This is a genomic window from Amycolatopsis sp. NPDC051373, from assembly GCF_040689465.1.
Classification (GTDB): domain Bacteria; phylum Actinomycetota; class Actinomycetes; order Mycobacteriales; family Pseudonocardiaceae; genus Amycolatopsis.
The window spans coordinates 337,283-695,421 of the sequence record NZ_JBFBAE010000001.1 but is presented as its reverse complement, the minus strand read 5'-3'; the positions used below and the strand labels follow the sequence as shown (position 1 = coordinate 695,421).

At 69.6% G+C, this 358,139-nt stretch carries 341 protein-coding genes, 1 tRNA gene and 7 pseudogenes (1 of these 349 cut by a window edge); 175 read left to right on the top strand and 174 right to left on the bottom strand.

Annotated elements, in window-relative coordinates:
• Nucleotides 1-269: 269 nt before the first annotated feature.
• The 3 genes from AB0383_RS03445 to AB0383_RS03435 form a co-directional block, all read right to left on the bottom strand.
• Nucleotides 270-1,433, bottom strand: a complete 1,164-nt coding sequence (locus AB0383_RS03445; RefSeq protein WP_364169899.1) for an alpha-hydroxy-acid oxidizing protein — start codon at nt 1,431-1,433, stop codon at nt 270-272.
• A gap of 61 nt (nt 1,434-1,494) precedes the next feature.
• Nucleotides 1,495-2,991, bottom strand: a complete 1,497-nt coding sequence (locus AB0383_RS03440; RefSeq protein WP_364169896.1) for an aldehyde dehydrogenase family protein — start codon at nt 2,989-2,991, stop codon at nt 1,495-1,497.
• The gene (locus tag AB0383_RS03435; protein WP_364169894.1) at nt 2,988-4,187 is read right to left on the bottom strand and encodes an MFS transporter; all 1,200 of its coding nucleotides are present in this window, start codon (nt 4,185-4,187) and stop codon (nt 2,988-2,990) included. Before AB0383_RS03435 ends, AB0383_RS03440 begins: the two co-directional genes overlap by 4 nt.
• Before the next feature lie 263 nt (nt 4,188-4,450).
• Between AB0383_RS03435 and AB0383_RS03430 the strand changes: the two genes are divergently transcribed.
• Complete coding sequence (locus AB0383_RS03430) at nt 4,451-5,377, top strand: DUF5937 family protein (RefSeq protein ID WP_366184853.1); 927 nt, start codon at nt 4,451-4,453, stop codon at nt 5,375-5,377.
• A gap of 28 nt (nt 5,378-5,405) precedes the next feature.
• The gene (locus AB0383_RS03425) at nt 5,406-6,041 is read left to right on the top strand and encodes an MBL fold metallo-hydrolase (RefSeq protein ID WP_364169888.1); all 636 of its coding nucleotides are present in this window, start codon (nt 5,406-5,408) and stop codon (nt 6,039-6,041) included.
• A 43-nt stretch (nt 6,042-6,084) separates the two neighbouring features.
• On the opposite strand, the gene AB0383_RS03420 is transcribed toward AB0383_RS03425, so the two are convergent.
• The 18 genes from AB0383_RS03420 to AB0383_RS03335 all read right to left on the bottom strand — a co-directional run bounded on the left by AB0383_RS03420 (nt 6,085) and on the right by AB0383_RS03335 (nt 22,687).
• A complete protein-coding gene (locus AB0383_RS03420) occupies nt 6,085-6,678 on the bottom strand; it encodes a TetR/AcrR family transcriptional regulator (protein WP_364169885.1) in 594 nt (197 codons plus the stop codon).
• Nucleotides 6,675-7,268 (bottom strand): hypothetical protein, encoded by a 594-nt coding sequence (locus tag AB0383_RS03415; RefSeq protein WP_364169882.1) that lies wholly within the window; start codon nt 7,266-7,268, stop codon nt 6,675-6,677. Before AB0383_RS03415 ends, AB0383_RS03420 begins: the two co-directional genes overlap by 4 nt.
• Nucleotides 7,265-7,735, bottom strand: coding sequence for a (2Fe-2S)-binding protein (locus AB0383_RS03410; protein ID WP_364169880.1), 471 nt, complete (start codon nt 7,733-7,735; stop codon nt 7,265-7,267). Before AB0383_RS03410 ends, AB0383_RS03415 begins: the two co-directional genes overlap by 4 nt.
• Nucleotides 7,732-8,550, bottom strand: a complete 819-nt coding sequence (locus tag AB0383_RS03405; protein ID WP_364169879.1) for an FAD binding domain-containing protein — start codon at nt 8,548-8,550, stop codon at nt 7,732-7,734. Before AB0383_RS03405 ends, AB0383_RS03410 begins: the two co-directional genes overlap by 4 nt.
• Nucleotides 8,547-9,221 (bottom strand): enoyl-CoA hydratase, encoded by a 675-nt coding sequence (locus tag AB0383_RS03400; RefSeq protein ID WP_366184849.1) that lies wholly within the window; start codon nt 9,219-9,221, stop codon nt 8,547-8,549. The genes AB0383_RS03405 and AB0383_RS03400 overlap by 4 nt, the downstream gene beginning before the upstream one ends.
• Nucleotides 9,218-11,554, bottom strand: a complete 2,337-nt coding sequence (locus tag AB0383_RS03395; protein WP_366184847.1) for a xanthine dehydrogenase family protein molybdopterin-binding subunit — start codon at nt 11,552-11,554, stop codon at nt 9,218-9,220. The genes AB0383_RS03400 and AB0383_RS03395 overlap by 4 nt, the downstream gene beginning before the upstream one ends.
• Nucleotides 11,551-12,315: an SDR family oxidoreductase gene (locus AB0383_RS03390; protein WP_366184845.1), complete on the bottom strand. Its 765-nt coding sequence runs from the start codon at nt 12,313-12,315 to the stop codon at nt 11,551-11,553. The genes AB0383_RS03395 and AB0383_RS03390 overlap by 4 nt, the downstream gene beginning before the upstream one ends.
• Before the next feature lie 10 nt (nt 12,316-12,325).
• On the bottom strand, nt 12,326-13,120 hold the full coding sequence (locus tag AB0383_RS03385; RefSeq protein WP_366184843.1) for an MBL fold metallo-hydrolase: 795 nt from the start codon (nt 13,118-13,120) through the stop codon (nt 12,326-12,328).
• Nucleotides 13,117-14,205: a zinc-binding dehydrogenase gene (locus tag AB0383_RS03380; RefSeq protein WP_366184841.1), complete on the bottom strand. Its 1,089-nt coding sequence runs from the start codon at nt 14,203-14,205 to the stop codon at nt 13,117-13,119. Before AB0383_RS03380 ends, AB0383_RS03385 begins: the two co-directional genes overlap by 4 nt.
• Complete coding sequence (locus tag AB0383_RS03375; protein WP_366184839.1) at nt 14,202-15,011, bottom strand: aldehyde dehydrogenase family protein; 810 nt, start codon at nt 15,009-15,011, stop codon at nt 14,202-14,204. The genes AB0383_RS03380 and AB0383_RS03375 overlap by 4 nt, the downstream gene beginning before the upstream one ends.
• Nucleotides 14,971-15,594: an aldehyde dehydrogenase family protein gene (locus AB0383_RS03370; protein ID WP_366184837.1), complete on the bottom strand. Its 624-nt coding sequence runs from the start codon at nt 15,592-15,594 to the stop codon at nt 14,971-14,973. The genes AB0383_RS03375 and AB0383_RS03370 overlap by 41 nt, the downstream gene beginning before the upstream one ends.
• Nucleotides 15,591-16,196 (bottom strand): SRPBCC family protein, encoded by a 606-nt coding sequence (locus tag AB0383_RS03365; RefSeq protein ID WP_364169866.1) that lies wholly within the window; start codon nt 16,194-16,196, stop codon nt 15,591-15,593. Before AB0383_RS03365 ends, AB0383_RS03370 begins: the two co-directional genes overlap by 4 nt.
• A gap of 74 nt (nt 16,197-16,270) precedes the next feature.
• Nucleotides 16,271-17,806 carry a class I adenylate-forming enzyme family protein gene (locus AB0383_RS03360; RefSeq protein WP_366184835.1) on the bottom strand — a complete coding sequence of 512 codons (1,536 nt, stop codon included), beginning with the start codon at nt 17,804-17,806 and terminating at the stop codon, nt 16,271-16,273.
• Nucleotides 17,807-18,410: 604 nt separating this feature from the next.
• Nucleotides 18,411-18,986 (bottom strand): TetR/AcrR family transcriptional regulator, encoded by a 576-nt coding sequence (locus AB0383_RS03355; protein WP_364169860.1) that lies wholly within the window; start codon nt 18,984-18,986, stop codon nt 18,411-18,413.
• A 38-nt stretch (nt 18,987-19,024) separates the two neighbouring features.
• The gene (locus tag AB0383_RS03350) at nt 19,025-19,732 is read right to left on the bottom strand and encodes a DUF2334 domain-containing protein (RefSeq protein WP_366184833.1); all 708 of its coding nucleotides are present in this window, start codon (nt 19,730-19,732) and stop codon (nt 19,025-19,027) included.
• Between the two features lie 75 nt (nt 19,733-19,807).
• Nucleotides 19,808-20,278 (bottom strand): NADPH-dependent FMN reductase, encoded by a 471-nt coding sequence (locus AB0383_RS03345; protein ID WP_366184908.1) that lies wholly within the window; start codon nt 20,276-20,278, stop codon nt 19,808-19,810.
• 658 nt (nt 20,279-20,936) lie between these two features.
• A complete protein-coding gene (locus AB0383_RS03340; RefSeq protein WP_364169854.1) occupies nt 20,937-21,770 on the bottom strand; it encodes a patatin-like phospholipase family protein in 834 nt (277 codons plus the stop codon).
• 32 nt (nt 21,771-21,802) lie between these two features.
• Complete coding sequence (locus AB0383_RS03335; RefSeq protein WP_364169852.1) at nt 21,803-22,687, bottom strand: phosphoribosylaminoimidazolesuccinocarboxamide synthase; 885 nt, start codon at nt 22,685-22,687, stop codon at nt 21,803-21,805.
• Nucleotides 22,688-22,734: 47 nt separating this feature from the next.
• Here AB0383_RS03335 and AB0383_RS03330 point away from each other — a divergent pair, with 47 nt between their 5' ends.
• Together AB0383_RS03330 and AB0383_RS03325 are read left to right on the top strand one after the other, a co-directional pair.
• Nucleotides 22,735-23,526: an SAM-dependent chlorinase/fluorinase gene (locus AB0383_RS03330; protein WP_366184830.1), complete on the top strand. Its 792-nt coding sequence runs from the start codon at nt 22,735-22,737 to the stop codon at nt 23,524-23,526.
• 66 nt (nt 23,527-23,592) lie between these two features.
• Entirely contained in the window at nt 23,593-24,837 is a 1,245-nt protein-coding gene (locus tag AB0383_RS03325) for a hypothetical protein (RefSeq protein ID WP_364169846.1), read from the top strand.
• Here the strand turns inward: AB0383_RS03325 and AB0383_RS03320 are convergent.
• From AB0383_RS03320 to AB0383_RS03285, 8 genes are all read right to left on the bottom strand, one after another.
• The gene (locus AB0383_RS03320; protein ID WP_364169844.1) at nt 24,773-26,131 is read right to left on the bottom strand and encodes an FAD-binding protein; all 1,359 of its coding nucleotides are present in this window, start codon (nt 26,129-26,131) and stop codon (nt 24,773-24,775) included. The two genes, AB0383_RS03325 and AB0383_RS03320, sit on opposite strands and share 65 nt — an antisense overlap.
• Nucleotides 26,132-26,264: 133 nt before the next feature.
• Complete coding sequence (locus AB0383_RS03315) at nt 26,265-27,005, bottom strand: amino acid ABC transporter ATP-binding protein (RefSeq protein ID WP_364169841.1); 741 nt, start codon at nt 27,003-27,005, stop codon at nt 26,265-26,267.
• A complete protein-coding gene (locus AB0383_RS03310) occupies nt 27,002-27,769 on the bottom strand; it encodes an amino acid ABC transporter permease (protein ID WP_364169839.1) in 768 nt (255 codons plus the stop codon). The genes AB0383_RS03315 and AB0383_RS03310 overlap by 4 nt, the downstream gene beginning before the upstream one ends.
• A 6-nt stretch (nt 27,770-27,775) precedes the next feature.
• The gene (locus AB0383_RS03305) at nt 27,776-28,552 is read right to left on the bottom strand and encodes an ABC transporter substrate-binding protein (RefSeq protein ID WP_364169836.1); all 777 of its coding nucleotides are present in this window, start codon (nt 28,550-28,552) and stop codon (nt 27,776-27,778) included.
• Nucleotides 28,553-28,600: 48 nt separating this feature from the next.
• A complete protein-coding gene (locus AB0383_RS03300) occupies nt 28,601-29,404 on the bottom strand; it encodes a transporter substrate-binding domain-containing protein (RefSeq protein WP_364169833.1) in 804 nt (267 codons plus the stop codon).
• A 221-nt stretch (nt 29,405-29,625) separates the two neighbouring features.
• Nucleotides 29,626-30,732 carry an alpha/beta fold hydrolase gene (locus AB0383_RS03295; protein ID WP_366184826.1) on the bottom strand — a complete coding sequence of 369 codons (1,107 nt, stop codon included), beginning with the start codon at nt 30,730-30,732 and terminating at the stop codon, nt 29,626-29,628.
• A gap of 92 nt (nt 30,733-30,824) precedes the next feature.
• Nucleotides 30,825-32,252: an adenylosuccinate lyase gene (gene purB / locus AB0383_RS03290; RefSeq protein WP_364169827.1), complete on the bottom strand. Its 1,428-nt coding sequence runs from the start codon at nt 32,250-32,252 to the stop codon at nt 30,825-30,827.
• A 148-nt stretch (nt 32,253-32,400) separates the two neighbouring features.
• The gene (locus AB0383_RS03285; RefSeq protein ID WP_364169824.1) at nt 32,401-33,021 is read right to left on the bottom strand and encodes a TetR family transcriptional regulator; all 621 of its coding nucleotides are present in this window, start codon (nt 33,019-33,021) and stop codon (nt 32,401-32,403) included.
• An 86-nt stretch (nt 33,022-33,107) separates the two neighbouring features.
• Between AB0383_RS03285 and AB0383_RS03280 the strand changes: the two genes are divergently transcribed.
• A complete protein-coding gene (locus tag AB0383_RS03280; RefSeq protein WP_366184906.1) occupies nt 33,108-33,893 on the top strand; it encodes an SDR family oxidoreductase in 786 nt (261 codons plus the stop codon).
• Between the two features lie 4 nt (nt 33,894-33,897).
• On the opposite strand, the gene AB0383_RS03275 is transcribed toward AB0383_RS03280, so the two are convergent.
• The 4 genes from AB0383_RS03275 to AB0383_RS03260 are packed head-to-tail and all read right to left on the bottom strand — an operon-like array spanning nt 33,898 to nt 38,814.
• Nucleotides 33,898-34,788, bottom strand: a complete 891-nt coding sequence (locus AB0383_RS03275; RefSeq protein WP_366184823.1) for a DUF4380 domain-containing protein — start codon at nt 34,786-34,788, stop codon at nt 33,898-33,900.
• Nucleotides 34,782-35,930 carry a galactonate dehydratase gene (gene dgoD / locus AB0383_RS03270; protein WP_364169816.1) on the bottom strand — a complete coding sequence of 383 codons (1,149 nt, stop codon included), beginning with the start codon at nt 35,928-35,930 and terminating at the stop codon, nt 34,782-34,784. The genes AB0383_RS03275 and dgoD overlap by 7 nt, the downstream gene beginning before the upstream one ends.
• A gap of 28 nt (nt 35,931-35,958) precedes the next feature.
• Nucleotides 35,959-36,672 carry an SDR family oxidoreductase gene (locus AB0383_RS03265; protein WP_364169813.1) on the bottom strand — a complete coding sequence of 238 codons (714 nt, stop codon included), beginning with the start codon at nt 36,670-36,672 and terminating at the stop codon, nt 35,959-35,961.
• A gap of 33 nt (nt 36,673-36,705) precedes the next feature.
• The gene (locus AB0383_RS03260; protein ID WP_366184820.1) at nt 36,706-38,814 is read right to left on the bottom strand and encodes a hypothetical protein; all 2,109 of its coding nucleotides are present in this window, start codon (nt 38,812-38,814) and stop codon (nt 36,706-36,708) included.
• Between the two features lie 137 nt (nt 38,815-38,951).
• Here AB0383_RS03260 and AB0383_RS03255 point away from each other — a divergent pair, with 137 nt between their 5' ends.
• The 3 genes from AB0383_RS03255 to AB0383_RS03245 are packed head-to-tail and all read left to right on the top strand — an operon-like array spanning nt 38,952 to nt 41,508.
• Complete coding sequence (locus tag AB0383_RS03255) at nt 38,952-39,896, top strand: sugar kinase (RefSeq protein ID WP_364169808.1); 945 nt, start codon at nt 38,952-38,954, stop codon at nt 39,894-39,896.
• The gene (locus AB0383_RS03250; RefSeq protein ID WP_364169805.1) at nt 39,893-40,507 is read left to right on the top strand and encodes a bifunctional 4-hydroxy-2-oxoglutarate aldolase/2-dehydro-3-deoxy-phosphogluconate aldolase; all 615 of its coding nucleotides are present in this window, start codon (nt 39,893-39,895) and stop codon (nt 40,505-40,507) included. Before AB0383_RS03255 ends, AB0383_RS03250 begins: the two co-directional genes overlap by 4 nt.
• On the top strand, nt 40,504-41,508 hold the full coding sequence (locus AB0383_RS03245) for a beta-propeller fold lactonase family protein (protein WP_366184817.1): 1,005 nt from the start codon (nt 40,504-40,506) through the stop codon (nt 41,506-41,508). The genes AB0383_RS03250 and AB0383_RS03245 overlap by 4 nt, the downstream gene beginning before the upstream one ends.
• Before the next feature lie 62 nt (nt 41,509-41,570).
• Here the strand turns inward: AB0383_RS03245 and AB0383_RS03240 are convergent, their stop codons facing one another.
• The 4 genes from AB0383_RS03240 to AB0383_RS03225 are packed head-to-tail and all read right to left on the bottom strand — an operon-like array spanning nt 41,571 to nt 46,735.
• Nucleotides 41,571-43,625 (bottom strand): alpha-galactosidase, encoded by a 2,055-nt coding sequence (locus AB0383_RS03240; protein WP_364169801.1) that lies wholly within the window; start codon nt 43,623-43,625, stop codon nt 41,571-41,573.
• Nucleotides 43,622-44,509, bottom strand: a complete 888-nt coding sequence (locus AB0383_RS03235) for a carbohydrate ABC transporter permease (RefSeq protein ID WP_364169798.1) — start codon at nt 44,507-44,509, stop codon at nt 43,622-43,624. Before AB0383_RS03235 ends, AB0383_RS03240 begins: the two co-directional genes overlap by 4 nt.
• Before the next feature lie 2 nt (nt 44,510-44,511).
• Nucleotides 44,512-45,396 carry a sugar ABC transporter permease gene (locus tag AB0383_RS03230; RefSeq protein ID WP_364169795.1) on the bottom strand — a complete coding sequence of 295 codons (885 nt, stop codon included), beginning with the start codon at nt 45,394-45,396 and terminating at the stop codon, nt 44,512-44,514.
• Between the two features lie 31 nt (nt 45,397-45,427).
• Complete coding sequence (locus AB0383_RS03225) at nt 45,428-46,735, bottom strand: ABC transporter substrate-binding protein (RefSeq protein WP_364169792.1); 1,308 nt, start codon at nt 46,733-46,735, stop codon at nt 45,428-45,430.
• 164 nt (nt 46,736-46,899) lie between these two features.
• On the opposite strand from AB0383_RS03225, the gene AB0383_RS03220 reads away from it, so the two are divergent.
• Nucleotides 46,900-47,604, top strand: a complete 705-nt coding sequence (locus tag AB0383_RS03220; protein WP_366184813.1) for a FadR/GntR family transcriptional regulator — start codon at nt 46,900-46,902, stop codon at nt 47,602-47,604.
• Between the two features lie 3 nt (nt 47,605-47,607).
• On the opposite strand, the gene AB0383_RS03215 is transcribed toward AB0383_RS03220, so the two are convergent.
• The 3 genes from AB0383_RS03215 to AB0383_RS03205 are packed head-to-tail and all read right to left on the bottom strand — an operon-like array spanning nt 47,608 to nt 49,448.
• Complete coding sequence (locus tag AB0383_RS03215) at nt 47,608-48,207, bottom strand: TetR family transcriptional regulator (protein ID WP_220245140.1); 600 nt, start codon at nt 48,205-48,207, stop codon at nt 47,608-47,610.
• 37 nt (nt 48,208-48,244) lie between these two features.
• Nucleotides 48,245-48,946 (bottom strand): hypothetical protein, encoded by a 702-nt coding sequence (locus tag AB0383_RS03210; RefSeq protein ID WP_366184810.1) that lies wholly within the window; start codon nt 48,944-48,946, stop codon nt 48,245-48,247.
• Nucleotides 48,939-49,448, bottom strand: coding sequence for a SigE family RNA polymerase sigma factor (locus AB0383_RS03205; RefSeq protein ID WP_366184808.1), 510 nt, complete (start codon nt 49,446-49,448; stop codon nt 48,939-48,941). The genes AB0383_RS03210 and AB0383_RS03205 overlap by 8 nt, the downstream gene beginning before the upstream one ends.
• A gap of 137 nt (nt 49,449-49,585) precedes the next feature.
• Here AB0383_RS03205 and AB0383_RS03200 point away from each other — a divergent pair, with 137 nt between their 5' ends.
• The 3 genes from AB0383_RS03200 (at nt 49,586) to AB0383_RS03190 (ending at nt 52,084) form a co-directional block, all read left to right on the top strand.
• Nucleotides 49,586-50,605 carry a GntG family PLP-dependent aldolase gene (locus tag AB0383_RS03200; RefSeq protein ID WP_366184805.1) on the top strand — a complete coding sequence of 340 codons (1,020 nt, stop codon included), beginning with the start codon at nt 49,586-49,588 and terminating at the stop codon, nt 50,603-50,605.
• On the top strand, nt 50,602-51,180 hold the full coding sequence (locus tag AB0383_RS03195) for an HAD family phosphatase (protein ID WP_366184803.1): 579 nt from the start codon (nt 50,602-50,604) through the stop codon (nt 51,178-51,180). The genes AB0383_RS03200 and AB0383_RS03195 overlap by 4 nt, the downstream gene beginning before the upstream one ends.
• 91 nt (nt 51,181-51,271) lie before the next feature.
• Nucleotides 51,272-52,084 carry an SAM-dependent methyltransferase gene (locus AB0383_RS03190; protein WP_366184801.1) on the top strand — a complete coding sequence of 271 codons (813 nt, stop codon included), beginning with the start codon at nt 51,272-51,274 and terminating at the stop codon, nt 52,082-52,084.
• A gap of 14 nt (nt 52,085-52,098) precedes the next feature.
• Here the strand turns inward: AB0383_RS03190 and AB0383_RS03185 are convergent, their stop codons facing one another.
• The 11 genes and pseudogenes from AB0383_RS03185 to purD all read right to left on the bottom strand — a co-directional run bounded on the left by AB0383_RS03185 (nt 52,099) and on the right by purD (nt 62,109).
• On the bottom strand, nt 52,099-53,016 hold the full coding sequence (locus AB0383_RS03185) for an alpha/beta hydrolase (protein ID WP_366184799.1): 918 nt from the start codon (nt 53,014-53,016) through the stop codon (nt 52,099-52,101).
• 156 nt (nt 53,017-53,172) lie between these two features.
• Complete coding sequence (locus tag AB0383_RS03180; protein WP_360598045.1) at nt 53,173-53,358, bottom strand: hypothetical protein; 186 nt, start codon at nt 53,356-53,358, stop codon at nt 53,173-53,175.
• Nucleotides 53,359-53,480: 122 nt separating this feature from the next.
• Nucleotides 53,481-54,647 (bottom strand): aminotransferase class I/II-fold pyridoxal phosphate-dependent enzyme, encoded by a 1,167-nt coding sequence (locus tag AB0383_RS03175; RefSeq protein ID WP_364169770.1) that lies wholly within the window; start codon nt 54,645-54,647, stop codon nt 53,481-53,483.
• A 44-nt stretch (nt 54,648-54,691) separates the two neighbouring features.
• Nucleotides 54,692-54,907 (bottom strand): annotated as a pseudogene (locus tag AB0383_RS03170) (transglycosylase SLT domain-containing protein); the annotation flags it as partial.
• A 1,704-nt stretch (nt 54,908-56,611) separates the two neighbouring features.
• Nucleotides 56,612-56,836, bottom strand: a pseudogene (locus tag AB0383_RS03165) (WXG100 family type VII secretion target); the annotation flags it as partial.
• Between the two features lie 126 nt (nt 56,837-56,962).
• Nucleotides 56,963-57,274 (bottom strand): hypothetical protein, encoded by a 312-nt coding sequence (locus AB0383_RS03160; RefSeq protein WP_364169767.1) that lies wholly within the window; start codon nt 57,272-57,274, stop codon nt 56,963-56,965.
• Between the two features lie 143 nt (nt 57,275-57,417).
• Nucleotides 57,418-58,176: an ESX secretion-associated protein EspG gene (locus AB0383_RS03155; protein WP_364169765.1), complete on the bottom strand. Its 759-nt coding sequence runs from the start codon at nt 58,174-58,176 to the stop codon at nt 57,418-57,420.
• Nucleotides 58,173-59,765 (bottom strand): hypothetical protein, encoded by a 1,593-nt coding sequence (locus AB0383_RS03150; RefSeq protein WP_364169763.1) that lies wholly within the window; start codon nt 59,763-59,765, stop codon nt 58,173-58,175. The genes AB0383_RS03155 and AB0383_RS03150 overlap by 4 nt, the downstream gene beginning before the upstream one ends.
• 8 nt (nt 59,766-59,773) lie before the next feature.
• A complete protein-coding gene (locus AB0383_RS03145) occupies nt 59,774-60,325 on the bottom strand; it encodes a DUF3558 domain-containing protein (protein ID WP_364170717.1) in 552 nt (183 codons plus the stop codon).
• Between the two features lie 40 nt (nt 60,326-60,365).
• Nucleotides 60,366-60,755: a PE domain-containing protein gene (locus AB0383_RS03140; protein ID WP_366184795.1), complete on the bottom strand. Its 390-nt coding sequence runs from the start codon at nt 60,753-60,755 to the stop codon at nt 60,366-60,368.
• An 88-nt stretch (nt 60,756-60,843) separates the two neighbouring features.
• The gene (purD, locus tag AB0383_RS03135; protein WP_364169759.1) at nt 60,844-62,109 is read right to left on the bottom strand and encodes a phosphoribosylamine--glycine ligase; all 1,266 of its coding nucleotides are present in this window, start codon (nt 62,107-62,109) and stop codon (nt 60,844-60,846) included.
• A 211-nt stretch (nt 62,110-62,320) separates the two neighbouring features.
• Here purD and AB0383_RS03130 point away from each other — a divergent pair, with 211 nt between their 5' ends.
• The 7 genes and pseudogenes from AB0383_RS03130 to AB0383_RS03100 all read left to right on the top strand — a co-directional run bounded on the left by AB0383_RS03130 (nt 62,321) and on the right by AB0383_RS03100 (nt 69,426).
• Nucleotides 62,321-63,451: a glycerophosphodiester phosphodiesterase gene (locus AB0383_RS03130; RefSeq protein WP_364169756.1), complete on the top strand. Its 1,131-nt coding sequence runs from the start codon at nt 62,321-62,323 to the stop codon at nt 63,449-63,451.
• A gap of 95 nt (nt 63,452-63,546) precedes the next feature.
• The gene (locus AB0383_RS03125; RefSeq protein ID WP_364169753.1) at nt 63,547-64,533 is read left to right on the top strand and encodes a serine hydrolase domain-containing protein; all 987 of its coding nucleotides are present in this window, start codon (nt 63,547-63,549) and stop codon (nt 64,531-64,533) included.
• Nucleotides 64,534-64,608: 75 nt separating this feature from the next.
• Nucleotides 64,609-66,153, top strand: coding sequence for an amino acid permease (locus AB0383_RS03120; RefSeq protein ID WP_364169750.1), 1,545 nt, complete (start codon nt 64,609-64,611; stop codon nt 66,151-66,153).
• Nucleotides 66,154-66,523: 370 nt separating this feature from the next.
• Nucleotides 66,524-66,946, top strand: a pseudogene (locus tag AB0383_RS03115) (alpha/beta fold hydrolase); the annotation flags it as partial.
• 52 nt (nt 66,947-66,998) lie between these two features.
• Nucleotides 66,999-67,472, top strand: a complete 474-nt coding sequence (locus AB0383_RS03110; protein WP_364170756.1) for a hypothetical protein — start codon at nt 66,999-67,001, stop codon at nt 67,470-67,472.
• 15 nt (nt 67,473-67,487) lie between these two features.
• Nucleotides 67,488-67,748 (top strand): annotated as a pseudogene (locus AB0383_RS03105) (alpha/beta hydrolase); the annotation flags it as partial.
• 37 nt (nt 67,749-67,785) lie between these two features.
• Nucleotides 67,786-69,426 carry a Na+/H+ antiporter gene (locus tag AB0383_RS03100; protein WP_364169747.1) on the top strand — a complete coding sequence of 547 codons (1,641 nt, stop codon included), beginning with the start codon at nt 67,786-67,788 and terminating at the stop codon, nt 69,424-69,426.
• A 43-nt stretch (nt 69,427-69,469) separates the two neighbouring features.
• Here AB0383_RS03100 and AB0383_RS03095 read toward each other — a convergent pair whose 3' ends face one another.
• Nucleotides 69,470-70,756, bottom strand: coding sequence for an adenylosuccinate synthase (locus tag AB0383_RS03095; RefSeq protein ID WP_364169744.1), 1,287 nt, complete (start codon nt 70,754-70,756; stop codon nt 69,470-69,472).
• Between the two features lie 74 nt (nt 70,757-70,830).
• Here AB0383_RS03095 and AB0383_RS03090 point away from each other — a divergent pair, with 74 nt between their 5' ends.
• The 3 genes from AB0383_RS03090 (at nt 70,831) to AB0383_RS03080 (ending at nt 73,328) form a co-directional block, all read left to right on the top strand.
• Nucleotides 70,831-71,502, top strand: coding sequence for a hypothetical protein (locus AB0383_RS03090; RefSeq protein ID WP_364169741.1), 672 nt, complete (start codon nt 70,831-70,833; stop codon nt 71,500-71,502).
• A gap of 147 nt (nt 71,503-71,649) precedes the next feature.
• Nucleotides 71,650-72,288 carry an HNH endonuclease family protein gene (locus tag AB0383_RS03085; RefSeq protein ID WP_364169738.1) on the top strand — a complete coding sequence of 213 codons (639 nt, stop codon included), beginning with the start codon at nt 71,650-71,652 and terminating at the stop codon, nt 72,286-72,288.
• 140 nt (nt 72,289-72,428) lie between these two features.
• Entirely contained in the window at nt 72,429-73,328 is a 900-nt protein-coding gene (locus tag AB0383_RS03080; protein ID WP_366184790.1) for a glycosyl hydrolase family 18 protein, read from the top strand.
• Nucleotides 73,329-73,939: 611 nt separating this feature from the next.
• Here the strand turns inward: AB0383_RS03080 and AB0383_RS03075 are convergent.
• A complete protein-coding gene (locus AB0383_RS03075) occupies nt 73,940-74,758 on the bottom strand; it encodes a phosphotransferase (RefSeq protein WP_366184788.1) in 819 nt (272 codons plus the stop codon).
• Nucleotides 74,759-75,000: 242 nt separating this feature from the next.
• Between AB0383_RS03075 and AB0383_RS03070 the strand changes: the two genes are divergently transcribed.
• A complete protein-coding gene (locus AB0383_RS03070) occupies nt 75,001-75,405 on the top strand; it encodes a MarR family transcriptional regulator (protein ID WP_366184904.1) in 405 nt (134 codons plus the stop codon).
• Nucleotides 75,402-75,836: an SRPBCC family protein gene (locus AB0383_RS03065; protein WP_366184786.1), complete on the top strand. Its 435-nt coding sequence runs from the start codon at nt 75,402-75,404 to the stop codon at nt 75,834-75,836. Before AB0383_RS03070 ends, AB0383_RS03065 begins: the two co-directional genes overlap by 4 nt.
• Nucleotide 75,837: 1 nt before the next feature.
• Here the strand turns inward: AB0383_RS03065 and AB0383_RS03060 are convergent, their stop codons facing one another.
• From AB0383_RS03060 to AB0383_RS03010, 11 genes are all read right to left on the bottom strand, one after another.
• A complete protein-coding gene (locus AB0383_RS03060; protein WP_366184784.1) occupies nt 75,838-77,664 on the bottom strand; it encodes a GAF domain-containing protein in 1,827 nt (608 codons plus the stop codon).
• Nucleotides 77,665-77,715: 51 nt separating this feature from the next.
• Entirely contained in the window at nt 77,716-78,957 is a 1,242-nt protein-coding gene (locus tag AB0383_RS03055) for a bifunctional 3,4-dihydroxy-2-butanone-4-phosphate synthase/GTP cyclohydrolase II (protein ID WP_366184782.1), read from the bottom strand.
• Nucleotides 78,957-79,442, bottom strand: a complete 486-nt coding sequence (locus tag AB0383_RS03050) for a flavin reductase family protein (RefSeq protein ID WP_364169719.1) — start codon at nt 79,440-79,442, stop codon at nt 78,957-78,959. Before AB0383_RS03050 ends, AB0383_RS03055 begins: the two co-directional genes overlap by 1 nt.
• Nucleotides 79,443-79,529: 87 nt before the next feature.
• The gene (locus tag AB0383_RS03045; protein WP_364169716.1) at nt 79,530-80,618 is read right to left on the bottom strand and encodes an LLM class flavin-dependent oxidoreductase; all 1,089 of its coding nucleotides are present in this window, start codon (nt 80,616-80,618) and stop codon (nt 79,530-79,532) included.
• A 149-nt stretch (nt 80,619-80,767) separates the two neighbouring features.
• Nucleotides 80,768-81,481, bottom strand: a complete 714-nt coding sequence (locus tag AB0383_RS03040) for an SDR family oxidoreductase (protein ID WP_366184779.1) — start codon at nt 81,479-81,481, stop codon at nt 80,768-80,770.
• On the bottom strand, nt 81,478-82,278 hold the full coding sequence (locus tag AB0383_RS03035; protein WP_366184777.1) for an alpha/beta hydrolase: 801 nt from the start codon (nt 82,276-82,278) through the stop codon (nt 81,478-81,480). Before AB0383_RS03035 ends, AB0383_RS03040 begins: the two co-directional genes overlap by 4 nt.
• 28 nt (nt 82,279-82,306) lie before the next feature.
• Nucleotides 82,307-83,425, bottom strand: coding sequence for an LLM class flavin-dependent oxidoreductase (locus tag AB0383_RS03030; protein ID WP_364169710.1), 1,119 nt, complete (start codon nt 83,423-83,425; stop codon nt 82,307-82,309).
• Complete coding sequence (locus AB0383_RS03025; protein ID WP_366184775.1) at nt 83,422-84,993, bottom strand: long-chain fatty acid--CoA ligase; 1,572 nt, start codon at nt 84,991-84,993, stop codon at nt 83,422-83,424. Before AB0383_RS03025 ends, AB0383_RS03030 begins: the two co-directional genes overlap by 4 nt.
• Nucleotides 84,990-86,027 carry an LLM class flavin-dependent oxidoreductase gene (locus AB0383_RS03020; protein ID WP_360585743.1) on the bottom strand — a complete coding sequence of 346 codons (1,038 nt, stop codon included), beginning with the start codon at nt 86,025-86,027 and terminating at the stop codon, nt 84,990-84,992. Before AB0383_RS03020 ends, AB0383_RS03025 begins: the two co-directional genes overlap by 4 nt.
• 106 nt (nt 86,028-86,133) lie before the next feature.
• Nucleotides 86,134-87,138 (bottom strand): phosphotransferase family protein, encoded by a 1,005-nt coding sequence (locus AB0383_RS03015; protein ID WP_364169701.1) that lies wholly within the window; start codon nt 87,136-87,138, stop codon nt 86,134-86,136.
• Entirely contained in the window at nt 87,135-88,415 is a 1,281-nt protein-coding gene (locus tag AB0383_RS03010; RefSeq protein ID WP_366184772.1) for an acyl-CoA dehydrogenase family protein, read from the bottom strand. Before AB0383_RS03010 ends, AB0383_RS03015 begins: the two co-directional genes overlap by 4 nt.
• A 204-nt stretch (nt 88,416-88,619) precedes the next feature.
• Between AB0383_RS03010 and AB0383_RS03005 the strand changes: the two are divergent.
• Nucleotides 88,620-88,966 (top strand): annotated as a pseudogene (locus AB0383_RS03005) (3,4-dihydroxy-2-butanone-4-phosphate synthase); the annotation flags it as partial.
• A gap of 171 nt (nt 88,967-89,137) precedes the next feature.
• Here the strand turns inward: AB0383_RS03005 and AB0383_RS03000 are convergent.
• On the bottom strand, nt 89,138-89,704 hold the full coding sequence (locus AB0383_RS03000; protein WP_364170715.1) for a hypothetical protein: 567 nt from the start codon (nt 89,702-89,704) through the stop codon (nt 89,138-89,140).
• Between the two features lie 243 nt (nt 89,705-89,947).
• Here AB0383_RS03000 and AB0383_RS02995 point away from each other — a divergent pair, with 243 nt between their 5' ends.
• The gene (locus tag AB0383_RS02995; protein WP_364170713.1) at nt 89,948-91,267 is read left to right on the top strand and encodes a PQQ-binding-like beta-propeller repeat protein; all 1,320 of its coding nucleotides are present in this window, start codon (nt 89,948-89,950) and stop codon (nt 91,265-91,267) included.
• A 33-nt stretch (nt 91,268-91,300) separates the two neighbouring features.
• Here AB0383_RS02995 and AB0383_RS02990 read toward each other — a convergent pair whose 3' ends face one another.
• Nucleotides 91,301-93,196: an FAD/NAD(P)-binding protein gene (locus AB0383_RS02990; protein WP_366184770.1), complete on the bottom strand. Its 1,896-nt coding sequence runs from the start codon at nt 93,194-93,196 to the stop codon at nt 91,301-91,303.
• Between the two features lie 342 nt (nt 93,197-93,538).
• Between AB0383_RS02990 and AB0383_RS02985 the strand changes: the two genes are divergently transcribed.
• Both AB0383_RS02985 and AB0383_RS02980 read left to right on the top strand, forming a co-directional pair.
• Entirely contained in the window at nt 93,539-94,798 is a 1,260-nt protein-coding gene (locus tag AB0383_RS02985) for an MFS transporter (RefSeq protein WP_366184768.1), read from the top strand.
• 313 nt (nt 94,799-95,111) lie between these two features.
• A complete protein-coding gene (locus AB0383_RS02980; protein ID WP_364169691.1) occupies nt 95,112-96,299 on the top strand; it encodes a GGDEF domain-containing protein in 1,188 nt (395 codons plus the stop codon).
• 44 nt (nt 96,300-96,343) lie between these two features.
• Here AB0383_RS02980 and AB0383_RS02975 read toward each other — a convergent pair whose 3' ends face one another.
• The 3 genes from AB0383_RS02975 to AB0383_RS02965 all read right to left on the bottom strand — a co-directional run bounded on the left by AB0383_RS02975 (nt 96,344) and on the right by AB0383_RS02965 (nt 99,575).
• Nucleotides 96,344-96,988, bottom strand: coding sequence for a TetR/AcrR family transcriptional regulator (locus AB0383_RS02975; RefSeq protein WP_366184766.1), 645 nt, complete (start codon nt 96,986-96,988; stop codon nt 96,344-96,346).
• A 74-nt stretch (nt 96,989-97,062) separates the two neighbouring features.
• Nucleotides 97,063-98,994 (bottom strand): ABC transporter ATP-binding protein, encoded by a 1,932-nt coding sequence (locus tag AB0383_RS02970; protein WP_366184902.1) that lies wholly within the window; start codon nt 98,992-98,994, stop codon nt 97,063-97,065.
• Nucleotides 98,995-99,008: 14 nt separating this feature from the next.
• A complete protein-coding gene (locus AB0383_RS02965; protein WP_364170710.1) occupies nt 99,009-99,575 on the bottom strand; it encodes a TetR/AcrR family transcriptional regulator in 567 nt (188 codons plus the stop codon).
• Between the two features lie 129 nt (nt 99,576-99,704).
• On the opposite strand from AB0383_RS02965, the gene AB0383_RS02960 reads away from it, so the two are divergent.
• The 5 genes from AB0383_RS02960 to AB0383_RS02940 all read left to right on the top strand — a co-directional run bounded on the left by AB0383_RS02960 (nt 99,705) and on the right by AB0383_RS02940 (nt 102,061).
• The gene (locus AB0383_RS02960; protein ID WP_364169686.1) at nt 99,705-100,694 is read left to right on the top strand and encodes a LuxR C-terminal-related transcriptional regulator; all 990 of its coding nucleotides are present in this window, start codon (nt 99,705-99,707) and stop codon (nt 100,692-100,694) included.
• Nucleotides 100,695-100,763: 69 nt separating this feature from the next.
• Entirely contained in the window at nt 100,764-101,135 is a 372-nt protein-coding gene (locus AB0383_RS02955; RefSeq protein WP_364169683.1) for a hypothetical protein, read from the top strand.
• Between the two features lie 15 nt (nt 101,136-101,150).
• A complete protein-coding gene (locus AB0383_RS02950) occupies nt 101,151-101,537 on the top strand; it encodes a hypothetical protein (RefSeq protein ID WP_366184763.1) in 387 nt (128 codons plus the stop codon).
• Between the two features lie 12 nt (nt 101,538-101,549).
• On the top strand, nt 101,550-101,732 hold the full coding sequence (locus AB0383_RS02945; protein ID WP_366184761.1) for a hypothetical protein: 183 nt from the start codon (nt 101,550-101,552) through the stop codon (nt 101,730-101,732).
• The gene (locus tag AB0383_RS02940) at nt 101,729-102,061 is read left to right on the top strand and encodes a hypothetical protein (protein WP_366184759.1); all 333 of its coding nucleotides are present in this window, start codon (nt 101,729-101,731) and stop codon (nt 102,059-102,061) included. Before AB0383_RS02945 ends, AB0383_RS02940 begins: the two co-directional genes overlap by 4 nt.
• Before the next feature lie 48 nt (nt 102,062-102,109).
• On the opposite strand, the gene AB0383_RS02935 is transcribed toward AB0383_RS02940, so the two are convergent.
• Genes AB0383_RS02935 through pdhA form a run of 3 tightly spaced genes read right to left on the bottom strand, consistent with a single transcriptional unit; the run spans nt 102,110 to nt 105,694 of the window.
• Nucleotides 102,110-103,447 carry a dihydrolipoamide acetyltransferase family protein gene (locus AB0383_RS02935; protein ID WP_366184757.1) on the bottom strand — a complete coding sequence of 446 codons (1,338 nt, stop codon included), beginning with the start codon at nt 103,445-103,447 and terminating at the stop codon, nt 102,110-102,112.
• 16 nt (nt 103,448-103,463) lie between these two features.
• Nucleotides 103,464-104,456, bottom strand: a complete 993-nt coding sequence (locus AB0383_RS02930; RefSeq protein ID WP_366184755.1) for an alpha-ketoacid dehydrogenase subunit beta — start codon at nt 104,454-104,456, stop codon at nt 103,464-103,466.
• Complete coding sequence (gene pdhA, locus AB0383_RS02925) at nt 104,456-105,694, bottom strand: pyruvate dehydrogenase (acetyl-transferring) E1 component subunit alpha (RefSeq protein ID WP_366184753.1); 1,239 nt, start codon at nt 105,692-105,694, stop codon at nt 104,456-104,458. Before pdhA ends, AB0383_RS02930 begins: the two co-directional genes overlap by 1 nt.
• 352 nt (nt 105,695-106,046) lie before the next feature.
• On the opposite strand from pdhA, the gene AB0383_RS02920 reads away from it, so the two are divergent.
• The 4 genes from AB0383_RS02920 to AB0383_RS02905 all read left to right on the top strand — a co-directional run bounded on the left by AB0383_RS02920 (nt 106,047) and on the right by AB0383_RS02905 (nt 110,402).
• Nucleotides 106,047-107,477, top strand: a complete 1,431-nt coding sequence (locus AB0383_RS02920) for a M20/M25/M40 family metallo-hydrolase (protein ID WP_364169663.1) — start codon at nt 106,047-106,049, stop codon at nt 107,475-107,477.
• Nucleotides 107,478-107,730: 253 nt separating this feature from the next.
• A complete protein-coding gene (locus AB0383_RS02915; RefSeq protein WP_364170708.1) occupies nt 107,731-108,654 on the top strand; it encodes an ABC transporter substrate-binding protein in 924 nt (307 codons plus the stop codon).
• Nucleotides 108,655-108,678: 24 nt separating this feature from the next.
• A complete protein-coding gene (locus AB0383_RS02910; RefSeq protein ID WP_366184750.1) occupies nt 108,679-109,632 on the top strand; it encodes an amino acid ABC transporter permease in 954 nt (317 codons plus the stop codon).
• Entirely contained in the window at nt 109,629-110,402 is a 774-nt protein-coding gene (locus AB0383_RS02905) for an amino acid ABC transporter ATP-binding protein (RefSeq protein ID WP_366184748.1), read from the top strand. Before AB0383_RS02910 ends, AB0383_RS02905 begins: the two co-directional genes overlap by 4 nt.
• A 71-nt stretch (nt 110,403-110,473) precedes the next feature.
• Here the strand turns inward: AB0383_RS02905 and AB0383_RS02900 are convergent, their stop codons facing one another.
• From AB0383_RS02900 to AB0383_RS02880, 5 genes are all read right to left on the bottom strand, one after another.
• Entirely contained in the window at nt 110,474-111,220 is a 747-nt protein-coding gene (locus AB0383_RS02900) for an ESX secretion-associated protein EspG (RefSeq protein WP_366184746.1), read from the bottom strand.
• 37 nt (nt 111,221-111,257) lie between these two features.
• The gene (locus AB0383_RS02895) at nt 111,258-111,872 is read right to left on the bottom strand and encodes a DUF3558 domain-containing protein (RefSeq protein WP_364169652.1); all 615 of its coding nucleotides are present in this window, start codon (nt 111,870-111,872) and stop codon (nt 111,258-111,260) included.
• A gap of 141 nt (nt 111,873-112,013) precedes the next feature.
• Nucleotides 112,014-113,240, bottom strand: coding sequence for a hypothetical protein (locus AB0383_RS02890; protein WP_364169649.1), 1,227 nt, complete (start codon nt 113,238-113,240; stop codon nt 112,014-112,016).
• 1 nt (nt 113,241) lies between these two features.
• Nucleotides 113,242-113,844, bottom strand: coding sequence for a DUF3558 domain-containing protein (locus AB0383_RS02885; RefSeq protein ID WP_364169646.1), 603 nt, complete (start codon nt 113,842-113,844; stop codon nt 113,242-113,244).
• Complete coding sequence (locus AB0383_RS02880; protein ID WP_364169643.1) at nt 113,844-114,356, bottom strand: hypothetical protein; 513 nt, start codon at nt 114,354-114,356, stop codon at nt 113,844-113,846. Before AB0383_RS02880 ends, AB0383_RS02885 begins: the two co-directional genes overlap by 1 nt.
• Before the next feature lie 279 nt (nt 114,357-114,635).
• On the opposite strand from AB0383_RS02880, the gene AB0383_RS02875 reads away from it, so the two are divergent.
• Nucleotides 114,636-116,936 carry an oxidoreductase gene (locus tag AB0383_RS02875; RefSeq protein ID WP_366184743.1) on the top strand — a complete coding sequence of 767 codons (2,301 nt, stop codon included), beginning with the start codon at nt 114,636-114,638 and terminating at the stop codon, nt 116,934-116,936.
• A 9-nt stretch (nt 116,937-116,945) separates the two neighbouring features.
• Here AB0383_RS02875 and AB0383_RS02870 read toward each other — a convergent pair whose 3' ends face one another.
• Nucleotides 116,946-117,512 (bottom strand): hypothetical protein, encoded by a 567-nt coding sequence (locus AB0383_RS02870; protein WP_366184741.1) that lies wholly within the window; start codon nt 117,510-117,512, stop codon nt 116,946-116,948.
• Between the two features lie 152 nt (nt 117,513-117,664).
• Between AB0383_RS02870 and AB0383_RS02865 the strand changes: the two genes are divergently transcribed.
• Genes AB0383_RS02865 through AB0383_RS02855 form a run of 3 tightly spaced genes read left to right on the top strand, consistent with a single transcriptional unit; the run spans nt 117,665 to nt 121,699 of the window.
• The gene (locus tag AB0383_RS02865) at nt 117,665-119,509 is read left to right on the top strand and encodes an NHL domain-containing thioredoxin family protein (protein ID WP_366184739.1); all 1,845 of its coding nucleotides are present in this window, start codon (nt 117,665-117,667) and stop codon (nt 119,507-119,509) included.
• 40 nt (nt 119,510-119,549) lie between these two features.
• On the top strand, nt 119,550-119,843 hold the full coding sequence (locus AB0383_RS02860; RefSeq protein ID WP_366184900.1) for a co-chaperone GroES: 294 nt from the start codon (nt 119,550-119,552) through the stop codon (nt 119,841-119,843).
• Between the two features lie 23 nt (nt 119,844-119,866).
• Nucleotides 119,867-121,699, top strand: a complete 1,833-nt coding sequence (locus AB0383_RS02855) for a VanW family protein (RefSeq protein ID WP_366184738.1) — start codon at nt 119,867-119,869, stop codon at nt 121,697-121,699.
• A gap of 56 nt (nt 121,700-121,755) precedes the next feature.
• On the opposite strand, the gene AB0383_RS02850 is transcribed toward AB0383_RS02855, so the two are convergent.
• The 4 genes from AB0383_RS02850 to mug form a co-directional block, all read right to left on the bottom strand.
• Nucleotides 121,756-122,031: a GlsB/YeaQ/YmgE family stress response membrane protein gene (locus AB0383_RS02850; protein ID WP_364169629.1), complete on the bottom strand. Its 276-nt coding sequence runs from the start codon at nt 122,029-122,031 to the stop codon at nt 121,756-121,758.
• Between the two features lie 229 nt (nt 122,032-122,260).
• Nucleotides 122,261-124,105 carry an acyl-CoA dehydrogenase gene (locus AB0383_RS02845; protein WP_366184735.1) on the bottom strand — a complete coding sequence of 615 codons (1,845 nt, stop codon included), beginning with the start codon at nt 124,103-124,105 and terminating at the stop codon, nt 122,261-122,263.
• A gap of 159 nt (nt 124,106-124,264) precedes the next feature.
• Nucleotides 124,265-125,053: a response regulator transcription factor gene (locus tag AB0383_RS02840; protein ID WP_364169623.1), complete on the bottom strand. Its 789-nt coding sequence runs from the start codon at nt 125,051-125,053 to the stop codon at nt 124,265-124,267.
• Nucleotides 125,054-125,347: 294 nt separating this feature from the next.
• Nucleotides 125,348-125,896: a G/U mismatch-specific DNA glycosylase gene (gene mug, locus AB0383_RS02835; RefSeq protein WP_366184733.1), complete on the bottom strand. Its 549-nt coding sequence runs from the start codon at nt 125,894-125,896 to the stop codon at nt 125,348-125,350.
• 253 nt (nt 125,897-126,149) lie between these two features.
• Between mug and AB0383_RS02830 the strand changes: the two genes are divergently transcribed.
• Nucleotides 126,150-126,635, top strand: coding sequence for a hypothetical protein (locus tag AB0383_RS02830; RefSeq protein WP_366184731.1), 486 nt, complete (start codon nt 126,150-126,152; stop codon nt 126,633-126,635).
• A 45-nt stretch (nt 126,636-126,680) separates the two neighbouring features.
• Nucleotides 126,681-126,857, top strand: a complete 177-nt coding sequence (locus AB0383_RS02825) for a hypothetical protein (protein WP_364169615.1) — start codon at nt 126,681-126,683, stop codon at nt 126,855-126,857.
• Here AB0383_RS02825 and AB0383_RS02820 read toward each other — a convergent pair.
• A complete protein-coding gene (locus AB0383_RS02820; RefSeq protein WP_364169612.1) occupies nt 126,798-127,439 on the bottom strand; it encodes a VanZ family protein in 642 nt (213 codons plus the stop codon). The two genes, AB0383_RS02825 and AB0383_RS02820, sit on opposite strands and share 60 nt — an antisense overlap.
• A gap of 91 nt (nt 127,440-127,530) precedes the next feature.
• Nucleotides 127,531-127,662: a hypothetical protein gene (locus AB0383_RS02815; protein ID WP_366184728.1), complete on the bottom strand. Its 132-nt coding sequence runs from the start codon at nt 127,660-127,662 to the stop codon at nt 127,531-127,533.
• Between the two features lie 213 nt (nt 127,663-127,875).
• Here AB0383_RS02815 and AB0383_RS02810 point away from each other — a divergent pair, with 213 nt between their 5' ends.
• Nucleotides 127,876-129,564 carry a bifunctional metallophosphatase/5'-nucleotidase gene (locus AB0383_RS02810; protein WP_366184726.1) on the top strand — a complete coding sequence of 563 codons (1,689 nt, stop codon included), beginning with the start codon at nt 127,876-127,878 and terminating at the stop codon, nt 129,562-129,564.
• Nucleotides 129,565-129,660: 96 nt separating this feature from the next.
• Complete coding sequence (locus tag AB0383_RS02805) at nt 129,661-129,987, top strand: MmcQ/YjbR family DNA-binding protein (RefSeq protein WP_366184724.1); 327 nt, start codon at nt 129,661-129,663, stop codon at nt 129,985-129,987.
• Between the two features lie 136 nt (nt 129,988-130,123).
• On the opposite strand, the gene AB0383_RS02800 is transcribed toward AB0383_RS02805, so the two are convergent.
• Together AB0383_RS02800 and AB0383_RS02795 are read right to left on the bottom strand one after the other, a co-directional pair.
• Entirely contained in the window at nt 130,124-130,654 is a 531-nt protein-coding gene (locus AB0383_RS02800; RefSeq protein WP_364169601.1) for a GNAT family protein, read from the bottom strand.
• Between the two features lie 9 nt (nt 130,655-130,663).
• Nucleotides 130,664-131,041, bottom strand: coding sequence for a nitroreductase family deazaflavin-dependent oxidoreductase (locus AB0383_RS02795; protein ID WP_364169598.1), 378 nt, complete (start codon nt 131,039-131,041; stop codon nt 130,664-130,666).
• Nucleotides 131,042-131,155: 114 nt separating this feature from the next.
• Between AB0383_RS02795 and AB0383_RS02790 the strand changes: the two genes are divergently transcribed.
• From AB0383_RS02790 to AB0383_RS02770, 5 genes are all read left to right on the top strand, one after another.
• Nucleotides 131,156-131,806, top strand: a complete 651-nt coding sequence (locus tag AB0383_RS02790) for a hypothetical protein (RefSeq protein ID WP_220245211.1) — start codon at nt 131,156-131,158, stop codon at nt 131,804-131,806.
• A gap of 99 nt (nt 131,807-131,905) precedes the next feature.
• Complete coding sequence (locus tag AB0383_RS02785; protein WP_354865245.1) at nt 131,906-132,253, top strand: YciI family protein; 348 nt, start codon at nt 131,906-131,908, stop codon at nt 132,251-132,253.
• Nucleotides 132,250-133,443: a sigma-70 family RNA polymerase sigma factor gene (locus tag AB0383_RS02780; protein ID WP_366184720.1), complete on the top strand. Its 1,194-nt coding sequence runs from the start codon at nt 132,250-132,252 to the stop codon at nt 133,441-133,443. The genes AB0383_RS02785 and AB0383_RS02780 overlap by 4 nt, the downstream gene beginning before the upstream one ends.
• Nucleotides 133,444-133,562: 119 nt before the next feature.
• Nucleotides 133,563-133,955 (top strand): nuclear transport factor 2 family protein, encoded by a 393-nt coding sequence (locus AB0383_RS02775; RefSeq protein WP_366184718.1) that lies wholly within the window; start codon nt 133,563-133,565, stop codon nt 133,953-133,955.
• Nucleotides 133,952-134,266 carry a hypothetical protein gene (locus AB0383_RS02770; RefSeq protein WP_364169588.1) on the top strand — a complete coding sequence of 105 codons (315 nt, stop codon included), beginning with the start codon at nt 133,952-133,954 and terminating at the stop codon, nt 134,264-134,266. Before AB0383_RS02775 ends, AB0383_RS02770 begins: the two co-directional genes overlap by 4 nt.
• Before the next feature lie 6 nt (nt 134,267-134,272).
• On the opposite strand, the gene AB0383_RS02765 is transcribed toward AB0383_RS02770, so the two are convergent.
• Both AB0383_RS02765 and AB0383_RS02760 read right to left on the bottom strand, forming a co-directional pair.
• The gene (locus AB0383_RS02765; RefSeq protein ID WP_366184716.1) at nt 134,273-134,548 is read right to left on the bottom strand and encodes a hypothetical protein; all 276 of its coding nucleotides are present in this window, start codon (nt 134,546-134,548) and stop codon (nt 134,273-134,275) included.
• 15 nt (nt 134,549-134,563) lie between these two features.
• Complete coding sequence (locus AB0383_RS02760) at nt 134,564-135,064, bottom strand: hypothetical protein (RefSeq protein ID WP_366184714.1); 501 nt, start codon at nt 135,062-135,064, stop codon at nt 134,564-134,566.
• A 1,477-nt stretch (nt 135,065-136,541) separates the two neighbouring features.
• Between AB0383_RS02760 and AB0383_RS02755 the strand changes: the two genes are divergently transcribed.
• Together AB0383_RS02755 and AB0383_RS02750 are read left to right on the top strand one after the other, a co-directional pair.
• A complete protein-coding gene (locus AB0383_RS02755; protein ID WP_366184712.1) occupies nt 136,542-137,462 on the top strand; it encodes a hypothetical protein in 921 nt (306 codons plus the stop codon).
• A gap of 31 nt (nt 137,463-137,493) precedes the next feature.
• Nucleotides 137,494-138,234: an HIRAN domain-containing protein gene (locus AB0383_RS02750; protein ID WP_366184710.1), complete on the top strand. Its 741-nt coding sequence runs from the start codon at nt 137,494-137,496 to the stop codon at nt 138,232-138,234.
• Nucleotides 138,235-138,240: 6 nt separating this feature from the next.
• Here the strand turns inward: AB0383_RS02750 and AB0383_RS02745 are convergent, their stop codons facing one another.
• On the bottom strand, nt 138,241-138,906 hold the full coding sequence (locus AB0383_RS02745) for a YdcF family protein (protein ID WP_366184708.1): 666 nt from the start codon (nt 138,904-138,906) through the stop codon (nt 138,241-138,243).
• Between the two features lie 16 nt (nt 138,907-138,922).
• Entirely contained in the window at nt 138,923-139,690 is a 768-nt protein-coding gene (locus tag AB0383_RS02740) for a GntR family transcriptional regulator (RefSeq protein WP_366184706.1), read from the bottom strand.
• A gap of 183 nt (nt 139,691-139,873) precedes the next feature.
• On the opposite strand from AB0383_RS02740, the gene AB0383_RS02735 reads away from it, so the two are divergent.
• The 8 genes from AB0383_RS02735 (at nt 139,874) to AB0383_RS02700 (ending at nt 146,348) form a co-directional block, all read left to right on the top strand.
• Nucleotides 139,874-140,326 (top strand): hypothetical protein, encoded by a 453-nt coding sequence (locus AB0383_RS02735; protein WP_366184704.1) that lies wholly within the window; start codon nt 139,874-139,876, stop codon nt 140,324-140,326.
• 276 nt (nt 140,327-140,602) lie between these two features.
• Nucleotides 140,603-140,851, top strand: coding sequence for a hypothetical protein (locus AB0383_RS02730; RefSeq protein WP_366184702.1), 249 nt, complete (start codon nt 140,603-140,605; stop codon nt 140,849-140,851).
• A gap of 4 nt (nt 140,852-140,855) precedes the next feature.
• A complete protein-coding gene (locus AB0383_RS02725) occupies nt 140,856-141,083 on the top strand; it encodes an AMED_5909 family protein (protein WP_364169558.1) in 228 nt (75 codons plus the stop codon).
• A gap of 330 nt (nt 141,084-141,413) precedes the next feature.
• Entirely contained in the window at nt 141,414-142,958 is a 1,545-nt protein-coding gene (locus AB0383_RS02720; RefSeq protein ID WP_366184700.1) for an FtsK/SpoIIIE domain-containing protein, read from the top strand.
• The gene (locus AB0383_RS02715; RefSeq protein WP_366184698.1) at nt 142,955-143,341 is read left to right on the top strand and encodes a hypothetical protein; all 387 of its coding nucleotides are present in this window, start codon (nt 142,955-142,957) and stop codon (nt 143,339-143,341) included. Before AB0383_RS02720 ends, AB0383_RS02715 begins: the two co-directional genes overlap by 4 nt.
• Nucleotides 143,341-144,933, top strand: a complete 1,593-nt coding sequence (locus AB0383_RS02710) for a replication initiator (protein WP_366184696.1) — start codon at nt 143,341-143,343, stop codon at nt 144,931-144,933. The genes AB0383_RS02715 and AB0383_RS02710 overlap by 1 nt, the downstream gene beginning before the upstream one ends.
• 16 nt (nt 144,934-144,949) lie before the next feature.
• On the top strand, nt 144,950-145,168 hold the full coding sequence (locus AB0383_RS02705; protein ID WP_366184694.1) for an excisionase family DNA-binding protein: 219 nt from the start codon (nt 144,950-144,952) through the stop codon (nt 145,166-145,168).
• A gap of 1 nt (nt 145,169) precedes the next feature.
• Entirely contained in the window at nt 145,170-146,348 is a 1,179-nt protein-coding gene (locus AB0383_RS02700; protein ID WP_366184692.1) for a tyrosine-type recombinase/integrase, read from the top strand.
• A gap of 94 nt (nt 146,349-146,442) precedes the next feature.
• Here the strand turns inward: AB0383_RS02700 and AB0383_RS02695 are convergent.
• Nucleotides 146,443-146,513, bottom strand: a tRNA-Gly gene (locus AB0383_RS02695).
• Nucleotides 146,514-146,632: 119 nt separating this feature from the next.
• Between AB0383_RS02695 and AB0383_RS02690 the strand changes: the two genes are divergently transcribed.
• Nucleotides 146,633-147,829 carry an oxygenase MpaB family protein gene (locus tag AB0383_RS02690; protein WP_366184899.1) on the top strand — a complete coding sequence of 399 codons (1,197 nt, stop codon included), beginning with the start codon at nt 146,633-146,635 and terminating at the stop codon, nt 147,827-147,829.
• An 84-nt stretch (nt 147,830-147,913) separates the two neighbouring features.
• Complete coding sequence (gene dcd, locus AB0383_RS02685) at nt 147,914-148,495, top strand: dCTP deaminase (RefSeq protein ID WP_220245217.1); 582 nt, start codon at nt 147,914-147,916, stop codon at nt 148,493-148,495.
• On the opposite strand, the gene AB0383_RS02680 is transcribed toward dcd, so the two are convergent.
• Nucleotides 148,492-149,679 (bottom strand): FAD-dependent monooxygenase, encoded by a 1,188-nt coding sequence (locus AB0383_RS02680; RefSeq protein WP_366184689.1) that lies wholly within the window; start codon nt 149,677-149,679, stop codon nt 148,492-148,494. The genes dcd and AB0383_RS02680 overlap by 4 nt on opposite strands.
• Before the next feature lie 88 nt (nt 149,680-149,767).
• On the opposite strand from AB0383_RS02680, the gene AB0383_RS02675 reads away from it, so the two are divergent.
• The 3 genes from AB0383_RS02675 to AB0383_RS02665 all read left to right on the top strand — a co-directional run bounded on the left by AB0383_RS02675 (nt 149,768) and on the right by AB0383_RS02665 (nt 156,600).
• Complete coding sequence (locus AB0383_RS02675) at nt 149,768-150,238, top strand: MarR family transcriptional regulator (RefSeq protein ID WP_364169537.1); 471 nt, start codon at nt 149,768-149,770, stop codon at nt 150,236-150,238.
• Between the two features lie 63 nt (nt 150,239-150,301).
• Nucleotides 150,302-155,662 carry a hypothetical protein gene (locus tag AB0383_RS02670; RefSeq protein WP_366184687.1) on the top strand — a complete coding sequence of 1,787 codons (5,361 nt, stop codon included), beginning with the start codon at nt 150,302-150,304 and terminating at the stop codon, nt 155,660-155,662.
• Nucleotides 155,663-155,850: 188 nt separating this feature from the next.
• Complete coding sequence (locus AB0383_RS02665) at nt 155,851-156,600, top strand: CAP domain-containing protein (protein WP_364169532.1); 750 nt, start codon at nt 155,851-155,853, stop codon at nt 156,598-156,600.
• A gap of 7 nt (nt 156,601-156,607) precedes the next feature.
• Here AB0383_RS02665 and AB0383_RS02660 read toward each other — a convergent pair whose 3' ends face one another.
• The 4 genes from AB0383_RS02660 to AB0383_RS02645 all read right to left on the bottom strand — a co-directional run bounded on the left by AB0383_RS02660 (nt 156,608) and on the right by AB0383_RS02645 (nt 161,697).
• Nucleotides 156,608-157,612 carry a cation diffusion facilitator family transporter gene (locus AB0383_RS02660; RefSeq protein WP_364169529.1) on the bottom strand — a complete coding sequence of 335 codons (1,005 nt, stop codon included), beginning with the start codon at nt 157,610-157,612 and terminating at the stop codon, nt 156,608-156,610.
• 27 nt (nt 157,613-157,639) lie between these two features.
• Nucleotides 157,640-158,053 (bottom strand): DUF742 domain-containing protein, encoded by a 414-nt coding sequence (locus AB0383_RS02655; protein WP_366184684.1) that lies wholly within the window; start codon nt 158,051-158,053, stop codon nt 157,640-157,642.
• A gap of 300 nt (nt 158,054-158,353) precedes the next feature.
• Nucleotides 158,354-159,298 (bottom strand): hypothetical protein, encoded by a 945-nt coding sequence (locus tag AB0383_RS02650; protein ID WP_364169524.1) that lies wholly within the window; start codon nt 159,296-159,298, stop codon nt 158,354-158,356.
• 137 nt (nt 159,299-159,435) lie between these two features.
• Nucleotides 159,436-161,697 carry a (Fe-S)-binding protein gene (locus tag AB0383_RS02645; RefSeq protein ID WP_364169521.1) on the bottom strand — a complete coding sequence of 754 codons (2,262 nt, stop codon included), beginning with the start codon at nt 161,695-161,697 and terminating at the stop codon, nt 159,436-159,438.
• A gap of 178 nt (nt 161,698-161,875) precedes the next feature.
• Here AB0383_RS02645 and AB0383_RS02640 point away from each other — a divergent pair, with 178 nt between their 5' ends.
• The 3 genes from AB0383_RS02640 to AB0383_RS02630 are packed head-to-tail and all read left to right on the top strand — an operon-like array spanning nt 161,876 to nt 163,243.
• On the top strand, nt 161,876-162,202 hold the full coding sequence (locus tag AB0383_RS02640; RefSeq protein ID WP_364169519.1) for a multidrug efflux SMR transporter: 327 nt from the start codon (nt 161,876-161,878) through the stop codon (nt 162,200-162,202).
• Complete coding sequence (locus tag AB0383_RS02635; protein ID WP_366184681.1) at nt 162,199-162,759, top strand: TetR family transcriptional regulator; 561 nt, start codon at nt 162,199-162,201, stop codon at nt 162,757-162,759. Before AB0383_RS02640 ends, AB0383_RS02635 begins: the two co-directional genes overlap by 4 nt.
• Nucleotides 162,760-162,802: 43 nt before the next feature.
• Complete coding sequence (locus tag AB0383_RS02630; RefSeq protein ID WP_220245228.1) at nt 162,803-163,243, top strand: GNAT family N-acetyltransferase; 441 nt, start codon at nt 162,803-162,805, stop codon at nt 163,241-163,243.
• Between the two features lie 17 nt (nt 163,244-163,260).
• Here the strand turns inward: AB0383_RS02630 and AB0383_RS02625 are convergent, their stop codons facing one another.
• From AB0383_RS02625 to AB0383_RS02615, 3 genes are all read right to left on the bottom strand, one after another.
• On the bottom strand, nt 163,261-164,076 hold the full coding sequence (locus AB0383_RS02625; protein WP_354865302.1) for an IclR family transcriptional regulator: 816 nt from the start codon (nt 164,074-164,076) through the stop codon (nt 163,261-163,263).
• Nucleotides 164,077-164,321: 245 nt separating this feature from the next.
• Entirely contained in the window at nt 164,322-165,221 is a 900-nt protein-coding gene (locus AB0383_RS02620; RefSeq protein WP_366184678.1) for an amidohydrolase family protein, read from the bottom strand.
• A 159-nt stretch (nt 165,222-165,380) separates the two neighbouring features.
• The gene (locus AB0383_RS02615) at nt 165,381-165,920 is read right to left on the bottom strand and encodes a YbhB/YbcL family Raf kinase inhibitor-like protein (RefSeq protein ID WP_364169509.1); all 540 of its coding nucleotides are present in this window, start codon (nt 165,918-165,920) and stop codon (nt 165,381-165,383) included.
• Between the two features lie 171 nt (nt 165,921-166,091).
• On the opposite strand from AB0383_RS02615, the gene AB0383_RS02610 reads away from it, so the two are divergent.
• From AB0383_RS02610 to AB0383_RS02575, 8 genes are all read left to right on the top strand, one after another.
• Entirely contained in the window at nt 166,092-166,865 is a 774-nt protein-coding gene (locus AB0383_RS02610; protein WP_366184676.1) for a DUF4097 family beta strand repeat-containing protein, read from the top strand.
• Between the two features lie 28 nt (nt 166,866-166,893).
• Nucleotides 166,894-167,136 carry a hypothetical protein gene (locus AB0383_RS02605; protein ID WP_366184674.1) on the top strand — a complete coding sequence of 81 codons (243 nt, stop codon included), beginning with the start codon at nt 166,894-166,896 and terminating at the stop codon, nt 167,134-167,136.
• Complete coding sequence (locus AB0383_RS02600) at nt 167,133-167,426, top strand: hypothetical protein (RefSeq protein WP_364169501.1); 294 nt, start codon at nt 167,133-167,135, stop codon at nt 167,424-167,426. The genes AB0383_RS02605 and AB0383_RS02600 overlap by 4 nt, the downstream gene beginning before the upstream one ends.
• 393 nt (nt 167,427-167,819) lie before the next feature.
• Nucleotides 167,820-168,494 carry an alpha/beta hydrolase gene (locus AB0383_RS02595; protein ID WP_364169498.1) on the top strand — a complete coding sequence of 225 codons (675 nt, stop codon included), beginning with the start codon at nt 167,820-167,822 and terminating at the stop codon, nt 168,492-168,494.
• Between the two features lie 185 nt (nt 168,495-168,679).
• Complete coding sequence (dnaK, locus tag AB0383_RS02590; protein WP_364169495.1) at nt 168,680-170,542, top strand: molecular chaperone DnaK; 1,863 nt, start codon at nt 168,680-168,682, stop codon at nt 170,540-170,542.
• Nucleotides 170,539-171,234, top strand: coding sequence for a nucleotide exchange factor GrpE (grpE, locus tag AB0383_RS02585; protein WP_364169492.1), 696 nt, complete (start codon nt 170,539-170,541; stop codon nt 171,232-171,234). Before dnaK ends, grpE (AB0383_RS02585) begins: the two co-directional genes overlap by 4 nt.
• Before the next feature lie 33 nt (nt 171,235-171,267).
• Nucleotides 171,268-172,443, top strand: coding sequence for a molecular chaperone DnaJ (gene dnaJ, locus AB0383_RS02580; RefSeq protein WP_364169490.1), 1,176 nt, complete (start codon nt 171,268-171,270; stop codon nt 172,441-172,443).
• A gap of 5 nt (nt 172,444-172,448) precedes the next feature.
• Nucleotides 172,449-172,883, top strand: coding sequence for a helix-turn-helix transcriptional regulator (locus tag AB0383_RS02575; protein ID WP_220245238.1), 435 nt, complete (start codon nt 172,449-172,451; stop codon nt 172,881-172,883).
• Nucleotides 172,884-173,873: 990 nt separating this feature from the next.
• Here the strand turns inward: AB0383_RS02575 and AB0383_RS02570 are convergent.
• From AB0383_RS02570 to AB0383_RS02560, 3 genes are all read right to left on the bottom strand, one after another.
• Nucleotides 173,874-174,581 carry a dienelactone hydrolase family protein gene (locus tag AB0383_RS02570; RefSeq protein WP_364169487.1) on the bottom strand — a complete coding sequence of 236 codons (708 nt, stop codon included), beginning with the start codon at nt 174,579-174,581 and terminating at the stop codon, nt 173,874-173,876.
• An 11-nt stretch (nt 174,582-174,592) separates the two neighbouring features.
• Nucleotides 174,593-175,765 (bottom strand): globin domain-containing protein, encoded by a 1,173-nt coding sequence (locus AB0383_RS02565; RefSeq protein WP_366184670.1) that lies wholly within the window; start codon nt 175,763-175,765, stop codon nt 174,593-174,595.
• Nucleotides 175,766-176,017: 252 nt separating this feature from the next.
• Entirely contained in the window at nt 176,018-177,193 is a 1,176-nt protein-coding gene (locus AB0383_RS02560; protein WP_220245241.1) for a globin domain-containing protein, read from the bottom strand.
• Between the two features lie 374 nt (nt 177,194-177,567).
• Here AB0383_RS02560 and AB0383_RS02555 point away from each other — a divergent pair, with 374 nt between their 5' ends.
• From AB0383_RS02555 to clpB, 4 genes are all read left to right on the top strand, one after another.
• A complete protein-coding gene (locus AB0383_RS02555) occupies nt 177,568-178,053 on the top strand; it encodes a MarR family winged helix-turn-helix transcriptional regulator (RefSeq protein ID WP_364169481.1) in 486 nt (161 codons plus the stop codon).
• Nucleotides 178,054-178,090: 37 nt separating this feature from the next.
• Nucleotides 178,091-180,181, top strand: a complete 2,091-nt coding sequence (locus tag AB0383_RS02550; protein WP_364170704.1) for an MFS transporter — start codon at nt 178,091-178,093, stop codon at nt 180,179-180,181.
• A 279-nt stretch (nt 180,182-180,460) separates the two neighbouring features.
• Nucleotides 180,461-181,648, top strand: a complete 1,188-nt coding sequence (locus tag AB0383_RS02545) for an MFS transporter (protein WP_364169478.1) — start codon at nt 180,461-180,463, stop codon at nt 181,646-181,648.
• A 94-nt stretch (nt 181,649-181,742) separates the two neighbouring features.
• Nucleotides 181,743-184,337, top strand: a complete 2,595-nt coding sequence (clpB, locus tag AB0383_RS02540) for an ATP-dependent chaperone ClpB (RefSeq protein ID WP_366184667.1) — start codon at nt 181,743-181,745, stop codon at nt 184,335-184,337.
• A gap of 1,078 nt (nt 184,338-185,415) precedes the next feature.
• On the opposite strand, the pseudogene AB0383_RS02535 reads toward clpB, so the two are convergent.
• Nucleotides 185,416-185,646: pseudogene (locus tag AB0383_RS02535) on the bottom strand (SDR family NAD(P)-dependent oxidoreductase); the annotation flags it as partial.
• Complete coding sequence (locus AB0383_RS02530; protein WP_364169469.1) at nt 185,601-185,957, bottom strand: SDR family NAD(P)-dependent oxidoreductase; 357 nt, start codon at nt 185,955-185,957, stop codon at nt 185,601-185,603. The pseudogene AB0383_RS02535 and the gene AB0383_RS02530, both read right to left, overlap by 46 nt.
• A gap of 27 nt (nt 185,958-185,984) precedes the next feature.
• On the opposite strand from AB0383_RS02530, the gene AB0383_RS02525 reads away from it, so the two are divergent.
• Nucleotides 185,985-186,425, top strand: a complete 441-nt coding sequence (locus AB0383_RS02525) for a MarR family transcriptional regulator (RefSeq protein ID WP_364169467.1) — start codon at nt 185,985-185,987, stop codon at nt 186,423-186,425.
• A gap of 100 nt (nt 186,426-186,525) precedes the next feature.
• Nucleotides 186,526-187,170: pseudogene (locus AB0383_RS02520) on the top strand (hypothetical protein); the annotation flags it as partial.
• A 489-nt stretch (nt 187,171-187,659) separates the two neighbouring features.
• Here the strand turns inward: AB0383_RS02520 and AB0383_RS02515 are convergent.
• Nucleotides 187,660-188,556 (bottom strand): hypothetical protein, encoded by an 897-nt coding sequence (locus AB0383_RS02515; protein ID WP_366184664.1) that lies wholly within the window; start codon nt 188,554-188,556, stop codon nt 187,660-187,662.
• A gap of 55 nt (nt 188,557-188,611) precedes the next feature.
• Between AB0383_RS02515 and AB0383_RS02510 the strand changes: the two genes are divergently transcribed.
• From AB0383_RS02510 to AB0383_RS02460, 11 genes are all read left to right on the top strand, one after another.
• Complete coding sequence (locus AB0383_RS02510) at nt 188,612-189,379, top strand: SDR family oxidoreductase (protein WP_364169462.1); 768 nt, start codon at nt 188,612-188,614, stop codon at nt 189,377-189,379.
• A gap of 76 nt (nt 189,380-189,455) precedes the next feature.
• Nucleotides 189,456-190,199, top strand: a complete 744-nt coding sequence (locus AB0383_RS02505; protein WP_366184661.1) for an ABC transporter ATP-binding protein — start codon at nt 189,456-189,458, stop codon at nt 190,197-190,199.
• On the top strand, nt 190,199-192,697 hold the full coding sequence (locus tag AB0383_RS02500; RefSeq protein WP_366184659.1) for an ABC transporter permease: 2,499 nt from the start codon (nt 190,199-190,201) through the stop codon (nt 192,695-192,697). Before AB0383_RS02505 ends, AB0383_RS02500 begins: the two co-directional genes overlap by 1 nt.
• 39 nt (nt 192,698-192,736) lie before the next feature.
• A complete protein-coding gene (gene pyrE / locus AB0383_RS02495) occupies nt 192,737-193,300 on the top strand; it encodes an orotate phosphoribosyltransferase (protein ID WP_364169457.1) in 564 nt (187 codons plus the stop codon).
• Between the two features lie 80 nt (nt 193,301-193,380).
• The gene (locus AB0383_RS02490; RefSeq protein ID WP_366184657.1) at nt 193,381-193,950 is read left to right on the top strand and encodes a sigma-70 family RNA polymerase sigma factor; all 570 of its coding nucleotides are present in this window, start codon (nt 193,381-193,383) and stop codon (nt 193,948-193,950) included.
• The gene (locus AB0383_RS02485; RefSeq protein ID WP_366184897.1) at nt 193,947-194,507 is read left to right on the top strand and encodes an Asp23/Gls24 family envelope stress response protein; all 561 of its coding nucleotides are present in this window, start codon (nt 193,947-193,949) and stop codon (nt 194,505-194,507) included. The genes AB0383_RS02490 and AB0383_RS02485 overlap by 4 nt, the downstream gene beginning before the upstream one ends.
• A complete protein-coding gene (locus tag AB0383_RS02480; RefSeq protein WP_364169449.1) occupies nt 194,504-194,872 on the top strand; it encodes an Asp23/Gls24 family envelope stress response protein in 369 nt (122 codons plus the stop codon). The genes AB0383_RS02485 and AB0383_RS02480 overlap by 4 nt, the downstream gene beginning before the upstream one ends.
• Complete coding sequence (locus tag AB0383_RS02475; protein WP_366184655.1) at nt 194,869-195,126, top strand: hypothetical protein; 258 nt, start codon at nt 194,869-194,871, stop codon at nt 195,124-195,126. Before AB0383_RS02480 ends, AB0383_RS02475 begins: the two co-directional genes overlap by 4 nt.
• 131 nt (nt 195,127-195,257) lie before the next feature.
• The gene (locus tag AB0383_RS02470) at nt 195,258-195,695 is read left to right on the top strand and encodes an Asp23/Gls24 family envelope stress response protein (protein ID WP_366184653.1); all 438 of its coding nucleotides are present in this window, start codon (nt 195,258-195,260) and stop codon (nt 195,693-195,695) included.
• A 169-nt stretch (nt 195,696-195,864) separates the two neighbouring features.
• Nucleotides 195,865-196,263, top strand: coding sequence for a DUF2784 domain-containing protein (locus tag AB0383_RS02465; protein WP_366184651.1), 399 nt, complete (start codon nt 195,865-195,867; stop codon nt 196,261-196,263).
• A gap of 16 nt (nt 196,264-196,279) precedes the next feature.
• The gene (locus AB0383_RS02460; protein WP_366184649.1) at nt 196,280-196,936 is read left to right on the top strand and encodes a TrmH family RNA methyltransferase; all 657 of its coding nucleotides are present in this window, start codon (nt 196,280-196,282) and stop codon (nt 196,934-196,936) included.
• Between the two features lie 163 nt (nt 196,937-197,099).
• Here AB0383_RS02460 and AB0383_RS02455 read toward each other — a convergent pair whose 3' ends face one another.
• A complete protein-coding gene (locus tag AB0383_RS02455) occupies nt 197,100-197,570 on the bottom strand; it encodes a hypothetical protein (protein WP_366184647.1) in 471 nt (156 codons plus the stop codon).
• A gap of 132 nt (nt 197,571-197,702) precedes the next feature.
• Between AB0383_RS02455 and AB0383_RS02450 the strand changes: the two genes are divergently transcribed.
• Complete coding sequence (locus AB0383_RS02450) at nt 197,703-198,725, top strand: glycoside hydrolase family 76 protein (RefSeq protein ID WP_366184645.1); 1,023 nt, start codon at nt 197,703-197,705, stop codon at nt 198,723-198,725.
• Between the two features lie 224 nt (nt 198,726-198,949).
• Here AB0383_RS02450 and AB0383_RS02445 read toward each other — a convergent pair whose 3' ends face one another.
• Together AB0383_RS02445 and AB0383_RS02440 are read right to left on the bottom strand one after the other, a co-directional pair.
• A complete protein-coding gene (locus tag AB0383_RS02445; protein ID WP_366184895.1) occupies nt 198,950-199,816 on the bottom strand; it encodes a substrate-binding domain-containing protein in 867 nt (288 codons plus the stop codon).
• Between the two features lie 106 nt (nt 199,817-199,922).
• Entirely contained in the window at nt 199,923-200,951 is a 1,029-nt protein-coding gene (locus AB0383_RS02440; protein ID WP_366184643.1) for a LacI family DNA-binding transcriptional regulator, read from the bottom strand.
• Between the two features lie 110 nt (nt 200,952-201,061).
• Here AB0383_RS02440 and AB0383_RS02435 point away from each other — a divergent pair, with 110 nt between their 5' ends.
• The 7 genes from AB0383_RS02435 to AB0383_RS02405 all read left to right on the top strand — a co-directional run bounded on the left by AB0383_RS02435 (nt 201,062) and on the right by AB0383_RS02405 (nt 206,853).
• Nucleotides 201,062-202,087: a substrate-binding domain-containing protein gene (locus tag AB0383_RS02435; protein WP_364169426.1), complete on the top strand. Its 1,026-nt coding sequence runs from the start codon at nt 201,062-201,064 to the stop codon at nt 202,085-202,087.
• Nucleotides 202,084-203,079, top strand: a complete 996-nt coding sequence (locus AB0383_RS02430) for an ABC transporter permease (RefSeq protein ID WP_366184641.1) — start codon at nt 202,084-202,086, stop codon at nt 203,077-203,079. Before AB0383_RS02435 ends, AB0383_RS02430 begins: the two co-directional genes overlap by 4 nt.
• Complete coding sequence (locus AB0383_RS02425; RefSeq protein WP_364169420.1) at nt 203,076-203,900, top strand: ATP-binding cassette domain-containing protein; 825 nt, start codon at nt 203,076-203,078, stop codon at nt 203,898-203,900. The genes AB0383_RS02430 and AB0383_RS02425 overlap by 4 nt, the downstream gene beginning before the upstream one ends.
• 7 nt (nt 203,901-203,907) lie before the next feature.
• Nucleotides 203,908-204,771: a PfkB family carbohydrate kinase gene (locus AB0383_RS02420; protein WP_366184893.1), complete on the top strand. Its 864-nt coding sequence runs from the start codon at nt 203,908-203,910 to the stop codon at nt 204,769-204,771.
• On the top strand, nt 204,768-205,403 hold the full coding sequence (locus AB0383_RS02415; RefSeq protein WP_364169417.1) for a nucleoside/nucleotide kinase family protein: 636 nt from the start codon (nt 204,768-204,770) through the stop codon (nt 205,401-205,403). The genes AB0383_RS02420 and AB0383_RS02415 overlap by 4 nt, the downstream gene beginning before the upstream one ends.
• Nucleotides 205,400-206,146, top strand: a complete 747-nt coding sequence (locus AB0383_RS02410; RefSeq protein WP_366184638.1) for an SDR family oxidoreductase — start codon at nt 205,400-205,402, stop codon at nt 206,144-206,146. The genes AB0383_RS02415 and AB0383_RS02410 overlap by 4 nt, the downstream gene beginning before the upstream one ends.
• Before the next feature lie 293 nt (nt 206,147-206,439).
• Nucleotides 206,440-206,853 carry a VOC family protein gene (locus AB0383_RS02405; protein ID WP_364169411.1) on the top strand — a complete coding sequence of 138 codons (414 nt, stop codon included), beginning with the start codon at nt 206,440-206,442 and terminating at the stop codon, nt 206,851-206,853.
• A 121-nt stretch (nt 206,854-206,974) separates the two neighbouring features.
• Here AB0383_RS02405 and AB0383_RS02400 read toward each other — a convergent pair whose 3' ends face one another.
• The 4 genes from AB0383_RS02400 to AB0383_RS02385 form a co-directional block, all read right to left on the bottom strand.
• Complete coding sequence (locus AB0383_RS02400; protein WP_220245270.1) at nt 206,975-207,643, bottom strand: DedA family protein; 669 nt, start codon at nt 207,641-207,643, stop codon at nt 206,975-206,977.
• A 161-nt stretch (nt 207,644-207,804) separates the two neighbouring features.
• Nucleotides 207,805-208,629, bottom strand: a complete 825-nt coding sequence (locus AB0383_RS02395; protein WP_366184635.1) for a YceI family protein — start codon at nt 208,627-208,629, stop codon at nt 207,805-207,807.
• Entirely contained in the window at nt 208,626-211,244 is a 2,619-nt protein-coding gene (locus AB0383_RS02390) for an MFS transporter (protein WP_364169406.1), read from the bottom strand. The genes AB0383_RS02395 and AB0383_RS02390 overlap by 4 nt, the downstream gene beginning before the upstream one ends.
• Nucleotides 211,245-211,251: 7 nt before the next feature.
• Complete coding sequence (locus tag AB0383_RS02385) at nt 211,252-211,776, bottom strand: MarR family transcriptional regulator (RefSeq protein ID WP_364169404.1); 525 nt, start codon at nt 211,774-211,776, stop codon at nt 211,252-211,254.
• A gap of 255 nt (nt 211,777-212,031) precedes the next feature.
• Between AB0383_RS02385 and AB0383_RS02380 the strand changes: the two genes are divergently transcribed.
• Together AB0383_RS02380 and AB0383_RS02375 are read left to right on the top strand one after the other, a co-directional pair.
• Entirely contained in the window at nt 212,032-212,457 is a 426-nt protein-coding gene (locus AB0383_RS02380; protein ID WP_364169401.1) for a PPOX class F420-dependent oxidoreductase, read from the top strand.
• 106 nt (nt 212,458-212,563) lie between these two features.
• Nucleotides 212,564-213,958, top strand: coding sequence for an FAD-linked oxidase C-terminal domain-containing protein (locus tag AB0383_RS02375; protein ID WP_366184632.1), 1,395 nt, complete (start codon nt 212,564-212,566; stop codon nt 213,956-213,958).
• A 60-nt stretch (nt 213,959-214,018) separates the two neighbouring features.
• Here the strand turns inward: AB0383_RS02375 and AB0383_RS02370 are convergent, their stop codons facing one another.
• From AB0383_RS02370 to AB0383_RS02355, 4 genes are all read right to left on the bottom strand, one after another.
• Nucleotides 214,019-214,732 carry a VTT domain-containing protein gene (locus AB0383_RS02370; RefSeq protein WP_354865376.1) on the bottom strand — a complete coding sequence of 238 codons (714 nt, stop codon included), beginning with the start codon at nt 214,730-214,732 and terminating at the stop codon, nt 214,019-214,021.
• 77 nt (nt 214,733-214,809) lie between these two features.
• Nucleotides 214,810-215,235 carry a hypothetical protein gene (locus AB0383_RS02365; RefSeq protein ID WP_366184630.1) on the bottom strand — a complete coding sequence of 142 codons (426 nt, stop codon included), beginning with the start codon at nt 215,233-215,235 and terminating at the stop codon, nt 214,810-214,812.
• Nucleotides 215,236-215,274: 39 nt separating this feature from the next.
• Nucleotides 215,275-216,465: an N-acetylglucosamine-6-phosphate deacetylase gene (gene nagA / locus AB0383_RS02360; protein WP_364170700.1), complete on the bottom strand. Its 1,191-nt coding sequence runs from the start codon at nt 216,463-216,465 to the stop codon at nt 215,275-215,277.
• A gap of 59 nt (nt 216,466-216,524) precedes the next feature.
• Nucleotides 216,525-217,100, bottom strand: a complete 576-nt coding sequence (locus tag AB0383_RS02355) for a SigE family RNA polymerase sigma factor (protein ID WP_285971557.1) — start codon at nt 217,098-217,100, stop codon at nt 216,525-216,527.
• Between the two features lie 170 nt (nt 217,101-217,270).
• Between AB0383_RS02355 and AB0383_RS02350 the strand changes: the two genes are divergently transcribed.
• Complete coding sequence (locus tag AB0383_RS02350) at nt 217,271-217,552, top strand: YciI family protein (protein ID WP_360585867.1); 282 nt, start codon at nt 217,271-217,273, stop codon at nt 217,550-217,552.
• Between the two features lie 3 nt (nt 217,553-217,555).
• Here the strand turns inward: AB0383_RS02350 and AB0383_RS02345 are convergent, their stop codons facing one another.
• The 5 genes from AB0383_RS02345 to AB0383_RS02325 form a co-directional block, all read right to left on the bottom strand.
• On the bottom strand, nt 217,556-218,563 hold the full coding sequence (locus AB0383_RS02345; RefSeq protein ID WP_366184627.1) for a PDR/VanB family oxidoreductase: 1,008 nt from the start codon (nt 218,561-218,563) through the stop codon (nt 217,556-217,558).
• A gap of 10 nt (nt 218,564-218,573) precedes the next feature.
• Nucleotides 218,574-219,410: a metal-dependent hydrolase gene (locus tag AB0383_RS02340; protein WP_366184891.1), complete on the bottom strand. Its 837-nt coding sequence runs from the start codon at nt 219,408-219,410 to the stop codon at nt 218,574-218,576.
• Between the two features lie 32 nt (nt 219,411-219,442).
• Entirely contained in the window at nt 219,443-220,915 is a 1,473-nt protein-coding gene (locus AB0383_RS02335) for an NAD(P)/FAD-dependent oxidoreductase (protein ID WP_366184625.1), read from the bottom strand.
• Nucleotides 220,916-220,996: 81 nt separating this feature from the next.
• Nucleotides 220,997-221,470, bottom strand: coding sequence for a pyridoxamine 5'-phosphate oxidase family protein (locus tag AB0383_RS02330; protein ID WP_366184623.1), 474 nt, complete (start codon nt 221,468-221,470; stop codon nt 220,997-220,999).
• Nucleotides 221,471-221,493: 23 nt separating this feature from the next.
• Entirely contained in the window at nt 221,494-222,381 is an 888-nt protein-coding gene (locus AB0383_RS02325) for an SDR family oxidoreductase (RefSeq protein WP_366184621.1), read from the bottom strand.
• Between the two features lie 90 nt (nt 222,382-222,471).
• Between AB0383_RS02325 and AB0383_RS02320 the strand changes: the two genes are divergently transcribed.
• Nucleotides 222,472-223,131: a maleylpyruvate isomerase N-terminal domain-containing protein gene (locus AB0383_RS02320; protein WP_366184619.1), complete on the top strand. Its 660-nt coding sequence runs from the start codon at nt 222,472-222,474 to the stop codon at nt 223,129-223,131.
• Here AB0383_RS02320 and AB0383_RS02315 read toward each other — a convergent pair.
• A complete protein-coding gene (locus AB0383_RS02315; protein ID WP_366184617.1) occupies nt 223,128-224,042 on the bottom strand; it encodes an aldo/keto reductase in 915 nt (304 codons plus the stop codon). The genes AB0383_RS02320 and AB0383_RS02315 overlap by 4 nt on opposite strands.
• 61 nt (nt 224,043-224,103) lie before the next feature.
• On the opposite strand from AB0383_RS02315, the gene AB0383_RS02310 reads away from it, so the two are divergent.
• Nucleotides 224,104-224,925, top strand: a complete 822-nt coding sequence (locus AB0383_RS02310) for an LLM class F420-dependent oxidoreductase (RefSeq protein ID WP_366184615.1) — start codon at nt 224,104-224,106, stop codon at nt 224,923-224,925.
• Nucleotides 224,926-225,038: 113 nt separating this feature from the next.
• A complete protein-coding gene (gene fbaA, locus AB0383_RS02305) occupies nt 225,039-226,070 on the top strand; it encodes a class II fructose-bisphosphate aldolase (protein WP_364169366.1) in 1,032 nt (343 codons plus the stop codon).
• A gap of 80 nt (nt 226,071-226,150) precedes the next feature.
• Here fbaA and AB0383_RS02300 read toward each other — a convergent pair whose 3' ends face one another.
• Entirely contained in the window at nt 226,151-227,344 is a 1,194-nt protein-coding gene (locus tag AB0383_RS02300; protein WP_364169364.1) for a hypothetical protein, read from the bottom strand.
• Between the two features lie 232 nt (nt 227,345-227,576).
• On the opposite strand from AB0383_RS02300, the gene AB0383_RS02295 reads away from it, so the two are divergent.
• From AB0383_RS02295 to AB0383_RS02285, 3 genes are all read left to right on the top strand, one after another.
• Complete coding sequence (locus AB0383_RS02295) at nt 227,577-227,984, top strand: DUF3151 domain-containing protein (protein ID WP_366184612.1); 408 nt, start codon at nt 227,577-227,579, stop codon at nt 227,982-227,984.
• A 229-nt stretch (nt 227,985-228,213) separates the two neighbouring features.
• The gene (locus tag AB0383_RS02290; protein ID WP_364169361.1) at nt 228,214-228,711 is read left to right on the top strand and encodes a DNA topology modulation protein FlaR; all 498 of its coding nucleotides are present in this window, start codon (nt 228,214-228,216) and stop codon (nt 228,709-228,711) included.
• Between the two features lie 49 nt (nt 228,712-228,760).
• Nucleotides 228,761-229,225, top strand: a complete 465-nt coding sequence (locus AB0383_RS02285; RefSeq protein ID WP_366184610.1) for an FxsA family protein — start codon at nt 228,761-228,763, stop codon at nt 229,223-229,225.
• A gap of 872 nt (nt 229,226-230,097) precedes the next feature.
• On the opposite strand, the gene AB0383_RS02280 is transcribed toward AB0383_RS02285, so the two are convergent.
• On the bottom strand, nt 230,098-231,528 hold the full coding sequence (locus tag AB0383_RS02280; RefSeq protein WP_366184608.1) for a PIN-like domain-containing protein: 1,431 nt from the start codon (nt 231,526-231,528) through the stop codon (nt 230,098-230,100).
• 433 nt (nt 231,529-231,961) lie between these two features.
• Nucleotides 231,962-232,414 carry a very short patch repair endonuclease gene (locus tag AB0383_RS02275; protein ID WP_366184606.1) on the bottom strand — a complete coding sequence of 151 codons (453 nt, stop codon included), beginning with the start codon at nt 232,412-232,414 and terminating at the stop codon, nt 231,962-231,964.
• A gap of 88 nt (nt 232,415-232,502) precedes the next feature.
• Between AB0383_RS02275 and dcm the strand changes: the two genes are divergently transcribed.
• On the top strand, nt 232,503-233,783 hold the full coding sequence (gene dcm, locus AB0383_RS02270; RefSeq protein ID WP_366184604.1) for a DNA (cytosine-5-)-methyltransferase: 1,281 nt from the start codon (nt 232,503-232,505) through the stop codon (nt 233,781-233,783).
• Between the two features lie 41 nt (nt 233,784-233,824).
• On the opposite strand, the gene AB0383_RS02265 is transcribed toward dcm, so the two are convergent.
• From AB0383_RS02265 to AB0383_RS02255, 3 genes are read right to left on the bottom strand one after another with little or no spacing between them, the layout of a single operon-like run.
• Nucleotides 233,825-234,799 (bottom strand): NaeI family type II restriction endonuclease, encoded by a 975-nt coding sequence (locus tag AB0383_RS02265; RefSeq protein WP_366184601.1) that lies wholly within the window; start codon nt 234,797-234,799, stop codon nt 233,825-233,827.
• A gap of 54 nt (nt 234,800-234,853) precedes the next feature.
• Complete coding sequence (locus AB0383_RS02260) at nt 234,854-235,453, bottom strand: SCP2 sterol-binding domain-containing protein (RefSeq protein ID WP_366184599.1); 600 nt, start codon at nt 235,451-235,453, stop codon at nt 234,854-234,856.
• A 19-nt stretch (nt 235,454-235,472) separates the two neighbouring features.
• The gene (locus tag AB0383_RS02255; protein ID WP_366184597.1) at nt 235,473-236,105 is read right to left on the bottom strand and encodes an SCP2 sterol-binding domain-containing protein; all 633 of its coding nucleotides are present in this window, start codon (nt 236,103-236,105) and stop codon (nt 235,473-235,475) included.
• Between the two features lie 116 nt (nt 236,106-236,221).
• On the opposite strand from AB0383_RS02255, the gene AB0383_RS02250 reads away from it, so the two are divergent.
• Nucleotides 236,222-236,896 (top strand): TetR/AcrR family transcriptional regulator, encoded by a 675-nt coding sequence (locus AB0383_RS02250; RefSeq protein ID WP_366184595.1) that lies wholly within the window; start codon nt 236,222-236,224, stop codon nt 236,894-236,896.
• Here the strand turns inward: AB0383_RS02250 and AB0383_RS02245 are convergent.
• Nucleotides 236,885-237,721 carry a MaoC/PaaZ C-terminal domain-containing protein gene (locus AB0383_RS02245; protein ID WP_366184593.1) on the bottom strand — a complete coding sequence of 279 codons (837 nt, stop codon included), beginning with the start codon at nt 237,719-237,721 and terminating at the stop codon, nt 236,885-236,887. The two genes, AB0383_RS02250 and AB0383_RS02245, sit on opposite strands and share 12 nt — an antisense overlap.
• Before the next feature lie 2 nt (nt 237,722-237,723).
• Nucleotides 237,724-239,058, bottom strand: a complete 1,335-nt coding sequence (locus AB0383_RS02240) for a 3-oxoacyl-ACP reductase (RefSeq protein ID WP_366184591.1) — start codon at nt 239,056-239,058, stop codon at nt 237,724-237,726.
• A gap of 94 nt (nt 239,059-239,152) precedes the next feature.
• Between AB0383_RS02240 and AB0383_RS02235 the strand changes: the two genes are divergently transcribed.
• Complete coding sequence (locus AB0383_RS02235; protein ID WP_366184589.1) at nt 239,153-240,442, top strand: acetyl-CoA C-acetyltransferase; 1,290 nt, start codon at nt 239,153-239,155, stop codon at nt 240,440-240,442.
• A 33-nt stretch (nt 240,443-240,475) separates the two neighbouring features.
• Here the strand turns inward: AB0383_RS02235 and AB0383_RS02230 are convergent, their stop codons facing one another.
• Nucleotides 240,476-240,979, bottom strand: coding sequence for a DoxX family protein (locus tag AB0383_RS02230; RefSeq protein WP_364169319.1), 504 nt, complete (start codon nt 240,977-240,979; stop codon nt 240,476-240,478).
• A 178-nt stretch (nt 240,980-241,157) separates the two neighbouring features.
• Between AB0383_RS02230 and AB0383_RS02225 the strand changes: the two genes are divergently transcribed.
• The 5 genes from AB0383_RS02225 (at nt 241,158) to AB0383_RS02205 (ending at nt 246,159) form a co-directional block, all read left to right on the top strand.
• Complete coding sequence (locus AB0383_RS02225) at nt 241,158-241,907, top strand: MerR family transcriptional regulator (RefSeq protein WP_366184586.1); 750 nt, start codon at nt 241,158-241,160, stop codon at nt 241,905-241,907.
• Between the two features lie 1,190 nt (nt 241,908-243,097).
• Nucleotides 243,098-244,288, top strand: coding sequence for an ATP-binding protein (locus AB0383_RS02220; protein ID WP_366184584.1), 1,191 nt, complete (start codon nt 243,098-243,100; stop codon nt 244,286-244,288).
• Nucleotides 244,289-244,545: 257 nt separating this feature from the next.
• Nucleotides 244,546-244,695 (top strand): hypothetical protein, encoded by a 150-nt coding sequence (locus AB0383_RS02215; protein ID WP_162836041.1) that lies wholly within the window; start codon nt 244,546-244,548, stop codon nt 244,693-244,695.
• A gap of 246 nt (nt 244,696-244,941) precedes the next feature.
• Complete coding sequence (locus tag AB0383_RS02210; RefSeq protein ID WP_364169310.1) at nt 244,942-245,871, top strand: bifunctional helix-turn-helix transcriptional regulator/GNAT family N-acetyltransferase; 930 nt, start codon at nt 244,942-244,944, stop codon at nt 245,869-245,871.
• The gene (locus tag AB0383_RS02205; RefSeq protein WP_364169307.1) at nt 245,872-246,159 is read left to right on the top strand and encodes a hypothetical protein; all 288 of its coding nucleotides are present in this window, start codon (nt 245,872-245,874) and stop codon (nt 246,157-246,159) included. It begins immediately after the preceding gene.
• On the opposite strand, the gene AB0383_RS02200 is transcribed toward AB0383_RS02205, so the two are convergent.
• A complete protein-coding gene (locus AB0383_RS02200) occupies nt 246,147-246,716 on the bottom strand; it encodes a peroxidase-related enzyme (RefSeq protein ID WP_366184581.1) in 570 nt (189 codons plus the stop codon). The genes AB0383_RS02205 and AB0383_RS02200 overlap by 13 nt on opposite strands.
• Before the next feature lie 72 nt (nt 246,717-246,788).
• Here AB0383_RS02200 and AB0383_RS02195 point away from each other — a divergent pair, with 72 nt between their 5' ends.
• Entirely contained in the window at nt 246,789-247,418 is a 630-nt protein-coding gene (locus AB0383_RS02195) for a hypothetical protein (RefSeq protein WP_366184579.1), read from the top strand.
• A gap of 38 nt (nt 247,419-247,456) precedes the next feature.
• Here the strand turns inward: AB0383_RS02195 and mctP are convergent, their stop codons facing one another.
• Both mctP and AB0383_RS02185 read right to left on the bottom strand, forming a co-directional pair.
• The gene (mctP, locus tag AB0383_RS02190) at nt 247,457-249,118 is read right to left on the bottom strand and encodes a monocarboxylate uptake permease MctP (protein WP_366184577.1); all 1,662 of its coding nucleotides are present in this window, start codon (nt 249,116-249,118) and stop codon (nt 247,457-247,459) included.
• Nucleotides 249,115-249,393, bottom strand: a complete 279-nt coding sequence (locus AB0383_RS02185; RefSeq protein ID WP_364169295.1) for a DUF3311 domain-containing protein — start codon at nt 249,391-249,393, stop codon at nt 249,115-249,117. Before AB0383_RS02185 ends, mctP begins: the two co-directional genes overlap by 4 nt.
• A gap of 281 nt (nt 249,394-249,674) precedes the next feature.
• On the opposite strand from AB0383_RS02185, the gene AB0383_RS02180 reads away from it, so the two are divergent.
• Entirely contained in the window at nt 249,675-249,962 is a 288-nt protein-coding gene (locus tag AB0383_RS02180) for a helix-turn-helix transcriptional regulator (RefSeq protein WP_354865441.1), read from the top strand.
• Here the strand turns inward: AB0383_RS02180 and AB0383_RS02175 are convergent.
• From AB0383_RS02175 to AB0383_RS02135, 9 genes are all read right to left on the bottom strand, one after another.
• Complete coding sequence (locus AB0383_RS02175; RefSeq protein ID WP_364169292.1) at nt 249,959-250,534, bottom strand: EndoU domain-containing protein; 576 nt, start codon at nt 250,532-250,534, stop codon at nt 249,959-249,961. The genes AB0383_RS02180 and AB0383_RS02175 overlap by 4 nt on opposite strands.
• Before the next feature lie 147 nt (nt 250,535-250,681).
• A complete protein-coding gene (locus tag AB0383_RS02170) occupies nt 250,682-251,959 on the bottom strand; it encodes a DUF6297 family protein (protein ID WP_366184574.1) in 1,278 nt (425 codons plus the stop codon).
• Nucleotides 251,960-252,002: 43 nt separating this feature from the next.
• Nucleotides 252,003-252,608 carry an ABC transporter ATP-binding protein gene (locus AB0383_RS02165; protein ID WP_220247255.1) on the bottom strand — a complete coding sequence of 202 codons (606 nt, stop codon included), beginning with the start codon at nt 252,606-252,608 and terminating at the stop codon, nt 252,003-252,005.
• A 140-nt stretch (nt 252,609-252,748) separates the two neighbouring features.
• Nucleotides 252,749-254,569: a phosphoenolpyruvate carboxykinase (GTP) gene (locus tag AB0383_RS02160; RefSeq protein ID WP_366184572.1), complete on the bottom strand. Its 1,821-nt coding sequence runs from the start codon at nt 254,567-254,569 to the stop codon at nt 252,749-252,751.
• A gap of 347 nt (nt 254,570-254,916) precedes the next feature.
• A complete protein-coding gene (locus AB0383_RS02155) occupies nt 254,917-255,612 on the bottom strand; it encodes a hypothetical protein (RefSeq protein WP_366184570.1) in 696 nt (231 codons plus the stop codon).
• A 99-nt stretch (nt 255,613-255,711) separates the two neighbouring features.
• Entirely contained in the window at nt 255,712-257,538 is a 1,827-nt protein-coding gene (locus AB0383_RS02150) for a dynamin family protein (protein WP_366184568.1), read from the bottom strand.
• Complete coding sequence (gene grpE / locus AB0383_RS02145) at nt 257,535-257,864, bottom strand: nucleotide exchange factor GrpE (protein WP_364170696.1); 330 nt, start codon at nt 257,862-257,864, stop codon at nt 257,535-257,537. The genes AB0383_RS02150 and grpE (AB0383_RS02145) overlap by 4 nt, the downstream gene beginning before the upstream one ends.
• A 204-nt stretch (nt 257,865-258,068) precedes the next feature.
• Nucleotides 258,069-258,695 (bottom strand): hypothetical protein, encoded by a 627-nt coding sequence (locus tag AB0383_RS02140; protein ID WP_364169278.1) that lies wholly within the window; start codon nt 258,693-258,695, stop codon nt 258,069-258,071.
• Nucleotides 258,696-258,727: 32 nt separating this feature from the next.
• Nucleotides 258,728-260,227, bottom strand: a complete 1,500-nt coding sequence (locus AB0383_RS02135) for a dynamin family protein (RefSeq protein ID WP_366184886.1) — start codon at nt 260,225-260,227, stop codon at nt 258,728-258,730.
• A gap of 198 nt (nt 260,228-260,425) precedes the next feature.
• Here AB0383_RS02135 and AB0383_RS02130 point away from each other — a divergent pair, with 198 nt between their 5' ends.
• The 8 genes from AB0383_RS02130 to trmB all read left to right on the top strand — a co-directional run bounded on the left by AB0383_RS02130 (nt 260,426) and on the right by trmB (nt 267,699).
• On the top strand, nt 260,426-261,625 hold the full coding sequence (locus AB0383_RS02130) for a histidine kinase (protein ID WP_366184884.1): 1,200 nt from the start codon (nt 260,426-260,428) through the stop codon (nt 261,623-261,625).
• On the top strand, nt 261,622-262,278 hold the full coding sequence (locus tag AB0383_RS02125) for a response regulator transcription factor (RefSeq protein ID WP_366184566.1): 657 nt from the start codon (nt 261,622-261,624) through the stop codon (nt 262,276-262,278). Before AB0383_RS02130 ends, AB0383_RS02125 begins: the two co-directional genes overlap by 4 nt.
• A gap of 203 nt (nt 262,279-262,481) precedes the next feature.
• On the top strand, nt 262,482-263,423 hold the full coding sequence (locus tag AB0383_RS02120) for an ABC transporter ATP-binding protein (RefSeq protein ID WP_364169273.1): 942 nt from the start codon (nt 262,482-262,484) through the stop codon (nt 263,421-263,423).
• Nucleotides 263,424-263,461: 38 nt separating this feature from the next.
• Complete coding sequence (locus AB0383_RS02115) at nt 263,462-264,211, top strand: ABC transporter permease (protein WP_364169270.1); 750 nt, start codon at nt 263,462-263,464, stop codon at nt 264,209-264,211.
• 160 nt (nt 264,212-264,371) lie between these two features.
• Nucleotides 264,372-265,280, top strand: coding sequence for an ATP-binding cassette domain-containing protein (locus AB0383_RS02110; RefSeq protein ID WP_366184563.1), 909 nt, complete (start codon nt 264,372-264,374; stop codon nt 265,278-265,280).
• On the top strand, nt 265,277-266,020 hold the full coding sequence (locus tag AB0383_RS02105) for a hypothetical protein (RefSeq protein WP_364169264.1): 744 nt from the start codon (nt 265,277-265,279) through the stop codon (nt 266,018-266,020). The genes AB0383_RS02110 and AB0383_RS02105 overlap by 4 nt, the downstream gene beginning before the upstream one ends.
• A 356-nt stretch (nt 266,021-266,376) precedes the next feature.
• Nucleotides 266,377-266,871 (top strand): hypothetical protein, encoded by a 495-nt coding sequence (locus tag AB0383_RS02100; RefSeq protein ID WP_364169261.1) that lies wholly within the window; start codon nt 266,377-266,379, stop codon nt 266,869-266,871.
• 120 nt (nt 266,872-266,991) lie between these two features.
• Entirely contained in the window at nt 266,992-267,699 is a 708-nt protein-coding gene (gene trmB, locus AB0383_RS02095; protein WP_366184560.1) for a tRNA (guanosine(46)-N7)-methyltransferase TrmB, read from the top strand.
• 222 nt (nt 267,700-267,921) lie between these two features.
• Here the strand turns inward: trmB and AB0383_RS02090 are convergent, their stop codons facing one another.
• Together AB0383_RS02090 and AB0383_RS02085 are read right to left on the bottom strand one after the other, a co-directional pair.
• Nucleotides 267,922-270,186: an ABC transporter permease gene (locus AB0383_RS02090; RefSeq protein WP_366184558.1), complete on the bottom strand. Its 2,265-nt coding sequence runs from the start codon at nt 270,184-270,186 to the stop codon at nt 267,922-267,924.
• Nucleotides 270,183-270,878, bottom strand: coding sequence for an ABC transporter ATP-binding protein (locus tag AB0383_RS02085; protein WP_364169255.1), 696 nt, complete (start codon nt 270,876-270,878; stop codon nt 270,183-270,185). Before AB0383_RS02085 ends, AB0383_RS02090 begins: the two co-directional genes overlap by 4 nt.
• A gap of 179 nt (nt 270,879-271,057) precedes the next feature.
• Here AB0383_RS02085 and AB0383_RS02080 point away from each other — a divergent pair, with 179 nt between their 5' ends.
• Entirely contained in the window at nt 271,058-272,845 is a 1,788-nt protein-coding gene (locus tag AB0383_RS02080; protein ID WP_366184555.1) for a histidine kinase, read from the top strand.
• Entirely contained in the window at nt 272,842-273,495 is a 654-nt protein-coding gene (locus AB0383_RS02075; protein ID WP_366184553.1) for a response regulator transcription factor, read from the top strand. The genes AB0383_RS02080 and AB0383_RS02075 overlap by 4 nt, the downstream gene beginning before the upstream one ends.
• 59 nt (nt 273,496-273,554) lie before the next feature.
• Here AB0383_RS02075 and AB0383_RS02070 read toward each other — a convergent pair whose 3' ends face one another.
• Nucleotides 273,555-274,568, bottom strand: a complete 1,014-nt coding sequence (locus AB0383_RS02070; protein WP_364169247.1) for a CHRD domain-containing protein — start codon at nt 274,566-274,568, stop codon at nt 273,555-273,557.
• Nucleotides 274,569-274,709: 141 nt separating this feature from the next.
• On the opposite strand from AB0383_RS02070, the gene AB0383_RS02065 reads away from it, so the two are divergent.
• Together AB0383_RS02065 and AB0383_RS02060 are read left to right on the top strand one after the other, a co-directional pair.
• Nucleotides 274,710-275,189 (top strand): hypothetical protein, encoded by a 480-nt coding sequence (locus AB0383_RS02065; protein ID WP_366184550.1) that lies wholly within the window; start codon nt 274,710-274,712, stop codon nt 275,187-275,189.
• Nucleotides 275,190-275,223: 34 nt separating this feature from the next.
• Nucleotides 275,224-276,531 (top strand): amidohydrolase, encoded by a 1,308-nt coding sequence (locus AB0383_RS02060; protein WP_366184548.1) that lies wholly within the window; start codon nt 275,224-275,226, stop codon nt 276,529-276,531.
• Between the two features lie 13 nt (nt 276,532-276,544).
• Here AB0383_RS02060 and AB0383_RS02055 read toward each other — a convergent pair whose 3' ends face one another.
• The 6 genes from AB0383_RS02055 to AB0383_RS02030 all read right to left on the bottom strand — a co-directional run bounded on the left by AB0383_RS02055 (nt 276,545) and on the right by AB0383_RS02030 (nt 284,388).
• The gene (locus AB0383_RS02055; RefSeq protein ID WP_364169240.1) at nt 276,545-277,222 is read right to left on the bottom strand and encodes an SDR family oxidoreductase; all 678 of its coding nucleotides are present in this window, start codon (nt 277,220-277,222) and stop codon (nt 276,545-276,547) included.
• A gap of 17 nt (nt 277,223-277,239) precedes the next feature.
• The gene (locus tag AB0383_RS02050; RefSeq protein ID WP_366184545.1) at nt 277,240-278,910 is read right to left on the bottom strand and encodes a hypothetical protein; all 1,671 of its coding nucleotides are present in this window, start codon (nt 278,908-278,910) and stop codon (nt 277,240-277,242) included.
• Nucleotides 278,911-278,998: 88 nt separating this feature from the next.
• Nucleotides 278,999-280,450 carry an SdrD B-like domain-containing protein gene (locus tag AB0383_RS02045; protein ID WP_366184543.1) on the bottom strand — a complete coding sequence of 484 codons (1,452 nt, stop codon included), beginning with the start codon at nt 280,448-280,450 and terminating at the stop codon, nt 278,999-279,001.
• A gap of 56 nt (nt 280,451-280,506) precedes the next feature.
• On the bottom strand, nt 280,507-282,579 hold the full coding sequence (locus AB0383_RS02040) for a PhoX family phosphatase (protein ID WP_366184541.1): 2,073 nt from the start codon (nt 282,577-282,579) through the stop codon (nt 280,507-280,509).
• 92 nt (nt 282,580-282,671) lie between these two features.
• A complete protein-coding gene (locus tag AB0383_RS02035; protein WP_364169229.1) occupies nt 282,672-283,892 on the bottom strand; it encodes an MFS transporter in 1,221 nt (406 codons plus the stop codon).
• On the bottom strand, nt 283,882-284,388 hold the full coding sequence (locus AB0383_RS02030) for a MarR family transcriptional regulator (RefSeq protein WP_366184538.1): 507 nt from the start codon (nt 284,386-284,388) through the stop codon (nt 283,882-283,884). Before AB0383_RS02030 ends, AB0383_RS02035 begins: the two co-directional genes overlap by 11 nt.
• Nucleotides 284,389-284,453: 65 nt before the next feature.
• Here AB0383_RS02030 and AB0383_RS02025 point away from each other — a divergent pair, with 65 nt between their 5' ends.
• The gene (locus tag AB0383_RS02025; protein ID WP_366184536.1) at nt 284,454-285,095 is read left to right on the top strand and encodes an HAD family phosphatase; all 642 of its coding nucleotides are present in this window, start codon (nt 284,454-284,456) and stop codon (nt 285,093-285,095) included.
• Nucleotides 285,096-285,151: 56 nt separating this feature from the next.
• Here the strand turns inward: AB0383_RS02025 and AB0383_RS02020 are convergent, their stop codons facing one another.
• Entirely contained in the window at nt 285,152-286,240 is a 1,089-nt protein-coding gene (locus AB0383_RS02020) for an inositol-3-phosphate synthase (RefSeq protein ID WP_285971412.1), read from the bottom strand.
• 72 nt (nt 286,241-286,312) lie between these two features.
• The gene (locus tag AB0383_RS02015; protein WP_360606298.1) at nt 286,313-286,858 is read right to left on the bottom strand and encodes a PadR family transcriptional regulator; all 546 of its coding nucleotides are present in this window, start codon (nt 286,856-286,858) and stop codon (nt 286,313-286,315) included.
• 267 nt (nt 286,859-287,125) lie between these two features.
• On the opposite strand from AB0383_RS02015, the gene AB0383_RS02010 reads away from it, so the two are divergent.
• From AB0383_RS02010 to AB0383_RS02000, 3 genes are all read left to right on the top strand, one after another.
• Nucleotides 287,126-287,527: a DUF5318 domain-containing protein gene (locus AB0383_RS02010; RefSeq protein WP_326567307.1), complete on the top strand. Its 402-nt coding sequence runs from the start codon at nt 287,126-287,128 to the stop codon at nt 287,525-287,527.
• Between the two features lie 91 nt (nt 287,528-287,618).
• Nucleotides 287,619-290,630, top strand: coding sequence for a transglycosylase domain-containing protein (locus tag AB0383_RS02005; protein ID WP_366184532.1), 3,012 nt, complete (start codon nt 287,619-287,621; stop codon nt 290,628-290,630).
• Nucleotides 290,631-290,898: 268 nt separating this feature from the next.
• Entirely contained in the window at nt 290,899-293,514 is a 2,616-nt protein-coding gene (locus AB0383_RS02000) for a transglycosylase domain-containing protein (RefSeq protein ID WP_366184530.1), read from the top strand.
• A 129-nt stretch (nt 293,515-293,643) separates the two neighbouring features.
• Here the strand turns inward: AB0383_RS02000 and AB0383_RS01995 are convergent, their stop codons facing one another.
• Nucleotides 293,644-294,708, bottom strand: coding sequence for a Gfo/Idh/MocA family oxidoreductase (locus AB0383_RS01995; RefSeq protein ID WP_366184528.1), 1,065 nt, complete (start codon nt 294,706-294,708; stop codon nt 293,644-293,646).
• A gap of 57 nt (nt 294,709-294,765) precedes the next feature.
• On the opposite strand from AB0383_RS01995, the gene AB0383_RS01990 reads away from it, so the two are divergent.
• Complete coding sequence (locus AB0383_RS01990) at nt 294,766-295,833, top strand: ROK family transcriptional regulator (RefSeq protein ID WP_364169210.1); 1,068 nt, start codon at nt 294,766-294,768, stop codon at nt 295,831-295,833.
• A 36-nt stretch (nt 295,834-295,869) separates the two neighbouring features.
• A complete protein-coding gene (locus AB0383_RS01985) occupies nt 295,870-297,453 on the top strand; it encodes a glycosyltransferase 87 family protein (RefSeq protein ID WP_366184526.1) in 1,584 nt (527 codons plus the stop codon).
• Here the strand turns inward: AB0383_RS01985 and AB0383_RS01980 are convergent.
• Nucleotides 297,450-298,223 carry a deoxyribonuclease IV gene (locus tag AB0383_RS01980; RefSeq protein WP_364169205.1) on the bottom strand — a complete coding sequence of 258 codons (774 nt, stop codon included), beginning with the start codon at nt 298,221-298,223 and terminating at the stop codon, nt 297,450-297,452. The genes AB0383_RS01985 and AB0383_RS01980 overlap by 4 nt on opposite strands.
• Before the next feature lie 111 nt (nt 298,224-298,334).
• On the opposite strand from AB0383_RS01980, the gene AB0383_RS01975 reads away from it, so the two are divergent.
• The 15 genes from AB0383_RS01975 (at nt 298,335) to AB0383_RS01905 (ending at nt 310,400) form a co-directional block, all read left to right on the top strand.
• Complete coding sequence (locus AB0383_RS01975; protein ID WP_364169203.1) at nt 298,335-299,171, top strand: hypothetical protein; 837 nt, start codon at nt 298,335-298,337, stop codon at nt 299,169-299,171.
• Between the two features lie 138 nt (nt 299,172-299,309).
• Nucleotides 299,310-300,242, top strand: coding sequence for a hypothetical protein (locus AB0383_RS01970; RefSeq protein WP_366184523.1), 933 nt, complete (start codon nt 299,310-299,312; stop codon nt 300,240-300,242).
• A gap of 85 nt (nt 300,243-300,327) precedes the next feature.
• Nucleotides 300,328-301,227 (top strand): hypothetical protein, encoded by a 900-nt coding sequence (locus tag AB0383_RS01965; RefSeq protein WP_366184521.1) that lies wholly within the window; start codon nt 300,328-300,330, stop codon nt 301,225-301,227.
• Between the two features lie 104 nt (nt 301,228-301,331).
• The gene (gene rpsF / locus AB0383_RS01960) at nt 301,332-301,658 is read left to right on the top strand and encodes a 30S ribosomal protein S6 (RefSeq protein WP_220245346.1); all 327 of its coding nucleotides are present in this window, start codon (nt 301,332-301,334) and stop codon (nt 301,656-301,658) included.
• A gap of 17 nt (nt 301,659-301,675) precedes the next feature.
• Nucleotides 301,676-302,194, top strand: a complete 519-nt coding sequence (locus AB0383_RS01955; RefSeq protein ID WP_364169194.1) for a single-stranded DNA-binding protein — start codon at nt 301,676-301,678, stop codon at nt 302,192-302,194.
• A gap of 42 nt (nt 302,195-302,236) precedes the next feature.
• Nucleotides 302,237-302,485 (top strand): 30S ribosomal protein S18, encoded by a 249-nt coding sequence (gene rpsR / locus AB0383_RS01950; RefSeq protein WP_003098744.1) that lies wholly within the window; start codon nt 302,237-302,239, stop codon nt 302,483-302,485.
• A gap of 11 nt (nt 302,486-302,496) precedes the next feature.
• Nucleotides 302,497-302,958: a 50S ribosomal protein L9 gene (gene rplI / locus AB0383_RS01945; protein WP_220245348.1), complete on the top strand. Its 462-nt coding sequence runs from the start codon at nt 302,497-302,499 to the stop codon at nt 302,956-302,958.
• A 153-nt stretch (nt 302,959-303,111) separates the two neighbouring features.
• Nucleotides 303,112-303,708, top strand: coding sequence for a DUF3558 domain-containing protein (locus AB0383_RS01940; protein WP_364169191.1), 597 nt, complete (start codon nt 303,112-303,114; stop codon nt 303,706-303,708).
• A 168-nt stretch (nt 303,709-303,876) separates the two neighbouring features.
• On the top strand, nt 303,877-304,536 hold the full coding sequence (locus AB0383_RS01935; RefSeq protein WP_366184882.1) for a DUF3558 domain-containing protein: 660 nt from the start codon (nt 303,877-303,879) through the stop codon (nt 304,534-304,536).
• A 5-nt stretch (nt 304,537-304,541) separates the two neighbouring features.
• Nucleotides 304,542-304,904, top strand: coding sequence for a hypothetical protein (locus tag AB0383_RS01930; protein WP_364169189.1), 363 nt, complete (start codon nt 304,542-304,544; stop codon nt 304,902-304,904).
• Between the two features lie 7 nt (nt 304,905-304,911).
• Nucleotides 304,912-305,508 (top strand): DUF3558 domain-containing protein, encoded by a 597-nt coding sequence (locus AB0383_RS01925; RefSeq protein ID WP_364169186.1) that lies wholly within the window; start codon nt 304,912-304,914, stop codon nt 305,506-305,508.
• Nucleotides 305,509-305,550: 42 nt separating this feature from the next.
• Complete coding sequence (locus tag AB0383_RS01920) at nt 305,551-306,930, top strand: hypothetical protein (RefSeq protein WP_364169183.1); 1,380 nt, start codon at nt 305,551-305,553, stop codon at nt 306,928-306,930.
• Between the two features lie 11 nt (nt 306,931-306,941).
• On the top strand, nt 306,942-307,739 hold the full coding sequence (locus tag AB0383_RS01915) for an ESX secretion-associated protein EspG (protein ID WP_364169180.1): 798 nt from the start codon (nt 306,942-306,944) through the stop codon (nt 307,737-307,739).
• Nucleotides 307,740-308,440: 701 nt separating this feature from the next.
• Nucleotides 308,441-309,847: a replicative DNA helicase gene (dnaB, locus tag AB0383_RS01910; protein ID WP_360607003.1), complete on the top strand. Its 1,407-nt coding sequence runs from the start codon at nt 308,441-308,443 to the stop codon at nt 309,845-309,847.
• Nucleotides 309,848-309,884: 37 nt separating this feature from the next.
• Nucleotides 309,885-310,400, top strand: coding sequence for a GNAT family protein (locus AB0383_RS01905; protein WP_366184516.1), 516 nt, complete (start codon nt 309,885-309,887; stop codon nt 310,398-310,400).
• Between the two features lie 9 nt (nt 310,401-310,409).
• Here the strand turns inward: AB0383_RS01905 and AB0383_RS01900 are convergent, their stop codons facing one another.
• Both AB0383_RS01900 and AB0383_RS01895 read right to left on the bottom strand, forming a co-directional pair.
• Nucleotides 310,410-310,835 carry a hypothetical protein gene (locus tag AB0383_RS01900; RefSeq protein WP_366184514.1) on the bottom strand — a complete coding sequence of 142 codons (426 nt, stop codon included), beginning with the start codon at nt 310,833-310,835 and terminating at the stop codon, nt 310,410-310,412.
• A gap of 23 nt (nt 310,836-310,858) precedes the next feature.
• Nucleotides 310,859-311,314: a MarR family transcriptional regulator gene (locus AB0383_RS01895; protein ID WP_364169172.1), complete on the bottom strand. Its 456-nt coding sequence runs from the start codon at nt 311,312-311,314 to the stop codon at nt 310,859-310,861.
• A gap of 65 nt (nt 311,315-311,379) precedes the next feature.
• Here AB0383_RS01895 and AB0383_RS01890 point away from each other — a divergent pair, with 65 nt between their 5' ends.
• Nucleotides 311,380-311,643: a hypothetical protein gene (locus AB0383_RS01890; RefSeq protein WP_366184512.1), complete on the top strand. Its 264-nt coding sequence runs from the start codon at nt 311,380-311,382 to the stop codon at nt 311,641-311,643.
• A gap of 176 nt (nt 311,644-311,819) precedes the next feature.
• A complete protein-coding gene (locus tag AB0383_RS01885; protein ID WP_366184510.1) occupies nt 311,820-312,587 on the top strand; it encodes a class III extradiol ring-cleavage dioxygenase in 768 nt (255 codons plus the stop codon).
• 63 nt (nt 312,588-312,650) lie between these two features.
• Here AB0383_RS01885 and AB0383_RS01880 read toward each other — a convergent pair whose 3' ends face one another.
• Nucleotides 312,651-315,797, bottom strand: coding sequence for a PE-PGRS family protein (locus AB0383_RS01880; protein WP_366184508.1), 3,147 nt, complete (start codon nt 315,795-315,797; stop codon nt 312,651-312,653).
• A 221-nt stretch (nt 315,798-316,018) separates the two neighbouring features.
• The gene (locus tag AB0383_RS01875; protein ID WP_364169161.1) at nt 316,019-317,083 is read right to left on the bottom strand and encodes a hypothetical protein; all 1,065 of its coding nucleotides are present in this window, start codon (nt 317,081-317,083) and stop codon (nt 316,019-316,021) included.
• A 333-nt stretch (nt 317,084-317,416) separates the two neighbouring features.
• Here AB0383_RS01875 and AB0383_RS01870 point away from each other — a divergent pair, with 333 nt between their 5' ends.
• From AB0383_RS01870 to AB0383_RS01860, 3 genes are read left to right on the top strand one after another with little or no spacing between them, the layout of a single operon-like run.
• Entirely contained in the window at nt 317,417-318,628 is a 1,212-nt protein-coding gene (locus AB0383_RS01870) for an AI-2E family transporter (protein ID WP_364169159.1), read from the top strand.
• The gene (locus AB0383_RS01865) at nt 318,625-319,812 is read left to right on the top strand and encodes a DUF5931 domain-containing protein (protein ID WP_366184505.1); all 1,188 of its coding nucleotides are present in this window, start codon (nt 318,625-318,627) and stop codon (nt 319,810-319,812) included. The genes AB0383_RS01870 and AB0383_RS01865 overlap by 4 nt, the downstream gene beginning before the upstream one ends.
• The gene (locus AB0383_RS01860; protein ID WP_364169153.1) at nt 319,809-320,459 is read left to right on the top strand and encodes a response regulator transcription factor; all 651 of its coding nucleotides are present in this window, start codon (nt 319,809-319,811) and stop codon (nt 320,457-320,459) included. Before AB0383_RS01865 ends, AB0383_RS01860 begins: the two co-directional genes overlap by 4 nt.
• A gap of 3 nt (nt 320,460-320,462) precedes the next feature.
• Here AB0383_RS01860 and AB0383_RS01855 read toward each other — a convergent pair whose 3' ends face one another.
• On the bottom strand, nt 320,463-321,422 hold the full coding sequence (locus AB0383_RS01855; protein WP_364169150.1) for a hypothetical protein: 960 nt from the start codon (nt 321,420-321,422) through the stop codon (nt 320,463-320,465).
• Between the two features lie 159 nt (nt 321,423-321,581).
• Between AB0383_RS01855 and AB0383_RS01850 the strand changes: the two genes are divergently transcribed.
• Complete coding sequence (locus tag AB0383_RS01850) at nt 321,582-322,235, top strand: DUF1707 domain-containing protein (RefSeq protein WP_366184502.1); 654 nt, start codon at nt 321,582-321,584, stop codon at nt 322,233-322,235.
• A gap of 60 nt (nt 322,236-322,295) precedes the next feature.
• On the opposite strand, the gene ptsP is transcribed toward AB0383_RS01850, so the two are convergent.
• From ptsP to AB0383_RS01835, 3 genes are all read right to left on the bottom strand, one after another.
• Nucleotides 322,296-323,933: a phosphoenolpyruvate--protein phosphotransferase gene (gene ptsP, locus AB0383_RS01845; protein ID WP_366184500.1), complete on the bottom strand. Its 1,638-nt coding sequence runs from the start codon at nt 323,931-323,933 to the stop codon at nt 322,296-322,298.
• Between the two features lie 705 nt (nt 323,934-324,638).
• Nucleotides 324,639-325,511, bottom strand: a complete 873-nt coding sequence (locus AB0383_RS01840) for a ribokinase (protein ID WP_366184498.1) — start codon at nt 325,509-325,511, stop codon at nt 324,639-324,641.
• Between the two features lie 261 nt (nt 325,512-325,772).
• Nucleotides 325,773-326,783 carry a hypothetical protein gene (locus tag AB0383_RS01835; RefSeq protein WP_366184496.1) on the bottom strand — a complete coding sequence of 337 codons (1,011 nt, stop codon included), beginning with the start codon at nt 326,781-326,783 and terminating at the stop codon, nt 325,773-325,775.
• 98 nt (nt 326,784-326,881) lie between these two features.
• On the opposite strand from AB0383_RS01835, the gene AB0383_RS01830 reads away from it, so the two are divergent.
• Together AB0383_RS01830 and AB0383_RS01825 are read left to right on the top strand one after the other, a co-directional pair.
• Nucleotides 326,882-327,292: a hypothetical protein gene (locus AB0383_RS01830; protein ID WP_364169136.1), complete on the top strand. Its 411-nt coding sequence runs from the start codon at nt 326,882-326,884 to the stop codon at nt 327,290-327,292.
• Between the two features lie 9 nt (nt 327,293-327,301).
• Nucleotides 327,302-328,039, top strand: a complete 738-nt coding sequence (locus AB0383_RS01825) for a TetR/AcrR family transcriptional regulator (RefSeq protein WP_364169133.1) — start codon at nt 327,302-327,304, stop codon at nt 328,037-328,039.
• Between the two features lie 10 nt (nt 328,040-328,049).
• Here AB0383_RS01825 and AB0383_RS01820 read toward each other — a convergent pair whose 3' ends face one another.
• On the bottom strand, nt 328,050-328,787 hold the full coding sequence (locus AB0383_RS01820) for an SDR family oxidoreductase (RefSeq protein WP_364170688.1): 738 nt from the start codon (nt 328,785-328,787) through the stop codon (nt 328,050-328,052).
• Nucleotides 328,788-328,956: 169 nt separating this feature from the next.
• Here AB0383_RS01820 and AB0383_RS01815 point away from each other — a divergent pair, with 169 nt between their 5' ends.
• Both AB0383_RS01815 and AB0383_RS01810 read left to right on the top strand, forming a co-directional pair.
• Nucleotides 328,957-329,832, top strand: a complete 876-nt coding sequence (locus tag AB0383_RS01815) for an ATP-binding cassette domain-containing protein (protein WP_364169130.1) — start codon at nt 328,957-328,959, stop codon at nt 329,830-329,832.
• Nucleotides 329,829-330,611, top strand: coding sequence for a hypothetical protein (locus AB0383_RS01810; protein WP_364169128.1), 783 nt, complete (start codon nt 329,829-329,831; stop codon nt 330,609-330,611). Before AB0383_RS01815 ends, AB0383_RS01810 begins: the two co-directional genes overlap by 4 nt.
• On the opposite strand, the gene AB0383_RS01805 is transcribed toward AB0383_RS01810, so the two are convergent.
• The 3 genes from AB0383_RS01805 to AB0383_RS01795 all read right to left on the bottom strand — a co-directional run bounded on the left by AB0383_RS01805 (nt 330,608) and on the right by AB0383_RS01795 (nt 335,556).
• A complete protein-coding gene (locus tag AB0383_RS01805; protein WP_364169126.1) occupies nt 330,608-331,231 on the bottom strand; it encodes a hypothetical protein in 624 nt (207 codons plus the stop codon). The genes AB0383_RS01810 and AB0383_RS01805 overlap by 4 nt on opposite strands.
• Before the next feature lie 86 nt (nt 331,232-331,317).
• Nucleotides 331,318-334,215 (bottom strand): leucine--tRNA ligase, encoded by a 2,898-nt coding sequence (gene leuS, locus AB0383_RS01800; protein ID WP_364169123.1) that lies wholly within the window; start codon nt 334,213-334,215, stop codon nt 331,318-331,320.
• A 162-nt stretch (nt 334,216-334,377) separates the two neighbouring features.
• Nucleotides 334,378-335,556, bottom strand: coding sequence for an esterase-like activity of phytase family protein (locus tag AB0383_RS01795; protein WP_364169120.1), 1,179 nt, complete (start codon nt 335,554-335,556; stop codon nt 334,378-334,380).
• 65 nt (nt 335,557-335,621) lie between these two features.
• Here AB0383_RS01795 and AB0383_RS01790 point away from each other — a divergent pair, with 65 nt between their 5' ends.
• The gene (locus AB0383_RS01790; RefSeq protein ID WP_364169117.1) at nt 335,622-336,041 is read left to right on the top strand and encodes an SdpI family protein; all 420 of its coding nucleotides are present in this window, start codon (nt 335,622-335,624) and stop codon (nt 336,039-336,041) included.
• Here the strand turns inward: AB0383_RS01790 and AB0383_RS01785 are convergent.
• Both AB0383_RS01785 and AB0383_RS01780 read right to left on the bottom strand, forming a co-directional pair.
• Entirely contained in the window at nt 336,038-336,619 is a 582-nt protein-coding gene (locus tag AB0383_RS01785; protein WP_285974395.1) for a YqgE/AlgH family protein, read from the bottom strand. The two genes, AB0383_RS01790 and AB0383_RS01785, sit on opposite strands and share 4 nt — an antisense overlap.
• Before the next feature lie 194 nt (nt 336,620-336,813).
• Nucleotides 336,814-338,106 (bottom strand): class I SAM-dependent methyltransferase, encoded by a 1,293-nt coding sequence (locus AB0383_RS01780; RefSeq protein WP_364169114.1) that lies wholly within the window; start codon nt 338,104-338,106, stop codon nt 336,814-336,816.
• Between the two features lie 178 nt (nt 338,107-338,284).
• On the opposite strand from AB0383_RS01780, the gene AB0383_RS01775 reads away from it, so the two are divergent.
• The 6 genes from AB0383_RS01775 to AB0383_RS01750 all read left to right on the top strand — a co-directional run bounded on the left by AB0383_RS01775 (nt 338,285) and on the right by AB0383_RS01750 (nt 346,760).
• On the top strand, nt 338,285-339,583 hold the full coding sequence (locus AB0383_RS01775; protein ID WP_366184490.1) for an MFS transporter: 1,299 nt from the start codon (nt 338,285-338,287) through the stop codon (nt 339,581-339,583).
• A 116-nt stretch (nt 339,584-339,699) separates the two neighbouring features.
• Nucleotides 339,700-340,065, top strand: a complete 366-nt coding sequence (locus tag AB0383_RS01770) for a hypothetical protein (RefSeq protein ID WP_364169109.1) — start codon at nt 339,700-339,702, stop codon at nt 340,063-340,065.
• Between the two features lie 28 nt (nt 340,066-340,093).
• A complete protein-coding gene (locus AB0383_RS01765; RefSeq protein WP_366184488.1) occupies nt 340,094-341,476 on the top strand; it encodes a TNT domain-containing protein in 1,383 nt (460 codons plus the stop codon).
• Complete coding sequence (locus tag AB0383_RS01760) at nt 341,477-343,723, top strand: ADP-ribosylglycohydrolase family protein (protein WP_364169104.1); 2,247 nt, start codon at nt 341,477-341,479, stop codon at nt 343,721-343,723. It abuts the gene before it with no gap.
• Nucleotides 343,724-343,751: 28 nt separating this feature from the next.
• Entirely contained in the window at nt 343,752-344,825 is a 1,074-nt protein-coding gene (locus AB0383_RS01755) for an ADP-ribosylglycohydrolase family protein (protein WP_364169101.1), read from the top strand.
• A gap of 42 nt (nt 344,826-344,867) precedes the next feature.
• Entirely contained in the window at nt 344,868-346,760 is a 1,893-nt protein-coding gene (locus AB0383_RS01750) for a TNT domain-containing protein (protein WP_366184485.1), read from the top strand.
• 360 nt (nt 346,761-347,120) lie between these two features.
• Here the strand turns inward: AB0383_RS01750 and AB0383_RS01745 are convergent, their stop codons facing one another.
• From AB0383_RS01745 to AB0383_RS01735, 3 genes are all read right to left on the bottom strand, one after another.
• Entirely contained in the window at nt 347,121-347,798 is a 678-nt protein-coding gene (locus AB0383_RS01745) for a class I SAM-dependent methyltransferase (RefSeq protein WP_366184483.1), read from the bottom strand.
• 155 nt (nt 347,799-347,953) lie between these two features.
• Complete coding sequence (locus AB0383_RS01740; protein ID WP_366184481.1) at nt 347,954-349,294, bottom strand: ATP-binding protein; 1,341 nt, start codon at nt 349,292-349,294, stop codon at nt 347,954-347,956.
• Between the two features lie 187 nt (nt 349,295-349,481).
• Nucleotides 349,482-350,927, bottom strand: a complete 1,446-nt coding sequence (locus AB0383_RS01735; protein ID WP_366184479.1) for a CCA tRNA nucleotidyltransferase — start codon at nt 350,925-350,927, stop codon at nt 349,482-349,484.
• 113 nt (nt 350,928-351,040) lie between these two features.
• Here AB0383_RS01735 and AB0383_RS01730 point away from each other — a divergent pair, with 113 nt between their 5' ends.
• Both AB0383_RS01730 and AB0383_RS01725 read left to right on the top strand, forming a co-directional pair.
• Nucleotides 351,041-351,547 (top strand): NUDIX hydrolase, encoded by a 507-nt coding sequence (locus AB0383_RS01730; RefSeq protein ID WP_364169087.1) that lies wholly within the window; start codon nt 351,041-351,043, stop codon nt 351,545-351,547.
• Between the two features lie 14 nt (nt 351,548-351,561).
• Complete coding sequence (locus AB0383_RS01725; protein WP_366184477.1) at nt 351,562-353,727, top strand: DUF6049 family protein; 2,166 nt, start codon at nt 351,562-351,564, stop codon at nt 353,725-353,727.
• Nucleotides 353,728-353,842: 115 nt separating this feature from the next.
• Here the strand turns inward: AB0383_RS01725 and AB0383_RS01720 are convergent, their stop codons facing one another.
• Nucleotides 353,843-354,019, bottom strand: coding sequence for a hypothetical protein (locus AB0383_RS01720; RefSeq protein ID WP_366184475.1), 177 nt, complete (start codon nt 354,017-354,019; stop codon nt 353,843-353,845).
• Nucleotides 354,020-354,490: 471 nt separating this feature from the next.
• Between AB0383_RS01720 and murJ the strand changes: the two genes are divergently transcribed.
• From murJ to sigM, 3 genes are all read left to right on the top strand, one after another.
• Nucleotides 354,491-356,230 carry a murein biosynthesis integral membrane protein MurJ gene (murJ, locus tag AB0383_RS01715; protein WP_366184879.1) on the top strand — a complete coding sequence of 580 codons (1,740 nt, stop codon included), beginning with the start codon at nt 354,491-354,493 and terminating at the stop codon, nt 356,228-356,230.
• Between the two features lie 82 nt (nt 356,231-356,312).
• Nucleotides 356,313-357,911 (top strand): protein kinase family protein, encoded by a 1,599-nt coding sequence (locus tag AB0383_RS01710; protein WP_366184473.1) that lies wholly within the window; start codon nt 356,313-356,315, stop codon nt 357,909-357,911.
• Between the two features lie 31 nt (nt 357,912-357,942).
• Nucleotides 357,943-358,139: the 5' end (the start) of an RNA polymerase sigma factor SigM gene (sigM, locus tag AB0383_RS01705; protein WP_366184471.1), read on the top strand. 466 nt of this gene lie beyond the right edge of the window; only the first 197 of its 663 coding nucleotides appear in the window; it begins with the start codon at nt 357,943-357,945; its stop codon lies off the right edge, out of view.

Genomic DNA, 358,139 nt, shown 5'->3' with positions numbered 1-358,139 from the left:
GCCCGCTCACGCAGCTCGTCGCTGTACTTCTTCGGTGCCGGCATGCTCTGCATCCTCCCTGAGATCAGAGCCTGCACAGAACCCGGGGCGCATCATACCTGCCTTAGGCCTAACCCAAGCAGTTGTCCTCAGCTCGGTCCGACCCAGCCAGTTGTCCTGAGCTGAGTCCGACCTCGCCAGTTATCCCCAGCCGGGTCCGACCTAGTCAGTTGTCCCCAGCTGGGTCCGACCTAGCCAAGCTGTCCACAGCCAGGCCTGTTAGGCCCGACCTAACCAACCTTCCGCAGGCTGTCGCGCGTGAGGTCGGCGAGCGTCGGGTAGCCGTCGACCGCCATGATCAGGTCGGCTTCGGCGAGGAGGCTGCGGAGGACGTGGACGGCGCCGTCGACGCCGCCCAGTGCGAGGCCCCAGACGTAGGGCCGGCCGACCCCCACTGCCCGCGCGCCCAGCGCCAGGGCCTTGATGACGTCCGCGCCCGAGCGGACCCCGGAGTCGAACAGCACCGGCGTGTCACCGGAAGCGTCGACCACGCCGGCGAGGCAGTCGAGCGCCGGGAGCCCACCGTTCGCCTGGCGCCCGCCGTGGTTGGAGCAGTAGATCCCGTCGACGCCGCCGTCGATGGCGCGCAAGGCGTCGTCCGGGTGCTGGATGCCCTTCACGAGCAGCGGCAGCGACGTCAGCGAGCGCAGCCAAGGCAGGTCGTCCCAGGTCAGCGGGTTGCCGAACAGCTGGGCCCACAGCCCGACGGCTGCCATCGGGTCCTCCTCGGGCGCCTTGCCGAGGAGCCGCCGGAACACGGGATCGGTGAAGTAGTTCGCGAGACAATGACCGCGCAACTGCGGGAAGTTCGACGTGCTCAGGTCGCGTGGACGCCACCCCGTGACCCACGTGTCGAGCGTGACCACGATCCCCTTGAACCCCGCCGTCTCGGCGCGCTGCACCAAAGACGCGGCCAGGTCGCGGTCAGTCGGCGTGTAGAGCTGGAAGAACCCGGGCGTCTCCCCGAACTCGCCCGCGACCTCGTCCATCGGGTCGGCCGAGAGCGTCGACGCGACCATCGGCACGCCCGTCCGCGCGGCGGCGCGAGCGGTGGCGAGGTCGCCGTGGCCGTCCTGTGTGCAGATGCCGACAACGCCCACCGGCGCCATGAACAACGGCGACGCCAGCTTCAGCCCGAACAGGTCCACCGACAGGTCGCGGTCCTTGGCCCCGACGAACATTCGCGGCATCAGGCCCCAGCGACCGAACGCTTCGGCGTTGCCTCGCTGAGTCGCCTCGTCGCCGGCACCACCGGCCACATAGGACAAAACCGAAGGCGGAAGTGCCTGCGCAGCACGGGCTTCGAGGTCGGCGTAGACCATCGGCATGGTCGGGACGCGGCCGGTGAGCCCGGCGAAGTAGATCTCGTTCTGGAAATCGCCGTAACGCGTCATTCGGGCTCTTTCTGGGCTCGGGAGGACCGCACCCCGGCGTTCCGGGGTCGCGGTCCAGACCCTAGCGCTTGCCGTGCATGACCGTGATGAGCTTGGCGACCAGCGCGTCGGTCGATTCCTTGCGGCTGAAGGAAGTCAGGGTGATCGGCGCGGTGAAGCGCTGCCGCGCGACGGCCTTGGTCCGGGCGAACTCGCGCAGGCCCTCCGGCCCGTGGATGCGGCCGAAGCCCGAGTCGCCGACGCCGCCGAAGGGCAGCGACGCGATGCCGGCGAACGAGAGCGGCGCGTTGATCGACGTCATGCCGGTGCGCAGCCGCGCAGCGAGCTCGACGCCACGGGACTTCGAGAACACGGTGGAACCGAGGCCGTACGTGGTGGCGTTGGCTTTGTCCACAGCCTCGTCCATGTCGCGGACCTTGGCGATGGTGACTGTCGGGCCGAACGTTTCCTCACGCACGGCTTCGGAGTCTTCCGGCACGTCGACGAGAATGGTGGGTTGGGCATAACGATCGCCGACGCTGTCCACACCCCCGAGCACCGCGCGGCCGCCGCGTTCGAGGGCGTCGGCGATGTGGCGGCGGATCACGGCCAGCTGCGAGGGCATGGTGACGGGACCGTACTGGGCGTCCTCGTCGGAGCCGGCGCGCACGTTCTGCGACTTCTCCACGACCTTGGCGACGAATTCGTCGTGCACGCGCTCGTGGACGTACACCCGCTCGACGCCGATGCAGGTCTGGCCGGAGTTGGAGAAGGCGCCCCAGACGGTGGCGTCGGCGGCTGCGTCGAGGTTGGCGTCGGCGTCCACGAGCACGGGGTCCTTGCCGCCGGCCTCGATCACGACCGGCGTGAGCGTATTGGCCGCCGCGGCCATGATCTTCTTGCCGGTGGCCGTCGAGCCGGTGAACGCGATCTTGTCCACACCCGACGTCACGAGCGCGCCACCGGTCTCGCCGAATCCGGTGATCAGCTGCAGCACCGGCTGCTCCGGCACGACCTCGGCGAACGCGTCGACCAGCCACTTGCCGACGCCTGGGGTGTACTCGCTGGGCTTGAAGACCACGGCGTTGCCGGCGGCGAGCGCGTAGGTGACCGAGCCGAGCGGCGTGTACACGGGGTAGTTCCACGGGCCGATCACGCCGACGACGCCGAGGGGCCGGTACTCCACCGTCGCCGCCTGGTTCGACATGAGCAGCCCCGCCGAGCGGCGATGACGGCCGAGGTACTTGCGCGCGTGCTTCGAGGCCCACGCGATGTGCTCGATGGCGAGCACGGACTCGAGTTGGGCGTCGGCGATGGGCTTGCCCGTCTCATCGCGCACGACCTGGCACAGCTGCGGCAGCCGGCGCGTGATCACGCCCTTCCACTGCCGCAACCGGTCGGCGCGCCCCGCGAAGCCCAGCCCGTCCCACCACTCCGCCGCCACGCGCGCCCGCTCGACCGCCGCGCGCACGTCTTCGGCGGTGTGCACCGGGTACGTGCCCACGACCTCGTCGGTCGCCGGGCTGAGCGAATCGAAGGTCTCACCGACCGAGGTCGGCTTCGGCTGGACGGCGGTCATCGGCGTCTCCCCTGCTCTTCGGCGTTGTGGTTCAGGCTACGAGGTTGCTGACGCAGTGCCAATAGTCGCCCGACGCTCCCGTCAGCATCGCACCGGCGGGCACCGCGGGGAAAGGGTCGTCGAAACCACCCGATCGAGACCGCGGCCGCGACGCCCAGCAGCGGCGCCAGCCACAACGGCAGCACCCCCACGGCCAGCGACCCGAGCCCGAACCCGCACGACTGCACCGTGAACGACACCGAGAACCCTTCCGACCTGCGGTTCTCCGGCAGCAGACGTTGCATGTTGACGGACGCGATCGTCACGAGCGGTCCGGTCGCGCCGCCGATGAGCACGACTCCGGCGATCAAGCCCGCCCAGCCGAGGTTGGCCGCGACGAGCGTCCCGCCGGCCACGAAGCCGGCGAGGAACAGCCCCGGCCCCCGATCACGGCCGCGCCACGCGTAGACCGCGCTGCCGGCGATGCTCGCACCGCACAGCAGGGCGACGACTCCCGGCGCCGCCGCGGGCGGTGCGTTGAGTCGCTCGACCAGGGGCAGCGGCGCGACTTCGATCGTCGACAGCAACAGCCCGACGGTGAACTGACACCCGAGCCAGGGCAGGCAGGCGTTGAGGGGCAGCTTGGTTCCTTTTTTGGTCCCTGGTTTGGCGACCCTCCGGGGCACCAAACACGCTGCGGCGGCTGCCGCACCCGCCATCGTGAACAACGGCACGAACGGACCACTCACACTCGCCACAGCCACCAGCACCGGCCCGGCCACCAACACCCCGTCGAGAATCATCGCGTCGACGGCGACGGCCTCGGTGAGCTGGCGTTCGTCGACGACCGCCGCCAGCAACGCCCTGAACCCACCCGCGACCCCACCTCCTGCCAATCCCGGCAGGACGACGAGCGCGATCAGCGTTGCTTCGTTCACCCTGGCCTCGGCCGCCGTCGCCACTGCGGCCAGCCCTACCGCGACCGCCGCGAGCAGCGTCCTGAGGCCGCGCGCCGTCCCCACCCGATCCAGCAACCTCCCCACCGGCACCGCCCCCGCCATCTCGGCCACGACGAACACCGCCATCAACACACCCCCGAGCCGATACGACCCGGTCACCGCGGCCGCCACCGTCGTGAACGCGAGCGGCGCCATCCCCCCGGGCAACCGCGCCAACTGCACCCCTGCTGACCAGCGCCAATACGTGGTGGTGAACATGCTTCGGAGCCTTGCTGGGGAGCCGCCTTGCCGGAACTGATTCGTTTTTGGCCGAATGTTGTGGCTCGTTTCTCTGGTATCCACAGGGCGTGGCGAGTTGTGGACAACCGGTGGCTCGCGCGGGTCTTTTGTCCGTTTCTGCTGCCGCCGCCCGATAGACGGGGTCTGGGGACGCCCCCATTGGGCTTGCCTGGCGGGGCGGGGGCTTGCCTGGCGTCGGGGTTGGGCGAGTAGCTCGCCGACATTCGGGTATATCCGAATTCATGGTCGAGTTGGTCCTCAGCACCGCCGGAGTCCGGTTTGCGATCTCGCCGCTCGAGGAGGTCATCGGGGTGGTGCGGGGGTGGCTGGGGAGGCGGCGGCTGCCCGGTGGGGTGGTGTGGCTGGGCGAGGAGCGGCTGGACGTGCCGGAGTTGGCGGCGGTGCTCGGGGCGCGGCACTACATCACGGAGTTCCTCTCACCACCACCGGCGACGCCGGAGACCACAGCCGACGAGCAGTTGACCGTGGTCAGAGGGACGCCGCCGGGGCAGGTGCGGGTCGAGCTGGGGATGGTGGACGCGGACCTGACGAAGCTGCCGCGGGATCCGGCCGCGGCGCGGGACCTGCTGGCGGATCAGCTCGAGACCGTGTGGCACCACACCGTCGAGCCGGAGTGGGGGCGGATGCGGGAGGTGCTCGCGGCGGACATCGCGTACCGGACGCGGCGGCTGGGTGAGCACGGCGTGGCGGGGGTGTTCGAGGGGCTGCACCCGAGGGTGCAGCTCACCAAGGACTCCGTGCTGGTCGACATTGCGGCGCGGCAGCGACTCACGCTGGGCGAGCGGGGGCTGCTGCTGGTGCCGAGTGTGTTCGCCTGGCCGTCGGTCGGGGTGGTCACCGTGCCGCCGTGGCAGCCGACGTTGTTGTACCCCGCGAGGGGCGTGGCCGGCCTGTGGACGGAGCCGGCGGCGGCGCCGGGGGCGCTGGCCGGGGTGGTGGGGCGGGCGAAGGCGATGTTGCTCACCACGTTGGACCGGCCGGCCACCACCACGGAGCTCGCCGCGCGGCTCGGGCTGGCGAAGGGGACCGTTTCCGCGCACCTCACGGCGTTGCGGGCCGCAGGCCTGACCGCGACAACGCGCCAGGGCCATCGCGTGCTCTACCGGCGGACCGAGCTTGGCGACGCGCTCTGCGCGGGCATAGGGTGAATGTGACCATGTGTGAAGGAGAATCCTGATGCGGATCGTCCATTTCGGACACGCCTGTGTACTTCTGGAAACCGACGGCGAGCGGATCCTGATCGACCCGGGCGCGTTCTCCACCGACTTCGAGCGCGAGCGCGAGCTGTCGGCCGTCCTCATCACCCACCAGCACTTCGACCACATCGACGGCGAGCGCCTGCCGAAGGTGCTCGCGGCGAACCCGGACGCGAAGCTGATCGTCGACCCGGGCACGGTCGAGACCGTGCAGAAGCTGAACCTGCAGTACGAGGTCGCGAACGTCGGCGACGCCTTCGAGATCGGCGGCACCGCGGTGAACGTGGTGGGCGGTGAGCACGCCGTCATCCACAGCGACATCCCCGTGATCCCGAACATCGGCTACGTGCTGGACCACGGCGCCTTCTACCACCCGGGCGACTCGTTCTTCGTGCCCGAGCAGAAGATCGACGTGCTCGGCCTGCCGACGGGGGCGCCGTGGCTCAAGGCCGGCGAGGCGGTGGACTTCCTGCGGGCGGTCGCGCCGCGCAAGTCCGTGCCGATCCACGAGGCGGTGCTGTCGAGCCCCGCACTGCACTACGGCCTGTTCGAGAACCTCGCGCCCCAGGGCACCGAGGTGAAGGTCGTCGAGCGCGGCGTCGCCACCGACCTCTGAGGACACTCCGGGGTGGTGACCGACGGGTTACCACCCCGGGAGCTCAGGGTCGCGAACCCACGATCTGCAGTGCGAACCGGCTGTATTCGTCGGCGACGGCGTCGGCCGGCATCGGGCCGTCGTCGCGGAACCAGCGGGCGATGCTCACGCACATCTCACGGATCGCGAACGACGCCAGCGCCGGCGAGCCCACGTGGAACACCCCCGCGTCGACACCACGGGCGATGATCCCGCGGAAGGCGTGCTCGTGCCGGCGGCGCCGATCCTGAAACCGTGTGCGATGCGGTTCGCCGAGGCAGTCGGTGTCGCGGTTGACCACAAGCGCCTCGCGCCGGTGGGTGGCGTGGCGGAACGCGTACACGCGGGTGGCGCGCGCGAGCTGGGTCGGCCAATCGCCGTCCTCGCCGGACACGCGCTCGAAGTCGTCGAGCACCGCGGCGGTCGTGCGGTCCACAATGGCGCGCAGCAAGTCCTCCTTGGACCGCATGTGGTTGTAGAGGCTCGGGGTGCGGATCCGCAGCACGTCGGCGATCTGGCTGAGCGCGGTGCCGTGGTAACCGCGTTCGGCGAACAGCGTGAGCGCCGTGTCCAGCACCACTTCTTCGCTGACCGCGGCGCGCGTTTGACCTGCCGTCACCAGTTCCTCCCCCGCACGAGCGCGCCGAAATCGGCACCCGTCAGCGGCCGGTCGACCGGGAACACGACCTCGTCCGCCTCGAACTCCCGCCGCTGAGTCACCACGACGGAGCTGGTCGGCACCGGTCGGCCGAGCGCGGCGCAGCGGGCGGCCAGGTCGTCCGGTTCGCCCGGAACGTCCATGGTCTGCCGGCACGTGGCGAACTCCGCCGCCAATCGCACGGTACCCCGGCCGCCGGCGACCGTGATCGGCACCGGGCCCAGCGCCCTCAGTACTTCCTCGGCCAGGCGGGCGTGCGCGGTGATCGAGCCGAACGGGCCGTCGTCGTCATCGGCCGGACGCAGCCCGAGCACAAACCGGCCGTCGCTGAGGTACTGGACGGTCCGTGCGCCGGGCAGCACCTCCGCGGGCCGGGGCGCCACGAAACAGCAAATCTCGGCCGAAGTGGTCTCCACCGCCAGAGCCGCGCACAACGCGAGATCGCCGTCGACGTAGAACCTCGCGCAGCCGTGGCGCTCGAGCACTCGCCACGTCTCCCGCGCGGCCGAGGCCGGCACGCCGGCCACCCGCAGCCAGGCAGCGGTTCTCATCGCGGGTTCAGCTCCTGCGCCGCGGCCTCCACCGCGTCGACGATCCCGACGTACCCGGTGCACCGGCAGATGTTGCCGGACATCTCCTCCCGGATGCGTTCCCGGCAGGGCGCGGGTTCACGGTCCAGCAGGTCCAGCGCCGTCATCAACATGCCGGGCGTGCAGAATCCACATTGGAGCCCGTGCTTCGCGCAGAACGCTTCCTGCAACGGGTGCAGCGTGCCGTCGTCGGCCGCAAGGCCCTCGACGGTGCTGACGGAACACCCGTCCGCCTGCACGGCGAGCATCAGGCACGCGCGCACGGGCTCGCCGTCCACCAGCACGGTGCACGCGCCGCACACGCCGTGCTCACAGCCCAGGTGTGTGCCGGTCAGGCCGAGGTCCTCGCGCAACGCGTCGGCGAGCGTCCGGCGCGGCTCGACGTCGACGTCGTAACGGGTTCCGTTGACGCTGAACTCGGCTTTCATGCCGCGGCTCGCTTCCCGTGAGGTGCCAGGGCCCGGCGGACGAACTCCGCCGTCATCGCCCGCCGGTAGTCCGCCGACGCGTGGATATCGCTCTGCGGCTGGGTTTCCGCAGCGGCGGCCGCAGCGACTGCGTCGACATCGGCGCCGTCGTTCAGCAGCTGCTCGGCCTCCGCCGGACGCAGCGGCACCCCGCCGACGCCGCCGATCGCCAGCCGCCACCGACCGTCCACTTCGGTCGCGACCACGAGCACGAGCCCGAAATCACCGTGCCGTCGGGAAAACTCGGCGAACCCCCACCGCGACGGCGCAGGCAGGTCCACCGCGGTGATCATCTCGTCCTCGGCCAGCGTGGTTTCCAGTGGCCCCGCGAAAAACGAGGTCGCCGTCTCCACGCGCCCACCACCTGGCCCGGCAATGTGGACGGTCGCTTCCAGCGCGGCGGCGACCACCGGAAGCTCAGCGGACGGGTCGGCGTGCGCGATGCTGCCGCCGCTCGTGCCACGCGAGCGGATCGCCGTGTGCCCGATCCAGCGTGCGGCCTCGGCGAGGAGCGGGTGGTGCGGTTGCTCGATCAGCCGCGCGTGCCGGACCAGCGCGCCGAGCCGAACGCCTTCGCCGGTGGGCGTGATCGTGGCCAACCCGGGGATCCGGTTGACGTCGACCAGGACCTGCGGACGCGCCATGCGCAACGCGAGCACCGGCATCAGGCTCTGGCCGCCGGCGAGGATCTTGCCGTCCCCGTCGGCCTCCGCCAGGGTGCGCACAGCCTCGTCGACGCTGTGCGCCCGGACGTAGTCGAACGGTGCCGGTTTCACTTCGACACCTCCTGGGGCCAGCTCTCCTCGAACGCCGTGTCCAAAGTGGAATCCCACGGCGCGCCTTCGAACAGCGTGTCCAGCGCCTGTTTCGAATACTTCAGGGACGATGGCGCGAACTCGGCGATCTCGGCGGCCCACTCCAACGCGGCATCGAGGTCACCCAGGCGGTCGACGAGTCCACGGTGAAAAGCCAGACCAGCGTCCAGCCGGTCACCACCCAGCAGCATCGCCCGCGCGGCCCCGCCGCCGGCCAGCAACGCCAGGCGGCGGACCGTCCACGGGTCCACGACAAGGCCGTTGCGCGCGGTCGGCACCGCGAACACCGCGGACGGGGCCGCCACCCGCAGGTCACAGGCGATCGCGAGCTGCGTGCCGGCGCCGATCGCCGGCCCGTTGACGGCCGCGAGCACGGGCACGGGCAGCGCCGTGATGCTGCGCAACGCGCCGTACAGCGCCGTGCGGAACCCGTCGCCGTAAACGCCACCGAGGTCGGCCCCCGCGCAGAAGCTCGTGCCCCGGCCGGTGATCACCAGCGCGCGCACCCGAGGGCCCAGATCCAGAACCGCTTTACGCAGGTCGACGCAGTGCTCGACGTCCAGCGCGTTGCGCCGCTCGTGCCGGTCGAGGGCGATGACGCCGACCTCGCCGCGGACTTCGGTGGTGATCATCGCAGTGCCTCCCAGATCGCGCCCGGTGTCAGCGGCAGGTGCGTGACCTGCACGCCGAGTGCGTCGGTGACCGCGCCCGCGAGCACCGCGTTCGGCCCGAGCGTGCCGCCCTCGCCGACGCCGCGGACGCCGAGCGGGTTGTCCGCGGGGTGCGAGAGGTGGCCGATCACGAGCTCGGGCACCTCGGCGCTGGTCGGCATGAGGTAGTCCATCAGCGTGCCCGTGGACAGGTTGCCGCCCTCGTCGTAGATCAGGTGCTCGTACAGCGCGCCGCCGATGCCCTGCGCGATCGAGCCGGCGATCTGCCCCTCGACGACCTGCGGGTTGATGACGGTGCCGGCGTCCTCGACGCACACGTACTTGAGGATCTTGAGCTCCCCAGTCGCCCGGTCCACCTCGACGACCGCGGCCTGCGCGCCGGCCGCAAAGGCCCCGCGGATCGGGTCGTAGAACTGCGTGGCCTCCAGCCCCGGCTCGATGCCCTCCGGCAGCCGGTTGGACTCCAGGTACGCGACACGCGCCAGCTCGGCCAGCGTGCCGACGGGTTTGGCCTCTCCGGCGACGCGCACGTCACCGTTCACGAGGCTGAGATCGTCCACATTGGCCTCGTAGAGCTCGGCCGCGAGCCGGAGTATCTTCTCCCGCACGGTGATCGCCGACCGGTGCGCCGCGCCCCCGCCGATCACGGCCTGCCGTGAGGAGAACGCGCCGAAGCCCCAGAGCGATTCGTTCGTGTCGCCGATCCGGACCTCGACGTCCGCATAGGACACTCCGACCGCGTCCGCGACGATCTGCGCCACGGTCGTCTCGAGTCCCTGGCCCTGCGACGTCACGCCGGACAGCACGGTCACCCGGCCGTCGGGGTTCACGCGCACGGTGCAGGCGTCGTGACCGGTGCGGAAGGGCATCCGCGGGCCGGCCGCGGCCGCGCGGCCCAGGCCGGTGAGCTCGTTGTAACAGGCCAGCCCGAGACCGATCGGGTTCTCATCGGCCGACCGGCGCCGGGCTTGCTCCGCGCGGAAGTCCTCGTACCCGATGGACTCCACGGCCTTCTCCAGGCACTCGCCGTACCACCCGGAGTCGTCGACCAGCCGCGACGGCATCCGGTACGGGATCTCCTCCGGCGTGATCAGGTTCCGCCGACGGATGTCCAAAGCGGACATCCCGAGCTCGGCCGCCGCCGCGTCGAGCACCGACTCCATCGCGAATACGCTCGCCGGCCGCGCGACACCCCGGTACGGCCCGGACGGCGCCGTGTTCGTCGCGACCCCGCGCACAGTGCAGCGGTAGTGCTGCAAACGGTACGGCCCGGACAGCAGGCCGCCCGCCATCAGCGGCTCGATCCCGGCCGTCCACGGGTACACCGAATACGCGCCGACGTTGCAGGTCACGTCGGCGTCAAGCGCCACCAGCTCACCGTCGGACCGGAACCCCGCCTTCACGACGTAGCGGTGATCACGCGCGTGCGTGGCCGCGAGCAGGTGCTCCGCGCGGTCCTCGACCCACTTCACCGGCACCCCGCGCAGCTGCTGCGCGATCAGGCACAACGCGACGTCTTCGGGGTACACCACGGCTTTCACGCCGAAGCCGCCGCCGACGTCGGGCGCGATCACCCGCACGTTGCCCTCGGGGATGCCCAGCAGCTCCGCGATCATGTTGCGCGCGATGTGCGGCACCTGCGTGCCCGACCACAGCGTGAGCCGGTCGTCCGCCGGGTCCCACAGCGCGACGCCCGCGCGGCATTCCATCGGGTTGCCCGCGTGACGGTTGGTGATCAGCTCGCGCTCGACCACGAGGTCGGCGCCCGCGAGCGCGTCCGGCACCTCGCCGGTGTCGAAAGTGCGCTCCAGCAGGACGTTGTCCGGCGCGTCGGCGTGCAGCGGTTCGGTCGGCGGCAGCCACGCGGTGATGTTCACCGGCAGCGGTTCGTAGTCGACGTCGATGAGCTCCAGCGCGTCTTCGGCGCGGTAGCGGTCGTCGGCGACGACGGCGGCCACGGGCTCGCCCGCGAACCGCACCTTCTCCCGCGCCAGCAACGGCTGCTCGGTCTCCACATAGGACGGCAGCGCCGACAACGCCCGCAACGGCACGGCGGCGAACTCCGCCTCGCCGCCGGTGAACACATGCACACGCGGGAGCTCGCGAGCGGCGGACACGTCGACCCGCGTGATCCGCGCGTGGCCGAACGGGCTGCGCAGGAACGCGACGTGGCGCATCCGCGGCAGCTGCAGATCGGAGACGTACCGCCCGCGTCCGGTGATCAGCCGCGCGTCTTCCTTGCGCCGCACGACCTTCCCGACGGCACCGGCTGGGTTCTCCTCCACGGTGGTCACGGCATCGTGTAGCCGCCGTTGACCGACACGATCTGCCCCGTGGTCCAGGACGAGAGCGGGGAGGCCAGCAGCAGCACGGTCGGGGTGACGTCCTCGGCGCGCCCCAGGCGGCGCAACGGGTAGGCCGACAGGATCTTCTTCATCTTGGCGTCGTCGGCGTGTCCGGTGTGGTCGTCCAAACTGGACGTTTGGACAAGCGCGATGGAGACAGCGTTGGCGCGGATGCCGTGTCGGGCCAGTTCCTTGGCGAGCGACTTGGTGAGGCCCACCGTGGTCGAGCGCGTAGTGGCCGTGACCAGCAGCCGTGACTCGCCGACGCGGCCGGAGTCGCCCATGAGGTTCACGATGGCGCCGCCACCGCCGTCGACCATCTGCTTCGCGACGGCCTGGGTGATCCGCAGCGTGCCCTCCACCGTCACGCCGATCTGCGGCGCCCAGTCTTCTTCCGTGGTCTCGAGGAAGGGCTTGCTCTGCGTGGCCGCCGCGTTGTTGACGAGCACGTCGATCGAGCCGAGCTGCGCCACCACGTCGTCGACGGCCATGCGAACCGAGGCGCCGTCACGCAGGTTCGCGCCCACGGCGATGGCCTTCACACCGAGCGCGGCCGCTTCCTTCGCCGCGGCTTCGGCGCCGTCGGAGGACGTGTTGTAGTGGAACGCGACGTTGGCGCCTTCGCCGGCGAACGCCATCCCGATCGCGCGGCCGAGTCCCTGGCCGGCGCCGGTGACCAGCACGTTCTTGCCGCTGAGCTTGAGGTCCATGGGTTCCCTTTCAGATGAGCTCGAACCGGCGCTCGCCGGAGACGGTCACGACGCGGCCGAACCGCAGGCCCGGGAAGTGCGCGCCGGCCACCGCGTCGGAGCTGTCGGTGAGCTCCTCGATCAAGCCGACGCGCACCTTCCGCGCGGCCGTGCGGTCGACGTCGAAGATCGCCTCCCACGTCGGGTCGGTGAGCTCCACTGTGGAGTGTGCGACGTCGCCCAGCAGCAGCGCGCGCTCGCCTTCGCTGGAGACCACGAAGATCGTGGAGCCGGGCGTGTGGCCGGGCACGTGCCGGGTGTCGAGGCCGGGCGCGAGCGTGGTGTCCGCTTCGAACGGTTCCAGCCGCTCGGCCAGCGGCGACAGCTTGCGGACCGCGCCGGGTTCGGAATCCGGGCTGTCGACGAAGTGGGCCCAGTCGGCCGCGTGCACGCGGTAGGTCGCGTTCGGAAACACAACCTGGCCCTTCTTGGTGGCCCAGCCGACGTGGTCGAAGTGGAGGTGCGTGAACACGACGTCGGTCACGTCGCTGGGAGCGACGCCGTGTTCACGCAGGCTTTCGAGGAACTGCCCGCCGTGGTACTTGTCGTTGTCGATCGTGCCGACGCCGGCGTCGATCAGCACCACGCGGTCGCCGGTGCGCAGCAGGAACCCGCCGAGCGTGAGGTCGAGGTCGCCGCGCTCGTCGAGCAGGTGCTCGTGGCAGGCCCACGCGTCGGGCACGTCCGGTCGCACGAGGACTTCCCGGGCGGGCTCGCGGCCGTAGCCGTCGTAGACCGGTTCGATGGTGAGGGCTCCGACCTTCATGCCGGCACCACCAGCGTCCGCACGCCCTGACCGGCAGCCATGTCGGCCAGGGCGTTTTCGATATCGCCGAGTCCGCCGTGGCCGGTCACCATCGCGGCGAGGTCGAGCCGTCCACTGCGGACGTCTTCGAAGTACCTCGGCAGGTCGTGGGCCGCGTCGAGTGAGCCGGCGACGCAGCCGACGAGAGTGCGGGCGAAGTGGAACAGTTCGAGCGCGCTGAACGACACGAGGTCGTCCTTGCCGCCGACACCGACCACGCACGCGGTGCCGCCGCGGCGCGTCATGCCCCACGCGTCGCGGATCGTGCGGGCCGAGCCGACGCAGTCGAACGCGTAGTCCACCCCCTCGCCGCCGGTCAGGGCGCGCACGGCCTTTTTCGTGGTGTCGTCGGCCGGGACGAAGTGGTCGGCGCCGAGTTTTGCGGCGTAGGCCGCCTTGTCGGGGTTGCGGTCGACGGCGATGATCGTGCGGGCGCCCGCCAGCCTCGCGCCCTGGATCGCCGCCAAGCCCACGCCGCCGAGACCCACCACCAGCACCGACGAGTCGGGCTGAACGCGCGCGGTCTTGGTGACGGCCCCGACGCCGGTGGTCACCGCGCAGCCGAGCAACGCGGCGTCGGCGGAGCTGATGTCGTCGGGCACCTTCACCGCTGCAGCCGCCGGGACGACGGTCTGTTCCGCGAAGGAACCGACAGTCAGGCCCGCGTAGACAGGGTTTCCGTCAGCGTCTGAGGCGTACGCTTCGCTGCCACGCGCGGCCCCGTTGACGCACAGGTGCGCCTCACCCCGTCCACAGTGGACGCAGTCGCCGCACGGCGTGATCCACAGCAGGATCACCCGATCGCCTTCGGCCAGATCCGTGACTTCGGCGCCGGTCTCCAGCACCGTTCCGCACGCCTCGTGCCCGAGCACGGCCGGGAGCTGCTGCACGAGCACGCCGCGGGCCAGCGAAAGGTCGGAGTGACAGACGCCGGTGGCGTCGATGCGCACCCGCACGTCACCCGGACCGACATCGCGCAGGCGGATGCGTTCCACGGCCATCGGAGCGCCGGTTTCCCGGAGCACCAACGCGTTCACTTCGGTCACAGCTGCACCGCCTTGATCTCGAGGACGTCGGAAATGCCGTAGTCGCCGATCTCCCGGCCGATGCCCGAAGCCTTGTACCCGCCGAACGGTGCACGCGGGTTGAACGGCGCCGCGTTGACGTCGACCTGACCGGTGCGGATGCGCGCGGCGTACTCCAGCGCGTGGTCCGGGTCACCGGTCCACAGTGCACCCCCGAGGCCGTAGCGCGAGTTGTTGGCGGTGGCGATGGCATGGTCGTCCGACTCCGCGGACAGGATGGCCAACACCGGGCCGAAGACCTCTTCCTGCGCGAGGCGGGAATCCGGATCCACACCACTGTAGACGGTCGGGGTGACGTAGTGGCCGCGCTCGGGCAGCTCGGCAGGCCCGGTGATCACGCGGGCCTCACCTGAACCCAGGAAGCTCTCGACCTCCTTGCGCTGCCCGGCCGAGATCAGCGGTCCGAGCCGCTCACCGGGCACGTACTTCGCCGACGCCGCGGCCGCCAGCTCCTCGACCTGCGGCAAACGATCGGCCGGCACGATCAGCCGCGAGAGCGCGGTGCACGTCTGGCCGCCGTTGAGGTAGCAGTTGGCCACGGTGACCTTCACGGCCTTGGCCAGCAGCGCGTCGTCCACATCGGACAGAACAACGCTCGCGGACTTCCCGCCCAGCTCCAACGTGACACCCTTGATCGTCTCCGCCGCGGCGGAGACGACCTGCGCCCCCACCGGCGTCGAGCCGGTGAAGGACACGTGGTCGACGCTCGCGTTGCGGGTGAGCTGGTCACCGACGTCGCCGCCGCTGCCGGTGACCAGGTTGATCACGCCGGCCGGGAACCCCGCGGCTTCGAAGGCGCATCAGCTCGAACGCGGTGAGCGGCGTCAGGGCGGCGGGTTTGAGCACCACGGTGCAGCCGGCCGCCAGCGCCGGGACGACCTTGACCACGATCTGATGCAGCGGCAGGTTCCACGGCGTGATCGCGGCGACGACACCGACGGGCTCACGCAGGATCACGGAGTTTCCCAGCTGGCTCCGGAAGGGAAACTCCTCCAGCGCGCCGGCCGTCTGAGCCAGCACCGCGAGCGGAGTGTCCACATGCAACTTCCGCGCCACCGGTGGTGGGGAGCCTTGTTCGAGCGTGATGAGCTCGGCGAACCGGTCGGCGCGCTGGGTGATCACGTCGTGCAAGCGGCGCAGCGCGGCGGCCCGCTCGGCGACCGGGGTGGTGGCCCAGCCGTCGAACGCCGCGTTGGCCGAGGCCACGGCCAGGTTGACGACGGCGGGCGAGGCCTGCGCGACGGCACCCGCGAGCTCCTCGGTGGCCGGGTTCTCGACCTCGCAGTCGGTGCCGCCGCCGGCGATCCACTGGCCGCCGACGTAGAGGTGGGGTTCACGAACCACGGTCACTGCGCCGCCTTTCCCTTGCGCGTCAGGAGGATCGCGAGCATGACGAGCACCAGCGCGACGGCCGCGACGGGCACCGCGCGCTTGGCGACCGTGCCGCCGACGCTCGCCATCACGTCGAGCGGTTCGACGTCGTCGAGGTTCACGGGCTTGACCGGCGCGGCGCTCGCGACCTCCGCTTCCAGCCGTTGGACGAACTGGCCGAGCAGCTTGCCGGTGACGTCGGCGATCACGCCGCGGCCGAACTGCGCGACCCGGCCGGACAGCGCCAGGTCCGTCCGCACGTCGACCTTCGTCCCGCTGCCCTGCGCGGTGAGCGTGGCGGTGACGGTCGCGGCCGCGTTGCCCTGACCGCCGGCGTCCTTGCCCTCGGCCCGCAGCACCGCACGGTGGGCGTCGGCGTCCTTCTCGACGAAGCGCGCCGTGCCCTGGTACTTCGCGGAAACGGGGCCCACCTTGATCTTCACCGCGCCGCGGTACACCCCGTCTTCGAAACCGAGCAGAGCCGCACCGGGCAGGCAGGGCGCGACGCGTTCGAGGTCGGTCAGCACGCGCCAGGCGGCGTCGATCGGGAGGTCCACGGTGAAGGTGTTGGAGAGGTCCACGTACACCACCTTACTAATTAACGTTAGTTTGCAGAGTAGGGGGATGGCTTGGTGCGGTCAACCCGCGACCGGAATCAGGCGTCGACCAGGCGTTCCTGCAGGCGGAAGCGCATGACCTTGCCGGAGCCGGTGCGGGGGATGGCGTCGATTTCGAGGATTTGCTCGGGCACCTTGAAGTGCGAGAGCTGCTGCGCGCAGGCGGCGCGCAGCGTGGCCACGTCGAGGTCACCGGGTTGTTCGGGCACGACGAACGCCACTGGCACCTCGCCGAGGTCGGCGTGCTTGCGCGCGACGACGGCGGCGTCGGCCACGCCGGGCACCTTCAACAGCACGGCTTCCACCTCGGCGGGGTAGATGTTCTCGCCGCCGCGGATGATGAGCTCCTTGGTGCGGCCGGAAATCGTGAGGAAGCCGTTGGCGTCGCGGCGGCCGAGGTCGCCGGTGCGGTACCAGCCGAGCCGCAGCACTTCCGCGCTGGCCTCGGCGCGGTTGTGGTAGCCCCGCATGATGTTCGGGCCGCTGACCCACAGCTCGCCCTCTTCGCCGACGCCGACGTCCTCGCCGGTCACGGGGTCCACGAGCCGCACGCCGACGCCGGGCAGCGGCAGCCCGCACGAACCGAGGACCCGTCCGCCGTCCGGGGTGTTCATGGTGACCATTGTGGACGTTTCCGTGATGCCGTAGCCCTCCAGCAGCTGCACGCCGAACGCCTGCTCGAACTCGGCGTTGAGCGCCGCCGGCATGATCGCGCCGGCCGACACGCACATGCGCAGCGTGATGCTGCTCCACGGCGTGCCGCGGACGCCGTGCAGGAGGTACTGGAACATCGTGGGCACGCCCGGCATCAACGTGAACGGCTCTTGTTCGAGCAGCTCGAGCACGCGAGGCGTGGAGAAGCGCGGCAGGATCCGTTCCGTCGCGCCGACGGCGAAAACGCCGAGCACGCACAGGTCCAGGGCGTAGGAGTGGAACAGCGGCAGCGGGCAGAGCACCCGGTCGGCCGACGTGAGGCCCACGATCGGTGCCCAGCACGCGGCGACCACCCACAGACAGCTGCGCTGCGTGAGCAGCACGCCCTTGGGGCGACCGGTGGTGCCGGACGTGTAGAGCATCCACGCGACGTCGTCCAGCCCGAGGTCGTCCCGGGGCGCGGATTTCGGTTCGACGGTGGCGAGGTGTTCGTAGTTCTCTTCGGGTGCGTCGTTTTCCGTGACCAGCACGACCAGCGCTTCCCGTCCGTCGACCATGGCGCGAACGTGGTCGATGTGCGCGTCGTCGGTGATCACGACGCGCGCCTCACTGTCGGCGAGCTGGTACGCGACCTCCGCGGGCGCGGCGTTGGGGTTCGCGCACACGCCGACCGCGCCGAGCCGCGTGGTCGCGAGGTACGACTCGGCCGTCTCGACGCTGTTTTCCAGGTAGATCAGCACCCGCGCACCTCGGTCCACGCCGCGATCCACGAGGTTCCCGGCGAGCCGGCGCGTGCGCTCGGCCAGCTCCCCGTAGGTCACCGCCCGGCGATCGTCGTAGAAGGCGACCTTGCCCCCGAAGCGCGCCGCGTGCCCGACCAGCAGCTGAGGGATGGGACGGATCAACTCGACTCTGAGCATCGACATCTCCACCGCGAGGTTAACTAATGATAGTTAGTTGATGGAGTGTAGGGAGGAGGAGCGGCGGGGGCAAGGTGCGGTCGGGTGGGGATTCGGGTGGTTCGGCCGAGGACAGGTGCGCAGCTGCGGGACGCGTGGTCTTGCACCCAGGCGGGTCTTGGCGGGCGAGATCGGAGTCGCGGTCGCTGTTACCGAGGCGGTGGGCGAAACGGGGTTGCCGCTGTGGAGCGCGTGGCTTTGCGCCGGCACGGCAGGGCTTGGCTGTTGCCCAGTCCCGAAAGTCCACAGCGAACTCGCGTGACGCAGGTGAACCCAGCGCGACCGGCGTCGGGGCGGGTCGGCAGCCGTCTGCGATCGAGATCGGCGCCGGTCGGCGGGAATCGCTATTGCCTGGGCTCGCGGAAACGCCGGCAGTACACCCACCCGACCCGAGCAGTGCCCGGCGGCGTGCTCAGACGAAGGAGGCTGTGCGGGGCCGATCCGCGGGTGGGGGTTCGGGTCGTTGGCCGTCGCTGTTACCGAGCCTTGTGGTCAGGTCGCCGGCACACGCCAACGACGCGGCGAGGTGGTCAGCTGAAGCAGGTGCGCGTCGCCGAAAGAATCCTCAGGCGAGGCCCGCGACGCGCAATGCGTACTCGCTGTACTTGTCCGCCACGGCTTCCGCCGACAGGGGCCCGTCTTCGTGGAACCAGCGGGCGATGCTCACGCACATCTCCAGGATGCCGAACGCCGCGAGCGTCGCGGATTCCTCGTCGGTGGGGCCGGCCTGTTCGATGAGGGTGCGAAAGGCGTGGGCGTGGCGGCGGCGCAACTCGAGGACGGCCGTGCGGGCGGGGTCTTCGAGGCTGGCGATGTCGCGGTTGACGACGAGGGCTTCGCGGCGGTGCGTGGCGTGGCGAAGGGCGTAGACGCGGGTGGCGCGGCGGAGGCGTTCGGCGACGTCGTCGATGCCGGCGACGGCGGACTCGTAATCGGCCCAGACCTGTTCGGTGGTGTCGGCGACGATGTCGCGTAGGAGGTCCTGCTTGGCGCGCATGTGGTTGTAGAGGCTGGGCGTGCGGATGCCGAGCGCCGCGGCGATCTGGCTGAGCGCGGTGCCGTGGTAGCCGCGTTCGGCGAACAGGGTGAGGGCGGCGTCGCGGACTGCCGCCGGGCTCACCGTGGTCTTCGTTTCCGCCATGCGGCCCATGATTCCAGCCGCGGGCTTGGCGGGTGGGGTCAGGCGGCGGCCGCGCGGCGCAGGGAGCCGTAGGTGCTGCCGAAGGCGCGGTTTTCGATGGCGACGTCGACCGCGTCGAGCAGGGCCTGGCGCAGGCCGGGGCGGGTGAGGTCGGCGGCGTCGATGCCGAGGCGCACCAGGCCGCCGCGGCGGGCGGCGCGGGCCGACGCCAGCACGAGGGCGAAGCAGCGGACCGTCTCGGTGCGGTGCGACTGGCTCGTGAACTCCTGCACGCGCGCCCGGAGCACCTCGCCGGTCACGAGGTCACGGACGGAACCCGCGTCGGCGCAGAGCGTGATCCCGTGTTCCCGCAACGCTTGCAGCGTGCCCTGCGAGGCGAGCCAGCGCGGCGGCGCGAAGCCGTCGACGGCGACGCCGGTGGTGTCGAGCGCGGCCTTCGCGGCGATCAGGCGCAGGCGCGCCTCGTGCGCCGGCAGCGCGGCGAACTCCGCGCGACGGCCGAGCTGGACGGTGCGGTGCGTCGGGGTGATGCGGTGGTCGTAGCCGTGCAGCAGCACCGAGTCCCCCGCGGCGGCGCGCGTGCGCACCCAGGCGGTCACGGGGCCGTTCTCGGTCCGCGCGACGTGCAGGATCGACAGCGGCACCCGCCGCCGCTCCAGCTCCGACGCGAGGTCGGCGCAGCGGTGCAGCGTGCGCGGGGTGGCCCCGGACAGCGATACCAGCAGGCGAGCATCCACGTGTCCCATTGCGCCTCAGCCCGGTGGCGCCTGCCTGACAACGCCGTGAACTGCGCAGAAAGGACACATGAGAGTTACGCAGTGTCAGGCTTTCGTGGCCTCCACCAACCTGCTCACGGCCATCGCGATCCGGCCCCGCAGGTCGGGGTCGGTGATGATGCCGTCGGACACGGTGTGGCGCGGGATGGGGATGCGCGCGCAGGCGTCTTCGACGATGCGCGCGCCGGCGTAGGTGAGGACCTTGCGCAGCGACTCGTGGGCGTCCGCGCCGCCGGTGGGGGCCGCGACTGACGACGCGTTGATCCACGACACGGGCTTGCCGTAGATCTCACCGCCGCCGACGGTCCAGTCCAGCACGTTCTTGAACGACCCCGGCAGGCCGCCCGCGTACTCCGGCGTGCAGATCAGCACGCCTTCGGCCGCACCGACCTCCGCGCGCAACGCCACAACGGCCGGGTGCAGGGGGTCTTGGTCGTCGTCGGGGTTGAAGTGGGGGAGGTCGCCGAGGCCCGCGTAGACCTTGGACTCGGTGAACCCCGCGGCGGTCCCGATCACCGCCGCGTTCACCGAACCGCCCCGCAGACTGCCGCAGATGAGCAGGATCACGGACGCCAGTCTGCCAGTGAAAGTCGGGTCGGCTGCCTGTTTTCCGCCTCACTCATGAAGCGATCACACCCCGGACATGGCCCGACCTCCGCGATCCACTGCAAAAACTGACCCGATCGAATGCCGCACACCCGCCGATGCCGCGGGTCCGCCACCATCGCCAGATGTTTACGCAGGTCGCCCGCCCACCCGGAGCAGCGTCCACCGCCGTCAGCGGGACTAGGCGATCAAAAACGGCCGGAAAGGCCCGATGGCACAGCAAGCACGACTCTCCCACACGATCATGGGACCCAGACACTCACATGATCGCCAGAGACCGTGCCCGCCCGACAACCAGGCCACAAGACTTTTCCGGGCCCCCAGCCGGGAGGACACACAACCCCCGCCCCCCTGGGGGGCGTCCCCGTCCCAGTCTATCGGCGCCCGCGGCCGAAAAACGGCATGCGCGGAATCTGTGGACAACTGCGCCTCGAGCGGGTGGGTGTGGACAAGTCGTGGGCGGAATCTGTGGACAAGTGCGGCCCGGGCGAGCAGGTGTGGACAAGTCCCGGGCGAGCGGAGCGACAGCGGCAGTGACCACGGCCAGAACACGACCGTGGCGAAGCGATCACGACCAAACGATCTCCAGGCCCTTTCCCTGCACCCGCCCCGCCTCGGCGGATGGGCGGCGCGTTTCCGGGTCCAGGGGGTTCTGGCCGATCGCCGCCAGGGAGGCCTCGTCGGGTTCCACCACGGCCACCGAGGAGCCGCCGGCGCGCAGAGAGGCCACGACGTCCGCGAAGGGCTTCTCCGTCGGAAAGACATCGGCCGAGCCCAGGGGCATGACCACCAGCACCCGGTCGTACCCCGCGGCGTAGTCGGCGTTGTCCGCGGACCGCACGCCGCCGTCGACGTAGCGGTGGCCCTCGATGGAGACCGGCGGCCAGATGCCCGGGACGGCGCAGCTGGCGGCCACGGCGTCGACCAGCGACACGCCCGAGTCGTTGCGGAAGACGCGGGGCTCGCCGGAGACCGCGTCGACCGCCACGATCGCCAACGCGCGGGTCGGCCACTCGTGCGACGGGAGCCGCGCCTCGATCACCGAGCGGCGGCGCGACTCCGGCACGGTGGAGGCCGACAGCGCGAACTCGCCGACCGCGCGCCGGACCTCGAGAACCGAGCCGGCCGAAACCGCGGCGCCGAACTGCTCGCCGAACTTCTCCAGGTCCACCTCGACCGGGATCTCCGGGGACTGACGCGCCGCGTCCGCCTGCCGGACGTACAGCTCGCCCAGGCTCAACCCGCTGCCGATCTGCGCGGCGACGGCGGAGCCCGCCGACGTGCCGACGATCAGGTCCGCGCCGCTGACGTCATGCCCCGCGTCGGCGAGGCCCGCCAGGAGGCCCGTCATCCACGCGATCCCCGCGACCCCGCCGCCGCCCAGTACCAAAGCCTCGCTCATGTGATCCAGTCTGCCAGCGCCCACCGACAGTTTCAGGCGCCCGGCCAGTCGGCCAGCGAAAGCCCGCTGATGCGCTCGTAGGCCTCGACGTAACGCGCGCGCGTGGCGGCCACGACGTCGTCCGGCAGCGGCGGCGGCTGGGTGTTCGACGCGCGGTCCCAGCCGGACGGGCCGGTGAGCCAGTCGCGCACGTACTGCTTGTCGAACGACGGCTGGGTGTGGCCGGGCTCGTAGCCGTCGGCCGGCCAGTACCGCGACGAGTCGGGCGTGAGGACCTCGTCGGCGAGGACGAGCCGGCCCTCGGCGTCGAGGCCGAACTCGAACTTCGTGTCCGCCAGCAGGATGCCGCGCTCGGCCGCGAACTCGGCGCCGCGGCGGTAGATGGCGAGCGTCGCGTCGCGGACATCGGTCGCGCGCGCCAAGCCGATCTGCGCCGCGACCGTTTCGAACGACACGTTCTCGTCGTGCTCACCCAGCTCGGCCTTCGTCGCCGGCGTGAAAATGGGCGAGGGCAACCGTGCCGACTCCACCAAGCCGCCCGGTAACTCGACGCCGCAGACCGAACCGCTGCGCTGGTAGTCGGCGAAGCCGGACCCCGTGAGGTACCCGCGCGCGACGGCCTCCACCGGCAGCATGTCCAACCGCCGCACGAGCAGCGACCGGCCCAGGACCTCGGCGGGGATGCGCGGGTCGTCCCAGGCCACGAGGTGGTTCGGGATGAGGTCGGCGAGCTGGGTGAACCAGAACACGCTCATCGCCGTGAGGACGCGCCCCTTGTCCGGGATGGGCGTGTCCAGCACGAAGTCGTAGGCCGAGATGCGGTCGGACGTGACCAGCAACAGGTGGTCGTCCCCTACGGCGTAGAGCTCCCGGACCTTGCCGGCGGCGATCTTCGGGTATTCGGCGAGCGTCGTCACGGCTGCACCCTAACCCGAGGCCCCGGGAACCGAGGATGATGCAGGTCATGCGCTACCGCTGGATCTCGTTCACCACCGACTACGGCCTGCGCGACGGCTTCGTCGCGGCCTGCCACGGGGTGATCGCGCGCCTGGCGCCCGACGTGCGGGTGCTCGACGTGACGCACCTCGTGCCGCCGCAGCAGGTGCGCCCGGGCGCGGCGGTGCTGGCGCAGACCGTGCCGTCGCTGCCGGACGCCGTGCACCTGGCCGTGGTGGACCCCGGCGTGGGCACCACAAGACGAAGCATCGTCGTCGTCACCCCCCGAGGCCCGCTGGTCGGGCCCGACAACGGCCTGCTCCTGCCCGCCGCGGCCGCGCTCGGCGGCGTGACCGAGGCTTTTGAGATCGACGTGCCCGACCCGGCGTCGGCGACCTTCCACGGCCGCGACGTGTTCGCCCCCGCCGCCGCCCGCCTCGCGCTCGGGGCCGAACCCGCGAGCTTCGGGCCAGAGGTCGACGACCTGGTCCGGCTGCCTGAGCCGATGATCGCCGCGTTCCCCGGGAAGCTGGTGTCGGACGTGCTGACGGTCGACCACTTCGGCAACGTCCAGCTCGCCGCCACCCCCGCCGACCTCGAGCTGACCGGGCTGACGGGCGGCGTCACGGTCCACAGCGAACGCGTGGCGGTGTCGGCGACGATCGGGCGGACCTTCGGCGACGTGCCCCCGGGCACGAACCTGGTTTTCACCGACTCGGCCGGCCACCTGGCCATCGCCGTGAACGGCGGATCCGCTGCTGCGGTGCTGAATTTGGGTGCCGCCGAGGAATGCACGATCACCGCTTCCCCCGCCGGCTGAGTCAAGCCCCGCCTTGTCAACGCCCGCACCGAGAGACGAGTGTGGACGAAAGATGGGGAGGCACAAATGGTGGCGTTGGTTTCCCACGGCAACAAGGTCATTTCCGCGGGATTCTTCCGCGACGACGAGCTCGATTTCGCCACTCGCGGAGTGCTCGGCCGCGCCGTGCGCGGGGCGAGTGAGGTCGGTGAGGTGCTGGCGACGATCGCCCGCGTCGGCCGGCCGACGGACTGGTCGCGCGAGTGGGAGCGGACGGCGACCCGTGTGCAGGAAGAAGCCGCGAAGGCGCGCGAAGCCGGGCACCTGGTCAGCGCCGGCTCCCACTACCTGCGAGCGGCGACGTACTGGGCCTGCGTCGTCGACGGACTGTCCACAGGGGACGACACGGCCGCGTTGAAGGAAGCGTTCAAGTCCCACCGGGAATGCTGGGAAGCCGTGGTGGACTGCTCCGAAGGCGCCTTCCTCCGCGTCCCCGTTCCCTACGAAGGCACGGAGCTGCCCGGTTACCTCCTGCGCCCCGACGCGTCCGGCACCTCGCGCCCGACGCTCGTCGTCACCAACGGCAGCGACGGCGCCCTCAGCGACCTGTGGACCTCCGCGGCGGCCGGCGCGCTGGCCCGCGGCTGGAATGCGTTCCTCTACGACGGCCCCGGCCAGCAGTCGATGCTGTTCGAGCGCGAAACCTGCTTCCGCCACGACTGGGAAGCCGTGCTCACCCCGGTCGTCGACACGCTCGTCGACCGTCCGGACGTTGCCGAGCTCGCCGGCTACGGAATCAGCCAGGCCGGCTACTGGCTGCCCCGCGCGCTCGCGTTCGAGCACCGCCTGGCCGCCGCGGTGATCGACCCTGGTGTGGTCGACGTGTCGACTTCCTGGATGCGCCCCCTGTCCAAGGGCATGCGGACCGCGCTGGAGCACGGCGAGCGCGACACGTTCAACCGCGACATGGGCATCGCCGTCCGCCTGCCGGGCCTGCGCCGCACCTTGACATTCCGGGCGCGGCCCTACTCGCACGAAGACTGGTACGACCTCTTCAAAGCCGTCGAGAAGTACCAGCTGGACGAGGAAACCGTCGCCGCCATCACCACGCCCTTGCTCATCACCGACCCCGACGACGAGCAGTTCTGGCCCGGCCAGTCCAGCCGGCTCGCCGAGCTCGTGCGCGGACACGGCGGCCGCGCCGACCTGCTGCGGTTCACCGTCGAGGAGGGCGCCAACGAGCACGTGCAGCCGATGGGCCGGCTGCTCACCGAGAACCGGATGTTCGACTGGCTCGAAGAGCTGGTGCCACCACGGCCGGGGCGAAGCTGAACACGTCACCCGGATCCCAGACGTCCTTGAGGCGCGCTAGCTCCGTGGCCGTGGCCGGTTCGTAGCAGGACGACGCGTCGGTGTGGCTCGTGGGCAGGAACGTCCTCAATGGACCGCCGGAGCTCCACCCCGAGACGGCTTCGTACACGTGCGACTGCGACCCGGGTGCGGCGCCGGGGTGCGCCGACGTGAACAGGTTCAGCCGCGCCGCGCGGTGCCCGACGGCGTCCGCGACCTCGGGTTCGTCGGCCAGCGCGCCGCCGAGGTGGCGCAGCTCCAGCATGAACGGCGCGCGCGGATCCACGAGCGACGGCACGACCTCCAGCGCGTCCTCGCTGGTCAGCGCGAGGCTCTCGCTGTCGACCGGCATCGGGCCCACCGGGTCGGCGTGGATCGAGCCGAGGTCGGTCATCGGCATCGTCGTCACCGTGTCCAGGAACGGCCCCGCCGTGACCAGCGGCTCGACGAACCGCCGGCCGACGTCCGCGGCGCCGAGGTAGGCCACGCGCAGGTGGCAGCAGAACCGGCCCCGCAGCGGCTCGGGTACGCCCGGCACGTCCGGGAAGGCGAGGAATGCGAGCGACAGGCTCAGCTCTCGCGGCGCCGTCGCCAGGCTCGACCGGAACCGTTCGATGACCACCGGTGCGCGCTCGGAGGTGAAGAACAGGCTGCCCCCGTAGAGCTCGCGCAGCGGCACCAAGCTGGTTTCCAGCGCCGTGACCGCGGCGAGGTTGCCGCCACCACCGCGCAGGGCCCAGAACAGGTCGGGGTGCTGTTCGGCCGTCACGGTGAGCTCGCGGCCGTCCGCCGTGACGACGTCGAAGCGGCGCACGTGGTCGGCGGCGTAACCGTGGCGGCGGCCGAGCATCCCGAGGCCGCCGCCGAGGCTGTAGGAGACGTAACCGACGCCGGGCACGGACCCGACCGGCGCGGTCAGGCCGTGTGCCGCGGTGGCGACGAGGACGTCACCCGCCGTCGCGCCGGCCGAGACGCGCGCGACCCGCCGCCGCGGGTCGACCTCGACCCGGTTCAGGCTCCGCGTGGTGACGAGCAGACCGCCGCCCATCGAGCGGTGCGCGCCGTGGCCGGTCGACTGCACGTCGACGGCCAGCCCGTGCTCCGCGGCGAAGCGCACACCCGCGCCCACGTCGGATTCGGCCGCGGCCGCCACCACCACCTCGGGCCGGTGGTCGAGCGCGAGGTTGAACCCGCCCCGTTCCCGGTCGTACCCCACGTCGCCTGGAAAATAGACCCTGCCCTTGACCCGCGCGGTGAGCTCCCCGGCTCCACCCATCTCGGCTTCCTCGCTCTCGCCTCGAGCGTGAATGCGATGAAGTGCGGGGCCGAGACTACGCTCACGAATTCTCCGGTCAAGTCACCGAATTTCGTGATACGCGCGAACAATTCGGGGAAATTGCCGAGAGCGCTCAGAGCACCTGCGAAAGGAACTGCTGCAACCGCGGGCTGCGCGGGTTGTCGAAGATCTGATCCGGGCTCCCCTGCTCCACGATCCGGCCGGCGTCCATGAACGCCACTTCATCGGCGACGCTGCGCGCGAAGCCCATTTCGTGCGTCACCACGATCAACGTGAGGCCCCGCGAAGCCAGGCCCGCCATCAGGTTCAGCACGCCCTTGACCAGCTCGGGGTCCAGTGCGGAGGTGGCCTCGTCGAACAGCATCACCTCGGGGTCCATCGCCAGCGCCCGCGCGATGGCCACGCGCTGTTGCTGCCCGCCCGACAGCGCCGACGGCCGGTACGGCGCCTTGTCCTCCAGGCCCACCTCGGCCAGCCGCGCGTGCGCGATCTCCGCTGCCTCCTCTTTGGACAGTCGCTTCACGCTCCGCAGCGGCAGCACGATGTTGTCCAGCACGCTGCGGTGGCCGAAGAGGTTGAAGTGCTGGAACACCATGCCCACGCGCTGGCGCAGCGCGTCCGGGTTCGAGTGGATCACGCTGGTGCCGTCGAGCAGCAGGTCGCCGCTGTCGGGTTCCTGCAGGCGGTTGACGCAGCGCAGCAGCGTGGACTTGCCCGAGCCGGACGGGCCGATGACGCACGTGGTGCGGCCGCTGGCCACCTTCAGGTCCACGCCGCGCAGGACTTCGAGCGTGCCGAAGCTGACGTGGATGTCGCGCAGCTCCACACTGGACGATCGCACGGCGGTGGTCACAGGCTCACCCTCTCGGTGTTCACGAGCGACAGGTTGCTGCCGCCGTCGTCGCCGGGGTCGGCGCGGACCTTGCGGCCGGTCTGCAGTCGCTTGTCGATGTAGTTCACCAGGTGCGTGAGCGGCACGGTGATCACGAGGTACACCACGCCGGCCGCCACCAGCGGCGACAGGTTGCCCGTGTTGGCCGCCAGGTCCTGGCCGATGCGGAACAGCTCGCGCTGCGAGGTGAGGAACCCGAGGAAGTACACCAGCGTCGAGTCCTTCACCAGCGCGATGAACTGGTTCACCAGCGCGGGCAGCACACGGCGCACGCCCTGCGGGATCACCACCAGCAGCATCGCCTTGGTGTAGGTCATGCCCAGCGCGCGGCTGGCCTCCAGCTGTCCTTTTTCGACACTCTGGATGCCCGCGCGGAAGATCTCACCGATGTAGGCCGCGGCGATCAGGCTCAACGCGGTGATGCCCAGCGGGTACGGGTTGTGGCCGACGATCGGCCGCGCGAGCGTGCCCAGGCCTTGGCCGATCACGAGGATCGTCAGGATCGCCGGCAGGCCGCGGAAGATGTCGGTGTACACCCGCGCGGGCCAGCGCAGCCAGACCTTCTTGGACAGTCCCATCACCGCCAGCACCATGCCGAGCACGGTGCCGATGACCGCCGACACCCCGGCGAGGATCAGCGTGTTGACCAGGCCCGTCTTCAGCAGATCGGGGAAGACCTGCCAGATGTAGTCCCAGTTGAGGAACGTGTCGAGAAACTGATCCATCTTGGACTACTGCCCCGCGGCGAAATCGGTGGGCACCGGCTCGTTCGGCTCGAACTGCTGGTGCACGTTCTTCCAGGTGCCGTCGGCGACGATCTTCTTGATGCCGTCGTTGAGCTTGTTCAGCAGGTCGGTGTTGCCCTTCTTCACGGCGTACCCGTGCGGGATCGTCGTGGTGATCGTCTTGGTGACCTTCAGGCCAGGGTTCTTCGCCGAGTAGTCCTCGGCCGAGGCCGCGTCGAACACCGCGCCATCGATGGCCGACGACTTCAGTGCGCTCAGCGCCGCCGCGTCGTTGGGGAAGCGCACGGCCTGGGCCTTGGGCGCGTTCGTCGCGAGCCAGGTGTCGGAGACGGTGCCCTGCACCACGCCCATCCGTTTGCCCGCCAAGGAGTTCTCGTCGGTGATGCCCGCCGTCTCCTTAGCCTCGATGCCCAGCGACTGGTAGTTGTACGGGTCGGAGAACGCCACGGTCTGCTTGCGCGCGTCGGTCTGCGCGATGCCCGCGCTGCCGATGTCGAACGTCCCGTTGGCGACCTGGCCCAGCAGCGCGGAGAAGTCGACCGCGACGAACTCGACCTTCAGGTTCTCCTTGGCCGCGATGTCCTTCAGCAGCTCGTTGTCGAACCCGGTGAACTGGCCGTTCTCCTGGTAGGCGTTGGGTCGCGAGTCGCTCAGCGTGCCGACGCGCAGGGTGTCACCATCGCTGCCGCTGCCACCGCCGCACGCGGTGAGCGTGGCGAGCAGGGCCGCCGCCGTGACGGCTGTGACCAATGTCTTCTTCATGTCACTCCTCAGCTTCCCGGCCGGAACCGTCGATGCAGGATAGGACAGTCACGCGTTCTTCACCGGCAGGCCGGGACCGCCCTTGGCGAGCTCCGGGGCCACGGGTGCCTGCTTGAAGAACTGGGCGTGCAGGCGGGCGACGGTGCCGTCGGCGATGGCCTTCGCGAGGCCGTCGTTGAGCTTGTTCAGCAGGTCCGGATCGGACTTCGCCACGGCGTAGGCCGAGGGCGTGTCCTTGTCCAGCACGGTGTAACCGAACTCGAGCGGCACGGCCGGGTTCTGATCGAGGTACTTCTGGCCGATGTCCCTCGGTACCACCCAGCCGTCGAGGCCGCCGTCGCGCAGCTGCGCGAAACCCGCGTTGTAGTCGGGGAAGCGCACGACCTCGGCGCCCGCGAGCTTGCCCGCGAACTCGTCCTGCACGGAACCCTGCACCACGCCGAGGCGCTTGCCCGAGAAAGCGCTCGCGTCGGCCAGGCTCGCGCCCTTCTTGCTGACAACGGTGGTGTAGCTGGTGTCGTAGCCGTTGGAGAAGGAGACGGTCTTCTTGCGCGCGGTGGTGGCGGAGATGGTGGAGCTGCCGATGTCGAGCTGCCCGCCCGCGACCTTGGCGAGCAGGCCGGAGAACTCGGTGCCGACGAACTCGACCTGGAAGCCTTCGCGCTTGGCGATGTCGCGCAGCAGCTCGTTGTCGTAGCCGGTGAACTGGCCGTTTTCGAGGTAGATGCTGGGCGGCGCGTCCGTGAGGGTGCCGACGCGCAGCGTCTGGCCCGACGCGTCCGACGAGCCGCACGCGGTGAGCGTGACGGCGGAGGCGACTACGACGGCGAGAGTGCTGAGGAGCTTGCGCATGACTTCTTCCTGGCTCACGGACATGAAAACCGCCAGGCCGCGGGGTGCGGCCTGGCGCTTCCGGGTTCAGCGTCCGAGATTAGGGATTTCGCCCGATCGGGTAACTTCGTCTCAGTAGGTGGACTTCGTGCCCGCGGTCACAGGAATTCGCGCCGGCGCCGGTGGAGCCGGAATCGGTTTCCCGTCGAGCGTGGGTTCGCCGCGCTCGCGAATGAGGTGGATCACGGCACCGCGCCGGTCTCCACGCACTGCGCTTTGCCGCCGCCGAAGGTGGTTCGCAGCCACGACAGGTACAACGCGTTCGCAGCCGGCGCGGCGAGCTCCTCCTGGATCGCGTGCCCACTGCCGGCGACCAGGTGCGTGGCGAGGCACGCGTTGGGCAGCAGCTTCTTCTCGTAGCTCTGGAACGCGGGCGCGCCACCGCACTGCGGAGTCGGTGACGGCGGCGCGCCCACGGGATTGCCCTCGCAGTAGTGGCGATCGAACTGGCCGACGGCGACCAGCGCCGGCACCGTGATCCGGGCCGCCTGTGCTGCCGCGGCGGCGCCCTGCGGCCGTGAGGACAGCTCGGTGTCGGAAAGGATCCCCTGGTGGGCCCCGATCACCGGCAGCGCCTTCGGGTCGGTGCCCGGGCCGTGGACGAGGCCGATCTGCTCGACCTTGTCCGGCAGCACCGTCACGTACCCGTCGTCCAGCCCTCGCCACCGGGTCCCGACGGTCCGCGCCGGCACCTGGTAGAGCTTGTCGAGCTGAAGGGTTTCCGGGGTCACGGCAGCGCCGTACCCGGTGAGGATCAGCGCGTCGAGCACTCCGGCGTGCCTCGCCGCGACGCCGGCCAGCGTGCCGGAACCCAGCGAGTGCCCGATGCCCACGACGCTGTGCCAGGTGGTGCCGAATACCTGGATGTCGCTGTGCAACGCCGTCGCCACCTGGTCCGCAGTGGACACTTGGGCGTCGTAGGTCACTGATGTGCTCGAAGCGGGCACGGTCGAGCGGCCGGTGCCGAGCCGGTCGAGCGCGTAGGTGGCGTAGCCCTTGGCCAGGGCCGCGCGGACGAGGCTGCTGGAACGCAGCTCGGGCAGGTCCCAGTAGTCGGCGTTCTCCCCGCCCCCGGCGACGAGCAGCAGCACGGTGCCGTTGCCGCTCGGGGGCGTGCACAGATCACCGGTGAGCTGTCCCGGCGCGGCCACGCCGGGGATCGAGACGGGGGTCTTCACCACGCGGCACGTCGGCACCGGGGCGGCCGGTGCCGACGGCGGGCTGCTCGAACACGCGGCAGCCAGCACGGCGGTGAGTAGGAGAACCAGGGCACGGCGGGTGAGCGGCATCGTCGACTCTCTTCTGTCGCCAGTGCCCAAACGCTAGGAAGCCGACTCGCTCCGCAGTAGCCGGATTTTCCGCCGGGTCCTGTCAGCTCCGCTTACAGGATGGGCCCCGGCGCGTACTGCGCCGCTTCCGGGAAGCGCTCCAGCACGGTCTCCACGCGCTGCGCCACCTCCTCGACCTGCGCCGGCGCCACACCCGTGAACGAAATCCGATCGGCGAGGAGCTTGTCCAGGTCACCGCGGTCCAACGGCAAGCGTGAGTCGGCCGCCAGCCGGTCGAGCAGGTCGTTCTCGGCGCCGCGCTCGCGCATCGCCAGGGCCACGCCGACGGCGTTCTCCTTGATCGCCTCGTGGGCCGTCTCACGTCCGACGCCGCCGCGCACGGCCGCCATCAGCACCTTCGTGGTGGCGAGGAACGGCAGGTAGCGATCAAGCTCACGCTCGACCACGGCCGGGAAGGCGCCGAACTCGGCCAGCACCGTGAGGAAGGTCTCCAGCAGGCCGTCGAGCGCGAAGAACGCGTCGGGCAGCGCGACGCGGCGCACGACCGAGTCCGACACGTCGCCCTCATTCCACTGGTCGCCCGCGAGCTCGCCGATCATCGACAGGTGCCCGCGCAGCACGACGGCCAGACCGTTGACCCGCTCGCACGAGCGTGTGTTCATCTTGTGCGGCATGGCCGACGAGCCGACCTGGCCGGGCTTGAAGCCCTCGGTCACGAGCTCGTGGCCGGCCATCAGGCGGATCGTCTTGGCGAGGCTCGACGGCGCCGCGGCCAGCTGCACCAGCGTGGACAACACGTCGAAGTCGAGCGAACGCGGGTAGACCTGCCCGACGCTCACGAAGTGGTTGCGGAACCCGAGGTGCTCGGCGATCTTGGATTCCAGGAGGTCCAAAGTGGACTCATCGCCGAGCAGGTCGAGCATGTCCTGCGCCGTGCCGACCGGGCCCTTGATGCCCCGCAGCGGGTAGCGCTCGATGAGGTTGTCCAGGCGGGAGAACGCGACCAGCAGCTCGTCGGCGGCGGTCGCGAAGCGCTTGCCCAGCGTGGTGGCCTGCGCGGCGACGTTGTGCGAGCGCCCGGCCATCACCAGGTCGGAGTGCTCCACGGCGAGCGCGGCCAGGCGCGCGAGCACCGCGGCGACACGGCTGCGCATGAGCTCAAGCGACCGCAGCTGCTGCAGCTGCTCGACGTTCTCCGTGAGGTCGCGCGAGGTCATGCCCTTGTGCACGTGCTCGTGGCCGGCGAGGGCGTTGAACTCCTCGATGCGGGCCTTCACGTCGTGGCGCGTCACGCGCTCGCGCTCGGCGATCGACCCGAGGTTCACGTCGTCGATCACGCGCTCGTAATCCGCGAGCACACCTTCGGGCACCTCGACGCCCAGCTCGTTCTGCGCGCGGAGCACGGCGAGCCACAGCTGCCGCTCCAGCACCACCTTCTGCTCGGGCGACCACAGCCGCACCAGCTCGGGCGACGCGTAGCGGGCGGCGAGCACGTTGGGAATACGGGGCTTGTCCGTCACGCGGCCACGATACCCGTGCAGGTCAGAGGTGGGCGGGGCCGGTGGGATCCAGACGGCTCCCACCGGTTCGGCCTCGCGAAGGCCTCGGCACCCCGTGCACCGAGCCGGCGGAGAGCCTGGCACACGCCAGGTAGGGCAGTCGAGGGAATTACAGCGCGAAGAGCCGCTCGAACGCCGCGGCGACCGTCTCCGGAAGCGTTTCGGGCGAGCTGAAGGCCTGCGTGTAGCCGGCGTCGTAACACGCGGTCGCGACGTGGGCGGCCTGCCTCGCCTCGATCGGCGCCGCGCCTTGTTCGACCAGCGCCGCGTCCAACGCGTCGGTGTACCCACGCTCCTTGACCAAACTGCACGCCTGCAGCTGAGGCGTCTCGGCGATCAGCTGTTCGCGCACCGGGTACCGCACCGCCTGGATCGCCTTGGAATCGGCGAGCACGAGGATCGCGGCGCGCGCCACCCGCATCACCGCGCCGAACGAGTCACCGAGTGGTTCTTCCGCCGCTCGCGCCGCGCCCGCCACGGCCTTCGCCAGGAGCAGGTGTGAGGCCGAATCGTCCTCGAACAGGACTTCGGCCTTGTCCGGGAAGTACCGGAAGAACGTGCTCCGGGCGACCCCGGAGGCTCGCGTGATGTCGGTGACGGTGACCTGGTCGAAGCCGTGTTCGGCGAACAACGCCACGGCGGCTTGGCGGATGGCTTCGCGGGTCTCCGTTCGCTTCGCCTCGCGAACCGAGCCGGCGGCCGGGTGGGGCGACGGGTGGGGCGCTGTCACGAGGCCAGCTTAAGCGCGGACCGCCAGAGGACGAACGGGCAGTAAAATGAGACTCAGTCCTGTGAATTTCGGACTGAGTACCGGGTATCGTCCGAGATCATCTAGAACGAACGGGGAGTCGCCATGACAGAGCAGCAACTGCGCGGCAAGGTCGCGCTGGTCACCGGGGCCAGAAGGGGCTGGGCGCCGCGGCGGCCCGGCACCTCGCGGCGGCCGGCGCCGACGTCGCGCTCGCCTACGTGCAGTCGGCCGACAGGGCGAAAGCCGTTGCCGAGGAAGTACGGGCGCTGGGTGTCGCGGCCGAGGTGTTCCAGGCCGACCAAGGCGACGTCGCGCAGGTCAACGCCATGGTCGACGCCGTGGCCGAGCGGTTCGGGCACATCGACGTCCTGGTCAACAGCGCGGGCACGCTCATCGGCGGCACCACGGGCACCATCGCGCAGGCCGACCGCGAGCGGATCTGGGCGGTGAACGTGCTCGGCCTGGTCGCCACCACCGAACGCGTGCTCGCCCACATGCCGGACGGCGGCCGCGTCATCAGCCTCGGCTCCATCGCCGGGGAACGCGCCTACACCGCCGGTCTGGCCGACTACGGCGCGACCAAGGCAGCAGTGAGCGGCTACACGCGCTCGTGGGCGCACGAACTCGCGCCGCGCCGGATCACCGTCAACACCGTCGTGTCGGGCTTCGCCGAGACGGACATGGGCATCCCGAAGGACTCCCCGCTGGGGCAGCGCGTCCTCGCGCAGCTGCCGTTCGGCCGCTACGCCACCGCGGACGAGGTCGCCGCGATGATCGCGTTCCTCGCCGGACCCGCCGCGTCCTACGTCTCAGGCAGCGACCTGCGCGTCGACGGCGGCTGGAACGCCTGAGCCGTCAGCCCGAAACGGTTCCCGTCACGGTCAGCGACGTCGTCTCACCGGGAGCGAGCGTGGTCAGCGGACCGAGGGCTTCCAGCTCCACGATGCGCGCCGGCGGGTCGAGGTCACCCAGGTCGGCGAGGGGTTCCGGCAGCGGGTGCTCCAGCCAGATCTCCAGCGGCGAACCCGCGTCGGGGTACTCGGCGGCCGGGTCGACGTCGAAGGACAGCGTGAGTGTGGTCTCGCCGACGGTGCACGACACCCAGCCCGCGGTGTCCGGCACGCCGAGCTTGCCGACGACGTCCTGCGGCGGCACCACGAGCGTGCCACCGTCCACTGTGTACTCGGGGCTCCCGGTGCCCGCCACGAGCTCCACGACAGCCAGCGCGCGCACGCCCGCGAGCCCGGCCGTGACGGTGCCGCCGCCGGGCAGCTGGGTGACGTTCCACAGGGCCCAGCGCACCGGCGCCGACGACGCGTTCTCAGCCGTGAGCCGCAGCGTGTACGAAGCGCCGGAGCCCAGCGTCAGCTCTCGCGTGAACCGCAGGCCCGTGCGGGGTTCGACGCCGCTGGTCAGGGTGACCGACCGCTCGGTGAGACCCGAGACGGAGTACGGGCCCGAGTCCAGCACGGGGTCCGGCGGCCCCGCCCACTGGCCGGGCCCGTCCCAGCCCTGCGGCGCGGGCCAGGTCTTGTCGCCGCCGTAGTTGACCCAGTCGCCCATCCGGCCGGAGTTCGGGGCCAGGACGTGGCCGCCGAGCGGCTGCAGGTCGGGACCCAGCAACGCCGGGTTGCGCCACAAGAACTCGAGGCCGTCGTGCGTCAGCGACAACAGCCGCCCGCCCAGCGCCGGGACGACGCCGAGGCGCAGCACGCCGTTGTCGAGCCACACGACGTCGGTCACCATTCGGCGAGCCCGCCGTCGTCCAGGCGCCACACGGGCGAACGCCAGTGGTGGCCGACCTCGTCGGCGCGGCGCACGGCTTGCTCGTCGACCTCGATGCCGAGGCCCGGGGCGGTCGGACGGGCCGCATAACCGTCGGTGAAGCGGAACAGCGCGGAGTCCGTCAGGTAGCTCAGCGCCTCGGTGCCCTGGTGGTAGTGCATGCCGAGACTCTGTTCCTGGATCAGGAAGTTCGGCGTCGCGAAGGCCACCTGCATCGACGCCGCCAGCGAGATCGGGCCGAGTGGGCAGTGCGGCGCCATGCTCGCCCCGTAGACCTCGGCGAGCGCGGCGATGCGCCGCAGCTCCGAGATGCCACCGGCGTGCGACGGGTCGGGCTGCACCACCGCGACGCCCGCGTCGAGCACCGGCTTGAACTCCCAGCGCGAGTACAGCCGTTCGCCGACCGCGATCGGCACCGTCGACGCGGAGACGACCGACGCCAACGCGCCACCCTGCGTCTCCGGCAGCACCGGCTCCTCGACGAACATCGGCTGGACCTCTTCGAGCATCTTCACCAGCCGCCGCGCCATCGCGGGCGAGACGCGGCCGTGGAAGTCGATGGCGAGGTCGCGCTCCGGGCCCAGCGCCTCGCGGGCCTCGCGCGCGCGAGCCAGCGCCGCGTTGGCTTCGGCGGGTGACGCGATGGGCGCGAGCGGTCCCGCCACATTCATCTTCACCGCCGTGAACCCGGCCTCCACCTGCGCGGACACGGCGTCGAAGATGCCCGAAGGACGGTCGCCGCCCACCCACGAATACACGCGCACGCGATCGCGCACGGGCCCGCCGAGCAGCTCGTGCACCGGCACCCCGTGCACCTTGCCGGCGATGTCCCACAGCGCGTGGTCGAAGCCCGCGAGCGCGCTGGAGAGCACCGGCCCGCCGCGGTAGAACCCGCCGCGGCGCAACGTCTGCCAATGGTCCTCGATGCGCAGCGGGTCCTGGCCGACGACGAGCTCGGCCATCTCGTGCACCGCCGCGCGCACCGTCTCGGCGCGGCCCTCGACCACGGGCTCGCCCCAGCCGGAGATGCCCTCGTCGGTGTTCACCTTCAGGAACAACCAACGTGGTGCGACGAGGAACGTCTCGATACCGGTGATCTTCACCTGGCCCCCATTTCCTATGAGACGCGGTCTAAGCGGAATCCTTGGCGGCCGACCAGCCGCCGTCGACGGTCAGGTCGGCGCCCGTGACGAACGAGGCCGCCGGCGAGAGCAGGAACGCGATCACCGCGGCGACCTCGCCCGGGTCGCCCAGCCGCCCGACGGGGGTCGCCCGCGCGCTGCGTTCGATGTCCTCTTCGGTGAGCCGGTCCCACGCCTGCGTGCGCACAGGACCTGGCAGCACCGAGTTCACGCGCACGTCCGGCGCGTACTCCACGGCGAGCTGGCGCGCCAGCGAAACCAGCGCGCCCTTGCTCGCCGCGTACGCCGGGTGGCCCGGCAGGCCGAACCGCGCGTGCACCGAAGACACCAGCACGACGGAGCCCCGCCGGGCCCGCAGCGACGGCAGGCACGCCTTCACCGCGAGGTAGGAACCGGTGAGGTTCACGTCGAGCTGGTGCTGCCACTGCTCCCGCGGCATCTCGTGCAGCGGGCCGGTGGTCGGTACGTACGCGTTGCTGACCAGGGCAGTGATGCCCCCGCCCTCGCCGGCCAGCTCGACGACCTGCGCCCAGGTCTCGTCGGCGGTCACGTCGCCGCGCACGCCGGCGAGGTCGTCGGGGAGGGGGGCGAGGTCCACACCCACGACGCGGTAGCCGTCGGCCTGCAGCCGCCGCGCTGTCGCCGCGCCGATACCTGACGCGGCACCGGTCACCACGGCCGTCGGGTTGTCTGGTGTGGACATCGCCAAATCCTCCTCGTGCTCAGAGCCTGGTACTCAGAGCTTGTCTACGCGGACATGGTCGTCCGGACCACGCACCCCGAGCCAGACGCCATTCGCGTCAGCCGCACCGCCGAGGGTGCCCACGACGTTGCCGGACGGGTACTTCGGCTGCTTGAACCAGCCGGCCCACGTGGTGCCGTTGCGGTCGTTCTGCCACAGCGTGTAGTCGCTGGCCAGGGCGAACACGGAGACCTTGTCGCCCTGCGCGACCAGCGTCGGGCTGCTGGAGATGGTGCCGCCGATCGACGTCCAGTCCGACCACGTGCCGTCGGTGCCGCGGGTGCGGGTCCACACGCCGTCGTCCGGGGTGCGGACGGCGACCACGGTGCCCGACGTCGAGGTCGCGGCGCCGGGGCGGCCGTAGATCTGCGCGTCGTTGGGCGAGCCGAGCGAGGACCAGCGGCCGTCGGCGGTGCGGGTCCAGACCTTTCCGTCGGTGCCGCGGGTGTAGAGCGTGCCGTCGGCGGTCACGGACGGCGAGTCGGTGAGGTTACCGCCGAGCCGGTGCCAGGCGCCCCAGCGCTTGCCGTCGTAGGTCAGCTGCCACACGGCGTTGTCCAGACCACGGACGTAGACGTCGATGTTCGATCCGTCCGCGTTGGCGGCCGGCTGGCCGAGGAACGGGCCACCGATGACCGAGGTGCCCTTGCCGAGGCCCTGCGTTTCGAGCACGCCGAGCGGGCCGCGGGTGAACGTGACGGTCTTGTCGCCGGTGCGCACCACGGCCGGGCTGGCCGAAGCGCCGCTCGCGACGCTGGTGCCGGGCACCAGGTCCGTGCCGTGCAGCTTCAGGAACGCCGTGCCGTGCGCGGGAACCGTGACGGTGTACGTGCCGGTCGCGCTGCCGCGGTCGGCGCGGGCGCGCAGGTCGCGGATCGAGACCTTGCCGGTGAGGCCGGCGTCGGCGAAGTTCAGCGTCATCTGCGTGTCGGCGTCACCGCGGTTGAGCAGTACGACCGCGCGGTCGCCGTCCTTCGACAGGCGCTTGCTGTAGGTGTCCGTGGAGCCGTTGCTGGCCACGCGGACGCCCTGGATTCCGAGCTTGTCCTGGTCGACGGCGATGATCTCGGGGTTCTTCAGCGTGTCGATCATCGACTGCGGCAGCGTGCGCGGGTCGGAACCGATGATGAGCGGGGAAGCCATTTCCGCCCACAGCACGAGCTGGGTGGTCGACTCCTCCTCGTTCATCTCGAGGGTGCCCTGCTCCGTCTTGCGCATCGGGATCAGGAAGTCGGGGTCGTTCCAGTGCCCGGGGCCGTTGGCCTCGGGGTGCGCCGCGTTGACGTCGGCGTTGCGCAGCATGTCCTTGTAGATCCCCTCGTACGGGGTTCCGAAGGCCACGTCTGTGTTGGTGCGCCACGAATCGGCCACGAGCGGGCCGAAGGTGTAGGACACGCCGGCGGTCTGGCTCGGCGTGTGCGGCACGCCCCAGTCGTCGGTCACCGGGTTGCAGATGTTCAGGATCATCTTGCGGCCGGCCTTCTGCAGGGCCGCGCTGAACTCGGTGTACGCCTTCGCCGGGTCGAGGTTGTTCGCGATACCGCAGAGGAAGTCGACCTTGATCGCGTCGAACTTCCACGTGGCGAAGCGTTTCGTGTCCTGCTCGTAGTAACCCTGGCTGCCGGCGGCGCAGTTCTTGCCGTCGGACGGGCCCGCGTCGGTGTAGATGCCGGCGAGCAGGCCGCGGTCGTGGATGTACTTGACCAGCGCGTCCATGCCGGACGGGAAGCGCTCGGGGTCGGGCACGAGGTTGCCCTGCGCGTCGCGCGGGACCTTGGCGTTCCAGCCGCCGTCGATCCAGACGTACTTGTAGCCGGCCTTGGCCAGGCCGCTGGAGACGAGGTAGTCGGCGACGCCCTTCACGCCGGCCTCGGTCACGGTCGGCATGCCGAAGTAATTGTTCCAGCCCATGTACGGCGTCTGCGCCAGGCCGGAGTCGTAGTAGTCCGGGGCACCCTGGTCGGCCGCGGTGTTCTGCTGGGGGAAGAGCGAGGCCGGGGCCGCGGAAGCGGGGGTCGCGAGCCCGAGCACGGTGGCGGCGGCCGCGGCGGCCGCCGTGATCGCCAGTGCCCTACGGGATCTGCGTGGAGAGCGCGGGAGCATGTGGGCGACACCTTTCGTCGTCGAAACAGCGCCGAACGGGGCCGTGATCTTCCGGCCCGCGAGCAGCATGCCGGGGTCGCGGAGGTCGCGTCAAGAATAAATCCTAAATTAAGATTTCACGCGGTATGCTTCCCGCGATGAACGACATCGAAGTCCTCACCCTGGGCGAAGCGATGCGACTGCTGCTCGCGGAACCCGGCGTCGCGCTGCGGCGCGCGCACACCTTCACCGCTTCCGTGGCCGGGGCTGAAGCCAACGTGTCGGTCGGCCTCGCGCGCCTCGGCCACCGCGTGCGCTGGCTCAGCCGCGTCGGCGACGACTCGTCCGGCGCGGCCGTGCTGAGCGCGCTGCGGGCCGAGGGCGTGGACGTTTCGGGCGTCGAGGTGGACCCGGCCGGGTTCACGGGACTGCTGCTGCGCGACGACACCCCGGGCCGCGGCATCGACGTGCAGTACCACCGCGCGGGTTCGGCGGCGTGCTCGCTCTCCGCCGACTACGTGCGGGCCGCCGGCCTGGGTGGCGCGCGGCTCGTGCTGGTCTCGGGGATCACGGCGATGCTGTCGCTGTCCGCGCGCGACGCCGTGCTGGCCTTGTTCGAGCTGGCGCGCGCGGAGGGGGCGACGATCGCGTTCGACCCCAACGTGCGGCTCAAGCTCGCGTCGCCGGCGCAGTGGCGCGAGACCGTGGGACCGCTGCTGCACCAGGCGGATCTGGTGTTCGCCGGCGAGGACGAGCTGGAACTGCTCGACGCTTCGGCGCCCGAGCTGATCGTCAAGGGCGTCGGCACGGTCGTGGTGAAGCAGCGCGACAAGGTGGCGCGCGCAGTCACGGCCGAGTACGAGTGGAGCCAGGAAACCCTGGTCACGCACGTCGTCGACCCGGTGGGCGCGGGCGACGCGCTCACGTCCGGCTACCTGTCGTCCTGGCTGCGCGGCGGTTCGCCCGCCGAGGCGCTGCTGGCCGGTGCGGTGTCGGCGGCGTTGGTCGTCGGCACGCGGACGGATCTGGAAGGACTGCCCGACCGGGCCGAACTGGCCCGCACGAGCGCCGCCCTCGGTGGCGGCGAGGAGGTACACCGATGAGCTACCGCTGGGAGATCACGCACGCGGCCCTGCGCCAGGGGGTGGTGGGCATCGTGCGGACCGCAGATGCCGCGTCCGCCGTCGTCGCCGCTCGTGCGGCCTTGGACGCGGGCCTGCGGTCGATCGAGGTCCCGCTCACCAACTCCGGTGCACTGGCGGCGATCGAGGAGCTCACGGCCGCGTACCCCGACGCCACGATCGGCGCCGGCACGGTGCTCGACGAGGCCTCGGCCGTACTCGCGATCCGCGCGGGGGCGCGGTTCCTGGTGTCACCGAACGTCGAGGCCGCCGTGATCCGCACCGCTCACCGGTACGGCGCGGCCGCGTTCCCGGGCGCCGGTTCCGTCACGGAAATCGTGCGGGCGCTCGAAGACGGCGCCGACGCGGTGAAGGTCTTCCCGGCCACGGCGCTGGGCCCGCGGTGGGTCAAGGACGTGCGCGCGGCGCTGCCCCAGGCGCCGCTCGTGCCGACGGGTGGAATCGCCCCCGAGGACGTGCCAGAGTGGCTCGCGGCGGGCGCGGTCGCGGTCGGCATGGGTTCGGCGCTCACGCGCGGGACAGCCGAGGACATCCGGGCCCGGGTGGCCGCGATGGTGAGGGAGGGCTCGTGACGGACGTCGTGCTGGTCGGCTGCTACACCGCCGAGATGGGCGGGAAGGGCGGCGGGATTTCCACGTTCCGCCGCGATTCCACCGGTCTTGTTCTCGACTCCACGCTCGAGCTGCGGTCGCCGTCGTGGCTGGTCAAACACCCGACGTTGCCGGTGCTGTACACGACCGACGAGACCGACTCCGGCGCCGTCTCGTCGGTGTCGCTTGTGGACGGTGCGCTGACCCTGCTGGATTCCGAGGTGCCGAGCGGCGGCGCGCACCCGTGCCACCTCGCGGTGACGCCGGACGGCCGGTTCCTGTTGTGCGCCAACTACACAGGGGGCAGTCTCGCGGTGTTCGGGCTGTCGGCCGAAGGTCGGATCACAGGCCGGACGGATCTGGTGCAGCACAGTGGGACCGGGCCGAACGAGGTGCGCCAGGAAGCCGCGCACGTCCACATGGCGGTGCCGAGCGCCGACGGGTCCGTGGTGAGTGCCGTGGACCTGGGGACGGACGAGATCCGCAGCTACACGCTGTCCGACGCCGGCGAGCTGACGCCGCTCGCCGTGTCGAAGCTGCCGGCGGGCAGCGGTCCGCGGCAGCTCGTGCGGATTCCCGGCTCCGACCTGGCCTACGTGGCCTGTGAGCTGTCCAGTGAGGTCCTGACGGTCCGGGAGACGTCACCGGGCGCGTTCGAGGTCGTCGCTTCGACGCCGGCCACCCACGATGCTTTCGACGGCGAGAACATCGTGGCGCACCTGGAGATCCTGGACTCCGGCGTGTACCTGTCGAACCGCGGCGCGGACTGCGTCACGTCGTTCTCCGGCTCGCCGCTGGCCGCCAGCGCGGACCAGGCTTGTGGTGCGCACCCGCGGCACTTCGCGGTGGTGGACGGGGTTTGTTACGTGGCGGCGCAGTTCGACGACAAGATCACGGCCTTCCCGCTGGATGAGCTGGGCAAGGCCGAGATCGTGGAGTACCCGACCGGATCGCCGAGTTTCGTGCTGCCGCTGACCTTCTGATAAACGACTCATCAAAAAACGCCCTGCCGGCCCAGTGAAGCCGGCAGGGCGTTTCGCTGTGTTCAGACCTGAGTGAGGACGAACACGTCTGCGTCGTGCTGCGCGGTCCACTCGACGGGCAGACCCACGTGCACAAGGTGCGCGCCGGAGTACTCCGCGCCGGCCTCGTCGCGGTAGGTCGCGGCGGCGTCGAGCCCGTGCAGCTTGATGCGCGACGAACGGCCCGGCACGAGCGGCGTCCCCACCAGCTGCCCGGTGCTCCAGGCGAGCACCACGGTCTGATCGCCCAGCGTGTACTGGCTGGCCGCCGTGGGTTCCGCAGGTCCGGAAAGGACGCGGCACCGTCCGGTGTGGAGGATCGGCCGCAACTCCTTGTACCGCGCGATCAGCTCCGTGGCCTCCGCCCGCTGGCCCGCGTTCCAGTGCGACAGATCGGCCCCGATGCCCAGCACGCCCGCCATCGCGAGCACGAACCGGAACCGCAGCGAGCGCGGCCGCGGGTCGAACACGCCGGGTGCGTCGGTGACCCACGAGCTCATCAGGTGCGGCGCGTGCATCAGCAGGAACCCGTCCTGGATCCGCAGCCGGTCCAGCGGCGCGGTGTTGTCGCTGGGCCACACCACGTCGCTGCGCGACACCGTCGCCAGGTCCGTGCGGCCACCGCCGCCGGCGCACGACTCGACGATGAGGTCGGGGTATGTCGTGCGCAGGTGGTCGAGCAGCCGGTGGTAGTTGGCGACGTGCTCGGCGTCGAGGTCCGCCGACGGCGCGCTGGGGCGGCCGCGTTCGGTCGGCGGGCGGTTCATGTCCCACTTGAGGTAGGAGATCGGGTACGCGGTGAGCAGCTCGTCGAGCACTCCGCGCACGTACTCGAACACCTCGGTCTTGCCGAGGTCGAGCAGGAGCTGGTTGCGGATCAGCGTCGCGGGGCGGCCGTCGAGGCGGTAGACCCAGTCGGGGTGTTCCGCGTAGAGTTTCGACTTCGGGCTGATCGCCTCGGGCTCCACCCACAGGCCGAAGTCCAGGCCCAGCGCGCGCACGGAGTCGACGAACACGCCGAAGCCACCCTCGAACGACGTCTGCTCCGGCGTCCAGTCGCCCAGGCCGCCGGTGTCGTCGTCGCGGCCGACGAACCAGCCGTCGTCCACCACGAACAGCTCCACGCCCAGGTCCGCGGCCTGCTTGGCGAGGTCGAGCTGACGCGCGCCGTTGACCTCGAAACCGGTGGCTTCCCAGGAGTTGTAGAGCACCGGGCGGCGCTTTTCGAGCCGCGGCCCGGCGAGCTTGCGCGAGTACGCGTGCCACACGTCGGCCAGCCCGGCGAGTCCGTCCATACTGGATGCCAGCGCCAGCTCCGGAGTGACCAGAGACGCACCGGGTTCGAGCCGGATCGGGCCGGGATTGGCCAGCCGGCCCGCGCGCACGCGCGTGAGCCCACTCGGCTCGATCTCGGCGTCGAGCTCCCACGAACCCGACCAGGCCAGGGAAACTCCGTACGCAGGACCGTCCGGCGAGGCCGCGTCCTGCACCGCCAGCCACGGCACGTACTGGTGGCCCGGCACACCGAAGCGGCTCGCCATACGGAAGCCGCCGGCTTCGAGCACGGTCGAGCGGCGGGTGAACTCCTGCGACCACTGCCCGGTCAGGTAGGTCAGCCGCGCGCCGTCGGGCCCGGTCGGCACACACACGCCCGCCGACCCGAGCCGGTCGATCTCGACGGTCGCGCCGCCGGTGTTCGCGAACTCGACCCAGCGGCACAGCACATCGGTGCCCGGCTCGGCGCGGTAACACTGCACCGCCCGCAGCCCGGTCACCTCGTCGACAAAGGCCAGCCGCAGCACGGTTTCCGTGGACTCGTCGGCGGCGAAGCGCCACCACGAATCCCCCGCGACGACGAAGTCCGCGCCCGAGAACGGCCGCAGGCCGCGCGGCGCGTACTCCACCGGAGCCGCGTCCGCGTCGGTGATGAAGTGCACGTCACCGCGGTTGGCCAGCGGCGACGGACCACGCTCGACGCCGCGCGGACCCCACGCGACGAGCTCCAGCCACCGGTTCCCCGGCTCCAGCGTGACGGTGTACGAAGTGGACTCGAGTTCGATCGTCCACCGTTGGTTCACTTGATCGCCCCGATCGCGAGCCCGGAGATGAAGTGCTTCTGGAACCGCAGGAACACGGCCACGGTCGGCACGGCGGCGATCACCGAACCCGCCGCGATCACATTCCAGTTGGACACGTACTGACCCTGCAGGCCGAGCAACGCCGGCGTCACCGGCATCACGGTTTCGGTGCGCAGCACGGTGATCGACCACAGCAGGTCGTTGAACGTCCAGGTGAACGCCAGCGCGCCGAGCGCCGCCAGCGCCGGGCGCGTCATCGGCAGGATGATGCGCCAGAAGATGGCGATCGGCCCGGCGCCGTCGATCAGCGCCGCCTGCTGGATCTCGTCCGGGATGGACCGCATGAAACCCTGCAGCACGAACGTGTAGAAGCCCAACCCGAAGCCGACCTGCACGATGATCAGCGCGGTGAGCGTGTCGTAGATGCCGAGCAGCTCGGACAGCTTCGACACCGGCACCAGCAGGATCTGCGGCGGCAGCAGGTTGCCCGAAAGCATGACCAGGATGATCGTGCGCCGGAACGGGATCTGGAACCGGCTCAGCGCGAACGCCGCGGCCGACGCGAGCAGCAGCGACAGCAGCACGGTCGGGATCGTGACGATGAAACTGTTGAGCATCGCGTGGCCACCGCCGCCGACACCCCACGCCTCACCGAACGAGCTGAGGTCGAACGAGTGCGGCAGCGCGCCGAGGCCGTTGCTCGCGATGTCCGAAAAGGATCGGACGCTGGTCGTGATGACCAGCACGATCGGCAGCAGCCACAGGACGGACAGGCCGCCGGCCAGCAGGTGGAAGCCGAACGTGCGGCCCTGCTTGCGGTGGCTGCGCTTGGCGGGAACTCGCTCTTCCGGCGCGGCGGCGGGTGCCGGCCGGGTCGTGGTCACGCTCACTGGTCCTCCCGGAACGCTCGCACGAGGTAGGTCACGATCACACCGAACGCGAGGACGAAGATCACCACGGCCAGCGCGGACGCGTAACCGAGCCGCAGCGACTGGAACGCGGTGGAGTACATGTAGGTGCTCAGCAGCTCGGACGAGTGGTACGGCCCGCCCTTCGTCATCGACCACACCACGTCGAACGACCGCAGCGAGTCGATGATGATCACCGACAGGACCACGGAGTTGACGCTGCGCAGCTGCGGCCACGTCACGTGGCGGAACTGCTGCCACGCCGTGGCACCGTCCAATTTGGCCGCCTCGTACAGGGCGGGGTCGATGCCCTTGAGCCCCGCCAGGTACAGCACCATCACGTAGCCGAGCTGGCGCCACAACGCCGGCACGAGCACCGCGTAGAGCGCGGTGTCGGGATCGGCGAGCCACGAGTGTTTCCAGCTGTCCAGGCCGATCGCGCCGAGGACGTTGTTGAACACGCCGTCGGGCTGGTAGATCGCCTGCCAGATCAGCGCCGTGGCGACGAGCGAGAACACCACGGGCGTGAACAGCGCGGCCCGGTAGAACCCGACGCCCTTGCGCTCGCGGTTGAGCAGCATCGCGAGCCCGAGCCCGCCCGCGGCCGACAACCCGCCGAACAGCACGATCCAGATCACCGTGTCGAGCGCGGCCGTGCCGAAAATGTCGTCGGACAACATCTCGGCGTAGTTGTCCAGCCCCACGAACGTCGGCGCAGAGACCCCGTCCCAGTTGGTCAGCGACAGGTAGAACCCCTGCAGCGCGGGCCAGAAGACCCAGAAGCCTTCGACGGCCACGGGCACCAGCACGAACAGGAGCAGCGTCGGGGGCACGCGGCGGACCGCGCGCCTCCGACGCTTCACCGGGGCAGCCGGAGCTGCGAGCACCGCCATGTCAGGACTGCCCCTGGAAGACCTTCGCCGCGGCCGTCTGCCAGTCACTCAGGATCGAGTCGAGCTCGTTCGGCTTCTGGATGAAGCGGATGAGCGCAGCGTCGGCCGTCGGCTGCAGCGCGTCGGAGGAGTCGCGGTTGAAGAACTGCGTGAGCTCCTTGGCCTCGTCGAGCATCTTCTTGCCCTTCAGGACCAGCGGCGTGCCGTTGTTCTTCGCCGACGGGTTCGCGGGCAGCACCGTGCCGGAGGAGTTCTTGATGTAGAGCTCCTGCGCCTCGGCCGTGGCCACGTACTTGAACCACTCCTTGACCTCGGCCACGTGCGGCGAGCGGGCGCTGGCGAAGAAGCCGTCGGTCGGGCCCTCCTCGGCGACGGGCACGCTCGGGTCGAGGATCGGGAACTGGAAGAAGTCGAGGTCGTCCAGCGCGTCCTTCGGAGCGGCGTCGGCGAAGAAGGTGCCGGTGAGCACCATGCCGGTCTTGCCCTGCAGCAGCACGGTGGTGGCGTCCTGGAACGCGAGCGCCGTGCCGTTCGGGTCGGTGTAGGGCAGCGCCTGACGCCACGGTTCGAAGATCTTCTTGACCTTCGGGTCGTCGAAGCGGCCGCGGCCGGCGAGCAGGTCGCGGTGGAACTGCGCGCCGTTGATGCGGATGTTGAGGTAGTCGAACCACGCCGAGGCGGTCCACTGCGTGCCGCCGCCCGCGCCGAGGCCGATGGGCGAGATGCCCTTGCCCTTCAACGTCTCGCACAGCGCGAGGAACTCGCTCCAGTTCGTCGGCGGCTTCACGCCCCACTTGGCGAAGTTGGACTTGCGGTAGAAGAAGCCCCAGAAGTAGTAGCTCGTGGGCACGAACACCTGGTGGCCCGCGCCGTCGCCGGAGAGGCTGCGCATGGCCGGGGTGTAGTTGCCCATCGTCTGCCACACGTCGCCGACGTCGAGCAGCAGGCCCTTCTTGGCGTAGCCCGACAGCAGCGAACCCGGGTACCAGGTGAAGCTGTCGGGCGGGTTCGCCGAGGTCAGGTAGCTCGGCAGCTGCGTGCGGAAGGTTTCCGACGCGACGGTGTTGACCGTCGCCGTCGCGCCGCCCTTGTCGCCGAACGCCTTGGCGAGCGCCTCGATCGCGACCTTCGCCTGCGGTGAGGAGAGGTTCGACTGGACGGTGACCGCACCAGCGGCCTGTTTCACCGGGCCGTTGGAGGCCGAAGTGGCGCACGCGGCGAGAAAGCTGCTCGAACCGAGCGCGCCCAGGCCGACGATGCCGGCGTTGCGCAGGAAATGACGGCGGGACAGGCCTTCTGCAGTCGTCATCGCTGTGACCCCTTTGTCTGAATGGAGCGTCGCTCCCCTGCGGGGGAGTGACTGCTGGCACAGACTTGCAACCGGGCTGGCAGCTGTCAAGATGTATTCATAATTTATGACGTAATCGCGTCCGAGGTAGGATGACTCCGCACTGCCGACTGAGGGGACCTCCATTGTCCGAACACCGGCCCCGCGGTCTGCACGGACAGACCGTGGAGACGCTCGCCGCCCGGATCCTGTCCGACGAGTGGGGCGAGGGCACCGTGCTCGACCTGCCCGCGCTGCGTGAAGAGCTCGACATCAGCCTCACCGCCCTGCGCGAGGCGCTGAAAGTGCTGGCAGCCAAGGGAATGATCGACGCCCGCCAGAAGCGCGGCACCTTCGTCCAGCCGCGCGACCAGTGGAACATGCTCGACACCGACGTCATGCGCTGGCAAACCGCGGCCAGCGACGACCCGGGCCTGCTCGACGAGCTGACCGAGGTCCGCACCGTCGTCGAGCCCGCCGCCGCGCGCATCGCCGCCGAACGCGCGGACGAAGGCGATCTCCTGGCCCTGCGGGCCGCCCTCGACGACATGACCACCGCCGGCGACGACCCCGAAGCCAGCGTCCGCGCCGACTTGACGTTCCACCGCGCCCTGATGACCGCGACGCACAACAACTTCCTCCTTCAGGTGGAACGCGTCATCGCGATCGGCCTGGCGGAGCGGGACAAGCTGGTGCACGGGTCGGGTCCGTCGGACAACCCCGTGCCGTCACACCGGAAGGTCCTGGACGCGATCCTGGCGCGCGATCCGGGGGCGGCGGAGAGCGCGATGTTCGCGTTGGTGACGAAGTCCCGGGACGACTTGGACAAGGCGAAGAAGTCGCGGCGGTAGGCGTCAGCTTTCGGCGAGCGCGGCCTGCAACATCCTCGCCGCCGCAGCACGCGGCGCCGGGTCCACCGCGATCAACGCGTTCACCACCGCGCCGTCGACGAGGGCCACCAGCTTCTCCAGCTCCACGCCGTCCACCGGCGTCCCCGAGCGGGTGAAGATCTCCACCAGCAGCTCGTTCAGCTGATCCGACAACGTCCGCATCAACGGCCTCAAGTACGGCCGCCGCCCGGTGGCGACCAGGCGCTCGTACCGCAGCAGCACCGCCTCCGCGTCGGCCTCCGGGTCGCCGGACGGCGGGCCCAGCAGGAGGTCCAGCACCAGCTCCACGGTCGCCGAAACGCCGCGGTTGCGGGTGGCCAGCTCCTCCAGCTGCTGCCGCCCGTTGGCCAGCTCCACCTGCGAGTGGTGCTCGACCGCCGCGGTCACCAGGTCCTCGAGCGAGTCGAAGTAGTACGTCGTCGACGCGAGCGGCAGGCCGGCCCGCTCGGCGACGGCCCGGTGGCGAACCGCGTCGAACCCGCCTTCGGCCAGCAGCTCCGCCGCGGCTTCGACGAGGGTGGCTCGCCGGCGCTCGCCCTTCGGGGTGGTTGCTGCTGCCGTCATGGCCGGTCATTCTGCCAGCCGCGCCATCAACAGGCCGTCAGAACCGGGGAGCCAGCGATGCGGCGAAGCGCGCCAGGTCACCGGCATACGGCGCGGGGTGCCCGAACGTCCCCGGCACACTCACCAGCACGAGGGTCCCGCCCGTACCGGTGGCGGCACGCTCAGTCACCGCGCCCGCCGACTGCGCCGGGTAGGTCACCGGCGCCCCGCGCGGGAACACGGCCACGGAGATCGAGCCGTCCGGCAGGGGGAACCCGGCTCCGCGGGCGCCCGTCGTACAGATGCTGCCCTGGGAGGCTTCCGTGGCGGTGAAGTGACCTGGGAGCTCGCCAGCGAGGGCGGTGGCGAGCTCCCAGTCCACCTTTTCGCACCCGGAGGCGCCTTCGACCCGAGGGCCGGTCCTCCCGTCTCCACTGCCTCCCTGCTGAGGCGGCAGAGCCGGGAAGTTCCCCTCCCCAGTACCCAAAGGACGCGCAGCCGACGCACCGGGTTGCGCGGGAGCTTCGGCCGAATTCATGACAGCGGCAGAATCGGACTTACCGCCCGTGTCGGCCACGAGCCCGTACGCGCCGAAGCCCAGCAGGGCCAGCACGACAGCGCTTCCACCAGCGGCGATGCGGTTGCGACGGCGCAGCGTCAGCCGGCGCGACTCGCGGACGACGTCGTCCTTCGTGAAAGACGGAGGCGGCACCGCACCGGGCAGGCCGGAGAACAACGACTCCGCGTCACGCTCATCCATTGGCCTCCACCTCCCGTTCCAGCACCTCTCGCAGGTTCGCCAGCCCCCGTGCGGTCTGGCTCTTCACGTTGCCCTCGCTGCAGCCCAGCGCCTTCGCCGCGGCCGTCACGTCCAGGCCCTCGAAGAACCGCAGCACGAGCACCGCGCGTTGCTTCGGTGGCACTTCCTTCAGCGCCGCCAGCAGGTCTTCCCTGGACGCGACGCGCTCGGCCAGGCCAGGCGTGTCCGACATCGGTTCCGGTAGGACGTCGGTCTGCCACTCCCGGCGCCACGGCCGGCGCGACTCGTCGATGACGGCGCGCACGAGCGTTTTGCGCAAATACGCGTCGGTCGCGGCGCGGTCCCTGATCTTCTTCCACCTCCGGTGCAGGGCGACGAACGCCGTCTGGGCGAGGTCGTCGGCCTTGTGCCAATCGCCACAGAGCAAGTACGCGGTCCGGCGCACGGCGTCCCGCTTCGCGGAGAAGTACTCCGCGAACTCGTCTTCGTCGCGCTGGTCCACGCGGTCCGCTGCTCCGCTCTTCTGCTCATCCGTCCTCAAGGACGGAACCGGGGGCGTCCACGGTTGCACGAGACCGCCGATTCCTTCCACCCCCCGCCGCATTGATCGCGCGGGTGGCGGTGTGATGTGATCGCGGCGTGACCTCGACTCCGCTCGATTTCCGCTCCGACACCGTCACCCGCCCGGATCGGCGCATGCGGGCCGCCATGTCCGAGGCCGAGGTCGACGACAACGTGATCGGCACCGACCCGACCATCGCGCAGCTCGAAGAGCGCGCCGCCGCGACGCTCGGCATGCCCGCCGCGCTGTGGACGCCGAGCGGGACCATGGCGAACCTCATCGCGCTGTCCGTGCACCTCAAGCGCGGCGACCGCTTCCTCGCCACGCGCGGCGCCCACGTGCTCACCAACGAGCTCGGCTCCGCCGCGTGGCTCGCCGGCGGCATGCCCGACATCCTGGAGCACGACGCCGGCCCCGGCCGCCCGACGCCCGAGCTACTGCGCGCCTCCATCGGCAACCCCGGCCCGTATTTCACGCTGCGCACCACGCTGCTCTGCCTGGAGAACACGCACAACGCGGCCGGCGGCGCCGTCACCCCGCCCGAGGAGCACGCGCGGCTGGTCACCGTCGCGAAGGAAGCCGGGCTCAACGTCCACCTCGACGGCGCCCGCATCTGGCACGCAGCCGTCGCGCTGGGCGTGCCCCCGGCGGCGCTGACCGTCGGCGTCGACAGCGTGAGCGCGTGCTTCAGCAAGGGCCTCGGCGCGCCGGTCGGCTCGGTCGTCGCGGGCAGCGTCGAGTTCGTGGAGCAGGCGCGCCGGATGCGCCAGATGCTCGGCGGCGGCGTGCGCCAGGGCGGCATCCTCGCCGCGGCCTGCCTGGTCGCGCTGGAGAACGTCGGCGAGCTGGCCGAGACCCACGAGCACGCCCGGCGCCTGGCCGCGGGCCTGGCCGAGCACGGCTGGGGCGTCGCCACGCCGGACACCAACATCGTGCTCGCCGAGGTCCTCGACCTGGGCGTGGCGCTGGAGTGGCTCGGTTCGCTCGGCATCCAGGCGCTGCCGATGGCCGGGAAGGTGCGCTTCGTGCTGCACCGCGACCTCGAACCCACCGCCGTCGAAGACGCGCTGCAGCGCATCAAGGCGGGCGCGCGATGAACTGGATCGTCTTCGACTACGGCGAGGTCCTCTGCACGCGCACCACCGCGCTGCCGAAGCTCGCGGCCACGATGGGCGTGCCGGCCGAGGAGTTCGAGCCCGTCTACTGGGCGGTGCGCGAGCCGTACGACCGCGGGTCGAGTGACCTCGAGTACTGGACGTCGATCGGCGACCGACTGGGTGCGCGCGTGGACGACACGATGTCGGAGGAGCTCACGGCCATCGACGTCGCGGGCTGGTCGAACCTGGCGCCGTCGTCGCTGGAGCTGCTCGCGGCACTGTCGGAGGCCGGGGCCGCGCTGGCGTTGCTGTCGAACGCGCCTTCGTCGTTCGGCAAGTGGGTGCGTGAGCAGGAGTGGGCGAAGCTGTTCCGCGTCACGCTGTTCTCGGGTGACGTGAAACTCGCCAAGCCCGACGCGGAGATCTTCCGGCTGCTGCTGGAAAAGCTCGACGCGAAGCCGGAGGAGTGCCTGTTCTTCGACGACCGCGAGTCCAATGTGGAGGGAGCGCGCGCCGTCGGCATCCGGGCGCAGCTGTGGGACGGCGCCGAGGCCGCCCGAGCCGCGCTCGATTGAGGCCTTACCTCGCGACACGGCCGCCCACCGGGCGCGAACTCGATCACCTAAGCTGTGCGCGTCCTGACTGATCTTCTCCGGTAGGTGCGCTGTGGCCGACCACCTCTCGCCGGTCGACTTCGACCGGCCGGGCAACGCGCGGGTGTACGACGCCCTGATGGGCGGCCGTGACCACTACGCCGCCGACCGCGCCGTGCTGCGCCAGATCCTGGAGCTGGCGCCGGCCGCCCAGACGATGGCGCAGGAAGTGCGGCAGTGGCTGGTGCGCGCGGTGCGGATGCTCACCGACCGCTTGGGCGTCGACCAGTTCCTCGACCTCGGTTCGGGCTTTCCGACGGTGGAGAACACGCACCAGGTCGCCCAGCGCGTGAACCCCGAAGCGCAGGTCGTCTACGTCGACCACGACCCGGTGGTGCAGGCTCACGGCCGCGCACTGCTGGCGGAGAACGACTACACCCACATGGTCGGCGCCGACCTGCTCGACCCCGAGCGCACGCTGGCGCACCCGGACGTGACGGCTCACCTGGACTTCGAGCGTCCGCTGGGCCTCATCCTGTGCGCAGTGGTGCACCACATCCCCGACTTCGCCGTGGCGAAGGCGGTGGTGAAGGCCTACGTCGACGCGCTCGCGCCCGGCTCGTACCTCGTGCTGCTGCACCAGTACAACCCCGCGGACGGCAGTGCGGCCGCCGAGCTGGCGACCGCACTGCAATCCCGCTTCGCCGCCACCGGCCTCGACACGCTCTACCGCACGCGCGAGGAGATCGCGTCGCTGTTCGACGGGCTCGAACTCCTGCCGCCCGGCCTGACCCATCCGCACCTGTGGTGGCCGGGCGGCCCGCGCCTGGCCCCGCTCACGCCGACGAACTTCACGACGCTGGCCGGAGTGGCGCGGGTTCCCTAGTCCACTGTGGAGCGTCAGGCTCGCCGGAAACACGAGTCGACGAAGTCGAAGATCAGCTTTTCCAACCGGTCCTTGGTTTTGGGGTCCCGCAGCATGTCGGTGCCGTGGGTCCCGCCCGGCAGGATCTCCAGGTGCTTGTCGGCCGGCGGCGCTCCGGACGCCTGGTACAGCTTCTTCACCTCGCCGATCATGTTGCCGCTGTAGTCGTCCGGCTCGACGGCGAAGAACGCCGGCCTGGTGACCTTGCGGAGGGCCGCCACCGAGTCACCGCCGCAGTTGCTCGGCGAGGACAGGATCAGCAGGCCCACGAGTTGCGGCTCCTTGGCCGCGAGCCGCGCGGCCGAGCTGCCGCCGCAAGAAGCGCCGCCCAGCAGCATCGACTTCGCGCCACGGCGGTGCAGCTCGGCGAGCGCGGCGCTGGTGTCGGTGTCGAAGTTGCCGGTTACGGAGCCGTCGTTCTTCTGCGCCGCGCCGTGGCCGCGGTACTCGAACACCATCACGTGATAGCCCTTGGCGGCGAGCTTCTCCGCGGTGTCCAGCCACGAGCAGATGTAGTAGCCGGACTCGTGGTCGAGGAGGATCCCGCGGTCACCGGATCCCAGCTCGATCGCCGGCAGGTGCAAGCCGTCCGAGGTGGTGAGGCTGAGCACCTGCGGGTCGAGCCGCTCGGGCACACAGGTGTTGACGGGGAAGCCCTGCGCGGTCTTACGCGTACGCTCCGGCGCGGTGACCTCGTACGGCGGCGGCGGGGTGGCGGGCAGCCGTTGCGTGGCGGTGACCAGCGGTTTTGTCGGGGCCTGCTGTCTCGAGGTCTGCTGCGCTAAGGTCGCCTGCGCCGACTGCTCAGGGGCGTTGGCGCTGGCCGTGCAGGCGGTGACGAAGAGCGCACACAGCAGAGCCAGCAGCGACCCGGCGGTTCGAGTGGTGGTCATCGGTCCTTCTTCGGCGGAGCGGTACGCGCTCCACGGTGACTGACCGATGTGAGGAAGCGATGAGGATCAGGTCAGCGTGCGAACACGCCGATGCGGCGCCCAGCCGTCGTGGCCGGTCGCCGCACCGAAGGTCAGGGCCCCCTGAAGTCCGAGCTATCAGCGCCCGATGCGCTTCGCGTCCTTCTTGCCGCTGATCGCGCCGTAGGCCGCGGTGCCCAGGAACACCGCGCCGCCGATGATCGCGATCCACAGCACGGCCTTGAAGACGAAGCCGATCACCGCGCCGAGGACCATGAAGGCGATCCAGGCGACGATGAGCCCTCCGACGATCTTCCAGAACATGGCTCCTCCATGACGTTTCCGCGCCACGCCGGCCCGGTGCTGTCCAGCGTGCCACTCGCGGCGCGAAAACTCTCTCGTCCAGGCCAACGTTCAGGGGGATATCCGGGTTCCCCCTGACCGGTTCACCTGAGCCATTCCCCCAGGCGGCGGACCCCTTCGTCGACGTCCTCGGTGGCCCCCGCGAACGAGAACCGCACGAACTTCCCGCCGTCCAACGGGTCGAAGTCCACCCCCGGCGCGATGGCCACGCCCGTGTCGGCGAGCAGGCGCTGGCACCAGCTGAGGCTGTCGTTGGTGTACTCGGAGACGTCGGCGTACGCGTAGAAGGCCCCTTCGGCGGGGGCCAGCTTGTCGAGACCGATTTTCTTGAGCCCGGCGAACAGCCGATCCCGGTTGCGCCGGTAGTGCTCCACGTGCGCGTCGGCCTCCGCGTACGACTCCGGCGTGAACGCCGCGACGGCCGCGTGCTGCGCGATCGCGGGCGGGCAGATCGTGAAGTTGCCCGTGAGCACGTCCACCGCCCGGTGCAACCGCTGCGGCACGAGCATCCAGCCCAGCCGCCAGCCCGTCATGGCGAAGTACTTCGAGAACGAGCCCAGCACGAGCGCTTCGCGGCCGTACTGCCACGCGCAGTCGAGCTGCTTCTCGTACGAAATGCCGTGGTAGATCTCGTCACTGACCAGCTGCACTCCGTGGGACGCGCACCAGCCCGAGATGGCCGCCAGCTCCCCGGGCGGCAGGACCGTGCCCGTCGGGTTACTGGGGCTCGCCACGATCAGGCCGTCCAGCGGCCCCAGCTCGTCCAGCAGGTCGACGGTGGGCTGGAAGTTGGTCTCCGCGGTCGTCGCGAATTCCACGACCTCGCAGCCCAGAACCCTCAGGAGGTTCCGGTACGCCGGGTACCCAGGCCGCGCCATCGCCACCCGCGCCCCGGGGTCGAACGCGCTGAGGAAGCTCAGCAGGAAGCCGCCCGAAGAGCCGGTGGTCATCACGACGTCCTGCGCGGCGACATCGACGTCATACGTCCTGCGGTAATGCCCCGCGACGGCCTCGCGCAGCTCCGGGATGCCGAGCTGCTCGGTGTAGCCCAGCGTGTGCTCGTCCAGCGCCGCTTTCGCCGCCCGCCTCACCGCTCCCGGCGCGGCCGCCGACGGCTGCCCCGCCGCCAGCGACACCAGGTCCCCGTGACTGCGCTGCCTCGCCTGCGCCGCGGACAGCACGTCCATCACGTGGAACGGGGGAACACCGGCCCGCAGAGCGGGCCCACCGAAAGCACCGATGTCGACCATGCGGCCAGGCTAACCCGGGGCCGAGTTGCCGTGCCCACGGCTGGTCAGTACCCGCGGTAGGCCCCACCGTGTGCCATCGCCGCGATACCGGGCACGTTGCCCATCGACCCGTATCGATCGAGCGAGTACCGCACCCCGGCGATGATGTTGTCGACCGGGTTGTAGATGTTGTCGTGCCCCGGGAGCTTGTGCGCCTGGAACGTCGAGTCGATGCACTGCATCAGACCCTTGGACGGGTGCCCGGCGGCCGCGTTGGAGTTCCCGGTGAGGAACACGTGGTCGCCCTCGCGCGCGGTCCAGGTGCCGAGCTCGGTCGTCACGCACCAGACGTCGGCGCGCCCGGCCGGCTCACGGTGCAGGAACGCCCCGGTGACCACCGGGTTGTTCGCCCGCACGGCAGCCTCGCGGCGCCACGTCTCGTGCTCACCCGTGCGATCGGTGATCGACACGCGCGGCCGAGCGCCGGAGAGGTAGACGGCCAGCGTGATCGCCTCGAGCACCTCGCCCGGCGCCTGGTAGATCGTGACCTTCGGCTTGGTGAACCCGGGGCGCAGGTGCCGCGTACCCTCCGCGTCGGTCACGGCTTCCAGCCACGCTTCACGCTGCGCGGTCGACATCGCCAGGACCTGGCGCACGGCTTCGGACTTCGGATTTCCCGCGCGGTGCAACAGGTCCTGCGCGTAGTCGTAGTCGATCCGGAACTGGTGCCGGGGCCCGCAGCCACCGCGGTCGTCGACGTACACCGCGTGCGGCACGTCGTCGAGCAGCTCATGCAGCTTCGCCACCATGTCCTTTTTGGACTGTGCGATCGAGATCGTCGGCCGGTGCCGGCGCGTCTCGACGTGGCCGTCGCCCGCGATCCAGCCGAGGATCGCTGCCTCGCGCACGGTCACGTCGAGCGCCGGCTCCGTGTCGGCGGGCGCGGCGAGCAGAATCCGGTCGCGGCTGCCGACCTCGTCAGTCGTCACGAAGCGGGCTTCGTCGGCGTGGACGTTGCGCTGTGTTTCCGGGACCACGCCGTGGATCTTGCCGCGGTGCACGGCCACCCCGCTGGCGGGCGCCGTGCTCGTGCGCGGCTCCCACCCGCATTCCGGGCAGACAACCGGACCGTCCTTGGCGACCGCGACCCGCGGCAGGTTCAGCCAGCGGTGGTTCGGCGTGGTGGTCGCCGCCCAGCGGGAGCTGGCCAAGGTCACCAACGGCGCGTTCTCGTGGTGGACGACGCGCGTGACCCGGGTCCACTCGCTGCGCCGGGTCTGCGGGTTGTAGCCGATGGTCTCGTCGCCGACCTCGACGTCGTGGTGCTTCAGCAGCCCACGCCGGGTGAGGATGGCCGTGTCCAGCGGCACGCAGTCCCAGTTGTTGATCGCGTTGGGGTTACCGCCCGATTCGTGCTGGATGATCGCCCAGATGTTCTTGACGTCGGCTTCCGTGACGTTCACGCCGTTGGCCTGCAGGATCTTGATGGCCTCGTCGATCCATTCCTGCACGTTGCCCGGCGGCGGGGATCCGGGCGGGCCGCCGCTGGGGCCGAGGCCGCCGCCCCCACCGCCACCGCCGCCTCCTCCGCCGCCCCCACCGCCGTGGTGGGAGGGGGTGTGGAGGCCGCCGGTGCTCTGGGGGACGGTGCCGTCCTTGCCGGGCAGGGGGACCTTGTCGTAGCCGCCCTCGATCTGGGTTTTCATGAGGGTCTGCGACTGGCCGATCATGGTGTTGGCCTGGGTGAGCAGGGTCTGCACTTCGCCGTCGTACTGCGTCGTGAGGTTGTTGATGTCCGTCTTCGCCGTGGCTTTGATCTGCTCGACGGTGGGACTCGGCGCCGGCTTCTTCTCGTCCGCAGCGGTCTTGGCCGCGGCAGCCGCCGCGTTCATGTCCGTCTGGGCCTTCTGGTTGCGGGCGTTCACCGCCTTCTCCGCGTCGCCGAGCTTGCCCTGCGTGACCTTGGTCTTGATGTCGGCGAGGCTCTTCGCCAGGTTCGTCAGGTCGGTCGCCACGTCGCCGAGGTGGGCCTCGACCTTGGCGCCCGCGCTGCGGACCGTGCGGACGTAGTCGAAGAAACTGTCGGCCGCGCCGCCGGACCAGACGCTGCTGTCGAGCGCCTTCGTGGTGTTGTCCAGCGCCTGCGAGTGGTCGGCGGCGTCGGTGGCGGCGCCGCGGAACTGGTCGGCCGCCTTGTTGATGGCGTCCACGTTGAGTTTGGCGACTTGGTCGACCTTGTCCGTGAACGCTTTCCAGTTGTCCGGAGTCCCGGCACCGACCCCATCCAAAGCCACTTGACGCTCCCCCTGCTTTTCGTTCCCCGAGCCCGCTTTATCCTATTTGTCGACGTGGACGGTCAGGTCGCTCTTGCCGACCTCGTCCATTTCGGTCATCAGACCGGCGGCCTTGCGCATGGCGAACGCGAGCGCGTCCATGTGCCGGCCCGCGGCGTCGAACTGGCTGTGCACACCGTTCTTGAACTCACCGACCGCGCTGTGGGCGTCCTGCGAGCCGGGCATCCCGCCGAACGGGCTGTCCTTTTCGTGGTCCATGCCGGTGAGCTTTTCCTTGGACTTCTGGTATTCGTCCTTCAGCTTCTCGACCTGTCGCGCCGCGATGGCCATCGAGTCGACGTCGTAGACAGCCACGGTCCGCTCTCCCCTTCACGAAAACCAACATCCGACCGATCAGACGTGGGCATGACCAGGTCGGTTCCCGGCCCACTTTAAGACCTCCGCCGCACTCCCGGTACGGATCTTCGACGAATCCACCCCGGCGTGCCAGGAACGGTTCACAAACCCGCCTGCAGCTCGTGCACCCGCTCCACCAGCAGCGCGTTGTCCGCGGGCGTGACCGTGGCCCACGTGTGGCCGTCGGAGTCGTCGGTGAGCTGGAAGAGGTAGCGGCCCGCGTCGGTGTCGAAGAAGGCCGTGGGGTGGGGCGAGCGGCGGACGGTGCCGTCGCGGAGGGTGCGTTCGGCGGTGAACTGGCCGCGGGCTTCCTGGCCGAGCAGCATGCCGGCGAGCTCCTGGGCTTCCCACAGGGCGAGGCCGTGATCTTCCAGCACCGTGACCAGGGCTTTCGGGTCGCCGCCGGCTTTGGTGTCGGCGGCGACCAGCGTCGCGTGGGGCACGGACACGCTCTGGCCGACGCCCGCGGACAGCTCCCCGGCGACGGGCACGGCGGCTTCGGCCAGCGCGCCCTCGTCGGCGGGGATGAGCCAGACCTCGTCGCGGTCGACGACGGCGAGCACGGCCTGGCTGCCGCGGCTGACGGCGCGCCCGTGGATCTCGCGGTCGGCCCAGACCCAGACATCGAGGGCGTACTGCGGGCGCGACAGCAGGTGCAGCTGGTCGAACAGCTCGCCCGACGCGCGGCGCCCCCGCGCGAGGCGTCGGCGCGAAAGTCCTTCCCACACCTGTTCGATCAATGCAGCGCGCTCGGAATGGGTGCGGCCCGGCGAGGGCACGCCGAGCGCGGCCGGGCGGCGACCCAGCTCGAGCGACTCCCACAGGACGTCGAACTCGAGCGTCGAGAGCACGAGGTTCACGCGTCGTCGCCGATCACGTCGTCGGAGACCAGGCGGGGGTCGGTGAAGAGGTCCTTGTCGTCGACGCCGAAGCGGCGCACGTGGTCCGCGTCGTCCTCGTTCTGCGTGGCCGCGGGGGCGAGGAACTTCGCGTCGCCAGAGGGCTGCTTGGGCTCGATCTGCTCGGTCTTGCGCAGCGCGATCGCCTCTTCCTCCGGCAACTCCACCGGCAGCGGACGCACCGGTCCCTTCGACGGCGCACCACCGAAACCCCGGTGTGGGCGTTCGCGATCGCCCGCCAGCGCACCGCCGGCCACGCCCGCGCCGAGCGCCGCGGCACCTGCGCCGAGCTCACCGGCCGACGCACCCGGCTGCGGCGGCGCGGCGGGACCGCCCACGCTCTCTTCCGGCACGACGGGTGACTGCGGACCACTGCCGACCATCCGGCCCCGGCTCAACGCCGGGTCGCCACCACCGGTCCCGCCGCCAGTCCCGCCGCCAGCGCCGCGGCCAAGCACAGCGTCAGGCCCGGTCGAACCACCCGCGGCAGCACCTCCGGAACCGGGCCCGGGACCACCGCCAAAACCACCACCGGCACCCGGCCGGCCCTCGAAACCGGCACCGAAACCAGGCCCACCACTGCGAACCGGCCCACTGAACCCAGGCCGTCCAGGCACCTCCGGCTGACCGCCTCCCCGCGGCATTTCCCACCCAGGCGGAGGCGGCGTCGAAGGCCGACCGGAAACGGGCGGAGCAACTGGCGGCACCGGCCGCCCCGGGGCCGAAGCGGGCGCCGTGTACCCAGCCGACCCACCCGATCCACCGGACCCCGCCGACCCACCAGTGGGCGGCGGCACCGCGATCCCGTACGCCGGCGTCGGCGGATCCACCGCCACCCGGTTCGCCACGGGCTGCACCACCGGCGGATCCACGTGCCGCGACTGCACTGACGCCGAAGCCGGCCGCACCCCCCCGTCCGGCGTCACGTCGACCGCCGAACCCGCCAGGTCGAGCACGTTCTTGCGCCCGTCCGGCTGCGTCATCGACAGGGACTGCGGCTGGCTCAACGGTTCCGACGACAGCAGGTTCTCGCCGCTCTGCTGCGCGTACGCGTTCAACGCCTCGAGCGCCTGGCTTCGCGCGTTCTGCGCCGCGTCGACCGCCGTCGCGTGGTCGGTCTCGAAGCCGATGAGGCTCAGCACGGAGTCGCCGAGTGTGTAGCCGCCGGCGCCCTTCATCAGGGTGGCGGGATCGGGCAGCTTGAACTTCGTGCGGTTGAAGGCCTCGCCCTGGGCGAAGAGCAGCTCGGCGGTGTTCGACACCTTCCGCATGGCGTCCTGGGAGAACCCGGCCTGGTCGGTGAACACCTGCCCGGCCGCGCCGCCCGCCTGGCTCTGCCACTCCACGCCGAGCTGCGTCAGCTGCGTGCGCAGCGCCTGGTCGGTCTCGGCGAGCGCGGTCGCGACGGCCTTCAGCGCGTCCACGGCCGTGCCGATGCTGCCGATGCCGTCGCCGTCGGAGAACTTCCGGATCTCGTCCGCGAGGGACGTGTCCGTCCAGCCGTCGAAGCGCTGGTCGCGGATCTTGCCCGCGAGGTCGGAGATCTCCACGCGCCCTCCTAGGTCCGTGTCTTGAGGTACTGCAGCGCCAGGTCGGCCGCCTGCGTCGCCTGGTCGCACAGCTGCTGCTGGGTGAACGCGCCGGCGGTGACCGCAAACGCTTGCGCCGCCAGCGTCTGGCCCTTCGCGACGCCGACGAGCGCCTCGCAGTCCGACGGCGTGCCGGCCGCGCGGTAGTTCGTGAGCGCCGGGTAGCCCTCGACCGCGAACGGCGCCGTGGTCATGCTGTTCTTCCGCCGCGCGCCGGTGAGCCACTCCTGCAGGTCGGCGGTGACGGTGCGCAGGTGGTACGCGTGGAACGGCTCGGCCTTGTCCGCGTCGAACACGCACGTGGGGCCGTCCTGCGGATCCGCGGCCTTGCGCGGCACGGCGTTGACCTGCAGCTCGTCGAGCTGCGCCTGGCCCAGCAGGTCGCACGGGTCCACGCCGGTGAGGGAGAGTTCGGCCGGGCGCGGCGGCAGCTGCGAAGCCTTCGCGGCCTGCGATGCCGAGCTCACCGCGGTCTGCACCGGAACCGCCGTGCCGGCATCTCCGGACGAGCACCCGGCCACGCCTAGCGCGAGCACCGCGACCGCGCTGAAAGACAGAGCGCTAGTGGATGCCGTGCGCACCACGGTCCCCGAACGCCGCAGCCTTGTCGTCCTCGCTCGCCTGGTACGTCTGCGCCGCGCCCCGCAGCTGTTCGCCGAGGCGGCGCAGGTTGGCGACGTACGCGCGCGCTTCGGCCGCGTACGAGTGATCACCTTCCGCGACGATCATGTTCCACGCCGCCACGGAGTTCACGCTCACCGCGTCGGCCGAGGGCGTGTCGATGCGCAGCTCGCCCAGGCGCGTCAGCAGCTTGTCCTCGAGCGCGTTGGCCTGCTCGTCAACGGCCTTCGCCACGTCCAGCAGCTTCTCCGGCGCCACGATGAGGTCCGCGACGCCGGGCGCGGCCGGGACGGACGACGCCAGGTCGGACAGCGGACCGCTTTCCGCCATAACGCTCCCCCTCGGTGATGTCTACGGACAGTGACCGTTCGGCCCCGCTACGAGGCTACCAACCGCCGGGTGATCGGGAGGCGAAAACTCAGGCGTTCACCGGCATGGTGATGTCACCGTTGGCCGCCTTGAGCGCGATGTCGGTGCGGTGGTGCGAGCCCGCGAGATGCACGCGCTCCACCGTCTCGTACGCGTGCTTGCGCGCCGACTTGAGCGACTTGCCGGTGCCGACCACGGACAACACGCGCCCGCCCGCCGACACCACGGCGCCGTCCTCGCGCCGCCGAGTACCCGCGTGGAGCACGCCTTCGATCTCGCCGCCGGTGATCACGTCGCCGGTGCGCGGCTTGCCGGGGTAGCCGTCGGCCGCGATCACGACCGTCACGGCCGCGCCGCCCGACCACTCCAGCGGCGGCTGCTTCGCGAGCTTGCCGGTGGCCGTCGCGTGCATCAGACCGGCCAGCGGCGTACGCAGCAGCGCCAGAACGACCTGGGTCTCCGGGTCGCCGAAGCGGCAGTTGAACTCGATGACCTGCGGGCCCTCGGACGTCAGCGCGAGGCCGGCGTAGAGCAGGCCGGAGAAGGTGGCGCCGCGCGCGTCGAGCTCGTCGACCACGGGCTGCACGATGCGGGCGACCACGTCGTCCACCAGGTCTTCCGGGGCCCACGGCAGCGGAGCGTACGCGCCCATGCCGCCGGTGTTGGGGCCCGCGTCGTCGTCGCCGACGCGTTTGAAGTCCTGCGCGGGCAGCAGCGGGACGACGGTCCGGCCGTCGACGAAGCAGAACAGCGAGGCCTCAGGTCCGTCCAAAAAGGACTCCAGGAGGACGGGGTGGCCACCGTCGAGGAGCATCAGGGCGTGCTTGCGCGCGACCTCGACGTCCTGCGTGACGACCACGCCCTTGCCGGCCGCGAGGCCGTCGTCCTTCACGACCCAGGTGGGGCCGAAGCGCTGCAGCGCGGCGTCGAGGCGCGCCGGCGTGTCCACGACCTCACTGCGCGCGGTAGGGACGTTCGCGGCGGCCATCACGTCCTTGGCGAACGCCTTCGAGCCCTCGATGCGCGCGGCGGTGGCCGACGGTCCGAAGCAGGCGATGCCCGCCTTCCGCACCGCGTCGGCGACGCCCGCGACCAGCGGAACCTCGGGGCCGACCACCACGAGGTCGGCCTTCCACTCGCTCGCCAGGGCAGCGACCGCTTCGGGATCAGCCGGCTCGACACCCATCTGCTCGGCGACCGCGGCCGTCCCGGCATTGCCGGGCGCGCAGGCGAGCGCGGTGACGGCGGGATCGCCGGACACCGCGAGGACGAGTGCATGCTCTCGGGCGCCGGACCCGATTACCAGTACGCGCACGCCGAACAGGGTAACGGGCCCTCCTCGGAGTGGGCATTTCGCCGTCCAAACCGTGTTGTCCGAAAGCGGATTCCATGCACCGTTTACCGGGTTGTCCCCCGTTTGTCCCTCAGGTGCCCCCCGTTCGACAGTTGCGGCCGTGAGGGTGGCGGCGGTACTCGTGGCAAATCCGTCATACGAGGACGGAGCGCCCGGTAGAGAGAGGTCCTCCATGAAGCGCAAACGCGTGGGTGTGCTCGCCCTGTCCGGTCTCGCCCTGCTCGGGGTCGCGAGCCTGGCCATCGGTCCCGCCACGGCGGCCCCGCAGCAGGTGGCGGGCGCGGCGGCGCACCGGCACGATGACCCCGTGATCGTCGGACACCGGGGCGCGCCCGGCTACCGCCCGGAGCACACGCTCGCCTCCTACGAGCTCGCCTTCCGCATGGGCGTGGACTTCGTCGACGTCGACCTCGTGCCGACCAAGGACGGCCGGCTCGTCGCGCGGCACGAGCCGGAGATCGGCGGCACCACGGACGTGGCGGACCACAAGGAGTTCGCCTCGCGCAAGGCCACCAAGGTCATCGACGGCGTCACGATGACCGGCTGGTTCACCGAGGACTTCACGCTCGCGGAGCTCAAGACGCTGCGTGCGAAGGAGCGGATCCCGGAGAACCGCCCGAACAACCAGCTCTACAACGGCCGCTTCCAGATCGCGACCTACCAGGAGGTCATCGACCTCACGCGGCGGCTCGGCAAGGAGCTGCACCGCACGCTGGGCACCTACCCCGAGGTGAAGCACTCGACGTACTTCAAGTCGATCGGCAACCCGACCGAGCCGAAGCTCGTCGCGTTCCTCAACCGCAACGGCCTCAACCGCGCCGACGCGCCGGTGATCATCCAGTCGTTCGAGGTGGCGAACCTCAAGGAGCTGCACAAGCAGGTGCGGGTGCCGCTGCTGCAGCTGACCGAGGCCTCCGGCGCGCCGGCCGACTTCGTGGCCGCCGGTGACAAGCGCACGTACGCCGACATCGTGACGCCGACCGGTCTGCGTGAGGTCGCGAAGTACGCGAAGTACCTCGGCCCGGACAAGGCGCAGGTCATCCCGCGCGACGCTTCGGACAACCTGGGCAAGCCGACCTCGCTGGTCGCCGACGCGCATCGCGTTGGCCTGAAGGTGCAGCCGTACACCTTCCGCAACGAGAACCCGTTCCTGCCGGCGAACCTGCGTTCCTCGGCCGCCCCGACGGCGTTCGGCAACGTGTTCGCGGAGGAGGCGGCGTTCTTCAAGGCCGGCGTGGACGGCTTCTTCGCCGACCAGGCGGACACGGCACTGGAGTCGCTGCACGATTTCCTGGGCCGATGATTTTTCTTTCATAGCAACGCTTTCAGCAGGCCCGTTCACCCGATGGTGGACGGGCCTGCTGTTTATTGTCGGTGCGGGTTCCTAGTGTTGTCGGCATGGTTCTTGGGGAGGAGATCGACCGGCTGGCAGGCGACACCGGGTTTTCCGGCGTCGTGTCCGTCAGCCGAGGCAGCGAGGTGGTGCTCGCGCGTGCGTACGGCTTGGCGCACCGCGGGTACGGCGTACCGAACACAGTGGACACACGGTTCGCGATCGCCAGTGGTACCAAGGGTTTGACCGCCCTTGTCGTGGTGAGCTTGATCGTGGAGGGCTTGCTGACTTTGGGCACGCGGGTGCGTGCCCTGCTGGGCGCGGACCTGCCGTTGATCGACTCTTCGGTCACGGTGGAGCACCTGGTCGCCCACCGCTCCGGCATCGGCGACTACTGCGACGAGGACGCGTTGCCACCGGCGCAACCACAGTCGTTCACGTCGGCGGCGGCGTATTTGCCTGCGCTGGAGGGGTTCCCGCAACGGTTTCCGCCGGGGTCGCAGTTCTCCTACAACAACGGCGGGTTCGCGGTACTGGCTCTGGTGGCGGAACGAGCCGCGGGTGTGCCCTTCGCGGATCTGGTTGCTTCGCGTGTCACTGCCCCCGCCGGGATGGCGCGCACGTCGTTCCTCCGGTCGGACCAGTTGCCCGGCGATGCGGCAACGGGGTACCTGGAAGACGGGCGCACCAACGTGTTCAGCCTGCCCGTGGTGGGCAGTGGTGATGGCGGGATCTACTCGTCGGCCGGAGATTTCGCCGCGTTCTGGGCCGCGCTGCACGACGGTCGGATCGTGCCGCCGGAGTGGGTGGCCCGGATGACGGCCGTGGTGAGCGCCGAGACTTCGACCCGCGAACAACTCCGCTACGGGCTCGGCTTCTGGCTCCCGCCCGACGACACGACGGTGATGCTGGAGGGTTACGACTACGGCGTCTCGTTCCGCAGCGTCTCGCGTCCGTCCGACGGCCTGGTGTTCACGGTTGTTTCCACCACTTCCGAGGGTGCGTGGCCGCTGACCAGGTGGCTCGGAGGGCAGTTCTTGACGGAACCTTGACACCCGCGGACGCACGGGGCTAGCTTCTCCGGAACTTCAAAGGTCTGTCCACATACCTTTCAGGTGGGGTGCCCGATGGATGTCTCCGACCAGCAGACCGCCGAACCCGACCGCCACGACGAGGACAGCGCCCGGCTGCACGCGCTGGGGTATGCGCAGGAGCTCAAGCGCACGATGTCGTCGTTCTCGAACTTCGCGGTGTCGTTCACGATCATCTCGATCCTGTCCGGATGTCTGACGCTGTACGGCTTCGGCATGAAGACCGGCGGGCCCGTGGCGATGATCTGGGGGTGGCCGCTCGTCGGTCTCTTCGTGATCCTCGTGGGGCTCGGCATGGCGGAGGTGTGCTCCAGCTACCCGACGGCCGGTGGTCTGTACTACTGGGCGGCGAAGCTGGCGACGCGCAACGGGCCGGCGTGGTCGTGGTTCACCGGGTGGTTCAACCTGATCGGCCAGATCGCCGTCACGGCGGGCATCGACTTCGGGGCGGCGCTGTTCCTGAACGCGTTCCTCGACCTGCAGTGGGGCTACTCCGCGACGCCCGGGCACACGATCCTGTTGCTGGCGATCATCCTGGTGGTGCACGGGGCGCTCAACACGTTCGGTGTGCGGGTGGTGGCGATCCTCAACAGTGTGAGCGTGTGGTGGCACCTGATCGGGGTGTTGGTGATCGTCGGCGTGCTCGTGTTCGTGCCGGCGAAGCACCAGGAAGCGTCGTTCGTGTTCGGGCACTTCGCCAACGAGACGGGCTGGAGCTCGTCGGTATACGTGTTCGCGCTGGGGTTGCTGCTGGCGCAGTACACGCTGACCGGCTACGACGCGTCGGCGCACATGACGGAGGAGACCAAGAACGCCGCGAAGGCCGGGCCGCGCGGGATCATCAACTCGATCCTCGTGTCGCTCGTCGCGGGGTGGGTGCTGCTGATCGGGCTCACGTTCGCCATCCAGGACTACGACGGGGCCGTCAACTCGGCCACGGGTGTGCCGCCGGCGCAGATCTTCATCGACGCCACCGGCGCGGTCACGGGCAAGTTCCTGCTGCTGATCTGCATCGGCGCGCAGCTGTTCTGCGGCATGGCTTCGGTGACGGCCAACTCACGGATGATCTACGCGTTCGCAAGAGACGGCGCCATTCCCGGCTCGAAGATCTGGCACCGCATCAACAAGCGCACGCAGACGCCGACCAACGCCGTGTGGCTCGCGGCGGGCGGCGCGCTGATCCTCGCGCTGCCGTACCTGTGGAGCGCCACGGCGTACGCGGCGGTCACGTCGATCGCGACCGTCGGGCTGTACGTGGCGTACGTGATCCCCGTGTTCCTGCGGGTGCGGCGCGGCGACAGCTTCGAGAAGGGGCCGTGGAACCTCGGACGCTGGGGCAAGCCGATCGGCATCGTCGCGACGGCGTGGGTCGTGGTGATCTTCGTGCTGTTCATGCTGCCGCAGGGCTCACCCATCACGGTCGACTCCTTCAACTACACGCCGATCGCGTTCCTGATCGTGCTCGGCGGCGCGGCGCTGTGGTGGGTCGTGTCGGCGCGCAAGTGGTTCACGGGCCCGAAGGTGCAGGGATCCGCGGCGGAACTGGAAGCCGTCGAACGGGAGCTCAAAGAACTGGGATAGACCCGGGACCAACCCCGAGGTGGAGGCGGCGCGCGGCGGGCCTGGTGATGATCGAGACGGTGAAACCACACCGGATCGCCGCGCTCGCCGCCGCTGTGACCAGCCTCGGCGCGCTCACCGTCGCACCCGCCGCCGCGGCCACCACGACCCTGTTCTGGGGCACCTGCCCCGCCCCGACTCCCGACGTGTCGAACAACACCGTCCAGCGTGACCCGCGCCAGCAGTTCGCACGCTGGCCGTCCCGCTCGACTACGCCCACCCGCACGGGAAAACCATCATCCTCACGATCTCGCGCATCGCCGGCACGAAACACCGACCGCTGGCCATCGGCCCGGGCGGGCCCGGCGGATCCGGCCTCGACCAGCCGAGCGTGTGGTCGACCACGGCCGTCGGGAAGCGCCTGCTGAGCCAGTACGACCTCATCGGCTTCGACGACCGCGGCATCGGCAACTCGACCCCAGTCCTCTGTGGACTGTCCGACGCCGACCGCGCCCCCGACCTCGCCGACCCGTACCCGACGCCCGGCGGCGACATCGGCACAGGTGTCGCCCACGCCCGCCGCGTCGCCGACACGTGTGCGAAGAACGCCGGCGCCTACCTGCCGTACCTCGACACCAAGAGCGTCGCCCAGGACATGGACCGCATCCGCCAAGCACTGGGCGCGCGGCACCTGAACTACTACGGCACGTCCTACGGCACCTACCGCGGCGCCGTCTACGCGTCGCTGTTCCCGCAGGACACCGGCAAGATCGTGCTCGACAGCAGCACCCCGCCGGAAGGCGTCACAGCCGCGATCCGACTGAAGGGCGAGGGCGTGGAAACGGCGTTTCCCGCGTTCGCCGCAGATGGAGACCCTCACGCTGGTCGGAGTCCTCGCCGGCGCGCTCGGCCTGACCGCGCTCGCCCGGCGCTACAACGTGTCGGCGCCGCTGCTGATCGTCGTGGTCGCACTGGGGTTCGCGCTGATCCGCGTGCGAGCCGCCTACTTCCGCATCACCGCGGCCCTCGACCAGTACCCGCGCACCTTCGACAGCGGCCGCGTCCTCACCGGCAACGACGTGCGCATCGCTGCGCCGCCGTTCCTCGAGAAGCCGGCGACCTACCCCGTCATCGCCAGCCTGATGGCCCTCGGCGACGGCCAGGACCTGCCGTTCGGCACCACCTTCACCCAGCCGATCCCGGACAACCTCGCCAGCGACCAGTACGCCGTCCTCTGCGGTGACGCGCCCGTCTCCCGCAACCTGGCGACGTACGCCGCCGCCGTCCAGCAGGAACGCCAGGCCCACCCCCTCACCAACGGAATGCTCGCCGAGATCTGACCGTGCGCCTTCTGGCCGCGCGATGCCGTGCACCAGCCCGTGCCCATCACGGCGAACGGCCCGCGCAACGTCCTGATGCTCCAGAACCACGCCGACCCCTCCACGGCCTACTCCGGCGCCCTGCGGATGCGCGCCGCTCTCGGCCGCCGCGCGGAGCTGACCACGATCGACGAGGTCGGCCACGGCGTGGACCTCACCAACGCGTGCACCGCCGGCCGGCTCACCGATTTCCTGCTCGAAGATCACCTGCCCGGGCGCGACACGACCTGCCCGTGACCCGTCGTCCGAGATCAACCTGGGTGAAGATGCGGGCATGGAGACCCTCACGCTGGTCGGAGTCCTCGCCGGCGCGCTCGGCCTGACCGCGCTCGCCCGGCGCTACAACGTGTCGGCGCCGCTGCTGATCGTCGTGGTCGCGCTGGGGGTCGCGCTGATCCCCGGCGTGCCACGGATCGAGCTGGAGCCCGAGCTGATCCTCACGGTGGTGCTACCACCGCTGCTCTACTCGACGTCGCTCGACAGCTCGCTCACGCACTTCCGCGCGAATCTCCGCCCGATCATCGGGCTGGGGGTGGTGCTGGTGGTGGTCACGGCCGTGGTCGTCGCGTTCGTGGTGCACCTGCTGCTGCCCGACCTGCCGTGGGCGTCGGCGCTGGTGCTCGGGGCCGTCGTGGCGCCGCCCGACGCCGTGACCGCCGTGGCGATCGGGCGCAAGCTCGGACTGCCGCGCGGGATCATGACCGTGCTGACCGGCGAAAGCCTGGTCAACGACGCCGCCGCGCTCACGCTGTACAAGGTCGCGCTCGCCGCCGTCGCGGGCATGGCCGGGTCGATCGGCCACGGTCTGGGTGTGTTCGCGGTGGCAACGGTGCTCGGCATCGCCGTGGGCCTCGTGGCCGGGTTCGTGGTGGTGTTCATCCGCTCGCGGCTCGAAGACCCGCTGCTGGAGTCGGCGTTCGGGATCATCGTGCCGTTCGCGGCCTACGTGACGGCCGAGCACCTGCACCCGTTCGGCTCGGAGTTCAGCGGTTCGGGCGTGCTCGCCGTGGTCACGGCCGGCCTCTACCTGGGGCAACGGTCGCTGCGCGCGTCCCCGGCCACGCGCATGCAGGACCGGTCCGTGTGGACGTCGATCGACGTGCTGCTCGAAGCGCTGGTGTTCGCGTTGATGGGCCTGCAGCTGCCGTTTGTGCTCGACGGCGCCGATCGCGCGGCCCGCGACAACGGTACCCTCGCGATCGTCGCCATCGTGGTGCTGCTGGTGACGATGGCCGTGCGGATCCCCGCGGTGTTCCTGTCGAGCTACCTGCCGAGAACACTGCGGCTGTTCGGCCGCACGCGAGACTCGGCTTCGTGGCAGGCGCTGGCCGTGGTGTCGTGGACCGGGATGCGCGGTGTGGTCACGCTCGCCGCGGCGTCGGCCGTGCCGTTCGGGACGCCGGGGCGCCCGGAGATCCAGCTGTTCGCGTTCACCGTCGCCATCGGCACGGTGCTGGTCCAGGGCCTCACGTTGCCGCCGTTGATCCGCCGGCTCAAGGTGCAGGACCCGGCCGAGGCCGCGCGCGACCAGTCCGAGGAGCTGGCCGCGCGGGAAGTCGCGCAGAAGGCAGCGCACGCGCGGTTGAAGGAGATCACGCAGGCGGCGATGTCCAAGGCGGACCTGCCGCCGGACCGCATGAAGCGGCTGGAAGAACGTCTGGAACGGCTTGTCGACACCCGCTACCGCTTCGCGCGGGCCGCGATCACGCTGTCCGGCGAGGAGCGCAGCGCCAGCCCCCAGGCCAAGTTCGCGCAGGCCCGGCGTGAGCTGCTGATCACCCAGCGCGCGGCGATGATCGCGGAGAACCGCGCCGGACGCCTCGACGACGAGGTGCTGCGCAAGGTCCTCGTCGAGCTGGACCTCGAAGAGCTCTCCGCCACCAACACCCTCACCAATCGGACGGGCATGGGCTGACGGGCGTTCGTCGAGAACGCCCGTCAGCTGAGCGAAACACCCGTCAGACGAACTCGTGCCGCACGATCGTCTGCTCGCGACCCGGACCCACGCCGATCGCCGAGATCCGCGCACCCGAGAGCTCCTCGAGACGCTCCACATAGGACCGAGCGGTGGCCGGCAGCTCGTCGAACGTCCGGCAGCTCGAGATGTCCTCGAACCAGCCCGGCAGCTCTTCGTACACCGGCACGGCGTGGTGCACGTCGGTCTGCGTCATCGGCATGTCGTGGGTGCGGCGGCCGTCCACGTCGTACCCGACGCACACCGGCACCTTCTCCAGGCCCGACAGCACGTCGAGCTTGGTGAGGAAGTAGTCGGTGATCCCGTTGACGCGCACGGCGTAGCGGGCGATCACGGCGTCGAACCAGCCGGTGCGCCGCGAACGGCCGGTGGTCACGCCGAACTCGCCGCCCTGCTTGCGCAGGTATTCGCCGGCCTCGTCGTCGAGCTCCGTCGGGAACGGGCCCGAGCCGACGCGCGTGGTGTAGGCCTTCAGAATGCCCAGCACGGTGGTGATGCGGCCCGGGCCGATGCCCGAACCCGCGCTCGCGCCGCCCGAAGTCGGGTTCGACGACGTGACGAACGGGTACGTGCCGTGGTCCACGTCGAGCAGCGTGCCCTGCGAACCCTCCAGCAGCACGGTCTCGCCGCGCTCGAGGGCCTGGTTGAGCTGCAGCCGCGTGTCGGCGATGCGGTGCGCGAACTTCTCGCCGGCGGCGAGCACCTCGTCGGCGACCTGGTTCGCGTCGAGCGCCTTGCGGTTGTACACCTTCACCAGCACCTGGTTCTTGAACTCACACGCGGCTTCGACCTTCTGGCGGAAGATCTTCTCGTCGAGCAGGTCCTGCACGCGGACGCCGACGCGGGCGATCTTGTCCTGGTAGCACGGCCCGATGCCACGGCCGGTGGTGCCGATCTTGCGGCTGCCCAGGTAGCGCTCGGTGACTTTGTCGATGGCCACGTGGTACGGCATGATCAAGTGCGCGTCGGCCGAGATCCGCAGCCCGCTCGTGTCGACGCCGCGTTCCTCCAGACCCGCGAGCTCGTCGAGCAGCACGCCCGGGTCGACCACCACACCGTTGCCGATGACGTTGGTCACGCCCGGTGTGAGGATCCCGGACGGGATGAGGTGGAGGGCGAAGTTCTCGCCGTTGGGAAGGACGACGGTGTGGCCGGCGTTGTTGCCGCCCTGATACCGGACGACCCATTGCACGCGGTCACCGAGCAGGTCGGTCGCCTTGCCCTTGCCTTCGTCCCCCCACTGGGCACCGATCAGCACGATCGCCGGCATGTGACACTCCAGGTGTTCGGCAACAGGGAAAGTGTCCCGATGGGACACGGGGTGGCGCTGGGAAATGCCGGTGCATGACTGTAACGGAGGACGTGCGCGTGCGCGGAATCGTGGTGGTCTGCGGTGATGATCCGCACTCGTTCACGGGCCTCCCGGACGTCTCCATCGTCCGCGTTTCAGCGCTTCCGGGCAAGGCGGAAATCGATCCCTTGCTGGGGAAACACGAGCGTCTGATCGTCGCGGGGACCGACGCTGACCTCTCGGCGGTGCTCGTGCGATTGCTGCGTACCGATCGGGTGTCGGGCGTGTCGGTCGGGTTCGTGCCCTCCGAGTCCGGTTCGGCCGTCGCGGCGCTCTGGGGACTGCCCACAGACCCCGTCAAAGCGCTCGAAATCGCCCTCGACGCTTCGGCCTCCGAAGTGCCGCTCGTGCGCGACGACACCGGCGGCATCCTGGCCGGGCGCGCCACTCTGCGTAACGTCCAGGGCCAGGCGTACAGCGACGAGCATCTGGCGTTCGACGGCACCGCGGCCGCCGTCGAGGTGTCCTCGGACGAGAACGGCCTGGTCGCGCGGGTGACGCGCGGGAAGCTCGTGAAGCGCACCGCGGTGTTCCACGGCCGCGCCTTCCAGCTCGGCTGCCTGCCGACCACTTCGCTCGTGAGCGACGGCGTCGCGCACCCGCGAGAGGTCACCAAGCGGACCTGGTACCGCCACACCGAAGACCTGCGCCTGATCCGACCGTGACCGCTTTCATCCGATAGTTCTGCGCCAGGTGGCCTAACAGCACTTTCTGTTCACTGAAGGTCTGTTACATGTCACCCGTAAGTGTTGCTTGCGCCACTTCCGTGGTCGAGGGTGAATCAGTCCCACACTCGACACGGAGGCAGCGATATGCCCACAGCGCGTAGTGTCCGAAACTCCTTGACCGTCCTCGTCGGCGTGACGCTGCTCGGCGGCACGATGGTCGGCATCGCCGACGCGACCCCGCCCGGCATCCCGTCGGCCACGACGGCCAAGAGCGAGCTCGCCGGCCTCACCGTGAAGGCCGACGGCTCGCTGACCGGCTACAGCCGCGACAAGTTCCCGCACTGGATCCAGCAGGGGAACAACTGCGACACCCGTGAGGTCGTGCTCAAGCGCGACGGCACGAACGTCGTCACCAACTCCAGCTGCACCGCCACCTCGGGCAAGTGGGTCTCGCCCTACGACGGCGCGACCTGGACCGCGGCGTCCGATGTGGACATCGACCACGTCGTGCCGCTGGCCGATGCGTGGCGCACCGGTGCTTCGTCGTGGACCACGGCGCAGCGCCAGGCCTACGCCAACGACCTGTCCGACCCGCAGCTGATCGCCGTGACGGACAACGTCAACCAGGAGAAGGGCGACCGGTCGCCGGACCAGTGGAAGCCGCCGTCCACGGGCTACTGGTGCACCTACGCCCGCATGTGGGTCGCGGTGAAGTCGAAGTTCAAGCTCACGGTGAACTCCGCCGAGAAGTCCGCGCTGACGGACATGCTCGGCCGCTGCTGAGATTTCTCGAGGTGTTTCGCGCGGAGCCGGGATCGGTTCTGGGGTCTGGGGTTCGACGGCCGATCACCCCGGTCCGGCCCCGCGCGGAATCCTACGGACGGTGGTGGTGCGAGCACGGTCCGCCACGTAAGGTCTGGACCATGAGGAACCTCGCGGCGGCCGCGCTGGCCGTGCTCCTGGCGGTGTGCGGCACCGTGCCGGCCTCGGCCGCGACCGGGCGGCGCGTGATCGTGTACTACCAGACGATCTACAACGGCAGCGCGTACGTCTCGCCGCTCAGCCTCACGCAACACAACGCAGGCGTCACGGACGTCGTCGTCGGCGCGATCCACCTCGACTCCGGCGGCGTGGTCCACGTGAACGACGACCCGCCGTCGTCCGCGAAGTTCACGCCGATGTGGCAGGACCTCGGCACCCTGCGCTCGCAGGGCGTCCACACACTGGCCTTCCTCGGCGGCGCGGCGCAGGGCAGCTTCCAGCGGCTCGCTTCGGACTTCGACACCTACTACCCGCCTCTTCGCGCGTTGCTTCGCGACCACTCGCTGTCAGGCATCGACCTGGACATCGAAGAGACGGTGGACAACGCCTCGGTCGTCCGCCTCATCGACGCCCTGCGCACCGACTTCGGCCCGTCCTTCCTCATCACCTTCGCCCCCGTCGCCCCGGAACTGAGCGGCGGCCGCGGCCTCTCGGGCCTGAACTACGACCAGCTCTACCGCGACCGCGGCCCCCAGATCTCCTGGTTCAACACCCAGTTCTACTGCGGCTGGGGCTCCCTGTCCGACACCGCCGGCTACGACGCCATCATCCGCCACGGCGTCGTCCCGGCCGCCAAGGTCGTCGCCGGCACCGTCACCAACCCGGCCAACTGCGGCGGCTACGTCGACCTGCCACACCTGCAGTCGACGATCCGCTCGCTCACCGCGAAGTACCCGGACTTCGGCGGCGTCGACGGCTGGGAGTACTTCAACTCCCTGCCGGGCGGCACGGCCGCGCCTTGGCAGTGGGCGCAGCAGGTCGCGCCGGTTGTGAAGGGCTGATCTGGGGGCCGGTCCCTGGTGGCTGTGTTTGGTTTGCGGCTATGCGCGAGGGCGTCTGGCTGATCGCCGCTGTTACCCCTGTGCCTCGGAGGTTGAGCAACTTCAACGGCTTCGGCTTCAGGCGCTTCCCCGCGGGCTCCGCTTCGCCACGCGGCGGCTCAAAGTGCTCGGCGTCCCGGTCTTCCCCGTCGACCGCCACGGTCTCTGCGAAGTCGACAGCCGGTGCGGTGGGGCGCACGCCGGAGAAGCCTCTGACGGCCAGCCAAACTTCCCTGCCCTGCAAGAGATGTGCGCCACCGCCGGCAGCCAGACAGCCCCCGCCCTCCTCAAGGGGGGCGTCCCCATTCCAGTCTATCTTTGCTGGGCCCCGAAAAGTGGATCGGCCTGAATCTGTGGACAACTCCGGTCGTGAGCGAAGCCCTGTGCACAACTACGCTCGCGCGCAAAGCCCTGTGGACACTTCCCGCTCCAAACGTGCGCTCCGAGCAACTCCGGTTCCGCGAAAGCCTGCACACCTTCGGCGCCAAACGGGCGCGCCGGACAACTCCGGTTCCGAGCAGTGCGTCGGAGCTCTGACAACCCGCGCTCACACTGCCACCGCGGCCGGCCGGCTATGCGAAAGACCGGTCCGCGTCCCGCTCCAGCCACGCGACGATGTGTGCCACGTAACTGTCGACGTTGGCCAAGCGCCTGCCGTTGAGCACTGCCACCAAGTGCTCGACGCCGAACACCGCGTCCCAGACCTGGGCGCGCTGGTAGGTCTTGCCGCCGACGGCTCCGCGGACGTGGTGCCAGCCGTGCCAGGCCATGCAGGCGGCGTCGATCGCCGGGTCGAACGGCAGGGCCAGGTCCCAGTCCAGGACGCCGACCAGTTTGCCGTCCTCGGTCCAGTGGACGTTCTCGCCGCCCAGATCGGCGTGCACGAGCGAATCCGCGACCGGTTCGAGAGCCAGCGCCCGTTCGAGGCGCTGTCGGCCTTCGTCGCGCCACTTCGCGGGGAGGCGGGGGATGACGTCTTGGGCCAGGACGTCCGCCCAACCCTCCCTGCCCGGCGCGTCCAGCGCAGTTCTCAGCTCCGCAGTGAGAGGCAGCTCCCGCAAAGCACCCAGAAGCTCGCCGATCTTCGCCGGATCCCCCTCGCCCTCCGGCAGTCCGGCACCGTCGATCCAGGAGACGGCGACTGCCGCGCGATCGCCGAACATCGTCACCGGTGTCAGCGGTTCCGGTACCGCGAACGGCAGCCCCGCGCTTGCGATCACCCGAAGCAACTCCGTTCGGCGCGGCAAAGCCTCCGCCGCCGACGGGCGCCGGCTGATCCGCACAGCCGCGACACCGGGAAGCAGCACGACATGGTGGATATTGCCGTGGCCGGCCAGGCAAGCCGAGCCGAGGGAAACGCCCGGCATGAGCGCCTCGACGATCTCCAGCAAATCGGCAGCTACCTGGTCATTCACGGCTGAGTCTCTTCCGTCCGTCACTCGTTGGCAGCGAACTCTTAACACCGCGGAAGCGCCTGATCAATCGGCACCCTTGACACCGGAGCCCCGCAGGCGTGTAATCGGTGTCACGACATACATGTCACGCCACCAAACAAAGAGGCCAAGTGCGCAGGGCCGAGCAGCTCCGCTACCTCATCCTCGCGGCGCAGCGGGAAGGCAACCGCCGATTGACGGTGCAGCTGGGGGAGATCGGGGTGACGCCGGCGCAGTCGGAGGTGTTGCGGATCCTCGCGGGGCACGGGCCGATGGCGTTGCGGGAGCTCGGGGAGATGCTCGTGTGCGACACCGGGGCGAGTCCGAGCCGGATCGTGGACAGGCTGGTGGGAGCGGGGCTCGTGGAGCGGACCGCGAGTGAGCAGGATCGGCGGCAGGTGCGGTTGGAGCTCACGAAAACGGGGCGCACCAAGGCTGAGCGGGTCGCCGAGATCGAGGATCAGCTGTACGACCAGCTCGACCGAGCAGCCAAAGGAACCGACGTCGAAGCGTTTCTCGATTTCCTCAAGAACTTTACCCAGGAATCACCGGCAGGGCGAGCGTTCGAGAACCGTCTTGCCGCCGAAGGAAGGAAAACAAAATGACCTTCGAGCTGACCATGGAAATCGACGCACCACCCAAAGAGGTATTCGAGTTCGTAGCTGATTTCACGACCATGCCACAGTGGTATTCAGCTGTGCAGCGAGTCGACCGGACAGGAGATAACACAGGGATCGGGACACGCTACGAGGTCCACCGGAACCTGCCCGGGGGGCCTGCCCGAAACGAGGTGGCAATAACCGAACTCACCCCCGAAAAAGAAGTCACGTTCACCTCACTCAGCGGCCCGACACCGTTCGTCTACCGCTACAAAGTCGAGCCGACACGAGGCAAAACCCAGCTCACCCTGGAAGGAACCATCAGCGGAGCCGGGCTCCCCGGCCCGGCCGCACTACTCGGACCCCTGGCCGAAAAGCTGTTCAAACGAGGAATGCAAGACAACCTCGGCACCCTCGCCGAAATCCTGCAAAAATAACTCACCAACCGGCCAAATCAAGAATCTGAAAAGCGATCCTCGACTGCAGCAGACAATCCAACGCACCCGGATCCTGCCCGATCAGTTTCCCGATCTTCCCCAGCCGGTACCGGATCGTGTTCTCGTGCACGCCCAGCTCCGATGCAGTGCCCTGAACCCGCCCCTCCGCAGCCACAAAAGCCCGCCACGTCTCCAGCAACGACGAGTCCGCCTCCCGCAACGGGCGGATCGTCTCATGCGCGAACTGCACGGCCTCCTTCACCCGCCCGCTGGACGCGACGAGCCGGAACAACCCCAGCTCAGTCACCGTCACCACGCCACCGGACCAGCCGAACGACGTGGCCAGCTCATCGATCTCCCGCAATTCCCTGTGTGCCAGGGGGAAATCCTCCGGAGAACGGCACACTCCCGAAATCACCGCGGTCCGCACCCGCAGCCGTGGGCCCACAGCCAAGCGCACCTCGTCGACGGCGGCGCGCAAATCCCGAGGTTCGGAGCCTTCGGGAAGCGAGAGCAATGCCACCACCGCGCCCGGCAAGCTCACCGCGGCGGGTTCCGACACCGACAAAACCGTGGCCAGAGAACGGATCACCAACTTCCGCCCCACCGAAACACTCACGTTCTGGCTCGCGTTGTCCAACGCGAACCGCACCAGCACGTGCGGCTGAGCCAGATTCACCCCGAACTGCGGCCCCCGCCGTGCCAGCTGCTCGGCATCGCGGGTTCGGTGCAGCAAATCCGACAGGAAGTCCTCCCGCGCCTGCCCCTCGGCCTCCGCCTGGCGACGTTCGGACAGCACCTGCAACGACAGCACCGTCGCCCCGTGTTCGGCGAGCTTCGTGTCCAGTTCCTCCAGCCCGCGCCCGACCTCGACGATCCCGAGGTACCCGCTGGGCTGACCCTCGATGATCAGCCGGCACATCAGGTGCCGGCGCCCGACCCACACGGCGGGCGTCGGCGGCACGATCGTCGACGGGCAGCTCGCGCTCAACGAAGCCAGTGCCTGCTTCACCGACGGCAACTCGCGGATCCGCGCCGCCAGCTCCGGCGGCTGCGTCATCTTCAACCCCGCAGGTGCGGACCACGCCAGCACCTGAAAATCCTCGTTGTACAGCACCACGGGCTTCGCCGAGAGCTCACCGAGCAGCGTCACCACGGTCTGGATGCTCGCGCCGTCGAGCACGGCGTTGGTCAGCTTCTGGTGCACGTCCGCCAGGTACGCCAGCGTGTTCTTCTGCCGCACGACCTCGGCGGCCTTGTTCTTCAGGTGCGCGTTCAGCATGGCCTGCCGCAGGAACAACGCGCCCAGCCGGGCGAACAGCTCCGCGAGCGCCACGTCTTCGTCGGCGTACACGTGGTCCTTCTGCACGTTGTCGACGAAGATCAGGCCGATCACCTTGCCGTCGAACACGAGCGGCACGCCGAGCATCGCGCGCACGTGCCAGTGCTCCATGGTGCGGCGGTGCGGCCGCGGGTCACGCGGCACGTCGGAGATGAGCACGGGCGCGGCCGATTCGATGACCTCGCGGCTGAACCGGTCGCCCTGGATGCCGGCCTCCTGCGCCTGCACGGCGGCCGAGATGTCGCCCTCGCTCTCGCAGTAGCCGGCGGCGCCGCGGAACCGGCCGTCGCCGTCGCGCAGGTACACCGAACAGCGCGTGACGCCCAGCAGGTGGCACAGCTGCTTGCCGAGCAGGCCCAGCAGGTCCTCGAGCCGCGTGGTGGTGATGGCCTCGGTCGTGATCTCGCTGAACGCGGCGATGACCTCACGCTCACGGTGCGACGGGTCCACGGGGCGCACCAGGGACCGAACCGAAGCATCGCGCATGGGATCCGCCTTCACCGTTGAAATCCGGACTCCGTCTGAGGGTGCCTTACCTCACCCGCTCCCGTCCATGCCCGAAGCGAGTACGCCCAGGTCATGGCCCATGCGCTCCTGCTTGGTCCGCAGGTAACGCACGTTGTGCGGCGTCTGTGTCACGGGCAGGCGCACGCGCCCGACGATGTCGAGCGCGTAGCCCTCGAGCCCGCCGTACTTGGCCGGGTTGTTCGTGATGAGCCGCATCCGGCGCACGCCGAGGTCGGTCAGGATTTGGGCGCCGATGCCGTAGCTGCGCGAATCGACCGGCAGGCCTTGCGCGAGATTGGCCTCGACGGTGTCCAGACCCTGCTCCTGCAGCGCGTACGCGTGGATCTTGTGGGCCAGCCCGATCCCGCGGCCCTCGTGGCCACGCAGGTAGATGACCGCCCCGGCCCCCTCGGCGGCAATCTCCCGCAGCGCGTACTCCAGTTGTGCGCCGCAGTCGCACCGCAACGAACCCAGGATGTCGCCGGTGAGGCATTCGCTGTGCACCCTGACCAGGGCACCGGCAGCCGACTGCCCGGCCGCCGCGACGTCGCCGCGCACCAACGCGAGGTGCTCCGTGCCGTCGAGCACGGACCGGTACGCCACCGCGCGGAAGTCGCCGAACGCCGTCGGCATGGCCGCGCTCGCCACGGGCTCCACCAGGCGTTCCGTGGCGCCGCGGTAGCGCACGAGGTCGGCGATCCGCAGCAGCGGCAGGTCGAACCGCGCGGCGAACTCCTCCACCGCGGCGCCCCGCAGCATCGACCCGTCGTCGGCCACGAGCTCGCTGATCACGCCGACGTCACCCGCGCCGGCCATCGCCAGCAGGTCGACGGCCGCCTCCGTGTGCCCGGCCCGCACCAGCACGCCGCCTTCACGCGCCCGCAGCGGGAACACGTGGCCGGGCCGGCGCAGCTCACCGGGTTTGGTGGCCGGGTCCGCCAGCGCCCGCACGGTCGTGGTCCGGTCCGCGGCCGACACGCCCGTGCCGCTCGCCAAGTGGTCGACGCTCACCGTGAACGCCGTGCCGTGCACGTCGGTGTTGTCCGCGACCATCTGCCGCAGCCGCAACGCGTCCGCGCGCTCGCCGGGCATCGGCGCGCAGACGATCCCCGTGGTGTGCCGCACGAGGAACGCCATCTGCTCAGCGGTCATCGTCCGCGCGGCACCGACGAGGTCGCCTTCGTTCTCGCGGTCGGCGTCGTCGACGACCACGACCAGGCGGCCCTGCGCCAACGCTGCGACAGCGTGCTGCACCTGCTCGCCCGGCGCCATCAGTCGTCCGTCCGCGCGTGGGTGCCGAAGGTGCGCGCGTGGTAGGTCAAGGGCGCCAGCGGTCGCGAGTCCGCCGCCTCCACCAGGCCGAGCGCGACCACGTGGTCACCACCTTCGATGAACTTCTCGACGGCGCACGCCACCCAGCCGGACGAGCCCGCGAGCCGCGGCAGGTCGTCCTCGAGCTCCCAGCTGACGCCGTCGAACTTGGCCATTCCCTTGCGGGCGAAGCGTTTCGCGAGCTCCGCCTGGCCGCTTTCGAGTACATTCAGCCCGAAGCGCCCAGCTCGCCGCACCACCGTCAGCAGGTCCGACGTGCGGTCGAGCGACACGAGCACCATCGGCGGGTCCATCGAGAGCGACGCGAAGGCGCTCACCGTCGTGCCGTGCGGCCGCGTGCCGTCGAGGGCGGTCACCACCGAGACCGGGGTGCACACGCCCGACATCACTTCGCGGAACTGCTCGGCGAATGCCGGTCTGGTCACGGTTTCCATCCAGCTCCAGTCCGAAAGCCCGAAAGCCCGAAGATCCGAGAAGGTGCCGAGGCCCGGAACCCGGGCCACGGCCCGGCCTCACACCCCCGCGGGCGCGCGCGAGGACATCTTGTGCAGCTGCGGCACCACCTTCTCGCCGAACAGCCGCATGCTCGCCTCCGCCTTGTCCAGCGGCAGGCCGCCGAAGCAGAACGCGGCGTTGGCCATCAGCTCGCCACCCTGCTCACGCCGAGCGGCGTACTTCTCCACGATCTCCTCGGGTGTGCCCCAGATGTTCGCGTCGACGTACGCGCTCGCCGCCGTTTCCATGCCCGCCTCGCGGATCATGTCGGCGCCGGCCTGGTAGGCCTCGTAGCCCTTCGTCTCACGCCAGTGCGAACCGGCGAAGTCGTAGTGCTTGATCACCGACAGGAAGTAGCGCGAGATGTGCTCGTGCGCGATGCGCTTAGCCTCTTCAGGGTCTTCGTGGCAGTACACGAAGTCCTGGATCAACGGCGCGCCCGGCTCGGTGCCGTGCTTCTCGCGGTGCAGGCCACGCCAGCGGTCGATCGCCTCGAGGTGCTGCGCGAAGTCGTACTGCATGAACGTCATCATCTGCGCGCCCAGTTCGGCTACGGCCGGGATCGAGTCGGGCGACATCGCGACGCCGAAGATCCGGCCTTCCCACGAGTGCCCGGCCAGTCCGGGGCGGACGGTGACGCGCGGCTGCTTGTAGTACTTGCCGTCGTTCTCGACGTACCCGTTCTGCAGCCCGCGGATGATCATCGCGGCGGCCTCGTCGAAGCGTTCGCGCGACTCGTTCATGTCGACGCGGAAGCCCTCGTACTCCATCTTCGCCAGGCCGCGGCCCATGCCGAGCAGCAGGCGCCCGTTGGACATGTGGTCGAGCATGATGGCCTTCTCCACCACGCGGAGCGGGTCGTTCCAGGGAAGGATGACCGCGCCCGTGCCGAGCTTGATCTTCGACGTGCGCCCGGCGAGGTAGGCCATGATCTGGAGGTTGTCCGGGCACATCGAGTAGTCGTCGAAGTGGTGCTCGGCCGACCAGACGGAGTCGAAGCCGTACTGCTCGCCCAGCACGCCCATCTCGAGCTCGCGCGTGAAGACCTCGTGGTCGCTGACGTCCTCGAACCAGTTCTGGAAGACCAGCAGCATTCCGACGTCCATGGGTGGTTCTCCTTCTTCGTGGGGGTGGTCGGTGTTCTCCGTCTACGGGTGGGGCGTGCCCTGGTTCGCATTCCGACGCTAACCAGGACCGGGCGCGGGAAGAACGCTCTTCGCGTGCGGCTGTTGGAGGTCCACACAAAACGCGCGGGTCAGCCGCCGCCGAACGTGGCGAGCAGACCGCCGTCGACGGGCACGGTCGCGCCCGTCATGTACGTCGAGCGCGCCACGGCCACGATGACCTCGGCGATCTCGGCCGTCGTCCCGATGCGCCCGGCGGGAATCTTGTCCACGATGCTCTTGCGGGCCCGATCGCTGAGCCCCGCGGTCATGTCGGTGTCCACAAAACCCGGGACCACGAGGTTCACGCGCACCCCCCGCGGAGCGAGCTCCACGGCGAGCACCTGCGTCAGCCCCGACAGCCCCGCCTTCGCCGAGCCGTACGCGACGTCGCCGGGAAAGCCGCGCAATCCGACGACCGCGCCGACGTTGACGATCGCCGAACCGCGCGCCAGCTTGGGCACCACCGCGCGGCAGACTTCGAACGCGCCGGTGAGGTTCGTGGCGAGCACCTCGTCCCACGCGGATCTGGCCAGCGCGTCGATGCGGCGGCCGCGGTGCACGCCGGCGCTGTTGACCACCACGTCGATCGAGCCGAACCGCTCGGTCACGGCCTCCACGCAGCGGCGGATCGAGTCCTCGTCGGTCACGTCGCCCTTGACCTCGAGCACGCGGTTCGGCACCGCCGGCGGCGAGGAGCCGGCCGAACGCGCCAGCGACGCCACGTTGTCACCCTCGGCGGCGACGTGGTCGACGACGGCGCGGCCGATCCCGCGCGAACCGCCGGTGACGAGCCAGGTGGTCATCGGTTCAGGAAGCCGGTGAGCTCGGCGAGGTAGGTGTCGCGGTCCTCCAGGAACGGCGCGTGGCCGGCGTTGGGGAATTCGACAAGCCGCGCGTCGGAGCACAGGTCACGCGCGGCTTCGGCGCCGGAGAAGGGCACGAAGGCGTCCTTGCGCCCGTGCAGGAACAGCACGCGAACGCCGAGCCCGCCGAGGATCTTGCGCTGGTCGAGCTCGGCCAAGTCCAGCAGGGACTCGTCACCGATCGGGCCCATCTCCATGAACATCCCCCACAGCCAGGTGAGCGTGTCGGCCGTCTGCGGCTCGGCGCACACGGCTTCCGCGACGCCCTTGAACGTGTTCGCGCGGTCGGCGGCAGCCGCACCCAGCACGGCCTTGACGTCGTCGACCCCGCTGCCGTGCGGCCAGTCCGAAGTGGACGTGTAACGCGGGGTGGCGCCACCGGTCAAGACCACGCCCGAGCAGTTCGAGCCCAGCTTCGCGGCCGCGTCGACAGCGACCGCACCGCCGAGGGACCAGCCGTTGACCACGGGCTCACGCAGGCCGAGGTGCTCCACGAGCCGCACGACATCGGAGCCGAGCGCGGAGATCGTCACGTCGGAGAAATCGTTGTCCGAGCGGCCGCACGCGCGCTGGTCCAGCAGCACGACCTCGTTGCCGTTCGCGCGCAACGCGGGCACGGTCGTGGCCCAGCAGCGTGCGGTCGCGCCCCAGCCGTGGATCAGCACGATCGGGCGGCCCGAGCCCCGGTGGTGCTCGAAGTACACCCGCCGGCCGTCTTCGACCTCTAGGTAGCCCATGGGATCTCGCCTCTCTCCTCGATGAAACTCAATGGATGGCAGCGACTTCGGCGCGCAACGCCCGCGGCACGACCGGCGGCCGGTCACGGAAGCGGGGCAGGACGTGCTCGGCGAACAGTTCCAGCGAGTGCAGCACCTTTTCGTGCGCGAGGCCACCGATGCGCATCCAGCAGATGAGGTGCTGCAGACCGGTTTCCTCGTACAGCGTCTCGATCTCGGCGACCAGCCCGGCCGGGTCACCCACGTAGACCACGCCGCTCTCCCGCAGCCCCTCGAGCGTCGGCCCGCCCGATTCCTCCGACGCGGCAACGAGTTCCGCGTAACGCTCGTAGGTGTGCGGTGCCCGTGGCCCGCTCGGCACGAGGTCGAGCACGTGGCGGTAGTACCAGGACAGCGGTTCGGCGACGTTCGCGAGTGCTTCCTCGGTGGTGTCGGCGAGGTGGACCTGCCAGTTCATCGGGAAGTCGAGCGACAGTGGGTCGCGGCCGCCGGTGATGAGCGAACGCTTGATGTCCACCACCAGCCGGTTGAGCTCCGGCAACGTCATCAACGTCGGCGTGACCAGGAGGTTGTACCCCTGCGCGGCCGCCAGGTGGAACGTCTCCGGACTGATCGACGCGACGTAGATCGGCGGGGTCGGGCGCTGCACCGGCGTGGGCCGGCAGTCGACCTCGGTCAGGTCGAAGTGCTTGCCGTGAAAGGAGAACGGCTCGCCCGCGCGTTTGCTCCACAGGCCGCGCACGATCTCCAGCGCCTCGTCGAACACCTCGCGGCTCACGTCCTGGCGGTCGCCGACGCCCATGTTGTGGAACTCGCCCGGTTGGTACCCGCGGCCGGCGCCGAAATCGAGCCGGCCGTTCGACAGCACGTCGACCATCGCGTAGTCCTCGGCCACGCGTACGGGCCAGTCGAAGGTCAGGTTGCTGACGGCGATGCCGATGCGCATCCGGCTCGTGCGCTCGGCCACCGCGGCGGCCGCGACCTGCGGCGACGGCATCGAGCCGTAGTCGCTGCCGTGGTGCTCGGCGAGCCACACCTCGTCGAACCCGAGCTGCTCGGCGTACGCGATCTGCGCGAGCATCTCCTCATACGCGCGGCGGAAGTCGTGATCGCGGCACTCGAGGACGTAGAAGACGCCGAACTTCATCCGGCACCACCCGCGGCCACCTTCGCGCGCAGCACTTTCTTGTCGATCTTGCCGACGCTCGTGCGCGGCAGCTCCCCGACCACGAGCACGCCCTCGGGCAGCCACCAGCGCGGCACGCGTTCACGCAGGTCAGCGAGGATTTCCGCCGACGTGTCCGCACGGCCGGGTTCGAGCACGACGAGCGCGTACGGCCGTTCCTGCCAACGCTCGTGGGCCACGGCGACCACGGCGGCCTCGGCCACGGCGGGGTTGGCCGTGAGCGCCTGCTCCAGCGCGACGGAACTGATCCACTCACCGCCGCTCTTGATCAGGTCCTTGGCGCGGTCGACGATTTCCAGGTACCCGTCCGCGTCGATGGTCGCGATGTCACCGGTGCGCAGCCAGCCGTCGGCGAAGCTGTCGGGGTGCTCGTCGCGGAAGTACCGCGTGGCGACCCACGGCCCGCGGATCAGCAGCTCACCGCGCGAAACGCCGTCGTGAGGCCGGTCGGTGCCGTCTTCGCCGACGAGCCGCCAGTGCAGGCCGGGCAGCAGCCGGCCCTGCTTGCGGACGCTGCGGCGCCGTTCGGCCGGATCCGTCACGGTCGGCAGTGGCCGCGAGAACGTGCCCATCGGCGAGATCTCCGTCATCCCCCAGCCCTGGAACGACGGGATGCCGAGCTCGTCGAGGGCGCGCAGCAGCTCGTCGTCCGGGGGCGAGCCGCCGAGCACGAGCGCGCGCAGGCTGCTCAGGTCGGCGCCGGTCGCGGCGACGCGACGGACGAGATCGGCCGCGACGGTCGGCACCATGCCGGTGTAGGTCACGCGCTCGGCCTCGACGATCGTCGCGATCTCGGCCGGCACCGGGTGGGGTCCGGGCAGCACCTGCTTCGCGCCCGTCATGAGCGCGGCGAACGGGATGCCCCACGCGTTGGCGTGGAACATCGGCACGACGTGGAGCACGGTGTCGCGCTCGCTGATCGCGTGGCCGTCGGCGAGGCAGGCGGCGAAGGTGTGCAGGTAGAGCGACCGGTGCGAGTAGCCGACGCCCTTCGGGGGACCCGTGGTGCCGGAGGTGTAGCAGAGCGCGGCGAGATCGTTTTCGTCGATCTGCGGCGGGTTCTCCAGCGGCGGCCCCTCGGCTACGACGTCCTCATAGGTGAGTACCCCACGCGCGGAGCCGTCGGTGGCGACGACAAGCAGCTCCGGCCGCTCCGCCCGAGCCGCCTCCAGCCGGGGCAGCAGCGACAGGTCGGCGAACACCACAACGTCCTCGGCGTGGCCCAGCACGTACGCGATCTCTGTCGGCTCGAGCCGCAGGTTCACCGTGTGCAGCACGGCGCCCGCGAGCGGCACGGCGAAGTACAGCTCGAGGTGGCGGTGGTGGTTCCAGGCGAGGGTGGCGACCCGGTCACCGGGCCGCACCCCCAGCCTGACCAGGGCTCCGGCGAGCGCGACGACGCGTTCGTGGAAGTCCCGGTTGGTGTACCGGTGCGTCTCGGCACCGCCGCCGTACTCCACGATCTCCTGGGCGGGGAAGAACTCCCGCGCACGGTGCAGGAGGTCGGTGAGCACGAGCGGCTGGTTCACCCCGCCACCCCCGCCTTCTCGCCCAGCCGCTCCCGCACCTGCGGCACGACCTTCGTGGCGAGCAGCTCGATGCGCGCCGAACCGCTGTCCACGGGCTCGCCCGGCAGCTGCGCCCAGAAGTGCACGTCCTTGATCTGCGGCTTGTCCTTCAGCAGCGCGGTCAGCTCGTCGACGGCCGTGGCCACGTCCCACAGCTGGAACGCGCCGCCTTCGACGATCTGGTCCGCGTTCTCGAACTTCGGCACCACGTCGGGCGGACCGAACGCGCCCCACTCGATGTAGTTGTTGAGCTGGTACAACGCGTACTGCCCGATCCGCGCCCACTCGCGCTCCGGGTCCTCGGCGATCACGGCCCACTGGCCGGCGAAGATCTGGCCGTCGGCCGAGGACTTGCCCACACGGTCCAGCGCGTCCAAATAGGACTGCTGATGCACGTTCTGGGTGCTGAGGAACCCGTCGGAGATGCGGGCCGCGCGCTCGATCGCCGGGTCGGCCATCGCGCCCACGAGCAGCTTCGGGAGGACCTCCGGCTTCGGCGTGATCCGCACCGACGGCAGCGAGAACCGCTTGCCCTCGAACGGTTTCTCCTCACCCGACCACGCCTGGCGGATGACCGCGACGCTCTCTTCGAGCAGGCTCGGCCGGTGCTTGAGGTTGCGGTCGAACGCCGCGAACTCCGGCGCCCAGTAACCCTGGCCGAGCCCGAGGTCGAAGCGGCCGCCGGTGAGCAGCGACAGCGTCGCGGCGTCCTCGGCGAGGCGCACGGGGTTGTGCAGCGGCGCGATCACGAGGTTCGTGCCGATGCGCATGGTCTTCGTGCGCTCGCCGATCGCCGCGGCCAGCGTGTACGGCGAGGGCGTGTAGCCGTCCTCGCAGAAGTGGTGCTCGGTCAGCCAGACCGAGCCGATCCCGACACTCTCCGCCCACGCGAGCTGGTCCAGCGCCTCGCGGTACAGCGTGGAAAAGGGCCGGAACCACTGCTCGGGATTGCGAAAGTCGTACCAGAGCCCGAAATTGACGCTTTGCTCGGTCACGCCGTCTCCTTTGTCGACGTAGCGGCTGGTTGTCTCCCACCGTGCTCAGCCCCGGCCGGCGGCAGGCCAGCCCCGATCGCGCGGGCCGTTGTGGCTCGCTCCAACGTCACGGCGTCACCCCCGCCGTGTCGAGGGCCTCGTCGAGGAGCGCGGGCACGTCGTGCTCCAGCGCGGCGGCGTAGGCGCTGGCGAGTTCTCCAGTGAGGAACTGCGACCACGCGGCCTCGACGATCGCGGCGAGCTTGAACAGCGCGAGGCACTGGTAGTAGCGGATCTGCGGGAGCTCGCGGCCGACGAGGTGCTCGTAGCGCTGGAGCAGGTGCTCGCGCGGCGGCGCGCCGGGGGCCCGGGAGACGCCCTGGATGGCAGGCATCGCACTACCGCGGCCACCCCACAACGCGAGCAGCAACCCCAGGTCGAGCAGGGGATCGCCGATCGTGGCCATCTCCCAGTCGATCACGGCCTTCAGACGCGGTTCGTGCACGGAGAACAGGCAGTTGTCGAGGTGGAAATCGCCGTGCAGCAGCGCGGGCTCACTCGGCTCCGGCTTGTTCTGCTCCAGCCACGCGGCGATCTTCGGCATCGCCGGCAGCGGTCGCCGCGCGATGCCTTCCCACTGCCGGTACCAGCGCTCGACCTGCCGATCGAGGAAGTTCTCCGGCCGCCCGAACCCGGTCAGCCCGGCGGCTTGCCAGTCGAGCGTGTGGACGGCGGCGAGCGCGTCGACGACCTCGTCGGCCACCTGCGCCAGGTCCTGCGCGGGGTAGGGCAGCGTGCCCGTGATCGACACCGAATCGGCCACGTGCTCCATCACCAGGAACGGCGCCAGCGTCTGCTTGGGGTCCTCGCACAACGCGATGGGCTTCGGTGCGGGGACTGCCGTGGGGGCGAGCGCGGTCAGCAGCCGGTGCTCCCGCGCGACGCTGTGCGCCGACGCCGACAACGCGTGATCGGGCGGCCGGCGCAGGACGTAACTGGTGCCGTCGCCGGTGAGCAGGCACGTCTCGTTGGAGTTCCCGCCGGTCAGTTTCCGCAGCTCCCACGGCCCGGGGTCGCCCGTGTGCGCGGTGAGCCAGCCGGCCAGCGGCCGGTCCAGCAGCCGTGTGCTCACTGGGCCGCCGTGAACTCTTCGAGCCGGTCGCGGAACTTCTCCAGCGCCGCGGCCCGCCGCGTCGGGATGTGCTCCGTCGGCACCTTCGCCGGCTGGTACTGCTTGAGCAGCCGCCGCGCGACGGTCACGCGGTGCACCTCGTCCGGGCCGTCGTAGATGCGCGCCGCGCGGGCCCAGCGGTACATCTGCTCCAGCGGCATGTCCGTGGAGAAGCCGAGCGAGCCGTGGACCTGGATGGCGCGGTCGATCACGTCGTGCAGCACCGTGGCGCCGTGGTACTTGATCATCGCGATCTCGGTGCGCGCGGCCTGCGCGCCGACCTGGTCGATCCGCCACGCCGTCTGCAGCGTCAACAGCCGCGCGGACTCGATCTGCGCGGCGCTGTCGGCGACCCAGTTCTGCACCGTCTGCTTGTCCGCGAGCGGTCCCCCGTGGACGTCGATGCTCACCGCGCGTTCGCACAACATGTCGAACGCCCGCCGGCACACGCCCACCCACCGCATGCAGTGGTGGATCCGCCCGGGTCCGAGCCGCTTCTGCGCCAACGCGAACGCCTCACCGCGCTCACCCAGCAGGTTCTCCTTCGGCACGCGGACGCCTTCGTAGGCGACCTCGCAGTGCGACCAGATGGCGTTCTTGTGGTCCGGGTCGTTCATCAGCCCGATCTCGCGCGTCGTGATCCCCCGCGCGGTGGTGGGCACGATCAGCATCGACATCCGGTGGTACGGATCGGCGTCGGGCTCCGTCACGGCCATCACGATGTGGAAATCCGCCCGCGACGCGTTGCCGACGAACCACTTCGCGCCGTCGAGCACCCACTCGTCGCCTTCGAGCCGCCCCGCGGTCGTGAACTGCCGCGGGTCAGACCCGGTGCCCTGCTCCGTCATGGAGAACGCCGAGAGCAGCTCGCCGTCGAGCAGAGGCCGCATCCAGCGCCTCTTTTGCTCCTCGGTCCCCGCGATCGCCAGCAGCTCCGCGTTGCCCGAGTCCGGCGCCTGGCACCCGAAGACGTAGGGCGCGTACTCGCTGGTCCCGAGGATCTCGTGCAACAGGCCGAGCTTCAGCTGCCCGTAGCCCTGGCCGCCGAGCTCGGGCCCCAGGTGCGCAGCCCACAGGCCGTTGTCCTTCACCGCCTGCTGCAACGGCGTCGCGACCCGCCGGAACCCCGCGTGGTCCAGCCCCAGCACCTCCAGCGGGTAGATCTCGGCGCGCACGAACTCCCGCGCCCAGTCCAGCTTCGCCGCGAACTCCGGTTCCGTGGAGAAGTCCCAGGTCATCTGCCGCCCTTCCGGTTCGCCGTACGCCCCTCACGCTAGGAAGGGCGCGGCGGGCGAACCAGCCGGGCGACGGCGGGCCGTTGTGGATTTCCACAGCGGCTGCTCCACACGGCGCAATCGAGGGTCACCCGACGGGAGCCGGTACCCGACGGTGGAGTGGCTCGTCCCGGTGATCGGGACATCGCGACCTTGAAGTCGGCGGCCATGATCCCCGCACAACTTCGCCCTTCGTCCGGGTTGGACACCGTCGCCGCCGCGCTCCTGGACCTCCGGTCCGGCCGGTGATCGTCGTCGACGACGAAGACCGCGAAAACGAGGGCGACCTCGTCATGGCCGCCGAACACGCCACACCCCAGGCCCTCGCCTTCTACCTGCGCCACACCAGCGGCCTGGTCTGCGCGCCGATGACTCCGGAGATCGCGGACCGATTGCTGCTGCCGCCGATGGTGCAGGCCAACGAAGACCCCGCGGGCACTGCCTACACCGTGTCGGTCGACGCCGCCGCCGGCATCGAAGCCGGCATCTCCGCGGCAGACCGCGCACACACCATCACGCGGTCGGCTCAGCGGGTCAGGCAGCTTCCGTGCCAACCTGACCACCATCAGCGCCACCGCCGCACGCGACTCCGCGGCGCTCGCCCTCCTCGCGCACCACGCCACCGACCTGTACATCGCCGCGATGACCGTGGACCAGCTGCGGCGGCCGGTTCGTCGGACTCCGGCTCAGTCCGTGACGAACCACTGGCCGCCGCGGTACTCCAGGGTGGCGTCACCGAGATCGCTGTCGGTGAACTTCACGCTGGCCCGCACCGCGGCGGCCGGGATCTCGACCTTCGTGGAGCTCGACTCGGTGACGCGGCCCCGGTCGACGGTCGCGCTGCGCAGGGCCTGCTTCTGGGTCGTGGAGATCATCTGGAACGTGATCGGGAACGTCTTCTCACACGGTCCCCAGCCCTCGTCCTGAGCCTTTTTGGCGGCCGGTGCCGCGATCTCGCACGTCGTGGCGAGGTCCTCCTTGCCGACCGCGTGCAGGAAGGTCTCGTAGCGCGCGATCGCGCCGGCGGTGGACTTCTCCGAGGTCGCCGGCTGCGACGACGTGGCCGACGACGAGGTGGCCGGCTGCGTCGAGCTCAACGGCGGCGCGGACGGGGTAGCCGCGGGCGGGCTGCTCGACAAAACCGGAGCCGGGCTCGACGCAGCCGGTGCCGCCGAGCCGGCGACGCCGCTCGAGCATCCGGCGATCAGCAGGGCAGCGCCCGTGGTCAGGACGAGAAGTGCACGAGCGGACATGAGGGCACCTTTCGGATCAGGAAGAACATCCGGAGGGTAAGGGACCGCGGACAGCCGGTGGGGCGGAATCGGAAAGCCCCGACGAATCCGCACCCGGAGGCGGGTTTCGCCGTCAGATCTTCGCCGACACACGGCCATGACCAGGAAATAGTGACACATTCGTGTGAACTGACACATGGCGCGCATCCGCTCGGCTATGGTGCGGCGGTCGAAGCAGTGGACCTTGGGGGAAGGCAGGCGCACATGCGACGAGCTCTGGTCATCGTGGTGTGTTTGGGGACAGCGCTCACGGTCGCCGGTTGCGGCGGCGGCACGAACGACGGCACCGCTTCGGCGTCGTCCGGATCGACACCCGCCGCGCAGCAACCGGCGTCCACCGAGCCCGCGGCCAAGACCGCCGATCCACCGACCGCGTTCGACGCCGGCGCCGGCGTCGGCCTGCCCGCCGAGGCACTGCGCGCCAACGTGGCCGGCAACGTCGTGTCGACGTTCACGACCTTGCGCGACCGCACCGCCTACATCATCACGCCGACCGCGCTCAACGCGGTGGATGTGCTGACCGGCCGGCAGAAGTGGACCGTCGCGGTCGCCGGCAAACCCGGCGACCCGTACAACCAGAGCACGCCGTTCGTGAACGAGACCGGACCGCGCCCACCGGCGGTCGGCGACAAGCTCGCGGTCGGCGCCGTTCCGGTCCTCATGCCGGAACAAGGCACCACCCCGTCCTACATCACGCTGTCGGTGGTCGCCGCCGACAAGGAAACCGGCACCAAGGCCTGGCAAGCGGACATCAAGGTGTCCGACGACCAGTACGCCGACGCCGGCAACGCCGTCACCCAGGTCGTCGCCGTCACCGACAAGGCCGTCGTCGCGAGCTACAGCCAGGACGAGGACCACGTCACTGCCGCGCTCGACCCGGCCACCGGCAAAACCCTGTGGCAGCGCAAGGACTACGTGGCCGGCAGCCTCCACGGCGACGTCTTGGTCGGCACCGACTTCAACGTGCCCGAGAACTCCTCGATGACCCAGGCCACCGCGCTCGACCTGCTCACCGGACAGCAGAAGTGGATCGGTGCGCGCGAGTCCTACGGGCTCACGATGGTCCAGGCCGATCCGGCGCTCGTCGTGGCCAACCGCACCGACTACGGCTCCGGCCATTCCTTCCTGCTGTTCCTCGACCCTGCCACCGGCGCCGAGAAGGCCAAGATCGAAGGCGCGCACGGCTTCGGCTCCCAGGCCTACGGCGACTGCCTCTACGACCAGCAGTCCGTGCTGACGTGCGAGGAAGACGGCGTGCTCACCGGCTACGACGCCAAGACCGCCGCCAAGCTGTGGAGCCTGCCGGACCAGGCCGCCAACCGCGTCGCGCCCAGCGTCACCGTCGCCTGGCACGGCGCCCTGTACGGCAAAACCCAAGGCGGCCAGCCGATCGTGCTGGACGCCAAAACCGGCAAGGACCGGTCCACCGACGGCGTCGGTGCCGCGCCCGTCATGGTCAGCGCGTACGCCGGCATCGCCGCAGACGAGGACGGCGCACCCAAGGCGTATCCGGTCAAGAAGTGATCGGTCCGGCCACCGCGCCGGCCTTCGCGGTGGTCAGGCCTCCGGTTCCAGCTGCAGCAGTTCCCTTGCCAGCGCGTCGTTCTGACGGAACATGATCGCGTTCGTCCGCGGGCGCGTGAACGCTCCCGGCGAGCGGATGCTCGTGTGCACGCCCATGGCGAAGCGGCGCGGGTGCGCGGTACCGGCGGCGTCGAGCAGGCGGGAGTCCGTGATGCGCGTGGCGATGCGGCCCGACGGCTGGTCGTCACCCAGGGCGTCGGGGACGGTTTCCTCGGTCAGGGTCCCGGCGTCGCGCATCTGGCGCAGCAGCGTGTCGAATACGCGCGGCACGCTCGCTTCCGGCAGCCGCGCCTCGATCAACGTCCGGGCTCGCACCACGTCGGGAAAGCTCGAACTCGACGCGGCGAATTCCCCGGTGTTTTCGTCCGCCGACACCAGCAAATCCGCGCCCAGGAACGAAACCAGGCCGGCGTCGGCCAACGCGAGCAATTCCTCCAGCCGGCGCGGCGGCGGCCCGCTGGCGTAGTAGGAAAAGAACCCGTGGAACCAGCCGTCCATATCGGCAACCTGCGACGCCGCCGAAAGCCGACCCGTCATGAGCAACGCCGGGAGCTGTCCGACCACCGACAACAGCGCCATGAACGCCCCGAGATCCGCGCTGAACCGCTGGTCCGCGCGACGCGAAAGGTCGGCTTCCACGTACTCCCGGACAGCCTTCGCGAATTCCTCCGCGGATTCGAAATGCTCGCCACCGAACGGCCGGTCCAGCCGGTCCAGATCAAGCCGATCCTCTTCGGCAGGAACCGCCGAAACAACCAGTGCGTCCATTTCGGACGTCCCCCACGCCAGATCCGCGAACCGATCCGCGAACACGGCGAAATCCATCAGAACGCGATCCGGGTGCCCGGTGAAGAGCTCCGTGTAATACGCCCACGCCAGCTCCTTCGCGATCAACGGCCACACGTCCGTGCGGAAGCTGATCGGTCCCGGCCGGGCGCACAGCGCCTCGATCGCGTACGAATCGAAGAACCTGGGCAGCTGCAACGGTTTCCCGCGCAACCGGTACCCCGTTTTCGCGTGGTAGGGCACCCCGCGCCGCGAGCCGACGTGCAGCACGGGCTCCGCGCCGCTCGGGTGGTAGCGCAGGCCGCCGCCCGGCAGATCCTCGAAGCGGCCGCCGCGGCCCTCCGTGAGCAGGAGCATGAGGTCGACGAACGCGAGCCCGAAGCCGCGCACCAGTACGGGCTCACCGGCCGGCACGGCGGAGTAGTCGACGTCGGCGGTGTAGCCCGCCGGGTAGTACGCCAGGTCGTGCCGCTCGGCGAAAGCCGCCAGAGCGCTCTCGCCCGAGTCCGGCGTCGCGTCGAGGTGGCCGACGGTCAGGAGCACGGCGTCGGCCGCCACCTCGGAGCCATCGGCCAGGCGCACGCGCTGCGGCGGCCCGTCGTCGATCGCGACGGCCGAGCTCGCGTGCTCCACGACCTCGATCCCCGGTGGCAGCTCGGCGAGCACCTTCTCGTAGAACCACCTCAAGTACAGGCTCTGCAGCCGCCGCGTGGGGAAGTCCGTGCCGGCGAGCGCGTCGAACTCCGCACGCAGGTCGTCGGGCACCGGGAAGGACAAAGAGCCCGAACGCACCTCGCGGGCCCACTCGATGAGCGACGGCCCGGGCGCGACCGGTCCCGCCATGCGCACCGAGTCGTCCGTGTACATCGTGACGTCCTCGGGCATGGAGTTCATGCGCAGCAGCGGCGACTGCTCGTAGCGCCACACGCGGCCCGGCCCCACGGGGAACGGGTCGATCAGGTGCACCACGAAGCGCCGGTCGCCGAGCAGTTCGGGTGCGTTGACGGAGAGCCGCTCCAGGACGCCGACCCCGCGAGGTCCGGCGCCCACGACGGCGAGCGTGAACGTCGGGTGATCGGCCACGGACTCGAAGCTACGCCGTGAGGCGGCCACGGAGTGGCGCTCCCACAGTGCGGACACCGGTGCAACTGCACTACGCAGGGCGGCATCCGGGCGAGTGTGGCGCAGGCCACAGCACGCTACCCTCGTGATCTTGGCGGTACCCGGCGCTATGGTCTGGACACTCGGAGAACTGTCTGTGACCCGTTGGATACCGGCGAAAGAACCTAGAGATTCACCAACAGTCACGAGACACTGACCTTGGCTACTCACGTTTTGTGATTGGCTCGTGACCACGAGGTCCTAAGGTCACCGCCTGATCACCGTGCGGAACCGTCCGCACACGAATGTCGGGGAGAAGCACGCATGACGGCAGCACCGGGACGGGTGACGTTCCGCGAGGTCTTCGGGGTCGCCGAGTTCCGCGCGATGTGGTTCGGCGAGCTGCTGTCGATCGCCGGCGACCAGCTGGCCCGCGTCGCGCTGTCCGTGCTGGTCTACGCCACCACGCAGTCGGCCACGCTCACCGGCCTCACCTACGCGCTGACGTTCTTCCCGTCCCTGCTCGGCGGCATCTTCCTCACCGGCATCGCCGACCGCTTCTCCCGGCGCACGGTGATGGTGGCCGTCGACTTCGCGCGGGCCGCGCTGATCCTGCTGGTGGCCATCCCCGGGCTGCCGTTCTGGGTCCTGTGTGTGCTCGTCGGCTGCGTCTCACTGCTGAACCCGCCGTTCAAGGCGTCCCAGCTGGCTCTCCTGCCGCAGGTGCTCGAAGGCGACCGGTTCGTGGTCGGCATGGGCATCCGCAGCATGACGGTGCAGTCGGCGCAGCTGCTCGGTTTCGCCGGCGGTGGCGCGCTGCTGCTGGCGGTCGACCCGCGGCTGGCGCTGGTCCTCGACGCCGGCACGTTCGTGCTCTCGGCCCTGTTCGTCCGCTTCGGCGTGAAGCCGCGCCCGGCGGCCGCGACCGGGGAGAAGCGCAAGCCGTTCCTCGCGTCGCTGAGCGCGGGCGGCAAGGTCGGCTTCGCGAGCTCGGCGCTGCGTTCGCTGATGCTGTTCACCTGGCTGGCCGGCCTGATGCCGGTGTACGAGGGCATCGCGGCGCCCTACGTCGCGTCGTCCGGCGGGGGCCCCGAAGTGATCGGCCTGCTGCTGGCCGCCGATCCGGTGGGCAGCGTGATCTTCACCTTCATCTATACGCGCTGGGTGCCCGCCGAGGTGCGGCCGAAGCTGATCGGGCCGATGACGGCGCTCGCCGCGATCCCGCTCCTGCTCTGCTTCCTGCAGCCGGGGCCCGTCGCGTCGATCATCCTGTTCGTGATCTCCGGTGGGTTCGGCACGATCGCGTTGCTGCAGGCCACGGCCTCGCTGACCGTCGCGGTGCCGGACGAGACCCGGGCGCAGACGATGGGCCTGTCCAACACGGGCCTGACGACCACGATGGGCGTGGTTCCCCTGATCGGCGGAGTGATCGCCGACCACCTGACCGCCCAGACGACTGTCGGGATCTTCGGGTTCGTCGGACTCTTGATTACGATTCCGCTAACGATCATGTGGCAGCGGACGTTCACCGGCCGGACGAGCGAGGGTACGGCGAAGGAAGCCACACGCGCCGAGCATGCGTGACATGCTCCGCGCGTGGGCTCTGACCTGCGCGACCTTGCGGTGCTGCTACGCGGTCACTGGTCCTTGCTACGCATAGCTGGTCACCCTTCATCCGGCGTGTTCGGGAAAAAGGTACACACCTAAGGCCCTTGTGGACAGGCGGCAAACGGCCCGAAACTGTGCGTGAGGAGAGTGTCACCGGACATTCGCGCAAGGGTTTGGGGGGAAAATGGTCACATCGGGGGAACGGTCTGGGCAGGGCGCGGTCGCTGCGGTCAAGGGGTGGGCGCTGTGGTCGCGGCCGCGACGGTGGATCGCCGTCACGCTCACGAGCATGGTCGTCGCCGTGGTCCTGGCGGTCGTGAGCAGCGTGCTGGTCCCGGTCACCGCGGCCCAGCTGGAGCTGTTCGCGCTGATCACAGGCCTGGCCGTCGCCCAGACCGAGATCACCCGGCAGATCGAGCGCCAGCGTCGGATGCTCAGCCGGGGCCCGCACATCAACGTGACCTCCGTGTGGCTGCTGCCCGCCGCGCTGCTGGTGCCGCCGCAGCTCGTGGCCGCGCTGGCCGTTCTGCTCTACGTCTACCTCGCGTTCCGGAGCTGGAACGGCACCCGTCCGGGTGAAGCCCACCGCGTCGCAGCGAACGCGACGACGATGATCCTGTCCGGTTTCGGCGCCGCGCTCGCCGGTGACCTCACGGGCAGCCAGGGTGTCGCGATGGTCGCCGCCGCCGCGCTCGGCTACTTCGTCGTGAACACCGCGCTGACCGGCCTCGGCCTGTACCTCGCCGACCCGGCGAAGGCAACCCCCGCGTCCTGCCTCGGCACCATGGACGACAACCTCCTCGAGACGTCGATCCTGTGCGTCGGCGGCCTGCTGACGATGGTGCTCACCAACGAGCCGCTGCTGTCGGTGCTGGTGATCCTGCCCCTGTACGTGCTGCAGCGCTCGGTGCTGATCAAGCGCCTCGAAGAGCTCGCGACCACGGACCAGAAGACGCAGCTGCTCAACGCCACCACCTGGCAGGACGGCGCGCAGCGCGAGATCTCCCGCGCCGAGCGCGAGAACGGCAGCTTCGGTGCGCTGATGATCGACCTCGACCACTTCAAGTCCATCAACGACACCTTCGGCCACCTCGCGGGCGACGACGTGCTCAAGGCCGTCGCGGCCGCCGTCAAGCAGGAGACGCGCGCCCACGACCTGGTCGGCCGCTTCGGCGGTGAGGAGTTCGTGGCGCTGCTGCCCTCGACGTCGAAGGAAGACGCGATCATCACGGCGGAGCGCATCCGCCAGCGGATCAGCGAACTCGTAATCCAGACGCACACCAACGAAGGCGAGGCCGTCGCGATCTCCGAGCGCACGGCGTCGATCGGCGTCGCGTCGTTCCCCATGGACGGCACGAGCGTCGACGAGGTCATGGCTTCCGCCGACGCCGCCGTGTATGCGGCGAAGCACGGCGGCCGCAACCGGGTGATCGGCGCGGTTTCTTCGCCGGTCCGGGAGCTCGCGGCCGTCGCGTAGCTCGGCACGGGGTCCGGCCGGCTTCCTCCCCCGAGCCGGCCGGACTACCGCAGCCGTTCGATCACATCCGCCGCCTGGGTCTGCAGCCTCAGCACCCCACCGACGGTGAACTCCGTGAGCAGGTCCACCAACGCGTCCTGGGCCGGCGGGTCACCTTCCCAGGACACTTGGACCAACGCTTCGGTCATCGCGAAGTACAGCGTCACCAGCGCTTTGTCGGCCCGCCCCGAGTCCACCCCGTACGTCGCCCACCGCTTGCGGCTCGCCTCCGCGTAGATCACGGCCAGCCGCTCCCGCAGCCTCGTCAGCGCCGGATTCCCCGCCCGCTCGGCCTCTCTGAGGACAGGAAACGAGTGCGGGTCCTCCTCGACGAACCGGAACATGTTGGCGTAATTCGCCCTCGCCCACGCGCGCAGATCCGGCTCCGACGCATCCCTCGCCGGCGCCCCGATCGCCTCGAACGCCTTCTCCTCAGCGGCCCCGACCACCTCGGCGAACAGGTTCTTCCGCTCCCCGAACTGCTCGTAGACCGCTTGCCGCGACACCCCCGCGGCCCTCGCGATCTCCTCGATCGTCGCCGCCTCGAACCCATGCCGCGCGAAGGCCTCCGTGGCCGCCCGCACGACCCGGTCGCGTTGCTCCGCCACGGGCAACTTCCGCGGCCTCCCACGCTGCGCGGGGCTCGACATCGGTGTGTTCACCTCGCGTATTTCCTCGTCCTTCATTCCAGCGTGGGGACTTCGCCGGCCCGACCCCGTGCTCATCACACCAGATAGGCCTGCGCCTGCAACGTGAACAGCTCGGCGTATCCCGCCTGGGCCGCCATCAGCTCCTCGTGCGTGCCGTACTCGGCGACCTTGCCGTGGTCCAGCAGGAGGATGCGTTCGGCTTGGCGGACCGTGGAGAAGCGGTGCGAGATGTACAGCGTCGTGCGGCCGGCCGCGAGGGACCGCAGGCGCGTGAACAGGTCGTGTTCGGCCTGGGCGTCGAGGGCGGACGTCGGTTCGTCGAGGATCAGGATCGGGGCCTCGCGCTGGAAGGCGCGGGCGAGGGCGATCTTCTGCCACTCGCCGCCGGACAGCGAGACGCCCTGGTCGAACCATCGGCCCAGAGGCGAGTCATAGCCGGACGGCAGGCGTTCGATGCGTTCGTCGGCGCCGGCGCGGCGAGCGGAGTCCTCGATGTGGGGGCGGTCTTCGAGCCGGTGGAGGTCGCCAAGGCCGATGTTCTCGGCCGCCGTTCCTTGGTACGTCACGTAGTCCTGGAACATCGCGCTGATCTGGGTGCGCAACTCGTCCGGGTCGTACGAGCGGATGTCGACGCCGTCGAGCAGGATGCGGCCGCCGGTCGGGTCGTACAGCCGACACAACAGCTTGAACAGGGTCGACTTGCCCGCGCCGTTGCGGCCGACCACCGCCACCGTCTCGCCCGGCCGGATCTCGAACGAAACCCCGTCCAGGGCCGGTTCCTCGGCGCCCGGGTAGCTGAAGCTCACCGACTCGAAGCGGATGTGTCCCTCCACAGTGGAGGGCAAGGGCCGCGGCGAGGCGGGCGCCACGATCTCCGGCTCCGTGTCCAGGAACCGGTACAACGTGTCCAGGTACAGATTGTTCTCGTACATCCCCGAAAACGCCGTGAACAAGCCCGAAACCGACGCCTGCACCGACGTCGCCGCGGCCGTGTACAGCGCCAGGTCACCCAGCGTCAGGCGCCCACCGACGGCCTCCATAGCGATGTACAGCGCGATCGCCGAGCCGGCCAGCGTCGACAGCAGCCCCCACGACGTCGAGCTCACGTTGCGGCGAACCGTCAGGCGCCGTTGCCGCTCGTACGACACGAGGCCGAGCCGCCGGAACCGCTCCACGAAGTACGGCCCGAGGCCGAACAGCTTGGTCTCCTTCGCGTACGTATCCGTCGTGACCAGCGAAGACAGGTAATCCATCCGCCGCTTGATCGGCGACATCAGGAACGTCAGCCAGAACGCGCGCGATCCGTACTTCGACTGCGAGATGAACGCCGGGATCGGCGCGAGCAGCGCCACCAGCGCCAGCAACGGACTGATCGACACCAGCAGCGCGATCATGCTCGAGAACGTGATCGCCGTGCGCACCAGCCCCAGCGCCGAGTTCATCATCGACAACGGCCGGGTCGGCGCCTCCTGCGCGGCCTGGCGCAGCATGTCATACGACGTGGAGCCCTCGAAGTACGCCAGCTGCAGCTTGCTCGCGTGGTCCATGACCTGGTGCCGGATCGTCAGCGTCATCCGCTCTTGCAAGAGCGTCTGCGCGATCGACGTGATCGCGCTGCTGATCGCGGTCGCGGCCAGCACGCCGAACTGGAACAGCGTGATCCACACGATGTCGTCGATCGAGCCCTTGTGCTGGATGGCGGCGACCACGGCGTCCAGCAGCAGCTTCGCGATGTACGCCGTGGCGGTCGGCAGGAGGCCGGACAGCAGCGTGACCAGCGCCAGCAGGATGGTGAGCGTCGGGCTGGCCTGCCAGGTCAGCCGCACGACCTTCGGCACGCCGCGGACGGTGCCGGACACCGACGTCTTCATCCGCATGAACCGCGACTTCAGGTCTTTCGGCTGGTCCGGCTGCGGGGGTTCCGGGATGTCGACCGGCCCCGTCAGGCCGCTGTCGGGCACCGTCTGCGCCGGTCTGCGCCGGCCGCCGGGCCGTCCGCCCGGCATGAATCCGCCTGGGATCACGCGGACACCGCGCCGTGCAGGAAAACGTCGATCAGCTCGGTGGTCTTCGGCGCATCGGGCAGCGCCCGGCCGTGCGTGAACAGCATGCTCACGAACAGCGCGGCGGCCTTGTCCACAGGCAGCCGCAGCCGGTCGGCGTCCGGGACGAACAGCTCCCGCACGGCGCGATGCATCGCCTCGAACGACTTGCGCCGGCTGTCACCGCTCGGCGGCTTGCGGTTGCGCATCTCTTCCGGCTGCGTCCGGCCGGCCCGGGCCGCGCCCATCACGGCACCCAGCCGCTGCAGGTGCGCGGTCAGCGCTTCGACGGCTTCCACCAGCCGTTTCTCCAACGGCAGCTCACTGGGGATCTCCCCGATCATCTCCAACGCCTCCGCCGGGTCGAGCGCGGCTTCCACACACGCGTCGAACAGCTCGTCCTTGTCGGTGAACACGCGGAAGATGGTGCCCTCGCCGATGCCGGCCGCCCGGGCGATCTGCGCGGTGGTGACCCCCCGGCCGTGTTCCACGACCAGCGGGAGCACCGCGCGCACGATCATCCGGCGGCGGTCGTCGGGCGCCATCCCCGGCGCACGTTTCCTCGTCTCCATGCGGACCAAGCTACGGAGTGAGTGCTCACTCCGTCAACTCGGTAACGCGGCGCGACCTGTTGTCGACTTAGGGACGCACATCCGCCGACCCGAGGAGCGCCGGTGCGCGGCAAGCCGTTCGACGAGCCCACAGTGGGACGCCTGCGCCAGGCGCGCGAGGTCCTGTCGGCCGAGGCCGAGAAGAGCCACCACGCGCTGTACGCGAAGCTGCGCGAGATCGTCAGTGGCGCGCTGCGGCTCGACGCGTTCTTCGTCGGTCTGTTCCGCGACGCCGGCCACGTGCTCTACGCCTACCAGTACGACGGCGCCGAGTACGCGCTCCCGGGCGTCCGGCCGGTCAACCCCGAAGGCCCGACGGGCTGGGTGCGCGCCCACAACCGCTCCTACGCCTACCGCACCGACGGCGGCGCCATCCTCAACCGCGGCATCCCTTGGGGCGACAAGGAACGCCGCTCGGCCGACGCGCTCGTCGTCCCGATGCGCCGCACGCACACCGGCGAGGTGATCGGCGTCGTCTCGGCCCAGACCTACACCGCCGACAGCTACGGCGACGCCGAGCTCGCCGCGCTGGAGTGGCTCGCCGAGGTGGTCGCCCGGATCCTGTCGGCCGAGGACGAGGACCGCGAGCTCCTGGCCCAGCTCGACGACGGGCACCGGCCGGCCGCCGAGCGCGTGCTCGGGCAGACGGTGTCGGCTCTGGTCGTGGAGCGGGTCGCCGTGGTCTGGCAGGCGGCGGCGCAGCTCGCGAGCGAACTGGAGTCGGAGGGCCACCGGCTCGGCGCACGGGCGCGTGACCTGGTGCGCGAGTGCGAGCGGCTGCAGATGGACTCGGCGGAGATCGAGTTCGCCGGTTATCGAGAGGCCGCGGCGCGGTTCGACTCGCTGAGCCGGCGAGAGCGTGACGTCGTCGAGCTGATGAGCCTGAGCGACGGCGAAATCGCCGCACAGCTGTACGTCGCCCGCTCCACGGTGAAGACCCACGTGCGCAGCATCCTGCGCAAGTACGGCGCCAAAAGCCGTTCGACGGTCGTCGAGGAGGTCTCCACCTACCTCGGTTACGCCCGTGAGCGAGGCGGCTCATCCTCGGGATGAACAGGGGCCGCCATATTTTTCCTCCTCGCGCCGAGAGAATCGTTGTGGTATCGCGGATAACATGGTTCCGTGCGCGTGGAAAACGGCTCCGTGTGGAGTGTTCTGCTCGAATTTCTCATCGCCCTCTGGTGGTTCTTCGTCGCGATCGGAATTGCCAAGTTCATCGTTGTTCCGCTCATAAAGTGGTTGCTCATCTCCGCATTCGAATCACTCAAAGGTGCCTCGGGTGCGGGCCGGGCGCTGCGCCGGCTGCTGGCCTTGCCCATCACGGGTTTGCTGAGCAGGCAACGCAAAGCCCGCGGTGGTCACCGAGACAGCCGGCTCGACCTGTTCGTCGTGGACTTGGTTTTCGGCGTGGCGGTGAGCGGCCTTCTCCAGGGGATCCTGCTGACCGCGGTGTCAACCATCGTGGTTGTCGTCATTTGTTTTCTGGTTTTCTGAACGGAGCGGTGAATCTTGGCGGGCAACGAGTTGGTGCCGAGCGGCCGGAATGTGGCGTTCGAAGTGCAGGACACGAATGGCAATCTGCCGGCGAGCGGGGACGCCGATCTCGCGGAGGTCGTCGTCGGCGCGATCGCCCACGCGCTCGGCTTCCCGACTGCCGCGCTCGTGCGTTCGGTCGTGGTGGTGGTCGCGCGGACCTACTCCGAGATCAAAGTGGAGCTGCAGGGCCAGCGGGTGGACCGGCGGATCAAGCTCCAAACGATGACCATCGAGCGGTTCTACACCGCCATGGCGCGCGTGGACGCCGATCCCTACTGGCACCCGGAAGCGAAAGCGACGCTCGCCGAGGCCCTGGCGGCGGAGATGAAGCAGGAAATCGCCAGGCTGCTGCGGAGCTAGAGAGGAACTGCGATGTCCGAATTGATCAGGAGGACCGGGGCCGAGGTCGAGCGGCGGCCGCTGGAGAAGGCGGTGGAGCTCGCGGCGACCGCGCACCGCAAGGTCGTGGTCAAGCGCCAGGAGATCCGCGTGGCGCTCAACATCGCCGAGGTGACCGCGGAAGCCGAGATCATGGCCGACCGGCGGCGGCGATGACCGGCACGGAAGAGCTGGAGGGGCTCGTGCGCACGGTCGTGGAGCGGCCGGCCGCGGTGCGGCTGCGACAGCTGCTGGCCGAAGGACTCATCACCGCGTCCGACCGGGACCTGTTCCTGGTGTCGGCTCAGAAGTACCGGGAAGCCGCGTTCGCGCAGTACGCCGACTTCGATCCGGCGGTCCGCCACGAGCTGGTGAAGGCGCTGCTCGTCGACTACCAGCAGGAACTCGGCCGCCTGCTGGACGAAATGGCGGCGCGCCGCCGTCCGCCGACGGCGATCGAAGCCAGCGGTGGGGTCCTGCGCGGCCTGTGGCGCAGGATCCGGTGAACCGGTTGCGGCCCGGAAACCACCGGGCCGCAACCGTGCCGGAACGGATCAGTACGTGATCGCCACGGCCGGGTCGGCGAGCAGCGCGCCGACGTCGGCGAGGAACTCCGAGCCCTGCTGGCCGTCGACCACGCGGTGGTCGAAGCTCAGCGACAGCTGCATCACCTTGCGGACCTTGATCTCGCCGTCCACGACCCAGGGGGTGTCGCGGATCGCGCCGACCGCCAGGATCGCCGACTCGCCCGGGTTGATGATGGGCGTGCCGGTGTCGACGCCGAAGACGCCGACGTTGGTGATCGTGAACGTGCCGTTGACCATCGCCGCGGGCGTGGTCTTGCCCTCGCGCGCCACGTCGGTGAGCTCGGTCAGCGCGACGGCCAGCTGCTTGAGCGACATGGCGTCGGCGTCGAAGATCTTCGGCACCACGAGCCCGCGCGGGGTCGCCGCGGCGATGCCCAGGTGCACGTAGTCCTTGTAGACGATCTCCTGCGCCGCCTCGTCCCACACCGCGTTGACGTCGGGCGTGCGCTTCGCCGCGAGGCACACGGCCTTGGCGGCGAACGCAAGCGGCGTGAGCTTCACGCCGCTGAACTCACGCGACTTCTTGAGCTTCTCGCGCAGCTCCATCATCGGCGTGACGTCGACGGTCAGGAACTCCGTGACGTGCGGTGCCGTGTAGGCGCTCTGGACCATCGCCGCGGCGGTGGCCTTGCGGACGCCCTTGATCGAGACGCGACGTTCGCGGGTGGCAGCGTCGTAACTGGTGTCCCCAGTGGACGCCACGGCGGCTGCCGGGGCAGAGCCGTTGGCCGCGCGCTCGACGTCTTCACGCGTGATGACGCCACCGTCGGCGGTGCCGGTGAGCGCGTAGAGGTCGATGCCGAGGTCCTTGGCGAGCTTGCGCACCGGCGGCTTGGCCAGCGGCACGTAACCACCAGCAGGAGCCACCGGAGCCGGAGCCACCGGAGCCACGGGAGCGGAAGCCACCGGCGCGGGGGCCGGCGGAGCAGCAACAGCCACCGCAGCGGCCTTGCGCGCCCGCCGTTTCGTCTCCACCGCTTTGGAGCCGTAGCCGACCAGCGGCTTCATCTCCTCCTCGGCCGCAGCTTCCGGAGCAGCGGCCGGCGCCGCCTTCCCGTCCGGATCCACGTCCAAGGTCAGCAACGGAGCCCCGACCTCGACCGTCTGCCCCACCTCGACGAGCAGCTCGGTGATCACCCCGGCCCACGGGATCGGCAGCTCGACAGCGGCCTTGGCGGTCTCGACCTCGACCACGATCTGGTTGACCGTGACCGCGTCGCCCGGCTTCACGTGCCAGGCGAGGATGTCGGCCTCGGTCAGCCCCTCTGCCGTGTCCGACAGGGGGAACTGTTTGTACTCAGGCATTTCAGCGAGTTCCCCCTTACCAGTTCAGCGAGCGGTCGACGGCGTGCAGCACCCGGTCCAGGTCGGGGAGGTAGTGCTCCTCGAGCTTGGCCGGCGGGTACGGCGTGTCGAAACCGGCGACGCGCAGGACGGGGGACTCGAGGGAGTAGAAGCACTCCTGCTGCACGCGGGCCGCGATCTCCGAGGTCAGCGAGGACTCGGACGGCGCCTCGCTCACGGCGATCAGCCGGCCGGTCTTGCGCACCGACTCGAACACCGGGCCCAGGTCGAGCGGCGAGAGCGTGCGCAGGTCGATGACCTCGAGCGACTTGCCCTCGTCCTCGGCGGCCGCGGCGGCGTCGAGCGCCACCTTCACCGACGGACCGTAAGCGACGACGGTCGCGGTGGTCCCCTCGCGCACCACGCGCGAGCCGAACACGCGGCCCGGCGAGGTGTCGGTGTCGACCTCCATCTTCAGCGCGCCCGAGTGGTAGAGCTTCTTGGGCTCGAAGAAGAGGATCGGGTCGTCGGAGCGGATGGCCTCCTGGATGCCCCAGTAGGCGTCGACCGCGTTGGAGACCGAGACGACCTTCAGGCCGGCGATGTGCGAGAACAGCGACTCGGGCGACTCCGAGTGGTGCTCCACCGCGCCGATCCCGCCGCCGAACGGCACCCGGATCACCACGGGCATCTTGATCCTGCCCTGCGTGCGGTAGTGCAGCTTCGCCAGCTGCGAGGAGATCTGGTCGAACCCGGGGAAGATGAACCCCTCGAACTGGATCTCGCACACGGGCCGGAACCCGCGCACGGCCAAGCCCACGGCGGTGCCGATGATGCCCGACTCGGCCAGCGGCGTGTCGAGCACGCGCTGCTCGCCGAAGTCCTTCTGCAGGCCGTCGGTGATGCGGAAGACGCCGCCGAGCTTGCCGACGTCCTCACCCATGATCAGGACCTTCGGGTCCTCTTCCATCGCACGGCGAAGGCCGAGGTTGATGGCCTTGCCGATTGTGAGCTTCTGCGGTTCGGCCATCAGTGCTCACCCCTGTGCCGAACGCTCGAGCCCGCAAGCGACTCTTCGGCAGCGAAACCGTCCAAGTAGGACAGGAACTCTTCCCGCTCCGCGTCGAGAACCGGCGACGGCTCGGCGTAGACGTTGGCGAAGATCCGCTCGGGCGGCGGCTCAGGCATGTTGAACGTGTAGTCGCGAAGCTGCGTCGCGAACTCGTCGGCTTCGGCCTGAACCTGGTCGAAGAAGTCGTGGTCCGCACCGCCGCCGCGCGCGAGGTAGGCCCGCACGCGCTCGATCGGGTCCTTGAGCTTCCACTCCTCCAGCTCGTCCGAGAGCCGGTAGCGGGTGGGGTCGTCGGTGGTGGTGTGGGCGTCCATCCGGTAGGTGAAGGCCTCGATCAGCACCGGGCCGTTGCCGTGCCGGCACTCCTCCAGCGCCCACCGGGTGACGGCGAGGCAGGCGAGCACGTCGTTGCCGTCCACGCGGATGCCGGGGAAGCCGTAGCCGCGGGCGCGCTGGTACAGCGGCAGGCGCGACTGGCGCTCGGTCGGCTCGGAGATGGCCCACTGGTTGTTCTGGCAGAAGAAGACGAGCGGCGCGTCGTAGACGGCGGCCCAGACGAAGCCTTCGTGCACGTCGCCCTGCGAAGTGGCGCCGTCGCCGAAGTAGCAGATCGTGGCTTCACCGTCGTCGTCGCCGACTTTGCCCTCGAACTTCTGCCCCATCGCGTACCCGGCGGCGTTGAGCACCTGGTTGCCGATGACGATCGTGTACGGGTGGAAACGGTGTGCGGCGAAGTCCCAGCCGCCCTGGTCCGTGCACCGGAAGATGCCGAGCAGCTCACGCAGGTCCACGCCACGCGTGTACGCGACACCGTGCTCGCGGTAGCTCGGGAACGCCATGTCCGTGGGCTTCAGCGCGCGGCCGGAGCCGATCTGCGCGGCCTCCTGGCCCAGCAGCGGGACCCAGATCCCCAGCTGCCCCTGGCGCTGCATCGCGTTGGCCTCACGGTCGGCGCGGCGCACCAGCACCATGTCGCGGTACAGGTTGCGCAGGACCTCGTCGTCGACGTCCGCGACGTACTTGTCGAACCGCGGCGACGGGATTCGCTGACCTTCGGGGGTGAGCAGCTGAGTCAGCTCAGCGCCACCTTCGCTCGTTGCTCGCAGACCCGCGATCACCTGTTCGGGCGAGGGCTTGGCCGCTACGGCGGCGGGCCCGTCTCCAGGTTCGGGGTGCGTCCACTGTTCGGACGGCATGCGCAGTATCTCCTCGGTGTCGGCGCCGCGGTGGCCGCTTGTGGCGGCCACAGCGACTGCACCGGCGGGGACCTACGCCCCGGATTCGGGGCGCCTGGCCACCGTCGGCGTTGACGGTTCTCGCCGCCATCCTGGCACGAAGCCGCGCGTGATGGTGAACCGCGGATGCTGATTTGTTGCTGAGATCCGGGCGCCTGAACAGGCAAAACGCTGGGAGATCCGAGTATGGGACGGACGATGATCGGGAATCCGCACCGCTGCCCACCAGGCGTCACCGGTCGGGCACCGGTCGCGTCCGGGTGGCGGGTTTCACGACCTCGACGGCGGTCGTGACGTCGGTCACCGTGGCAGGATGGCCGGCGTGGAACAGAAATCCGTACGTGAAACCGTCGTCTCGACGTGGATCAACGACGTCGTGCCGAGCCTGTCCGGTCTCGTCGCGATCCCGGCGTTGTCCCCGGCGTTCGACGCGGACTGGGCCGCGAGCGGTCACCTCGCCGCGGCCGTCGAACACGTGAAGACGTTCATCGCCGGGCGTGACCTGCCGGGCGTGTCGATCGAGGTCGTGCAGCTCGAGGGGCGTTCCCCGCTGCTGTTCGTGGACGTGCCCGCCACCGCGGGCGCCACGGACAAGCCGACCGTGCTGATGTACGGCCACCTCGACAAGCAGCCCCCGGTCGGCGGCTGGTCCGAGGGCCTCGACCCGTGGACGCCGGTGATCCGCGACGGCCGCCTCTACGGCCGCGGCTCCGTCGACGACGGCTACTCCGGCTACGCGGCCGTGTCCGCGCTGGAGGCCGTGCACGCGGCCGGCGGCGAGCACGCGCGCACCGTGGTGCTGCTGGAGACGGGTGAGGAGTCGGGCAGCCCCGACCTGCCCGCGTATGTCGAGCACCTGAGTTCGCGCCTTGGCGAGGTCGGCCTCGTCGTCTGCCTCGACGCGGGCGGCATGGACTACGAGCGGCTGTGGCTGACCACGAGCCTGCGCGGCATGCTGCACCTCACCGTCACCGTGCAGCTGCTCGCGACGGCCCAGCACTCCGGCCTGGCCAGCGGCGTGGTCGCTTCGTCGTTCCGCGTGCTGCGGCAGCTGCTGGAGCGCATCGAGAGCGGCGAGACCGGCGAGATCAAGCTGGCGGAGCTCAACGTCGAGGTGCCGGCGAGCCGGCTGGCCGAGATCGAGGCCGTGGCCGAGGTGGCGCCCGAGAAGCTGCGGACCGCGTTCCCGCTGGTCAGCGGCGGTCGGACGATGTCGGAAGACGCGCTGGAGCTGCTGCTGAACAACTACTGGCGGCCCACGTTGTCGATCATCGGCGCCGACGGCTTCCCGCTGCCCGCCAACGCCGGCAACGTGCTGCGCGAGAGCACCACGCTCACGCTGAGCTTCCGCCTGCCGCCCACGGCCGAGGCGGCTCCGGCACTTGAAGCCGTGAAGCGCGTGCTGACCACGGACGTGCCGTACGGCGCTTCGGTGACCATCCACGAAGACGCGCAGGCCGAGAACGGCTGGAACGCGCCCGAGGAGGCGCCGTGGCTCACCACGGCGCTGCGCCGCGTGAGCGACGAGGTGTTCGGCCGGCCGCACCGCGCCGCCGGCATGGGCGGGTCGATCCCGTTCATGGGCCTGCTGGGCGAGAAGTACCCGCAAGCACAGTTCCTGGTCACGGGCGCGTGCGGCGCCGACTCGAACATCCACGTGCCGGACGAGTGGCTGAACCTGGACTACGCGCAGCAGGTCACGGAGGCCGTCGCGCACATCTTGGACGCGCACGCACGGAGCTGAGGTTGTGGCGAAAAGTCCCGGCGCCGGTTGGTCGGTGCCGGGGCTTTCCCCACCGCGGGTGCTCCACAGTAGACGCCCTGTGGTTTGGACCACACACTTTTCGCGTCTCAGCTGATACCGGGAGTCACGACTGCGTAGGGTGAAACTGCGCCGTAACGTACAGGTGCTGTGCTTACCCGCTTTCGAGTGGCAATATGCGTGCTCTCGACAGTTGAGAACTACGAGGAGTGACGAAGTGGCCCGAGGACACCAGATGAAGGCGCTCGCCCTTCTCCCGGCTTTCGCGCTGGTCGGCCTGACCATCGCCTGCGGCGCGGGCGGCAGTGGCGCGGGCGATGCGGGAAGTGCAAGCTCGTCGGCGGCGGCTCCTGGGGGCTCGTCGGACATCCCAGCCGCGGCCAAGGACGACAAGCTCGCCGCGATGGTGCCGGCTTCGGTCACCAGCGACGGCAAGATCCTGGTCGGTCAGGACCAGAGCTATCCGCCCAACGAGTTCCAGGACGAGAGCGGCAAGGTCACCGGGTTCGACGTCGACCTGGGCACCGCGATCGGGCAGAAGCTGGGGCTGAAGATGGAGTTCCAGAACTCCGCCTTCGACGGCATCATCCCCGGCATCCAGGCCGGCAAGTACGAGCTCGCGATGTCGTCGTTCAGCATCAACCCCGAGCGGCTGCAGACGGTCGACATGGTCAGCTACTACAAGGCCGGCACGTCGCTCGCCGTCCTGAAGGGCAACCCGGACGGCCTGAACCTCGACGACCTGTGCGGCAAGAAGATGGGCGTGCAGAAGGGCACCACGCAGGTCGACGACCTGCAGACGCGCTCCGACGCCTGCGTCAAGGCCGGCAAGCCCGCCATCGACGTCACGCAGCTGCAGGCCCAGACCGACGTGAACCTGGCGCTGACGGCCAAGCGCGTGCAGGGCGAGCTCGCCGACTCCCCGGTGATCGACTACGCCGTGAAGCAGACTGGCGGCGCGCTGGAGGTCCTCGGCGCGCCGTACGACACGGCGCCGTACGGCATCGTGCTCAAGAAGGACAGCGGCGACTACACGAAGGCCGTGCAGCAGGCCGTGCAGGCGCTGATCGACGACGGCACGTACAAGAAGATCCTCGACAAGTGGGGCCTGTCCGGTGCGGGCGCGGTCACCACTTCGGAGATCAACCCGGCGTCCTGAGGTCGCAGATAGGACGTAGTTCTCGTGTCCAGTAACTTCGACGCGCCTCCGACCGTGGAGGCGCCGGTCGACACCACGCCCATCAAGGCCGTCCCAGTGCGCCACTACGGGCGCTGGGCGGTCGGGGTGATCATTCTGTTCCTGGCGTTCATCGTCGTGCGCAGCGTTGTCACCAACGTCAACCTGGACTGGCCGACGGTGTGGGCCTACATGTTCAACGACCGTGTACTGCGCGGTCTGCAGAACACGTTGATCCTCACGGTCATCTCGATGGCCATCGGCATCGTCGGTGGCGTGCTGCTCGCGGTGATGCGCCTTTCGCCGAACCCGTTGATGAAGGGTGCGGCGGGAATCTACGTCTGGTTGTTCCGCGGCACCCCGCTGATCACGCAGCTGGTGTTCTGGAACTTCCTGGCCTTCGCGTACCCGCGGCTCGGCCTTGGCATCCCGTTCGGCCCCGAGTTCGTTTCGTGGGACACCAACACGCTGATCAACCAGTTCACGGCGTCGCTGCTCGGCCTCGGGCTGAACGAGGCCGCGTACATGGCGGAGATCGTGCGCGGTGGTATCCAGTCGATCGACGCCGGCCAGCTCGAAGCGTCGTCGGCCCTGGGGATGAAGCGCACGACCACGTTGCGGCGCATCATCCTTCCGCAGGCGATGCGCGTGATCATCCCGCCGACGGGCAACGAGACGATCTCGATGCTCAAGACCACCTCGCTGGTCGTCGTGATCGGGTACTTCGAGTTGATGGTCGCGGTACAGACCATCTACGCGCAGAACTTCAAGACCATTCCGCTGCTGCTGGTGGCGGTGATCTGGTACCTGATCATGACGTCGATCCTCACCGTCGCCCAGTACTTCATCGAACGCCATTTCGCTCGCGGGACCACGCGCGGGAATACTGACAAGAACAGGTGGGGCACTCGGATGTTCGGGTTCCGCGTCGGGCGCCAGGGCAGCGGAGGTGTCGGATGACCGCGGTCGTTTCCGCGCAGAAGATCTGCAAGAGCTTCGGTTCACTGGACGTGCTGAAAGGCATCGACCTCGAAGTCCACGAACGCGAAGTGTTGTGCCTCATCGGCCCTTCAGGCTCGGGCAAGTCCACCCTCCTGCGCTGCATCAACCACCTCGAGAAAATCGACGCAGGACGTTTGTACGTCGACGGTGTCCTGGTCGGCTACCGGCAGCGAGGCGACAAACTCCACGAGCTGCGGGAAAAAGAGGTCGCCTTCCAGCGCAAGGACATCGGCATGGTGTTCCAGCGCTTCAACCTCTTCCCCCACATGACAGCGCTGGAAAACGTCATGGAGGCCCCGGTCCAGGTCCGCCGCGAACCCCGCTCCGAGGTCCGCCAGCGCGCCCTGGAACTCCTCGAGCGCGTCGGCCTGGCCGACAAAGCGGGCTCCTACCCGGCCCAGCTCTCCGGCGGCCAGCAACAACGCGTCGCCATCGCCCGCGCGCTGGCCATGCAACCCAAACTGATGCTCTTCGACGAGCCCACGTCCGCCCTGGACCCGGAACTCGTCGGCGACGTCCTGGGCGTCATGCGCCAACTCGCCAAAGACGGCATGACCATGGTCGTGGTCACCCACGAAATGCAGTTCGCCCGCGAGGTGGCCGACAAGGTCCTCTTCATGGACGGCGGCGTGGTCGTCGAGGCCGGCCCACCCGCCCAGGTGATCGGCAACCCGCAACACCAGCGCACCAAGGAATTCTTGGCTCGCGTTTTGAGCCCGAACGCTTGATAGCCGGTTGTGGCCGCTTCCCCATGGGGAGGCGGCCACACTGCTGTTCCAGGGTCAGCGCGCGGGAACCTTCAGCGTCCGCCGCGCAGCTCGTGCTCCAGCTGCTGCACCTTCTTCACGAGGTCCTGCGGCCCCGCCCCGGCCAGGCTGATCCACCCCGACTTGTCCACACCGAACAGAATCCGCCCCTGCTCGGTGTCGATCCATCCCGGCGGATTCTCATTCCGCAAGCGCTTTCCCCGACTGTCCCGGACCGCGACGTACAGCCGCCCGAAATACGTCTTCGGCGCCCGCAGCCACTGCACCACCTGCTTGGCGTCGCGGATACTCGGACTAGTGCCGCTCGGAATCACACCACTCTTGATCATGTTCAGATCCGCGTCTGAACAGTTCAACGACGCTATCCGCGCCGCCGGGGCCTCCGGCAGCAGCAGCGTGAACTCCCGCGCCAACGCGTCCGCCGACACCGGCGCGATGTAGAGGATCTGGTTGACCGTCACCACGCTCACCGCGTCCCGCCCTCTCGCCGCGGCGCGCACGGTGCGTTCGCCCTTGTCGGACTTCACCCACGAGTAGTACTCGACCCCGGGGCGCTGCAGCAGGTTCAGCACCTCGACGAAGTCGTCGTCGAGCCGCCCGCCGCGCACCAGCCCCCGCTGGCTCAGTTCATCATCCGTGTCGGCCGCCAACTGTTTCCGCTCGTCGGGCGAGTACCACAACGCCCCGCGTACCAGTGTCGGGTGGATGTCGCCAAGGTTGAGCCGCTCGAGCAACACCTCGTACGTCTGCAGGCTCAACTCCACCGGCTTGCGCAGCACTTTCTCACTCCCCCTTTGTCGAGCCATAAAGCTCTTGCTATCGAGTGCTCTTCAGGCTTTGAATGGCAAACCCGCTGACTTTCGCTGAAATCCCACACGGATCGGAGAAGTAGGGATTTCCGGTGGACAGTCGTGAGAAAATCATGAGCATCGTCTGATTATTTACGCCAACGGCGAGTTGACAGACGTACGGCCTCTCACCGCCGTTGGCAAATTTCACCACGGGGTATCCAAGCGTCGAAGACTGCGGCTCGAATGTGGTCACGCCGCTATTCTGAGCCTTTAGCGCGTAGAGGTGGCTAAGGCCGTCCTTGTCGATCGTGTCGACTCCCAGTGCGACGGTCCCCGAACCGTTCGCGAAGACGAACGTGCAGAACTTGCCTGCTCCCAGCAGTGACACGCGGATCGACTCGACCGGCCCGCCGACCTGGGCAACCTGGTTGGAAGTCGCCAAACTGCACGGCTCCGTCTCGGCCGCCGTCGTCATCAACGGTTCGTCAACCGCAGGCGCACCGTGATGAGGAACGGCAGCCGAGGCCGACGTCGCGACTGGTCTCGGTGCGGCATTACCTGAAGCGGAGGACGAACACCCCGTTGAGGCAACAGCCGCGACACACGCCAGAACCGCGACTGCAAGCGCACGCGTTCCCATTCGGTCACTCTTTCTCGACGCCCGTGCAGTCGCTGCCCGGCCGTTAATGCCAATTGTTGACTTCCCAAGATCAACCTAGCCGCAGTTCTCGGCTCAAGTCAGGGACGCAACCCCGCAGGGGCCGTTCCTCCCCTGTTCGGGCTACGCCCCGATTACCGGCGGCGTCGGCCGGTTGCCGTCGTAGCCGCCGAAGATGGAGTCCGGGTCCTCTTCGGTCAGGAGGATCTTGCGCTGGTGCTCCTCGTCTTCGGGGCCCTTGCCGCCCTTGCCACCGCCGCCGGCGCCCATGCCGCCCATGCCGGGCTGGCCCTTGGCGCCGGCCGCGCCCATGCCGCCGGGCCGCGCGACACGCGCGCCTTCGCCCATCGCGCCGGCCCCAGTACCGGCCCCGGCGCCAACGCCACGGCCGACGCCGGCCGCGCCGCCGCTCGAGGCGCCGCCGCCAGGTCCGAATCCGCTGCCGCTCCCACCTGACTCGAAGCTGCCACCTCCGCCCAGTCCGCCACCGAAGCCGCCCACCGGCCCAAAACCGGGACCGAAGCCGGTGTTGGCGCCGCCAGGCCCGTTGACCCCAACGCCGCCGGGCCCTTGCCACGACGGTGATCCAGGACCACCGGGCGTCTGCGTCGGACCCGCGAACGCCGCTTTCGTGCTGTCGTTCGCCGCCGGCACCACAGGTGGAGGGGTCGCGCTCACCGGCGAGTGTCCCGGCGGCGGAGGTGCCTGGTAGCCCGCGGCTCCAGGAGGAGCGGTGTAGTGACTCGGTCCGCCGGAGTGCCCGCCAGCCGAGTGGCCGCTGCCGGCAGCGTGCTTTCCACCGGATGTTCCGGTGTCGATGGGGTTGGGCGTGACCCCACCTGCAGACACGTTCGGGTCGTGCGCCGCGGGGTAGTCAGCCGGCATGGTGTCCGTTCGTGGCTGGCTGCTCTGGTGGTAGCCGTCGTAGAGTTCGACGTTCTTGTGAGTGTCGTTGTCGAATTGGGCAGCCTTGATCTCGTCGTCGCTGGCGCCGATCGAAAGCCAGTCTTCGACCGTATCGTCGTCCGGTCGCGTCTGGTCGACAGCGACGACGTTGTTCTTCACGTACGTGAAGGCTGAAGACTGTTCTTCGATCGACTGCCGCATGGTGTCCATCTTTTGCGCGGCGGTTCGAGAGGTATTGATGAGCGGGCTCAGTCCCGCACTACCGGTGTCGGCGGCCTCGCCTTTCCAGAAGGTGTTCAACGTCGTCTGGCTGGTTGTCAGCTTTTCGGCGACATCGTTGTGGATGTCTCTGAGTTGCCCACACCCGCTTCCCATGGCATCCAGGCTGGTCGTGTCGCCGGGGGCGTGCAGCTGCTGATAGATGTCGAATCCACTTTGCGGCATCTCAACTGGCCTTCAGTCGAGTGATCTCCGCGGCGGCGATCTGCTCCGCCATCTTGCACGGGTCCGCCAGGTACGGGTTTCCGGTCCTCAGCTGCGTGTTCACCGTGTAGGTGAGATCATCACGAACGCCGACAGCCAAGACGCATGAACCGGGACCCTCGTCACCCGCGCTGTAAACGACAGCCGGGTATCCCTCGACCGGCGAGTGAGGCGCGAAGGTCGAGAGGCGGCCAGCTTGGTTCTCAAGGTAGAGGCTGTTGAGGCCGCGCTTGTTCCCCGAATAGAACCCACCGCTGACGTTCCCGGTGTTGTCGGCGAAGTTCCATTGGCACGACTTACCGACGATCGACTGGGCGATTGCGGTTCCCTTGACCTTACCTGCGGCTTTTTCGACCTCACTTATGGACAAAGCGGAGCACGGGTCGTCCTCGAAGGCCTTGGTATTTGTCAACGGATGGTCGACTTTCGGCGCCAGCATTGGTTCGCCAGAGGGCGAACTAGGCGCTGCTGGCGTCGGTTGCCCTGCCGTCGAACTCCCGCACCCAGCCACAACAATTGCCGCAAAACCCACGAAGGCAAGCTGGTATACGTTACGGACTCGCATCAATCGACCTTCCCGGCGCTGCGAATTGCATCAATCGCGGCGTGATCTTGGTTCACGTATGCTGTGCGGATCTGTTTCAGGGTGTCGACGTAAGACGAAAGGAAGTCGACCGTTCCCCTGAGGAATTGGTTGTACGCGATGGTGGCGCGACCCGTGGCACTCATGTAGTCCTTGCTCACCTGGTCCGAGCCGGGATAACCGAGCTGGGCGAACTGTGCAGCGACGGTGCGCGCTTGTGAGTAGTCGTCGTTGAGGCTGTCTTCCAACTGCTGAATGACTTTGTCCATCGACTGCGCGTCGAACGCCCAGCTGCCGCCGCCTGACGCCGCGGCGAAGTCTGCCTTTGCTTGACCCGCGCCGAGCGCGTTGTAGTCCGGAGGCGGGCCCGACGTCACGGTCTGGCCACCGGCCAGTGGCACCGGAGGCGCACCGGGTGGCGGTGGCGTGACCTGCCCCGGTGTCAAGCTCTCGTTGTAAACGCCCTGCAGTCCACCCTGGTTTCCGTCTGGCATGTCGTGCCTCCCCGCACGGGCCGCTCCGGTCTGGGGGCGCGGCCTACCCTGTGTTCAGCTTCAGCTCCAGCAAGTGACCTTAACAGGGACGACTCCCCCACAAGATCGGTTCCCACAAGATCACCCACCGTTGTCAATCAGCTCGTCAGACGTTGAAAAAACACAGCTCAATTGGCGATCTGTCAATAACCCGCCGCTACTCCATTAGGACGATTGCCATTCCCCCTCCCTTCCGATTCGCTAAGGGCAGCACCAGCGGCAGGCGAACTGAGGGGGCACGTGCCGACCGACACGACGCTGCCGCCGCTGGATCCGTTTGCCGGGGTGCCCGACAAGAGGTACGAGCTGAAGGCCGCGGACCTGCTGAAACCCGGCACGAGCGGGATTCTCAGATGGCGCAGGCAGGCGACCAACGCGCCGATCGTGCAGGTCGAGGACGCGTACATCACCGGGACGTTCGACCTGCGGGCCGCCGAGTTGGGGTACCTGTTCCGCTTCGAGCGGTGCCGGTTCGAGTTTCCGCCGGATGTGCGGGAGGCGAACGTGCTCGGGCTCGTCTTCCGGAAGTGCTGGTTGCCGGGGCTCAAGGCCCGCAACCTGCGTAGCCGCAACGATGTTCGGCTCATCCGGAGCGTGGTGGAGGTCGGGCCGGAGGACAGTGAGATCCCTGAGACCACGATCATGCGCGGCGACGATCGCGAGCGCGGCATGCCCAACGCCGCCGTGAACCTCACCGACGCCGTGATCGAGGGCTCGGTCGTGCTGACGCGCACGACGATCAAGCACCCCCACGGCAAAGCGATCCAGGCCGACCGGCTGGAAATCCACGGCGCGCTGCTCGCGTACCGGCTCGAGGCGCGCGGCGAGGTGCGCATGCCCGGCATGCGCACGGGCGGCAACGTGAACTTCTCCGGCGCGACGTTCGACAACCCCGACGGCTTCGCGTTCAACGGCAACGGCATCCACATCGGCGGCAGCCTGCTGTGCGAAGTGGACAACTACGGTCCGGCCGCCGAACGGAAACGGTTCTCCGCCAAGGGCATCATGTACTTCCCGAGCGCCACTGTGGACAGTGACATCGTGCTGCGGGAGGCAAAGCTCACCGTCGACCAGCGCGGGCCGGTGGCCGTGGACGCGTGGAAGTCCAACGACCCGTACCTCGACCCGCGGCCCGCGCTCGTCGCCGATCGGCTGAAGGTCGACGGCAACCTGGAGCTGTCCGACGGGCTGCAGGCGTTCGGCACGCTGCGCATGGTCAACGCGCGCATCGGTGGCTCACTCAGGCTGGCCGGCGCGGAGATCAAGATGGCGCGCGGCCGCGCGACCCCCTACTACGACCGCGCGCTGCACCTCGACGGGTCGACCATCGGCGGGGACGTGGAGGCCACCAGCCTGCGCGTGCCCGTGGGGCAGCTGCGCATGGCGGACGTGCAGATCGGCGGCAACTTCCTCGCGTGGAACGCGATGTTCCTGCACCCCGGGCGCGACGTCTTCTCCGCGCGCCGAGCCAAGATCGCGGGAAATTTCCAGCTCACCGACGCGACACTGCAGGGCACGGTGCGCCTGCAGGGCGTCGAGGTGGGCGGCAGCGTGAACCTCTACGGCAGCAAGCTCACCGAGCCGGGGCAGCGCACGTCGTCGAGCTTTTCGCTCGACGTCCGGACCGCGCGAATCGGCCGTGACCTGGTGCTGACGGAGAACAAGGACCGCGCGTTCGTCTCGGAGGGCGGCGTCAACCTCGACGGCGCCCAGATCGCGCGACGCCTCGAGCTCGGCGGCGCACAGCTCGGATCCCTTCCCTCGCACGGGATCGCGCTCGACGCGAGCGACGTGACGGCCGACGAGTTCCTGTTCGGCTTCCGCACGCCGCCCGCGGGACGCGTCGTGCTGCGGCGCGCGCACTGCGGGACCCTCGGCGACACGGAGGAGTTCTGGGCCGCCGCGGACGGCATCGAGCTCGACGACTTCCGTTACGACGCCCTGAAACACGGCATCCCCCTCGACGACGACCGCGCGCTGGACCATCGCATCGCGTTGCTGAGCAAGGCGATGCGCGGCTACCGCCCTGGCCCGTACGACCAGCTCGCCGCGACCCTGCGCGCGGCCGGCAACGAAGAACACGCCTCGACGGTCGGCCTGCGCAAGCAGCAGTTCCGCTACGAGGCGCTCGCGAAGGGGTTCAAGATCTTCGGCCCCGGCGTGCGGCTGTGGAGCTTCCTGCAACGCTCGATGGTCGGCTACGGCTACCGGCCCGTTCGCGCGCTGGGCTGGCTGCTGACATTGCTGGTGCTCGGCAGCCTCTGGTTCGGCCTGGGCAGCGACGACTGCGTGCAGAACCCCGGCCGCTACGCCGTGAGCGGCCCGCGCTGCCTGGTCAACCAGCAGGACACGGGCCTGCAGTGGAACCCGGTGATCTACACGGCCGACCTGCTGGTGCCCATCGTCGATTTCGGCAACAAGTCGCGCTGGTACATGCACGGCGCCGACAACTGGGTGGCCGCCGGCTTCACCGTCTCGGGCTGGCTGCTCGCGACGACCGTGGCGGCCGGCTTCGGCCGCATGGTGCGCCGCGACAGCTGAACAAGAACCTCACTCCGACAACCCCGACCAGAACGCGACCTCACGCGCGTCGGCGGGTTCCTCGGCCAACGGCGCGCCACCGAACTCGTGCCGCAGGTACCCGCGCAGGTCCCAGCCGCAAACCACCACGTCAGCGTGGTAAACGGACAACACCGGGTACCCCGACGCCCCCGCGATCGCGGGCAGGTAGCGGTGCCCGCAGACCGGCACCAGCTGGGGCACCGCGGCGAGACATCGCTGGGCGCAGGCCAGCGCGTTGGAGAGCACCCTGGGCCGCTCGCCCCACGACGCGTGCCAGAAGCCGTTGTGCTCGACCTCGTACAGCAGCCCGTCGACGGGCCAGTCGAGGCGTTTTCGCAGGTGATCCGGGTTGCCGTGCAGCCAATCGGGCCACCGGTCGCCCACCGGGACGCCTGCGGCGAGAAACGCCCGGTGGTCCAGGGAGAACCGGAAGCCGAACTGGGCTTCGACGTCGGTGAGCTCGGCTTCCGACAAGCCTGGACGCAGGGGCTCCCCGAGGCTTTCCTGCAGCGTGCGGGCCTCCTCCACCGTGAGGACTTGCTGGACATGTGACATACGAAGAAGCGTACGTACCGCCCACACGGCCTCGCGCGTCCTTTTCCGCCGGTTTGACGGTCGGACAACAACCCTCCCTCTGCGGGGTGAGGTTCTTCTCTCAGACCGTGGTTGACGGAACACACCGCAGCCACGTGTAGTTCACTCGTCGCGTGAGTTCCGCACAGGCGCGAGTACGCGCACCCGAACTGACCGGCGACGTCTGGCTCAACACCGGTGGCCGGCGACTCGCCCTCGCGGAGTTGCGCGGGCGGATCGTGCTGCTCGACTTCTGGACCAGTGGCTGCATCAACTGCCTTCACGTGCTCGATGAGCTGCGCCCGCTCGAAGAGGAGTTCGGCGACGTCCTGGTCACCGTCGGGGTGCATTCGCCGAAGTTCCTGCACGAGGGCGAGCGCGCGTCGATCGAGGCGGCCGTGCGCCGCTACGAGGTGCACCACCCCGTGGTGAACGACCCGAAAATGGAGCTGTGGTCGCAGTACGCCGTGCGCGCGTGGCCGACGCTGGTGGTCGTCGATCCCGAGGGCTACGTCGTGCACGTCGCTGCGGGGGAGGGGCACGGCGAAGCGCTGCGACGCGTCGTGGCGGATCTCGTGGCGAAGCACGCCGCGAAGGGCACACTGCGCCGCGGCGGCAACCCGTACGTGCCGGTGGAAGAGCAGCAGACGGAGCTGCGGTTCCCGAGCAAGGCCGTCGCCACGGCGGAGGGCCGCATCCTCGTCGCCGACACCGGGCACCACTCCGTGGTCGAGTTCGCGTCCGACGGCGAGACCGTGATCCGCCGCTTCGGCAGCGGCGAGCGCGGCGCGCAGGACGGGCCGTTCGACGTCGCCAGCTTCACCGAGCCCTCAGGCATCGCGCTGCTGCCCAACGGCGTCGCCCAGCGCGCCGGCTACCACGCTGTCGTCGCCGACACCGCGGGTCACCGGCTGCGCGGCCTCGACCTCAACACCGGCGAGGTCACCACGGTCGCCGGCACCGGCAACCAGTGGCGCAACGGCACGGACACCGGCAAGGCCCTCGACACCGACCTCACGAGCCCGTGGGACGTCGCGTGGTGGGCGCCCGCCGGCGGTGTCGTGGTGGCCATGGCCGGCAACCACACGCTCAGCGTCTTCGACCCCATCTCCGGCGACATCCGCCGCTTCGCCGGGACAACCGTTGAAGGCCTCAAAGACGGCGAAGTGAGCGAAGCGTTCTTCGCGCAGACGTCCGGCCTCGCGCCCGACGGCGACAAGCTGTGGCTCGCCGACGCGGAAACCTCGTCGCTGCGGTGGATCGAGCCCGAGGGCGAGACGTTCACCGTGCACACCGCCGTCGGCACCGACCTGTTCTCCTTCGGCCACGCCGACGGCCCGGCCGACGACGCGCTGCTGCAGCACCCGCTGGGCCTGGCCGTGCTGCCCGGCGAACGCATCGCGATCGCCGACACCTACAACGGCGCCGTCCGCCGCTACGACCCGTTCACGCGCGAGGTCACCACGCTCGCCACCGGCCTCGCCGAGCCGCAGGGCCTGCTCCTGCACGACGGTGAACTGCTCGTCGTCGAGTCGGCCGGCAACCGCGTCGCGCCGGTCGGAGCCCAGGTCACGAGCGTGGCCGGCGAGAAGAACGCCGTCCGGCGCCCGCCGACGGTGCTCGCGCCCGGCGACGTCGAGTTCGCCGTGGTCTTCACGCCGCCACCGGGTGAGAAGCTCGACGACCGCTACGGGCCGTCCACGCGGCTCGAGGTCAGCGCGTCGCCGCCGGAGCTGCTCGCCGACGGCGCCGGCATCGGCACCGATCTCACCCGCCGCATCCGGTTCGCCGACGGCGTAACGGAAGGCGTGCTGCAGGTCGTCGCCCAGGCGGCCAGCTGCGACGAGGGCGGTGAGCACCCCGCGTGCCGCATCACACGGCAGGACTGGGGTGTGCCGGTGCGCTTCGAGAGCGGTGGTGAGCGCACGCTCAGCCTGGTCATGGCGGGTGAGCCGAAGCCGGCGGCACCCGGTCAGTAGCATTGGGGACGTGCCTGACAAGCCCAAGCTCCAGATACAGATGCTGCAGGACCGCGTGCTCGTGCGCCTGTCGCCGGAGGAGGGCGAACGCCGCAGCAGCGGCGGAATCGTGATCCCCGCGACCGCGCAGGTGGCCCGCAGGCTCGCCTGGGGTGATGTACTGGGCGTCGGCAACAGCGTGCGCAACGTCAAGCAGGGCGATCGCGTGCTCTTCAACCCGGAGGACCAGCTCGAGGTCGAGATCCACGGTGAGGGCCACTTCGTGCTGCGCGAGCGGGATGTCCACGCCGTCGCCACCGAGCGGACCGAACACGGCACGGGGCTCTACCTGTAGCTCCCGGCCACGGGAGGGCAGGCGTGCGCGAAGACGAGACCTCGCAGGACCTCTTCATCGACGACCTGCTGCCGGAGCGCGAAGACGACGACCTCGCCACCGAGATCTTCGCCGTCGTCGACGGGCCGCCGCTGCCGGAGACGCCGCAGCGGCGCCTGCGCAAGGGTGTCGCGCGCACGTTCATGATCGTCGGCTGCGCACTGGGGCTCTTCGTGCTGCTGTACGCGATCGACCTCGTCACCAGCGCCGGCGACGTGCCGCGCGGCGTGCTCGTGGCGGGTGTCGACGTCGGCGGCCTCTCCCACGCCGACGCCGAGGCCAAGCTGCGAACGGAGCTGCAGCCGCGGCTGACGCAGCCGGTGACTTTGCACGCGGGCGACATCACGACGTCGATGGTGCCGTCGGAGTCCGGCCTCGGCCTCGACTGGCCGGGCACGCTCGCGCAGGCCGGGCACCAGCCGTTGAGCCCGATCACGCGGTTCCTGTCGTTCTTCACCGCGCGCGACGTCGGCGTGGTCACGCGCTCGGACCAGGAGCAGGTGGCGCAGGCGCTGGGCATCCTCGCGACGGACAAGCTCAACCACCCGCTGGTCGAGGGCAGCATCGGCTTCCAGCCCGGGGACGACGGCGCCGTCACGGCGTACCCCGTGGAGCCGCGGCAGGGCCAGGAGCTCACCGACGTCCGCGCGGCCGCGCAGACCGTGGCGAACGACTGGCTCGCGCCGGGCGGCGTCACGCTGCAGATGGCCGTGACGCCGGCGAAAGCCACGTCGAACGGCGTCCACGCGCTGCTCGACCAGGTCGTGGCCCCCGCCGTCGCCGCGCCGGTGGTGCTGCACGGGCAGGGCAAGGATGTCGCGCTGAAGCCGGCGGCCATCGCGGCGTCGTTCCAGTTCGCGCCGCGCGACGGCGGCTCGCTCGAGCTGCGCATCGACCAGGGCAAGCTGCAGCAGGCCGTGGAATCCGACCTCGCGTCGACCGAAACCGACGGGCGCAACGCCGAAATCGTGTTCACCTCGGGCGCGCCGACTGTCAACCCGTCCGAAGACGCCCGGAAGATCAACTGGGCCAACACTTTCAAGTCGCTCACGGCCGTGCTCGCCAAGCCGGCGGGGCGTGACCTGCCGGTGGCCTACGACGCCACGAAGCCGAGCCTGTCCACCGACGCGGCCAACGCGCTGGGCATCAAGGAGGTGATCGGCGAGTTCACCACGAGCGGGTTCTCCGGCCCCGCGGCCACGAACATCCAGACGCTCGCCGAACGCGTCTCCGGCACCATCGTGAAACCCGGCGACACGTTCAGCCTCGGCGCCCGTTCCGGCGCGCGGACCGCGGCCGACGGCTACGTCAGCGCGCCCGCGAACGAAGACGGAACCGGTCCTTCCGTGGTGGGCGGCGGGGTTTCGCAGCTCGCGTCCACTTTGTACAACGCGGCGTACCTGGCCGGTCTGGGGGACGGCGGCCACCTCGCCCACGACCATTACCTCGACCGCTACCCCGCCGGCCGTGATGCAAAAGCCATCGACGACGCGGGGAATCCGGTGGAGCTGAAGATCACCGACAACGACGACACGGGGTTCGCGATCCAGGCCAGCGTAAGCGCGGATTCCGTCACGGTGCGGATCTGGGGCACGAAGCACTACCTCGTCGAGGGCCGCACCGGGGGCACGTCCGACGAGGTCTCGCCGACCGTCCAGTTCGGACCCGGGCCCGACGGCGCGTGCCACTCGTCCATCGGCGCGCCGGGCTTCAGTGTGTCCGACACGCGCGTGTTCCACGCCCTGGCGACGGGCAACGAGGTTCGTGAGGAAACGCGCAACACCACGTACTCGCCGCAGCCGATCGTCATCTGCTGACGGCGTCCACACCGGACGGAACGGCCCGGCCCGCAGAAGAGGGCCGAGCCGCGAAGTCACCTGTTGATACTTCGCCTGCCCCACAGGCTCGCGACCAAGGCCACGCCGAGTGCGGCGACACCGACCTGGGTGATGATTTCGAGCCAGTCGATACCGCTCGTGTCGGCGTATCCGATGCCGCGCGCGATGGCGCTGCCGATGAAGGCGGCTGCGATGCCCACGAGGAGCATCAGCCAGATCGGGATGTTCTGTTTGCCGGGCACGACCAAGCGGCCGAGCAGGCCGAGGATCAAGCCGACCACGATGGCGCTGATGATGCCTGAGACGGTCATCGAAACTCCTCTGCCAGATGGGTTCCGGGCCGAGCCGCGGACTCGGCGTCCGGATGCCCTGGAAACGGGCGGCCGAAACTCGAGACCACGGCGATACCACCCACCTGGCACCAGCGTGCCGTGCCCCGCGGCGGGAGCTCTCACCCGCAGCGGGCGAAGTCACCCGAAGAAACACGGATGCCCCCGGCCCGAGATGGGCCGAGGGCATCCGCAGGGGAACGGGAAGGGCCTAGAAAGCCGCCTCGTCCAGCTCCATCAGCGCGTTGTCGGCGCCTTCGACGATCGTGCGGCGCGAGGACAGCTCCGGCAGCACGGACTTCGCGAAGAACGACGCCACGGCCACCTTGCCCTCGTAGAAGGCCACGTCCTTGGCCGCCGCGCCCGCGTCGAGCTTGGCGATGGCGACCTCGGCCTGCTTGAGCAGCTGCCAGCCCACCAGCAAGTCGCCCATCGACATCAGCAGCCGCACGGTGTGCTGGCCGACCTTGTTGATGCTCTGCGGGTCTTCCTGCGAAGCGGTGAGGAAGCCGATCATCGCGCCGAGCATGCCCTGGGAGTCCTCCAGGGCCTGCTTCAGCAGCGCGCGCTCGTTCTTGAGCCGGCCGTTGCCCGCCTCGGACTCGATGAACTTCGTGATCTCACCGGCGAGGAACGCGAGCGCCTGGCCCTTGTCGCGCACGATCTTCCGGAAGAAGAAGTCGAGCGACTGGATGGCCGTGGTGCCCTCGTAGAGCGAGTCGATCTTCGCGTCGCGGATGTACTGCTCGATGGGGTAGTCCTGCAGGAAGCCGGACCCGCCGAGCGTCTGCAGCGACTGCACGAGCTGCTCGGTGGCGCGCTCCGAGCCGACGCCCTTGACGACCGGCAGCAGCAGGTCGTTGATGCCGTGCGCCAGCTTCAGCGCGGCCTCGTCCCCGTCCTGCGTCCACAGCTGGTCCTGGAACGACGCCGTGTACAGGTAGACGGCGCGCAGGCCCTCCGCGTACGCCTTCTGCAGCATCAACGAACGGCGCACGTCCGGGTGGTGCGTGATGGTGACGCGCGGCGCGGCCTTGTTGAGCATGTTCGGCAGGTCGGCGCCCTGCACACGCTCCTTGGCGTAGTCGCGCGCGTTGAGGTACCCGGTCGACAGGGTGGCGATGGCCTTGGTGCCCACCATCATCCGGGCGTATTCGATGACCTGGAACATCTGCGCGATGCCGTTGTGCACCTCGCCGAGCAGCCAGCCCTTGGCCGGGGTGCCGTGCTGGCCGAAAGTCAGCTCGCACGTGGTGGACGCCTTGATGCCCATCTTGTGCTCGACGTTCGTCACGAAGGCGCCGTTGCGCTCGCCCAGCTCACCGGTCCGCGAGTCGAAGTGGAACTTCGGCACGAGGAACAGCGACAGGCCCTTGGTGCCCGGCTTGGTCTCGATGCCGGGACCCTCGGGGCGCGCCAGCACCAGGTGCATGATGTTTTCGCTCATGTCGTGCTCGGCGGAGGTGATGAACCGCTTCACGCCGTCGATGTGCCAGGAGCCGTCCTCCTGCTTGACGGCCTTGGTGCGGCCGGCGCCGACGTCGGAGCCCGCGTCGGGCTCGGTCAGCACCATCGTGGCGCCCCACTGGCGGTCGATCATGAGCTGCGCCCAGCGCTTCTGCTCTTCGGTGCCGTTATTGTTCACGATCATGGCGAAGTTCGGGCCCGCCATGTACATGAACAGCGGCGCGTTGGCGCCGAGGATCAGCTCGGACGCGGCCCACTGCACCGTGGGGGGCAGGCCGAAGCCGCCGAGGTCGTTGGTGAGGCCGAGACGCCACCACTCGCCGTCCAGGAGCTGCTTGTAGCTCTTCTTGAACGGCTCGGGGATCTTCACGCTGAAGGTCTTGGGGTCGTACACCGGCGGGTTGCGGTCCGCGTCGGCGTAGGACTCGGCGAGCGGGCCGGTGGCGAGCTTGTTCAGCTCCGAGAGCACGCCGCGCGCGGTCTGCTCGTCCGACTCGGCCAGCACGCCCTTGCCAAGGCGGTCCTGCACGCCGAGTACCTCGAAGAGGTTGAACTCCAGGTCTCGGACGTTGCTCTTGTAGTGGCCCATGTCGTCACTCCGTGTCGTGTTCGGCTTTCCGGCCGGGCACATGTTCCCTTACTCGCCGGTAACTTCAGGATATTACCTACGAGTAACTGGAGCAAGCGGTTCCCCTCTTCCAGGGGTGTGGATTCAGCCGAAAAACCGACATCGACCAGGAAGCCGACCTCAGGGCGTGCCGCGCGCCACGGCGCGGTCGGCGGGCAGGGGCGTGTGGGCGTCGTCGGTGTGGGGCACGAGGATGCCGCTGCGGAACGCGATGGTCACGGCGTGTGTGCGATCGCGCGCGGTCAGCTTGCGCAGGATGCTCTTCACGTGCGTCCGGACCGTCTCGACGGAGAGGAACAGCAGCTTCGCGATCGCCGAGTTCTCCAGGCCTTCGGCCACGAGCTGCAGCACCTGGTACTCGCGGCGCGACAGCGGCATCGCACCCTTCGGCTGGGTGAGGTTCTCCTCGGCCGGCGCCGCTCTGGGGGACGGCTGCCGCTTGGGCCGCGCAGTGAGCGCGGCCAGAGCCGGGTCGATGTAGCGCCGGTCGGTGTGCGCGCGCCGGACGGCTTCCGCCAGCCGCCGCGGGTCCACCGCCCGCGGCACGATCGCGTGCACGCCCGCCGCGATGGCCGTGGCGAGGTACTGCTGCGTGCGGTTGACGTCGCGAACCAGCGTCACCAGCACCACGGCGGGGTCGCCGGAGTTGAGCAGCTTCGTGAGGTGACAGTGGGGATCCAGCGCCGAGTCGAGGATCACGACGTCGGGACGCACCTGCTCGCACAGCTGCATCGCGGCGTGGTGGCTCGCCGCCTGACCCGCCCAGTGCAGCCCCGGCGTCCGGTGGACCATCGACGCGAGCCCCTCGCGAAAGATCGGGATGGGATCGACGACGGCCACCCCCAGGCTGCGGTTCGCGGTCGGTTGTCCGGGCACAGCCGGCGTTCGGTGGGGCTCGATGCCGCGCATCTCGGGCCTCCGTCTTCCAGGTCGTTCCCGGGTCGCCGGACGCCCGCGCACGCCCCCCGGCGTGCCGTCCTGGCACCACCCGATCCCCCCTGCTGGGACCGGACAGGAATGACACCTTGTCCTTGATTCGACTCCTCCGGAAGGCGCTTGTGACGCGGTTTCCCCCTCATGGCCGTATCGGCCGGTTGCAGCAAACTCTCCGTAGAAAAAGCCTTGTGATCTGCGGCTTTTTGGCCCTGTACGGAATCGCTGGCTCGTCCGTTTGCTACTGAGGGTGTAGCCGAAAGATGGTCGCTACGTGACAACCCGTGCACGCAGCGCGGCGAACTCACTTGCGAGGCCGGTGGGCGTCCAGTGGGCGTTGAGGCCGCTCGGGTTGGGCAGGACCCACACGCCGGTCTTGCCGATCACGCGCTCCTGGGGGCCGACTTTGGCTTTCTTTTCGCCGAACGCGGTGCGGTAGGCGGTGATGCCCAGCACGGCCAGCCAACGGGGTTTGTTGTCGAGGACTTTGTCGACCAGCGCCTTGCCACCTTCACGCAACTCGTCGTCGGTCAGCTCGTCCGCCCGGGCGGTGGTCCGCGCGACGAGGTTGGTGATCCCGAGGCCGAGGTCGAGGAGCTCGTGCTGCTCACTCGGGTCCAGCAGCCGCGGCGTGAAGCCGCCGGCGTGCAGGGCGGGCCAGAAGCGGTTGCCCGGGCGGGCGAAGTGCAGGCCGAGCGCGCCGGAGTAGAGGCCGGGGTTGATGCCACAGAAAAGCACGTCGAGGCCGGGCGCGATGACGTCGGGAATGACGACGTCCTGCGCGGCAGCCAGTTGGTCTTTGGTGGGTCGGATGGGCATGGGCCCAGTCTCGGGCACGCTGGTGGGCGTGACTCCTGACGGTTGCCCGGTTGCCCGGTTGCCCGGTCGACCTCTGCCTGCGGCTGCCCGCGGCGGATGCGCCGGAGATCGTGCACGGCGCGGTGTCCGCCGGCGCGGGGGACAGACCCCCACCCTCCTCTGGGGGGCTGCCCTGTCCCAGTTTACCGAGGTCAGGGGCCTGAAAACGGCGAGCGTGAAATCTGTGGACAAGTCGGGGTCGGCGGAGTCAGGTGTGGATAACTCTTGGCCGGCGGCCAGCCGGGTCTATCTCTTGGCCGGCGGCCAGCCGGGCTGTCTCCTGGCCTGCTCGCAGCTGGGTCTGACTCCCTGGCCAGCTGCCAGCCGCCAGCTGCGAGCAGGCCCCTGGCCAACGAGCCTGCTCGCGGCGGCTCGGCGGCACCTCGCCCCCGGGGGCCGGCTGCTCGTCGAATGGCACCCGCCGGAGTGGTTCGACCACGTGGTCGACGGGCCGGGCGGGCTCCTCGGGGAGGTCGCCGTTTCGCTGCACGACGTCGTCCGCGCGGGCGATCTGCTGTCCGCGACGGTGCGCTACCGAGCCGCCGAACGGGTGTGGCACCAAGAATTCACCTGCCGGCGGCTGGGTTTTCCGGAGCTGTCCGAGGCGCTGACCTCGGCCGATCTGACCTTCGGCGAGTGGCTGACCGCTGACCGGGATTGGTTCTCGGCGGACGGGGTAGCGGATCACGTACCGATCTAGGTAGCCTGTGTGATCTCTCGCACAACGTCGTAGGGAGGAGCCCGCGTGCAGCTTTGGGTTGTCCTCGCACTGGTGGCCCTCACCCTGGCAGCCGCCTCGCTGATCGTGGTTCTGGAAGACCGGCGCGCCGCCAAGCGGGCGGCGCTGCGGCGCAAGGCGCGGCTAGCGCGTCTGGGCGAAGTCGATCCGCTCGCGCCCGGCCGGCTGAGCGTGGATCGCTGAAGGGATTCCGCGCAGGGCGAGCAGCAGGGCGCCGAAGAGCCAGCCGAGGCCGGCGCCGAAGGTGTTGGTCATGAGGTCGTCGATGTCGAAGATGCGGTAGACGAACGGCGCCGTCCCGAAGTTCGCGGTGAGCTGCGTGATCTCGACGGCCAGTGACACCGCCGCGCCCACGGCCAGCGCGCCGACGAGGCCGCGGCGCCACAGGATGCGGGCGAAGATCCCGAGCGGCACGAAGAGCAGCACGTTGAGCGCGGCCTGCTGGAACGTCTGCGTGCTGAACCAGTGCGCAGCCGAAAGGCCGTGCTTCACCAGCTCCGTGTGGATGTCGGCGATCCACTGGAACGGCCGCAGCTGCACCGTCTGTTCGAGGCGCCGGCCGTTCGCGCTCGGCAGCGGCAGGAAGACGACCGCGAGCGCCATGCACGCGTAGAACACGACCGCCGCGGTGGTCACGAGGCCGCGCAGCCGCGGGCGGCCGTAGCGCGCCAGCTGCAGCACGAGCTGCGGGACGAGCAGCGTGCCCCACAGCGCGAGGAATCCGATGAATCCGTACTGCAGGGCCGTGACCTGTGCGTTCGTCATGCCGAGAACGTTATGGATCTTGGGGGTCAAACCACTTCGGTCGAAGGGCCGGACGGAATCCGGCCGGATCGGCCATCTGGCCGAGGGCGGCTTAAGCCGATCGGTCAGGCTCCTCGTCGCGCTGCTCGTCCTCGGCGCGCTCCGATCGCCACGCCGCGAAGACCGTGCCGCCGACGAGCAGGACGACGACCACGATCACGGTCAAGACGATCTGCAGTTCCACTGTGGCTCCCCAGGTTCGCGCTTCTGATCGTTGCCCGGGCTCCGCGCGTTACGCCGGGCAGCCCCGTTGCCCGAACCGGACACCCGGCAGGAAACGCCGGGTGACATTTGCCCATCACCCTCCTTTTTCCTCTGGTGAGGTCCCTCCCATTTGGGCAGACTGCTCCGCCGTGTGCCCGTTCCAGGGGACGACGGGCGCGAAATCGGAGGAAACATGAGGCTCTTCACCCGGCTCGCGGTCACCGCCGCGGCCGCACTGGCCACTGTGGCCGTCACGAGCGTGCCGGCGTCGGCCGCGCAGACCACGGACGTCCGGATCATCACGCTGAACGATCTGCACGGCAACCTCGAGCCGCCGGCGGGTTCGGCCGGCAAAGTGTTCATGTCCGACGGGACCAGTGTGGACGCGGGCGGCGCGGCGTACGTGGCGACACACGTGAAGCAGCTCGAGTCGCAGGTGCGCAACTCGATGGTGCTCTCGGCGGGCGACAACGTGGGCGCGTCGCCGGTGATCTCGGCGCTCTTCCACGACGAGCCGACCATCGACTTCCTCAACGAGCTGGGCGTGAAGGCCTCCACGGTCGGCAACCACGAGCTCGACGAGGGCTACCAGGAACTGCTGCGCATGCAGTTCGGCGGCTGCAACAAGACCGACGGTTGCCAGTTCCGCCCGACGTACCAGGGCGCGAACTTCCCGATCCTCGGGTCCAATGTGTACTTCACGAACGGCCTGCCCGCGCTGCTGCCGTTCTCGGTGCAGTTCTCCGGCGGCGTGCCGATCGGCATCATCGGCGCCACGCTGAAGGACCTGCCCTCGGTCGTCACGCCCGACGCCATCAAGGGCCTCAAGTTCGGCGACGAGGCGCAGGCCATCAACCGCACCGCCAACCTGCTCGACCTGCTGGGCATCAAGGCCCAGGTCGTGCTGCTGCACCAGGGCGACGAGACGCTGCCGGGCTCCGGCCCCAATGACTGCAAGGTGGCGCCGGGCGGCGAGGCCGACGTCATCACCAAGAACGTGAGCCCGAAGGTCGACGCGATCTTCACCGGCCACAGCCACCAGCAGTACAACTGCGTGATCAACGACCCCGCGGGCCAGCCGCGCCCGGTGATCCAGGGCGCGTCCTTCGGCCGGCTGCTGTCCGTCGTGGACCTGAAGATCGACCTGCGCACGCGCGACGTCATCCGGTCGCAGACCAAGGCGCACAACGAGATCGTGACCCGCGACGTGACGCCGGACCCGGCCGTGACCAAGCTCGTGGACGAGGCCAAGACCAAGTCGGGCCCGATCGCCAACAAGCAGGTCGGCACCATCACCGCGGACCTCACCGCGGCCGGCGCGCCCTCGGGTGAGTCGACGATGGGCGACGTGATCGCCGACGCGCAGCTCGAAGGCACCAAGTCCAACAACGCGGTCGTCGCCATCACCAACCCCGGCGGCATCCGCGCGGACCTGAACTACGCGTCTTCGCCCAACGGCGAGGGCGACGGCGTGGTCACCTACGGCGAGGCGTTCACCGTGCAGCCGTTCGCGAACATCATGCAGACGATCACGCTCACCGGCGCGAACCTGAAGAACGTGCTGGAGCAGCAGTGGGGCCAGCCGGGCGGCACCAAGATCCTGCAGATCTCCAGTAGCCTGCACTACACCTACTCGGCGTCGGCGCCGATCGGCTCGCGCGTCTCGAACATCACCGTGAACGGCACGCCGGTGGACCCGGCCGCGACGTTCCGCGTGTCGGTGAACAACTTCCTCGCCGCGGGCGGCGACGGGTTCACCGAGTTCACGAAGGGCACGGACCTCGCGGGCGGTCCCGTGGACCTCGACGCGCTGATCGCGTACCTCGGCGCGCACCCGGGCGTCACCCCGCCGCCTGCGGACCGGATCACGATGATTCCGTAGCCGGTTGTTTCGAGTAGCCCCGCCCCTCGCTCGTTGAGGGGCGGGGCTCTCGTTTTTCCAAGCTTTCGCCGGGTCTCAGGGCGCACGATGGGACCCATGACGACCTGGGAAGACGTGGTGACACTCGCGGCGGAGCTGCCGGAGACCGAGGAATCCACCTGGTACCGCACGCCCGCGTTGAAGGTCGCGGGCAAGGGCTTCGCGCGCCTGCGCAGCGAAGCCGAGGGCGGCGTGGTCCTGTTCTGCGGCCTCGACGAGAAGGAAGCGCTCCTCGCGTCCGGCGACCCAGCGTATTTCACGATGCCGCATTACGACGGTTACGGCTCGATCCTGGTGGACCTGGAACGGGTGGATCCGGTGCAGCTGAAGGAACTTCTGGTGGAGTCGTGGCGGCGTAAGGCTCCTCGCAAGCTGCTGGGCTGACGGTTCCTCGTGCGGCATCCGGGTGATTTCGGGGTTGTCCACACCCGTGTATGGAGTTGTGGATGAATCGGCGCTTCGAGCCTGCGACGGTCGCGTGCGGGCGGAGCTGTTCGGTCGGCGCCTGGCCGGCCTCGACTCAGTCGATCAGCTCGGGTTCCAGCAGGCTCATCAGGTACATGTCGTGGTACTTCCCGTCGCTGCCACGGAAGCATTCGCGGTGCCGGCCGTCCTCGACGAAGCCGGCCTTGCGGTAGACATGGCGCGCGCGTTCGTTCTCGGCGACGACCCACAGGGCGATGAGGTGCAGGCGCATCACGTTGAAGCCGTAGCGGCACATCAGCCGCAGCGCTTCGGAGCCGTAGCCGCCGTTCCAGTGGTCCTTCTCGCCGATGTAGATGTCCAGCTCCGCGCGCCCGGTCTCCGGCGTGGCGTCGCGCAGGTCGGTCACGCCGATCAACGCGCCCGACGCCACGGATTCGATGCCGCACACCACGTGGGCGTAGGTGTTGACCGGGCGTTCCTCGCAACGCTTGCGCACTTGGTCGAGCGAACGCGGGTACGAGCTGTCCATCCACTGCCCGACCTCCGAGTCGTGGATCCAGCGATACAGCGAATCCGCGTCCGACGTCTCGAGCGCCCGCAGCCGCACCAGCTTGCCTGTGAGCACAGCTCCCCCTCACTCCCGCCGCAGCAGCAGGAAGTCCTCGACCCCGACGAGCCCGAGGAACTGGCGCACCCCGGGCGGCATCGGACGGCGGGACCCATCATGCACGAGCTGTGGATCACCGACGCGCCATTTTCGGCCGCGCGTGACGATCTCCGCGTGGCCCGCGGCCAGCACGTTCTTGACCCAGTCGGTGTCGGGGCCGTAGGTGAGGGCGACGACGAAGCCGTCGTCGGTACGGAAGACGTTCAGCGGGGTGCGGAACTCCTTGCCCGACCGGCGGCCCTGGTGCACGACCATCCCGAAGCCTGGCAGCCACCCGACGAACGGTCCCGTGACGCGGTTGGTCACCACGCGGTTGAAGCGGGCGAGACGTTCTGGCAGCACCATGGGTCCAGCGTAATCCAACGTCCGTGGAATTAGCCCGTTTTCGGGCCGGTGCGAGGCCGTTTCGCACGTCTGGTGGGATGTTCGCGGACGCCGGCACGACGCGGGGAGAAGAACATGTCCAACGACTGGCCGCTGCGACAGGACCCTGAGTCGCCCGTGATCTTCGCGCGGGCGTTGCTGGAGGACCCCTCGCAGCTCGCGTTCGTGGTCCTCGACGATGACGACGACTGGTTCATCAGCGACGGCGCCGAGTTCGACGAGGACATGGACGTCAACCGCGAGCAGTTCGGCGCGGTCTCGCTGCGCGAAGCCGTGGAGCTGGTCCCGCAGCTCACGGCGCTGGCGTCGCTGCCAACCGGCATGGCGGCCGACTGGGACCCGGAGCGTTCGGCGTGGCTGCTGAGCTCCGTCGCCGACTCCGACGACGAGGCCGAGGACCGCGAGATCCGCGACGCGCGCATCGCCGCGTGGCAGCACCCGGGCTCGCCGGTAGACGAGGTGCAGTTGTCGACCGGGCTCACCGAGATCGTGACCGGTGGTGACGCGCCCGTTCGCGCCGTGCGCCAGGTGGTGCGCGAGGGTGACGGCACCTGGCTCTTCGTGGGCTTCGAGGTGCCCGAAGCCGAGGACTTCGAGGTCGAGGGCCTGGAGCTGGAGCACGTGGTGAGCCTGTACCCGGACGTCGTGAACGTGCTGCAGGCCGCGCCCGGCCAGGTCTTCGACCGCGCCGAGCCGGGTGCCGAGTGGGAGCTCGTCGAGGGCTGAAAGTTTTCCGCGGCGATTGTCCTGGCGCGGCGGGGGCCGTTCGTCCTTAGAGTGTTAGCCGGCGAACGGCGCCGGTCCGGACACTCATCAGGAGCAGCCATGCCCACCTATGCCGCGCTCATCTACTCCGCCGACGTGGACCCGACGCAGCCCGAAGCCGCGTCGATGATGAAGGACTACAACGAATTCGGTGCGGCGGCCGCCGCCGTCATCCGTGGCGGCAACGCCCTGTACCCGACCGCGACGGCCACCACCGTCCGCGTGAACGGCGGCAAGGGCGGCGACATCGTGACCAGCGACGGCCCGTACGCCGAGACGAAGGAAGCCCTCACCGGCTTCTACCTCATCGAATGCGCCGACCTCGACGAAGCGGTCAAGGTCGCCGCCCAGATCCCGGCCGCGTGGGACGGCGCCGTCGAGGTGCGCCCGATCGTCGAGTTCTCGTGACGGTCGCCGGTGACACGCTGGCGCGGCTCATCCGGGATGAGGGGACCCGGGTGCTCGCCACGCTCGTGCGGGTCATCGGCAGCGTGGACCTGGCCGAGGACGCGGTGCAGGACGCCGTCGTGCGGGCGCTCGAAACGTGGCCGCGCGACGGCGTCCCGGACAACCCGCGGGCCTGGCTGCTCGTGACGGCGCGGCGACGCGCCGTCGACGTGCTGCGCCGCGAGGCCAAGCGCGTCGGGAAGGAGGCGGACGCGATGCCGCTCGCCGACGAAGATCCGCCGCCTTCCGTGATCCGTGACGACTTGCTGCGCCTCGTGTTCACCTGCTGCCACCCGTGTCTGTCGGTGGACGCGCAGGTCGCTTTGTCGCTGCGGACGCTCGGCGGTTTGTCGACCGCCGAGGTCGCGCGCGGCCTGCGGCTGCCCGAGGCGACGGCGGCGAAGCGGCTGACGCGGGCGAAGCAGAAGATCGCGACGGCGGGGATCCCGTACCGCGTGCCGGCGGCGGAGGAGCTGCCTGAGCGGCTTTCCGGTGTGGCGGCGACCGTGTACCTGATCTTCAACGAGGGGTACGTGGGCGTGCGCGCTCCGCTGGTCGACGAGGCCGTGCGGCTGGCGCGGCTGCTCGCGTCGCTGATGCCGGACGAGCCGACGGTGCTGGGGCTGCTGGCCTTGCTGTTGCTGCACGACGCGCGCAGGTGCACGCGCGTCGCCGACGACGGGTTGCCCGTGCTGCTGGCCGATCAGGATCGTTCTTTGTGGGACGCCGCACTGATCCAGGAGGGCGTTTTGCTGGTGGGGCGTGCTTTGCGGCGGACGCCTTCCGGGCCCAATCCTTATGTGGTGGAAGCGGCGATCGCGGCTTGTCACGCCTTGGCGCCGACGTACGAGTCGACCAACTGGGACGCCGTGATCTCTTGGTATGACGTGCTTTTCACCGTCCGCCCGAGCCCGGTGGTGTCACTGAACCGCGCCGCCGCGATCGCCGAACGTGACGGCGCCGCCGTGGCCCTGCCCCTCGTGGACGCGCTGGACGGCCTGGCGGACTACCCCTGGTGGCACGCGACGCGCGCGGAACTCCTGCGCCGCTTGGGAAATCGCTCCGCGGCTCTGGCTGCTGTGGCCGGCGCCGAGGCGGCGGGCCTTGGTGCCGGCCACGTGGCCTTGCTGCGTCGCCGAGCAGGTGAATAGGTGAATAGGGCGGCCTTGACACGTTCGCGGCCCGGCGCGTTCGATGGTGACACGCCCTGCGGCCGGTGAACGCGCCCGCACCCAGGGCGCCCAACTTTCTTTGCTGAGGGGGCTCCACGATGGCCGAACACCCCAACGCGACACTCATCCGCCGCGGCTACGCGGCCTTCTCCGCCGGCGAAGTCGCGGCCCTGTCCGAGCTCATCGCCGCCGACGCCGTGCAACACATGCCGGGCCACAACGTCTTTTCCGGCGACCACAAGGGCCGCGACGCGATCCTGTCGATGTACGGCGAGCTCGCCACCCGCAGCGACGGCACCCTCCGCGTGGCCCTCGAAGAGGTCTACGCGGACGACGACGAGGTCGTCACGGTCTACCACTCCACCGGCACCCGCGGCGACAAACACCTCGACACCCGCCACGCGCTGGTATTCAGAATGCGCGACGGCCAAGCGGTCGACCTGCTGGACGTCTCCCAGGACGAATCCTCCGACGACGCCTTCTGGGCGTGATCACCATGTCCGTGCTGATGCTCCTCCGCGTCCCCGGCAACGGCGCCCAGTTCGAGCAGGCCGCCGCCTCCGACCCCGACCGCATGTCAGCCATCATCGCCTCCGCCCGCGCCCACGGCCTGCAGTCCCACCACTTCTGGGCCGACGACAAGGACATCCTGGTCGTCGACGTCTGGCCGGACGAGGCGTCGTTCCAGGCTTTCTTCTCCTCCGAAAGCGACCGCATCGGCGCGCTGATGGCGGCGGCCGGCGTCACCACTCAGCCGCAGGTGACCTTCTACCGCAAGCTCGACGTCGGGGACGATGTGTGAGCCTGTCTATTGTGGATCGACCTTCTTGGTGAGCTCGATCCACGTTCCAACCCAGCCGCTGGAGACGGCGATTTCCTCCAGCGCGCCGGTGGGGAGGAAGAGTTCTTTGAGCCGTTGCTCGGCCTTGGGGTCGCCTTGGCGGATGCGGTCTTCGAGGTGTTCCAGCTCGGCGATGGCGTCGTCGGTGGAGCGGTAGCTGCTCCAGGACGTGTCGTGCTCGCCGGTGCGGAGGATGCGGAGGAGGTCGTTGATGACTTCGCAGAGCTGCTCGCCATGCGTCATGGGTGGGATTATCCCTCAAGATTGGTGGCGGTGACCTGCGGTCGAGCATGTGTCGTGGGGTGCCTCTCTTGACCGGGGCTGACCGGGGCATGTGGTTGGGATGTTGCTGGAAAGTCCCGAGCGACTTGGGGCTGAGGAGATCGTCGAACGTGCCTGCCCTTCGATCTCAGAAGCGGTGCCGGGTTCCGAGGCAGAACCCGGGGTGTTGTCGTTCCAGTCGTCGTCCAGGCTCAGCTTCACCTGATGGTTGTGCGCGGCGTGCCAGATGACTCTGGCGGCGACGTGGGTACCGACGATGGGAAGTTCCATATGCCGCGGCATAGTGGTGATCTCGGCGAGTCCCACAGCATCGGGATGGTTGTCGATGCGGATGAATATCCCGAAGGGCTGCCTGCCGATGACCTGGCCGGTGATGTGGGTTCCGATCGGCAGGCCTTCGGTTGTTGCAGTCCAGGTGGTGCGCGCTCGCTCTGCAAGCTGCTGGTAGGGATCGTCGGGCCAGGAGTAGTCGTTCACTTGCCGAGTATGGCGGGCAGGACGGTCGCATGGACCGCACCAGGGTCGCCGGCCACTAGCTGGCGCCTTCGTCGAACACCGGCCGGAGAAGAAAGAGCGCGGAAATGGAGCCGCCGAGTGATGTTGCTGGGATGTTGTTGGAACAGTACGCAGAAAGCCAGAAGGGTGCTTCCCAATCTCGGGAAACACCCCGTCCGAGCTGCAAGAACAGTTCTTGGAGCGGATGACGGGAATCGAACCCGCGTATTCAGCTTGGGAACCAGGGTGATCATGGCCGATAGTGGTCCTGACCTGCGGTTCCGTCTGCCTGGCGCTTGCCCCTGTTGACCGTGGTTGACCGGCCTCAATGGCACGGCAATGGCACGGCAATGGCACGGCGGAGCCGGCCCCGCCTGCACCCTTTCGGTGAGGATCACCGGACAGGCGCCTCCCCTTGATCGCCGAAGCGGTGTGAGGTCCCAGGGCCGTCTCCGGGAGGCATCCCTGTGTGCGCCAGTTGCTGTTGACTCACGGCCAAGCCTCTCGACAAGATCGCGGCGTGCGAACAATTGGGCAACGACCAATCGGGCCAGTGCATGTCACCGTAGGTCAGTGGCTCCTCATCGATGGGGTCTTGGACAACGAGGTTCAGACCCGTATCGATGATGGGGCATGGCCTAGGGAGGTACAGGCAGCTCACAGCATCCGCGAGGCGGGCTGGGCATGGAATAGAACGATCGATGACAGCCGCAAGGACTCACTGGGATGGGCACCACGGGACGAGATCGTCACCTTGATGCTGGAACCCAGGCAATGGGCGCTGATGCTGTCGGTGCTCCGCAAGAGGAACGAGTTGGAGGAGACTGACCAATTGCGCGACCTAGCCGAGTTGGTGTCCGCACAACTACCCGGACTGAAGTGGCCCTGAGCTGGGGTTCCGCCTACGTGTTGCTGGTCCCTGTTGACCGTGCCCGTCGGCCTCGACGGCACACCGCGGACGACACCCCAGTCCCATCCCTTCACCCCGATACGAAGCCAGCACGCGGCCGGTGTCGCCGGGTCAAGGCACGCTTTCCCGCCTTGACGCGGTGGTGCCGGCCGTTGTCACGATCCGGCTTCGGGGTGGAGCCTCGCGACCTCCGTGCGTAACGATCGTGGCTCTGAGAGCGACGGTGACGACATGGCTCTCGATGGGGAGGCTCCAGCCCTGGCTCCTTGGCGCTCACGCGCCGTCGGTGAGCGGCGCTACGTACGTGCGTCCTGGCGGCCGCGCCGCCCGGCCGGTGGGCGAAGCGGAGCGGCAGCCCGCCGTGTCGGAGCGGCGGCGGACGCCCAGATGATCGGCTCGGTCCCGCTCCGGCGCGCCGCCCGCCGGCGGCGCGCCCTTGATCCCATAGAGCCAAGTTCGGCAACGACACCGCTTGCGCTGTAACGCGTACGCCATCAGATTCGGTATATATCGAGTGGTTAGGACCTCTGCTCCTGTGCGGTGTGGAACATGACAGGCCAGTACCAGGTCATCGACGTGTCCGAGTGGCCAGTTGCGTCCATAGAACCTCGCGGCGAAGAGGCTAAAACTTGGCTGGAGGAACCAGATTCAGGCCAGGATCCCCGTCGGTGGCTATTCAAGCCCATCACTACACACGATTGGGGTGATCAGGGCGAAGACTGGTCCGAGAAGATCTCCTCAGAAGTCGGCAGGCTCCTGGGCGTGCCATGCGCGCAAGTAGAGCTCGCCAGTCATCACGGTGAGCGAGGCTTGATATCGCTTGATCTTGCCCCAAGGCCACTGCAGCTCTTCACAGGAATGCTCTTGATGCCTGCCGTTGTGTCGGGCTACCAGGTCGGAGCCGATCGCGTCAACGGACGCCCTGGCCACAGTCTCTCGAACATTCGCCTTGCCCTCACGGGTTGCGCACCGCCGCCCGTATCGGATCTTCCGTCAGGCTTCTACGCCTTTGACGTGTTTGTTGGGTATTTACTACTGGACGCTCTGATCGCGAACCGTGACCGCCACGATGAGAACTGGGCGATCCTGCGACCGGCTGATCCGACTCAGCCCGATATGCTTTGCGGCGCCTACGATCATGGCAGTAGCCTTGGCTACAACCTCCGTGACGCAGCGCGCGAGCAGAAGCTCCGCGAAGGCCAGGTCGAGCACTGGGTGAAGCGGGGCACAGCGTGGCGGTTCGAGCACACTACGCCACCTGGACCAGTCACGTTGGTAGGGCTCGCGGCCGAGGGGCTCAGGATGGCCGGTCCCGCCACACGCGGCTACTGGCTGGATCGGCTCCAGGGTATCGACACCAACGTTCTAGTGAACGTCGTCTCCAGCGTCCCTGGAATGTCAGACCCTGCGCGTACCTTTGCAATGGAAGTACTTCGGCTCAACCGGGAGAGGCTGCTCAATGAGTGTTGACTTCGCGTCGGCCGCTAACTCGCGGACGAGCATGACCCGAGACCTGACTATCCGCAGGATGGCGGTCGGTTGGCAGCACCCTGTCACCCGAGCTGTTGACGCTGTGGGGTTGCTTGAGTTCGACGGCACGCAGCATCGATTTCGGTATCTGAGGCGCGCTTCGCGTGTCTCGGGCTTCCGCCCTTTCATCGGTTTCGCCCGGCTCGACGGAGTGTACGAGTCCGAGGCGCTGTTCCCGCTGTTCGCGCAGCGTGCCATGAGCCCCAGACGGCCTGACTACTCTCAGTACCTGCGCAGCCTCGACTTGGACGACACAGCGTCAACTTGGGAACAGATCGCGCGGACTGAGGGGCGACTTGCAGGGGACACCATCCACTTGGTCCCCGAGCCCACCGTAGGTCCAGACGGCTCCACCGCTGGATGCTTCCTGGTCGCCGGCATACGCCATCGCATGCCTGATCAGGACCGTCGAGACGCCATCCTTGGAAGCCTGCAGCCAGGTTCGAAACTTTTTCTCAGGGACGAGCCGGATAACCCGGTAAACCCGCGAGCAATTTTGGTTTCTCAGTACGAAAAAATTGACATCGGCTGGGTTCCGAACATGCTCGTTGAGTATGTGCACAAAGTGCGCAATTCTGGAGATTGTCGAATTCAAGTTCGTCACGTCAACGGTGCGGAGTCGCCTGTTCATATGCGCCTACTCGCAGAGATAAGAGGGAAAGTTATGCCCGGGTACGAGGCGTTTTCTGGCTCTGGATGGGAAACCTACTAAGTCCGGTCAGTTGATCAACCGTTTCGTGAAGCCGGCAGAAATCAGGTTGCGAAACGAGTGAAAGACGTCACTGGACATTTCCTGCTCAATGGCAAATCCGCGCTCGGGGTAGGTCATGATGCGCTGTGTATCGCCAACGAGCATGTTGATAACTCGGTCGACGTCACCGATGCTTTCGATGTACTCATCTAGCGGCAGCGGCCGGGACGCACAGACTACGTCTACGTCGGGCCAAAGTTTCTTGCACGTCGCGTAGGCCCGGCGCTGCTGGTACGGACGCGAGATCAGCGTGACCGACTTGACCTCGATCTCCCGCCTCTCCAGTAGCTGCCGGCTAAACGTGATGTTGTCCCCAGTGTTCCGTGCCTCCGGCTCGACCAGGATGGCGTCATCCGGAATCCCCAGTTCCAACGCGTGCTCCTGGTAGTGCACAGCCTCCCCGCGCGGGAACCGCTCGACGGTCGTCGGCGCGTTGGCTCCGGTGAAGACGATCCGCGGGAAGTACCCCTGCTGGTACAGCTCCGCCGTGTACGTGGCGACGCCGAGATCGTGGCTCCCCAGGCCGATCCCAACGTCCGTGGGCCGGAGTTCGTGGTGCATGTCGTGGTAGTCCCAGAGCGTTTGGACGTCGGCGCGGAGGTTGTCCGGCAGGGTGGTCGAGCGCTCGGTCATGCGGGAGACTCCGGAGTCAGTCGGGGAGCTTGAACGTATACGACCAGGAGAAACGGCTGGCAGCGTGGATGCCGCGCGCGAACTCGACGACTCGGCCGTCTGCGGTGAAGGTGCGGCGTTGCAGAACCATGACGGGTTCGCCGGCCGGGAGCTCCAGCGTCTCGATCTCATCGGGCGTGGGCATGCGGGAGTAGAAGGTCTCGCTGATCGTGTCGGGTTCGAGGCCCTGGAGCGTGAGCACGAGGAAGCCGCCGCCTCGGCCGGCCGGTCCTGGGGTGTCGTCGACGAGGCGGGTGCCCTCGACGTCTTCCGGGCGGTAGTAGCTGGACAGGGTGTGCGTGGGCTGGCCGGCGTCCTTGACCAGGCGCGCACGCTCGTAGACGAGTGAGCCGACGTCGACGCCCAGGGCCTCGGCGATCTCCTTGTCGGCTTCGACCTTCGAGACGGTCTGGGTCTGGTCGGTGGGCTTCCACTCGCGGCCGGAGGCTTCGCGGTCGGCGATGAACGCCACGGTGTCGCCGTACTTCCACTTGCTCTTGGCGTAGCGGTCGGCGCCGAGGCGTTTCATGGGCGGGCGCGCACGGACGACGGTGCCGCGCCGGCGGATCGGCGTCACCAGCCCTTCGGCTTCGAGGACGCCGACGGCTTTGCGGACCGTGTTGACGTTGACGCTGTACTCCTCGGCCAGCTCCTCTTGCTTCGGCAGCGTCGAGTCCGGGGCGTAGTCGCCCCGCTGGATCGCGTCGCGCAGGCTGGCGGCCAGCTCGCGGTACCCAGTGCCCACGTGGTCCTCCTCTGTCGGTCGATAACGCTAGCGGTATCGGCTCATCATGGTCTACTGAGCGTGTTAGAGATAGTTCTATTGACAAGTTGATCGTCGCAGCCTCTAATAGAACTACCTCTAACGGGGTGAGCGGTCCCACAGGGACCCCAGAGACCAGATGTGACGACAGAAGGGGCATCCACGATGGCCATCAGCAAGGGACACCGGTTCGCGATCGACTTCGACGAGGCTTTCCCGCTCGGCCTGGTGCTGGTCGGCGAAGTCGCGCCGGACAACGAGTACCAGTCGCGGGAGGACCGGGCGGCGGGTCGGCCAGCACGTCAGCGCGTTGACGAGACCACGGGCAAGCGCCAGTGGAAGGCGACGGTCACCGACCCGAACGAGACCAACTCCAAGCGCGCGTCGTTCGATGTGACGTTCCTGGCCGACGTCCAGCCGGTGCCGACGACGTCCGAGGCTCTGCCGGGCATGCGGCCGATCGAGTTGGAAGGGCTCACCGCCGAACCCCGCGTGGCCGGGAACGGGGAGTTCAAGTACCAGTCCTACGCCTTCCGCGCGACGGGCTTCAAGGCCTCTGCCAGCTCGGCGAAGCCGGCCCGCAACGCCCCGACTGAGTCGGCGCAGAAGGCGGCGTGATGAAGCGGGTCCCCGCCGGGGTCGACTTGGTGCAGGCGTGGGAATACGCCTACCGCCGGTACGGCGCTGCGTCGGAGTTCGCGGCTCGGGTGGGCCGGGGAGACCACGGTGGGGCTTCCGCGATGGCGGATGCGTCGTGGTCGGTCGCTTCGGCCTGGCGGGCGCTCGCAGACAACCGGGACGACTTGGAGTGGTGGCTCCTCGCAGCAGTGGAGTCCGCTGCCGAGGCGTTCGAGGACCAGGCACGGTTTTGGCAACAAGAGGAAGGACACGAGGGTGGCGTTCAACGCGACCTGGACCCCAGGCGCGGAGGCGGTCGCCGGGATGCACCAGCTTGGTTCGACGTCGGTCCCGGGACTGGTGCTGTACCTCGACCCGGACAGTTTGGCGATCGCCCCGCCGGCGGATCCGGCGCTGTGGCCGAGGTTCGCGGAGTTCCTTCGCCAGCTCCGCGACGGGGCGGAGCAGCTGGCGGTAGTGGTCGAGGCTCGGGCCGGGGTGGTGCGTGATGGCGACGACGACTGAACCCATGACACTCCAGGCCGCGCACAACGCGGCAATCGAGCGACGTCCGCCTTCCAACGCCAATCTCACCGCGTGGGTGGCGTTCCACCAGAGCAACGCCCGGATGTACCGCGCCGTCGCAGACGTTGACCGGTGGCATCACCACGAGGCCATGTACTGGGTCGGGTACGAGGAACGAAAGGCGGGTGAGGTGTCGGCTCGGATCCAGGCGGAGAAGCCGCGGGCCGAGTAGTCCCAAGTAGACAAACCATAAGTCAAGAGTTTCAGCGAAAAACGCACGCGATGACGTGCGGCGATCAATCACGCCCTCATGCGGCGGATGAGAAACGTAAGGCGCAGAAGCGGAAACCGGCTACCAACCATGCCGCTCCTGCGCTGTCCACAACCAGCGGAAGTGAACAATGACAACGCTAAACGATGACAAACGGCGCGTGTCAACGGGGGTCACCCGGACGCGTTGCTGCTCCTGCAAGCGATTCGCGATGCTGCTTCCCGGCGAGACGAAGTGCGCGACCTGCTCGGGAATGCTCCCGTTGCACCTCACGTCGCGGGGTGGTCGCTGATGTCGGCCGGGTTCGTGCTTGTGGCAATGGCGGCGCTCGGCGTCGGTGTATGGGTGCTGCACAAGGTCGGCCGCGCGCTGGCGTCGGTGGCGGAAGCCTTGGCAGCGGCTGCGGTGGTCTTCATCGCGCTCTGGTGGGTGTGCAAGGCCATCGTCTGGGCGCTCGCGCAGCTCGCGACGCGGTGGCGGACCAGCCTCGCCGTGGTGGCGGTGCTCGCGTGGTGTGCGGTGTTGGGCTGGGTCTCTCTTGCTGCCGTGCTCGGTGGCGTCGCGCTTGTGCTCGGTGCCTGGTGGTTGATCGACGCAGTGTCGTTCGATCAGTGGTGCTGGCGGTTCCTGCGCTCGTGGTGGGCGCGGTGGTGGATGTACAACCGCAAGCTTCCGGCCTGGCTGCACGCGTGCGGCTTGTCGGTGCGTGACGGTTCATTGCCGGTCGTGGTGGACGTGAACCTGCTCGGCCGCAAGGCCAGTCGCTCGACGTCTCCGGCAGCGACGCGGATTCCGAAGGTGCGCAAGGTTCGGTCGGGTGCCTCGTGGGATGAGGTTCGGGTGGAGCTCGTGGCTGGTCAGAAGCCAGAGGACTTCGACGAGGCCGCCCGGGCGTTGGCGGTGGCGCGGAAGGTCGCGCGGTGTCAGGTTCGCGAGGTCGCGCCGAACGTCGTCTCCATCGACTTCCAACGTCGTGACCGGCTGGCCTCACTCGTGCACTGCCCGCCGCTACCGGAGAGTGTTGAGGCCGGCGGGGTGGATCTGCGCAACGTGTCGGCTGGCCGGACGGAGTACGGGAAGGACTGGCGGATCCCGCTGCTCGGCTCTGGGGCGCACACGCTCACGGCTGGCGCTTCGGGTGCGGGGAAGAACTCGGTGATGTGGTGCCCGCTCGTCGCGGCCGCTTCGGCGATCCGCTCCGGCGTGGTTCGCATGTCGGGCATCGACCCCAAGGGGATGGAGCTGGCCTACGGACGCGGCATCTTCTCCCGCTACGCCGTGAGCGGCAAGGACGCCTTGGAGGTCCTTGACGGCCTGGTGGACGAGATGGAGTCGCGCAAGCGGGCCTTCGCCGGGCGAGTCCGCACGATCCCGGTATCGACCGAGTACCCGTTGGAGCTGCTGGAGTTCGACGAGATCGGGGCTCTCACGAAGTACACCGACCGCAAGACCCGCGACGCCATCGTGGAACGGGTTGCCCTGCTCACCACGCAGGGCCGGGCGCTGGGCATGTCGGTCCGCGGCTACGTCCAGGAACCCACCAAGGACACCGTGCCGGTGCGGGAGCTGTTCACTCGGCGGGTGTGCCTGCGAGTCACCTCGAAGACCCACGTCGGGATGGTCCTCGGGGATGGCGCGTACGAACGCGGTGCCTGGGCGAACAGGATCGGCGACTCCGAGGCCGGCGTCGGCTACGTGTGGGGCGAGGGCATACGCGAACCCCTCCGTGTCCGCGCCGGGTGGGTCTCCGACGAGACGGTCAAGGCACTGGAGCACTACGTCACCAACGGCGGGCGTGCCGATCTGAGCGCCCGTGGGATGGGGGTGGCGGCGTGAACCGGCTGATGGTCTTCCTTGATGCTGTCCGCGACCACTTGGACCTGCACCAACTGCCGCCGACGGCATCGGTGACTGTCACCGCTTGGTCCGATCCGCTCGTGGTTCAGCTCGACGTGACCGGACTGTCGGCGGTCGCGGCCGGCCTCCTGCGGTGGGTCTCGACGCTCGATGAGGTGTCGGCATCCATCTGGCGGCCTCGATCGTCGGACCGGGTCCACTTGGCCGTTCATGGCCGAACTCCATGTGGCGTCCCGGTGCAGGTCTACGGCGGAGTGCGGTTCGACGAGATGACGTTCCCGGACCTGCCGGAAGGCGTTCGCCAAGACATCCCTGTCTTCGTTCTTCGGGGATGGGCCGGTGCCGGGGAGGTGGCTGCCTGATGGCCGAAACTCGTGCTGAACGGATGCGCCAACCCCTCGCGGCTGACGTCATCAGGGCGACGGCCGAGAAGCACGGGGTGTGCGTTCGTCCCTTCACGATGGAAGTCGGCGACAAGGAAACCGGGGAACTGCAGTACGTCCCGGTCCCCTGCGGGTCCACTGTGGAATCGGTGTGCCTGCCGTGCGCACGCAAGGCCAAGGCGCTTAGGCAGGTCCAGTGCCGCGAGGGCTGGCACATGACCGAGGAACCGGACCTCACCCCTGAGGAACCGACCGAGGACCAGACGGAGTTACTGACGTACCGCGCTGATCTCGTCGCGGCCTACAGGGAGGTGGTCGACCACGATCCGGCCGAGGCGGAGGAGGTGCGAGCCGAGGTCGCCGGAGTGGATGAAGAACTTCGGCAACTCGGGGTCCGTGGCCGGCTGCCCTCCCTCGACCTGCCCACGAAGAAGCCAGTGAAACGCTCGACCAAGCGTCGCCAGGACGCGCCCAACCTGCCCCGGAAGAAGGTCACCAAGACCACCGTGGGCAGGGAGTTCGCAGGCAAGTTCCGGCCGTCGATGTTCGTCACGCTCACGTGCGACACCTACGGCCGGGTGCGCTCGGACGGCACACCTGTTGATCCGTCGACGTACGACTACCGCCGGGCAGCTCGGGACGCGGTGCACTTCTCTGCGCTCGTGGACCGGTGGTGGCAGAACCTGCGCCGGGTTGTGGGTTGGGACGTGCAGTACTTCGCCACGGTCGAGCCGCAGAAGCGGACGGCGCCGCACCTGCACACCGCGCTCCGCGGTTCGATCTCGCACGAGACCATCCGCATGGTCACGGAGGCGACGTATCACCAGGTCTGGTGGCCCAACCACGATCAGCTCGTCTACGCCGACCGCGTGCCCTCGTGGGACGGTCCGGAACGTGGCTTTGTCGACCCGGAGACGCGGCGACCGCTGATCACCTGGGACGACGCCGTGGAGGAGGTCGAGCAACCGGCGCACGTGGTGACGTTCGGGCGTCAGGTGCACTCCAAGGGCATCCTTGGCGGCACCGAAGAGGCCGGCCGTCACATCGGCTACCTGACGAAGTACCTCACCAAGTCCACCGGTGAGGTCGTCGAGGCCACCGGCGCGGCCCATGTCGCTCATCACGACCGTCTTCACGCCGAGCTCGCCGTCACGCCGTGCTCGCCGCGCTGTGCGGTCTGGCTGCTCTACGGCATCCAACCCAAGGGCGTCAACAGCAAGACCACGCCTGGGCACTGCAAGGGACGGGCCCATCGGCGGACCACCCTCGGGCTTCCGGGGCGCCGCGTGCTGGTGTCGCGGAAGTGGTCGGGCAAGACGCTCGTAGACCACAAGGCCGACCGCAGGTCGTTCGTGAAGCAGGCCCTCGCGGTCGTCGGGATCGAGAAGCCGGAACCCGATCCGGCCCGGCTCGTCTGGCGCAAGGTCGAGTCCACCGACTCCCACGTCCCGCCTCGGGATCACCTCATCATGCGCGCCATCGCCGAGCGGATCACGTGGAAGGCCGAATACGACCGGGCGCTACTCGCGGCAGGACCGCCGGAAACTTCGGCAACTCGGCAAGCGGCCTGACCAGGAAGGGGGACGGATGGAGACGAAATACCTGACGGTCGACGAAGCGGCCGACTACCTGAACACCGGCGTCCGATTCGTGCGTCGGCTCATCGCTGAACGACGGATCGCTTTCCACAAGGCCGGCGCGCACGTGCGGCTGGCGGTGGCAGATCTGGAGGAATTCATGCAGTTGGGGCGGGTCGAGCCGATCACTCGCGCATCGGTCCGTCGAGATCTCGGAAAGGCGGCTTGAAATGGCGAACAAACACGGCCACCGAGGGTTCGGAAGCGTTCGGCAACTGCCGTCAGGTCGCTGGCAGGCCCGATATCCCGGACCGGACGGCATCACGAGGACGGCGCCCAACACCCTCGACACGAAGCGGACGGCGGAACGTTGGCTGTCCGAGGTCGAAACGCAGATCGCGCACGGCGACTGGATCGACCCGGAACGGGCGAAGCGCAAGCTCCGCGACTACGCGGACCAGTGGATCACGGAGCGGCCGGGACTGCGTCCGCGCACGGTCGAGCTATACAAGTGGTTGCTGCGCAAGCACATAGACCCCGGCCTTGGTGGGGTCGAGCTGGGAAAGCTTTCCCCGGCTCTGGTGAGGCAGTGGCGGTCGGACCGGCTAATGGCGGGCGTCTCAGAGTCGGTGACGGCCAAGTCGTACCGCTTGCTGCGCGCGATCCTGAACACGGCGGTGGACGAAGACAAGATCCTCGTGCGCAACCCATGCCGCGTTCGGGGCGCTGACCGGGAGAACCCTGACGAACGGCCGGTGCTCACCGTGCCTCAGGTGTTCGATCTGGCCGGGCGGATGCCGGAACGGTTCCGTGCGCTGGTACTACTCGCCGCGTTCGGTTCATTGCGTTGGGGTGAGGTGACCGCCCTGCGTCGGTGCGACGTCGCCGAGGACGCGGCGTGGGTCCGGGTGTCCCGGGCGATGGTCGAGGTTCCCGGCCGTGGGCTCGTCGTCGGGCCGCCCAAGTCGCGGGCGGGTGTTCGCACGGTGATCATTCCGGCAGCCGTCCGGCCCGACCTGGTTCAGCATCTAAGGACCTGGGTCAAGCCGCCGCAGGACGCGCTGCTTTTCACCGGGGAACGAGCTGGCCATGCGGTTCGCCGTCCGAATTTCAGTCAGCGGACCCGGTGGACGGAGGTAGTGGAGAAGATGGGCCTGAAGGGGCTGCACTTCCACGATCTGCGGCACGCCGGGAACATCTGGGCGTCCAAGGCCGGCACCTCGACCAAGGACCTGATGGCGAGGATGGGGCACGACGACATGCGGGCGGCCCTGATCTACCAGCGAGCGACCAGCGACGCCGATCAGCAGATCGCGGACCGGCTGTCCAAGCTGGTCGACCGGCACCGCAAGGGCATCGAGCCGGAAGACGACGAGGGTGAGGACGGCCTACCGGTTCCGGTCGGCTAATGGCACATTAATGGCATACGAGAAATGTCAGCGCCACAAAACGAAAGCCCCAGGTCCACAGTAGACACCGTGTGACCTGGGGCTTTCGCATGAGAGCGGATGACGGGAATCGAACCCGCGTATTCAGCTTGGGAAGCTGATGTTCTACCATTGAACTACATCCGCAGTGCCTCGCCAGCTTACACGGGGGCGTGGTCGGTGTGTCCAGTGGGGCGTGGGTTGACGGCGCCGGGGGCAAGTGACAACACTTGTTGTCGGACGGGGTGGCGGCGCCGGAGGTGGATGTGGTGGACGACCCGGTGTTGTTCCGGCAGGGCGGGTTTCGGCTGGTCGCGCGGTTGCGCGGGGTCGAGGGGCTGCGAGCCGGGGACGAGCAGGTGCAGCGGCTGAGGGAGTTCGCGCAGCGGCAGGACGCGCCGGCGGATGCGTTGGTGGAGTGGTTCGGGCGGGATGCCGGGAATCGGGCGCGGTTCGAGCGGGCGTTGGTGCATGGGGGCGGCCAGGAAATCAGCCCTGAGCTGCGGGAGTTCATGGCGGCGGTCGAGGCGACGCCGTATTGGGTGGATCGGGCGAGGCTGGAGCGTGGGGCTAAGGCGATCACGCGTGCGGGGTTGCTGGGGCTGTTTCCGCTGGGCGACATGTCGTTGATGGGCGGATATCTGGCGTCGCGGGCGACGAAGGCGTTGGTGGGGACCGGGGAGATCGAGAACCGGGCTCCGAAGCGGCTGGTGGAGACGGCCGCCTGGTGGATCGACGTCACCACGCCCGGGGCGATGGACCGGACCGCGGCCGGGTTCCGGGCGGCGGTGCGGATCCGCGTGGTGCACGCGCACGTGCGGCGGGCGATGAACCAGCGCGAGGACTGGGACTACGAGCAGTGGGACCGGCCCGTCAACCAGGTCCAGACCGCGGGCACGTTGCTGCTGTTCTCGCTGGTCTACGTCTTCGGCACGCAGCTGCTCGGCCTCCGCTACACCGAACGCGAGCGCGCGGACATCCTGCACCTGTGGCGCTACATCGGCTGGCTGATGGGCGTCGACGAGGAACTCCTCCCCGCCGACGAGGGCGACGCCTGGCGCCTGCTCTGGCTCCTCGCCGCGACCGAGTTCATCCCCGACGACGACTCGAAACGCCTGGCCAAGGCCCTCGTCGAGAGCCACGCCGCGATCGGCGAGGGGCGCGGGGCGGCGGGCAAGGTGCTGGCGCACGTGAACGTCTCGGTGCACTCCGCGATCAGCCGGCTGGTGCTCGGCAAGGAGAACGCCGATTTCCTGGAGCTGCCCGACGACCCGGTCGCCCAGGCGGCGGTCGTGGCGGTGGCCGGGGTGAACTTCGCGGCGGAGACCGCCCGGCGGTTCATCCCGGGAGCCACGGCGCTGCAGGAGCTGCTCGGCGGGCTGGGGCGTCGGCGGTATCTGAAGCGGGTGCACGAGGTGTTCAAGGCGGATACGTCGTATGGGAGCGATGAGCGCGCTGCCTGAGTTCAGTTACCGTCCGAACCGGAACAGTTATCATCTGAACCAGCCTGATCCCACCTGGTTCAAAGCAGACGTTAGGCTGCGTCCGTGCTGCTCAGTGACCGTGACCTCCGCAAAGAGCTCGACGCCGGTCGGCTCGGGATTGATCCGTTTGATGCCGCGATGGTCCAGCCGTCGAGCATCGATGTGCGGTTGGATCGGTTCTTCCGGGTGTTCGACAACAGCAAGTACACGCACATCGACCCGCAGCTGCAGCAGGACGAGCTGACCTCGCTGGTCGAGAAGGAGGGCGAGGAGCCCTTCGTGCTGCACCCGGGCGAGTTCGTGCTCGGGTCGACCTACGAGATGGTCACGTTGGCCGACGACCTCGCCGGGCGGCTCGAAGGCAAGTCGTCGCTGGGGCGGTTGGGGTTGCTGACGCACTCGACCGCGGGCTTCATCGACCCGGGCTTCTCGGGGCACATCACGCTCGAGCTGTCGAACGTCGCGAACCTGCCGATCACGCTGTGGCCCGGCATGAAGATCGGCCAGCTGTGCATCTTCCGCCTGTCCAGCTCGGCGGAGTTCCCGTACGGCTCGAAGGAAGCGGGCTCCCGCTACCAGGGCCAGCGCGGCCCGACGCCGAGCCGGGCGTACAAGAACTTCCACCGCGTGGACACCTGGCGCTAGACCGACACCGGGGCCGCCCAGTCGATGCGGTGGTTCCACATGAACGCGTTGGGGTCCTCGCCGCCGGCGTTCCTGATGGTGCGCCGGATGAAGAAGTCGCGGACGACGCGGCCGAAGAAGCCCGGCGACTTGTCGTCGCCGTTGCGTTTTCCCTGCGCCACCACCGCTTCCACGCGTGAGCGGCGCAAGGCCTCGAACGTCGACAGTGCGGCGGCCGGAGCGACGTCGCGCAGGCATTGCGCCAGAGTGACGGCGTCCTCGATCGCCATCGACGCGCCCTGGCCGGCCGCCGGTGACGTCGCGTGGGCGGCGTCGCCGATGATGCCGATGCGGCCGCGGTGCCAGACCGGCAGGGACGGGAAGTCGTAGGTCGGCCATGGCGCGTAGAGGTGCTCCGTGGCGCCGATGATCTCGGCGGCGCGAGTGCGGTCGCCGCGCACCAGGTCCAGCAGCTCGGCGCGCCATTCAGCGGCACTCGGTACCGGTGACGAGGGCGTCGGCTCGGTCGCGCGCGGGACATTCGCGAACCACCACACTGAACCGTCCGGGTGCACGACGTGCGCGAAGAACACCTTGCGGCCGAACACCATGTGCATCACGCCCGATTCGTCGTCGAGCCGCACAGCCGTGGTGAAGCCGCCGGTGTTGAGCAGCGGGACGTACCGGGGCGCCGGCGCGGCCGGGTCGAGGATCCGGCGCACGGTGGACCGCAGGCCGTCCGCGCCGATCAGCAGGTCGCCGGACTCCGACGAGCCGTCGGCGAATACCGCGGTGACCTCGGCCGACGTCTGCGAAGCGTCCGTGAGCCGCCGGCCGAACTCCGTGCGCACCCCGCGTCTGGCGGCCTCGTCGCGCAGCGCGACGTAGAGGTCCGAGCGCCGCACGGTCTGGCTCACCGTGCCGTCGGGCAGCGGTCCGCCCAACGGGAACTCGGCGCGCCGCTTGCCGTCGCCAAGCCCGATGCTCATCCTCGGCGTGTCGAACCCCAGGCGTTTGACCAGGTCTTTCAGCCCGAACGGCGCCAGCGCGTCAAGCCCGTTCACGGCCAGCGTGAGGAACGCGCCGACCCCTTCGGCCGTGCGGTCGTACGCCTCGAACAGCACCGGCTCGTGGCCCACCTCGTGCAGCGCGATCGCCGTGATCGTGCCCGCGATACCTCCGCCCGCGATCAACACCCGTGACATCCTTCGCCCCCTCGTATAGTTCACTGAATCGAATATTTCGATGCATCGAATAATACTGTCGATCGAATGATGCGCTAGGCTGCCCGTCGTGTCAACCGAGCACGAGAAACTGGTCGACGAGCTGCTGCTCAAGTCGCGGGAGCTGTCCACGGAGACGGTCATGTTCCACACCGCGATCGCGATCCTGCGCGACCTCTCGGCAGTCGAGAGCAAGGTGCTCGACTACGTCGCGCGCCTCGGCCCGCTCACGCCGAAGGAGCTCGCGGAATACGCGGGCCTGGCGCCGGCGTCGATCACCGCGCTGATCGACCGGCTCGAGCGCAAACAGATGGTCACCCGCTCGCCGCACCCGGACGATCGGCGGAAGGTGCTCGTCGGGGTGGAAGAGGAGACGATCGAGCGGGCCGTGTCCCTGTGGGACCACATCGTGGCCGCGACGCGCGAGCTCGCGAACGACTACTCCGAAGGTGAACTCCGAACGGTGATCGGGTTCCTCGAAAGAGCCGCGGCGGTCACCCACGAGTCGACCTTGCGCCTCACCAGTCGCTCGCTGGAGTGAGTTGCGGCCACGGCCGGGTTGGAAAACGCGATTCGTTCACCGGTTCGTGGAAAGCTCGCGGACATGGGCTCGGCCGGGAAACGTCTGCTCGCGGTACTCGGCCTCCTGGCCAACTTCGTCGTGCCCGCGCACGCGGACACCGTCAAGGGATTGCAGCAGAATTACCACCAAGTGGTGTACGGCGATTTCCTCTACGCCGGCAACAGCGTGGTCAAGTGCACGCCGAGTGACGCCGACTGCGCGAAAGCCGCCAGTCGCGAGACGAAGAAGTCCGCCGGCGATTTCGCATTGCGCTGGTCCGATGTGGACTCCGACGCGAGCACGTTCGACTCTTCCACCGCGTCGGTCACGGTCCCGCCGGGCGCGAAGGTCGCGTTCGCGCGGCTGAGCTGGGGTGGCACGAGGACGGCGTGCGCGAGTCCCGCCGGCGCACCGAAGACGCAGGCCGTGCGGTTTTCCGTCGGCGCAGCCCAAACCGACGTCACGCCCGGGTCCTACAACGAAGACGGCAAGTTCTACTCCGCCTACGCCGACGTGACCGGTCAGTTCGCGACGGCCCCGACCGGCGCGCCGCTCACCCTCACCGCAGCCAACGTCTGGACCACCGCCGGCCGCGGATGCGGCGGGGGCTGGTCGGTGGCGATCGTCTTCTCCTACCCCGCGCGCGATCCGCAGTACGCGCCGGCCAAGCGCGCGGTTTACGTCTACGACGGTCACGTGCCGCAGGGTGCGAACGGTCTCGCCACGACCACCACCGTCACCGGTTTCCGCGCGGCCTCGGCCGACGCCCACGTCGGCGTGACCGCCGAAGGCGGCGACTGGGGCAGGACGGGTGACCGCTTCCTCATCAACGACAAACCCGTCGCCGAACCCGGCACCGGCGCGTCGGACAACTTCTTCGTGGCCAGCGCCGACAACGCCGCGAAACCCGACGTCAAGAACACCTTCGGCATCGACGCGAAAGCGTTCAGCAGCGACGCCGTGCCCAGCGGCGCAACCAGCGCGAAGCTCGCTTTCAGCACGACAGGGGACGATTTCGTCGCGCAGAACCTCGTGTTCTCCGTACCCGTGCCGGATCTGCAGCTCGTGACCCACGCCGATCCGCCGCGCGCGCACGCGGGCGACCAGGTCACCGTGACGGTCGGTGTCACCAACCCGAACGACACCGCGGCCACCGGCGTCGAGGTCACCGACGAGCGCTTTCCCGCCTGTGGCAAGAAGATCGGCGAGCTCGCCGCGGGCGCGACCACGGGTTACCAGTGCACGGTGACCGCCCCGGACGACGACGTCACGAGCGCCGCGAAGGTCACCGGCACCAGCACGCTCGGTGACGCACTCGACGGCAGCGCGACCACTCACGTCGACGTCGTGCACCCGGCGATCACGCTCGCGCAGCAGGTCGACAAGGCGGCTTATCGCGTCGGCGACCCCGTGACGTTCACGGTCACCGCCACCAACAGCGGTGACGTGGCGCTCCACGACGTCGCCGTGACGGACGCGAAGGTCGGCGCGTGCGCGCGCACGATCGGGACACTCGCGCCGGGCCAGCGCACCACCGGTACCTGCACGGCGAAGGCGCCGGTGCCCGACACCAGCGCGTCCGTCACCGGAACGGATCCGCTGGCCAAGACGGTGACGGCCAAGGCCGATGTCAAGGTCCCCCTCATCGCGCCCGCGCTGGACGTCACCAAGACGGTGGACCCCGCCGTCGTCCACGCCGGTGAGCAGGTGACCTGGACGATCACCGTGCGCAACACCGGCGACAGCCCGCTGAGCCCCGTGGCCGTCACCGACGCCACCACGCCGGAGTGCTCGCGGACGTTCGGCGCGCTCGCCGCCGGCGCTCAGCAGAGCTTCCCGTGCGTGGCGAACCCAGCGCTGACCACGACGAACACGGTGACGGCGACCGGTACCGACCGGTCCGGCCAGCCCGTCACCGACACCGCGTCGGCCACGGCGAAGGTGATCCACCCGGCGTTGTCGCTCACGAAGACGGCCGCGCCGGCGCGGGTGCGCGAGGGGGACCGCGTGACCTTCACCGTCACGCTGAAGAACACCGGTGACGCGCCGCTCGACGAGGTCGCGGTGGCCGACGACCGCGCACCCGGCTGTGTGCGGAAGTTCGGCACGCTCGCCCCGGAGGCCACGCAGACCTACCGGTGCGACCTGCTCGCGCCGGGCGACGACTTCACCGACCCCGCCATCGCGACCGGCAAGGATGAGCTGGGCAAACAGCTCAGCGTGACGGCCGACGCGCCAGTCGACGTCATCCATCCGACCGTCGCGGTCACGGAATCCGCCGCACCCGCGCAGGTAAGCGAAGGGGACCGCGTGGCTTTCAGCGTCACGGTGCGCAACACCGGCGACGTCCCGCTGGACGAGCTCGCCGTGACCAGCAGCAAGGTTCCCGACTGCGCCAAGCAGCTCGGAATCCTGGCACCGCAGGGGAAACAGACCTTCACCTGCACCGCGGTGGCCGGAACGGACGGCTTCCCCAACTCCGTCACCGTCACGGGAACAGACCCGACCGCCCGCACCGTCACGGCTTCGGCCGATGCGAAGTTCACCGTCCAGCACCCGGCCGTCACGCTCACCACCACCGTCCAAGGTGGACCCTTCCGCGAACACGACAGCGTGCCGATCCAGGTCACCGTCAAGAACACTGGCGACACCCCACTCACGAAGCCGCACGTCACCACCGCGGAGCGCGCCGACGCGTGCACGCAGGACCACGACACCCTGGCACCCGGCGCCACCTGGACCTTCAGCTGCACCACCATCGCACCCGCAGACGACGTCACCGAATCGCTCACCGTCACCGCCGCCCCACCGGTGGGACCGCTCGTGACGGCGAGCGCCGAGGCCACCCTCGACGTGATCCACCCGGCCATCGCCGTCACGCAGACGGTCACGCCGACGGTCGTAAAGCCAGGCGAGCCGGCGACGTTCACGATCACCGCCACCAACACGGGCGACGCCGAACTGCACGACGTCACCGTCGAAGACCCGGCAGCACCCGAATGCGCCCACCGCCTCGGAACCCTGGCCCCGCAGGCGAAACAGAACTACACCTGCACCCACTCCGCCGGCGACGACCTCACCAGCACCGCCAAAGTCACCGGCACCGATCCGTCGAACCGCCCGGTCACCGCGACCGCCGACGCGCACCTCGACGTGATCCACCCCGCCGTCACGATCACGCAGTCGGCAACGCCGCAGCAAGTGCGCGAAGGGGACCAAGTCACCTTCACGATCACAGCGAGCAACACCGGCGACGTCCCGCTCACCAAGGTGTCCATTATGGACGACAAGACCCCGGCCTGCGTCCGCCCGGACGGCAACACCCTCGCCCCCGGCGCCACCGACCACTACACCTGCACGACCAATGCCGGCTCCGACGGCTACACCAACACCGCGAAAGTCACCGCCACCGACCCGCTCGGCGGCACCGTCACCGCGACGGCCGACGCCTCCTTCACCGTCGTCCACCCCGGCCTCTCGCTCACCCGCACCGTGCACGGCGGTCCCTTTCGCGCCGGCGACGCCGTGACCACGACACTCACCGTCACCAACACCGGCGACTCACCGGTCACCGCCGTGCAAGTAACTGACGACCGAGTACCGGCGTGCGCCAAGACCTTCGCCACCCTGACCCCCGACGCGACCCAGTCCTACGACTGCACCTCACCCGCCCCCGCCGACGACACCGTGCTCACCGCACGAGTCACCGGCACCCCCACCACCGGCCCCGCACTCACCGCGACCGCCGACGCGAAAATCGACGTGATCCACCCGGCACTCACCGTGAAACCCGTTGCCGCACAGGCACAAGCGCGACCCGGCGACGACGTGACGATCACCGTCACCGTCGCCAACACCGGCGACACCCCGCTGACGAAAATCACCCTCACCGGCTGTGCCGACGCCTTCGACCAGCTGGCCACCGGCGCCGCCGCCACCTACACCTGCACCGTCAAAACCGCGCCCGACGACTTCACCACCACCGTCAACGCCACAGCCAACGACCCGACGACCCGCCCTGTGACCACGTCCGGCACCACGAACGTCGATGTGATCCACCCCGAGCTCGCGATCATGGGCGACGCCGAGCCGTACCAGGTCCGCGAAGGCGACACCGTCACGTTCTCCGTGCTGGTGAAGAACGTCGGCGACGTACCGCTGACCAAGGTGTCCGTTGTGGACGATCACACCGCCGCCTGCGGCCGCGGCTTCGCGGCCCTCGCGCCCGACGCCGAGGAGACCTACACCTGCACGACGGTCGCGGGCAAAACCGGATTCACCATTACCACCAAGGCCACCGGCACCGATCCGACCCAACGCACGGTGACGTCGTCGGCGCAAGCGTCGTTCGAGGTGCTGCAACCGAAACTCACCGTCACGAAAACCAGCACCGCAGGTCCCTTCGCCCCCGACGACTCCGTGCGGTTCGACCTCGTCCTCACCAACACCGGCGACACCAACCTGCACGACGTCCACGTCACCGACCCCCACGCTCCCGAGTGCTCGCGGACCTTCCCGACGCTGCCCGTCAACGGCATCCAGCGCTACCCGTGCACCACCACCGCGACCGGCACGACCACCGACACCACCCAGGTCAGCGCCACCCCGACCCGCGGCGCCCCCATCACCACCACCGCGCACGCGCCCGTCCCCGTGATCCACCCCGGCCTCACCGTCAGGACCGATCACCTCGACCAGCCCATCCGCTCCGGTGACCCCGTGACGTACCTGACCACCGTCCGCAACACCGGAGACGCAGCACTGCACGACGTGACCGTTCGCGCCACCGACCCGGCTTGCGCGTTCACGCTGCCCAGACTCGAGCCCGGCACCGAAACCCTCCGCGCGTGCACCCTCACGGCCCAATCGACGGCCGTCACCGACACCACCGCCACCGCCCAAGACCCCGCCGGCCACCAGCTCACGGCGGCCGCCACCACGACCACCAACGTCGAGAACTCCCCAGCCCCCAAGCGGGCCCACCCCACCCCGCGCCCAGCTCTGAACCTCACCGAACAAGCCGAGCCCACTGCCAACCCCGGCGACACCGTCACGTTCCTCGTCACCGCCGCCAACACCGGCACCACCCCGCTCACACTCGACGGCCACCACCTCGACCCCGGCAGCCGGCGCGAATGGACCCGCACCGCCACCGCACCCCGCGCAGGCACGCTCACCGACGCCGTCGAAGTCACGGCCCGACCCGACGCCGCGAAACCGCTCACCGTCCGAGCCGCCGCGACCGTCCGGATCCTCGGCCCCCACGCCCGAACGGCCGCACAAACGCAGCCGATCCCCGGCCCCGATCCGGACCGAACCACCGACGCGTTGGTCAGCCTCGCCCTCCTCGCCGCAGGTGCGCTGCTCCTGCGCGTCACCCGCAGGCCACGAGCCGTGAGCTGAGTCTCCCCAGCCTCTCTCGACCCCAGCGCGCACCGGAGATCACCATCCCCCTGCACCAGGAAACCCCCGCACCACGTGATCATTTCCCGGGCTTGATCAAATAAGGCACTGCGCCTTTCGGGGGTAACGGTCGTAATCGGTTCGTGATAGTTTTCTCGCCCGTGTCCCCCATTGGTGCGCGTGGTCGAGTGGTTTTGGTGTCACTGAGTGTTCTTCTCGGCGGTTTCTCCGCCGCTGGAGGGACAGTATGGCTCCACGACGGACCCAGCGTGGCGACTCTCGGTAGCGCCGCGACAGGGCAGTCCGACCCGCTGTCCGGCGTGCCGCCGGTCGATCCCTACGCGAAGCAGCCGTCGTCGTCCACGCCGGGCGGCATCCCGGCCCCGGGCACGGGCGGCGCGGGCGGCACCCCGACGTCCGGTTCGACCGCCCCCACGACGTCGACCTCCGCCGGCCCAGGCCCGACGTCGACGCCCGCGTCCGGCACCACGGGCTCCGGCACCCCCGCGCCGCCCAAGCCGGATCCCAAGACCACCCCGACGTCGACCACCCAGCCCCGCACCACGAACCCCTCGATGGCAGGGCAGGTCGTGGACCTCGTGAACGACGAGCGCGCCAAGGCCGGCTGCGACCCCGTCGCCGAAGAGTCCCACCTCGACCAGGCCGCGCAGGACCACAGCGACGACATGTCGGCCCGCAACTACTTCTCGCACGACACGCCTGAGGGCAAGCATTTCGACGAGCGCATCCGCGACGCCGGCTACAGCAAGCCAGGCGCCGAGAACATCGCGAAGGGCGCGACGAGTGCGAAGCAGGTGATGCAGCTGTGGATGAACTCCAGCGGACACCGCGCGAACATCCTCAACTGCTCGCTGACCAAGCTCGGCGTCGGCGTGACCACCGCCGGCTGGTACTGGACGCAGGACTTCGGGTACTGAACAAGCCCTACCGCGAATCCTCGATCGGCCGCGTGGTCAAGTCGCCGTAGCGCGCCAGCACGGCCGCCCGCAGGCTCGGATCCGTCCGCGGCACCGGCTCGATGAACACCTCGGTGACGTCGTGGAACCCCTCGGTCAGCTCGCCCGCGATCCGCACGCAGGCGAACTCGACATCGGCCGCGCCCAGTGAATCGTCGAAGTCCACGCGGGCGCACACCAGCACCTGGTCCGTACCCATCAGCATCGTCTGCAGGTCCACCAGTGCCTCGATCTCGGGCGCCGCCACGAGGTGGTCGCGCACGCCGCGCACGATCCGCGGATCGGCCTGGCGCCCCACTAGCAGACCCCGGTTGGTGCGCCCCAGGAGGTACGCGACGCAGGCGAGCAGCAGGCCGATGAGGATCGACGCGATCCCGTCGTAGAGCGAAGAACCCGTGAGCTGGTGCAACCCGATACCGGCGAATGCGAGCAGCAGGCCGATCAGCGCGGCTGAGTCCTCGAACAGCACAGTCTTGGGCGCGGGATCGTCGATCATGCGCAGGTAAGTGAAGAACGAGCGGCCCTCGGCCCTCGACTCCTTGCGCACCTGCCGAATGGCCTGCAGCCACGAGATGCCCTCGAGCACGAACGCCGCAGCGAGCACACCGTAGGCGACGATCGGGTCGGTCTGCTCCTCCGGCTCGCCGAACACGGTGGTGAAGCCTTCGTACAGCGCGAACATCGCGCCCGAGGCGAAGATCGAGACGGCCGCGAGCAGCGACCAGAAGTAGCGCTCCTTGCCGTAGCCGAACGGGTGGACGCGGTCGGCCGGGCGCTCCGAACGCTTCAACGCCGTGAGCAGCAGGACCTCGGTGATGGTGTCGGCGAAGGAGTGCGCGGCCTCCGACAGCATCGCGCCCGAGCCGGTGATGATCCCGGCGATCAGCTTCAGGATGGCGATGGCCAGGTTCACGCCGCCGGCCAGCAGCACCGTGAGGGTGCTCTCGCCGCCCGATTCCTCTTGCTCACTCACGCGCAGAAGACTAGCCGCGCGGGTGGGTCAGAGTCGGTTGAGACCCGAAAGCACTCGCTCCATGAGCGCGATCGCCGGCCGGCCGTCCTCTTTGCGCTGCGGCGCGTGGATCGTCACGAGGCCGAGCTCGGCCAGGTCGTCGAGCAGGACCCGGGCGACGCCGAGCGGAACGCTCAGCGTGGCGGCGACCTCGGCCACCGAGCGCGGGTACAGGCACAGCGACCGCACGATCCGGAACTCGCCCTTCACCTGCGGCCCGTTCCAGCGCGGGTCCCGGGCGTTGGCCTTCACGAGCGCCTCGACGGCGAGGTTGCGGCGGGAATGCGTGCGGCCACGGGTGAGGACGTACGGCCGGACGAGCGTCCGCGGGCCGGGAACCGGTGACGGGTCGGAGACCCAGCCGTCGCCCGCCACGGGCTCGCCCGCGAACTCCTCGGGCACTTCGCTCGGCCAAACGGGTTCGGGGGCCCGGCCCGGCGCGACGCTGACTCGCCCGGAAGGTGGAAAGGGGGTTCCCGAGTGACCGATGTAACCAGGCCCGCTGTACCCGTTCACCACGTCGCGCCCCCTTATATCGGTAGCCGAATTCGCTTCCCGCAAGCGGCGTTGGTCGCGAGGAATCGTAGATTACGCCCGTTGTCCTGCCTGTCATCGGCAATGTGACGAAGCCGGACCAGAGGTGCAGAAATTGTGCACGGTAAACGTTTTCGCAGCCATTCCGGTACGTCCGTGCCTCTTGCGTCAAACGTTTACCGGAATTCGCCGACGGGCCGTGAGCGCGAGTACCGAAAGCGTCGCGGCCACGAGGACCACCTGTTCGATCAGCGCGCCCGGGTTGCCCGCGGCGGTCAGCAGACCGACCCAGCAGTACGTGACAATCGCGCCTGCTGCCAGGGAAAACGCGGGCGGGCGGCAGCGCACGGCGAACGCGACCACGGCCACTTCGAGCGCCAGCATCAACGCGACCGTGCCCCACGAATGGAGCAACACGGTCTTGTCCACCAGGTGGAACAGCGTGCTCACCCCCAGCCCGACGGTGAACCCGGCCCACGCCGAGCCCCGCGTGTCAAGGGTTCGGACGGGCAGGCGCAAGGCAAACCACACGAGCCCGACGGCGACCACGGCCGCGCCGACGAGCTGTCCGGGCGCCGCGAGGAACGCCGGAGTTCCCATCATGCGAGACACCAGGAATGTCCCCACCGCGCCGACGAGCAGCGCGCAGGTCCACGCCACCGTGCCTGGCCGGCGCAGCCACCGCTCGCGCCCGGAGAACGCGTCCGCGATCGCGATCGGCGCGCAGATGCTCCAGACCACGTGCAGCGTCAGCACGAACACCGTCCACTGGCCACCGATGCCGAGCCCGGGCACGTGCGCGGGGCTCAGGAGGTCGAGGCCGAGGTAGTGCGGGTTGAACAACGTTTGCGTGAGCAGGCCTTCTTCGACGACGCCGAAAGCCAGCGCGAGCGTGAGGATCGTCGGCCGGCCCCGGCCGCGGCGGCGCGCGACCTCGCGGATCAGTACCGCGGCCGAGCCGTAGAGCGCCACGAACATCGCGAACATGCCGAGTTGCTGGGTGATCAATACCTGGCCGGGCGGCCCGGCCAGGTATTGATCACCGAGCAGGAATTCGGCGACGAACGGGGAGAACAGAGCGAGCGCGACAACCGCTGTCTTGCGAAATGGCATGAGGTGATCGTGTCGCTCTGCGAGCATTCGTACACGGGCCGTTAATCACGACTGTTCCCGTGACAAATGATCGAGAAACGCCCCTTTCATGATGGCGAGCCATCATGAAAGGGGCGTTCATTCCAGTTTGGGACCGGCTATTCGGCCGAAGCCGACTGCTCCTCGTCCGCTGCTTCTGCCGGAGCCTCCTCCAGTGACGGCGCCCCCGTCGCCACCAAGGCGGACTCCGGCTTGCGCTTCACCGCCGTGAGCAGCAGCTGAGCCACGTCCACGACCTCGACCCGCTCGCTCGCGAGGCCGTCGCTCTGGCGCGCGGTCACGCCGTCGGTGAGCATCACGCGGCAGAACGGGCAGCCGGTCGCGATCTTCGACGGCGCGGTGCCGAGCGCCTCGTCCACGCGCTCGACGTTGATCCGCTTGCCGATCTTCTCTTCCATCCACATCCGCGCGCCGCCGGCGCCGCAGCACATGGACCGGTCACCGTGGCGGGGCATCTCGCGCAACTTCGCGCCCGAAGCCCCGACGAGCTCACGCGGAGCGTCGTAGACCTTGTTGTGGCGGCCGAGGTAGCACGGGTCGTGGTAGGTGACGTCCTCCGCGACGGGCGCGACCGGCGTCAGGTACTTCTCCCGCACCAGGCGGTTGAGCAGCTGCGTGTGGTGCACGACGTCGAACTGGCCGCCCAGCTCCGGGTACTCGTTGGCCAGCGTGTTGAAGCAGTGGGCGCAGGTCACCACGACCTTGCGCGCCTTGCGCTCGCGGCCCTCGAACACCGAGTTCAGGACCTCGACGTTCTGCTGGGCCAGCATCTGGAACAGGAACTCGTTGCCCGCGCGGCGCGCCGGGTCACCGGTGCACGACTCCTCCGAGCCGAGCACGGTGTACTTCACGCCCGCGATGTGCAGCAGCTCGGCCACGGCGCGCGTGGTCTTCTTCGCGCGGTCCTCGAAGGCACCGGCGCAGCCGACCCAGAACAGGTACTCTGCGTCACCCAGGTCGCCTTCGAAGACGGGCACCTCGAAGTCGAGGTCCTCCGTCCACTGGAGACGGTCCTTGGCGTTCTGGCCCCACGGGTTGCCCTTGTTCTCCAGGTTCTTGAACATGCCGTTGAGCTCGGTGGGGAACGAAGACTCGATCATCACCTGGTAGCGGCGCATGTCGACAATGTGGTCGACGTGCTCGATGTCCACCGGGCACTGCTCCACGCAGGCGCCACACGAAGTGCAGGACCACAGCATGTCGGGGTCGATCACGCCCCCGTCTTCGGCGCCGCCGATCAACGGCCGCTCGGACTCGGCCAGCGCCAGCACGTCGATACCCGCATGCGAGTTGTCGCCGGTCAAACCGATCTCGTCGCCCGCCATGTCCCGCTTGCCGCCGGCCAGCAGGTACGGCGCCTTCGCGTACGCGTGGTCGCGCAGCTGCGTGATCAGCAGCTTCGGCGACAGCGGCTTGCCCGTGTTCCACGCGGGGCACTGCGACTGGCAGCGCCCGCACTCGGTGCAGGTGGAGAAGTCGAGCCAGCCCTTCCAGCTGAAGTCCTCGACCTTGCCGACGCCGAACGTGTCCTCGTCCGGATCGGCTTCCTCGAGGTCGAGCACCTTGCCCTTGCTCATCATCGGCTTCACCGCGCCGAGCGCGACGCCACCGTCGTCCTCGCGCTTGAAGTAGATGTTGAAGAACGCGCTGAAGCGGTGCCACGCGATGCCCATGGTCATCGTGCGGGCCACCACGATCAGCCACACCGTGGCGCTCATCAGCTTGATGAACGCGAACACCGACACGAGCGCGGCGCTGGCAGGCAGCGCGTGCGAAAGCGGGTTGGACACGAAGGCGGCCCACGTCGGCGTCTCGTGCACGCCCATCGCGGCCTTGGCCGCGCGCACGCCGATGATGCCGATGCCCTCGATGATCACCACGGCCTCGACGAAGTAGGCCCACTTGAAGTTCGAGCCCGCGAAGCGCGACTGCCGGTCGGCACGGCGCGGGTGGTTGGCCTGGCGAATGATCACCAGGCCGATGCCGCCGACGATCGTGGCCACGCCGAGCAGCTCCATGAGCAGGCTCCACAGCGACCAGTCCTCGAGGACTGGCCAGCCCCACGTCGGCACGAACACCTCGCCGTAGGCCTCGAACAGCGCGAGCGACCCGATGAGGAAGCCCCACATCACCATCCAGTGCCAGGGCGCGACCTGACGGAACTTCGCCATGCGCGTGTGCGCGGCGAACTCCTTGATCAGGGTGCCGAGCCGCGGCATGAACGGTCCGTTGCGCGTCGGGTCGGGCTGGCCCAGCCGGATCACCCGCACGAAGCGGGCGATGGTGGCGATGAACAGTCCCCAGGCGACGATGCCCAGGAGGACCGAGATCCCCCCGAGCGTCAGCTCTACAGCGCCCATCGTCGGGTGCCTTTCGTCCGGTGTGGTGGTGCCGGTGCCTGTGCGTTTCTCACAGCGCCGGTGCCGAGCAGGGTAACGCTTCTTACTGATGGGTAACTGGTTGGCAGCGCCCAAGTCCCACCGATGTGGTGCACGCCTCGCTGGCTAGTGAGACGATCGTTCAGGTAGTTTCGTACTCATGGGTGCTTACTTGTACCTCGCTTTGGCGATCGCCGCAGAAGTGACGGCCACCGTTTCCCTGAAGCTCTCCGAGGGCTTCACGAAAGTCTTGCCGTCCGCGCTGGTCGCCGTCGGGTACGGCGTAGCGTTCTTCGCACTTTCCCGCGTGCTGAAGTCGGGGTTGCCGCTCGGCATCGCGTACGCGGTGTGGGCCGCCGTCGGCGTGGCGCTCGTGGCGATCATCGGGGTCCTGTTCCTCAAGGAACCGATCAACCTGGTGATGGCCGGCGGGCTCGTGCTCGTGATCGGCGGGGTGGTGCTGATCGAGGTCGGGAGCAACCAGTGAAGATCCAGGTCGACGGACGCAAGGCGCGCGGCGACAAGCGGCGCGCGGAGATCATCGCGGCCACCCTGCGGGTGATCGAGCGCGACGGCGTCGCAGGGGTCACGCACCGCACGGTGGCGGTGGAGGCCGACGTGCCCACCGCGTCGACCACGTACCACTTCGCCTCGCTCGACGACCTGCTCGTGGCCACGCTCGTCTCCTGCGCGCGCGACATGGCCACCGAGGTCTACTGGATGATCGACCGCGCCCGTTCCCGCGGCAGCCGCGGCGCCGAAGAGGTCGCCGGCCTGCTCGCGGAGGCACTCGGACCGCGCCGCGGGCGCACGATGGCCGAGTACGAGCTGTACCTGCTGGCCGCGCGCAAACCCGAGCTGCGCCCGGCCGCGCGGCGCTGGCTCGACGTCCTCACGTCCATGGTCCGCCACGACAACGAGGTCGCGTTCCGCGTGTTCCTCGCCGGCATCGACGGCTTGCTGATCCAGGGCCTGATCGACGACGAACCGCCCTCGGCCGAAGAGCTGCGGCCGGTAGTGGACTACCTCCTCAAGCCTCGTTGAAACTCCCGTGCGCTCTTTTCACGAGTTCGGCTAACTTGCCCGCATGCGGATCGCAGGCGACTACGAACTCGACGACGACCCCGGCCGGCTCGATCTCGACGTGCTGTGGAAGTTCCTCTCCACCGAGGCCTACTGGGGCCGCTGGCGCACGCGTGATCAGGTCGAGGCGGCCGTCGCCGGGTCCTGGCGCGTGGTCGGCGCGTACGAGCGCGCCACCGGCCGCCAGGTCGGCTTCGCGCGGGCGATCTCCGACGGCGTGACGTCGGCCTACCTCGCCGACGTGTTCGTGGTCGAGGACGCACGTGGTTCGGGGCTGGGCAAGGAGATCGTGCGCGAGATGATCGACAACGGCCCGGGCGCCGGCATGCGCTGGATGCTGCACACGGCCGACGCGCACGGGCTGTACCGGCAGTTCGGGTTCGGCGAGCACACCAAGGGCCGGTTCCTCGAACGCGAGGGTGCCAACCGGGAAGCGCTCCGGTAGACCGGTCGGTCGAATTTTCAGTTGTCCTTGGCGGACAACAACTTCGAGAAGTGCGCCGCCCCGGCACGGGCGGCACGTTCGAGGTCCGAGCGGCGGTCGGCGAACTGATGCACCGGCACCGAGAACGCGACCGCACCCGTCACGCGTTGCTCGGTGTCGAGCACCGGCGCGGACACGCACGCCAGCTGGGGCTGGAACTCCTCGATCTCCAGCGCGATCCCCGAGCGCGCCACGGTTTCGAGCTCCGTCTCGAGGTCGCGCGACGTCACGCGGGTGCGGTCGGTGAGACGGGGCATGCCCGCGCCGGCGAGGTAGTCGCGGCGTTCGCGCGCCGGCAGCGACGCCAGCATCACCTTGCCGAACGCGGTGGCGTGCGCGGCTTCGTGGAAACCGAAGTCGAGCGGCTGGGCGCGCGGGAACTCCGGCGAGTCGGCGACGGCCGCGACGACGACGTCGGTGTCTCGGAAGACCGTGTAGTACGCGGGCGCGCTCACGCGCAGGTGCAGCTGGTGCAGGCCGTCGCGCAGCTGGTGGTCGACGTCGAGCTCGCCGAGCAGGCTGTGGTAGAGGCCGCCGACCTTGTAGCCGAGGCCGAATCCCCGGCCGTGGCCGAGGCGGATCAAATAGCCTTCGTGGACCAGCGTGTTGAGCAGGTGGTAGGTGGTCGAGAGCTTGTAACCGGCGCGCCGGGCCACGGCTTTGGCCGCGATGCCGTCACCGGCGCCGGCCACGATCTCGAGCACGCGCAGCGCCCGCTGCGCCGAACCGATCAGCCCGCTGGGTTCCTTCTCGGTGATGTCGTCGTCGGAAAGCGGCAGGGCGGGTTCGGACACAGCGGCACCTCCGTGAAACCGTTCGGCAGTGAACGGGCGATCACATGCGCCCACCACCATACGTGCTCCGAACGGCTCAAGTGGAGCACCCGGTCGGCAACGATTCCGACGTCGCCGCGGGTGCTCACACCGACCGGGCCTCGGCTTCACCCGGTGAGATCAGTGCAGGTCGCCCGCCGACCGGCCGTGGTGACTCCGGCGTACCGGGATCTCGGCCCGCTGGACCGAACGGGTGAGTCCCGGCGTCACACCGGTACTTTCGAGTTCGAACCGATCTCGGCCGCCGCTTCGGTCCTCCCGCAGCCGTCCGGCACCTCGAGGTCGTACAGGCGAGCCGCGTTGAGGCCGAGGATCTTCTTCTTCACGTCCGTGGTGAGCTCACCGTACTCGTCCTGGAAGTCCTCCGGCATCTCGAAGTCCACAAAGGACTCGATCAGCCACTTCGGGTGCTGGAGCCCGTAGTCGCTGGCGAACGTGATCCGGTTCTCGTCCATCCAGTAGAGCAGTTCGCCGATGATCTCGGCGAACTGGCGCGGCCGGGTGAGGATGGCGGGCAACGCGAGCGCGAGGCCGGCGTACACGTTCGGCTCCTGCGTGGCGATCCAGCAGAAGTCCTGCAGCCGCGCCAAGCCCACGTGCTCGACGATGAAGCGCAGGTCGGGGAACGCTGCGGCGACCTCGTCGAGGCCGGCGGCGTCGAAGGCCGCGGACGCGTCGGAGCCGCCCGTGCCATCCGAGCCGTCGCGGTCGAGCGGGCGGATCGAGGGGGTGGCGTGGAGGTGGATGTTGCGGATGCCGAGCTCCTGGCACTTCTCCAGGAAGCGGTAGGAGTCCGGGTCCGACAGCTGCCGGCCCGCCTGTTCGGTGGTGACGAGCTTGACGCCCTTGAGGTTCCCGGCGACCGGCTCGAGGCCGGCGACGGTGAACCGGCCGGGGTACCGCTCGGTCAGCACGCTCCCGGGTGCCGCGCCGTCGGGGTCGGCGGTGGCGGCGGGCTGGAAGATCGCGTGGTCCACGTACCCGGTTTCGAACAGGTCGTGGACGATCGTTTCCTCGCTCTGGTGGCGAAAGCCGACTTCCGTCGGCGTCCAGAAGTGCACGTGACCGTCGACGATGAAGTAGCGCTCGCCGTCCTTTTCGTACATCGGTGCCGGCTCCCTTGCGGTACGAGGTACGTGCTGATGTGCAGCTTCCGATCGTCTTCCCCGGCGAGGGAGCGGGTCAACGGCAGTGATTCCACCTGTCGGAAAAACACCACAGGGCCACCGCGAGCGAACCCGCGGTGGCCCTGCTATCGGTGAAACTCAGCCCTTGTTCTCGTAGACCGCCGTGATCGTGGCGCGAGCCAGGGTGTGGCCGAACAGGTTGAAGCCGAGGAACGCGGGCGTGGCGTCGCCGTCGATCTCCAGGGAGTCGACGTCGAGCGCGTGCACCACGAAGTAGTAGCGGTGCGGGCCGTGCCCGGGCGGCGGGGCGGCGCCGAGGAACTGCTTCACGCCGCCGTCACCCTTCAGAGTGACAGCGCCCTCGGGCAGGCCGGAGCCGTTCGCGTCGCCGGCGTTGGCGGCCAGCTCGGTGACCGACGCGGGGACGTTGAACACGGCCCAGTGCCAGAAACCGCTCGCGGTCGGGGCGTCGGGGTCGTACACCGTGACCGCGAAGCTGCGCGTGCCCTCGGGGAAGCCCTCCCACGACAGCTGCGGCGACCGGTCTTCGCCACCGGCGCCGAAGATGCCGGACAGGTGCGGCGTCGCGAGCGTCTCGCCCTCGGCGATGTCCGTGCTGCGCAGCGTGAACGACGGCACGGACGGCAGGAAATCGTAGGGATTGGGCGATTGAGGCATCAATCCTCCTGAACGCGTTGATCTTGGAAGTCCAGTCGGCTCCAGGCTATGACCCTGACCCGGACCCCGGCACCTCAGGGATGTTTCGGGGGGTTTACCGGATGTCGCGGCACCCGTGCCCCTCCTACCGTTTGCGGAAGACGGATGAGCGGTACTGAGGGGACGGACACCATGGCACGCCCGCTTCTGGCACTGGGTGGCGTAGTTCTGATCGGCGTGGGAGTGGCCATCGCGCTCGGCTGGGGGCTGGGCAGCACGGTGGAGCGCAGCGCGACGGTCTCGCAGCAGATCCGCGGCGTGAAGCTCGACGCGAACTCCGGCGACATCCGGATCCGCACCGGTTCCGGCCCCATCTCCGTGCACCAGAAGCTGCACTACAACTTCCGCGGCGAGCCGGGTGACGCCTTCCGGGTGGAGGGCGACCAGCTCGTGCTCGGCGACTGCGGCCGCAACTGCACCGCCGACTTCGACGTCGTCGTGCCGGCCGGGCTGCCCGTCACGGGCCAGTCCGACTCGGGTTCGCTGGACGTGACGGGCGTCGCGAGTGTCGACGTCACCGCCGACTCCGGCCACGCGCGCGTGGCGGACGTCGCGGGGCTGGTGAACCTGCGCCTCGACAGCGGTTCGATCGACCTGCAGAACGTCGGGCCGGTGCAGCTGCACAGCGACTCCGGCCATGTGAAGGCCGACGGAGTGCGCGGGCCGGTCGACGTCTCCGCCGACAGCGGCAGCGTCGAGCTGGCCCTGACCACGCCCAACGACGTGAAGGTGCACGCCGACTCCGGCAGCGTCGACGTGCGGGTCCCGGACGGGTCGTACCGGGTGATCGGGGACACCGACAGCGGGCACCGGACCGTGCAGATCCCCACGTCGAACAACGCCGGCGAGACGAAGACGCTCGACCTCAACACCTCCAGCGGCAGCGTCACCGTCAAGGCCGCCTGAACCACCACACTTTCGGGGGAACATTCACATGCGCAAGATCGAGAACCGGGTGCTGGCGGCCGTGCTGGCCGGGGCCGTGGGGGCGTTCGTCGTGACGGCGAGCCTGGGCCTGGCAGCCAAGCCCGAGGCGTCGACGCCGGCACCCACGCCCGTCGCGGTGGTCCAGGTGACGGTGCCGGCCGGTGACGTGCGGCTGGCGGAGACGGTGATCGTGCGGGACGAGGGGTCCCACGGCGCTCTTCGGCCGGTGGCCGCGGCTCGTCCGGCATGAAGCTGATCGCTGCCGCTGTCCTGCTCTTCCTGCCGCTGCTCGCGGTGCCGGCTTCGGCGTCGACCACGTGGACGCCGTGCCCGACCTCGCAGGAACCGACCGCCGAGTGCGGGTTCGTCGACGTGCCGATCGGCTCCGGCTCCGGCTCGGGAACGGCGCGGCTCGGTGTGGTGCGGCTGCCGGCCACCGACCCGGCGCACCGGATCGGCTCGCTGCTGATCAAGCCGGGCAGGCCCGGCGGATCGGCGGCGGTGGTGGCGCACGCGTCGCAGACCGCGGTCGGGGCATAGCAGTGGTGCAGGCACAGCAGCCTCAAAACACGAGTGGCTCGCGCGGCTCGGCGGCGCCGTCTGCTCTCGCCACGAGGTCGTTTTCGAGCACCGCCTGCGAGACTCACAGCCCCCTCCCTCCCTTGGGGGGCGTGCCCATGTCCATTTTATCCGCCACCGCCGACAAAATTGGGCACAGCGAGCCTGACAGGGGTAGTTGTCCACAACCCGACCAGGTGAGATCCGATCGGGCTCGGCGAACGAACCCGCCCACAGGTATCTACTCCTGCGCTGACAACCACTTCCATGGCCAAGCCGCGCACCTGGCGGATCGAGGCCGAGTGCGGTGCGCTCGACCACGTCGGTCGGCGCGGCAGTCGATGTTGGAAGAGGCGGCAGCGACGGAGGACTCGCTTGTGCGGTTCGCGTCGTGGTGTTCGGGTCGACGACTGCGCGCTTCACGGCCAGGACGTGCTGGCCCGCTACGACGACCTGCTCGCCCACGGAGTCTGGTCCAGCGGCCTCGGGTGCGCGGCCACCGGCGAAGAGCCGGCTTCGGGTGTCTACGGCTACCTCTACATAAGGGACCAGTGGCCCGAGCTCGGCCGCGCGCTGGCCGCCGCGAGCACGGACGCCGCCCAGCTGACCTCGGCGGCGCAGTTCTTCTCCCCGAGCTACGGCATGTACCGGGCCATCGGCTGCCAGGACTTCCCGTCGCCCTTCACCGGCGTCGCGGACCTGCGCGCGACGGCTGCCGTGGTCAAGACGGTCGCCCCGCACAGCTGGCGCTACTCGGAGTGGTGGGACTTCGCGAGCGGGTGCGCGGGCTGGCCGCTGCCGGCTCGGAACCCGCCGCACCCCGAGCGGGTGCACGGCGCTCCACCGATCCTCGTCGTCGGCGGTGCCCACGACCCGGCGACGCCGCTGGCGTGGGCCAGGGGGCTCGCGGCGGACGTCGAGAACTCGGTGCTGCTGACGCGCCTCGACGACGGCCACACCGGCCTGCTGAACTCCGCGTGCGCGCGAGCGGCGGAGACGAAGTACCTGGTGAGCGGCCTCACACCCCCTCGCGGCACGATCTGCCGGTGAGCCCGGGAACAAGAGCCACTACCCCGTCGTTAGGCTGATACGAAGGTTGAGTGCAGCTGACTCAAGTCTGGCTTGACGAAGCTCGCGGGAGACCGATAGAACTTGCCAGGGGTCCGCTCAAGGCGGACCCGAAACGTGCAGGTCACGAACATAGCAGTAGAGCTGCCAACACAGGAGGAAGCACCATGGCGCGAGCGGTCGGCATCGACCTCGGCACGACCAACTCGGTCGTAGCCGTCCTTGAGGGCGGCGAGCCGACGGTCATCGCCAACTCGGAAGGCTCCCGGACCACCCCGTCCATCGTCGCGTTCGCCAAGAACGGTGAAGTGCTCACCGGTCAGTCGGCGAAGAACCAGGCCGTCACGAACGTCGACCGCACCATCCGGTCCGTCAAGCGGCACATCGGTACCGACTGGAACACCGAGATCGACGGCAAGAACTACACGCCGCAGGAGATCAGCGCGCGCGTGCTGATGAAGCTGAAGCGCGACGCCGAGTCGTACCTGGGCGAGGAGATCACCGACGCGGTGATCACCGTGCCGGCGTACTTCGAGGACGCCCAGCGGCAGGCCACCAAGGAGGCCGGGCAGATCGCCGGCCTGAACGTGCTCCGCATCGTCAACGAGCCGACCGCCGCCGCGCTGGCGTACGGCCTGGACAAGGGCGAGAAGGAACAGACCATCCTGGTCTTCGACCTCGGTGGCGGTACGTTCGACGTGTCGCTGCTGGAGATCGGCGAGGGTGTCGTCGAGGTGCGTGCGACTTCCGGTGACAACCACCTCGGTGGTGACGACTGGGACGAGCGCATCGTCAAGTGGCTGGTCGACAAGTTCAAGGCCTCCAACGGCATCGACCTGACCAAGGACAAGATGGCCCTGCAGCGCATCCGCGAGGCGGCCGAGAAGGCGAAGATCGAGCTGTCGAGCTCCAACTCCGCCGGTATCAACCTGCCCTACATCACGGTCGACGCGGACAAGAACCCGCTGTTCCTCGACGAGCAGCTCTCGCGCGCCGAGTTCCAGAAGATCACCGCGGACCTGCTCGAGCGCACCCGCAACCCGTTCAACAACGTGATCCGCGACGCGGGCATCGCCGTCGGCGACATCGACCACGTCGTGCTCGTGGGTGGTTCTACCCGCATGCCGGCCGTGTCGGACCTGGTCAAGGAGCTGACCGGCGGGCGCGAGCCGAACAAGGGCGTGAACCCGGACGAGGTCGTGGCCGTGGGTGCCGCGCTGCAGGCCGGTGTGCTCAAGGGTGAGGTCAAGGACGTCCTGCTGCTGGACGTGACCCCGCTTTCGCTGGGCATCGAGACCAAGGGTGGCGTGTTCACCAAGCTCATCGAGCGCAACACCACGATCCCGACCAAGCGTTCGGAGATCTTCTCCACCGCGGACGACAACCAGCCGTCGGTGCAGATCCAGGTGTTCCAGGGTGAGCGCGAGATCGCGGCGCACAACAAGAAGCTCGGCATGTTCGAGCTGACCGGTCTTCCGCCGGCCCCGCGTGGCGTGCCGCAGATCGAGGTCACCTTCGACATCGACGCCAACGGCATCGTGCACGTGACCGCGAAGGACCTGGGCACGAACAAGGAGCAGTCGATGACGATCACCGGTGGCTCCGCGCTGCCGAAGGACGACATCGACCGCATGGTCAAGGACGCCGAGGCCCACGCCGAGGAAGACAAGAAGCGCCGCGAGGAAGCGGAGACCCGCAACCAGGCGGAGACTCTCGTCTACCAGACCGAGAAGTTCGTCAAGGACAACGAGGACAAGCTGCCCGAGGAGCTCAAGGGCAAGGTCAAGACCGCCATCGACGAGGCCAACGAGGCGCTCAAGGGCACCGACTCGGCCAAGATCCGCGAGTCCATCGAGAAGCTGAACACGGCTTCGCAGGAGCTGGGCACCGCGCTCTACGCCAACCAGGGTGCGAACGCCGGTGCCGACGGTGCCGCTCCGGGTGCCGACGCCGGTTCCGCCGGTGGGGCGCAGGACAAGGCCGATGACGTGGTCGACGCCGAGATCGTGGAAGAGGACGAGAAGAAGTGACCCCACGACACTCCGAAGCCGAGGGCCGGGGCCCCGAGGAACCGGTGGTCGTGCGTGACCGGCGGCGGGTCGACCCGCAGACCGGTGAGGTTCGTCCTCCTGCCCCGGAAGAAGTTCAGGTCGACGAGGCGCCCGCGCACCACGCGGGCCCCTCGCTCGGCGACTCGGTGGACGACGCGGTCACGGTCGCGTCCGACGTCGAGAAGCAGCTGGCCGAGCGCACGGCCGACCTGCAGCGCCTGCAGGCGGAGTACGCCAACTACCGCAAGCGCGTGGACCGCGACCGCGAGGCCGTGGTGCTGGGCGCCAAGGCGTCGGTGGTCGGCGAGCTGCTCCCTCTGCTCGACGACCTCGAGCGGGCGGAGCAGCACGGTGACCTCACCGGTGCGTTCAAGGCGGTCGGCGACAAGCTGGTGAGCGGCTTGCAGCGCGCCGGTCTCGAGTCGTTCGGCGCGGAGGGCGAACCCTTCGACCCGAGCGTGCACGAGGCCGTGCAGCACAACACCTCGCCGGACGTGGCTGGTCCGACGGTCACCGTGGTCATGCGCCGCGGTTACCGCTTCGGCGACCGGGTCCTGCGGGCGGCGCTGGTCGGGGTCACCGACCACGAGCCGGCCGCGGCACCGGTCGACCCGCCCGTCGGCGGCGAGCTGCCGCTGGACGGGTCGATCGATGAGCCGAACCAGCAGTAACAACCGTTTCGTAGCGAAAGGAGGAGGCACCCGATGAGTGCTCGGGAGTGGATGGGCAAGGACTTCTACAAAGAGCTGGGTGTCTCCTCCGACGCCACTGCGGACGAGATCAAGAAGGCGTATCGCAAGCTGGCCAAGGAGAACCACCCGGACGCCAACTCGGGCAACACCACGGCCGAGAACAAGTTCAAGGCCGTGTCCGAGGCGTACGGCGTGCTGTCCGACCCGGCCAAGCGCAAGGAGTACGACGAGGCCCAGCGCCTTTTCGGCTCCGGTGGTTTCGGCGGGTTCCCGGGTGGCGCCGGCGGTACGGGCAGCTTCGACATGGGCGACATCTTCGGCCAGGCCGGCGCTGCCCAGCAGGGCGGTTTCGGCGGGCTCGGCGACATCCTGGGCGGCATCTTCGGCCGTCAGGGCCGGGCCGGCGGGGCCGCGTCGGCCAACCGGCCGCAGCGCGGCGCCGACGTCGAGACCGACGTGCGGATCGACTTCACCGAGGCGGTCAAGGGCGCGACCCTGCCGCTGCGGCTGTCGAGCCCCGCGACGTGTTCGACGTGTGGCGGCAACGGCGCGAAGCCGGGCACGTCGCCGCGCCAGTGCCCGACGTGTGGCGGTTCGGGTCTCGTCAGCCGCAGCCAGGGTGCGTTCGCGTTCTCCGAGCCGTGCCGCGACTGCCGCGGCCGCGGCCAGATCATCGACGACCCGTGCCCGGAGTGCCGCGGCGAAGGCATCAGCACCCGCACCCGCACGCTGACCGTGCGCATCCCGCCGGGCGTCGACGACGACCAGCGGATCCGGTTGGCGGGCCAGGGCGAACCCGGCCGCGGTGGCGCGCAGGCCGGTGACCTGTACGTGCGCGTGCACGTGGCACCGCACAAGCTGTTCGGGCGCAAGGACCTCGACCTGACCCTGACCGTGCCGGTCGACTTCACCGAGCTCGCGCTGGGCACCACGATCACGGTGCCGACGCTCGAGGGCAAGGTGTCGTTGAAGGTGCCCGCGGGTACCGCGAGTGGCCGAGTGTTGCGAGTGCGAGGGAAGGGCATTCAGAAGCGGGACGGTTCGCAGGGTGATCTGCTCGTGACCCTGCAGCCGTCGGTCCCCGCCAAGCTGGACGACAAGGCGCGCGAGGCCCTCGAGGCCTACGCGGAGGCGATGAAGGGCCACGACCCGCGGCCTGAGGTGACCGAGCTGCTCGAAGGCAGGTGAGGGTGATGTTCGGCGGAATCCCGGGACTCCCGCACGGCGCGGACGAGGACACCCCCGTGTTCGTGATTTCCGTGGCAGCCCAGCTCTCGGGCCTCCATGCGCAAACCCTGCGCTCCTACGACCGCCAGGGCCTGGTCTCCCCGGGCCGCACCTCCGGCGGCGGCCGGCGCTACTCCATGCGCGACATCGCCCTCCTGCGCGAGGTCCAGCGCCTCTCGCAGGAGGACGGGGTCAACCTGGCGGGCGTCAAGCGGATCATCGAGCTGGAAAACCAGGTCGACGCCCTGCGGGCGCGGGTGCACGAGCTGACCGAGGAGCTGGCGTCCGCGTACGCCGCCGCCGAACAAGCCGCCGCGGCGGTGCACGCTTCGTACCGGAAGGACCTGGTGCCGATGAGGCAGCAGACGTCTTTGGTGGTGTGGAAGCCGAAGCGCCGCTGAGGTTTTTGTGGGACAGCCCCTTTGTCACCGGGTTCGGTGGTGGAGGGGCTGTTTCGCGTCTGGGCGCGGTTGCGCGGGTGGCCGCGGTTGCGCGCGGTCCTCTCGTTTCGGTCCGCGACCGGTCCCTTCGCGCGCTGACAGCGGCGCGAGTGGCCCTTTCGCTCCCAGGCGGGCCTGCGAGTGGTGCATTCGCGCCGTGGCAGGTACGCGACTGGACCTCTCGCGCCGCAGTGCTCGGCACGAGGGGACCCTTCGCACCCTGCCGGCGATGCAGGAGGTCCCATCGCCCGCCGTGTGCGGCGCGAGCGGTTCCCTCGCACTCTCCCGGCGGCGCAAGCGGTCCCACCGCGCGCCATCTGCGGCGCGAGCGGTCCCTCGCCACCACCGCACCGCTCGGCACGAGGGAACCCTTCGCACCCCGCCGGCGACGCAGGCGGCCCCATCGCCCGCCGTGTGCGGCGCGAGCGGTCCCCTCGCGCTCTTCCGGCGGTGCAAACGGTCCCCTCGCCACCGCCGCACTGCCCGGCACGAGCGGTCCCCTCGCACTCTTCCGGCGGCGCAGGCGGCCCCATCGCCCGCCATCTGCGGCGCGCGCGGTCCCCTCGCCATGGGGTGCGGATGCGAGTGGACCGTTGGCGCCAGTTGAAGGTCTGCGATTGGTCCCGTCGCGCCGTGTGGGGGCGGGCGGGTTCTGCTGAAGCGCGCGAGTGGACCGGTTCATACCGCGCGAGCCTGCGCGAGGGGACCTTTCGCACCGGTGCCGTGGTTGCGAGCGGTCCCTTCGCGTTGATCCGCGGCCGGCCCTTTCGAGCTCTGTCGGCGGTGCAGGGAGGTCCCGTCGCACACCGTCTGCGGCGCGAGCGGTCCCCTGGCCGCGGGGCGCGGACGCGACTGGGCCATTGGCGCCCGTCAACCGTGCGCGAGTGGTCCATTCGCGTCGAGTTCGCGGCCGCGTGGGGACCTTTCGTGCAGCAATGAAGCCAGGCAGCGTCAGGCTTCCGACGGCGGTTTCAGGTACTCCCCGAAGAACGTCATCACGCGTTGCCAAGCGTCGCGGTCCGAAGGTTCGTGGTACCCGAACCCCACCACCTTCGCGAAGGCCGCCACCGGGGCTGGGCCCATCTTGTTCGCGAAGCTGTGCCCCGCGTCGGGGTATTCCTTCACGTCGTGCGGCACGTTGCGTTCCGTCAGGGCCGTCGAGAGCTTCGCGGCCGCGCCGCGCAGCGAGGGGTCTCGGCGGCCGAAGCTCGCCACCACCGGGCAAGCATCGTCCAAAACGGACAAATCCTTCGGCAGCTGGCCGTAGTACGGCGCCGAAACGTCGAACGACCGTGAAGCCGCCACCAGCGCGAAGCCGCCGCCCAGGCAATAGCCGGCGATGCCGACCTTTCCGGAGCAGTCGTCCCGCGAAGACACCAGCACGCGCGCTGCCTCGATGTCGTCGAAGGCGCGGCCGCTACGCGCGAACATGTCCTTGAAGACCTGCCGCACGCAGCGGAACATGCCGCCGCGCGAATACAGGTTCGGGCTGAGCGCCAGGTAACCCGCCGCGGCGAAGCGGTCGGTGATGTTGCGCGCGTCCTTGGTCAGGCCGATGGCGTCGTGGATGATCACGACGGCGGGGAAGGGGCCGGGGCCGGCCGGTGTTGCCAGGTAGCCGTCGATGTCGCCGGCCGGGGTGGGGATCGTGATCTCCATGGACCAGCACATTAGTCCAAGGTGAACGGGTCATACCGGATTCGCTCGAGGTCCACTCCCGCGGCCAGCAGTTTCGCGATCGTGCCGCGGATCATGTCCGGTGAGCCCGCCACCAGCACCTCGCGGTCCTTCCAGGCGCCACGCTGCGTCACCGCCGTGGCCAGCGTCCCCCGGTCGCCGCCGGGGACGGCGCCCTGTTCGGTGACGGGGGTGACGGTGAGCCACGGCGATGTGACGGCCAGGCGGCGCAGCTCGTCGAGCGCGTACAGATCGCCGGGCTTGCGGCCGCCGAAGAAGAGGTGGACGGGCGGGTTGCGCTTCCAGCGGGACAAGTCGTCGAGGATCGCCATCAGCGGCGCGACGCCGGTGCCGCCCGCGATCATCAGCAGCGGCCGCTGGTCGGCGGTCGGCACGACGGACAGCGCGCCCAATGAAGGTCCCAGCCGCCAGACGTGGCCGGCGTGCGTGTGGTTCACGATCGCCCGCGAGACCCACCCGCCGGCGACCGCGCGCACGTGGAAGGTGAGCAGGCCGTCGTCGCGCGGCGCCGTCGCCATGGACAGGTACCGCCACAGCCGCGGCCGCTGCGGCACCTCGACGCTCACGTAGCCGCCGGAGCGGTACGGCAGCAGCTGCTCCGTACGCACGCGCACCAGGGCGACGTCAGCCGAGAGTTTCCGGTGCTCCAGCACCGTGCCGCTCCACGACGCGGGCCCCGTCTCCTGCGCCGCGGCTTTGCGCATCGTCTCGGAGATCAACTGGTACGCCGACGTCCACGCCGTTTCCACCTCGGGCGTCCACCCTTTGCCGAGAAACCGTTTCATCGCGCTGATCAACGCGGTTCCGACGGCGTCGTAGTGACGCGTCACCACGTCGAACTTCCGGTGGTCGCGGCCCAGTTGACCGAGGAACGTGGTGAGTTCGTCAGGTCTGTCCACCATCTGCACCACGTACACGAGCGCCCGCAACAATCTGCTCCGCTGTGTGGTCATCGTCACCGGGAACAGATCTCGGGCATCCGGCGCGACCACGAACAGCGCCCCGTAGAAGTACTGCGCCAGCTCCTCGGCCTTCGGTTCCACCAGTGCGAAACTCTCGCGGATCACCCGCGCCGTCTCGGAACCGGGCAGTGGTCTGCGTACCGCGGCGGGAGCAAGGTCGATCTTCACGGATTCAGCACTCATCGGGAACGGTTTTCTCCAGTCATGCCAAGCGGTTTCAGTGTTCACGCGGCTTTGCGTACGCGTGCCGCCCCCGAGGAATCCCGACTGTAGGCGCCACTGGAGAAAAACGGGTGTAGTTAACGCCGTTCCCGCTCGAACGGAGCAATTCTCAACACTGCTGGTAAACCCGATCTGGCGCTCTGTAAAAAGGATCTTCGGCGGTTTCCCTTGGCAGAGAACGCTTTTCGTGGGCCGATAACCGCCCACCGCGGATCAGTCGATGGTGAACGGGTCGTACTGGATCTGGCCCAGCACGCTGCCGGCGACCAACATGCGGGAAACCGTCGCGCGAATCATCGAGGGAGAACCCGACACGAGGATGTCGTGGTCGGGCCAAGCTCCGTACCGCGTAACCGCTTCCGCCAAGGTCCCCTGCTCGCAACCGGGCAGATGGTCGCCGCGTTCGACGACCGGGACCACGGTCAGCCACGGGTTCGTGGACGACAGCGCGCGCAGCTCCTCGAGGTCGTAGAGGTCCTCCCGCGCCGGCCCGCCGTAGAACAGCCGCGTCTTGGGGTTCTCGCCCCACATCGCCAGGTGGTCGAGAATGGAGCGCAACGGCGCGACACCGGTTCCGCCCGCGACCATCACGACACCGCGGGACCGTTCGCGGTCCACGGCCATACGCCCCAGCGGCGGGCCGAGCCGCCAGACATCCCCGGGCTGCGTGTGGCTCACGATCGCGCGCGAGACCCAGCCACCGTCGACGGCGCGCACGTGGAACTCGATGCCGCCGTCCTCTCGCGGCGCATTGGCCGGCGAGAGGTAGCGCCACAGCCGAGGCCGCTGCGGCACCTCCACGCTCATGTACTGCCCCGGCAGGTACGGCACGGGCTGCTCGGGCAGCAGCCGCACCAGCGCCAGGTCCCACGTCAACCGCCGGTGCTCGACCACGGTCGCGTGCCACGATGCCGGGTTCACGTCGGCGGCCGCGGCCTCCTGCATCGCGCGCGCGACGATCGTGAACGCCTCGGCCCACGCCCGCTCCACCGGCGCGGTCCACTGAGGTCCGAGGTGGTTCTTCAACGCGGCCAGCAGCGCCGTGCCCACGGCCTCGTAATGCCGCGGGATCACGCCGAACTTGCGGTGGTCGCGCCCGAGCTGGCGCAGGAACGGCACGAGGTCGTCGGGCCGGTCCACCATCTGCACGATGTGCACCAGAGCGCGCACGAGCCGCCCGCGCTGCACCTCCATGTTGATGGGGAAGAAGTCGCGCGTGACCGGGGCGAGCGTGAACAGCATCCCGTAGAAGAACTGCGAGATCTCCGGGATGAAGGGCTCGGACATCGCCCACGTGTCACGGATCAGCCGCACCATCGCGGCCACGGCGGCAGGCGTCTCGCGCGGCGCCGCCGAGCGGGGGATCGGGCTGATCGAATCGGCTGTCATCGAGTGTCGTTCGCAGGTCGGGGGCGGTTCGGGGACTCAGGCGGAGCGATCACGGGCGAGTGGCGGGCCTGTGGCGGCACTCCGGCTCGGGCCGGCCTCTGCGGTCGGTGCCGAGGGAATTCACCACTGTCCCACCTCGTTCCCCTCAATAGTCTTCAGGACGTTGTCGTTGCGTCCCCTGACTGCGGCTCGTCCGCAGAGTAGCCGCCCTGCGGCCCTTTGCCAGCAACGTTGCTCCGGTCGGGTTACCGGCAGGTTGACGGGCGTGGGGCAAGTCACCGAATAGATAGTTGCCCTACGCAACCATCAACAATAAACTTGTATGGCACAACCAAGTGGGCGCTCGAACAGTGTCCGGCCCGGGAGGAAAGCCCATGAGCTCTGCCGACGACGTCAGGGTCGAACTGATGCGCGAGCTCCGGTCCGCTTCACAGCTGCAGCACCTGTGGATCATGCAGGCCTGGGAAGCCGAACCCGGCCTCCACCCGGCCGCCGGGATGCTGCTGTCGGACCTCGCGAAGCACGGTGAAGCCCGGCCCTCCGAGCTGGCCAAGCGCAAGCTTGTGGACCTCTCGGTGGTCAGCCGCCAGATCTCGCAGCTGCAGGCCGCCGGCCTGGTCGACCGCCGCCCCGCCCCGGAGGACGGCCGCGCGTCGCTGATCAGCATCTCCGAGAAGGGCCTCGCCGAGGTCGAGAAGTGGCGGGATCGCTACATCGCGTTCTTCGAGAAGGCCCTCGGTGGTTGGGACGAGGAGCGGATCGCCGACCTGACGACCCGGCTCGCGGAATTGAACGACGGTCTTCGCACCGTGCTCGGGCCCCCCGAGTGCGCCGCGGACCAAGCGGAAGTCGGGAAGTGACCAAACGCAAGTGAGTACCGAAGTCGCCGGTGAGCAGATGAGCCACCGGCAGATCATGAAGGCCTTCTCGGGCCTGCTGCTCGCCCTGCTGGTGGCGATCCTGTCGTCGACGATCGTGTCCAACGCGCTGCCGACCATCCTCGCCGACCTGCACGGTTCCCAGAGCCAGTACACGTGGGTGGTCACCGCGACGTTGCTGACGTCGACCGCGACCACCCCGATCTGGGGCAAGCTGTCCGACCTGTTCAGCAAGAAGCTGCTGTACCAGCTGGCGATCGTGATCTTCACGATCGGCTCGGCGCTGGGCGGCATCTCGCAGTCGATGCCGGAACTGATCGCGTTCCGCGCGCTGCAGGGTGTGGGCCTCGGTGGCCTCCAGGCACTGATCCAGGTCGTGATCGCTGCGATGATCGCCCCGCGCGAACGCGGCCGCTACTCGGGCTACACGGGCGCGGTCTTCGCTGTCGCCACTGCCGCCGGGCCGCTGATCGGCGGCCTGATCGTGGACTCGCCGCTCGGCTGGCGCTGGTGCTTCTGGGTTTGCGTGCCCATCGCCGTGATCGCGTTCGTGGTCCTCGGCCGCACGCTGCACCTGCCGGTGCTCAAGCGCAAGGTGCGCATCGACTGGCTGGGCGCGACCCTGCTCGTCGGTGGCGTGGCCCTGGTGCTGATCTGGGTTTCCCTGGCCGGCTCGACCTTCGCCTGGGCTTCGTGGACGAGCGTGGCGTACGTCGGCGGCGCTGTCGTGGCGCTCGCGCTGGCGGTGCTCGTGGAATCGCGCGCAGCCGAGCCGGTGGTGCCGCTGCGCCTGTTCCGCAACCGCACCTTCACGCTTTCGGTGCTCGGCTCGCTGGCCGTGGGCACCGCGCTGTTCGGCGGTTCGGTCTTCCTCGGGCAGTACTACCAGATCTCACGCGGCTTCTCGCCGACGCACGCGGGCCTGATGACGCTGCCACTCGTGCTCGGCCTGGCCGTCGCGTCGACGACCGCCGGACAGGTCATCTCGCGCACGGGCCGAACGAAGCCGTTCATGATCGCCGGCGGGATCTTGCTGCCGGCCGGGCTCTTCCTGCTCAGCACGGTGGATCACACGACGAACCTGACGCTGATGGGCGGGTACCTCGCCATGGTCGGCATCGGGCTCGGGTTCCTCCTGCAGAACCTGGTGCTCGTCGTGCAGAACACCGTGGCCATGAAGGACATGGGTTCCTCGTCGTCGGTGGTCACGTTCTTCCGCTCGCTCGGCGGTGCGGCGGGGGTTTCGGCGCTCGGCGCGGTGCTGTCGGCGAAGGTGGCCACCAACATCACGTCATCGCTGACCAGCCTCGGCCTCCCGGCCGGCGACGCGGTGCACGGCGGTGGCGGCACCTTCGACATCGACGGCCTGCCCGCCGCGCTTCAGCCGATCGTCCGCGCGGCGTTCGGCGACGCGACCGGCACGGTGTTCCTGTTCGCCGGCTTCATCGCCGTCGTGACGCTGCTGGCGGTGGTTCTCATGAAGGAGGTCCCCTTGCGCCGGACTCTCGACGCCGACACCACTCCGGTCGTGGCGCCGTCGGCCTCGGCTCAGGCCGACGTGATGACGGCCCTGCGCGGCCGCGTCCTCGACGCCGACGGCCGCCCCGTCTCGGGTGTCGTGCTCACGCTCACCGACGCGTCGGGCCGCCAGGTCGACGTCGGCCGCAGCGCCCGCAACGGCGAGTTCGCCCTGGCGGCGGGCTCGACCGGCGAGCACGTGCTGCTCGCGACGGCCGGTTCGCTCCCGCCGGCCGTGTCCACGGTGCGCCTCACCGGCACACCGGCGTGGCACGACCTGCTCCTCGGCGGCACGGGCGGCGTCACCGGCCGCGTCCGCACGGCCGGGCGCCACGCCGCGGTCGCCGGTGCGGCCCTGACGCTCACCGACAGCGCCGGCAAGGTCGTCGCCTCGGGCCTGAGCGGCAGCGCCGGAGCGTACGACCTCGACGGCGTGCCGGCGGGTTCGTACACGCTGACGGTCACCGCGTACGGCCACGCGCCGCACGCCGAGCCGCTCGCGGTGAACCTCGGCACCCCGGCCCACCACGACGTGGTGCTGGAGACCGAGCCGGAGTTCGCCCGCCACAGCGGCACGTTGAACCTCGGCTGACTTTCCGCGCCTCCAGGAGAAACGCTTGAGCCCCGGCCCCCTACGCCGGGGCTCAAGCGTTTGCGGGCGGGAGTGGCTCAGGAGTCGGGCGTGGCCTGCGAGCAGTTCCTATGCCCGGCAAGCTAGAGCGACCGCCCCGGAACCCCTCCCCGGTCAACCGGACGGACGCCGTCCGCCGATTCGGGGTGAGCCCGCTCTACCGCCAGTGGCATTCGGCGGCTCGCGAAGTCTCCTTCCGGCCCTGACCTCGGGTCCTGCCCCGGCGGTAGCGTCCAGGACGTGACGCGGAGCCGGGTCGCGTTGTTGTGCGCGCTGGGGATCGACAACTTCGGCTCCGGCCTGTTCCTGCCGCTGGCGCTGGTCTACGTGACGCGCGTGGTCGGCGTCCCGCTCGCGTTGGCGGGCACGGCCGTGACGCTCGGGACGGTGGCGGGACTGGTCGTGCCGCCGCTCGCGGGCCGCCTCGTGGACCGCACGGGGCCACGCGCGGTGATCGTCGGCGCGCAGCTGCTGCAGGCGGCGGGGGCGGCGGCGTATCTGATCGCCGACGGCGTCACCGCGGTCGTCGTGGCGGCGGTCCTGCTGACGGCCGGACAACAGCTCTTCTACAGCTCGCTCTACGCGCTGATCGCCGACGTCGCCGGCGACGTGCCGAAGGACCGGCCGTTCGCCGAGGTCGGCATGGTGCGGGCGGGCGGTTTCGGGCTGGGCGCGCTGACGTCGTCGGGGATCCTGATGTGGATCGGCGACGGCGGGTACAGCGTGGCGCTGGCGGTGGACGTCGTGACGTTCATGGTTGCCGCCGTCCTCATCGCTGGGGTTGTGCGGCCGCAGCGGCGACGCACGTCGTACCCGAAGGCGCGCAGCGGAGTGCTCCGCAACCGGCCGTACCTGGCGTTGATCCTGTTCAGCGGAATGTTCGGGCTGTCGCTGGACTTCTTCCTGATCGGCACGCCGGTGTTCGTGCTCGACCTGCTCCACGGCCCGCGCTGGCTGCCGGGCGCGATCCTGTTCCTGCTCACGGTGGTCACCAGCGTCGGCGGCACCGTCGCGCTGCGGCTCACGCGCCGGCTCAACCGCGTCGCGGCGATGCGCGGCGGCTCGGCGCTCTTCGCCGCGTGGTGCGTGGTCAGCCTCGGCGTGCTGGTCGTGCCGCGCAGCTGGCAGGTGGGATACCTGCTGGCCGCGACGCTCGTCTACGCCGCGGGCGACCTGGTTTTCGGGCCGCGCTCGGGCGCGCTCGCCGAGGCCGCGGCCCCGCCGGAAGCGAAGGGCCGCTACCTGGCTGCGTTCCAGTACGCGTTCACCGTCGCGCAGGTGCTGGCGCCGGCGGTAGTGGCGTTGTTCTCCGTGTCGACGTGGTTACCCTGGGTGCTGGTCGGCACCTGCGCTTGCCTCGCCGTGGCGGGCCTGGGCAGGCTGGGACCGAGGCTTCCGGCGGACGCGGTGACGCCGGTTCAGAGTTGAGCGGAACAGACTCAAGTTTTCTGACGTTGTACAAGCCGATGGTCCTCGGTCAGGGCTGTCACCTAGACTTTTCACAGAGCGCATGAGGTGAGGGATGGACGCTTTCAACCCGACCACGAAGACCCAGCAGGCTATCTCGTCGGCGGCACAGGCGGCCACGATGGCCGGCAACCCGCACGTTTCGGCCGCCCATCTGCTGGGCGCCCTGCTGGCGCAGGGTGAGGGCCTGACCGCACCACTGCTGACCGCGGTCGGGGCCGACCCGGAGGTGGTCCACAAGGAGCTCGACCCGATCATCCACGCGTTGCCGTCCGCGACGGGCGCCACCGTGTCGAGCCCGCAATTCGACACGAACGCCGTGAAGTCGCTGACGCACGCGCAGAAGCTCGCCACCGAACTCGGTGACGAGTACGTGTCGACCGAGCACCTGCTCGTCGGCCTCGCCACCGAGGGCGGCCAGGTCGCAGACCTGCTGAAGCGCCACGGAGCGACGCCGGAGGCGTTGCAGGAGGCGTTCGCGAAGGTGCGGGGTTCGGCGCGCATCACGAGCGCCGACCCGGAGAGCACGTTCAAGGCGCTGGAGAAGTACGGCGTCGACCTGACCGAGCGCGCCCGCGCCGGTGAGCTCGACCCGGTCATCGGGCGCGACACGGAGATCCGCCGTGTCGTGCAGGTGCTTTCGCGGCGGACCAAGAACAACCCGGTGCTGATCGGTGAGCCGGGCGTCGGCAAGACGGCGATCGTCGAGGGCCTGGCCCAGCGCATCGTCGCCGGTGACGTGCCCGAATCGTTGCGGGGCAAGCGCGTGGTGGCCCTGGACCTCGGGTCCATGGTGGCCGGCGCGAAGTACCGCGGCGAGTTCGAGGAGCGGCTGAAGGCCGTGCTCAAGGAGATCACGGACTCGGCCGGCCAGGTCATCACGTTCATCGACGAGCTGCACACGATCGTCGGCGCCGGTGCCACCGGCGAGGGCGCGATGGACGCGGGCAACATGATCAAGCCGATGCTCGCGCGCGGTGAGCTGCGGATGGTCGGCGCGACCACGCTCGACGAGTACCGCCAGCACATCGAGAAGGACGCGGCTCTGGAGCGGCGCTTCCAGCAGGTGCTGGTGGGCGAGCCGTCGCCGGAGGACACGATCGCGATCCTGCGTGGGCTCAAGGAGCGCTACGAGGTGCACCACGGTGTCCGCATCACGGACGCCGCGCTGGTGGCCGCCGCGACGTTGTCCGACCGCTACATCACCGCGCGGTTCCTGCCGGACAAGGCGATCGACCTCGTCGACGAGGCCGCCTCCAAGCTGCGCATGGAGATCGACTCGCGCCCCGTCGAGATCGACGAGGTGGAGCGCGCCGTGCGGCGCATGGAGATCGAGGAGATGGCACTGTCCAAGGAGGACGATGCCGCTTCGATGGAGCGTCTGTCGGCGTTGCGCGCCGAGCTGGCGGAGAAGCGGGAGACGCTGACCGCGTTGACCGCGCGTTGGCAGAATGAGAAGGGTTCAATCGAGCGCGTCCGCGAGTTCAAGGAGCAGCTGGAGCAGCTGCGCGGCGAGTCGGAGCGCGCCGAGCGCGACGGTGACCTTGGCAAGGCCGCCGAGCTGCGCTACGGCCGGATCCCGGCGCTGGAGAAGGAGTTCGAGGCGGCCACGGCCGCGTCGGAGGTCAGCCAGCAGAACGTGATGCTGAAGGAAGAGGTCGGCGCGGACGACGTGGCCGACGTGGTCAGCGCGTGGACCGGCATCCCCGCCGGCCGGCTGCTCGAGGGCGAGACGGGCAAGCTGCTCCGTATGGAGGAGGAGCTCGGCCGCCGCGTGATCGGGCAGGAACAGGCCGTGCAGGTCGTGTCCGACGCCGTGCGGCGGGCGCGGGCCGGTGTCGCCGACCCCGACCGTCCGACGGGTTCGTTCCTGTTCCTCGGGCCGACCGGCGTCGGCAAGACGGAGCTGGCGAAGGGCCTGGCCGAATTCCTGTTCGACGACGAACGCGCAATGCAGCGCATCGACATGAGCGAGTACTCCGAGAAGCACTCGGTGGCCCGCCTGGTCGGCGCCCCGCCGGGCTACGTCGGCTACGACCAGGGCGGCCAGCTCACCGAGGCCGTGCGGCGCCGCCCTTACACGGTCGTGCTGCTCGACGAGGTGGAGAAGGCGCACCCCGACGTGTTCGACGTGCTCCTGCAGGTCCTCGACGACGGCAGGCTCACCGACGGCCAGGGCCGGACGGTGGACTTCCGCAACACCATCCTCATCCTGACGTCGAACCTCGGCTCCCAGGCCATCGCCGACCCGTCCCTGGACGAGAACCAGCGTCGCGACGCGGTGCTGGAGAGCGTGCAGCGGCAGTTCAAGCCGGAGTTCCTGAACCGGCTGGACGACATCGTGGTGTTCCACGCCCTCGGCACGGAACAGCTGACGTCCATTGTGGATATCCAGGTCGCCCGGCTCGCGGCGCGCCTGGCCCAGCGGCGGCTGCACCTGGAGGTCACCGACGGTGCGCGCGAATGGCTGGCTTTGAACGGCTTCGACCCGATCTACGGGGCCCGGCCGTTGCGTCGGCTGGTGCAGTCGGCGATTGGTGACCAGCTGGCGAAGAAGCTGCTGTCGGGGGACATCCGCGATGGTGACACTGTGCGGGTGGACATCCCGCAACTGGAGGCCGGAGACACGCTGACGGTTGAGCGGGTCTGACGGCTGCTGGTTCTGAACGGCCCTTCCACTTCGGCGGGAGGGCTGTTCTGTGTTTGTGGGGTGGTTCGGTTTGGGCTGGCCCGGGGGGGTTCGTTTCGGTTGGGGGGCGAGTGGACCGGTGTTGCCGCGGCTCTGGGGCGAATGGTCCTTTCGCGTGGGCTTGGCGGCGCGAGTGGGCGGTTGATACCTCCGTCGCTGCACGAGTGGACCGCTGGCGCGGACCCGATGGCCCGTTGCTCGGCGGGACCGCTCGCGCCGCACGGACCGATTGCGCTGACCGGCGGGACGCGAGTGGACCGGCCGCGCTCGGCGACGGGACGCGAGTCGACCGTTCGCGCTCAACAGGGCGGCGCGAGTCGACCATTCGCGTCAACGACGCGGCGCGAGCGGACCGTTCGCGCTCAGCGGCCAGCATGAGTGGGCCGATCGTGCGGTGTTTCTGTGGCGAGTGGTCCTTTCGCACGGGCTTGGGGTGGTGAACGGCCCCATTCGCGCCAGAGCTATCGCGCGACGGGACCGATCGAACCGCGCCGAGGGACGTGCGCGACGGGACCGCTCGTGCCGCGCGGCACGGCGAGCGGACCGTTCGTACGTCGCAGCGGGCGCGAGTGGACCCATCGTGCCGTCGTTCGGTGGCGAGTGGTCCTTTCGCGCGGGTTCGGTGGCGTGAACGGGCCGTTGGTGCCGGAGCTATCGCGCGACAGGGCCGCTCGAACCGCGCCGAAGGACGTGCGCGACGGGACCGCTCGTGCCGCGCGGCACGGCGAGTGGACCGGCCGGACTCGGCGGCGCGGCGCGGCGCGAGTGGACCGTTTGTGCTCGGCAGCGGGCGCGAGTGGACCGATCGTGCCGTGTTTCGGTGGCGAGTGGTCCTTTCCCGCGGACTCCGCGTCGTGATCGGCCCGATTGCGTCACCGGGCGAGTTCGCGCCCGTCGTGGAAAGACTTGCCCGTCGGGCCGTCCGGGCCCACCGTGGCGAGCCGGATGGCTGCCACGGCGCCCTCTTCGGCGTGCGCGTGCCAAGGAAGGCGTTGAAGTCCGTGGCCGCGTGCCCGGGGCAAGTGGAGTTGATCTTGATGCCCGTGTCGGCCAGTTCGTGGGCGTAGTGGGCGGTCAGAGCGTTGAGTGCGGTTTTCGAGCTCGAGTACGGCATCGACGGCTGCCCGGCCCACGCGCCCGGCTCGGCGAGGGAGCCGCGCATGCTCGAGACCATCAAGATGCGGCCGGCGGCCGATTCGCGCAGCAGTGGCAGGAAGGCGTTGGTCACGCGGACGATGCCGAACACGTTGGTCTCGTAGACCTGGCGCATCGCGGCGACGTCCTCCTGGGACGGCAGCCCGTGTTGGCGCCGGTGTTGTTGACCAGCACGTCGAGGCAGCCGATCGTCCGCACCGCGGCGGCGACCTCCTCGTCCGAAGCCGCGTCGAGCCGGACGAAGCGGCCGCCGACCTCCGCACGGAGGCCGCGGTGCCGCGGAACCGGTCGCGGGAGGCCGAGCCACACGTCGAAACCGCGGGCGGCCAGGCCGGCCGCGATCGCCTTGCCGATGCCTTTGCCGGCGCCGGTCACGAGGCAGTCGGTGTTGTCATGACAACACCGCACCTCGGAAGGTGTTGTCATGACAACGACGCAGTACAGTGACCCGCTGTGGATCGGCTGGCCGGCGACGAGCTGGAGTTCTGGCACGCGTTCAAGCACGCGGCGGAGTCGGTGCGCGCCCGCGTCGCGGAGGACATCGCGACGGCGACGGGACTGTCCGATCCGGACTTCGGCGTGCTCGCGCGCCTGGCGGACCACGCGGGACGGCTGCGGCAGAACCAGCTCGCCGAGTCGATGGGCTGGCACCGCAGCCGGCTGTCGCACCAGCTGACGCGGATGGAGCAGCGCGGGCTCGTCGAGCGCCGGCCCGCGGACGACGGCGTCGAGGTCCTGCTCACGGAGTTCGGCCGGGCGGAGGCGGAGCGGGCGCGGCCCGTGCACGCCGCCGCCGTGCGGGAGCACCTGCTCGAGCCGCTGGGCAAGGACGACGTGGCGACCGTGAAAGCGGCGCTCGACCGTCTGCGAACCGCGAAAAAGCCCAGAGATTAACCGATTTGTCGACCCGGCACGGGGAGCTGTCCCGAAAGGGGCGCGCCGACACGGTGCGGGCGTTCGGATGTAACGGCCGAGCAGCGATACCCTCACCGTCGTGGGTATCTCGGCGTGGATCTGGTTCGTCATCGCCGCCGTCGCGCTGGTGGCGGGGCTCGGCCTGCTCGCGGCCGACCGGGCCAAGGAAGGCTCGCGCAATCGCGAGCGCATGCGCTGGGCCCAGTTGCGCGGCTGGCAGTTCGTGGAGGAGGACGAGCGGCTGCCCCGGCAGTGGTCGGGCGGCGCGATCGGCTACTTCGGCGCCGACGCGGCCGTGAACGTCGTCGCGGGCTCCACCTTCACCTCCGACGGCCGCCGCCCGGTGTTCATCTTCGACATCGAGTCCGAAGGCCAGATCCCGGCGACGGTCGTGGCCGTGCGCTGCAACAAGACGCACCGCGTGCCGGTCGAGATGTGGCTGTCGAGCGTGCCGTTCCAGCGCGAGAACATGCCCGAGATGCTCGGCCCGATCGGCCAGCGCTACGCCTTCGCCGACGACTCCGAAGGCGCCCGCGCCGTCATCACCCAGGAGCTCGTCGACGCGGCCGACCAGCTCGGCGGCGACGTCGGCGTCGCCTGGCTCGAAAACGAGTGGGTCCTGGCGAGCGTCGTGCCCAACGCCGGGCCGTCGCGCCTCGAGCGCCTGCTGCGCGACCTCGGCGAGATCGCCGACATCGTCGACCCCTTCGACGAGGACTACGACACCGGCCGCACCTGGACCCCCGCCGCCGGCACCCCCGCGCCCGGGGCTGCTGCCACGGCGTCTGCTTCGGAGCCCCGCTCGGCCACCCGCGCCCCGTCCCCGGCGGACACCCGCGCGACCACCCCGGTCGACACCCGCGCGACGACCCCCGTCGAAACCCGCCCGGCCGACGCCCCGACCCCGCCCGAGCCCCGCACCCCCTCCAGCGGCCCGAGCACCTACGGCTCCGTCCCGGCCACCCCGCCGGCGAAACCGGACCCGGACGTCGACGAAGACTGATCCCGAACGCGAAAACGGCCGCCCCGAAAGGCGGCCGTTTTTCATGTCCGGCTCAACCCACCACCGGCATCCGACACCTCAGATCCGGCACCCCCAGCGACCCGAGCACCGGCGGCTCCGTCGCGGCCGACCCGCCCGGATCCGGCCTTCGACGAAGGCTGACCCCACACGCGGAAAGGGCCGCCCCGAAAGGCGGCCGCACCAACATTCTCAACCCAACGGCGGCGTGGAAAACACTGCATCCGGCACCACCGGGGTCCCGAACGCCGTCACCCCCACCGACTGCGTCTGCCCGATCCGCGGCGAAACCGAAGTCCCGGTCGAAACCCGCGCCGAAGCCGCGTCCGCCGCCGCCATTTCGCCGCGGAAACCGTTGCCCGACAACGACTGCGTGGTAAGCAGGAAGCCCGAAACCGGCCCGACGTCTGCCGTGGCGAGGTGTCGCTGGCCGACGTCGGAAACATCCAGCGAGCCGACGAACCGACCCGTCCCGTGTTGCTCAGAGTTGGCCACCACCGAACCCAGCCCGCCGAAGTCCACGGCGTGGCCGGACGTCCGGTGCGCCCCCACGCCGCTGCCGAGATCGCCGGCGAAGCGCCCGGCACCGACGTCGCCGGAGGAATCCGTGAGGACGTCGACGCCGTAGGGCAGCCAGACGCCCTCCGCCGTGGCAGCACCAAGACGGGAGCCCGGCGAGGAAGACGTGACCCGCGACGAGTCCCCCGCCATCAGCCGCACCGGCGAGCCCGCCCGGAGTTCGTGGCGCTGTGACTGCGAAAAGCCGTTTGTCGTTTTCACCGCTGTGAGTGAATCCGAAGGGCCGTAACCGGTGGTGTCGGACACCGCCTGCGTCAGGGAAGAAGCCGCCGACACCGGCAACCCCCGCGTCGCCACGGAGGTGTCGCGCACGACCCCCACCGATGCCGCCGAGGAGTGCACGGAGTGGTCGAGACTGCCGTGCTGCTGCAGGTCCAGCGGCAGGCCGTCGAGGGGAAGAGTGGGATCGGCCAGCGCGGACGCGGGGCCGGCGAGCAGCAGTGCGAAGGGTGCCGCACCGGCGGCCACCTTCGGAAGGTAGCCGGGCTTTCGCTGGGTGTGCTTGCCCATGGGCCGGACCATACTTCGCCACTGGGACAAACGCGACTGCAGGTAGGTTCGCCCCATGACCGCCACCGCCGTGATCACCGGAGCCACCGCGGGCATCGGAGCGCAGTTCGCGCGCACGCTCGCCGCCGAGAAACACGACCTCGTGCTCGTCGCCCGCGACCAAGAGCGCCTCGAGGCGTTCGCCAAGCAATTGGCAGAACGCCATCAAGTCAACGCGGAAATTCTCCCCGCCGATCTGTCCGAAGTAGACGGACGCGCGAAGGTCGAGGAACGGCTCACCGAAAAACCGGTGAACCTACTGATCAACAACGCCGGTTTCGGCCTCTCCGGCGACTTCTGGAAGATCTCCCCCGACGCACTGCAGCGCCAGCTCGACGTGAACGTCACCGCCGTCCTGCGCCTCACCCGCGCCGCGCTGCCCGGCATGGTCGAGCGCGGCCACGGCGACATCATCAACGTCTCCAGTGTCGCCGGCTTCTTCTCCGGCCGGGGCTCTACCTATACGGCCAGCAAGAACTGGGTCACGTCGTTCACCGAAGGCATCGCGACGTCACTGCCACCCGGCGTACGGATGATGGCTCTGTGCCCCGGCTTCACCACCACGGAGTTCCACGAGCGCGCGGGCCTCGCGAAGGAAGGCCCGAAGGCGTTCTGGCTCGGCGCCGAGCAGGTCGTGGACGAAGCGCTCACGGACCTGCGCCGTGGCAAGGTGATCTCCGTGCCGAGCCTGCAGTACAAGGCACTGGTCGCCGTCACCGGCCTACTGCCGCGCGGGGTGCTGCGCCGCCTGTCGGCCGGGTTCGGCAACCGCTCGCGCACGTGAGGTAGGGCTGCCCCCACCCCTTCCCGGCGAGCTGGCACCAGGGTGCGAACCGCCTTCGCTGCCTAGCGTTTTCCCCATGACGGATGAGGCAGTGCGGCTGCGGGCTGTGCGGAAGGACTACGGGCGCGTCACCGCGCTGGCGGGCGTCGACCTGGTGTTCCCGCGCGGCGGGTTCACCGCCGTGATGGGGCCTTCGGGCTCGGGCAAGAGCACGTTCCTGCACTGCGCCGCGGGCCTCGACCGCCCCACCGCCGGCTCGGTGCACCTCGACGGCCAGGACCTCGCGAAGCTCTCGGAGACGCAGCTGACGAAGCTGCGCCGCGACCGGATCGGCTTCGTGTTCCAGGCCTTCAACCTCCTGCCCGCGCTGACGGTCGAGCAGAACGTCGTGCTCCCGCTGCGCCTGGCCGGCCGCCGCATTGACCGCAAGCTGGTGACGGGCATGCTCACGCACGTCGGCCTCGCCGACCGGCGCCGGCACCACCCGGGCGAGCTGTCCGGCGGCCAGCAGCAGCGCGTGGCCATCGCGCGGGCGCTCGTGGCGCGCCCGGCCGTGCTCTTCGCCGACGAGCCCACCGGTGCCCTCGACACGCGCACCGCGGCCGAAGTCCTTGCCCTGCTGCGGGATTCCGTGCGCGGCGGGCTCACCGTCGTGATGGTGACGCACGACCCGGTCGCCGCCGCGCACGCCGACCGCGTGGTCTTCCTCGCCGACGGCCGCGTCGCCGGCGAGCTCGCCCACCCGACGCCGGAAGCCGTCGCCGCGCGGATGACGCACCTCGGCGCGTGGGCCGGCGCCGTCGCGGTCGGTGGTGCGTGATGTTCCGGCTCGCGCTGCGCACGCTTCGGTTGCGCAAAGGCGGTTTCCTCGCGACGTTCGTGGCCGCGTTCCTGGGCGCGGTGATCGTGTCGGCGTGCGGTGGCCTGATGGAGACGGGCATCCGCGCCGACGCGCCCCCGCAGCGGCTGGCGGCCGCGCCGATCGTCGTGGCCGGGCAGCAGGAGATCCGGCTGCCCAAACGCGATCCGGACGAGGGCAAGCTCAAGACCGAAGCTGTCGCGCTGCCGGAGACCGTGCGCCTGGATCCGGCGCTGGCCGACAAGATCCGCGCGACGCCCGGTGTGTCCACTGTGGTCAGTGACGTCAACATTCCCGTTGCGCTGCCGCGAGGACCGGCAACCGGCCACGCGTGGGACTCCGCCGTCCTCACGCCGTTCACACTCACTTCCGGCCACGCTCCCGGCGACGGCGAGGTCGTCGTCGCCGTCGTGACCGCGAAACCCGGCGACACCATCCAGCTCGCCGCCCGCGGCACCACCGGCACCTACCGCGTCGCCGGCGTCGCCACCGCGTCAACGACCGCGCCCACGATCTTCTTCACCGCCGCCGAAGCCGCTCGCCTGGCCGGAAACCAGGTCGACGACTTCGGCGTGTTCACCAACGAAGACCCGGCCACCGTCGCCGCGCGCCTGAACCTCGGCGACGGGGTCGTCGCGCTCACCGGCGACGACCGTGGCCACGCCGAATTCCCGCAGGCCGACGCCAGCGGCACCAATCTCGTGGTCCTCTCCGCCGTCTCCGGTGGCCTCTCCGTGCTCGTCGCGTTGTTCGTCGTCGCCAGCACCTTGGGCCTCGCGACGCAGCAGCGCCGCCGGGAGCTGGCTCTGCTGCGCGCCATCGGCACCACTGGGCGGCAGCTGCGCCGGATGGTGCTCGGCGAGGCCGTGGCGATCGGCCTGCTCGCGATCGCCGTGGCCGCCGCGCTCGGCCCGCTACTCGGCCGCTGGCTCTTCGGCCGCCTGACCAACGCCGGCGTCGTGCCCGACGTCGTGCGCTTCCACCAGGGCTGGCTGCCCATGGTCGTCGCCGCCGGCGCGACGCTGCTCGCCGTGGTGCTCGCGGCCGTGGTCGCGGCCAGGCGCGTGAGCCGGATCCGGCCGACGGAGGCGCTGGCCGAAGCCGCTGTCGAACGCCGGTGGCTCACGCCCTTGCGGCTGATCGTCGCCGTGCTCTGCTTCGGCGGCGGGACAGCGCTCGGAATCGTGACGCTCGCGGTGATGACCGGTCCCATCGCGGCGAGCACGGCGGGGCCCGCGGTGATGCTGTGGGCGATCGGCGTCGCGGCGATCAGCCCCGGCGCCACGTTGGTCATGGCGATGCTGCTGCACGCGCCGGTCCGCCTGCTCGGCGGCGTCACCGGCTGGCTGGCGCTGGCCAACACGCGGGCCGCGGCCACGAAGGTGTCGGGCGCGGTCACGCCGATCATGCTCGCCGTCGGCATCGCGACGGCCAACATCTACCTGCAGACCACCACGCAAGCCGTGTCACAGCAGGCCTTCACCGAGGACCTGCGCGCCGACGCCGTGGTCGCGGCCCCGGCCGGCGTCAGCCCCGAACTGCTCCAGCGCGTGCAGGACGCACCGGGCGTCGCCGCCGCGTCGGAGTACGTGACCAGCACCGTCTTCGTCACCGCTCCCTACGACGACAGCCAGGACGACGACGGCCACCCGGCCCTCGGCCTCACCACCGGCAGCGCTGCCCAGACGACGTCGGCGAAAGTCACCGCAGGCAGCCTCGACACGCTCGCCGGAGACGCCGTCGCGTTGCCCGCGAGCATGGCCACCGAGCTGCACCGCGGTGTCGGCGACGTCGTCACGCTCCGGCTCGGAGACGGGCACGAGGTGACCGTTCGCGTCGTCGCACTCGTCGACCAGCGCACCGGGTTCGAGACGCTGCTGTTCCCCGCCGGCCTGCTCGCCGCCCACACCACCGCGGGCCTCGCGCCGCAGGTGCTGGTGCGCGCCGCACCCGGTGTCGACCAGGCCCGGCTCACGGCCGGCCTCACCACGGCCACCGCCGGCCTGCCCGTGTCCGTCGGCGACCGCGAGTCGCTGCTCGCCGCGCACGCAACCGGTGACGCGGTGGGCGCGTGGGTCAACTACCTGATGATCGGGATGATCATCGGTTACACCGTGATCTCCGTGGTGAACACGCTCGTGATGGCCACCGCGCGCCGTCGCCGCGAGTTCGGCCTCCAGCGTCTCGGCGGCTTCACGCGTAAACAGGTGCTGCGCATGGCGGGTGTCGAAGGCGGCCTGATCGCGACGATCGGCGTGGTGCTCGGCACGGTCGTCTCCGCGGGTGCGATCGTGCCGTTCTGTCTGGTGGCCACGGGTTCGCCGCTGCCGGCCGGGCCGATCGGGATCTACCTCACCGTGGTGGCGACCGCCGCCGTGCTAGCGCTGGTGGCGTCGCTGGTGCCCGCCTGGGTGGCCACGCGGGCGCGGCCCGTGACCGCCGTCGCGCTCGGCGAGTGACGAGCGGGCTTGTCGGTGGCGTGTGTAAGACTCTCGGCCGTGGCGTACCCCGGGTTGGATCAAAGTGCGAAGCTCGAACTGGCCAGGCTGGTCACCGAACTGGCCGTGGTGCACGGCAAGGTGACCCTATCGTCGGGCAAGGAAGCCGACTACTACGTCGATCTCCGCCGGGCGACCCTGCACCACGCGGCGGCGCCGCTCATCGGGAAGCTGCTGCGGCAGCTAACGGCCGACTGGGACTACGTCGCCGCCGGCGGCCTCACCCTCGGCGCCGACCCGGTCGCGCTGGCGATGCTGCATTCCGCCGCGAGCGACGGGATGGTGCTCGACGCCTTCGTCGTCCGCAAGGCGGTGAAGGAGCACGGCATGCAGCGCCGCATCGAGGGCGTGGAGGTGCGCGGGCAGCGCGTGCTGGCCGTCGAGGACACCTCGACCACGGGCGGCAGCGTGCTCACGGCCATCGAGGCGCTGCGCGAGGCCGGGGCGGTCGTCGCCGGCGTCGCCACGGTGGTCGACCGCGACACGGGCGCGCGTGAGGCCATCGAGAAGGAAGGCCTCGAGTACCGGTACCTGCTGAACAAGGACGACCTCGGCCTGAGCTGAGCGCGATTCTCGAAGATCCCCGAGAATGCGTGCGTGACGAACACCCCCTCGCCGGTGTCCCCCTGGTGGAAGGGGGTGTCGTGACCACGACGGAGCTCGACGACGCGACGCTGGTCGGCCGCGCCCGCGACGGCGACGTGAGGGCGTACGAACAGCTCGTGCTGCGTTACCAGGCGCCCATGTTCCGGCTCGCGGTGAAGATGTTCAACCACCGCGGCGACGCCGAGGACGTGGTGCAGGAGGTGTTCCTCGGCGCCTGGCGCAAGCTCGCGCAGCTGCAGGGCGACAGCGCGTTCGTCGGCTGGCTCTACCGCAGCACCGCGAACCGCTGCCTCAACGTGATCCGCGCGCGCCGTCCGCAGGCCGACGTCGACCTCGAGCTGGCCGAGTCGCCGCGCACCGACGGGCGGCCCGAGCACGCGGCGCAGGTCAACGGGCAGCTCGAGGCGCTCAACGGGCAGCTCGAGGCGCTCAACGCGGCGTTGCAGCAGCTCACGCCGCCGCAACGGGTGTGCTGGCTCCTGCGTGAGGTCCACGGCCGCTCCTACGACGAGATCGCCGAGGTCGTCGGGGTGAACGCCGCGGCCGTCCGGGGCCGCATCGCCCGGGCTCGGGCGCAGCTGGCGGAGGTGATGAAGCCGTGGCGATGAACGAGACCGCCACAGATTACGAACTGCCGTGCGGCCGGGACCTGGACGCGCTCTGGGACCGGCTCGACTCGGTCGACGCGCACGAGGCGACCTGCCCGCACTGCGGAACCGCGCGCGAGAGCCTGCTCGCCCTGCGTTCGGCGACGGCCGAGCTCGTCGCCTCGCCCGATCCGGTACCGCCGGGCCTGGTGGGACGCATCATGTCGCCCGTGCGGGCCGAGGCGCGGCGCGGGCAGATGCTCGACCTGCCGACGCCGGAGCCGGGCCGGGTGGAGGTGAGCGAGGCGGCTGTGGCCGTGGTGCTGCGCTACGCCGCCGACTCCGCGGGTGACGTCCGGGCCCGCCGCTGCCGCGTGCGCACGGTCGGAATCGCTTCCGACGGGGGCGGGGTCGTCGAGGTCGAGCTCACCCTCGCGGTGCGGCTGGGGAACGTCGACGGTGCCGAGACGCTGGCCCGGGTGCGCGAACGCGTCACGACCGCGGCCGCTGCGCGCGTCGGGCTGACGCTCGCGAAGCTGGACCTGCTGGTCGAAGACGTGTACGAGGACGGGGAATGACGGGCGAGGCCGAGTACGTGATCGCGGACCCGGTGGTCGCGAGCGTCGCGGCCCGGGCCGCGCTCGTCACCCCCGGCGTGGTGCGGCTGGAGCCGGGCCTGCGCGGCCTCGTCACGGTGTGGACGCGGGCGGCCCGCGGGCGGTGGCAGGGGCTGGATCCGGCGCCGATCGACGGCGTACGCGTGCGCGACGTCGAGGGTGGGCTGTCGGTGGAGGTCGACGTGGTGACGTCGTCGTTCGACCAGGCCGCCGCTGTGGGGCGGGCGGTGCAGCGGTCGGTGACGCGCGTGGTGGCCGAGCAGACGGGGCTGACGGTCGACGCCGTGGTGGTGTCCATTGTGGATATCGAGCTGGAGCGCCGGTGAACATCGCCGAGGGCATCGTCTCGGCGCTCGCCGACGTGGAGGGGCTGCGGCCGGCGGTGGAGCGGATTCGGGGCTCTGCGGTGGATCTGATTCCGGAGGCGGTGCAGATCCGGCTGATCGCCACGCGGCTGCCGTTGCCGCCGTTGCTGGCGCGCGCGGCAGCCGTGGTGCGGCCGGTGCTGGCGGACACGGAGTGGGCGGGTGCGACACTGCGGCTGATCGTCACCGACGTCGATGCCGGCGCGTTTTCCTGAGCCCTGTGTTTTCTTTAGCGCTGTGTCACACGATCGGGTCGTGACGATCACCGGGCCGTTGTGTCGAAGCGGCGACGGGGCAGGAAAGCCTTGTCCCGCCTCGCTTCCCAACCTACCGAGGGAGAAGTCCGATGACTGCCGCAGAGAAGACCGTTGACCTCGTAGTGGCTCCTGGCCTCGTGACCGACCAGGGCACCACGACGATCGCCGACGTGGTCGTGCAGAAGATCGCCGGCCTCGCCACGCGTGAGGTGCCGGGCGTCCACGCGCTGGGCGGGGGCGCGGCGCGTGCGCTGGGTGCGCTGCGCGACCGGAGCCCGGGCGCGTCCGCGAGTGCGGGCCAGGGCGTGGCCGTGGAGGTCGGCGAGAAGCAGGCGGCAGTGGACCTGGAGATCGTCGTCGAGTACGGCGTGCCGATCGCGGACCTCTCGCGCCAGGTGCGACGCAGTGTGATCGGTGCGATCGAGCGCATGACGGGCCTGGAGGTCGTCGAGGTGAACATCAACGTCGGCGACGTGCACATCCCGAGTGCGGACGAAGAGCCCACCACGAGTGATCGGGTGCGCTGAGGATCTTTCCGGCGCAGGGTTCGTACCCGGAGTGACCACTCCGTTACCCCTCGGGTGAACGCGTTGCTCCCCTGGGTGGAACATCACAGCGAGTGAGGAATTTTCGCCCGCCGGGGCACGGTTACCGGAGTAACGTCGCTGGTAGAAGCCGTGGGGAAAGGGGGCGGTGGTGAGCGCTTCGGTTGCGCATTTCCTCGCCGACGTGACGGTGGCGGTGCACATCCTCGCCCTCTTGTTCATCGGGCTCGGCGGTTTCCTCGCGTGGCGCTGGCCGCGAGTCGCTCTCGTACACGTGTTTTTCGCGGCCTGGGGCGTACTGGTGAACGTCACCCCGGTCCCGTGCCCCCTGACCGCGGCGGAGAACTTCTTCCGCCACCAGCAAGGACTTGGCGACCTACCGGGCGGGTTCAACGCGTACTACCTGTACGACACGGTCGTGCCGCGTTCGCTGCTGCCGGCCGTCGCGGCGATTGCCTTGGCCCTGGTGATTTTCTCGTACGTCGGCGCCTACCACCGCTGGCGCCACCGCCACGATGACACTCCGGCTCACCGCGTCCGCCTGGGCTGAGCGAGAATCGTCCCTCGTGACGGAAGATCCCGAGGCCGGGCCCACCGAGTGGGTGGGCCGTGAGCCGGTTGGCGTGGGTCCGTGGGTGGGCGAGTGGCCTTCGGATCCGCGGTACGACCCTGAACTGTTGGAGCACGGCGATCGTCGGAACGTGGTGGATGCGTACCGGTATTGGCGCCGTTCGGCCATCGTGTCCGATGTGGATGCTCGCCGGCATCCGTTCCACGTGGCGATCGAGAACTTTCAGCATGACCACAACATCGGGACGGTCGTTCGGACGGCGAATGCCTTCGCTGCTGCCGAGGTGCACATCGTGGGGCGCCGGCGGTGGAACCGTCGTGGGGCGATGGTGACGGATCGGTATCAGCATTTGCGGCATCATGAGGATGTTGCCGGGTTGGTGTCTTTCGCTGCCGCTGCCGGGTTGGCCGTGGTGGCGGTGGACAACACCCCTGGGTCGGTGCCGGTGGAGGTGGCTTCGCTGCCGCGGGAGTGCGTGCTGCTGTTCGGGCAGGAGGGGCCGGGGTTGTCGGACGAGGCTCAGGCTGCGGCGTCGATGGTGGTGTCGATTGCGCAGTTTGGGAGTACGCGGTCGATCAATGCCGGGGTCGCGGCGGGGATTGTCATGCATGCTTGGGTGAGGGAGCACGCCGATTTGTCTCGGTCTTGGTGATTGCGGAGGAAACTCCGATTTCAGTTCCGCGACGGTCTGGACCACGTGTCTGGGCGGAAAGACTCGCCTTCCCGCGTGGTCCAGACCGCGCGCTGAGGTAGCCGCTGCCGCTGCGAACGGGGCCGCGGCGGCGCCGGCTGCTCAGCTGGCTTGGCTCAAATTGTCAGCGCTGGGCAGGAGCCGGAGCGGAGACACCAGCGCGGCGCTGAGCGGGAGCCGGTGCGGAGACGCCGGCCCGACGCGCGGGAGTGGCCGCACTGCCGCGCTGCGCGGGAGCGGCGACACCGGTCCGGCGGACGACAGTGGGTGCAGTGCCGCGCTGGGCCAGGGCGGAGACGCCGGTGCGACGGACGGCGGCCGCTGCGGTACCGCGCTGGGCAGGGGCGGAGACGCCGGTGCGGCCGGCAGGGGCCGATGCCGCCCGGCGCTGGGCCGGAGCAGCCGTACCGCGCGGGGCGGGGGCGGTAGTGGCGCGTTCGGCGGGCGCAGGGGCGCTAGTGGCGGTGCGCTGAGCGGCAACCGGAGCCGGAGCACTGGCGGGCGCCGCGTTGGCGGCCGGGCCGAAGAAGGCCAGTGCGCCGCACTCGGCGGCCAGGCCGATGAGACCGGAAACGGTGAGCTTCTTGGCGTTCATGGTGTTCTCCCCGACTGTCGAGTGGATCTTGGACACCACCGAACGTAGGGGCGTGTTGTCAGGAACCGGTTTCAATCGCGTCAGGCCGGGATCAGGGGGCGCCATCCTGCGCGAACGGGCAGAATCGCGGCTATGAGCGTCGACCGGGTTGGGCGGGCGGCTGCGGCGGAACGCGCCGTGCGGGGGCGGCACCTGCGGCGCGTCTGGGGTGTGCCCGCGACGGTGCTGGGGCGCAGCGGCTGGCCGCCGACCGCCGGGCAGCGGCTGCACTGGCACTGGAACTACTGGTGGCAGGCGCATTTGCTGGACAGCCTCGTCGACGCCCAGCTGCGCGACCCGCGGCCCGAGCGCGCGAAGGTGATCGGGCAGTTCGTGAAGTCCGTGCACTTGCGCAACTTCGGCAAGTGGATCAACGACTATTACGACGACATCGCCTGGCTCGGCCTTGCCCTGCAACGCGTCCGCGCGCTAGGTATGCCCAATGTGGATCCTGCCATCTCGGACATCGACGCCCAGCTCCACGAAGGCTGGACCGACGACGCCGGCGGCGGCATCTGGTGGCGCCGCGGCGACACCTTCAAGAACGCCCCCGCCAACGGTCCCGCCGCCATCTTCCACGCCCGCGAAGGCGACACCACCCGCGCGCGCGACATGACGAAGTGGCTCACCGACACCCTCGTCGACCCCGCAACCGGCCTCGTCTGGGACGGGCTCCGAGTCGACACCGGCGAACTGATCAAGCACATCTTCACCTACTGCCAAGGCGTCTACCTGGGCGCGTGCCTCGAACAGTCTGATGTGGAATCCGCTTCGCGCACCGTCCGCGCCATCGCCACTCACCTCGCCCCCGGCGGCATCCTCCGCGGCCAAAACGGCGGCGACGGTGGTCTCTTCGCCGCCATCGCCGCCCGCTACCTCGCCCTCGCCGTGCCGCGCCTGCCCACCCCGGCAGCCGCCACCGCCCGCACCCTCGTCCTCACCACCGCGGACGCCTGCTGGTCCGGCGCCACCCAGACGCCCTCTGGCCCCCTGTTCAGCGCCGAATGGGCCAACCCCGCACCTCCAAGCCCGCCACCTCCCGGAGCCCCCGAACGCGACCTGTCCGTCCAAACCGGAGCGTGGATGCTCCTCGAAGCCGCCGCGACGCTCGCCTGACGATGGCCTTCCTTCCACCACAACGATTCCTGTACGGCGTCGCCCTCAGCCGTTTTCGCCGGGTTGCGCCGGTAGATGCCCCCCGGGGGAGGGCGGGGGCTGTGGTCCGGGGTGGGCCCTGCTGCAGCAAGGAAGGTCTGGTCAGGAGCTTGCGCAGCGCCATGCTCGCAGCTGGTGTGAGAACCGGGCTGTCGACGCGATCGCGCGAAGACAGAAGAAGAAGCTCAGCAGCCGCACGAAGCGCGGTGCAAGAACCGCGGCGCCAGCCGCACCGCTTCAGGACGACGATCCGGCTCCTGCACCCGCGCCATCAACAACTGCACCGCCCGCCGGCCGATTTCCGAGATGGGCTGGGCCATCGTGGTGATGGCGGGGGAGACCGTGCGGGCCCAAGCCATGTCGCCGAAGCCGACGACGGCGAGTTCGGCGCCGATGCGGATGCCGCGGCGGTGGGCTTCCCATTGGACGCCCATGAGCATGGCCTCGCCGGCGACCACCACGGCGCTGGGGGAGGGCCAGCCGTCCAGGAGTTTGGCGGCGGCGCGGGCCGCGCCGCCCGGGGAGGACATGCCGCAGGCGACGAGTTCGGGGTTGTAGCGCAGGCCGGTGCGGTCGAGGCCGAGGCGGTAGCCCAGAGTGCGTTCTTCGCTGACGGCCGAGTCGGCGGCGCCGGTGATCATGGCGATGCGGCGGTGCCGACGCGAAGCCAGGTGCTCGACCAGCGAAGACACCGCCTGGATGTTCTCCGAGCCGACCTGGTCGACGTCGTTGCGGCCGGCGATGCGATCAACCAGCACCGTGGGGACGCCCATGCGCACAAGGCCGTTGATGACCGCGTCGTCGCCGGGGGCCGGAACCAGTAGGACCCCGTCGACCCGATCCGCCCGCAACGCACGCACCACGGCCGCCTCTTCGGCCACGGAATCGTGCGTGTCGGCGAGCATGAGATCGCACCCGGCGCGCGCGGCGGCGCCGCGGATCGCGCGCAGCAGATCACCCGTGTACGGGTTCGCGTGCATGCCCAGGGCAACACCGAACCGGTGGGTGACCGGCGTACCCCAAACCGGGATCTCCGGCGCCAGAGCGGTCATGTCCGTGCCCTCGTCGTCGTGCTTACCCAACGGTAACCGCTCGGGAGGCCCAGCCGAGATGCACGAAAGGCGATCCACTCCAAGAATCACCGGTGTGAGTGAACGGTCAGGCCGCTCCGGGGCACCCGCACGACTGTCGGTGGCGCAGCGTGGGCGGCAGCCGCACGGTCTCGGCCGCGCGCGTCGGCTCGGCGAGGCGGGCCAGCAGCAGCTGCACGGCGCGGCGGCCGATCTCCTCGATCGGCTGCGCCATGGTGGTCAGCGGGGGGTCCACCAGGTCGGCCCACTCGACGTCGTCGTACACGACCACCGGCAGGTCACGGCCGATGCGCAGGCCGCGCCGGCGGGCCTCGTGCAGGACGCCGACCATCATGCTGTCGTTGGCCACCACCAGCGCCGTCGGCCGTTCCGGCAGCGCCAGCAACGTGCTCAACGCCAGCGCGCCACCGTCGCGGTGCGAGTTCCCGCAGGCGACGAGGCCGGGCGACCACGCGAGCCCCGAACGGCCCAAGCCCAGCCGGTAGCCGAGCACTCGCTCGTCGCTGGTCGTGAGGCCCGGCGCGCCGGAAATCATGCCGATCCGCCGGTGTCCGAGCGACGCCAGGTGAGCGGTCAAAGCCGACATCGCCTGGATGTTCTCCGCCCCGACCTGGTCGACGTCGGTGCGGGTCGAGAGCCGGTCGATGAGCACCGTCGGCACGTCCAGCGACACGAGTTCGCCGATCACCGGACCGTCGCCCGGGGAGGGAGTCACCAGCAGGCCGTCGACGCGACGGGACCGCAGGGCCCGCACCACGTCACGCTCGGTCGCCGCCGTGTCGTGCGTGTCGGCGAGCAGCACCGTGTAGCCGTTGGCCGAAGCCTCCCGTTCGATCGCCTGCATCAGCGCCGCGAAGTACGGGTTGGCCACCAGCGAGACCGCCATGCCGATCGAGCGCGTACCACCCGTGACCAGGGAACGAGCGATCGCGTCACCGGTGTAGCCGGTGGTCTCGATGGCCCGCAGCACCGCCGCCTTCGTGTCCTCCGCGACGGCGCGCGTGCCATTGACGACGTGCGAAACCGTCGTGATCGACACCCCGGCGAGCTCCGCGATGTCGCGCTGGGTGGGCCGGGAGGAGCGGGTTTGTGGCATGTCAGTCCTTAACCAGGTTCACTCGCAAGCGTTTGCGCAAACGCTTGCGACATGACATGAGTCTGTCTACCTTGCCGACCATCGGCAACCTCGCAGGAGGGTATTCATCCATGAGACAGCGCAGTCTCTCCGCGCTGGCGTTGGCCGCCGTGGTCGGCACAGTGCTAGGCACCGCCGGCTGCACGGTCGAGCGCCACTGGGGCGGCAACACGACCCCGGCCGGCAGCGGCAAGGCCAAGGTCGGGCTGGTCACCAAGACCGACACCAACCCGTACTTCGTCGAGCTGCGCAACGCGGCCGGCGCGGCCGCGAAGGCCAATGGCGCCGACTTCAGCGCGCTCGCCGGCCAGTTCGACGGCGACAACGACGGCCAGGTCCGGGCCATCGAGAACCTCATGCAGCAGGGCGTGAACACGATCCTGATCACCCCGAGCTCGTCCACCGGCGTGCTCAAGGCGATCAAGGACGCGCGCGACGCCGGGGTGCTCGTGATCGCGCTCGACACCGCCACCGAGCCGGCCGACGCCGTCGACGCGACCTTCGCCACCGACAACTTCGCGGCCGGCCAGCAGCAGGGCGCGTACGTGAAAGCCGCGCTCAACGGCGTCGACCCCAAGCTGCTGATGGTCGACGGGACCGCCGGCTCCTCCGTCGACACCGAGCGTCACGGCGGTTTCCTCAAGGGCATCGGCCTCACGGACTCCTCACCCGAGATCAAGGGCCACACCCCCGCGAACGGCGACCAGAGCCTCGCGCAGCAGGGCATGGAGAACCTGTTGCAGCGCAGCACGGACATCAACGCCGTCTACTCCATGAACGAACCCATGGGCCGCGGCGCGTACGCCGCGCTGAAGGCCCGCGGCCTCACCGACCGCATCGTGATGGGCTCGATCGACGGCGGCTGCGAAGGCGTGCAGAACGTCAAGGACGGCCTCTACGCGGCCACCGTGATGCAGTTCCCGAAGAAGATGGCCGAACAGGGCGTGCTCGCCGCCGTCGACTACGCGAAAACCGGCAAGAAGCCCACGGGCTTCGTGAACACCGGCTCCACCGTGATCACCGACAAGCCGATGCCGGGCGTCCCCAGCCAGAACACCACGTGGGGCCTGCAGAACTGCTGGGGAGGCGCGAAATGACCACCGCGACGGTGAACGGCACCCGTGAGCGCGAGTCGCTCGGCGAGTTCCTCCTGCGCACGCCCGCGGTCGGCCCCGCGCTCGCGCTGATCGTGGCCATCGTGGTCTTCTCCCTGGCCACGGACACGTTCTTCGACCTCGACAACCTGTCCACAGTGGTCCAGCAGTCACTGGTCGTCGGCACGCTCGCGCTCGGCCAGACGCTGATCATCCTCATCGCCGGCATCGACCTGTCCAACGCGTCGTCGATGGTCGTGGCCACGCTGATCATGGCGAAGCTCGCCGCGGCGGGCGCAGGCGGCTTCGTGGCGCTGCTCGCCGGAATCGCGCTGACGGTGCTCGTCGGCCTGTTCATCGGCACGCTCGCCACGCGGATCAAGCTGCCCGCCTTCATCATCACGCTCGGCACGTTCACCGGTCTGACCGCCGTGGCGAAGCTGATCGCGGGCGGCCAGGCCGTGCCCGTCACCGACGGGCTCCTGCAATGGCTCGGCACGAAGCGCTACCTCTTCGGTGGCATCCCGATCACCTACGGCATGACGCTCGCGCTGATCATGTTCCTCATCGTCTGGTACTCCCTTACGAAAACCGCGTGGGGCAAGCACGTCTACGCGGTGGGCAACGCGCCGGAGTCCGCGCGCCTGTCCGGCATCAAGGTCAACCGCACGGTGATCTCCGTGTACCTGGTCGCGGGTTTCTGCTTCGGCATCGCCGCGTGGCAGGCGCTCGGCCGCACGCCGAACGCCGACCCGAACCAGTTCCAGCTCGGCAACCTCGACTCGATCACCGCCGTGGTCCTGGGCGGCACGAGCCTCTTCGGTGGCCGCGGTTCGGTGCTCGGCACGCTGTTCGGCGCACTCGTCGTGGCGGTGCTGCGCTCAGGCCTCACGCAGATGGGCGTGGACGGCAACTACCAGGACCTCGCTACCGGCGCGCTGCTCATCGCCGCCGTGGTCGTCGACCGGATCGCACGGAGGCAGCAGCAGTCATGACTTCCCACAACGGGCAGCAGACCACGCTTTCCGCGCGCGGCCTCGTGAAGCGCTACGGCCGCGTGACCGCCATCAACGGCGCCGACTTCGACCTCTACCCCGGCGAGGTGCTCGCCGTCGTCGGCGACAACGGCGCCGGGAAATCCAGTCTCATCAAAGCGTTGTCCGGTGCGCTGATCCCCGACGAGGGCGAGATCCGCGTCGACGGCCAGGTCGTGCACTTCAAGTCCCCTTTGGACGCTCGCCACCACGGGATCGAGACGGTGTACCAGGATCTGGCCGTGGCGCCGGCGCTCGACATCGCGTCGAACATGTTCCTGGGCCGGGAAAAGCGCCTGCGCGGGCCCTTTGGCGGGCTGGCGCGCAAGCTCGACACGGGCGAGATGCGCAAGGAGGCGCAGCGGATCCTCGACGAACTGGGCATCAACGTCAAGTCCATCTCTCAGCTCGTGGAGACGCTCTCGGGCGGCCAGCGCCAGGGGGTCGCGGTGGCGCGCGCGGCGGCGTTCGGCACGAAGGCCGTGATCATGGACGAACCGACGGCCGCGCTCGGCGTCGCGGAGTCGGCGAAGGTGCTGGAGCTGATCGGGCGCATCCGCGACCGCGGGCTGCCGGTGGTGCTGATCAGCCACAACATGCCGCACGTGTTCGACATCGCCGACCGGATCCACGTGCACCGGCTCGGCAAGCGCGTGGCCGTGGTGTCGCCGAAGACGCACACGATGAACCAGGTCGTCGGCCTGCTCACCGGTGCGCTGCAGCTCGACGAAGGCGGTGCGGTCGTGGAGGTCGCGGCCGCCACGCACGCCGGGCTGACCTGACGTGCGCGTGCTGCTGGCGGGGCTGTGCACCGTCGACGTCGTGCAACGGGTGTCGCACTTCCCGGCGCCGGGCGAGAAGGTGCAGTCGCTGCGGGTGGACGTCGCGGCCGGTGGGCCGGCGACCAACGCAGCGGTGACCGTGGCCGCGCTCGGGGCCGCCGCGACGCTCGTGACGGTCGTCGGCGCCCACCCGCTGTCAGCGCTCGCGCACGCCGACCTGATCGCGTACGGAGTCGACGTCGTGGACCTCGATCCGGCCCGCACCGACTCGCCGCCGGTGAGCGCCGTGGTCGTGCGCGATTCCGACGGGGAGCGAACGGTCGTCTCGCGCAACGCGGCTTCCGGTGCCCCGGTGGAGGTTCCGGATCTCACTGACCTCACAGGGCTCGTGCGCCAAGCCGATGCGGTGCTCGTCGACGGTCACCACCCCGAGCTCGCGCTGGCCGTCGCGCGGGCCGCGCGATCACTCGGCGTGCCCGTCGTGCTCGACGCCGGCAGCTGGAAACCCGTGGTGGAAGACCTGTTGCCGCTGGTGGACGTCGCCGCGTGCTCCGCGCACTTCGCCGCGCCCGGGCCGGGCCTGCGTGAACGCGGAGTACCCGTCGTGATCAGGACCGCGGGGCCGGATCCCGTTCGCTGGAGCACTGCGGAAGACTCAGGCCAGGTGCCTGTCAACGATGTCGAGGCGCGGGACACACTGGCGGCCGGCGACGTGTGGCACGGTGCGCTCGCGCACGCGGTCGCGGCCGGTGGAAGCTCGGTGGACGGGTGGATCCGGCACGCGAACGCGGTGGCCGCCGAGCGCGTCCGCCACGTGGGGCCGCGGTCTTGGACGGCGGCGATCTCGAAGTTGGGAGAAGGAGTGCGATGACGGCGTTCGAAGACCTCCTGGCACGGGCCGAAGGGCTCGCCAAGCCGCGGCAGCGCAGCGTGCTCGGCATCATCGGCGCGCCCGCGTCCGGCAAGACCACGCTGGCCTGGGCGATCGCCAACGCGCTGGGCTCCCGCGCGGCGGTGGTCGGGATGGACGGCTTCCACCTCGCGCAGGTGGAGCTGCGCCGGCTCGGGCGCGCCGAGCGCAAGGGCGCGCCCGACACGTTCGACGCCGCGGGCTACGTCCACCTCGTCCGCCGGCTCGCGAAGGGCAAGGAAACCGTTTACGCGCCGGAGTTCCGCCGTGAGATCGAGGAGCCCATCGCCGGCGCGGTCGCGGTGGCGCCCGAGGTGCAGCTGGTGATCACGGAGGGCAACTACCTGCTGCTGCCAGACGACCCGTGGAGCGGCGTGCGCCAGTACCTCACCGAGGCCTGGTTCCTCGCGCCCGACGAGCCCGAGCGGATCGAACGGCTGGTTTCGCGCCATCGCCGTTACGGCCGGTCACTGGTCGAGGCGCGCCAGCGTGCGCTCGGCTCGGACCAACGCAACGCCGACCTCATCACGAGCACCCGTGACCGTGCCGACCTCCTGCTGGAGAACCTGCCGCTCGTGAACTTCGCCCTGTGAGCGGAGTTCTCGTCGTCACGGGCGGCAGCCGGGGGATCGGCGCGGCGATCTGCACCCTCGCGGCCGAGCGCGGCTACGACGTGGTGGTCAACTACTCCGGCGACTCCGAGCCGGCGGCCGAGGTCGTTTCCCAGGTCCGGGCGCACGGGCGCAAGGCGCTGGCGGTGCGCGCCGACGTCGCCGACGAACGGCAGGTCCGCAAGCTCTTCGGCACCGCCGGGGAGATGGGGTCGCTGGTCGGCGTGGTCAACAACGCGGCCATCACCGGCAACACGCCGGGGCGCCTGGACGAGCAGAGCCCGGCCACCGTGCGGCGCGTGCTGGAGGTCAACGTCGGCGGGGTGTTCCTGTGCTGCCGCGAGGCCGTGCGGCGGCTCTCGACGCGGTACGGCGGTCCCGGTGGCGCCATCGTCAACGTCTCGTCCACGGCCGCCCGCACGGGCTCGGCGGGTGAGTGGGTGCACTACGCCGCGACGAAGGCCGCGGTGGACACGCTCACGTTCGGACTCGCCCAGGAAGTGGCGGGCGAGGTCATCCGCGTGAACGCCGTCGCGCCCGGGCTCGTGGCCACGGGTCTGCACGAAGCGGCCGGCCTGCCGGACCGGCTGTCTCGGCTGGCGCCCGGGATTCCGCTCGGTCGGCCGGGCGAACCGGAGGAGATTGCCGAAGCGGTGCTGTGGCTTCTGTCACCGGCATCGTCCTTCACTGTCGGCGCCGTCCTGGAGGTCGGCGGCGGCCGCTGAATAGCGTCCCACCATGTGGTCTTTGCCCATTTCGGCGTTCCACTGGGGTGCTACTCGTGTTCACGTCATCCCGGCTTGTGGGACGCCGGGCGACGAGGAGATCACGATTCGTGGCGGAAGTCGGTGAATCCGTCCGCCCGATCGGAGCGGCTGTGTCACTCTGGTGGAGCCTCCGGAGCAGTTGGACGACCGGGGTCGCGGCGGCGCCGGTTCACGGGGTGGGTGACAAGCGCCCCGCGTCGTAAACGCACGGAGTGCGCAGCCGGGGGTCGGAAAGGACGGCCGCGAAAGTCATGCCCAAGCTCACGTCTGTGCACCATCTGGCGCTCACCGTGACCGATGTGGAACGCAGCGTCCCGTGGTACGCGCGGGTGCTCGACCTCGAGGAGAGCCACCGCCGCGAAGACCCCGGAACCGGGATCCACAAGGTCGTGCTGAAGTCCGCGGGCGACGGGTTTTCCGTCGTCCTGGTCCAGCACCCCGACACCGACCGCCGTTGTTTCGACGAGCGCCGGACCGGGCTGGATCACGTCGCGTTCTCGGTGTCGTCGAAAGCGGAACTCGGTGAGTGGGAGGACCGGCTCTCGGAGTACGGGGTGTCGTACCTGCCGCCTCGGGAGTCGCGGACCTTCGAGGGGTCGTCGGTGATCGTGTTCCGGGATCCGGATGGGATTCAGCTGGAGATCTGGTCGGATCCGGAGTTGTAGGGCGGACGCGGCTCAGCCGAAGAGGTCCGTGCTGTGCCGGGAACGCCGCGCGCTCAGTAGGTCGATCGGTGTGGCCGACGCGAAGAGCGGGAGCCCCAAGGTCACCGTGCGAGCCGGGAACTCAGGCGTGCGCGTCGTCCGGTTCGTCGACCGGTCGCCGCATTTCCTGCCGGTACCGAAGCACCCCGTACCCCGTCCCCAGGACGAAGAACGCCACCGAAATCCACAGGGCCGCCGTCTTCAGCCACGGCAGGGCGTCCAGCAGGCCGGCGCCGTAGTAGCCCAGCAGGACCAAAGTGGGGACCCACAGCAGGCCACCCAGGCTGGTGGCCAACAAGAACCGCCGGGGGTCCATGCGGGCGGCGCCGGCGATGAGCGGGGCGAGTGTGCGGATCCACGGGATCCACCGCGCCGCGACGATCGCGAAGAAACCCTTGCGGTCCAGAAACCGTTGGGCGCGGTCGAGGTTGTGCCGATTGAGCACCTTGCCGCCGCGGCGGGCGATGAAGCGGGTGCCCGTGCTGCGGCCGATGTAGTAGCCCACCTGGTTGCCGCCGACGGCCACCACGAGTGCGGCGCCGGACAGGAGCCACGCGTTCGCGTCGGAGCCGTGCTGCGCGAGCACCACGCCGGCGCCGAAGAGGAGCGAGTCGCCCGGCAGGAAGAGGCCGACGATGAGCGCGCATTCCACGAACACGAAGGAAAGCACGATCACCCAGACGAGCAGCGGGCCGGCCGTGTCGAGCCAGCTCACGCCGACTCCGGCGGCCTCGATGCTTGCGGGGTTCACGCGAAGAGCCTACGTGGCCACGACCGACGGAAAGAAGGAACCATCGAATCCAGCCTTCCGGTCACTTTCGGTATTCCTGGAATGAACTGCGCGTTCACCAACGGCTCAAACGAACGGGCCGCCCGGGACAGTTCCCGGGCGGCCCGAATCGAACAAAACGTCTAGAACTGCGGCAGGGACTCGCCTTGCACCGCTTCGATGTCCAGCTCCACCTTGACCGTGGTGCCGATCGCGGCGACGCCCGCGCGGACCATCGCGCTGTAGTTGATCGCGAAATCGTTGCGGTGCAGCTGGGTCTCGGCGTGGAACGCGGCGCGCACGCCGCCCCACGGGTCCGGGCCGTGGCCCTGGTAGCGCAGGTCGAGCTCGACCTGACGGCGTTCGCCGTGCAGGGTGAGCTCGCCCAGCAGCGCCCAGGTGTCCGTGCCGCGCTGCGAAATGCCCGTGCTCTCGAACGTGATCAGCGGAAAGGCCTCCACGTCGAGGAACTCGGCCGAACGCAGGTGGTCGTCGCGCATTTTGATGCCGGTCTCGATGCTGCCCGCCTTGATCTCGGCGAACACCGTCGAACGCTCCACCGGGCGGCGGATGTCGATGCGTCCGCCGACGTCGGGGAACCGCACCTTGATGCTGGCGATGCCCATGTGGCGCGCGGTCGCGACCACCGACGTGTGGACCGGGTCGATCGTCCACGGACCGGGCGGCGGCAGCTCCACGGCCTCGGCCACGGGGGCCAGGGCGATGTCGCCGAGCAGCCCGGCGCCGTCGGAGCCGACCTGCACGGTGCGAGCCATCGGCGTGTACCCGGGCGCCGTGATCACGGCGGTGTAGACGCCCGGGGGCAGCGGATCGGTCGCCACCGCCCCCTTCGCGTCCGTGACCTGGCGCGCGATCTGACGGCCGTTGAGGTCGGTCACCGTGAGCACGGCGTTCTCGACCGGCCAGCCCGCATTGGCGCGGAGCTGTGCGCGCAGGCCCCCGCTCATGAGCGGTCGACCAGCTCGTCGAGAGCCTGGTCGTAGCTCAGGCGCACGTCGTGCTCGGCCTCGCCGTCGGTGAGGCTCACCTGGCTGGTGGCCGGCGGGTAACCGCTCGCCACCACCGTGTACGAGCCCACCGGCAGGTCGCTCACCACGTAGCGGCCTTCACCATCCGTGCGCGCGACCGCCGCGACGTTGCCGTTCGCGTCGAGCACGGTGATCCGCGCGTCCGGCACGATCCGGTCGCCCTCGGTTCGCGCGATGCCCTGCATCAGCACGGCGCCGGCCAGCTCGACGTCGTGGCGCAGCACGCCGCTGTCGGGCACGGTCAGGGTGACCGCCACCGGGCGGTAGTGCGGGCCGCTCGCGACCAGCGTGTACTGCCCGGCACCGACACCACTGAAGGTGTAGACGCCATCGTCGGCCGTGATGAACGCGCCGTTGACCTCGCCGCGCGAGTCGGTGAGTGTCACGGTGGCGTTGGCCAGCGGGGAACCGATCCCCACGGACCGCACGACACCGGTCAGCTCGCCCGAGCCGGTGAGCGTCACGTCGAGCTTCGCCGGCCCGCCGCCGACCACCACGCTGGAGGCCTGCGGCTGGTGGCCGGGAGCGGCCACGATCAGCACGTAGGTGCCCGGGCCCTGCGTCGGCACGGAGTAGCTGCCGTCGCCGTTGCCGGTCGCCCGCGCCACCTGACGGCCCTGCTGGTCGATCAGCGTCAGCGCGGCGGCACCGACGTGGCTGCCGTCCTGCCGGCGCACGTGCCCGGTCACCGGGGGACCGCCCGCGCCCAGCGGCACGTCGATGCCCGCACCCGCGGCCGAGTTGGTGATCGGCATGGGCAGTGAGCCCGAAATCGCCTGCGGGTCGCCGTGACCGTTGCCGTTCATCGAGTGCCTTCCCCCTGCGCCGACGAGAACGGGTTCTCGCGGCTGTTCTTCGAAGAGCGAGCCCGGCTTGGCCGCCTGGTCGACGATGTCCGTCGGCGTCTCGCTCTCCTCGAGCAGTGCCTCGCCACCTTCCACCGCCGCGGCGGCCGGGTTCATGCCCGCGAGCGGGATCTCCTTCAGGAAGCACAGCACGATCGTGGCCAGCAGTGCGACCGCGCCGGCGACGTAGAAGACCGTGGTGATCGACTCGGTGAAGCCGACGAGGATCGGGGTCTTCAGCGCGTCCGGCAGCGTCTGGATCACGCTGGTGTTGGTCTGGATGTCGGCCAGCTGCGCACCGGCACCGGCCGGCGGGTTGCCGCCGAACGCCTTGGTGATGTTGCCCGGCAGCACGTTGAACAGAATCGTGAGGAACACCGCGACACCGGCCGTACCACCGATCTGGCGGAAGAACGTGGCCGCTGCCGTGGAGGCGCCCATGTCACTGCGCGGGCCGGCGTTCTGCACCGCGATGACCAGCGTCTGCATGCACTGGCCGAGACCGAGGCCGATGATGGCCGCGGCCACCAGCGGGTGCCACAGCGGCGAGTCGTACTTGACCTGCGCGAAGAAGAACGCGCCGCCGGCGATGAGCAGGGTGCCGACGATCGGGAAGATCTTGTAGCGCCCGGTCTTCGACATGATCCGGCCGGAGCCGATCGAGCTCAGCATCAGGCCGCCCATCAGCGGCAGCATCAGCAGACCTGACTCGGTCGGCGTGTAGCCCTGAACGACCTGCATGAACTGCGGGATCATCGTGATCGCGCCGAACATGGCGACACCGACGATGACACCACCGATGATCGCGACGGTGAACGTCGAGTTCTTGAACAGCCGCAACGGGATCAGCGCGGCGTCCTTCATCAGCTTCTCGACCACGATGAACGAGATGATGCCGATCGCGCCGACGGCGTAGCAGAGGATCGCCTTGCCGTCGCCCCAGCCCCAGGTCTGGCCCTGTTCCGCGACGATCAGGAACGGCACCACCGCCACGACGAGCGAAAGCGCGCCCCACCAGTCGATCTTGTGCTTCTGTGGCACGTGCGGCACGTTCAGCACCTTGGCGACCACGAACAGCGCGACGATGCCGATCGGCACGTTGATCAGGAAGACCCAGCGCCAGCCGGAGATGCCGCCGAGCGTGTCGAACCCGGCGAAGAACCCGCCGAGCACCGGACCGAGCACAGTGGACAGACCGAAGACGGCGAGGATGTAGCCCTGGTACCGCGGGCGTTCGCGCGGCGGCACCACGTCACCGATGATGGTCATGGCCAGTGACATCAGGCCACCGGCGCCGAGACCCTGCACCGCGCGGAACGCGGCGAGCTCGTACATCGACTGCGAGAACGTCGAAGCCAGCGAACCGGCGACGAAGATCGAGATCGCGGCCAGGTAGAACGGCTTGCGGCCGTAGATGTCCGACAGCTTGCCGTAGATCGGCGTGACGATCGTCGACGTGATCAGGTACGCCGTGGTGGCCCACGCCTGAAGGTCGAAGCCGTGCAGGTCGTTGGCGATCTTGACGATCGAGGTACCCACGATCGTCTGGTCCAGTGCGGCGAGGAACATGCCGCACATGAGTCCGCTCAGGATCGTGACGATCTGGCGGTGGCTCAGCCGCGGCACACCCGACGCGTCGAGGACGGGTGCGCCCCCCCGCTGCTGAGGTTGTTTCTCGATGGTGGTCATGTGGTTGCTAGGCCCCCTTGGAGTGCACCGAGTCCGCCGGCGCGGAGTCGGTCATGTCTGGAAAGTTGTTCTCGATACCGGTGTTGAGCCGCCCGAACAGCTCGTTGAGGGTCTCGCGATCCTCCTGGGTCCAGTCGCCGAGCACGTCGGCGAGCCAGAGGTTGCGCTGCTTGCGGTTCTCGTCGAAGACCCGCAGGCCTTCGGCGGTGGGCGCGAGCAAGCAGGCGCGGCCGTCTTCGGGGTCGGCTTGACGTTCCACCAGTCCGTGCTGCACGAGCGCGCTCGACTGCCTGCTGATGGTGGAGATCTCGGAGTGCAGGAACTCGGCGAGCTTGCTGGTGCGCTGCGGCCCCTCGTGGATGAGGCAGAAGAGGATCGCGTACGCGGCCCGCTCGATGCCGTCCGGACCCTGCTTGGAGACCTGCGACTTCGCCTTGGTGATCAGGCGCATGAAACGGACCAGCTCGTGTCCGAGCTGGTCGGCCAGGTCGAGCCTGTCCTTGGGCCGGGTGGCGGCGCTGTTCGGTGCCATTCGGTCGATCTTTCTCGCGGTGAAACGAACCGTTGTTTGGCGGCTGCAACTAGTTGCCTTTAGCAAGAGTGTGCCTGATCCGTGCTTCGCGCAAGCTCGCGGACCCCGGTTGTGTCGCATCACACTTTAGTTGTTGCATGCAAGCAGATATTCACCGGAGGGTGTTCGTCCGTTTTCTCCCGAGTCCGAAGGCCCAGGTCAGGGCTCTGGAACTTGACGAGGGAACAAGACGGAATGTGACGGGTTGAAAAAGCTATGACCGACGACACACCGCTGTACGACCTCATCGGCTCCCGCCGCAACGGCGTGCTGGCCACGCTCAAGCGCGACGGCCGGCCCCAGCTGTCCACCGTGAGCCACCACTTCGACGCCGCCGAGCGCAAGATCCTCGTGTCGATCACCGAGACACGGGCGAAGACGAAGAACATGCGCCGCGACGCGCGCGTGAGCTACCACGTGGGCAGCGAGAACGGCTGGTCGTACGCGGTGGCGGAGGGCAAAGCCGTGCTGACGCCGGTCGCCACGGCCAAGGACGACGCGACGGTGGAGGCGCTCATCGACCTCTACCGCAAGGTCGGCGGTGAGCACCCCGACTGGGACGAGTACCGCGAGGCGATGGTCGCGGACCAGCGGCTGGTGCTGACGATCAACGTCGACCGGGTCTACGGCCTGGTGCGCTGACAGGTCGGCTGGATGCGCAGCCGGATGGCGCCGGGCAAGTCGCCATCCGGCTGAAATCTGGAAATTCTATTCCGCACTGCGGAGATATTTGTGCCTACGATGAAGCATGAGCACTGACGCCCTCCTGCAGCGACTCCGCGACGAGCTCGGCAAGGAGGCCGTGCTCACCGACGCCGACGTGACCGCGAGCTACTCGCGCGACATGATGCCGCTCGCGCCGTCCGGGAAACCGCTGGCCGTGGTGCTGCCCGCGGACACCGCGGGGGTGCAGGCCGTGGTCAAGGCGTGCGCCGAAGCGAAGGTGCCCGTCGTGCCGCGCGGGGCGGGCAGCGGCCTGTCCGGTGCGGCCAACGCCATCGACGGCTGCGTGGTGCTCGTGCTGACCAAGCTCGACGAGATCGTGGAGATCGACCCCGCCAACCGCCTCGCCGTGGTGCAGCCCGGCGTGGTCAACCTCGACTTCCGCAACACCGTGGAGAAGCACGGCCTGTTCTATCCACCCGACCCGTCGAGCTACGACTGGTGCACGATCGGCGGCAACCTCTCCACCAACGCCGGCGGCCTGTGCTGCGTGAAGTACGGCGTGACCACCGACTCCGTGCTCGGCCTCGAGGTCGTGCTGGCCGACGGGTCGCTGCTCAAGACCGGCCGCCGCACTGTGAAGGGCGTGGCGGGTTACGACCTGACGAAGCTGTTCATCGGCAGCGAGGGCACGCTCGGCGTGATCACGCAGGCCACCGTGGCGTTGCGCCCGCTGCCGCAGGCGCCGGCGACGCTCGTCGCGGGCTTCAGCACCACGGAGGCGGCGGGCGAGGCCGTGGCGCGGGTCGTGCGCGAGGGACTCGTGCCGTCGCTGCTGGAGATCATGGACGCGGCGTCGATCAAGGCGTCGGAGACCTACCTCAAGACCGACCTCGGCGCGGGTTCCGATTGCCAGGCGCTGCTGCTGGCGCAGTCCGACGTCGGCGGCGAGGCCGCGTTGCGCGAGCTCGCCGTGTTGGAGCAGATCTGCGCCGACTGCGGCGCCGACCTGGTCTACGCCACCGACGACCTCGAAGAGGGCAAGATGCTGCTGCAGGCCCGGCGAGTGGTCCTGACCGCGCTGGAAACCTACGGCATCTGGCTCACCGACGATGTCAGCGTGCCGCGCACCCGTATCGCCGAGCTGATCCGCGGCTGCGAGCAGGTGAGTGAGAAGGTGGGGCTGAAGATCGCCGTGGTCGGCCACGCCGGCGACGGCAACATGCATCCGACGATCGTCTACGCGCCCGACAACGAGGACGAGTTCGTCCGGGCGCGGCAGGCGTTCGACGACATCCTGGAGATCGGCCTCTCGCTCGGCGGCACGGTGACCGGCGAGCACGGCGTCGGCAAGATCAAGCGCGACTGGCTTGCGCGCGAGATCGGGCCCGTCGGGATGCGGGTGCACCGGCAGATCAAGCAGGCACTGGACCCGGAAAACCTGTTCAACCCGGGGTCGATGTTCTCGATGACGGACTGAGGTTTCACGAAAACGGCGCCGGTCCCTTGCTCGGGGCCGGCGCCGTTTTCCGCGTTTCGGTCAGTCGCGCACGCGCGGGATCCGCTGGGTGACCTCGGCGGCGTTTTCTTCCGGCGCACCCACGCGGGCCTTCTTCTCGCGGCGGCTCTTGAGGTACTCGAGCAGGATCGGAACCACGGACACGAGCACGATCAGCACGAAGATGGCGTCGACGTTGTCGCGGATGAAACCGATGTTGCCCAGCAGCGAGCCCAGCACAGTGATGCCCGCGGCCCAGGCGATGCCGCCCAGCACCGTGTAGGTGAAGTACCGCTTCGGGTCCATGCGGCCGATGCCGGCGATCCAGGTGATGAACGTCCGCACGAACGGCACGAACCGCGCCAGCACCACGGCCTTGGGCCCGTGGTGGTCGAGGAAGGCGTGAGTCTTGTCGACGTACTCCTTCTTGAAGAACTTCGAATCGGGCCGGTTGAACAGCTTCGGGCCGACGAAGTACCCGATGTAGTACCCGCAGACGTTGCCGAGCAGCGCCGCCACCGTCACCAGCACGCACACCACCCACAGGGGCGCCTGCAGCGTGCCGTTGGCGATGAACAGGCCCGCTGTGAACAGCAGCGAGTCGCCCGGCAGCACCGGGAAGATGCTGCTCTCGATGAAGATGATCAGGCAGAGCACCGCGATGACCGGCACGGTCAGGCCGGACAGCAGCTGCTCCGGGTCCAGCCAGGACGGCAGGATGGACATGGTCGTCACTGTGCTCTGGGCGAGAATCACACCGAAAACGGTACAGGGTGACGCTGAGTGCCTTCACAGGGAGAACCACCGCAGGTAGTGGGGGTTTTCCGGAATTGTCAGACGAGGGTGAGCAGTCCGATGACCGAGCCCGCGGCCAAGCCCAGCAGGAGAGCCAGCAGCAGCACCCAGTGCGCGGGCAGCGGCGCGGGGCCGGGCGCGACCTGGCGGACCGTCGCCGGATCCGGTGCGGGAACGGGCTGAACTCCCGAAGAGACCGGCGTCGTCCGTTGGCCGGAGGCGTCGTCCAGGGCCGCGCGTTCGCGTTCGAGGGAGTCGGCCCCCGCGCCGGAGAGCAGGCCGTAACGGGGTGGGAGCTCCTCGGTGGGGCCGGTCGCGCCGGCGGAGCCCGTGGAGTCCGGGGAGCCCGTGGAGTCCGGGGAGCCGGAAGACGCCGGGGGCTGCGAGCTGGTGTGCGGGGCGAACACGGCCTGGGCGCGCAGGGCGTCGGCGAGCAGTCGCTCCGGGTCCTTCGGCTCGCTCATCCCTCTCCGTACTTCCCCGCGGGCGGCCCGCGTAGTCGCTTACGTGCTCAAGGTAGCCCGGCCGGCCTCGGCGACCCACTCGCCCCGGCGCAGCACCCGGACCGGCCGCAGGTCGTCGTCGAGGATCACGACGTCGGCGGCGAGGCCCGGCCGCAGCGAACCGGTGCGGTCGGCGATGCCCAGCAGCTCGGCGGGCCGGCCGGAGGTCGCCCGGACGGCGTCGAGGACACCGAGTTTGGCACCCTTCACGAGGTTGCGGAAGGCGTTGTCCATCGTCAACGTGCTGCCGGCCAGTGATCCGTTGTCCAGCGTCGCCACGCCGTCGTGCACGTCGACCTCGAGTCGGCCCAGCGTGTAGCGGCCGTCGGCGGCGTCGGTGGCCGACATGGCGTCGGTGATCAGTACGGTCCGGCCGCGGCCCGCGTGCGAAGCGGCCAGGCGGACCACGGTCGGGTGCAGGTGCACGAGGTCGCAGATGAGCTCGACCGTCACGCGCTCGTCGTCCAGCAGCACACCGACCGGGCCCGGTTCGCGGTGGTGCAGGGGGCGCATGCCGTTGAACAGGTGCGTCGCCACGGTGGCGCCCGCGTCGATGGCCGGCACGAGTTGCTCGGCGAGGCCGTCGGTGTGCCCGATCGCGGCCGTCACACCCGATTCGGCGAGCTGGCGCACGGCCTTCACCCCACCGTTGAGCTCCGGCGCGAGCGTGACCATGCGGATCGCGCCGGCGCCCGCGCGCAGCAGCTTCTCGACGGTGCCGGTGTCCGGTTCACGCAGCGTGTCAGGATCGTGCGCGCCGCAGCGGGCGCGTGAGATGAACGGGCCTTCGAGGTGGATGCCGGCGAGCTCACCGTCCTGCACGAGCTCGCGCAGGGCCGCGATCTGCTCGGTCAGCAGGTCGATCGGGTCCGAGACCAGGCTCGCGAGCGTGGTCGTGGTGCCGTGGCGGCGGTGCGCGCGCACCGCCGTGAGGATCTCGTCGGGGTCCAGTGTGGAGAACGAAGCGCCGCCCCCGCCGTGGCAGTGGGTGTCGACGAACCCGGGCACCACGAGTGCTCCGCCCACGTCGACGACCTCGGTGTCGGGGCCGCCCGGCGGCGTCCCCGTGCCGACCGCGGCGATGCGCCCGTCGGAGACGGCGAGCCAGCCGTCGTCGAGTACGCGGTCCGGGGCGACGACCCGGCCGCCCGTGATGACGAAGTCTCCGGCGTGCTTCACGCCCTCCAGCATATATTGGTCTGGACCAGACATGGCTACGCAACTCGGTGATCGCGATTGGTCCACCCGGGTCACTGTGGGGTCTGCATCGCCTTCTGCAGGGCCTCCAGCGCCCGGCTGGCGGTCGACTTAACGGTACCCTTAGAGATGCCCGCGGCCTCGGAGATCTCGGCCTCGGACAGCCCCCCGTAGTACCGGAGCACCAGCACCTCGCGCTGGCGCGGCGGGAGCTTCGAAAGGGCGCTGACCACGGCTTGGTGCTCGCTCGACAGCATCGCGAGACTCTCCGCGGAACGCGCGTTCACGGCGTGCGGAGGCACGTATTCACGCGCGGTTTTCCGCCGCCGCAGCACGCTGCGCGAGCCATTGACCACGGCCGTGCGCAGGTATCCGACGGCCGCGGCAGCATCGCGCAGCCGGCCCCAGTTGCGGTGCAGACCGGTGAACGCCTCCTGCACCACGTCCTCGGCCGTCGCCGGCTCGTCGACCAGCAGGATCGCCAGCCGCACGAGCCGCATCCGGTGCTGGCGGTACAGGTCCTCCAGGGTCAGCGGTGCGGCCGGCTGCTGCGGCGGCACCGGCCCGTCCATGGTCCGCAGGTGCCCGAGGGTCGCCTCGACACTGCGTTCCGCGTTGCCCTCCAGCATGTACCCCTGCCTGCCTGTTCTCGACCCCTGTGGTGCCCCTGCGCCGAGCTGCTGACGCAGCCCTAGCGTATCGGGTGAGCTCTGTCCCGCCACTGGTCGGATGCTGGGACCACAGGGTGTTGCCCAGTAGCGTCGGCAGCGTCACCAACGCACCCACCCGGGAGATCCACATGGCCTGGTACCTGGTCGAAATCCGTTACGTGCAGGAGAAGGTGGCCGACGTCCGGCCCCGTCACCGTGAGTGGTTGAGCCAGCACTCCGCCGACGGCCGCGTGGCCGTCGCGGGACCGCTCGCCGACGGCTCCGGTGGTCTGGTCCTGTGGCAGGCCGAGGACGAGGCGGCCCTCGAGGAACTGATCGGCAAGGACCCGTACCAGCTCGAAGGCGTGGTCGCCGATCGCTCGATCCGGGAGTACAAGCCGGTGCTCGGCGCTTGGGTCCCGCAGGCGTAGCACCTAGAGCTCCAGGACGGCGGGTCCGCGGTCCACGCAGATCCGCACCGGCCCGCCGTCCGGGGTCGCCACGGCGCACGTGCCGCAGAAGCCCTGGCGGCAGGAGAACGCCACGTCAGGCAGCACTTCGCGCACGACGTCGAGCGTCGAACGGTCGGCCGGCACGGCGAGCGTGTGGCCGCTGCGGCGCAGGACCACGGTGTACGGCCGCCCGCCGATGATCGGCGGGGTCGAGAAACGTTCGAAGTACACGGCCCTGGCGCCGGTGAGCTCGAGGTCCACGCGGACGCCGGTGATCATCGGCGTCGGCCCGCAGCAGTAGACCGAGGCGCCGTCGGGGACGCCCTCCAGCAACTCCGCGCCCGAGGCCGGAATGCCGTACTCGGTGTCCGGACGGAACCACACGCGATCCCCGGGCAAATCCGAAAGTTCTTCCACAAACGGCATCGACTCGCGGCTGCGTCCCGTGCAGACGAGCCGCCAACCGGCTCCGCGGGCGTCGGCCGCGCGGACCATCGGCAGGATCGGCGTGATGCCGATGCCGCCGGCGATGAAGACGTACGAGTCCGCCGCGACGAACGGGAACGCGTTGCGCGGGCCGCGCACGTCCACCTTGGTACCGGGTTCGAGCGCGTGGACCTCACCCGAGGCCGCACCGATCCGCCGGACGGCCACGCGGTAGTGCGAGAGGTCGCCGGGGTCGCCGCAGAGCGAGTACTGCCGGACGAGTCCCGACGGCAGGGTGAGGTCGAGGTGCGCGCCCGGCCGCCAGCTCGGCAATGGCTCACCCTCGGGCCGCGCGAGGCGCAGGGACACCACTTCGTCGGCTTCCGGCCGGACGGTGGTCACGACCAGCGGCAACGTCCGGTCCACCGCCTGCACGGGCAGGCGGCGCCGGCCGGAGTACCGGGCGAGCCGGCGGTAGGCCGCGCCGACGCCGACCAAAGTGGACATCAGCCAGTCGCGGCGGCCCGTGCCGTCGAGCCGCGGCGGGAATTCCGGTGCGGTCATCGCGGTGCGGTCACTTCGGTGCGTCGGCCGCCCGGGCCGCCGGTGAGCTCGCCAGGTACGCCACGGCCTGGTCGGTGTTGCCGGTCTCCGTCGGGTGGTACGAGCGCCGGAAGTACGGCCGGATCTCGCGCAGCAGCTCGCGCGGCGAAGGTGCAACACCGCGCTTCGCGGCCTTCAGGTACGCGCGCCAGGACGCTCGCCCCGGCCGCGTCGGGTCGTTGCGCATGAGGAACTTGGTGCCCCGCGCGAAAACCCACGCCAGCGCCGGCGTCACCACGGCCATGCTGCGCACGCGGCGCGAGTAGCGGCCGTCGAGGTGGCAGAACAGGTCGTAGGCCACGGACCGGTGCTCGACTTCCTCCGCGCCGTGCCAGCGCAGCAGGTCGAGCATCGTCGGGTCGGAACCGGCGTCGTCGAGCGCCTTCGCGTCGAGCACCCACTGGCCGAGGAACGCGGTGTAGTGCTCGATCGCGGCGATCAGCGCGAGCCGTTCGACAAGCCATTCCTCACCGGCGCCAGGACGATCTCCCAGCAGCCGGCGGAACAGCCACTCCATCTGCGCGACGTACGGCCGCACGTGCAGGCCCGCGGCTTCGAGGTGCTCCGCAACGCCGTCGTGGGCCTCGGCGTGCATGGCCTCCTGGCCGGTGAAGCCGAGGACGTCCTCCTTCAGCCGCTCGTCGCGGATCAGCGGCACGGCCTGCTTGAAGACCTCGACGAACCAGCGTTCGCCTTCGGGCAGGGCGATGTGCAGCACGTTGATGCTGTGCGTGGCCTGCGGTTCGCCGGGGATCCAGTGCATCGGCAGCGTGGCCCAGTCGAACTTGACGTCGCGCGCGTGCAGCATGATCTGTTCGTGCTCGACGGGATTCGCCGGGTTCACGAGGCCCGCCCGGACAGCTCGTAGTCGCTCGGCTCCACCCGGCGCGTCTCGAGCCAGTACTTCCACGTGAAACCGGGCCAGATCGTGCGGTTCGCGCCCTTGGCGTCGAGGTACCAGCTCGTGCAGCCGCCCTGCGTCCAAACGCCCTTCACCAGCTTGTCCTGGATCTCGGCCTGGAACTGGTCCTGCACGGACGGGCGCACGTCGAGCGCGGCGGCGCCGTGGGAGTCGGCGAGCCTGATCGCGTCGACGACGTAGCGCGACTGCGACTCGATCATGAACACCACGGAGTTGTGGCCCAGCGCGGTGTTCGGGCCGAGCAGGAAGAACAGGTTCGGGAACCCGGCGACGGTGATGCCCTTGTGCGTGCGGATCCCGTCCGTGGCCCAGGTTTTCGCGAGGCCGCGGCCTTCGACGCCCGTGATGTCGAGGTACTCCAACGCATCCGTGACGTGGAAGCCGGTGCCGTAGATGATCGCGTCGACCTCGTGCTCCACCCCGGCTTCGTCGACCACGCTGTTCTCGCGCACTTCGCGGACGCCGTCGGTGACCACGTCGACGCCTCCGCGGTCGAGGGCGGGGTAGTAGTCGTTGGAGATGAGCACGCGCTTGCAGCCCATCGTGTAGTCCGGCGTCACCTTGCGGCGCAGCTTCGGGTCGCTGATGCCCTTCGCGATGTGGCGGCGCGCGATGGATTCGGCCGCGTGCATGAGCTTCGGGTGCCCGTTGAAGCCGATGGCGCGCGCTTCGAGCAGCCAGTACAACGCGTTGCGGTACAGGCGTTGCGTGCCCGGCACGTAGCGGAACAGCTGCTTCGCCCAGCCGGGCATCGCGTGGTCGGGCTTCGGCATGATCCACGGCGGTGTGCGCTGGAAGAGCGTCAGCTCAGCCACCTCCGGCGCGATCTGCGGCACGAACTGGATCGCGCTCGCCCCCGTGCCGATCACCGCGACCTTCTTGCCGCGCAGGTCGAACTCGTGGTTCCACTGCGCCGAGTGCCACGTCTGGCCCTTGAACTTCTCGATGCCCGGCAGCTTCGGAATCGACGGGATGTGCAGCCCGCCGACCCCGGAAACCAGGAACTGCGCGGAGAACTCGTCGCCGCTCTTGGTCTCGACACTCCAGCGGCGCTCGCCCGCGTCCCAGTGGGCCCCGGTGATCTCCACGCCGAACCGGATCCGCTCGCGCAGCCGGTACTTGTCCGCGACGCCCTTGAGGTAGCCGAAGATCTCCGGCTGCGGCGAGAACGACCGCGACCAGTCGGGGTTCTGCTCGTAGGAGAACGAGTACATGTGCGACTGGACGTCGCAGGCGCACCCGGGGTACGAGTTGTCCCGCCAGGTGCCGCCCACTTCGTCGGCCTTCTCCAGGATCACGTAGTCCCGGATGCCGGCCTTTTCGAGCTGGATCGCCTGCCCGAGCCCGGAGAACCCGGTGCCCACGATCACGACCTTGAACCGCTCGGTCATCTGTCGGCCTCCGCTGCGCTGGGGGTCTGCCACAGATGACGTTACCTCAAGTAACAGTTACTCGAAAGTACCTGCTACCCGTTAGTACGCTCCGCCGAGTTTCGTGTGGTCCCACGAGACGACCTTCGTCGAGTGGAAGATCAGGCCGATGCGCTTCGGGGCCTGGCGGCCGATGAACTCGCCGAGCTCGGCGGGCACGGGGTCACCCGGCTTGGCGCCCGCGTAGCGCTGCATGAGCGTGATGCCCATGCGGGTGACCTCGTCGGTGTCCTCGATGATCTGCACGTCGGCCTCGAGGGAGACGCCGCGCAGCTTCTCGTAGGAATCGCCACTCTCGACGAGCACCGTGGCCTCCGGCAGGCGGCGCAGGTTCTTGGCCTTCTGCGAGCTGCCGTACGTCCACGTCGCGACGCCGTCCTCGTGCGGGAAGTACCACAGTGGCGCCAGGTGGGGCCGGTTGTTCGGCCCGACCGTGGCGACGTTGATGACCTTCTGCTCGTCGAGGTAGGCCCGGATCTCCTCGGGCGTCATGCGGATCTGGTCGCGGCGGGACATGCGCGCTCCTATTCGGCTGTGATCTATTCGGGTCGGGTCGCAGCCCGGCCGCCGTGGCCGGTCACCGCCGACTCGTACGCGCCGCGCTGCTCGATGTCGTCCAGCGCGGCCTTGTCCGCCGCCGGCACGCGGGCCCGCGCGCCGAGCTCGACGATCGGCGGCAGGAACGCGCGCAGCAGCTTGAGGCCGCCGACCCAGCGTGGCACGTGGATCGTCCGCGCGCGCTTGAGGATGCCCGCCTCGAGGTCGTCGAGCGCCACGTCGAGCGGGTACGTCTTCCCGATCAGCCCCGGCATCGACGCCCGCAGCTTCCCGAACACCGGGTGCGCGTCGGCGCTTTCGACCAGGTCCGTGCGGATCCACGTGGGGTGCGCGACGCCGACCTTCACCCCGAGGTGCGCGACTTCCGCCCGCAGGCTGTTGGAGAACGCCTCGACGCCCGCCTTGGCCGCCGCGTAGTTCGCCATGCCGGGCGCGTGTGTGATCGCGGCCAGCGACGAGATCGCCAGCAGGTAGCCGCGCCGCTCGATCACGTGGGGCAGCGTCACGCGGAACGTGCGCCACACGCCGAGCAGGTCGACCTCGATGACCTTCTCGAACGCCTTGGGGTCCACGCTCCGCACGAAGCCGGCCGTGGCGATCCCCGCGTTGGCGATGACGATGTCGATCCCGCCGAAGTGCTCCACGACGCCCTGGGTGGCCGCTTCGAGGTCGTCCCAGCTGGTCACGTCGGCTTCCCACGCCTTGGCGTTCGGCCCGATCTTCTCGGCGACCTTCGCCTGCTCGTCCGCCTCCAGGCCGACCAGCGCGACCTTGGCCCCGCGTGCGGCCAGCCGCTCCGCCAGCCCGGCCCCGATGCCCCGCGCGGCCCCGGTGATCAGCACGACCTTGCCGTCCACGTTCTTGACCACTGGTGCCCTCCTTGGCGCGCGTTTCCGCTAGTGAAGGGGACGGTACCGCAACCTACCCGGGGTAAGCTACTTCTCGGTAGGTTGCGGTGGGTGGCAGGATTCGACCATGGATGGTGCTCGCGTGGGGATCTCGACCAGTCGTTTCTCGACGCCGCGGCGGTCTGTTCGACGCTGTTGCGACTCGATGTTGTGCGCGAGCGCTGGGCCGAACCCAGCGCGTTGCCGGAGCTGTCGGTGGGCGCGCTGGCCTGCCACCTCGCCCGCCAGGTGACACGCGCGGCCGAGCTCCTCGCGGCCCCGTCGACCCTGCCGGTGCTCGCCGCGGTCGACGAGCACTACGCGCGGGCCGCCTGGGTCACCTCGACGTCGCTCACCGACCAAGCCAACGACCGCACCACCGACGACGCCGAGGCCGCCCTGGGCTTCGACTGGATGCTGTCGCGGTACGACGCCGATCTCGCCGCGGTCGCGCAGCTCTTGCGCGGCGAGGCGGCGGAGCGGGTGGACATTCCGTGGCAGGGCTGGTCGTTGCGCCGCAACGACTTCCTGCACACCCGACTGCTGGAGCTGGTCGTCCACTCCGCCGATCTCGCCGCGAGCGTCGACCTGCCGGCGCCGGACTTCCCCGACGCGGCCTTCACGCCAGTACTCACGTTGCTGTCCCGGCTCGCCGTCCGCCGGCACGGTCAGGGCGCCGTCGTCGGCACCCTGACCCGCCGCGAACGGGCGCGGAACATCAGCGCGTTCTAGACCGACGCCTTGTTCAGCGCCTCGACCTCGGCACCCGTCAGCTCCAGCGCCACCGATGCCACGAGATCCGTCAGCTGCTCCGGCGTGCGCGCGCTCGCGATGGGGGCGGCGACCGTCGGCTGCACGCGCAACCAGGCCAGCGCCACCGAGGCGACGGACGCGCCGTGCGCCGAGGCGATCGAGTCCAGCGCCGCCAGCACGCGCTCGCCGCGGTCGTCGAGGTACGCGATGGCCCTCGGGGCGCGCGGGGAGTCGCCCGGCTCGTCGGCCGAGCGGTACTTGCCGGTGAGGAAACCCTTGGCCAGAGCGAAATACGGCAACGTCGAAAGCCCCTCGCGCGAGACCGTCGGCGCGAGGTGGGTCTCGTAGTCCCGCTCCACCAGGTTGTAGTGCGGCTGCAGGGCCACGTACCGCGCGTAGCCCTCACGGTCCGAAATGGACAGTGCCTCGGTCAACCGCTCGGCCGAGTAGTTCGACGCCGCGATGTAGCGGACCTTGCCAGCGCGCACGAGGGAGTCGAAGGCCGACAGCGTCTCTTCGAGCGGAGTGTCCTGGTCGTCCTTGTGTGCGTAGTACAGGTCGATGTGGTCGGTTTGCAGGCGCCGCAACGAATCCTCGGCCGCGGCCGTGATGTTGGCCGCCGACAGGCCCTTGCGCTGCTCCCACGCGCCGACCTTCGTGGCGACCACGATGTCGTCGCGGCGGCCGCGCTTGGTCAGCCAGTTGCCGATGATCGTCTCCGAACCACCGCCACCGCCGTACACGTCGGCGGTGTCGAGGAAGTTGCCGCCGGCTGAAGCGTAGGCTTCGAGGACCGCGTGGGAAGTCTCTTCGTCCGCGGTGAAGTTGAAGACGTTGCAGCCGAGGTTGAGGCCGTATACGTCGAGGTCCGAGTTGCCGAGCTTGGTCATGCCACGAAACTAGCCTTCAGACCCGGAAGAATCCGCCGGGCATCGGGTGTTGGGAAGGTTTATGGCTATCGAACTGGGCAGGGTCGGCATTTGGCGTAGTGCCACGCAGACGAACGGCGAGTTCGCGGCGGAGGTGGAGAGGCTCGGCTACGGCGCGGTGTGGCTGGGCGGTTCGCCGGGCGGCGACCTGGCGATCGCCGAGGAACTGCTCGACGCGACCGATCACCTCGCCGTCGCGACCGGCATCGTCAACATCTGGGCGGACACGCCCGCGTCCATCGCGAAGGCGTTCCACCGCATCGAGGCGAAGCACCCGGGCCGCTTCCTCCTCGGCGTCGGCGCGGGCCACCCGGAGGCGACGCAGGAGTACAAAAAGCCCTACGCCGCCCTCGTTGAATATCTCGATGGCCTCGACACGGCGGGCGTCCCCCAGGCGTCCCGCGCGCTGGCCGCGCTGGGCCCGAAGGTGCTGAAGCTGGCGGGCGACCGCACGGCCGGCGCGCACCCGTACCTGACCATCCCGGAGCACACGCGCTCCGCCCGCGAGATCCTCGGCTCGGGCCCGCTGCTCGCCCCCGAGCACAAGGTCGTGTTCGACACGGACCCGGAGCGCGCGCGGGCGCTCGGCCGCAAGACCGTGCAGTTCTACCTGCAGCTGTCCAACTACACGGCCAACCTGCGCAAGCTCGGGTTCACGGAGGAAGACCTCGCCGGCGAGGGCAGCGACCGCCTCGTCGACGCCCTGGTCCTGCACGGCGACGCCCCGGCCATCGCGGCGGGCGTGCGCGCGCACCTCGACGCGGGCGCTGACCACGTGAACGTCCAGGTCCTGAACGAAGACCCGTTCCCGGCATACCGGGCGCTGGCGGCCGAGTTGTTCTGAATCGTTCCACGTGAGGATGTCCATAGGCGTCCCTAATGAGGTGGACCGGCCCACGCGGCCGGTCCACCTCGTACGATGCGGCTGAGAAGACAGTCAGTTCCGAGGAGGAAACGATGCCCATCGCCACCCCCGAGGTCTACGCGGAGATGCTCGACCGGGCCAAGGCGAACGAGTTCGCCTACCCGGCCATCAACGTGACCTCGTCGGAGACCGTGAACGCCGCGATCCGCGGGTTCGCCGAGGCGGAGAGCGACGGGATCATCCAGTTCTCCACCGGCGGCGCGGAGTTCGCGTCCGGGCAGAAGGTGAAGGACATGGTCACCGGCGCGACCGCGCTGGCCGAGTTCGCACAGGTCGTGGCTGCCAAGTACGACGTCAACGTCGCGCTCCACACGGACCACTGCCCGAAGGACAAGCTCGACGGCTTCGTCCGCCCGCTGATCGAGATCTCGGCCGAGCGCGTGAAGAACGGCCAGAACCCGCTCTTCCAGTCCCACATGTGGGACGGCTCCGCGATCGACCTCGACGAGAACCTCGAGATCGCTACCGAACTGCTGGCCAAGACCGCGGCCGCGCACATCATCCTCGAGGTCGAGATCGGCGTCGTCGGCGGGGAGGAAGACGGCGTCGCGCACGACATCAACGAGAAGCTCTACACGGCCGAAGGCGACTTCCTGAAGACCATCGACGCCCTCGGCTCGGGCGAGAACGGCCGCTATCTGCTGGCAGCGACCTTCGGCAACGTCCACGGCGTCTACAAGCCGGGCAACGTCAAGCTCCGCCCCGACGTGCTGAAGGGCGGCCAGGAAGCGGCCGCCAAGAAGCTCGGCCTCGACGCCGGCGCCAAGCCCTTCGAACTCGTCTTCCACGGCGGCTCCGGCTCCCTCCCGGAGGAGATCCGCGAGGCGGTGACCTACGGCGTCGTCAAGATGAACGTCGACACGGACACCCAGTACGCGTTCACGCGCCCGATCGTCGACCACTTCTTCAAGAACTACGACGGCGTGCTGAAGATCGACGGCGAGGTGGGCAACAAGAAGGTCTACGACCCGCGTTCGTACCTGAAGGCCGCCGAGGGTGGCATGGCGGCTCGTGTGGTCGAGGCTTGCCAGGCGCTGGGCTCGGCCGGGACGAAGGTCAAGTAAGTCCTGTTCGACTGAGGTTGGTAACACATGAAACGGCCCTTCCCCCGGCGTCTCGGGGGAAGGGCCGTTTTTTGCTCTGGCTAGGCGACCAGTTTCTCGGGGGTCACCTTCCGCCGCGCGATCCAGCGGCGCGTGACCGGCCCGGCGCCCGCCCACAGGACGAACACACCGACCAAAGCCACCGCCACAGTCCAGTACGCCACCGGCGGCGCCGACTCCGTGTGCGCGTCACCCAGGAACCACACCCGGAACTGCGACTGCACCCACAGCGCCCCGTACCCGAACGCCGTCACCAGCAGCGCCCCGATCGCGGCCGTCGCGACGCGGTGACCCGCGCCGATCGTCACCGCGAGGTCCACGGCGAGGCCGACTGCCAGCAGGTAGAACGGCACCGTCGACACCGGAAAACCCAGCCCCAGCAGCAGCGGCCACATCACGCACCGGTAGGCCACATAAGCACCGGCCACGGCCAGCCCCGCCCAGCGGAACCGCAGCGTGTGGCGGGCGAGGGCGAGGATGAGCGCGGTGACGGCGATGCCCCACAGCGGATAGACCCACTCCGGGATCGGCATCGTGAAGTGCAAGATCGCCGTCCGGTCCACCGGATGCCCGATCTGGTTCGCGGCAAAGCTCAGCAGCGAAGGCTCCGCCTCCGGCGCCCCGCGCTCCCACGCGCGCAGGCCGAGGATGCCGTACTCCTGCTGGCCGTTGGGGAAAAACGTGTTCTCCAGGAAGAATGCCCACAGCGCCAGCAGCACACCCGTCCGGAAGCGCCCCGGCGGCGCGAGGCGCACCCAGCCGAGCAGGACGCCGGCCTGCATGATGCCCGTGCCGAGGTACAGCATCATGTGCGACGGGCTCCACGCGGTGAGGTCGAGGCCGTTCACGCGGTGGTTGATCACGTCCAGCGGCGCCGCGACGAGGAACACCACGAGACCTGTCTGCATCAGCCGCAGCGACGGTTTGTCGCAGCCCAGGCCCGTGTAGCTGTGGATCGCGACGAGCACGATGATGATCACCGTGCCGACGGTGTTGATCAGGTGCGGGGGCGCCAGGTCGTCGCGCAGCCACATGAAGTGCCACGACATGTCCCACGACGAGCCCACCAGCTTGAACCCGAACGCCGCCAGCCACATCCCGTAGCAGAACCGCAGCACCCACGCGGGCGTCGGCCGGCCGGCCGCCCCGCGGTGCCAGTGCCGCTGGAAGAACAGCCGGGTCTTCCCGACCGGGCTCCGCGGGATCACGTCTACCTGCGTCATGGCCGTTATCATTCCCGGCCCGCGGGCAGCGGTGGTGCGGAAGGTGGCAAACCGCTCGAAAACCAGGGTTCACCCCTACGGGTGGCGGATTTGCCTCGGCGGTCTTTTTCACGGCAGGGTGTCGCGCCATGATGCCGAAACGAGTTGTCGCCGCAGTCGTCGTCGCCGCCCTCGTGCTGGCCGGCGGAGGCGTGCTGACGAGCCTGTTCCTCTGAGTCCGCGCGGGCGTAGGCAGAATGTCGGTATGACGCACAACCTGCTTGGCCCCGAGCCGACGTTGCTGCCCGAGCACACCGCCGCCCAGGCCGCCCTGGACGCGGGCACCGACCCGTCGGCCGTCGCCGCCGAACACCCCGAATTCAGCGCCGCGTGGGCCGCCCTCGCCGAGAATGCCCTCTCGGACGGCGAGACCGTCGCGGCCTACGCCTACGCCCGCACGGGCTACCACCGCGGCCTCGACCAGCTCCGCCGCGCCGGCTGGAAGGGCTTCGGCCCGGTGCCGTGGTCGCACCGCCCCAACCAGGGCTTCCTGCGCGCGTTGGCCGCCCTCGGCATCGCCGCCGGGCGCATCGGCGAGACCGACGAGTACGACCGCGTGAAGACCTTCCTCAACGAGTCCGACCCGGCCGCGGGTGAGGCGGGGCTGAAGTGACGGTTTTGGCCTGACACTGCTGCGAAGGGCTGCTTCGCCATTGCGCGCGGAGCCCTTCGCGGCGTGCCTTCGGGTGTTCTCGAATGTGGGCCAGAGTGTCGACTTTCTGGGCCTGTGCCGGCTTTCAAATAATCAACAGCGTTCTTGCGGGGAAGACAAAACGGTCGGGGTAAGCCATTGCCACCCATCGCGATCGGAATGGTGCTGCCGGCTTCTCTAGGGTGGACGCGTGCGTCGTGTCCTCATCCTCGGCCCCGCCGGCAGCGGCAAATCCACCCTCGCTCGCCGCCTGGGCGCGGTACTGGACATGCCCGTCACCCACCTGGACCAGCTGTATTGGCGCCCCGGCTGGGTGCCGGCACCGCCTGAGGAGTTCCGCGCCGCGCAGGCCGCCGCCGTCGCCACGGACGGCTGGGTCATCGAGGGCAACTACAGCTCCGGTTTCGACCTACGCCTGCCGCTGGCCGACACCGTCGTTTTCCTCGACGTCGGCCGAACGACCAGCCTGCGCCGCGTCCTGCTGCGCCACCTGCGCGAACGCGGCCGCGACACCCAGGCCCCCGGCTGCGTCTCGAAGCTCGACCTCGAGTTCGTCAGCTGGATCTGGAACTGGCCGCGTACCCACCGCAGCCGCGTCTTGGCATCGGTGGCCGCGGACGCGCCGCAGGCCTGCCACCACCTGCTGCGCACCCGCGCGGACGTCGCGGCTTTCCTGCTGTCGGTCTAGCCGTCTTGCGGGTCGGGAGAAAACCGGACACCTCGTTCGTTGAGAAGGTATGGCTGTCGCGTTCCTGCTCTACGTCATCGCCGAGGTCGCCGCGATCTGGGCCGTGGGCTCCCTGGTGGGCGTCCTCGGCACGATCGCGCTGCTCATCGCGGGCGCCTTCGTGGGCTCCTGGCTCGCCCGCCTCGAGGGCGCCAAGGCGATGCGCGCCTTCGTCACCAAGGCCCAATCCGGCCGCCCCGCCGACAAAGAACTGACCGACGGCATGCTCATCGCCGTGGGCGGCATCCTGATCATGGTGCCTGGGTTTGTCAGCGACCTGTTGGGGTTGTTCGTCCTGCTGCCGCCGTCACGCGCGCTCGTGCGCCGCTGGTGGCTGCGTCGGGCTGAGAAGCGCGCGATCCGGTACGCGAACACCCGCCGCGGCCCGGTGATGGTGGTGGACAGCGAGGTTGTGGCCGAGGATCCCCGGCCGACGACCCACCCCGTGATCGAGGGACGCATCGTCGAGGGTTAGTCCTTGCCGGCTTGCTCAACGCTGCCGCGTTGCACACCCCCGTACTAAGAAAAATGCCGCCCTTCAGATGGTTATCTGAAGGATTCGCTAGCCGCTCCTCGGTAGCGGCGGGCAGCCCCCAGATCTATACTCATTAGCGCCCGAGCTCGACCAACCATCCGCGCAGATAGTACAGTACAACAGATTTTCACCACACTAGTAAAGTCGATCAATCAACAACTTCTTTTCATTAACCGTCAGTGACCTGGACTTCTTGATCGATTTTACAACAAGGCCGCGAATTTTTTCACCATCAAGATCCAGCGAAGTCAGCGTATAGTACTGATTGCCATTTTTTTTGGAGGAGATAAGCTCCAATCCAAGCTCCCGAAGCTCCCTGATGCGTCTCTCCGTGTGAACGTCGTCGCCATTGACAGCACGAAGCCGAGAACTGTCAACAGGTGATCCTATTTCTTCGCAAAGTACCGCGAACAACCTATGGTTAGCCTTTGTACCGTACGGAACCTTTAAAAACCTACCTGGCACAATTTCAGCAAATCTAAGTTTGCAACCGCTCACTGATGCGAGATCGAAGATCTTGAAATGCGTCCAACGAGGACTGCGATAGCTGGGACCTGATCAGCGCCTCCATGGAACGAGCCAATGAACGTTTCGCTATCAAGTACGCGTTAATTGCCGCCACCGGCGACTTGTCCGCTTCTCTCAGAGCCAACACCAGCTCCCCTACAGCAAATTGCACACCTGGCTCCAGTCGCTTCCAGACTTTGAAATCTTCTTGATCCGCTTTTGCCATAACAGATCACCCATTCATATTCGAAGCAAAATTGTCGGACTTACTATTCTAAAAATCTACGATCTGCCATAAAACGACCCTAGTTGCCAGCTTTGGCGTGCAGGTTAACTTGGGCTTGCTGTGCCGCCAAACCGCATAGCACATCCCGGTCCACTGGCGGAACGTTTGCCAGCAAATCAAGAAACCATAGTGCGATCCAAGAGTCGCTCCGATGAAGCCATTCACCTACAGGCAACACTGATCCAGGCTGCCAGCCCGCTGACGGCGCTTCTTTCCCCCTGACGGCCGCCTGAATTTCCACCCCAGGCTCCCAAACTTCCACAGCGCGCCTCTCAAGTTGTGCCGTCGCCCCGATAAGCCACCACCGAAATACTGCCCAGCGGGCAGAAGTCGACTCCACAGCGGCACGTACAGTTGCGGAAACAAGTCCGACCGAATGAAATGCGCTGATCGCCAGGCCTTCCGGCGGTTCGACGTGGGGCGCAACTTCCTCCGTAATCGCCATCTGAGGCTCGGATACTCTATTTCCGATATCCTCGGAAACACGCCCGATCTCGGCGTAGGTATTTTCAGCAAGCTCGGCGTCTAGGTACTCTCGTATTCCGCCATAAAACCCCAGTGGAGTCTCGATTCTCAGTTCACCCTTACCGCGCCGCTTCATCTCGTCGATAAGGCTTGGCCAGGGCTGCGATTCCCGCAAATTTAGGCCGGGGTCATACCAGTCTTCTTTTGTATCATTAGACACAAACAGTATTCTTTTTCCCAAGTTTGACAGGCCACTAACGTGCGCTACTAGCTCTTCCCATATCAGGAAGTCTCCGGCGGACCTCAGCTGAGTCCCCTTGCCGGAGTCAGCATAGCCAGGAGGAATCTTATTCGGAAAACGGAAGGTAGCAGCTTCCTCGACCCGCTCCCTAAGAACACTATCTTCGGGCTTTTCGCCGATAGCGTCACCATATAGTTGCGCGACACGAGCCAAAATCGGGTCTTCTGCATCTGCGGACCCTAGCTCAAGGTCATGATCTGACTTCAGCAGATCCAAGTGACGCTTGAATTCACGCCGGTAGAGAGCTAGCTGTTCGTCGATGCCTTTCTCAGCAACCACGCTTTCAAGTTCGGCGATTGCCTCGGGTGCCCTGGAGAACTTCTCAATATGCGCACGCACAACCACTTTCGCTTCCACAATGGCCCGGCGTGCAGCCATGAGTTTCTGATTGACCTGTTTAGCAGCATCGCCTAGAGCACGCATTCGCGAGTCCAGGGTGCTTCGTCGGCCGCGGACAAACTCGAGACCGACCTGGTACGGCATCCACAGCCGTCCCTGTGTCCGCCCTAGTGCTGACAGCACCTCCTCCCGAGAAGTCTCGGTGTACTCGTAGAGGCTGAGCAGCACATTCGTGTCCAGGACGATAAGCCCGTCCCGGAAAAAGCCAGCACGCTCCTCGTCGCTGGGCGAAGGCTGCGGCTTGAGCCACGCCGCGAACCGCTCGACCAGCAATGGGTCACTCATCTCCAGCTCCAGGTCGTGTGAGAGCTACCGACTAACCATCCTGTCAAGTGAGGTCGACTTGGGCCCCGAGTAGTTGCTGTGCCTCGTGACTCAGGCCGCCGTTGCACCGCGACCTGGCCTGCGGCGCCAACTGAGCAGCCCAACCCTCACCCTCCCCACTACGCAACGCGACAGCGCTAGCACGCACAACTAGCCGATCGACGCAGCCACTCAAGTCGTCCATCGCGTACGGCAAGGAACTTGATACTCCTCAGACCTTCCGTCGAGAAGTCCGAGTTCGAGCATCGAGCACCATCCCATCCTCAGATTGAAGCCTCGACGAAGCCGGCGGGGAAGAAGACCCATGACCCAGCCGGTGAAGCGATCGGCGTGGCGAACCCACTGGTCTCCGTTTTTGTCGGTGACTGCAGCTAGGGTCGAACACATGTTCCACCTAGTCCATCGCGCGAGTAACCGCAGCCACTGCTTCGGGCAGCGGAACGTGCTCCCAGATACGCACCACTTGCCACCCGCACTCGACCAAGGCCCCCGTGACGAGCTCGTCACGGGCCACGTTGCGACGAAGCTTCGGCGTCCAGTACCACTCGTTGCTGGTGGGCTGCCGGCCGTGCTCGGGGCACACGTGCCAGAAGCAGCCATCGACGAAGACAGCGATCTTCCTCGCGGTGAACACGATGTCTGGGCGGACTCTCACTCCGCTGTCAAGAACGAGCGGCAGATCTTTGCGGTAACGGTAGCCCAGCCGGTGGAGCTCCTTGCGGAGCGCAATCTCCGGTTTGGTGTCAGTCCGGCGATTGGCCTGCATGTTCCGGGATCGGCCTTTGTTCGCGGGCGCAGGGTAGAGGCCCTTCGCATGCGCCTGCTCACGCGCGTCCTTGCCCGGCACACCTATCCCTCTCGTCGTGGGCCTCAAGCCATGGGGAAAGATACCGTTTCACGTCCGCGCACCTCCCGTGAGCCTGGAAGGGGTTACTATGAGTGAGACCTTCGAGGTCATCGAGATCTGCGCCGGCGCTGGTGGCCAGGCTTACGGCCTCGAAAAGGCCGGCTTCACCCACCGCCTCGCGGTCGAGCTGGATCACAACGCGTGCACGACATTGAGGGCGAATCTGCCCGAGGAAGTCGTTGCCGAAGGCGATGTGGCAGATCCCGAGGTGTGGAATCCAGCCGACCACGGCCCGGACAACGACCTGGGCAATCGAGAGCTCGACCTCTTAGCAGGCGGCGTACCCTGCCCCCCATTCACTATCGCCGGGAAACAGCTGGGCGCGAACGACGAACGCGACCTCTTCGCGTGGGCTGTCGAGCAGGTCGCCGTCGTACGCCCGCGAGCCGTGATGCTCGAAAACGTCCGCGGCCTCAGCATGCCGAGGTTCGCCGGCTACCGGCAGCACGTCCTCGACCGGCTGACGTCGTTCGGGTACGTCGCCGAATGGCGGCTGTTGCACGCCGCCGGTTTCGGCGTACCGCAGCTGCGACCGCGGTTCGTTCTCGTCGCCCTGCAGGCGGAGTACGCGGATTACTTCGAGTGGCCGGAAGAATCCGAGCACGAAACCACCGTCGCTGAGGCGATCAGCGATTTGCTGGGCAAACACGGGTGGAAAGACCTCGAAGACTGGAAGAAGAAGGCCAACAAGATCGCACCCACGATCGTCGGCGGCTCGAAGAAGCACGGTGGTGCCGACTTGGGCCCCACTCGCGCAAAGCGCGCATGGGCTGAGCTTGGCGTCGACGCGTTGGGGCTCGCTAACGATGCTCCTATGCCCGACGACAAGTTCGAAGGCAAACCCGGCCCCAAACTCACCAACGAGATGGTTGCACGCATCCAGGGTTGGTTCGGCGAGTTCAGCGACTGGACGTTCACCGGGCGGAAGACCTCAAACTACCGGCAGATCGGCAATGCGTTCCCGCCTCCTATGGCGTACGCCGTCGGCCAGGCAATCATGCGAGCCCTCAAAAAAGAGTCGGTCGCCAGCAATCGGCAGGTTGATCAAGAGCATGATCCTGTATATCGGATCCTCCGCGACGCCAAGGACTTCCTGTCAGCGGATCAGCTCGTGCAGCAAGCCGAGCTTCCGCTGGGAATCCCTGAGCTGGAGAAGCGGATCAGCATGCTGCGCCACGATTTCCACGTGGTCACCGAGGAGCGGGACAGCACTGTCGTCTACAAGCTAGGCGAGTTCAAAGCATTCATCGGCCAGGAGGACCACAGTCGCCACGATGTCTTTTTGAAGAACCGCGCGAAAATCAGTTGAAATAGCCGCCACCGTCGCCGTTCGGGAGCGGCGGCGGTCGGCTACTTCTTAACGCTGGGAAGGTTCGGTGCGGGCTTGCTCACATTTTCGTTAGGCGGCGCAACGACCCATCGGTCACCGTCAAGTTCCACCGAAGGCAGCAAAGCATCAGCTTCCGTCTGAGGTCGGAGCTTTACGCTCACGAACTCACCAGGGCCGGGCTCCGCGATGGAGAGCGCCCGCGCAAGCTCGACATGATTTCGGTAGTCGCCAAGAATGACGATTCCCTCAGCCTTCAGGTGCTGCCTCGCGCCGCCGTTACCGCGAACGCGCTTCATATAGTCGTCTTGCTTTGCGACGGTCGCGACAACATTCCTCGACACGATCCGTCCCTGCGCGCGCCGGAAGAGCTCATCGAGCCGCTTCTGGCCAGATCCGAATTCGAGAATCTTTTCAACCTCGCCCGCATCGAGTTTGAGGAGCAGGTTCTCCTGCAACGGTGCGGCAGAGAACAGCCATCGAATCTGGCTCTTCCCGTAGATGCTCAAGGTGCGCTTGCCGTCCCGGTTTCCATTGCCGGTTTGGTTCAGGTGCCCCGCACTCGCACGGACAAGTCCCGCTGACCACTGTGACTTCTGATCACTCGCCCACACGACCAGCAGCAAGTGATCGCGTGCTTCCGGCGGAATCATCCAACCGAACATTGACTGCGAAAACTTGCAGTCAACTTCATGCCCAATGATCGAGTAGTCCATACGATCGCCGCCATCAAAACCGAACTCGCGCTGCAAGTTGATCTCGATCAGGGTCCCGGCGTGGGTCTTCTCCGTCTTGTACAGCTGATCCCAGCTGTACCGTCCCGTATGCTGCCCGTCGAGCAGCATGTCGATGCTCCTGCGGATCGCCTTCGCAAACCTCTGCCCCTCGGGATCGAGTCGCCTCAGCTCAGCGGCGACCTCGTCCAGTCCGGGATCTGAGTGCCATCTAGGGTCCTCCCCCCACAGGGCAAGCACGTTGTCGGCCGTAACGTCGGTCATGCATCCGACCATAGCCACGTGATCACGGCGGCCGCACCGAATTTGCCAAATGGCCTAGCCAGGTGTGGGCTTCGGGATGTCGAAGTAGCTCGAGAACCGCACCGCCGGTGCGTACTCGCCCTTGACCTTCACGCGGCCCGTCACGAACATCGCCGCGGGGGCGGAGGCGCCGGTGGCCATGCGGATGAAGTCGTCCACCGAGAGGGTGAGGGTGGTGTCCGGGGTGCGGGACAGGTCGGTGCTCGAGACGCACGCGCCGGATTCGATGACGGTTTGGAAGCGGTCGTAGCCGTCGTCGCCGGTGCCGCCGGAAAAGCGCCAGGAAAGGACGAAGTCGACGTGGCGGGCGCGGTCGGCGCGGAAATGCTCGGACATTCTGCGGAAAATCTCGTCGAGGAAGACCGCGCGTAACTCGGGGTGGTCGGCCAGGGCCTTGAGTTGGTCGCGGGAGGCGCGGTGGACGACGTCGACCAGGGCCTGGGTGGTCAGGCTGCTCAGTTCGATGCCGGCGCCCGCGTTTCCGAGCATGTGCAAGGTTTCCAGGACCTGCACGAACTGCGCGGGCGTGAGCTTGCCGACGTCCAGCTTGCGGGCGAAGCCGTTGACCGCGTGCCCCTCGGAGGCGGTGGAACGGGAACGCGAGAATCGGGACACGGAAACGGAGTCTAACGGCTCAGGCGGGCTTCGGGAGGTCGAAATAGCCGATCAAGCCGGCCGCGAATGCGAGGTCGCCTTTCACCTTGATTTTGCCCGTCACGAACAACACGGCGGGAGTTGCTTGGTGCGTGATGAGGCGGAAGAAGTCGACCGGCGACAGGGTGATGGTGACGCGGGCGCGGGCGCCCTCGACGGTCCGCGAGACCGTGCACGAGCCGCCGGAGATGGCCGTCGCGTAGCGGTCGTAGCCGCCGGCGCCGGTGCCGCCGGAGAGGCGCCAGTGGATGACGGCGTCGAGCGCGCGGGCGCGGTCCACGCGGATGTGCGCGCCCATGCGGGCGAAGATCTCGTCGAGCACGCGTTCGCGCAGGGGGCGGGAGGCGACCACGGCCTCCAGCTGCGCTCGGGACGCGCGCGAGACGAGCGTGGCGAAGCGGGTCGGGTCGACCTTGGCCAGGGAGAACGCCGGGGCGTCTTCCGACAGGCGGATGAGGGACGAGAGCAGGCGGCGGAAGTCGTCGCGGCCGAGTTCGCGGGGGTCGATGGCGTCGGCGACGGTGTTGACGTCGATGCCGTCGAGCGCGACGCGGTCGAGGGCGTCGAGCAGGGCGGCGCCACGCAAGCCGGCTACGTCAGAACCGTCGGCCATCCCAAGCTCCTTCCGTGATCTTCCAGCAAAGGCTACCCATGAGTAGGTAAGCGGGCAAGCACGCGTCGACCACGGCGGCAGGTACCGTCTCCTGCTGGCGAGAGGGAGGTCGGAGAGTGCCCGACGAAGATCAGCGCCCGCCCGAGCGGGCCCGGCGGCTGCCGCGCGCGGTGCGTGAGCGGCAGATCCTCGACGCCGCCGTGCGCGTGTTCTCCCGCCACGGCTACCACGCGGCCTCGATGGACGAGATCTCCGACGTCGCGGGCGTCTCCAAGCCGATGATCTACACCTACCTCGGCTCGAAGGAAGACCTCTTCGGCAAGAGCATCCAACGCGAGGCGACGCGCCTGCTCGAGGCCATCCAGGCGGGCGTCCAGCCGGATCTTCCACCTGACATGCAGCTTTGGCACGGGCTGCGGTCGTTCTACCGCTTCGTCGCCGAGTACCGCGAGTCGTGGACGGTGCTGCACCGCCAGGCGCTGACCGTCGGCGGCGCGTTCGCGGCTGAGATCACCGCGATGCGCGGGCGGGCGATCGAGCTCGTCGCCGCGCTCGTGGTGTCGGCGGGGACGCGGAAGGGGCTCGGGGAGCAGGCCGAGTTCTCCGGCGCCGGGCTGGCCGCCGCGCTAGTCGGTGCGGCGGAATCGTTGGCTGACTGGGCGTTGGACCATCCGGAGATCTCGGACAGCGTGCTTGCGTCGTGGCTGATGAACCTGGTGTGGCTGGGCTTCAACGATCTCATCGAAGGTCAGGTCTGGAAGCCGCTGCCCGAAATGAACTCAGAGAGCTGAGATCACGCCGTCCAGGTGCGGTTTCGGCTTGCGCGCCTGCCATAGCTCGAACGCCCAGCCCTCGTCCGTCGGCCAGGCGGTGAAAGCCGCGCGGGCCGGGAGCAGCACAGGCTGCTTGAAGCGGACGTCCACCGTGTACGCGTCGGGCAGCCGGCCCTCGAAGGACGCCAGGGCGTGGGCCTTCGTCCACATGCCGTGGGCGATGGCGCGGGGGAAGCCGAACAGGCGCGCGGTCAGTGGGTGCAGGTGGATGGGGTTGCGGTCGCCCGAGACCTCGGCGTAGCGGCGGCCAATGTCGCCCGGAACGGTCCACAGGGCGGTCGGCGTCGGGGGGACCAACGAAGCGCGCGGCCGCGAGGAACCCGAGGAACCCGAGCGGCGCAGGTAAGTCGACACCTCCGACCACACCAGTTCCGTGCCCGCCCACAGCTCGCTCACCATGTCGAACTGTCGGCCCTTCTCGTGCGGCCGCAGGTTTTCCGCCCGCACCCGCGCGGAAAACGTCTCGCTCAGCGACAGCGGGCGACGGACCGTGATGGAGTTCGCCACGTGCACCAGGCCGAGCAGCGGGAACGGAAAGTCCGGCTCCGTCATCAACGCCATCTGCAGGCCGAAGACCAGCATGTGCGGGTAGGTCGCTGGCAGTACATCCGAATACCGAAACCCGCACACCTCCGCGTACGCAGCGACGTGCGCAGGGGAGACCGTGACCGACGGCCGCACCAGCTCCGTCTCCGGCAGCGTCGAACCGCGGCCGCGGCGTAGCAGGGCCTTCGGGTACAGCGTCGCCAGGCTGGGCGCGCTGGACAGCTCGCGAACGGACATCGTCACGCTCCCAGCAGGGCCTGGCCGCACACGCGGACCACGTTGCCGTTGACCGCGGCCGACGCCGGGTTGGCGTACCAGGCGATGGTCTCGGCGACGTCGACCGGCAGGCCGCCCTGGCCGAGGCTCGACAGGCGCCGCCCGGCTTCGCGGATGAACAACGGAACGGCGGCGGTCATCTTGGTCTCGATGAAGCCCGGCGCGACGGCGTTGATCGTGCCGCCGTACTCCGCGAGCTGGGGCGCGCCGACGTTGACCATGCCGATCACGCCCGCCTTCGACGTCGCGTAGTTCGTCTGGCCGACGTTGCCGGCGATGCCCGCAATGGACGAAACGCCGATGATGCGGCCGTTTTCGCGCAGGACCTTGTCGGCGAGCAGCTTGTCGTTCACCGCGAGCTGCGCGGCGAGGTTCACGGTGAGCACGGCGTCCCAGCCGCCCTCGGTCATGTTGCCCAGCGTCTTGTCGCGCGTGATGCCGGCGTTGTGCACGACGACGTCGACGCCGCCGTGGCGCGTGGTGAGGTACTCGGCGAGCTTGGCCGGCGCGTCGGCCGCCGTGATGTCCAGCTGCAGCGCGGATCCGCCGACGCGATTGGCCACTGTGGACAGATCCGCGCCCTGAGCCGGGATGTCCAGGGCGACGACGTGGGCGCCGTCGCGGGCGAGCGTCTCCGCGATGGCCTCGCCGATGCCGCGCGACGCGCCGGTGACCAGCGCGACCTTGCCCGCCAATGGCTTTTCCCAGTTCGCCGGGGCCGCGGCAGAGGTGCCGTGCGTGCCGACGCGGATCACCTGCGCGTCGACGAAGGCCGACTTCGCCGAGAGCAGGAACCGCACCGTCGACTCGGCCGCGGCTTCGGCGCCTTCGGCCACGTACACGAGCTGCGCCGTCGCACCGCGTTTCAGCTCCTTGCCGACAGAGCGCACGAAGCCCTCCAGCGCCCGTTGCGCGATCCGCTCGCGACCCTCGACCAGCTCCGGCGGCGTGCCGAACACGACGACGCGGCCAGAGGGCCCCACCTTGCGGATCACCGGGTGGAAGAAGCGGTAGACCTCACGCAGGTCGGCGGGATCCTTTATGCCGGTGGCGTCGAAGACGAGGGCGGCGTGGCGTTCGGCCGGGACTTCGAGAACCTCGATGCCGGCTTCGGAGGCCTGACTCTTCAGAATCTTTTCGAGCCGTCCGCCCGGCGCGGCGCCGAGGAGTGCGGGACCCTCGAGTGCGGGCTGGCCGGCGCGGTAGCGGCGCAGCGTGGCGGGGTTGGGCAGGCCGAGCTTCGGCACCACGAACTTCCCCACCGGGGTTTTCGTGAACTGCTGGTACCTGTCAGCCATCGAGCGCCTCCCGTGCCGTCTGCGTCACGTCACAGTCTAACCTACTCGCTAGTAGGTTACAGTGTGAAAGCACCGACTCAGAGAGGTGGACGTCATGGCGACCAGGAAAACCGCCGCGGTCCGCAAGGTCGCGATCATCGGTGGCAACCGCATCCCCTTCGCGCGGTCGAACGGCCCCTACGCGAAGGCGTCGAACCAGGACATGTTCACCGCCGCGCTCGACGGTCTCGTCAGCCGCTTCGCCCTGCAGAATGAGGTGATCGGCGAGGTCGCGGCGGGCGCGGTGCTCAAGCACTCCAAGGACTTCAACCTCGCGCGCGAGAGCGTGCTCGGCAGCCGGCTCTCGGCCGCGACACCCGCGTCCGACGTCCAGATGGCGTGCGGCACGGGGTTGCAGGCCGTGATCAACGTGGCGCACAAGATCTCGCTGGGGGAGATCGACTCCGCCATCGCGGGTGGCGTGGACACGACGAGTGACGCTCCACTGGCCGTGAACGCCGACCTGCGCAAGATCCTCGTGCAGCTCAACTCCGCGAAGACGCTGGGCGACCGGCTCAAGCTCCTCACGAAGCTGCGGCCGGGCCAGATCGTGCCCGAGATCCCGCGCAACGCCGAGCCGCGCACGGGCCTGTCGATGGGCGAGCACGCGGCGCTGACGGCGAAGGTCTGGGACGTCACGCGCGAGGCGCAGGACGAGCTCGCCGCGGCCAGCCACCAGCACCTCGCCGCCGCGTATGACCGCGGGTTCTTCGACGACCTCGTGACGCCGTTCCTCAAGCTGGCCAAGGACCAGAACCTGCGGCCGGATTCGAGCGTCGAGAAGCTGGCCAAGCTCAAGCCTGTGTACGGCGGCGCCGACGGCACCATGACGGCCGGCAACTCGACGCCGCTCACCGACGGCGCGTCGACCGTGCTGCTCGCGACGGACGAGTGGGCGAAGGCGCACCACCTGCCGGTGCAGGCGTACCTGACGTTCTCGCAGACAGCGGCCGTCGACTACGTCCACGGCGCCGAGGGGCTGCTGATGGCGCCCGCGTACGCGGTGCCGTGGATGCTGGAACGCGCGGGACTTTCCTTGCAGGACTTCGACTTCTACGAGATCCACGAGGCGTTCGCGTCGCAGGTGCTGGCCACGTTGAAGGCGTGGGAGGACCCGGCGTTCGCCAAGGAGAAGCTGGGTCTCGACGCGCCGCTGGGCTCGATCGACCGGGCGAAGCTGAACGTCAACGGCTCGTCGCTCGCCGCCGGGCACCCGTTCGCCGCGACGGGCGGGCGGATCGTGGCGACGCTGGCGAAGCTGTTGCACGAGAAGGGATCCGGGCGTGGCTTGATCTCGATCTGCGCGGCCGGGGGCCAGGGCGTGACGGCGATTCTGGAGAAGTGAACCCGGGCCCCGTTGTGCGGGGCCCGGACCTCTTCAGCTGAGCTGCTTTTCGGCCTTCTTGCTCAGCTTCTCGGCCTGCTTGCCGGCCTTCTTCGCGGCGCGGCGGGCGCGCCAGCCGAGCGACGGCTTGCCCGCCGTGTCGCCCGCGGCCAGCAGCAGACCGCCGGCGATGCCCGCGTTCTTGAGGAACTGCACCTGCTGCGCCTGCCGCTCGGCGGGGTCCTTGATCTCCCAGAACCGGTGCGAGGAGGCCGTCGTCGGCACGAGCGTGCCCAGCAACGCGAGCGACGCCAGCCGCGGCGCCTTGCCCGCCGCGAGCGCGAGGCCGGCGCCGATCTTCACGGCGGCGTCGATGCGCACGAGCGTCGCGGGATCGCGCGGCACCTGCTCGGGGACGAGGCCCTCGACCTTGTCGAACGTCTCGGTGAGGAACGGCTCGATCGCCTTCGCGTGCCCTTGGGTGTCGCGGAGCATGCCGATACCGCCGTAGATGAATATCGACGCGAGCAGTGGACGGGCCACCCGGCGCAGTATCACGGTCGTCGCCTTTCCTGCGAGGTCTTCGGTGCTGGTCGAACCTACAACCGGCATTCCCCGTGGGCGGGTCGCCGAACCGCGCTAGTTTTGCCTAGGTGTTTATCGTGTTTTTACTAGATTTGCATAGACGGTTTTAGCGGTTGACTTTGACGCTGCGTCAACTTCTACGGTTGCCGGCATGGAGTGGTCGATCCAGGACATCGCCCGCGCGGCGGGCACGACCAGCCGGACACTGCGGCACTACGACGCCGTCGGGCTGCTCGCGCCCAGCCGCATCGGCGGCAACGGCTACCGCTATTACGACTCGGCCGCCCTGGTGCGGCTCCAGCGGATCCTGTTGCTGCGCGAGCTCGGCCTGGGCCTGCTCGCGATCGCCTCCGTGCTGGACGGCGAGCGCGACAGCGTTGTCGCCTTGTCGACGCATCTCTCGCTGCTGGAACAGGAGCGGGCGCGGATCGGGCGGCAGATCGACTCCGTGCGGACCACGTTGAGGAAATTGGAGGGAGGTGAACCACTCATGGCGGAGGAAGTTTTCGACGGCTTCGACCACACGGTGCACGAGGCCGAGGTGACGTCCCGCTGGGGCGCTTCGGCTTATCGCACTGGTGACCAGTGGTGGCGGTCGTTGTCGGCTTCGGAGCGTGCGGCACATCAGCGGGAGCAGGGCGAGATCGCGGCTGCTTTCGGGGCGGCGCGGGCTTCAGGACTGGCGGTTGAGTCTGCCGAGGTGCAGGCCGTCGTCAGTCGGCTCCACGCTTGGTTGCGGCCGGCGGTGAAGACGGTGTCGCGCGGGTATTTCGTGGGGTTGGGGCAGCTGTATGTCGATGATCCGCGGTATGGAACCTACGACGCTGATTTTGGCCCGGGCACCGCGGAGTTCATCCGGGACGCGATGCGGATCTACGCGGAGCGGAACCTGGCGAAGTAGTGCGGCGTCGGAGTGAGCGCTGGGGGTGGGGATGGTCGGGGCTGCAGACCCGCCCATCCCTCTGGCTTGGGTTGTTTTAGTGTCGGCGGGTTGGCTTGGGTTGGCGCGCGTGGTCCGGTGGTGGCCAGGAGACTGGCACGAACGGTCCACCCGCGTGGTGCTGCGCCCGCGAACGGTCCAGTCGCGGATGCGGTTCGGTGCGAACGGTCCATTCGCGCACGCGACCTGGCGCGAAAGGTCCCCTCGCGCGCAGGGCGAGCGGCGGATGGTCCGGCGTCCCGACTGACCGGGCACGAACGGTCCGCTCGCGCGCGGGGCTCGGCGCGAAAGATCCCCTCGTGTCGCGTCGGGGTGAACGGTTCACCCGCACCCTCCACCCGGCGCGAACGGTGCCTTTATGCGGCGCGATGGCAACGAACGGTCCACTCGAACACACGGCTCGGCACGAAAGATCCATTCGCGCATCCCTCCTGGCGAGAGCGGGCCCGGCATGCGGGAGCGCGAACGGGTCCGGCGCCGCGTCAGCGGTCCATCGGTGCAATGGGCGACGCGTGAGACGTCCCGTGACGACGGGCCATGGGGCCGAACGCCTCCATTCGCACACGCGACTCGGCACGAACGGTCCACTCGCGCACTCGACTTGGCGCGAGAGGTCCACTCGCGCATCGAGGCAGCGGCGAATGGTCCGTTGGTCCCGGCTGGGCACGAACGGACCGTTCGCACGCGCGGCCTGGTGCGATAGATCCGTTGGCACGGTGGTGCCGGTGCGAAAGGTCCGTTCGCGCGGCAGGACCAGGGCGAAGGGTCCGCTCGCGCGCGGGGCTCGGTGCGGAAGGTCCGTTCGCGTGGCGGGACCGGGACGAGAGGTCTGCTCGCGCGCACGGCTCAGTGCGGAAGGTCCGCTCGCGCGGCAGGACCGGGACGAGAGGTCCGCTCGCGCGCACGGCTCGGTGCGGAAGGTCCGCTCGCGCGGCGAGACCTGGGCGAAAGGTTCACTCGCGCGCACGGCCGGGTGCGGAAGGTTCGTTCGCGCGCCGAAACCTGAGCGAAGGGGCCGGTCGTGCGACCCGCGCGGGGTGAGGGGACGAGTCGTGGAGCCCGCAAAGCCCGAGCGCAGTGATCGGCGACACGCGCTAGCGGGATATGGCGCAATATCGGACCCGCGCTAGATACCCCGATACGGTGGCAGAGTGGACCCCATCCGCAATCCGTTCGCGCCCGGGGCTGGGCAGCGGCCGCCTGAGTTGGCGGGGCGGGAGCGTGAGCTGGGGGCGTTCGAGGTGGTCCTGGAGCGCGTCGCGAGGGGGCGGCCGGAGCGGAGTCTGGTGTTGACCGGGCTGCGGGGGGTCGGGAAGACGGTGTTGCTCGGGGAGCTGCGCTCGATGGCCATTCGGCACGGGTGGGGCGCCGGGAAGATCGAGGCGCGGCCGGATGCGGAGCTCAGGAGGCCGTTGTCGGCTGCCCTGCACAGGGCGATTCGGGATCTCGCGGTTCGGCACAGGGCGCCGGATCGGGTTGAAGAGGTCCTGGGGGTGCTGAAGGCGTTCGCGTTGAAGGCGAACAAGGCCGACTCGAAGCTCAGGGACCGGTGGCAGCCGGGGATCGAGGCGCCGGCCGCGCAGGGGCGGGCCGATTCCGGGGACATCGAGATCGACCTGGTGGAGCTGTTCACGGACGTCGCTGAACTCGCCGCCGACGTCGGCACCGGGGTGGCGCTCCTCATCGACGAGATCCAGGATCTGCAGCCCGACGACGTCTCCGCTCTTTGCGCCGCGTGCCACGAGTTGTCGCAGTCGGGGGCGCCGCTGGTTGTGGTCGGGGCGGGGTTGCCGCACGTGCCGGCCGTGCTGAGCGCTTCGAAGTCGTACTCGGAACGGCTGTTCCGCTACGCGCGCATCGATCGCCTCGGCCGCGAGGACGCCGACTTCGCCGTGATGGCGCCGATCGAACGCGAGGAAGCCGGCATCGAGCCCGAGGCGCTCGACGCGCTGTTCGACGCGTCCGGCGGGTACCCCTACTTCATCCAGGCCTACGGCAAAGCGGCGTGGGACGCCGCGCCCGCGGATCCGATCACGGTGAAGGACGTGCAGGTCGCGGCGCCCGAGGCGGAGTCCGAGCTGGCGGTGGGGTTCTTCGGCTCGCGTTACGAGCGCGCGACGCCCGCCGAGCGCGAGTACCTGATCGCGATGGCCGAGCTGACGCAAGGCCGCGACGAGGCCGCCGGCACCGCCGACGTGGCCGTCTACCTGGGGCGCAAGCCCTCCTCGCTTTCGCCGGCGCGCGACAGCCTCATGAAGAAGGGCCTGGTCTATTCCGCCGAACGCGGGCAGATCGCCTTCACGGTGCCCCACTTCGGGCACTACCTGCTCGGCCGCGACTGACGGCCGTCTTCACCCTCGCTACCGCTCTATGACGTTGCCTAGTGATATCTAGCAAATCAGCTATACAACCCAAGAGGCCATTAGCCTGTTACTTGAAAGTGACCCGAGACACGCGATCTGTCCGGTGATCACCCACAAACAGCCGATGATTCGTCGGCAAGTAAGCCACATCACCGTTGATTCGTTGGCATCCTTGTGAAAAAAGGCGCATACTAGAGACACAACCACCGAGAACCTCCAAAGGGGATGCAGACACAATGAGCAACATCGCCGCCAAGCTCCGTGCTCGTCGCGCCGAGGCTCGTACTCGCCGGGCACTGAACCGGGCGATCGACACCGCGGCCACCTCGACGGTGCGCCAGGAGCTCATCGCCCTCGCCCAGGCGCGTCAGCCGTTCATGCGCTGACGCAGCCAACAACTGGTTAGTGTGTCACTCACATGAGTGACCTAGACCACAAAGTGCTGTGGGTGTAACGCCGCGCCTTGCGGCATCGATACCCACTACGACCCCGTGATGCTGGCGGACCCCCGACCTGGCAGCATCACGGGGTTTCCACATGTCTGGACCCTTTGTCCGATTTCGCAAAACCCTTGCGCGATCGGGCTTGCGGCGCGATGCTTGACTCCGTCAACGATTTGGTTGAGGTGGTCAATGAACGATGTAAGCCTGGCGGAGCGCGTCGCCACCGTGCGCGCGTTCAACCGCCTTTACACCGGGGTGATCGGCGTCCTCGACGAAGGACCGGCCGACGCCGAGTACTCGCTGAGTGAGGCGCGGGTGCTGTTCGAGGTCGCCCAACAAACCGAGCTCCACGTGAGTGACCTGCGAAAACGTCTCGATCTCGACGCCGGCTACGCGAGCAGGCTGCTAAGCCGCCTGGAAAGCCGCGGCCTGGTCCTGCGCGAACGCAGCGGCGAAGACGCCCGCCGCCAGATCGTCCGCTTGACCGACGCCGGCCGCGAAGCGTTCGCCGACCTCGACAGCCGCTCGGTGCGCCAGATCGGCGGCCTCCTCGAACGCTTCCCCGACGAAGACCAGCGCCGCCTGCTTGGCGCGATGGGGACCATCACGCAGCTCGTCCGTGAGAAAACCGCAGATCCCACACTCGTGTTACGCACCCCGCGACCGGGTGACCTCGGCTGGGTGGTCCACCGCCACGGGACCCTCTACGCCCGCGAGTACGGCCTCGACGAACGCTTCGAAGCCCTCGTCGCCCGCGTCGTCGCCGATTTCGCCGACCACCGCGACGACCCGCGCCAGGCCGCGTGGATCGCGGAGCTCGCCGGCGAACGCGTCGGCAGCGTCTTCTGCATGCCCAGCGCGGACGAACGCACCGCCAAACTCCGCCTCCTGCTGCTCGAACCCGCCGCGCGCGGCCACGGCGTCGGCAAACGGCTCGTGCACGAGTGCGTCGAGTTCGCCCGCGGCCGCGGCTACGCGGCGATGGAGCTGTGGACCCTCTCGGCCCTCGACGCGGCCCGCGGCATCTACCGCAGCGCCGGGTTCAGGCTGGAACACGAGGAGCCCACCCGCGACTTCGGTCCGCCGGTGATCGGCGAGACCTGGCGGATGGAGCTCTAGATGTTCGTCGTCTACTGCGCCGTCTGCGACCGCCGCACACTGCTCGGCGTCGACGAGGTCGAGTGGGTCGAGAACCTCACGCGCGGCGTGATCTCCGTGTCCGGCCACTGCCCGCGTGGCCACGACGTGGTGCTCCTGACCGGCGACGCGTTCACCCCGCACGAAGACCCGCGCTACTTCGGGCCGGCGCCACGCATCTGGACCAAGCCGATGAACAAGCTGCGCTCCTGGCTGCGCGGCCATTTCGAGGTGAGCCGCGACCTGCCCGGCCCGTTCTACCGCTTCTGACGCCCCATCAGGAAGAACTCCGGGTTCGGCTTCAACGCCGTGAAGTGCGCCAGCCGGTTGGACATCGCGAACAGCGCCGTGATCGCCCCGACGTCCCAGATCTCGTCCTCGGTCAGTCCCGCAACACGCGCCGCCTCGAGGTCGGCTTCGCCGAACAGCGCGGAATCCTGCGCGAGCGCCAGCGCGAGGTCGACGATCGCCCGGCCGCGCTCGTCGAGCTCCACCTGCCACGGGTTCGCGGCGACGCGGTCGGACAGCTCCGGGTCCTTCGCGCGGATCCGCAGGATCGCCCCGTGCGCGACGATGCAGTAGGTGCAGTGGTTCGCCCCCGACGTCGCGACGACGACCAGCTCGCGCTCCGCCTTCGTCAGTCCGTCTTCGCGCTCCATCAACGCGTCGTGGTAGTCCATGAACGCCCGCAACTCCGCCGGCCGGTGGCCCAGCGCGCGGAAGATGTTCGGCGTGAAGCCGGACTTCTCCGCGATCGCACCCACGCGCTCGCGCAGGTCTTCGGGCAGGTCTTCGAGTTCGGTCACGGGGAACCGGCTGTCGCTCATACCCCCAAACCTAACGCGGAAACCAGCCACCCTTGGCACCGCGCGTTCACCCGGGTGGAGTTTGCTTACCCCGTGAACTGGACCGCATACGTGGACGGTTACTGCGAACGCCTCGCGCCCGGGCTGTGGGGCGAGCCGCTGAACGACGTCACCAACCTGGCGTTCCTCGGGTCCGCCATCGCGGTGTGGTGGCGAGCCGACGGACGGCGGACCGGGCGGACGCTCGCGGTGCTCGTCGGGCTCGTGTTCCTGGCCAGCACGGCGTTCCACCTGCTCGCGACGCGCTGGGGCGGGGCCGCCGACTCCGGCTTCATCCTTGTGTTCGTGCTCTACTACGCCGCGAAGTTCCCGCAGGTGTTCTTCGGTGTGCCCCTGCGCAAGTCGTGGCTGGCGGCGCCCGCGTTCGTGGTGCTCACGGCCGCGCTGGCGGCGCTCGGCGGCGGGCTGTACCTCCCGGCGCTGATCGGGCTGGCGGTGTTCGCGGGTGTGCTCGCGTACGCGCGCGATCCGTACTGGACGCACTTCGCGGTGGCGGGCGCAATGTTCGGGTTGTCGCTGGCTTTGCGCACCATCGACGGCGTCGTGTGCGGAGATTTCCCCGTCGGCACGCACTTCCTGTGGCACCTGCTCAACGCCGTGGTGCTCTACGTGGTGTCGAACGCGATGATCGACAAAGGAAAGCCCCCTCACCGGAACCGGTGAGGGGGCTTTCCACAGTGGACTAAAGCGTGGCCTGAATCTCAGTGCACGCCGATGGGCCGCAGGTCCTTGTCGTGCTCGTCCGCGTGGTAGTCCGCCGGCTGGGTCTCGTCGACACCGGGGTTCCACTTCGCCGCGTGCGCGATGGCCGAGACGATCACGGCCACCAGCACGTTGGCGATCAGCGCTACGAAGCCCGGGTAGATCTGCACGGTCGTCAGGCCGGTGCCCGAGAACGGGTGCCAGCCGAAGATCGACAGGTTGCCCATCGCGAGCGCCGAGCCGCCGAAGTGCAGCTTTCCGTTGGCGGGGTTTGGGATCCCGTACAGCATGATCAGGCCCCAGCCCATGCCCACGACCCAGCCGGCGATGAGGCCGGCCTTGTGCAGCCACCGCGTGTACAGCGCGAGCGCCACGGCGGGCAGCGTCTGCAGGATCAGGACACCGCCGATGAGCTGCAGGTCGATGGAGAACTGCGGGTCGATCAGGATGATCACCAGCACCGCGCCGAGCTTCACGATCAGCGATGCGAGCTTGGCCTGCTTGGCTTCCTGCTTCGGCGTCGCGTTCTTGCGGATGTACTCCTTGTAGATGTTGCGCGTCCACAGGTTCGCCGCCGCGATCGACATGATCGCGGCCGGCACCAGCGCGCCGATGCCGATCGCGGCGAACGCGATGCCGGCGAACCAGTGTGCGAACTGCGAGTCGAACAGCAGCGGGACGATGGTGTTGCCGTCGGGCTTGCCGGTCGCGTTGTTGGTCAGCGGCTTCACGCCGGCGCTGATCGCGACGTACCCGAGCAGCGCGAGCAGGCCGAGCACCAGCGAGTACGCGGGCAGGGCGACCATGTTGCGCTTGATCACGTTACGCCCACGCGAGGCGAGCACGCTCGTGAGCGAGTGCGGGTAGAGGAACAGCGCGAGCGCCGAACCCAGGGCCAGCGTGGCGTACTGCAACTGGTTGGCCGACGTCAGCAGGATCGAGCCCGCCGGCTTGCCCGTGGCCGGGCTCGGCGTGGCCAGCTTCGTGGCGGCCTGGTTGAAGATGTAGTCCCAGCCGCCGAGCTTCGAGGGCAGGTACACGATCGCCACGATGATCACGATGTAGATCAGGATGTCCTTGACGAACGCGATCAGCGCGGGCGCGCGCAGGCCCGACTGGTACGTGTACAGCGCCAGGATCAGGAACGCGACCAGCAGCGGCAGGTGCCCGACGATGCCGGACCCGTTGATGCCCATCGTGCGAAGCACGGCCTCGAGGCCCACCAGCTGCAGCGCGATGTACGGCATGGTCGCGACGATTCCGGTGATGGCGATGAGGAACGCGAGCGTCGGCGAACCGAACCGGCCGCGGACGAAGTCGGCCGGCGTCACGTAGCCGCGCGAGCGGCTGACGGACCACATGCGCAGCGCGGGCAGCAGCACGATCGGGTAGACGACGATCGTGTAGGGCAGCGCGTACATGCCGAGCGCGCCGGCACTGAACACCAGCGCGGGCACGGCGACGAACGTGTACGCCGTGTAGAGGTCCCCTCCGAGCAGGAACCACGTGATCCACGCGCCGAACTTGCGGCCGCCGAGGCCCCACTCGTCGAGGTGGTCGAGGTTCGCGCCGGCCTTCCAGCGCGACGCGACGAACCCGAGCACGGTGACGAGCGCGAAGAGGATGACGAAGATGGTCAGCTGGACCCACTGGATGGTCATCGGCTTTCACCCTCGTCGAGGTCGTCCACGCTCAGCTTGTCCGGCTCGTCAGTGGTCGGCTCCTTGCGGGTCGCCCAGTAGACGATGCCGGTGCACAGCACGCCGGCGGCGACGAACACGAGCTGGAACCAGTAGAAGAACGGCATGCCGAAGAGGCGGGGGCCGTCGAAGTTGAACAACGGCGTGACCAGGATCAGCAGCGGGACGATCAGCAACAGGTTCCACGGGCTGAATTGGAACCCGCGCACCCGCCCGTCCTGTTTGGTTGTGGACATCGGACCTCACTTAACACTCACGCAACACACAACGGGCCTGACCCTAGGACTTCAGCCACGTGGACGTCACACAAACCGGGCAACGATTTGGCCATTCCAGGTCCAGCTGTGGACAACCTCGTGGACAGCTGTCCGGGACCGGTTTCGGTGTTGATCTAGGGGCGGTAGCGGCGGTCAGCACAGGCCCCAGGTGTTGTGGTTGCCTGGCCGGAGCGAGTTTCCACACCTTGTGCACAGAGTTGTCCACAGGCAGTGGACAACTTTCGACTAGACTGCGGGGCATGGTTCGGGTCCCGTTGACGGATGAAGAGCGCTCCCGCGGTGAGCGCCTCGGGGTGGCGCTGCGCGCTGCCCGCGCGGGCCGCAGCATGGTCGACGTCGCGGCCGAGGCCGGGATCTCGGTGGAAACGCTGCGGAAGATCGAGACCGGGCGCATCCCGACGCCGGCGTTCTTCACGGTCGCGGCGATCGCCGACGCGGTGGGGGTGCCGCTCGACGTGCTGCGGACGGCGTGCGAAGACGCCGAAGCGGACCCCGCGTTCAAGGCCGCGTTGTCCCAAGCCAGCTAGGCGCGCAGCTTCCCCAGGATGTGCTCCCGGTCGTTGATGAACGCACACGCGCGGACCGGAAGGTCGAAGGAGTTCAGGAGCTTCTCGAAGTCCGAGGTCTCGTCCGGGCTGAGCGGCACGTCGGCGATGGTGATGTGGGCGGCGAGGGTGTCGGTGAGTTCTTCCCATTCGCCGGACCACTGCAGCGTGCGGTAGTGGGCCAGGTCCTCGACCGGGAGGCGGTCGGCCAGCAGGTCGAGCAGGCTGTCGGTGAAGTAGCTGATGCGGTTCTCGGCGCGGTCGGCCACCGTCGGGTTCGCGGGGTCGCGCGCGGTGTCAGGGTTGCGGATCACGCCCGCACCGGCGACGGGGTATCCCGTGTGGACGAAGCCCTCCGGGTCGACCAGCACCACGACCTGCACGCCGTAGCGTTCGCCGACGCAGCGCCAGCGGCCGTTGTACTGCCGGGTGCGGGGTTCGCTCGGATCGTTGGCGACGTCCTTGATCACCGCGATGATCTGCTCGTCGGTCCAGCCGGGTGGGAACTCGCTGGTCGCCCGGCGGCCGGTGCCCGGAGCGTGTGCACCGCCCACGTCAGCTCCTCTCGTCCGGTGGGAGCCTACTGTGCCGATCGTTACTAAGCCGACCACAGTCACGGCCGAATGACTTCGTAGCGACGGTTGCGCGCCGCTTGGGGGTCGGCCTACTTTTGGCCGGATTAGTAACCCGCCGGGCGCGGCTCAGCCGAGCAGCGAGAGGGCCGCGATGCCGAGCACGAGGAGGTCGGGTCCGCGGAAGAGCTGGCGAGCGAGGTTCGCGGGCAGCGGGCCCGCTGGCGTGTCGACGAATCCGGCGCTGCTGTAGTCCACGGGCTTGCGCGTGACCGTGCGCAACACCGACAGCACAGCGAGTGCCACGGTCACCCACGACAGCGCGTCGACCGACGTGCCGAGCGCCGCGAGCGCGGCCGCGAGCAGCGCCGACCACACGACGGCGACGACGGCGAGCACCACGCCGTGGGCGATGACGAGCTCGGAATCCGTGGAGCCCAGCCAACGCCGGCGGCCGGGGTTGCGCCACAGGACGCCGAGGCCGGCGCCGAACGGGGTCAGCGCGACGTAACCCCCGAGGCCGACGAGCACCGAACCCGGCAGCGTCGGCACGGCCACGTGGCCCACCGCCACGGCGAGCGCGACGAGCAGCAGCATCCCCGCGTAGCGCGAGCGCCCCGCGATGCCCGCGACGGCCAGCCTGAGTGGCGTCGGCCGAGCCAGCGACCACCGGCCCGACGCCGTGGCTTCGGGCAGCATCATCATCGGGTCGAGGAACGTGACGGCGACCGAGCGCAGCACGCGCGCGTTCCAGCCGTCGAGCAGGCTCGCGCGGCCCGCGCGCGTGACCGGTTCACCGCCGAACGACAACGCGACGGCGCAGAGCAGGATGCCGGCGCCCGCGTACTGCACCGCGATGGGCCCGAGGTGCGCGGCCGCGATCACGACGCCCACCACGGCCAGCAGCACCGGCCCGCCGACGTCGATGCGCAACGCCGTGCGCCGCGCGGTGGCGAACACCAGCACGGCGCTGCTCACGACCAGGGCGAGCGCCGCGCGCCACAGGTCGAGCGAGCTGCCACCCACGGCCAGCATCAGCCCGGCGAGGTAGGCGACGACGATGACGAAGCCGGTCAGACCGCCCGCCAGCCGGCTCGCCACCACGCGGCGGCGGTCTACGCAGGCGAAGTCCATCCAGGTGAGTTCCGCGGGTTCGGTCCAGACGAAGCCTCGCCGAAGCAGGCTGCGCCAGCCCACCGCGCAGCAGAGCGTGACCAACCCGAGGACGGCGGGATAGTCCACAGGGGACGGTCCGAAAAGGACTCGGTGCCACGCGTCGGTGCGGAAGAACGCGGTGAAGAGGAAGCCGACGCCGAAGATGAGGACGAAGGTGGCGCTGTCGCCGCTGAAGATCCCGCCGAAGCGCTTCCGGCCGGGGACGCGGAGGCGGGTGCCGAGGGCTACCACGGAGTGACCCCGCTTTCGGCCGCGCGGGTGGGGGAGGCCGGGGTCACCACAGTTCGAGGACGCTGTCGGCCGCGTCGAGGAGGGGTTGGTGGTGAGTGGCGACCACGACGGCGGCGCCGGAGGAGGTGGAGCGTTTGATCAGGTCCACGAGCCAGTCTTTGCCCGCGGTGTCGAGGGCGCGTTCGGGTTCGTCGAGGAGGAGGACCTTGTGCGGGCGGGCCGTGACGCCGAGGAGCAGCAGCCGGCGGCGCTGGCCCGCGGAGAAGTGGCCGGCGGTGACGCGCGCGCGGTCGGCGAGGCCGGCATCCGCCAGCAACGCGTCGAAGTCGCCGAGATCAACACCGAAGGAGCCGGCCAGGAGTTCCAGGTGCTGCATCGGTGTGAGCTCCGCGAAGAAGTCGGAGTCGTCGAAGAGCACGGAGACCTTGCGGCGGAAGGCGACGCTGCGTTCGTCGGGCTTCTCGCCGTCGATGTGGACACGGCCGCGCTGGGGTTCCTGCATGCCGTATAGACACCGGAGCAGGGTGGACTTGCCGACGCCGTTGGGGCCGACGAGCACGGCGCACTCGCCGGGGTCGACGGAGAAGTCCAGGTCGTCGAGCAGCCACAGGTCGCCGGCCTTCACGCCGAGGCCGCGGGCGTCGATGATCATCGGCGGGACCACCGTTGCGCGAAGGCTTCCATGCAGCTCACGCTACCGGGCACCCCTGACGATCTTGAGGCTGCCGGAGCACGAAGGGGACGTTCGCACCACAACGGCACGAACGTCCCCTTCGGACGGACAGAACGTCAGCTCAGGCGATGGGCCAGCGCGTCGAGCTCGTCACGCAGGGAGGTGGGCACCTCGCCGATCTTCTCGAACCACTCCTCGATCAGCGGCAGCTCCGCGCGCCACTCTTCGGCGTTGACCTGCAGAGCCGCCTCGATGTCCGAAGCCGGCTCGGTGAGGCCCTCGGTGTCGAGGTCCTCGGCGCGCGGTACGAAGCCGATCGGCGTCTCGACCGCGTTGCCCTTGCCCTCGACGCGCTCGACGACCCACTTGAGCACGCGCGAGTTCTCGCCGAAGCCCGGCCACAGGAACCGGCCGTCGTCGCCGCGGCGGAACCAGTTGACGTAGAAGATCTTCGGCAGCTTGTTCGCGTCGGCGTTCTTGCCCAGCGTCAGCCAGTGCTTGAAGTAGTCACCGGCGTGGTAGCTGAGGAACGGCAGCATCGCCATCGGGTCGCGGCGCACGTTGCCCACCGCGCCGGCCGCGGCGGCCGTGGTCTCCGACGACATCGTGGCGCCCATGAACACGCCGTGCTGCCAGTCGCGGGCCTCGTTCACCAGCGGCACCGTGGTCTTGCGGCGGCCGCCGAACAGGATCGCCGAGATCGGCACACCCTGCGGGTCGTCCCACTCCGGCGCGAGGATCGGGCACTGCGACATCGGCGTGCAGTAGCGCGAGTTCGGGTGCGCGGCCTTCTCCTCGGACGCCGGCGTCCAGTCCTGGTGCTTCCACGACGTGGCGTGCTCGGGCGTGTTCTCCATGCCCTCCCACCAGATGTCGCCGTCGTCGGTGAGGGCGACGTTCGTGAAGACCGTGTTGCCCTTTTCGATGGTGCGCATGGCGTTCGGGTTGGTGTGCCAGTCGGTGCCCGGCGCGACGCCGAAGAAGCCGAACTCCGGGTTCACGGCGTAGAGACGGCCGTCTTCACCGAAGCGCATCCACGCGATGTCGTCGCCGAGGGTCTCGGCGCGCCAGCCCGGGATGGTCGGCTGCAGCATCGCGAGGTTGGTCTTGCCGCAGGCGCTCGGGAACGCCGCCGCGACGTAGTGGACCTTGTCCTCCGGCGAGATCAGCTTCAGGATCAGCATGTGCTCGGCGAGCCAGCCCTCGTCGCGCGCCATGACCGAGGCGATGCGCAGCGAGTAGCACTTCTTGCCCAGCAAGGAGTTGCCGCCGTAACCCGAGCCGTAGCTCCAGATCGCGCGCTCCTCGGGGAAGTGCGAGATGTACTTGGTGTCGTTGCAGGGCCAAGCGACGTCCTTCTGGCCCGGCTCGAGCGGCGCGCCCACGGAGTGCAGCGCCGGCACGAAGTCGCGCTCGGTGCCGTCCGGGTTGATGAACTTGTCCAGCGCCGCCTTGCCCGCGCGGGTCATCACGCGCATCGACGCCACGACGTAGGCGAAGTCGGTGATTTCCAGACCCAGCTTGGGGTTCTCGTCGGAGAGCGGACCCATGCAGAACGGGATCACGTACATCGTGCGGCCCCGCATGCACCCGCGGTACAGCTCGGTCATCGTGGCCTTCATCTCGGCCGGCGCGACCCAGTGGTTCGTGGGGCCGGCGTCCTGCTCACGCTGCGAGCAGATGAAGGTCCGGTCCTCGACACGAGCGACGTCGCCCGGGTCGGAAGTGGCCCAGTAGGAGTTCGGCTTGGCCTTCAGCTTCACGAAGGTCCCGGCCTCGACCAGCTCGTCGTTGATCTTCGCGGCCTCTTCGTCGGACCCGTCGACCCACACCACGCGGTCCGGGGTGGTCAGCTCGGCGACCTCCCGGACCCAGGACAGCACGCCACTGTGCGTCGTCGGCGCATTGTCCAGTCCGGGGATGGCGACTGCGGTCATCTCTACTCCTGACTTCCGACGACAAATAAGCCCACACGCCGGACCGCGGTGTCCGGGTGCGGGCCTCGTTGCCGGCGACCGAATGGCTTCGCACACCGGGGGTGAGCCGGTGTGCGGGTTTTGGGATTCCTCGACTGTAGCCGGATGACCGGCAGGTAACCGAGAGCTGACCTGTCGGTTCTCTCACAAGAACGATAAGGGAATCGATTCAGTTGTCACCGGATTGGTCCAGCGCCGGAAATCCTTTCGATGCGGGGTGCTCAATTCGGGCGAAGATCACCGCGTTCGGCGAAACGACAACGGGCCCGGCGAGTGCCGGGCCCGTTGTGACGTGAGTTACAAATGGGTCAGTTGGGGCTGATCCATTGTCCGGTTCCCGAATCGATCTTCGCGACTCCCGAAAGCAACTGCGTGCCGTCGCCGCCCCAGGCCGCGTCGCCGGCCGGGTCGGCCGCGCGGACGCCGGCGGCCTCGGCCTCGGTCCACTGGCCGTCGCCGGTGTGCTCGTAAGTGTGCGTGCTGCCGTCGGCGCCGATCTCCACCGCGACGTCGGCCTCGCCGTCGCCGTCGGTGTCGGTGAACGCCATCGTGCCGCCGTCCTTGGTCTCGACGATCGCGGTGTCGTTGTGCCCGTCGTGGTCGGTGTCGATCGTGGCGACGCCGGCGTCGACCTCGCCGTCGGGCAGGTCGGCGTGGATGTGGCCGGTCGTGGAGTCGTCCTGCGAATGCGAGTCGGTGCCGCCCGGGTGCTCAGCACCGCCGGACTCGACCCACGCACCGCTCGATTCGTCGTAAACTGCCTGGTCCACAACGTGGCCGGAGCTGTCCAGCACGGCGTACTGGTCGGCGACGCCGTCGCCGTCCGAGTCGATGAACGCCTGCGCTGTGCCGTCGTCGTGCTCCACGATGGCGGTGTCGTTCACGCCGTCGGAGTCGACGTCGTAGTTGACCTCCGCCTGGTAGTCCTGGCCCTCGACGTGGACCGTCATGTCCTCGGGCCCGCTGGCGTCGGTGTCGGTGCCGCCACTCTCGTCGACCCACATGGGAAAAGCCCCCTTTTAGGACCGGGTCTCGCCGGCTGCGTTCAGCTGTCGATCGGTAGGACTCACGTTAGGCCGGTTCGGTTCCGGTCCACAAGCTGATCAACCCCGGTCACGCAGCGTTCGGATGCGCCCGAGCAGCGATTCCGCCCTCGCGTGGCCGTCGGTGGCCTCCTTCAGGCGCTTCGAAACGATCGCGATGTTCTTCGCCCGCTCCTGCGCGCCCATCTTGATCGTGCGGTCCACGTCCTTGAGCTCGGCCTCGATCGCCTCGATGCGGCGGCTCAGCGCCTCGTCGAGCGCCATCGACAGCTGCTGCTCGGCTTCGATGAGCTGCTCGGCCACGAGCTGGTCGAGCGTGGAGCGCGCGTCGGCGATGGCCTCCACCAGCCATTGCTTCATGTGTTGCTTGTCGGCGGCGTGCTTGCGCGTGCGGGCCATCCACCACCCGGCACCGAGGCCGATGATGATCGTGGCCGGCAGCACCACCGGGTTCAGGATCGCGACGCCGGCCAGCGGCAACGCGGCGATCTTGCCCGCGCCGACGCCGCCCGAGATGCCCATGAACACCAGTAGCTTGTCCTCGGCCGTCGGCGGCTTCTTGTCCGGCGGCCGCAGCACGACGGGCGGCCCGCCGGCCCGCGCGAACTGCGCGCGGATCACGTCGAGCTCCTCGGCGGAGAACAGCTCGGACAGCGCCACGTTGGTCACGTGGTTCAGCCGTTGCGAAAGCAGCATCGAGACGCGCTGCGACGTCGTCTGCAACGCGAGGTCCACCTGCTGCGGCAACGCGGCCAGCTCGTCGCGCTTCGCCGAGTCGATGCGCTGGCGGAAGTGGGTCTGGGCGTCGCGCATTTCGCGGCTGCTCTCGTGGCCGACCTCCACGCGGGTGCGCTGGATCTCGCCCCGCAACTTCAGCTGCCAGCCGCGGGTGGACGAGCGGCGTTCGGCCTGCAGGTGGTCCCGGCGTTCGCGCAGCTGCTCCGCCTCGGCCTCGCCCGCCGAGAGCGCCCGGCTCTCGGCCTGCAGCTTCGCCTTGATGCCGGCCAGCACGCTGGAGAGCGCGCGCAGGGTGTTGGCCTCGGCCAGCATCATCGATCGGCCGACGAGCATCTCCTGCAACGCGACCTGCACGGCGGCGATACCCGACTTCTCGCGCAGCATGGCCGCGACCTGCTCGTTCGGCGCTTTCGCGGCCGTTTCGAACACGCGGGCCGAGACGGGGTGGAACACCGCGTCGGCGAAGCGCGGGGCGTGCTGGGCGAGCAGCTGCCGGTCGGCCTCGAGGATCTCGCGCCAGCCGCGGAACGCGTCGGTCTTGGCCAGCACGAACAGCACGGTTTCGACGCGGTCGGCCACGTCGCGCAGGAACTGCAGCTCGGTGGACGTGAACGGCGCCGACGCGTCGAGCACGAACACCAGCGCCGTCGCGCTCGCCGCCGCTTCGCGGGCCAGGTCGCCGTGCAGCGAGTCGAGGCCGCCGACGCCCGGGGTGTCGACGAGCGTCACGCGCTCCAGCAGCGGCACCGGCCCGGACACCTCGACGTAGCGCGGCGGGATCTGACCCGGCGGCAGCTCGTGGGCGGCCGAGACCCAGTTGACCAGCTCGGTCAGCTGGATCGGCACCGGCGCGAGCTGCCCGGGGTAACAGGCCTGCGCGCCCCACTGCTCCGCGTGCTCGAAGACGAGGTAGGTGGCGGTGGCGACATCAGCGTCCACAGGGGACAATCCCGGGGTCGCGAGCAGCGCGTTGACCAGCGTGCTCTTGCCGCGGTTGGTCTCGCCGACGACCACGACCGACGGTTTCGCCGCGCGCGCCCGGCGCACGTCGTCCACCCACTTGGCAGCCTGCGGATCGGCGTCGCGGACCACGGTGAGCAGCTGCTCGCGCGCGGCCTGGACCTGGGCGGGAAGGCTGGGTGAGTTCACTGGGCTCGCTTCGCGTAGACGGTGACGATGGGCGCGCGCAGCAGCCGCTGGCCCTCGGCGAACCCGATCACCTCGGTCTCGGCGACCACGCCGTCGAGCGCCGGGTCGTCGGTGGGGATCGCGCCGCCGGCCTCGTGGCACGCGGGGTCGAAGCGCTCGCCGTCGGGGCGCAGCGCGGTGACGCCGATGTCGGCGAGGCCGTGTTCGAGCCGCTGGACCACACCGCCGCTGCGGGCACGGTCGAGCGCGTAGAGGCAGAGCTGGATGAGCGCCTGACGATCGGCCAGCGCGCGTTCGAGATCACCGGGGGCAGCTACGACGTCCACATCCGTGTTCGACGCGGACGTGTCGGCGGTGGTTCCGCGCTCCCCGTCGGCGGGTTCCGTGCCGCGGTTGCGGAACCAGGCCACACCCCTCACCCCCGCCTCGTCCCGCGGACCGCCCGTTCGGCCCGCCGGGATTCCACCAGTCCGGAGCAGATCTTCGCCAGTCGGGCGCGAATCCGGGAGCGCAAACGCCTGCGCGCACCGTCAGGCGAGGTCGCGGATCACCGAGCGCATCGCCTGCTCCAGCGAAGGCACGTCTTCGGCGAAGCGCGAAGACACGAGGATCTGGTCCTCGGCCGTCCGCAGCCAGACGCGGCCCGCCACGGAGATCTCGATGACCGACAGCCGAAAGGGCCGCGCACGCCGGCCGAGGTCGACTTCGGTCTCGCGGACGAGCTGCCCCAGCCGGTCGCCCGCCACGATCTGCCGCCGGTAGAAGCCCGCGGCGCCCAACGCGGCGTGCAGAGCCGGCCGGCGAGCCTCCGTGAAGTGGCGCGCGGCGGCGGATGTGAAGTGCTGGATGGCCAGGTCGATGGCCGAGCCGTCGCCGGGCGCGGGCCGGCCGAAGCGGCCGCGGGGCGTCCGCGAACCCGATTCGCCGCGGAGCCGGATGAACTCCAGGAGATCGGTCCACCAGTCCGCCCACTGGGCCTGAACGGCGGCGCGGTCGATGGCCGGCGGCACGCGCACCGGCACCGCGGGCTCTACCGGCGGCAGCAGCTGGCCCTCGGCGACCGACAACGCGAGCACGTCCCGGAGGTACAGAGCGATGTCGATCTCCTGCTCGCTCCCCCAGGACGCCCGCCACGAGGTGGTGTTCTCCAGCCGCACGAAATCCACCCTACGCGTGAACGACGACAAACCTAGGGCATGCGGATCTGTTGCCAGATCAGGAAATAGGCCCGGTGAACGACGTGCGCCACGCGGCTCTGCGCGGGCGTTGCGCCGAACGAAGCAAAGGAGCGCCACCAGCCCGCGCGTTCGAGGGCGTGAGCGGCCAGTTCCGGCCGGGCCGCGCCGGGGAGCCCGAGCTGTGCGCCGAGGTCGGCGTTGCTGCCGACGCGCAACACCTCTTCCGCGAGGTCCTCCGGCATGTCGACGGCTCCGGAGGCCACCAGCGTCAACGCCTCCAGCAGCCGCAGCTGATGTGCCTCCGGCTTGGCGAGCAGGACCTCGATCGCGTCGTGCACGCGCTGGCGTTCGCCGGGATCGCCCGACGCGTGGGCCAGCGCGGTCACCGACGCCAGCGCCGCGGCGGCCTTGATCCCGTCGGCGCGCGCCGCGAAGACGATGGCCAGGCGCTGGCGCACCGCGTCGAGGCCCGACGCGTCGAGCAGCACCCGACGCAGAGCCCCCGCGGTGATGGCGGGTTCGGCGCGGATCGCGTCGACGGCGCGGCGGACGCCGTAGAGGTCGAGCTTCTCCAGCAGCCGCAGCCGGACGCCGGCGGGCACGTCGCACTCCCAGCTGGTGAAGATGTCGGCCGAGATGAGCATGGTCTCGAGGACGTCATCGTCGAGGTCGGCGAGGTGGTGCAGCGCGTCGGCGTCGGCCGAGGTGAAGCCGCCCGACTCGGCCGACTCGGCGATCAGGCCGATCACCGGCAGCACGTCGGCGACGCGCGGCTTGAGCGTGCTCGCCTGCTTCTCCGCGAGCAGCTTCGCCGCCACCCAGATGTCGCCGCCCGAGCCCTCGACGGTCTCCGCGACGATCGTGTCCGCCTTGTTCAGCACCGCGATCGCGTTCACCGGGCCCGCCTCGCGGCTCGCGGTGGCGGCGGTGAACGCGGCGAGCGCCTGCTGGTCGTCGGCCCGCACGCCCTGCGTCACCACGTAGAGCACGGCTTCCGCGCCGGCGACGGCATTGCGGGAGGTGTCGTCGAGGTTGTCCGAACCGGTGTCCTCCCGCGCGGCGCCCAGCAGCTGCTCCGTGCGCGAGACGGACGCGGCGTCGAGCGAGCCCAGGCCCGGGGTGTCGATCACGGTCATGCCCTGCAGCACCGCGTTGGTCAGGTAGGCCTCGAGGTGCGAGACCTTCGTGACGTCCACGCCGAGCTCGGCCGGGATCGACCCGTCAGCCGCGAAGGGCAGCACCTGCTTGGTGCCGTCGGTGAACACGACCTCGACGCGGTCGACCGTGCCGTACTGGAAGCGGGTGACCAGGCGTGTGCACTCACCGACGTCGGTGGGCGCGACCCGGCGGCCGATCAACGCGTTGACCAGCGTGGACTTGCCCGACTTGATCCGCCCGGCCACGGCCACCTGCAGCGGCGCGGCGAGCCGGCGCTGCACCTCGGCGAACCCGGCGGCCGTGCGCGGCGAGACCTGCGAGGTGAGCCGGTGGCACAGGTTGGCGACCGACATCGACAGCGGGCCCGCGAGGCGACCCAGCTCCGTCACGGCCCCGGTCCCCTCTCGTCAGTCGTTCCGCCGGGAAATCGTGCCATGCTCGACCACCGCGAGTGCGACCGACAGTGCTACCCGAGGATGACGCGGCGTGCCCGAGTGCGGACCTAATCTTGTCGGGTGCGACGGCTGAGCCTCTGGATGCGTGCCCACCCCATGGTGGGGGACACACTGCTCGCGGTGGTCCTGCTGTTCATCGACTTCGTGCTGTTCGTCGGCGGCAGCGTCGGCCACGAGAACCACCCGCCGCCGTGGTTCATCTCGCTGCCGATCGACGTCGCCATGGTGGCGCCGCTCGTGTTCCGGCGGAAGAAGCCTCTGGCCTCGGCTTACGTCGTGTACTTCGTCGCCATCGCACACGGAGCGCTGTCGCTCGGCTTCTCCTCCGTCGCGGCGCTGGCGATGAGCCTGTACTCGATCCTGGTCTACATCGGGCGCAAGCAGGGGCTGATCTATGTCGGCGCGCTCGTGCTGATGACCGGCGTCGAGGTGTTCACCGACAAGTCGACACCGTGGCTGGGCAACGCGCTGTTCACCGCCTTCGGCATCGCGCTCTGCTGGACGCTCGGCGAGTTCGTCGGTGCGCGGCGCGCGTACCAGCTGGAGGTGGAAGCGCGCCTGCACCTGCTGGAGACCGAACGCGACCAGGCCACGCGCATCGCCGTGGCCGAGGAGCGCGGCCGCATCGCGCGCGAGCTGCACGACGTGGTCGCCCACTCCGTGAGCGTGATGGTCGTACAGGCCGACGGCGCGGCGCTCGCCCTGCCGACCAACCCCGAGTTGGCCGGGCGCGCCCTGCAGACGATCTCCGAAACCGGCCGCGGCGCCCTCGGCGAGCTGCGCCGGCTGCTCGAGGTGCTGCGCGGCGACCACGGCGACGGCGAACCCCGCGTGCCCCAGCCCGACGCCAATGCCCTGGGTGAGCTGGCCGAACGCATGCGTGGCGCCGGCGTCCCCGTGGACCTGCGGGTGGACGACGGCCTCACCGACTTGCCCGCCGGCGTCTCCCTCGGCATCTACCGCATCGTGCAGGAGTCGCTCACGAACACGCTCAAGCACGCCGGCACCGGCGCGCGCGCCGAGGTCCACGTGCGGCGCACGACCGAAGGCAAGAACGACACCGTGGAAGTGCTCGTCCGCGACGACGGCGCCGGCCGCGCGCGTCAACTCGAACAGGTGACGGTGGGCGCCGGAGCGCCGTCGAAGAAGGCCCCGCGACTGCAGGTCGCGGGCGGGAACGGACTGATCGGGATGCGGGAGCGCGCGAACGTGTACGGCGGAACGCTGGAGGTGGGCCCAGCGCCCACCGGTGGGTGGCAGGTGCGGGCCGTGCTGCCCGTTAGGTTGGCGCCGTGATCAAAGTGGTGGTCGTGGACGACCAGGAACTGATGCGCGTCGGCTTCCGCATGGTGCTGGGCGCGCAGGCCGACATCGACGTGGTGGGCGAGGCCGGTGACGGCGCGCAGGCCATCCGCCTGGCCGACGAGCTGCGGCCCGACGTCGTGCTCATGGACGTGCGCATGCCGGTGCTCGACGGGGTGGAGGCCACGAAGCAGATCGTGACCGCCGGGACCGCGCGCGTGCTGGTGATGACCACCTTCGACCTCGACGAGTACGTCTACGCGGCCCTGCAGGGCGGTGCGTCGGGTTTCCTGCTCAAGGACACCCCGCCCGACCACCTCGTGTCGGCGCTGCGGTCCGTCGCTTCGGGCGACGCCGTGGTGTCACCCTCGGTGACCAAGCGGCTGCTCGACCGCTTCGTGGGCGCCGGCGGCTCGCCGGTGCGCGACGCGCGCGAGCTCGACGTGCTGACCGAGCGCGAACGCGAGGTCCTCGTGCTCATCGCGAAGGGCATGTCGAACCTCGAGATCGCCGAAACGCTCTTTCTCTCCGAAGCCACGGTGAAGACGCATGTCGGCCGTATCCTGGCGAAACTCGACCTTCGCGACCGCGTGCAGGCCGTCGTGCTGGCCTACGAAACCGGCCTCGCGCGCCCCGGCCTCGGCTGAGTTCTTGATCCACTGTGCTGGTCTTCGGGCGCTGAAGTTCAGGGTCGTCTCAGGGGTTTCACCGATCGCACATCAACCGCGGAAGCGGTTGGGTACTACTCAGGTCGGGTGACGAGTTCGACCCACAGGATGACGCGGAGACCGGTCCACCTCGGTCAGGATATTGCCGGTAAGCGGCCCAGCCGTAGGAGAGGGAGCAGGGGATGATCGAGGCATCAGGTCTCACCAAGCGGTACGGGAACACGCTGGCGGTGAACAACCTGTCGTTCAGCGTGGCCACGGGGAAGGTCACCGGCTTCCTGGGCCCGAACGGCGCCGGCAAGTCCACGACCATGCGCATGATCCTGGGGCTCGACAACCCCACCGCCGGTGAGGTCCGCATCGGGGGCAAGCGGTACCACGACCTGAAGGACCCGCTGCGCACCGTCGGCGCACTGCTCGACGCAAAGTGGGTGCACCCCAACCGCTCCGCCCGCGCGCACCTGATGTGGATGGCGAAGTCCAACCGCATCCCGGCGTCGCGGGTGGACGAAGTGCTCGACGTCGTGGGTCTCACCAGCGTGGCCGGCAAGCGCGCCGGCGGGTTCTCGCTCGGCATGTCGCAGCGGCTGGGGATCGCGGGCGCGCTGCTGGGCGACCCGGAGGTGCTGCTGTTCGACGAGCCGGTGAACGGCCTCGACCCCGAGGGCATCCTCTGGATCCGCAAGTTCATGCACCGCCTGGCCGACGACGGCCGCACGGTGTTCGTGTCGAGCCACCTGCTCTCGGAGATGGCGCTGACCGCGAGCGAGCTCGTGGTGATCGGCAAGGGTCAGCTGATCGCGCAATCGTCCACCGAGGAGTTCGTGGCGCGCGCCGCGGAGAACACCGTGAAGGTGCGCTCGCCGCAGCTGCCCGTGCTGCGCGAGGCGCTGGTGCGCGCCAGCGCCCAGGTGACCGACTCGGGCGAAGCGCTCATCGTGTCCGGGATGGACAGTGCCAAGATCGGCGAACTCGCGGCCTCCGCGAACGTCGTGCTCCACGAGCTGAGCCCGCAGACCGGGTCGCTCGAGCAGGCCTTCATGCAGATCACCGGCGACTCCGTCGAGTACCACACCGGGCTCGAGGCCGAGGCGCAGCAAGCCCTCCAGCCCACCGCCCGCTGACGACTACTCGTACAACAAGGATTCCGGGGATAAGAACCATGACTCTGCTCGCGGTCGAACGCATCAAGCTGTTCACCACCCGCTCACCGTGGTGGTGCGCCCTCATCGCCATCGTCCTCACCGCCGGCTTCTCCGCCCTCGTGGCAGGCGCGGCGCCGAGCACGGCGACCATCGACGTCGCGACGACGCAGTTCGGCTACCAATTCGGCATCGCCGTGATCATGGTGCTCGCGGCGCTCTCGGTGACCACCGAGTACCGCTTCGGCACCATCCGCACCACGTTCCAGGCCGTGCCGGGCCGCACCTCGGTGCTCGTCGCCAAGGCCACCGTCGTCGCGCTGCTTTCGCTCGTGATCGGTGAGATCGGCGCGTTCGGCGCTTGGGCACTGGGCTACGCCATCCGCCCGTCGGACGCACTGGCGCTCGACACCTCGGCCGAGTGGATCAACGTCGCCGGCGTCGGAGTGCTCTTCGCGCTCGCCGCGGTGATCGCGGTGGCCATCGGCATCCTGATCCGCCACAGCGCCGGCGCGATCGCGCTGCTGCTGATCTACGTGCTGGCTGTGGAAAGCCTGGTGCAGCTCATCCCGACCGTCGGCCCGAAGATCCACGAGTGGCTGCCGTTCAACGTCGCGGAGAAGTTCCTCCGCGGTGCGGGCGGGGCGGTGCAGGGGCCGCCGCCGTCCGACGCGGTGCTCTCGCAGGGCTGGTCGCTCGCCTACTTCGCCGGCATCGCGATCGTGCTGCTGGCCGTCGCGATCGGCGTCGCGAAGAAGCGCGACGCCTGACAGGAAGACCCACCACAGGGACGTTCGGGCGGAGGCGGCGGGGGCCGAAACCGGCTGAACGGGGGGAAAAGGGGATAGAAGAAAGATCCGGGTCGCCACTTCGGGGGGCGACCCGGATCTTTTCGTTTTCGGTACGCGCTCGGCTCGGTAGGGTTCGCGCGTGCTGGAGACCCACGGGCTGACCAAGTCCTACGGCGAAACCCTGGCCGTCGACGACCTCACCTTCACCGCCGAAGCCGGTCGCGTCACCGGCTTCCTGGGCCCCAACGGCGCCGGCAAGTCCACGACGATGCGGCTGCTGCTGGGCCTCGACACGCCCACGGCCGGCACCGCGCACATCGACGGCCGGCCCTACCGGCAGCTGGCCGATCCACTCCGGACAGTCGGCGCCCTGCTCGACGCGACCTGGCGCCACCCCGGCCGCAGCGCCCGGCAGCACCTGCGCTGGCTCGCCGCGACCAACGGCCTGCCCGACCGGCGCGTCGGCGAGGTCCTCGAGCTCGTGGGCCTCGGTTCCGTCGCGAAGAAGCGCGCGGGCGAGTTCTCCCTCGGCATGCTGCAGCGCCTCGGCATCGCGACCGCGCTGCTGGGCGACCCGAAGGTGCTCCTGTTCGACGAACCCGTGAACGGTCTCGACCCCGAAGGCGTGCTGTGGGTCCGGCAGCTCCTGCACTCGCTCGCCGCCGACGGCCGCACCGTGTTCGTGTCGAGCCATCTGCTGCCGGAGATGGAGCAGACGGCGCAGGACCTCATGGTGATCGGCCGCGGCCGGCTCACCTACCAGGGCACCATGGCCGATTTCGTCCAACGCGCCGGCTCGCGCGGCGTCCGCGTGCGCACGCCCCAGGCCGACGCCCTGCGCACCGCGCTGACCGAGCGCGGGATCGCGTTCACCGACGAGGGCGACGCGCTCTTGGTGTCCGAAGTGGACAGCGACACTGTAGGTGATCTCGCGTTCACGGTCGGTGCCACCCTCCACGAGCTGAGCCCGCTGGCCGGGTCGCTGGAGCAGGCGTACCTGGAGCTGACGGGCCAGACGGCCGAGTTCACGAGCGGAGGTACCCGGTGAACGTGCTGCGGGCCGAACGGATCAAGCTCTTCTCCACCCGCGCACCCTGGTGGTGCGGCGCGTTGTCGGTGCTCGCGCCGCTGGCGTTCACGACGCTGTTCTTCGCGCTGGCCGGCTCGGAGATCACCGCGAGCGTCGGCAACACCCAGCTCGCCACCGGGATCGGCCGCACGGTGGCTCTGGTGCTGGCCGTGCTCGCCGCGACCTCCGACGCGAGCTGGGGCACGCTACGGCTGACGTTCCAGGCCGTGCCGGCGCGCGTGCCCGCGCTGCTCGCGAAGGGTGCCGTGGTGGTGGCCGTCTGCGCGGTGCTCGGGCTGCTCGCGGGCGTGGGCTCGTGGGGCATCGCGTCGCTGGTCCGCCCGGACGCGGATCTCGCCCTGCACTCGGCGAGCGACTGGCGGCTGGTGCTCGGACAGACCGTGACGTTCGCGCTCACCGGGCTGCTCGGCGTCGGCGTCGGGCTGCTCCTGCGGAGCACCGCGCTCGCGTTGACGCTCGTGCTCGTGTGGACCCAGCTCGTGGAGGGGCTGGTGCTGCTGATCCCACGCGTCGGCCCCGACGTCTACCCGTGGCTGCCGTTCTTCGCGGCCGGGCAGTTCGCCGGTGGGGATTTCACCCAAGCGGCGCTCAACGTGACGCCCGCTTTCGGCCCGTGGGGCTACCTCGCGTATTTCGGCGGCATTTGTCTCGCGTTCTACGTCGCCGGCGTGCTCACCGCGAACCGCCGCGACGCCTGACGAGAGCACATTCGCGTTAATCTGCACGTGCAGAACAGGTGTCCACGAGGCAAACGGATTAAGACCGCGTTAAGTCGTTGTGGCTTCTCTCACAGGGAGCGGACATAATGGCAAAGTCCCCAGGATATTCGAGATCAAGAGCGTGCTCGTCCGTCTCAGCTCCCCGGAGGTGAACCTTGACGGTGGACGCTGGTCAGGGGCTCATGAGTCCCATTCCCACAGCCCGCAGCGAAGCGGCACCACAAAATCACAGCGACGCGGCACCACAAAATCACGGCGACGCGACACTTCGAAGTGACCGTGAAGCGGCACCCCAAAGTCACCGCGCAGCGCCGCGCCAGCCCCGGCTCGAGCCGATGCTGGACCTCGAATGGTCGCAGGCGATCGAGCTGCCGCGGTTCGCGTTGCCCGCGATGAAGCCCGGCGACCTGCGCCAGGCGTGGGTGCACCGCGCGGCCGAAGACCTCGTGCTCGCCCTCTACCGCAGGGCCAGCGGCATGCAGGGCCCGCTGCCCGCGCCGTGGTGGCTGCGCGCCGTCGCCAGTGGCCGGCTCGAGTCGCGTGAGCTCGGGTTCCGCATCGAAGACCGCATCCAGCAGCTGCTTTCCCGCCGCTCCGGCTGGGAGTTCGTGCCCTGGGCCGCCGACGGCGAATCGGGCTACTGGGAGTTCATGCCGTCCGAGCGCGGGAAGTCCGGGCACTCCGTCCCGACGACGGTGCTGAACACCGATCGTCACCCCGGCTGGATCGACGTGCTGCCGGCCCACACGGGCACGACGCCGCACCCGATCGCCGTGTCCGGGCTCGCCGGACTGCGCTCCCGGCTCGGGGAGTTCGAAGCCGTACGCTGATCAGCCCAACTGTGCCGACGGATTCTGATCCGACCACAGGCACGGCCGAATGGCTTCGTACAACGGTTACGTGCCGCGTGGGGGTCGGCCTGCTTTTGGCCGGATCAGTATCGTGTCCGGGTGGAGAACGAGGACCAGCCCCGGCTGCGCAGCGTGGTCAGCTTTGTCAACCGCGGCGGCCGGATGACCGTCGGCCAGCAGCGTGCCTGGAACGAACACTGGCCGCGGCTGGGCCGCACGGTCGCCGACCTGCCGGCCGGACCGGTCGACTTCGCCGAGTGGTTCGGCCGCGAGGCGCCGGTGATGCTGGAGATCGGCTCCGGCATGGGCGAGACGACGTCGCAGCTCGCGGCCGCCGCGCCCGAGCTCAACTACGTGGCCGCCGAGGTCTACGACCCGGGCCTGGGCCAGCTGATGCTGCGCGCGGAGAAGCTCGGCGTCGAGAACCTGCGGCTGATGCACGGCGACGCGGTGGTGCTGCTGACCGAGCACGTCGAGCCCGGCGCGCTCGCCGGCGTGCGGCTGTACTTCCCGGACCCGTGGCCGAAGAAGCGCCACCACAAGCGCCGGATCGTGCAGCCGGATTTCGTGGCTCTCGTCGCGTCGCGGGTCGCGCAGGGCGGCACGTTCCACCTCGCCACCGACTGGGAGCACTACGCCGAGCAGATGCTGGAAGTGTGTTCAGCCGAGCCCGCATTGCGCAACCGCTACGCGGACGAACCGGGCGGCTGGGCGCCGAGGCCCGAATGGCGGCCGCGGACGAAATTCGAACAGCGCGCCGACGTCGAAGGCCGAGTGTCACACGACCTCATTTTCGAGAAACGCTGACTGTGCTGCTGCTTGCCAACCCGACCACAGTCACGACGGGGATGGTTGCGAAGCGTCGTGACCTCCGGTTGGGTCCCCGCCTGCTTTTGGCCGGGTTGGCAAGTGCGGTGGAAAAGACACCGCAAAAAGGCCGCTGCCGGGTTCCCACCCCCGGCAGCGGCCTTTTTTCTCCCCTTTTTCACCCCCGGCGTCCGCCCAACCCCGCGAAGGGCGGACCGCCCGCTACTCGTCGGCCAGCGGTTCCGCCTGCACGCGCCGCAGGGCGGGCGTGCAGATCGAGGCCCCGAGCAGCGCCACCCCGACGCCGAGCACGACCGGGGCGAAGATCCACGGGCTGAAGACGATGTCGCCTTCGCCTGCAGTGCTGAACAGCCCGACCCCGACGAGGATGCCGACCACGCCGGCGCCGACCGTCGCGACCAGCGCGGGCAGCGCCGTCTCCATCCGCAGCGCCCTCGACAGCACCTTCACCGGTGTCCCGGCCGCCATCAGGGCACCGAACGTCCGGCGCCGGTCCATGATCGAGCCGGCCGTGGCGACGGCCGCGCTGCAGCCGGCAAGGATGCCGGCGGCCACCAGGCCGATCACGGTCACCCGGCGCAGGTCCGACAGCTGCGTCTGCTGGTCGTAGAGGTACTGGTCGCGGCTGCCGACCTCCGCGCCCGTCGCGGCCGAGGCCAGTGCAGTGCGGACGATCTCGCGGTCGGCGTCCGTCGTCGGGGCGATCACCGTGGCCGCGCCGAGCTTCACGCCCGCCGGCAGCGCCGCCGGGTCGAGCAGGTAGGAGCTGCTCACGTCGTCGCCCATCTTGAACGTCCCGACCGGCACCGAGCCGAGCGGCTGCCCCGGGTCGGTGGGCTCCGGGTCGCCGACCACGTGGTACTCGGCGGCGTTCAGCTCGTACGGCGCATACAGCCCGACGCCGGGCTTGCAGTCGGCCGCGGTGATCCCCAGCCGCGTCAGCCGAGCGGCGTCGGCGCAGGACATCACGAGTGCCCGCTGGTAGGACCGCTGGTCGCCCGTGCCCTGCACCAGGTACACCTGGCCCACGGCGACCGCGCGTTCCTGCTGGCCGTAGCGGGCCAGCGCGGCGTTGGCGTGGTCCACCACGGCCGCGGCCTTGTCCGGGCTGCTGTCGGCGTAGAGCACCGAGTCGGCGTACGTCCGCCCGCCACCGGCGAGCGACTCGAACGAGGGCAGCAGCGTGAGCGCCATCGAGCCGGTGAACACCGCGAGCACGATGCCCGCCGTGGCGCGGTAGGCGCCCTTCGGGTCGTCGCGCAGCCGGCGCCCGGCCAGCAGCGCCGACGGTCCCCGCCACCCCCGCACGAACGTGCCGCCGACCGCCGAGGTCACCCACGGACCGACCACGATCGCCGACGCGACCAGCAGGAACAATCCGACCAGGATCAGGGTGGCTCCGCCGCCGTCACCGGCGCTGGTCACGGCGTAGAGGAAGAACAGGCCCGCCACCGGCAGGACGAGCAGCCGCCACCAGCGCAGCGGCTTCACGCTGTGGCCGCCGGTCGCGAAGAGCGGGTTGCGCAGCACTCGCCGCAGGCCGAGCACGCCGGCGAGGACCACGAGCGCCGGGATGGCGATCACGATGAAGACCGCGAGCGCGGTCGGCAGCGTGAAGTCCGTGGCCAGCCAGGTGCCGCCGCCCCACGGGACGAACGTCGCCAGGCCGTGCAGCGCCGGACTGATCCCCAGGCCGAGCAGGGCCCCGACACCTGCGGACAGGATCGTTTCCCCGGCGACCATCGACGTGACCTGCCCCGGCGTCGCGCCGGCCAGACGGATCGCGGCGAGCCGGCGTTCGCGCCGGGCCGCGGTGAGCCGCGCCGAAGAAGCGACGAGAACCAGGCTTGGCACCAGCAGCACGATGATGCCGACCCACGCCAGCAGCGTGAGCAGCGGATCTGCCTTCGCTTGCTGGTCCGGGAACGCGCTCACCGGCTGCGCGACGGCCTCCGTCGCGCGTTCAGTCTCCGTGGAAGTGAGCTCCTGCTGGCTGTGGCCGACGAGCGCCACGAGCTGCTCCGGGTACTTCAGCGCCTGGTCACCGAGTGCAGCGACGGGTTTGCCGAACCGGTCGCCGAGCTGGTTGGCCGGCGTGTTGTTCAGCAGCCGGCCCAGTGCGGGCGACACGAGCGTCTCACCCGGCCCAGGCAGCTTCGGGATCCCTGCCGGCAGCTTCAGCCCGGCCGTGTTGCCGGTGGCCGCGACGTCGACGCGGGTGATCTCCTGGCCGTGGAAGTAGTCCTTGGCCCCGCTGACCAGCATGACCGGCGTGCCACTGGTGTCGAAGTTGTCGTACGACTGCCAGATGCCGCGCTGTTCGCGCACCTGCGTCGCGAAGGGCAGTGACGCGAGCAGCAGCACGAGCCCGGTCGCGACTGCGACGCCGACCGCCGTGAGGATCGCCGAGGTGCGGGTCCGCCGGTCGACGCGGAGCACGCGCAGGGCGAGCTGGAGCGAGTTCATGCGGCCAACCTCGTCGCGATGAGGCCGTCGCGGATGGCCACAGTCTTGGGCATCGACTCGGCGAGCTCGCGGTCGTGGGTCACGACGATCACGGCGGCGCCGGACTCCTGCGCGGCACCGAGCAGCGCCTGCATGGTCTCGCGGCCGGTGCGCGTGTCGAGGGCGCCGGTGGGCTCGTCGGCGAAGATCACCTTCGGCCGGTGCGTGAGCGCCCGGGCGATGGCCACGCGCTGGGCCTCACCGCCGGAGAGCTCACCCGGGCGGCGCGTTTCCTTGCCGGCGAGGCCGAGGCGCGCCAGCCACTCGCGGCCCGCCGCGACCGACTCGCGCCGGGCCTTGCCCGCGAGAAGCGACGGCAGCGCCACGTTCTCCTCGGCCGTCAGCTCGGACACGAGCATCCCGGACTGGAAGACGAACCCGAACTCCGTGCGCCGCAGCTCGCTGCGCTTCTTCTCGTTCAGGTTGTCGATGCGCCGGCCCATGAGGTGGATCTCGCCGCCGTCGGCGCGCAGGATGCCGGCCAGCACGTGCAGCAGCGACGTCTTGCCCGACCCGGACGGGCCCACGATGGCCACCGCGTCCCCGGGCTGGATGTCGATGTCGATACCGGCCAACGCGTACTGCCCGCCGTACCGCTTCACCAGCCCCCGCCCCGACAGCACCGGGCCGGAAGTCCACTGTGGATTGCTCATCCGGGGGTCTCTCCCTCATTGGTCTGCGACTTCGTTGGGAATCACCTTCACGGATCGGGGCGGGTGTCCACTTCGGGCAGACGGCCAGTCCGACGATCACCGGCATCGGCCGATCGGCCGATGCGGCTCGAACCACCTGGCCAAGGTGCGCGCCGCCAGAGATCCTCTACCGTTCGGTTGTGTCCCAAGCTCCGCCGTCTTCGTCCTTTTCCGCACGCGTGACCGAGCTCGTGCGCCGCCTCGGCATGCCCGTGGTGGTGCTGCTCGCGGCGCTGCTGTTCGACCTCGTGTTCGTGACCGACGCCGCGCTCGACGACGTCGGGCCGCGCTGGGTCGACTTCGCGCTGCTGCCCGGCATCTTCGCGATGGTCGGCTGTGCGATCTGGGCGCGCCGACGGGCGGCCGTGGCCGCGATGGTCGGGGCGTTCGCGTTGGCGTTCTTCACGATCTTCATCCGCTACCTGCACACGCCGACGTATTCGAGCGTGCTCGCGAACCTCTCGATCACCGAGGTGGTGGCGGGGACCGAAATGGTCTTCTACGTCGCGCGCAAGGTCCGCCCGGGGGCGGCGTTCGCGGCGATCTCGTCGCTCGTGGTCGGCGCGTTGATCGCGGTGTTCGGGCGCTACACGTACGGCGACCTCTCGTACTCCACGATCCTGCAGGCACTGCTGTTCGGCAGCTTCCTGCTCGTCGCGGCCGTGGTGATCGGGGCTTCGGGCCGCACGCGGACCGTGCAGCGTGAGCAACGGCTGCGCCGGCTTCGGCGGATCAACGCGCTGGCGAAGGGGCAGTGGCCGCTGATCGGCGCGCTCGCACTTTCGCTGCTGTTCGAGTTCGGCTTCACCTACGACAGCGGCACGAGCGGCTTCCCCGTGCTGTTCTGCTCGATCGGCGCGGCGGTGATCGCGGTGCTCTCGCCGCGCCGCCCCGCCGATGCGATGCTCGGCGTGGCCGGGCTGATTCTGCTCTCGGCCCTGGTGACGCCGTTCCTGCGCCTCGGCTACGACTACCAGTTCCCGGGCGGGATCCCGCCGGCCCAGATGGTGGCCGGGATCGGCGTGGTGGTGAACCTCGTCCGGGCGATGCCGCTGATCAAGGCGTGGCCGCGGATCGCCGTGCTGACGGCGGCGGTCGGCGTCGGCGCGATCCTGAACGCGAAACGCCCGGGTTTCCGCCCGCTGACCGATCCGCAGGAAATCGGCGGGCTCGTCGTGGCCGCGGGCCTCGTGCTCGGCATCGCGATCGCGGTCGGCCTGTTCCTGCGCTCGCGCGACTCCGAGCGCACACAGGTGATGAAGGCCGCGGTCACCGACGCGCAGATCACCGAGCGGATGGCGCTCGCGCGCGAGCTGCACGACGTGGTTGCCCACCACGTCACCGGCATCGTGGTGCAGGCGCAGGCCGCGCGGATGATGGGCGAGAAGAACCCGCAGCTCGCGCTCGAAGCCATGGGCCGCATCGAGGACGCCGGCACGGAAGCGCTCGCGGCGATGCGCCGGCTCGTGCGCAGCATGCGCGGCGATGCACCCGCCGGCGCGAGCGACCTGAGCGAGCAGGCCACCACAGATCTGGACGCCGACCTGCGCAAACTCGTCGACGGCGCCAACCACGGCATCAAGACCACGCTGGTGCTGGACCTGCCGCCGAACCTGCCACACGAGGTCGGGCGCTCGGCGCTGCGGCTGGTGCAGGAGTCGCTCACCAACGTCGGCAAGCACGCCGCCGACGCGACGGAAGCGCTGGTGCACGCCGAGGTCACCGGCCGCGAGCTGCACCTGTCGGTGCGCGACAACGGCCGGGAGCAGGCTCACCGACCGGCCGGCGGGTCGGGCGGCTACGGTCTGGTCGGCATGCGCGAGCGCGTTGCCCTGCTGCACGGCCGGATCACGGCCGGGCGCGGGCCCGACGGCGGCTGGCGTGTGGAAGCTTGGCTGCCACTCGAGGCGAACGGGGATGACGGGTGATCCGGGTACTGATCGCGGACGACCAGGAGATGGTGCGGATGGGGTTTCGCATGATCCTGGACGCGCAGGACGACATCGAGGTGGTGGCCGACGTCGCCGACGGCGTCTCGGCCGTCACCAAGGCGCGGGACCTGCGCCCGGACGTCTGCCTGCTCGACATCCGCATGCCGGGCCTCGACGGCCTCGAGGTCACGCGGCAGCTCGCCGGCCCGGACGTCACCGACCCGCTGAAGGTCGTGGTCGTGACCACCTTCGACCTCGACGAGTACGTGCACACGGCGCTGCGCAACGGCGCCAGCGGCTTCCTGCTCAAGGACGCCGGCCCGGCACTGCTGATCGAGGCCATCCGCGCGGCCGAACGCGGCGACGCGCTCGTGTCGCCGCAGATCACCGTGCGGCTGCTCAAGCACTTCGACGCCGCAAACGGGCACAAGCGCGACGTGCCCCCGCCGTCCGAACCGCTCACCGCGCGTGAGCTCGACGTCGTGAAGGCCGCCGCTCGCGGTCTGACGAACACGGAGATCGGCGCGGAGCTGTACTTGTCGCTGTCGACGGTGAAGACGCACCTGGCTTCGGTGCAGGGCAAGGTCGGCGCGCGCAACCGCGTGGAGATCGCCGCGTGGGCTTGGCGCAGCGGGGTCGTGGACTGAGTTTTCGCTACGGAAAACGGGGGCCGGCTGGTGAGCCGGCCCCCGTTTTTGGTGCCGGCTCAGAAAAGCTGGCCACGCGCGGCGCCACCCGGGAAGGCGGCGTCGTGCAGGTTCGCGTAGTACGACAGCGGGTGGCGGGCGATGTCCTTCACCAGGGCCGAGTCGAGGCCCGTCGCGGTACCGGACACGGCGAACACGCCCGCGGGCACGGTCGTGCCGATGAGGGGAACCACCACGGCGCCGTTCTTGCCGAAGGTGCCCTTGTGGATGTGGGCGAGCGTCGGCTGGAAACCGAACCACGCGAAGGAGAACTGCACCTGCGTGCCGGTCGGGCGGACGAACGCGACGGCGTTGGCCTTCGGGTCACCGGCCTTCGGCTCACCCGGAGCGGCCTTGACCTCCTGGTTGCCGGACATGAACGCGTGCAGGCCACCGCCCTGCAGCAGCTTCAGCATGTCGACCGACGAGCGCAGCGGCGTGAGCTGGCCGCGCACGGCGCCGCCGGGGAACTTGTCGGTGTGCAGGTTGAGGTAGAAGTTCGACGGGTTCTTGCGCAGGCCGTCGGCCGTGGCCTGGTCCGTGATCGTGGCGGTGCCGGCGGCCGCGGTCACGGTGGCGGGCATCGCAGTGCCGAAGAGCGGCACCTTCACGTCGCCGTTCACGCCGGCTTTGCCCTCGTGGATGTGGCCGAGGGTGGGCGCGCTGATGCCCTTCCACGAGAACGCGTAGGTGACCTTGTTGCCTTGCACCTCGACGATGCCGGTGGCGCTGCCCTTCGGGTCGCCGACGGCGGGCTTGCCGGCCACCGGGACCTCGTTGGCGCCGGTGAGCTTGGCCTGCAGGAAGATCGGCTTCTGCTGGGAGCGCTGGATGGCCGTGGACAGGCTGGCCGGCGCCTTGGCCGGGGTCGAAGCGCCCTGGCCGGACATGTCCATCCCGGGCATGTCCATGTTCATGCCCGGCATGTCGGGCGTGGTCGGGGTGCCGGGCATCGGGCTGGCGGTGGCGGTGACAGCGCCGAGCAGGCCGAGGCCGGCGGTCATGGCGGCCAGTGCCGCGATTCGTGCTCGCATCAGGTTCGTCCTTTCACGTCGGATTCCGCAGCCGACACGGAATCCAGCGGTGGGCGGTTCAGAGGAAAATTCGGTTGAACCGTTTCGCTGCGCCCGCCGTGTCTCGTCCCGAATTCGACGTGAATCGGTGGAGGAGTTCTCATGCGTGTCTCGATCGTCCTGGCCGGTGCCGCCCTGCTCGGCACCCTCGCTGCCTGCGGAAGCACCGCGACCAGCGGATCTGCTTCCGCTCCCGAAGGTTCGTCACCGGCCTCCCCGGCGTCGTCGGGTGAGGTGAAAATCGGCCAGTCCGGCCTCGGCCCCATTCTCACCGACTCCTCGGGAAGGACCCTTTATGCCTTCGCCGATGACATTTCGGGCACCAGCACGTGTGGCGACGATTGCCTCGCCACCTGGCCCGCGCTGACCGGTGACAAGGATTTCCACGCGGGCGCGGGCGCGGATCAGAAATTGCTGACGGCGACCGAACGGACGCCGGGCGTCGAGCAGGCGAAGTACGGGAAGTGGCCGCTGTACTACTACGTCGGCGACCAGGGTCCGGGTGACGTCGACGGCCAGGGCGTGGACAACCTCTGGTTCGCCGTGAGCGCCGACGGCAAGCTGATCAAGAAGACACCCTGACCACAGGCGTCTGGGACGCCCGTACTATCTCCGCATGTCACACCGTTTCCACGCGCCCGTTGTCCTGCCCGCCGATCCCGCCTGCTCGCTGCTGCGCGACGCCGTCGTGGACGTCGACGACAGCGGCCGGATCACGTTCGTGGGCCCGGTCGCCGAGGCACCCGAGTTCACCGGCGAGGTGACACGGCTCGGCGGGATCCTGCTGCCCGGCCTGGTGAACACCCACGCGCACAGCCCCATGACGCTGCTGCGCGGCATGGGTGGCGACCTGCCGCTGCTGCGGTGGCTGCGCGAGATCATCTGGCCGACCGAGGCGAAACTGCGGCCCGAGGACGTGCGCACCGGCATGCTGCTGGGCTCCGTGGAGATGCTGCGCCACGGCGTCACGACCAGCGCGGAGATGTACTTCGAGGGCGAGCAGCTCGTGGACGCGGTGCTCACCACCGGCGGGCGCGTGCTCGTGGCGCCGCCGGTGATCGAGCTGCCGGGCCTGGACTGGCGCACGTCGCTGGCGGCCATCGATCGCTGGATCGACACCGACGGCCTGCGCTTCGGTCCCGGCGACCGGGTCGAGCTGGGCTACGGCCCGCACTCCGCGTACATGCTCAACCCTGAGGGGTTGCGCGCCACCGCGGAATCGGCGGCCGCGCGCGGCGCGCTGGTGCAGATCCACGTGGCGGAGGCTGCGAACGAGGACCTGATCCAACGCAAGGAGTACGGCTCGGTGCCGGCGCTGCTCGATTCGCTCGGCGTGTTCGCCGGCCGCACCCTCGCCGCGCACTCCATCCACCTGTCCGACGAGGACATCGCGCTCTTCGCCGCCCGCGGCGTCGGCGTGGCCCACTGCCCGGGCTCGAACGCGAAGCTCGCGTCCGGCATCGCCCGCATCAAGGACCTGCGCGCGGCCGGCGTCGCCGTCGGCCTCGGCACCGACGGCCCCGCGTCCAACGACGACATCGACCTGTGGGAAGAGCTCCAGCTCACGGCCATGCTCGCCCGCCTCGCCAACGACGACTCCACGGTCCTGACCGCCGCCGACGTCTTCGTCATGGCCACCCGCGGCGGCGCCGACGCGTTGGGCCGCACCGACATCGGCGCCCTGGAGCCGGGCCGCTGGGCCGACCTCGTCCACGTCGACCTCGACGACCCGGCCTTCGCCGCCGGCCTGGACGTGCCCGACGAGCAGCTGCTGTCCAACCTCGTGTGGGCCGCGGGTTCCCGCCGCGTCCGCGACGTGTGGGTCGCCGGCGAGCAGGTCGTCGCCGACGCGGAGCCGACGCGCGTGGACCGCGCGAAGATCCAGGCGTCCGTCGCCGACACCGCGGCCCGCCTGCGCGGCTGAAGCGTCAGCGCCCTCAGCGAGGGCGGAGGATCACTTCCGTCAGGTGCGCTTCCGGGCTCGCGCTCACCGCGGTGAGCACCGCCGTCGCCACGGAGTCCGGGCGGAGGAAGCGCGCCGGGTCGTACTCGCCGCCCTCGTGGGCGATGACGGCGCGTTGCATGTCGGTGTCGGTGCGGCCCGGGTAGACGGTGGTGACGCGCAGGTCCGGCTCTTCGTCGCGCAGCGCGTCGGCGAAGGCGCGGGCGGCGAACTTCGATGCGGCGTAAGCGCCCCAGCCCGCGCGGGCCGTACGGCCGGAGCCGGAGTTGATCACGACGACGTGGCCGTGGGCGGCGCGCAGAGCGGGCAGCAGCAGGCGCGTGAGCTCGGCGACGGCGACCACGTTGACCTCGTAGTTCACGCGCCAGTCTTCGGCCGACCCTTCGGCGATCGTGCCGAGACGGGCGGCGCCGGCGGAGTGCACGAGGACGTCGAGTCGCTCGATCTGCGCGGCGGCGGCCGCCAGCGAAGCGTCGTCCGTGAGGTCAACACGCCACGGCTCGGCGCCCGGCAGCTCGGCGGCCACCTTCTCGAGCGCGGCCTCGTCGCGGCCGCCGAGGAGCAGGCGGTGCGTCGGGGCGAGCTGGTGGGCGACGGCGGCGCCGATGCCACGCGAGGCACCGGTGACCAGGGCGAGCGGAAGATCGGTCATGCGATCCACCGTAAGCGTCAGCAGGACGCCGCGACGCGGGGGTCGCGGTCGAACCGGATGCCCGTGCGGGTGAAAGATCCCGCGAAATTGTCGACAAACCGACCGAAGGTCAACGGGCTGCGCGTCGAGGTGAGCACGTCCTGCTCGCCCTGGCAGCGCAGCGCTTGGCGGGCGGCTTCGATCTCCGCCGGGGTGAAGACGTGCATCCGCCCGTCGGTCGCGACGTCGCCGTGGCCGGCGTCGGCGATCTCCCACGCGGCCGTGAGCCACTTCGAGTGCCCAGGCCGCCCGCCGGGGATCGACGTGGAGTGCGAGCCGAGGTCGCTGGCGAGGCCGTAGCCGTCGTGGACGCGCACGTCGAGCGACACCAGGTTGCTGATCGCGCCCATGCTGTCGGCCGCGAGCGTGACGTACGGGCGGTCCGTCGGGAACGTGTACCAGCGCTTTTCCCCGTAGCTGTACACGAGCACGGCCGGTGCGCGCGTCGCGTCGGTGACCTCGACGGCCGTGCGCATCACCGGCTCGCCCAGGAAGTCCGACGCCAGCACCGGGTGCTCGTGCCCGGTTACCCACGACCAGTACGCGCGCTCGTCGGTGACGCCGACAGCGGCGTGATCGTTCGCGTACGGCACGCGCAGCCACCCGGCCGCGGCCACCGACCAGACGGCGACGCCCGCCAGCAGCGCGAACGTCTTGCGCGTCAGCGGCACCGCCATCACCGGCAGGAGCAGCGCGAACAACGCGGGCAGCAGCATCCGGCCGTGCATGAAGTCGCCGCCGACGCGCACCACGTACGCGGCCAGCAGCACCGCGCCCGCCACCGGCGCGAGCGTGAGGATCCGCGACTTCCGGCTCAGGAACGCCGCGACCGCCAGCATCGGGATCGGCAGCCAGAGGTAGTACGGGTCGACGAGGTCGAGCAGGTAGTCGAACCCGCGTGACCAGTTGCTCGTGCCCGCTTCCTTGGCCATCGCGGTGTTCGGCACGAGCAGGCCGTAGTAACCCATGCGGAAGACCTGGTACGCCGCCGGCAACGCGATTCCGACGCCCAGCCAGCCGAACCCGGTCCGCAGGCTCGGCCGCCGCAGCAAGGCCAGCGCGGCGAACGCGATGATGCTGAACAACGCCAGATCAGGCCGCACCAGCACCCCGAGTCCGATGACGAACGCCGTGGCCTTGGGCGCCTTGCCGCGCACGAGCAGCCACCACGTCAGGCCGATCCAGAGCATCGCCAGCCCGGTTTCGAGGCCGGACGTCGCGAAGTCCCGGAACGGCGGCAGCGCGCACACGATCAGCGCCCCTGCCGGGACGACCGGGCTGTCGTAGAGGCGGCGGGCGCCGTCCATCGCGAAGAACAGCCCGCCGACGGCGCAGATCAGGCCGGTGACGACCGACAGCCACTCCAGCGCTGGGCCCGGGATCGTCCCAAGCGCGGCCAGGAGCCAGGTCCACAACGGGCTGGTGCTGGCCTCGACCCGCTCGCCGACGTTGAACACGGGCCCGTGACCGGCGAGGATCTGCCGGACCGTGCGAAGGACGAGCAACCCGTCGTCCGACATCCAGCGGCGGCGCCACGAGAGGTACGCGTAGAGCGCCAGCGTCGCGAAGGTCAGCCAGGTGGTGGGGGACTTGAGCCACGGCGTGGGTGCCGCCACGGATTTCGTCGTGGCGGTGGTGGCTGTGGTCATGGCCCCTCTCCCCGGTGGTCTTTTCCCAGTCTCGCATCCGGGGGTACGGGTGGCTCGCGGCGCTGATCGCAGCGATGCCGTGATTGTTTCAGTGCGTGGGTGCCGGGCTCGCCGAAGGGGCCGGGGTTTCCGTGGGTGCCGGGGTTTCCGAAGGCGGTGGCGGAGTCGTGCTGGATGTAGGGGCCGGCGCTGGAGGCGGCGGGGGCGGCGGTGCCAACCCCAGGTCCGCGTTGAGGTTCTCGTGCGTCGTCCCGCCGAGGGTGAACCCCGCCGTGCAACCCGTGGCCGGGTCGACGTCGGAGTCGCGCGCCGCGTCGCCGGCGGCCTGCCGCGTCACGGTGAGCCCGTCCGGCAGGTGCGACATGTCGAAGCAGACCTGGTAGGTCCCGTCCTTGCGCTTGTCGAACAGGTACGAGCCGTCGGCCGCGGTTTTCGTGGTGGCCAGCGTGCCGCCGGCACCGTCCTTGAGCGTCACGGGAATGTCGGCGACGCCGGGCTCGCCGTCGTCCTGCAGACCGTTGCGGTCGGTGTCGCGCCACACGCGGTCGCCGATCTTGTCGATCAACGGCAGCGGCGTCACGGTGATCGCCGCCGTGGCCGACTGGTCGGTCAGCGCGCCGCTCGGCGAAGTGACGCCGGTGATCCGCACCTTGTTCACGTGGCCGGTGTCGTTCTCCGCCAGGTTCGGGTGGTCGCAGGGCACGGCGTTCGAGGCGCCGGGTGCCAGGCCGAACGCGGGCGGCAGCGACGAGCACCACGAGTCCTTCAGCAGTACGCCGGTCAGCGGCTGCGAGCCCGAGTTCGTGACGGTCGTGCGGTAGTGCGCGGTCTCGCCGGCGGGGATCGTGGCCGACGGCCCCCACTCGCCGGTCGCGGGGTTCTGCACCTCCAGCTTCACCGTGTACGCGGCGAGCCGCAGGTCCACACAGTCCCACATCACCCAGTTGCGGTTGGTGGTCGCGAAGAACACCACCGACGTGGACTTGTCCGGCGCCGTCTGCGCGGGGAAGTCCTGGCGCGCGAGCTTGCCGTCGGACTGCACGTCGTGCGTGACGTTCTGCGATTTCTCCAGCAGCGTGCGCCCGGCGGAATCGGTGAAGCGCAGGCCGGTCGACTGGGCGTTGGCGCGGTCGGCCAGCGCCGAGCCGACGGAACCCGTCGCCGCCGAGAGCGTGTAGATGCCGCCCGGCGCCGCGGGAAGGGTCTGGGTAGCGGAGCTGACGCGGCCGTCGGGCGTCTGAATCTGCGCGTTGAGCTTGCCGTCGGACGCGTGCGCGGCGTCGGTGACGAGCTTCGGCACCTTGTCCGCCGGCGTGCTGCGCGGCACGGGCGCGGCAGGCGTGAACACGTAGCCCGCCGGCGCTCCGCCGGGCGCGTTCGCCTGCTCCACGCTCGGGTTGGGGGCCACTCCGCCACACGCCGGGGTGTCGGCCGCCGGCGCGGAACCCGGGAGGACGACGACGAGCGCACCGGCCAGCACCAGGGTGCAGGCCGACGCGCCCGCCGAACGTCCGATCGCGACTTTTCCTGCCCGCCTCACCCAACCGAAGCTATTACTCCGCACGGGTTCGGCGCAGTGGAAGCCACTCCAAAGAGTTACCGCACGCCGATGCGGCCGGCGAGCCCGAACCGGCCCTTCCGCCACACCGAAACGATGGCCGGGCGCGGCTGCGAGGTGCCGCCGTCGGGCCAGTGCGACGACGGGTTCGCCGAGCTCACCGCGTTCTCACCCGGGTGCTGCACGGCCACGAGCACCAGGTGGTCGGTGACGACCGGCCCGCACGTCTCCGCACCGATCGGCACGGACAGGAACTGCTTCACGTGCCCGCGTTCCGGACCCGACACGGGCACGGAGAACAGGCCGTCGTTGGCGCCGAGCGTGTTGCCGTCGGTGGCGATCCACAGGTTGCCGTGGGGGTCGAACGCGACGTTGTCCGGACACGAGATCGGGCTGACCTGACTCTTCGGGAAGCCGCCGAAGTAGGTGTCGGCCGTGGCCGGGTCGCCGCAGACCAGCAGCAGGCGCCAGGCGAACCGCGTCGACGCCGAGTCGCCGCGCGCTTCTTCCCACTCGAGCACGTGGCCGTTTTTGTTGCCGACCCGCGGATTCGCCTCGTCGACGCCCGCCTTGCCGGCCGCTCCGCGGTCGGTGTTGTTGGTCAGCGCCGCGTAGATCCGGCCGTTCACGGGGTTGGGCTCGATGTCCTCGGGCCGGTCCATCTTCGTGGCGCCCGCCTTGTCGGCGGCCTGGCGCGTGAAGACGTACACCTCCTCGGCGGTAAATCCGTCCACAAACGACTCGTTGCCGCTCGCCAGCGGGATCCACTCGCCGGCGCCGTCGAACTCGCCGTCTTCCGGGAGCTTTCCGGTGCCGTCGATCTCCGCGGCCGGGCTGTCGCCGGTGAACTTCGCGACGTAGAGCGTGCCGTCGTCCAGCAGTGCCGAGTTGTGGCGGCGGGCCAGGGTGGACGTGCCCTTCTTGCACTTGCCCTTCGACACGAACTTGTAGATGTACTCGAAGCGCTCGTCGTCACCGGAGTACACGGCGACGCGGCCGTCGGCGGTGATCTTCACGTTGGCGGCCTCGTGTTTGAACCGCCCGAGCGCGGTGTGCTTGACCGGCGCGGCGTGCGGGTCGTTCGGGTCGATCTCCACGACCCAGCCGAAGCGGTTGGGCTCGTTGGGCTCGCGTGGCACGTCCCAGCGCTTGTCGAAGCGTTCCCACTTGCGCGTGCTCTCGCCGGTGCCGATCACGTACCGCTTGAGCCGCGCGGCCTGCGCCGGGTCGGTCACCTTGTCGGCGTTGGCGAAGTACTGGTGGAAGTTCTCCTCACCGGAAAGCACGGTGCCCCAAGGCGTGACGCCGCCGGAGCAGTTGTTCTGCGTGCCGCGCACGCGTTTGCCCGACGGGTCGGCCGACGTCTTGAGGTACTTCGAACCGGCCGCCGGGCCGCGAACCTCGAAGATCGTGTCGAGCGTGATGCGGCGGTTCAGCGGGCTGGGCACGGTGCGCAGCCCGCCGCCGATCGGGTCGCGCAGCGTCTGGACCACGGACAGGCCGTGGGCCGCCCACGCGATCTTCACCTGCTCCTCGGTCGGGTTGGCCGGGTCGTACTGGTCGGCCGGGAACAGGTGCACCTCGGTGGTGTACTCGTGGTTGACCACGAGCAAGTTGCGCAGCCCCAGGGAATCCTGCGGGAACAGGCCGACGAAGTCGTTGTTGTAACCGAACTGCTTGGCCTGCGCGGCCGCGGTCTGCGCGCGGAAGTCGAACTCCGGAGCACCCGGCACCACGGCGTCTCCCCAGCGGATGACCACGTGCTGGTCGTACCCTTCGGGGATGCTCACGCGGTCGAGCTTGTTGGGCGCCACGGCGTCGAAGTCGGTGCCCGGCACCGGACGCGGATGACCGCCGCCGTGCGCGGGAGCCGCGGCCGCCGTGCCGGGCAGCGCGGCGAACCCGCCGGCCGCCGCGGCCATCACGGCACCGGCCTTGAACACGCCACGCCGAGAGACACCCTTCGCAACGTCACCGAAGTACTCGTTGCCCGAGGGGTTCGGCGCTTCGTGCGCGCACGCGTTGCCACAGCGGTATTCGCAGGTCAGGGGAGAACGTCCGCCGGGGTGAGTGGCGAACAGGGGCAGCAGCCGCCCGCGTTCCGTGGACACAGGGCCTCCAGGTCGCTTCAGTAAGGGAACAAAGCGACCATATTCGGCCAAATCGAATCTTCAGGTGAACAATAGATGTATTCGACGTGGGTTCAGAGTTCCTCTTCGCCCACCAACGCGGCTTCCTTGGGCACCTCGTGCGGGTCGGTTTTCTTCTCCCGCAACGACAGCAGCACCGCGGCGATGACGCACAGCGCGGCCGCGATCACGAACGGCCCCTGCTCCCAGCCCAGCCAGTCGGCGACGTGCCCCACGAGCGTGGCCGCGACGGCGCCGCCGAGCCACCGGCAGAAGTTGTAGCCCGCGCTGGCAACCGGGCGCGGCGCGTTGCTGATCGACATCGCGGTGCCCGTGAACAGCGTGTTCAGCAGCCCCGAAACCAACCCCGAGAGCACGATGCCGATGACCACGACCGTCTTGTTCGGCACGGCCAGCACCAGCATCAGCACGGTGTAGCCGACCACGGCGAGCGCGGCCGCGTGCCGTTCGCCGAACCGCGCGGCGAGCTTCGGCGCCAACGCGACGCCGGCCACCGCCACGCACAGGCCCCATCCGCAGAAGATCAGCCCGACGGCGATCGCGCTCCAGCCCAGCACGAACGGCGACCAGGCCAGCACCGCGAAGAACGCCGCCGTGTACAGCGCCGACGCGACCGAAGTCCGCAACAGACCGGGGTGCTTCAACGCGCGGATCGGGTCGAGCAGCTTGATCGGCTCGCGCTTCTCGTGCGAATCGCTCTTCAGGAACACTGAGCACAGCACGAGCGCGCCGGCCATCAGCACCGCCGTGCCCAGGAACGGGCCGCGCCACGAGATCGTGCCGAGCAGCGCGCCCAGCAGCGGGCCGACGGACAGCCCGACACCCAGCGCCGCCTCGTACAGCAGGATCGCGCCGGACTGCCCGCCCGTGGCGGCGCCGACGATCACCGACAGCGCGGTGGCGATGAAAAACGCGTTGCCGAGACCCCACACCGCACGCAGGCCCACGAGCTGCTCGATCGAACCGGCCGCGGCGCACAGCGCGGTCGCGGCGACGATCAACGTCAGCCCGACCAGCACGGTGCGCTTCGCGCCGAAGCGCGCGGACATCGAACCGGTGAACAGCATCGCGATCACCTGCACGCCGAGGTACGACGTGAACAGCAGCGTGACCTGCGACGGTGACGCGTTCAGGCCCTTGGCGATCGACAGCAGGATCGGGTCGACCAGGCCGATGCCCATGAACGCGATGACCGCGGCGAACGCCGTGATCCACACTTGCTTGGGCTGGCCCTTGATCGCGTCCAGCAGGCTCGAGTGGTGCTCAGCGCTCATCGCTGATCAGTTCCTCCTCCGGGTTTTCGGGTAACTCCCTCTTGGGTTGGTCAGCCTTCGGTGCATCACTGTGGAAATCGCTGATCAACTTCGTGAGAGCGGGCAACGCGGCGTCGATCGCGGCGCGTTCGGCGTCGTCGAGCACGATGAGCCGCTCGCGCAGCTGCGCCTCCCGCGCCGCCAGCAGTTCGGCGTAGAAGCGCTCGCCCGCCTCGGTGGCTTCCACGAGCACGGCCCGGCCGTCGTCCGGATCGGGGCGGCGGCTCACCATGCCGAGGCGCTCCAGCCGGCCGACGACGTCGGTCATCGACGGCATCCGCACGCCTTCGAGCTGCGCGAGCCGGCTCATCCGGCTCGGACCGCCGCCCACGAGCTCGGCCAGCACAGACCCCTGCGTGAGCGTCAGCAGCTGCGGGGTTTCACGGCGCACCAGGTAGTACAGCCGGAACACGACTGGCCGGAGCCGGTGCGCGAGGTCGACGATCGGGGAAGTCACTTAGCCAGGCTAACAAATTTAGTTAGGGTAGCGAAGTAATTCGCCTCACAGACTAGGCTGCAGCCATGGACGCGGTGATCTTCGACCTCGACGGCGTGCTGGTGGATTCGGAAAAAACTTGGGACGAGGTGCGCCGCGCGGTGGTCGCGGAGCACGGCGGTACCTGGTTACCCGAATCGACCAGAGAACAGCAAGGGATGAGCACCCCCGAGTGGGCTGCCTACCTGGTCGGCACGCTCGGCGCGCAGCTGACGCCCGACGAGATCGCGCGGACCGTGATCGACCGGATGGCGCAGCGCTACGCCTCGGGACCGCCCGTGATCGACGGCGCGCCCGACGTGGTCCGCGCCGTCGCCCGCCGCTACCCGGTGGCGATCGCGAGCTCGTCGCCGCCGGTGCTGATCCAGGCGTTCCTGCAGGCGTGCGACCTCACGTCGCTGGTGCCCGTCGCCGTGTCGAGCGAGGAGGTCGGTGCCGGCAAACCGGCGCCCGACGTCTACCTGCGCGCGGCGAAGCTGTTGAACGTGCCGGCCGAGCAGTGCGCCGCCGTGGAGGACTCGACCAACGGGCTGAAAGCCGCGCTGGCGGCGAAGATGGCCGTGTACGCGGTGCCGAACCCGCACTTCCCGCCGGACCCGGCCGTGCTGAAGCAGGCCACCGCCGTGGTGCGCGACATCAACGAACTCCCGGCGGCGTTGGGACTCTAGACGCCGAGAAGGGCTCCCCGGAACACCGAGGAGCCCTTCTGCCGGCGAGAAACGCGTCAGCGCTCCAGCTCGCCGCGGATGAACTTGTCGACCGCGTCGCGCGCGGTGGAGTCGTCGTACTGCTCCGGCGGCGACTTCATGAAATAGGACGACGCCGACAGGATCGGCCCGCCGATGCCGCGGTCCTTCGCGATCTTCGCGGCACGCACGGCGTCGATGATGATGCCGGCGGAGTTGGGGGAGTCCCACACCTCGAGCTTGTACTCCAGGTTCAGCGGCACATCGCCGAACGCGCGGCCCTCGAGGCGCACGTAGGCCCACTTGCGGTCGTCGAGCCACTGCACGTAGTCCGACGGTCCGATGTGGACGTTGCCCTTGCCGAGCTCGCGGTCGACCTGCGAGGTCACCGACTGGGTCTTCGAGATCTTCTTCGACTCGAGGCGCTCGAGCTCCTTCATGTTCAGGAAGTCCATGTTCCCGCCCACGTTGAGCTGCATCGTGCGGTCGAGCTGCACGCCGCGGTCTTCGAAGAGCTTCGCCAGCACGCGGTGCGTGATCGTCGCGCCGACCTGCGACTTGATGTCGTCACCGACGATCGGCACGCCGGCGTCTTCGAACTTCTTGGCCCACACCGGGTCGGACGCGATGAACACGGGCAGCGCGTTCACGAACGCCACGTTGGCGTCGATCGCGGCCTGCGCGTAGAACTTGTCGGCCTCTTCGGAGCCCACGGGGAGGTAGGAGACGAGCACGTCGACCTTCGCGTCGCGCAGCGCGCCGACGATGTCGACGGGCGCCTCGTCCGACTCCGAGATGGTCTCGCGGTAGAACCGCCCGAGCCCGTCGTAGGTGTGCCCGCGCTGCACCGGCACGCCGAGCGGCGGCACGTCGGCGATCTTGATCGTGTTGTTCTCGCTCGAGAAGATCGCCTCGGACAGGTCGTGGCCGACCTTCTTGGCGTCGACGTCGAACGCGGCGACGAAGTCGATGTCGCTGACGTGGTACTCGCCGAACTGGACGTGCATCAAACCGGGCACGCGCGTGCCGGGATCCGCGTCGCGGTAGTACTGCACACCCTGGACCAGCGAGGAGGCGCAGTTGCCGACGCCCACGATGGCCACCCGAACGCGGCGGTTCTCGCCCATGCCGGTTTCTCCTTCAATCCGTTACTTCATCTGCAGGTCTGGCCGCGACGTTGCGGCCCGAGCGGCGCGCCCTCACTCCTGCGGGCCACGCTGCTCGGCTTGTTCGTGCGCGATCAGCTCGTTGAGCCAGCGCACCTCCCGCTCGCTCGACTCGAGTCCCAGCCGGTGCAGCTCGCGGGTGTAGCGGTCGATCCTCTCCTCGGCCCTGGCCAGCGCCTCGCGCAAACCCTCGCGACGCTCTTCCACGCGACGCCGCCGGCCCTCCAGGATCCGCATCCTGACGTCGGCCGGTGTCCGCGAGAAGAACGCCAGGTGGACGCCGAACCCTTCGTCGTCCCAGGTCTGCGGACCCGCGTCACCGAGCAGTTCGGCGAACCGCTCCTTGCCCTCGGCGGTGAGCTTGTAGACGCGGCGGCCGCGCCGGGACCAGGCCCGGTCGTCCGCTTCGTCGAGCTCCTCGACGAGGAATCCCGCCCGCAGCAACCGACGCAGGGTCGGGTACAGCGAGCCGTACGAGAACGCCCGGAACATCCCGAGCGTCTCGTGCAAACGCTTGCGCAGCACGTACCCGTGCATGGGGGCTTCGTGCAGCAACCCGAGGATCGCGAGTTCGAGCACACCGCACCCCCTCACGGGAACAAACCGCAGCAGCCGCCGTTGCCCCAGTGGCTGGTGGGACCTACTGGCGCGACCGCCTCCGTCAACCTACTCGGCAACTATATCGCGCCGATACATCGAAGTGGCGGAAGTAACCCCCGGAAGTGGCCAGACCAGGGCGAACGTCACCAGAGAGTTATCGAATTTCCGGCGTGTCCGAATGGTCGCCCTGGGTGGCCTCCCGCAGGGGGCACTGCACACACAGGAAGAGCCCGTACTCTGTTCCTCGTGCTTACCCAGCGGCAGGTCGTGGACTACGCCTTGCAGCGCCGTGCGCTGCTGGCCGGCGTCCGCTCCGGACGCGTCGGCGACCATGAGGTGTGCGACGCGACCCCGTACCTGCTCCGTGCGGCGAAGTTCCACGGCAGGCCGGACGACCGCGCCTGTCCGATGTGCCGCCGGACGCCGTTGACCCTCGTTTCGTGGGTTTACGGCGACGAGCTGAAGCACGTCTCGGGATCGGCGCGGACACCCGACGAACTGGCCCGCATGGCGGGGCTGTTCGGCGAGTTCACCGTCTACGACGTAGAGGTGTGCCGGACGTGCCACTGGAATCACCTGGTCCTGTCCTACGTCCTCGGCACGGGCGAGCCCCAGCCCACCCGGCCGCGGAGGACAGCCGGCCAGTGACGAGTACCAAAACCGCTGCAGAGCACAGGGCGGCGCACTCCGGCTTTTCCCGGACTCCGGTGCCGGCAGTGCCGCCTTCGGAGGCCCATTCGTGAACGACGATCGCAACCGCTCCTGGCCCGGCCAGGAGCCAGATGCACCTCGCCGTGCCCAATGGCCGGAGGAAGAACCTGGTCCCGCCTGGCCGGGTGAGGACGCCCCGCGTCGCCCGCAACGGCAGGCCCCGCCCGCCGCCCGCCGGGCCCCTCGCGGCAACGCACCGCGGCCGCCTCGCGCGGCCGCCGGTGGCGGCGCCCCGGAATGGCCCAGCGGCGACGAGCCCCGGCGTGGTTCAGACCCGCGTGGTTCAGACCGGAGCGGCGGCGATCCGCAATGGCCTGCTGACGAACCACCCCGCCGGCCGCAACGGCCTCCGCAGCGCCCCCAGCAGTCCCAGCGTGTGCCGAACGGCAACGGACAGGCGGGAATGCCGCCGCGCCGGCAGGCCCCGCCACCTCCGCCGCCGCCCGGTGGCCGGCCGCCCGGCCCCGGTGGCCCGGGTGGCCCGGGTGGTCCGACCGCGAGCCCGCCGCAGGGGTTCCGCCAGCCGGGCCCGCCCGGTCCCGGTGGTCCAGGCCGCACCGGCGCGGGTCCCGCCCGCCGTCCGCCGCAGAGCCGTTCCGCGGTTCCGCCGGCAGCTCCGGCGTATCCCGACCGCGAACCCGAGCTGATGACGCACCAGGTGCACAACGGCACGGAGTTCGGCTACGACCCGTACGACGACCGCTACGACGATCAGTACGACAGCGCCGAGCACCCCCAGTACTCCGACGAGGACGACTTCGAGGACGAAGGCCCCGAGCTCGACGAGAACGGCAAGCCGATCAAGCCGCCGCTCACGCCGAAACAACGCAAGAAGCGCCGCTGGAAGATCATCCGGCGGATCGCGTACGCGTGTGTGGGTCTGTTCGTCGTGGTGCCGGCCGTCGCTTTCGTGATCACGTACTTCATGGTGAAGGTTCCTTCCCCGCAGGACGTGAAAGCGTTGCAGAGCCAGCCCATCACGTTCTACTACGCCAACAACCAGGTGATGGGGCGCAGCGTCCCGCCCGGCGGCGACCGCGAGCTGCTGCAGCCGAACCAGATCCCCGACGTCGTGAAGCACGCCGTGTACTCGGCCGAGGACAAGACGTTCGAGACCAACTCGGGCTTCGATGTCAAGGGCATCCTCGGCGCGGTGTACAACCAGGTCACCGGTGGTACTGGTGGTGGTTCGACCATCTCGCAGCAGTACATCAAGAAGGCCACGGAGAACGAAGCTCCGACGCTGACCCGTAAGTGGACCGAGCTCGCGAAGTCGTTCAAGCTCAACAACGAAGAGTCCAAATCGGACATCATCACGGGCTACCTGAACATCGTCTACTTCGGCCGCGGCGCCAACGGCATCGCGGCGGCCGCGAAGGCCTACTACGGCAAGGACGTCAGCCAGCTTTCGCCCTCGGAGTCGGCGCTGCTCGCCGGCTTGATCCAGCTGCCGAGCAAATCGGAAGACCCGGCGTACACGCAACGGCGCTGGTCCTACGTGCTGGACCAGATGGTGGCCAACGGCTGGCTCTCGAAAGCGGATCGCGAAGCCGCGACGTTCCCCAAGCTGATCCCCAAGGGCGCTCAGGCGAAGGAGAACGCCGGCACCCTTGACTACTTCATCCAGCAGCGCATCATGGACGAGCTCGAAGCAAAGGGCTACGACCAGGACAAGCTCTACGGCAGCGGCGCGAAGATCTACACCACGATCGACCCGGCCGCGCAACAGGCGGCGGTGCAAGCCGTGCAGGACAACATGAAGGGGCAAACCGACCCCGACATCCTGGGAGCTCTGGTCGCCGTCGACCCGAGAACGGGCGGGGTCATCGCCTACTACGGTGGCCCGAACACGGTGAAGGACGAGAACGGCAAGGACACGCTGGCCAACGACTGGGCCAACACCCCGCAGAACCCCGGCTCGTCCATGAAGCCGTACGACCTCACCGCGTTCCTCAAGATGGGCAAGGGCCTCGGCGAGACCTTCGACGGCACCAACAACCGCGAGCTCGGCGGCCGCATCGTCCGCAACGCGGGTGAGAGTGCCAGCTGTGGCCCGCAGTGCACGGTCAAGAAGGCCATGGAGGTCTCGGCCAACACCGTGTTCTACGACATGGTGCTGAACGTGACGAAGCCCGCGCCGGTCGCCGAAGCCGCGAAGGAAGCCGGGGTGCAACCGGCGCCGAAGGGCAAGGCCAAGCTCGGCACCAACGACGCGAACATCGCGCTCGGCGGTGGTGAGACGTCGTTGACCCCGGAAGACCAGGCCGCGGGTTACGCGACCTTCGCCTCGGGCGGCATCTACCGCCAGCAGCACTTCGTCTCGAAGCTCACCAACTCCCAGGACGAGGTGGAGTTCGACGAGACGACGCTGGCGGGCAAACCAGCGTTCGACCCCGACGAGCAGAAGAGCCAGCAGATCGCGGGCAACGTCACCGACGCGCTCGGGCCGGTCATCAAGGAATCCCATCTGAAGTGCCCCACCGGCCACGACTGCGCGGGCAAGACCGGTACGCAGCAGTTCGACCCGGGTAGCGCGAAGAACCTGCCGAAGGGTTATGCGGACCGCAACGCCCAGACCTGGATGGTGGGTTACACCCCGTCGGTGTCGGCGGCGGTGTGGATCGGCGGTGACGGCAACAAGCCGTTGCACGACAAGAACAACAAGCCGATCTTCGGTGCCACCATCGCCGGTCCGGCGTGGCAGGACTTCATGGACACCTACCTCAAGGGCAAACCCACGGAGAAGTTCCCGAAGGTCGACCCGATCGGCAAGGACGCCGACACGGTCACGCCCACGACCAGCAGCAGCAGTCGCTCGGTGACCACCACGACGACGCCCAGCACGACGACGAGCACGCCGACCAGCACGTCGAGCACGACCACGAGCGAGACGACGTCGTCGGAGACCACCACCAGCCGTCCCGGTGGCATCTTCGGCGGTGGTCCCGGCGACGGTGGCGGTCCCGGCCGCAACGGCGGTGGCGGCGACGGCGGAGGCGGGGTCGAGGTGACTCCACCACCGAAACAGCCCGGCGGGTAGCGACCCGCGGTTCCTCGAAGAGGGCTCCTTTCCGGTTCAGGAGGGGAGCCTTTCTTCGTGACCGAAGCCACTGCACCTCGAAGTGACCCAGGCGACATCGCTCAGCCGTCACCCTGGGCGTAGTTTTGTCCGGTTCACACCGCGCCGGGGCCGTTACCCAGAGATACGTCCCGCCGGTCGAGTGAACCGACCCCACCCGCGGTGCGTCCCCTTGTGGAGAGGGGATCTGCGCCCGCAGCACGCCCGCGTCCGAGAAGAGGATCCGCACGTGAACGACGACCGCAACCGCTCCTGGCCCGACCGGGATCCCGATCCGCGGCGTCAACCACCCCCCGCGGACCGTCAGGGACCGCCGCCGTGGGCGCGCAACCAGCCGCCTCCGGGTGGTGCCCCTCGGACGCCCCCGCCCGGCACTCCCGCGCAGCCCGGTCAGCCGCCGCGCGCGCCCCGGAACCGTCCCGGCACGCCGCCGCCCGGCTTCCGGCAGCCGCCGCCCCCGGGCGCGCGCCGCCCGACCCCGCCGCCGCGTCGTGAGCCGGAGCTGATGACGCACCACGTGCACAATGGCACCGCCGACGACGGCTACGACGCCCGGTCCGACTCCGGGGGACCGCTCGACCCCGATGACGTCTACCCGGAGGAGCCGGAGCTCGACAAGAAGGGCAGGCCGATCCTCACGGCCTCGCAGAAGAAGAAGCGGCGCTGGAAGATCATCCGGCGCAGCATCTACGCGTTCGTCGGTGTCTTCATCGTGATCCCCGCGATCGCGTTCGTCATCACGTACTTCAGCGTCGACGTGCCTTCGCCGCAGAGCGTGGCGCAGGGGCAGAGCCAGGCCGTCACGTACCTCTACGCCGACGGCAGCCCGATGGGCAAGGACGTGCCCCCGGGCGGCAACCGGCAGATCCTGACGCCGGACCAGATTCCCGACGTCGTCAAGCACGCCGTGACCGCGACCGAGGACGCGTCGTTCGAGACCAACTCGGGCTTCGACGTCACGGGCATCCTGCGCGCCGTCTACAACCAGGTCACCGGCGGCACCGGCGGTGGCTCGACGATTTCCCAGCAGTACATCAAGAAGGCCACCGACAACGACGCGCCCACGCTCACCCGTAAATGGACCGAGCTGGCGAAGTCGTTCAAGATGAACCAGACGTACTCGAAACAGGACATCATCACCTCGTACCTCAACATCATCTACTTCGGGCGCGGTGCGTACGGCATCGGCGCGGCGTCGCAGGCCTTCTTCCACAAGGACGTCAAGGACCTCAACTTCTCCGAAGCCGCGCTGCTCGCCGGCCTCATCCAGCAGCCGGGCCGCTCGGAGAACTCGAAGGTGGCCCACGACCGCTGGAACACCGCGCTCGACCGCATGGTGGAGAACCACTACATCACCGCGGCGGACCGCAAGGCCGCGCAGTTCCCCACGCCGATCCCGCTGTCGGAGAGCAAGGACGACTCGGGCGCGCCCTACGCCTTCATCTCCGACCAGGTGAAGACCGAGCTCGCGGCCCACGGCATCCCGGAGGACAAGTACTACGCCGGCGGCTACACGATCCAGACGACCATCGACAAGAAGGCGCAGGACCTCGCCGAGCAGGCGGGTGCCGACGCGCTGGCGAAGCAGTCGGACAAGCGGCTGCTCGACGCGCTCGTGGCCGTGGACCCGAAGACCGGCGGCGTGCTCGCGTACTACGGCGGGCCCACGATCGTCGATGTGAACGGTCAGAAACAGGCCGCGCGCGACTGGGCCGACACGCCCCAGAACCCCGGTTCGTCGATGAAGCCGTACGACCTCACGGCGTTCCTCAAGATGGGCAAGGGGATCAACTCGACCTTCGACGGCCGCAACAACCGCGAGTTCGACGGGCGCATCGTGCGCAACGCCGGTGACAGCGACAGCTGCTCGGAGCAGTGCACCGTCGCCGAGGCCATGAAGATCTCGGCGAACACGGTGTTCTACGACATGGTCCTCAACGTCACCAAGCAGGGCCCGGTCGAGCAGGCCGCCGAGGAAGCCGGGGTGAAGACCAAGGACAACGGTGGCGGCAACTCGCAGATCGACATCTCGAACAACAACATCTCGCTCGGCGGTGGCGACACCAAGATCACTCCGGCCGACCAGGCATCGGGCTACGCCACCTTCGCCGGCGACGGCCAGCAGCGCGACCGCCATTTCGTGCTGAAGGTGACGAACTCGCAGAACGAGGTGGCGTACGAAGCCCAGGCGCAGCCGGCCAAGTCGGCGTTCGCCGACGGCGACTCCGACCTGAGCAAGCAGATCGCGGGCAACGTGACCGAGGCGCTCAAGCCCGTGATCGGCTTCTCGAAGCTGAAGTGCCCGACCGGCCACGAATGCGCCGGCAAGACTGGGACGCAGCAGCACACGAAGCGCGCGGGGGAGCCCGCCTCGGCGGCCAACGCCAACGCGCAGACGTGGATGGTCGGCTACACGCCTTCGGTCTCCGTGGCGGTGTGGGTCGGCGGCGACGGCGACCTGGACCTGCACGGCAAGGGCAGCGCGCCGATCTTCGGGTCCACGATCGCCGGCCCGCTGTGGCAGAAGTTCATGACGACCTACCTCGCGGGCAAGCCGGCCGAGCGCTTCTCCCAGGTGGATCTGATCGGCGACGCGGCCCCGCCGTCCGGCCCGCCGAGCGACACGAACACCCCGCCGGGGGACATCACGCCGACCGACAACCCGGACGACCCGAACAACCCCGGCGGCAACGGCAACACCCCGGTGAACCCCGGCGACCCGAACGGCCCTGGCGGCAACTTCCCGTCGTTCCCGTCACACACGCCCAAGCCGCCGAAGCATCCGCCGTCAGGTGACCCCACCGACACGGGGGTTCCCGGCGACACGGGCGATCCCACCGAATAGCCAGGGCGTCGCAAGAGAAAAGGCTCCCCCCATCCGGGTTTCCGGACGGGGGGAGCCTTTTTCGCGCCCGCAAAGGAAAAGCGGGAAGGCCGCGAACTCGACACTGGGGGTTGCCGAGGTCGCGGCGAGCTACTCGAGCCTGATCACGCGGCCTTCGGCGCCGGAGCGGTGGGCCGCCTCGATCACGCGCAACGCGGCCACGGAACCGGCCGGATCCACGGGGAATGCCGCTTCGCCGCGCAACGCGTCGCGCACCTGGGCGTAGAAGTCCTCATAGCGGCCGACTTCGGTGGGCACGGTCTCGGTGTGGTCCGTGCCGTCGTCAACGCCGAGGGTGCCGGCGTCGGCTGCGGGCTCGACGCCCCAGCCCTCGTCACCGGGGCGCAGGCCGTCCTTGATCTGGGGTTCTTGCACGTCGAGGCCGTACTTGGTGAAGGCGGCGCGGTCGCCGAGCACGCGGAACCGCGGGTTGCGCGTGGCGGCCAAGGCGGAGGCCCACAGGTGCGAGCGGACTCCGTTGGCGTGGTGCAGCGCGACGAACACGTCGTCGTCCACCTGCACGCCGGCGCGGCGGCGGTCGACCTCCGCGTAGACCTGTGTGACCGGGCCGAACAGCTGCAGGGCCTGGTCGACGATGTGCGCGCCGAGGTCGTAGAGCAGGCCACCGGCCTCGGCGGGATCGCCGAACTCGCGCCAGTTGTCCTTGATCTTCGGCACCCAGCGGTCGTAGCGGGACTCGAAGCGGAACACGTCGCCGAGTCGGCCGGACTCGATCACCTTGCGCACGGTGAGGAAATCGGAGTCCCAGCGGCGGTTCTGGAAGACGGTGAGGCCGACGCCCTTGGCCTTCGCCGCCGCCACGACCTGCTCGGCCTCGGCCGCGGTCGGCGCGAACGGCTTGTCCACGACCACGGGCAGGCCGAGCTCGACGGCGCGCAGCGCGAGCGGCACGTGGGTACGGTTCGGGGTGCTCACCACGACGAGGTCGAGGTCGCCCGCCTGGGCGAACAACGCGTCGGCGTCGGGCACGATCTCGGTGCCGGGGTACTCCGCGCGGGCCTGGCCGGCGCGTTCCGGGTTCGCCGTCACGATCGCCGCGGGCACCAGACCCGGCGTCGAAGCCACCAGCGGCGCGTGGAAGACGCGGCCCCCGATGCCGTAACCGAGGATGCCGACTCGCAAGTCATCAGCCATGCCGCTCATTAAACAACACTGTTGCGTAACTAGCCAGTTCTTCGGGAGGATCTCCGGATGGCCGAAACCGGAGTCAACCTGCGTGGGCTGCGCCGCTTCAACAGAGCGCTGCTGCTCGGTCACATCCTGCGCGCGGGCGGGCTCAGCCGCGTGGAGCTGGCCGAACGCACAGGGCTGACGCAGCAGGCGGTGTCGAAGATCGTCGCCGAGCTGCTCGAGACGCAGCTGCTCGACGTCGAGCGCCAGGCCGCGGCCGGAGTCGGCAAGCCGCGCACGCAGCTGCGGATCCGGCCGTCGGCGAAGTGCGCCCTCGGCGCGCAGCTGGACCGCGACGGGTTCCTCGTGCTGCGCACGGGCTTGTCCGGTCAGATCGAGGACACCGTCGAAGGTCCGCTCCCCGTCGGTTTCACGCCCGAACAGGCGGTGGCCGCCGTGGTGGACGCGACGCGCAAGCTGCTCGCCGACGTCGACCCGGCGCGGGTGCTGGGCCTCGGCGTCGGGGCGGTGGGACCGCTCGACCGCCGCGAAGGCCGCGTCCGCGACGCCACGAACATGCCGGGCTGGCACGACGTGCCCCTTCGCGACCTCCTCGCCGAGCGCACGGGACTGCCCGTGACGCTCGACAAGAACACGAACTCCGCCGCGGTCGCCCACACGTGGCCCGACACGCCGGAGACCGCCACCGCCGTGGTGCTCGTGGGCACCGGCATCGGCGTCGGGCTGCTGGTCGACGGCAACGTCTACCGCGGCCCGCGCACCAACGCCGGTGAGTTCGGCCACACCACGATCTCCTACGACGGCCCGCGCTGCGCCTGCGGACGACGCGGCTGCGTCGAGATCATGCACCGCTCCGCGGCCACCCCCGCCGAGGCCGCGCGGCTGCTGGGGATCGGCCTCGCCGACCTCGTGCAGGTCCTGGACCTGGAGCGGATCGTGTTGTTCGGCCGCGCCATCCGCGCGGCGCCCGACGTCTACCGGGACACGGTGGCGGCGGAGCTGAGCGAGCTGCTGCCGGTGCCGCACTGGCAGCGCATCGACGTGGAGCTGAGCGACCTCGGGGAGGAAGCCGTGGCCCTCGGTGGGGCTTTCGAGGTGCTTGCCGGGTTCTACTCCGACCCTAAATGACAGGCGCCTGACCTGCGGGCAGATAGCATCCGCGACGTGCCCGACCAAGCCACCGCCGAAGAGCCGGACGCGGCTCCCCGCACGCTGACGCCAGCGGAGCGGATCGTGCCGAGCTGGAACGACCCGCTGGCCGCCGCGGCGACCAGACCGATCGGCGGTCCGCTCGGTGAGCACGCGGCCGTGGGCCGGCATTGGTTCTGGTCACCGCAGCGCGTGGGACTGGGCCTGGCGATCCTCGCGCTGGTGCTGTGCTGGTTCGGCAAGGCGTCCTGCATCCAGCAGTACCAGGACTCCACGGGCGCGTCGCAGCTCGACTGGCGAGCGGGCCGCCCGTTCGTCGCGATGTGCTACTCGGACATCGTGCCGCTCTACAGCTCCGAGCGGCTCAACGACCCGAAGACCTTCCCGTACGTCACGTCCTGGAAAGAGGACACGCAGACGGCGGAGAACCAGACCCGGTACATGGAGTACCCGGCTTTGACGGGCCTGTTCCAGTGGGTCAACGCGAAGCTCGCCGCGGGCTGGCTCTCGGTCGCGAACTCCGGCTGGCTGCCGGGCGCGCTACCGGTGGCGATCTACTTCAACATCTCCGCGTTCTGGCTCGCGCTCGCGTGGCTGATCACGGTGTGGGCGACCGGGCGCACGATGAAACGCCGGCCGTGGGACGCGGTGCTGGTGGCGATCTCGCCGCTGGTGCTGGTGCAGGCGTTCACGAATTTCGACGCCATCGCCACGGCGTGCACCGCCGCGGGGATCCTCGCGTGGTCGCGAAAACGGCCGGAGATCGCCGGCGTGCTGCTGGGGCTCGGTGCCGCGGCGAAGCTGTACCCGTTGCTGTTGCTCGGGGTGCTGTTCGTGCTCTGCCTGCGCGCGGGGAAGCTGCGTGCGTGGGGCAGAACGGCGGCGTTCACCCTGCTCACGTGGCTGATCGTGAACGTGCCGTTCATCCTCGTGGCCACGCGCGGGTGGTGGGAGTTCTTCCGGCTCAACACGTTGCGGCCGATGGACCCGGACTCGCTCTACAACGTCATCTCCTACACCACGGGCTGGACCGGCTTCGACGGCGTGCTCCAAAAAGGACAGACGTCGGCGATCCTCAACACCGTGATCGCCGTGCTGTTCCTGCTCTGCTGCGCCGGAATCGCGTACGTCGCCCTCACCGCGCCGCGGCGGCCGCGCTTCGGCCAGCTCGCCTTCCTCGTGGTGGCGGCGTTCCTGCTGACCAACAAGGTGTGGAGCCCGCAGTACTCGCTGTGGCTCGTGCCCCTGGCGGTGCTCGCGATCCCGCGCTGGCGGCTGCTGCTGAGCTGGATGGTGATCGACGCGCTGGTGTGGGCGCCGCGGATGTTCTACTACCTCGGCATCGACCACAAGGGACTGCCGGAGGGCTGGTTCCTCGGCACGGTCGTGGTGCGCGACCTCGCCGTGGTGGGCCTCTGCGTGCTGGTGATCCGCGAGATCTACCGGCCGCGCACGGACCTCATCCGGCTCGCCGGAGACGACGACCCGGCGGGCGGCGTGCTCGAACGGGCGCGTGACCGCGTGAAGTTCGCGGGCTTCGGGAAGCACCGCCGGGCTGTGCCGACGATGCCCCCCGCGCCTCCCGTTCCCGAGCCCTAGGCGGTCTGCTTGCGCAGGAAGGCGATGTCGGCCGCCTGGCCCTCGCTCGGCGTCTCCACGACGACGGGCGCGCCGGCCTTGCGGACGACGTCGGCGAGCAGCTCGGGGTCGATGGTCCCTTCGCCGCCGACGACGTTGGCGTGGCGGTCGCGGTTGGAGCCGAACTCGTCGCGCGAGTTGTTGAGGTGCACCAGGTCGATGCGGCCGGTGATGGCCTTGACCTTCTCGACGGCGTCGGCCAGCTCCCAGCCCGCGGCGTAGGCGTGGCAGGTGTCGAGGCAGAACCCGGCGCCGAACTCGCCGACCTCGTCCCACAGGCGCGCGATCACGTCGAGCTCGCGGGTCATCGCGTTCTCGCCGCCCGCGGTGTTCTCGATGAGGATCGGCACGGCGAAGCCACCCTTGTCCGCTTCGCGCTCGAAGAGCTTGCGCCAGTTGACCAGGCCCTCGGCCACGTCGTCGCCCGCGCCCACGTGGCCGCCGTGCACGATGAGTCCCTTCGCGCCGATTGCGGCGGCGCCGGTGGCGTGCTGCGCGACGTTCTTGCGCGACGGGATGCGGATGCGGTTGTTCAGCGACGCCACGTTGATCAGGTACGGCGCGTGGATGAACACCTCGACCGGCGACTCCTTGATCGCGTCCCCGAACGGGTGCGGTTTCGGAGCCTTCCACCCCTGCGGGTCGGACAGGAAGAACTGGACGACGTCGGCTTCTCGCTCGGCTACGGCGGCCAGCGGATCGTCGTCGCGGACATGGGCGCCAATCTGCATGCCAGCACGCTACCCCCGGGTGAATCCGCACCTGACGCCCCAGTTGGTGACGCTCGTGGAGTACCGTGAGCGCGTTCCGTGATCCAGTTCGGGCCGTCGGAGGGGTTTTGCATGGGGAAGCACGCCGCCCGGATCACCACGTTGGGGATCGCCGTCGCGATGCCGGTTCTCTCGGCCGCACTCGCGCTCCCCGCCACGGCTTCCGCGGACCCCAGCCCCACGCTCGACGGCGACTGCTCGGCCACGCTGCAGAACGGCAAGTCCGGCAACGGCCTGTCGCTCGACGCGGGCGCGCCGCTCAACGCCCCCGACCGCCTCACCGTCGGCCTCGACTCGAAGGCCAAGCAGTCGGACGGGAACAACCCGCTCTTCACGCTCCCGGTGGGCGATGTCGTGCGCGGCCTCGGTGTCGGCGAGGTGCCGGTGGTCGGTGACGCGACGACGAACGCCGTCTGCCCGCTCGCGCAGAACACGGCGAACGGCGTCGGCAACACCACGCAGAGCCTGGTCGGCGGTGTGACCGCGCCCGTCGTGCCGGCGCCGCCCACCGACAACCCGCCGGACGACAACCCGCCCGGGACGCCTCCCGGCACCCCGCCCGGTGGACCTGGCGGACCGGGGCAGCCCGGCGCCCCCGGCAGCAGCCTCGACCCGGTGATCACCGGCTCGGGCGACCTGTCCGGCCTCGACTCCATCGCGGGCATCTTCACCAACGCCGCCATGCTCCCGTCCGGGCTCGTGCAGGCGCCGCCGGTGATCACGCAGGTCATCCCGGGCCAGCTGCCCGCGGACCAGGTGCCGACCGTCGACGCGAAGAAGTCGGGCACCGCCGAAGCACTGCCGGCCGTGACGCCGCCGGCGAAGCTGCCGATGCTCATCGCGGTGCTCGCGCTGGCCATCGTCGCGGCGGCACTCGTGCGGGCGTGGCTGCGCCGCAAGACCGCCTGATCGACACATGCGGTGACACCCGCTTCCACCCGAATGCCTGACATCGGTGGCTGAGCGGGCGTCACTCGTTCCCGTTACCGTCGTTGTCCAGGGGAGACAGGTTCGGACCGGACCGGGGTACAGGGGTCGGAGGGCTCGATGGCCAGGCAGCACCGCACACGCAGGGCCACCGCGGTGGGAGCCGCCGCCTTCGTGCTGGCCGGCTCGGCCGCGCTCGCCGCGCCGACGACCGCTGTTGCGGCTCCGGAGACGATCGTGGCCAAGTGCGGCGACACGATCACCGCGCATCCGGGAGACACGGTCCAGGTCAAGCCCCTTCTGGGCCTGCCGGTCGACCTCGGTGTGGTCGGCAAGGTGTCCGGGGTGCTGACCGGGGCCGTCGACTCGGTTCTCGGTGCCCTGTGCAAGGTCACGGTGAACGTGGTCGACACCGTCGTCGCGCCGGTGCCCGTGGTCGGCGCGCCGGCCGCGGGGGCGCTGAACCAGACCGTCTCGGGAACCACGAACACGCTGCAGCAGGGCGTCGATTCGACGCAACGCGCGCTGACGGGCGGGGCGCCCGCGCAGCAGAACCCCGGCAGCCCGCAGCAGCCGCCGGCGACCGGTCCCGGCGCGCCGCAGGGCGGCACTCCCGCCGGCCAGACGCCGATCCCGCCGGTGAACAGCCCGTTGCTGCCGTTCTCGGGCGGTGGCGGCGGCGGTCTCGCGTCGCTGTTCCCGGGCTTCGCGAACTTCTCGAACCTGCCGTTCAGCACCGGCTACGCGCCGATGCGCGATTACAGCGACATCCCGATGGCAATGGCCGGGCTGTTCTCGCCGTCGCCCGCGCTGCGCTACGGCAGCCAGATCCCGGGGTACGCGCCGCAGTACGGCCTCTCGAACCCGGCTCAGCCGTCGGCCGGGAACGCCAGCGTGCAGAACGCGGGCGAGGCGCAGGCGTTACCGCCCACCGGGGATAACCACACGAACGGGTTGGACTGGCCCGTGCTGGTGGCAGTTCTTGCACTCTCCGGAGTCAGCGCGGGCCTGGTTCGCACCTGGGTCCTCCGCCGAATGGCCGCTGCGAGTTAGGCCGACTCACCAGTATCTTTTCGGGGTCTCCTTCGTTCTACCTGTCGCGATGGTTGACGCCCACAGATCCTGGAGGACCACGCTCGTGCCGAAGAACCCCACCTGGCTGAGAACTCGGCGCGTACTCAGCGTCACCGCGCTGGCGGCCCTGGTGACCGGCGGCGCGTTCCTCGGCTCGGGCATCGCTTCGGCGGCCACGACCCTCGCCAACCAGTGCACGGGCTCGGTCAGCGGCAGCATGGGCGACACCGTCGCGTTGCCGGGCTCCTCCGTCAGCGCGCTCGCGAAGCAGGCCGCGGCGGCGAAGCAGCAGTCGCTGCTGTGGATCATCCCGCTCAACGGCGTGGACCCCAACGGCGTGGCCAACGCGCTGTCCGCGAAAACGCTCACGATCGGCACCGTGCCCAGCTCGTCCGGCGGCACCATCGACGGCAAGACCATCGGCAGCGCCGTCAACGAGGCGCTGCAGGGCAACGCCTCGCTCGGCTGGAGCGCCGACACGAAGAAGCAGGTCCTCGACGCGATCACCAGCTCGGTCACCTCGAACTGCGGCCTGACCACGCTGGCCACGAACTACACACCGCCGACCTCGTCGTCGACGCCGCCGAGCAGCAGCTCGCCTTCGACCAGTACCTCGCCCTCGAACTCCGAGGGCGGCCCGCTCGCGAACCTGATCCCCGGGTCCGCCGGCACCGCGCCGCAGCGCGACTACAACGGCATCCCGACTGCGACGCCCGGCACCGCCGTCGCCCCCGGCATCCGCTACCCGGCCAACGGCACGCTGCCCGGCTCGGCCGCGCCCGTGACCGGTGGCCAGGACACGCAGAGCCAGGGCCCGGACGTGCGCAACGCCGGCAACGCGGAGTCGCTCGCGACCTCCGGCGGCGCGTCCGACATCCAGCTGCCGATGCTGCTCGCGGTGATCGTGCTGGCGGGTGTGACGGCCGGGCTGGTGCGCACCTGGGCGCTGCGCCGGGCCTCCTGACAGGCCTCCCGGCAAGACTGTCGGTACCCCCAGGTACTCTTACCTGGACAAACCCTCCTGCCACGGACAGTCCGTGGCCGCGAGCCCATAGGAGGTGAGTGGTTGTGTCACGCCATTACGAGGTAATGGTCATCCTGGACCCCACGCTCGACGAGCGCACGGTCGCCCCCACGCTGGACAACTTCCTCAACGTGATCCGCACTTCGGGCGGAAGCGTCGAGAAGGTCGACGTCTGGGGCCGTCGTCGCCTGGCGTACGAGATCAAGAAGCACGCCGAGGGCATCTACGCGCTGCTCGACCTGAACTCCGACTCCGACGCGGTCAAGGAACTCGACCGTCAGCTGTCGCTGCAGGAGACCGTGCTGCGCACCAAGGTCATGCGCCGCGAGGTCAAGCGCGCCGCGGCCAAGCCCGTCGCCGCCAAGGCCTGAGCCGAAGGGACGTCCCCGTGGCTGGAGACACCGTCATCACGGTGGTCGGAAACCTGACCTCCGACCCGGAACTGCGTTTCACCCCGTCCGGCGCGGCGGTCGCGAACTTCACGGTCGCGTCCACCCCGCGCACCCTCGACCGGCAGTCCGGCGAGTGGAAGGACGGCGAGGCGCTGTTCCTGCGCTGCAACATCTGGCGCCAGGCGGCGGAGAACGTCGCCGAGTCGCTCACCCGCGGCGCCCGTGTGGTCGTGCAGGGCCGGCTCAAGCAGCGGTCCTTCGAGACCAAAGAAGGCGAGAAGCGCACCGTCGTCGAGCTCGAGGTCGACGAGATCGGGCCCTCGCTGCGGTACGCCACGGCGAAGGTCAACAAGGTCAGCCGCGGTGGCGGCGGTGACTTCGGCGGCGGAGGCGGTGGCGGCGGCAACCGCGGAGGCGGCGGTGGCGGCGGCATGCCGGCCGACGACCCGTGGGGCTCCGCGCCCCCCGCAGGCGGCGGTGGCGGCGGCGGTTTCGCCGACGAACCCCCGTTCTGATCTCGTACTTTTACACCCAAGATTTGAATCCAGGAGAACACAGTGGCCAAGCCACCCATCCGTAAGCCCAAGAAGAAGGTCTGCGTGTTCTGCAAGGCCGAGAAGAAGGGCCGCCCGGAACTGATCGACTACAAGGACACCAACCTGCTGCGGAAGTACATCTCCGACCGCGGCAAGATCCGTGCCCGTCGCGTCACCGGCAACTGCAGCCAGCACCAGCGTGACATCGCCATCGCGGTGAAGAACTCGCGCGAGATGGCGCTGCTGCCCTACACCTCGACCGCTCGCTGAGGAGGCTCGTCATGGCGAAGATCATTCTCACCACCGACGTGGCGAACCTCGGTGGCCCCGGCGACATCGTCGAGGTCAAGGACGGTTACGCCCGCAACTACCTGCTGCCCCGCGGCTACGCCATCGTGGCCAGCAAGGGTGCCGAGAAGAACGTGCGCACCATCCAGCGCGCGCAGGAGTCCCGGCGCATCCGCGACCTCGACCACGCCAAGGAAATCAAGGCGACCCTCGAGGGCCTCGGCGCCATCCAGCTGACGGGCAAGGCGGCGGAGGGCTCGAAGAAGCTCTTCGGCTCCATCACCGCCGGCGAGATCGTCGACGCGATCAAGGCCCAGGGCGGCCCGCTCCTCGACAAGCGCGTCCTGGACCTCCGCGACCACATCAAGACGGTCGGCAAGCACTCCGTCAACGCCCGCCTCCACCCCGACGTGAAGGTCGACGTCCGCCTCGAAGTCAAGGCGACTTCAGTCTGACGGTTTTGTTCTGACGAAGCGCCCCCGGGTTTCGGCCTGGGGGCGCTTTCTCTTGCGTCGGTCCGGCCACACAGCGGATCCGATCGACGACTGTTCGTTATCGTCAGAGCTGATCTTCGATCCGCTGGACAAGGCTGGAGTCCGATCGCCACCATGCCGCCCCGCACCGTCCGCTACGCCGCCTCCACCGCCGCTGCACTCACCGCGGCCATCCTGCTCGCCGCGTGCAGCGGCAGCTCGACCACTCCGCCCGGCCCGGCAAGCTCCGCAGCGGGCAGCACCGTCGAACCAGTACTTGAGATCTCGACCCCGCTGCCCACCGACGCGGTGTTGAACGATCCTTGCTCAGTGCTGAGCGCGGTCCAGGCCGCACAGATCGGCCTCAAGCGCGACGGCAAGCTCGACGACCGGTCTCCCAAGGCGTGCACCTGGGAATCCTCCGGAAACGCCGAGAACTCAGTGGGAATCGGCGCACTGCCGCAGAACAAGAACGGCCTTTCCGACATCTACTCGGGAAAGTCGTCGGCCGCCTACTTCACCCCGACCACGACCGGCGGATACCCGGCCGTCTTCACCGACAAGACCGACGACCGCTCTACAGGCTCGTGCCAGCTGTGGATCGGCATCACCGACCACCTCGCCGTCTCGGTGGGCACAGTGATCAACGTCGGCGCGAACAAGGCGGACCCGTGCCGGATTGCGCAGAGGGCAGGGCAGGCAATGATCGACCACCTCAAAGGCGCGGCGTAGCGTCGTCGAGGCCCTTTCGGGTGACCGACGCTGCGGAAGGAAATGGAGTGAATTCGGTGCGTTATCCTCGCGCTGATCTTGCTCGGCTTCGCGCACCGGGGGTTCCGCAATGGCACGCCGCCCTGTCCCGCTGATGGCCGCGGCCGCTGCGGCCGCCCCGCTGACCTCGTGCAGCGGACCCGCCAAACCTGCCGCCCCCACCACCACAGCGAGCGCCTCCGGTCCGCGGGTCCCCAAGCCCCTCCCGACCGACAGCTTGCTCAACGATCCGCGCAACGTCCCCTCCGCTGCCGAAGCCGCCCAAGTCGGCCTCGCTTACCCGGCCGACTCGTCAAAGAGACGCTCACGAGCTGCGCGTGGACCTCGTCGGGGAGCAAGCAGAACTTCGTTCACATCACCGCCCTTCCGCAGAACGATCACGGAATCAGCGACCTCTACAACCTGAAGTCCAACCAAGCATATTTCGAACCGACCTGGATCGCCGGTTATCCGGCGCTCTACGCCGACACCCAAGATGGTCGCAACGACGGCACCTGCACGCTGTGGGTGGGGATCACCGACAAGCTCGCGGCGTCGGTCCTCCCGCAAATCGGCATGGGCCGCACCAGGGACAATCCGTGCGGGGTCGCGCAGCAGGTCGCGACAGTGGTGATCAACCACCTGAAGCCCAATCCCGACCGCCCGGAACCCCAGGTCCAGGCCACCACAAGATCGATTTCGACCTGCGCTCGAACTCGCCTGAACCCGAGCGGGAACCAACGGCCGTGCGTTACCATCCAACCTGCTGATCTCGCCGTTTGGGGAGCGAGAGGTAGCCCAAGGGGGTAACGCCGATGTCCGAGATTCCACCTACTCCTCCGATCAAGGTGGGCAGTTACGGGACCGCCGGCGGGTATCAGTTCGAAGACGATGAGATCGACTCGGTCATCAAGCAGTGGCAGGACCTGCACGATCATCTGGGAGACGACCTCGTCGAGGCGCAGAAAATCGCCTACGTCAAGCCACCGGCCGACGAGTTCGCCAGCCACGACTTCGTGGACAAGGGCGCGAACCCCTCCGGGTACACACTGCTCGATCAGCACCAGCGCATGGTCGACTACGTCGCGGCTTTCATCACCGCACTGACGGCCGCGAAGAACAAGATCACGGTTCACGAACAGCAACAACGCGACAATCTCAACAAGACTGGAGCCTGAGCCCCGCATGCTGCCCCGCACCGTTCGCCTCACCGCTGCAACGATCGTCGCGCTCGGCCTGCTGACCGCTTGCAGCGGGGAAACCGGCGGCTCTGCCGATCCCTCGGCTTCTCCGAGCTCGAGTGGCGCGTCGAGCAGCGGCTCAGGCCCCAAAGTCCCCGCCGCGCTGCCCACCGGTGACCTGCTGAACAACCCGTGCAACGTCCTGAACGCGAGCGAAGCGGCCAAAGAAGGCCTCATGTTTCCGGGGCGAACGGTCAACGAGTCTTCCGTCAGTTGCTCGTTCAAATCCACGGGCAACCCGTTGAACTCCGTCAGCATCGGTGCGCTGCCCCAGAACAAGAACGGGATCAGCGACATCTACGACCAGAAGGCGCAATCCGCGTACTTCGAACCGGTGACGGTGAATGGCTATCCCGGCGTGCTCGCCGATGCTCATGACGGCAGGCCGTCAGGCAACTGCCAGCTGTGGCTCGGTGTCACCGACGAGCTCGCCGTTTCGATCATCCCGCAGATTTCAGCGGGCCAGCACAAGGCCGACCCGTGCGGTTTCGCGCAAGAGGTCGCCGGTGTGGTGGTCGACCATCTCAAGGCGGCGGCGTGATCACCACGCAGCCAGTATTCGGCTCGGAAGGAGTGGCGCATCATGGGGAATGACGCCAACACCATGGGCAAGGAGCTCAAGGGCATGGCGATCGGCGCGGGCTATGGTGCCGCGATCGGGTCCGTTGTGCCTGGGGTCGGTACCGCGGTCGGTGCCGGTGTGGGTGCGGTCGTCGGTGGCTTGGTCGGTATCTTCAGCGGCGGGCCCGAGGCACAGCAGCAGTCGGCCAACGTGGGCGGCCGGTCGATCGACGCATACACGATCTACCAGCGGATCCACGCAGGCGACCCGACCTCGCTCAACACCGGTGTCAGTGGCGCTGTGAACCTTCAGAAGATTCACAGCGGCCGGGTCACCGAAATCGACAACCTGAACAAGAAGATGGACGCCGCCTGGCAGGGCGGCGGTGCGACGGCCGCTCAAGCCGGAGCCCACCCTCTCGGTCTCTGGTTGCAGGACTCGGTCAACAACCTCGGTAAGAGCCACACCTACCTCAACACGCAGGTCGACTGCTTCGGCACCGTCAAGTCGAAGGTGCAGGACATCCCGAAGGACCCGCCGTCGGCTGGGTTTCTCGACGGTGTCAACCCGTTCAGCGACAAAGACGACGAGATCAACTCGTACAACAACAACGCGAAGGCGAACGTCGACGCGTACAACAGCTACTACAGCGCTTCAGGCGCGAACGCGCAGGGCTTGCCGCAGTACAGCGCTTGGCAGGGCAACAATCTGTCGAACGGACCGGGTGGCCCGAATGTGCCGGGCGGGCCCGGCGGTGGCGGCAAGGTCCCGAGCGTGGGCGGCGGTCCTGGTGGTGGCGGAGGCAGCTTCAACCCCGCGAACATGCCCAAGTTCGACGCCAAGCCCACCGACTTTTCCACCAACCACACGGGCGTCAACGACCCGAACAACCCCAACAACACCGGCATCCCGACTGGGACCTACACCCCGCCCGGCTCCGACTCCACGACCGCGCAGGGCTTCACGCCCTCGTCGTTCGACTCGAGCGGGTTCGGGCCCGGTGGGGCCGGCGGATTCGGGCCGGGCGGCGGCGCCGGAAGCTTCGGGGCCGGTGGCAGCGGCGGCGGGTTCGGTGGTGGCGGCGCCGGCTCCGGTGCTGTTGCCGGCTTCGGGCCGGGGGCGTTTGGCGCCGGCGCGGGCTTCGGTCCCGGCGGTGCCGCTTCGGGTGCCGCAGAAGGGCTCGGCGGAGCCGGGGGCGCCCGCGGCGGGGCGATGGGTGCCGGAATGGGGGCGGCCGGCAAGGCCGGTGCCTCGGGCATGGGCGGCATGGGCGCCGGCGGCGCGAAGGGCGGCAAGGGCACCGAGGACGAGGAACACCAGACCAAGTACCTCGTCGAAGAAGATGCCAACGAGCTGTTCGGCACCGACGAGTTGACCGCGCCACCCGTGATCGGTGAATGAGGCCTAACGACGTGATCACCCTTGATCAACCGAACAAGTTCACCCTCCCGACGCTGTTCAACCTGATCAAGCGCCGGGGCGGTGAGCCGCACCAGGTCATCGCGGACATGCCGGTCTTCCTGGACCCGGATGCCGAGCGGACGATCGACCAGGACGTGAACAATGTCCTGACCGAGATCGGGCTGATGGGTCCGCGCGGCATGGACCGCGACCTGCTTGCGCTCGTCGAGTCGATCTGTCACCCGCAGATCGAGTACTACGGCTGGTTCGACGGGCAGTTCGACGACGGCAGCCCCTCGAACTACGCCGTGCTGGTCGGTAGCGGCAACGGCGGCGGCTTCGCGCTGCTCCGGGTCATCGGCGAGCAAACGGTCACCGTCACGCGGCAGCGGCCCGACCTGCTGCTGCCGACGTTCCTCGACCTGCTCCCCTTCGCTCAAGGGGCACAGGGGCAGCCTCTGGTCACGAGCAAGTCCGAGTTCGAGAGTGGCCACGCCGCGGGGTCCGAGGACGTGTCGCAGCGGTCGATCATGCAGACCGGGCGGAACGAGGCGCTCGCGCCTTTGAAGGAGATTCAGCGGATCCTGAAGGCGCCGCGGACCGGGGCGGGGTCGTTGTACGTCGCGGCGCGGTCGAACGGGGGGCGGCGCCGGCGGATTCCGAAGCCGATCAACTTCGTGGACACCGCCGAGGGGCGCTGGTTGATGGAGGAGCGGCCCGGGCGGGACGATTCGCTCGTCGTGTTCACGCCGGGTACGCCGAAGGCGATCGGGGATCGGTTGCGGACCGCGCAGAGCGCGTTGGGCTGACCCGTTAGAGCGCTACTCCGGGTGGGATTTCGAGTGCGGCACGTTCAGATGGCCGCCAGGTGAACCCCACCCGGTTTTTGTATTGCGACCGGCCTACCAGCGTGTTCTCACTCAGCGGTTACTCAGAGCACCAAAACGCCGGTGCGCGGCCGGTGCGATCGCTCGTTCAGCCCACCGTGTCACGCTTCTACGCTCCGTAGCATTCATCCACAGGCATGTGCGCACCCGCCCGGGCGACACGCCGAACGACGCGCCACGCGCGACACGCCGGACGAGTTTCGACAAAGTTCTCCACAGTCTCTACACAGGGCTTGAGCTGGGGATTCCTTGAAGCTGATCAGTACTGTCCCCAACTTGTCCACAGCGTGGCGGCTGCCTGTGACTGGTTACCTCCAGTCGTCCACAAGTTATCCACAGGACGGTCAACACCCGGAATTGCGCTCCTCCGTCCGGGGGATCTAGCGTGCCCTCTCGGCCAGCACTCACGGTGGCGCCCGGCGTGGCAAGTCATCGGTGAGGGGGACGCCGGTCCATCATCAACGAGGGCCCGGCGGTTGGGCTGGGAAAGTCGGAGAGGATCCGGCATACTCGAACAGGTGTTCGCACGAGGAGAGCTCGCGCGACACCGTTCGACACAGGACGTGACGAGTGGCAGGGGATGACCGCGGCTTTGCCCGCCGGTCGAGGAGGTGTCCGGGGCGGTGGCGCTGACCGACGACCGCGGTCCGATGTACGACGCGGACTCCGACCCGGGGCCGAGTGACCCGGGTCCGGGCGGGTTCGACCGGCAGCCGCCGCAGGACATGGCGGCGGAGCAGTCGGTGCTGGGCGGCATGCTGCTGTCGAAAGACGCGATCGCCGACGTGATCGAGGCGCTCGGGCCCGGCGACTTCTACCGGCCCGCGCACCAGGCCGTGTACGACTGCATCCTCGACCTCTACGGTCGCGGCGAGCCCGCCGACCCGATCACGGTGTCGGCGGAGCTGGAGCGCCGCGGCGAGCTCGGCCGCGTCGGCGGGGCGCCGTACCTGCACACGCTCATCGCGACCGTCCCCACCGCGGCCAACGCCGGGTACTACGCCGAGATCGTCGCCGAGAAGGCGGTGCTGCGCCGGCTCGTGGAGGCAGGCACGCGCATCGTGCAGTACGGCTACGGCGCGGCGGCCGCCGACGGCGCCAACATCGACGAGGTCGTCGACCGCGCGCAGGCCGCGATCTACGACGTCACCGAGCGCCGCACCAGCGAGGACTACGTCGCGCTCGAAGACCTCCTGCAGCCGACCATGGACGAGATCGACGCGATCGCGTCGCGCGGTGGCCAGTCGCAGGGCATCCCGACCGGGTTCGCCGACTTCGACGAGCTCACCAACGGCCTGCACCCCGGCCAGATGATCATCGTCGCCGCCCGCCCCGGTGTCGGTAAGTCGACGCTGGGCCTGGACTTCGTGCGTTCGGCGTCGATCCGCCACGGCCTGACCAGCGTCATCTTCTCGCTGGAAATGAGCCGCACCGAGATCGTGATGCGCATGCTCTCGGCCGAGGCCAAGATCCGCCTCGCCGACATGCGCGGTGGCAAGATGTCCGACGACGACTGGACGCGTCTGGCCCGCCGCATGAGCGAGGTCTCGGAGGCGCCGCTGTTCGTCGACGACTCGCCGAACATGACGATGATGGAGATCCGCGCGAAGGCCCGCCGGCTCAAGCAGCGCCACGACCTCAAGCTCGTGGTCGTCGACTACCTCCAGCTGATGACGTCGGGCAAGCGCGTCGAGTCGCGGCAGCAGGAAGTCTCGGAGTTCTCGCGGCAGCTCAAGCTGCTCGCGAAGGAGATCGAAGTGCCGGTCATCGCGATCTCCCAGCTCAACCGTGGTCCGGAACAGCGCACCGACAAGAAGCCGATGCTGTCCGACCTCCGTGAGTCGGGCTCCCTGGAGCAGGACGCCGACATCGTCATCCTGATCAACCGCCCCGACGCCTGGGAACGCGACGACCCCCGCGCCGGCGAAGCCGACCTGATCCTGGCAAAGCACCGCGCCGGCCCGACGAGCACGATCGTCGTCGCGCACCAGCTGCACTACAGCCGCTTCGCCGACCTCGCGCACGACTAGCCCCGCCGGGTCCGAAGCGATCCCCACGTTCGGCGACGTGCGACTGCGCGCCTTCAAAGACCGGGACGTGGACATGATCATCGACTTGTCGACCGATCCCTACATCCCGACCATCGGGTCCCTCTTCGGCAACTCCAACCGGGACGACGCCCGCGCGTACCTCCGGCGACAGCACGACCGCCTCGACGCCGGGCTCGGCTACGCGTTCTGCGTGGCGTCCGCGAGAACCGACGAAGCGCTGGGCACGATCGGCCTGCACCTCGCCGCCCTCACCGCCGGCCGGGCGACCGCGGGGTACGCCATCGCCCCCGCCCACCGCGGCAGGGGGTTCGCGCGGCAGGCACTCACCGCGCTGACGCGGTTCGCCTGGTCGATCCCGGACCTGCACCGGATCGAGCTGTACATCGAACCGTGGAACGTCGCCTCCGTGCGCACGGCCGAGGCCGCGGGCTACGAGCGCGAAGGTCTGCTCCGCAGCCACCAGGAAATCGGCGGCCGACGGGTGGACACGCTGCTGTACGCCGCGATCAAGCAGGCTGACCAGCCGAGGTAGCCAGGCGGTTCAGCTGGGACGCCAAGCGGCCATTGCGGTGTATTCGGCACGCAGCACGGACGGCAGGGTCGCCGCGGCGGCAGCCTGTTCCGATTCAGGCAGGTAAGTGAACATCTCCACGAAGCCGACCGCGACCGCGATCGCGTTCCCGACCTGGGGATCGGACTTGAACTCGGCAGCCAGCACGGCCGCGACGGCGCCGGCCTGCTCGAACTGATCGGGATCGACATCGCGGCGGTGCCAGGCGGCGAGGTACCAGACGCCGAGGGCGTCGAAGTACATCGTCGGCAGCAGTTGGCGGTGGTCGCCGAGGTGTTCGGTCATCAGGGCCGCCGCGTGCGGTGCCGCGTCGGCGGCGGCGCGGGCCACGCGGGTCTGCTCGGGGGACGCGAAAGGGTCGGCGCCCGCGCGGTCAGGGTCGTCCATGTCGATCACCCTGCCACCGTGGCTCTCGGCGGTCAGCGGCCGAGAGCCTCGTAGTTCGTGATGAAGCTCGTCAACAGGCGGGCGAACGTCGCGCGATCCTCGGCGCTCCACGGCGACATCGCCTCCGCGAAGACAGTCCTGCGGAACGTGTGCAGCGCGTCGAGCCGGGCGCGGCCGGCCGGGGTCAGCGCGAGGACCGTGCGACGGCCGTCGGATTGGTCGGCTTCCCGCTGCAGGTCGCCCTGGTCGACGGCGCGGGCGACGAGACGGCTGGCACGCGGCTGGTCGACGCCGAGCGCCAACGCGAGCGACGTGACGGTCGCCGGATCGTCACGGTCCGCGAAGTCCTCGACGACGTCGAGCAGTTCGATCACCGGGTCCAGGGCGTGCTGGCCACGGCCACGGGCGATGCGGGTGAGGGCGCGGCGCTGCTGACTCCGGCGGATGGCGATCATGGCGCGCTCGACATCGGCCACCGGTTCCGGCATGGGGGTCCCCTCACGGAAGTACATGTACATTTACATGTAGTTGCTCTTCGACATAGGGAGTATCCATGAAACCCATCGGCTACTGGCCGCGGCACAACCACGAGTTGCTCGAAAAGGCCTTCGATCAGCCACTCGGCACCTACCACCTCACGCGCCGGCAATGGCAGGTGCTCAACGCGGTCGCGCAAGGAGCGCACACCATCGAACAAGTCGACGAAGCGCTGAAGCCCTTTGTCGCCCAAGAAGGCAGCATGCGAGCTGCACCACCGAGGCTGGCTCACCGGACCACCAGCTCACCGCCGAAGGCCGGCGAGCCCACCAAACAATAGAGGCCGAAGTCCGAGCCTTCCGCGCCCGAGCCACCAACGGCATCGACGAGCAGGACTACCTCACCACTGTCCGCTCCCTGGAACGGATGGCCGAAAACCTCACCTGAGGAAATATCGCCGGGCCTCGCAGCGTCGCGTACTGTAGTAGTTGAAGTTTCAAACACTTGGAGGCACGCATGGCCCGCACCCCGGTTCTCTACCTCAGCCACGGTGCGCCGCCGCTCGCGGACGACGCGAGGTGGACGCGGCAGCTCGCCGGCTGGTCCGCGGACCTGCCGAAGCCCCAGTCGATCCTCGTCGTCTCGGCGCACTGGGAGGAAGCGCCGCTGACGCTCGGGGCGACCGAGACCGTCCCCCTCGTGTACGACTTCTGGGGCTTCCCCGACCGCTTTTACCAGGTGAAATACGCCGCACCGGGCGCGCCCGAACTGGCCGCGAAGGTGCGCAAGCTGCTGCACTCGACCACGCCCGTGCACGACGCGCCGGACCGCGGCCTCGACCACGGCGCGTACGTGCCGCTCGTCGAGATGTACCCCGACGCCGACATCCCCGTGCTGCAGGTCTCGATGCCTTCGCTCGACCCGCAGGCGCTGTTCGACCTCGGCCGCAAGCTCGCGCCGCTGCGCGACGAAGGCGTGCTGATTATCGGCAGCGGCTTCTTCACCCACAACCTCAGCGCCATGCGCGAGACCGACGGCACCGACGGCACGCCGCCGCAGTGGTCCACCGAGTTCGACCACTGGGGCGACGAGGTCATCCAGCACGGCGACGTCGACGCACTGCTCGACTTCCAGCACAAAGCGCCGGCCGCAGCCGTCGCGCACCCGCGCATCGAGCATTTCGCACCGCTGTTCGTCACGCTCGGCGCGAGCGAGACGACCGGCCGCACCGTGATCGACGGGTTCTGGCACGGCCTCGCGAAGCGTTCGCTCGAATTTTCCTGACGCACAAAGAAACGGGCCCGGAAGCTGGCTGCTTCCGGGCCCGTTTCGGGTTCAGCTACATGCTCACTTCTTGAAGAAGCCGGTCACCTTCGCGGCCAGCTGCTGGATCATCGCCAGGGGCGAGGAGTCCATGCCCGACAGCGCCGGGACCTGAGCCACGGGCAGCGCCGGGACGGCGGGCAGTGCGGGCAGAGCCGGCAGACCCGCGGTCGGCAGCGCCGGGACACCCGACGTCGGCAGCGTGGCGGGCACGCCCGGCAGAGCCGGCAGCGCCGTCACGGCGGGGAGCTGCTGCAGCGTCGGCAGGTTCGCCTTCACCGGGAGCTGAGCCGGGACAGCCGGCAGGGCCGGCATGTCCGCGCGCTCGCCACCGACGGGCAGACCCGGCAGGTGCACGCCGCTACCCAGACCCGACACGGTCGGCAGGGAGGTGGCGCCCTTGAGCTGGCCCAGCTCGTTCAGGGCCGACAGCCCGCTGACCGGCAGGTCGGCGCGCTCGGCACCCGGCAGCATCGCCATGGCGGGCAGGCCCGGCAGAGCGCCGGCGTCCGGCAGGGCCGGCAGACCCGGCAGCGCGGGCAGACCCGGCGTGGCACCGGCGGCCGGCAGCGCCGACAGGGCCGGCAGCGCGGGCAGCTGAGCCGCACCGAGCTCGTTGCCGAGCGGGGTGTCGATCGACGGCTCGGACACGACGGTGTTGTCGGTGCCCTCCGCGGTCGCGGTGCCCAGCAGCTCCAGCGGGACGCCGAAGACCGGGACGTTGACCGGCAGGTGGTGGTAGAAGTTGTAGCCCGAGAGCGCACTTCCGTCACCGTCGGTGGTGGGGGTGCCACCGTTGGTCGCGGTGATGTTGTTGTCACCGGTCGCGTGGGCGACACCGGCCGCGGAAACGGCGTTGGTCACCACGTGCGGCACCGCGCTGACGGGGATGTCGAGGATGTTGCCCGAAACCGAGCCCTCGAGACCCGACGTGGTGTCGTCACCGGCAGCGGTCACGTCCTGCGTGTTCATGCTGTCGGCGGAGGACACGCCCGCCGCGGAAACCGAGTCCGCCACGACCGGGACGGCCGCCAGCGGGTCGGCACCGATGACGTTGCCCGCCACCGCGCCCGCGTCACCGTTGGTCAGCGCAGAGCCGCCCGCGGTCGACGCGACGTCGTTCGAACCGGCCGCGTGGCCCAGCGCCGCACCCGCGACACCGGTACCCGACGGGTTCACCGCACCGGCGACCGGCGCCTTGATGATGTTGCCGGCGAGGCCGCCGCCCTGGCCGTCGGTGCTGGCGTGGCCGCCCGCGGTCGAGTCGGTCAGGTTGTCGGCCTGCGCGGTGCCGATGCCGGCCACCGCGCCGCCGATCCCGTGGCCCTGGACGGGCAGCGAGACCGGGGCTTCGATGATGTTGCCCGCGCCCGCACCCTTGGTGCCGGTCGCGTGCGTGTCCCAGCCGGCACCCGAGGTGGTGTCGCCGGTGGCGTTGCCGTGGCCCTGGCCCACGAACGCGCCGCCGATGCCGAAGACCTGCACCGGGGCCGACACCGGGACGGTGCCGAGGTTCGAGCTCAGGAAGCCATTGTCGTCGGCGGTGTTCCCGCCGCCGCCGGCCTGGACGACCTTGGTCTCGTGCGCGTCGGCCGAGCCCTGGCCGATGAACGAGCCGCCCACGCCGAAGACCTCGGCGGGCACGCCCACCGGGACCTGGACGACGTTGCCCGAGCCCGAGGAGTCGTTGCCCTGGCTGCCGTCGTAGCCACCGGCCGTGACGGTCTTGGTCTCGTTCGACGTGCCGGAGGCGTTGCCGATGTGGCTGCCGCCGATGCCGTGCACCTCGGGAGCGCCCGCCACCTGGCTGTTGACGACGTTGCCGCCCAGCACGGTGTCGTTGCCGCGGGTGTAGCTGCCGTTGCCCGCGTTGGCGTCGGTGGTGTTGTCGCACGCGGCGTGCGCGTTGCCGATGTAGGTGCCGCCGACGCCGCACGCCTCGACGGGCAGGGCCACGGCCGGGTCGACCACGTTGCCCGCGCCCGCGGCCTGCTGGCCCGAGGTCTTGACGAAGCCGCCGGAGTCGACGGTGCTCGAGTGCGAGCTGCCGACGGAGCGCTCGGGCGACATGCCCGTGGTCGCGTTGCCGATCCACGAACCCGCCACGCTCGCGACGTTCGCGATCGGGCTGAGCTGCGCGGCCGCGGCGTTGCCGCCGAGGAACGACTGGTCACCGTCGGTCTCGAGGTAGGTCGGCGTACCGCCCAGGCTGCCCGGCCGCTTGTCGCCCGCCTTCGCGTCGGCCGAGGAGGAGGACGTCGCGTCGGCGTCCGAGCCCCACACGCCACCGGCGTTGCCGTTGAACTTCACCGGCAGGGCGATGGGCGCGCCCACCACGTTGCCGGTGCCCGCGCCGCCCTTGCCGTCGGTCAGCGCGGAGCCGCCCGAGGTGGCCGTGGTGTCGGCGGTGTACTGGCTGTAGCCGTTGCCCAGGATCCAGGACGCGGCGTTGCCGGTCACCTGCACCGGGGTGGCGAACTGGCCGGCGACGACGTTGCCGGAGAGGCCAGAGCCCTTGCCGGTGGTGTCGATGTTGCCGGTCTCGGTGGTGCTCTGGCTGGCCGAGCCGCCGTGCACCGCACCGGACCCGCCCGCGAGGCCGACGCCGTTGCCGGCCAGCTGCACGGGGAGCGCCCAGTCGAGGGCGACGACGTTGCCCGCGAGCCCGGAGTTCTTGCCGGAGGTCGCGATGTCCTGGTTGTGCGAGTAGGTCTGCTCGTGCGACTTGCCGTCGACGTTCGCGTCACCCAGCACACCGACGGCGTTGTCGACGATCTGGATCGGCACGACGAGGTCGCCGGAGACCTTGTTGCCCTTGAGGGCGTCGTGGGTCGGCGTCAGCTGCCGCGGCGCATCGGCCTTCGGCAGGCTGTCCGTCAGGTTGCTCGCCGCACCGCCGGGGCTCTTCGCCGAAGCGAGCGCGTCCTTCACGGCGGAGGTGACGGGCTTGGTGCTGACCTCACCCTGGTAACCAGGAACGTCCACCTGACCCAGCGGGGTGCCGATGGCGTTGTTGTCGACGTCGACCGGAACGGTGACGTTGAGGTCGAGCGGGGAGGCCGGGGTGTCAGGGTTGACGTTTTCGTCGGCCGAGGCGATGCCGGTGCCCAGCATCAACAACCCACCCGTGACCAACGCGGTCTGGAGTCCGCGCTTTGCCCAGGTCTGCATGGGGTTTTTCTCCTTCATTTCGGGTTCCCTTGCGGGCTTGTGGAGGTGCGCTTTTCGCCGTGTTCATCGAGGGGAAATGCGCACCAGAGGGGTGGTGCGGTGCGAGCGCGGAAAAGGGCGCATCGCGAGAAAACCCGCGGGGTTCAGTCGGTGACGCGAAGCAGGCACGACGAAGGTGCTCGAGCTTCAGGGCGCGTCAACGACCCCGCGGGTGAGGTGAATCAGTCAGGAGTGACGCCGGGCTGGTGGCCCGGGCTGAGCGGCGTGTGCCGCACACCGGCACGGGTCGAACCCGCCACGGCGTTGTCGACGGCAGCGGTGACCCAGGAGGGGACGCCGAAGTTGAGGCCGTCGAGGTGACCACCGGGGGCGGTGTTGTTGCCGCCGCCGGGGACAGTCGGGATGGAGGGAGGCGCCATCGGAAGCTGCGCCGGGGAGAACGGGGCGGGCTGGTTGCGGTGGTCGCCACGCGAAGACGTGTCGACACTCTCGCCTGCTGCCGCGAAGTCCTCGTGCGCGGAGCGGGAGAAGATCGCCCGCAGCGCGTCGGAGGTGGAAACCGCTGCGGCGCCGAGGTTCTGCGCCGTGTCACCGGTGGTGCCGGTGGCGGCCGAGACGGGAGCGGCCGGCTCGACGGGCGAGCCCGGGAGCTCGGGGAGGTTCACCAGCGACCCCGTGTGGCTCGGGTCGAGGAGGTCCCACACCTTGCGGCCGAAGTCCTGCGCCTCGGGCGACGGGGCCGTGGCCTCGTCGATCACGCGGCGGGTGTCCTCGGGCTTGCGGGCGATGTGCTCGATCGCGCCGAGCGTGCGCGACGCCGGGTGCAGCACTGCGTCTTCGCCGAGGTCGGTCACGGCGTCGCTGACGCGCCCCGACACCTCGTGGTCGGCCGTGGTGCGCACCTGGTCGCGGTGCGGCCCACCGATGTGGTCGCGCGGGTCGAGCGAGCAGATCGGCCGGTCGTGGCCCGGCTCGGACCACGTGGTGGCGTCCTGCTCGCACGCGGAGACGTTCTGCACGGCGCCCGCGGCGGCGCCGGCGACGCTGCCGGCGAACTGCGAGACGCCGCCGGTGACGTCGCCGAGATTGGCCACGGTCGCGTCGGTCACCGGGGTGACGCTCGCACCGACCTCACCGGCCTGGATGGTGTCGGCCGAGGCGGCGGAGGAGGAGACGGCCCACGCGGCGGCGGTCGCGGCGACCGCGCCACCGAGGACGAACAGCGCACGCGACGCGAGACGGCCGACGCGCTTGGCGTCCCGCCTCTCGTTCGCCGCGTTCGTCACTCGTGCTTCTCCTCGACTCGAAACGTCTGACTCGAAATGTTTTCGGGCTTTTCGCTTTCCGAGCGACGCTGAATCGTCGGAATTGCGTTCCCCATCGCCGGGTGTGCGACCGAGAAAACCAGGAGCCACACCCGTCACGCATCCTTGACACGACTTGATGCCACCATCGTGTGAACAACACAGAGTGTGGCTCGATCTCACGTTCGGTGATCACCACTGGCGGAGGCGGGGTTACTCCGGAGTCGGCTGTCAAGCGCCACTTCGGGCGAACCGGCGGACGCACCGCCGTGGTTGGGCCCGGAAATGTCGGGGTAGACCGATACGGTGGGCACCGTGAGCCAGCCACCACGCGGACGGCGCGAACAACCGTTCCTCACCGAGCACAACGACATCACCGGCCTTGTCCCGCGCGGACTGCGGGTGGCCGCAGCCCTGGGCTGGCGGTTCATCGTCGTGATCGCCGCGCTGTACGCGGTGGTCTGGCTGATGGGGTACCTGGCGGCGGTGGTCATTCCAGTGTCCATCGCGCTGCTGCTCGCGGCGCTGCTCGCGCCCGCCGTGGAGAAGCTGGTGCGCGTCCGCTTCCCGCGCGGGTTGGCCACGGCCATCGTGCTGATCGCCGGCCTGGCGGTGCTGGGCGGGCTGCTGACGTTCGTCATCACACAGTTCTCCAGCGGCCTGCCGCAGCTGCAGCAACAGCTGAACAACAGCCTCAACCAGATCAAGGACTGGCTCACCAACGGCCCGATCCACCTGCGTCAGGAACAGATCCAGGACTTCCTGAGCAATGCGATCGGTTTCATCCAGAACAACCAGGCCTCGCTCACGAACACCGCGCTGACCACGGCGGGCACCGTCGGCGAGATCCTCACCGGCTTCGTGCTCACGCTGTTCGTCACGATCTTCTTCCTGGCCGGTGGCAACCAGATCTGGTCGTTCCTCGTGCGCGGAATCCCCGCGCGGGTGCGAAAGCGCGTGGACGTGGCCGGGCGCCGCGGTTTCGCGTCGCTCGTCAGCTACATCCGCGCGACGGCCGCGGTGGCCGTGGTCGACGCCGTGGGCATCGGCATCGGGCTGTGGATCGTCGGCGTGCCGCTGGTGATCCCGCTGGCGACGCTGGTGTTCCTCGGCGCGTTCATCCCCATCATCGGTGCCGTGATCGCCGGTAGCGTCGCGGTGCTGATCGCCTTGGTCACCAAGGGATTCATCGGCGCGATCATCGTGCTGGCGATTGTGATCGGCGTGATGCAGCTGGAAAGCCACGTGCTGCAGCCGCTGCTGCTCGGGCGCGCCGTGCGGCTGCACCCGCTGGCCGTGGTGCTCGCGATCGCCACCGGCCTCGTCGCCGCGGGCATCGCCGGCGCGCTGCTGGCCGTGCCGCTGCTGGCCGTGCTCAACGCCGGCATCCGGTCGCTGCTCCACGAACACAATCCCGATCCCGAAGCCGTCGACGTGCTCCACGACCAAGCGGCGCAACCCAACGACGCCGAACCGGGCTCCGACGACGCCGAAGTGCCGACTCGGGGCGACGACGAGGAGAAGTGAGCACGCCGGCCACCCGCGACCCGGCGACGCCGCTGTGGCGTGGGGTCGTGCTGCTGCGCGTGGTCACGTGGGCGTTCGCGCTCGGCGTGGTGATCGCGCACCGCGGTGAGTTCCAGCGCGCGTGGCTGGCGTGGGCCGTCGTCGGCGCGATGGGCGGATGGACGCTGGTGTCGGGCGTCGCGTACCTGCGCGAAGGCGGCCGCCGGCGGTGGCTGGTGGTGCTCGACGTCGTGCTGACGACCGGGCTGATGTTGTTGTCGCCCTTCATCTTGTCGCCGACGCAGTACGCCGAGGCCGCGCCGCTGATCACCACGGTGTGGGCCGCCGTGGGACCGATCGCGGCGGCGACGCGCTTCGGCGCCGGCGGCGGGGTGCTGGCGGGACTTGTGGTCGCCGTCGGCACCGGCGTCGCGCGCGAACGCCTGGACCTCGACGTCTTCCGCGACGGCGTGCTGCTGTGCGCGAGCAGCGTGCTGATCGGCATGGCGGCCACCACCGCGCGGCGTTCGGCGGAGGCGCTCGCGCTGGCGTTGCGCACGGAAGCCGCGACGGCCGAACGCGAACGTCTCGCACGCTCGATCCACGACAGCGTGCTGCAGGTGCTCGCGCGCGTGCGTCGGCGTGGCATGGAGGTCGGCGGCGAGGCGGCAGACCTGGCGCGGCTGGCCGGTGAGCAGGAGATCGCGTTGCGCGCCTTGGTGACCACCGAACCGTCGTGGGCGGTGGCGAGCAACGGAACCGCGGACCTGCGTTCGGCGTTGCAGTTGCTGGCCACGCCGTCGGTCCAGGTCGCGACGCCCGCGGGGACCGTGGACCTGCCGGCGCACGTGACTTCGGAACTGGTGGCCGTCACGCGCGAAGCACTGTCCAATGTGGAGAAGCACGCGGGACCGGACGCCTGCGCGTGGGTGCTGCTGGAGGACCTGGGCGGCGAGGTCGTGGTGAGCATCCGCGACGACGGCCCGGGCATTCCCGAAGGCCGGCTGGCGCGTGCGGAGGCCGACGGGCACCTGGGTGTGGTGGAGTCCATCAGAGGCCGGGTGCGCGATCTCGGCGGCACCACGGCCCTGGACAGCGCTCCGGGCCGCGGCACGGAATGGGAGGTGCGTGTGCCGAACACGCCGGTGCCGAACAAGACCGGGCGGGAGGTAACCGTGCCGAACAAAACGAGGGGCGGACGATGACGATTTCCGTGATGGTGGTCGACGACCACCCCATCTGGCGCGACGGTGTCGCCCGCGACCTGGGCGAAAACGGCTTCGACGTCCGCGCCACGGCGCCCGACGCCCCCGCCGCCGTACGCATCGCCCGCACGGTCCGCCCGGACGTCGTCCTGATGGACCTCAATCTCGACGGCACCTCCGGCGTCGACGCGACGCGCGAGATCACGACGGAACTACCGGACACGCGGGTGCTGGTGCTGTCGGCTTCCGGAGAGCACTCCGACGTGCTGGAGGCGGTGAAGGCGGGTGCCTCCGGCTATTTGGTGAAGTCGGCGTCCGCGGCGGAGCTGGTGGACGCCGTTCGCCGCACGGCCGAGGGCGATCCCGTCTTCACGGCGGGTTTGGCTGGGCTCGTGCTGGGTGAGTACCGGCGGATGGCCGACGCGCCTTCCTCCGCCGAGCCGGCGCCGCCGCGGTTGACCGAACGCGAGACGGACGTGTTGCGGCTGGTCGCGAAGGGGCTGACCGCGCGCCAGATCGCGGAGCGGCTGGTCCTGTCGCACCGGACGGTGGAGAACCACGTGCAGTCGACGCTGCGGAAGCTGCAGCTGCACAACCGCGTGGAGCTGGCGCGGTACGCGATCGAACACGGCCTCGACGAGGACTGATCGCTACGAAGCGCTGACCGCGGCCGTCTGCAGAGCGCCGGTCAGCTTGGCTTTCCCGAGCCGCCACGCGGGTTCGCCCGGGTGCCAGGCCGCGACGACCCCGTCGTCGAGCACGAGGTCGCCGTCGTCGGTCCAGTCCAGCGACGAGTGCTTGAGGTTCTCGGTGGAGAACGGCATCGACGGTGACTGCTGCCAGGTCAGGTCCGTGAGGTCGAGCAGCCACACGTCGCGGGTCTGGAGGTCGGAGCTGTGCCACGCGGGCGAGCCGAAGTCGACGGCCGCGTAGGTGCCGTCCCGGCTGGGGACGACCAGGGGATTGTTCTGGACCACCGGCGGCTGGACTTTCTCGCGGCTCCCGTCGCGCAGGTCGACGACCGTCAGGTCCGTGAGGCCGCCGAGGACCAGCCGGTCGCCGATCGCGGCGAGGATGCTCGGGGCCTGCTGCACGGTGCGGCCGGTGTCGGGGTCGATGAGGACGTCGACGGTTTCGGCGGTGCCGTTGTTCACGGTGATCAGCAGGCCGCGGGAGGTCTCCTCCCTCAGGATCGTGGTGCAGCTCGCCGTGTTGCCGCCGCCCAGCTCCGAGCCGGCGAGCGACACGTGCTCGAGCCGGCAGCTGTCCGGGGCGTCCTGGCGGATGACCCACACGCTCTTCGCGTCGGCACCCGGCGCGAGGCTCACTGCCTGGCCGAGCGGCGTGGCCACGCCCGCGTAGGCGTAGACGTCGAACGGCTGGCAGGTCTGCTGGCACCGGGGCGAGGTGAGGATCACCGGGGTGCGGCCGACGCGCTGCATCCAGACCAGCCGATCACCACCCGGCACGCCGGGAACGGTGCCCTTCGCGCCGGTGTCGGCGTCGAACAGGGTCGGTGGTGACGTGGCGAGCAGCAGCTGCACGTCGATCCCGCCGGTGGCGACCGACCCGGTGAGCCCGCTCGGTGGTGGCCCGCTCGGCCGGGGCATCGTCGTGGGGTTGGGGCTCGGAGCAGGGGTGGGGATCCCGCCCGTACACGCGGCCAGGAGGAAGCTCGTCGCAACGAGGGCGACGCCGGCGCGAAATACGGGTCTGTTCAGGGTTTTTCCCCGATCTGACGAGGGAAATACGGTTCTACCATCGTATGCATGGCCGAGGAAGAGACGACCGGCGCGGAGACCGCGACCGAGACGAAGCCGTTGACCGCACGCGACATCCGGGTGTCGGACGACGAGCGCGAACACGTCGTCGCCGTGCTGCAGAAGGCGATCGGGCTGGGGATGCTCAACCTCGACGAGTTCACGGAGCGCACCGACAAGGCGCTGGCGTCGCGCACGCGCGGCGAGCTGAACGCCGTGCTCACGGATCTGCCCGGCCTCCTGCACCCGGGGGCGGCGCCGAGTTACCCGGCTTACCAGCCGCCGACCAGCACGTATGCACCCGGTCAGCGGCTCGAGCTCAACGCCAAGTACTCGTCGCTGCAGCGCGGCGGCCCCTGGCTGGTGCCGCCGGCGATGGTCGTGCGCAACAAGTACGGCAGCACGAAGCTGGACTTCACCGAGGCCCAGGTGTCGACGCCGGTCGTCGAGATCGAGCTGGACTCCAAGTGGGGTTCGGTCGAGATCATCATCCCGCCGCAGGCCGCGGTGGACTACAACGCGATCACCGAGATCAAGTTCGGTTCGCTCGACGACAAGACCGGCAGCAACGGCCGCGCCGGCGACCCGCGCTACGTCATCACGGGCCGCATCCACGGAGGCTCGCTGGTCATCCGCAACCCTCGGCGGGGCTTATTCGGCTGACCGGCGATGCGGTGCCGGGCCCGGTTTTTCATCCGTCGGCCGGGTCCGGCTCCGTCTTTTTCAGTTCGCCGCCGCGCGCGCCGCGCCCGGATCGGCGCTGGCCAGCGCGTTGGTTGCTTTCGCTTCCGCCTCGGCCAGCGTGACCGTGGCCAGCGAAGCGCCGACGGCCCGCACCGCCGCCGCGTTCATCGACAAGCTCGTGAGGCCCAGGCCCGCGAGCACCACGGCGAGCCGCGGGTCGGCCGCCGCTTCACCGCAGACGCCGGCGGGCTTGCCCGTCGCCTTCGCCGCATCGCCGATCAGCTTGAGCAGCCGCAGCAACGCGGGCTGCCACGGGTCGTTCAGCTTCGCGACGGCGCCGAGCTGACGGTCGGCCGCGAACGTGTACTGGGCCAGGTCGTTGGTGCCGACGGACACGAAGTCGACGACGTCCAGGATCTCCCGCGCGGACAGCGCCGCCGCCGGGATCTCGATCATCACGCCCGCGCGCTCGATGCCCGCCGCGCGCACGCGTTCGGCGAACCACGCGGCTTCCTCGGCCGTCGCGACCATCGGGGCCATCACGGAAACCAGCGCGCCTGAATCCTGGGCCGCGCCCGCGATGGCCTCGAGCTGGCGGTCGAGCACCTCGGGCTGGTCGAACGCCACGCGCAGGCCGCGCACGCCCAGCGCCGGGTTGGGCTCGTCGTCGGGGTTGAGGAAGGCAAGCGGCTTGTCGGCACCCGCGTCGAGCGTCCGCACGATCACCGGCTTGCCGCGGAACGGCGCCAGCACCGCCGCGTACGCCTTGCGCTGCTCGTCGACGGACGGCTCCGCCGGGGCGTCGAGGAAGCTGAACTCGGTGCGGAACAGGCCAACGCCCTCCGCTCCCGCGTCCGCGGCCGCCTGCGCGTCGGCCGGCGAGCCGACGTTGCCGTAGACCTTGACCACGTGCCCGTCCGCGGTGGCGCCGGTGCCGTTCCACTCCGCGGGCCCCTGCGCGACGGCCGTGATGATCGGGTCGGCCGGGTCGGCGCTTTGGACGAGGCCCGTGTCGCCATCGACAGTCAGTGCCTTCGGGTCGAGCTCCAGGATTCCCCTCACAGCCACCACCGCCGGAATCCCCAGCGCGCGAGCGAGGATCGCCGTGTGACTCGTCGGGCCGCCCTCTTCGGTGACCAGCGCGAGCACCTTCGCCGGATCCAGCCCCGCCGTATCCGCCGGCGCCAGGTCCCTCGCCACGAGCACGCTGGGCGCCGCCAACTCCGGCACCCCCGGCGGCGCGACACCCAGCAGCTCGGCCACCAGCCGGTCGCGCACATCGCGAACGTCGCGCACCCGCTCCGCCATGTACCCGCCGGCCGCGGCCAACGCCTCGGCAAACCCCTCGGCCGCCTGGTACACCGCGCGCGCCGCGGGCAAGTTCTGCTCCGTCACCAGCTTCTTGGCCTGCGCGGCCAACGCCGGGTCGCCCGCCATGGCCGCCGTGGTGATCAGGATCGTGGCGGCCTCGCCGGTCGCCACCTCCGCCTGCGCCTCCAGCCGCTTCGCCACGACCTCCGCCGCCGGCTCGATCCGCGCCGCTTCCACCTGCGCATCCCCGGGCGCCGGCGTACTCGCCGGCTCGCCCATGGGCTCCGCCACCCGCACGACAGGCCCCCTCGCCCGCCCCGGACTCACCGCAACCCCGCTCAGCCCCGCTGCCGCGCTCTCAGACATGGTCTAGACCATATCCCAGATGCGCGCGGACGGCTCGCGGTGTCGGCCACACCACCCGGCTCTCCTGGCTGTGTTGCACCCGCGCCACCTCCTGACTCGCCCCGATCCCGTGTGACGCTCGCTCTTCCCCGCCCTGGTACACAACCCCCACCCTCTCCGGGGGGCTGCCCCGATCCCATTTTACCGAGGTCAGGGGCCTTAAAACGGGTGGTGGGGAATCTGTGGACAACTCGGGGTCGGCGGGGTCGGCTGTGGACAACTCGGGATGGGGATGAGGATGGGGATGGGGGACGCAGCGGCAGGGCCACAGCGTTGAGCCGAGAGAGGGAACGGCGGGGTCGCTGGGCGGTCCAGGTCAGCAGTAGCGGGATGCGCGCCAAAGGAGGCACGCAGGCGGAAGGCCAGTTCAGGTCCGCACGCTCGCACTGACCTCGGCGCACGTCAGCAGGATCGGGGCGATGCGAAACAGCGGCGAAGCACCGCCATGACCACGAAACCGAGCGACCACCTGGCCCGCTGAGCGAGGTGACCGCACAACCGAGGATCAAAACCGCCTTCCACCAGGCCGAAACACGACAGAAACCGGCCAGAGTCCGTGCAACCGCCTCACACGCCGCACAGTCAAAACAGGCGAAAGACCCACCGGCGCGAGTCAGCCCAGCTTCGCAGCCATCGAGCAGAAGAGAAGCCGACGACAGCGCAGACTCAGGCCATTTCGGCGGCCGTCGGGTACGAGGGCTGCGCGCCATGTCGGGTGACGCTCACCGCGGCGACGGCGGCCGCGCGGTGAGCCGCGTCCACGAGCGAAACGCCAGAAGCCAGAGAAGCCGCCAGAGCGCCGGCGAAAGCGTCCCCGGCCCCGGTGGTGTCGACGGCCGCCACGGCGGGCGAGGAGACCGCGGTAAGGCCAGAGGAGGTGACGACCACGGCACCACGCGAACCGAGCGTCACGACGGCCGCGCGCGGGCCCAGTTCGAGCAGCTTGCGCGGATCAGCGCCGGGGGAACCGAGGAGATACGCGGCCTCGTGTTCGTTGACCAGCAACACATCCACCGCGGCCAAGGTCGAAGCCGACAGCCGGGCGGCCGGGGAGAGGTTCAGCAGCACCGTCGCTCCAGCGGCAGAAGCGCGGGCGACGGCGTGCTCCACCGTCGGCAGAGGGACTTCCAGCGAAAGAACCACCACAGCAGCGCCGGCAAGAGCCTCGGACGTGATGTCGGAGGGCATCAGCGCCGAGTTCGCACCAGGCGAGACCAGAATCGAGTTCTCGCCATCGGGAGTGACGGTGATGTACGCGATGCCGGTCGGGCGATCGACGACAAGCAGAAAAGCCGTCGAGACGCCCGCGCCGGTCAGGGAATCGCGCAGAAGAGCGCCGTAAGGGTCCGAACCCACGGCGCCCAGCAGAGCCACATCCGCACCCAGCCGGCCCGCCGCGACGGCCGTGTTCGCGCCCTTGCCGCCGGGGGACAGGACGGTGTCGCCGCCCAGGACGGTTTCGCCGCCGGCCGGGCGGCGGTCGACGGGGACGACGAGGTCGGCGTTGGCGGAACCCACCACCAGCACGGCTGCACACATGGTCGACACCTTGCCACGGGTGCGCTCGGGCGCAGGTCACCCACCGTCCGTGCGCAAAAGTGAAGGTTTTTGTAACTTATCCGGCGCCCAGTGCGACAATCAGGCGAGCAGCGGCTGCCCGTCACTCGATCGGGGGATCCATGTCCCCCAGGCGTCACTTCTGACACGGGTTCCGCTCTTGTGGAGCGTCACTGTCCTTGAGCCAGTGGCGTTGCCCCGACCGGAAGCGCACCGGAGAGGGCATCGGGTCGCCGGCGCCGATCACGTAGCCCCCCGAGTGATCGGCGTCGGCGGCGCCCCGAGCAGCGCGGCCACGATCCGCGCGGCCGGCATCGAAACACCCGAAGCCAGTACGAAGTCACCGCCGTCGCGCGAGGTCACGCGCACGAGGCCGCCCGCCTCGGCCGTCACGGCGGAAATCTCGTCGCGCCGCACCACGACCCCGTTGTCGTACCGAGGAATCCACGTGACGCCGAAGCCGTCCACGGTGAATACGCCCCGTGTGCCGCGGTGCCGGGTCCAGACCAGTGCGGCGACGCACAGCGCGACCGCGATCAGCCCGGGCACCGTGACCGGCAGCCACGTCCGCACGATGAGCACGGCCGCGAGCAACGCCACCGTGCCCCCGATCGCCGCCTGACGCGCGCCCGAAGCCTTGCTCGCGCGCACCGTCACGCTCTCGCCGGCAGCCGGCGCGCGCTTCACCGAGGCCCACCGCACCACCGTCGTCGCCGCACGTTGCAGGCCGAACCCGCCGCGCCGCACCTCCAGGGACGGCCACCGCACCAGCCCCGGCCGCACCGTCTCGACGGCGGCAGCCAGCCGGTGGGCCTCGCCGGGTTCGAACAGCGTCGACAGGACGAAGCCGTGGGGACCACGGCGGCCGAACCGGCCGGCCAGGCGATCCTCGGCAGAAGGAGCCAGGTACACCTCGACCCGCTTGTGCTTCTCGACCAGCACGACCGCGCTGACGTCGTCCCACGGCAGCACGAGCCGCGCGTCGCGAACGGGGAACCGCAGGCCGCGCGAAGCGACCTCGACACTCAGCCGCTCCTTTCGCATGCCGCGCCGCCCGACGGGGATGCAGCCCAACAGCACGAACCCCACCAGTGCGATCACGGACCCGGCGTACAGACCGGCGCGGCTCGCCGTCATGAGCACGCCGCCGAAGCCCGCGATGAGGAGCCCGGGAACCAGCAGCAGCAACGTCGCCAGCCGCACCTGGTCCGGCGGGACGGGTGCGGGGTAGGTGACCGTGGTGATTTCGTCCATCTCGGACGAAGTGTGACAGAACGCGCCCGGGATTTCCCTACCTCGTTCGGCGGACGACCGGGTGTTTTCGCAGCTCAACGACCCCTAGCGTCGAACGCATGAAGATCTCGGACTGGAAACGAGTGGTCTACGCCCTGCTCGCCCTGCCCGCCTGTTTCGGCGGCAGGCGCGCCCGGCAGCTGCTCGCGGAGCGACTCTTGAACGTCCCGCCGCGCGAAGGTACCCCTCGCTACCTGGCCGCGGCCGGGGTGAGCGTGGTGGCCATCCCGTTTTCGCTGCTCATCGGGTTCCTGGTGTGGCGGATCGCGACTTACGGCCTGTTCTGGGACCCCTCGACGGCCGGCGAATCGTGGGGCGGGCCGTCGCTCATCGGGGCCTGGCTCGTGCACTTCTGGTGCGCCCAAGGCATGGTCGTGGTGGCCATGTGGGTGCTGCGTCCGCTCACCGATCTGCAGGCCCGGCTGCTCTCCGGCCGCGTTGTTACGGGAACAACGGTGCCGACCACCTAGAATATCCGGATGAGCAGCCCCACGCGAAGGGGCCGCGCGCGAGCGGCTACCGAGCAGGACATCCGCCGGACCGCCCGGAGACTGCTGGTCGAACAGGGTCCGGACGCCGTGACGCTCCGGGCGATCGCCCGGGAGCTGGGCATCACCGCGCCGGCCCTGTACCGCTACTACGAATCGCGCGACGACCTGGTGGAGAAGCTGCGCCTCGACGTGATCGCCGACCTCGCCGCCGAGCTCGCCGACGACATCGCCGTGCTCCCCGACGACGGCATGGCGCAGCTCTTCGCCATCTGCAAGGGCTTCCGCCGGTGGGCGCTCACGCACACCAAGGAGTTCACACTGGTGTTCGCGTCGCCCACGGGCGGCGTCGGCACCACGGCGGGCAGTGCGCTGCACCGCCTCGACGAGCCGTTCGGCCGCATCTTCCTCGCCGCGGCCGGCCAGGTCCTCGCCACACACGACCTGGTCATGCCGCCGAACGACGTCGTCCCGCCCGAGCTGCGCGACGACCTCACCGCGTTCCAGAGCGAGCTGCTCGCCGTGCTCGGCGAGGCGGGCCGCGCGATCGCGCCCGAGAAGCTGGACCTCGGGCTCACGTACCTGATGATCCAGTTCTGGGCGCGCCTCTACGGCCACGTGACGCTCGAGGTGTTCGGCAACTACCCGATCCCGGTGTCGAAGCCGGACATCCTCTTCGAGGCCATCCTCACGGATCTGGCTCGTGACGTGGGGCTCTACTCGGGCTAGCCAAATACAGCTAGGCCGCGTGCCCGCCGTCGACCGACAGCGTCGCGGCGGTGATGTACGCGCTCGCCGGGCCGGCGAGATACGCCACTGCGTCGGCCACCTCACCGGCCGACCCGTAACGCCCGACGGCGGTCAAGGACCTCTGGTCGTCGGCGAACGGACCGTCGGCCGGGTTCATGTCGGTATCGGTCGGCCCCGGGTGCACGAGGTTCACGGTGACACCCCGCGGCGCGAGCTCCCGCGCGAGCGCCTTGGTCAACCCGACCATCGCCGACTTGCTCATCGCGTACAGCACCATGCCCGGCCCGGGCGCGCGATCGGTGACGCAGCTGCCGATGGTGACCACGCGCCCGCCGTCGCCGAGGTGCTCGGCCGCCGCCTGCGTCGCCAGGAACGCGCCACGCACGTTGACCGCCAGCACCCGGTCCACGTCCGCCAGCGCGGTCTCCGCGACGGGCGCGACGAACCCGACGCCCGCGTTGTTGACCAGCGCGTCCAACCGCCCGAACTCCGCAACCGTCGTCGCCACGGCAGCCCGCACGGCCTCGGCGTCCGCGCTGTCCGCCGCGATCGCGATCCCCCGACGGCCGAGCGCTTTGATCTTATCGACGACGTCCGCCGCCAGCCTGGCCCCGCTGACGTAGGTGAGGGCGACGTCCGCGCCTTCCTCGGCCAGCCGCACCGCCGTCGCCGCGCCGATGCCCCGGCTGCCGCCGGTCACGAGCGCCACCTTGCCGTCGAGCTTCATCCCCAGATCTCCTTCGTGGAAGCCGGTTTTCCTCATGGCTGCATCGAATCGCCGGGGGTGCGGCGGTGCTGGCGCGTTTCGGCCCTGGCACTCGAAGGTTCGGTTTCGCGCACGGCCGGACACGGGTTGTGACAAACTCAGCTTCGGATCTTGAAGGGGAGGGCCGGGGTTGCTGCACGTCCAGGGGCTGGTGAAGGACTACGACGGCCGCCGCGTGGTGGAGAACGTGTCGTTCTCGCTGCAGCCGGGCACGGTCACCGCGTTCCTGGGCCCGAACGGCGCCGGGAAGTCGACGACGCTGCGCATGATCTGCGGCCTGACCCGCCCCACGGCGGGCACGGCGACGATCGCCGGGCGGCGGTTCGCGGAGTGGCCCAACCCGGGACACGTCGCGGGCGTGCTGCTCGACGCGGCCGCCGTGCATCCCGGCCGCACGGGCCGCCATCACCTCGTGAACGGCGCCAAGCTCATGCGCCTGCCCGGCTCGCGCGCCGACCAGGTGCTCGCGCAGGTCGGGCTCAGCGACGCGGCGAACCGGCGAATCGGCAAGTACAGCCTCGGCATGCGCCAGCGCCTCGGGCTCGCGCACGCGCTGCTCGCCGACCCGCCCGTGCTGATCCTCGACGAGCCCATCAACGGCCTCGACCCCGAAGGAATCCGCTCCACACGGCAGCTTCTGCGCGGCTACGCCCAGCGCGGCGGCACCGTGCTGCTCTCGAGCCACGTGCTGTCCGAAGTGGACCAGACGGCCGACCGCATCGTGATGATCGGCCACGGCCGCGTCGTCGCCGACGGACCGCTCGCGAGCTTCGCCGGCCCCGCGCGGACGGTCGTGCGCACCAACGACGTGCCCAAACTCGGCACGGCCCTGCAGAGCGCAGGCCTCGACGTCCGCCAGACCGGCCCCGACGCCCTTTCCGTCGCCGCCCCGACGGAGCGCGTCTCGGAGATCGCGTTCGCCGCGCAGGTACGGGTGCTCGGGCTGGCCGAGGAACAGCAGAACCTGGAAGAGCTCTTCTTCCGCCTGACCGGAGGTCCGCGATGATCCCGATGCAGACGCCTGTGCAGCAACAGCCGGCGTGGGCGACCGGTGCTGCGAAGCGCGCTTCGTTCGGCACTGTGGTGGGTGTCGAGCTGCGGAAGTTCACCGCCACCCCGGCCGACAAGATCCTTCTGGTTGCCGGGCCGATCGCGTTGGTGCTGCTGTCGATCCTGTTCATGGTCGACCCGTTCAACCCGGTGACCATGCGCAAACAGCTCGGCACCGTGGTGACCACGGTGCGCCTCGCGGCGATCCTCGTGGACGTCGCGCTGGTCAAGCTCATCGCGAGCGAATGGCACTACCGCAGCGCGCAGCCGACCCTGCTCGTCCAGCCTTCACGGCTTCGGTACGCGCTCGCTCAGGGCACAATCGCCTTGTTCGCGTGGGTGCTGATCGCCGGGCTGCACATCCTCATGACCTACACCTACTTCGCCGGAGTGCTCGACGACCACGACGCCGCGAACCTGCTCGCGATCCGGACCGGCGCCACGATCGGCGTGTGCTTGCTCGGGTCGTTCCTGATGACCCTGCTGGCGGTCTCGATCGCCTGGCTGATCCCGAACACCGCGGGTGCCATCGCCACCTACTGCTTGGTCTCGATCCTCTTCCTGATCGTGCAGGCCAACCAGGACTTCGCGGGCTGGGTCGACCCGATCGAGCCCGCGCGGCAGCTGGGCGGGCTCTCCGTGCACGGGCCGATCGCGCTGGCGACCTCGCTGGTCCTCTGGCTCGGCGTCACCGCGCTGGGAATCTTCCGCGCCGCGCGGCGGGAAGCGGCCTAGCGCGCGAGCGAGCCGCCGCCCGGGTCCACCACGGTGAGGTAGTCGCTCACGACCTTCCGGACAGTGGGGCAGAACTGGTCGGCCCTCGCGCGCCGGGCAGTGATGGAATCGTCCGAGCTCTGGCGGTACTGGTAACCGAGATCCAGGGTGAAGGGCAGCGGAGAGCCGGTGTTCACCGTGATCTGGCAGCCGTTGGAGCTGACCGTGGTCACCGCGTAGTAGCGGTCCAGCACCAGCTCACGGCGGAAGTGGTCGACGATGCCGGATTCGCCCATCCACGCCTCGACCCACGGGGTGTCGTGGCCTTCCTCCTGCTTCGGCTGCTGCAGCACGAGGAAGCCGTTGTCGGAAATCGGCACGACACAGCTGTGGGTCGACGGGTCGTTGACCGGCGGATCAGTGGCGGCGAAGGTCTTCACCAGGTCGGGGTGCTGCGCGAACTGGTCGCACGTGCCGGGGAACAGGTTGGGCCGAGTGGCGATCAGAGGCAACGTGTCGTAGGCGATCGAGTCGGTGGGTAGCGCCGGCGCCGGATTGCCCGGGGCAGGAGCTGACGCGACGGCGCACCCCGCGAGGGTCAGCAACAGCAGCGGCAGAACGGTGATCGATCGACTACGCACGGCGAGCACGTTACCGGCCCGGGCACGAGACCCGGGCCGGAACGCGCGAATTCACCAGCGCCGATTCACCGGCTCACCGCGCCGATTCACAGCACGATGTTGACCAACCGCCCCGGCACCACGATCACCTTGCGCGGCGTCTTGTCGCCCACCAGCGCGGCCACCTTCTCGTCCGCCAGAGCCGCGGCCTGCACGGCCTCCGAAGCGGCATCCGCCGGCACCGTGACGCGCGCCCGGACCTTGCCGTTGACCTGGATCGGGTACTCCACCGAGTCCTCGACCAGGTACTGCTCGTCGACGACCGGGAAGGGGCCGTGGACCAGGGAGTCGACGTGGCCCATGCGGTGCCACAGCTCCTCGGCGACGTGCGGCGCCAGCGGAGCCAGCAGCAGCACCAGCGGCTCCGCCACCTCGCGCGGGGTGCCGGCAGCCGAGCCGTACACCTTCGTCAGGTGGTTGTTCAGCTCGATCAGCTTCGCGCCCGCGGTGTTGAAGCGCATCTCCGCGTAGTCCTCGCGGACGCCGGCGATGGTGCGGTGCAGCAGCTTGCGGTCGGCCTCCGACGGGTCGTCGGCGGTCACGCGCAGCTCACCGGTCTGCTCGTCGATCAGCAGGCGCCACAGGCGCTGCAGGAAGCGGTGCGCGCCGACGACGTCCTTGGTCGCCCAGGGACGGGACATGTCCAGCGGGCCCATGGACATCTCGTACAGCCGGAAGGTGTCGGCGCCGTAGGTGTCCGACATCTCGTCGGGCGTCACGGCGTTCTTCAGGCTCTTGCCCATCTTCCCGTACTCCTGGGTGACCTCCTCGTCACCCAGGAAGAACTTGCCGTCGCGCTCCACAACCTCTTCGGCCGGCACGTGCACGCCGCGCTTGTCCTTGTAGGCGTACGCCTCGATGTAGCCCTGGTTGAACAGGCGCCGGTACGGCTCCTTCGACGACACGTGGCCCAGGTCGAACAGCACCTTGTGCCAGAAGCGCGAGTACAGCAGGTGCAGCACCGCGTGCTCGACCCCGCCGACGTACAGGTCGACGCCGCCAGGGTCGTCCACGCCGTGCTCGGCCGGGCGCGGGCCCATCCAGTAGGCCTCGTTCTCCGGCGCGCAGAACACGTCGGGGCTGTCCGGGTCGACGTAGCGCAGCTGGTACCAGCACGAACCCGCCCACTGCGGCATCACGTTGGTGTCGCGGCGGTACTTCTTCGGCCCGTCGCCCAGGTCCAGTGTGACCTCGACCCACTCGGTCGCACGCGACAGCGGCGGCGACGGCTCGGAGTCGGCGTCGTCCGGGTCGAAGGTCTTCGGCGAGTAGTCGTCGACCTCCGGCAGCACCACGGGCAGCTGGTCCTCTGGCAGCGCGATCGGCATCCCGGTCTCGTCGTAGACGATGGGGAACGGCTCGCCCCAGTAGCGCTGGCGGGCGAACAGCCAGTCGCGCAGCTTGTACTGCACGGTGCCCTCGCCGGCGCCCTGCTCCTCCAGCCACGCGATGATCGTCTTCTTCGCGTCGGCGACACCCATGCCGTCCAGCGAGACGGTGTCGTTGGCCGAGTTGATCGCCGCGCCCTCGCCGGTGAACGCCTCACCGTCGAAGCCCTCGCCCGGGTCCACCGTGCGGACGATCTCCAGCTCGAACTTCTTGGCGAAATCCCAGTCGCGCTGGTCCTGCGCCGGCACGGCCATGATCGCGCCGGTGCCGTAGCCCATCAGCACGTAGTCGCCGATGAAGACCGGGATGTCCTTGCCGTTGACCGGGTTCACGGCATACGCGCCGGTGAAGACGCCGGTCTTCTCCTTGTTCTCCTGACGGTCCAGATCGGACTTGCGCGACGTCGCCAGCCGGTACTCCGCGACGGCGTCGGCCGGCGACTTCGCGCCGCCGGTCCACACCTGCGGGTGCTCGCCGGGCCACTCGGCCGGCGTCAGCTTGTCGACCAGCGGGTGCTCGGGCGCCAGCACCATGTAGGTGGCGCCGAACAGCGTGTCGGGCCGCGTGGTGAAGACCTCGATCTTCTCGCCCCCGGAAGCGCCGGCGGCGAACGCCACTCGCGCACCCTGCGAACGCCCGACCCAGTTGCGCTGCATGGACTTGACCTTTTCGGGCCAGTCCAGCAGGTCCAGGTCGTCGACCAGCCTGTCCGAGTACGCGGTGATCCGCATCATCCACTGGCGCAGGTTCTTGCGGAACACGGGGAAGTTGCCCCGGTCGCTGCGCCCGTCGGCGGTCACCTCTTCGTTGGCGACGACCGTGCCCAGGCCGGGCGCCCAGTTCACCGGCGCCTCGGAGATGTAGACCAGGCGGTGGTCGTCGATGACCTTGCGGCGCTCGACGTCGCTCAGCTCGCTCCACGCGCGCCCGTCGGGCGTCGGGCGCTCACCGGACGCGTACGCCTTCTCCAGGTGCTCGATCGGGCGCGCTTTGCCGGCCTGCTCGTCGTAGTAGGAGTTGAAGATCTGCAGGAAGATCCACTGGGTCCACTTGTAGTAGTCCGGGTCGATCGTCTCGATCGACCGGCGCTCGTCGTGGCCCAGGCCCAGGCGCTTCAGCTGGCTGCGCATCGTGGCGATGTTCGCCTCGGTGGTCGTGCGCGGGTGCGTGCCGGTCTGCACCGCGTACTGCTCAGCCGGCAGGCCGAACGCGTCGTACCCCAGCGTGTGCAGCACGTTGCGGCCGATCATGCGGTGGTAGCGCGCGTAGACGTCCGTGCCGATGTAGCCCAGCGGGTGCCCGACGTGCAGGCCCGAGCCGGACGGGTACGGGAACATGTCCTGCACGAACAGCTTGTCCGACGGCACCGGCTCGCCCTCGACCGCCAGCGCGCCCGTCGGGTTCGGCGCGTGGTAGGTGCCGTGGTCGGACCAGTAGTCCTGCCAGCGGCGCTCGATCTGCCCCGCGAGCTCCGCGGTGTAGCGGTGCGGCGGGGTGTTCTCGGCGCCGGGAGCGCCGTCACCCGTGGTCGGGGTGGGCGCCGTGGACTCTGTCATCGCCGTCTTCCTCCGTGATCGGACCACTCCAGAAACAACTCGACCCCTCAAGCCCGAAGGCATGAGGGGTCGCCGCGCCGGCCGGGCCAAGGGTTGGCCGAGTCAGCGCGGCAGGCCAAGGAGCAGCCGAGCCGTGTTCATGAGCTCATTTTAACGTGGTGGTCAAAGCTGTTCCGACGGGACTGCCAAAGCGATGACCTGCGTCACCTGGCTCGCGGAGAAGTTGTTGTCGCTCACGAAGACCAGGCTGCGCTCACCGTTCGGCAGCGCCGGGCCCCAGGCCATGCCTTCGACGTTGTCCACCGCGGAAACGTAGTCCGACAAGTCCGCGATCAGCTTCTTCTTCACCGGCTTCACGCCCTTCGCGCCGGCGAGCGATTTCACGTTCAGCACAGTGGTCGCGCCGGATGTGTCGATCTCGTACACCCGCACCTTGTTACCCACACCGGTGACGAACGAGCGCTCCATCATGAGGAACTTCGTCGGGTCAAGCTGGTTCACGGCGAGCATCGAGGACACGCCGGTGTCGGCGAACGCGTCGGCCGGCACCGGGGTCGCGAACAGCTTCTCCTGCGGGTACGCGTACTGCGCGAGCACCTGGCCCGTCCGCGCCTGCAGGGTGACTCGCGAAAGCGCGCCGGACGTCGGGGTCGGCGGCTGGCCGTCCTGCAGCAGCGGCGCCTCGACCTCGCTGGCCAGCAGCGCGCCGAAGCCGGTGTACGCGAGGCCTTCGAGCACGTAGTTGCGGCGCGGGCCGGCGTCGGCGGTCATCTTCTCGTCTGCCGGCAACGGCAGGTCACGCACGTAACGGCCGTCCCGGGTCGCCTCTCGGATGGAGGGCTGGATGAACGAGTCCGCCAGCCGGTCGCCTTCCTGCGACCAGGTGTACCCGCCGGTCCACGGGTCCACGCGCAGCTCTTCGGGGTCGATCGTCTGCTCGTTCTGCGGCGCAGTCGGGTCGTTCTGCGCGAGCGGCGGGTACGGCGTGCCGTCGGGACGCAGCAGCGGCTTCGTACCGGTGAACGTCACCGGGCCGAGGTGGTGGGCGTCGAGGGAGAACTTCGCCGTGTAGAAGCGGGCGGGGTTGATCGCGGAGCGGTCGTCGCAGATGAAGGCGTAACCGCCGGTGCGCGGGTCGAAGTCGATCGACGAGAGGCCGCCGACGGTGGTGCCCTGGAACTGGAGGGCGTTGGGCACGATCTGTTCGCCGATGAGCCGAACGGGGCGGGCGTGACTCTCCGAAAGAACCTCAGCGCTCGCGGCCGGAGCGGCGAGCAGGGAAAGGGGCAGTGCCCCGATCAAGGCAGCGGTGAGCACGCGGCGTCGCTGGGACGAAGACATGGCGTGTAGCACAACGGACGAGGGTATCCACCACGTTGCCGGGAGGTCACGCTTATCCTCAAGGGGTGTTCGCTATCGCGCTCGTCCCGATCGTGCTGGGTCTCGTCGTCGGCTGGGGTGGCTTCCTCGGCTTCCGCGAACGGCTGACCCGCGAAAGCGGTACTGGTGTCCGCACGGCGGCTTCGCTGCGCAGTGACGCCGCCTTCAAGCTGGCCAACCGCGTGGCGAGCGTCCCGACGCTCGCCGGCGGCGCTGTCGGCGTGATCGCCGGGCTGGCGGGCATCGCCACGGGCACCACGGCCGGGATCATCGCCGCGGCTTTCGTTGGTGTGCTGGGCCTGCTGGTGCTGGTCGTGGGTGGCGGGGTGCTCGGCGCCCGCGCCGCGTTGACCGTGCCCGCCCCGGCTCCGGCCGCCCCCGCGGGCTGCAGCGGCTGCGCGTGCGGCTCGGGTGGCTGCGGCGTGTTCCAGAAGGCCGACAGCTAGTTCCGCTGCAGGTCACCCGGGTGGGTGGCCAGCAACGCGATCGGCACGCCCTGGCGGCGCAGCACCTGGCCCCAGAGGTCACGGTTGGGCGAGGCCAGGATGTCGCTCGGCAGCGCGGGCACGATGACCCAGTCGTCGCGCTCGATCTCGCCCGCCAGCTGCCCGGAGTCCCAGCCCGCGTAGCCGGCGAAGACGCGTACGCCACGCACCTTCGGCACGAGCGCTTCCGGATCCGTGTCGAGGTCCACGAGCGCCACCGGCCCGCGCACCGCGATCACGCCGGGCACGCTCGCCGCCGTCTCGCCCGTGCGCAGCGCGGCCAGGCACAGAGCCGTTTTCTTCTCCACGGGACCGCCGACGAACACCGACTGCGGCTCCGCCACGTGCCCGCCCCAGTTGGGGAGCACGTCGTGCACGGGGACGTCGCTCGGGCGGTTCAGGACTACGCCGAGCGTGCCCTCGTCGCGGTGGTCGATGACGAACACCACGGTCCGCTTGAAGTTCGGGTCGAACATCGTGGGTGCGGCGACCAGGAGCGTTCCCGGTTCAACCTCGGCGTCCGCTGGCACGCCGCCAATCCTCCCACTTCCCGCCCCGAGAATTTCGTCGGCACGGGAACACCAACCACTCGTGCCCCGTTGGGAACAGTAGGCCGGCGCACTCCGTGTCCCCCGGGCTCACTGAAGAACAGCCTTTGTGGAATACCAGTTCGGCTGGAGCCACACTGCGCCAAGCCGCCGAGAGGCGACCAAGTGCGCCGGCCCCCAACCCCTCAGCCGTGCCACGTCCGCGGCCGCAGCGGCAGGCCCGACGTACCTCCGTCCGGAGTCCGCACCGCCAGGACCTGGTTCACACCGATGTGGTTGCTCTCGAACGCGAGCGCCGAAGCCGCCATGTACAGCTGCCAGACGCGGGCGCGGCCGGCTCCGACGAGCCCCGCGGCCCGGTCCCAGTCGGCTTCCAGGTTGGCGACCCAGCGGCGCAGGGTCAGCGCGTAGTGCTCGCGCAGCGCTTCGACATCACGCACCTCGAACCCGGCGCGCTCCAGCTGCGTCACGGTCGTGCCGACCGGGGCGAGCTCGCCGTCGGGGAAGACGTAGGCGTCGATGAACCCGTCGAGCTGGTACTCGGATTCTTCCTCGCGCGGCCGGCGGCCGATCTGGTGGTTGAGCAGCTTGCCGCCCGGACGAAGCAAGGCGTATAGGTCGCGGGCGTACTCCAGGTAGCTCTCGGCGCCGACGTGCTCGGCCATGCCGATGGAGGAGATCGCGTCGTAGGGGCCGTCGGAGACGTCGCGGTAGTCCTGCACGCGGATCTCCACGCGGTCGGTCAGCCCCGCCTCCGCCACGCGCTTGCGGGCGTACGTCGCCTGCTCCTCCGAGAGCGTGACGCCGACGACGCGCACGCCGTGCTCGCGCGCCGCGTGCAGCGCCATCGAGCCCCAGCCGCAGCCGACGTCGAGCAGGCGCTGGCCCTCGCGCAGGCCGAGCTTCCGGCAGACGAGCTCGAGCTTGTCTCGCTGGGCCGTCTCCAGGGTGCTGCTTTCGGACCAGTACGCGCACGAATAGACCATCGACGGGCCGAGGACGAGCTCGTAGAAGTCGTTGCCCACGTCGTAGTGGTGGCTGATCGCCCGCTTGTCGCTGCGCCGGGTGTGCCGGTGGCGAGGCCGGCGCACCTCCTCGGGCGGCCTCGGGGGCGGCAACGGCGGTCCGGCGAGCTTCAGCAGCTCGCCGATGGCGCCCCGCACATCCGGGTCCCGCAGGGCGCTGAGGACGCTGCCGCCCTCCACCTCGTCGCGCTCCCAGATCAGCCCCGAAATGGCCCCGAGCGCGGTGTAGAGGTCCCCTTCGAGGCCGAGGTCGCCGGATACCCAGGCGCGGCCCAGGCCCAGCTCGCCCGGCTTGAACAGCAGGCGACGGAGGGCCCGGCGGTTGCGCACCACGAGCACGGGCGCGCCCTCCGGACCGGCCTGGGAACCGTCCCACGCTCGGATCTGCAGCGGGAGCTCAGCTCCGAGCAGCTTCTCAGCGGCACCCACCAGCCGCGACGCGGCGCCGGTCATGGCCACACCCCTCTCCCGTAGACGACAATCGGACGTCTGCCCTCTACGTAAAACGCTTTCACACCCTTTCGCAGTCCCCCATAGGCGTCACAGCTCAGTAAAATGCCGCCGGTTCACTGGGCGAAGTGCGCTCATTAGGACCTTCTGGGCCGTTCACCCCGTAGCTACGCTGGCCCCCGTGACGATCAGCGCGACAACGGAGCGGATCGGGCCGAAGCTCCTGGTCCGTGATCGCGAGTTCCGCAGGCTGCTCTACACCCGGTTCGCCGCGCAGTGGGGCGACGGCGTGTACCGGGCGGGCCTCGCGGGCGCCGTGCTGTTCAACCCCGAGCGCGCCGCCGACCCGCTGGCCATCGCCGAGGGCTTCGCGGTGCTGCTGCTGCCGTACTCCGTGGTGGGACCGTTCGCGGGCGCGCTGCTCGACCGGTGGGACCGCCGGCGCGTGCTCGTGTTCGCGAACCTGTTGCGAGTGGTCGCCATCCTCGCGTCGGCCGCCGCCGTGGGCACGGGCCTCGGCGGACCGGGGCTGTTCTCGCTCGCGCTGCTGGCCGAAGGCTTGTCGCGCTTCATCGGCTCGGGTCTGTCGGCTTCGCTCCCGCACGTGGTCCCGGCGTCGAGCGTCGTGTCCGCCAACGCCTTCGCGACCACGCTCGGGTCGGCGCTGGCCGTGGTCGGCGGCGGGTGCGCCATCCTGCTGCGCGCGGTCTTCGGCGCGGACAACCTCGGCTCGGCCGAGACGACGGCGTTCGCCGCGCTGGGCGCGCTCGTCTCGGCGCTGATCGCCCGGCGGTTCACGCGCGGGGTGCTCGGGCCGACGGTCGTCGACGAGCCGCCGAACCCGTTCCTCGCCGTCGCCCGCGGTCTCGCGGACGGCGCCCGCCACGCCTGGCGCGCGCCGAGCGTGACGGCCGGGTTCATCGCGCTGTTCGCCCACCGCGCGGCCTACGGCATCTCGCTGCTGGTCACCGTGCTGCTGATGCGCAACTACTTCACCGACAGCGGGGTCTTCCGCGCCGGCCTGCCCGGCCTCGGGCAGATGGCCGCGCTCGCCGGCGCGGGCATCCTCGTGGCCGGACTGCTCACCGCGCGGCTGATCCGCGGCTTCGGCCGGCTGCGCGCGATCCTCGGCGCGCTGCTGGTGGCCGCCGTCGCCCAGTCGGCACTAGGGCTGCCGATGGTGCTGCCGCTGGCGTTGCTGGCGTCGTTCCTCATCACCGGCGCGGGTCAGGTGCTCAAACTGTGTGTCGATTCGTCGATCCAGCTCGACGTCGCCGACGAGGCTCGCGGCCGCGTGTTCGCCCTGTACGACACGCTGTTCAACATCACCCAGGTGGCCGCGGTGGCGATCGGCGCGGTGTTCATCCCGGACAACGGGTACTCGCCGGGCCTGATGATCACGGCCACGATCTGCTATTTCCTCGGCGCCGCCGGTTACCTCGTGGCGCGCCGCCGCGCGGTGCCGGACCGGCCGAACTGATTCGCTGCCGCAAACCGTTGGACCGAACGGGGTCAGTGATCGTCGCATTGGCATTAGAGTGACGCGTGACCCAGCCGGGTTAACTCCGGCGAGTGCAACCGACACGGGGGGCCACCGTGAGTACCGCAGGGGACGACCGCGCCCTGGAAGCCGCTCCTGCAGTGCTGACGTCTCCTGACGGGCTGGTCCGGGCCACCGTCGGCAGCGGCGGCACGCTGGGCCGGCTGGAGTTCGCCCCGGACACGTTCCAGCGCACCACTCCCGCCCAGCTCGCGTTCACCGTCCAGGCCCTGGTGCAGCAGCTCGCCGAGGCCCCGCTCACCGACGCCGCGCCGCAGCAGATGCCGTCCCCTCGTCCGACGCCGCGCCGCGTGCGCCCGCGTACGGCGTCGCAGAGCCCCGCCACGCAGGGCGCTGTGAAGCCGCAAGGACCGCTGCCTCCGCGAAGCGCCGTGCCGCAGCACCGGCGCCGCGGCTACTAACGCCGCGCACCCGGATGTGCTGAGACCTGTGGAACCACCACTTTCCGAGTCCGACCAACACGGCCGGCTGGTCGAGATCGGGCGGCTGATCCGCGCCCACCAGCCCGACGAGGGCGCCCCCGCCGGCATCGGCTTCGCGCAGGTCGGCGACCACACCGAGGTCCAGCCGCGCAACACCGAGGCCGGTCCCGAGCTGGTCGGGATGTTCCACGCGCTGCGCGCCGGCATGTACCGCCAGGGCCGCGGCACGTGGCTGCAGGCGCGGTTCGTGCTCGCGTCCGACGGCACGTTCGACTTCGACTTCTTCGTCGACGGCGAACCCCAGTGGACGACCCCGCCCGACCCCGCTGCCTACCGCGACGAGCTCGAAACGTTCCCCCGCGAGGACGAGCACATCCCCGACTGGTGGCGGCTGCGCACCGGCCTGCCGCTCGGCGTCGAGTTCCGCCGCGCCCGCCCCGCCGAGGTGGGGGAGGAGCGCGAGCCGCTGGCCGACGAGGAGCTGCCGCTCGTGCTGCAGTACCTCGAACGCGAGGCGCTGGTCGGCGACGCGCACCGCACCGACGGCACCTGGCTGTGGCCCGAGACCGTGTCCCATCAGCTGCGCCGCCACGGCATCGCGCCGGAGCCGGAGCTCGTCGCGCACATCCGTGAGCTGGGGTTCCAGCCGCCGTACGTCGAACACCTCGTGCGCCGCACGGCGGAGGCCGACCTGCTCGGCCGTCCGCGGCCGCGCCCCGCCGCCGAGGACGGCCGGCGCACCGCGGGCGACGTCGCCGCCGAGCTGGAGACCAGCCCCGACCCGGAACTGGCCGACGAGCAGCTGCTGGCGGTCCTCGTGCAGCGGCTCGGCTCGTTCGGCGTGTGGCCGCAGGCCTACCGGATCGGCGCCATCGAGGCCGGCAAGTGGTGCCTGACCAGGGGTGACGACGGCTGGACCGTCACATCGGCCGCCGGCAACGGCCAGACCTTCGAGCATCTCGCCGACGCGGCCCAGCAGCTGCTCGGCGCGCTCCTGCTGCACCCGGCCCGGCGGACGGGCGGGCGCGAGACCCCGCTCGAGATGGCGAAGGAAGTGGACGACTGGCCCATCCAGCCGGCCGCGGGTGACCCGCCCCTCACCCTGCTGCGCAACAAGAGACTCACCCGACTGCCCGAAGGTACGGTCGTCCTGCGCTTCGGGGAGGAACCGGGCAACCTGGTCCACCACGGCGAGGTACGGTTCGCCACGACGTCACTGCCACTCGAACGGGAACGAATGGCGCACACTTACCGCCTACGACGGTCACTCTACGTGGTCACCGGGGTCACGGTGCCCTGGGCGAACCTGCCGGGCGGAGCAGGGGCGTACGTGTTGCCCAAGCCGATCGCGGAGCACGAGTCCGACGGAAGCCTGGAGAGGATCGAGTAGGTGGAAGCGGCGGAAGCGATGGAGAAGGTCGTGAACTGGCTACGCGCTGTGCACGGTCCCCAGATCGCCGGTCCTGGTGGGCTGCGGGTCGACCGCGACCGCGTGCTGCGCATCCCCGAAGGCTGGTCGATCCCGTACAACACCACCGCGTACCTCGACGACGGCCGGCCGGAAAAGGAGCTCTTCCCGCCGCCTTCGGTCGTCGTGCGTGAGCCGGACGGTGAGCTGCGCCAGGCTCCGCCGAACCCAGGAGGGCTGAGCATCCCCGTGGCGTTCCCCGGCCAGGAGAGCTGGCGCGAGGTCGTGGACCCCGAGTACGTCAAGGCCGGATTCGGCGAGCTCGGTGTGCCGCTGCAGGCCGTGGCCGGCTGGGTCAAGGTCGACAACGAGGGCCGCCAGACCGGCGACGAGCGCGAGAACCCCGAGTACAAGGCCGGCCCGATCCGCCGCGGCTACCCGAAGCCGGAGAACACGCTGGAGACGCTGCTCGCGTTCGCCAGCGTCGGCTGGCTCACGCGTGAGCAGCTGCTGATCGGCCTGCTGCGCTGCGACGTCTTCGTGCCGCTCGACCCCGAGACCGGCGCCACGGATCGCTTCTACTTCTCCGAAGAGCGCAACGAGCTGCGCGTCTTCAGCGCGACGCGCCACTTCCCGCCGCGCGAGCACTCCTGGTGGCGCGTGGACCTCGCGACGCTGGCCGAGTTCGAGCACCCGCCGAACCTCGTGATCAACGGCGGCCCGGCGACGTTCGAGGACGTATCCGGCGAGGATCTCACCACCATCGCCAAGCGCTTCCCGCGCCACGAGCCGCGCATCGACCGGCATGGCCGCGGCCCCGAGGCCGAGGAAGACCTCGAGCGGCTCACCCAGGACACCGCCACGCGCATGGGCCTGTCCGAGCCGGTGGCCGTGCCCCTGGTGGCGGCCGAAAACGCGCGTCGCCACGGCTTCGAGCTCACCGCCGAGGAGTGCCAGCGCACGGTGCTGGGCCAGTCGTGGCTCAACCGCCTCGCGATGGCCGAGCCGCCACGCAGCAAGCCGAACGACTGGCGCGCCAACGGTCTCGTGCCGGGCTGGGACAACCTCGGCCGCGTGATCCCGCGCCTGGACACGTTCGGCAAGTACCCCGACCGCGACCTCGAGAACTTCCGCTACGGCTGGCAGCGCGTCGCGGGCGCGTACGTGGGCTTCGCGCTCGGCGAGGCGCTCGGCATGGCCGTGGACCGGATGCGGCTCGACGAGATCGTCACGCAGTTCGGGTCCGAGGGCGTAACCGACCTGCCCGTCGCGTTCGACCAGGCGGGCCGCATCGGCTCGCTGACGCAGCGGCTGCTGTTCTACACCGAGGCCGTGATCCGCAGCCCGCACCGTGAGCAGCCGGAGTCGCGCGACGTCGAGCAGCAGTTCCCGTCCGTGGTGCGCGGCGCGTTGATGCGCTGGCTGCACACGCAGGGCGCGCCGTACGACGACGCCGACGGCTGGCTCGTGAAAGTGCCCGACCTCCACGTCCGCCGCACCGCCGACGACGCCGAGCTCAACGCCTACCACGCGGCGGTCACCGGATCTCCACAGGCAGTGCCGCTGACCGGCCCGACGTCGTTGATCGCCGCGCTGCCCGCCACGCTCATCGCCTCCGGCCCCGGCACGGGCTTCAGCGGCGGCGTGCGCCAGGCCGTGCGCGACCTCGTCGGCGTGACCCACCCGCACGAGGACGACCTGTCGGTGGCGACGTACCTGGCCTGGCTCTTCGAGCCGGTGCTCACGAAGGACGCGTTCAGTTACCCCGTATGGAACCTGTCGCGCGAGATCCTGACCGAGCACAACACCACGTTCGTCAACGGTCCCGAATGGGCGCCGGTGAAGGCGATGGTCGCCGAGTCGGTGCCGTTCTTCGGCGAACACGGGCTGCCGGATCTGCGGATGCCCGAGCTGATCGGCGACGGCCAAGGCACGCTTTCGGTGCTCGGGCGCGCGTTCGCCGCGTTGTCCGGGTTCGAGAACTACCCCGAGCAGGCCCTGCTGCGCGCGGTGAACCACTCCGGGCGCAGCGCGCTGACGGGGGCGATCACCGGTGCGTTGCTCGGCGCCCGCGTGGGCGTACCCGGGCTGCCGCAGAAGTGGATCGAGCAGCTCGAGCTGCGGCACCTGATCGAACAGGTCGTCACCGACGCGTTGTGGCACTTCGATCGCCGCTCCGCGCTGAGTTTCCTGGGCGAAGAGTGGGTGCAGCGCTACCCGCGGCACTGACGCCGCGAGGCTTCGAAAAGATGGGGTCATGGAGGCACAGCGGCTGAGGGGCTGCCTGCTCGCGGGCGCCATCGGCGACGCGCTCGGCGCGAAGACGGAGTTCGATTCGATCGAGCGGATCCGCGAGCTCACCGGGCCCGCCGGCATCACGGACTTCATCCCGGCGTACGGCGGCGAAGGGCGCTTCACCGACGACACGCAGATGACGCTCTTCACCCTCGAAGCGCTCATCCGGGCCCACGCGCAGCAGCGGAGAACCGGCAGCGCCGACGTCGTGCAGTCTGTGCAGCTGGCCTACCAGCGCTGGCTGCACACGCAAGGCGTGCCGTGGGAGCGGGCGCGCGGCCCGCACTCCGCGCTCGCGGCGCCCGACGGTGAGCTCGTGACGCACGCCGCGCTGTTCAGCCGCCGCGCGCCGGGGCTCACGTGCTTCGGCGAGCTGGAGGCGTACGGGCGCTCGGGCGTGCGCGGCAGCGTCTCGCGGCCGGTGAACAACTCGAAGGGCTGCGGCGGCGTGATGCGGGTGGCGCCCGTCGCGCTGTGGTCCGCCGACCCGGCCGAGGTGTTCCGGCTCGCCGCCGAGTTCGCGGCTCTGACCCACGGTCACCCGAGCGGGTATTTGTCGGCCGGCGCCTTCGCCGTGATCGTGCAGCAGTTGCTGGCCGGTTCGCCGCTGCTCGACGCCGTCGCTGTGTCCAGAGCCGAGCTGGTCCGCCACCCCGGTCACGAAGAGCAGGAAGCCGCGTTGGCGCAGGCCCTCGCGATGTCCGGCCCGCCGACGCCCGAGCGGCTGGCCGAGCTGGGTGAGGGCAACGTCGGCGAGACGGCGCTGTCGATGTCCGTGTACGTCGCGCTGACCACCGAAGATCCGGATTCCGCGTTGCTCGCGGCCGTGAACCACAGCGGCGACAGCGATTCCACGGGTTCGGTCTGCGGCAACCTCGTCGGCGCGATGTACGGCGAAGCGGCGCTGCGCGTCAGCTGGCTGGAGCGGCTCGAACTGCGGGAGTTGATCACCAGGCTGGCGGACGACGCGCTCGCCGAGTTCGGCCCCGACTCACCGAGTGACGAGGGTTGGTTCACGCGTTACCCGGTCGACTAAGTTCTTTCCCGGTCACCGGGGGGAATTGGGGAGGAACCTGACGTGCGCTACCGGGTAGAGGCGGGAGACCGCCCGGACGGTTTGTACGCGACGCTGGACGACCGTACGTTCGCGGCCGAGCGCTCGACCACCGACGGCACGCTGCTGCTGTCCGTCCCGCCGGACGAAGAGGCGCCCGACGGGTTCGACCGCGAGCACGAGGGCCGCCCGGCGCGCGTGGTGCTGGCCACCGAAGTGCCGGCGACGTTCACGCTGCGCACGTACTGCGAGTACGAAGACGAGCTGTTCGAGGTCGCGCCCGGAGAGGGCAAGGAGCTGACGCTGCGCTGGACGCAGCACGACCCGGTGCGCGCCGCGCAGCTCGGCCTCACCGACTTCTCGACGACGGCCGAGGCCAAGCGCGTCACGGGCCTGTGGCAGCTGCGCCGCGACCAGGGCGAGCCGCGCCCGGAGCTCGACGCCGACCACGGCGCCCTGCTGCGTGCGATCGGCCGCACGCTGCGCGCCGTGCCCGGCGGCTGGACGCGCGTCGCCGCGCAGTTCAGGCAGGTCGGGGACTACGCGGAGCTGGAGGTCCGCGCGGTCGGCGACGAGAACGGGCCGGTGTCCGTGTCGCTGCCCGCGCCGCCGAAGCTGAGCGCGTTGTTCGCGCGACTGCGCGCGGCGATGTACTCGCCGGACACCGGCACTTGGTTCCAGGGCACCTTCACGCTCGACACCGAGGCGCAGTTCGACTTCGACTTCGACTCCGAGCACGAGCCCACCTGGCGCGTCCCGCCGAACGACGGCGGCCGGCCCGCGCCCGAGTCGTACGCCGTGGAGTTCGCGCAGTACCCGCGCCCGCCCAAGGAACTGCCCGATTGGCTGGCCGCGAAGGCCCACCAGCCCCTCGACGTCGCCTTCCGCCACGCCCGCGTGGTCGACGCGCACAACGAGAACGAGCGCCCGGTCGTCAACCGGCCGCCGGTGCCGCCCGACCAGCTCCGCGGTGTGCTCGACTACCTGTTCCGCGCGCCCCTCGTCCTGCATCGCCCGCAGCCGCAGCACGACATCTTCGCCCCCGGCGCGCCGCCCGACGTGCCGCACGCCTTCCACACCGACGGCACCTGGGTGTGGCCCGCGGCCGTGCCGCACTACCTGCGCAAGTACGGCGTGCCGCCCGAGCCCGAGCTGGTGGACCACATTCGCGCCGCGGGCTTCCGTCCGCCGCTGGTGCGCGAACTGGTCCGCGCGACGGCCGAAGCCGAGATCCTCGGCACCCCGCGCCCGACGCGCTCGGAAGCCGATCTCCCCGACGACGGCCGCCTCGCCCGCGCCCTCCGCGGCGACGACCTGGGCCTCGACCTGCACGCCGCCGAGACCCTGACCTTGCTGCACCAGCGCCTGGTCGAACACGGCGTGCCTGCCAGCGCGTACCGGATCGGCGCCACCGAGGTACCGGTCGCCGAGGTCTGGACCCTGCGCCGCGCCGAGAACGGCTGGGAGGTCTCCCGCCCGCCGGCCGTCGCGCCCGTGGCCTTCGGCAGCCTGGCCGATGCCGCCCGCTTCCTCCTCGGCACGCTGCTCATGCTGCCCCCGCGCGCCGCCGACGAGTCCGACCAGCCCGCCGACTGGCCGATCCTGCCGCTGCGCGGTGAGCCGCCCCTGACCTTCTTCCGCGGCAAACGCGTCGTCGTCCTCCCCGCCGGCACCACGGTCCTGCGCTTCGGCAACGACGCGGGCAACCTCGTCCACACCTCCGGCACACGCTTCTCCTCGACGTCGCTGTCCCCGGAACGCGAACGGGACCGGCACGAGTACCGGGTGCAGCGCACGCTGCGGGTGCTGACCGGCATCACGGCCCCGTGGGGCCCTCAACCGGGCGGCGCAACGGCTTTCTTGCTGCCGCGGCCGATCGCGCAGCATGTGGAGGCGGGGGCGCTATCCCGCGTGTGAACCACGCGCGGTCCTGGCTTTCCTGTGGTCTACCCGATTCTGGGTTGTCCACGCCCGACTCCGTGCACCCCGGGTCTTCTACCGCCGGCGGCCCGCCCATCCATGGGTTGTCCACAGCGGCCCCGTCCAAACTGAGTTGTCCACAGATTCTCCGCTCGCCGGTTTCGGGCCCGTGACCTCGGTAAACTGGAACAGGGCAGCCCCCAGTGGAGGGCGGGGTTTGTCTGGCGGGGCGAGGGAGTGGCTGGGGCGAGATCGGCAGCGGTTCCAGGTGGAATCTTCGCGCTCGGCTGGGGCTCGTCAGCTCGCGCAGCATGTGGAGGCGGGGGCGCTATCCCGCGTGTGACCCACGCGCGGTGATCAGCACGGCGGGGGACCACCAGTAGTCCGCGAGCGGCTCCACCGCAACGTCGGTGAAGCCCGCGATTTCAAGCTAAGCCACCCACGCCAACGCAGGCTGCTCCCAGTTCGTCCGCTCCGCACCCGCGGCGACGCCGAGCAGAACGGGTATGAGAAGCCTTGCGCGACAAGGGAAGCCTGAGCGCCGTACTCGGCGACGCCGCACTCGTACCGCGTCACCAGCGACTCCAGAAACTCCGGCGACCCCTCGTCCAGCACGGGGATGTCGAACTCCGCCAACACCAGCGTTTCCGTGCGCGGCCGCAGTTCTCGCAGCACCGCCGCCCGCACCGGGGGCGTCATGGACTGCATCGCGAACGTCGACTGTGCAAGGTTCCACGTGGAACCGTTCGCCCCGAGGAAGCTCCGCGCCGTCGCCCCGAAGCGGTTCGCGCCGGGCACGTCGACGTCCGCGAGCAGCGCCGCCGACGGCTCCACCAGGTCGATCCTCCCCGGCCGGAACGACGACTGCGCCAGCGCGGGCACCACGGCCAGGCCGTCGCCACAACCCAAGTCCAGCAACGATTCCGGGCGCAGCGCCGCATACCGAGCAGCCAGCGCAGCGCTCAGCCGCTCGTACAGCGAGACATTCCCGCCACCCCGGATGAACGCCGTGAACGCCGCCGGCTGGTCGTACACCGGCCCGGGACCCGTCCGTCGCGAGGTACGCGGAAAGCTCCGCCCCCAACGGCGAATCAGCACGCGAGGCGAGCTCGGACGCCCGAGAAACATCCCCGGCCCGGTAAGCGGCAAGCGCGTCGACAAGGATCACGCGCTCGTGTCTAGCACCTGACTCAGAACGGCACCCATAACGTCACCCGCGTGCCGCTGCCGGGCGTCGACTCCACCAGGGCCGTGCCGCCGACCTCGCCGAGGCGCGCGTTGATCGACTGGCTGATGCCGAACCCCGCGGGCCGCGCATCAGGACTGAACCCCTGCCCGTGGTCGCGCGTGATCACCGCGATTCCGCCGTCGCGTTCCTCCACGCGCACCACGACCTTGTCCGTGCCGGAGTGCTTCATCGTGTTGCGCAGCGACTCGCGCACGGCGTCGCGCAGCGCGATCTGGCGCACTTCCGACAGTGTGTCCTCGTCGAGCTCCGCGATCACCAGCTGCGCGCGCAGGCCGTCGCGCGCCATTTCCGCCGCCAGCGCCGCGAGCTTCTCGCCCAGAGGCCGCGACGCTTCTTCCTCGCGCTGCGCCGCCGCCGTCTCGATCGTCTGCCGCAGTTCCATCGCCTGGGCGCGGGCGAGCCGCTGCACCTCCACGAGCCGGTCGACCGACTCGCCGGTGCCGCCGAGCGAGATGGCTTCCAGAGTCTGCAGCACGGTGTCGTGCAGCATCCGGTGCTGCTGCGCGCGTTCGGCGAGGCGGCCGTTGCGGATGCCGTAGGCCAGCGCGAGCCGCGTGCCGAGGCCGAGCAGGATCAGCGCGCCGATGCCGGTGAACAGCACTCCGAACATCGTCGGGTACAGCGACCAGGCCTGCGCGAAGTTCGCCGAGCCGCTGTTGAGGAAATCGGACAGCAGCCGCACGGGCAAGCTCAGCGCCGCCAGCGCCAGCCCCGACGGGATACCGATCGCCAGCGTCAGCAAAGCGATGTCACCCAGCAGGTGTTTGTCCGCGACCCCGAGCGCGTCGTGGAACACCGACGTCGGCTCGGTCAGGCCGACGACCAGCTGGAACGCCACCGTGATGATCAGGTCAGCCACCAGCAGCCGCGCCGCGAGGTCGGAGCGGAAGGGTGACGAGCGCAGCATCCAGTAGATCCCGAACGCGCTCATCGCCATCGAGCACAACGCCACCAGCGCCACGGGCACCACACCGGTCCAACCGTGCGCCGACACGAACGCGCCGAACGCGCCCGGCACCGCGACGATCCGGTAGGCCAGCGGCACCAGCACCACGTACCGGGCCGCCCGCAGCAGCAGCCCGTCGTTGTACCTGGCGTCCACCGCGCCCGCCATGCGCGAGATCCGCTTGAACGCCCGCAGCGGCGTGGGGTCGGCGATTTCGTCGGTGAGCCCGGTCGTCGCCGTCGCGAGCGCGGGCGTGCCGCGTTTCAACAGGGTGACGAGGAAGCTCGACGTGCGGGGCGGCCGGCCGTCCTGGTCCTCAGTTGCCTGGGCCGTCATCGATCTCCCCGGTTCGGGGCGCGCCCCCTCCGGCAGCGCCCGGGGCAGCGAGTATTCCCGCTCGCCGGGCCGCGTTCCAGAGGCCAAAGGGGGATCTTGGCGGATTCGCGATCACGAATTCGACTCGTGTTCGTTCGAACGCCCCCACGGCGACCCCAGGGTGATCACCCGTGCCCGCAGCGCGAGATCACTCCGCGGGCGCGATGCCCTCCGACTCGGCCCACTTCTTGAGCTCGGCCACGGCCTCGTCGTGGTCCAGCGGACCGCGGTCCAGCCGCAGCTCCTTGAGGAACTTCCACGCCTTGCCGACCTGCGGACCCGGCTTGAGGCCGAGCAGCCGCATGATCTCGTTGCCGTCGAGGTCGGGGCGGACCCGGTTGAGGTCCTCCTGCTCCTTCAACGTCGCGATGCGCCGCTCGAGGTCGTCGTACGTCGCCTGCAGCGCGGCCGCCTTCTTGCGGTTGCGCGTGGTCGAGTCGGCGCGCACGAGCTTGTGCAGCCGCGTCAGCAAGTCGCCGGCGTCGGTGACGTAGCGGCGCACGGCCGAATCGGTCCACTCGCCGTTGGCGTAGCCGTGGAAGCGCAGGTGGAGGAACACCAGCTGCGAGACCTGCTCCACGATCTCCTTGGAGAACTTGAGCGCCCGCAAACGCTTGCGCGCCATCCGCGCGCCCACGACCTCGTGGTGGTGGAAGCTCACGCCGCCGCCGGGCAGCAACTCTCGCGTCTCCGGCTTGCCGACGTCGTGCAGCAGCGCGGCCAGCCGCAGCACCAGGTCGGGCTCCGACGCCGGCTCGTGCGTGGTCTCCAGCTCGATCGCCTGCGCCAGCACGGTCAGCGAGTGCTGGTAGACGTCCTTGTGCTGGTGGTGCTCGTCGATCGCCAGGCGCATGCCGGGCAGCTCGGGCAGCACGTGATCGGCCAGGCCCGTGTCCACGAGCAGCTCCAGGCCCGGCCGCGGGTCGGGGGCGAGCATGAGCTTCGACAGCTCCGCCTGCACGCGCTCGGCCGTGATCCGCTCGATCTCGCTCGCCATCGACGTCATCGCCTCGACCACGCGCGGCGCGGCGACGAAGCCGAGCTGCGCGGAGAAGCGGGCGGCGCGCAGCATGCGCAGCGGGTCGTCGGCGAAGGACTCCTGCGGCGTCGCAGGGGTGTCGAGCACCTTCAGCCGCAGCGCGTCCATGCCGTCGTGGGGGTCGATGAACGTCTTAGCCACCAGGTCGATCGCCATCGCGTTGACCGTGAAGTCGCGGCGCAGCAGGTCGCCCTCGATGGTGTCGCCGAAGGTGACCTCGGGGTTGCGCCCGACGCGGTCGTAGCTGTCGGCGCGGAACGTAGTGATCTCGAGCGTGGTGCCCTTCTTGGTGACCCCGACCGTGCCGAACGCGATGCCGACGTCCCACACGGCGTCGCCCCAGTCGCTCACGATCTGCAGCACTCGGTCCGGCCTCGCGTCGGTGGTGAAGTCGAGGTCGCTCGAGAGCCGGCCGAGCAGCGCGTCGCGCACGCTGCCACCGACTAGGTAGAGACTGTGGCCGGCTCGCGCGAACCGCTCCGCCAGCTCGTCGGCCAGGGGGGACACTCGCATCAGTTCCGTCACCGCGTTCTGCTGGGCGACCAGGTTGTTCACTTCATCCCACCATTAGCTGACAACGGGGTGCGGCGTCCACTACTACGGACGCCGTCGGACACGGACACGGAGAGCCAGCGTACCTGGGCAACCGTTTGCTCTAGCATCGCAGCATGCCTGGATCCGCCGGCCGCGCCGGAGCGCCGAAGCCGCGCAGAAGGCGCAGGCGGCAGCGGGGCAGGCGTCTGACCACGGTCGACGAGACCTCGGCCGGCGGACTGGTCGTCGACGTCGAGCGGGAACACGCGGTGCTGATCGGCCGCCTCGACCGGCACGGCAGACTGCTCTGGTCGTTGCCGAAGGGCCACATCGAGGACGGTGAGACGGTGGAGCAGACGGCGATGCGCGAGGTGAAGGAAGAGACGGGCATCTCCGCGCAGGTCCTGCGCCCACTGGGCACCATCGACTACTGGTTCGTGGCCGAACGACGCCGCGTGCACAAGACCGTGCACCACTTCCTGCTCGAGTCGACGGGTGGCGAGCTCTCTGACGAGGACGTCGAGGTCACCGAGGTCGCGTGGGTGCCGCTGGCCGAGCTGGAGACGACGCTGGCCTACGCGGACGAGCGCAAGCTGGTCCGCAAAGCCAAAGAACTTTTCGCGCACGACGAGCGCGCCTGAGAGGGAGCACCCGAGTGAAGCGGCCCGCCGCCTTCTTCCTGTCCCTGCTGGTCTTCGCAGCAGCCGCCCTCCTCGGCGCGCCCGCGCAGGCCCAGGACGCCCCCAGCCCCGAGCCCCCGCGCCTGCGGCTCGACGTCGACCAGCTCAACCCGCGCGTGATCACCACCTCCACGACGACGCTGACCGTGTCCGGCACCGTGACGAACATCGGCGACCGCCGCATCGCCCGTCCGCAGGTGCGGCTTCAGGTCGGCAAGCACCTGACCGGTGACCGCGAGCTGAAGGGCGTGCTGGCCGGCGAGCCGATCCAGGACAGCCCGCTCACCGACTTCACCACGCTCACCGAGTCGCTGGAGCCGGGGCAGACCGCCAAGCTCGACGTCACCGTGCCGCTCACCGGCAAGAGCGCGCTCCAGCTCAGCCGGCCCGGCGTGTACCCGATGCTGGTCAACGTCAACGGCACGCCGGAGTTCGGCGGCCCCGCGCGGCTCGCGGCCGTGAGCGTGCTCATGCCGGTTCTGTCCGCGCCCGGGAAGTCGACGCCGCCGGGCAAGCACGCCGACGTCAGCGTGCTGTGGCCCATCACCGACAGCTCGCCGCACGTGCTGTCGTCCCCGTACGGCGGCCAGCTCACGCTCACCGACGACACCCTCGCAGCCGAGCTGAGCCCCAACGGCCGGCTGCACTCCCTCGTCGCGGCCGCCCGCGCGGCCCAGCAGGCCGACCCGAGCGTCGGCGAGTCCATGTGCTTCGCCGTCGACCCCGACCTGCTGCGCACCGTCAACGCGATGACCGGCGGCTACGTCGTCGCCGGCGCGCCGGGCAAGGGGTCGCAACTGGCGCAGGACTGGCTGGCGCAGCTGCGCACGCTCGTCAACGGCCACTGCGTGATCGCCCTGCCCTTCGCCGACGCCGACCTCACCACACTGGGCAAGGTCCGCTCGGCCACCGGCACGCCCGACACCGGCCTGCTGAGCACGGCACTCAGCGGCGAGGCGACGATCCGCGATCTCCTGCACACGCAGCCGCGCCAGGGCGTGCTCTGGCCCGACGGCACGCCCGACGACCAGGCGCTCACCGCGATGTCGGCCGCCGGCGTGCACACCGTGCTCACCGACGGGTCGAAGCTGCAGGCCGACGTGCCCGTCACCGGCCCCGTCTCGCTGCCGGGCGGACTGCGCGCCCAGCCGATCGACAGCGTCATCGCCGGCGCCATGACGAGTTCCGCGCCCAACCCGCAGACCGCGACCACCGTCGGCGCCGCGACGCAGCCCGCGATCGCGAGCCAGAACGGCCTCGCCGCCATCGCGTTCGAAGCCGGCCTCGGCCGCACCGGCACCGAGCCGGACGCGCAGCTGCTCGTCGCGCCGCCGCGGCGCTGGGACGTGCCGGTGGGCGAGCTCACCGCGTTCCTCCAGCACGTGGGCCTGCTCCTCGGCCCCGGCGGCGTCGCCACCGCCACGCCGCTGTCCGACCTGCTCGACCAGGACACTTCGGGCACGGCGTCGTTCGCGGCCGGCACCCACGACCAGCCGCCGTCGGGGAACGGCGACGTCGCCGACGCGCTGACGGACCTCGACGGCCAGGCCGCCGGTCTGCTCTCGGCCATGCGGGTCGACTCCACGCACCGCGTGCCGCCGGAGGACATCGTCGCGCCGGTGCGCAACGCCCTCGTGCGCGGCGCGTCCACGGCCTACCGCACGCCCTCGGCCGGCACGGCCGGCGCCAACGCCGACGCCGAGCTCGCCGCGATCCGCGACCAGGTGACCGTGGAGCAGCCGAAGCAGACGATCGCGCTCGCGTCCGGTTCGTCACCACTGCCCGTGTTCGTGAGCAACGACCTGCCGGTGGGCATCACCGCGCAGATCGCGCTCAAGAACCAGGTCGGCATCCGCCCCGAGCAGGTGCAGAACTGGTTCTTCCCGGCCAAGGGCGGCAAGAACGAGCTGCTGCAGATCGAGGCCTTGCGCGCCGGCCGCCTCAGCGTCGATGTGTCCTTGACCACCCCGACGGGCACGCAGCTCGGCAGCACGGCGCGCTTCGAGCTGACCTCGACGGAGTACGGCCCGATCACGATCATCATCACCGTCGTCGCTGGTTGTGCCCTGCTCCTTCTGGCGTCGCGGCGGATCTACCGGCGGGTCAAGGAAGGCCGGGCCGCCAGGGCCGAATCGCGCTGAGTCCTCGGGGGACCGGGTATCAGAGGCCGTTCCCGATTACCCTGGGTCGACCGCTGCCACAATGGCAGGGACCCTGGCACCGAGGATTGGGCGCGCGTTGGACAGAGAGCCGGGCTTACCACCCGAGCGTGCGAGTCGTCCTCGGCGCGAGGGTGCGTCTCCTCGTCGCGGCGAACGCACCGAGCAGCCACGCCGCGGCGCCCGCGAAGGCCGGCGCCAGCCGCCGGCCCAGGGCCAGGTGCCGCCCGAACGTCGCCAGCAGCCACCGCCGGCCAACGGCCGCACCCGCCACCTGCCGGTCCCCGCCGAAGAGCGCCCCCAGCGCCCGGCGCCCGAAGAGCGCACAGAGCGGCCGAAGCGCCGCGTACCCCCGCCGCCGCAGCAGGGACAGCCGCGTCAGGCGTCTCGCGCGCAGCCGACCCCGCCGCCGCCCACGCGGCGGCAACCGTTGCCACCGCCCCCGCCGTCGGCTCGGCAGCCTCTGCCGCAGCCGTCCGGACCACCCGTGCCCGCCGGACCACCGCCGTCCGGACCACCGCCGTCCGGACCACCGCCGTCCGGACCACTGCCGCAGCCCTCGGGCCCGCCGTCCGGCCCGCAGCCGCTGCCGGGTCCTGCTTCCGGTCCTCAGCCGCTGCCCCCGGCCCCCGCACCGCACCGCGGCCGCGGCCCGCGTCCCGGCGCGCCGATCCGGCCGTGGCAGGAAGAGGCGCTGCGCGACCCCGAGGCCACCCGCTTCATCCCACGCACTGCCGGCGTCCCCATGGCGGCTTCGCGCTGGCCCGTGGCGGACCCCGACTCGATGCGCCCGTACGACGCGCTGGCCACCCAGGTCATGCCGCGGATCGGCGACGCGCCACTGGTCCGGCCCACCGAACCGGGTTCCACCGGCGAGCAGCCCGTCGCGCCGGCCCAGGCGCCGTCGATCGCGAAGTCGAGCGGCCGGATGGCGATCGCCTCGCTGATCAGCCGCATCACCGGCTTCCTGTGGAAGCTGCTCCTGGTGGCGGCGATCGGCGCGAGCGTGGCCAACGACTCGTTCAACGTCGCCAACACGATGCCGAACATCATCTTCGAGCTGCTGATCGGCGGTGTGCTCACCAGTGTGGTGGTGCCGCTGCTGGTGCGCTCGCAGGACGATCCCGACCACGGCGAGGCCTACTCCCAGCGGCTGCTGACCGTCGGCCTCACGCTGCTGTTGATCGGCACGGTGGTCGCGGTGGTCGCGGCGCCGCTGTTCACCAAGCTCTACGTCGACTCCTCCGGCCAGGCCAGCCCAGGTTTGACCACGGCGTTCGCCTACCTGCTGCTGCCGGAGATCTTCTTCTACGGCGTGTTCGCGCTGCTGTCGGCGATGCTCAACGCGAAGCACATCTTCGGCCCCACTGCGTGGGCGCCGGTGATCAACAACCTGGTGGTCATCTTCACGATCCTGGTCGTGTGGGTGATGCCCGGCTCGATCGACGTGGACCACCCGTCGATCACCGACCCGCGGGTACTGACGCTGGGCCTCGGCGTGACCGGCGGCATCGTCGCGCAGGCGATCATCCTCGTCCCGCCGCTGCTGCGCAGTGGTTTCCGGCCGCGCTGGCGCTGGGGTCTGGACAAGCGGATGAAGGAGTTCGGCGGGCTGGCCCTGTGGGTCGTCGGGTACGTCGCGGTGAGCCAGGTCGGCTACACGATCACCACCCGCGTGCTCACCCACGGCACCCCCGGCGGCGTCACGGCTTACACGAACGCGTGGCTGCTGTTCCAGCTGCCCTACGGCGTCATTGGCGTCTCGCTGCTCACCGCGATCATGCCGCGGATGAGCCGCGCGGCCGCCGACGGCGACAGCAAGAAGCTCATCGGCGACCTGTCCTACGCGTCGCGGATCTCCACCGTGACACTGCTGCCGATCTCCGCGGTGATGACCATCGTCGGCACGTCGATCGGCCTCGCGCTGTTCACGATGGGCAAGGGCTCGGCCGAAGGCGCCGAGCGGCTCGGTGAGGCGCTGGCCGTCTCGTCGTTCGCGCTGCTGCCGTACGCACTGGTCCAGCTGCAGATGCGCGTGTTCTACGCGATGAAGGACGCCCGCACGCCGACGTTGATCATGATCGTGATGACGCTGGTCAAAGTGCCACTGCTGTACCTGTGCCCGGTGCTGCTTTCATCCGACAACGTGGTGCTCGGCGTGATGATGGTCAACGGCCTCACCTACGTCGTCGGCGCGGTCCTCGGCCAGGTCTGGCTCTGGGTCACGCTGGGCAACCTGCGCAGCAAGCGCATCATCGGGGTGATCCTCTTCACCGTCGTGGCGTGCGTGCTCGGCGTGGCCGCCGCGTACGTCGCGGGGCTGATCGTGCCGTCGTCTATCGGGCCGACTTTGCAGGCCTGGATCAAGCTCTTCCTGCAGGGGATCGTGGGCATCGGCGTCTCGTTCGGCGTGCTCATGGCCCTGAAGGTGGAGGAGCTGAAGCCGGCCACGTCGAGGATCACCCGATTGATCAAGCGCGGGTAACGATTGATTCACGACTGACGACGCTTCCTCCAGACCTGATCCGGGTACCCTCGGGGCGGGAGCGCGACGCGGGAGAGAAGCGGTGGACACGAGACGGAGCGAACAGGCAGGGGAGGCCAACCGTGCGGGCATTCGTGCCCAGGGCGGTTCGCTGGCCCCGGGCCGGGTCGTCGGCGACGGCCGGTACCGCCTGCTCGCGCAGTTCGGGGTGGACGAACGAGCCGCCGCGCACCTGTGGCGGGCACGCGATGGGCAGCTCAAGCGCGATGTCGCGCTGACGCTGCTGGTCGGTGATCCGGCGGATCCGGAGGCCGCGAGGCTGGCCCGGCGAACGCTGGAGCGCGCGGCGCACGCATCCAAATTCGGCCACGGCGGGGTCGCGCGGGTGCTCGACGTGCTGAGCCTCGGCAGTGGCGTGACCTCGAACGAGGGACTTCTCGGCGTTGTCGTCGCGGAGTGGACCAAGGGCAGCGACCTGGTGGACCTGGTCGCGCAGCGGCCCGTGGCGCCGGCCGCGGCCGCGCGCATGGTGCAGGCGCTCGCCGAAGCGGTGGAACACGCGCACCAGAACGGCCTGGTCCTCGGTCTGGACCACCCCCAGCGGCTGCGCCTGACGCCCAACGGCGCGTTGAAGCTGGCGTTCCCCGGCCCGCTGCCGGACGCGACGCTGCGCGACGACGTCAAGGCCCTCGGCGCCGTCCTGTACCTCCTGCTCACCGGACGCTGGGCGCTGCCGGGCGGGCCGCCCGCGGTCCCTGCGGCGCCGTTGACCCCGCAGGGCCACGTCGTGCCGCCGCGGACGCTGGTCCCGGCCGTGCCGCCCGAGCTGTCCTCGCTGGCGGTACGAACGATTGAAGACGGTGGCAACGGCGGGATCCGCACGAGCTCGGCCATCCTCCGTGTGCTCGACCAGGCCGCCGAGGCCGAGGAGCGCACGCAGCTGATCAAGGCCGTCGGCGACGGCGCTCCCGCCGAGGCAGACGGCACGATCTGGACCACGAAGAAGCCGGTGAAGGACGTCGCGCGGCGGCGGAAGCTGGCGTTCGGCGTGACCGTGCTGGTGGTCGCCACCGTGTTGATCCTGGCGTGGGGCGGGTTGATGCTGATCAACCTGTTCCAGGGCGACTCCAAGGCGAGCGGTCCGACGATCAACGTCGCGGCGCCCACGTCGAGCGCCGCGCCGCCGCCCGCGAACTCGGCGGCGCCCCCGCCGTCGTCACCGGCCGCGCCGAAGCTCGGCCACGCGGTGGAGCCGAAGGCGGCCACGATCTACAACCCCGAGGGCTCGGGCGACAACTCCAGCCGGGTGAAGAACACGATCGACGGCGACCCGGGCACGGTCTGGCGCACCGACCAGTACCAGCAGCAGCTGCCGACGCTGAAGCCCGGCGTCGGATTCGTGGTGCAGTTCGACGACCCGGTGAAGCTCGCGCAGGTGAAGATCGCGGCCGACAGCCCCGGCACGAAGATCGAGATCCGTTCGGCCGACAGCAAGAACCCGAAGCTGGACGACACCAAGGTGGTCGGCACCGGTGACCTCAACGGCACCGACACGACGATCGACCTCCAGACGCCGACGGAGAGCCAGTACTTCGTCGTGTGGATCACCCAGCTGGGCGACGACAGCGAGGGCGGCTTCATCAGCGAGATCGGAGACGTGAGCTTCCTGCCTGCGGGGTGATCGACATCTCCCACTCAGTAGGCTCTGCCGGGTGACGGCTGCAGCTCCCACGGACGCGGATCTCATAGCGGCGCACGCCGCCGGGGACCCGCATGCGTTCAGCGAACTCGTCCGGCGGCACCGTGATCGTCTGTGGGCGGTGGCCCTGCGGACACTGCGTGATCCGGAGGAAGCCGCCGACGCGTTGCAGGAGGCGTTCATCTCGGCCTTTCGCGCGGCGCGCAACTT

Excerpts from the sequence above, each read along its gene's own strand:
- AB0383_RS03445 (WP_364169899.1), bottom strand. The coding sequence starts at position 1,433 with ATGACGCGTTACGGCGATTTCCAGAACGAGATCTACTTCGCCGGGCTC.
- AB0383_RS03440 (WP_364169896.1), bottom strand. The coding sequence starts at position 2,991 with ATGACCGCCGTCCAGCCGAAGCCGACCTCGGTCGGTGAGACCTTCGAT.
- AB0383_RS03435 (WP_364169894.1), bottom strand. The coding sequence starts at position 4,187 with ATGTTCACCACCACGTATTGGCGCTGGTCAGCAGGGGTGCAGTTGGCG.
- AB0383_RS03430 (WP_366184853.1), top strand. The coding sequence starts at position 4,451 with ATGGTCGAGTTGGTCCTCAGCACCGCCGGAGTCCGGTTTGCGATCTCG.
- AB0383_RS03425 (WP_364169888.1), top strand. The coding sequence starts at position 5,406 with ATGCGGATCGTCCATTTCGGACACGCCTGTGTACTTCTGGAAACCGAC.
- AB0383_RS03415 (WP_364169882.1), bottom strand. The coding sequence starts at position 7,268 with ATGAGAACCGCTGCCTGGCTGCGGGTGGCCGGCGTGCCGGCCTCGGCC.
- AB0383_RS03410 (WP_364169880.1), bottom strand. The coding sequence starts at position 7,735 with ATGAAAGCCGAGTTCAGCGTCAACGGAACCCGTTACGACGTCGACGTC.
- AB0383_RS03400 (WP_366184849.1), bottom strand. The coding sequence starts at position 9,221 with ATGATCACCACCGAAGTCCGCGGCGAGGTCGGCGTCATCGCCCTCGAC.
- AB0383_RS03390 (WP_366184845.1), bottom strand. The coding sequence starts at position 12,315 with ATGGACCTCAAGCTCAGCGGCAAGAACGTGCTGGTCACCGGCGCCGGC.
- AB0383_RS03385 (WP_366184843.1), bottom strand. The coding sequence starts at position 13,120 with ATGAAGGTCGGAGCCCTCACCATCGAACCGGTCTACGACGGCTACGGC.
- AB0383_RS03360 (WP_366184835.1), bottom strand. The coding sequence starts at position 17,806 with ATGCTCAGAGTCGAGTTGATCCGTCCCATCCCTCAGCTGCTGGTCGGG.
- AB0383_RS03355 (WP_364169860.1), bottom strand. The coding sequence starts at position 18,986 with ATGGCGGAAACGAAGACCACGGTGAGCCCGGCGGCAGTCCGCGACGCC.
- AB0383_RS03350 (WP_366184833.1), bottom strand. The coding sequence starts at position 19,732 with ATGGGACACGTGGATGCTCGCCTGCTGGTATCGCTGTCCGGGGCCACC.
- AB0383_RS03340 (WP_364169854.1), bottom strand. The coding sequence starts at position 21,770 with ATGAGCGAGGCTTTGGTACTGGGCGGCGGCGGGGTCGCGGGGATCGCG.
- AB0383_RS03330 (WP_366184830.1), top strand. The coding sequence starts at position 22,735 with ATGCGCTACCGCTGGATCTCGTTCACCACCGACTACGGCCTGCGCGAC.
- AB0383_RS03325 (WP_364169846.1), top strand. The coding sequence starts at position 23,593 with ATGGTGGCGTTGGTTTCCCACGGCAACAAGGTCATTTCCGCGGGATTC.
- AB0383_RS03320 (WP_364169844.1), bottom strand. The coding sequence starts at position 26,131 with ATGGGTGGAGCCGGGGAGCTCACCGCGCGGGTCAAGGGCAGGGTCTAT.
- AB0383_RS03310 (WP_364169839.1), bottom strand. The coding sequence starts at position 27,769 with ATGGATCAGTTTCTCGACACGTTCCTCAACTGGGACTACATCTGGCAG.
- AB0383_RS03305 (WP_364169836.1), bottom strand. The coding sequence starts at position 28,552 with ATGAAGAAGACATTGGTCACAGCCGTCACGGCGGCGGCCCTGCTCGCC.
- AB0383_RS03300 (WP_364169833.1), bottom strand. The coding sequence starts at position 29,404 with ATGCGCAAGCTCCTCAGCACTCTCGCCGTCGTAGTCGCCTCCGCCGTC.
- AB0383_RS03295 (WP_366184826.1), bottom strand. The coding sequence starts at position 30,732 with ATGCCGCTCACCCGCCGTGCCCTGGTTCTCCTACTCACCGCCGTGCTG.
- AB0383_RS03275 (WP_366184823.1), bottom strand. The coding sequence starts at position 34,788 with ATGGTGACCGACGTCGTGTGGCTCGACAACGGCGTGCTGCGCCTCGGC.
- AB0383_RS03265 (WP_364169813.1), bottom strand. The coding sequence starts at position 36,672 with ATGTCCACACCAGACAACCCGACGGCCGTGGTGACCGGTGCCGCGTCA.
- AB0383_RS03260 (WP_366184820.1), bottom strand. The coding sequence starts at position 38,814 with ATGCTCCCGCGCTCTCCACGCAGATCCCGTAGGGCACTGGCGATCACG.
- AB0383_RS03255 (WP_364169808.1), top strand. The coding sequence starts at position 38,952 with ATGAACGACATCGAAGTCCTCACCCTGGGCGAAGCGATGCGACTGCTG.
- AB0383_RS03250 (WP_364169805.1), top strand. The coding sequence starts at position 39,893 with ATGAGCTACCGCTGGGAGATCACGCACGCGGCCCTGCGCCAGGGGGTG.
- AB0383_RS03225 (WP_364169792.1), bottom strand. The coding sequence starts at position 46,735 with ATGACGACTGCAGAAGGCCTGTCCCGCCGTCATTTCCTGCGCAACGCC.
- AB0383_RS03215 (WP_220245140.1), bottom strand. The coding sequence starts at position 48,207 with ATGACGGCAGCAGCAACCACCCCGAAGGGCGAGCGCCGGCGAGCCACC.
- AB0383_RS03210 (WP_366184810.1), bottom strand. The coding sequence starts at position 48,946 with ATGGATGAGCGTGACGCGGAGTCGTTGTTCTCCGGCCTGCCCGGTGCG.
- AB0383_RS03195 (WP_366184803.1), top strand. The coding sequence starts at position 50,602 with ATGAACTGGATCGTCTTCGACTACGGCGAGGTCCTCTGCACGCGCACC.
- AB0383_RS03185 (WP_366184799.1), bottom strand. The coding sequence starts at position 53,016 with ATGACCACCACTCGAACCGCCGGGTCGCTGCTGGCTCTGCTGTGTGCG.
- AB0383_RS03180 (WP_360598045.1), bottom strand. The coding sequence starts at position 53,358 with ATGTTCTGGAAGATCGTCGGAGGGCTCATCGTCGCCTGGATCGCCTTC.
- AB0383_RS03175 (WP_364169770.1), bottom strand. The coding sequence starts at position 54,647 with ATGGTCGACATCGGTGCTTTCGGTGGGCCCGCTCTGCGGGCCGGTGTT.
- AB0383_RS03140 (WP_366184795.1), bottom strand. The coding sequence starts at position 60,755 with ATGGCGGAAAGCGGTCCGCTGTCCGACCTGGCGTCGTCCGTCCCGGCC.
- AB0383_RS03130 (WP_364169756.1), top strand. The coding sequence starts at position 62,321 with ATGAAGCGCAAACGCGTGGGTGTGCTCGCCCTGTCCGGTCTCGCCCTG.
- AB0383_RS03125 (WP_364169753.1), top strand. The coding sequence starts at position 63,547 with ATGGTTCTTGGGGAGGAGATCGACCGGCTGGCAGGCGACACCGGGTTT.
- AB0383_RS03120 (WP_364169750.1), top strand. The coding sequence starts at position 64,609 with ATGGATGTCTCCGACCAGCAGACCGCCGAACCCGACCGCCACGACGAG.
- AB0383_RS03110 (WP_364170756.1), top strand. The coding sequence starts at position 66,999 with ATGGAGACCCTCACGCTGGTCGGAGTCCTCGCCGGCGCGCTCGGCCTG.
- AB0383_RS03100 (WP_364169747.1), top strand. The coding sequence starts at position 67,786 with ATGGAGACCCTCACGCTGGTCGGAGTCCTCGCCGGCGCGCTCGGCCTG.
- AB0383_RS03095 (WP_364169744.1), bottom strand. The coding sequence starts at position 70,756 with ATGCCGGCGATCGTGCTGATCGGTGCCCAGTGGGGGGACGAAGGCAAG.
- AB0383_RS03090 (WP_364169741.1), top strand. The coding sequence starts at position 70,831 with ATGACTGTAACGGAGGACGTGCGCGTGCGCGGAATCGTGGTGGTCTGC.
- AB0383_RS03085 (WP_364169738.1), top strand. The coding sequence starts at position 71,650 with ATGCCCACAGCGCGTAGTGTCCGAAACTCCTTGACCGTCCTCGTCGGC.
- AB0383_RS03080 (WP_366184790.1), top strand. The coding sequence starts at position 72,429 with ATGAGGAACCTCGCGGCGGCCGCGCTGGCCGTGCTCCTGGCGGTGTGC.
- AB0383_RS03065 (WP_366184786.1), top strand. The coding sequence starts at position 75,402 with ATGACCTTCGAGCTGACCATGGAAATCGACGCACCACCCAAAGAGGTA.
- AB0383_RS03060 (WP_366184784.1), bottom strand. The coding sequence starts at position 77,664 with ATGCGCGATGCTTCGGTTCGGTCCCTGGTGCGCCCCGTGGACCCGTCG.
- AB0383_RS03055 (WP_366184782.1), bottom strand. The coding sequence starts at position 78,957 with ATGGCGCCGGGCGAGCAGGTGCAGCACGCTGTCGCAGCGTTGGCGCAG.
- AB0383_RS03045 (WP_364169716.1), bottom strand. The coding sequence starts at position 80,618 with ATGGACGTCGGAATGCTGCTGGTCTTCCAGAACTGGTTCGAGGACGTC.
- AB0383_RS03040 (WP_366184779.1), bottom strand. The coding sequence starts at position 81,481 with ATGACCACCTGGCTCGTCACCGGCGGTTCGCGCGGGATCGGCCGCGCC.
- AB0383_RS03035 (WP_366184777.1), bottom strand. The coding sequence starts at position 82,278 with ATGGGCTACCTAGAGGTCGAAGACGGCCGGCGGGTGTACTTCGAGCAC.
- AB0383_RS03030 (WP_364169710.1), bottom strand. The coding sequence starts at position 83,425 with ATGAAGTTCGGCGTCTTCTACGTCCTCGAGTGCCGCGATCACGACTTC.
- AB0383_RS03010 (WP_366184772.1), bottom strand. The coding sequence starts at position 88,415 with ATGACCTGGGACTTCTCCACGGAACCGGAGTTCGCGGCGAAGCTGGAC.
- AB0383_RS03000 (WP_364170715.1), bottom strand. The coding sequence starts at position 89,704 with ATGTCCGCTCGTGCACTTCTCGTCCTGACCACGGGCGCTGCCCTGCTG.
- AB0383_RS02995 (WP_364170713.1), top strand. The coding sequence starts at position 89,948 with ATGCGACGAGCTCTGGTCATCGTGGTGTGTTTGGGGACAGCGCTCACG.
- AB0383_RS02985 (WP_366184768.1), top strand. The coding sequence starts at position 93,539 with ATGACGGCAGCACCGGGACGGGTGACGTTCCGCGAGGTCTTCGGGGTC.
- AB0383_RS02980 (WP_364169691.1), top strand. The coding sequence starts at position 95,112 with ATGGTCGTCGCCGTGGTCCTGGCGGTCGTGAGCAGCGTGCTGGTCCCG.
- AB0383_RS02975 (WP_366184766.1), bottom strand. The coding sequence starts at position 96,988 with ATGTCGAGCCCCGCGCAGCGTGGGAGGCCGCGGAAGTTGCCCGTGGCG.
- AB0383_RS02970 (WP_366184902.1), bottom strand. The coding sequence starts at position 98,994 with ATGCCGGGCGGACGGCCCGGCGGCCGGCGCAGACCGGCGCAGACGGTG.
- AB0383_RS02965 (WP_364170710.1), bottom strand. The coding sequence starts at position 99,575 with ATGGCGCCCGACGACCGCCGCCGGATGATCGTGCGCGCGGTGCTCCCG.
- AB0383_RS02945 (WP_366184761.1), top strand. The coding sequence starts at position 101,550 with ATGTCCGAATTGATCAGGAGGACCGGGGCCGAGGTCGAGCGGCGGCCG.
- AB0383_RS02940 (WP_366184759.1), top strand. The coding sequence starts at position 101,729 with ATGACCGGCACGGAAGAGCTGGAGGGGCTCGTGCGCACGGTCGTGGAG.
- AB0383_RS02935 (WP_366184757.1), bottom strand. The coding sequence starts at position 103,447 with ATGCCTGAGTACAAACAGTTCCCCCTGTCGGACACGGCAGAGGGGCTG.
- AB0383_RS02930 (WP_366184755.1), bottom strand. The coding sequence starts at position 104,456 with ATGGCCGAACCGCAGAAGCTCACAATCGGCAAGGCCATCAACCTCGGC.
- pdhA (WP_366184753.1), bottom strand. The coding sequence starts at position 105,694 with ATGCCGTCCGAACAGTGGACGCACCCCGAACCTGGAGACGGGCCCGCC.
- AB0383_RS02920 (WP_364169663.1), top strand. The coding sequence starts at position 106,047 with ATGGCCGGCGTGGAACAGAAATCCGTACGTGAAACCGTCGTCTCGACG.
- AB0383_RS02915 (WP_364170708.1), top strand. The coding sequence starts at position 107,731 with ATGAAGGCGCTCGCCCTTCTCCCGGCTTTCGCGCTGGTCGGCCTGACC.
- AB0383_RS02905 (WP_366184748.1), top strand. The coding sequence starts at position 109,629 with ATGACCGCGGTCGTTTCCGCGCAGAAGATCTGCAAGAGCTTCGGTTCA.
- AB0383_RS02895 (WP_364169652.1), bottom strand. The coding sequence starts at position 111,872 with ATGGGAACGCGTGCGCTTGCAGTCGCGGTTCTGGCGTGTGTCGCGGCT.
- AB0383_RS02890 (WP_364169649.1), bottom strand. The coding sequence starts at position 113,240 with ATGCCGCAAAGTGGATTCGACATCTATCAGCAGCTGCACGCCCCCGGC.
- AB0383_RS02885 (WP_364169646.1), bottom strand. The coding sequence starts at position 113,844 with ATGCGAGTCCGTAACGTATACCAGCTTGCCTTCGTGGGTTTTGCGGCA.
- AB0383_RS02880 (WP_364169643.1), bottom strand. The coding sequence starts at position 114,356 with ATGCCAGACGGAAACCAGGGTGGACTGCAGGGCGTTTACAACGAGAGC.
- AB0383_RS02870 (WP_366184741.1), bottom strand. The coding sequence starts at position 117,512 with ATGTCACATGTCCAGCAAGTCCTCACGGTGGAGGAGGCCCGCACGCTG.
- AB0383_RS02860 (WP_366184900.1), top strand. The coding sequence starts at position 119,550 with ATGCTGCAGGACCGCGTGCTCGTGCGCCTGTCGCCGGAGGAGGGCGAA.
- AB0383_RS02850 (WP_364169629.1), bottom strand. The coding sequence starts at position 122,031 with ATGACCGTCTCAGGCATCATCAGCGCCATCGTGGTCGGCTTGATCCTC.
- AB0383_RS02845 (WP_366184735.1), bottom strand. The coding sequence starts at position 124,105 with ATGGGCCACTACAAGAGCAACGTCCGAGACCTGGAGTTCAACCTCTTC.
- AB0383_RS02840 (WP_364169623.1), bottom strand. The coding sequence starts at position 125,053 with ATGCGCGGCATCGAGCCCCACCGAACGCCGGCTGTGCCCGGACAACCG.
- mug (WP_366184733.1), bottom strand. The coding sequence starts at position 125,896 with ATGCCCATCCGACCCACCAAAGACCAACTGGCTGCCGCGCAGGACGTC.
- AB0383_RS02820 (WP_364169612.1), bottom strand. The coding sequence starts at position 127,439 with ATGACGAACGCACAGGTCACGGCCCTGCAGTACGGATTCATCGGATTC.
- AB0383_RS02810 (WP_366184726.1), top strand. The coding sequence starts at position 127,876 with ATGAGGCTCTTCACCCGGCTCGCGGTCACCGCCGCGGCCGCACTGGCC.
- AB0383_RS02805 (WP_366184724.1), top strand. The coding sequence starts at position 129,661 with ATGACGACCTGGGAAGACGTGGTGACACTCGCGGCGGAGCTGCCGGAG.
- AB0383_RS02795 (WP_364169598.1), bottom strand. The coding sequence starts at position 131,041 with ATGGTGCTGCCAGAACGTCTCGCCCGCTTCAACCGCGTGGTGACCAAC.
- AB0383_RS02790 (WP_220245211.1), top strand. The coding sequence starts at position 131,156 with ATGTCCAACGACTGGCCGCTGCGACAGGACCCTGAGTCGCCCGTGATC.
- AB0383_RS02785 (WP_354865245.1), top strand. The coding sequence starts at position 131,906 with ATGCCCACCTATGCCGCGCTCATCTACTCCGCCGACGTGGACCCGACG.
- AB0383_RS02775 (WP_366184718.1), top strand. The coding sequence starts at position 133,563 with ATGGCCGAACACCCCAACGCGACACTCATCCGCCGCGGCTACGCGGCC.
- AB0383_RS02765 (WP_366184716.1), bottom strand. The coding sequence starts at position 134,548 with ATGACGCATGGCGAGCAGCTCTGCGAAGTCATCAACGACCTCCTCCGC.
- AB0383_RS02755 (WP_366184712.1), top strand. The coding sequence starts at position 136,542 with ATGACAGGCCAGTACCAGGTCATCGACGTGTCCGAGTGGCCAGTTGCG.
- AB0383_RS02750 (WP_366184710.1), top strand. The coding sequence starts at position 137,494 with ATGACCCGAGACCTGACTATCCGCAGGATGGCGGTCGGTTGGCAGCAC.
- AB0383_RS02745 (WP_366184708.1), bottom strand. The coding sequence starts at position 138,906 with ATGACCGAGCGCTCGACCACCCTGCCGGACAACCTCCGCGCCGACGTC.
- AB0383_RS02735 (WP_366184704.1), top strand. The coding sequence starts at position 139,874 with ATGGCCATCAGCAAGGGACACCGGTTCGCGATCGACTTCGACGAGGCT.
- AB0383_RS02725 (WP_364169558.1), top strand. The coding sequence starts at position 140,856 with ATGACACTCCAGGCCGCGCACAACGCGGCAATCGAGCGACGTCCGCCT.
- AB0383_RS02720 (WP_366184700.1), top strand. The coding sequence starts at position 141,414 with ATGTCGGCCGGGTTCGTGCTTGTGGCAATGGCGGCGCTCGGCGTCGGT.
- AB0383_RS02710 (WP_366184696.1), top strand. The coding sequence starts at position 143,341 with ATGGCCGAAACTCGTGCTGAACGGATGCGCCAACCCCTCGCGGCTGAC.
- AB0383_RS02705 (WP_366184694.1), top strand. The coding sequence starts at position 144,950 with ATGGAGACGAAATACCTGACGGTCGACGAAGCGGCCGACTACCTGAAC.
- AB0383_RS02700 (WP_366184692.1), top strand. The coding sequence starts at position 145,170 with ATGGCGAACAAACACGGCCACCGAGGGTTCGGAAGCGTTCGGCAACTG.
- AB0383_RS02680 (WP_366184689.1), bottom strand. The coding sequence starts at position 149,679 with ATGTCACGGGTGTTGATCGCGGGCGGAGGTATCGCGGGCACGATCACG.
- AB0383_RS02670 (WP_366184687.1), top strand. The coding sequence starts at position 150,302 with ATGGGCTCGGCCGGGAAACGTCTGCTCGCGGTACTCGGCCTCCTGGCC.
- AB0383_RS02650 (WP_364169524.1), bottom strand. The coding sequence starts at position 159,298 with ATGCCATTTCGCAAGACAGCGGTTGTCGCGCTCGCTCTGTTCTCCCCG.
- AB0383_RS02645 (WP_364169521.1), bottom strand. The coding sequence starts at position 161,697 with ATGGGCGCTGTAGAGCTGACGCTCGGGGGGATCTCGGTCCTCCTGGGC.
- AB0383_RS02640 (WP_364169519.1), top strand. The coding sequence starts at position 161,876 with ATGGGTGCTTACTTGTACCTCGCTTTGGCGATCGCCGCAGAAGTGACG.
- AB0383_RS02630 (WP_220245228.1), top strand. The coding sequence starts at position 162,803 with ATGCGGATCGCAGGCGACTACGAACTCGACGACGACCCCGGCCGGCTC.
- AB0383_RS02620 (WP_366184678.1), bottom strand. The coding sequence starts at position 165,221 with ATGTACGAAAAGGACGGCGAGCGCTACTTCATCGTCGACGGTCACGTG.
- AB0383_RS02615 (WP_364169509.1), bottom strand. The coding sequence starts at position 165,920 with ATGCCTCAATCGCCCAATCCCTACGATTTCCTGCCGTCCGTGCCGTCG.
- AB0383_RS02610 (WP_366184676.1), top strand. The coding sequence starts at position 166,092 with ATGGCACGCCCGCTTCTGGCACTGGGTGGCGTAGTTCTGATCGGCGTG.
- AB0383_RS02605 (WP_366184674.1), top strand. The coding sequence starts at position 166,894 with ATGCGCAAGATCGAGAACCGGGTGCTGGCGGCCGTGCTGGCCGGGGCC.
- AB0383_RS02600 (WP_364169501.1), top strand. The coding sequence starts at position 167,133 with ATGAAGCTGATCGCTGCCGCTGTCCTGCTCTTCCTGCCGCTGCTCGCG.
- dnaK (WP_364169495.1), top strand. The coding sequence starts at position 168,680 with ATGGCGCGAGCGGTCGGCATCGACCTCGGCACGACCAACTCGGTCGTA.
- dnaJ (WP_364169490.1), top strand. The coding sequence starts at position 171,268 with ATGAGTGCTCGGGAGTGGATGGGCAAGGACTTCTACAAAGAGCTGGGT.
- AB0383_RS02575 (WP_220245238.1), top strand. The coding sequence starts at position 172,449 with ATGTTCGGCGGAATCCCGGGACTCCCGCACGGCGCGGACGAGGACACC.
- AB0383_RS02570 (WP_364169487.1), bottom strand. The coding sequence starts at position 174,581 with ATGGAGATCACGATCCCCACCCCGGCCGGCGACATCGACGGCTACCTG.
- AB0383_RS02565 (WP_366184670.1), bottom strand. The coding sequence starts at position 175,765 with ATGAGTGCTGAATCCGTGAAGATCGACCTTGCTCCCGCCGCGGTACGC.
- AB0383_RS02560 (WP_220245241.1), bottom strand. The coding sequence starts at position 177,193 with ATGACAGCCGATTCGATCAGCCCGATCCCCCGCTCGGCGGCGCCGCGC.
- AB0383_RS02555 (WP_364169481.1), top strand. The coding sequence starts at position 177,568 with ATGAGCTCTGCCGACGACGTCAGGGTCGAACTGATGCGCGAGCTCCGG.
- AB0383_RS02550 (WP_364170704.1), top strand. The coding sequence starts at position 178,091 with ATGAGCCACCGGCAGATCATGAAGGCCTTCTCGGGCCTGCTGCTCGCC.
- clpB (WP_366184667.1), top strand. The coding sequence starts at position 181,743 with ATGGACGCTTTCAACCCGACCACGAAGACCCAGCAGGCTATCTCGTCG.
- AB0383_RS02530 (WP_364169469.1), bottom strand. The coding sequence starts at position 185,957 with ATGACAACACCTTCCGAGGTGCGGTGTTGTCATGACAACACCGACTGC.
- AB0383_RS02515 (WP_366184664.1), bottom strand. The coding sequence starts at position 188,556 with ATGGGCAAGCACACCCAGCGAAAGCCCGGCTACCTTCCGAAGGTGGCC.
- AB0383_RS02510 (WP_364169462.1), top strand. The coding sequence starts at position 188,612 with ATGACCGCCACCGCCGTGATCACCGGAGCCACCGCGGGCATCGGAGCG.
- AB0383_RS02505 (WP_366184661.1), top strand. The coding sequence starts at position 189,456 with ATGACGGATGAGGCAGTGCGGCTGCGGGCTGTGCGGAAGGACTACGGG.
- AB0383_RS02500 (WP_366184659.1), top strand. The coding sequence starts at position 190,199 with ATGTTCCGGCTCGCGCTGCGCACGCTTCGGTTGCGCAAAGGCGGTTTC.
- AB0383_RS02485 (WP_366184897.1), top strand. The coding sequence starts at position 193,947 with ATGAACGAGACCGCCACAGATTACGAACTGCCGTGCGGCCGGGACCTG.
- AB0383_RS02480 (WP_364169449.1), top strand. The coding sequence starts at position 194,504 with ATGACGGGCGAGGCCGAGTACGTGATCGCGGACCCGGTGGTCGCGAGC.
- AB0383_RS02470 (WP_366184653.1), top strand. The coding sequence starts at position 195,258 with ATGACTGCCGCAGAGAAGACCGTTGACCTCGTAGTGGCTCCTGGCCTC.
- AB0383_RS02455 (WP_366184647.1), bottom strand. The coding sequence starts at position 197,570 with ATGAACGCCAAGAAGCTCACCGTTTCCGGTCTCATCGGCCTGGCCGCC.
- AB0383_RS02450 (WP_366184645.1), top strand. The coding sequence starts at position 197,703 with ATGAGCGTCGACCGGGTTGGGCGGGCGGCTGCGGCGGAACGCGCCGTG.
- AB0383_RS02445 (WP_366184895.1), bottom strand. The coding sequence starts at position 199,816 with ATGACCGCTCTGGCGCCGGAGATCCCGGTTTGGGGTACGCCGGTCACC.
- AB0383_RS02440 (WP_366184643.1), bottom strand. The coding sequence starts at position 200,951 with ATGCCACAAACCCGCTCCTCCCGGCCCACCCAGCGCGACATCGCGGAG.
- AB0383_RS02435 (WP_364169426.1), top strand. The coding sequence starts at position 201,062 with ATGAGACAGCGCAGTCTCTCCGCGCTGGCGTTGGCCGCCGTGGTCGGC.
- AB0383_RS02430 (WP_366184641.1), top strand. The coding sequence starts at position 202,084 with ATGACCACCGCGACGGTGAACGGCACCCGTGAGCGCGAGTCGCTCGGC.
- AB0383_RS02425 (WP_364169420.1), top strand. The coding sequence starts at position 203,076 with ATGACTTCCCACAACGGGCAGCAGACCACGCTTTCCGCGCGCGGCCTC.
- AB0383_RS02415 (WP_364169417.1), top strand. The coding sequence starts at position 204,768 with ATGACGGCGTTCGAAGACCTCCTGGCACGGGCCGAAGGGCTCGCCAAG.
- AB0383_RS02405 (WP_364169411.1), top strand. The coding sequence starts at position 206,440 with ATGCCCAAGCTCACGTCTGTGCACCATCTGGCGCTCACCGTGACCGAT.
- AB0383_RS02395 (WP_366184635.1), bottom strand. The coding sequence starts at position 208,629 with ATGAGCGGGGGCCTGCGCGCACAGCTCCGCGCCAATGCGGGCTGGCCG.
- AB0383_RS02390 (WP_364169406.1), bottom strand. The coding sequence starts at position 211,244 with ATGACCACCATCGAGAAACAACCTCAGCAGCGGGGGGGCGCACCCGTC.
- AB0383_RS02385 (WP_364169404.1), bottom strand. The coding sequence starts at position 211,776 with ATGGCACCGAACAGCGCCGCCACCCGGCCCAAGGACAGGCTCGACCTG.
- AB0383_RS02380 (WP_364169401.1), top strand. The coding sequence starts at position 212,032 with ATGACCGACGACACACCGCTGTACGACCTCATCGGCTCCCGCCGCAAC.
- AB0383_RS02375 (WP_366184632.1), top strand. The coding sequence starts at position 212,564 with ATGAGCACTGACGCCCTCCTGCAGCGACTCCGCGACGAGCTCGGCAAG.
- AB0383_RS02365 (WP_366184630.1), bottom strand. The coding sequence starts at position 215,235 with ATGAGCGAGCCGAAGGACCCGGAGCGACTGCTCGCCGACGCCCTGCGC.
- nagA (WP_364170700.1), bottom strand. The coding sequence starts at position 216,465 with ATGCTGGAGGGCGTGAAGCACGCCGGAGACTTCGTCATCACGGGCGGC.
- AB0383_RS02355 (WP_285971557.1), bottom strand. The coding sequence starts at position 217,100 with ATGCTGGAGGGCAACGCGGAACGCAGTGTCGAGGCGACCCTCGGGCAC.
- AB0383_RS02350 (WP_360585867.1), top strand. The coding sequence starts at position 217,271 with ATGGCCTGGTACCTGGTCGAAATCCGTTACGTGCAGGAGAAGGTGGCC.
- AB0383_RS02345 (WP_366184627.1), bottom strand. The coding sequence starts at position 218,563 with ATGACCGCACCGGAATTCCCGCCGCGGCTCGACGGCACGGGCCGCCGC.
- AB0383_RS02340 (WP_366184891.1), bottom strand. The coding sequence starts at position 219,410 with ATGCTGCACGCGCGCGACGTCAAGTTCGACTGGGCCACGCTGCCGATG.
- AB0383_RS02335 (WP_366184625.1), bottom strand. The coding sequence starts at position 220,915 with ATGACCGAGCGGTTCAAGGTCGTGATCGTGGGCACCGGGTTCTCCGGG.
- AB0383_RS02330 (WP_366184623.1), bottom strand. The coding sequence starts at position 221,470 with ATGTCCCGCCGCGACCAGATCCGCATGACGCCCGAGGAGATCCGGGCC.
- AB0383_RS02315 (WP_366184617.1), bottom strand. The coding sequence starts at position 224,042 with ATGACCAAGCTCGGCAACTCGGACCTCGACGTATACGGCCTCAACCTC.
- AB0383_RS02310 (WP_366184615.1), top strand. The coding sequence starts at position 224,104 with ATGGCTATCGAACTGGGCAGGGTCGGCATTTGGCGTAGTGCCACGCAG.
- fbaA (WP_364169366.1), top strand. The coding sequence starts at position 225,039 with ATGCCCATCGCCACCCCCGAGGTCTACGCGGAGATGCTCGACCGGGCC.
- AB0383_RS02300 (WP_364169364.1), bottom strand. The coding sequence starts at position 227,344 with ATGATAACGGCCATGACGCAGGTAGACGTGATCCCGCGGAGCCCGGTC.
- AB0383_RS02295 (WP_366184612.1), top strand. The coding sequence starts at position 227,577 with ATGACGCACAACCTGCTTGGCCCCGAGCCGACGTTGCTGCCCGAGCAC.
- AB0383_RS02285 (WP_366184610.1), top strand. The coding sequence starts at position 228,761 with ATGGCTGTCGCGTTCCTGCTCTACGTCATCGCCGAGGTCGCCGCGATC.
- AB0383_RS02280 (WP_366184608.1), bottom strand. The coding sequence starts at position 231,528 with ATGAGTGACCCATTGCTGGTCGAGCGGTTCGCGGCGTGGCTCAAGCCG.
- dcm (WP_366184604.1), top strand. The coding sequence starts at position 232,503 with ATGAGTGAGACCTTCGAGGTCATCGAGATCTGCGCCGGCGCTGGTGGC.
- AB0383_RS02265 (WP_366184601.1), bottom strand. The coding sequence starts at position 234,799 with ATGACCGACGTTACGGCCGACAACGTGCTTGCCCTGTGGGGGGAGGAC.
- AB0383_RS02255 (WP_366184597.1), bottom strand. The coding sequence starts at position 236,105 with ATGGCCGACGGTTCTGACGTAGCCGGCTTGCGTGGCGCCGCCCTGCTC.
- AB0383_RS02245 (WP_366184593.1), bottom strand. The coding sequence starts at position 237,721 with ATGTCCGTTCGCGAGCTGTCCAGCGCGCCCAGCCTGGCGACGCTGTAC.
- AB0383_RS02240 (WP_366184591.1), bottom strand. The coding sequence starts at position 239,058 with ATGGCTGACAGGTACCAGCAGTTCACGAAAACCCCGGTGGGGAAGTTC.
- AB0383_RS02235 (WP_366184589.1), top strand. The coding sequence starts at position 239,153 with ATGGCGACCAGGAAAACCGCCGCGGTCCGCAAGGTCGCGATCATCGGT.
- AB0383_RS02225 (WP_366184586.1), top strand. The coding sequence starts at position 241,158 with ATGGAGTGGTCGATCCAGGACATCGCCCGCGCGGCGGGCACGACCAGC.
- AB0383_RS02215 (WP_162836041.1), top strand. The coding sequence starts at position 244,546 with ATGAGCAACATCGCCGCCAAGCTCCGTGCTCGTCGCGCCGAGGCTCGT.
- AB0383_RS02210 (WP_364169310.1), top strand. The coding sequence starts at position 244,942 with ATGAACGATGTAAGCCTGGCGGAGCGCGTCGCCACCGTGCGCGCGTTC.
- AB0383_RS02205 (WP_364169307.1), top strand. The coding sequence starts at position 245,872 with ATGTTCGTCGTCTACTGCGCCGTCTGCGACCGCCGCACACTGCTCGGC.
- AB0383_RS02200 (WP_366184581.1), bottom strand. The coding sequence starts at position 246,716 with ATGAGCGACAGCCGGTTCCCCGTGACCGAACTCGAAGACCTGCCCGAA.
- mctP (WP_366184577.1), bottom strand. The coding sequence starts at position 249,118 with ATGACCATCCAGTGGGTCCAGCTGACCATCTTCGTCATCCTCTTCGCG.
- AB0383_RS02185 (WP_364169295.1), bottom strand. The coding sequence starts at position 249,393 with ATGTCCACAACCAAACAGGACGGGCGGGTGCGCGGGTTCCAATTCAGC.
- AB0383_RS02180 (WP_354865441.1), top strand. The coding sequence starts at position 249,675 with ATGGTTCGGGTCCCGTTGACGGATGAAGAGCGCTCCCGCGGTGAGCGC.
- AB0383_RS02160 (WP_366184572.1), bottom strand. The coding sequence starts at position 254,569 with ATGACCGCAGTCGCCATCCCCGGACTGGACAATGCGCCGACGACGCAC.
- AB0383_RS02155 (WP_366184570.1), bottom strand. The coding sequence starts at position 255,612 with ATGTGGGTCGACGAGAGTGGCGGCACCGACACCGACGCCAGCGGGCCC.
- AB0383_RS02135 (WP_366184886.1), bottom strand. The coding sequence starts at position 260,227 with ATGTCGGTCGCCAACCTGTGCCACCGGCTCACCTCGCAGGTCTCGCCG.
- AB0383_RS02130 (WP_366184884.1), top strand. The coding sequence starts at position 260,426 with ATGGTGGGGGACACACTGCTCGCGGTGGTCCTGCTGTTCATCGACTTC.
- AB0383_RS02120 (WP_364169273.1), top strand. The coding sequence starts at position 262,482 with ATGATCGAGGCATCAGGTCTCACCAAGCGGTACGGGAACACGCTGGCG.
- AB0383_RS02115 (WP_364169270.1), top strand. The coding sequence starts at position 263,462 with ATGACTCTGCTCGCGGTCGAACGCATCAAGCTGTTCACCACCCGCTCA.
- AB0383_RS02100 (WP_364169261.1), top strand. The coding sequence starts at position 266,377 with ATGCTGGACCTCGAATGGTCGCAGGCGATCGAGCTGCCGCGGTTCGCG.
- AB0383_RS02090 (WP_366184558.1), bottom strand. The coding sequence starts at position 270,186 with ATGAACTCGCTCCAGCTCGCCCTGCGCGTGCTCCGCGTCGACCGGCGG.
- AB0383_RS02085 (WP_364169255.1), bottom strand. The coding sequence starts at position 270,878 with ATGAGCAATCCACAGTGGACTTCCGGCCCGGTGCTGTCGGGGCGGGGG.
- AB0383_RS02070 (WP_364169247.1), bottom strand. The coding sequence starts at position 274,568 with ATGCGAGCACGAATCGCGGCACTGGCCGCCATGACCGCCGGCCTCGGC.
- AB0383_RS02065 (WP_366184550.1), top strand. The coding sequence starts at position 274,710 with ATGCGTGTCTCGATCGTCCTGGCCGGTGCCGCCCTGCTCGGCACCCTC.
- AB0383_RS02060 (WP_366184548.1), top strand. The coding sequence starts at position 275,224 with ATGTCACACCGTTTCCACGCGCCCGTTGTCCTGCCCGCCGATCCCGCC.
- AB0383_RS02055 (WP_364169240.1), bottom strand. The coding sequence starts at position 277,222 with ATGACCGATCTTCCGCTCGCCCTGGTCACCGGTGCCTCGCGTGGCATC.
- AB0383_RS02050 (WP_366184545.1), bottom strand. The coding sequence starts at position 278,910 with ATGACCACAGCCACCACCGCCACGACGAAATCCGTGGCGGCACCCACG.
- AB0383_RS02035 (WP_364169229.1), bottom strand. The coding sequence starts at position 283,892 with ATGAGCGCTGAGCACCACTCGAGCCTGCTGGACGCGATCAAGGGCCAG.
- AB0383_RS02025 (WP_366184536.1), top strand. The coding sequence starts at position 284,454 with ATGGACGCGGTGATCTTCGACCTCGACGGCGTGCTGGTGGATTCGGAA.
- AB0383_RS02020 (WP_285971412.1), bottom strand. The coding sequence starts at position 286,240 with ATGGGCGAGAACCGCCGCGTTCGGGTGGCCATCGTGGGCGTCGGCAAC.
- AB0383_RS01995 (WP_366184528.1), bottom strand. The coding sequence starts at position 294,708 with ATGGCTGATGACTTGCGAGTCGGCATCCTCGGTTACGGCATCGGGGGC.
- AB0383_RS01990 (WP_364169210.1), top strand. The coding sequence starts at position 294,766 with ATGGCCGAAACCGGAGTCAACCTGCGTGGGCTGCGCCGCTTCAACAGA.
- AB0383_RS01980 (WP_364169205.1), bottom strand. The coding sequence starts at position 298,223 with ATGCAGATTGGCGCCCATGTCCGCGACGACGATCCGCTGGCCGCCGTA.
- AB0383_RS01975 (WP_364169203.1), top strand. The coding sequence starts at position 298,335 with ATGGGGAAGCACGCCGCCCGGATCACCACGTTGGGGATCGCCGTCGCG.
- AB0383_RS01970 (WP_366184523.1), top strand. The coding sequence starts at position 299,310 with ATGGCCAGGCAGCACCGCACACGCAGGGCCACCGCGGTGGGAGCCGCC.
- rplI (WP_220245348.1), top strand. The coding sequence starts at position 302,497 with ATGGCGAAGATCATTCTCACCACCGACGTGGCGAACCTCGGTGGCCCC.
- AB0383_RS01940 (WP_364169191.1), top strand. The coding sequence starts at position 303,112 with ATGCCGCCCCGCACCGTCCGCTACGCCGCCTCCACCGCCGCTGCACTC.
- AB0383_RS01930 (WP_364169189.1), top strand. The coding sequence starts at position 304,542 with ATGTCCGAGATTCCACCTACTCCTCCGATCAAGGTGGGCAGTTACGGG.
- AB0383_RS01925 (WP_364169186.1), top strand. The coding sequence starts at position 304,912 with ATGCTGCCCCGCACCGTTCGCCTCACCGCTGCAACGATCGTCGCGCTC.
- AB0383_RS01920 (WP_364169183.1), top strand. The coding sequence starts at position 305,551 with ATGGGGAATGACGCCAACACCATGGGCAAGGAGCTCAAGGGCATGGCG.
- AB0383_RS01895 (WP_364169172.1), bottom strand. The coding sequence starts at position 311,314 with ATGCCGGAACCGGTGGCCGATGTCGAGCGCGCCATGATCGCCATCCGC.
- AB0383_RS01890 (WP_366184512.1), top strand. The coding sequence starts at position 311,380 with ATGAAACCCATCGGCTACTGGCCGCGGCACAACCACGAGTTGCTCGAA.
- AB0383_RS01885 (WP_366184510.1), top strand. The coding sequence starts at position 311,820 with ATGGCCCGCACCCCGGTTCTCTACCTCAGCCACGGTGCGCCGCCGCTC.
- AB0383_RS01880 (WP_366184508.1), bottom strand. The coding sequence starts at position 315,797 with ATGCAGACCTGGGCAAAGCGCGGACTCCAGACCGCGTTGGTCACGGGT.
- AB0383_RS01860 (WP_364169153.1), top strand. The coding sequence starts at position 319,809 with ATGACGATTTCCGTGATGGTGGTCGACGACCACCCCATCTGGCGCGAC.
- AB0383_RS01855 (WP_364169150.1), bottom strand. The coding sequence starts at position 321,422 with ATGCCCCGGCCGAGCGGGCCACCACCGAGCGGGCTCACCGGGTCGGTC.
- AB0383_RS01850 (WP_366184502.1), top strand. The coding sequence starts at position 321,582 with ATGGCCGAGGAAGAGACGACCGGCGCGGAGACCGCGACCGAGACGAAG.
- ptsP (WP_366184500.1), bottom strand. The coding sequence starts at position 323,933 with ATGTCTGAGAGCGCGGCAGCGGGGCTGAGCGGGGTTGCGGTGAGTCCG.
- AB0383_RS01840 (WP_366184498.1), bottom strand. The coding sequence starts at position 325,511 with ATGTGTGCAGCCGTGCTGGTGGTGGGTTCCGCCAACGCCGACCTCGTC.
- AB0383_RS01835 (WP_366184496.1), bottom strand. The coding sequence starts at position 326,783 with ATGGACGAAATCACCACGGTCACCTACCCCGCACCCGTCCCGCCGGAC.
- AB0383_RS01830 (WP_364169136.1), top strand. The coding sequence starts at position 326,882 with ATGAAGATCTCGGACTGGAAACGAGTGGTCTACGCCCTGCTCGCCCTG.
- AB0383_RS01825 (WP_364169133.1), top strand. The coding sequence starts at position 327,302 with ATGAGCAGCCCCACGCGAAGGGGCCGCGCGCGAGCGGCTACCGAGCAG.
- AB0383_RS01820 (WP_364170688.1), bottom strand. The coding sequence starts at position 328,787 with ATGAAGCTCGACGGCAAGGTGGCGCTCGTGACCGGCGGCAGCCGGGGC.
- AB0383_RS01810 (WP_364169128.1), top strand. The coding sequence starts at position 329,829 with ATGATCCCGATGCAGACGCCTGTGCAGCAACAGCCGGCGTGGGCGACC.
- leuS (WP_364169123.1), bottom strand. The coding sequence starts at position 334,215 with ATGACAGAGTCCACGGCGCCCACCCCGACCACGGGTGACGGCGCTCCC.
- AB0383_RS01795 (WP_364169120.1), bottom strand. The coding sequence starts at position 335,556 with ATGTCTTCGTCCCAGCGACGCCGCGTGCTCACCGCTGCCTTGATCGGG.
- AB0383_RS01780 (WP_364169114.1), bottom strand. The coding sequence starts at position 338,106 with ATGACCGGCGCCGCGTCGCGGCTGGTGGGTGCCGCTGAGAAGCTGCTC.
- AB0383_RS01755 (WP_364169101.1), top strand. The coding sequence starts at position 343,752 with ATGGAGGCACAGCGGCTGAGGGGCTGCCTGCTCGCGGGCGCCATCGGC.
- AB0383_RS01740 (WP_366184481.1), bottom strand. The coding sequence starts at position 349,294 with ATGACGGCCCAGGCAACTGAGGACCAGGACGGCCGGCCGCCCCGCACG.
- AB0383_RS01730 (WP_364169087.1), top strand. The coding sequence starts at position 351,041 with ATGCCTGGATCCGCCGGCCGCGCCGGAGCGCCGAAGCCGCGCAGAAGG.
- murJ (WP_366184879.1), top strand. The coding sequence starts at position 354,491 with ATGGCGGCTTCGCGCTGGCCCGTGGCGGACCCCGACTCGATGCGCCCG.